396 protein-coding genes, 5 tRNA genes, 1 other RNA gene, 13 pseudogenes and 2 riboswitches are annotated in these 425,905 nt (G+C 52.9%); of the genes and pseudogenes, 186 read left to right on the top strand and 229 right to left on the bottom strand.

Going from position 1 to position 425,905, the window contains the following annotated elements; genetic code table 11:
• Positions 1-105: 105 nt before the first annotated feature.
• Positions 106-191, bottom strand: a tRNA-Leu gene (locus tag AB9F29_RS02075).
• A 317-nt stretch (positions 192-508) separates the two neighbouring features.
• Here AB9F29_RS02075 and lipB point away from each other — a divergent pair.
• The 3 genes and pseudogenes from lipB to AB9F29_RS02060 form a co-directional block, all read left to right on the top strand.
• Positions 509-1,177 (top strand): annotated as a pseudogene (lipB, locus tag AB9F29_RS02070) (lipoyl(octanoyl) transferase LipB); the annotation flags it as partial.
• A 127-nt stretch (positions 1,178-1,304) separates the two neighbouring features.
• Positions 1,305-1,727 (top strand): cytochrome C, encoded by a 423-nt coding sequence (locus AB9F29_RS02065; RefSeq protein WP_335585795.1) that lies wholly within the window; start codon positions 1,305-1,307, stop codon positions 1,725-1,727.
• 153 nt (positions 1,728-1,880) lie between these two features.
• On the top strand, positions 1,881-3,554 hold the full coding sequence (locus tag AB9F29_RS02060; RefSeq protein ID WP_335585796.1) for a cytochrome c oxidase subunit 1: 1,674 nt from the start codon (positions 1,881-1,883) through the stop codon (positions 3,552-3,554).
• A gap of 167 nt (positions 3,555-3,721) precedes the next feature.
• On the opposite strand, the gene AB9F29_RS02055 is transcribed toward AB9F29_RS02060, so the two are convergent.
• Positions 3,722-4,102, bottom strand: a complete 381-nt coding sequence (locus AB9F29_RS02055; RefSeq protein WP_335585797.1) for a hypothetical protein — start codon at positions 4,100-4,102, stop codon at positions 3,722-3,724.
• Positions 4,103-4,329: 227 nt separating this feature from the next.
• Here AB9F29_RS02055 and AB9F29_RS02050 point away from each other — a divergent pair, with 227 nt between their 5' ends.
• Positions 4,330-4,842 carry a hypothetical protein gene (locus AB9F29_RS02050; protein ID WP_335585798.1) on the top strand — a complete coding sequence of 171 codons (513 nt, stop codon included), beginning with the start codon at positions 4,330-4,332 and terminating at the stop codon, positions 4,840-4,842.
• Between the two features lie 113 nt (positions 4,843-4,955).
• Here AB9F29_RS02050 and AB9F29_RS02045 read toward each other — a convergent pair whose 3' ends face one another.
• Positions 4,956-5,414, bottom strand: a complete 459-nt coding sequence (locus AB9F29_RS02045) for a GatB/YqeY domain-containing protein (RefSeq protein WP_039002563.1) — start codon at positions 5,412-5,414, stop codon at positions 4,956-4,958.
• Positions 5,415-5,609: 195 nt separating this feature from the next.
• Here AB9F29_RS02045 and carA point away from each other — a divergent pair, with 195 nt between their 5' ends.
• Both carA and AB9F29_RS02035 read left to right on the top strand, forming a co-directional pair.
• Positions 5,610-6,776, top strand: a complete 1,167-nt coding sequence (gene carA, locus AB9F29_RS02040) for a glutamine-hydrolyzing carbamoyl-phosphate synthase small subunit (protein WP_369754408.1) — start codon at positions 5,610-5,612, stop codon at positions 6,774-6,776.
• An 80-nt stretch (positions 6,777-6,856) separates the two neighbouring features.
• Entirely contained in the window at positions 6,857-8,770 is a 1,914-nt protein-coding gene (locus AB9F29_RS02035; protein ID WP_369754407.1) for a glycosyltransferase, read from the top strand.
• A 14-nt stretch (positions 8,771-8,784) separates the two neighbouring features.
• Here the strand turns inward: AB9F29_RS02035 and AB9F29_RS02030 are convergent, their stop codons facing one another.
• The gene (locus AB9F29_RS02030) at positions 8,785-9,432 is read right to left on the bottom strand and encodes a GntR family transcriptional regulator (protein ID WP_335585801.1); all 648 of its coding nucleotides are present in this window, start codon (positions 9,430-9,432) and stop codon (positions 8,785-8,787) included.
• Positions 9,433-9,548: 116 nt separating this feature from the next.
• Here AB9F29_RS02030 and AB9F29_RS02025 point away from each other — a divergent pair, with 116 nt between their 5' ends.
• Positions 9,549-10,187: a pyrimidine 5'-nucleotidase gene (locus AB9F29_RS02025; RefSeq protein WP_369754406.1), complete on the top strand. Its 639-nt coding sequence runs from the start codon at positions 9,549-9,551 to the stop codon at positions 10,185-10,187.
• Positions 10,188-10,228: 41 nt separating this feature from the next.
• On the top strand, positions 10,229-11,428 hold the full coding sequence (locus AB9F29_RS02020) for a UbiH/UbiF family hydroxylase (RefSeq protein WP_369754405.1): 1,200 nt from the start codon (positions 10,229-10,231) through the stop codon (positions 11,426-11,428).
• 1 nt (position 11,429) lies between these two features.
• On the opposite strand, the gene AB9F29_RS02015 is transcribed toward AB9F29_RS02020, so the two are convergent.
• Both AB9F29_RS02015 and AB9F29_RS02010 read right to left on the bottom strand, forming a co-directional pair.
• Positions 11,430-11,888, bottom strand: a complete 459-nt coding sequence (locus tag AB9F29_RS02015; protein WP_039002568.1) for an Lrp/AsnC family transcriptional regulator — start codon at positions 11,886-11,888, stop codon at positions 11,430-11,432.
• The gene (locus tag AB9F29_RS02010; RefSeq protein ID WP_335585804.1) at positions 11,885-12,343 is read right to left on the bottom strand and encodes an Lrp/AsnC family transcriptional regulator; all 459 of its coding nucleotides are present in this window, start codon (positions 12,341-12,343) and stop codon (positions 11,885-11,887) included. The genes AB9F29_RS02015 and AB9F29_RS02010 overlap by 4 nt, the downstream gene beginning before the upstream one ends.
• A gap of 138 nt (positions 12,344-12,481) precedes the next feature.
• Between AB9F29_RS02010 and ilvC the strand changes: the two genes are divergently transcribed.
• Together ilvC and AB9F29_RS02000 are read left to right on the top strand one after the other, a co-directional pair.
• Positions 12,482-13,504, top strand: coding sequence for a ketol-acid reductoisomerase (ilvC, locus tag AB9F29_RS02005; protein ID WP_369754404.1), 1,023 nt, complete (start codon positions 12,482-12,484; stop codon positions 13,502-13,504).
• 63 nt (positions 13,505-13,567) lie between these two features.
• Positions 13,568-14,467, top strand: a complete 900-nt coding sequence (locus AB9F29_RS02000; protein ID WP_369754403.1) for a DMT family transporter — start codon at positions 13,568-13,570, stop codon at positions 14,465-14,467.
• On the opposite strand, the gene glmM is transcribed toward AB9F29_RS02000, so the two are convergent.
• The 8 genes from glmM to AB9F29_RS01960 all read right to left on the bottom strand — a co-directional run bounded on the left by glmM (position 14,464) and on the right by AB9F29_RS01960 (position 24,960).
• Positions 14,464-15,804, bottom strand: a complete 1,341-nt coding sequence (gene glmM, locus AB9F29_RS01995) for a phosphoglucosamine mutase (protein ID WP_335585807.1) — start codon at positions 15,802-15,804, stop codon at positions 14,464-14,466. The genes AB9F29_RS02000 and glmM overlap by 4 nt on opposite strands.
• A 15-nt stretch (positions 15,805-15,819) precedes the next feature.
• Positions 15,820-16,815: a dihydropteroate synthase gene (folP, locus tag AB9F29_RS01990; RefSeq protein ID WP_369754402.1), complete on the bottom strand. Its 996-nt coding sequence runs from the start codon at positions 16,813-16,815 to the stop codon at positions 15,820-15,822.
• Positions 16,812-17,696 (bottom strand): dihydroneopterin aldolase, encoded by an 885-nt coding sequence (locus tag AB9F29_RS01985; RefSeq protein ID WP_369754401.1) that lies wholly within the window; start codon positions 17,694-17,696, stop codon positions 16,812-16,814. Before AB9F29_RS01985 ends, folP begins: the two co-directional genes overlap by 4 nt.
• 87 nt (positions 17,697-17,783) lie before the next feature.
• Positions 17,784-18,281: a cell wall hydrolase gene (locus AB9F29_RS01980; RefSeq protein WP_039002615.1), complete on the bottom strand. Its 498-nt coding sequence runs from the start codon at positions 18,279-18,281 to the stop codon at positions 17,784-17,786.
• Positions 18,282-18,701: 420 nt separating this feature from the next.
• A complete protein-coding gene (ppdK, locus tag AB9F29_RS01975; RefSeq protein WP_369754400.1) occupies positions 18,702-21,293 on the bottom strand; it encodes a pyruvate, phosphate dikinase in 2,592 nt (863 codons plus the stop codon).
• Between the two features lie 89 nt (positions 21,294-21,382).
• Entirely contained in the window at positions 21,383-23,470 is a 2,088-nt protein-coding gene (glyS, locus tag AB9F29_RS01970; protein WP_369754399.1) for a glycine--tRNA ligase subunit beta, read from the bottom strand.
• Between the two features lie 3 nt (positions 23,471-23,473).
• Positions 23,474-24,007: a DUF6446 family protein gene (locus AB9F29_RS01965; protein ID WP_369754398.1), complete on the bottom strand. Its 534-nt coding sequence runs from the start codon at positions 24,005-24,007 to the stop codon at positions 23,474-23,476.
• Entirely contained in the window at positions 24,004-24,960 is a 957-nt protein-coding gene (locus AB9F29_RS01960) for a glycine--tRNA ligase subunit alpha (RefSeq protein ID WP_369754397.1), read from the bottom strand. The genes AB9F29_RS01965 and AB9F29_RS01960 overlap by 4 nt, the downstream gene beginning before the upstream one ends.
• 142 nt (positions 24,961-25,102) lie before the next feature.
• Here AB9F29_RS01960 and AB9F29_RS01955 point away from each other — a divergent pair, with 142 nt between their 5' ends.
• Positions 25,103-26,878: a trypsin-like peptidase domain-containing protein gene (locus AB9F29_RS01955; RefSeq protein ID WP_369754396.1), complete on the top strand. Its 1,776-nt coding sequence runs from the start codon at positions 25,103-25,105 to the stop codon at positions 26,876-26,878.
• 73 nt (positions 26,879-26,951) lie between these two features.
• Here AB9F29_RS01955 and folE2 read toward each other — a convergent pair whose 3' ends face one another.
• Both folE2 and metZ read right to left on the bottom strand, forming a co-directional pair.
• The gene (gene folE2, locus AB9F29_RS01950) at positions 26,952-28,049 is read right to left on the bottom strand and encodes a GTP cyclohydrolase FolE2 (RefSeq protein WP_335585815.1); all 1,098 of its coding nucleotides are present in this window, start codon (positions 28,047-28,049) and stop codon (positions 26,952-26,954) included.
• Between the two features lie 80 nt (positions 28,050-28,129).
• On the bottom strand, positions 28,130-29,311 hold the full coding sequence (metZ, locus tag AB9F29_RS01945) for an O-succinylhomoserine sulfhydrylase (RefSeq protein WP_335585816.1): 1,182 nt from the start codon (positions 29,309-29,311) through the stop codon (positions 28,130-28,132).
• Positions 29,312-29,382: 71 nt separating this feature from the next.
• Positions 29,383-29,461, bottom strand: a riboswitch (SAM riboswitch).
• Between the two features lie 112 nt (positions 29,462-29,573).
• Here metZ and AB9F29_RS01940 point away from each other — a divergent pair.
• Both AB9F29_RS01940 and AB9F29_RS01935 read left to right on the top strand, forming a co-directional pair.
• A complete protein-coding gene (locus AB9F29_RS01940; protein WP_335585817.1) occupies positions 29,574-30,500 on the top strand; it encodes an alpha/beta fold hydrolase in 927 nt (308 codons plus the stop codon).
• A 28-nt stretch (positions 30,501-30,528) separates the two neighbouring features.
• On the top strand, positions 30,529-31,236 hold the full coding sequence (locus tag AB9F29_RS01935) for a glutathione S-transferase N-terminal domain-containing protein (protein WP_335585818.1): 708 nt from the start codon (positions 30,529-30,531) through the stop codon (positions 31,234-31,236).
• A 20-nt stretch (positions 31,237-31,256) separates the two neighbouring features.
• On the opposite strand, the gene AB9F29_RS01930 is transcribed toward AB9F29_RS01935, so the two are convergent.
• From AB9F29_RS01930 to AB9F29_RS01915, 4 genes are all read right to left on the bottom strand, one after another.
• Positions 31,257-31,865 carry an inner membrane-spanning protein YciB gene (locus tag AB9F29_RS01930; protein ID WP_039002584.1) on the bottom strand — a complete coding sequence of 203 codons (609 nt, stop codon included), beginning with the start codon at positions 31,863-31,865 and terminating at the stop codon, positions 31,257-31,259.
• Between the two features lie 8 nt (positions 31,866-31,873).
• Entirely contained in the window at positions 31,874-32,776 is a 903-nt protein-coding gene (locus AB9F29_RS01925; RefSeq protein WP_039002585.1) for an EamA family transporter, read from the bottom strand.
• A 1-nt stretch (position 32,777) separates the two neighbouring features.
• A complete protein-coding gene (gene ftsY, locus AB9F29_RS01920; RefSeq protein WP_369754395.1) occupies positions 32,778-33,857 on the bottom strand; it encodes a signal recognition particle-docking protein FtsY in 1,080 nt (359 codons plus the stop codon).
• A gap of 106 nt (positions 33,858-33,963) precedes the next feature.
• Positions 33,964-35,643 (bottom strand): NAD(P)H-dependent oxidoreductase subunit E, encoded by a 1,680-nt coding sequence (locus tag AB9F29_RS01915; protein WP_369754394.1) that lies wholly within the window; start codon positions 35,641-35,643, stop codon positions 33,964-33,966.
• 204 nt (positions 35,644-35,847) lie between these two features.
• Between AB9F29_RS01915 and AB9F29_RS01910 the strand changes: the two genes are divergently transcribed.
• Positions 35,848-36,264 (top strand): hypothetical protein, encoded by a 417-nt coding sequence (locus AB9F29_RS01910; protein WP_335585821.1) that lies wholly within the window; start codon positions 35,848-35,850, stop codon positions 36,262-36,264.
• A gap of 6 nt (positions 36,265-36,270) precedes the next feature.
• Here the strand turns inward: AB9F29_RS01910 and xseA are convergent, their stop codons facing one another.
• Positions 36,271-37,848 (bottom strand): exodeoxyribonuclease VII large subunit, encoded by a 1,578-nt coding sequence (gene xseA, locus AB9F29_RS01905; RefSeq protein WP_369754393.1) that lies wholly within the window; start codon positions 37,846-37,848, stop codon positions 36,271-36,273.
• A gap of 70 nt (positions 37,849-37,918) precedes the next feature.
• Between xseA and purD the strand changes: the two genes are divergently transcribed.
• Positions 37,919-39,181 (top strand): phosphoribosylamine--glycine ligase, encoded by a 1,263-nt coding sequence (gene purD, locus AB9F29_RS01900; protein ID WP_369754392.1) that lies wholly within the window; start codon positions 37,919-37,921, stop codon positions 39,179-39,181.
• Here the strand turns inward: purD and AB9F29_RS01895 are convergent, their stop codons facing one another.
• A complete protein-coding gene (locus AB9F29_RS01895) occupies positions 39,182-39,880 on the bottom strand; it encodes an FG-GAP repeat domain-containing protein (protein ID WP_369754391.1) in 699 nt (232 codons plus the stop codon). It lies immediately after the preceding gene.
• Positions 39,880-40,203 carry a 2Fe-2S iron-sulfur cluster-binding protein gene (locus AB9F29_RS01890; RefSeq protein WP_039002592.1) on the bottom strand — a complete coding sequence of 108 codons (324 nt, stop codon included), beginning with the start codon at positions 40,201-40,203 and terminating at the stop codon, positions 39,880-39,882. The genes AB9F29_RS01895 and AB9F29_RS01890 overlap by 1 nt, the downstream gene beginning before the upstream one ends.
• 120 nt (positions 40,204-40,323) lie before the next feature.
• Between AB9F29_RS01890 and AB9F29_RS01885 the strand changes: the two genes are divergently transcribed.
• Positions 40,324-40,755 (top strand): OB-fold nucleic acid binding domain-containing protein, encoded by a 432-nt coding sequence (locus tag AB9F29_RS01885; RefSeq protein WP_369754390.1) that lies wholly within the window; start codon positions 40,324-40,326, stop codon positions 40,753-40,755.
• A 47-nt stretch (positions 40,756-40,802) separates the two neighbouring features.
• Positions 40,803-41,363: a peptidoglycan-binding protein gene (locus tag AB9F29_RS01880; RefSeq protein WP_369754389.1), complete on the top strand. Its 561-nt coding sequence runs from the start codon at positions 40,803-40,805 to the stop codon at positions 41,361-41,363.
• A gap of 56 nt (positions 41,364-41,419) precedes the next feature.
• Here the strand turns inward: AB9F29_RS01880 and AB9F29_RS01875 are convergent, their stop codons facing one another.
• From AB9F29_RS01875 to rpiA, 5 genes are all read right to left on the bottom strand, one after another.
• Positions 41,420-42,847 carry a DegQ family serine endoprotease gene (locus AB9F29_RS01875; RefSeq protein ID WP_335585845.1) on the bottom strand — a complete coding sequence of 476 codons (1,428 nt, stop codon included), beginning with the start codon at positions 42,845-42,847 and terminating at the stop codon, positions 41,420-41,422.
• 341 nt (positions 42,848-43,188) lie between these two features.
• Positions 43,189-44,070: a protease modulator HflC gene (locus tag AB9F29_RS01870; RefSeq protein WP_335585827.1), complete on the bottom strand. Its 882-nt coding sequence runs from the start codon at positions 44,068-44,070 to the stop codon at positions 43,189-43,191.
• Complete coding sequence (hflK, locus tag AB9F29_RS01865) at positions 44,070-45,203, bottom strand: FtsH protease activity modulator HflK (RefSeq protein ID WP_335585828.1); 1,134 nt, start codon at positions 45,201-45,203, stop codon at positions 44,070-44,072. The genes AB9F29_RS01870 and hflK overlap by 1 nt, the downstream gene beginning before the upstream one ends.
• Before the next feature lie 62 nt (positions 45,204-45,265).
• Positions 45,266-46,651: a glutathione-disulfide reductase gene (gor, locus tag AB9F29_RS01860; protein WP_369754388.1), complete on the bottom strand. Its 1,386-nt coding sequence runs from the start codon at positions 46,649-46,651 to the stop codon at positions 45,266-45,268.
• A 3-nt stretch (positions 46,652-46,654) separates the two neighbouring features.
• Positions 46,655-47,443 (bottom strand): ribose-5-phosphate isomerase RpiA, encoded by a 789-nt coding sequence (rpiA, locus tag AB9F29_RS01855; protein ID WP_039002597.1) that lies wholly within the window; start codon positions 47,441-47,443, stop codon positions 46,655-46,657.
• 175 nt (positions 47,444-47,618) lie between these two features.
• Here rpiA and AB9F29_RS01850 point away from each other — a divergent pair, with 175 nt between their 5' ends.
• On the top strand, positions 47,619-48,992 hold the full coding sequence (locus AB9F29_RS01850; protein ID WP_369754423.1) for an L-serine ammonia-lyase: 1,374 nt from the start codon (positions 47,619-47,621) through the stop codon (positions 48,990-48,992).
• 1 nt (position 48,993) lies between these two features.
• Here AB9F29_RS01850 and AB9F29_RS01845 read toward each other — a convergent pair whose 3' ends face one another.
• Positions 48,994-49,593, bottom strand: coding sequence for a LysE family translocator (locus AB9F29_RS01845; RefSeq protein ID WP_335585830.1), 600 nt, complete (start codon positions 49,591-49,593; stop codon positions 48,994-48,996).
• Between the two features lie 72 nt (positions 49,594-49,665).
• Here AB9F29_RS01845 and AB9F29_RS01840 point away from each other — a divergent pair, with 72 nt between their 5' ends.
• A complete protein-coding gene (locus tag AB9F29_RS01840) occupies positions 49,666-50,118 on the top strand; it encodes an Lrp/AsnC family transcriptional regulator (RefSeq protein WP_335585831.1) in 453 nt (150 codons plus the stop codon).
• A gap of 49 nt (positions 50,119-50,167) precedes the next feature.
• Positions 50,168-51,076, top strand: a complete 909-nt coding sequence (locus tag AB9F29_RS01835; protein ID WP_369754387.1) for a DMT family transporter — start codon at positions 50,168-50,170, stop codon at positions 51,074-51,076.
• Here AB9F29_RS01835 and AB9F29_RS01830 read toward each other — a convergent pair.
• On the bottom strand, positions 51,061-51,726 hold the full coding sequence (locus AB9F29_RS01830; RefSeq protein ID WP_369754386.1) for a thiamine diphosphokinase: 666 nt from the start codon (positions 51,724-51,726) through the stop codon (positions 51,061-51,063). The two genes, AB9F29_RS01835 and AB9F29_RS01830, sit on opposite strands and share 16 nt — an antisense overlap.
• A gap of 140 nt (positions 51,727-51,866) precedes the next feature.
• Here AB9F29_RS01830 and AB9F29_RS01825 point away from each other — a divergent pair, with 140 nt between their 5' ends.
• Complete coding sequence (locus AB9F29_RS01825) at positions 51,867-54,182, top strand: hypothetical protein (protein ID WP_369754385.1); 2,316 nt, start codon at positions 51,867-51,869, stop codon at positions 54,180-54,182.
• Between the two features lie 76 nt (positions 54,183-54,258).
• Here AB9F29_RS01825 and AB9F29_RS01820 read toward each other — a convergent pair whose 3' ends face one another.
• Positions 54,259-54,474, bottom strand: a complete 216-nt coding sequence (locus AB9F29_RS01820; protein ID WP_039003325.1) for a DUF2842 domain-containing protein — start codon at positions 54,472-54,474, stop codon at positions 54,259-54,261.
• 2 nt (positions 54,475-54,476) lie between these two features.
• Positions 54,477-55,769 (bottom strand): adenylosuccinate synthase, encoded by a 1,293-nt coding sequence (locus tag AB9F29_RS01815; protein WP_039003326.1) that lies wholly within the window; start codon positions 55,767-55,769, stop codon positions 54,477-54,479.
• 242 nt (positions 55,770-56,011) lie between these two features.
• Between AB9F29_RS01815 and secG the strand changes: the two genes are divergently transcribed.
• From secG to AB9F29_RS01770, 9 genes are all read left to right on the top strand, one after another.
• Entirely contained in the window at positions 56,012-56,377 is a 366-nt protein-coding gene (gene secG, locus AB9F29_RS01810; protein WP_369754384.1) for a preprotein translocase subunit SecG, read from the top strand.
• Between the two features lie 156 nt (positions 56,378-56,533).
• Positions 56,534-58,177: a CTP synthase gene (locus AB9F29_RS01805; protein WP_369754383.1), complete on the top strand. Its 1,644-nt coding sequence runs from the start codon at positions 56,534-56,536 to the stop codon at positions 58,175-58,177.
• Positions 58,178-58,219: 42 nt separating this feature from the next.
• Complete coding sequence (locus tag AB9F29_RS01800) at positions 58,220-58,345, top strand: DUF1330 domain-containing protein (RefSeq protein WP_369754382.1); 126 nt, start codon at positions 58,220-58,222, stop codon at positions 58,343-58,345.
• Between the two features lie 5 nt (positions 58,346-58,350).
• Complete coding sequence (locus AB9F29_RS01795) at positions 58,351-58,785, top strand: TerB family tellurite resistance protein (protein ID WP_369754381.1); 435 nt, start codon at positions 58,351-58,353, stop codon at positions 58,783-58,785.
• A 144-nt stretch (positions 58,786-58,929) separates the two neighbouring features.
• Positions 58,930-59,724 carry an ABC transporter ATP-binding protein gene (locus AB9F29_RS01790; protein WP_369754380.1) on the top strand — a complete coding sequence of 265 codons (795 nt, stop codon included), beginning with the start codon at positions 58,930-58,932 and terminating at the stop codon, positions 59,722-59,724.
• Positions 59,724-59,894, top strand: coding sequence for a hypothetical protein (locus tag AB9F29_RS01785; RefSeq protein WP_335585839.1), 171 nt, complete (start codon positions 59,724-59,726; stop codon positions 59,892-59,894). The genes AB9F29_RS01790 and AB9F29_RS01785 overlap by 1 nt, the downstream gene beginning before the upstream one ends.
• A gap of 21 nt (positions 59,895-59,915) precedes the next feature.
• A complete protein-coding gene (locus AB9F29_RS01780) occupies positions 59,916-60,638 on the top strand; it encodes a transporter substrate-binding domain-containing protein (protein ID WP_335585840.1) in 723 nt (240 codons plus the stop codon).
• 75 nt (positions 60,639-60,713) lie between these two features.
• The gene (locus AB9F29_RS01775; RefSeq protein WP_335585847.1) at positions 60,714-61,598 is read left to right on the top strand and encodes an ABC transporter permease subunit; all 885 of its coding nucleotides are present in this window, start codon (positions 60,714-60,716) and stop codon (positions 61,596-61,598) included.
• Positions 61,595-62,434: an amino acid ABC transporter permease gene (locus tag AB9F29_RS01770; protein ID WP_335585841.1), complete on the top strand. Its 840-nt coding sequence runs from the start codon at positions 61,595-61,597 to the stop codon at positions 62,432-62,434. Before AB9F29_RS01775 ends, AB9F29_RS01770 begins: the two co-directional genes overlap by 4 nt.
• Before the next feature lie 69 nt (positions 62,435-62,503).
• On the opposite strand, the gene phaR is transcribed toward AB9F29_RS01770, so the two are convergent.
• The 3 genes from phaR to AB9F29_RS01755 form a co-directional block, all read right to left on the bottom strand.
• Positions 62,504-63,049 (bottom strand): polyhydroxyalkanoate synthesis repressor PhaR, encoded by a 546-nt coding sequence (gene phaR / locus AB9F29_RS01765; protein WP_039000962.1) that lies wholly within the window; start codon positions 63,047-63,049, stop codon positions 62,504-62,506.
• A 144-nt stretch (positions 63,050-63,193) separates the two neighbouring features.
• Positions 63,194-63,634, bottom strand: coding sequence for a phasin family protein (locus AB9F29_RS01760; protein WP_039000961.1), 441 nt, complete (start codon positions 63,632-63,634; stop codon positions 63,194-63,196).
• Positions 63,635-63,763: 129 nt separating this feature from the next.
• Positions 63,764-65,584, bottom strand: coding sequence for a PHA/PHB synthase family protein (locus tag AB9F29_RS01755; protein WP_369754379.1), 1,821 nt, complete (start codon positions 65,582-65,584; stop codon positions 63,764-63,766).
• A gap of 106 nt (positions 65,585-65,690) precedes the next feature.
• On the opposite strand from AB9F29_RS01755, the gene phaZ reads away from it, so the two are divergent.
• On the top strand, positions 65,691-66,989 hold the full coding sequence (gene phaZ, locus AB9F29_RS01750; RefSeq protein ID WP_369754378.1) for a polyhydroxyalkanoate depolymerase: 1,299 nt from the start codon (positions 65,691-65,693) through the stop codon (positions 66,987-66,989).
• Here phaZ and AB9F29_RS01745 read toward each other — a convergent pair.
• The 3 genes from AB9F29_RS01745 to AB9F29_RS01735 are packed head-to-tail and all read right to left on the bottom strand — an operon-like array spanning position 66,986 to position 68,827.
• Entirely contained in the window at positions 66,986-67,624 is a 639-nt protein-coding gene (locus AB9F29_RS01745; protein ID WP_369754377.1) for a hypothetical protein, read from the bottom strand. The two genes, phaZ and AB9F29_RS01745, sit on opposite strands and share 4 nt — an antisense overlap.
• The gene (locus AB9F29_RS01740; RefSeq protein WP_335586289.1) at positions 67,625-68,056 is read right to left on the bottom strand and encodes a VOC family protein; all 432 of its coding nucleotides are present in this window, start codon (positions 68,054-68,056) and stop codon (positions 67,625-67,627) included.
• Positions 68,057-68,068: 12 nt separating this feature from the next.
• Positions 68,069-68,827, bottom strand: a complete 759-nt coding sequence (locus AB9F29_RS01735; RefSeq protein ID WP_369754376.1) for an alpha/beta fold hydrolase — start codon at positions 68,825-68,827, stop codon at positions 68,069-68,071.
• Positions 68,828-69,051: 224 nt separating this feature from the next.
• On the opposite strand from AB9F29_RS01735, the gene thrS reads away from it, so the two are divergent.
• The 5 genes from thrS (at position 69,052) to AB9F29_RS01710 (ending at position 73,987) form a co-directional block, all read left to right on the top strand.
• Positions 69,052-71,001: a threonine--tRNA ligase gene (gene thrS, locus AB9F29_RS01730; RefSeq protein ID WP_369754422.1), complete on the top strand. Its 1,950-nt coding sequence runs from the start codon at positions 69,052-69,054 to the stop codon at positions 70,999-71,001.
• 395 nt (positions 71,002-71,396) lie between these two features.
• Positions 71,397-71,687 (top strand): DUF2282 domain-containing protein, encoded by a 291-nt coding sequence (locus tag AB9F29_RS01725; RefSeq protein ID WP_039000955.1) that lies wholly within the window; start codon positions 71,397-71,399, stop codon positions 71,685-71,687.
• A gap of 115 nt (positions 71,688-71,802) precedes the next feature.
• Entirely contained in the window at positions 71,803-72,663 is an 861-nt protein-coding gene (locus AB9F29_RS01720) for a DUF692 family multinuclear iron-containing protein (protein ID WP_369754375.1), read from the top strand.
• Positions 72,663-73,415 carry a DUF2063 domain-containing protein gene (locus AB9F29_RS01715; RefSeq protein WP_369754421.1) on the top strand — a complete coding sequence of 251 codons (753 nt, stop codon included), beginning with the start codon at positions 72,663-72,665 and terminating at the stop codon, positions 73,413-73,415. Before AB9F29_RS01720 ends, AB9F29_RS01715 begins: the two co-directional genes overlap by 1 nt.
• 8 nt (positions 73,416-73,423) lie before the next feature.
• Positions 73,424-73,987, top strand: a complete 564-nt coding sequence (locus AB9F29_RS01710; protein ID WP_039000952.1) for a DoxX family protein — start codon at positions 73,424-73,426, stop codon at positions 73,985-73,987.
• 44 nt (positions 73,988-74,031) lie between these two features.
• Here the strand turns inward: AB9F29_RS01710 and AB9F29_RS01705 are convergent, their stop codons facing one another.
• Positions 74,032-74,364, bottom strand: a complete 333-nt coding sequence (locus tag AB9F29_RS01705; RefSeq protein ID WP_369754374.1) for an ArsC/Spx/MgsR family protein — start codon at positions 74,362-74,364, stop codon at positions 74,032-74,034.
• Between the two features lie 220 nt (positions 74,365-74,584).
• Here AB9F29_RS01705 and AB9F29_RS01700 point away from each other — a divergent pair, with 220 nt between their 5' ends.
• The 3 genes from AB9F29_RS01700 (at position 74,585) to AB9F29_RS01690 (ending at position 75,997) form a co-directional block, all read left to right on the top strand.
• Complete coding sequence (locus AB9F29_RS01700; protein WP_039000950.1) at positions 74,585-74,794, top strand: cold-shock protein; 210 nt, start codon at positions 74,585-74,587, stop codon at positions 74,792-74,794.
• A gap of 250 nt (positions 74,795-75,044) precedes the next feature.
• A complete protein-coding gene (locus tag AB9F29_RS01695) occupies positions 75,045-75,254 on the top strand; it encodes a cold-shock protein (RefSeq protein ID WP_039000949.1) in 210 nt (69 codons plus the stop codon).
• Positions 75,255-75,364: 110 nt separating this feature from the next.
• On the top strand, positions 75,365-75,997 hold the full coding sequence (locus AB9F29_RS01690; RefSeq protein ID WP_369754373.1) for a GDSL-type esterase/lipase family protein: 633 nt from the start codon (positions 75,365-75,367) through the stop codon (positions 75,995-75,997).
• 36 nt (positions 75,998-76,033) lie between these two features.
• Here the strand turns inward: AB9F29_RS01690 and AB9F29_RS01685 are convergent, their stop codons facing one another.
• Positions 76,034-76,831, bottom strand: a complete 798-nt coding sequence (locus AB9F29_RS01685; RefSeq protein WP_369754372.1) for a hypothetical protein — start codon at positions 76,829-76,831, stop codon at positions 76,034-76,036.
• A 4-nt stretch (positions 76,832-76,835) separates the two neighbouring features.
• The gene (gene thyX, locus AB9F29_RS01680; protein WP_039003319.1) at positions 76,836-77,744 is read right to left on the bottom strand and encodes an FAD-dependent thymidylate synthase; all 909 of its coding nucleotides are present in this window, start codon (positions 77,742-77,744) and stop codon (positions 76,836-76,838) included.
• Between the two features lie 245 nt (positions 77,745-77,989).
• Here thyX and AB9F29_RS01675 point away from each other — a divergent pair, with 245 nt between their 5' ends.
• The 3 genes from AB9F29_RS01675 (at position 77,990) to AB9F29_RS01665 (ending at position 80,731) form a co-directional block, all read left to right on the top strand.
• Positions 77,990-78,838, top strand: a complete 849-nt coding sequence (locus AB9F29_RS01675) for a hypothetical protein (RefSeq protein WP_369754371.1) — start codon at positions 77,990-77,992, stop codon at positions 78,836-78,838.
• 6 nt (positions 78,839-78,844) lie between these two features.
• Positions 78,845-80,224 (top strand): surface lipoprotein assembly modifier, encoded by a 1,380-nt coding sequence (locus AB9F29_RS01670; protein ID WP_369754370.1) that lies wholly within the window; start codon positions 78,845-78,847, stop codon positions 80,222-80,224.
• Positions 80,225-80,302: 78 nt separating this feature from the next.
• Positions 80,303-80,731 (top strand): VOC family protein, encoded by a 429-nt coding sequence (locus tag AB9F29_RS01665; RefSeq protein ID WP_369754369.1) that lies wholly within the window; start codon positions 80,303-80,305, stop codon positions 80,729-80,731.
• Positions 80,732-80,794: 63 nt separating this feature from the next.
• On the opposite strand, the gene AB9F29_RS01660 is transcribed toward AB9F29_RS01665, so the two are convergent.
• Together AB9F29_RS01660 and AB9F29_RS01655 are read right to left on the bottom strand one after the other, a co-directional pair.
• On the bottom strand, positions 80,795-81,292 hold the full coding sequence (locus tag AB9F29_RS01660) for a MarR family winged helix-turn-helix transcriptional regulator (protein WP_369754368.1): 498 nt from the start codon (positions 81,290-81,292) through the stop codon (positions 80,795-80,797).
• A 90-nt stretch (positions 81,293-81,382) separates the two neighbouring features.
• Positions 81,383-81,658, bottom strand: coding sequence for a succinate dehydrogenase assembly factor 2 (locus AB9F29_RS01655; RefSeq protein ID WP_335586276.1), 276 nt, complete (start codon positions 81,656-81,658; stop codon positions 81,383-81,385).
• A 77-nt stretch (positions 81,659-81,735) separates the two neighbouring features.
• Here AB9F29_RS01655 and AB9F29_RS01650 point away from each other — a divergent pair, with 77 nt between their 5' ends.
• Positions 81,736-82,953, top strand: a complete 1,218-nt coding sequence (locus tag AB9F29_RS01650; RefSeq protein WP_369754367.1) for a pyridoxal phosphate-dependent aminotransferase — start codon at positions 81,736-81,738, stop codon at positions 82,951-82,953.
• A gap of 31 nt (positions 82,954-82,984) precedes the next feature.
• Entirely contained in the window at positions 82,985-83,392 is a 408-nt protein-coding gene (locus tag AB9F29_RS01645) for a hypothetical protein (RefSeq protein WP_039003311.1), read from the top strand.
• A 6-nt stretch (positions 83,393-83,398) separates the two neighbouring features.
• Here the strand turns inward: AB9F29_RS01645 and AB9F29_RS01640 are convergent, their stop codons facing one another.
• Positions 83,399-84,754: an MATE family efflux transporter gene (locus AB9F29_RS01640; RefSeq protein ID WP_335586274.1), complete on the bottom strand. Its 1,356-nt coding sequence runs from the start codon at positions 84,752-84,754 to the stop codon at positions 83,399-83,401.
• Between the two features lie 166 nt (positions 84,755-84,920).
• On the opposite strand from AB9F29_RS01640, the gene AB9F29_RS01635 reads away from it, so the two are divergent.
• From AB9F29_RS01635 to AB9F29_RS01625, 3 genes are all read left to right on the top strand, one after another.
• On the top strand, positions 84,921-85,307 hold the full coding sequence (locus AB9F29_RS01635) for a DUF1761 domain-containing protein (protein WP_335586273.1): 387 nt from the start codon (positions 84,921-84,923) through the stop codon (positions 85,305-85,307).
• A gap of 150 nt (positions 85,308-85,457) precedes the next feature.
• Positions 85,458-87,419 (top strand): DNA topoisomerase IV subunit B, encoded by a 1,962-nt coding sequence (gene parE / locus AB9F29_RS01630; RefSeq protein WP_369754366.1) that lies wholly within the window; start codon positions 85,458-85,460, stop codon positions 87,417-87,419.
• Between the two features lie 230 nt (positions 87,420-87,649).
• Positions 87,650-88,336 (top strand): hypothetical protein, encoded by a 687-nt coding sequence (locus AB9F29_RS01625; RefSeq protein ID WP_369754365.1) that lies wholly within the window; start codon positions 87,650-87,652, stop codon positions 88,334-88,336.
• A 77-nt stretch (positions 88,337-88,413) separates the two neighbouring features.
• Here AB9F29_RS01625 and AB9F29_RS01620 read toward each other — a convergent pair whose 3' ends face one another.
• The 3 genes from AB9F29_RS01620 to proS form a co-directional block, all read right to left on the bottom strand.
• Complete coding sequence (locus AB9F29_RS01620; protein ID WP_369754364.1) at positions 88,414-89,094, bottom strand: ABC transporter ATP-binding protein; 681 nt, start codon at positions 89,092-89,094, stop codon at positions 88,414-88,416.
• A complete protein-coding gene (locus AB9F29_RS01615; RefSeq protein WP_369754420.1) occupies positions 89,087-90,334 on the bottom strand; it encodes a lipoprotein-releasing ABC transporter permease subunit in 1,248 nt (415 codons plus the stop codon). Before AB9F29_RS01615 ends, AB9F29_RS01620 begins: the two co-directional genes overlap by 8 nt.
• A gap of 179 nt (positions 90,335-90,513) precedes the next feature.
• Complete coding sequence (gene proS, locus AB9F29_RS01610; RefSeq protein WP_369754363.1) at positions 90,514-91,851, bottom strand: proline--tRNA ligase; 1,338 nt, start codon at positions 91,849-91,851, stop codon at positions 90,514-90,516.
• Positions 91,852-92,026: 175 nt separating this feature from the next.
• On the opposite strand from proS, the gene AB9F29_RS01605 reads away from it, so the two are divergent.
• From AB9F29_RS01605 to AB9F29_RS01590, 4 genes are read left to right on the top strand one after another with little or no spacing between them, the layout of a single operon-like run.
• Positions 92,027-93,121 carry an AI-2E family transporter gene (locus tag AB9F29_RS01605; protein WP_369754362.1) on the top strand — a complete coding sequence of 365 codons (1,095 nt, stop codon included), beginning with the start codon at positions 92,027-92,029 and terminating at the stop codon, positions 93,119-93,121.
• Positions 93,099-93,791: a DnaA ATPase domain-containing protein gene (locus AB9F29_RS01600; RefSeq protein ID WP_335586266.1), complete on the top strand. Its 693-nt coding sequence runs from the start codon at positions 93,099-93,101 to the stop codon at positions 93,789-93,791. Before AB9F29_RS01605 ends, AB9F29_RS01600 begins: the two co-directional genes overlap by 23 nt.
• A 39-nt stretch (positions 93,792-93,830) precedes the next feature.
• Positions 93,831-96,005 (top strand): RNA degradosome polyphosphate kinase, encoded by a 2,175-nt coding sequence (locus AB9F29_RS01595; protein WP_335586265.1) that lies wholly within the window; start codon positions 93,831-93,833, stop codon positions 96,003-96,005.
• A gap of 50 nt (positions 96,006-96,055) precedes the next feature.
• Complete coding sequence (locus AB9F29_RS01590; RefSeq protein ID WP_369754361.1) at positions 96,056-97,597, top strand: Ppx/GppA family phosphatase; 1,542 nt, start codon at positions 96,056-96,058, stop codon at positions 97,595-97,597.
• On the opposite strand, the gene AB9F29_RS01585 is transcribed toward AB9F29_RS01590, so the two are convergent.
• Genes AB9F29_RS01585 through AB9F29_RS01555 form a run of 7 tightly spaced genes read right to left on the bottom strand, consistent with a single transcriptional unit; the run spans position 97,594 to position 103,884 of the window.
• Positions 97,594-97,908, bottom strand: a complete 315-nt coding sequence (locus tag AB9F29_RS01585; protein WP_369754360.1) for a hypothetical protein — start codon at positions 97,906-97,908, stop codon at positions 97,594-97,596. The genes AB9F29_RS01590 and AB9F29_RS01585 overlap by 4 nt on opposite strands.
• 38 nt (positions 97,909-97,946) lie before the next feature.
• Positions 97,947-98,957: an endonuclease/exonuclease/phosphatase family protein gene (locus AB9F29_RS01580; RefSeq protein ID WP_369754359.1), complete on the bottom strand. Its 1,011-nt coding sequence runs from the start codon at positions 98,955-98,957 to the stop codon at positions 97,947-97,949.
• Positions 98,957-99,637, bottom strand: coding sequence for a TerB family tellurite resistance protein (locus AB9F29_RS01575; RefSeq protein ID WP_369754358.1), 681 nt, complete (start codon positions 99,635-99,637; stop codon positions 98,957-98,959). Before AB9F29_RS01575 ends, AB9F29_RS01580 begins: the two co-directional genes overlap by 1 nt.
• 38 nt (positions 99,638-99,675) lie before the next feature.
• Positions 99,676-100,161, bottom strand: a complete 486-nt coding sequence (locus AB9F29_RS01570; RefSeq protein ID WP_369754357.1) for an N-acetyltransferase family protein — start codon at positions 100,159-100,161, stop codon at positions 99,676-99,678.
• Positions 100,158-100,778, bottom strand: coding sequence for a VOC family protein (locus AB9F29_RS01565; protein WP_369754356.1), 621 nt, complete (start codon positions 100,776-100,778; stop codon positions 100,158-100,160). Before AB9F29_RS01565 ends, AB9F29_RS01570 begins: the two co-directional genes overlap by 4 nt.
• A gap of 57 nt (positions 100,779-100,835) precedes the next feature.
• A complete protein-coding gene (gene scpA, locus AB9F29_RS01560) occupies positions 100,836-102,959 on the bottom strand; it encodes a methylmalonyl-CoA mutase (RefSeq protein WP_369754355.1) in 2,124 nt (707 codons plus the stop codon).
• On the bottom strand, positions 102,931-103,884 hold the full coding sequence (locus AB9F29_RS01555; RefSeq protein ID WP_369754354.1) for a hypothetical protein: 954 nt from the start codon (positions 103,882-103,884) through the stop codon (positions 102,931-102,933). Before AB9F29_RS01555 ends, scpA begins: the two co-directional genes overlap by 29 nt.
• A gap of 180 nt (positions 103,885-104,064) precedes the next feature.
• Between AB9F29_RS01555 and AB9F29_RS01550 the strand changes: the two genes are divergently transcribed.
• Positions 104,065-104,517: a DUF4174 domain-containing protein gene (locus AB9F29_RS01550; protein ID WP_369754353.1), complete on the top strand. Its 453-nt coding sequence runs from the start codon at positions 104,065-104,067 to the stop codon at positions 104,515-104,517.
• Positions 104,518-104,529: 12 nt separating this feature from the next.
• Here the strand turns inward: AB9F29_RS01550 and AB9F29_RS01545 are convergent, their stop codons facing one another.
• The 6 genes from AB9F29_RS01545 to AB9F29_RS01520 form a co-directional block, all read right to left on the bottom strand.
• The gene (locus AB9F29_RS01545) at positions 104,530-106,530 is read right to left on the bottom strand and encodes an acetyl-CoA carboxylase biotin carboxylase subunit (RefSeq protein ID WP_369754352.1); all 2,001 of its coding nucleotides are present in this window, start codon (positions 106,528-106,530) and stop codon (positions 104,530-104,532) included.
• A 333-nt stretch (positions 106,531-106,863) separates the two neighbouring features.
• Positions 106,864-107,244, bottom strand: a complete 381-nt coding sequence (locus AB9F29_RS01540) for a hypothetical protein (protein WP_369754351.1) — start codon at positions 107,242-107,244, stop codon at positions 106,864-106,866.
• 186 nt (positions 107,245-107,430) lie between these two features.
• Positions 107,431-107,568: a hypothetical protein gene (locus AB9F29_RS01535; protein WP_169798703.1), complete on the bottom strand. Its 138-nt coding sequence runs from the start codon at positions 107,566-107,568 to the stop codon at positions 107,431-107,433.
• A gap of 205 nt (positions 107,569-107,773) precedes the next feature.
• Positions 107,774-108,163, bottom strand: a complete 390-nt coding sequence (locus AB9F29_RS01530) for a DUF6497 family protein (protein WP_369754350.1) — start codon at positions 108,161-108,163, stop codon at positions 107,774-107,776.
• The gene (locus AB9F29_RS01525; RefSeq protein ID WP_369754349.1) at positions 108,160-108,519 is read right to left on the bottom strand and encodes a hypothetical protein; all 360 of its coding nucleotides are present in this window, start codon (positions 108,517-108,519) and stop codon (positions 108,160-108,162) included. The genes AB9F29_RS01530 and AB9F29_RS01525 overlap by 4 nt, the downstream gene beginning before the upstream one ends.
• Positions 108,520-108,562: 43 nt before the next feature.
• The gene (locus AB9F29_RS01520; RefSeq protein WP_369754348.1) at positions 108,563-110,095 is read right to left on the bottom strand and encodes an acyl-CoA carboxylase subunit beta; all 1,533 of its coding nucleotides are present in this window, start codon (positions 110,093-110,095) and stop codon (positions 108,563-108,565) included.
• 189 nt (positions 110,096-110,284) lie between these two features.
• On the opposite strand from AB9F29_RS01520, the gene AB9F29_RS01515 reads away from it, so the two are divergent.
• Genes AB9F29_RS01515 through AB9F29_RS01505 form a run of 3 tightly spaced genes read left to right on the top strand, consistent with a single transcriptional unit; the run spans position 110,285 to position 113,434 of the window.
• Positions 110,285-111,496, top strand: coding sequence for a multidrug effflux MFS transporter (locus tag AB9F29_RS01515; RefSeq protein WP_039000219.1), 1,212 nt, complete (start codon positions 110,285-110,287; stop codon positions 111,494-111,496).
• A 58-nt stretch (positions 111,497-111,554) separates the two neighbouring features.
• Positions 111,555-112,955 (top strand): short-chain fatty acyl-CoA regulator family protein, encoded by a 1,401-nt coding sequence (locus AB9F29_RS01510; RefSeq protein ID WP_369754347.1) that lies wholly within the window; start codon positions 111,555-111,557, stop codon positions 112,953-112,955.
• A 29-nt stretch (positions 112,956-112,984) separates the two neighbouring features.
• Positions 112,985-113,434 (top strand): carbon monoxide dehydrogenase subunit G, encoded by a 450-nt coding sequence (locus AB9F29_RS01505; RefSeq protein ID WP_335586803.1) that lies wholly within the window; start codon positions 112,985-112,987, stop codon positions 113,432-113,434.
• Between the two features lie 28 nt (positions 113,435-113,462).
• Here AB9F29_RS01505 and AB9F29_RS01500 read toward each other — a convergent pair whose 3' ends face one another.
• From AB9F29_RS01500 to betI, 4 genes are all read right to left on the bottom strand, one after another.
• Positions 113,463-113,699, bottom strand: a complete 237-nt coding sequence (locus AB9F29_RS01500; RefSeq protein WP_369754346.1) for a YdcH family protein — start codon at positions 113,697-113,699, stop codon at positions 113,463-113,465.
• 79 nt (positions 113,700-113,778) lie between these two features.
• The gene (gene betA, locus AB9F29_RS01495) at positions 113,779-115,437 is read right to left on the bottom strand and encodes a choline dehydrogenase (RefSeq protein ID WP_369754345.1); all 1,659 of its coding nucleotides are present in this window, start codon (positions 115,435-115,437) and stop codon (positions 113,779-113,781) included.
• A gap of 41 nt (positions 115,438-115,478) precedes the next feature.
• Positions 115,479-116,924: a betaine-aldehyde dehydrogenase gene (gene betB, locus AB9F29_RS01490; protein WP_335586800.1), complete on the bottom strand. Its 1,446-nt coding sequence runs from the start codon at positions 116,922-116,924 to the stop codon at positions 115,479-115,481.
• The gene (gene betI, locus AB9F29_RS01485; protein WP_335586799.1) at positions 116,921-117,505 is read right to left on the bottom strand and encodes a transcriptional regulator BetI; all 585 of its coding nucleotides are present in this window, start codon (positions 117,503-117,505) and stop codon (positions 116,921-116,923) included. The genes betB and betI overlap by 4 nt, the downstream gene beginning before the upstream one ends.
• Positions 117,506-117,652: 147 nt before the next feature.
• On the opposite strand from betI, the gene choX reads away from it, so the two are divergent.
• The 3 genes from choX to choV all read left to right on the top strand — a co-directional run bounded on the left by choX (position 117,653) and on the right by choV (position 120,492).
• Entirely contained in the window at positions 117,653-118,537 is an 885-nt protein-coding gene (gene choX / locus AB9F29_RS01480) for a choline ABC transporter substrate-binding protein (RefSeq protein WP_369754419.1), read from the top strand.
• Between the two features lie 84 nt (positions 118,538-118,621).
• Positions 118,622-119,455 carry a choline ABC transporter permease subunit gene (choW, locus tag AB9F29_RS01475; protein WP_335586797.1) on the top strand — a complete coding sequence of 278 codons (834 nt, stop codon included), beginning with the start codon at positions 118,622-118,624 and terminating at the stop codon, positions 119,453-119,455.
• A complete protein-coding gene (gene choV, locus AB9F29_RS01470; protein ID WP_335586796.1) occupies positions 119,452-120,492 on the top strand; it encodes a choline ABC transporter ATP-binding protein in 1,041 nt (346 codons plus the stop codon). The genes choW and choV overlap by 4 nt, the downstream gene beginning before the upstream one ends.
• A gap of 1 nt (position 120,493) precedes the next feature.
• Here the strand turns inward: choV and AB9F29_RS01465 are convergent, their stop codons facing one another.
• Together AB9F29_RS01465 and AB9F29_RS01460 are read right to left on the bottom strand one after the other, a co-directional pair.
• Entirely contained in the window at positions 120,494-121,399 is a 906-nt protein-coding gene (locus tag AB9F29_RS01465; protein WP_039000182.1) for a DMT family transporter, read from the bottom strand.
• 51 nt (positions 121,400-121,450) lie between these two features.
• Entirely contained in the window at positions 121,451-122,080 is a 630-nt protein-coding gene (locus tag AB9F29_RS01460; protein ID WP_335586795.1) for a LysE/ArgO family amino acid transporter, read from the bottom strand.
• 87 nt (positions 122,081-122,167) lie between these two features.
• On the opposite strand from AB9F29_RS01460, the gene AB9F29_RS01455 reads away from it, so the two are divergent.
• The gene (locus tag AB9F29_RS01455) at positions 122,168-122,365 is read left to right on the top strand and encodes a LysR family transcriptional regulator (RefSeq protein ID WP_369754344.1); all 198 of its coding nucleotides are present in this window, start codon (positions 122,168-122,170) and stop codon (positions 122,363-122,365) included.
• A 12-nt stretch (positions 122,366-122,377) separates the two neighbouring features.
• Positions 122,378-123,052, top strand: a complete 675-nt coding sequence (locus tag AB9F29_RS01450) for an ArgP/LysG family DNA-binding transcriptional regulator (protein WP_369754418.1) — start codon at positions 122,378-122,380, stop codon at positions 123,050-123,052.
• Between the two features lie 55 nt (positions 123,053-123,107).
• Here the strand turns inward: AB9F29_RS01450 and AB9F29_RS01445 are convergent, their stop codons facing one another.
• The 6 genes from AB9F29_RS01445 to mgtE all read right to left on the bottom strand — a co-directional run bounded on the left by AB9F29_RS01445 (position 123,108) and on the right by mgtE (position 129,475).
• Positions 123,108-123,848, bottom strand: a complete 741-nt coding sequence (locus tag AB9F29_RS01445) for a YebC/PmpR family DNA-binding transcriptional regulator (protein ID WP_039000185.1) — start codon at positions 123,846-123,848, stop codon at positions 123,108-123,110.
• An 83-nt stretch (positions 123,849-123,931) separates the two neighbouring features.
• Positions 123,932-125,710, bottom strand: coding sequence for an SLC13 family permease (locus AB9F29_RS01440; protein WP_335586403.1), 1,779 nt, complete (start codon positions 125,708-125,710; stop codon positions 123,932-123,934).
• A complete protein-coding gene (locus tag AB9F29_RS01435) occupies positions 125,707-126,657 on the bottom strand; it encodes a DMT family transporter (RefSeq protein ID WP_369754343.1) in 951 nt (316 codons plus the stop codon). Before AB9F29_RS01435 ends, AB9F29_RS01440 begins: the two co-directional genes overlap by 4 nt.
• 3 nt (positions 126,658-126,660) lie before the next feature.
• Positions 126,661-127,479 (bottom strand): TIGR00282 family metallophosphoesterase, encoded by an 819-nt coding sequence (locus tag AB9F29_RS01430; RefSeq protein WP_039000188.1) that lies wholly within the window; start codon positions 127,477-127,479, stop codon positions 126,661-126,663.
• 59 nt (positions 127,480-127,538) lie between these two features.
• A complete protein-coding gene (locus AB9F29_RS01425) occupies positions 127,539-128,093 on the bottom strand; it encodes a 5-formyltetrahydrofolate cyclo-ligase (protein ID WP_369754342.1) in 555 nt (184 codons plus the stop codon).
• Positions 128,093-129,475 carry a magnesium transporter gene (gene mgtE / locus AB9F29_RS01420; protein WP_369754341.1) on the bottom strand — a complete coding sequence of 461 codons (1,383 nt, stop codon included), beginning with the start codon at positions 129,473-129,475 and terminating at the stop codon, positions 128,093-128,095. The genes AB9F29_RS01425 and mgtE overlap by 1 nt, the downstream gene beginning before the upstream one ends.
• A 122-nt stretch (positions 129,476-129,597) precedes the next feature.
• Here mgtE and guaD point away from each other — a divergent pair, with 122 nt between their 5' ends.
• Positions 129,598-130,884 (top strand): guanine deaminase, encoded by a 1,287-nt coding sequence (gene guaD, locus AB9F29_RS01415; RefSeq protein WP_369754417.1) that lies wholly within the window; start codon positions 129,598-129,600, stop codon positions 130,882-130,884.
• On the opposite strand, the gene AB9F29_RS01410 is transcribed toward guaD, so the two are convergent.
• The 4 genes from AB9F29_RS01410 to AB9F29_RS01395 form a co-directional block, all read right to left on the bottom strand.
• On the bottom strand, positions 130,881-131,348 hold the full coding sequence (locus tag AB9F29_RS01410; protein ID WP_335586400.1) for a CAP domain-containing protein: 468 nt from the start codon (positions 131,346-131,348) through the stop codon (positions 130,881-130,883). The genes guaD and AB9F29_RS01410 overlap by 4 nt on opposite strands.
• A gap of 47 nt (positions 131,349-131,395) precedes the next feature.
• Positions 131,396-132,751, bottom strand: a complete 1,356-nt coding sequence (locus AB9F29_RS01405) for an 8-oxoguanine deaminase (protein ID WP_369754340.1) — start codon at positions 132,749-132,751, stop codon at positions 131,396-131,398.
• A gap of 143 nt (positions 132,752-132,894) precedes the next feature.
• The gene (hisN, locus tag AB9F29_RS01400; RefSeq protein WP_369754339.1) at positions 132,895-133,695 is read right to left on the bottom strand and encodes a histidinol-phosphatase; all 801 of its coding nucleotides are present in this window, start codon (positions 133,693-133,695) and stop codon (positions 132,895-132,897) included.
• Between the two features lie 124 nt (positions 133,696-133,819).
• The gene (locus AB9F29_RS01395) at positions 133,820-134,188 is read right to left on the bottom strand and encodes a helix-turn-helix domain-containing protein (RefSeq protein ID WP_039000192.1); all 369 of its coding nucleotides are present in this window, start codon (positions 134,186-134,188) and stop codon (positions 133,820-133,822) included.
• Between the two features lie 339 nt (positions 134,189-134,527).
• Here AB9F29_RS01395 and AB9F29_RS01390 point away from each other — a divergent pair, with 339 nt between their 5' ends.
• Positions 134,528-135,484, top strand: coding sequence for an NADPH:quinone oxidoreductase family protein (locus AB9F29_RS01390; RefSeq protein WP_369754338.1), 957 nt, complete (start codon positions 134,528-134,530; stop codon positions 135,482-135,484).
• On the opposite strand, the gene AB9F29_RS01385 is transcribed toward AB9F29_RS01390, so the two are convergent.
• The gene (locus AB9F29_RS01385; RefSeq protein WP_369754337.1) at positions 135,424-136,350 is read right to left on the bottom strand and encodes a LysR family transcriptional regulator; all 927 of its coding nucleotides are present in this window, start codon (positions 136,348-136,350) and stop codon (positions 135,424-135,426) included. The two genes, AB9F29_RS01390 and AB9F29_RS01385, sit on opposite strands and share 61 nt — an antisense overlap.
• A gap of 124 nt (positions 136,351-136,474) precedes the next feature.
• On the opposite strand from AB9F29_RS01385, the gene AB9F29_RS01380 reads away from it, so the two are divergent.
• Entirely contained in the window at positions 136,475-136,690 is a 216-nt protein-coding gene (locus tag AB9F29_RS01380) for a DUF1127 domain-containing protein (protein WP_335586396.1), read from the top strand.
• 149 nt (positions 136,691-136,839) lie between these two features.
• Positions 136,840-137,616, top strand: a complete 777-nt coding sequence (locus tag AB9F29_RS01375) for a Bax inhibitor-1/YccA family protein (protein ID WP_335586395.1) — start codon at positions 136,840-136,842, stop codon at positions 137,614-137,616.
• A gap of 168 nt (positions 137,617-137,784) precedes the next feature.
• Here AB9F29_RS01375 and rpmG read toward each other — a convergent pair whose 3' ends face one another.
• The 4 genes from rpmG to AB9F29_RS01355 all read right to left on the bottom strand — a co-directional run bounded on the left by rpmG (position 137,785) and on the right by AB9F29_RS01355 (position 141,113).
• Positions 137,785-137,952, bottom strand: coding sequence for a 50S ribosomal protein L33 (gene rpmG, locus AB9F29_RS01370; protein ID WP_039000195.1), 168 nt, complete (start codon positions 137,950-137,952; stop codon positions 137,785-137,787).
• Positions 137,953-138,076: 124 nt separating this feature from the next.
• Positions 138,077-139,108, bottom strand: a complete 1,032-nt coding sequence (locus tag AB9F29_RS01365) for an ABC transporter substrate-binding protein (protein WP_369754336.1) — start codon at positions 139,106-139,108, stop codon at positions 138,077-138,079.
• Positions 139,078-140,448, bottom strand: coding sequence for a sensor histidine kinase N-terminal domain-containing protein (locus AB9F29_RS01360; RefSeq protein ID WP_369754335.1), 1,371 nt, complete (start codon positions 140,446-140,448; stop codon positions 139,078-139,080). Before AB9F29_RS01360 ends, AB9F29_RS01365 begins: the two co-directional genes overlap by 31 nt.
• Positions 140,445-141,113 (bottom strand): response regulator transcription factor, encoded by a 669-nt coding sequence (locus AB9F29_RS01355; RefSeq protein WP_369754334.1) that lies wholly within the window; start codon positions 141,111-141,113, stop codon positions 140,445-140,447. Before AB9F29_RS01355 ends, AB9F29_RS01360 begins: the two co-directional genes overlap by 4 nt.
• Positions 141,114-141,225: 112 nt before the next feature.
• Between AB9F29_RS01355 and AB9F29_RS01350 the strand changes: the two genes are divergently transcribed.
• From AB9F29_RS01350 to AB9F29_RS01325, 6 genes are read left to right on the top strand one after another with little or no spacing between them, the layout of a single operon-like run.
• The gene (locus AB9F29_RS01350; protein WP_369754333.1) at positions 141,226-142,194 is read left to right on the top strand and encodes a Bug family tripartite tricarboxylate transporter substrate binding protein; all 969 of its coding nucleotides are present in this window, start codon (positions 141,226-141,228) and stop codon (positions 142,192-142,194) included.
• Positions 142,194-142,634, top strand: a complete 441-nt coding sequence (locus AB9F29_RS01345; protein WP_369754332.1) for a tripartite tricarboxylate transporter TctB family protein — start codon at positions 142,194-142,196, stop codon at positions 142,632-142,634. The genes AB9F29_RS01350 and AB9F29_RS01345 overlap by 1 nt, the downstream gene beginning before the upstream one ends.
• Positions 142,635-142,646: 12 nt before the next feature.
• Positions 142,647-144,152, top strand: a complete 1,506-nt coding sequence (locus AB9F29_RS01340) for a tripartite tricarboxylate transporter permease (RefSeq protein ID WP_369754331.1) — start codon at positions 142,647-142,649, stop codon at positions 144,150-144,152.
• On the top strand, positions 144,152-145,507 hold the full coding sequence (locus tag AB9F29_RS01335) for an acyclic terpene utilization AtuA family protein (protein WP_369754330.1): 1,356 nt from the start codon (positions 144,152-144,154) through the stop codon (positions 145,505-145,507). The genes AB9F29_RS01340 and AB9F29_RS01335 overlap by 1 nt, the downstream gene beginning before the upstream one ends.
• On the top strand, positions 145,500-145,802 hold the full coding sequence (locus tag AB9F29_RS01330; protein ID WP_039000208.1) for a DUF4387 family protein: 303 nt from the start codon (positions 145,500-145,502) through the stop codon (positions 145,800-145,802). The genes AB9F29_RS01335 and AB9F29_RS01330 overlap by 8 nt, the downstream gene beginning before the upstream one ends.
• Before the next feature lie 13 nt (positions 145,803-145,815).
• On the top strand, positions 145,816-146,826 hold the full coding sequence (locus AB9F29_RS01325; RefSeq protein ID WP_335586389.1) for an AbrB family transcriptional regulator: 1,011 nt from the start codon (positions 145,816-145,818) through the stop codon (positions 146,824-146,826).
• On the opposite strand, the gene rnpB is transcribed toward AB9F29_RS01325, so the two are convergent.
• From rnpB to AB9F29_RS01285, 8 genes are all read right to left on the bottom strand, one after another.
• An RNA gene (gene rnpB, locus AB9F29_RS01320) (RNase P RNA component class A) lies at positions 146,827-147,225 on the bottom strand. It abuts the gene before it with no gap.
• A gap of 12 nt (positions 147,226-147,237) precedes the next feature.
• Positions 147,238-147,855, bottom strand: coding sequence for an N-acetylmuramoyl-L-alanine amidase (locus AB9F29_RS01315; RefSeq protein ID WP_369754329.1), 618 nt, complete (start codon positions 147,853-147,855; stop codon positions 147,238-147,240).
• A 95-nt stretch (positions 147,856-147,950) separates the two neighbouring features.
• Complete coding sequence (locus tag AB9F29_RS01310) at positions 147,951-148,613, bottom strand: hypothetical protein (protein WP_369754328.1); 663 nt, start codon at positions 148,611-148,613, stop codon at positions 147,951-147,953.
• 29 nt (positions 148,614-148,642) lie between these two features.
• On the bottom strand, positions 148,643-150,130 hold the full coding sequence (gene gatA, locus AB9F29_RS01305; RefSeq protein WP_369754327.1) for an Asp-tRNA(Asn)/Glu-tRNA(Gln) amidotransferase subunit GatA: 1,488 nt from the start codon (positions 150,128-150,130) through the stop codon (positions 148,643-148,645).
• Entirely contained in the window at positions 150,130-150,417 is a 288-nt protein-coding gene (gene gatC, locus AB9F29_RS01300) for an Asp-tRNA(Asn)/Glu-tRNA(Gln) amidotransferase subunit GatC (RefSeq protein WP_039000214.1), read from the bottom strand. The genes gatA and gatC overlap by 1 nt, the downstream gene beginning before the upstream one ends.
• Before the next feature lie 82 nt (positions 150,418-150,499).
• The gene (locus AB9F29_RS01295; protein WP_335586386.1) at positions 150,500-150,853 is read right to left on the bottom strand and encodes a diacylglycerol kinase; all 354 of its coding nucleotides are present in this window, start codon (positions 150,851-150,853) and stop codon (positions 150,500-150,502) included.
• Positions 150,850-151,206: a YigZ family protein gene (locus tag AB9F29_RS01290; protein WP_335586385.1), complete on the bottom strand. Its 357-nt coding sequence runs from the start codon at positions 151,204-151,206 to the stop codon at positions 150,850-150,852. Before AB9F29_RS01290 ends, AB9F29_RS01295 begins: the two co-directional genes overlap by 4 nt.
• A complete protein-coding gene (locus tag AB9F29_RS01285) occupies positions 151,206-151,919 on the bottom strand; it encodes a M48 family metalloprotease (protein ID WP_369754326.1) in 714 nt (237 codons plus the stop codon). Before AB9F29_RS01285 ends, AB9F29_RS01290 begins: the two co-directional genes overlap by 1 nt.
• 104 nt (positions 151,920-152,023) lie before the next feature.
• On the opposite strand from AB9F29_RS01285, the gene AB9F29_RS01280 reads away from it, so the two are divergent.
• Positions 152,024-152,263, top strand: a complete 240-nt coding sequence (locus AB9F29_RS01280; RefSeq protein ID WP_039004359.1) for a hypothetical protein — start codon at positions 152,024-152,026, stop codon at positions 152,261-152,263.
• A gap of 1 nt (position 152,264) precedes the next feature.
• Here AB9F29_RS01280 and AB9F29_RS01275 read toward each other — a convergent pair whose 3' ends face one another.
• A complete protein-coding gene (locus tag AB9F29_RS01275; RefSeq protein ID WP_369754325.1) occupies positions 152,265-152,513 on the bottom strand; it encodes a DUF167 domain-containing protein in 249 nt (82 codons plus the stop codon).
• 137 nt (positions 152,514-152,650) lie between these two features.
• On the opposite strand from AB9F29_RS01275, the gene AB9F29_RS01270 reads away from it, so the two are divergent.
• Together AB9F29_RS01270 and AB9F29_RS01265 are read left to right on the top strand one after the other, a co-directional pair.
• Entirely contained in the window at positions 152,651-153,229 is a 579-nt protein-coding gene (locus AB9F29_RS01270) for a nitroreductase (RefSeq protein ID WP_369754324.1), read from the top strand.
• Complete coding sequence (locus AB9F29_RS01265) at positions 153,226-153,912, top strand: EI24 domain-containing protein (RefSeq protein WP_369754323.1); 687 nt, start codon at positions 153,226-153,228, stop codon at positions 153,910-153,912. The genes AB9F29_RS01270 and AB9F29_RS01265 overlap by 4 nt, the downstream gene beginning before the upstream one ends.
• Here the strand turns inward: AB9F29_RS01265 and AB9F29_RS01260 are convergent.
• Together AB9F29_RS01260 and mce are read right to left on the bottom strand one after the other, a co-directional pair.
• Positions 153,909-154,193, bottom strand: a complete 285-nt coding sequence (locus AB9F29_RS01260) for a DUF1467 family protein (RefSeq protein WP_039004363.1) — start codon at positions 154,191-154,193, stop codon at positions 153,909-153,911. The two genes, AB9F29_RS01265 and AB9F29_RS01260, sit on opposite strands and share 4 nt — an antisense overlap.
• On the bottom strand, positions 154,193-154,597 hold the full coding sequence (gene mce, locus AB9F29_RS01255; protein ID WP_369754322.1) for a methylmalonyl-CoA epimerase: 405 nt from the start codon (positions 154,595-154,597) through the stop codon (positions 154,193-154,195). The genes AB9F29_RS01260 and mce overlap by 1 nt, the downstream gene beginning before the upstream one ends.
• Positions 154,598-154,796: 199 nt before the next feature.
• Here mce and AB9F29_RS01250 point away from each other — a divergent pair, with 199 nt between their 5' ends.
• On the top strand, positions 154,797-155,513 hold the full coding sequence (locus AB9F29_RS01250; RefSeq protein ID WP_335586380.1) for a response regulator: 717 nt from the start codon (positions 154,797-154,799) through the stop codon (positions 155,511-155,513).
• Positions 155,514-155,517: 4 nt separating this feature from the next.
• On the opposite strand, the gene AB9F29_RS01245 is transcribed toward AB9F29_RS01250, so the two are convergent.
• Positions 155,518-156,234: a GNAT family N-acetyltransferase gene (locus AB9F29_RS01245; protein ID WP_369754321.1), complete on the bottom strand. Its 717-nt coding sequence runs from the start codon at positions 156,232-156,234 to the stop codon at positions 155,518-155,520.
• A 184-nt stretch (positions 156,235-156,418) separates the two neighbouring features.
• Here AB9F29_RS01245 and AB9F29_RS01240 point away from each other — a divergent pair, with 184 nt between their 5' ends.
• Positions 156,419-156,598 (top strand): hypothetical protein, encoded by a 180-nt coding sequence (locus AB9F29_RS01240; RefSeq protein ID WP_039004366.1) that lies wholly within the window; start codon positions 156,419-156,421, stop codon positions 156,596-156,598.
• A 3-nt stretch (positions 156,599-156,601) separates the two neighbouring features.
• Here AB9F29_RS01240 and AB9F29_RS01235 read toward each other — a convergent pair whose 3' ends face one another.
• The 3 genes from AB9F29_RS01235 to aspS form a co-directional block, all read right to left on the bottom strand.
• Positions 156,602-157,822 (bottom strand): DUF1501 domain-containing protein, encoded by a 1,221-nt coding sequence (locus AB9F29_RS01235; RefSeq protein WP_369754320.1) that lies wholly within the window; start codon positions 157,820-157,822, stop codon positions 156,602-156,604.
• A 4-nt stretch (positions 157,823-157,826) separates the two neighbouring features.
• Positions 157,827-159,221: a DUF1800 family protein gene (locus AB9F29_RS01230; RefSeq protein ID WP_369754319.1), complete on the bottom strand. Its 1,395-nt coding sequence runs from the start codon at positions 159,219-159,221 to the stop codon at positions 157,827-157,829.
• Between the two features lie 110 nt (positions 159,222-159,331).
• Complete coding sequence (aspS, locus tag AB9F29_RS01225; protein WP_335586111.1) at positions 159,332-161,107, bottom strand: aspartate--tRNA ligase; 1,776 nt, start codon at positions 161,105-161,107, stop codon at positions 159,332-159,334.
• A 248-nt stretch (positions 161,108-161,355) separates the two neighbouring features.
• Here aspS and AB9F29_RS01220 point away from each other — a divergent pair, with 248 nt between their 5' ends.
• The 4 genes from AB9F29_RS01220 to AB9F29_RS01205 all read left to right on the top strand — a co-directional run bounded on the left by AB9F29_RS01220 (position 161,356) and on the right by AB9F29_RS01205 (position 167,942).
• A complete protein-coding gene (locus AB9F29_RS01220) occupies positions 161,356-162,690 on the top strand; it encodes a glycosyltransferase family 87 protein (protein WP_369754318.1) in 1,335 nt (444 codons plus the stop codon).
• A gap of 72 nt (positions 162,691-162,762) precedes the next feature.
• On the top strand, positions 162,763-166,032 hold the full coding sequence (gene carB, locus AB9F29_RS01215) for a carbamoyl-phosphate synthase large subunit (RefSeq protein ID WP_369754317.1): 3,270 nt from the start codon (positions 162,763-162,765) through the stop codon (positions 166,030-166,032).
• Positions 166,033-166,149: 117 nt separating this feature from the next.
• Positions 166,150-167,271 (top strand): beta-ketoacyl-ACP synthase III, encoded by a 1,122-nt coding sequence (locus AB9F29_RS01210; protein WP_369754316.1) that lies wholly within the window; start codon positions 166,150-166,152, stop codon positions 167,269-167,271.
• A 59-nt stretch (positions 167,272-167,330) separates the two neighbouring features.
• Positions 167,331-167,942, top strand: coding sequence for a thymidine kinase (locus tag AB9F29_RS01205; RefSeq protein WP_335586107.1), 612 nt, complete (start codon positions 167,331-167,333; stop codon positions 167,940-167,942).
• Here the strand turns inward: AB9F29_RS01205 and AB9F29_RS01200 are convergent.
• From AB9F29_RS01200 to AB9F29_RS01180, 5 genes are all read right to left on the bottom strand, one after another.
• On the bottom strand, positions 167,939-168,895 hold the full coding sequence (locus AB9F29_RS01200; protein WP_369754315.1) for a 2-hydroxyacid dehydrogenase: 957 nt from the start codon (positions 168,893-168,895) through the stop codon (positions 167,939-167,941). The two genes, AB9F29_RS01205 and AB9F29_RS01200, sit on opposite strands and share 4 nt — an antisense overlap.
• A 13-nt stretch (positions 168,896-168,908) precedes the next feature.
• Positions 168,909-169,250, bottom strand: a complete 342-nt coding sequence (locus AB9F29_RS01195; protein ID WP_039004376.1) for a tRNA-binding protein — start codon at positions 169,248-169,250, stop codon at positions 168,909-168,911.
• Positions 169,247-170,053 (bottom strand): pyrroline-5-carboxylate reductase, encoded by an 807-nt coding sequence (gene proC / locus AB9F29_RS01190; protein WP_369754314.1) that lies wholly within the window; start codon positions 170,051-170,053, stop codon positions 169,247-169,249. The genes AB9F29_RS01195 and proC overlap by 4 nt, the downstream gene beginning before the upstream one ends.
• A gap of 32 nt (positions 170,054-170,085) precedes the next feature.
• Positions 170,086-170,589: a YbjN domain-containing protein gene (locus AB9F29_RS01185; protein WP_335586103.1), complete on the bottom strand. Its 504-nt coding sequence runs from the start codon at positions 170,587-170,589 to the stop codon at positions 170,086-170,088.
• Between the two features lie 308 nt (positions 170,590-170,897).
• Positions 170,898-171,188, bottom strand: a complete 291-nt coding sequence (locus AB9F29_RS01180; RefSeq protein WP_369754313.1) for an accessory factor UbiK family protein — start codon at positions 171,186-171,188, stop codon at positions 170,898-170,900.
• A 102-nt stretch (positions 171,189-171,290) separates the two neighbouring features.
• Between AB9F29_RS01180 and lgt the strand changes: the two genes are divergently transcribed.
• From lgt to AB9F29_RS01155, 5 genes are all read left to right on the top strand, one after another.
• Complete coding sequence (gene lgt / locus AB9F29_RS01175) at positions 171,291-172,205, top strand: prolipoprotein diacylglyceryl transferase (RefSeq protein ID WP_369754312.1); 915 nt, start codon at positions 171,291-171,293, stop codon at positions 172,203-172,205.
• Complete coding sequence (locus tag AB9F29_RS01170; RefSeq protein ID WP_369754311.1) at positions 172,198-173,262, top strand: class I SAM-dependent methyltransferase; 1,065 nt, start codon at positions 172,198-172,200, stop codon at positions 173,260-173,262. The genes lgt and AB9F29_RS01170 overlap by 8 nt, the downstream gene beginning before the upstream one ends.
• A gap of 12 nt (positions 173,263-173,274) precedes the next feature.
• Positions 173,275-174,030, top strand: coding sequence for a peptidoglycan editing factor PgeF (gene pgeF, locus AB9F29_RS01165; protein ID WP_369754310.1), 756 nt, complete (start codon positions 173,275-173,277; stop codon positions 174,028-174,030).
• A gap of 270 nt (positions 174,031-174,300) precedes the next feature.
• A complete protein-coding gene (locus AB9F29_RS01160; protein ID WP_335586097.1) occupies positions 174,301-174,450 on the top strand; it encodes a hypothetical protein in 150 nt (49 codons plus the stop codon).
• Positions 174,451-174,820: 370 nt separating this feature from the next.
• Entirely contained in the window at positions 174,821-175,612 is a 792-nt protein-coding gene (locus tag AB9F29_RS01155) for a Hint domain-containing protein (RefSeq protein WP_335586096.1), read from the top strand.
• On the opposite strand, the gene AB9F29_RS01150 is transcribed toward AB9F29_RS01155, so the two are convergent.
• Positions 175,609-176,109, bottom strand: coding sequence for an Lrp/AsnC family transcriptional regulator (locus AB9F29_RS01150; protein WP_039004382.1), 501 nt, complete (start codon positions 176,107-176,109; stop codon positions 175,609-175,611). The genes AB9F29_RS01155 and AB9F29_RS01150 overlap by 4 nt on opposite strands.
• Before the next feature lie 236 nt (positions 176,110-176,345).
• Between AB9F29_RS01150 and trxB the strand changes: the two genes are divergently transcribed.
• Positions 176,346-177,284, top strand: coding sequence for a thioredoxin-disulfide reductase (trxB, locus tag AB9F29_RS01145; protein WP_369754309.1), 939 nt, complete (start codon positions 176,346-176,348; stop codon positions 177,282-177,284).
• 247 nt (positions 177,285-177,531) lie between these two features.
• The gene (locus AB9F29_RS01140) at positions 177,532-179,238 is read left to right on the top strand and encodes a bifunctional sulfate adenylyltransferase/adenylylsulfate kinase (protein ID WP_335586094.1); all 1,707 of its coding nucleotides are present in this window, start codon (positions 177,532-177,534) and stop codon (positions 179,236-179,238) included.
• 99 nt (positions 179,239-179,337) lie between these two features.
• On the opposite strand, the gene AB9F29_RS01135 is transcribed toward AB9F29_RS01140, so the two are convergent.
• On the bottom strand, positions 179,338-179,562 hold the full coding sequence (locus tag AB9F29_RS01135) for a DUF1150 family protein (protein WP_039004385.1): 225 nt from the start codon (positions 179,560-179,562) through the stop codon (positions 179,338-179,340).
• Positions 179,563-179,584: 22 nt separating this feature from the next.
• Complete coding sequence (locus tag AB9F29_RS01130; RefSeq protein WP_039004386.1) at positions 179,585-179,998, bottom strand: Hsp20 family protein; 414 nt, start codon at positions 179,996-179,998, stop codon at positions 179,585-179,587.
• 199 nt (positions 179,999-180,197) lie between these two features.
• On the opposite strand from AB9F29_RS01130, the gene AB9F29_RS01125 reads away from it, so the two are divergent.
• From AB9F29_RS01125 to AB9F29_RS01115, 3 genes are all read left to right on the top strand, one after another.
• On the top strand, positions 180,198-180,419 hold the full coding sequence (locus AB9F29_RS01125) for a YdcH family protein (protein ID WP_039004387.1): 222 nt from the start codon (positions 180,198-180,200) through the stop codon (positions 180,417-180,419).
• 78 nt (positions 180,420-180,497) lie between these two features.
• Positions 180,498-180,986: a 5-(carboxyamino)imidazole ribonucleotide mutase gene (purE, locus tag AB9F29_RS01120; protein ID WP_335586092.1), complete on the top strand. Its 489-nt coding sequence runs from the start codon at positions 180,498-180,500 to the stop codon at positions 180,984-180,986.
• The gene (locus AB9F29_RS01115) at positions 180,979-182,067 is read left to right on the top strand and encodes a 5-(carboxyamino)imidazole ribonucleotide synthase (protein ID WP_335586091.1); all 1,089 of its coding nucleotides are present in this window, start codon (positions 180,979-180,981) and stop codon (positions 182,065-182,067) included. The genes purE and AB9F29_RS01115 overlap by 8 nt, the downstream gene beginning before the upstream one ends.
• Here AB9F29_RS01115 and AB9F29_RS01110 read toward each other — a convergent pair.
• The 4 genes from AB9F29_RS01110 to AB9F29_RS01095 form a co-directional block, all read right to left on the bottom strand.
• Entirely contained in the window at positions 182,064-182,816 is a 753-nt protein-coding gene (locus AB9F29_RS01110; protein ID WP_369754416.1) for an esterase/lipase family protein, read from the bottom strand. The two genes, AB9F29_RS01115 and AB9F29_RS01110, sit on opposite strands and share 4 nt — an antisense overlap.
• 61 nt (positions 182,817-182,877) lie before the next feature.
• Positions 182,878-183,717, bottom strand: coding sequence for a DMT family transporter (locus tag AB9F29_RS01105; RefSeq protein ID WP_369754308.1), 840 nt, complete (start codon positions 183,715-183,717; stop codon positions 182,878-182,880).
• A 151-nt stretch (positions 183,718-183,868) separates the two neighbouring features.
• Positions 183,869-185,506 (bottom strand): chaperonin GroEL, encoded by a 1,638-nt coding sequence (gene groL / locus AB9F29_RS01100; protein ID WP_335586089.1) that lies wholly within the window; start codon positions 185,504-185,506, stop codon positions 183,869-183,871.
• A gap of 40 nt (positions 185,507-185,546) precedes the next feature.
• Positions 185,547-185,834, bottom strand: coding sequence for a co-chaperone GroES (locus tag AB9F29_RS01095; RefSeq protein ID WP_039004535.1), 288 nt, complete (start codon positions 185,832-185,834; stop codon positions 185,547-185,549).
• A 188-nt stretch (positions 185,835-186,022) separates the two neighbouring features.
• On the opposite strand from AB9F29_RS01095, the gene AB9F29_RS01090 reads away from it, so the two are divergent.
• Positions 186,023-187,015, top strand: coding sequence for a TraB/GumN family protein (locus AB9F29_RS01090; RefSeq protein WP_369754307.1), 993 nt, complete (start codon positions 186,023-186,025; stop codon positions 187,013-187,015).
• A 1-nt stretch (position 187,016) separates the two neighbouring features.
• On the opposite strand, the gene AB9F29_RS01085 is transcribed toward AB9F29_RS01090, so the two are convergent.
• Positions 187,017-187,778 (bottom strand): DUF2161 domain-containing phosphodiesterase, encoded by a 762-nt coding sequence (locus AB9F29_RS01085; RefSeq protein WP_369754306.1) that lies wholly within the window; start codon positions 187,776-187,778, stop codon positions 187,017-187,019.
• Between the two features lie 49 nt (positions 187,779-187,827).
• Between AB9F29_RS01085 and AB9F29_RS01080 the strand changes: the two genes are divergently transcribed.
• From AB9F29_RS01080 to AB9F29_RS01070, 3 genes are all read left to right on the top strand, one after another.
• A complete protein-coding gene (locus tag AB9F29_RS01080) occupies positions 187,828-188,748 on the top strand; it encodes a manganese-dependent inorganic pyrophosphatase (RefSeq protein WP_369754305.1) in 921 nt (306 codons plus the stop codon).
• A gap of 64 nt (positions 188,749-188,812) precedes the next feature.
• A complete protein-coding gene (locus tag AB9F29_RS01075) occupies positions 188,813-189,688 on the top strand; it encodes a TIGR01459 family HAD-type hydrolase (protein ID WP_335586085.1) in 876 nt (291 codons plus the stop codon).
• 96 nt (positions 189,689-189,784) lie between these two features.
• On the top strand, positions 189,785-190,228 hold the full coding sequence (locus AB9F29_RS01070) for a MaoC family dehydratase (RefSeq protein ID WP_335586084.1): 444 nt from the start codon (positions 189,785-189,787) through the stop codon (positions 190,226-190,228).
• A 175-nt stretch (positions 190,229-190,403) separates the two neighbouring features.
• Here AB9F29_RS01070 and AB9F29_RS01065 read toward each other — a convergent pair whose 3' ends face one another.
• Together AB9F29_RS01065 and AB9F29_RS01060 are read right to left on the bottom strand one after the other, a co-directional pair.
• Positions 190,404-190,691: a hypothetical protein gene (locus AB9F29_RS01065; protein WP_369754304.1), complete on the bottom strand. Its 288-nt coding sequence runs from the start codon at positions 190,689-190,691 to the stop codon at positions 190,404-190,406.
• Positions 190,660-191,361: a porin gene (locus AB9F29_RS01060; protein WP_369754303.1), complete on the bottom strand. Its 702-nt coding sequence runs from the start codon at positions 191,359-191,361 to the stop codon at positions 190,660-190,662. Before AB9F29_RS01060 ends, AB9F29_RS01065 begins: the two co-directional genes overlap by 32 nt.
• A 189-nt stretch (positions 191,362-191,550) precedes the next feature.
• Here AB9F29_RS01060 and AB9F29_RS01055 point away from each other — a divergent pair, with 189 nt between their 5' ends.
• Complete coding sequence (locus tag AB9F29_RS01055) at positions 191,551-192,483, top strand: bifunctional riboflavin kinase/FAD synthetase (RefSeq protein ID WP_369754302.1); 933 nt, start codon at positions 191,551-191,553, stop codon at positions 192,481-192,483.
• A 9-nt stretch (positions 192,484-192,492) separates the two neighbouring features.
• On the opposite strand, the gene AB9F29_RS01050 is transcribed toward AB9F29_RS01055, so the two are convergent.
• Positions 192,493-193,509, bottom strand: coding sequence for a ribose-phosphate pyrophosphokinase (locus tag AB9F29_RS01050; RefSeq protein ID WP_039004395.1), 1,017 nt, complete (start codon positions 193,507-193,509; stop codon positions 192,493-192,495).
• A gap of 105 nt (positions 193,510-193,614) precedes the next feature.
• Here AB9F29_RS01050 and AB9F29_RS01045 point away from each other — a divergent pair, with 105 nt between their 5' ends.
• Positions 193,615-194,208, top strand: coding sequence for a 2-hydroxychromene-2-carboxylate isomerase (locus AB9F29_RS01045; RefSeq protein WP_369754301.1), 594 nt, complete (start codon positions 193,615-193,617; stop codon positions 194,206-194,208).
• Here AB9F29_RS01045 and AB9F29_RS01040 read toward each other — a convergent pair.
• From AB9F29_RS01040 to AB9F29_RS01000, 9 genes are all read right to left on the bottom strand, one after another.
• On the bottom strand, positions 194,205-195,251 hold the full coding sequence (locus tag AB9F29_RS01040) for a low specificity L-threonine aldolase (RefSeq protein WP_369754300.1): 1,047 nt from the start codon (positions 195,249-195,251) through the stop codon (positions 194,205-194,207). The genes AB9F29_RS01045 and AB9F29_RS01040 overlap by 4 nt on opposite strands.
• Positions 195,251-195,721 (bottom strand): YcgN family cysteine cluster protein, encoded by a 471-nt coding sequence (locus AB9F29_RS01035; RefSeq protein WP_369754299.1) that lies wholly within the window; start codon positions 195,719-195,721, stop codon positions 195,251-195,253. The genes AB9F29_RS01040 and AB9F29_RS01035 overlap by 1 nt, the downstream gene beginning before the upstream one ends.
• 48 nt (positions 195,722-195,769) lie before the next feature.
• Positions 195,770-196,120, bottom strand: a complete 351-nt coding sequence (locus AB9F29_RS01030) for an H-type lectin domain-containing protein (protein ID WP_039004399.1) — start codon at positions 196,118-196,120, stop codon at positions 195,770-195,772.
• 105 nt (positions 196,121-196,225) lie between these two features.
• Complete coding sequence (locus AB9F29_RS01025) at positions 196,226-196,630, bottom strand: F0F1 ATP synthase subunit epsilon (protein ID WP_039004400.1); 405 nt, start codon at positions 196,628-196,630, stop codon at positions 196,226-196,228.
• A 56-nt stretch (positions 196,631-196,686) separates the two neighbouring features.
• The gene (atpD, locus tag AB9F29_RS01020) at positions 196,687-198,117 is read right to left on the bottom strand and encodes a F0F1 ATP synthase subunit beta (RefSeq protein WP_335586078.1); all 1,431 of its coding nucleotides are present in this window, start codon (positions 198,115-198,117) and stop codon (positions 196,687-196,689) included.
• A 17-nt stretch (positions 198,118-198,134) separates the two neighbouring features.
• Complete coding sequence (locus AB9F29_RS01015) at positions 198,135-199,004, bottom strand: F0F1 ATP synthase subunit gamma (protein ID WP_039004402.1); 870 nt, start codon at positions 199,002-199,004, stop codon at positions 198,135-198,137.
• Positions 199,005-199,033: 29 nt separating this feature from the next.
• A complete protein-coding gene (gene atpA, locus AB9F29_RS01010) occupies positions 199,034-200,572 on the bottom strand; it encodes a F0F1 ATP synthase subunit alpha (protein ID WP_039004403.1) in 1,539 nt (512 codons plus the stop codon).
• Positions 200,572-201,132, bottom strand: a complete 561-nt coding sequence (locus tag AB9F29_RS01005) for a F0F1 ATP synthase subunit delta (RefSeq protein ID WP_039004539.1) — start codon at positions 201,130-201,132, stop codon at positions 200,572-200,574. Before AB9F29_RS01005 ends, atpA begins: the two co-directional genes overlap by 1 nt.
• Before the next feature lie 348 nt (positions 201,133-201,480).
• Complete coding sequence (locus AB9F29_RS01000; protein ID WP_369754298.1) at positions 201,481-202,239, bottom strand: class I SAM-dependent methyltransferase; 759 nt, start codon at positions 202,237-202,239, stop codon at positions 201,481-201,483.
• Between the two features lie 74 nt (positions 202,240-202,313).
• On the opposite strand from AB9F29_RS01000, the gene gloB reads away from it, so the two are divergent.
• The 4 genes and pseudogenes from gloB to AB9F29_RS00980 all read left to right on the top strand — a co-directional run.
• On the top strand, positions 202,314-203,078 hold the full coding sequence (gene gloB, locus AB9F29_RS00995; protein WP_369754297.1) for a hydroxyacylglutathione hydrolase: 765 nt from the start codon (positions 202,314-202,316) through the stop codon (positions 203,076-203,078).
• A gap of 273 nt (positions 203,079-203,351) precedes the next feature.
• Positions 203,352-205,673, top strand: a complete 2,322-nt coding sequence (gene clpA, locus AB9F29_RS00990) for an ATP-dependent Clp protease ATP-binding subunit ClpA (protein WP_369754296.1) — start codon at positions 203,352-203,354, stop codon at positions 205,671-205,673.
• 823 nt (positions 205,674-206,496) lie between these two features.
• Positions 206,497-207,600, top strand: a pseudogene (locus AB9F29_RS00985) (IS3 family transposase).
• Positions 207,601-207,875: 275 nt separating this feature from the next.
• A pseudogene (locus AB9F29_RS00980) lies at positions 207,876-208,061 on the top strand (hypothetical protein); the annotation flags it as partial.
• Between the two features lie 57 nt (positions 208,062-208,118).
• Here the strand turns inward: AB9F29_RS00980 and AB9F29_RS00975 are convergent.
• The 4 genes and pseudogenes from AB9F29_RS00975 to AB9F29_RS00960 all read right to left on the bottom strand — a co-directional run.
• A pseudogene (locus tag AB9F29_RS00975) lies at positions 208,119-208,307 on the bottom strand (IS3 family transposase); the annotation flags it as partial.
• A 1,098-nt stretch (positions 208,308-209,405) separates the two neighbouring features.
• Complete coding sequence (locus tag AB9F29_RS00970; protein WP_369754295.1) at positions 209,406-211,490, bottom strand: peptidoglycan -binding protein; 2,085 nt, start codon at positions 211,488-211,490, stop codon at positions 209,406-209,408.
• Between the two features lie 3 nt (positions 211,491-211,493).
• The gene (locus tag AB9F29_RS00965) at positions 211,494-212,678 is read right to left on the bottom strand and encodes a biopolymer transporter ExbB (RefSeq protein WP_369754294.1); all 1,185 of its coding nucleotides are present in this window, start codon (positions 212,676-212,678) and stop codon (positions 211,494-211,496) included.
• A gap of 69 nt (positions 212,679-212,747) precedes the next feature.
• Positions 212,748-213,302 carry a gamma-glutamylcyclotransferase gene (locus AB9F29_RS00960; RefSeq protein ID WP_369754293.1) on the bottom strand — a complete coding sequence of 185 codons (555 nt, stop codon included), beginning with the start codon at positions 213,300-213,302 and terminating at the stop codon, positions 212,748-212,750.
• Between the two features lie 63 nt (positions 213,303-213,365).
• On the opposite strand from AB9F29_RS00960, the gene AB9F29_RS00955 reads away from it, so the two are divergent.
• Positions 213,366-214,325 carry a DUF2125 domain-containing protein gene (locus tag AB9F29_RS00955; RefSeq protein WP_369754292.1) on the top strand — a complete coding sequence of 320 codons (960 nt, stop codon included), beginning with the start codon at positions 213,366-213,368 and terminating at the stop codon, positions 214,323-214,325.
• Positions 214,326-214,328: 3 nt separating this feature from the next.
• Here the strand turns inward: AB9F29_RS00955 and AB9F29_RS00950 are convergent, their stop codons facing one another.
• From AB9F29_RS00950 to AB9F29_RS00935, 4 genes are all read right to left on the bottom strand, one after another.
• Positions 214,329-215,285, bottom strand: coding sequence for an extensin family protein (locus AB9F29_RS00950; RefSeq protein ID WP_369754291.1), 957 nt, complete (start codon positions 215,283-215,285; stop codon positions 214,329-214,331).
• On the bottom strand, positions 215,282-216,226 hold the full coding sequence (locus AB9F29_RS00945) for a prephenate/arogenate dehydrogenase family protein (RefSeq protein WP_369754290.1): 945 nt from the start codon (positions 216,224-216,226) through the stop codon (positions 215,282-215,284). The genes AB9F29_RS00950 and AB9F29_RS00945 overlap by 4 nt, the downstream gene beginning before the upstream one ends.
• The gene (hisC, locus tag AB9F29_RS00940) at positions 216,223-217,338 is read right to left on the bottom strand and encodes a histidinol-phosphate transaminase (protein WP_369754289.1); all 1,116 of its coding nucleotides are present in this window, start codon (positions 217,336-217,338) and stop codon (positions 216,223-216,225) included. Before hisC ends, AB9F29_RS00945 begins: the two co-directional genes overlap by 4 nt.
• A 128-nt stretch (positions 217,339-217,466) precedes the next feature.
• Positions 217,467-218,897 (bottom strand): aminotransferase class V-fold PLP-dependent enzyme, encoded by a 1,431-nt coding sequence (locus AB9F29_RS00935; protein WP_369754288.1) that lies wholly within the window; start codon positions 218,895-218,897, stop codon positions 217,467-217,469.
• Positions 218,898-218,998: 101 nt separating this feature from the next.
• On the opposite strand from AB9F29_RS00935, the gene AB9F29_RS00930 reads away from it, so the two are divergent.
• Positions 218,999-219,460: an Lrp/AsnC family transcriptional regulator gene (locus AB9F29_RS00930; protein WP_369754415.1), complete on the top strand. Its 462-nt coding sequence runs from the start codon at positions 218,999-219,001 to the stop codon at positions 219,458-219,460.
• A gap of 57 nt (positions 219,461-219,517) precedes the next feature.
• On the opposite strand, the gene rpsD is transcribed toward AB9F29_RS00930, so the two are convergent.
• The 10 genes and pseudogenes from rpsD to AB9F29_RS00880 all read right to left on the bottom strand — a co-directional run bounded on the left by rpsD (position 219,518) and on the right by AB9F29_RS00880 (position 230,788).
• Entirely contained in the window at positions 219,518-220,138 is a 621-nt protein-coding gene (rpsD, locus tag AB9F29_RS00925; protein WP_039004416.1) for a 30S ribosomal protein S4, read from the bottom strand.
• Positions 220,139-220,315: 177 nt separating this feature from the next.
• A complete protein-coding gene (locus tag AB9F29_RS00920; RefSeq protein ID WP_369754287.1) occupies positions 220,316-221,410 on the bottom strand; it encodes a Hint domain-containing protein in 1,095 nt (364 codons plus the stop codon).
• 88 nt (positions 221,411-221,498) lie between these two features.
• Positions 221,499-222,422: a lipid A-modifier LpxR family protein gene (locus AB9F29_RS00915; protein ID WP_369754286.1), complete on the bottom strand. Its 924-nt coding sequence runs from the start codon at positions 222,420-222,422 to the stop codon at positions 221,499-221,501.
• Between the two features lie 163 nt (positions 222,423-222,585).
• Positions 222,586-223,014 carry an SRPBCC domain-containing protein gene (locus AB9F29_RS00910; protein WP_369754285.1) on the bottom strand — a complete coding sequence of 143 codons (429 nt, stop codon included), beginning with the start codon at positions 223,012-223,014 and terminating at the stop codon, positions 222,586-222,588.
• Positions 223,007-223,354, bottom strand: coding sequence for an ArsR/SmtB family transcription factor (locus AB9F29_RS00905; RefSeq protein ID WP_369754284.1), 348 nt, complete (start codon positions 223,352-223,354; stop codon positions 223,007-223,009). The genes AB9F29_RS00910 and AB9F29_RS00905 overlap by 8 nt, the downstream gene beginning before the upstream one ends.
• A 353-nt stretch (positions 223,355-223,707) precedes the next feature.
• Positions 223,708-224,694, bottom strand: a pseudogene (locus tag AB9F29_RS00900) (N-6 DNA methylase).
• A gap of 827 nt (positions 224,695-225,521) precedes the next feature.
• Entirely contained in the window at positions 225,522-226,775 is a 1,254-nt protein-coding gene (locus tag AB9F29_RS00895) for a hypothetical protein (RefSeq protein WP_369754283.1), read from the bottom strand.
• Positions 226,776-227,009: 234 nt separating this feature from the next.
• On the bottom strand, positions 227,010-227,282 hold the full coding sequence (locus tag AB9F29_RS00890) for a hypothetical protein (RefSeq protein ID WP_369754282.1): 273 nt from the start codon (positions 227,280-227,282) through the stop codon (positions 227,010-227,012).
• Between the two features lie 272 nt (positions 227,283-227,554).
• A complete protein-coding gene (locus AB9F29_RS00885; RefSeq protein ID WP_369754281.1) occupies positions 227,555-227,935 on the bottom strand; it encodes a hypothetical protein in 381 nt (126 codons plus the stop codon).
• 588 nt (positions 227,936-228,523) lie between these two features.
• Positions 228,524-230,788 (bottom strand): adenosylcobalamin-dependent ribonucleoside-diphosphate reductase, encoded by a 2,265-nt coding sequence (locus tag AB9F29_RS00880; RefSeq protein ID WP_369754280.1) that lies wholly within the window; start codon positions 230,786-230,788, stop codon positions 228,524-228,526.
• Between the two features lie 144 nt (positions 230,789-230,932).
• Between AB9F29_RS00880 and AB9F29_RS00875 the strand changes: the two genes are divergently transcribed.
• Entirely contained in the window at positions 230,933-231,355 is a 423-nt protein-coding gene (locus AB9F29_RS00875) for a DUF1489 family protein (protein WP_369754279.1), read from the top strand.
• An 8-nt stretch (positions 231,356-231,363) separates the two neighbouring features.
• Here the strand turns inward: AB9F29_RS00875 and hisG are convergent, their stop codons facing one another.
• The 3 genes from hisG to hisS are packed head-to-tail and all read right to left on the bottom strand — an operon-like array spanning position 231,364 to position 234,657.
• Complete coding sequence (gene hisG / locus AB9F29_RS00870) at positions 231,364-232,062, bottom strand: ATP phosphoribosyltransferase (RefSeq protein ID WP_335585608.1); 699 nt, start codon at positions 232,060-232,062, stop codon at positions 231,364-231,366.
• Positions 232,059-233,165: an ATP phosphoribosyltransferase regulatory subunit gene (locus AB9F29_RS00865; RefSeq protein ID WP_369754278.1), complete on the bottom strand. Its 1,107-nt coding sequence runs from the start codon at positions 233,163-233,165 to the stop codon at positions 232,059-232,061. The genes hisG and AB9F29_RS00865 overlap by 4 nt, the downstream gene beginning before the upstream one ends.
• Complete coding sequence (hisS, locus tag AB9F29_RS00860) at positions 233,149-234,657, bottom strand: histidine--tRNA ligase (RefSeq protein WP_039004422.1); 1,509 nt, start codon at positions 234,655-234,657, stop codon at positions 233,149-233,151. Before hisS ends, AB9F29_RS00865 begins: the two co-directional genes overlap by 17 nt.
• Before the next feature lie 107 nt (positions 234,658-234,764).
• Between hisS and AB9F29_RS00855 the strand changes: the two genes are divergently transcribed.
• A complete protein-coding gene (locus AB9F29_RS00855) occupies positions 234,765-234,974 on the top strand; it encodes a SlyX family protein (RefSeq protein WP_335585610.1) in 210 nt (69 codons plus the stop codon).
• Between the two features lie 10 nt (positions 234,975-234,984).
• On the opposite strand, the gene AB9F29_RS00850 is transcribed toward AB9F29_RS00855, so the two are convergent.
• Both AB9F29_RS00850 and dnaE read right to left on the bottom strand, forming a co-directional pair.
• Positions 234,985-235,698 carry a hypothetical protein gene (locus AB9F29_RS00850; RefSeq protein WP_369754277.1) on the bottom strand — a complete coding sequence of 238 codons (714 nt, stop codon included), beginning with the start codon at positions 235,696-235,698 and terminating at the stop codon, positions 234,985-234,987.
• A 146-nt stretch (positions 235,699-235,844) separates the two neighbouring features.
• Positions 235,845-239,321 (bottom strand): DNA polymerase III subunit alpha, encoded by a 3,477-nt coding sequence (gene dnaE / locus AB9F29_RS00845; RefSeq protein WP_369754276.1) that lies wholly within the window; start codon positions 239,319-239,321, stop codon positions 235,845-235,847.
• Between the two features lie 249 nt (positions 239,322-239,570).
• On the opposite strand from dnaE, the gene xdhA reads away from it, so the two are divergent.
• The 10 genes from xdhA to AB9F29_RS00795 all read left to right on the top strand — a co-directional run bounded on the left by xdhA (position 239,571) and on the right by AB9F29_RS00795 (position 250,377).
• On the top strand, positions 239,571-240,944 hold the full coding sequence (gene xdhA / locus AB9F29_RS00840) for a xanthine dehydrogenase small subunit (protein WP_369754275.1): 1,374 nt from the start codon (positions 239,571-239,573) through the stop codon (positions 240,942-240,944).
• Complete coding sequence (gene xdhB / locus AB9F29_RS00835) at positions 240,941-243,229, top strand: xanthine dehydrogenase molybdopterin binding subunit (RefSeq protein ID WP_369754274.1); 2,289 nt, start codon at positions 240,941-240,943, stop codon at positions 243,227-243,229. The genes xdhA and xdhB overlap by 4 nt, the downstream gene beginning before the upstream one ends.
• Complete coding sequence (xdhC, locus tag AB9F29_RS00830) at positions 243,226-244,131, top strand: xanthine dehydrogenase accessory protein XdhC (RefSeq protein WP_335585615.1); 906 nt, start codon at positions 243,226-243,228, stop codon at positions 244,129-244,131. Before xdhB ends, xdhC begins: the two co-directional genes overlap by 4 nt.
• 16 nt (positions 244,132-244,147) lie before the next feature.
• Positions 244,148-245,668 carry an ABC transporter ATP-binding protein gene (locus AB9F29_RS00825; RefSeq protein WP_335585616.1) on the top strand — a complete coding sequence of 507 codons (1,521 nt, stop codon included), beginning with the start codon at positions 244,148-244,150 and terminating at the stop codon, positions 245,666-245,668.
• Between the two features lie 48 nt (positions 245,669-245,716).
• Positions 245,717-246,802, top strand: coding sequence for an ABC transporter permease (locus tag AB9F29_RS00820; protein WP_369754273.1), 1,086 nt, complete (start codon positions 245,717-245,719; stop codon positions 246,800-246,802).
• Positions 246,799-247,149 (top strand): hypothetical protein, encoded by a 351-nt coding sequence (locus AB9F29_RS00815; RefSeq protein WP_369754272.1) that lies wholly within the window; start codon positions 246,799-246,801, stop codon positions 247,147-247,149. Before AB9F29_RS00820 ends, AB9F29_RS00815 begins: the two co-directional genes overlap by 4 nt.
• The gene (locus AB9F29_RS00810) at positions 247,149-248,069 is read left to right on the top strand and encodes an ABC transporter permease (RefSeq protein ID WP_335585619.1); all 921 of its coding nucleotides are present in this window, start codon (positions 247,149-247,151) and stop codon (positions 248,067-248,069) included. The genes AB9F29_RS00815 and AB9F29_RS00810 overlap by 1 nt, the downstream gene beginning before the upstream one ends.
• A gap of 7 nt (positions 248,070-248,076) precedes the next feature.
• Positions 248,077-248,817: an ion transporter gene (locus AB9F29_RS00805; RefSeq protein ID WP_335585620.1), complete on the top strand. Its 741-nt coding sequence runs from the start codon at positions 248,077-248,079 to the stop codon at positions 248,815-248,817.
• A 21-nt stretch (positions 248,818-248,838) separates the two neighbouring features.
• Complete coding sequence (locus tag AB9F29_RS00800; protein WP_335585621.1) at positions 248,839-249,912, top strand: BMP family ABC transporter substrate-binding protein; 1,074 nt, start codon at positions 248,839-248,841, stop codon at positions 249,910-249,912.
• A gap of 129 nt (positions 249,913-250,041) precedes the next feature.
• Complete coding sequence (locus tag AB9F29_RS00795) at positions 250,042-250,377, top strand: carboxymuconolactone decarboxylase family protein (RefSeq protein ID WP_369754271.1); 336 nt, start codon at positions 250,042-250,044, stop codon at positions 250,375-250,377.
• On the opposite strand, the gene AB9F29_RS00790 is transcribed toward AB9F29_RS00795, so the two are convergent.
• Both AB9F29_RS00790 and AB9F29_RS00785 read right to left on the bottom strand, forming a co-directional pair.
• The gene (locus AB9F29_RS00790; protein ID WP_369754270.1) at positions 250,374-252,863 is read right to left on the bottom strand and encodes an FAD-dependent oxidoreductase; all 2,490 of its coding nucleotides are present in this window, start codon (positions 252,861-252,863) and stop codon (positions 250,374-250,376) included. The genes AB9F29_RS00795 and AB9F29_RS00790 overlap by 4 nt on opposite strands.
• Positions 252,864-252,996: 133 nt before the next feature.
• Positions 252,997-253,953 (bottom strand): hypothetical protein, encoded by a 957-nt coding sequence (locus AB9F29_RS00785; protein ID WP_369754269.1) that lies wholly within the window; start codon positions 253,951-253,953, stop codon positions 252,997-252,999.
• Positions 253,954-254,106: 153 nt separating this feature from the next.
• On the opposite strand from AB9F29_RS00785, the gene panC reads away from it, so the two are divergent.
• Positions 254,107-254,955, top strand: a complete 849-nt coding sequence (panC, locus tag AB9F29_RS00780; protein ID WP_369754268.1) for a pantoate--beta-alanine ligase — start codon at positions 254,107-254,109, stop codon at positions 254,953-254,955.
• A 2-nt stretch (positions 254,956-254,957) separates the two neighbouring features.
• Complete coding sequence (panB, locus tag AB9F29_RS00775) at positions 254,958-255,767, top strand: 3-methyl-2-oxobutanoate hydroxymethyltransferase (RefSeq protein WP_039004440.1); 810 nt, start codon at positions 254,958-254,960, stop codon at positions 255,765-255,767.
• A gap of 12 nt (positions 255,768-255,779) precedes the next feature.
• Here the strand turns inward: panB and AB9F29_RS00770 are convergent, their stop codons facing one another.
• Both AB9F29_RS00770 and AB9F29_RS00765 read right to left on the bottom strand, forming a co-directional pair.
• Positions 255,780-256,202 carry a DUF4864 domain-containing protein gene (locus tag AB9F29_RS00770; protein WP_369754267.1) on the bottom strand — a complete coding sequence of 141 codons (423 nt, stop codon included), beginning with the start codon at positions 256,200-256,202 and terminating at the stop codon, positions 255,780-255,782.
• A 67-nt stretch (positions 256,203-256,269) separates the two neighbouring features.
• Positions 256,270-257,850 carry a lysine--tRNA ligase gene (locus AB9F29_RS00765; protein ID WP_369754266.1) on the bottom strand — a complete coding sequence of 527 codons (1,581 nt, stop codon included), beginning with the start codon at positions 257,848-257,850 and terminating at the stop codon, positions 256,270-256,272.
• Between the two features lie 116 nt (positions 257,851-257,966).
• On the opposite strand from AB9F29_RS00765, the gene AB9F29_RS00760 reads away from it, so the two are divergent.
• Complete coding sequence (locus tag AB9F29_RS00760) at positions 257,967-258,389, top strand: tellurite resistance TerB family protein (RefSeq protein ID WP_369754265.1); 423 nt, start codon at positions 257,967-257,969, stop codon at positions 258,387-258,389.
• Here the strand turns inward: AB9F29_RS00760 and dacB are convergent.
• The 5 genes from dacB to AB9F29_RS00735 all read right to left on the bottom strand — a co-directional run bounded on the left by dacB (position 258,386) and on the right by AB9F29_RS00735 (position 262,938).
• A complete protein-coding gene (gene dacB / locus AB9F29_RS00755; RefSeq protein WP_369754264.1) occupies positions 258,386-259,876 on the bottom strand; it encodes a D-alanyl-D-alanine carboxypeptidase/D-alanyl-D-alanine-endopeptidase in 1,491 nt (496 codons plus the stop codon). The genes AB9F29_RS00760 and dacB overlap by 4 nt on opposite strands.
• Positions 259,877-259,942: 66 nt before the next feature.
• Positions 259,943-260,545 carry a nicotinate-nucleotide adenylyltransferase gene (locus AB9F29_RS00750; RefSeq protein ID WP_335585629.1) on the bottom strand — a complete coding sequence of 201 codons (603 nt, stop codon included), beginning with the start codon at positions 260,543-260,545 and terminating at the stop codon, positions 259,943-259,945.
• 89 nt (positions 260,546-260,634) lie between these two features.
• Positions 260,635-261,666, bottom strand: a complete 1,032-nt coding sequence (gene mgrA, locus AB9F29_RS00745; RefSeq protein WP_335585631.1) for an L-glyceraldehyde 3-phosphate reductase — start codon at positions 261,664-261,666, stop codon at positions 260,635-260,637.
• A gap of 59 nt (positions 261,667-261,725) precedes the next feature.
• Positions 261,726-262,226, bottom strand: a complete 501-nt coding sequence (locus AB9F29_RS00740) for a hypothetical protein (protein ID WP_369754263.1) — start codon at positions 262,224-262,226, stop codon at positions 261,726-261,728.
• Positions 262,227-262,425: 199 nt separating this feature from the next.
• Positions 262,426-262,938, bottom strand: a complete 513-nt coding sequence (locus tag AB9F29_RS00735; RefSeq protein WP_369754262.1) for a hypothetical protein — start codon at positions 262,936-262,938, stop codon at positions 262,426-262,428.
• Between the two features lie 179 nt (positions 262,939-263,117).
• On the opposite strand from AB9F29_RS00735, the gene ettA reads away from it, so the two are divergent.
• Positions 263,118-264,773 carry an energy-dependent translational throttle protein EttA gene (gene ettA / locus AB9F29_RS00730; RefSeq protein WP_369754261.1) on the top strand — a complete coding sequence of 552 codons (1,656 nt, stop codon included), beginning with the start codon at positions 263,118-263,120 and terminating at the stop codon, positions 264,771-264,773.
• A 111-nt stretch (positions 264,774-264,884) separates the two neighbouring features.
• On the opposite strand, the gene AB9F29_RS00725 is transcribed toward ettA, so the two are convergent.
• A complete protein-coding gene (locus AB9F29_RS00725; RefSeq protein ID WP_369754260.1) occupies positions 264,885-265,499 on the bottom strand; it encodes a hypothetical protein in 615 nt (204 codons plus the stop codon).
• Positions 265,500-265,697: 198 nt separating this feature from the next.
• Positions 265,698-266,153 (bottom strand): BrnA antitoxin family protein, encoded by a 456-nt coding sequence (locus AB9F29_RS00720; RefSeq protein ID WP_369754259.1) that lies wholly within the window; start codon positions 266,151-266,153, stop codon positions 265,698-265,700.
• Positions 266,154-266,354: 201 nt separating this feature from the next.
• Between AB9F29_RS00720 and AB9F29_RS00715 the strand changes: the two genes are divergently transcribed.
• The 10 genes from AB9F29_RS00715 (at position 266,355) to AB9F29_RS00670 (ending at position 279,945) form a co-directional block, all read left to right on the top strand.
• A complete protein-coding gene (locus AB9F29_RS00715) occupies positions 266,355-266,939 on the top strand; it encodes an ANTAR domain-containing response regulator (protein WP_369754258.1) in 585 nt (194 codons plus the stop codon).
• The gene (locus AB9F29_RS00710; RefSeq protein ID WP_369754257.1) at positions 266,936-268,099 is read left to right on the top strand and encodes an ABC transporter substrate-binding protein; all 1,164 of its coding nucleotides are present in this window, start codon (positions 266,936-266,938) and stop codon (positions 268,097-268,099) included. The genes AB9F29_RS00715 and AB9F29_RS00710 overlap by 4 nt, the downstream gene beginning before the upstream one ends.
• A 277-nt stretch (positions 268,100-268,376) precedes the next feature.
• Positions 268,377-269,729 carry a CmpA/NrtA family ABC transporter substrate-binding protein gene (locus AB9F29_RS00705; RefSeq protein WP_369754414.1) on the top strand — a complete coding sequence of 451 codons (1,353 nt, stop codon included), beginning with the start codon at positions 268,377-268,379 and terminating at the stop codon, positions 269,727-269,729.
• Between the two features lie 75 nt (positions 269,730-269,804).
• Complete coding sequence (locus tag AB9F29_RS00700; RefSeq protein WP_369754256.1) at positions 269,805-270,887, top strand: ABC transporter permease; 1,083 nt, start codon at positions 269,805-269,807, stop codon at positions 270,885-270,887.
• Positions 270,888-270,892: 5 nt separating this feature from the next.
• A complete protein-coding gene (locus AB9F29_RS00695; RefSeq protein WP_369754255.1) occupies positions 270,893-272,563 on the top strand; it encodes an ABC transporter ATP-binding protein in 1,671 nt (556 codons plus the stop codon).
• The gene (gene nirB / locus AB9F29_RS00690; RefSeq protein WP_369754413.1) at positions 272,563-275,013 is read left to right on the top strand and encodes a nitrite reductase large subunit NirB; all 2,451 of its coding nucleotides are present in this window, start codon (positions 272,563-272,565) and stop codon (positions 275,011-275,013) included. Before AB9F29_RS00695 ends, nirB begins: the two co-directional genes overlap by 1 nt.
• Positions 275,010-275,348: a nitrite reductase (NAD(P)H) small subunit gene (locus AB9F29_RS00685; RefSeq protein WP_369754254.1), complete on the top strand. Its 339-nt coding sequence runs from the start codon at positions 275,010-275,012 to the stop codon at positions 275,346-275,348. Before nirB ends, AB9F29_RS00685 begins: the two co-directional genes overlap by 4 nt.
• Positions 275,345-277,957 carry a molybdopterin-dependent oxidoreductase gene (locus AB9F29_RS00680; protein ID WP_369754253.1) on the top strand — a complete coding sequence of 871 codons (2,613 nt, stop codon included), beginning with the start codon at positions 275,345-275,347 and terminating at the stop codon, positions 277,955-277,957. The genes AB9F29_RS00685 and AB9F29_RS00680 overlap by 4 nt, the downstream gene beginning before the upstream one ends.
• Entirely contained in the window at positions 277,954-278,934 is a 981-nt protein-coding gene (locus AB9F29_RS00675; protein ID WP_369754252.1) for a glycosyl transferase family protein, read from the top strand. The genes AB9F29_RS00680 and AB9F29_RS00675 overlap by 4 nt, the downstream gene beginning before the upstream one ends.
• A gap of 9 nt (positions 278,935-278,943) precedes the next feature.
• Positions 278,944-279,945 (top strand): NAD(P)-dependent oxidoreductase, encoded by a 1,002-nt coding sequence (locus tag AB9F29_RS00670; RefSeq protein ID WP_369754251.1) that lies wholly within the window; start codon positions 278,944-278,946, stop codon positions 279,943-279,945.
• A 1-nt stretch (position 279,946) separates the two neighbouring features.
• On the opposite strand, the gene gcvP is transcribed toward AB9F29_RS00670, so the two are convergent.
• From gcvP to gcvT, 3 genes and pseudogenes are all read right to left on the bottom strand, one after another.
• Entirely contained in the window at positions 279,947-282,814 is a 2,868-nt protein-coding gene (gcvP, locus tag AB9F29_RS00665) for an aminomethyl-transferring glycine dehydrogenase (protein ID WP_335585646.1), read from the bottom strand.
• Positions 282,815-282,822: 8 nt separating this feature from the next.
• Positions 282,823-283,185 (bottom strand): annotated as a pseudogene (gene gcvH, locus AB9F29_RS00660) (glycine cleavage system protein GcvH); the annotation flags it as partial.
• Positions 283,186-283,202: 17 nt separating this feature from the next.
• Positions 283,203-284,321, bottom strand: coding sequence for a glycine cleavage system aminomethyltransferase GcvT (gene gcvT / locus AB9F29_RS00655; RefSeq protein WP_369754250.1), 1,119 nt, complete (start codon positions 284,319-284,321; stop codon positions 283,203-283,205).
• Positions 284,322-284,469: 148 nt separating this feature from the next.
• Positions 284,470-284,568, bottom strand: a riboswitch (glycine riboswitch).
• Between the two features lie 71 nt (positions 284,569-284,639).
• Here gcvT and AB9F29_RS00650 point away from each other — a divergent pair.
• Complete coding sequence (locus AB9F29_RS00650) at positions 284,640-285,203, top strand: gamma-glutamylcyclotransferase family protein (RefSeq protein ID WP_335585649.1); 564 nt, start codon at positions 284,640-284,642, stop codon at positions 285,201-285,203.
• Here the strand turns inward: AB9F29_RS00650 and AB9F29_RS00645 are convergent.
• The gene (locus tag AB9F29_RS00645) at positions 285,177-286,589 is read right to left on the bottom strand and encodes an MATE family efflux transporter (RefSeq protein ID WP_369754249.1); all 1,413 of its coding nucleotides are present in this window, start codon (positions 286,587-286,589) and stop codon (positions 285,177-285,179) included. The two genes, AB9F29_RS00650 and AB9F29_RS00645, sit on opposite strands and share 27 nt — an antisense overlap.
• A gap of 95 nt (positions 286,590-286,684) precedes the next feature.
• Entirely contained in the window at positions 286,685-288,007 is a 1,323-nt protein-coding gene (gltX, locus tag AB9F29_RS00640; RefSeq protein WP_335585651.1) for a glutamate--tRNA ligase, read from the bottom strand.
• 126 nt (positions 288,008-288,133) lie between these two features.
• On the opposite strand from gltX, the gene AB9F29_RS00635 reads away from it, so the two are divergent.
• On the top strand, positions 288,134-288,601 hold the full coding sequence (locus tag AB9F29_RS00635) for a hotdog fold domain-containing protein (protein ID WP_369754248.1): 468 nt from the start codon (positions 288,134-288,136) through the stop codon (positions 288,599-288,601).
• Here AB9F29_RS00635 and AB9F29_RS00630 read toward each other — a convergent pair.
• Together AB9F29_RS00630 and AB9F29_RS00625 are read right to left on the bottom strand one after the other, a co-directional pair.
• Positions 288,598-289,023, bottom strand: a complete 426-nt coding sequence (locus AB9F29_RS00630; RefSeq protein WP_369754247.1) for a DUF1801 domain-containing protein — start codon at positions 289,021-289,023, stop codon at positions 288,598-288,600. The two genes, AB9F29_RS00635 and AB9F29_RS00630, sit on opposite strands and share 4 nt — an antisense overlap.
• A gap of 27 nt (positions 289,024-289,050) precedes the next feature.
• Entirely contained in the window at positions 289,051-290,703 is a 1,653-nt protein-coding gene (locus tag AB9F29_RS00625; protein ID WP_369754246.1) for an NAD+ synthase, read from the bottom strand.
• Between the two features lie 286 nt (positions 290,704-290,989).
• Here AB9F29_RS00625 and AB9F29_RS00620 point away from each other — a divergent pair, with 286 nt between their 5' ends.
• The 8 genes from AB9F29_RS00620 (at position 290,990) to AB9F29_RS00585 (ending at position 301,009) form a co-directional block, all read left to right on the top strand.
• Entirely contained in the window at positions 290,990-292,390 is a 1,401-nt protein-coding gene (locus tag AB9F29_RS00620; protein WP_369754412.1) for an MORN repeat-containing protein, read from the top strand.
• A 261-nt stretch (positions 292,391-292,651) separates the two neighbouring features.
• Positions 292,652-294,229 carry a 2-isopropylmalate synthase gene (locus tag AB9F29_RS00615; protein ID WP_369754245.1) on the top strand — a complete coding sequence of 526 codons (1,578 nt, stop codon included), beginning with the start codon at positions 292,652-292,654 and terminating at the stop codon, positions 294,227-294,229.
• A 275-nt stretch (positions 294,230-294,504) separates the two neighbouring features.
• Positions 294,505-295,542, top strand: a complete 1,038-nt coding sequence (locus tag AB9F29_RS00610; protein WP_039004465.1) for a rod shape-determining protein — start codon at positions 294,505-294,507, stop codon at positions 295,540-295,542.
• A gap of 24 nt (positions 295,543-295,566) precedes the next feature.
• Positions 295,567-296,487 carry a rod shape-determining protein MreC gene (mreC, locus tag AB9F29_RS00605; protein WP_369754244.1) on the top strand — a complete coding sequence of 307 codons (921 nt, stop codon included), beginning with the start codon at positions 295,567-295,569 and terminating at the stop codon, positions 296,485-296,487.
• Complete coding sequence (locus AB9F29_RS00600; protein WP_369754243.1) at positions 296,480-297,016, top strand: rod shape-determining protein MreD; 537 nt, start codon at positions 296,480-296,482, stop codon at positions 297,014-297,016. The genes mreC and AB9F29_RS00600 overlap by 8 nt, the downstream gene beginning before the upstream one ends.
• A complete protein-coding gene (gene mrdA, locus AB9F29_RS00595) occupies positions 297,013-298,932 on the top strand; it encodes a penicillin-binding protein 2 (protein WP_369754242.1) in 1,920 nt (639 codons plus the stop codon). The genes AB9F29_RS00600 and mrdA overlap by 4 nt, the downstream gene beginning before the upstream one ends.
• The gene (rodA, locus tag AB9F29_RS00590; RefSeq protein WP_369754241.1) at positions 298,929-300,068 is read left to right on the top strand and encodes a rod shape-determining protein RodA; all 1,140 of its coding nucleotides are present in this window, start codon (positions 298,929-298,931) and stop codon (positions 300,066-300,068) included. The genes mrdA and rodA overlap by 4 nt, the downstream gene beginning before the upstream one ends.
• Positions 300,069-300,076: 8 nt before the next feature.
• Positions 300,077-301,009 carry a 2-hydroxyacid dehydrogenase gene (locus AB9F29_RS00585; protein ID WP_369754240.1) on the top strand — a complete coding sequence of 311 codons (933 nt, stop codon included), beginning with the start codon at positions 300,077-300,079 and terminating at the stop codon, positions 301,007-301,009.
• Here the strand turns inward: AB9F29_RS00585 and AB9F29_RS00580 are convergent.
• Both AB9F29_RS00580 and AB9F29_RS00575 read right to left on the bottom strand, forming a co-directional pair.
• On the bottom strand, positions 301,006-301,797 hold the full coding sequence (locus AB9F29_RS00580; protein ID WP_335585662.1) for an SseB family protein: 792 nt from the start codon (positions 301,795-301,797) through the stop codon (positions 301,006-301,008). The genes AB9F29_RS00585 and AB9F29_RS00580 overlap by 4 nt on opposite strands.
• On the bottom strand, positions 301,787-302,392 hold the full coding sequence (locus AB9F29_RS00575; protein ID WP_369754239.1) for a uracil-DNA glycosylase family protein: 606 nt from the start codon (positions 302,390-302,392) through the stop codon (positions 301,787-301,789). Before AB9F29_RS00575 ends, AB9F29_RS00580 begins: the two co-directional genes overlap by 11 nt.
• Before the next feature lie 74 nt (positions 302,393-302,466).
• On the opposite strand from AB9F29_RS00575, the gene AB9F29_RS00570 reads away from it, so the two are divergent.
• The 5 genes from AB9F29_RS00570 to AB9F29_RS00550 all read left to right on the top strand — a co-directional run bounded on the left by AB9F29_RS00570 (position 302,467) and on the right by AB9F29_RS00550 (position 306,252).
• Positions 302,467-302,820, top strand: a complete 354-nt coding sequence (locus AB9F29_RS00570; RefSeq protein ID WP_369754238.1) for an ArsR/SmtB family transcription factor — start codon at positions 302,467-302,469, stop codon at positions 302,818-302,820.
• Complete coding sequence (locus AB9F29_RS00565) at positions 302,813-303,859, top strand: permease (protein WP_369754237.1); 1,047 nt, start codon at positions 302,813-302,815, stop codon at positions 303,857-303,859. The genes AB9F29_RS00570 and AB9F29_RS00565 overlap by 8 nt, the downstream gene beginning before the upstream one ends.
• Before the next feature lie 89 nt (positions 303,860-303,948).
• Positions 303,949-304,866 (top strand): cation diffusion facilitator family transporter, encoded by a 918-nt coding sequence (locus tag AB9F29_RS00560; protein ID WP_369754411.1) that lies wholly within the window; start codon positions 303,949-303,951, stop codon positions 304,864-304,866.
• Between the two features lie 97 nt (positions 304,867-304,963).
• Positions 304,964-305,974, top strand: a complete 1,011-nt coding sequence (locus AB9F29_RS00555) for a permease (protein ID WP_369754236.1) — start codon at positions 304,964-304,966, stop codon at positions 305,972-305,974.
• Positions 305,975-305,988: 14 nt separating this feature from the next.
• A complete protein-coding gene (locus AB9F29_RS00550) occupies positions 305,989-306,252 on the top strand; it encodes a thioredoxin family protein (protein ID WP_369754235.1) in 264 nt (87 codons plus the stop codon).
• Between the two features lie 1,443 nt (positions 306,253-307,695).
• On the opposite strand, the gene AB9F29_RS00545 is transcribed toward AB9F29_RS00550, so the two are convergent.
• A complete protein-coding gene (locus AB9F29_RS00545; RefSeq protein WP_369754234.1) occupies positions 307,696-308,598 on the bottom strand; it encodes a LysR family transcriptional regulator in 903 nt (300 codons plus the stop codon).
• A 98-nt stretch (positions 308,599-308,696) separates the two neighbouring features.
• On the opposite strand from AB9F29_RS00545, the gene AB9F29_RS00540 reads away from it, so the two are divergent.
• Positions 308,697-308,987 (top strand): putative quinol monooxygenase, encoded by a 291-nt coding sequence (locus AB9F29_RS00540; protein ID WP_369754233.1) that lies wholly within the window; start codon positions 308,697-308,699, stop codon positions 308,985-308,987.
• Between the two features lie 24 nt (positions 308,988-309,011).
• Complete coding sequence (locus AB9F29_RS00535; protein ID WP_369754232.1) at positions 309,012-310,022, top strand: zinc-binding alcohol dehydrogenase family protein; 1,011 nt, start codon at positions 309,012-309,014, stop codon at positions 310,020-310,022.
• An 84-nt stretch (positions 310,023-310,106) separates the two neighbouring features.
• On the opposite strand, the gene AB9F29_RS00530 is transcribed toward AB9F29_RS00535, so the two are convergent.
• The 4 genes from AB9F29_RS00530 to AB9F29_RS00515 form a co-directional block, all read right to left on the bottom strand.
• Positions 310,107-310,679, bottom strand: a complete 573-nt coding sequence (locus tag AB9F29_RS00530) for a hypothetical protein (protein WP_335586785.1) — start codon at positions 310,677-310,679, stop codon at positions 310,107-310,109.
• Positions 310,680-310,783: 104 nt separating this feature from the next.
• A complete protein-coding gene (locus tag AB9F29_RS00525; RefSeq protein ID WP_335586786.1) occupies positions 310,784-311,083 on the bottom strand; it encodes a hypothetical protein in 300 nt (99 codons plus the stop codon).
• Positions 311,084-311,322: 239 nt separating this feature from the next.
• Positions 311,323-313,233: a cation:proton antiporter gene (locus AB9F29_RS00520; RefSeq protein ID WP_369754231.1), complete on the bottom strand. Its 1,911-nt coding sequence runs from the start codon at positions 313,231-313,233 to the stop codon at positions 311,323-311,325.
• A gap of 129 nt (positions 313,234-313,362) precedes the next feature.
• Positions 313,363-313,986 carry a response regulator transcription factor gene (locus AB9F29_RS00515; RefSeq protein WP_335586788.1) on the bottom strand — a complete coding sequence of 208 codons (624 nt, stop codon included), beginning with the start codon at positions 313,984-313,986 and terminating at the stop codon, positions 313,363-313,365.
• 187 nt (positions 313,987-314,173) lie between these two features.
• Between AB9F29_RS00515 and AB9F29_RS00510 the strand changes: the two genes are divergently transcribed.
• The 7 genes and pseudogenes from AB9F29_RS00510 to AB9F29_RS00480 all read left to right on the top strand — a co-directional run bounded on the left by AB9F29_RS00510 (position 314,174) and on the right by AB9F29_RS00480 (position 323,855).
• The gene (locus AB9F29_RS00510; protein ID WP_369754230.1) at positions 314,174-314,707 is read left to right on the top strand and encodes an oxidoreductase; all 534 of its coding nucleotides are present in this window, start codon (positions 314,174-314,176) and stop codon (positions 314,705-314,707) included.
• Positions 314,708-314,797: 90 nt separating this feature from the next.
• Positions 314,798-317,407 carry an ATP-binding protein gene (locus AB9F29_RS00505; RefSeq protein ID WP_369754229.1) on the top strand — a complete coding sequence of 870 codons (2,610 nt, stop codon included), beginning with the start codon at positions 314,798-314,800 and terminating at the stop codon, positions 317,405-317,407.
• Between the two features lie 438 nt (positions 317,408-317,845).
• Positions 317,846-318,175, top strand: a pseudogene (locus AB9F29_RS00500) (CHASE domain-containing protein); the annotation flags it as partial.
• A 249-nt stretch (positions 318,176-318,424) separates the two neighbouring features.
• Positions 318,425-320,281 (top strand): putative bifunctional diguanylate cyclase/phosphodiesterase, encoded by a 1,857-nt coding sequence (locus tag AB9F29_RS00495; protein ID WP_369754410.1) that lies wholly within the window; start codon positions 318,425-318,427, stop codon positions 320,279-320,281.
• A gap of 456 nt (positions 320,282-320,737) precedes the next feature.
• Positions 320,738-320,833 (top strand): annotated as a pseudogene (locus AB9F29_RS00490) (integrase core domain-containing protein); the annotation flags it as partial.
• A 365-nt stretch (positions 320,834-321,198) separates the two neighbouring features.
• Positions 321,199-321,275, top strand: a tRNA-Met gene (locus AB9F29_RS00485).
• A 1,440-nt stretch (positions 321,276-322,715) separates the two neighbouring features.
• Positions 322,716-323,855 (top strand): glycosyltransferase 61 family protein, encoded by a 1,140-nt coding sequence (locus AB9F29_RS00480; protein WP_369754228.1) that lies wholly within the window; start codon positions 322,716-322,718, stop codon positions 323,853-323,855.
• Here AB9F29_RS00480 and AB9F29_RS00475 read toward each other — a convergent pair.
• The 8 genes from AB9F29_RS00475 to AB9F29_RS00440 all read right to left on the bottom strand — a co-directional run bounded on the left by AB9F29_RS00475 (position 323,852) and on the right by AB9F29_RS00440 (position 331,923).
• Positions 323,852-324,598 carry a hypothetical protein gene (locus AB9F29_RS00475; RefSeq protein WP_369754227.1) on the bottom strand — a complete coding sequence of 249 codons (747 nt, stop codon included), beginning with the start codon at positions 324,596-324,598 and terminating at the stop codon, positions 323,852-323,854. The genes AB9F29_RS00480 and AB9F29_RS00475 overlap by 4 nt on opposite strands.
• Positions 324,599-324,801: 203 nt before the next feature.
• Positions 324,802-326,169 carry an FGGY-family carbohydrate kinase gene (locus AB9F29_RS00470; protein WP_335586499.1) on the bottom strand — a complete coding sequence of 456 codons (1,368 nt, stop codon included), beginning with the start codon at positions 326,167-326,169 and terminating at the stop codon, positions 324,802-324,804.
• Positions 326,166-326,483, bottom strand: a complete 318-nt coding sequence (locus tag AB9F29_RS00465; RefSeq protein ID WP_335586500.1) for an L-rhamnose mutarotase — start codon at positions 326,481-326,483, stop codon at positions 326,166-326,168. Before AB9F29_RS00465 ends, AB9F29_RS00470 begins: the two co-directional genes overlap by 4 nt.
• Positions 326,480-327,484 carry an ABC transporter permease gene (locus tag AB9F29_RS00460; RefSeq protein ID WP_039004490.1) on the bottom strand — a complete coding sequence of 335 codons (1,005 nt, stop codon included), beginning with the start codon at positions 327,482-327,484 and terminating at the stop codon, positions 326,480-326,482. Before AB9F29_RS00460 ends, AB9F29_RS00465 begins: the two co-directional genes overlap by 4 nt.
• Positions 327,481-328,464, bottom strand: coding sequence for an ABC transporter permease (locus AB9F29_RS00455; RefSeq protein WP_039004491.1), 984 nt, complete (start codon positions 328,462-328,464; stop codon positions 327,481-327,483). The genes AB9F29_RS00460 and AB9F29_RS00455 overlap by 4 nt, the downstream gene beginning before the upstream one ends.
• 4 nt (positions 328,465-328,468) lie before the next feature.
• A complete protein-coding gene (locus AB9F29_RS00450) occupies positions 328,469-330,004 on the bottom strand; it encodes a sugar ABC transporter ATP-binding protein (RefSeq protein ID WP_369754226.1) in 1,536 nt (511 codons plus the stop codon).
• 84 nt (positions 330,005-330,088) lie between these two features.
• Complete coding sequence (rhaS, locus tag AB9F29_RS00445; RefSeq protein WP_335586502.1) at positions 330,089-331,084, bottom strand: rhamnose ABC transporter substrate-binding protein; 996 nt, start codon at positions 331,082-331,084, stop codon at positions 330,089-330,091.
• A 35-nt stretch (positions 331,085-331,119) separates the two neighbouring features.
• Entirely contained in the window at positions 331,120-331,923 is an 804-nt protein-coding gene (locus tag AB9F29_RS00440) for a DeoR/GlpR family DNA-binding transcription regulator (protein WP_335586503.1), read from the bottom strand.
• 189 nt (positions 331,924-332,112) lie between these two features.
• Between AB9F29_RS00440 and AB9F29_RS00435 the strand changes: the two genes are divergently transcribed.
• Both AB9F29_RS00435 and rhaI read left to right on the top strand, forming a co-directional pair.
• Positions 332,113-334,215: a bifunctional rhamnulose-1-phosphate aldolase/short-chain dehydrogenase gene (locus AB9F29_RS00435; protein ID WP_369754225.1), complete on the top strand. Its 2,103-nt coding sequence runs from the start codon at positions 332,113-332,115 to the stop codon at positions 334,213-334,215.
• Positions 334,216-334,227: 12 nt separating this feature from the next.
• Positions 334,228-335,502 carry an L-rhamnose catabolism isomerase gene (gene rhaI / locus AB9F29_RS00430; protein ID WP_369754224.1) on the top strand — a complete coding sequence of 425 codons (1,275 nt, stop codon included), beginning with the start codon at positions 334,228-334,230 and terminating at the stop codon, positions 335,500-335,502.
• A 10-nt stretch (positions 335,503-335,512) separates the two neighbouring features.
• Here the strand turns inward: rhaI and AB9F29_RS00425 are convergent, their stop codons facing one another.
• From AB9F29_RS00425 to AB9F29_RS00410, 4 genes are all read right to left on the bottom strand, one after another.
• Positions 335,513-336,319, bottom strand: coding sequence for a substrate-binding domain-containing protein (locus AB9F29_RS00425; protein ID WP_369754223.1), 807 nt, complete (start codon positions 336,317-336,319; stop codon positions 335,513-335,515).
• Complete coding sequence (locus tag AB9F29_RS00420; RefSeq protein ID WP_369754222.1) at positions 336,316-337,032, bottom strand: ATP-binding cassette domain-containing protein; 717 nt, start codon at positions 337,030-337,032, stop codon at positions 336,316-336,318. The genes AB9F29_RS00425 and AB9F29_RS00420 overlap by 4 nt, the downstream gene beginning before the upstream one ends.
• The gene (locus tag AB9F29_RS00415; protein WP_369754221.1) at positions 337,026-337,730 is read right to left on the bottom strand and encodes an ABC transporter permease; all 705 of its coding nucleotides are present in this window, start codon (positions 337,728-337,730) and stop codon (positions 337,026-337,028) included. The genes AB9F29_RS00420 and AB9F29_RS00415 overlap by 7 nt, the downstream gene beginning before the upstream one ends.
• A 127-nt stretch (positions 337,731-337,857) precedes the next feature.
• Complete coding sequence (locus AB9F29_RS00410) at positions 337,858-338,562, bottom strand: SDR family oxidoreductase (protein ID WP_369754220.1); 705 nt, start codon at positions 338,560-338,562, stop codon at positions 337,858-337,860.
• A 113-nt stretch (positions 338,563-338,675) separates the two neighbouring features.
• Between AB9F29_RS00410 and AB9F29_RS00405 the strand changes: the two genes are divergently transcribed.
• On the top strand, positions 338,676-339,524 hold the full coding sequence (locus AB9F29_RS00405) for a LysR substrate-binding domain-containing protein (RefSeq protein ID WP_369754219.1): 849 nt from the start codon (positions 338,676-338,678) through the stop codon (positions 339,522-339,524).
• A gap of 24 nt (positions 339,525-339,548) precedes the next feature.
• Here the strand turns inward: AB9F29_RS00405 and AB9F29_RS00400 are convergent, their stop codons facing one another.
• On the bottom strand, positions 339,549-340,790 hold the full coding sequence (locus tag AB9F29_RS00400; protein WP_369754218.1) for a lytic murein transglycosylase: 1,242 nt from the start codon (positions 340,788-340,790) through the stop codon (positions 339,549-339,551).
• Positions 340,791-341,047: 257 nt separating this feature from the next.
• Here AB9F29_RS00400 and AB9F29_RS00395 point away from each other — a divergent pair, with 257 nt between their 5' ends.
• Complete coding sequence (locus tag AB9F29_RS00395; RefSeq protein WP_369754217.1) at positions 341,048-341,938, top strand: NAD-dependent epimerase/dehydratase family protein; 891 nt, start codon at positions 341,048-341,050, stop codon at positions 341,936-341,938.
• A gap of 274 nt (positions 341,939-342,212) precedes the next feature.
• Here AB9F29_RS00395 and AB9F29_RS00390 read toward each other — a convergent pair whose 3' ends face one another.
• Together AB9F29_RS00390 and rpsU are read right to left on the bottom strand one after the other, a co-directional pair.
• On the bottom strand, positions 342,213-342,461 hold the full coding sequence (locus AB9F29_RS00390; RefSeq protein WP_369754216.1) for a ParB N-terminal domain-containing protein: 249 nt from the start codon (positions 342,459-342,461) through the stop codon (positions 342,213-342,215).
• Between the two features lie 1,549 nt (positions 342,462-344,010).
• On the bottom strand, positions 344,011-344,217 hold the full coding sequence (gene rpsU, locus AB9F29_RS00385; protein ID WP_082802156.1) for a 30S ribosomal protein S21: 207 nt from the start codon (positions 344,215-344,217) through the stop codon (positions 344,011-344,013).
• A gap of 355 nt (positions 344,218-344,572) precedes the next feature.
• Here rpsU and AB9F29_RS00380 point away from each other — a divergent pair.
• Positions 344,573-345,073, top strand: a pseudogene (locus AB9F29_RS00380) (IS3 family transposase); the annotation flags it as partial.
• Between the two features lie 497 nt (positions 345,074-345,570).
• On the opposite strand, the gene AB9F29_RS00375 reads toward AB9F29_RS00380, so the two are convergent.
• Positions 345,571-345,984, bottom strand: a complete 414-nt coding sequence (locus AB9F29_RS00375; RefSeq protein WP_369754215.1) for a VOC family protein — start codon at positions 345,982-345,984, stop codon at positions 345,571-345,573.
• Positions 345,985-346,305: 321 nt separating this feature from the next.
• Positions 346,306-347,421: pseudogene (locus AB9F29_RS00370) on the bottom strand (transposase).
• Positions 347,422-348,230: 809 nt separating this feature from the next.
• Here AB9F29_RS00370 and AB9F29_RS00365 point away from each other — a divergent pair.
• Positions 348,231-349,037, top strand: coding sequence for an MBL fold metallo-hydrolase (locus AB9F29_RS00365; RefSeq protein ID WP_335586322.1), 807 nt, complete (start codon positions 348,231-348,233; stop codon positions 349,035-349,037).
• Positions 349,038-349,526: 489 nt separating this feature from the next.
• Here the strand turns inward: AB9F29_RS00365 and rlmF are convergent, their stop codons facing one another.
• From rlmF to AB9F29_RS00305, 12 genes are all read right to left on the bottom strand, one after another.
• Positions 349,527-350,453: a 23S rRNA (adenine(1618)-N(6))-methyltransferase RlmF gene (gene rlmF / locus AB9F29_RS00360; protein WP_369754214.1), complete on the bottom strand. Its 927-nt coding sequence runs from the start codon at positions 350,451-350,453 to the stop codon at positions 349,527-349,529.
• 206 nt (positions 350,454-350,659) lie between these two features.
• Positions 350,660-350,734 (bottom strand) — tRNA-Phe (locus AB9F29_RS00355).
• A gap of 79 nt (positions 350,735-350,813) precedes the next feature.
• Complete coding sequence (locus AB9F29_RS00350; protein WP_082802157.1) at positions 350,814-350,996, bottom strand: DNA gyrase inhibitor YacG; 183 nt, start codon at positions 350,994-350,996, stop codon at positions 350,814-350,816.
• A complete protein-coding gene (locus tag AB9F29_RS00345; protein ID WP_335586324.1) occupies positions 350,997-352,025 on the bottom strand; it encodes a ribonuclease E/G in 1,029 nt (342 codons plus the stop codon). It lies immediately after the preceding gene.
• Complete coding sequence (locus AB9F29_RS00340; RefSeq protein ID WP_335586325.1) at positions 352,022-352,594, bottom strand: Maf family protein; 573 nt, start codon at positions 352,592-352,594, stop codon at positions 352,022-352,024. Before AB9F29_RS00340 ends, AB9F29_RS00345 begins: the two co-directional genes overlap by 4 nt.
• A 3-nt stretch (positions 352,595-352,597) precedes the next feature.
• On the bottom strand, positions 352,598-352,816 hold the full coding sequence (gene infA / locus AB9F29_RS00335; protein WP_039004513.1) for a translation initiation factor IF-1: 219 nt from the start codon (positions 352,814-352,816) through the stop codon (positions 352,598-352,600).
• A 111-nt stretch (positions 352,817-352,927) separates the two neighbouring features.
• Positions 352,928-353,389 carry a low molecular weight phosphatase family protein gene (locus AB9F29_RS00330; protein WP_369754213.1) on the bottom strand — a complete coding sequence of 154 codons (462 nt, stop codon included), beginning with the start codon at positions 353,387-353,389 and terminating at the stop codon, positions 352,928-352,930.
• Positions 353,390-353,875: a UPF0262 family protein gene (locus AB9F29_RS00325; protein WP_335586327.1), complete on the bottom strand. Its 486-nt coding sequence runs from the start codon at positions 353,873-353,875 to the stop codon at positions 353,390-353,392.
• Positions 353,876-353,883: 8 nt separating this feature from the next.
• On the bottom strand, positions 353,884-355,185 hold the full coding sequence (hisD, locus tag AB9F29_RS00320) for a histidinol dehydrogenase (RefSeq protein WP_335586329.1): 1,302 nt from the start codon (positions 355,183-355,185) through the stop codon (positions 353,884-353,886).
• Positions 355,186-355,189: 4 nt separating this feature from the next.
• Positions 355,190-355,669, bottom strand: coding sequence for a DUF2948 family protein (locus AB9F29_RS00315; RefSeq protein ID WP_369754212.1), 480 nt, complete (start codon positions 355,667-355,669; stop codon positions 355,190-355,192).
• On the bottom strand, positions 355,666-356,931 hold the full coding sequence (murA, locus tag AB9F29_RS00310) for a UDP-N-acetylglucosamine 1-carboxyvinyltransferase (protein WP_369754211.1): 1,266 nt from the start codon (positions 356,929-356,931) through the stop codon (positions 355,666-355,668). Before murA ends, AB9F29_RS00315 begins: the two co-directional genes overlap by 4 nt.
• Positions 356,932-356,948: 17 nt before the next feature.
• Entirely contained in the window at positions 356,949-357,128 is a 180-nt protein-coding gene (locus AB9F29_RS00305) for a hypothetical protein (protein WP_039004519.1), read from the bottom strand.
• A 346-nt stretch (positions 357,129-357,474) separates the two neighbouring features.
• On the opposite strand from AB9F29_RS00305, the gene AB9F29_RS00300 reads away from it, so the two are divergent.
• From AB9F29_RS00300 to AB9F29_RS00280, 5 genes are all read left to right on the top strand, one after another.
• A tRNA-Thr gene (locus tag AB9F29_RS00300) sits at positions 357,475-357,549 on the top strand.
• A 185-nt stretch (positions 357,550-357,734) separates the two neighbouring features.
• Positions 357,735-358,076 carry a helix-turn-helix domain-containing protein gene (locus tag AB9F29_RS00295; protein ID WP_369754210.1) on the top strand — a complete coding sequence of 114 codons (342 nt, stop codon included), beginning with the start codon at positions 357,735-357,737 and terminating at the stop codon, positions 358,074-358,076.
• Positions 358,073-358,504, top strand: a complete 432-nt coding sequence (locus AB9F29_RS00290) for a hypothetical protein (RefSeq protein ID WP_369754209.1) — start codon at positions 358,073-358,075, stop codon at positions 358,502-358,504. The genes AB9F29_RS00295 and AB9F29_RS00290 overlap by 4 nt, the downstream gene beginning before the upstream one ends.
• Positions 358,501-359,430, top strand: a complete 930-nt coding sequence (locus AB9F29_RS00285; protein ID WP_369754208.1) for a bifunctional DNA primase/polymerase — start codon at positions 358,501-358,503, stop codon at positions 359,428-359,430. Before AB9F29_RS00290 ends, AB9F29_RS00285 begins: the two co-directional genes overlap by 4 nt.
• Position 359,431: 1 nt before the next feature.
• On the top strand, positions 359,432-361,597 hold the full coding sequence (locus AB9F29_RS00280) for a DUF5906 domain-containing protein (RefSeq protein WP_369754207.1): 2,166 nt from the start codon (positions 359,432-359,434) through the stop codon (positions 361,595-361,597).
• Between the two features lie 1,121 nt (positions 361,598-362,718).
• On the opposite strand, the gene AB9F29_RS00275 is transcribed toward AB9F29_RS00280, so the two are convergent.
• The 3 genes from AB9F29_RS00275 to AB9F29_RS00265 all read right to left on the bottom strand — a co-directional run bounded on the left by AB9F29_RS00275 (position 362,719) and on the right by AB9F29_RS00265 (position 364,057).
• Positions 362,719-363,093: a hypothetical protein gene (locus AB9F29_RS00275; RefSeq protein WP_369754206.1), complete on the bottom strand. Its 375-nt coding sequence runs from the start codon at positions 363,091-363,093 to the stop codon at positions 362,719-362,721.
• Positions 363,090-363,383, bottom strand: coding sequence for a hypothetical protein (locus AB9F29_RS00270; protein WP_369754205.1), 294 nt, complete (start codon positions 363,381-363,383; stop codon positions 363,090-363,092). The genes AB9F29_RS00275 and AB9F29_RS00270 overlap by 4 nt, the downstream gene beginning before the upstream one ends.
• Positions 363,384-363,547: 164 nt before the next feature.
• Positions 363,548-364,057 carry an HD domain-containing protein gene (locus tag AB9F29_RS00265; protein WP_369754204.1) on the bottom strand — a complete coding sequence of 170 codons (510 nt, stop codon included), beginning with the start codon at positions 364,055-364,057 and terminating at the stop codon, positions 363,548-363,550.
• 131 nt (positions 364,058-364,188) lie between these two features.
• On the opposite strand from AB9F29_RS00265, the gene AB9F29_RS00260 reads away from it, so the two are divergent.
• The 8 genes from AB9F29_RS00260 to AB9F29_RS00225 all read left to right on the top strand — a co-directional run bounded on the left by AB9F29_RS00260 (position 364,189) and on the right by AB9F29_RS00225 (position 373,602).
• Positions 364,189-364,461, top strand: a complete 273-nt coding sequence (locus AB9F29_RS00260) for a hypothetical protein (RefSeq protein ID WP_369754203.1) — start codon at positions 364,189-364,191, stop codon at positions 364,459-364,461.
• Positions 364,462-364,493: 32 nt separating this feature from the next.
• Entirely contained in the window at positions 364,494-365,153 is a 660-nt protein-coding gene (locus tag AB9F29_RS00255; RefSeq protein WP_369754202.1) for a rhomboid family intramembrane serine protease, read from the top strand.
• Between the two features lie 192 nt (positions 365,154-365,345).
• Positions 365,346-366,908, top strand: a complete 1,563-nt coding sequence (locus AB9F29_RS00250; RefSeq protein ID WP_369754201.1) for a type I restriction-modification system subunit M — start codon at positions 365,346-365,348, stop codon at positions 366,906-366,908.
• Positions 366,905-368,152: a restriction endonuclease subunit S gene (locus tag AB9F29_RS00245; RefSeq protein WP_369754200.1), complete on the top strand. Its 1,248-nt coding sequence runs from the start codon at positions 366,905-366,907 to the stop codon at positions 368,150-368,152. The genes AB9F29_RS00250 and AB9F29_RS00245 overlap by 4 nt, the downstream gene beginning before the upstream one ends.
• Positions 368,149-369,048 carry a DUF6615 family protein gene (locus tag AB9F29_RS00240; protein ID WP_369754199.1) on the top strand — a complete coding sequence of 300 codons (900 nt, stop codon included), beginning with the start codon at positions 368,149-368,151 and terminating at the stop codon, positions 369,046-369,048. Before AB9F29_RS00245 ends, AB9F29_RS00240 begins: the two co-directional genes overlap by 4 nt.
• A gap of 93 nt (positions 369,049-369,141) precedes the next feature.
• Positions 369,142-369,867, top strand: a complete 726-nt coding sequence (locus tag AB9F29_RS00235; protein WP_369754198.1) for a DUF3800 domain-containing protein — start codon at positions 369,142-369,144, stop codon at positions 369,865-369,867.
• Positions 369,854-370,327 (top strand): hypothetical protein, encoded by a 474-nt coding sequence (locus AB9F29_RS00230; RefSeq protein ID WP_369754197.1) that lies wholly within the window; start codon positions 369,854-369,856, stop codon positions 370,325-370,327. Before AB9F29_RS00235 ends, AB9F29_RS00230 begins: the two co-directional genes overlap by 14 nt.
• Before the next feature lie 137 nt (positions 370,328-370,464).
• On the top strand, positions 370,465-373,602 hold the full coding sequence (locus AB9F29_RS00225) for a type I restriction endonuclease subunit R (protein ID WP_369754196.1): 3,138 nt from the start codon (positions 370,465-370,467) through the stop codon (positions 373,600-373,602).
• Positions 373,603-373,646: 44 nt separating this feature from the next.
• On the opposite strand, the gene AB9F29_RS00220 is transcribed toward AB9F29_RS00225, so the two are convergent.
• The 8 genes from AB9F29_RS00220 to AB9F29_RS00185 all read right to left on the bottom strand — a co-directional run bounded on the left by AB9F29_RS00220 (position 373,647) and on the right by AB9F29_RS00185 (position 385,045).
• The gene (locus AB9F29_RS00220; RefSeq protein WP_369754195.1) at positions 373,647-374,261 is read right to left on the bottom strand and encodes a hypothetical protein; all 615 of its coding nucleotides are present in this window, start codon (positions 374,259-374,261) and stop codon (positions 373,647-373,649) included.
• Positions 374,258-375,511, bottom strand: coding sequence for a tyrosine-type recombinase/integrase (locus AB9F29_RS00215; RefSeq protein WP_369754194.1), 1,254 nt, complete (start codon positions 375,509-375,511; stop codon positions 374,258-374,260). Before AB9F29_RS00215 ends, AB9F29_RS00220 begins: the two co-directional genes overlap by 4 nt.
• 377 nt (positions 375,512-375,888) lie before the next feature.
• Positions 375,889-377,055, bottom strand: a complete 1,167-nt coding sequence (locus AB9F29_RS00210; RefSeq protein WP_369754193.1) for a tyrosine-type recombinase/integrase — start codon at positions 377,053-377,055, stop codon at positions 375,889-375,891.
• 307 nt (positions 377,056-377,362) lie between these two features.
• Positions 377,363-377,944 (bottom strand): hypothetical protein, encoded by a 582-nt coding sequence (locus tag AB9F29_RS00205; RefSeq protein ID WP_369754192.1) that lies wholly within the window; start codon positions 377,942-377,944, stop codon positions 377,363-377,365.
• Entirely contained in the window at positions 377,892-380,969 is a 3,078-nt protein-coding gene (locus AB9F29_RS00200) for a type I restriction endonuclease subunit R (RefSeq protein WP_369754191.1), read from the bottom strand. Before AB9F29_RS00200 ends, AB9F29_RS00205 begins: the two co-directional genes overlap by 53 nt.
• Positions 380,970-380,979: 10 nt before the next feature.
• The gene (locus tag AB9F29_RS00195; protein ID WP_369754190.1) at positions 380,980-382,263 is read right to left on the bottom strand and encodes a restriction endonuclease subunit S; all 1,284 of its coding nucleotides are present in this window, start codon (positions 382,261-382,263) and stop codon (positions 380,980-380,982) included.
• Between the two features lie 2 nt (positions 382,264-382,265).
• Positions 382,266-384,659 carry an N-6 DNA methylase gene (locus tag AB9F29_RS00190; protein WP_369754189.1) on the bottom strand — a complete coding sequence of 798 codons (2,394 nt, stop codon included), beginning with the start codon at positions 384,657-384,659 and terminating at the stop codon, positions 382,266-382,268.
• A gap of 254 nt (positions 384,660-384,913) precedes the next feature.
• A complete protein-coding gene (locus AB9F29_RS00185) occupies positions 384,914-385,045 on the bottom strand; it encodes a hypothetical protein (protein WP_369754188.1) in 132 nt (43 codons plus the stop codon).
• A gap of 95 nt (positions 385,046-385,140) precedes the next feature.
• Between AB9F29_RS00185 and AB9F29_RS00180 the strand changes: the two genes are divergently transcribed.
• Entirely contained in the window at positions 385,141-385,854 is a 714-nt protein-coding gene (locus AB9F29_RS00180; RefSeq protein ID WP_369754187.1) for an exonuclease domain-containing protein, read from the top strand.
• A gap of 15 nt (positions 385,855-385,869) precedes the next feature.
• A pseudogene (locus AB9F29_RS00175) lies at positions 385,870-386,511 on the top strand (hypothetical protein); the annotation flags it as partial.
• Positions 386,512-386,694: 183 nt separating this feature from the next.
• On the opposite strand, the gene AB9F29_RS00170 reads toward AB9F29_RS00175, so the two are convergent.
• The 3 genes from AB9F29_RS00170 to AB9F29_RS00160 form a co-directional block, all read right to left on the bottom strand.
• Entirely contained in the window at positions 386,695-388,989 is a 2,295-nt protein-coding gene (locus tag AB9F29_RS00170; protein ID WP_369754186.1) for a VapE domain-containing protein, read from the bottom strand.
• Positions 388,979-389,185 carry a helix-turn-helix transcriptional regulator gene (locus AB9F29_RS00165; RefSeq protein ID WP_369754185.1) on the bottom strand — a complete coding sequence of 69 codons (207 nt, stop codon included), beginning with the start codon at positions 389,183-389,185 and terminating at the stop codon, positions 388,979-388,981. The genes AB9F29_RS00170 and AB9F29_RS00165 overlap by 11 nt, the downstream gene beginning before the upstream one ends.
• Positions 389,186-389,808: 623 nt before the next feature.
• A complete protein-coding gene (locus AB9F29_RS00160; RefSeq protein ID WP_369754184.1) occupies positions 389,809-390,156 on the bottom strand; it encodes a hypothetical protein in 348 nt (115 codons plus the stop codon).
• Between the two features lie 401 nt (positions 390,157-390,557).
• Here AB9F29_RS00160 and AB9F29_RS00155 point away from each other — a divergent pair, with 401 nt between their 5' ends.
• The gene (locus AB9F29_RS00155) at positions 390,558-391,313 is read left to right on the top strand and encodes a winged helix-turn-helix domain-containing protein (protein ID WP_369754183.1); all 756 of its coding nucleotides are present in this window, start codon (positions 390,558-390,560) and stop codon (positions 391,311-391,313) included.
• 392 nt (positions 391,314-391,705) lie between these two features.
• Here the strand turns inward: AB9F29_RS00155 and AB9F29_RS00150 are convergent, their stop codons facing one another.
• The 7 genes from AB9F29_RS00150 to AB9F29_RS00120 all read right to left on the bottom strand — a co-directional run bounded on the left by AB9F29_RS00150 (position 391,706) and on the right by AB9F29_RS00120 (position 398,339).
• Complete coding sequence (locus AB9F29_RS00150) at positions 391,706-392,077, bottom strand: hypothetical protein (RefSeq protein WP_369754182.1); 372 nt, start codon at positions 392,075-392,077, stop codon at positions 391,706-391,708.
• Positions 392,078-392,254: 177 nt separating this feature from the next.
• Positions 392,255-392,407, bottom strand: coding sequence for a hypothetical protein (locus AB9F29_RS00145; protein ID WP_369754181.1), 153 nt, complete (start codon positions 392,405-392,407; stop codon positions 392,255-392,257).
• 186 nt (positions 392,408-392,593) lie between these two features.
• Positions 392,594-393,673 carry a GIY-YIG nuclease family protein gene (locus AB9F29_RS00140; RefSeq protein ID WP_369754180.1) on the bottom strand — a complete coding sequence of 360 codons (1,080 nt, stop codon included), beginning with the start codon at positions 393,671-393,673 and terminating at the stop codon, positions 392,594-392,596.
• A gap of 182 nt (positions 393,674-393,855) precedes the next feature.
• Positions 393,856-394,695, bottom strand: coding sequence for an HNH endonuclease (locus AB9F29_RS00135; RefSeq protein ID WP_369754179.1), 840 nt, complete (start codon positions 394,693-394,695; stop codon positions 393,856-393,858).
• Positions 394,692-396,194 (bottom strand): AAA family ATPase, encoded by a 1,503-nt coding sequence (locus AB9F29_RS00130; RefSeq protein WP_369754178.1) that lies wholly within the window; start codon positions 396,192-396,194, stop codon positions 394,692-394,694. The genes AB9F29_RS00135 and AB9F29_RS00130 overlap by 4 nt, the downstream gene beginning before the upstream one ends.
• A gap of 1,024 nt (positions 396,195-397,218) precedes the next feature.
• The gene (locus AB9F29_RS00125; RefSeq protein ID WP_369754177.1) at positions 397,219-397,668 is read right to left on the bottom strand and encodes a hypothetical protein; all 450 of its coding nucleotides are present in this window, start codon (positions 397,666-397,668) and stop codon (positions 397,219-397,221) included.
• A gap of 392 nt (positions 397,669-398,060) precedes the next feature.
• The gene (locus AB9F29_RS00120; protein WP_369754409.1) at positions 398,061-398,339 is read right to left on the bottom strand and encodes an HNH endonuclease; all 279 of its coding nucleotides are present in this window, start codon (positions 398,337-398,339) and stop codon (positions 398,061-398,063) included.
• A gap of 1,041 nt (positions 398,340-399,380) precedes the next feature.
• On the opposite strand from AB9F29_RS00120, the gene AB9F29_RS00115 reads away from it, so the two are divergent.
• Entirely contained in the window at positions 399,381-400,580 is a 1,200-nt protein-coding gene (locus tag AB9F29_RS00115; protein ID WP_369754176.1) for an NADH:flavin oxidoreductase/NADH oxidase family protein, read from the top strand.
• A gap of 32 nt (positions 400,581-400,612) precedes the next feature.
• Here the strand turns inward: AB9F29_RS00115 and AB9F29_RS00110 are convergent.
• Positions 400,613-400,933: pseudogene (locus tag AB9F29_RS00110) on the bottom strand (DUF1214 domain-containing protein); the annotation flags it as partial.
• 374 nt (positions 400,934-401,307) lie between these two features.
• Here AB9F29_RS00110 and AB9F29_RS00105 point away from each other — a divergent pair.
• The gene (locus AB9F29_RS00105; RefSeq protein ID WP_369754175.1) at positions 401,308-401,586 is read left to right on the top strand and encodes a hypothetical protein; all 279 of its coding nucleotides are present in this window, start codon (positions 401,308-401,310) and stop codon (positions 401,584-401,586) included.
• A gap of 697 nt (positions 401,587-402,283) precedes the next feature.
• On the opposite strand, the gene AB9F29_RS00100 is transcribed toward AB9F29_RS00105, so the two are convergent.
• A complete protein-coding gene (locus tag AB9F29_RS00100; RefSeq protein ID WP_369754174.1) occupies positions 402,284-402,934 on the bottom strand; it encodes an HAD family hydrolase in 651 nt (216 codons plus the stop codon).
• Between the two features lie 247 nt (positions 402,935-403,181).
• On the opposite strand from AB9F29_RS00100, the gene AB9F29_RS00095 reads away from it, so the two are divergent.
• Both AB9F29_RS00095 and AB9F29_RS00090 read left to right on the top strand, forming a co-directional pair.
• Entirely contained in the window at positions 403,182-403,874 is a 693-nt protein-coding gene (locus AB9F29_RS00095; protein ID WP_369754173.1) for a DUF1045 domain-containing protein, read from the top strand.
• Positions 403,875-403,982: 108 nt separating this feature from the next.
• The gene (locus AB9F29_RS00090) at positions 403,983-404,915 is read left to right on the top strand and encodes a 2-hydroxyacid dehydrogenase (protein ID WP_369754172.1); all 933 of its coding nucleotides are present in this window, start codon (positions 403,983-403,985) and stop codon (positions 404,913-404,915) included.
• Between the two features lie 41 nt (positions 404,916-404,956).
• On the opposite strand, the gene AB9F29_RS00085 is transcribed toward AB9F29_RS00090, so the two are convergent.
• Entirely contained in the window at positions 404,957-406,462 is a 1,506-nt protein-coding gene (locus tag AB9F29_RS00085; protein ID WP_369754171.1) for a UxaA family hydrolase, read from the bottom strand.
• Positions 406,463-406,601: 139 nt separating this feature from the next.
• Here AB9F29_RS00085 and AB9F29_RS00080 point away from each other — a divergent pair, with 139 nt between their 5' ends.
• The 6 genes from AB9F29_RS00080 (at position 406,602) to AB9F29_RS00055 (ending at position 413,756) form a co-directional block, all read left to right on the top strand.
• On the top strand, positions 406,602-407,411 hold the full coding sequence (locus AB9F29_RS00080) for a helix-turn-helix domain-containing protein (RefSeq protein ID WP_369754170.1): 810 nt from the start codon (positions 406,602-406,604) through the stop codon (positions 407,409-407,411).
• Between the two features lie 17 nt (positions 407,412-407,428).
• Positions 407,429-408,427 (top strand): ArsJ-associated glyceraldehyde-3-phosphate dehydrogenase, encoded by a 999-nt coding sequence (locus AB9F29_RS00075; RefSeq protein ID WP_369754169.1) that lies wholly within the window; start codon positions 407,429-407,431, stop codon positions 408,425-408,427.
• Complete coding sequence (gene arsJ / locus AB9F29_RS00070; protein ID WP_369754168.1) at positions 408,424-409,665, top strand: organoarsenical effux MFS transporter ArsJ; 1,242 nt, start codon at positions 408,424-408,426, stop codon at positions 409,663-409,665. Before AB9F29_RS00075 ends, arsJ begins: the two co-directional genes overlap by 4 nt.
• Positions 409,666-409,773: 108 nt before the next feature.
• Positions 409,774-409,847: transfer RNA gene (locus tag AB9F29_RS00065), tRNA-Gly, on the top strand.
• Positions 409,848-409,961: 114 nt separating this feature from the next.
• Positions 409,962-411,743, top strand: coding sequence for an ABC transporter transmembrane domain-containing protein (locus tag AB9F29_RS00060; RefSeq protein WP_369754167.1), 1,782 nt, complete (start codon positions 409,962-409,964; stop codon positions 411,741-411,743).
• A 111-nt stretch (positions 411,744-411,854) separates the two neighbouring features.
• The gene (locus tag AB9F29_RS00055) at positions 411,855-413,756 is read left to right on the top strand and encodes an acyl-CoA synthetase (RefSeq protein WP_369754166.1); all 1,902 of its coding nucleotides are present in this window, start codon (positions 411,855-411,857) and stop codon (positions 413,754-413,756) included.
• A 4-nt stretch (positions 413,757-413,760) separates the two neighbouring features.
• Here AB9F29_RS00055 and AB9F29_RS00050 read toward each other — a convergent pair whose 3' ends face one another.
• From AB9F29_RS00050 to AB9F29_RS00040, 3 genes are all read right to left on the bottom strand, one after another.
• Complete coding sequence (locus tag AB9F29_RS00050) at positions 413,761-414,441, bottom strand: SOS response-associated peptidase (protein ID WP_369754165.1); 681 nt, start codon at positions 414,439-414,441, stop codon at positions 413,761-413,763.
• Positions 414,442-414,524: 83 nt separating this feature from the next.
• Complete coding sequence (locus tag AB9F29_RS00045; RefSeq protein WP_369754164.1) at positions 414,525-416,102, bottom strand: bifunctional UDP-sugar hydrolase/5'-nucleotidase; 1,578 nt, start codon at positions 416,100-416,102, stop codon at positions 414,525-414,527.
• Positions 416,103-416,919: 817 nt separating this feature from the next.
• Positions 416,920-417,597 (bottom strand): Crp/Fnr family transcriptional regulator, encoded by a 678-nt coding sequence (locus AB9F29_RS00040; protein WP_369754163.1) that lies wholly within the window; start codon positions 417,595-417,597, stop codon positions 416,920-416,922.
• 293 nt (positions 417,598-417,890) lie between these two features.
• Between AB9F29_RS00040 and AB9F29_RS00035 the strand changes: the two genes are divergently transcribed.
• From AB9F29_RS00035 to AB9F29_RS00025, 3 genes are all read left to right on the top strand, one after another.
• Positions 417,891-419,819 (top strand): DUF3604 domain-containing protein, encoded by a 1,929-nt coding sequence (locus tag AB9F29_RS00035; protein WP_369754162.1) that lies wholly within the window; start codon positions 417,891-417,893, stop codon positions 419,817-419,819.
• Between the two features lie 4 nt (positions 419,820-419,823).
• Complete coding sequence (locus AB9F29_RS00030; RefSeq protein WP_335586717.1) at positions 419,824-421,614, top strand: DUF3604 domain-containing protein; 1,791 nt, start codon at positions 419,824-419,826, stop codon at positions 421,612-421,614.
• 70 nt (positions 421,615-421,684) lie between these two features.
• A complete protein-coding gene (locus AB9F29_RS00025) occupies positions 421,685-422,668 on the top strand; it encodes a transporter (protein ID WP_335586718.1) in 984 nt (327 codons plus the stop codon).
• 661 nt (positions 422,669-423,329) lie between these two features.
• Here the strand turns inward: AB9F29_RS00025 and AB9F29_RS00020 are convergent.
• The 4 genes and pseudogenes from AB9F29_RS00020 to AB9F29_RS00005 form a co-directional block, all read right to left on the bottom strand.
• Complete coding sequence (locus AB9F29_RS00020; protein WP_369754161.1) at positions 423,330-424,460, bottom strand: tyrosine-type recombinase/integrase; 1,131 nt, start codon at positions 424,458-424,460, stop codon at positions 423,330-423,332.
• Between the two features lie 756 nt (positions 424,461-425,216).
• A complete protein-coding gene (locus tag AB9F29_RS00015; RefSeq protein WP_335586350.1) occupies positions 425,217-425,411 on the bottom strand; it encodes a DUF2892 domain-containing protein in 195 nt (64 codons plus the stop codon).
• A 59-nt stretch (positions 425,412-425,470) separates the two neighbouring features.
• Complete coding sequence (locus AB9F29_RS00010) at positions 425,471-425,638, bottom strand: hypothetical protein (RefSeq protein WP_369754160.1); 168 nt, start codon at positions 425,636-425,638, stop codon at positions 425,471-425,473.
• Positions 425,639-425,784: 146 nt separating this feature from the next.
• Positions 425,785-425,905 (bottom strand): annotated as a pseudogene (locus AB9F29_RS00005) (IS30 family transposase); the annotation flags it as partial.

The raw sequence follows: 425,905 nt of genomic DNA, 5'->3' as shown, positions 1-425,905 counted from the left end.
TGTCAATTTTAATGGTTTTTAGTGCATTTCAGTACGAAACGCCCACCATAAACCCCTGTATAACCTTATATAAACAAGGGATATCACTGTTTAAGGGGAAAATATTGGTGCGGTCGAGAAGACTCGAACTTCCACGGGTGTTACCCCACAGCGACCTCAACGCTGCGCGTCTACCATTCCGCCACGACCGCACGTGATATTCTGGTAGTCTGGGGCGGGGTATAGCCAAGGGATTCGGGGATGTGAAGTAGGAAAACGCGGCAATAGTCAGAAAACTTCCACCTCTGCTTCCCCCTCTGTACAAATCCCTTAAAAATGAGGGCGCGACAAAGCCTCCCCTACCCGCAGAACCACGAAATCCCTCCCATCGCCCCCAGAATTCGAACCATTGCACTCTTGCACGATTCCATGGGAAACCTTTAACCAGAGGGCACGCGGTTTTGTCCGTCTGAAACCGTACCTTTTCTGACCACGCAAGCGGCCGGAAAAAGCAGAAAACGCATATGAGGAGACTTCGGTGGTTGAATGGATTCTATCTGAGGGTCTCACGGAGTATGAGGCGGCCGTAACCTTCATGGAGCAACGCGCCGACGCGATTGCCCGTGGCGAGGCCGAGGAAGCCATCTGGCTGGTCGAACACCCGCCCCTCTATACGGCAGGCACCAGCGCAAAACGCGAAGACCTCACCGATCCCGACCGTTTCCCCGTTCACGAGAGCAAACGCGGCGGACAATATACCTACCACGGCCCTGGCCAACGGGTGGCCTATGCGATGCTTGATGTCGGCAAACGCGGCCATGACGTGCGCTGCTTCGTCAATCAGCTCGAAGCATGGGTGATTGACACCTTGGCGGAATTCAACGTAACAGGCGAGCGCCGCGCGGGCCGAGTCGGGGTTTGGGTCACGCGCCCTGATCGCCCCCTCAATGTCGACGGATCCCTCCAAGAAGACAAAATCGCCGCTATTGGTGTGCGCCTGCGCAAATGGGTCAGCTTTCACGGCATCTCGATCAACGTTGAACCCGACCTGTCGCATTTTGACGGCATTGTCCCCTGTGGCATACGTGAACACGGGGTCACAAGCCTCGTAGATTTAGGGCTGCCCGTCGAAATGGGCGATGTCGATGTGGCCCTCAAGCGCTGTTTTGAGCGGTGCGTCGCGCCCTATGAAGCCTAAGGCCGCCCTGTTCGTCGAAATAAAACGACAAAATGGTCGCAGAAGGTTTTTTACGCTTTAATTCGGCGTCGATTCCCTATGATATGCGGGCACAGCGCGAACACTTAACTCACTAAAGAGGTTCCTAATGACAAAATTTCATATTTTGGCCGCGATCGCATCCCTCGCAATCGCATCCCCTGCGTTTGCTGAAGGCGATATCGAAAAAGGCGAGAAAACATTCAAGCAGTGTAAGTCTTGCCATATGATCGCAAATGGCGATGAAGTGCTCCTCAAAGGCGGCAAAACGGGTCCAAATCTTTATGGTATCGTCGGTCGTGTTATGGGGTCCGAAGAAGATTTCAAATATGGTTCCGGCCTTATTGCAGCAAATGAAGCGGGCATCGTCTGGGACGAAGAAGCCATCGCTGAGTATGCTGGAAACCCAAAAGACTACCTCCAAGAGGTCACAGGCGATTCGGGCGCAAAAACAAAAATGACCTTTAAATTGAAAAAGGGCGGCGAAGATGTTGCGGCCTTCCTTGCAACAATGGGTCCCGCATCGGAATAAATTCCGTATTTCGTCGGAAACGATAAAAAAAAAGGGCGTCGGGACGTCTAGATGATTGCCCACAAAACAGAAGCGCTCTAAGACATGAGCGGAACACGTCGCGCAGGGCCTGCCCCTGCGCGTCCAATTTATAAAAGCACTGGGAGGCAGGACATGGCCGACGCAGCTATGACTAGCGACGAACACCACGACGAGCGGAGTTTCTTTACCCGCTGGTTTATGTCTACAAATCACAAAGATATCGGACTACTGTATCTTTTCGTCGCCGCGGCGGTCGGGTTCATATCGGTGTCTTTCACCGTTTATATGCGCCTAGAGCTCATGAACCCTGGTGTTCAGTATATGTGCCTAGAAGGCGCACGTCTGTTCGCGGATTCATCTGAACTCTGTACGCCAAACGGGCACCTCTGGAACGTTTTGATCACCTATCACGGTGTTTTGATGATGTTCTTCGTGGTTATCCCCGCCCTTTTCGGTGGTTTTGGTAACTACTTTATGCCGCTCCAAATCGGCGCGCCCGATATGGCGTTCCCGCGGTTGAACAACCTTTCGTTCTGGCTTTATGTCGTTGGCACATGCCTTGGTATTGCCTCACTGTTTGCCCCGGGTGGCAACGGTCAAAGCGGTTCTGGTGTTGGCTGGGTGCTTTATCCACCTCTCTCCACCTCGGAGGGCGGCTACTCGATGGATCTGGCGATCTTCGCGGTCCACGTTTCGGGCGCTAGCTCGATCCTTGGCGCGATCAACATGATCACCACCTTCCTCAATATGCGTACCCCCGGCATGACAATGCACAAAGTGCCGCTCTTTGCGTGGTCGATCTTTGTAACTGCATGGCTGATTCTTCTGGCCCTACCCGTTCTGGCTGGCGCGATCACCATGTTGCTCACCGACCGGAATTTCGGCACCACCTTCTTCCAACCCGAAGGCGGCGGCGATCCCATCCTGTACCAACACATCCTTTGGTTCTTTGGGCATCCCGAAGTGTATATCATCATCGTTCCCGGTTTTGGTCTCGTCTCCCACATCATCGCAACCTTCTCCAAGAAACCGATCTTTGGTTACTTGCCAATGGTCTACGCGATGGTCGCCATTGGGGTTCTGGGCTTCGTTGTTTGGGCACACCACATGTACACCGTGGGTATGTCGCTTAGCCAACAAAGCTACTTCATGATGGCGACAATGGTGATCGCGGTGCCCACGGGCATCAAGATCTTCTCGTGGATTGCCACCATGTGGGGAGGCTCAATCGAGTTAAAAACCCCCATGCTTTGGGCGCTCGGCTTCCTGTTCCTCTTCACCGTTGGTGGCGTAACGGGCATCGTTCTTTCCCAAGCGGGCGTCGACCGTGCCTATCATGACACCTACTATGTTGTGGCCCACTTCCACTATGTGATGAGCCTTGGAGCCGTGTTCTGTATCTTCGCCGGCGTCTACTTCTACTTCGGTAAAATGTCAGGCCGTGAGTATCCTGAATGGGCCGGTAAACTGCACTTCTGGATGATGTTCATCGGCGCAAACCTGACCTTCTTCCCACAGCACTTCTTGGGTCGTCAGGGCATGCCACGTCGCTACATCGACTATCCTGAAGCCTTCGCTTACTGGAACAAAATCAGCTCCTACGGCGCGTTCCTTTCCTTCGCTTCGTTCATCTTCTTTATCGGCATCATGGTCTACTCGCTGCGTTACGGTAAAAAAATCACGGTGAACAACTACTGGAATGAATACGCCGACACTCTGGAATGGACCCTTCCTTGCCCACCCCCAGAGCACACATTCGAGCAACTGGTTGATCAAAGCGTCTGGGACAAACCCCACTCACACTAAGATCGCCGACCCCATAATAAAAAGGCCCCACCATTCCCTTGGTGGGGCCTTTTTTGTTGTCAAATTTCGATTCTGTCACTTTATACCGTCAAACAAAGGCGGTCTTCTCGCGCGTTCCGGCAACCTCTTGAAGGTTTTGAATTCAACCTTCCTTCACCCTGAAGAAGCTATCTTCTTATTTGGCCTTCCAAGCGCGTACCGTCATTCGTAATCAAAATCAGGCGTCTATCGTTGACAACAAAAAGATCGAACCGCGGGGTAACTGTATTGATGCAGCGCGAGCCATCTTCATAATACTTGTAGCTGGGCGCTCTGAGTTCGCCCGCCGAGGTACTAAAAATATATGTTCCATTGTTGTTGTAATACTCGGTGCCTTCGCGACCATATTTGACGGAGTTACCCGCTAGTATCTTTTGCAGATACTCCGCGTTAACGTGCTGATCTCCATCGTGGGTATTCCAAACGGTCTCTGGTGGTGAACTAGGACAAGAGGCAAAAGCACTCTGTGCGGCAATAGTCGCGGCAAATAAATAGACTGCAAATTTCATTTCAATCTCCTTATGTTTTCCTTCTTCTGTTCCATTCTTGGTTTTGAGACGCATACGAGGCAATACAAGAGCACGGCTACATTTGTTCTGTCAACAACCCAGAAATTCGCCGCGGTCGCCTTTTGAACCCAATTCCCCCCCCTCTCGCAATAACCTCACATTAACCTAAGGGATGTGATGATGGCGTCCACGGCAAGAGGGTCGTGCGCCCCACTAAAGGAATACCTTTGTTCGTCTCGGCCAATTGGAGGTTCATTCTGAAAACCGGCGCCTTGAGCCTACTGCTCATGGCGGCCTGCTCTGGCGGGCGAAACGATGTTCCCGGTTCGGGACCCCTCGCCAATGAGCTTCAGATCGCACGGATGCTTTCCGGTAACAGCTTTGACACCCATGCCAACGGCCAAATTTATCAGGCTCGAAACGGCGGACTGCTGTCCTTCAGCTACCATCCCGAAGGGCCGCGTGTGTGCAAGGGGGTGTGGAAGGTTGACGGCGCCGAGGAGATCAACGTCCTCACCTGCAAATGGGTGTGGAACGGCCAGCTCTATTCCCAAAAAGAAAAAGTCGTCCGCTATCAATATCATATTGGTTCGGTCTACGGTTTGGATATGCTCGATGAAGCTGGCGAGTTTGTCGCTTTCCTTCCCTATAAATACGGCACCACCTATGGCTCCACCAAGTACCGAGGATTTCCCCGTTGGGAGGACTTCAAAAAGCTGAGCCAACAGCTCGGCCTCTAGCGGATTTATCTACACCGCAGACTCAAAAGGCAGGGCCCAAACGGAGCCCTGCCTTTTTAAGAAACGCGCATATGAAAAACATATGCAAATCATATGGAAAACTTACGGCTGTTTTAGCCCAGTCTGTCCTTGACCAGCGGTCCAACCCGTCCGAAATCCATTTGCCCTGTATACTTGGATTTCAACACGCCCATGACCTTGCCCATGTCACGAATAGACTCAGCCCCGACCGATTTGATCGCGTCCACAACAGCGGCTTCGCTCTCATCCGCATCAAGTTGACGCGGCAGAAATTCTTCAATAACTACAATCTCTTGCAGCTCTTTCTCCGCCAATTCAAGACGACCACCTTCTTCATAGGCGCGCGCACTTTCCTGACGCTGTTTGACCATTTTTCCCAGAATTCCGAGAATTTCATCTCCCGCCACCCCAGAATCGTCGCCCTCACCGCGCAAAGCGATGTCACGATCTTTAATTGCAGCGTTGATAAGACGTAGCGTGGAAAGCCGAGCCGCTTCCTTTGCCTTCATCGCCTCTTTCATCGCCGTCGTAATTCTTGTTCTCATGTCCATCGGTTTCCATCCCCTGGTTTCCGAAAAGTTAAGACCTAGGACAATACTCTGTGATCTCTAAGCTTTCAACCTCCGTCTATATTGGTAACATATTGAATATTAACACTAATCTATTTTCTTTTGCCCCCTTGACCCTGTTGCCGTCCGCCATTAGTTTCCGACAAGTTTGCGCCCGATTTGCCTAAGGAGTCGCCCATGTCTGCCGCCACATCGTATAAACCTTCCGCTTCACCACATCCCACTGCCTGCCTTGCGCTTGCGGATGGCACTCTGTTTTACGGCTATGGGTTTGGAGCCGAGGGCACCGAGATCGCAGAGCTTTGCTTTAATACAGCCATGACCGGTTATCAGGAAATCATGACCGACCCCTCCTATGCGGGCCAAATCGTCACCTTCACCTTCCCCCATATTGGCAATACTGGCGTCACCCCCGAAGACGACGAAACTGCCGATCCTTTTGCCTCCGGAATGGTGGTCAAATGGGACCCCACCGACGCCAGCAATTGGCGCGCAACCGAAGAATTGACCGTCTGGCTCAAACGGCGCGGGCGCATCGGAATTGGTGGCCTTGATACACGCCGCCTCACCCGCGCAATCCGCCAGCAAGGTGCGCCGCATGTGGCTCTTTCCTATTCTGAGGACGGCGTTTTTGATATCGCCGATCTCGTGGAAAAAGCGCGCTCGTTCAAAGGCCTAGAAGGCCTCGACCTCGCCAAAGAAGTGACCTGCGCGCAGTCCTATACCTGGGATGAGCAACGCTGGGCTTGGCCTGACGGATACTCAAAAGCCACGAAGCCCGGCCACAAAGTCGTTGCGATTGATTTCGGCGCCAAGCGCAACATTCTACGCTGCCTCGCCTCAGCTGGCTGCGACGTCACAGTGCTTCCCGCCACCGCGACCGCCGAAGAAATCTTGGCCCACGCCCCCGAAGGTGTGTTCCTTTCAAACGGTCCCGGTGATCCCGCGGCAACGGGCGTCTATGCCGTGCCAATGATCCAAGGTATTCTCAAGGCCGACATTCCCGTTTTCGGTATTTGCCTTGGCCACCAAATGCTTGCTTTGGCCTTGGGTGCAAAAACAGTCAAAATGAGCCACGGCCACCACGGTGCAAACCACCCTGTTAAAGATAAAGACACCGGAAAAGTTGAAATAACGTCAATGAACCACGGATTCGCGGTCGATTCTCAATCCCTTCCCAAAGGCGTCGTTGAAACCCATATTTCCCTTTTTGACGGCTCCAATTGCGGCCTTCGAGTCGACGGAAAACCGGTATTTTCGGTCCAATACCACCCCGAAGCCTCTCCCGGCCCGCAAGACAGCTATTACCTCTTTGAGCGTTTTGTAAAAGCGATGGAAAAGTAGCACTCTTTACGCGTCGGTTAATCGCACATTAACCATTCCCAGTAAATGTAGGCGTGCCCTCATAGGACGTCGCCTGCACCATGCAACTGACCCAACTTCGTACTGTGCGACCGTTCGCTACGGTTGCTCCACATCAGCCAAGAGCCGAGCGTGGACGGACTCCTATTGGCCAAATCCTCGTGCAAAACGGCGCTCTTTCGCCTGGTGACCTCGTGAAAGCGCTGGCACTGCAGGCACGGCAAGAAGTCCAAATAGGCGATATTTTGATCGCCCACGACCTAGTGACTGACCAAGACCTTTATCGCGGCCTCTCTGAGCAATGGGGGGCGCAATTCGTAGATTTAAACTTTGAGCAGCCGGACGCCCGACTTATTGACGCCATTGGCGCAAAAGTATGCCTAAAAGGGCGTTTTTTGCCTTGGAAACGGGTCGGGATCGTGACGATTATCTGCACAGCCCGCCCTGCAGAATTTGCTGAGGTGCTCCGCAACCTCCCTGAAAATTTTGGTCCTGTACGCATGGCAATCGCCTCAGAGGCCCAAGTTTTTAGTGCCTTAGAGCGGGTTCGGCAAACCTACTTAACGCATAGTGCAGAGACCTGCGTTCGCGAAGAAGAGAGTTGCCGCAACTGGCACACTCCACAGAAAAAGCGGTTCGCAACTGCCCTTATTCTCTTTATTATCATGGGAATATTGTTAGTTCCAAAATTCGTTATTTCCTTATTTTTTGGCTGGGCGGTTCTTACTCTGATTGCGTGTTCCGCGCTAAAACTCGCAGCAGCGGCAACCCAAGTCTCAAACTTTAGAAAAAAGGAAACGCCAGGGTTTCGACACCATAAGTCAACGTCAATTGCGCGCCTTCCCGTGGTGTCCGTCATGGTCCCTCTTTTCAAAGAACGAAAAGTTGCAAGCCAGCTCATCCGACGCCTATCCAAACTGTCCTATCCAAAGGAATTGTTGGACATTTGCCTCGTCGTAGAGGCCGATGACCACACAACCACACAGGCCCTCGCCGAAGCCTACCTGCCCAAATGGGCCCGCGTCGTGACCGTCCCAACTGGGGCAGTAAGGACCAAACCGCGGGCCTTGAACTATGCGTTGGATTTCTGTCGAGGGACAATCATCGGAGTATATGACGCCGAAGACGCCCCCGAAGGGGGGCAAATCCATACTGTGGTTCAAAGATTTCACGAACGTGGACAAGACGTTGCCTGCCTGCAGGGCGTTTTAGATTTTTACAATGCACAAACCAACTGGCTGGCTCGGTGCTTCACGGTCGAATATGCGACATGGTTTCGCGTTATTCTGCCAGGGCTTCAAAAAATTGGCTTTGCTATCCCACTTGGTGGTACGACGCTTTTTTTCCGACGCGAAGCACTTGAAAAACTTGGGGGTTGGGACGCACATAATGTCACTGAGGATGCGGACCTTGGAATTCGCCTTGCGCGGCACGGATATCGAACGGAAGTTCTCCCAACAGTCACCTATGAGGAAGCGAATTGCCGCTACTGGCCGTGGGTTAAGCAACGTTCTCGGTGGCTTAAAGGCTATGCAATCACATGGGCGGTCCACATGCGCAATCCTGCGAAACTACTAAAGGACTTGGGTCCATGGCGCTTTCTTGGCGTCCAACTCCTGTTTCTAGGCACCCTCAGCCAGTATATTTTGGCCCCCCTATTGTGGTCTTTTTGGCTCGTTCCTTTCTTCGATCATCACCCGATTAAAATGATCCTCCCTAGCAACGCGATAATCGCGCTCGGGATTATTTTTTTCCTATCTGAGATCCTATCAATTTCTGTTGGAATGATGGCGGTTTCGGGCCCACGACACAGACATCTTCTGTGGTGGGTTCCGACGCTTCACTTTTATTTTCCGCTAGGAGCTTTAGCGTCTTACAAAGGCATCTATGAACTTATTGTTCGCCCGTTCTATTGGGATAAAACAGAGCATGGCCTTTACGCGGAAAAGGTAGTGAAATCGTCAAATAGAGTTTGAAATAAACGCCATAATTAAATCCGGACGCTCAAGGCATCAAGTTTGAGGCGCGTCTCAAAGGCCTTTGAAATATGGCTTTTGAGCGCCAAATGTGCGGCTTCACCGTCCCGTTTTTCCAGCGCTGCGACAATGGCTTCGTGCTCATTGAGCGCCGTTTCGCCCCGCCCTTTGACCGCCAAGGAGGTGGTCGCAAGGAGAGCCATCGTGCGATGCACCAAATCCAACTGCTGAACGAGGTAGCGATTGTGCGAAGCGAGGTGAATTTGCTTGTGAAATCTTCTGTTGGCCAACGACAGCGCTTCCGGATCGCTTAAAAAACCGCGATCCTCTTCGACCATTTCGCGTAAAACACGGATTTCCTCGGGCGCGGCATGGCGTGCTGCTAAACGGGCAGCAAGCCCTTCAAGCTCAGTCCGCACCACATATAATTCCGCTAACTGATTGTGATCAAGGGAAGCCACAATCAAACTGCGACCATCCCGGGTTAAAAGGGATTGTGTTTCAAGCCGTTGAAGGGCCTCTCGAATGGGCGTGCGGGAAACGCCAAACTGCTCGGCCAATTCGCTCTCAACCAATCGATCCCCTGGCCGATAAATTCCGACGTCGATTGCGCCTAAAACCAGCGCATACGCATCTTTTTGGCCATTTTTGTGTTCACTCATGTGCTTCCCCTCGCGTATCCGCACCCTACTCCCGTGCGGCAATCGCGATCAACCCCGTTGCTGCTTCAATCACAACTCCCTACAATGCGGTTATGCAAAATCAAACTAAATCTCCAATGCCTGAATTCTCCCACATCAAACATTGGGTCTTTGACCTCGACAATACGCTATATCCGCCGTCAGATCGGCTATTTGACCAAGTCGAAGTTCGCATGACCGATTTTGTTATGACCGCTCTCAACGTTGACGAAAAACAGGCCAATTACCTTCGCCAGCACTATTGGCAAAAATACGGAACTACTTTGACTGGATTAATGGATGAACATGGCGTCGATCCCGCGCCCTATTTGACCCATGTCCATGACATCTCAGTGTCACATATGCGCCCTGCTCCGGCGTTAGCAGAGCGGATTGCAGCACTTCCCGGACGTAAAATCGTCTATACAAATGGCACCGCGCCCTATGCCGAACGGGTTCTAAAGGCGCGAGGCCTCGATGGTATTTTCGATGCAATTTACGGCGTGGAGCACGCAAATTTTCGCCCCAAGCCCGAGCGCGCTGCGTTCGAAACCATATTTTCAAAGGATGGCACCATTCCCGCCTCCGCCGCAATGTTTGAGGATGATACGCGCAACCTCATTGCACCCCATGCGATGGGAATGCGCACGATTCATGTGGCCCCCGAGCAATCGCCCCAAGATCACATTCATTATCATACTTCCGACCTAACGACTTTTCTGTCGCAGTTGGTCTAGGAGGGGTTTTCGTGCGCCCTTTTGAAGCTTACATCTAAGGCATGAATAGATCCCACACAGATATTTTAATTTCGGGCGGCGGAATTGCCGGTCTTACGGCCGCGGCGGCGTTTGGAGCGGCGGGTTTTTCCGTCATCTGCGTTGACCCGACGCCACCGATAACTGAATCGTCTAACCCACAAGCAGACCTGCGCACGACAGCGTTTTTGCAACCGGCTCGCCAGACTTTGATCGATGCGGGCCTTTGGGATTCGCTCGCGCCCTATGCGGCCCCCTTGCAAACGATGCGCATCGTCGATGCGGGTGGAGAATTGCCAGAAGCGCGCCTTATCAAAGACTTCAACGCCAGCGATATCAGTGACTTACCTTTCGGCTGGAACTTACCAAATTGGCTTCTGCGCCGTGAGATTTTGGCGAAAATTGAAACGCTTGCGAATGTAAACTTTCGCGCAGGGGTTGGAACCCAAGATGTTGTAACCCGCGAAACTTCCGCCATTGTTCGCCTGACGGATGGGTCGTCTATTTCGACCAAGCTCCTTATCGCGGCGGATGGACGAAGTTCAAATGTGCGCGCGGCGTTAAATATCCCTGTAAAAACAATTCGTTACGGTCAAAAGGCGCTTGTTTTTTCCGTTTCGCATGCACCTTCGCACGAAAATGTTTCGACCGAAGTACACAGAAGCGGAGGCCCCTTTACCCTCGTGCCCCTCCCCGATCACGATGGAAAACACTTTTCCGCTGTTGTTTGGATGGAAAAAGCCGCGAAGATCGACAGCCTTGCAACCCTATCAATAGAGGTGTTCGAAGAGAAAATCACCTTGAGATCAGCAGGTATTCTCGGCCCTCTCACCCTTGAAAGCCAGCGCAGCAGTTGGCCGATCATCAGCCAAATCGCCGCCACAATGTATGGCCAACGCACGGCGCTGATGGCCGAGGCAGCCCACGTTGTTCCACCGATTGGTGCACAGGGCTTAAACATGAGTTTAGGCGACTTACGCGTCCTCCTCGACCTCGCGACATCCGATCCAACGGCCCTTGGGACCCCAAAAATGCTCGAAAAATATAACAGGTTGCGCCATCGGGAAGCCCAAATACGCGTCACAGGCGTCGATCTATTGAACCGCGCCTCAATGGTTGGTGCGCAGGGGTTACGCGACTTACGGGCTGGCGCTTTGAACACGTTCTATTCGGTCGCGCCCATTCGGAAAACCCTTATGAAAGCTGGCCTGGGCATGCGTTAAGCTAGCCAATCGGCCCCGGACATCGCTCTTCACTCAAAAGAACATTGGCCTCAACATTGCCAATTCCCGGAAGGGTCATCACGCGCCGTCGCAAAACACGCTCAAAATCGGCAAGGTCGCGGGCCACGACCCGCAAGCGATAATCATACATTCCCAACACGTGGTGCACGGCCTGAACTTCAGGAATCGCCGTGACCGCGCGTTCAAAATCCTCAAGACTAACCCGTCCCTTGGTGGCCAGTTTTACACCCAAAAACACCGTTACTCCAAATCCCAGCGCTTCTCGATTCAGCACAAGCCGACGTCCGACAATAATTTTGGCGTCTTCTAGACGTTTAATCCGGCGCCATGTGGCGGGTTGGGACAGGCCGAACCGTTTCCCCAAGGCTCCAGCGGATTGACTGGCATCCTTCGCCAAAGCGCGCAGCAAGCTACGATCGATTTCATCAAGGTCAATCATAGGGGCAAATCCTCCGACATCTTAATCGCAGCGACCTGCATAAGCGCCTCAATATCCGCAATATGTGGCAGGGTCAGGATGCGCGTTTTGTATATTTCCTGATAATGCGCCATATCCCGTGCAAGAACCGCAAGCCTCACGTCGACACGGCCTAGGAACGTGTGAATTTCCGAAACCTCCGGTATTTTACGTGCCTCTTCAATAAATTCGTCAAATGCCCGCGACTGAGTTTTGTCCAACGTCACCCGCAGCGAAACCTCAACGCTATATCCAAGGGCCGCCCAGTTGATAATGGCCTGAACACCTTGATAAATTCCTGCTTCACGCAGTTTTTCAAGCCGCCGCGCACAAGTTCCGGCCGCAAGTCCCGACCTTTGAGCGAGTTCGGCCATCGGCAAATCAGGTTCGGCCTGCATATGCCGAAGAATTCTGCGTGATATTTCATCGGTAAGCATGAAATTTCCTAAAAACAAAAATTTGGCGAATAGAAAACACCAAACACGAGGACATTTTATTCATTTCGACAAAGAATACCATGCGAATTTCGCTATTTTCACCACAACACTACATTGCTTAACAAAAGGAGCACCGACATGCGTGTTTATTACGATCGCGATTGCGACATTAACCTGATCAAAGACAAAAAAGTTGCCATCCTCGGCTATGGTTCGCAAGGCCACGCGCATGCGCTCAACCTGCGTGACTCGGGTGCGAAAAACCTCGTCGTTGCCCTCCGTGAAGGCTCCCCATCCCAGAAAAAAGCCGAGAGCGAAGGCCTGAAAGTTATGGGAATCGCCGAAGCTGCTGCTTGGTGTGACGTTATCATGTTCACAATGCCCGACGAGCTTCAGGCAGAAACATACAAAAAATACGTGCACGACAACATCAAACCCGGCGCAGCCATCGCATTTGCCCACGGCTTGAACGTTCACTTTGGTCTGATCACACCCAAAGAAGGCATCGACGTCATCATGATGGCGCCAAAAGGCCCAGGCCACACGGTTCGCGGCGAATACGTTAAAGGCGGCGGTGTTCCTTGCCTCGTTGCTGTCGACCATGACGCGACAGGCAAAGCCCTCGAAATCGGTCTTTCCTATTGTTCCGCAATCGGTGGCGGTCGTTCTGGCGTTATCGAAACCAACTTCCGCGAAGAATGCGAAACTGACCTCTTTGGCGAACAAGCTGTTCTCTGTGGTGGTATCGTTGAGCTTATCCGCATGGGCTTTGAAACTCTTGTTGAAGCTGGCTACGCTCCTGAAATGGCTTATTTTGAGTGTCTTCACGAGACCAAGCTCATTGTTGACCTGATCTATGAAGGCGGCATTGCCAACATGAACTACTCGATTTCCAATACTGCTGAGTATGGTGAGTATGTTTCAGGCCCACGCGTTCTTCCTTACGCTGAAACCAAAGCGGCGATGAAAGGCATTCTCACAGACATCCAAACTGGTAAGTTTGTACGCGACTTCATGCTTGAAAACGCTGTTGGTCAGCCCTTCTTCAAGGGGACACGTCGCATGAACGACGAGCACCAAATCGAAGAAGTTGGCGCGAAACTTCGTGGCATGATGCCATGGATTTCCGCAGGCAAACTTGTCGACCACGAAAAGAACTAAACCATTTAAATACTTTGGAAAAGGCGCCCATCGCGGCGCCTTTTTTCGTTGAGAGGACGCGCTATGTTTGCCCAAGCAGGACTTAAAAACTGGGGACGGATTCTTCTCCTTGGCGCGCTTTGGGGTGCATCCTTTATGTTCATTGAGTTTGCGATTGTAGGCTTTACTGCTCTCTGGGTCGCAGCCATTCGCATCACCATTGCCGCCAGCGTTCTATGCGCCGTTACTTACGTCGCGGGCACCGGATTGCCAGCGACGCGAGGCCCGAACACACGGCAAATTTGGCTTTCGGCCTTAGGGCTTGGTGTCTTTGCAAATGCGGTGCCGTTTGCGCTTCTATCTTGGGGCCAAGGCTATGTTACTTCCGGATTTGCAGGTGTTTCCATGGCTGCAGTTCCTCTGATTGTGTTACCTCTGGCGCATATTTTTGTACCAAGTGATCGACTGACAGTTCGAAAAGCTATTGGATTTTTGATCGGCTTTGCGGGTGTTGCGCTGCTTGTTGGAAAGGACGCATTTGTCTCGTCGGGAACCCAAATAGAAAGTGTTGGGCGGCTGGCGTGCTTCCTCGCCGCCGCGTCCTATGCGTGTAGCTCCATTATCACGCGGCGCGCCCCACCTGTTTCCCACAAAAGCTTTAGTGCCGCGGCGCTTTTGATGGCGTCGGCTGTCAGCGTGGGTTTGGCGCTTTGGTTTGACGGTGTGCCGACTGAGTTCCCCATTGGCCCCGTTCTCGCGACCCTTTATTTGGGACTCTTCCCGACGGCCTTGGCCACCCTCCTCCTCGTTTCTGTCATTCGCGAGGCGGGGCCGTCTTTTCTCGGCCTCTCAAATTATCAAGTCCCGATTTGGTCGGTTGTTTTCGGCGTCACATTGCTAGGTGAAACAATGCCCCCACAACTGTTGCCAGCTCTGGGGCTTATCCTATTTGGTGTCGCCGTTAGCCAAAAATGGCGCGCCTAGCAGACGGATTCAATAACCCCGACGATTTCGTCGACAACATTGGTCAACCTCGAGAGATCTTCGTCCTCGCCCATAACACGAATAAGAGGCTCAGTGCCAGATTTACGGATAACAAGACGGCCCGTTTTTGCCAGTTTGGCTTCACCATCGGCAATCACTAATGCAACTTTTTCAAGTGATAATGGGTCAATATTACCTTTGTATTTGACGTTTCTCAACATTTGAGGCACGGAAGTGAAGTTTTGCGTCAGGGTACTCGCCTTGTCTCCAGACTGCGCCATCTCTGCCATAAACTGAAGACCTGCGATCAACCCATCACCGGTGGTGGCGTAGTCTGTCATCACAATGTGCCCCGACTGCTCTCCACCCAGATTAAAGCCCCCTGCGCGCATCGCCTCAACGACATAGCGGTCACCGACATTCGTTCGCAGGAGGTTTATACCCCGTGCAGAAAGAAAGCGTTCCAGCCCCAAATTAGACATGACTGTCGACACCAACGTCGCCCCGGAAAGACGTCCGTCGAGCGCCCATCGGTCTGCCAACAAAGCCATTATTTGATCGCCATCTGCGACCTTCCCGTTCTCATCGATAATCATGATCCGATCAGCATCACCGTCCAAACATATGCCTAAATCGGCACCATGCTGCACGACAGCTTGCGCGGCTGTTTCAGTATGCGTTGAACCACATTTATCGTTAATATTAAATCCGTTAGGAGAAACACCAATGGGAATAACTTCCGCGCCGAGCTCCCAAAGCACTTCGGGTGCTGCGCGATAGGCTGCGCCATTGGCACAATCCACGACGACCTTCAGACCAGAGAGTCTTCCGCGGGATGGGAATGTTGTTTTCGCATACTCAATATAGCGGCCTAAGCCGTCTTCTACACGACGCGCACGGCCAATATTTTCTGGCTTTACGGGGGCAATTTCGCCTTTAAGTATCATTTCAATCTGGTTTTGCGCGCCATCAGAAAGTTTAAAACCATCGGGCCCAAAAAACTTAATCCCATTGTCTTGGTGCGGGTTGTGGCTTGCTGAAATCATGATACCAATATCAGCCCGCATAGAGCGGGTCAAAAAGCCTACAGCGGGCGTGGGCACCGGCCCCAAAAGAAGGACATTCATTCCCGTACTCGTCAAGCCCGCCGTCAGGGCGTTTTCGAGCATGTATCCCGAAAGCCGTGTGTCCTTGCCGATCACAACGCGGTGGCGATTTTGGCCGTCTGTTCGAAAGTACCGACCGGCCGCCGCACCCAATTTCAGCGCCACTTCTGCTGTCATCGGGTAGGAGTTTGCCTGACCACGCACACCGTCCGTTCCAAATAAATCGCCCATAAGTCACCTTTTACATTAGATTTTTTGTGCGAGCCGTATGGCTTGCTTTGTTTCTTTTGTATCATGGACGCGCAAAATCTGAACCCCCTGTGATACCGCTTTGAGCGCTACAGCAAGTGACCCACCGACACGGAGTTCTGCAATTGGTTCTTGCGTAATATCACCGATGAATTTTTTCCGCGACGCGCCCAACAGAACGGGGCAACCAAGGGAATGGAACAGGCTAATTCCGCGTAAAATCGCAAGGTTATGGCCTTGAGTTTTGCCAAAACCAATGCCGGGATCAACAACAATTTGCGCGCGCTCGACACCTGCCTGAACGGCAATTTCAATCCGATGAGCAAGATAGTCGTAAATATCCAGAACTACGTTCTCATAGCGCGGGTCGACTTGCATGTCTTTTGGTTGCCCTTGCGCGTGCATCAAACAAATCGGGGTTTTCGCCTGCGCAGCGACAGTCGCAATCTTGGCGTCAAAACCCATCGCGGACACATCATTCACAAATGTTGCGCCTGCGTGCATGGCCGCCTGCGCGACGTCTGATTTGCGTGTATCAATTGAAATCGCAATATCACTTTGAGCGCGAATGGTCGCAATTACAGGAACCACCCGCGCGATCTCATCGGAAATCGAAACGTCGAGCGCCCCGGGGCGCGTAGATTCCCCGCCAATATCAAGGATGTTGACGCCGTCAGAAATCATTCGCTTTGCCTGCTCAACTGCCGCTGCTGCTGAGGCGAATTTGCCACCATCAGAAAAACTGTCGGGCGTCACGTTTAAAATGCCCATAATATTGGGGCTCCCCATGTCCAAGGACGCGATATCAGCGCGCGGAGAGGTCATGCGTTGCAGAATGTCATGTGGGGTTTCACGCGCGGGAATGAGGTGCGCTGCGCCCCCCCTTTGTAGGACTTCCACTTGGTCAAACCAACACCAACCACCCGCAAGGGCAACAGCGCCTTCTGGCTTTGCTTGGTCGGTTCGCGGAATGGCGCGGTAGTAAAACGTCATGACAGGTCCAAAAACTGCGTGGGATCCGTAATTTCAACGCCAATCGGGCAGTCCAATCCGACGACCTGCCCGGCGTGCTGCTTTGCCAGCCAAAAGGCCAACCTCTCAGCGTCAAAGCTCTGGGGCGGATGAGGGCTATCGAGAACTTGCTTCATTGGCGCCCAAACGTTGACACGCCCCTGCCCGAACCCCCACTCCATTTCCGTACGACTCCCAACGACACCGACGTGCTCATTGCGCGATGATAGGACCCAAGCCGCGCTGTCCCACGCCAATAACGCCAGCCGTTGGTTGGCAATCTCGTCTTGTGTCGCCCCAAACTCAAGGCACATTTCTGGCAGGAGAAGAACCGGATGGGCATGGGTGTGAAAAATCGAGACCCATTCAGAGAGTGACAGGTGATTTGGAACGGCAACGATCAGCGGAGCCAAACCCGACCAATCCGAATACGCTTCCCCCACGGTAAGAGCTTCGCGGACAATCTCGACACCAAGCTTCCCTGCGCCACGATCCAGTTTTTCAATGCGTACGAAAACCCGCTGTGCTTGGGGGGCGGCCAAAATCAAAGTGGCAATATCTTCTGCCAATGTTTCAAGCAGATTTACGCGAGACCGTGTGAGAGCAATTGAAATAGCGTCCGTAACACGATCATACGAAAGAATTTTATCGACATCATCATCGAGCGGCTTTTGGACATCCGAAACTTCAACCACGACGTTGAAGGACAACCGCTGTGTGACTGCGCGCTCAACTTCAAAGGCCCCAATTTCAACGGCCACAATGTGATCGCGCAGGGAAATACGATCCAAAACACCCGTGGGGCGCAGCACCGAGGATCGCTCAATTGGATGTAAAAAATGTGCGCTAGGCTCAACTGTCATGTGTAATCCCGATTGTTGTCGGATATGTACAGCGCGACTAGCGAGCAAACCAGTAAAATCATCGTTAACGGCGGATGTGAGCGCAGCTTAGGATTTATTCGTCCCAGCCCCGGGTTGGCGATAGAAATAATGCACACCAATCGCTGCGACGCGAGGGAATTTCTTGGACCACGACGGTTTGACGGCCTTAGTGTGATAATGGGTCGCGCCCTTGGTCAAGGAGCGCGGCACAGCGCCAGACAATAAGGCTGCGGCTATCTTCTGCGTGCTTTTTCGCGCGGAGGCCTCGTTATAGAGTTCCTTTTTCCCATCGCAAGTATAGGTAAATTGGCATTGGTATTTCTTGCCTGTGCCCTGCTTAATCACACCGCAGACAGAATTTGGGTATTTTGCACTTTCGACACGGTTCAAAATAACCTCGGCCACTGCAAATTGCCCTTTAACACTTTCGCCACGCGCCTCAAAATAGAGCGCTTCACTCAAGCACGCCCACTGATCGTCGCCCGAAGCGGGCTTTTGGGACGCCAACCAGGATTTGCTATACTCAAAACTTTTGGTTTTTGCTGTTTTCTGACTGCGGCCAATAAAAAACTTGAGAAAGGAGTTGGGATTTTTTTCAGATTGGTGTGTACTGTGTGGAAGGGTCTTTGTTCCGGTCACCGTGTCGCTTGCCCAAACGGGACCAGCCATGGCAACGCACAGGACGAGTCCGCGCAATAGAGGGCCGCGAACCGACTTGGTTGCAGCCCTTGAAAGCGTCGTTTTTATCATCTGGAAAAACATATTTTCACCCATTTTCAACCCACACCTGTGGATCAGCAGCCCCCACGGCCCCGACCGGCAGGTGATGTAGGCAAAAAAGGTGGGCTTGTCTACACCTGAATCTTTACTGCGACAAACGTGCGAGAAACCCCCAATTACCCCCAAATATGGAAACAACTGTCGGCAATCAGTTTCGCTCAAATTTATATAAATTAAAACAATATCTTAGCTAAAGAAACGCCTCTAGGACCGCCACTTGCCTGCAATCGCTAGCTGTGCAGCAGCGAGGCGCGCAACCGGAACGCGATAGGGTGAACACGACACATAATCGAATCCCGCACGCCGACAAAAGGCAATCGATTCTGGATTCCCACCGTGCTCGCCACAGATGCCCAGAACGATCTGAGGACGCGCAGCGCGGCCGCGTTCCGCACCGATTGTCAGGAGCTCGCCAACGCCGTCCGTGTCCAGAACATGGAAAGGGTCTTCAGTGTAAACACCCAGACGGACATAATCAAACATGAACCGTGCGGCGTCGTCCCGCGACAACCCATAGGTCATTTGTGTCAAATCGTTTGTTCCGAAACTTAAGAAATCGGTGTTTAGGGCGATATCCCCAGCGCGTAACGCTGCACGAGGGGTTTCGACCATCACGCCCAAGCGAAAGGTGAAATCCACGCCTTCCGTGAAGCGCACTGCCGCAGCCACGGAATCAATTCGTGATTTCACCAATTCCGCTTCTTTTTGCGCGGACACCAACGGGATCATGATTTCAGGAACAACCGTATCCCCGCGTCGTGTCACTTCAACGGCGGCTTCGAAAATAGCGCGCGCTTGCATATCGTAGATTTCGGGAATTGTGATCCCCAACCGAACGCCCCGCATCCCCAACATCGGATTGAACTCCGTCAAAGCTTCAATCCGCGCGGTCACCGTCGACAACGGCAAGTCCAATGCTTCTGCGAGTTCATGAATACCTTCGCGTGTGGAAGGGAGAAATTCATGTAGGGGGGGATCAAAAAGGCGAATACAAACCGACTGTCCTTTCATAATCTCAAAAAGCTCTATGAAATCAGCGCGTTGCATAGGCATCAAGCGATCCAACGCTGCGCGGCGGTCTTCTGGCCCGTTGGCGAAAATCATTTCACGCATCACTGTTAGCCGGTCGTCTTCAAAGAACATGTGCTCCGTTCGACACAATCCGATGCCCTGCGCGGCAAATCGGCGGGCCGTTTTCGCATCTGCGGGGGTGTCTGCGTTGGCGCGCACATCGATATCACGGGCATCATCCGCCCAGTCGAGGAGGGTTGTAAATGCATCGTCCAAGGCGGCGTCGAGCAACTTCGGTTCCCCCGCCAGCACTTCCCCTAAAGAACCGTCAACCGTGAGAAGATCGCCTTCGACAAAGCGGCGATTGTTGGGTGTGGTGAGTGTTTTATCCTTGGAATTTATCACAAGATCGAACGCACCAACGATACAAGGCAAACCCAATCCGCGTGCAATCACAGCCGCGTGGCTGGTCATCCCACCTTTTTCAGTCACAACAGCAACAGAAGCGTGCATGCCCCGAATATCTTCGGGGGAGGTTTCACGTCTGACGAGGATCACAGCATCCCCCTTTGCCGCAGCCGCTTGTGCTGCCGTCGCTGAAAACACGATCCGCCCCAGCGCCGCACCGGGGCTGGCACCAATACCGCGCGCAAGGATGTCGCGCTCGGCAAGAGGATCCACATGAGGGTGCAAGAGTTCTGTCAGCGAATGTGGGTTGATCCGCATGATCGCTTCTTCACGCGCAATGACGTCATCACGCGCAAGATCAACGGCAATGCGCAACGCGGCTCTGGCGCGCCGGTTAACCCGCACTGCATCCAGAATATGCAAAACACCGCCCTCAATCGTGAACTCGATTTGCATTTCTTCTCGCAAACTGCGCCGCGCCATTCCGCCCAATTCAACAAGGCGATCAAATTGCTCAGGCAACATATCTTGAAGCGAATCCCCGCGCGGGTCTTTGTTTAAAAACAACGCGTCCCTTTGACCTCCAAGCGCATCACGGCCTTGGCTCTGGCATTTATAACGTCCTGTAATCTGCGGAAGGCCCGTTTCGCTGTCGACAAATTGAATAACGCCAGAGCCGCTGTTGTCATGACCAACACCCAAGGCCATTTCTTGTACGACCAACCCAAGACCCGCGTCCTCCGGGGCACCTTTTGCGCTGCGCAGAAGACGTGCCGTGGTTCCAGACCAAGCGCGCGCCATCGAACGGAGCACCTCGGCGAGCTGTTGGGCTGGGTCTTGTGGAAACTTCTCGTCCGTTTCATCCTCATAGGCGCGCAGAGCAGATTGCAAGGCGCTGTCCCCATCAGGGTCGTTCTTGTCAAAGGGTTGATCCTCAAACATGTCGGCATCAAGGCGTGCGACATGAACGGCATAAGCTTGAATAAAGCGCAAATAAAGGGCATTCGCGCTCGCTTTCCCTACCGACAATTCCATCTGTGCATGGCGTGCGTCATTCATTCCAATGTTTAAAACGGCGCGCGGACCGCCCCAATCGGGATCTTCGGAACTTGGTCGCACGGAAACAAGGGTACCGTCGCCAAAATCCCGCATCATGGCTGTGGTATCGGGTAATATTCCGACTGCAATTCCGGCCACAGCATCAAAGGAAAGCGCAAGTGTGCGAGGAATTGGCATATCCAATCGCACCAGTCTCTGAAGACATTTAGCGCGCCCGCCGTGCCGTTTGGTAGCTATCGGCGCAGTTGTCGTGATCTGTGTGTACTCTAAAGTTTTCGCATTTTTCTGCACCGCAGCACTCCTTGTCTCCCAGACCATAACGTTTGAACGAAGGCTGGCAAGCTTTGACGTACCGTTTGCCGCTTAGGACGCCAAATTTGCGCCCTAAACCGGATTTCTTGCGATCTTCAACCTTCGATTTTACCCAAATCCGCAACCGTAAGGCACAGCGTGCGAATCCGATTTAGTAAATTCAAACGATTGCGCCGTGTGATCTGACTGTCGGTATTAATCTGAACCGAGTCGAAGAATGCGTCAATCGGCGCTCGGAGCCCGGCCATGGCGCTCATTGCGCCCGCGAAATCTTCGGCCTCGATGGCCGGAGAGATCGCAGCCTCGCCAGTGTCTAGTGCTGCAAATAACGCTTTCTCTTCGTCCGCTTGGGCATATTTCACATCCGCCCCATAGGAGTACTCCACACCATCTTTTTCTTCGGCTTGCGAGAGAATATTGTTGGCTCGCTTAAACCCTTGAAGAAGATTTTCACCGTCATCAGTTTTCAAAAACGCAGCCAAGGCATCAGCGCGCTTCACAAGAAGTGTAAGATCATCATTTGCAGGCATCGCCAAACAAGCGTCGATAACATCAAAGCGAATACCCTGGTCTTTGAGGTATGTTTTCAAACGGTCATGGAAAAAAGCCAGTAGGCTCTCTGTCGGGGCGGCCTCACCTGAATTGAGCGCATTTTCGTGACGTGCGAGTTGCGCGTCCACAAAGCGTTCCAACGGCAAACGCACGTTGTTTTCCAAGACCAAACGGATCACACCAAGTGCGGCGCGGCGCAGGGCAAACGGATCTTTTGACCCCGTTGGTTTCTCATCTACCGCCCAAAACCCAGTTAAAGTGTCCAACTTATCGGCGAGGGCAACAGCCACAGAGACAGGCTCGCTTGGGACATCGTCACTGGGACCAAGGGGCGAGTAATGCGCTTCACAGGCATTCGCGACGGGCTGCGGATGTCCGGCTTCCTCGGCATAATAACGTCCCATAAGCCCTTGAAGTTCCGGAAATTCATAGACCATTTCACTCGAAAGATCGGCTTTGGCAACCTGTGCTGCAAGGGCTGTCATTTCGACATCAGCACCAACGACTGGCGCTAAATCCCGCGCGAGTGCTTCAATCCGGTCGATCCGGTCGGCCTGCGTTCCAAGCTTATTATGGAAGGTGACATTCGCGAGCGACTTCGTCCACGACGCCATGTCAGATTTGGCGATCCGTAGATCATTTTCCCAGAAGAATTTGGCATCCGAGAGCCGCGCAAACAGAACCTTTTGGTTCCCCGCGAGGATGGTTTTGCCGTTATCCGTGGTTTCTCGATTTGCCACGGTGACAAATTTCTCGATACGGTTTGTTTTTGGATTGCGCACAGAGAAGAACTTTTGGTGCTCTTTCATCGAGGTTTGCAGGACTTCAACGGGCAACCCGAGGAAGTCTTCGGCAATATCGCCCATCAGGACAACAGGCCATTCCACTAGCCCTGCGACCTCTGCCAACAATCCTTTGTCTTCAACGATTTCAAATCCCTGAGCAAAGGCCGCGTTGGTAGCATCGTTCCAAATCTGGTCTGCGCGTTCTTCAGATGAGAGCACGACGTATGCCGATTTCAGCTTGCGTTGGTAATCGTCGAAATGAGCAATTTTGAGTGATTTTGGTGCCATAAAACGATGGCCGAATGTAACGTCTGACGCTTTGATGCCGTCGACATCCAATGATACGACCGTGGTGCCAGTTTCGTCACTCAAAATACCAAGTATAGAGTGCAACGGACGCACCCATTTTAGACTCCCTGTTCCCCAGCGCATGGATTTTGGCCACGGAAAATTGCGGATTGCCGCTTCGAGCGTTTCCGCGACAATCTCAGCCGCAGGCCGCCCCGCCTTTTTGGTCACCGCGAAATAGACTCGGCCTTTTTTGTCATCGCGAATTTGCAGATCGTCCATCGTGAGCCCTGCGCCGCGCAGGAAGCCTTCGATTGCTTTTTCCGGCGCACCGACTTTCGGGCCTTTGCGCTCTTCAATGGTGTCGGGGCTCTCGGCGAGGAGGCCTTCGACGGATAGCGCGAGCCGTCGTGGCGTTGAGAAGGCCCCCGCTGACGCGTAGGTCAGGCCCGCGTCAACCAGCCCGTCCGTTACAAGTTTCTTCAAATCCGCCGCAGCGCGGGTTTGCATGCGTGCGGGAATTTCTTCGGAGAAGAGTTCGATCAGTAGGTCGGCCATGATTTATTCTTTCTCAGAAGGTACGGGAGGACAGGATGCGGGGACGGGATCGCCGTTGAAAGCATGCTCGCCGCAGGTGTTTATTTGGTGCCACGCATAGGCGCGCCCATCGTCGTAAACGGCGATCACACGATCAATGCCATAAATGATATTTGCTTGGCCCAAATAGACGGTCGCGGTGCCCGTTTCGATGTCGGCACCAAGTTTGCGGGCGTCAAAGCAGGAAAACTGTTTGGGAGCTACCAGCGGTTCGGCTGCGGGATAGGTTTGGAATGTTTCTGTCATCATGGCATTCGACATGGGCGTTGTAAAACACGCGCGATATCGGATCGGGGAACTGTCGGCGTCTATACCCTCGAACCCGGCAATAAGCATAGGTTCGGGAGCTTGGGTGACGAGGTTGGTTATCTGGATATTGGCATTCTCGGACGAAGCCTCAACGGTTTCGTAAAAGCCATATTCCTGCAAATAATACATCGCACCACCGGCGATCAATGCTGTAATCACGATTGCACCTGCAATGAGTTTCCCGATCATGATTGCGCCTGCTCTTGTGCAACCCAGCCACCGGCCTCGGTTTGCACAAAGGCGTCGGCACAAGCTTTGGACAAGGTCCGCACGCGTCCGATATAGGCCTGGCGTTCGGTTACCGAAATCACGCCGCGCGCATCGAGAAGGTTGAACAAGTGGCTGGCCTTAATCGCTTGATCATAGGCCGGATGCACCATGACAATGCGCTTGCCCGTTTTGGGATCAACATAGGGCTGATCCAAAATCGTTTTGCACTCAGCTTCGGCATCCAAGAAATGCTGCAAAAGCACATCTGTGTTGGCAATGTCAAAGTTCCAGCGGCTGTACTCTTGCTCGGTTTGACGGAACACATCGCCATAACTCAAGGCTGTGGGCGACGCCGGATCATTATACGGCATGTCCATCACGTGATCGACGCCAAGAATATACATCGCCAAACGCTCAAGCCCATAGGTCAACTCGCCTGTTACTGGGTGGCAATCATGGCCGCCAACTTGTTGGAAATAGGTGAACTGGCTGACTTCCATCCCATCACACCAAACTTCCCAGCCAAGGCCCCACGCGCCAAGGGTTGGGCTCTCCCAATCATCCTCAACAAAACGAATGTCATGGATTTCCATATCCACCCCGATGGCGGCGAGGGATCCTAGATAGAGTTCCTGAAGCTCGGGGGGGCTTGGTTTAATCACGACTTGATACTGATAGTAATGCTGCAAGCGGTTTGGGTTTTCCCCATAACGCCCATCAGTCGGGCGGCGCGACGGCTGAACATAGGCCGCGGCCCATGCCTTGCTGCCAAGCGAGCGCAACGTCGTGGCGGGGTGGAACGTTCCCGCGCCGACTTCCATGTCATAGGGTTGCAAAACGGCACAGCCCTGCTCCGCCCAATAGTTTTGCAAACGCAGGATGATCTCCTGAAAGCTTCTAGGTTTGGTTTTCGAGTTTGAAGCGGCGGACATGGCGGATCCTTATGAAAATTCCCGTTCCAAATACGCAACCCTTCGCGAAGGGTCAATTGCTTGCTCTTGCATTATTGGCTCGCAATGCGCAAAACAAGACAAATAGCGCAACAGATATCCAACAAAGGGAAACCCGACCGCCATGACTCATGCCCGGCCACTGGTTACAGCCATTTCAATATTTCTTATTTCGACCCTTCTCGTTTTTCTCGCGGCCCCAAATCAGGCACAGGCCCAAGAAAATACATGGATTCAGATTGAAGCCCATCCGACCCTGAACGAGGCACAGACACGTGTGCGCGCCTTTTCAGGTGCCTTTCCGAATGTGGGCGGGTTTCGGGTCAGCTCTGGCTGGTATGTAATTTCGATCGGCCCGTTTTCGGCAGCGGCTGCGGCGCAGGAACTTGAAAGATTGCAGCAGGAAAATTTGATCCCGAGGGACAGTTATTTGGCAGACAGCCGCAGCTATCAACAACAGTTTTGGCCCCTTGGAGGCACCACCCTTACTCAACCCACGACAACCGTTGAACCCACCACAAGCACCGAACTAACTCCGACCGAGCCCGTAGGCCAAATCATCACCCTTCCAGACGAAACCCCGGGTCAGGCGCGCGCAAATGAAAACGCCCTGTCACGTGAAGAAAAAATGGAACTTCAGGAAGCCATGCAATGGGAAGGCTTTTACACCAGTGCCATTGACGGCTCCTTTGGTGCCGGAACGCGGCGTGCGATGGCCGAATATCAAGCGGCGATGGGCTATGATACGACGGGTATCCTGACGACATACCAACGCGGCGAATTACGCGCGAAATTCAACGAAGTGTTCACAAATGCAGGGATGGAAAACTATAGCGACCCCAAAGCGGGAATTTCTATAGATCTGCCAATGGGTTTGGTCGAATTTGACGGCTACACCGCGCCTTTCGTTCACTTCGTGCCAAAAGGCGACAGTGGCGTTTCCGTTTCTCTGATCTCGCAAAAGGGCGATCAGGCGACGTTGTTTGGCCTGTATGAAATCATGCAAACTCTTGAAATTGTTCCTTTAACAGGAGAGCGCGAGCGCAAGGATGCGAGCTTTGTTTTGCGAGGCAACAATGCAAAAATCAACTCCTATACCTATGCTGCCTTGGAAAACGGCACAATTAAGGGCTTCACCCTCGTTTGGCCTGCTGGCGACAAGGCAAATATGAACCGCATCATCGGTGTGATGATGACGAGCCTCCTATCAATGGGTGACACGGCGCTTGATGACTTCGCTGGTACTAATCAAAACGAGCAGAAGATTGACCTTCTGTCTGGCCTCCAAATTCGTCAACCAATCCTGTCGCGCTCTGGTTTCTATCTGGACGCAACAGGCACAGTCTTGACCACGAGCGAGTTTGCGGGAACCTGCGCGAAACTGACATTGGATGACCTAACACTTGCTGACGTTATCTTCACTGACCCGGCTCTCGGCATTTCTATTTTGAAACCTGAGAAAAAACTAGCACCGCTTGGCTTCGCGACTTTCGCCAATGCCTCCCCCCGTTTGAAATCGGAAGTCGCCGTCTCTGGTTATTCTTACGAGGGCGCTCTGGGGGCTCCGACAATGACGTTCGGCGCATTAGCAGACGTTCGTGGCCTTGACGGAGAGGTGAACACCCAGCGGCTAGATCTAGTGTCCCTATTGGGCGACGCAGGGGGCCCTGTAGTTAATGCAGGCGGAACGGTCATCGGCATGTTGCGCTCAACCGAAGTTAAGGACGGCCGCGCTTTGCCGGAAAACGTAAGTTTCTCGACCTCAGCGAATGCGATCCTCAAGATTTTGGCTGACAACGGCATCGCCTCGACGACGTCCTCAGAAGGCGGAGCGCTCCACCCAGTGGACCTAACGGCACGCGCGTCTGACATGACCGTCTTGGTGCGATGCTGGAACTAAAGGATAAAATTCAATAACTTAGGGCGCACCCAATACTTTGGCTGCGCCCTTTTTCTTTTCTGGGCCTGTGTCATCAGCCAACGTGGAATAACGTCGAAAACAGTTTCGGATCGAAGCTTTGGGCCTCGAACGTTTGCCCTTCTGTCAGAACACTCACAGCATCATGGCTGTGTAGACTTTCCTGGTGGCTCGCGACGATTCTATAGTCCAAAATGCGTTCATCATTCTGAAGTTGCTCACTAAACAGACGCGCGGCATCTTCGACAAAAATCGGGTTTGCCGCGTTGAGTTCGGCAAAGGCCTGCTCATCTTCTCGCTTCACCATCACTTGGGTTTCCGTCGGCACCGCAACACGGCACAAATCAATCAAATCCTCAAACCAAAGACGTGGTTTTTCAGAGTTAAGCAAAACGGAGATACGGGCGACGGACCGCTGTGAATGTGGGGTAGCTAATTGGTGGCGTGTTTGGCGCGCATGTTCGGATAGTTCAAGCGAACAGGGGCAAGTGGACGAGTAGACATAGTCCAAATGTATGATTTTCACAACTTTACCGGCGGTCTCGACCAACTCTAATGCTATATTGTAATACTGATAACCTGCCAGCCCTGACCGCAAACTCTTGTTCTTTACAGGAAAAGAAAACGCCATTTGAATGCGCGCGTCAAAACTCTCAAGATCGGTTTTGTAATCCGCGAGAGCGGCTTCAATAACGTCAAAACTGAAGACACTTTCCGCGTATTTGTAAAACGTGCGCATGATGCGCGACATGTTGATGCCTTTTTTACCAGCCTCTAGGCTGACCGTGCCTGTAACGGAGGTCTCTAGAGCCAGATCGCCGCCTGCGCGTGCCTGAAAGCGGATGGGGAGACGAAAATTCGAAATTCCCACGTGTTGAATGGGGCGCCGAGAGCCGCGAATGAGGCTTTCAGGGCCGTTCTGTAGATCAGGGAGCGTCGCACGATACGCGTCATCCGTTGTGAACTCCTCTGGATAAGCTCTTGCAAGCGCTGGGTAATTCTCCAACGCCCTCTCTGGAAGAAGCCGTCCAATCGCGGGGTCCAATTCGGCCACTTCTACTGGCGATACATGTGCGGCCCATTCCCTTAAGGTCTCGAGCGCAGCCTTCGCTTGATCGCGCGATAAAAGCGTTTTTTGCATGTCCGTATTCATTCCTTCCCCCCCCTTCAGGTAAAGCAACGTTACGCGGCTTTACCCAAGAGTTCCAACCCTATGCCGACAAAAATTGCGGCCTAAACGGCATCCAGTGCGTTCAAAATATCGGACAGCAAGTCATTGGTATCTTCAATGCCGATACTGACACGCACCAAACCTGGGGAAATTCCCAAAAGCACCTTTTGATCGTCAGGAAGACGTTGGTGGGTTGTGGTCGCCGGATGCGTCACAATGCTTTTTGCATCACCTAGGTTATTGGAAATAATGCAAATTTCCAACGCGTTCAGGAATTTGAACGCGGCATCTTTCCCGCCTTTAAGATCAATAGAAAGGACTGTGCCGCACTTCTCAAACTGCGCTTTGGCAATCGCTTGATGGGGATGGCTGTCTAAAAACGGGAACAATACGCGCTCCAGTTTTTCGTGCCCTTCTAAGGCCTCGGCGATTACCTCTGCGGAATGAGCCTGTGCGCGGACCCGCAAATCCAAAGTCTCCAACCCTTTGAGCATAACCCAAGCGTTAAAAGGACTCATCGAACCGCCAGTGTGTTTTAGGTACGTTTCTAGTGGGCCGCGGACATATTCCTTTTTCCCAAGCACAACACCGCCAAGGCATCGGCCCTGGCCGTCAATATGCTTAGTCGCAGAATACACGACGACATCCGCGCCGAATTCAATGGCGCGAGAGAACACAGGCGTCGCAAAAACATTATCCACGATGACGGTCGCCCCAACGGCATGGGCAATCTCGGCAACAGATTTAAGATCTACGACTTCTAGGGTCGGATTGCTCACGGATTCAAGGAACACGACGGTAGTGTCTTTCCGCACAGCGGCACGCCATTGCGCTAAATCCGCACCATCAACGAAGGTCACTTCCACCCCGAAACGACGCAAAACTTCCTCGAGAATATAGAGACAGGAGCCAAAAAGCGCCCGCGAACTCACCACGTGATCGCCAGATTTGAGAATAGACATCAATGCGCCGTTTACGGCCGCCATACCACTTGCCGTTGCAAATGCGTCCTCTGCACCCTCGATGGCGGAGATACGATCCTCAAACATCCGAACGGTCGGATTGCCATATCGTGCGTAAATAAACTCGTCATCTCCGACCTCTACAAAGCGGGCCTCGGCGGCCTCGGCTGAGTCGTAAACGAAGCCTTGGGTCATAAAAATCGACTCGGAAACTTCACCGTATTGGCTGCGGCGGCTTCCAGCATGAACCATTTTCGTGCGCGCGTTCCAGTCTTTAGTCATTGTCTCAACCCTTTGTGCCTGTCTCCACTTACGTGAAAACACAAAAAAACCCCCTGCGCAAAAAGAAGCGAGGGGGTACGTCCCAGACCTCTTTAGCGGCATATTTAACGTGGCCCGCAATCAGGAGAACAAATCGCCACAGGACGCCTGAATAGGGGCCTGCGGCGCTTTCGTCAAGCCCGTCACGCAGTCGTAACGAGAAATTCATGCTCCTGATATACAGTGGATTTATCCCAATGATAGACCACGACGCGAGGACGCTATGCCCGTTTTGCGAATAAACGCTCCGTTTGGAGCTGCTGACCCAGTGTGCGCAACGGCGTGCAAATCTGTCGAGAACATGCTCAAAGGCCCATCAACGGGCCCCATAACGATTATGCTGCATGGTTTTCGATATTCGCCATTTGAAGAGAAGCATGATCCGCATGCCCAGATTTTTGCGTTAAGACCGCGTCATGAAAAACGAACCTGTATCTCTTGGCCCCATCACCTCGGATTTGGCAGAGCGACAAAGGAAGAGGGGCAGTGCATCGCCTTTGGGTGGCATGCGCGCGGCACAATTTGGCAAGCTTACAAGCAAGCGATCCCTGCGGCAGATACGTTGGCTGCTGTGATTACTACTCTGCACCATCTTGCCCCCAACCGCAAAATCAACGTGATGGCACATTCCCTTGGAGCGCGTGTTCTCTTGGCTGCGCTTGCGAAACTCCCGGAAAACGCCCTAAACCGTATTGTCTTAATGGCTGGGGCTGAGCTAAGTTCCGTGGCCCAAATTGCGATGCAGACTCCAGCGGGCAAAAGTTGCGAAGTTCTAAACATTACCAGTCGCGAAAATGATCTCTACGATTTGCTGATTGAAACGGCCATTGCACCGCATCGCCCCTTTTCTCGTAGCTTGGGGCATGGCCTCTCCCCTGCCCGCGCGAATTGGCTGGACCTTCAACTTGACTGTGCAAACACCCTTGCCGCTTTGAGACGCCAAGGGTTTCCGATTGCGCCTCCGCTCCGGCGTATCTGTCATTGGTCAACCTACCTTCGACCTGGAATGTTTCCACTCTATCGCCAATTTCTCCACGCGCCAGACAGTCTATCAATATCCGATTTATCCGCGGCTTGCGCGCGTTCGCAATCCCGTCGATGGTCTCGTCTCTTTACCCGCGCCCCCTTGCTATCTAGTCCCAAAAGATGATCATTGCTCCGAGGATAAGGAGCGAATGATGACAATCCCAATAGACCTATATTACTGGCCGACCCCAAATGGTTGGAAAATTTCAATCGCTCTCGAAGAGATGGACCTGCCCTACAAACTTCATCTGATTAATATTGGTGCAGGCGATCAATTCGCACCCGACTTCCTTAAAATTGCCCCAAATAACCGGATGCCCGCGATTATCGATCCTGACGGGCCCGATGGTGCGCCCATTTCGATCTTTGAAAGTGGGGCAATTCTGCAATATCTTGCTCAGAAAACCGGACAGTTCGGGGGCGAGACTCCGCGTGAAAAAATCGCTGTAACCGAATGGCTTATGTGGCAAATGGGCGGCCTTGGCCCCATGGCAGGGCAAGCGCATCATTTTTTAAAATACGCGCCCGCAATGGAACCGCCAAATGATCTGCCCTATGCGAAAGACCGGTATCGCAATGAAACCGCACGTCTTTATGGCGTCTTGGATCGGCGTCTTGCAGAGAACGAATATGTTGCTGGCGACTTCTATTCCATCGCTGATATGTCGATTTGGGGCTGGGCCAGCCTTTGGGAAGGCCAGCAACAAACCCTAGAAGACAAACCACATTTCGCCCGTTGGCTGGACCAAGTCAGCGCGCGTAAAGGCGTCATCAAAGGTCGGGCATTGGCCGCTGAAAAGCGGTCAAATCTTCAAAGTGACAAAAAATCCCACGACCTTCTCTTCAAGAAAAAACCCTAGGCGTAGGCCTAGGGCGACCGTCATGTATCTTGATCTTCGACCGTTACCGCGTAGGTCTGCATGAGTTTGTTTTGAAACATAAAAAACACGAATACAGCAGCCGTGAGGCCGAAGGTTTTAAAATTCACCCACGCGTCCGTGCTCATCGTGCGCCAGACAAATTCATTCGTAATTGCGAGCGCCGCAAAGAAGGCAGTCAGCCGTTTCGTGAGGATCATCCAGCCTTCATCCTGCATAGGAAGGACTTCTTCCATGACCGAACGAAGGTAGCTTTTGCCCTGTAAAAGGCCGATCCCGAGAATACCGCCGAACAAAAGATAGATCATGGTGGGCTTCATTTTGAAAAAGCGTTCGTCGTTGAAATAAACGGACATTCCACCGAAAACCACGATCAAAACGGCTGTCATTAGCTGCATTTTTGACAGCTTGCCTGTCAGCCACCACAAAATTGCCGTTGAAGCCAAAATCAGGGGAATGAAAAGCGCCGTTGCAACAATGAACCCAGCGTATTCCACGCCGCCAATTGTGAAGAATTCATCCTTGATGCGGCCATAGAAAACGAAGAACAGGACGACTGGACCAAGCTCCAAGCCAAGCTTTACAAAGGGGTTTACCGTTTTTTCCGTCATCATTCTTCCTAACCGTTCATTTCAACAATGACTGCACCAACGGCAATCAATGACATAAGAATGAGCCGTCGCGGCCCAACCTTTTCCCCTAGCACCAGCCAACCGATAAGGGCGGCAAATACTGTTGACGTCTCGCGCAAGACGGCAGCCTCGCCGACACTATCAAGCCGCGTCGCCATCATGATCGACCCAAAGCTAAAAAAGGCAACAAATGCCCCCAATATTCCGCGTTTCATCAAAGGCTTCAAACGCGGTTTTACCTGCATTTTTGAATAACGCCACGCAGCATAGGGCGGGATCGCAAGGCTATCAATAAAGAAAAACCACGCGAGAAAGGTGAATGGGTTGGCCGTTGCGCGAATTCCATAGGCGTCATAGGTCGTGTAAAGCGCGACAAACATTCCGGTGCCGGTCGCCATCAATAGCGCCGCTTTCAGGGTCTCGCGATTGGTCTCTAGATACATCAGATTGTAGAGCCCCAACCCAAAAATCCCGCATAACAAAACCACTACACCGATCCACTGACCGAACGCGAAATGTTCACCAAACACCAGCCCCGCCCCAAGAACCGTAAACAGCGGCCCCATCCCGCGTACCACCGGGTAAACCACTGTATAAGCGCCCAAAACATAGGTTTGCGCCTGCATGGCCTTATACCCAATATGGATAACAAACATGCCGAAAAAAATGGGCCACATGTGCGGCTCGGGCCACGGAACGACAAACAATGCAAAGGGAGCAGCCATCACGCCGTAGTTAAAATCAATCGCCCCACGCGAAAGCCACGGATCGTGCTCACCCTTTTGAAGCGCACCGAAAATAGCATGTAAAACGGCAGCCAAAAGGGCCAAACCAAGGGCAACCCTATGCCCCATTTCGGTTCCCTCAAGGGAAATAAGCCATTCAGTCAACCTAAATATCCGCCCCAGTTAGGGCACGGGCAAACTCCTCGGGGTCAAATGCGGCAAGATCGTCGATTTGCTCTCCGACACCGATAGCATGAATCGGCAGCCCAAATTTATCGGCCAAAGCAACAAGAACACCGCCTTTTGCAGTACCGTCCAGTTTTGTCATCACAAGTCCCGAGACATCGGCGAGCTGTTGAAAGGTCCCCACTTGGTTCAAGGCATTTTGCCCCGTTGTCGCGTCAAGGACGAGGAGCGTATTATGGGGCGCTGTTGGGTCTTTCTTCTGAATAACCCGCACAATTTTCGCCAGTTCTTCCATGAGATCCGCACGGTTTTGCAAACGCCCAGCGGTATCAATCAACAACAGATCGGCCCCATCGGCCTCTGCTTTGGTCATAGCATCGAACGCAAGGCTCGCGGGGTCACTTCCCTCTGGTGCCGTCAAAACGGGCACCCCTGCACGCTCGCCCCAAACCTGCAATTGCTCCACGGCCGCCGCGCGAAATGTGTCACCCGCAGCGATGACAACATTCATGCCCGCCGCTTTGAATTGGCTCGCTAACTTTCCAATGGTCGTCGTTTTGCCAGAGCCATTTACCCCAACGACCAAAACGACCTGTGGTTTTTTGGTATAAATCGGTAGCGGCTTGGCCACGGGTTCCATGATGCGGGTAATTTCATCCGCCAAAAGCGATTTTATCTCGGCACTTGAAAGCTTTTTGCCAAAGCGCCCTTCGGCCATGTTCGCGGTCACGCGCAGGGCCGTATCGACCCCCATATCCGCCGATATCAGCAATTCTTCCAACCGCTCAAGCATCTCGTCATCAAGTTCACGGCGCGGTATATTCTTTTCGCTTTCGCGTCCAAGAATACGCCCCATAAGACTTGGTTTGGCCGGCGCGCTCACGACGACTTCTTCGATTTTTGGTGCTTCAACCTCTTGCGGGCTTGCGGGTTGCACTTCTGGGGAAGCGACCACTTCGGGCTGTGCCTCAACGGTTTCGGCGACGATTGCATCCAAACCCTCGTCAAGTTTTGACGAAGATTTTACCAGACGGTTCTTGAGCTTTTTAAAAAACGACATTGAGCGGCCTCTTGGTGATCCTCTTCACCTAAGCCATTGCCCCGCCCTATGAAAGAGGGGAGCAGCGAAATCACACGTTCTTCACCTTTTTTACGTCCGTGAAACGCTAAATTTCGTCGGGGAAATGCTTCATCACAAGTCGGATCGGATTTGGCGCGGCTTGGCCCAAACCACAGATCGACGCATCGACCATCGTTTGGCAGAGTTCTTCTAGCAATGGTTGATCCCAATGATCCGCCTGCATCAACTTCACTGCTTTCTCACAGCCAACGCGACACGGCGTGCATTGCCCACAACTTTCATCCTCAAAAAACCGCAACATATTGAGCGCGGCATCCCGCGGACGATCTTGATCCGAGAGAATAACAACTGCGGCGGATCCGATAAACGTTCCGTGCGGCTGAAGTGTGTCAAAATCAAGTGGAACGTCGTTTAAGTGCGCGGGAAGCAACCCCGACGACGGCCCGCCGGGTTGATACGCGTGGAAAATGTGGCCTTGTTTCATGCCGCCCGCCGCAGAAATAATATCGGTTACGGTCGATCCTGCAGGCAAAAGGTAAACACCCGGTTTCGCGACCCGCCCCGAAACGGAGTAGTTGCGCAGTCCAACCCGCCCGTTATGTTCAACTCCCGAAAAAACCTTCGGCCCTTCGCGCAGAATACGCGCCACCCAAGCGAGGGTTTCCACGTTGTGAACCAATGTGGGGCGGTTAAAAATCCCAACCTGTGCAACAAAAGGCGGACGATGGCGTGGCAATCCACGCTTGCCCTCAATGCTCTCAATCATCGCACTTTCTTCGCCGCAGATATAGGCACCAGCGCCGCGGCGAAGGTCAATATAGCCCTCTTGAACAATCTTCTGCTCGACAAGTTTTGCGATTTCCCGTTTCAGGATTTCGCACGCCGCAGGATACTCATCCCGCAGATAAATAAAGGCTTTTTTCGCACCAATGCTCCACGCTGCAACCAACATCCCCTCGAGGAAAAGATGTGGTTCGGCTTCTAGATGCACACGATCCTTAAACGTTCCCGGTTCCCCTTCGTCGCCATTCACAGCCAAATACTTGGTCCCAGTTTCCGCGAAGACAAACCCCCATTTTTTACCTGACGGAAAGCCCGCGCCTCCAAGGCCACGCAACCCAGATTCAAAAACGGTTTCCGCCGTCGCCTCTGGGTCACCATTTTCACGCAACGCATGCAAAACGCGATATCCACCGCCTGAAACATAGGCGCCATAATCTTCATATTCGGGAATTTTTGTGTGGACATCACGCGCAGCCACAGCCGCCAAAACCTTCTCGGGCGTCGCATGATCAATGTGATTATGCCCGACCTCGGCAACCGGTGCCATGTCACAACGGCCCATACAGGGCGCGCGCAAAATCCGCACAGAAGCGGGATCGCTTCCTGCCTTCAGGGCGCTCATCAATTGCTGCGCGCCCTCCATTTCACAAGACAGCGAGTCGCAAACTCGAATTGTCAGCGCAGGCGGAACGGCCTCTCCTTCACGCACAACATCAAAATGCGCGTAAAAACTCGCGACCTCTTGAATCTCCGCCATTGAAACGCGCATTTCCTCGGCCAACGCCCGCAAATGAGGGGCAGAAAGATGGCCATACGCGTCTTGAATAAGATGTAGAAATTCAATCAGCAGATCGCGGCGACGCGGCACATCTGCCAAAAGTGTCCGAACCTCGCTCAAAGCAGCATCGTCCAATTGACGGCCCTTGGGCGTCGTGCGCCCCTTGCCCTTAGCGGACTTCCACACGCCTGTTTTTTGGTCCACACCGTTCTCCCATATTATTGCCTCATCATAAGGTTCGATTGGGCACGCACCACAACAAAAGCGACACAAAACACTTCGGAAACGTTGTGCTTTGTTTCACATCGGCCCGGATTAACTACGATTGTAATCAAATTGAATATTTCTGGAGCCCTTCAGTATTTTCTGGCATAGTTCGCACATCCGATTACCAAACTGGTGAATTGAATGTTGTTGCGTACCCTTGCCATACTAGCTCTTGTTTCTATTCCAAAACACGCCCTTGCGACGGATGTTTTGGATTTAGAAACTCTTGGGGAAAAAAGCTTTTCAGCCTACGTAACGGGCAAGACGTTGACCTATTCAAAAAACGGGCAAGTGTTTGGAGTCGAGGAGTATTTACCGGACAATCACGTGCGCTGGTCGTTCAATGATGGGGAATGCCAGGACGGTACTTGGTTCGCGCAAAATGACGAAATATGCTTTATTTACGATGGGCCGACGGTGCCGCAATGTTGGTCGTTTTCAGTGGGGAGCAACGGTTTGATTGCGCATTATGAAAATGCGCCCACATCTGACGAGCTTTATGAAACCGCGCGCAGTTCCACCCCGCTGTATTGCAAGGGGCCGGACGTCGGCGTTTAAAGGGTGCTAAAATAAAGTCCCTTGCCCGCCCGGCGGATTGGTTTTCTTTTTGGCTTTTTGGGGAGTTGTTTCAGACTTCGGCCTGGAGGAAGCCGCCCCCATAGACATGCGCCCGTCTTGGAATTGAACCTCCAAAACCCCTGCGGATTTTGCCGCGGTCACAGTGGTCACAAGGGTTCCATCCTCGCCCCTCACAACGGCATAGCCCCGCTTAAGCGTCTCGGTATATCCTAGGCTTTGCCGCATCCGCTCATATCCGTCGAGACGCTCACGCCGCGCATCGGTTTGCGTTCGAGCAAGCGCGACAAATCGTTTGGAAACGCCCTCTAAGCGATCTTTCTTGCGCAGGATCTCGCGCTCAATATTTTCCGGCCGCAAGCGCACAGCCACCTTATCAAACCCCTGCCGTTTGTGCGATGTTCCACGGGCAAGGCTAGGGGCAAGCCCAAGGCTCCAGCGCGCCAGTCGATCTTGTGCGCTTTTGATTTGGCTGCGCAGAACGGCGGGCTGCAATGGAGCCGATACCTGCTGCAACTTCAAACGTTTAGACTGAACAGCTTTGGTTAGATTTGGCCCCAATTGTAAACTCGCACGATCCAATCTCTGGCTTGCATTTTCGAGCAAACTTTCTGGCCGTGGGAGTGCGCGGGATACATCGGACAATCGTTGCCTCCGCTGAGAAACTCCTTGGCTGATTGCCCGCAAAAGCCGCCCGCCTTGAGCATCGATATGCGCCAAAAGCTCCATGCGCACTGGCACCGCAAGTTCCGCCGCCGCCGTTGGTGTCGGCGCGCGTTTGTCAGAGGCAAAATCGATCAATGTTGTGTCGGTTTCATGCCCTACGGCCGAAATCAACGGTATTTCACTAGCGGCGGCGGCCCGTGCGACGGCCTCCTCATTGAAGCCCCAGAGGTCCTCAATCGAGCCCCCGCCCCGTGCGACAATTATGAGGTCAGGACGGGGAATCGCCCCGCCCCGTGTCATAGCGTTGAAACCTTCGATCGCGGCCACAACTTCCGGTGCACATTTCGCGCCCTGAACCGCGACCGGCCAAATCAGAACTTTGCGCGGGAAACGGTCGCGCAAACGATGCAGAATATCGCGAATAACCGCCCCTGAAGGTGAGGTAATAACCCCGATCACCTCTGGTAAATACGGCAACTCGCGCTTGCGCCCCGGATCAAAAATCCCTTCCGCCATAAGCAGCGCTTTGCGTTTCTCCAACATCGCCATCAACGCGCCCATACCGGCGGGGGCGATGTCTTCGATCACCATTTGATACTTGGATTGCCCGCCAAACGTTGTGAGCTTGCCCGTTGCGACAACCTCCATGCCTTCCTCAGGCTGGGTTGCAAGCTTGGCGGAAACGCCCTTCCAGATAATTCCAGACAAAACAGAACGATCGTCTTTTAGGTCGAGATAAATATGCCCCGACCGAGGCCGACTCACCCGCCCCACTTCGCCCCGCACACGTACACGAGAAAATTCGCCCTCTATCGTGCGTTTTATGGCGCCCGAAATCTCGGTTACGCTGAATTCTGGGGCGTTTTGGCCGGGTTCGGGGTCATCGATGAGGTCGGACATGTCTGCTCGCTTGTTTCTTGGTGTGAGGCACCTTAGAACGCCCCGTAACAAAGGCCAAGCGGGGGACGCAATGAACATTTTGATTTTAGGCAGCGGTGGGCGCGAGCATGCACTGGCATGGGCGATAAAACAAAACCCCAAGTGTGATCGGTTGATCGTTGCGCCCGGAAATGCGGGCATCGCACAAATGGCGGAATGCGCCGCGATTGATCCCTGTGACGGCGTCGAAGTCGTGACATTTGCTGAGCAAAACGCGATTGATTTCGTGGTAATCGGCCCCGAAGCACCGCTTGCCCTTGGCGTTGCCGACGATCTGCGCAATGCGGGAATTTTGTGTTTTGGCCCCTCGGCAAAAGCGGCGCAACTTGAAGCGTCAAAAAACTTCACCAAGGAAATCTGCGCGGCCTCCGGTGCTCCTACTGCGTCCTATGCGCATTTCACCGAAGCCGAGGCCGCGAAAGCATATATCCGGGAACAAGGCGCACCAATCGTGGTCAAAGCCGACGGTTTGGCCGCAGGAAAAGGCGTTATCGTTGCCATGACCGAGGCCGAAGCATTGGCCGCCATCGACGACATGTTCGGTGGTGAATTTGGCGCTGCGGGCGCGGAAGTTGTGATTGAAGAATTTATGACGGGCGAGGAAGCCAGCTGGTTTATCCTTTGCGATGGCGAGAATGTTTTGCCCATCGGCACGGCCCAAGACCACAAGCGCGTGGGCGAAGGCGACACAGGCCCCAACACTGGCGGCATGGGTGCCTATTCTCCCGCGCCCGTCATGACCGACGCTGTGACGCAAAAAGCCATGGACGAGATTATCAAACCCACAGTCGCCGAAATGGCGAAGCGCGGCATGCCCTATCAAGGTGTGCTTTACGCAGGCTTCATGATTGAAGATGGCCAGCCACGCCTCGTGGAATACAATGCCCGCTTTGGCGATCCTGAATGTCAGGTTTTAATGATGCGCTTGGGGGCTCAAGCTCTCGATTTATTGCTCGCCTGTGCGCGCGGTGAACTCGACAAAGCACAGGTCAACTGGGCCGATGATCACGCTTTGACGGTTGTTTTAGCGGCCAACGGCTATCCGAACGCCTATGCAAAAGGGTCCGAAATTCGCGACCTCAAATCCCTGAACGAAGACAGCATGAACATGACCTTCCATGCGGGAACCAAAGAGATTGATGGCAAAATTACAGCCAATGGCGGGCGCGTGTTGAACGTCACCGCTCGCGGGGCCAGCCTCAAAGAAGCGCAGGAACGGGCCTATAAAATGGTGGATCAGATTGATTGGCCAGAAGGGTTCTGCCGCCGCGATATTGGGTATCGCGCGCTTTAGTTAATCGCGGCAGTTCATTGCATTTGAAAAAGAATTGGCGCCCGAATTCGGGCCCAATACATGGCTTTCGATGCGGCCACCCACCAAAGTCGAAGCTACAATTTGCGACCAATCACTCGTCGTTGTAATCATCTCGGGACCATCGCCACAGTCGCGAATGCCACCTGAAATATAGTCTTGGCCGATGCTGTGGTTGGTAAGACCTTCGCGCGTCGCAACGGGGTGCAATGCGCCATCTTGGAAGCGCCAGATCGTAAGCACCCGCGCCAAATGGGGGCGGTCGATATAGGCCAGTTCAACGAGGCCATCACCATCTAAATCAGCACCGCCAATGGGGGCAAGCCAACGGTGCGTGCGGCCGATATGCGGCGTTTCAGCCACTTTGCCCGACGCGTCATAAATGGCCAAAGCAGCCCCCTTATGCACATCGGTTTCAATAACCACAACTTCGGGCGCACCGTCGTTATCGACATCCACGAGTCGGGGCGCGATATCTTCGAACACGTGGTCCTCGGGCAAAGTGAGGCGCATTTTTTTGCCCGAAGACATCGTTAGAACAAGCGCGCCGTATTCCGTGGAATCCCCAAGAATACCGTGATCATAGCGCTGTGTTGGGGCGCTATATTCGGCTTTGGTGATTACATCCGCCGAAGCAGGTGTCGCCACAAAAGCCAGTGCAAAGAGCGCGCCCCTGACCATTAGATTTGTTTTTCTGGCATTTGCACCACAAGCCCGTCCAAAGCGTCCGTCACTTTGATCTGACACGTCAGGCGGGAGGTCGTGGGGTTTGGCTGAAAGGCGAAATCCAACATGTCTTCTTCCATCGCGTCTTTGCCTGGGATTTTTTCTAACCATGCTTCGTCCACGTAAACGTGGCATGTGGAACAGGCACAAGCGCCGCCGCAATCGGCTTCGATTCCGGGAATGTTATTGTCGCGCGCGCCTTCCATGACAGATAGCCCATTGGCCACCTCCACTTCGTGTTTTTTGCCGTTGTGCTCGATGTATGTTATTTTGGCCATGTATCTTTTCCTTTAACAGTTGGGGACGTGAATATCTAAGGTGCCTGCCCTGCGCCACCCTCTTTTGCCGCTGGCTCACGAACACTTGTTAAATTTTACAAATGTTCTATATTTGTTCTCATGCAGATATTTAACCCCGCCCCCCATTTTCAACCCAATACATGGCCGCGCCCTCCGGCCTGCTTGCCGCACGCGCGTCTAGAAGAGCCGCCTGCGGGGGCGCGGGTGGCTGTTGCGGGGCTTGTTTTGGTGCGCCAACGGCCCGGAACCGCCAAAGGCGTGATTTTTTTAACGCTGGAAGACGAGACGGGCGTTTCCAATATCGTGGTCTGGCAGAATATCTACGAACGCTATCGGCGCGCGGTGGTGGCGGGGCGTTTGCTGCGGGTAACGGGGCGTATTCAGCGGGAAAATACCGTCATTCATGTGGTCGCCGAAGTGGTGGAGGACATCTCTTATATGCTCGACGATCTGCTGCGCGCTGATGCAACGGTGCAACCTGCGCCACAAACCACGTCGACACGGGTTCTCGCGTCGCTCAAACCACGCTAAGATTGCGCCTGCAGGTGGGCAAAAGATCCGCCGCAGAGAAGAGCAGAATGAGCAAAATCAATATGACCAACCCGAAACGCGGGTATTTACGTGCGACCGCCGTGCTTTTGAGTGCGGCGTTTGGCCTGTCCGCTTGCGTTGACAAGGGCGTCCACGTGGCGAGCCTGAGTGAGCCCGAGCTAGCTGTCAGCCAAGCCAGCGCTCCGCCAAATGCCCGCGAGGGAAGCTGTTGGGCGCGCGACGAAACGCCTGCAACCATCCAAACAACCACCGAGAAATTTCTCGTTGAACCCGAAGAGGTCGATGCGAGCGGAACGATCACGAAACCTGCGATCTATCGCGTCGAAACCCGCCAAGAGATCACCCGCCAGCGGGATGAAATCTGGTTTGAGACACCCTGCTCGGAGACTATCGGCGAGGATTTCATCCTCAACCTTCAACGCGCCTTAAGCGTGCGCGGGTATTACGCGGGACCAATCAACGGTGAAATGGATTCGCCGACCCGCCAAGCCGTTCGAAAATACCAAGAAATTCAGGGCCTCAACAGCTCTATCGTCTCACTCGAAGCGGGCCAGCAACTTGGCTTGTCAAACTACATCCTAGACTGAAAAAGGCGCCGCATTTTCATGCGACGCCCCGAGATCAGACCCTAGTGATCCGAAAATTATGACAAGTTAACCGCCATATAGCGCGGCTCACCGTCACGACGCACAAGAAGAAGCAAGGATTTGCGCCCTGCATCTTTGGCATCTTCAATTTGGTCTTCAAGGTCTTGAAGCGAATTCACGGCTTGCTGGCCTGCCTCCGAGATCACATCCCCCGCCCGCAAACCTTTTTCAAAGGCTTCACTGGTTTCGTCGATGCCTTTCACGAGCAAACCATTGACGCTGCTTGGCAATTCAAGTGCCTCGCGCACCTCATCCGTAAGCTCAGTCAAAGTAACGCCAAGAATTTCCATCTCAACGGGATCTTGAGCCTCAGGGGACGGCACGACAGTATCGCCATTTCCTTCCGCAGTTTCGCGACGTCCCAAAGTGATCGTGAGCGTCTTTGCTTCACCCTCACGGAACACTTCCATATCAACCGCTTTACCAACTTCCGTTTCTCCAACGCGGCGCACCAATGCACGGGTATCCTCAACCTCGACACCATCGAAAGATGTAATCACGTCTCCAGCTTTGACACCAGCATCAGCCGAAGGACCCTCTGGAACATCCGTCACCAAAGCACCCGTCGCGTCAGGAAGTCCAAGTGCCTCGGCCACGTCAGAATCGATGTCCTGAATGCGCACACCCAGCCATCCACGACGGGTTTCACCGAACTCTTGCAACTGATTTACAACTTTGCTGACAACCGCCGATGACATCGAAAAACCAATCCCGATGGAGCCGCCATTGGGCGACAGAATGGCCGTATTCACGCCCACAACATCGCCGTCCATATTGAACAAGGGACCACCAGAGTTGCCACGGTTAATCGCCGCGTCGGTCTGGATATAATCGTCATAGCTACCAGAAAGCGCCCGGTTGCGCGCTGAAATAATCCCTGCGGAAACCGAAAAACCCTGTCCCAACGGATTGCCAACGGCCATGACCCAGTCACCGACACGTGCATTGTCACTGTCGCCAAAAACCACAAATGGTAATGGTGTGTCACTCTCAACCTTCAGAAGCGCAATGTCCGTATTGGGATCACGGCCAATTAAACGGGCGGGATATTCCTCACCCGTGAAAAATTCGATCATGATTTCGTCCGCCCCGTCAATCACGTGATTGTTCGTGACGATAAAACCATCCTCGGAAATCACAAAACCCGATCCCAAAGCTTGGCTGCGCTGAGGTTGATCCCCGCCCCCTTCACGACGATCCAAAAAGTCGCGAAAGTAATCCTCAAACGGGGAGCCTTCCGGCACGACAGGACCCGGTTGAGTGGCGCGCGCAATGGTCGTTGAGGTTGTTATGTTCACCACGGACGGGCTAATGGATTCTGCGAGATCCGCAAAACTTTCGGGCGCACCGCGTGCGAACGCGACCATGCTCTGTGCGAGAAACAGAACCAAAGCCAATGTTGCGAACAAGGCCGCTCTCACCATGTTTGATTTCTGTTCTACGTCTCGATCAATTGAAACTGCCAAAGATTTCACTTTAAGCTCCTATTTTACACATCATCCTGCGGCGACACTGCATCCAGCACTTTGTTGCCGTATTCCTTGCAATTACTTTAACTCTGCGCGCGGACTTGCAACCCAAAATCAAATCGCGAACTCACAAATGAACGTGACTGCAATGTTACCATTGATTTGAAGGTGTGGCCGATTCATTTTTTTTCAAGGGACGGGTACGAAATCTCCCGCCACGAGAAAGCCCCGCTTCCGCCAACAAAAAAGGCCCATGTCGCGAAACATGGGCCCTAAAATTGAGATCTATAGCGCCCTTATTTCGCGGGAACTTCACCGGTGGACGACCGCATGAATTTGAAAAACTCACTGTCAGGTGACAACACCATCGAAGAATTTCCCGCTTGGAAAGCACGTTCATACGCCGTTAGCGAGCGATAGAATTCAAAGAAATCTTGGTCCGACCCATAGGCCGTCGCAAAAATTCCGTTGCGTTTGGCATCTGCTTCACCGCGAATAATCTCGGACTGGCGTCTCGCATCCGAAACCAATTCAACCACGGTACGATCTGCGAGAGCCCGCACACGTTGTGCCGCCTCATTCCCGCGCGCACGCTCGTCGGTCGCTTCACGTTCCCGTTCTGCGCGCATCCGATCAAAAGTTGCCCCTTGGTTTGCTTGCGGTAAATCTGTGCGTTTCAAACGTACATCAACCACCTCAAGCCCCAAGGTTTGAGCTTCGAAAACGGCACCAGCACGAATTTCCGACATTAACGCAATCCGATCCGCAGAGAGAATATCGTTAGACGTTACGCCCCCCAAGACTTCGCGAATTATTGAAACAAGGATTGAATCCAAACGCGCTTCACCAGCCCGTTCACCACCCGCACCAACAGCCCGACGGAACCGTTCCACGTCTGTGATCCGATACCGCGCAAAGGCGTCAACGATCAACCGGCGATCATCCAACGGCGTGACTTCCAAGGCTTCGACATCCCGGCTCAAGATACGGTCATCATAGTAGACAACCTCTTGAATAAACGGAATTTTAAACGCGAGACCCGGTTCTTCCTTGACGGCTTTAACCTGACCAAACTGAAGGACAAGCGCCTTTTCTTTTTCATCCACGATAAACATGGACATGAACCCAAGAACGACGGCTGCTACGACGACTGGTAGAATATATGCTGTCTTTTTCATTATTCTGTCCCTCCGGTTTTACGTAACTCGTTGAGCGGAAGATAAGGCACAACACCCTGCCCCGCAGAGTCGCCGTCGATAATAACTTTGTCTACACGGCCCAAAACACGCTCCATTGTCTCAAGATAAAGACGTTTGCGCGTAACTTCAGGCGCCTTGCGGAATTCTGCCAGAATCGAGAGGAACCGGCTGGCTTCACCCTCGGCTTGGTTTACGACCTGTGCACGATATGCTTCGGATTCTTCGAGAACCTGTGCAGCTTCCCCGCGCGCGCCCGCCAAAGCTTTGTTGGCATAAGCATCCGCTTGTTTCTCAAGCTTATCACGCTCTTGCGAGGCGGCCTGAACATCGCGGAATGCTTCGATAACCTCGCTGGGCGGATCGGCCTTTTTGAAGTTGACCCGCACGACGTTCAAGCCGGCATTGTATGAATTCAAAGTGTCTTGAACCAGTGCTTTCACCGTGTCGGCAATCAACCCGCGATCCCTATTCAGAATCGGTGACAGGTTAGATTGGGCAATAACTTCGCGCATCGCCGATTCAGACACCGCCAAAATGGTCGCCTCTGGGTCGCGTAGATTGAACAGATATTTCGCGGGATCATTGATGTTCCAAACGACTTGGAAGTCGATGTCGACGATGTTTTCATCGCCAGTGAGCATCAGACCATCGCGCGCTCCGGTGCCGATTTCCACGATTTGCTCGCGCGAAACGGTTAGGATTTCTTTGGTCACAAAGGGCCAGGGCGCAAAGTTCAGGCCCGGCTCGCCGGTTGAATAATACTTACCAAGGAACAGTTCTACTGACTGCTCTTCCGGTTTGACGGTGTAAAACGATGCAAAAGCCCAAAGGCCCAGCGCCACAAGGCCACCAATTGCAATCGTTGTTCCGTTGAGGGCAGGTCCCTGACCTTCGCCGCCACCGGAGCCGCCATTGCTGCGACCACCGCCGCCGCGACCACCCATCAAAACGCGAAGCTGTTCTTGCCCCTTTTTTACCAATTCCTCAAGTTCGGGGAGTTGGGGTCCGTCTTGTCCGGGTTTACGTCCACCGCCGTTATTGGGACGATTATCTTTATCGCCACCATCGTCGCCGCCTCCGCCACCCCAAGGGCCGCCATTATTTCCCGCCATAAAGCTTCCTAACGTCTGAATTAACTATGCTACTTACTTAGATGCGGCTTCTAACCGAAATTTCAAGGCATTGCCACCTTAGAGGCGGCAGGAACAACGCGTGTTGGCGTTTTCATTGTCACCAATTCTTCGGCCATGACAGGATGCACCGCACATGTGCGATCAAAATCTTCCTTCGTCGCACCCATTTTTACTGCAATTCCGACCATTTGGATCATTTCGCCCGCGCTCGGGCCCACAATGTGACAGCCCAAAACAACTCGGGTCTCAACGGAAACTATTAATTTCATAAAGGCTTTGTTCTGACGCCCCGCAAAAAGCGTCTGCATGGGGCGGAAACTCGTGGTGTAGACTTCAACCGCACCGGTTTTCGCGGCCTCATCTTCGGTCATGCCAACGGTACCAAACTCTGGCTGGGTAAAGACGGCCGAAGCCACCAAATCGTGGTCAGGCTTGGTTGGATTGCCATGGAAAACCGTATCCACAAACGCCGCGCCTTCGCGGATGGCGACGGGGGTAAGATTGATGCGGTCGGTCACATCGCCCACGGCAAAGATCGATGGAATATTGGTTTGCGAATAGTCATCAACAAGGATTTCCCCCTTGCCGCCCAGCGCAACGCCCGCTGCCTCAAGGCCCATACCTGTCGTATTGGGCACCCGCCCTGTAGCGTAGATAACTTGATCAAATTCAACCACTTGACCACAAGTTGACGTCACCTGAAGGCCCGTTTCGGTCTTAAGGATGCTTTCCACATTCTCGCCCAGCTGTAGGTCGATCCCCTTGGTGATCATCTCGCTCGCGATCACATCAGTCGCCTCACGATCAAAGCCCCGCAGGATTTGCTCGCCGCGATAATATTGCGTGACTTCGACGCCCATCCCCTTAAGGATGCAGGCAAATTCGCAGGCAATAAACCCACCGCCAACAATCAAAACCGACTTCGGTAAATCGTCCCACAGGAAGATTTCATTCGAAGTGATCGTGTGCTCGGACCCAGAGAATTTGGGCGTAAAGGGACGGCCCCCAACGGCCACCAGAATATGCTTGGCTGTAAATTGTTCGCCCGTCGATAATTTCACCGTATGCGCATCCACAAGTTCGGCGCGGGCATTAAAACGTTGAACATTGTTATTGTCCAAAATCGAGCCGTAAATCCCCTCAAGACGGTTCAACTCGCGCGTCAAATGCGGATGAAACGTATGCCAGTCGAAATCGCCAACCGAAACATCCCAACCATAATGCGCGGCGTCGACCATAAGATCTTTGTATTCACTCGCGTAAACCATCAGTTTTTTCGGAACACATCCACGGATCACACAGGTGCCCCCCAGACGGTACTCCTCGGCCAAACCAACGCGGGCGCCGCCTTCAGTGGAGGCAAGTCTCGCGGCGCGCACGCCGCCGCTTCCGCCACCAATGACGAATAGATCAAAGTCGAATTTCATAATTTAGTCCTCTAGATCCGCAAAAAGGTTGTCACTCTCGACGAAATCAAGACGGGACTCCTCAACTGTACCGTTATTTATGTCGCGCACTTCGACCTTTCCATCCCCATAGCCGATCACAACTACGTCACAAATATCAACAAACAGCCCGTTTTCCACAACACCCGGGATCTGATTAAGCACTAGGCTCATCTGGCGTGCATTGCCGATCCGGTGCAAATGGAGGTCCAGAATATAGTTCCCCTCATCGGTCAAAAAGGCCGCATCGCCATTCATCCGAAGGCTGGTCGTGCGCCCCAAAACATCAAGGCCAATTAGGGTCTCTTCGATCAACGCCTTGCTGGTTTGCCAGCCAAAGGGGATCACTTCAACGGGCAAAGGAAACGCGCCAAGGGTCTCAACTTGCTTGGAAATATCCGCAATAACGACCATCTGATCGCTCGCCGTGGCCACAATCTTTTCTTGCAACAGGGCGCCACCGCCGCCTTTGATCAAATTGAGGTTACCGTCATATTCATCCGCGCCGTCAATCGTAACGTCCAGCCATTTGGCCTCGTCCAAGGACACAACTTTGATGCCCACGCTGCGGGCCAATTCAGCGGTGCGGGTCGATGTGGGAACGGCCGTAATATTAAGCCCCTCCTCACGCACCATCTCGCCCAAACACCGCACCATCCACGCCGCAGTTGAGCCCGTGCCCATGCCAACGCGCATCCCGTCCTCGACATATTCGACGGCCCGTTTGGCGGCGACGAATTTGGCCTTATCGATAGGGGAAAGTTCTCCAGACATAGTGCGACTCCTCATAAGTTGGGGTGTTTATACAAAACCTCACGCGGCACGGCGAGAGGCAATTGCCGAAAATATGCACGGGTTTCGCCGCCTTTAGCGCAAACAGTGTCGCATGCGCCCTTGCACCCTTCCTCCGCGCGTGTTTCCTATAGGAAACTTTTCACGCGAGGCCATGATGTTTCTCTCCGTTTTCGACATGTTTAAAATCGGTATCGGCCCAAGCTCAAGCCATACAATGGGGCCCATGGTCGCCGCCGCGCATTTCCTTGAGCGTCTCAAAGGGTCGCCCTTCAAGGCTCATGGTTTACGCGCCTCCCTGCACGGTTCGCTCGCCTTCACCGGAGTAGGCCACGCCACTGATCGCGCCACCATTCTCGGCCTCGCGGGTTTCACACCTGAGGCCTATGACGCCGCAAAAGCCGAGGAAACCTTGGCACAAATTCACGCGACTAAAACCATAAAAACCGAGGGTCTCCTGCCGCTTGCTTTTGACCCAACGACGGACCTCAAATTCGACTACGATACGGTCCTTACGGGCCACGCGAACGGCATGATCCTGATGGCCACTGACGCCCAAGGCGACGTCATTCTGCGCGATGTTTACTACTCCGTCGGCGGCGGCTTTGTGATGACCGAGGCCGAACTTGCAGCGGGCAAAAACACCGATCCGGGCGAACCGATCCCCTTCCCGTTCCAAACGGCCGTCGAGATGCTCGATATGTGCCGCGCTTCGGGTAAATCCATTGCCGACCTAAAACGCGCCAATGAACACGCGCGCAAAACCTCGGCGGATTTGGACAAAGACATCCTGCGCCTTTGGGACGTCATGAACGATTGCATCACCCGAGGCCTCGCCACCGATGGCATCCTCCCCGGTGGCTTGTCGGTACGACGACGCGCAAAAGCGATCCACGAAAGCTTGCTAGCGGAGCGCGGCCTCAACCTAAGTGCGCCGCATACCATCAACGACTGGATGAGTTGCTTTGCGATGGCAGTAAATGAGGAAAACGCCGCTGGTGGCCAAGTCGTGACCGCCCCGACCAACGGCGCGTCGGGCGTGCTTCCCGCAACATTGCGCTACTGGCTCGATTTCGTTCCCAACGCCTCGCCCTCACAGATTCCCGACTTCCTCCTTACAGCGGCGGCCATTGGCGGGCTGGTCAAACATAACGCTTCAATTTCCGGCGCGGAATGCGGATGTCAGGCCGAGGTTGGTTCGGCGGCAGCGATGGCGGCGGCGGGCCTTGCGGCAGCTATGGGGGGCACCCCTGAGCAGGTCGAAAATGCTGCTGAAATCGCGTTGGAACATCATTTGGGCATGACCTGCGATCCGATCAGGGGCCTTGTTCAAGTGCCCTGCATCGAGCGCAACGGGCTAGGTGCGATCAAAGCGGTGTCGGCGGCGTCTCTGGCCCTTCGTGGCGACGGGCACCATCTTGTTCCACTTGATTCCGTTATCGAAACCATGCGTCAAACGGGCGAAGATATGCACGAGAAATACAAAGAAACTTCACTTGGAGGCCTCGCGGTGAACGTGCCCAACTGCTGAATTATAAGTTGGCCCTCAAGACCGGAATGACCGACAGTAAAAGCAAGAACGCCATGATGCCGTTGAACACGCGCATACGGGTTGGGTTAGTTAGTACCTTTTGCATTTGCACGCCCATCACGGCCCAAAGACTGACAGACGGCAGATTTACGCAGCCAAATATAAGGCCTACTAATAATACAGATGCCAAAGTCTGGTCCGCCGCATAAAGCGACATCGCAGAGATCGCCATGCCGATGGCCTTCGGGTTCACCCATTGAAACAAAACCGCTTGGTAAAAACGCATCGGGTGGCCCTTTGCCGCCTGCTCCTTTGGGGGGCGGGCCGTTGCAATTTTATAAGCCAAATAGGCCATATAGACGGCTGCCAAAACTTTAAAAACTGTCAACATTTCGGGAAAAACGTCAAAGACCTGCATAAGTCCCATACCCAGAAGAACCGCCATGAAGACAAAGCCAAATCCAACGCCAAGCATGTGAGGCACCGTGCGCAGGAGGCCAAAATTCGCGCCAGACGCCATCAGCATCAGGTTATTCGGCCCAGGTGTCACCGACATAACGAAGGCAAAGACCATGAGGGGTTTGATGTTTTCTATATCCATTCGCAAGATATTGCACATCAGACGCGACATGTGATTGCTAAATTTGCAAAAATGACAGAATGTTCACAACATATGATAGATTCTAACCCCATTAACCAAAAGATATTGCGCGAACTTTCTATGAATGGTCGGATCAGCAATCTTGACCTCGCACAGAAAGTCGGCCTTTCGCCCAGCGCCTGCTTGCGACGCGTCCAAGACCTTGAACGGCGGGGCGTCATTACGGGCTATCGGGCCACCATAGATCAAACGGCCATTGGCGCGGGGTTCACGGCCTATATTGGCGTCGGCCTCAATGATCACTCCAAGACCAGTCAGGAAGCCTTTGAGCGCTCGATTTCGAAGGTCGCCGAAGTGCGGGAATGTCACAATGTGACCGGAACGATTGAATACCTCCTGCGGGTCGAAACCAAAGACCTCGCGAGTTATAAAGTGCTGCACACCGAGAAATTGGGTACCCTACCGCAGGTGCATTCGATCACAACTTATGTGGTGATTGGTTCGCCCAAAGATGACCGTGCTTAGGCGCGCAAATCCGCTGGTCAGGGGCACTGCGAACACCTAGAGTTCGTCCATGTCTCAAGATCGTCCCCTCCTTGGAATCCTCCTTATCATCGGCTTTTGCATTCTTGCGCCGTTGGGCGACGCTATGGCAAAACTGCTGGGTGGATCGAATGGCGTCATTGAGCTTGTGGCCTATCGCTTTATTATCCAAAGCCTAATTGTTGTGCCCATTGTCCTGTTTGCGCGGACGGATATGCGGGCCTCGCCCCGCGTCTTGGGCTTTACGTTCCTGCGTACCTCTCTGCATATTGCCTCCACCATCATGCTCTTTATTGCCCTGCGGTATATCCCCTTGGCAGAAACACTGGCGATTGTTTTCATCATGCCGATCATCATGATGTTTCTGGGCTGGTTCTTTCTTAACGAAACCGTTGGGCCGCGGCGGATTTTGGCGGCGGGTGTTGCTTTCTTTGGTACGATGCTGGTGATTCAGCCCAGCTTTGCGCTTGTTGGGATGACTGCGCTCCTGCCCATTGGGGTGGCCTTTGCCTTTGCCGTCTTCATGATTATTACCCGCGTCATTTCCCGAGAGGTCGATCCGATGGCGCTTCAGGCCTTCAACGGCATCGTGGGTGTCGTGCTTGTTGTGCCGCTTTGGTTTGTGGGCGCGCATTTCGGCTGGACGGATTTTCAAATCACCACCTCGGTGAACAACCAATGGGGCATCATTATTCTAATGGGGGGCATTGGTACCGTTGCGCATCTTCTAATGACGTGGTCGTTGCGGTTTGCACCTTCCTCAACCCTTGCTCCCATGCAATATCTCGAAATTCCAATCGCAACGGTTTACGGTTACTTACTGTTCAACGATCTCCCCAACGGGGTCGCGGCACTGGGAATTACGATCGTCATCGCCAGCGGCCTTTACATTATCTATCGAGAGAGCCGCCTCGCGTCCGCGCTTCAAGCCGCAGAATAAAGCGCGTCCATAGCCACCTTAAGGGCAGAACGCGGCAAAATTACAAGCATATGGGGCGCATCAAACGTGAGGGTTACTGGGCCTGAAACCTCATTCGATGTGCCAATCCGTCCACAAGGTTCAAACTCAAGCCCATTGATTGGCCAGCGAAGCCCCTCCGATGTGCCGCGCACATGCCCCATAGGAAAGAGAGAAAACCGCGATCCAATTGGGAGGTCAATCCGCAACGACTTGGGAGCGCGGAAAACCACATCCTCGCCGCCCAAAAGGATGACAGTTTTCGAATCATGATGAACCAAAGCATTAAACGCCGCGAGTTCATGATCCAACCGCGCGCCTGTAAACCCAACCCCTAGCATAATGGGCGCTTCGCACCGTAAAAGTGCTTTTTCAAAGTCGGTTGTGTCCTGTTCCGTTACTAAAAACAGTCGTTCTGCGCCGATTTTCTCTCTTGAAACCGCGTCAATTGAATCCATATCCCCAATAACAGCTACGGGTTGCACGTTGTTTTCTAACGCAAATTTCGCCCCGCCATCACATGCCACTAAAATTGGCGCACGGGTTAGGGCTTCTGAAAGGGTGTCTGAGGTAACCTCTCCTCCACCAAGCAAAGTGATCGGTGTGGATTTGGAAACAATGGGATGAAACATGGTGATTTTGCCTTATTCTTGGAAACACGCCATATTTAGGCCCAGAAATGATACGTATAATAACGTAGTTCCGAACAATTGTGTGATCGGCAACGTGGTAAACATATAGTTGCAGAGTAAGAGAGAAAGCGAGCAGTATCATGATAAGCGAAAGCAAAATCCTGACCGTATCTTACGGAACCTTCTCTTGCACACTTGAAGGTTTCGACGATTCGTTCTCCACGATGAAGGCCATCGCGGAATATTTTAAGACACTAGCGGCAGAAGACCGTTATTTTGGTGCGGAACCCCCCGCTCCAGACGTGGAAATGCTGGCTCGCATTGCAGAACGTGAAGTTCGCAGTCGTGTTCAGGCGCAAATTGGCGACAACGGCGTTGTGCTACGCAAAAGTGAGGCAGAGGGCGAGCAAGACCCTACATTCACGAAAGAAAGCGCCCCCGTTTCTGAGACGCCTCAAGCGCATCCCACCGCCCCCCTCAACCAAACGGTAAAAATGCCCGCTCCGGTTGCAGTTCAACTCACGCAAAAAACGGCACCTTTTGTGATGGCAGCAGCAATTGATGGATCAGAATCCGTCGCCGCCAAGCTGCAACGCATTCGGGCCGCCGTATCACGCGCCCCAACAAACGCTCCGGCAGAAGTCATCGAAGACGCAAACAGCGAAGACCTTTTCAAGCCAATCGCAAGCGCCTTTCAAGACATTGAAGATGACGCTGAAATCGTCCTCCCTTCTGCGCCTAAAGTAGCGCCAGTGGCAGACGAGCAAGCGACCCAAGAGTCATTCGAAGACTCGCAAGTCGTTGAAGCAGTATTAGAAATAACAATTGAAGACACCGACGAAGAGCCGACAGCAGACCTCGTCGAGGACGCCGACATTGTTGTTTCTGATGTCTTCGAAGACACCCTTGAAGACATGCCCGAATTGGCGGTTTCCCTCGAAAACGATGCAGAAGAAGAACTTGAATTCACGACGGAAAATTCAGTCGATGTTTCTGAGCCTGAAGCTGTTTCAATGGACGTTGAATCCACAAGCGACGACGATGCGGCAGTGCTTGCAGGTGTTGGTGCTTTCATGGCCCAGTCTGAACCTTCTGAAACTGTCGCCAGCATTGACGAATATACCAATGAGCAAGGGGATGAGCCCCTCGCCGCAACGGATATCACGTCCATCTTGGGCACAATATCCCAAGACGATTCGACATCGCATAGTGATGGCGCGATCAAAGAAGGCACACACCAAGACCAAGAGGACGATACTTTCGAAGAAAGCCTTGAGTCCCGTTTGGAAACAGAAAACGTTTTGTCCGAGGCCCAGAGAGACGAAGACCTTGCGGATTTGGCCAAGCTCGATGCTCCTCAGGACGCGCTTCAAGACGAAGCACCTGATACTGCATCGGTAGAAAGCAGCACAGAAGAATCAATTCGCACGCCAAAAGGCAGCGTATCCAATGTTCTAGCACGCGCACGCGCACGCGTCATTCATGTTAAAAAGACTGACTTGGAGCAAGCCTTGGAGGAGGACGCCGTTGAAGAATTCCTCGACGTCTCCGCGTCACCTCAAGAGAATGCTTTTACTGACGATGACACCGACGATGCAAATGAAACGGCTGAAGAGTCGATTCTATCGGCGGAAGATGAAGCAGAATTGATGGCCGAACTTGCGGCTGTAACAAATGAAACACCAGACGACATCCCCACACTTGAACCTCTCCCCGAGGTGACACAATATCATTCGTTGAGCAAGCAAGCAGACGAAGACAATGTGAACCGCCTCATGGAGGAGAGCGATTCGAAGTTTGCCGAGAGCGATGGAACTCGGCGTCGTTCGGCCATCGCGCATCTTAAAGCGGCGGTTGCAGCAACAGTTGCCGATCGGAGGATTTTGGGCGGTTCGAAACCAAAATCCGACGATACAGGTGCCTACCGTAAAGATTTGGCCGAAGTTGTTCGTCCGAACCGTGCCGAGCGTCGTGCGGGCAGCAGCAAAGATGATCGCCCCGCACCTTTGGTCTTGGTGTCTGAGCAACGCATTGACCTGCACGATGGGCCAGCAGTACGGCCACGTCGCGTAGGCAAATCGGCGCTCGAATTGCGAGATGTGAACGAAGACCTGTCGGAAGGCGGACGCGCAAATTCGAAAACGGCGAAGCATCTTGAGGAAAGCAAATCCTTCGCGGAATTCGCCGAGCGCGTTGGCGCAATTGAATTGCCAGATTTGCTGGAAGCAGCAGCAGCCTACGCATCCTTTGTCGAAGGAAAAGAGCATTTCACACGTCCCGACATCATGCGTCGTGCTTTGCAGTTCGCGGAAGACCAAGGTGTCTCACGCGAAGAAGGTCTGCGTTCCTTTGGCCTCCTCTTGCGTCAAGGTAAAATCGAAAAAGTAAAACGCGGGCAATTCAAAATCGCGCAGTCGACTCGGTTCAACCCAGAAGCACGTATTGCTGGCGAGTAGTATCAGCGTCACAAAACAAAAAGGGCGGCCATTGGGCCGCCTTTTTTGATTCTTACCTCATTGGGCTCGCTCTTTTCTAAGCGTCCGGATCTGCCTGACCGATGCCCTTAAAGATGGCCTTAAGCGGAAACGCCCAAATAACCCCAAGGAACACATAGATCACCAGCTCCAACCAGAACGGAGGCCGATCAAACAGACCAATAACACTAACCGCAACGATGATATACGCTGGGAGCCCCACAAGGAGTGCAAACAGCGACCACCGCCGACGGGCTTTATAACTCAATGCCATGCTCAATCCTCAAATGGGTCAGTGACAAGGATGGTGTCTTCGCGCTCTGGGCTGGTTGAGAGGATGGCCACAGGGCACTCAATCAACTCTTCAACGCGACGCACATACTTGATCGCGGCCGCTGGAAGGTCGTTCCAGCTGCGCGCCCCTTCTGTGCTCTCGCTCCAACCCGGCATTGTTTCGTAAATCGGCGTGACGCGAGCTTGATGATCGGCGGCAGTTGGCAAATAGTCCACCCGCTTCCCGTCGAGTTCATACCCCACACAAATTTTGAGTTCTTCAAACCCGTCAAGCACGTCGAGCTTGGTAAACGCGATGCCGGACACTCCAGACGTGGCGCAGGTTTGCCGAACCAAAACCGCATCAAACCAACCGCAACGCCGCTTGCGTCCTGTGACCGTCCCAAATTCATGGCCGCGCTCACCAAGCCGTTGGCCATCCGCGTCATCCAGCTCTGCAGGAAACGGGCCTTCGCCCACACGGGTTGTATATGCCTTAACGATTCCAAGCACATAGTCGATTGCACCCGGTCCGACGCCCGTCCCTGTCGCGGCTTGACCCGCGATCACATTAGATGACGTCACAAAGGGGTAAGTGCCAAAATCGATATCGAGCAACGCGCCTTGTGCGCCTTCGAACAAGATACGTTTTCCTGCTTTGCGTTTCTCGTTAAGAATTTTCCAAACAGGAGCCGCATAAGGCAGAACATGCTCGGCGATTTCTTTGAGTTTCGCGAGCAAATCAGCCCGATCAACCTCAGGAAGCCCCATGCCGCGACGCAGCGCGTCATGGTGCTGAAGCAAACGATCCACGCGCGTTTCAAGAGTGGCCTCGTCTGCCAAATCGGCAACACGAATGGCACGACGTCCAACCTTATCTTCATATGCAGGGCCAATTCCGCGCCCCGTCGTGCCAATTTTGGCGACCGTATTGTGGCCTTCGCGCGCACGATCCAGTTCGCCGTGAACTGGAAGAATCAGAGGGGTATTTTCGGCAATCATCAAGTTTTCAGGTGAAATCTCGACGCCCTGCGCCCTCAGCTTGTCGATCTCTTCGATGAGGTGCCAAGGATCAAGAACAACCCCGTTGCCAATCACAGAGAGTTTGCCACCCCGAACAATTCCCGATGGGAGAAGCGACAGTTTATAGACCTTCCCGTCAATAACGAGGGTGTGACCCGCATTGTGACCGCCTTGGAAGCGCGCAATTACATCTGCGCGTTCGCTAAGCCAGTCAACAATCTTGCCTTTTCCTTCGTCGCCCCATTGAGCGCCTACGACGACTACATTTGCCATTATTCTATCCCGGTGATTGGAAAACCCGCGCCCGTATAACTTGCTATGGACTTACAGGGAACCTCTAAAACACCGTTTACCCCCCAAAGCACAAGACAGGGGTACTTCTTTTGCAGAATTCCCTAGAAATGCAGCAACACCCGCGAGGATTTCACGGGGCCGACCAAGGGCTTTCAACGAATAGGGTTGCGAGCACGGGAAAAGCCGCCTAAATAACTCCAAATCTCAAGCGAGGCTGCTTCATGGAAAATATCGTTCTTGTCATCCACCTACTTCTTGCGTTGTCATTGATCGGCATCGTTCTAATCCAACGTTCCGAAGGGGGCGGCTTGGGTATTGGCGGTGGCGGCAACGGGGGCACCTCGGGGCGCTCCGGCGGGACAGCCCTTGGCAAAGTCACTTGGGTTTTGGCGGGCGGATTCATCATGACGTCGATCACCTTGACTGTAATTGCAGCACAAAATGCTGGTGCAGGGTCGGTTTTGGATCGCGTTGGTGGAAGGGCCCCTGCGCCGATTGAAGCTCCGGCTTCCTCACTTGGTGAAGGTGACGCTTTGCTGCCGCCGTCATCTGGCGACGAAACGCTTACACCCCCCGCCGCCGAATAAACTACTATAAATTGAGAACGAGCAGAAATGCTCCGCAGCATCTTGCGATTGGGTTGCGGTTTCCTTGAGAATCCGTTATAACTCAACTCCCGTGATGCTGCGCTTTTTTGCGCCGTTTTCATCTCAGTTAAAACACTCACGGGAGACGTTCGCCACATGGCTCGTTATATTTTCATTACTGGTGGCGTTGTGTCTTCACTTGGCAAGGGTTTGGCTTCGGCGGCTCTTGGCGCTTTGTTGCAAGGCCGTGGTTATACTGTTCGCCTACGTAAGCTCGACCCTTACCTCAACGTAGACCCCGGAACCATGAGCCCATTTGAGCATGGCGAAGTTTTTGTGACCGATGATGGCGCCGAAACTGACCTTGATTTGGGCCACTACGAACGATTCACGGGCGTCGCTGCGCGTAATACGGATTCCATCTCCTCTGGGCGTGTTTATTCCACTGTGTTGGAAAAAGAACGCCGCGGCGATTATTTGGGTAAAACCATTCAGGTCATCCCGCACGTGACCAATGAGATCAAGGAGTTCCTACATATTGGCGAGAATGAAGTCGATTTCATGCTTTGCGAAATTGGTGGCACTGTGGGCGACATCGAAGGCTTGCCCTTCTTTGAAGCAATCCGTCAATTCGCCCAAGACAAGCCGCGCGGCGAATGTATTTTTATGCATCTCACCCTGTTGCCGTACCTTGCCGCTTCGGGGGAGTTGAAAACCAAACCCACGCAACACAGCGTCAAAGAATTGCGCAGCATCGGGATCGCCCCAGACGTGCTTGTCTGTCGTTCCGAACAACCCATCCCAGAAAAAGAGCGCGAAAAAATCGGCCTTTTCTGTAACGTCCGCAAAGACAAAGTGATCGCAGCATACGACCTCAAATCGATCTACGAAGCCCCCCTCGCTTATCACCGCGAAGGCCTCGACACGGCGGTCCTTGATGCTTTTGGCATCGACCCCGCACCGGCGCTCGACCTCACCCGCTGGGTTGATGTCGCAGACCGCGCCTTCAACCCCGAAGGCGAAGTGAAAATCGCGATTGTCGGCAAATACACCCAACTTGAGGACGCATATAAATCCATCGCCGAAGCTCTTGTGCATGGAGGAATGGCCAACCGCGTGAAAGTGAAAATCGAATGGGTCGATGCCGAGATTTTCGACACAACCGACGCCGCCCCCTATCTTGAAGGGTTTCACGCGATCCTCGTTCCCGGTGGCTTTGGCGAACGTGGAACCGAAGGCAAAATCAAAGCGGCCGAATTTGCACGCACCCGTAAAATCCCCTATCTCGGGATCTGTTTGGGCATGCAAATGGCGGTCATTGAAGCCGCACGCAATGTGGCCCACCTCACCGATGCGGGTTCCGAAGAATTCGACCAAGAATCCGGTGAAAAGCGTTTTACTCCCGTGGTTTACCACCTCAAGGAATGGGTACAGGGCAACCATAAAATCGCGCGTAGACTGTCTGATGACAAGGGCGGCACAATGCGATTGGGCGCCTACACGGCCACTTTGAAAGAAGGCTCCAAAGTCGCAGAAGTCTATGGCACGACCAGCATCGAGGAACGCCATCGCCACCGCTATGAAGTTGATGTGCGTTACCGTGAGCAATTGGAGGCCGTTGGCCTTCAGTTCTCGGGCATGAGCCCAGACGGGAAACTCCCCGAAATCGTCGAGTGGAAAGATCACCCGTGGTTCATCGGCGTGCAATATCACCCCGAACTAAAATCCAAACCCTTCGCGCCGCACCCGCTTTTTGAAGGCTTCGTAAAAGCTGCCAAGGACAATTCGCGTCTGGTCTAACGGTGGTGAAATGCCTAACCTACCAAAAATTGGGGGGGACATATGACAGACCGTCTCAAAGGATACTGGATCGCGCATGTAGATGTGGGCGATCCGGAAGGTTACAAATCCTATGTCGCGGCGAACGGCGTTGCCTTTGCTAAAACCTCCCTAAAGGAAGCAACATAACTAAAATGATTGATAAAATATTTTCTCTTTTTGCCCCTGAAGCAGAGCCACAAAAACTCGACGACCGCATTGCAATTGCGGGGTTGCTTGTGCGCATAGCACGCACCGATGGCGATTATTCCCACACAGAAATCGCCCGCATCGACCGTATTTTGGCAAAACGCTACGAGATCACCCCCGAGCAAACCACCGAGTTGCGTCAGGAAGCCGAAGTCTTTGAGAAGTCGGCCCCCGACACCGTCCGCTTTACCCGCTCGATCAAGGATTCGGTGCCACACGACGAGCGCGAGGCCGTTATCGAGGCTCTATGGGAAGTGGTTTTGGCCGATGGTGTCCGCAATACATACGAAGACACACTCATGCGTTTGCTCGCAAACCTACTGGGTATCACGGACATGGACAGTGCGCGCTGTCGTCAACGTGTTTTATCCAATCAATAATCCCCAATTTCCTGGACCGAGGCGCCCCCGACAATTGGGCGTTTCGCACCAAATTGCGTTCCCTTACGTCAATCGTCCTTTCTGTTTGCAATTTTAAGGAATATCCTTCCTAATAATGAACCAAATCCAAACAGCTGGAATACCGTGACAAAACCTAAAGCAAACGACACACAAACTCCTGTGATAGAAATCCGCAACCTGCATAAATCCTATGGGCCGCTGGAAGTCCTTAAGGGTGTGGACATCTTGGCGAACCGTGGGGATGTTGTGTCGCTGATTGGCTCTTCTGGGTCAGGAAAGTCCACCCTTTTACGGTGTGCGAACCTGCTAGAAGATAGCCAAAGTGGGGATATCCTTTTTGAAGGCGAGCCTATTTCTTGGCGCGGCCAAGGTTTGGGGCGGCACCCCGCCGACCGCGCGCAGGTCACACGTATTCGCACCAACCTGTCGATGGTTTTTCAACAGTTCAATCTGTGGGCGCATATGAGCATCCTGCAAAACGTGATGGAAGCCCCTGTTACCGTCCTCGGAGAGGACCGTGAGGCGGTTGAGTTGCGCGCGCGCGACCTGTTGGCAAAAGTGGGGATTGGCGACAAATGTGATGCCTATCCTGCGCAACTTTCTGGTGGTCAGCAACAACGCGCCGCCATCGCGCGTGCGTTGTGTATGCAGCCCAAAGCCCTCCTGTTCGACGAGCCTACAAGTGCCCTTGATCCAGAGCTGGAGCAAGAAGTTGTAAAAGTCATCAAAGACTTGGCAAACGAAGGCCGCACGATGATATTGGTTACGCACGACATGCGGTTGGCGAATGATGTTTCGGACCACGTCGTGTTTTTGCATCAGGGAATCATCGAAGAGCAAGGCCCGCCGTCGACCCTTTTCACCGCCCCTAAAACCACTCGTTTGCAGCAATTTCTCAGCGCCACGGTGAGTGCATAATGCCTGCACCTAGTGCCCTTGTTGCGCTCACATTTGTGAATCGCCCATTAGAGTTTGATTCCAAAATCGCCCTAAATTTCGGCCCTTCGGGCATAACCCAGTTTCTCAACGACGGAACCAAGAATGCGCGTACCAAGCGTTGGTTCCCCGTTGGCGGAAGACTTACGTAATTACACCTCACGGAGACTAAAATGAAAAATATCCTTCTTTCGACCGCAGCTTTAGTTTTTACAACGAGCGTTGCCTTCGCTGACACCGTTCGCATGGGCACAGAGGGTGCCTACCCTCCCTACAACTTCGTCAACGATAATGGCGATCTCGACGGATATGAAATCGTCTTGGGCAATGAACTCTGCAAACGTGCCGAATTGACATGTGAATGGGTCCAAAACGATTGGGACAGCATCATCACAAACCTCAACTCCGGCAACTACGACACAATCATTGCAGGCATGTCCATCACGGACGAGCGTAAAGAAGTCATTGATTTCTCGCAAAACTACACGCCACCAGCGGCTTCCGCTTACCTCGCTTTATCCGCAGATGTTGACCTAACATCTGGTGTTGTTGCTGCACAAGCCGCTACAATTCAAGCAGGTTACATTGCAGAATCCGGTGCAATCTTGGTTGAATTCGCAACTCCAGACGAAACCGTCGCTGCAGTCAAAAATGGTGAAGCAGACGCAGTCTTCGCAGACGGCGACTACCTTTATCCCATCGCGGCGGAAAGCGGTGGCGATATGCTTATCGTTGGTGAACCCGTTGGTTTGGGCGGCGGCATCGGCATCGGCATGCGCAAAAGCGACACAGAACTTAAAGCAAAATTCAACACAGCCATCGATTCTATGAAAGCTGACGGCACGTTGAACGCTTTGATCACCGAATGGTTCGGCGCAGACGCCCAAGTATTCTAAACCTTAATAGTCAACGCGCGCCTTGAAAAAAGGCGCGCGTTTTCCTTTTGGCCAAACCACTCAGGGGACTGTCCGATCTTTTCATATTGCTCCGATCCGTCCGCCCTCGAAGGCCTGACATGGCTGTCGTGCTATCTCACGACAGGAAAACATTTCGCGTTTTACAGTTCGTTTTTAACGGTGCTCTTCTTGCTGGCCGTGACCGCACCCGTTGCCTTATTTTTTGGTTTCTTGGGCGCGACAGCATCCCGTAGCCACATCGCCCCTCTGCGCTGGTTTGGAAAAAGTTACACCTCCGTCGTGCGCGGGGTTCCTGATATTGCGTTCTTTATGTTCTTTGTCATCGCCCTTGACCAAGCTGTCGAATGGACGCGCCACAAGGTAAAATGCCCCGAATGGACCGACGCCATTCGTCAGGGCAGTGATTTCCTTGTCTGCCCCGATGCCAAAATGCCCCTCTCCTCCTCGGCCCAATGGGTCCATGAAACCTACAGTTTCTCAATCGCGGTTTTTACCTTTGCGATCGTGTTCGGCGCCTTTGCGGCCAACGTTCTCTATGGCGCGATGCAAGCCGTCCCCCGTGCCCAAATGGAAACAGCCGAAGCTTACGGTATGTCGCACCGCCAAAGTTTCTGGCGCATTCTTGTGCCGCAAATGTGGATTTTCGCGCTGCCTGGCCTCTCCAATCTTTGGTTGATCCTTGTAAAAGCCACGCCACTTTTGTTCCTTTTAGGCATTCATGACATCGTCTTTTGGGCCCGCGAAATGGGGGGCCACAAAACCAATGCCTTCGACTATCCGCATCCAGATTGGCGCATTTGGTATTTCCTTGGTTTGATGGTCTTCTACCTCACACTAACCAAAGTGAGCGAAATCGCCTTTGCCAAATTGACGCGTAAACTTTCCCGTGGTCAGGCAACCGCAGGCGGCGAAGCCCAGCGACGCGAGGCCACGGCATGAGTTGCCTCGAAACCATCCAAAACTACGGCCTGCGCTCCCTCGGATACGGTGAACGGCTTCTGCCCAAAACCGACTTCACTCTGTGTGATCAATTCACGTTGATTGGTTCGGGTATGATTTGGAACATCTATTTCGGCGTCCTCGCCCTCATCTTTGGCTTCTTTGCCGCCACAGCCGTGGCCATGGCCAAAAGCTCACATCGCTGGATTCTGCGCCGTCCCGCCGAGATTTTCATCTTTATCTTTCGCGGCTCACCCCTGTTTATTCAGTTCTTTTTGGCGTATGAGACCTTCGTGCTCCTGCCCAAACTCGGCATCGACCTCAACCTAGGATTCGTCGAGATTACGCTCGAAACCCGCATGTTAACAAAGGCTTGGCTCGGGGCATTGCTGGTGCTTTTCCTCAACACAACGGCCTATACTGCGGAAATCTTCTATGGTGCGCTGAACTCTATTCCCAAGGGGGAAATCGAGGCTGCCGATGCCTACGGTTTAACCGGTTGGAAGAAATTCCGGCGGGTGATTTTCCCCACCATGCTGCGCCTCTCGTGGCCCGCTTACACCAACGAGGCGATCTTCCTCTTCCACGCCACAACTTTGGTCTATTTCTCGGGCTTTCCGGCATGGCAGCAACGCGGCGATGCGTTGTATTACGCCAGTTATTTTGCGGATAAAACGTTCAACCCGTTCGTCCCTTATCCGATCCTTGCCATGTACTACGTGCTTTTGACGTTTGTTGTGATTGGGATTTATGGGGCTATCAGTAAATATCTCAATCGGCATTTACCGCAAGAAGTCCGACGCAAATTTCAGTTCAGACCTCAGATCATTCGCTGACGCGTGACACGCTGAAAACAGGGGGTTTTTGCGGTAGAATGAGCGTTTTCTACCGCAGAGCCAATCGGCTTAACTCATTTTTGAAAGCTTACTTTGTAGTTCCGCCAACTGTTTCTTGATGTCAGCCAGATCACTATCGCTACTCGCGGTGTCTTTTGAGGCAGGCTGCTCCGATGTAGGCGCGGTCCATCCGCCGGTCATGGTCTTCAAAAACGCTTCCTGTTGCGCTTTTAGCGCGTCAAGACCAGGGATGCCGGCCAAAGGACTGGGAAAGCCGCCCATAACTTTGGTCTGGCTCTCGCGGAGCATTTCAAAGCTCGCAGAGAGAAAGTCAGGGACAACGCTGCCTGCTTGGTTTGTATAGCTACGCACCAAATCCATGAGGACATTGACGGGCAATACATTGTCACCACGGCTTTCTCTCTCCGCAATAATCTGTAGAAGATATTGCCGTGTCAGATCGTCGCCGCTTTTTAGGTCAATAATCTGGACCTCACGCCCTGTGCGGATAAAGCCTGCGATGTCTTCAAGAGTGACGTAGTCGCTGGTCTCGGTATTATAAAGACGGCGGCTGGCATAACGTTTGATAAGTAGTGTTTTTTCGGCTTCGCTCACAGGGATCCCCTTCTTCTGCAATGCAGAAGGATTGCGCATGCGCAGAAGGAAAGCAACAAAAAGAAAGGCGAGACCCGAGAGGATCTCGCCTTAAGAGGAAGCGCGGGAGGGAGGGAGGAGGAGACCCGCGGTTAGAACCTCAAATTACTTCGTGGCCGCTTTTGCAGCTTTCGTAACGTCTGCGGTTGCTTTGTTAACAGCAGCGTTTGTTTCTTCAGTGATGTCTTTGCCAGCAGCAAGCATCAGTTCAACGGTTTCAGCTTGAACTTTTTTCGCAATTTCAGCGAAAGCGGCCAAGTTTTCAGAAGCCATTTCAGCAGTTGAAGAAGCGAATTCTGTCAATGCTTTGCTATAATCAGCTGGCTCAGTTTTAACTGCGGAAACTGCGGACAGTTTCGCGAGTGTTTCTTTTGTCCATTTTGTGGAAATCTCGTTAGATTTCTCAGCAGCTGTCAAAGCTACTTTGGACATTTTGTCGCCAAGGGCGGCGGAATTTTTGAACGCGCCTTCAAATGCAGTTGTGTCTACTGGGAATGCGCCAACCATGTCTTGCATGATCTTGGTGAAATCTTGTGCTTGTGTCATGTGTTCGCTCCTAAGTGCAGGCGGGAAGTTCCGCTGAATTTCTCTTGTACAAACAATATGCATACTGCAGCGCGGCATTTCAAGCTTTTTATGCTGCATCGCAGCATTATTATTCAATATCCTTATAAATCAATCACTTATTGGTGCCAAAACATAGGTTCCAGGAGCAGGGCAAAGCTCTGGATAGCCCGAATCACCGGGAATTCGCGCCGGAACCTGCCCGCCTGAGTGGTCAGACAGCCATTTTCCCCATCGTTCCCACCATGAGCCCTCATGAAACTCTGCGCCTTCTTTCCACGCGTCTGCGGTAAGGGTCATGTCCTCATTGGTATAATGGCCGTATTTTTTCTTGCTGGGCGGATTCACGATCCCAGCGATATGGCCACTTTCAGACAGAATAAAGGTTTTGGATTTACTCTGGAACTGACTCACGCCGCGATACGAGGAGGTCCAAGCCGCGATATGGTCGGTCTCACAGGCGATAGCACAAACGGGCACGTCCACATCTTTGATCGAGAGCACCTCGCCCTCCATTTCATAGATTCCGCGCGCGAAGTGATTTTCTTGACAAAGGTTACGCAGATATTCGACCGTCATCTGGCCCGGAAGGTTCGTTCCGTCGCCGTTCCAATAGAGAAGGTCAAACGCTGGCGGCGCCTCCCCCATCATATAATTCCGGATAGCGGGCGCATAGATCAGGTCATTGGAGCGCAAATACGAAAAGGTCTTAGACATGAAGAGCGAGTCCAAAACACCTGTCTCAGCGACTTCGCGTTCAATCCCACCAACAAAGCCTTCGTCCAAAAACACGCCAACTTCGCCCTGATCCGAGAAATCCGTTAGCGTGGTAAAGAAGGTCGCTGATTTTATCGATTTGTCCCCCGCCTTTTTCATTTTTGAAAGTGTTAGCGACAAAGTCGTTCCGGCGATGCAATAGCCCACAACATTGACGCTCTTTTCCTTGGTAATCTTTTTGACCGTCGCGATGGCCTCAAGGTACCCCTCATTCACATAATCCGCCAATCCCACATCCTTATAGGAAGCGTTCGGGTTGACCCAAGAGACGACAAACAGGGTAAACCCTTGTTCTGTAATCCAATTTATCAAACTATTCTGCGTCTTGAGGTCCAAAATATAGAATTTATTGATCCACGGCGGAAAGATAATCAACGGAGTCTTATAGACGGTTTCGGTTTGGGGGGCATATTGCACAAGTTCAAACATGCGATTGCGAAAGACGACCGATCCTTTGCTCGTCCCAAGATTTTCACCAACTTTAAAGGCCCTTTTGTCGGCCAAAGTTACCAAAAGCTCGCCATCATTGGCTTCAATATCGCGCACAAGGTTTTCCAGCCCATCCACCAAGGATTGCCCCTCGGTCTCGGCTGCTTTGGCCAACGCCGTCGGGTTTGTCCCAAGAAAATTATTGGGCGAAAACATATCCACAATCTGGCGACTAAAGTAATCGACTCGCTTTTTATCTGACGGATCTAGCCCGTCAAGGTCCGCCACGGCCTGCGAAACAGCATCGCTGCCCATCAAATATTGTTGCTTAATATAATTGAAATACGGATGCGTATCCCACGCGGGGTCTGCAAATCGACGATCGGTAGGCCCAGAATCTTTGGGCGCCTCAATTTTACCTTCGCTTAAAGTATGCTGCGCATCCACGTAATGCTTAAGCGACTTCCCCCAATAGGCAACCTGATGTTCGACCATTTTTGACGGATTATTTACCATTTCGGCCATATAAGCGGCAGCGGCCTTCATGAAGAGGTCGCTACTTGGGCCTTGGAGGTTGGGATCAATTTTACGTTTTTTCGAAAGGGCGGCGACAAGGCGCGCCGAAAGCGCCTCCACCTTAGCCAGATTCTCTGACAGACGTTCAGATGTCACATTTCCGTTTGAATCTGAGGATTTTTCGTCGGAATCGTTCTGATTGGTTGTCATATGATTTTTTCTACCCTAATCTTTCTGCAAGTGCAGCATAGTGCAGGACGCGCGTGCAGCACAAATCAAGCTTAGCCTGAGAAATCAGCGCTGTGAAGGAGCGAATATGCGGTATATGGCCACCTATGACATGATGGAAACAATGCGCAATACCAACGAGTGGTTGGGCGCATCTGCAAAAGCCGTCGCTGCCTTCCCTGCCATGGGCCTTGTTCCCAACCCGTTTTTGCAATGGATAGGCGCATGGGGCGACGTCACAGAGCGTAGTTTCGCCCGTATGGCGGTCAAGCCAGACTGGGGCATTCATTCGATTCCTGCCGAGGACGGATGCGATCATTTGGTCTCAGTTGAATCCGTTGTCTCGCGTCCTTTTGGCGATTTGATCAAGTTTAACGTGCAAGGCCGTCCCGAAAAGGCGCGCAAAATCTTGTTGGTCGCTCCGATGTCCGGCCACTACGCAACCCTTTTGCGCAGCACCGTCGCGAGCCTTCTTCCAGACGCCGAAATCTATATCACCGACTGGCACAATGCGCGGGACATTCCCGTCTCCGAAGGCAAGTTTGATATTGAAGATTACACCCTTTACCTCGTTGATTTTATGCGAGAAATTGGACCAGAAGCCAATGTGATTGCCGTTTGTCAACCCGCGCCCCTAGCGCTCGCTGCGACAGCCTACCTCGCGGAGCTCGATCCGTCCGCACAACCCCGCACCCTGACGCTCATCGGTGGGCCAATCGACCCCGATGCCGCTGCAACCGACGTTACCGACTTTGGTCGCCGTGTCACAATGGGCCAACTCGAAAAAACCGCAATTCAACGCGTCGGATTCAAATTCAAGGGCGTCGGACGCATGGTCTATCCGGGCCTACTGCAACTCGCGTCTTTTGTATCGATGAACAGCGAGCGCCACTCAGAAGCTTTCAAAAATCAAATCACCCGCGTCTCAAAAGGCGAAGCTGGCGACCATGATGCGCACAACCGTTTCTATGACGAATATCTTGCCGTGATGGACATGACAGCCGAGTTCTACCTCTCGACTGTCGAGCGGATTTTCAAAGACGGCGAAATCGCAAAGAATCAGTTCGTTGTTAACGGTACGCCCATCGATATCGGAAAAATCACTTCGGTTGCGGTCAAAACCGTCGAGGGGGCAAACGACGATATTTCGGCACCGGGCCAATGCGTGGCCGCGCTCGACTTGTTGACCGGCCTGCCTGATAGCAAAAAAGCTAGTCACCTTGAACCTGGCGCGGGACACTTTGGTATTTTCGCAGGCAAAAGCTGGCGCAACAATATCCGCCCGCTTGTCCTTGATTTCATCGATGCGAATGCAAAACCCGAAACGCCAAAAGCTGCTGAGAAACCTGTACAAAAATCTGCAACAGTGACCAAACTCAAAGCCTAATGCGGCAAATCTAGCCCGCGAAATTTCGGGAAATCAAAATACCGTGCTGCGCGCACCGCTTGCTCCTCAGATGGCGCATCCCCCGCGCGCAGAACAACAGAATTCCCGCCAATCCACCCGCGAATATCCCGCTTTGGCACCTCGCTAAACGTAAGATTGAACGCCGCGAGTTTTGGAAAAAACCGTATTTCGGAATAGGGCAAATGATCGTGCAACCACCACGCCAGATCATGCCAATCCCGCCCCTTTTCATATCGGTCCGCAAACCACGGAATCACGATGCACGCACAGGCTCCCATGGCGCCGCGTGGATCTTTCCTGTCCCAAATATGCCCGCCAAAATCCACGTCATTTCTGGCGCAGTTCAGCGCGTTCTCGTTGCCAAACCGGTTCAAATCCGCCGCGCGAAATCCTGAACGCACAGAGATCGAACCAAAAGTTTCCTGAAGCGGATCAAGCAGTTGCGTACAAAGCGCACGCCCTGCCGCAATCGCAAGTTCCGGATCGTCGGGAATATTTGAAAACCCGTGCACCGCGCCAATTTCCGAATACAGAAAATCGCGCATGAAGAAATACTTCGACAGCCGCGTGCGCCCAAAGGCCTCAAGCCCTCGCATGCTCGCGGGTTTACGCATCTATTTCACGCCGTTCCATTGGAATTCACCCTTTGGCCCCAGCGGTGAAAACGGGTTATGCGCAATTTCCCACACATGCCCGTCTGGATCGGCGAAAAACCCGTGGTGTCCGCCCCAAAACACATCAACTGCGGGCTTTAACACCGTCCCACCGGCCTGTTTTGCCCGTTCCAATAACGGCGCGACATCTTCTTTTTGGGGCACATTATGGCCGAATGTCACCCCGCTAAAACCGCCGACATCCGCAACCGGAATGCCGAGATCATCGGCCAAAGCCGCCCTCGGATACAACCCAAGCGTCTGGCCAATCAGGTCAAATGCAATGACCCCATCCGGACTTTCCACCCGCGTCCAACCCAACCCCTCATAAAACGCGGCCGACGCATCCATATCGGCCACACCAAGCGTTATCAAACTTACTCGTTGGTCCATTATTTCAGCCTTTCAAAATTTCGCCCGTGCGATGACCTTCTCACAGGTCTTTGTTATCAGGTTTAGGCATTCAGGCGTCGAGAAGCGGTGATCGGCCCCCTTGACCAGCGTCAGGCGGACATCACCGCCCTCAACATGTTCCAAAAGGCGCATCGCCACCGAAGTATCCACATCCGCATCGGCAGTTCCCTGCAAAAATCGCGTGGGAAATGGCAGAGAAAGCGGGCTACGCAGCACGAGTTCTTCGCGCCCATCCTCGATCAGCTTTCGAGTGATAATATACGGCCCATCGTCATAGTCACTGGGCAAGGCAACCTGCCCCGTTTCGGCCATTTCCGCCTTTTGTGCCACGTCAAAACCGCCCCACATGCTATCCTCGGTAAAATCGGGCGCAGCGGCAATTCCCACCAGTCCGGCGACTTTTTCGGGCATCGCGCGCGCCACAAGAAGCGCCATCCAGCCCCCCATAGATGAACCAACCAAGATCTGTGGCCCTTCCGTCAATGTGCGAATGGCGGCCTGTGCGTCTGCGGCCCATTCGCCGATGCTTCCGTCCGTAAATGCGCCCGAACTTTCGCCATGCCCCGAATAATCAAACCGCAAAAAGGCGCGGCCTGTTTTTTTGGCCCAATCCTCAAGGTACACTGCCTTGGTGCCGCCCATATCCGACATGAACCCGCCCAAGAACACCACGCCGGGCCCTTTGCCCTCTGTAAGGTAGTAGGCAATTTTACGCCCTGTGTCGGTGGTTAGAAACTGTGGCTCGCTCATGTTTGGCTCCAAATGACTGCCGATGTGTGACCGCCACAGTGCCGCTCTGGGGCATGGGTTTCAAGCCTTTCAATTCGCCGACGCCCGATTGTCATCGCGGCCTCCCGCCTGAGATTTACCCATAAATCCGCGTTGACTTTACCCGCCCCGCGCGGCAAAACACGCACGAACATATACCCGCAACCGGGCGTTTCGTAGGCGCCAAACTGACGAGGAGCCCCATGATGGCCCAAATCTCCCTTACCCTTCCCGACGGCAATTCCCGCCAATATGATGCTGGCATTACCCCCGCGCAGGTGGCCGAGAGCATTTCCACATCCCTCGCGAAGAAAGCCATTTCCGCGACAGTGAACGGCCAACATTGGGATATGCAATGGCCCATCAACGCCGATGCAAGCCTCGCGCTCCACACTATGAAAGACGAGGAACAAGCCGTTGAGCTGATCCGTCACGACTGTGCCCACATCATGGCGCGCGCCGTGCAAGAGCTTTGGCCTGACGTCAAAGTCACCATCGGCCCCGTGATCAAAAACGGCTGGTACTATGACTTTGATCGCGCAGAAGCCTTCACACCAGAAGACCTCGAAACCATCGAAAAAAAGATGAAGGAGATCATCAACAAGCGCGAGCCTGTGACCACAGAAATTTGGGAACGTGAACGCGCTGTTGATTTCTATCAGGCCAATAATGAGCCTTACAAAGTAGAGCTTATCAATTCCATTCCGGGCGACGAACCCCTGCGCATGTATTGGCACGGCCACTGGCAAGACCTCTGTCGCGGCCCACATCTTCAACACACCGGTCAAGTGCCGGGCGACGCATTCAAACTGATGTCCATCGCGGGAGCCTACTGGCGCGGCGACAGTGACCGCGCGATGCTGCAACGCATCTACGGCGTGGCGTTCCAAAACAAAGACGGCCTCAAGCAGCACCTCCACATGCTCGAAGAAGCCGCCAAACGCGATCACCGCAAACTTGGTCGCGAAATGGACCTCTTCCACATGCAGGAAGAAGCACCGGGCCAAGTGTTCTGGCACGCAAATGGCTGGCGCGTCTATACCGAGTTGCAAGACTACATGCGCCGCAAGCAATATGCCGACGGCTATGTCGAAGTGAACACGCCACAAGTGGTGAACCGCAAGCTTTGGGAGGCGTCCGGTCACTGGGAAGCCTATCAGGAACACATGTTTATTGTCGAAGTCGACGAGGAACATGCGCGCGAAAAAACTGTGAACGCGCTCAAGCCGATGAACTGCCCGTGCCACGTGCAAATCTTCAACCAAGGCATCAAGTCCTACCGCGACCTGCCCCTGCGCATGGCGGAATTTGGCTCCTGTAACCGTTATGAACCTTCGGGCGCACTTCACGGCATCATGCGTGTGCGCGGCTTTACCCAAGACGACGGCCATATTTTCTGTACAGAAAACCAGATCGAATCCGAGACCAAAAAATTCGTCGAGTTTCTGTCGCAAATCTACGGAGAATTGGGCTTCCACAACTGGCGCATCAAACTGTCGACTCGTCCAGAAAAACGCGTCGGCTCGGATGAAAGCTGGGATCTCGTCGAAGACGCCCTCGGTAACGCCTGTAAAGCGGCTGGCTATGAGTTTGAACTCAACCCCGGCGAAGGCGCGTTCTACGGCCCGAAACTTGAGTTCGTTTTAACCGACGCCATTGGCCGCGACTGGCAATGTGGCACCCTTCAGGTCGATCCAAACATCCCCGAACGCCTCAACGCAACTTACGTCGGCGAAGATGGCGCCAAACACACCCCTTATATGTTGCATCGCGCAACCTTGGGATCGTTTGAACGTTTCATTGGGATTTTGATCGAAGAGCACGCAGGGAAATTCCCGTTCTGGCTTGCCCCGCGCCAAGTGGTTGTGGCCTCTATCGTGTCCGATGCGGATGAGTTCGTCTTGGAAGCTGTGGCCGCCCTGCAAAAACGTGGCGTGCGGGCCGAGGCCGACATTCGCAACGAGAAGATCAACTATAAGGTCCGCGAACACAGCCTTGGCAAAGTGCCCGTGATCCTCGCAATCGGTAAGAAAGAAGTCGAAGACCGCACCGTCACCCTGCGCCGTTTGGGTGAAAAGCAAACAAGGGTCTTGGAGCTTGATCAAGTCGTCGAAGACCTCGCGGTTGAAGCAACCCCCCCCGATTTGCGCGACTAAATCGCTCGCATTTTAAGGAATGGCTCGGAAACTTCAGTTTTCGGGCCATTTTTCGTTGCCCTAGGCGCCTGCGCTTTCTGTAACAATCTTCAAGCCGCGCAATTTTCAAACGATTTTCACCAGTATTTTGGCGGATTTGTTTCAATACACCCCCTCATTGATGAAATATTCGACGGAGTACTGCGCGCCTCCAAACTTTCGCTTATGCGACAATTTGTCGTCAGCCCCTTAAAACTAAGAGGATTTTTCACGCGTACGCTCCCACCCGCCTCCTCGCGATACTTCACGCGCCAGTGAATAACGACGATGTGAGTGGCCCGTTCCCTCCTGGCTCGCATAGAGTTTACCCAATCGCTTGCTGCGATTTTTATGACAGTTTTTTAAAGGATATCTCAATGTCTACACACTTCAAAACTCTTGCCGCTGCTGGCGCTGTTGCTGCTGCACTTTCTGCCCACGCTCTTCCTGCTGCCGCCGATGAAGCAAAAGAAAAATGCTTCGGTGTGTCCCTTGCGGGTCAAAACGACTGCGCAGCCGGTCCTGGTACAACATGTGCGGGCACATCCAAAGTCGACTTCCAAGGCAACGCATGGAAACTTGTCGCTACTGGAACTTGCGCAACTATGGACGTAGGCGAAGGCCGCATGGGCTCCCTCGATGCCCTTGAGCGCGACATCCCTGCATAAATTCTGCGCGCCTCACCCGTCTGGGTGGGGCGCATTTTCTCCGAATTACTCGGATTTGGTTCTTAGCCAATTCTGATGTAGACTACCTAGAATAATTTGTGTTCCGGAGGCTCCCGTGCTCGATTCCAACCCGCACCGTTTTGAGGCCCTCCCCAATCGCCCCGGCGTTGGTTACAAACCCCAGCATTTTTCCGCGATCATGACCGATGCCTCCCCCGTGGAATGGCTCGAAATTCACGCAGAAAATTACATGGGTCAGGGCGGCCGCCCCATCGCCCAACTGCGTGCCCTCTCCGAAAAATTCCCAATATCTGTGCATGGTGTCGGCCTGTCGATCGGCGGCGAGAAGCCCCTTGATCCAGACCACCTCGAACGCCTGCGTCACCTGGTTTCATGGCTTAACCCCGCCAGTTTTTCCGAACACCTTGCGTGGTCCACTCATGATGTTGGCTTCATGAACGACCTTTTGCCTCTGCCCTATACTCAAGAAACGCTTTCGCGGATTTGCGACCATATCGATCAAGTTCAATCCACCGTACGCCACCGTATGCTGCTGGAAAACCCGTCCAATTACCTCACCTTCGCCGAAAGCCAAATCCCCGAAGCCGAATTCCTCGCCGAGATCGCTCAACGCACGGGGTGCGGCTTATTATTCGATGTGAACAACGTGTTTATTTCCGCCACCAACCAAAAAACCGACCCATATTCCTACATTGATGCCTTCCCCCTTGATCTGGTTGGGGAAATCCACTTGGCGGGTTTTGAGGAGGACAGTGACGATGATGGCGACCTGCTTTTGATCGACAGCCATGGCCGTGAAGTCGCCGAACCCGTGTGGGAAATGTACGCCTATACCTTGCTCAAAGGCGGTGCCAAACCCAGCCTCATCGAGTGGGACAATGATGTCCCCGATTGGCCAACCCTCGCCGCCGAAGCCCAACGGGTCGCGACGGTTCTTGACACGGTGCCGGTGTGATGGAGACCGTTTCGCAAACCCAGTTCATTCATGCCCTGCTCGACCCAGACACGCCCCCCCCTGAAGGTTTGATTGGCCCCGATGGCTCCCCCGCCGGCAAGCGTTTCTCGGTGTATCGCAACAATGTCGCGGTCTCCCTCACCGAAGCTTTAGGCCAAGCCTTTCCAGTCCTATGTCGCATCGTCGGCCAAGAGTTTTTCGACGCTGTCGCAGGGGTTTACTTGCGCGCCCACCCGCCGCGCTCCCCGCTCATGATGTTCTATGGCGCTGAAATGCCTGCCTTTCTAGCCGAATTCGAACCCGTCGCGCACCTGCCCTATCTGCCCGATGTTGCACGCCTTGAACTGGCTCTTCGCGCCTCATATCACGCAGCGGACGCCCCTCCCATCGCGGCCGAGACCCTGCAATCCATCTCCCCCGACGCGCTTATGGCGGCGCGTCTCACCCTCGCACCCGCCGTGATAATCCTGCGCTCGCCTTGGCCGCTTCACGCGATTTATCTAGTGAATACGCGCTCCGATGCACCCGCTGTCACCCCCAGCGCGCAGGATGTTTTGCTCACCCGTCCGGACTTTGACCCCGAAGCGACTCTCCTACCAGCTGGCGGGGCGGATTTCATCGAAACCCTCGGCAAAAACATGACCTTCGGGGCTGCCTTTGAGGCGGCCAGCACAATACCCGAATTCGATCTCACAACGGTCCTCGGCGCCCTTCTTGCCGGCGGGGCCATCACCCATATTGACCTGATTTAGGATATTTTATGCACGCGCTCCTCACATTATATGACTTCGCAGTTCGTCTACTGACCAAATTTGCGGGCACATGGCTCCTCCCAACCCTTGCGCGCTTTACCTTTGCGGCGACCTTGCTGGTTTACTACTGGAACTCGGCCCTTACAAAACTCGGCGACGGGGTTTTCGGATTTTTGTCGCCTTCCGCTGGGGCCTACGCCCAGATTTTCCCCAAGGCCGCCGAAGCAGTTAGCTATGATACAAGCCAACTCGGGTGGTTTTACTGGGCGGTTGCCGTTGCAGGGATGTGGGCGGAATTCATCCTTCCCGCGCTCATCGTTCTGGGACTTTTCACGCGACTTGGGGCAATTGGCATGATCGGATTTATCTTTGTCCAGAGCCTAACCGATCTCTACGGACACGGCGGAATCAACCAGCCCGGAACCCTCGGCGCTTGGTTTGATGGCGCTCCAGACAGCGGGATCCTTGATCAGCGCCTCTTTTGGATCACAGTTCTTGTTGTGCTCGTCATTAAGGGCGCTGGCCCCCTCTCGGTTGACCGCATTCTCCTAGGTCGCCGTCCCCAAGCCTAAACTCTAAGGACAAACCAGCCTGCAAGCCTCACCTTTGGGTGGGGCTATTTACTTTGCATTAACTCCGCTTGCACGTCTTTACCCCATCCTAAAAACAAACGCTCATCCAGTTGTATCACAGGGCGTTTCATCAAAGTCGGATGCGCGGCCAAAAGGGTAAGCGGGTTCCCTTCGCGTGCTTCGGGAGAAAGTGCGCGCCATGTGGTTGACCGGCGGTTCAAAATATCCTCGCCAAATGCCGCATAAAATCGGGCCAAATCAACGGGTGCCACTCCATCATCCCGCACATCTACCCGCTCAAGAGCGCCAAATTCAGCTTCCAATTCCTTCACAGCCTTGCGACATGTATCGCAATTCTTCAAAGTCCAAATTTTCATCTCAGCCCTCGATTTTTCCGATTTTCACTGTGTTTCCCGACAATTTCGCGCCCAACTTCCGAAACTTCTTGCCTTTTATGAGAATTCAGCTAACGATTTTGACGTGTTAACAGATTTTTGGAAGACCCGCATCCCTCGGGATGCACACCTCCGTAAAATACCTGTCGACACAGCCCGCCGCAATTCCGCGATTGGGTAAGATTGATTAGGGAGAAAACGGATGGCTACCGGCACCGTTAAGTGGTTCAATACAACTAAAGGCTTCGGCTTTATCGCACCAGACGCAGGCGGATCGGACATTTTTGTTCACATCTCGGCTGTTGAACAAGCTGGTCTGACTGGTCTAGCAGACAACCAAAAAGTGGAATACGAATTGGTCGCCGGTCGCGACGGACGTGAATCCGCAGGCAACATCAAGACTGTTGGCTAAACCTTTCTAAAAGATTACACGGCCCGTTCTTTTTCGGGCCGTTTCAATCTTTTTTGTTAAAAAACGGATGCTAACTCAAAGATTTCAAAGGAATCCCTTGCGATTTCCCACATTATCCGTCATACGGATGATGTGACGACAGACTCTATTCTTCCGCCTATCTCCTTCTGAGCAGCCGGTTCGATTTATAACAAGGGCTGATCACCAAACCGCCGCATGTTGTGGGCGGCCAAAATAGGAGACTACGGAAATGGCTACTGGCACCGTAAAATGGTTTAATTCTACTAAAGGCTTCGGCTTTGTTGCACCTGACGCTGGCGGATCCGATGTATTTGTACACATCTCTGCTGTTGAACGTGCAGGCCTCACAGGTCTTGCCGACAACCAAAAAGTTACCTACGACCTTCAAGAAGGCCGTGACGGTCGCGCTTCTGCTGATAACTTGGCACTGGTTGACTAAATTCTTCTTGGCTCACGCCATGATGAAAATGAACACTCTGCGAATTTCGCAGGGTGTTTTTTTTGCGCATTTGATACTCTGTGGGAAATACAACATCCTTAGAGGCACTCATGACCACACTTCTTACTTTTGGCGACAGCAACACCTATGGCGCCGCCCCGCTTTATGCCGACGATATCCGTGAACGATATGATGCGGCAACCCGCTGGCCAACCCGCGTGAGCGCCTCCCTTGGTTGGGATTTGATCGAAGCGGGCCTACCTGGACGTACCGCCGCCACCCCCGATCCAACCGATATGGGCGATCACATGGATGGCCGCCTTGGCCTTGCCATAGCACTGCAAAGCTGTGGCCCGATTGACTACATGACGTTGATGCTCGGCACCAATGACGTCAAAACACACCTTGCCCTCACCGCCACAGAAATCGCTGCCCACATCGAAGGCTTGGTCGCCACCGCACTCTCCGACGAGATGCAAACCCGCCACAACGGCTTCAAACTCCTCCTCATCGCACCGCCCCCCGTGCGCGAAATTGGCTTCCTCACCGAGAAATTCGCAAACGGCGAAACCGCCTCCAACGCCCTCCCCGCCCTCCTCAAAGACATCGCCACCCGCCACGGCACAGCCTACCTAAACGCAGGCGACTACATTGAAGTTAGTGAAATGGATGGCGTCCACTACGGGCCAGAGATGCATGAGAAACTTGCAGTGGCTGTGACGGGCACTCTCGCAAAACTCTAACCAATTCGCTTGCATAAACGGCTTCTATTTGCGTTCTTAATTTCCAGTTTTGGCTCGGCTATTAGTTAGCTTCGGGCCATACTCTTCCACTATTGTCAGCAAATGATCTATAAGCGTCAAAAAACAACTTCTTTGCTCCTCGACAAACTGCACAACCGTATCGAAATGGGTTTCATATTCACCCAGTCGAAGCTTCAATTCGGGCCGCTTCTCATCTTCGAATCTGTACTTCCTCTCACCATTTTCGGCCACATATAGGCTCCCCAAAGCCAAAATTTCGGCCCTTTCTTTGGATAAATTGGCAAGCAAGGCAAAGGCCCCCTGATAACGAGAATCAACACTGGAAACTTTGTTGTAAAAATCAAGCTTCCCACATCTGAGCGCGACACCCTTTTCCGCTGTCGAAAAATTAACTTCTTTTGGGACGAAAATGGTTGGGTCAATTCTATAGATCAAACTTAACTGACGTTCCTTCGATTCCACATCTTTTTGATCGACGTCGATCTCCAAAAGTTTCTGAATTTCCAGAATTTTTTCACGCCCGCTCTTAAGAAGCCCTCCTAAAACACCTAACTGCCGGACAACCTCTTCAAGCTTGACCAAGAGAGAAGCATATTGATCAAAATCAGACTGACGTTTTCTCTTATCCTCGAAATACAGCTGCACCAAAAACGAAAGCGCGGCGCCAACCAAAACGCCGAAAGAGCTCAGAAGAAAAGCATTTCCAGCGATCAAGAGTTGAGTTTCAGCACTCAACCAAATAGCAATGGCTGCCCCAAAAATTAAGCCAAGGAACAGGCCAATCGCCAATAGACCGTCGAAGAAACGCCTCAACCAATCACCCTTCAATCATATCCACGAATTCCCGCCATTCACGCGCTGCCATGCCGGAGTTTTCCTGCGTCACCTCTTCGCCCTTCAAACGGCGACGGATCACATCCAAGGCCTGCGCAGACAAATTCGCGCCGCCCATCCGGTAATCCTCAAACGCCCCAAAGGCCGCCGGAACCCAATCCGCCACAACCTTCGCAATCGCATCCGCATACACACGGATTTCATATTGCGCATGGCTATCCGCCCGCAACCGCAGGAAATGGAACAGGTTGTGCAGGTCGACCTTCCAATACCATTGTGTATAGATATTGCTCGGCAGGTTCATCCGCGCCAATTCCCGCGCCAACCCTTGCTGCCCTTCATCCGACATCATCGCTTCGTAGTTGTCATAGGCGCGATTGGCATCCGACTTCAGGATTTCCAAAACCCGCGCCGCTTCGTCGCCTGTCAAGGTCTCGCCACGTCCCTGATTGTTGATCACCGACTGCGCCGCCAAATGCTCGGGCGCTGGAATATAAAACTCGCGGTCCAAAATAGAATACCGCGCGGAATATTCATTCACATTCGCCGTGCGATGCCGAATCCATTGCCGTGCGACAAAAACCGGCAATTTCACATGCAACTTCACTTCGCACATCTCAAACGGTGTCGAGTGCCAGTGGCGCATCAAATAGCGGATCAAACCCTTGTCATTCTGAACCGATTTCGTGCCCTTCCCATAGGAAACCCGCGCCGCCTGACAGATCGCCGCGTCGTCGCCCATATAGTCGACAACCCGAACAAACCCGTGATCCAACACCTCTTGCGCGGTATAAAGATGCTTTTCCATCCCCGGCGCAACGGCGCGCAACGTGGGTTGCGGGGAGGCGCGAAGGGCTTCAATTTCGGCAAGCTGCTCGGGGCTTAGGGGCATGGTTGGTCCTTATTCGGGGGTCGTCCAGCGATGTCCGACTCGGTTCCACACCTATATATACGAATCCCAAGGGCCTGATATAGGTTTCCAATGGACCTTGCCCACAAAATACGGGGCGATTTCTCGAATGCTATTGAAAAACAACACTTCCGCAAAAACCGACCCTAACGCCTCTCCATCATTGACTTTCACACGCTTTGCGGGGACTTTTAACAAAAATTGAGACGAAAGCAGTGGTCCAACTTATGTATAAATATCTATTGTTCTGTTCCGCCCTGACACTGTCAGCCTGTGCAACCGGCACCCCCCCCTTTGGCGGCGCCGGTTCGGACGAAGAAACGGGTGGTTCCCAAGCCACGACCGATAACTATATCGGCGACGACAATGATATGAATAATCTGGTCTACGACGCCGCCAATGACCAACTCGTTATCAACAACTTGCCGTTCGATGGCGACGCTGGACGCTATGTAAATACCGGCATCAAGGCCCTTCCAGAGTTCCAAGTCTACGCGAGCCAGCAAGCTGGCGAGAAAGGCCACGTTCAGTATTACGCGGTCTATAGCCAATCCGCCTATAGCCGCGCTGGTGCCGCAGGCAGTGGCAACCACATCAATGGAGAAGGCGGCGGCATTTACGCTGACTTCGGCCACGGTGGCGCCATGATTGGCCGCGCTTCGAACAATGTTACCCGCCCCACAGGTGAATTGCGCTATGATGGCAATTATGCTGGCATTCTCGTGCACGATGATGCCACATCCCCCGCCGAAGCGATCACTCTTTCGAGCGGAGAGGTCTTGGTTTACGTCGATCCTAACGATTTTGACCTAACCGGCGCCATCCACGGCTTTATTACTGAACGCTTCGAATACGACACAAACGGCACACGCATCGGGGCACTTGAGGCCCTAGTACTAGATGAAACTTCTGCTTTTACGGACAGTGGCATCATCGAAGGAACCGCACATTCGGGTGATAGGACCGGCACCTATTCGGCAGTTTTCTCAGGCCCCAACAGCGAAGAAGTGGTTGGCGCGGTGCGCATAGCTGATCCAACGGTTCAAGAAACGGGCGTCTTTATCGCTGCGGACTAGCGGCCAATGCGTCTCTGGCCCCTCCTCCTATCCCTTCTATTTTCGGCTTGCGTTGCGACCGCTTCGCAAGCCGAAGTCCGTCTTTCCCCTCAAGAAGCGCGATCTGCGGCCGCTCATTACCTAGCTGGCGGCCAACCCGTTGCCGCACGCCAAATTGCTAATGGGTTGCTCATTCGCGATCCGCAAGATCTGAATGCTCTCCTCATCTTGTCGGTCGCCGAACGCAATCTGGGCAATTTCAAAGCAGCGTCAAAAGCCGGAAAGAAAGCGTGGGGCGTAGCTGAAACTGACTCCCAGAAATACAACGCCGCTTTGGTGGTCGCTCAGGCGCTGGCCTCGGATGGATCGCATACCTTCGCGCAAATCTGGCTGCGCCGTGCCGCGCAAAACGCCCCTAGCGAGGCAGAAAAAAACATAGCAATCAGAGATTTACAGTATGTCCGCAGCCAGAATCCATGGTCCTTGGACTTTCGGTTTTCTCTGCGCCCCTCGTCCAACATCAACAACGGCTCCAACTCCGATGTCGTTATAATTGGCGGCCTTCCCCTGATTATTTCTGGCCGCAACAAACCTCTTTCTGGTATGGGCCTCGTGGTTGGCGGACGGGTGGAATACGAAAAGCCGCTCTCTGAGAGCAAAACGTTGAGGTTTGGCGGCGATATTGAAACGCGCCAATACAAGCTGTCCGAAGAAGCCATCTCCATAGCGCCCGACGCCAAGGGCAGCGACTACGCCTTCAGCAGCTTCAAACTTTATGCCGCCTATGACTTCGCGGCCCCCTCAAGCATGAATGCCCATTCCTTTGAGGCTTCGGTCGGGCGCTATCGCTATGGCGGCGAGCCTCTGAGCAACTTGATCTGGCTTAAATATTCCCTACTCCATAGACAGGAAAGTGGCAGTATTTTGCAATTCTCCCTTTTCACAGAAGCCAACTCGCGATTGGACGACCATGCGCGCGACACAGGGAGAGTACTGGCGGTTATACAGCAACGGCGCGCAACAGAATCCGGCGGGATATTTAGTTGGAATATCACGGCGAGCACCACCAATCTTATTGGCGATCCAAAATTTGGCCGCGCTTCGGACCTCGCCAATGACGCCATAGGCGGCGGCATCAGCTATACTTGGGCCAAGCCGTTTTTCTCGGCCACAACGAGTTTATCCCTTCAATATGACGGGCAAGTATTTGAAAAATCAAGGTATACTCAAGGTGAGAAGCGCGTAGACCACCTCGGAGTCGCGACGCTTTCAATGTTCTTTGACGATTTCGAATATTATGGCTTCGCGCCGGTCCTCGACTTTTCCTATGCGCGTAAATACTCTAACGCCGCCCTATTCTCTGCAGACGGTTTTGGCTTGGGCCTTGGATTTCGCAGCAGTTTCTAACGACCCGCCCCTTACAACCCTTGAACCTTCGGTGCGTTTGAGGGCACTCTATGCACAAATCAACAAAGGATTTCTGTAATGGGTATTAAATATCTTCACACGATGGTGCGTGTCAAAGACCTCGAGGCATCGATGGCGTTCTTTGCGCTCCTTGGCCTCAAAGAGACCAAGCGTTATGATAGTGAAAAAGGGCGTTTTTCCCTTATTTTCATGGCAGCCGAGGGTCAAGAAGAATGCCCAGTAGAACTTACTTATAACTGGGATGGCGACGATGATCTTCCAAGTGATGGCCGTCACTTTGGCCACTTGGCCTATGAAGTAGACGACATCTATGCCACCTGCCAAACATTGAAGGATGCGGGCGTCGTCATCAATCGCCCTCCCCGTGACGGGCATATGGCTTTTGTACGCTCCCCCGACAATATCTCGATCGAATTGTTGCAAAAAGGCGCGAACCTCGCCGCCGCTGAACCTTGGGCGAGCATGGAAAACACCGGCCACTGGTAGATATTCGTGCAAAAGGCCCGAGGCGCATTGTGCTTCGGGCCCTTCACAGCGCTGCATAAATTCTTAATAAATATAGCGGATTTGATCGGTCCAGTACCGTTCGACACGGCGCAGGGACACATTGATTTCCTCAATGCCATCCGCGCCGAGAACCCCCTTGGACTCAAGCCCGTCCGCGTGTCGCATAAATAAATCATTCACAACATCGCGAATATGCCGCCCCTTTTCCGTAAGGCGCACCCGCACGGAACGACGATCAATTTCACAGCGTTGATGGTGCATATAGCCCATTTCAACCAGTTTTTTCAGGTTATACGAAACATTGGAACCCTGATAATATCCGCGGGTTTTCAACTCCCCTGCGGTAACCTCGTTCTCGCCGATGTTAAACAACAACAGCGCCTGAACCGCATTAATCTCAAGCACGCCCACGCGCTCAAATTCGTCCTTGATCACGTCAAGGAGTAGTCGGTGAAGCCGCTCCACAAGGGCCAATGCCTCTAGGTATCCGGTCATAAATCCCTGAACGGTTGGTACCGCCAGCTTGGAATGCATACTCATAAATCTCTCCGCGTTTATCTTTGAAACGACATTCGCGGCAAAAACCGAACATTCGGTTAAATCATAGAAATTGATCTGAAAATTTTTGACTTATTTTTTGAAAGCGTGCGCACAAACTGTCGTGATAATCGCCGAAAACCGTTCTGGCGTTGGCTTTGTGCCATTCACCCACGTGTAAAGTTCCTGATCATTTTCCCACAAAAGCGCGTCATAGATATCGAGTGTCGCCGCATCCATCCCCACCAATTCGGTGTCTGAGAAGGGGCCGAGAATCATATCCATCTCTTTGATGCCGCGCCGCCAGCTGCGCATTTGCATCCGTTTGATCCGATTCTCCGGAGTCTCATTCAGGATTTCTTGGTTCATCTACCCGTCCTTTTGCTTGTCAGCGCATCGATGTGAGCCTAAGACATGGTTCCGGCAGATACAAACCGGAGCCTCCCATGTCCAGCATTCCTGATGATTTTCTTTCCAAAACTCTTGCGCGCGTCAAACCTTCCCCCACGATTGCCGTGTCCAACCTCGCCGCCGAACTCAAGGCCGCTGGCAAGGACGTGATCGGGCTTGGCGCCGGTGAGCCCGATTTTGATACCCCCCAGAACATCAAAGACGCAGGGATCGCGGCGATTACCGCTGGCAAAACCAAATATACCGCCGTGGATGGCATTGCTGAACTCAAATCCGCGATCTGTGCCAAACTCAAGCGCGACAACAACCTCTCTTATGTCAACGCACAGGTTACCGTGGGCACGGGCGGCAAGCAAATCCTCTATAATGCCCTGATGGCAACGATGAACGCAGGCGACGAAGTCATCATTCCAGCACCTTATTGGGTCTCCTATCCCGACATGGTGCTGCTCGCTGGCGGCACCCCTGTCGCTGTGGAAGCGGGCATCGAAACGGGCTTCAAAATGACACCCGCACAGCTCGAAGCCGCGATCACCCCGAAAACCAAATGGCTGATCTTTAACTCGCCGTCCAACCCCACGGGCGCGGGCTATACCGCCGCCGAACTCAAAGGCCTCACCGATGTCCTCCTGCGCCATCCTCATGTTTGGGTGATGACCGACGACATGTATGAGCACCTCGTGTTTGACGACTTCAAATTCGCTACACCCGCCGAGGTTGAACCCAAACTTTACGCGCGCACCCTCACCTGCAACGGCGTGTCCAAAGCCTACGCGATGACCGGTTGGCGGATTGGCTATGCGGCGGGGCCACAACCCTTGATCGCGGCCATGCGCAAAATCCAGAGCCAATCAACCTCCAACCCCTGCTCGGTGTCCCAATGGGCGGCGGTCGAGGCGCTCAACGGTCCGCAAGACTTCCTCGCGGTGAATAACGCGACCTTCCTGCGCCGCCGTAACCTTGTTGTGGAAATGCTCAATTCCGCGACGGGCATCACCTGCCCCACACCCGATGGCGCGTTTTATGTCTACCCCAACATCGCGGGTTGCCTTGGCAAAACCACCCCCGCTGGCACCAAAATCACCGACGATCAAGTCTTCGCAACCGCTCTTCTCGAAGAAACGGGCGTTGCGGTGGTGTTTGGCGCGGCCTTCGGACTATCGCCCAACTTCCGTGTCAGCTACGCTACTTCCGACACGAACCTTATAGAGGCCTGCACGCGCATCCAAACATTCTGCGCGGCGCTCTCTTAACGGGGCAATTTGACGAGTGAAGGATATCTAAATGGCTGGTGAGCTGCCCGAGTTTTACTTTCGAATCCGTGAAAACGGGGCTGCGGTTTTTCGTGTTGATACGGAAAACCGCCAGCGGCGCATCGAGATGGATCAAATCGCCGTGGTTAACGTGCGCAATGGCGAGATAAAACCCCACGGGGATCGGCCTTTGTCGGACCCCGAGAAGGCCGCGATCACCCAATGGCTCTCGGATCGGCGCAGCCTACTGGCGCAACGCGATATCGATGATATCCACCGCGCGGTGGATTACCTCAACATCACCACGCAATGGGTTCAGAGCAAAGCAACGGATGAGAATCTCGACGATATCACCGATACGCTCTTGCTTGCGATGCATGATCTGCGCACGGTTTTGGTGCGCAAAAAGGCCGATCGCATCCTAAAAGGGCGCGGCTAACAGCTTCTAGGCTTGCCCGATTTTCACCGACCGCATCCAAAACCGCATCGTCAACAATACTGCCGCCGCCGACAGGCCGATCACAAGACCGCCCCAAACGCCCTGCGCGCCATAGCCCATGACAGTGCCCAAATAATAGCTCGCGGGCGCGCCCAATCCCCAGTAGGACAAAACCGCGATCCACATCGGAATCCGCGCGTCCTGAAGACCCCGCAGCAAGCCAAGCGACATCACTTGCAAACTGTCCGCCACCTGAAAAATCCCCGCCAGTAGCAACAGACCCGTGCCCATAACGATGATTTCACCGCGCAGAGGATCGTCAGGCGCAATAAAAGCCCCGACCAAAAACTCTGGGTACAGCACAAAAAGCGCTACCCCAAACAGCGACAGAATAAACGAGGCCAGCGTCGCCACCAGCGCGCCACGGCGCAAATGCGCTTCATCACGGATGCCGTAAGCACGGCCAGCACGGATCGTCGCCGCGGCTGACAGGCCAAGATGCACCATGAAAACCGCCCCCGCCATCTGAAGCGCAATCCCGTGTGCCGCCAGTTGAATCGTCCCCAACCAACCGATCATCAAAGTCGCAAGGTTAAACAAGCCGACCTCCGCCAGACTGGTGATGCCAATCGGCGTCCCAAGGCGCACAACTTCGCGAAAAGCTTCCCAATCGGGCCGCCAAAACCGCACGAACAATTCATGCTCGGGCAATTTGCGGATCGCATAAAGCCCCATATAAATCAGCAAAAGCGCGTTCACCCCAAGGGAGGCAATCGCCGCCCCGCGAATTCCCAACTCTGGCGCGCCTAAGTTGCCGAAAATGAACGCGTAATTCATCACGATGTTCAAACCCACGGCCGCCAGCGACGCATAGAAAACCGCGTTCGCCCGTTCCAGCGCCGAAAGATACATCCGCAAAACCGTCGCCAAAAGCGCGAGCAACATCCCCGGTGCCGAGATGCGCAAGTAGGATTGCGCCGCAAGTGAAAGCTCGGGGTCCTGCCCCGCCGCAATCAAAATCGGCGCGGAATAAATCATCGGAATCATCACAACGACCGAGAAAAACCCGACCGCCCACATGCCCATACGGGTGACACGGCGAATTTGCACCGGATCACCCTGCGAATCTGCGGCCGCCACGAGGGGCACAACCGCCCCCGCGAAACCACTGCCCAGAATGAACAGAATAAACGCAAACGACGTGCCCAAAACACCCGCCGCCAGCGCATCCACGGAATACCACCCCAGCATCAGCGTGTCGGTCATATGGACCGCAAACTGCGCAAGTTGACTACCAATGAGGGGCAAACCAAGGACGACGATTGCACGCATATGCGCGCCGTATGACATTTCTTTAAGCATGAATTTCGCTTACGCCTGTTTTCTGAGCAATACAAGAATGGAGAGGTGTAAAATTCCACCCTCACGTCACCATAGGGCGAACTTGCGAATACTTTATGCGTTTTCGACATTTTGTGGCACAATTTCGCCACGCGTAACAAATGCATACATAAAAACAGGAGCAAAAATGCAGGAAATCTTTTCGGGCGTAAGTTGGGCCGCCGTTTTTGTCGGGGCAATTGTATCCTTTGTTGTTGGCTGGCTTTGGTACTCCCCCAAACTCTTTGGCGTCAAATGGGCTGAAGGTGTTGGCGTTAAATTAGGGGATTCATCGGAAATGCCCAAAGTCGCGATGATCAGCCAAGCCCTCGGCCTCTTTCTCATGAGTTGGTTTGTTGCCGTCACAGCAGCCTCCAACCACCTCCTCACTGTCATCCTCGCAACTCTCGCCTTCACCGTGATGGGCTATGCCAACGGTGCCTTCGCGCAACACTCCGACTACGCCCGCAAAGTGAACGCTGGCTACTGGCTGGTCGCGCTTGTCATCATGGTTATCTGTAACGGCATCTTCTAAACGCGCGGCTTCCCCTTCGCGGGGAGGCCAACAGACACGCTTGCCATAAATGAAGGCCCGTTTGTACAAAATCACCGCGCTACCGCTTGCTTGCTCCGCATCCCAATGTCACAATAGCCAGCAACCAAAATCAAAAATGAGCAGCGCATCATGGCAAACGACCTTCTTTCTGGCACCGTTCCTGAAAAAGAATACGACGCCTCTTCCATCCAAATCCTTGAGGATATGGAGCACGTGCGCCTGCGCCCTGGCATGTATATTGGTGGCATCGACGAGCGCGCCTTCCACCACCTCGTCGCCGAAATCGTTGACAACTCCATGGACGAAGCGGTCGCGGGCCACGCCACCCGCATCGAGGTCGAACTCCACGCCGACCACTCGGTTACCATCCGCGACAACGGCCGTGGCATCCCCATCGATCCGCACCCAAAAGACCCCACAAAAACCGCCCTCGAAATCATCTTCTGTACCCTCAACGCGGGCGGCAAATTCGGCGGCGACGCCTATGAGACCTCGGGCGGCCTGCACGGGGTTGGCTCCTCTGTGGTCAACGCCCTCTCCGACCACCTGCGCGTCGAAGTCGCCAAAAACCGCGAACTCTTCGCGATGGAATTCTCGCGCGGCGTCCCCCAAGGCCCGATCCAGAAAATCGGTGCCGCCCCCAATCGCCGCGGCACCTCCGTCACCTTCCACCCCGACGCCGACATCTTCGGCAGCCAAAAGTTCAAACCCAAACGCCTGTTCCAAATGGCCCGCTCCAAAGCCTACCTCTTCTCTGGCGTCGAAATCCGTTGGAAATCCGAAGTCGACGATGGCGAAACCCCGCTAGAGGCCACCTTCCACTTCCCCGGCGGCCTCGCGGATTACCTCAACGAAACCCTCGGCGCCTCCTCCACCTACGCCGACGCGCCCTTCGCGGGTAAAGTCTCGTTCCAAGAAAAATTCGGCGTCCCCGGCTCCGTGGAATGGGCCGTCAACTGGACCCCCGCCCGCGACGGCTTCATCCAATCCTACACCAACACCGTCCCAACCCCCGAAGGCGGCACCCACGTCGCCGGTTTCTGGGCCGCCCTCCTCAAAGGCATTCGCGCTTACGGAGAACTGGTGAACAACAAAAAGGCCGCGCAAATCACCCGTGAAGACCTGATGTCGGGTGCCTGCGCCCTCGTCTCCTGCTTTATCCGTGACCCGCAATTCGTCGGCCAAACCAAAGACCGCCTCTCAACCGAAGCCGCCCATAAAATGGTCGAAAACTCGGTCCGCGATCACTTCGATAACTGGCTCGCCAACGACACCAAAGCCGCAGGAGCCATCCTCGACTACCTCGTCCTGCGCGCCGAAGAACGCCTCCTGCGCCGTCAGGAAAAAGAGACCCAGCGCAAAACCGCCACCAAAAAACTCCGCCTCCCCGGTAAACTCACCGACTGTTCCTCCAACTCCCGCGAAGGCACCGAGCTTTTCATCGTGGAAGGGGACTCTGCGGGTGGCTCCGCCAAAATGGCGCGCAATCGCAAAACCCAAGCCCTCCTGCCCCTCAAGGGTAAAATCCTCAACGTCCTTGGCGCGGCCTCCAATAAAATCGGCACCAACGCCGAAATCAGCGACCTCGCCCAAGCCCTCGGCGTCGGCCTTGGTACCAAATTCAACCTCGACGATCTGCGCTATGAAAAAATCATCATCATGACCGATGCGGACGTCGACGGCGCCCATATCGCCGCCCTCCTGATGACGTTTTTCTTCACCCAAATGCGCCCGATGATCGACGCAGGCCACCTCTACCTCGCCTGCCCGCCCTTGTTCCGCATCGTCCAAGGTTCCGAGCGCCTCTATTGCCTCGACGAAGCCGAGAAAAACGCCGCCCTTGAAAAAGGTATCGGCGGCAAAGGCCAAATCAAAATCTCCCGCTTTAAGGGCCTCGGCGAGATGGACGCAAAAGACCTAAAAGACACCACAATGAACCCCCTCACCCGCAAACTCATTCGCGTCACCATAGACGAAGACGAACCCGGCGAAACCGCCGATCTTGTCGAACGTCTGATGGGCAAAAAACCCGAAATGAGGTTCCAGTATATTCAGGAAAATGCACGGTTCGTTGAGGAGCTGGATGTCTAGGGGAGCTAGTGGCTGGGGCCGGATCAGGTAAAAGGCACCATCGAGTAAATAGCCCTGCGAAACGCATTTAAAAGGGTGCATTGCCGCAACACGCGCAACGACACCCTAAATAAACGACTGTTGCTTCAAAAGCTGAACGCCTTTTCGGCCGCCAATGCCATTTTGGAAATAAGCCATGGAGGGGCAAACGCTTTAGCGTAAGAATTGCTTTTTTTTAAGGACCTGTAACTGTGATCAAAAAACTAATTAAAAGACTAATTATTAATACACCCCTTGAGGGAGTCGCGCGTGCCGTTTTACGACGGGAAGCTAGGGTGGAGTTCAAAACGTCTGGCAGTTACTGGGAAGAACGTTATTTGAAGGGAGGAACTTCAGGTGCAGGCAGCTATGGCCGCCTCGCAAAATTTAAGGCGAACGTTCTTAACGAATTTGTAGCCACGAACTCTGTCATAAACGTAATCGAGTTTGGACCGGGCGATGGAAGCCAACTTTCCTTGGCATCTTACCCCACCTACACTGGCGTCGATGTCTCAGAAACAGCTGTTGTTGCGTGCAGAGAACAGTTCAGCCAAGATCAGTCAAAAACATTTTTGACCCTTCAAAACTATGAGGGTCGAAGGGCCGAATTGTCCTTGTCTCTCGACGTCATTTACCACCTAGTAGAAGATGAAGCTTTTGATACCTATATGGAAAATTTATTCGACGCCGCCGAACGATTTGTGATTATTTACAGTTCGAATAAAGACGAGCAGGCTGTCGCACAACATGTGAGGCACCGCAAGTTTACCGATTGGGTTTCGACAAACGCGCCAACTTTCTCACTGGCGGCACAAATCCCAAATCAATATCCATTTAATCCTGACGATCAGGAAAATACATCGTTTGCGGACTTTTATGTGTTCCAAAAATCCGAGTAGCAAGAACGCCATTATTCCGTCCAAGGAAATTCACAAATAAAATCATATGCAATTCATATGAAAAACATATGCAAATCTTACCCCTGCTTTAAAACCCCAGATTCCAGCCGCACAATGCGGTCCATCCGAACCGCAAGCTCGGGATTATGGGTCGCAATCACCGCCGATAATCCCTCGTTTCGGGCCAGATTCATCAGGGCTTCAAACACAACTTCCGCCGTTTCAGGGTCCAAATTCCCCGTCGGTTCATCCGCCAGCAAAAGCTTCGGAGAATTCGCCAAAGCACGACAAAACGCAACCCGCTGCTGCTCCCCGCCCGACAACTCCGCCGGACGATGCCCCGCACGATCCTGAAGGCCCACACTCTCCAAAAGCCCCCGCGCCCGCGCCTCCGCAGCCCCCTGCGAGACCCCGTTAACCAACTGAGGCAAAACAATATTCTCCAACGCCGAGAACTCAGGCAGCAAGTGATGGAATTGATAAACAAACCCAACCTCGGCCCGCCGAATCCCCGTCCGACGCCGCTCCGAAAGCCCCGCCACGTCCTGCCCCGCAATCCGAATAACCCCCGCATTCGCACTGTCCAAAAGACCCGCAATATGCAGCAAAGTCGACTTCCCAGCCCCCGAAGGCGCCACCAACGCAACAACCTCGCCCCGCGTAATCCTAAGGTCCGCCCCAGACAACACCGTGATCTGATTTGGCTTGCCCGTATGATAAGATTTCTCAATCCCAATCAGCTCCAAAACATCACTCATACCGCAACGCCTCCACAGGGTTCATCCGCGCCGCCCGACGAGCCGGAAAAATCGTTACAATACAAGACAGTAGAAGCGATAACGACACCGCCTTCACCACATCCTGCCACATCAATTTCGCTGGCAATTTATAGATCCCCCGCACCGAAGCATCCCAAACATCCCCCCCCGAAGCGCCATTCACAAAGGCCAAAATTTGGTCGAAATAAAGCGCGAATAAACACCCAATAATGACCCCCAAAATCGTTCCAATAACACCGACTAAAGCCCCGCAAATAAGGAATATTCGCATCACAGACCCTTCGGTCAATCCCATGGTCCTCAGGATGCCAATATCGCGCCCCTTATTCTTCACCAGCATCACCAAGCCCGACACAATATTCAGGCTCGCAATCAAAACCAACACCGCCATCAACACAAACATCACCGTGTCTTCAATCGCCAAGGCCCGTAAAAACCCGCCCGACCGATCACGCCAAGACCACAACAACGTCCGCTCCCCGCCCGCCGCCAACAGCGCAGGCGTCATGTCATCCACGCCCTCAGGATCAGCCACCATGACCTCCAATTCATCCGCTACACCTTCGCGATTAAAGAAGCTCTGCGCCTCCTCAAACGGAAGATAAACGCGAACGTTATCAATGTCATAACGCCCTGCAGAGAAAATATAGACGACCTCGTAAACATTCACCCGAGGACTGGTCCCAAAGGCCGTTTTTACCCCATTGGGCGAAATCAACGTGATTGCATCGCCAACATCGAGGTTCAAAGTACGGGCCATCTCACGCCCAATCGCGATCCCCTCGTCAAATCGCGCAATGTCCCCAATCGATGTTTCAGGATTGGCAATACGAGGAATTCCCGCGAAATCCTCAGCCGTAATCCCGAAAACCTGCGCACCCGTATTTTGATCGCCACTATTGGCCATAACATTGCCCCGCACCAACGGCGCAACGCGCGTCACACCTGGAACCTTTGCAATGGCTTCGGCACGCGCGGCATAATCGGGCATTACGCGACTGGATTGCCCCAGATCGTTGATTTCTTCTGAATTATAGACGGTCACATGCGCGTTTGACCCAAGGATCGTATCAACGAATTCGGCGCGGAACCCTGCCCGAACCGCCATTGTGATAATGAGAGCGGCGACGGCGAGCAAAATGCCGACAAGGCTGATCCACGTCATTACACTGACGCCACCGTCTGAACGGCGTGCCCGCAAATAGCGCCAAGCGATCATCCATTCAAAACGGGAAAAGGGGGCAGTTTGGTGCACCACGGGCAGCTCCTTGTTGATTGGGCAGACTTTGGGCGGAAGGTTGCAAACCGTCAAGTTTAAACAAAATTTCGGCGATATCCGGCTTGAAATTGCCGCAAATGTGAAACGCCCTGAGCGGTGGGGCGCTTCTGTATCGTCGCTTAAAGTGCCGCGTAAATCGCGATAACGCGCGCGATAGCTTCTTCTGGAGTGACTTCTTCGCTTTCACCGGTTTTACGGCTGGTCAGTTCCACAACACCATTTTTCAAGCCGCGCGGCCCAACCGTAATCCGCCAAGGCAGACCGATAAGATCCATTGTCGCAAATTTTCCGCCAGCGCGCTCTTTGCGATCATCATAGAGTGGATCGAGACCTGCTTTAACAAAGGCCTTATAAAGCGCTTCACAGGCTGCATCAGCTTCGTCATCGCCCTGTTTGAGGTTCACAATACCAACATGGAATGGCGTCACGCCTTCCGGCCAGATGATGCCTTTATCGTCATGACTTGCCTCAATGATCGCGCCCAAAAGACGGCTCACGCCAATTCCGTGACTGCCCATATGGACGGGCACTTGCTTTTGATCCGCGTTGACAACTGTCGCGCCCATGCTCTCGGAGTATTTGGTACCGAAGTAGAAAATCTGCCCCACTTCGATGCCCCGTGCAGTGCGGCGGCGCTCCTCAGGAACCGAGTTGAATAGGTCTGCATCGTGGGTTTCATCGGTGCGGGCGTACCGCGAAGTGAATTCCTGCAATACGGCTTCGCATTCGGCCACATTGTCGAAATCAACTTCGCGATCCCCGAACGACAGATCGGTAACCTCGCTGTCATAGAAAACTTCGCTCTCGCCAGTGTCTGCCAGAACGAGGAACTCATGGGTGTAATCGCCGCCAATCGGCCCGCCGTCGGCGCGCATCGGGATGGCTTTGAGGCCCATGCGCTCGTAGCTGCGCAAGTAACTCACAAGATGACGGTTATAGGCGTGCAACGCATCTTCTTTGCTCAAATCGAACGTGTACCCGTCTTTCATGAGGAACTCGCGTCCCCGCATCACCCCGAAACGGGGGCGAATTTCGTCCCGGAACTTCCACTGAATTTGATAGAGTGTGAGGGGTAAGTCTTTGTAACTATTGACATGGCTGCGGAAAATATCCGTGACAGCTTCCTCATTCGTGGGACCATAAAGCATGTCCCGCCCGTGGCGATCCTGAACGCGCAGCATCTCTTCGCCGTAATCATCATAGCGCCCACTTTCACGCCACAAATCTGCGGGTTGAAGAGTGCTCATAAGAATCGGAATGTGACCTGCTTTTGCCTGCTCTTCGTGCACGATATTTTCGATATTGCGCAGAACTTTGAGGCCGAGAGGCAGCCAGCTGTAAATCCCAGCGGCCGTTTGCTTGATCATCCCCGCACGCAGCATAAAGCGGTGGCTCACGATTTGTGCCTCGGCGGGAGTCTCTTTGAGGACGGGCATAAAGTAACGAGAAAGACGCATGTGTAGGCCCTTTTGGCAAATTTTCGGTCTTTAATCCTCTATGCCAAACCGCGCACACGTTCAATGGGGCAAGGTGATCCACAGTGTAATTGCCATGCAATATCGTTAAAAGGTCTGAAACACTTGAAACCATTGGGGCAATGCGCAACATAGGGCGAAACACAAAGGATTTCCAATGGCGCTCTCGAGTTCTCAACAGTTCAAGTATTGGTCCATCGCTTTGGCGGTTTTTCTCGTCGTTCTTTGGTCCCTTGGGAATGTGCTGCTGCCATTTCTCTTAGGGGGGGCGATTGCGTATTTCCTTGATCCGGTTGCGGATCGACTTGAAAGATTAGGTTGTTCGAGAGTCATTGCAACAGCGATTATTACCCTCTTGTCTCTTCTTGTCTTTGTGGTGATGGCGCTCCTCATTATTCCGACTTTAGTTATCCAAATCAGTGAACTCATTGGTAAAGTCCCCGAGTATTTCAACAATATCCGAGATTTCATAACCAACAAGTTCCCCGATATTGCCAATAGTGAAAGTACGATCCGCCAATCGCTCAACTCCCTGAGCGAAGCCGTGAAATCCAAGGGTGGCGCGTTGATTGAGGGCGCTTTTGCCTCGGCGCTCTCTTTGGTGAACATCATTGTGCTTTTGGTTTTGGTGCCCGTCGTTGCGTTTTATTTGCTCCTTGATTGGGACAATATGACCGCAAAAATCGACGCGCTTTTGCCACGTGACCACGCACCAACCATTCGTCATTTGGCCAGCGAAATCGACAGGACGCTCGCGAGCTTCATTCGCGGCCAAGGCACGGTGTGCCTCATTTTAGGAACGTATTACGCCATTGCTTTGATGCTTGCGGGATTGCAATTTGGCCTTGTGGCTGGTTCCGTCGCTGGAATGCTCACCTTTATTCCCTATGTTGGCGCGCTTGTCGGCGGTGGCTTGGCTATTGGTTTGGCGCTCTTTCAGTTTTGGGGCGAATGGGGCTCCATCGCCACTGTCGCGATCATCTTTGCGATAGGTCAGGTCGTGGAGGGCAATATCCTCACACCCAAATTGGTCGGCTCCTCGGTGGGCCTACACCCCGTCTGGCTCATCTTTGCGCTTTCTGTTTTTGGCACTTTGTTTGGATTTGTCGGTATGCTTATCGCCGTTCCTGTTGCTGCCTCAATCGGGGTCGTGACGCGATTTGGGATCAAAGGGTACACCCAAAGCTATCTGTACCAAGGCACTGAAATATCCAATAAAGAGCCTGAAAATGCCCCGACAGCTGACACTTAACCTTCCGGTAAGGACGGCCCTTGGCCGCGAAGATTTCTTCGTTTCCCCCTCCAACGCCCATGCTCTGGAGACCCTAAGTGCGCCAACAGATTGGCCCTTGGGCAAGATCGTGTTGTGTGGTGAAATAGGATCTGGGAAAACCCATTTGGTTCACGTTTGGGCGGAGCAAACGCAGGCACAAATCCTTCAGGCGTGCGATCTGGAGGCCTCAAACATCGAGCAACTCGCACAGGCCCCCCTTGCATTTGAGGACGCAGATCAGATCGCTCAAGATGGCGAACGCGAAACCCTGTTGTTTCATCTGCACAACCTAATCCTTGCGAATGGACATTTCCTGTTACTCACGGCGCGCACCGCTCCAAGCCGTTGGAATATCGCCCTACCTGACCTCAAAAGCCGGATGGAGGGGACGGCTGTCGTGCAACTTCAAGCTCCCGACGACATGCTCCTCACGGTAGTCTTGCTCAAGCATTTCAACGATCGCCAATTGCACGTCGCCCCCGAGGTCGTCGACTATATCATCAAACGTATCCCACGCTCGCTCGGGTTTATTGGTGAGTTGTGTGTCGCCCTCGACCAAACCGCCCTTTCTGAAAAGCGCGCGATCACTCGCCCACTGGTCGCCAAAGTGTTGGATGTTCTGGACAAAAACCACACAACTGGCGCATAACTTCATCATAGCGTCATAAAACTCCCTTAGGTCGTCCGTATGAATGAATGTGATTTCTTAACCGCGCCCTTTCCCGCGCCCGTTCCCCTAGATCCGCAAGATTTTATGGGTCCTCGCCGTTTTTTCAATCGGGAGCTGTCGTGGCTCGCGTTCAATTGGCGTGTCCTTGAAGAAGCTGAGAACCCCAATGTTCCCCTCCTTGAGCGGCTCAGATTTCTATCGATTTCGGCAACGAACCTCGACGAATTTTACACGGTACGTGTCGCCGGTCTGCGCGAATTGGCCCTTGCTGGCAACACCACCCCCGCCGCTGATGGACGCAGCCCTGCGGATCAACTGGTTTTGATTCACAAAGACGCGCGTGAGTTGTTGAACAAACAACAGGAAACGTGGATTTCTCTCCAAAGTGAGATGGCACAGGAAGGCATTTTGGTTCTCAAAAACAGCGAGCTTTCTGCTGAGGACAAGAAATACCTAAAGGTCTATTTTATCGATCAGGTTTTTCCTGTTCTTTCGCCACTCGCCATCGATCCCGCGCACCCGTTCCCTTTCATTGCGAACACGGGATTCTCGCTTGCGCTGCAACTTGAAAGCAAAGAAAATGGTCGGACCCTCAAAGCACTCTTGCCTGTACCAGCCCAAATCAAACGGTTTATCTCCCTGCCAAGTGAAGACGGGCAATATCGTTTTCTACCCATGGAGGAGCTGCTCCTCTTACATTTAGACAGCCTGTTCCCCGGATACATGGCCAAAGGAAGTTGTGTTTTCCGTGTCCTGCGTGACAGCGACCTAGAGGTCGAAGACGAGGCCGAAGACTTGGTCCGCGAGTTTGAAGTGGCTCTGAAAAGGCGCCGCAGAGGTGAGGTGATTCGCCTTAAAATCTCGAACGGTGCACCAAAGGCCCTGAGCAAACTCATCGCCGACGAGCTTCATGTTTCCTATGACGAAGTCGTTGAAACAGAGGGGCTTTTGGGGGCGTCCGACCTCGCGGAGCTGGTGATCGACGAGCGCCCAGACCTCTTGTGGCCAAGCTTCACGCCGCGTGTTCCCGAACGCGTTCAGGACCATGACGGCAATATGTTTGCGGCGATCCGTCAAAAAGACATGCTCCTGCATCACCCTTACGAAACCTTCGACATGGTCGTGCGCTTCCTTGATCAAGCCGCCCGCGATCCTGATGTTGTGGCCATAAAACAAACCCTCTATCGCACAAGCCGCGAATCCCCAATCGTTGAAGCGCTCTGCGAAGCGGCCGATATGGGGAAATCCGTCACTGCCTTTGTCGAGCTAAAAGCCCGCTTTGACGAAGCCGCAAACATCCGCCAATCTCGCCGCCTAGAGCGCGCAGGAGCCCATGTTGTATATGGTTTCATCAACTATAAAACCCACGCGAAAATCAGCATTGTTGTGCGGCGTGAAGGCGACCAGCTTGTCACCTATACGCATTATGGCACTGGCAACTATCATCCGATTACGGCCCGAATTTACACGGATTTGTCGTTTTTCACCTGCGACCGTGCGCTCGGAAGTGACGCAACAAAAGTCTTCAATTACCTTTCCGGATACGCGCAACCTGTCGGGTTGGAAAACCTTTCGATCTCTCCGCTTTCCCTAAAATCCACGCTGCTTGAAAAAATCGCCCGTGAAGCGAAATTCGCGCAAGAGGGCAAAACAGGGGAAATTTGGGCCAAGATGAACTCGGTGGTTGATCCGGACGTCATTGACGCGCTTTATGCCGCCTCACAAGCGGGCGTGAAGATTAGTCTTGTTGTGCGCGGAATCTGTGGATTACGCCCAGGAATCAAAGGGTTGTCCGAGAATATTCGGGTGAAATCTATTGTCGGTCGTTTTTTGGAGCATTCTCGAATTGTTTGTTTTGGGAATGGCCACGGCCTCCCCAGCAAAAAAGCCGAAGTCTATATCTCCTCCGCGGATTGGATGGGACGCAACCTTGTGCGGCGCGTTGAAACTCTGGTTCAAATCACTAACGCGACAGTAAAGGCCCAGATTGTGAGCCAAATCATGGCCGCGAATATGGCGGATGTGGCGCAGAGTTGGATATTGGCACCCGATGGGTCCTACACTCGTCCACCCCATGAAGGAGGCGGGATATCCTTCAACTGTCACCGCTTCTTTATGGAGAACCCCTCGCTTTCAGGCAGGGGCAAAGCTGGGGCGGCGGATGTGCCAGAATTGGCGCATTCCAAAGATTGACAATATGCATATTCTCAAGGCAAGGTGCCTAAGAATTGAAGGAGACACACATGAGTGACGTCGATTTGGCCGAAGATCTCTGGGGCCCATTTGGACGACCACTTTTCGAGTCCCCCTCTGCGCATGCGCTAAGGCGTGTAGGGGTGGTTGATGTTGGGTCAAACTCAGTTCGCCTTGTTGTATTTGACGGTGCGGCGCGCAGCCCTGCCTACTTCTACAACGAAAAAATTATGTGTGGCCTTGGGGCCGGGCTCGGCGAAACCGGCCGCCTAAATCCCGAAGGACGCAAACGTGCCCTCGCTGCAATCAAGCGTTTCCAGCGCCTTGCAGAGGGGATGAACATCGCACCGTTGACAGCCGTCGCCACGGCCGCGGTGCGAGAGGCGGAGGACGGCCCTGAGTTTCGGGAGGAGATAACTCGGGAAACTGGCCTCCGCCTATTTGTCATCGACGGAAAAGAAGAAGCACGCCTTTCGGCACAGGGCGTCCTGCTCGGCTGGCCCGAAGCAAAAGGGCTGGTGTGTGACATTGGCGGCTCCTCGATGGAGCTTGCGGAACTGAAAGCCAGCGGAGTTGGCTATTGTGTTTCAAGCGACCTTGGCCCCTTGAAACTCATGGGTTTCAAGACGAAACAAAGCCAGAAGGCCCATATTAAATCTGTGATCGAAGACCTGCACAATCAGATGCCGATCACCGATAAGCGGCTATTTCTCGTGGGAGGCTCTTGGCGTGCGATTGCGCGTTTGGACATGGAGCGGCGCAACTATCCGCTCCATGTCCTCCATGAATATCGAATGACACCAAGATCGGTACTCGATACCGCAAAATGGATTGCCGAAAACGATCTCGACGATTTGGCAAGCCGCACCAATACATCGTCCGAACGTATGGCGCTGGTTCCTATCGCGAGCCAAGTCCTCAAACAATTGCTAAAAACTTTCAAACCAAAAGAAATCGCTATTTCCAGCTATGGAATCCGCGAAGGAATGCTCTATGAGCAAATGCCAAAACGGGTGCGGCGGCGTGACCCTTTAATCGAAGCCTGCAGATCCGCGGAGGCCAAAGATGCGCGTTCCCCTGGGTTTGGCCGCGAATTGTATGACTTCATCATGCCGCTCTACAAATCTGCACCCGATGAAACCAAGCGACTTATTAAGGCTGCCTGTTTGCTTCATGATGTCAGTTGGCGCGCCCATCCGGATTTTCGCGGCGAGGTTTGTTTTGATAACACCACCCGCGCAAACCTTGGTGGTTTAAAACATCGCGAACGTATATTTTTGGGGCTCGCCCTACTGCATCGCTACAAAAACAAAAGCGAAACGTCACGCTTTGCCCCCCTGTTTGAAATGCTCACGCCAAAGCAAAAAACCGATGCCGAGATCTTGGGCAAAGCCATGCGGTTTGGGGCTATGTTTTGGACCAAGCACTTGAATGCGGTCGCCAGTTTACGCTTTCACCCAAAGAAAAAAGAGTTGGTGCTGCACCTCGACCCCGAATATCAGGACTTGTTTGGTGAGGTAGCGGCTTCGCGTTTCAATGCCTTGGCTTCAGCCCTAGAATCCAACGCCCGCGTGGAATTTTCTAAGGGTTAAAGTTCGATTTCCCCCTCCTTGAGAGGGCGAATACGGCGGATGACAATGTCGCCGTTCGGCATTTTCTCGGGCGCTTCATAGTTCCGAAAATCATCAATCATTTCAATGAGCTGTTGAACTTTAGGCCCAAGTTCATCGCCAAAGGTCTCAAAATTCTTCAAGGCAGGCTCGATTTGCGACAACAATTCCTTGAACAATAGCTGCAACCCTTGCTCTAATAGGTCAGCACCATCGGGTTCTCCCTGTGGTTCCGCTACACTTGGAAACGCTACAAAAGAGGCTGCAACAATGGCAAAACAAAAATGTCTCATGTTGCCACCCTAGCAAATGATTGCTGATTCTTTAAGCGTTATAGATCAATGTCCAAAGACACAGGGAAATGGTCAGACGCTGCTAGGAGTGCTTCGCGTAAAGGAAGATCACTATAGATTTTAGGATCATCGAACGGGTGCCAGATCCGCCAAACAGGTGCGCGTGCACGTAACGATTGCGGTACCATTATGTAATCAAGCAAGGAACCAAGATAGCGTTTTTCGTGGGCGATGTAGAACCGCGATGTTGTTGGAGTCCCGCCAAATTTCTGGGCAAGGCCAGCAGAGGCATGCGGATCAAAAAGGCAGTTATTCCCGCCCTCACCCAAAACGACTTCCACTCCGGAACGGCCAAACAGTTTTTCATATTCATCCAAACCGGGACCGTCGTTAAAATCGCCCATGACCACGACGTCTTGCCCGCACCCTAATCGCTCAACAACGCGGCGTCGCACCCAAATGCATTGCGCCAATTGCTTACGACGGTTCTCAATCGCAATGCGGATTTCTTCGTCTTTATCCTTCGCCCCATAGGGCGCCTTAGATTTGGCGTGCACGCCAATAAGACGAAGCCTCTCTCCACTTTGTGTCGTCAGGGTTATTTCCAAGGGCGGCTTTGAGAAAACAATCGAATCTTCCATGCCGTCCACATCGATATCCATGTGAAATTCCTGATCAAACTGGGGAGAGAGAGGCGGCTCGCCCCCCTGTGGATCATGAACGGCAGAGAGTTTCCTCGGATCATACATCAAGGCTATTTCTTGCTGGGTATCGTTGGAAAACCCGCAAACACATTTGCTGACTCTCAAGCCAAAATCGGTGGAAAATTGTTCTAAAGCCGCGACAGTCGAACGTTTCTTGTCAGTCTCGGGCGCCTCGATAACCATGACCGCATCCGCGTCCAGAGACTGAAATACCTTGCCCAACGCCTCGATCTGCTCCCGACGGGATGTCTTGTATCGTCGCGAAGGCTCCTCATCATAAAGTAATTTATTGTCGCGGCTAAATAGAGCCGAAAACCACTCCGTATTATAGGTCGCAAGGCGCATTAAGCGGCGTCCCTTTTTAGTTCTTCCCATGCGTGGTTGATCGCGATCAGGCGTTTTTCTGCCAGTTTCACAGCTTCGACGGGCACGCCCCGTGCGATCATGCGATCTGGGTGCGTTTCGCGCACCAAATCGCGCCAAGCTTTTCGAATCTCTGCTTGTGAGTTTGCGGGTGAAACGCCAAGGACATCATGAGGGTCAGGCTCTGCATCAGGAACAAACCGCGCCCTCAATCCGCGGAACTCACGGTCATCCATCTCAAATATTCTTGCCACTTCGACGAGGAATTCATCTTCGAAAGGGTGGTATTCCCCATCGGCCATAGCAATGTAAAACAACCCTTCCATGAGGTCACAAAGGGCGGTGTGGTCGGCCCCAAACATGCGCCGGATGCGTTTGGCATAGTCCTGAAAACCAGCGGTATCCGTCCGCGCCATGTTGAAAACACGGGCTGCATTTGCTTCGTCTTCAGGGGAAATGTGGAAAACTTCGCGAAAAGCCGCAACTTCGTCGCGCGTGACCTGTCCGTCCGCCTTCGCCATTTTTGCCCCCAAGGCAATCACTGCGATCGTAAAACCAACGCTACGTTCAGGAGGGGCGCTCAGCCGATCGAAAACTTCGTAAAGGCTTTCGCCCTTAGAAAGGGCCGATAGTGCGTCGGCAATACGGGTCCAAATCGACATAGTGAAAAACCTATCAGATCAAATGATTAATGTCAGGGCTATAGGCGCTTTTGCATCAGCACAAGATCAAACCAGCGGTCAAACTTTCTCCCAACTTCAGGAAGACGCGCGATTTCACTATAGCCGATAGCTGCGTGGAAAAGAACTGCTGCGGTATTATCTGCGGAAACGCCTGCAATCATTGAATGCATTCCCTTGTTTTTCGCATGTTTCTCAATAACTTGTAAAAGAGATCGTCCAATCCCAAGTCCAGAGTTCCCCTCGCCAACGATGACCGTATGTTCGACGGTAAACCTATACCCGTTCCCGCCTCGAAATTGGCCATACGTCGCAAATCCTAAAATCCTTCCGTCTAGTTCGGAGACGATAAACGGCTCCATAGCATTTTCTTTCTGTTCCAGGAGGGCAACCATGTCGGCCTGCGTCTTTTGCTGGGAGTTGAATGTAAAAACGCTGTCGCGGATGATCGGATTCCAGATGTCTAGAATTGTGTCGATATCAAGTGGAGTGGCTATGCGGATCATTTGAGAGTGCGCTCGCCGGTAGGTGTTTCAATTGATATTGCGAAGGCCGGTATGTCACCCTGTACAAACCGAATTCCTTTTGGTGGCTGAAGAGGTTCAAGGGACGATGTGAGTTCGGTGGTATTTGGGTGTTGAATTGTTGCGCACAAAAAACGGCAGTTCACATCCGCCAATTCAGAAGCGGGATGGGCGTTGCCATGCCATTGAATGAGCGCAGGAAAGCACCCATCATACGGAAGCTTTCCATCTGCGGGAACGGCCATATCCCACCGGTATTTTCCGCGCTCAAAGGCCATCGGCTGCCCAACATTTTCAGAGGAATTTGCAATGGCGGCTTTTAGGTCATTTGTTCTGCAGATCCAGTTAGTGACGCGCGGATTTCCAGAGAAGGAATCAAGATCGAACCACCTCGGATGAGGGGGGCGCGGCGCGTTTGGATCTACCGAAATGACTTCGAGATAGATATTTGGCCCGAGTGAAAGCAGCCGGTTGTGTGTTCCCATTTTGGGGTGTTGCCCTTGCACGAGCAACGCAACTCCCAATGTGTCTTGCACATATTCCACCCCCTGTGAAAGGGTTTCACAGGCAATTGCAAAGTGATCTATTTCAAGCGGCATAATTTTCAATCCTGTGGCAAAGGGGTGTTCTTTGATGACGCCCCTTCAATAAATGCCTCAGGGTTTAATGAGACGCAATATTTCTTGTGCGGCCTGTGGAATATTTGTGCCGGGGCCAAATATTGCCTTCACACCCGATTTATAAAGGAAATCATAGTCTTGTTGCGGAATTACGCCACCACAAATGACAATAATTTCTTCGGCCCCCTGCGCTTTCAGAGCCTCGATAAGTTTAGGCGCAAGTGTTTTATGCCCCGCAGCTTGGCTGGAAATCCCGACGATGTGTACGTCGTTGTCGATCGCATCCTGTGCAGCTTCGTCCGGCGTTTGAAACAACGGCCCGACGTCCACATCAAACCCAATATCCGCAAACGCTGTGGCAATAACTTTGGCCCCACGGTCATGACCATCCTGCCCCATTTTGACGACCAGCATCCGAGGACGGCGACCTGCTTCCTGAGCGAAATCATCAACCGATTTTTGAATTGCGGCAAAATTTTCGTCACCAGCATATGCTGCGCCATAGACGCCAGAGAGGGTTTTAACTTCCGCCCGATGACGCCCAAATGTTTTTTCCATGGCCATGGATATTTCTCCCACAGTAGCCCGAGCCCGCGCCGCATCGACGGCAAGCGCAAGCAAATTCCCCTCACCCGTTTTCGCCCCCTGTTCAAGCGCCGCGAGGGCGTTTTCACAGGCGGCGGCATCACGGCTCTGCCGGATGCTTGCGAGCCGCGCGACTTGTTCGACCCGAACGGCCACGCTATCCACATCTAGGATATCGATTGGGTCCTGTTGCGCTAAACGGAATTTGTTCACCCCAACAATCACGTCGTCACCGCGGTCAACCGCTGCCTGACGTCGCGCCGCGGCTTCTTCAATGCGCAGCTTTGGCATCCCAGTGGCAACGGCTTTTGTCATACCGCCCATCTCGTCGATTTCTTGGATAAGTTTCCAAGCTTCGTCGGCCAAATCGGAGGTTAGTTTTTCCACATAGTATGACCCTGCCAACGGATCGACGACGTTCGTAACACCCGTTTCATTTTGCAAAATCAATTGGGTGTTACGTGCGATGCGGGACGAAAAATCTGTAGGCAAAGCAATCGCTTCATCAAAGGAGTTCGTATGCAAAGATTGCGTCCCCCCCAATACCGCGCTCATGGCCTCATAGGCCGTGCGGACGATATTGTTGTAGGGATCTTGTTCTTGAAGGCTCACTCCAGACGTTTGACAATGGGTCCGAAGCATCAAAGAATTCTCCTTCTTTGGAGCGAATTCCGACATGATTTTGTGCCACAAGAAGCGCGCAGCGCGTAACTTCGCCGCCTCCATGAAAAAATTCATCCCAATGGCGAAAAAGAAGGACAGGCGGGGGGCAAAATCATCAACGTCTAACCCCTTGGCGATAGCGGCTTTGACGTATTCCTTGCCGTCAGCAAGAGTAAAAGCGAGCTCTTGAACAAGGTTCGCGCCGGCCTCCTGCATGTGGTACCCCGAAATCGAAATCGAATTGAATTTCAGCATTTTTTGGCTGGTGAATTCGATAATATCACTGACAATACGCATGCTCGGTTCAGGCGGGTATATATAAGTGTTGCGTACCATAAATTCTTTGAGAATATCGTTTTGGATGGTGCCTGAAAGTTGACTGCGATCTACGCCCTGTTCCTCACCAGCTACGATAAAGCTCGCCAGAACAGGAATAACCGCGCCGTTCATCGTCATGGAAACACTGACTTTATCCAGCTCAATCCCGTCAAATAGCATCTTCATGTCTTCGACAGAGTCAATCGCCACACCGGCCTTACCGACATCACCCTCAACGCGAGGATGGTCACTGTCATACCCGCGGTGGGTGGCTAAATCGAAGGCTACCGAGACACCTTGTTGACCAGCGGCGAGCGCCTTTCGGTAAAAAGCGTTGCTTTCTTGGGCCGTTGAAAAACCAGCATACTGGCGGATAGTCCAAGGGCGCCCCGCATACATTGTGGCCTTCGGGCCGCGCGTAAAGGGTGCTGCTCCGGGCACGCCACCGAGGTGGTCCAATCCCTCCAAATCCTCCGCCGTGTAGAGCGGCTTTACGGCAATTCCCTCAGGGGTATTCCATGTCAGATCATCAATTGGTCGCCCACGCAATTCGCGGGCGGCGAGTTCAGACCATGCGTCTTTCTTCTCTGTCATTGGGGTGTCCTCTTAGGTAGGCGGGCTTGTTGTCCGCAACATCCTGACTGTCAGTCAAATTATCGAACCGCTGATGTTTCCCAGCGGTTTCACTATAGGATATCAAAGTGTCGTTATTGGTTTTTAACCACTCAAGGTCTTCGTGATATTGGGCGCGCAGCACTTGCCTATGGTGGTTGTGAAATGGTGGCCAATTCGTGCCCGAAATCACAGGGGTATTGCGCTCAATCAGGGCCCTTGAAATAGCGTGCCTATTGGGCGCTGCGTTGACCCAAGGCGCGTTTGCGCGTGAGGGTTGGAACGTTGCACCCGTCATGAGCGCTATTTGGCGAACCGGATGACCCGCCATAGCTTCAAACGGCCAAACAAGGACTTCGGCGGAAGGGAAAACTCGCCTCGCCTCGCCGATAAGTGTTTTCCAGCGCCGGGGCTGCGTCACGAGCCGATCCACGGTATTTTCACTAGGAATAGCCAGTCCACGTGGGATCGCATGTGCCAACGCCGAGGTCCAATAACCTTCATAGGAGCGTAATGAAAATGAGATTTGGCAGCAATGATCGCCAAAAGCATCAAAGAATCGTGAGAGCCGCGGCTGAAAGTTGGGATACAGGCGTTCGCTTTGGAGGTTTTGCATCATTGTGCCGATCATCGAAGGTTCGCTCACGATGAGTTGATGCACGCCAGATTTTTCCAGCCGATCCAGTTCCATACGAATAAGTTGTGTCGCACGGTCGCGACGGCGTGGCGTATCGGGCATGATGCTGTTTTTATGGGCCATGAGACCGGAAAACAGGCCACTTCTGGTGCGGTCGGCCCCCCAAAAAGCGACGCGCTGCTCGCGTGCTTCGTCCTTGTTTTGCTCAAAAAAAACGGCCAAGCTTGCTGTCGCGGTGCGATGCGCACCGACGTGGAGAATGACATCCATTCTGTTCTTCCTTTTACCAAACAGGCGGGCCCCCAGGCGCCGCGCATATGTGATCAGGAAAAACATTACAGACGATCCGTAATCATAGGATTAACAGGAAAAAAACCACAAGACCGCCACCACTGCCCCTGTGCAAACGCCTCAAGAGTGCCTATATTTGACTGGAACGGAAGGCGACACATGAAAATTTTAACTTTAGTTTTCCTTGCAGTAGCGGGGGTTTCTTTTTCGGCTTTGGCCGAAGAAACACGGCCTTTTGACCCCATTGATGCACAGGATACAACTCTAGAGGACCTCAAATGGGTTTCGCGCCCAATTTTGCTCTTTGCTGCGCGTCCCGATGATCTACAGATTGAGCGCCAACTCGAATTACTCCAAGAACAGTGGCCTGCCCTTGTTGCCCGAGATGTTGTGGTTGTGGTTGACACTGACCCCAAAGGAGAAAGTGATGTACGGAACGCTATCCGTCCCCACGGGTTTATGATGGTTCTGATGGACAAAGATGGAACGATTGCACAACGCAAACCCCATCCGTGGAGTGCGCGGGAGTTGATCCGTGCAATCGATAAAATGCCCCTGCGCCTAGAAGAAGAAAAAGAACGTCGTATCGTTAATCCTCGAGCTGTGCAGTAGGGGGCGTCCACTTTATTCGAACTCCATAATCACGTCGTCAACTGCAAGGCTATCGCCAGCTTGTGCATTGATTTTTGCAACCGTGGAAGCTTTTTCCGCCCGTAGGATATTTTCCATTTTCATCGCCTCAACGGTGCAAAGCGCCTGCCCCTCATGCACGGTATCTCCAACGGCGACATTCACGTTCACAATTAAGCCCGGCATTGGGCAGAGAAGCAGGCGTGAGGTGTCGGGTGCAATTTTCTCGAGCATAAGGTGCGCAAGTTCCGCCTGTCGCGGTGTTCGAACCCGAACTTTGATGTCCGCCCCGCGGCTACGAATGCGAAAACCAGAAGTGATTTTGTCCACTTTAAGGACTAAATCAACGCCACTGATTTGCAATCTCGCGAGGTGATCCCCTGGAACCCAGTCACTTACCACGCGCAGAGTTTCACCATCTTCAAACGAAATATTTGCACCTTTTGGGTCGGCTGAAATCGAGACAGGAAACGCTTGATCTTGAAGGGCAACAACCCATTCCGTACCGACTTTACGCTCGTGATTATCCATCCGTCCTGAGACGCGCGCACGACGGATTTCAGACACGCGATACATCGCGCAAGTCGCCGCTGCGATCCGGCGCAAGGCGTCTTCTGACAGGGAAACCCCGTCAAAACCATCGGGATATTCCTCTTCGATGAAGGCTGTTGTGATGTTCCCCGACGCAAACCTTGGGTGATCCATGACGGCGGATAGAAACGGAAGGTTATGGCCAATCCCTTCGACTTCAAAACTATCTAAGGCAACCCGCATCGCCTCGATCGCCGTTTCGCGCGTTGGAGCCCACGTGCAAAGCTTGGCAATCATCGGGTCGTAATACATGCTGATTTCGCCACCCTCATAGACCCCCGTGTCATTGCGAACGACAACGGTGTCACTCACGGTTTCCTCGGGCGGACGATACCGTGTCAAACGGCCAATCGCGGGCAAGAAATTGCGGTAGGGGTCTTCGGCATAGAGGCGACTTTCGATGGCCCACCCGTTGCGCTGAACATCGTCTTGCTTGATCTGCAACACTTCGCCAAAGGCCACGCGGATCATTTGCTCAACAAGATCAACGCTTGTGATCAATTCCGTTACCGGATGTTCGACTTGCAGACGGGTGTTCATCTCAAGGAAGTAGAATTTACTCGCTCCGTCGACAATAAATTCAACGGTCCCAGCACTCGCATACCCGACCGCTTGCGCAAGAGCGACAGACTGCTCCCCCATCGCTTTGCGGGTGGCTTCATCCAAAAATGGACTCGGCGCTTCTTCGATGACTTTTTGATTGCGGCGCTGGATCGAGCACTCGCGCTCGTTCAGATAGATCGCGTTGCCATGGCTATCTGCAAGCACCTGAATTTCGATGTGGCGCGGCTGTGTCACGAATTTTTCAATAAAAATCCGGTCATCGCCAAAACTGTTAGCGGCTTCGTTTTTACTGGATTGAAACCCCTCGCGCGCCTCTTGGTCATTCCATGCAATTCGCATGCCTTTACCACCACCGCCCGCACTCGCCTTAAGCATAACGGGGTAGCCGACTTGATTGGAAATCTTAACCGCTTCATCTGCGTCCGCGATCACCCCCATATAGCCAGGCACCGTCGAAACCCCCGCTTCTTGAGCGATTTTCTTACTGGTGATCTTGTCGCCCATGCTCTCGATTGCATTCACAGGTGGGCCAATAAAAGCCACGCCAATATCGGCTAGCGCTTGGGCAAAAAGTTTGTTTTCGCTTAGGAAGCCATAGCCCGGATGAACGGCGTCCGCCCCGGATTCCTTCACCGCGCGCAAAACATTCTCGATGACGATATAGGATTGGTTCGCTGGCGCGGGCCCAATGTGAATGGCCTCGTCCGCCATTTGCACATGCAGCGCCCGACGATCCGCGTCTGAATAAATCGCTACGGTTTTGATCCCCATTTTTTGGGCAGTCTTAATAACACGACAGGCAATTTCGCCGCGATTTGCAATGAGGATCTTTTTAAACATGGGACTTTCCTTAACTTGGGGCCAATACGCGCGAAACAACGCGCGAAAAAGCAAACCTACGGCCCAAGCGATGTTTGGGTCGTGTTGGATATGATGCGTAAATGGGGAGGCGCGTACGCCATATTTTCCCGAAAATGGGCTCGACCTGGGGAGAGCCGAGCCCAGAAGGGGAAGGGTGACGCGCGGAGCGCGTCGCAGCGAGCCACAGAATAGAAAGACCCGCTACAAATACAGCCTGCACGAGAGTAGCAGCACTGGGAAGCCCATTGCTTGCACTCCCCCTAAGTTGGGCCGAAACCTGCCGATGTATCTGAGAAATAAGCAAAAACACGCCTAGTACTCCTCGTCATCGGGGTCAAATTCATCCACGCTCACAAAGGCGTCTGGGAAATTCGCCCGCGCGACAGGCTCGTTGATTGCGAGCATCGCCTCATAGCTTTTGGGATCAAAGGACTCTTCGGCGGCGATGACTTCGCGTCCGAAAAACCAACTCAGACGCCCGGAATCCAAGTTCCCGCGCTCAAAGGGTTCGTTACCGAAGTGCGTCCACAGAGCGAGAATAAATCCCGCATCCGCCCGCCGATCTGCGGGGCGGCGATCCGCATAGCGCTCGCGGCGAATGAGTGGTGTTGGGCCTTTCTTATTGTCGCGCCGAATAGTGAAGTGGAAATCAGTGCCTGTGAGGCGACTGGGAAAGCCGCGATGTTTTAACATGGAATACCCCTATTTGTTTGAATTCGCGCAAGCTTAGAGGAAGCCGCAGGCAAGTTCATCGGGGAAATGCTAAGAATGGAAAAATCTGAGGGAAAAACGGTCGAAACTATCCGAGGACATTTGAATTCGGCTCCTCGAACTGCAGCCGAGGGGAAGGCAGGACTTACGCCCTGCCTATCTTGTGTTTTAGTATTTGGACATTGTCGGTTCTTCGACGATTGGCTCAACTTCAACGTATACTGTTTCTTCTTCGGAAGCGCCGCCACAGGCCGCAACCAAAGACAAAAGACCAATGGCGAATAGAGCTTTGATAGAATTGGACATATATGTCTCCCTGTACTGTTCTTGAAAGACGCAATCGAAGCGAATGCGCCAAGCGTCTCGCGCATTCTCCAAAAGAAATGCGTTAAGCTTGTCCCCACAGTATCCGCCCGCCTAAAAAAGAAAACCCCCCGCAGATATTTGGCGGCGATTTGATGCACGAATGCATATTTTATCCCGCCATTACATAAGCCTAACGAAGTTCCCATCAGACATCTCCCCAGTCACAAGTGGCGTCGCGGACCACAAAATTATCAAAGAACTGAAGGATATCTGGGTTTGCTTCACCAAATGCGAGGTCCTGTTTTGAAAGCGAAATGACAAGACCAACTTCGCCCCCGACATTCGCCGCCAAGACGCGCGGCAAGGCAAAAGTTTCACACAGAAACAGAATATCTTCTGCCGCGATATCATACTCAATGCCCGTGCCGTCGCGGGTGATTTCTGGCGCGACAAACCGAAAAATTGCATTCGGTGTTTCTGCCTCCTCCGCCCAAATCACCTGTTTGAATTCAATGGATTGCCCCGACGGCACCTCAACGGGGTCAGCCAACGCCGCGCTCCCGATCCCGCACAAGACAATGGAAAGCCGCTTCATGCGTCCACCGCGTCTGCGGATATTGCGGCATGGCGCAGCCACCGCGCCCGCAATTTTGGGTCTGCAAGGAGTGCTGAAATCTGAGCCTCTATAGCGGGTTTTGGGAAGGTTTTGGCAGCGACTTCGCCACCTGCCGTGACATGCAATTCTGCGCCCTGCCCTTCAATCAAAATCACTGGGGAAAACCCGCGCAAATCTTGCAAGGCTCGCCACAAATCCTGTCGAATCTGCTGCGCCAACCGACCGCGCGCACAGAGGGGAAAGACACTTTGTGCCGACACATCAAAGACAACTTCGCCACGTCGCGAAAGCGCGAGACTATCTGACGATCGTTGAATATGCCATTTTCTGCGCACGGTGCATTCCGTTAATTAAAGGGTTGGGCCACTTCACGCTGACTTACAGCGGGATGTTGTCGTGTTTTTTCCACGGGTTCTCGAGCTTCTTGTTACGCAGAGAGGCAAACGCGCGCGCCACCCGTTTACGTGTGCTGCGCGGATGAATGATCTCGTCAATGAAACCACGCTCGGCGGCGACAAACGGATTGGCAAAACGCGCCTCATAGTCCGCCGTATGAGCTGCGATTTTTTCATCATTGCCAATGTCGCTACGGTGAATGATTTCGGTTGCCCCTTTGGCCCCCATCACCGCGATTTCGGCCGTGGGCCATGCGTAGTTAAAATCGCCGCGCAGGTGCTTACTCGCCATCACATCATAGGCGCCACCATAGGCTTTGCGGGTGATTACGGTCACCTTGGGAACGGTCGCCTCGCCATAGGCAAACAACAATTTAGCGCCATGTTTGATCACCCCGCCGTACTCTTGGCTTGTGCCGGGCAAGAAGCCGGGCACATCAACCAAAGTCAGGATCGGGATTTCAAAGGCGTCACAGAAACGGACAAAGCGGGCTGCCTTACGAGAGCTATCAATGTCAAGACAGCCCGCCAGCACCATCGGCTGGTTCGCAACGACGCCGACGGTAGAACCTTCGAGCCGAAGAAAACCAGTGATGATGTTCTTTGCGAAATCCTCTTGGATTTCATAAAAGTCGCCCTCGTCGCCGATTTTATGGATCAGCTCCTTCATATTGTAGGGCGTATTTGTGTTCTCAGGAATAAGCGTATCGAGACTTTCCTCGATCCGATCCGGCGCATCAAAAAATGGCCGCACGGGTGGCTTTCCACGATTGTTCAGGGGGAGGAAATCCACAAGACGGCGCACCTCGGTGAGGGCCTCGACGTCATTTTCAAACGCGCCATCGGCAACGCTGGACTTCTTAGTATGGGTGGACGCGCCGCCAAGTTCCTCGGCGGTCACAACCTCGTTCGTTACGGTTTTCACGACGTCTGGGCCCGTCACAAACATATAGGACGTGTCTTTGACCATGAAGATAAAGTCGGTCATCGCAGGCGAATACACCGCGCCACCGGCACATGGCCCCATAATCAGGGAAATTTGCGGCACAACTCCGCTGGCCATAATGTTGCGCTGAAACACTTCGGCATAACCTGCAAGACTGGCAACACCTTCTTGAATCCGTGCGCCGCCCGAGTCGTTAATGCCAATAATGGGCGCGCCATTTTGCATCGCCATATCCATGATCTTGCAAATCTTTTGGGCGTGGGTTTCCGAAAGTGACCCTCCGAAAACGGTGAAATCCTGAGAGAACACATAGACCATACGGCCGTTGATAGTGCCCCACCCCGTAATAACTCCATCGCCTGCAGGACGTTGGGTTTCCATACCAAAATCGGTGCAACGATGTGCTACGAACATGTCGAATTCTTCGAAGCTGCCCTCATCAAGCAGAAGCTCAACACGTTCACGCGCCGTCAATTTCCCTTTGCCGTGTTGCGCATCTATGCGGCGCTGACCGCCGCCCAGTTGGGCTTGCTCGCGCCGCTCAGCGAGCTGGGTGTCAACATCTTTCATGGGACGTCCTCCGGTCGGGATTCGTTATCTATTGCTGGACCATACCCACCCAATGGCAAAAGCCAAAGGTGAATTCAGAATATTTGCAAACTAATTTGCAACACTAAATTGAATACTGCAAATATGCAAATCTCCACTTTCAGCGCATCGCCAATGGACATTCTCAAATCGCGCCTCTACATCTTTCGAATGGATGAGAAACCCACCGTTCGGCTTTTGGATCGAACCACCCCACCAAATCTCGGAACGTTAATCCTCCTCGCAGGACTAGCAGCGCTCTCGATGAATATCTTCCTGCCATCCCTCGCTGGCATGGCAGACCATTTTGACACCAATTACCGCCTCATTCAGCTCTCCGTAGCCCTTTATCTAGGCGTCAACGCGATCTTGCAGGTCTTCATCGGCCCCCTTTCCGATCGGTTTGGTCGTCGCCCGATCATCTTAGGCGGAATTGTGATCTTCCTTATCGCGACCCTTGGATGTATTTATGCACCCTCAGTTGAGATATTCTTATCTTTCCGAATGTTACAGGCCGTAATAGTAACAGGAATGGTCCTCTCACGCGCTATCGTTCGTGACATGGTTGGACAAGACGAAGCCGCCTCAATGATTGGCTACTTAACCATGGGCATGTCGATTGTCCCGATGGTTGGCCCAGCGATCGGCGGCGTCTTGGACACCCAATTTGGCTGGCAAGCCAGCTTTTGGATGATGTTCATTCTCGGCCTAGGCCTCCTTTGGCTTACCTTCTATGATTTAGGCGAAACCGCATCCAGAACCAGCGCGAGCTTCCGCGAACAGGTCCGCCAATACCCAGAACTTTTCAGCTCCCTTCGGTTCTGGGGCTATGTTGCCTGCGCCACTTTTGCATCAGGATCTTTTTTCGCCTATCTCGGCGGGGCACCGTATATTGCGAGCGAAGTGTACCTTCTCCCCCCTGAATGGACAGGCATATACTTTGGTGCTCCCGCGCTCGGTTATTTCGCTGGGAATTATATCTCTGGCCGCTTCTCGCGACGGTTCGGCATCGACAAAATGATCCTGTGGGGAAGTTTACTCTGCACCGCGGGCATGGGCGCCTCTTATTTAACCTTCGCATTTTCCGAGGGGTCAGTTGAAATTTTCTTTGCCTTTATGACATTTATTGGCCTAGGAAACGGCCTCGTGTTGCCCAATGCAAACGCAGGCATGCTGTCGGTGCGCCCACATCTCGCAGGAACGGCAAGCGGAATTGGTGGCGCGATCATGATTGGCGGCGGCGCGGCACTTTCGGCCTTTGCTGGCACCCTCCTAAGCCCTGACGCGGGCCCCCTCCCCTTGGTCACACTCATGCTCGCCTCCTCTGTCATGGGTGTCATTTCTATCCTTTTCGTCTTGCGTCGAATCCAAACGATCGGTTAACTTTGCAAAACTCAAAGACCGGTCGGCAAATCTGCAAAGCTCGGAGGCAAAGGCGAAAATGGCAACTCAAAAACTCTACGCTGGGGTAAAGCTTCGGGAAACGCGCACTAAGTTGGGGCTTACTCAGAAGGCGTTTGCCGAAAAACTGGGGGTTTCGCTCCCCTACCTCAACCAAATGGAAAACAATAAGCGTCCGATCAGTACGGGTGCGGTTTTGGCACTCGCTCAGGAATTTGGTTTTGATGTTACAACTCTTTCGATAGGTGATTCCGAACGGATGGTCAGTGATATGCGCGAAGCCTTTGCGGACCCCGTTTTCACTGACGGGCCACCACCTCTCGCGGATATGCGTCTGGCCGCATCAAACGCACCTGCGCTAACCCGTGCGTTTTTAGACCTCCATCGCGCCTACCGCCAAAGTCACGAACGCCTTGCCTCCCTCGACGAGATTTTGGGGCGCGAAGATAGCCGCATCGCCCCAAGCCCGTGGGAAGAAGTTCGCGACTTCTTTCACTATTGCGATAATTACATTGATGCAGTTGATCGCGCGGCCGAACGGGTCGCCGACCCTGAACATGGCGGTATCACGTCGCAAGACCGCGCGACGGATGCTCTGAATGCGCTTGGTATTCAGATAGACTTTCAGGGTGATACCGTTTTAAGAGGGTTCAGCCCTGTTACCCGCACCCTAACTCTCTCCAAATTTATTTCGCCACCAACAAGACGATTCCAACTCCTTTTGCAACTCGCCTTCCTAACACAAAACGAACTTCTGGAGGCGACATTGGATCTGGCACGGTTCCAAACAGAAGAGGCGCGCGAGATTGCAAAAATCGGGCTCGCCAACTATTTTGCAGGGGCTGTCCTTCTACCCTACCACGCCTTTTTGAACGCCGCACGCGAGACACGGCACGACCTTGAACTTTTGGCAGCACAGTTTGGCGCATCCATTGAGCAAGTCGCCCACAGATTATCCACACTTCAACGCACGGGTGCCAAAGGTGTTCCGTTCTATTTTGTACGCGTCGATCAGGCCGGCACGATAACAAAACGCCATAGCGCCACTCGCTTGCAGTTTGCCCGCTATGGCGGAGCCTGCCCGCTTTGGAACGTGCATCGCGCGTTTGAAACACCAGGACGTTTTCTCAGACAATTAGCGCAAACCCCTGATGGACTTAAATATTTCTGCCTCGCCCGCGATGTTTCAAAGCCAGCAGGCTCTTTTAAGGCGCCCGTCCGCCGCTATGCCATCGGCTTGGGATGTGAAGTTAAACACGCAGAGCACCTTGTTTACGCCGACGACTTCGACGTCAAAAATGATCGAGCCTTTGAGCCCATCGGCGTTAGTTGCCGCATATGTGAGCGCCCGAATTGTCATCAAAGATCGGTCCCGCCACTCGAAGCGCGGCTAAAAGTTGACCACAACGCACGGGGTATCCTACCCTATGAAATTCAATAACCTGCCCAAATTCTCAAAGGAAAGATGACATGGAACTCAGCGACACGCGCATTCTCGCGGCCGACCGCGCAACGGTTTGGGCCCACCTAAACAACCCAGAAACACTGGCGGCCTGCATCCCCGGATGTGAAGAGTTAACAGGCTCAGCCGAGGAAGGTTTTGAAGCGGTTGTAAAACAGAAAGTTGGTCCCGTAAAAGCAACCTTTAAAGGCGCAGTTACCCTTTCGGATGTCGATGCGCCAAACGGGTACAAAATTTCCGGAGAAGGCAAAGGCGGTGTCGCAGGTTTCGCCAAAGGTGAAGCCGTTGTGACACTGCGCGACGTCGACGAAGGCACTGAACTCACCTATGAGGTCGAAGCGAAAGTTGGTGGCAAAATTGCACAACTCGGCAGTCGCCTTATCGATGGTTTCGCAAAGAAAATGACCGCTAAGTTTTTCGAAAAGTTTCAAGAAATAGTCGAGAAGCCAGAAGGTTAGCTTCTCGACGTAGAAAAATTATGACCAGCTAAGCGGAGAGTATTGCCCAGATTTTATCCTTCAAAGCCATGCGTTTCTTGCGCATTTCCTGCTCGTTTAGCGCATCGGTTGGCTCAACGTTTTCTTCTGCGCGGTGCACCTCGCGATTGCACATGTGATACTCGTCAGCCAACCGAGCAAAATGCGGATCGCTCAACTTCAAAGCATGCATTTTTTCGATGTGCTCGGGAAATTCTTCTGCGAGTTCGTGTGGGGTATGGGACATATGTTTTCTCCTGCTGGTTTCTTAACAAACATGCTTGAGTTTCACCCCAAATTCTTTGATACGGATCAAACTTTACCACCTATCGTTGATCATTTTCCCAGTTTGGATTAATCCATGGTTTCGAGGTATCTTTCGCAAGCATTCCGGCCCCTAAAATATGGTCCGCAGCCTTTTCGCCAACCATAATCGAAGGCCCGTTCAAATTGCCATTCGTCACACGAGGAAAAATTGAACTATCGGCCACCCGCAGACCCTGAACGCCAATAACCCGACATTCTGGATCTACCACGGCGAGCGGGTCGTTTGCGGCCCCCATCCGTGCCGTTCCACAGGGGTGATAGGCGCTTTCGGCCTCCTCGCGGATGAATGTATCAAGCTCCTCATCGGTTTGATGCGACACGCCCGGCTGGATTTCATGCTTCACGTAGGGACCGAAGGCCTCCTGAGCGAAAATCTCGCGCGTGAGGCGAATTCCAGTTCGAAAATCAGCCCAGTCTTGTGGATCAGACATATAGTTAAACTGAATTTTTGGCGCATCGGCGGGGTCGGAACTTGCCAGTTTTACCCAGCCACGGCTTTTTGAGCGCATCGGCCCCATATGAGCCTGAAAGCCGTGCCCCTCGGCGGCGACCTTGCCATCATATCGAACGGCAATCGGAAGAAAATGGTACTGGATGTCCGGATATTCAATGCCAGCACGACTGCGGATAAACGCCGCGCTCTCGAACTGATTTGAGGCCCCAAGGCCCGTTTTTGACAAAAGCCAGCGCGCGCCAATGATGGCCTTGCTCACCAAATTCCAGTATTTATACAGGGTTATGGGTTTCAATGAAGCAAATTGCAAATACAACTCGAGATGGTCTTGTAGATTTTGTCCAACACCCGCGCGATCCGCAACCACCTCAATTCCATGCTCAGAAAGGTGCTCGGCGGGGCCGATCCCAGACAACATGAGGAGTTTGGGTGTATTAATGGAAGACGCCGAAAGGATGACTTCTTTGCGCGCCGAAATAACCTCTTTTGTGCCGTTCCGTATGACTTCAGCGCCAATCGCACGGCCGTTTTCAATAACAACACGCTCAACAAAAGCGCGCGTCAGATTACAGTTCTCATGCTTCAAAGCGGGCCGCAGATAAGCATTGGCCGCAGACCACCTGCGCCCTCCGAAGACCGTTTGCTCCATTGGCCCGAAGCCTTCTTGCTGCTCACCGTTGTAATCGTCTGTTGTGGGATAGCCAGCTTGCTTTCCTGCTTCAACAAATGCAGCAAATAGCGGGTTTTTTCGCGGGCCGCGCGTCACGTGAAGAGGGCCATTATTACCCCGCCACGTCGTATCGCCACCGTGGCCGCCATCATGCCAATGTTCCATCCGTTTGAAGTAGGGAAGAACGTCGGCATAGGACCAACCCGTCGCGCCAGATTCCTGCCAAAAATCGAAATCGCGCGCATGGCCGCGCACAAAAACCATACCGTTGATGGACGAAGAGCCGCCGATAACTTTACCGCGCGGACAGGCAAGTTTTCGATCGCTCAGATGAGGTTCGGGTTCGCTTATGTACCCCCAATCATAGCGCTTCATATTCATCGGATAGGATAAGGCCGCAGGCATTTGAATAAATGGCCCGATGTCGCTTCCGCCATGCTCAACGACCAACACATCCTTGCCAGCTTCGGCAAGTCGGTAGGCCAAAGCACAACCAGCAGACCCAGCGCCCACGATGACATAATCAGCTTCCATAACAATACCTTACCTTTCGAAGTAGCACTTGAACACGCGTTTCAATATGGCGCATCAACACCTCCTGCGGCAACGTAAACGGACTTCACTTGGGTGTAGTGGTGGATGGCTTCTTTGGAGTTTTCGCGTCCCACACCACTGGCCTTCACACCGCCAAACGGGGCCTCCACGGGGGCGAGATTGTAGGTGTTGATCCAGCAGGTCCCAGCCTCAAGAGCGGCAGCCACGCGGTGACCACGCGCCAAATCACGGGTAAAAACGGCGGCCGAAAGGCCAAATTCCGTGGCGTTGGCACGACGAAGACCTTCTTCTTCGGTTTCAAAATCCAATACGGCCATGACAGGGCCAAAAATCTCCTCTTTGGCGATGATCATATCGTCGGTCACATCGCTGAAAACGGTTGGCGCAATGGTGAAGCCATTTCTGGACCCACCGGCGAAAAGGGTTGCCCCGCCAGCCATGCCCCTTGCAATATACCCTTCGACAATCTCTGCCTGGCGTTCGCTCACCATGGGGCCGAAATTAACCGCTACATCCAATGGATCGCCCATGACGACGCCTTTTAAACGTTCCTTCAAGCGCGCGAGGAACGCGTGTTTGATACCCTTTTGCACAAAAACCCGCGTACCATTTGAACATACCTGACCGGATGAATAAAAATTGCCAAGGATTGCACCGCCAACAGCGGCTTCGATATCCGCATCATCGAATACCAGTATCGGAGATTTGCCGCCAAGCTCCATAGTGACATGCTTCATATGCGCAGCGGCTGAGCTGTAAACTTTACGGCCTGTGGGCACAGAACCCGTTAAGGAAACCTTATCAACCCGCGAATCCGACGCCAAGGCGGCCCCGACATCCCCGAGGCCTTGAATGACGTTAAAGAGGCCCGCAGGTGCGCCCGCCTCCATCATGATTTCAGCGATCTTCAGTGCACAAAGGGGTGTCATTTCGCTGGGCTTAAAGACCAGTGCATTGCCACACGCCAAAGCGGGAGCAGCCTTCCAACAAGCGATTTGGGTTGGGTAATTCCACGCACCGATTCCCGCACATACGCCGATCGGCTCGCGGGATGTATAGACGAAATCGCCGTCCGCTAGGGGAATGTACTCGCCGGTTATGCTGGCGGCCAACCCGCCAAAATAGGCCAGCGCCTCGGCCCCAGAGGTCGCGTCCGCAACAAGCGTTTCTTGGAGCGGTTTACCGGTATCATACGTCTCTAAAACCGAAAGGGCATGATTGTTAGCGCGGATCAACTCGGCGGCCCGTAGCAAGACTTGGCCTCGCTGCGTTCCACTCAAGGCCGCCCACGTTTTTTGCGCCCGTGCCGCGCTGTTCAGGGCGGCGTCAATAATAGTGGGCGTGGCCGAATAGACAGTCGCAATTTTCGCGCCAGTTCCGGGGTAAATGACATCAATTTTGGTGCCCGACGTATCCTCAAGATAAGCTCCGTCGACAAAATGGCTGGCGATTGGTTGCTGCATCATTTGACTTCCTTTTGATTTAGTATGCTCGCCAAATAGATCTTGGTGATGCTGATTGGGTCGGACGTATTCTGCGCCCCTAGAGAGCGGCGAATATACAATCCGTCGATCAGCGCGGCGATTCCCTGCGCACTGTTTTCCAACTGAGAAGCGGGAATGAGGGGGCGCAGATCATGTATTAGGTTGGAGCGCAAACGCCGCTGATAGATGGACAACAGCCGTTTTGCCCCAACGGAACGGTGCGCCAAAACATAGAAATTCAACCATGAACCGACCACCTCGGAACGAAAATTACTGGCTTCAAAGCTGGCGAGGATAATACCTTCAAGCCGTTCCGTTGGTGTGGTCGCAATTGACAGAGCCACACGCACTTGAGCCCCGTACACACTGAGGATATGGCGCATTGCCGCGAGAAAAATTTGCTCTTTTCCCCCAAAATAATGATGCGCCAAACCACTGGAAACGCCCGCCCGTTTCGCGATCTGGCTGACTGTGACTTCGAGTGATCCGGCGAGGCCGACCTCATCAATCGTCGCTTTCACCAAAGCCGCGCGTCGTATAGGCTCCATTCCAAGTTTTGGCATCATTTCCTCCAAGGGGTTGCCATATTAGAAATGCTGGTTTTTAATTGACTCGTCAATCAACAAAAAATAATGCCGAAATAGGGAGCACCAAACATGAACTCAAGAGCAACTTTTAAAACTTCACTTTCCGTAATCGCGCTTGTCGCGATGTCTACGAGCGCTGTGGCAAATTGCGACGAAGTGACATTTTCGGATGTGGGCTGGACGGACATCACTGCGACAACTGCTGCGACGACGGTTGTGTTGGATGCGTTGGGCTATGAAACGGATATCAAAGTGCTGTCCGTTCCCGTGACATATACTGCGATGGCGCAGGGTGATATCGACGTTTTCCTTGGCAACTGGATGCCAACAATGGAGGGCGACATTGCTAAATACCGCGAGGCCGGCACCGTTGATACCGTGCGTGAAAACCTCGTTGGTGCCAAATACACGCTGGCCGTAAACGCCGCGGCCTCCGCTTTGGGCATCAAAGACTTTGCCGATATCGCCGCCCATGCAGACGCGCTTGACGGTAAGATCTATGGTATCGAGCCTGGCAACGACGGCAACCGCTTGATCCAATCCATGATCGACGACAACGCCTTTGGCTTGGCCGATTTCGAAGTGGCCGAGAGCTCTGAGCAAGGCATGTTGGCCCAAGTTGCACGCACCAGCAAAAAAGACGAGCCAATCATTTTTCTCGGCTGGGAACCCCATCCGATGAACGCGAATTTCGACATGGGCTATCTGACGGGCGGGGATGATTTCTTTGGCCCAGACCTTGGCGGCGCAACAATCTATACAAACACGCGCGCAGGTTACGTTACCGAGTGTGCAAATGTTGGCGCTCTGCTTGGAAACCTCGAATTCACGCTTGCTATGGAAAATGAAATAATGGGGGCAATCCTTGATGATGGCATGGACCCATCCGAAGCAGCCACGGCGTGGCTCACAGGCAATCCCGACGCCTTTATGCCTTGGCTTGAAGGTGTCACTACCAAGGATGGCGGCGACGCTGTTGCCGCGGTTAAAACCGCCCTTGGGATGTAAACCAAATGCGCCGCTTCCAAAATTGGAGGCGGCGTTTTTCTTGGACTAACATCCGACTTCCCCAACATTCTAGGCGAGGGCTTCATGAGCTGGCTGACCGAAAAGAAAATCCCCCTCGGCGATACCGCGGAGAAAATATTTGATTGGTTGCAGCGCGAGGGCGAAGTCTTTTTCGACGCGCTGGCGATTGTGATGGAAACCATGATCGACTCGATCCTCTGGTGTCTTCAAACGCCACACCCTTTTGTAATTATTGCACTCTTTGCAATTGGTGCCTATATCCTGCAGCGCAAGTGGCAGGTCAGTCTCGGGATTGTCCTCGGATTTTTGTTCATCATCAATCAAGGCTATTGGGAGGAAACGACCGAGAGCTTGACCTTGGTTCTCTCCGCTTGTGTAGCCTGTATGGGCATGGGGATTCCCATCGGTATAGCCACGGCGCACCGTCCGAAATTATACAAATTCCTGCATCCCATCCTTGACCTCATGCAAACACTCCCGACATTTGTCTACCTCATTCCCGCAATTGTTTTCTTTGGCATTGGCCTTGTCCCCGGCCTGATTGCGACCGTCATTTTTGTCCTCCCTGCGCCGATCCGCCTCACGCATCTGGGGATCAGTTCCACGCCGTCCGACCTTCTCGAAGCAGCCGAGGCTTTCGGTGCAACACCGCGACAAAAGCTTTGGAAAGTGGAATTCCCCTACGCCATTCCACAAATTCGTGCCGGACTAAACCAAACGATCATGCTCTCGCTTTCCATGGTGGTGATCGCAGCACTCGTAGGCGCGGACGGCCTTGGCGTGCCAGTTCTACGCGCCCTCAACACCGTGAACCCGGCGCTTGGGTTTGAGAGTGGCTCCATCATTGTTGTCGTCGCAATTATGCTCGACCGTGCATTAAGGATCGAACGCAAATGAGTGATCAACCGCGCAAAACCGCCGTTACGTTTGACAATGTATCTATTGTTTTCGGCGACAATCCCGAAATAGCCCTCCCCCTTATGGATGCGAATGGCGAACGCAGTGACATTCAAAAAGAGACGGGACAAGTCCTTGGCGTGCATAACTGTAGCCTTTCGGTTCAAGAGGGTGAAATCCTTGTACTCATGGGGCTTTCTGGCTCTGGGAAATCGACGTTGCTGCGCGCGGTCAACGGACTCAATCCTGTCATACGCGGGTCTGTCTCGGTGAATGACGGGGATCGTATGGTCGATGTAACCCATGCTGACAAAGACACGTTGCGCCAAATTCGTCTCAACCGCGTGGCGATGGTGTTCCAACAATTCGGTCTTTTGCCGTGGCGCAGTGTCCGAGAAAACGTCGGCCTTGGGCTTGAACTCGCAGGGGTCGACAAGGAAACCTACACCAAACAAATCGCGCATTACATCGAGTTGGTTGGGCTTTCCGACTGGGCCACTCGCAAAGTCGGTGACCTTTCAGGCGGGATGCAACAACGGGTCGGATTGGCGCGCGCGTTTACCACCGAAGCCCCGATTCTTTTGATGGATGAACCGTTTTCGGCCCTTGATCCCCTTATTCGTGCCCGCCTTCAGGATGAATTGATCGACCTCCAAAAATCGCTAAATCGCACCATTATTTTCGTGAGTCACGACCTTGATGAAGCCTTCAAACTTGGCGACCGCATCGCGATTATGGAGGGCGGACGCATTGTTCAATGTGGTACACCCAAGGAAATTTACTCAAATCCGGCCAACGAATATGTCGCCGATTTCGTCGCTCACATGAACCCGCTGCACGTCCTTGTCGCGGGCGACATGGTGCAGGAGACCGAGGGCAGCACACAGGGTGAAGTTCCGGAGAACACGCCGCTTTTCGAAGTAATGACACAGCTCTCGACGCAAGATGAACCCCTCGCAGTGACTCGAAAAGGCGATATTGTGGGGCAAATCACACAGGCAAATGTTTTGGAAAAACTCATTGATCCACGCGGCTGACTTAGGGGAGTGGCGGTGTCTTCACTGCCACTCGCTTTAAAACGAATTCGCGCCAAGTGATGAAACTGACAGACGCCATGATCAATATACCGCCCACCACAACCCAGAAATCCACAGGCTCGCTAAAGAGGACGACCCCAAGGAGGGCAGACCACAAAAGCTGCAGGAAAGTAACAGGTTGGGTGACGGCCATGGGGGCCAGACGGAAGGCCATTGTCATTGTAAAATGCCCAGCGGTCGCGAAACCTGCGACCAAGAAAAGCAAAGCCAGTTGCGCTAATGTCGGTGTTACCCAGACCGCCATCGCAAAGGGAAACAGGCCAATTGTGACTGTCATCGAAAGCATCGCCACAATTACGGTCGGACTTATGCGCCCCGCCAAACGGCCCACCACAAGGTAGCTTGCGGCAAAGGCAAGCGCGGTCCCAACCATGGCGATATGTCCGGGCGAAACTTCGCGAAAACCGGGGCGCAGGATGATCAAGCCCCCGATCAGGGCAACAATAATCGCCGCGACCCGGCGAAACGCGAGCTTTTCACCCAGGAAAATCGCGGCACCAAGGGTTACATAAATCGGCGTCATGTAATTCATGGCCGTGACTTCGGCGATTGGGATCTGCGTCATGGCATAGAACCACGCAATGACGCCAAAAGTATGAACAACGCCACGCAGTGAGAAAAGCCACAAAGCGGACCGATCCAACGCCCCCTGCTTCCATGCGGTCTTTACTGCAGGTAACATCGGAACGAGGAAAACCAGCCCTAACAAGTACCTAAGGAACGCCGCTTCCGCTGCGGGAACATCACTCCCCACGACCTTTACGATGGCCGTTACGGCGATAAAGCAGAGGCCCGTCACCAGCATCCATAGGATTGCGGTCAGCGTATTATTTGGAGCGGATATCATGTGTCGACATGATCCCAATAATTTGGTTGGTACAAGCGCCGAATTGTACCCTTACACGCCGATAAGCAAGCTTAGCGCGATCGACCACATCATGAGTCCAACAAGAACGTCCAGAATACGCCAAGCTTTGGGTTGCGCAAAGATCGGCGCAAGATACTGAGCGCCGTAGCCAAGGGCAAAAAAGAAACTGAAGGATGCGAGCGTGGCCCCAAGGGCAAAACCATAGCGCCCGCCCTCATATTGCGCGGAAAGACTTCCCAGCAAGACGACCGTATCGAGGTAAACATGCGGGTTGAGCCATGTGATCATTAAACAAGTGAGCAATGCGCTCCAAAGGGATTGCTTCGCTGTGGCGCTTGGATCCAAAGCCTGCCCCCCGTGCCACGCGGCGCGAAATGCCATCCCCCCATAGGCAAGCAAAAAGGTGGCACCGCCGTATTTCGCGATTGGTAGTACTTGGGGTAAGATTTTCTCAATTTGCTCAAAGCCAAAGACTCCGATGGTGATCAATATCGCATCCGACCCTGCACAGGCAATGACGAGCGGCAAAACATGGGAGCGACGGATACCTTGGCGCAAAATGAACGCGTTCTGTGCCCCGATTGCCAGAATGAGACTCAAGCTGGTGACAAAACCCGCGAGAATTACTGAGAAAGCAAAGGGAGGCGTGGACGCAATCATCGGAAACCAATCAAATTTTCTCTATTTGATACCCATCGATAGCGGTTGTGTCTAGTTAAAGAAAATTATTTTGAGTTAGGAATTATAATGTTGGTTTCCAAATCACTCGCAGCCTTTGCTGCCGTTTTGCTCCATGGAAGTTTTGAAGCTGCGGTGCATGAATTTTCGGTGACACCGTCGGCGATTTCAAAGCGGATCAAAGGTCTGGAGGAACTTCTTGGGGCGGTATTTGTTCTGCGTGCAACACCCTGCACGGCGACACAGGTTGGCGCGCGCTGGCACTGACATTCCGAAGGTATCGCCCTCCTTGAAGCGACTTTGTGCAAAGATCTAGGCCTCCCAAACGCGAGCCCAACGCCGCCCTACATCAAGATCGCGACCAATGCCGACAGCCTCGCGTCGTGCCTTATGCCCGCATTGGTCGCCAGCGAGGGCGTCATGTATGAGTTGATCGTCGACGACCAAGAGCATTCCGCCGAGTGGCTTCGGCGGGGCGAGGTGCAGGCGGCGATCACCTCTCATTCAACGGCCATTCAGGGCAGCGATTCAGCATCTTTGGAAAGCCTACGTTACATTGCTTCCGCGAGCCCCGAGTTTATCAAGCGATGGTGTCCACAGGGCATAACCGATGAAGCGATCCGCACAGCTCCTGCGCTTTTGGATAGTCACAAAGATAAGCTGCAAAGGGAATGGGTTCACCGCCAACTCGGTCACAATATCACGACTCAGAACCACAAAATCCCCTCGGCACGGGGTTTTGTGGATGCCGCCTTGCTGGGCATGGGGTGCGGCATGAACCCTGAAGTGTTGATTAGGGGCCACCTCACGCAGGGACGTCTGGTCGCCCTTGATCCCGCGACCCCACTGGATATTCCGTTGTTTTGGCAGGTCAATCGGCGGGTTGCTCCGGCGCTCGCCCCCCTTACAAAAGCGGTGAAATTGGCAGCGGCCAAAGCCCTCCTTCCACCATAGAAAAAGGCCGCATGGGTTTCCCCAGCGGCCTTAAAAACAGATCGAACTGATGCGTTTAAAGCTGGCTCATAACCTCGTCGCTCGCTTCGAAATTCGTTGTCACACGTTGAACGTCGTCATCATCTTCGAGGGCATCGACAAGCTTCATCAACTTTTCCATGCCTTCAAGATCAAGCTCGGTTGTCATCGTTGGCTTCCAAATAAGTTTAGCCGTCACGTTTTCACCAAGTTCCGCCTCAAGCGCGGTTGAAACTGCGTTCAAATCCGTATCCAGACAGTAAATCACGTGCTCCTCTTCGGAGCTTTCAACATCATCGGCACCAGCCTCAATCGCGGCCATCAAAACCGTGTCTGCATCACCGGCGCTGACGTCGTAAACAATCTCGCCTGTGCGATCAAACATGAAACTGACCGAGCCTGTTTCGCCAAGGTTGCCACCGCTTTTGGTAAACGTGGAGCGCACATTGGAGGCTGTTCGGTTGCGATTATCGGTCATCGCTTCGACAATCACCGCAACCCCGTTTACGCCATAGCCTTCATAGCGAATTTCTTCGTATTCATCGCCATCGCCCGCCGTGGATTTCTTAATCGCGCGATCAATCACATCCTTTGGAACGGATTGGGATTTGGCCTCTTTTACGGCCATCCGCAAACGTGGGTTTTTTTCAGGATCCGGGTCGCCCATTTTTGCGGCAACGGTGATCTCTTTGGAAAGTTTTGAAAACAGCTTTGATCGGATCGCGTCTTGGCGTCCTTTACGGTGCTGAATATTCGCCCATTTTGAATGGCCTGCCATTGGTGCCTCTTAGGTTCAATCTCTGTTGGGTGCGCTTATAGAACAGCGCTCGGGTGCATTTCAAGTGCGCGCGGGGAATTCCCTTACAGCGGCCAAAGTAGCGGAATGATTGCAGAGGCCAAAATACCGATGGATAGGTTGAGAGGAATCCCGACCCGCAGAAAATCTGAGAATTTATACCCGCCTGGTCCGTAAACCAGCATGTTGGTTTGATAGCCGATTGGCGTCGCAAAACTCGCCGAGGCGGCGACCATCACAGCAACGACCAAGGGGCGCGGATCTACACCCAACGCTGAGGCAAGACCGATGGCAATGGGCGTGACCACCACGGCCACAGCATTGTTGGACACGAGTTCGGTGAGCACGGACGTCAGAAGATAAATCGCCCAAACGATCATGAAAGGGGGTAGTTTTGCGAGCCCCGGAGCCACGCCATTAACGATCAATTCCACAGCCCCAGAGGCCTCAAGTGCGGCCCCAATCGCGAGCATCGAAAAGATCAAAGCAAGAAGGCGGCCGTCGACAAATCCGAAGGCTTCATCCGCGTCGATACAGCGTGTCAAAAGCACCGTAGCCACGGCAAGAATTGACAGCAGAAAAATTGGCGCAACACCAAAAGCGGCAAGGGCCACAATCCCCACAAGTGCCGCCATGGCAACAGGTGCATGCCCACGACGAAACGCACGCTCCGATGGATGTGACACATCTGCGAGCGCCATATCCGAGACCAAACGGGCCACATCCGAGGGCGCACCTTCGAGAAGCAACGTATCCCCCACACGCACCACGAGATTTTCCAACTGACGTCCGATATTTTGGTTCCGGCGGTGAACGGCAAGCGTATAAACACCGTACCGACGCCGCAAACGCATCGCGCCTAGCGAGCGGCCCACCATCTTACAATCCGGCGTAATCAGCACCTCAACTGTGCTGGTTTCGACCGAGGAAAGCTGGTCCACCCGCTTGAGGGATTTGTTGCGCTGCAAAGACAAAAGCTCCTGCATCTCCGTACGCAAAACGACCCGGTCACCCGTCTGAAGCACGACTTCGGCCATATTCCCCCGCAGCGAGATATCGCCGCGCAGAACGTCGATCAGCCGCACACCGTCGCGTTTAAAGAGTTGAACGCCCGATACTTCACGGCCAATCAGGTCGCTGTCGGGTGGGATCGCCGCCTCACTGAAAAACTTTTTCTTGGACTTATCAGACAGGAGAGATGCCATGCTATCACGATCTGGAAGCAGTCTTGGCGCAATAAACCGTAGGTAAATCATACCCCATGCCACCAAAACGATGCCCAGTGGCGTGACTTCAAAAATCGAAAACGCTTGCATCCCGTTGGCGCGCGCAACCCCGTCCACCAAAAGGTTGGTTGACGTCCCGATCAAAGTTAACGTTCCGCCCAAAATCGCGCCATAGGACAAAGGGATAAGTAGCTTGGACGCCGAAACTCCTAGTTTCTTGGCCAATTGTACAAAGACTGGAATCATCACCACGACAACGGGCGTGTTCGACACGAAGGCCGATGCCACGACGACAAATGCCATCATCGCGCCAATGGCCATTGCGGGGTGGGTTTGAACGTTGCGCTCGGCCCTTTGGGTAAACCATTCGAGTGCGCCCGTGCGTACCAAAGCGCCCATCACGACGAACATCGCCGCAATCGTCCATGGGGCCGGATTTGACAACACTTCCAAGGCTTTGTCGTATGGCAAAACTCCAAGAGCCAACAAAACGGCGACCCCCGCGATGGCCACCACCTCGGTTGGGTAGTATTCCCGCAAAAACAGAATAAACATGATAGCAACCACGGCCAAAGTCACAATGGCTTGGCCAAATTGCGAAAACTCAAACAACATCATAGGTTTGCAGACCTTATTCTAGTCGCACCATCTTTTACCAAAGGTGCGGTTTGTTCAAGCGCCGGTTTGGCGCGCGGTTGTACGAGGAAAACCCCTACAAACATCAGAGACAGGGCGAGCCAAATGTAAACGGAATAGGTTTCGTTGAGGAAGAGAATTGACCACAGCAACCCAAATCCGGTCACGAGGTAGGCCACTTGCGCGGCGAAAACGGACCCTGCCCTGCCGACAAGCCAAACATACCCCCCGTAAACGACCGCATGGATAACCGCGCTAAAAACAACGGCAAAATGCGGCCAGCCCATTGGCTCAAAGGGCGATATCCACTGCCCTGTGAGCAAGGCCAACGGCAATGCTAAGATCGTGCCAATGGTGAAAGCCCCCAAAAGAACCCGAATAGGGCCCACGCCCAATGTGCCAACTTTGGCCACAACATTCGCCTCGATTGCGTAGCAAAATGGCCCGATAAGCGCCAAGGGGATAAAGGCCACCATCGCGCGCTCAGGCAGGGAGGCTTCTGGGGCCACGATGAACCCCACCGCCACAAGACCAAGTGCAAGGCCAAAAAAGCGCTTCCAGCTAAAGGTGTCTTGACCCATTAGGAGTGCAATTGGGAAAACCAGCATCGGCACAGATGACATGATGAGCGCCATGATGCCGGCAGGAAGATACTTCATCGACAACATGGAAAAAAAGCCTGGAATGAGCGTTCCAGCCAAGCCAACGAAGGTATAAAGCGCCAGATGACGGCGGGTGAGGGGCAGCTTTTTACCTTGGACGAGCGTATAACTGCCCAGCAGTAAAGCTCCGATCAGCAATTGCCAAAACAAAACGCCAAACGGCTGCAAGCCTTGCGTCACATAGTATTTTGAGATCGGAATCGTTGCGCCCCAACCTGCCCCCATAACGAGCAATGCGGCGACCAAGAAAAGACGATCTGATTTCATGTGTTAGGACGGTGGCGAGGAAGGCTGAAGCCGCCCACCCTCACGGATCATGGACACCGTTTTCGCTTTTCCCGTCTGATCATCGGTCTCGACAAATAGTCCAGAGAGCGTGGCTTCGCCCGCTGCAGGGGTGAAGCGCCCCTTGCCCATTCCCGTTACAAAGCGGCGCATCGGCTCGCCTTTGTCCATTCCGATAACGGAATTATAATCACCGCACATGCCCGCGTCCGCCTGAAAGGCCGTGCCGCCATCAAGGATTTGGGCGTCCCCCGTTGGGATATGTGTATGCGTGCCGACAACCATACTCGCGCGACCATCGCACCAGTGGCCCATGCCCATTTTTTCTGAGGTCGCTTCGCAATGCATATCGACCAAAATCGCCTGAGCTTGTCCGCCCAAAGGATATTTTTTCAACACGGTTTCGACTGCGGAAAACGGATCATCAAAGGCGCGTTTCATGAAAACTTGCCCCAACACTTGGGTCACAAGAATTTTACGTCCACGCCCGCCATCAAAGAGGCGCGCGCCACTGCCTGGCGCGGCTTTTGAGAAATTCAAAGGCCGGATGATGCGGGGCTCTTTTTCGATGTAGGTCAGCATGTCACGCTGATCAAAGGAGTGGTCACCAAGGGTGATGCAATCGGCCCCTGCGTCCAAAATACCCTTCGCGTGATCCGGCGAAAGCCCCGCGCCGGAGGTTGCATTTTCCCCGTTTACGACGACGAAATCCAGACGCCACGCTTCGCGCAGAGCCTTCAGACGTTCAGTAATTGCATTGCGGCCAGCGCGGCCAACGACGTCGCCTAGGAAAAGTATTCTCATAGTGTCTGGTTAATCCCTTGAGAAAGCCCGTGCAATGGGGATTTCACCCCAAGCAAGCCTTAGCGGGAAAAGGTCCGAGTTTTGGCCTCAGTAACGATGAAATCAAGGGGTTGATCGGTGGCTTCAAGTGGCAATTCATCGGCACGCTGTGCTTCAAAGGCCAAACCAATTGCCACCACGTGACGCGATCTGCGCAAGGCTTGCAACGTACGGTCATAAAAGCCACCGCCATATCCCAACCGGTTGCCCGCATCGTCAAAAGCCACCAAAGGGACAATCAAAACATCAGGGGTAACATAGGTAATATTCTGCGGAATACGCGCACCAAACGCCCCTTCAACCATCGCCATATCCGCCGTCCAAAGCGCGAACTTCAGGGCGGTTCCTGCGCTTTGGATCACCGGAACACAGACTTGCCCGGAATGCGCCTCCATCGCTGCAAGTGGGCTTATCTCTGTACGCATAGGCACATATGCAGCGAGTGTTTTCTTGCGATATGGCGCAAGCACCTCAGTCAAACGCGTTGCTGGCGAAGAGTTCACAGCATCGAACGCTAGTTTTCGGCGCGCGAAGGCGTCCTTCCGAGCTTGGGACTTTCGAGCAGCTAAGTCCACTATACCAAGACCAAAGTTGCCAAACCTAGGAAGGCAAAAAAGCCAACCATATCCGTCACCGTCATCACGAAAGTTCCCGAAGCAAGAGCAGGGTCAACACCCATTTTATCAAGGATAACGGGCGCCCCAACACCCACAAAACCCGCCACAAACAGGTTAATCACAATCGCCACGGCAAGCACCGCTCCCAGTGCCGCACTGCCATACCAAAAGAAGCCAAACGCCCCGAGCGCGGCCGCGAATAACAAACCGTTAACCAACCCGACGAGGGCTTCGCGTCGGATAACCCGCCACATATTGCGCGATGTAAGGTCTTTTGTCGCCAGCGCACGTACCGTCACGGTCAGGGATTGCGTCCCTGCGTTGCCACCCATCGAGGCAATGATGGGCATTAAGGCGGCCAAAACGACCAGCTGCGAAATGGTGGACTCAAACTGAACAATCACACGAGACGCCAAGATAGCCGTACAGAGGTTGACGGCCAGCCAAGGAAAACGTTGTTTGGCGGTTTCCCAAAGACGGTCGGAAATGCTGCCGTCCCCTGCCCCCGCAAGGCGCATGATGTCTTCTTCGTGCTCCTCATCCAGAACTATCATTGCGTCATCTATGGTAATCACCCCCACCAAACGCCCCGAGTCATCGACAACAGGCGCGGAAATCAGGTGATACTGGTTGAAAGCATAGGCGACGTCGGCTTCGGGTTGAGTGGCTGGAATTGTGCGAAAACTTTCCTCGCACAAAGCCTTCAATTTCACATTTCGGGCCGAGCCCAACAATTTACCCAAAGTCACATATCCCACAGGGCGCATCATCGGATCCACAAGGATCATATGATAGAACTGCTCGGGCAATTCATGATCTTGACGAATGTAGTCAATAGCTTCGCCGACGGTCCAATGCTCTGGGCCCGCCACGACTTCGCGCTGCATCAAGCGGCCCGCGCTTTCGCTTGGATAGTTCAGGGAGTGTTCAACGGCGACACGATCACGGTCACCCAAAGCCCGCAAAATGGCGTCACGTTGCGGTGCTTCTAGGTCTTCGAGGAGGTCAACAACATCGTCACTCTCAAGGTCGCGAATGGCATAGGCCAAGGTTGCGGGTTCGAGTGCATGGATGACTTCTTCGCGCAAACCCTCGTCGAGTTCGGAAAGAACGTCGCCGTCCATTCCCGCCCCCCAAAGAGCTAGCAATTTACGCCGTGAACTCGCCCCGATCTGCTCCAAAAGGTCGGCCACGTCGGCGGCATGCAACGGCTTCAAAAGGGCCGTTAATCCAAGAGTATCATCCAAGCGAACTACCGCTAAAACACGCTCAATAAGCGACGAGTCGAGTTCATAAGAATCGTCGTCCGACATCTCTGGTCTGATAAAATCGTCACTCATATCGCTTCCTTCACAAGTCATGGGCACCATAGGCATGGCAATTCAAAAGCAGAAGAGGGAAAGGTGATTTACCTCAGAATTTAGCGCGCCTATTCTGGGGCCAACACACGCATTGGAGCAACATCGTGGACCTACTCTTAGGACAAGTACTTTCGTTCAAAAGCAACCCTTTTGAGCACCCCTTTGAGGAAGCCGCGCGGCATATCTTTAAGGGCGCAATCGTCATTGAAAACGGAAAAATCGCCGCGGTTGGCGACGCCGCTGATTTGCTCAAAACCCATCCTACGGCCCGCGTCACCGATTATGGCGAGCGGCTATTGACGGCGGGATTCGTTGACGCCCACGTCCACTACCCACAAACGGCCATCATCGCAAGTTGGGGCAAACGCCTTATTGATTGGCTGAACACCTACACCTTTCCCGAAGAAATACGTTTTTTTGATGCGGGGTATGCACAGGAAATTTCGAACCGCTATCTTGACCTCGTTTTGGCCAATGGCACCACCACGGTCGCGAGTTATTGCACCATCCATCCCGAAAGCGTCAACGCCATATTCACAGCCGCCGCCGAGCGGGATATGCGCATTGTGGCGGGAAAAACCTGCATGGATCGCAACGCGCCTGACGGGCTGCGCGACACGGTGCAATCGGCCTATGATGACAGCAAAGCCTTACTTGAGAAGTGGCACGGTGTGGGACGCGCAGGCTATGCTATCACGCCACGATTTTCGCCGACCTCCACACCGGAACAACTCCAAGCCTTGGGCGCATTATGGGCTGAGTACCCAGACGTTTTGATGCAAACCCACCTCTCGGAACAAGCTGACGAAATTGAATGGGTAAAGAGCTTATTCCCTGACGCGCGCGATTACCTCGATACATATGAGAGTTGCGGATTATTAGGAAAAGGCGGCCTTTACGGCCATGCAATCTACCTAACCGATCGCGAGAAAGACCGCCTCAAAGAGGTTGATGCAAGCTTGATCCATTGCCCAACATCCAACACGTTTATTGGGTCGGGCCTCTTTGATATGGTGGGCTTGATGGCCGACGGGCACCGCATCGGCCTTGCAACGGACACGGGCGGCGGCTCAAATTTTTCCATGCTGCGCACCATGGCCGCCGCTTATGAAGTCGGACAACTTCGGGGAACGCCCCTGCACGCCGTCCAACTTTATTGGCTTGCGACCCAAGGCGCCGCGCGCGCGCTGCATTTAGACGATAAAATCGGCAATGTCGCGGTGGGAATGGAGGCAGATATCATCGCGATCAACCTCGCTTCAACCCCCGCTATCGCCCAACGGACACAACACTCCGAAGACATATGGGAGGCCCTCTTTGCCACCATCATGATGGGCGATGATCGCGCAATCGACGCCACATGGGTTGGCGGTAAACTTCTGTGTTAACAGGGACTTGCCAAAACCAACGTCCAATACCCGCTCGCTCCGTAAATCCCATACTCCGTGGCTTTGCGGTTTTGGATGTTGTTACGGTGGTCCGTGGACGTCATCCACAGATCAAACGCGCCTTCCAGTCCTCTTGACGTTTTGGCGATGTTTTCAGCAAAGAAGCAGCCCTTGTAGCCCTGCGCACGCATTCGGTCACGACTGTTGCTACCATTACTCCCTTTGTGGGTGAGCGTGGCCATTGCAATCATGTCCAACGTCTGGGCTTGGGCTGCCTTTTTCAGGCGCGGATTTTTCGTGACGTTGGGCAACCCCTTGGCCTTGCGTGCCTCATAAAGCAAGCTATCAGCATTCACGATCGCCGGACTTTTAGTACCCGTTGCAGTGGGCGGCACCGGAGCTTGGGTTATGGAGGGCGAACAAGCCGAGAGCGCTAAAACGACGCAATAAAAAAGGACCTTCATCGCAACTACTCCCTTGAGGCAAGGTCAGACTAACATAACGCGCGGCGCTACGCCATCAAGGCCCGCGCGAGTTGGTTTTGTGTTTCAATCGCCTTGGGTAAATCAACCGTCGTGAGCTGATACTCCTTCACCACATGACGCCCTTCTACATATAAATCCCGAACTTTTTGTGGCCCTGCCAAAAGAATGGCGGCGGGATCCCAACTCCCTGCGGCTTCAATTCCACCCAAATCCCAAATCGCAAGGTCCGCACGTTTCCCCACGGCAATCTGGCCACAGTCATTGCGCCCCAGAACTTCTGCGCCGCCACGCGTGGCCACACAAAGAGCTTCGCGCACCGACATGGCATCCGCTCCGTTTTTCACCCGTTGTAGCAACATCATCTGACGCGCCTCGCCGATCAAGTTCCCCATATCATTGCTCGCCGACCCGTCGACCCCAAGCCCCACAGGCACCCCAGCGTCCAGCATTTCGCGCACGGGTGCTATCCCCGATCCAAGGCGGCAATTTGAACAAGGGCAATGCGCAATTCCAGTTTTGGTTGCTGCAAACAATGTCAAATCTTCGGCCACAAGTTTCACACAATGGGCATGCCAAACATCCTCGCCGACCCATCCCAAATCCCGCGCAAACTCGCCGGGGGTACAGCCGAATTTCTCGCGACTATAGGCGATATCCTCCTGATTTTCCGCCAAATGGGTGTGCATCATAACGCCTTTGTCGCGCGCCAAAACCGCCGAGTCGCGCATCAATTCCCGACTCACGGAAAACGGCGAACAGGGTGCCACACCGACCCGCAACATCGACCCTTCGCGGATGTCATGATGTGCGTCGATCACGCGGATCATATCCTCAAGAATATCGGCCTCGCGCTCGACCAAACTATCGGGTGGCAAGCCCCCGTTGCTTTCACCAATGCTCATCGCGCCACGCGTGGGGTGAAACCGAAGCCCCACCCGTTGCGCGGCCTCGATGCTATCCTCAAGACGGGCGCCGTTGGGGTAAATATACATATGATCTGAACTGAGCGAGCAGCCCGAAAGCGCCATTTCAGCGAGGCCAATTACCGCACCGGAGTGCATTTCTGCGGGGCCAAAACGCGCCCAAATGGGATAGAGCGTTTTGAGCCAGCCAAAGAGCAACCCGTCTTGGGCTTCGGGCACCGCGCGGGTCATGGTTTGATACAGGTGGTGGTGCGTGTTCACCAATCCGGGCGTCACAAGGCAGCCTTTTGCAGAATGAGTCGACAGATTTTGCGCGACTTCCGGTGCTAATCCCGCCCGCAGATTTTGTCCCACGGCCTGAATAACCCCGCCCTTGACAAGGATGTCGGCATCAGAAATCTCGCGCCCGCGATCGTCCATCGTCATGGCCAAACACGCGTTTTCAATCAATAAATACATTTAAAACCTCCACACAGAATACGTCCAATTCGGCCCCTCGCAGATGCGAAGCTGTGTGAATGTATCGGCAGAAATGGACAAAGGACCCGATACCCCTACAAGTATACCGAGGATTTTGAGCAATTCAAGTCACGGGTGGGTCGTTAGGTGGACGCAAGAAGTTTGAGCACTGTGGCGTGGAGTTCTGGTGTTGCTGCGGCGAGAACCTGCCCGCCTTCATGCGCCGGCTTTCCCTGCCAATTTGTGACAACACCACCCGCTGCTTGGATGACGGCAATCGGGGCCTGAATGTCGTAAGATTGCAAACCCGCCTCGATCACGAGGTCGATTTGCCCAGCCGCAAGAAGAGCATAGGCATAACAATCCATTCCATAGCGCACCAATTTGGCCTCAGCTGCAACAAGGTGAAACGCTGCGCCTTCCTGCGCCGTTCCAATTTCAGGAAAGGTCGTAAACACCACGGCATCCGCAAGATCTTGCGTTTTGCGCACGCCAAGGGCACCTGTGCGGTGCGGTCCAGAATAATGCGCGTTCCCAAATCCGCCAGTAAAACGTTCGCCTATAAACGGCTGATCAATAACGCCATAAAAAGGGCCATTCGCGTCGGAAACGGCAATGAGAACACCCCAAGTCGGCGTACCCGACATAAATCCGCGCGTACCATCAATGGGATCAAGCACCCACGTCAGGCCACTGGTTCCGGCCTGCGCGCCGAACTCTTCGCCAAGGATTGCGTCGTCGGGACGCCGCTCGGCCAAAATGCCCCGCATTGCCTGCTCGGCCTCTCGATCAGCGCGTGTCACGGGATCAAAACCCTCGTTCAGCTTATTCTCGGTCGCCAGTTGATCGGTGCGGAAATACGCCAGAGTAACCGAGCGTGCAGCATCGGCCATCGCCATGGCACAGTCCTTGATTGACTGAATTTCGGTTTCTGGCAGAGTCATGGGAGCCTCATTTTTTCAACGCCCTTGCCGCGTAACGTGGAGAGCAGTTGTGGATCAAGCAAAATCGGAGCCTCAACGAAAAAGCGCGCCAAAAGGCGCGCTGCAACGGTAAATTTTGAGACGTTTAAGCGACGTCACTTAAGACGCGGGCCAACTCAAACAAGCGGCGGCGCTGATTTTCCGGAATTGCATAGTAGGACCGCACCAACTCCAAAGCTTCTTTGTCTGCCATGAAGTCGCCACGTGCGGCATCTGTGGACTCAACAGCCTCGGAACGCCCCAATCCTTCAAAGAAGAAACTAACTTCAATTCCCATCGCGTCGGAAATATCCCAAAGTCGAGAAGCTGACACACGATTCATACCCGTTTCGTATTTTTGTATCTGCTGGAATTTTATTCCAACGCGCTCGGCCAGCTGTTGCTGCGTCATGCCAACCATCCATCGACGGTGGCGGATACGTTTCCCAACATGGATATCAACGGGATGTTTCATATTTCGCTCCTCAAACTCATGAGTACTTTTTAATTCAGTTTTCGTTTTACGCAAAAACATTTTGCACCCTCACGCACGGGTGTACCAAAAACTCAGCAACAATATGCCGAGAAAACTTTTAGCCGATTATTGCCAAAACTTCTAGTGGGATTCGACCGGAAGGTTAACAAAAAAACGCACCTCGCCTTAAAGGTGCATATTTACCGCCCAGCGAATACACCCGACTCCCATCAAATTATTAGATATATTTCAACAATTTAACATACCCTACGTTTTTTTACTCTTGGGAGAGGGGAGCTAATTTGTTAACACTCTCTCAAAACCCACTGGAGATAGATAATGCTTGGATATGTCGTCGATGAGCTTGGATCGGCATCAATTCGGTCGATTGATCCTCCCAAATTGCGCTCATTTGACGTCCTAGTTGACGTTGCGGCATGCGGAGTCAACTTCGCGGATTTGTTGATGATTGAGGGGACATATCAAGAAAAACATGACCGGCCCTTCTGTCCGGGCATGGAAATTTCTGGTGTGATAACAGCCGCAGGGGCGCAAGTTAAGTCCCTCAAAGTCGGCGATCGCGTCGCAGGGTTCCCCGGACATGGCGGGCTTGCAGAGCAAGCCGTTGTCGAAGCCGAACGGTGTATTCGCCTTCCCGACTCAATTCCATTTGACGCCGCGGCCGCGTTCCAAGTTGCCTATGGCACCTCTCATTTGGCGCTCAGCCACAAGGCGCGTTTGGTTGCGGGCGAAACTTTACTGGTTCTCGGTGCAGCCGGGGGTGTCGGCCTGACTGCGGTCGAATTGGGCAAACTCATGGGGGCCAAAGTGATCGCAGTGGTGCGGGGTGTCGAAAAACACGATGCCGTTCGTCAGGCAGGGGCCGATCACGTGCTCGACAGCGAATCGCCTGACTTGAGACAGCAAATCAAGGATCTCGGTGGCGCGGATGTTGTGTACGACCCCGTCGGAGGCGAGTTGTTCAACACAGCATTGCGGGCTACCAATCCAGACGGTCGAATTCTGGTGATTGGGTTTGCCAGTGGTACAATCCCGCCGATTCCCGCGAATATCTTGCTGGTCAAAAATATCGCGGTGATCGGCTTTTACTGGTCGGGGTATTTGAAATTCGCCCCAAAAGTTCTAACCGACAGCCTTGAGCAGCTTTTAGCCTGGCATTCGGACGGTAAACTTCACCCTCATATCAGCCACAAACTGCCGCTTACTCAAGCGGATCAGGCGCTGGCGCTGCTGCGCGACCGAAAATCGACAGGTAAGGTTGTCGTGCTCCCGTGATCCGAACCTGCGGACACGCGACTATAGGCTTGGCGCAAGAATTCCGCCAAATCCAACGCGACTTGCGAGGTGGCCAGTTCCGAGATGAACATGTTCACTTTTTTGGACCCCAAATCGGGCAGTGCCCCGCCGTGACGTATCTGCTCCAAGTGCGGAGCCTCCATGCCATCAAGCACCGAATGCACCGCTAGATCCGCCGAAACCGAAGCCTCAATCGTGCGGGTTGAATCCGACTCGACTGCCATTTCCCAAGGGATATTCGCCGCGTCCAAGGCCTTTTGCGCCGCCATGCGGAACATACAATGGGGCTCAAACGCCAACTTCAAAGGCCGATCACGCCACACAGTGCCCCCCTTGGCCCCCACCCAAACAAGATCGCGGTTCATCAGGGTTTCACCGCCTGTATCGCACCCCTCTTCTGTGGTCAGAATAATATCCACCTCGCCACGTCTAAACTTCTCTTTCAAACTCACCGTGACCGACGACAAAAGCTGAACGCGCATGCGCGGGTATTCAGCGTTAAAGCGCTTCAAAACTTCTGGAATCGCGGGGTACACAATGTCATGCGGCACCCCCAACACGATTTCGCCCTCATAGGCTTGGTGAGTCATCAGCGCGAAAACTTCGTCATTTAATTTGAGCATCCGGCGAGCGTAGGACAGCAATTGCTCGCCTGAAGCGGTAATTGCAATTGTCCTTGAGGAGCGATCCAACAGCGACATGTCGAGGGATTCTTCCAAACGTTTGAGCTGCATCGAAACCGCCGATTGTGTCAGGTTGAGAAAACCCGCGGCCCGCGTCACGCCGCCCGCCTCTGCAACGGCGACAAAGGAACGTAACGACGTAAGGTCTAGATTTCGGGGCATATCACAATCCTTGATATATCAGTTAAGAAACATTCATTTTACAGATGATACAGATTCCAGCATACATATCAATATAAATGATCAATCAAACATCAATCATCATCGATTCGAAAGGATGCCTCTCATGACACACACAATTACAAGTTCCGGCCCAATCACCCTGAAGTCCCCAACAAAAACTTTGCGCCTTTTGTCAATGATTGCGAGCACATATCGCCAGCGCCGCGCCCTTGCGCGCTTGGATGATGCCGCCCTCACCGATTTGGGCCTATCCCGCAGCGACGCCACCCAAGAAGCAAACCGCCCAATCTGGGATGTTCCTGCGGCTTGGCGTCGTTAAAACCCGCTGATTTAGCAACATTTAACGATATTGCAGAAAAAACATGAAATTCTCTCCGGTTAAACTTGAAATTCTGCCCGTCATTGCCGATATTTAGCGGTGAAGGCGGGCTAACTCATTAGCCCTGTATATTCTTACCGGAGGCTATAATGGCACAATTTGATACGGCCCGCACAGGCACAGGTACGCGCAGTGCAACGATCGACGCAGGGCTTCGCGCCCACATGAACAAAGTTTACGGCACAATGTCCGTAGGCCTGTTGATCACGGCCTTGGCCGCCTGGGCTATTGGCAACATGGCGATGACAACGGATCCGTCCCTAGCCGTCTCGCAGATTTCCGATACCAAATATCTCACGGCCCTTGGCAATACCCTCTATGGCTCACCGCTTAAATGGGTGATCATGTTCCTTCCTTTGGGTATGGTATTCGGCTTTAGCGCGATGATTAACAAACTGTCCGCCGCTGGCGCGCAGTTGTTCTTCTATGCGTTTGCCACGGCAATGGGCCTGTCACTAAGCTCGATCTTCCTTATGTACACTGGGGCGTCCATCGTTCAGGTGTTCTTGGTGACTTCGATCGCTTTTGCAGGTCTGAGCCTCTATGGCTACACCACCAAGAAAGACCTTTCCGCGATGGGGACCTTCCTTATGATGGGTGTGATCGGCCTCTTGGTTGCGATGGTGGTTAACCTTTTCTTGCAATCTGGCGCGCTTATGTTCGCGATTTCCGCGATTGGTGTGCTGATCTTCGCTGGTCTTACCGCTTACGATACGCAGAAAATTAAGAACGACTATATCGCGCACGCACAACATGGCGACAGCGAGTGGATGGCGAAATCCGCCATTATGGGCGCGCTAAACCTCTACCTCGACTTCATCAACATGTTCATGTTCATGCTGCAACTCTTTGGCAACCGCAACTAAGACGCGCGACACCAACGACATACCAAAGGGCCGGTCATCACGACTGGCCCTTTTTTGTGCCCTGTAACTAGGCAGGGACGCACACGAAATAGCTCCATCGTTTGGCCAAAAAAAAACCACGCTCGAAAGCGTGGTTTTCTCAATTCTTATCGTTCAGTAAAGCAAATCTTACTTGATTTTGCCTTCTTTGTACTCAACGTGTTTACGTATAACTGGGTCGTATTTGTTGACCGTCATTTTTTCAGTCATCGTACGAGCATTTTTCTTAGTCACATAGAAGTGGCCTGTGCCCGCGGACGAGTTCAGGCGGATTTTGATTGTGGTAGGCTTCGCCATAATAGTGCTCCTCAACGCAGGCGCGACATGCGCCCTTTAATTCCTTGAAGCCGGTTCTTAGCTGTCTGCGGGGCAGAGTCAACAGCCTTCGACACATTGAGCACAAAATAGCCGCGAAACATCATTATTTCTGTTCAATTGAGTTCTCCCAGCTGCGCAGGAAGGTTTCCTTCGTCATGTGATCCAGAAAAACAAGCAACCCCGGTCCCAGCCGAATAACGCGTGCGGCGCTGTTGTCCTCAAGGGATTGGGCGTTGATCGGTGGGAGATTCGTCTTAAGGGTCAGGTCTGCGCGCATATTGAGGCTTGCGAGGAAATCGATCATATCGCCCGCACCCTCAGGATTCTTCGCTGTATTCGGGATCAGAGCCGTGCGGAGCATTACCGAGAGGTAGTCATCAAACTCTATAATCCGTATCCCGGGCGTGTCTGCGAGTTGAGACTGGGCATAGCTGCCAACGACATTATACGCCAAGGCCAACCGTCCCGCAGCGACGTCCGCAATCATTTCATGTGACCCGCGATACAGCCGCGCATTAAGCCGCCCCATAACTTCGGTCAATCGCCAATAGGAATCGGTGTTGCGCGAGTCTTGGGTGGCAAAAAGGTACCCTGCCCCAGATTTGCGGACATCATAAGTCCCGATCCGCCCTGAAAACGCCTCTTGGTTATCGCGCAGCATCGTGATCAGGTCTTCGCGGGTTGTCGGGATGGGTCGGTCCAAAAACTCGTCTTCCGAGACCACCAGCACGGCGGGTTCTTGGGTGAAGGCGAAAACCTGATTACGCCATTTGGCCCATTTCGGCAGGATATCTGTCGCTTCTGAACGGTAGGTTTGCACGAAGCCGTCGTTGGCCAATTTCGTCTGCAAGTCCATCGCACTGGAGATCGCGAGGTCAAACTCTGCCCCCTCTTCAAAAAGCGCCTGCATAAGCTGGGTGCTGCTCGCGATGGTGTAGTCAATCGTCACGCTCGGATACTGCGTCTGAAACGCTTCGATGATTGGGTTAAAAACCTCGGCGTCCGCTGTGGAAATAATCCGCAAGGTGTTCGCGCCTGCTCCTTGATGAACATAATGCTCTTCGACCTCAAAACCGAGGGCGGCCTGAAGCGACATACAATAAACTAAGACGCTGGAAAAATTAACGAAACGCATGCACCCGGCCCTTTCGTGTTACAGCTCAATTCAAGGCGTCCGCCATGGGCAGCAACGACCTCATCCGCGATGGTTAATCCCAATCCTGACCCAACAATATCATCGACGTTTTTGCCGCGTGAAAAACGGTGCGTGAGCGTGCTCAAATCCGCATCGCCAAACCCGCGCCCTTCGTCGGTAATGGAAACGGTCAGAGCGTCCGTATCGGTCACACGCACCGTAATTTTACTCTCGGCAGGGGTGTATTTGATCGCGTTGTCCAAGAGATTGCGTAGGGCGTTCTGAAGCAGGATTTCATCACCTTTGATCTGCGAACGGGTGGCGACATATTCTTCTACGATGTGCAAATCCTTCAACTCGGCAGTCGGAAGAAGATGCGAAACGGTTTCGCGCGTTATGGCAACCAAATCCAAGGGCACCACCTCAAGCTGATCGGTGCGAAAACTTACCATCGCGTGGTCGAGCAACTGTCCTGCGGAACGGCTGCTTTCGTCGACGGCGCGGATCATCGCGCGCAAGGCCGCCTTGTTTTCCGGCTGTACAGAACGGCGCAACGCGACCTGTGCTTGCGCACGCACAGTGGCAAGCGGCGTGCGTACACGGTGGGCCGCTTCCGCGATAAAGTCCTCCGATTGGAGTAACGACGCCTTGAGCCGCGCCATAAGCCCATTGAGCGCATCAACCAGCGGCGCAAGTTCGCTCGGAGCGGGAGTTTCGACGGGTCGCAAATCGTTGGGACCCCGACGCGCAACCGACTGAGTCATGCGGTTTAAGGGGGCCAGAGTCGATTGTGCGGCAAAAAGGCTAAGGACCGTTGCCAAAAGGAAAAAACCGACCCCGACCGAGGCCGCAACGACCGAAATCCGCGACGAGATCGCCGCCAATCCCAGCCGTGTTTGGGCTACGACAACTGTGGTATTTCGCTTGCGCCCCCCAGCACTCACAACCCGTGTCACAGCGACGGACCGCACCTCTGCTCCACGGAAAACAAACGTCGAAAACGGATCGTTTATTTGGGAGGGCGGCAAAAGATCCTCATAGCCAGTAAGGTGCTCGTCGCCAACAAAGACACGATAAAAAACGCGATCTTCCGAGATTGCCCCCAGCATCGAAAGTGCCGAATAGGGAATTTCAACGGCAACCTGCCCGCGCTCGGAATAAAGCGCATCGGCGATGGAGGTGGCTGATGCCAAAAGGATGTTATCCTGTGTATCTGCCGCTGCGCGCTCCGCAACGGCGCGCACAATCAAAACAAATGCCAAGGAAAGAATGGCCGCAATGATAAACAGTTGCAGCAACAGCCGCCGCCGAATGGAAGACCTGATGAAACCTTGCTTCACGCCTCCGCCACCAAACGATAGCCCAACCCGCGCACAGTCTCGATTTTGGCGTCTGATCCTTCGAGTTTTTTGCGCAGGCGACCAATATAGACCTCAATGGCGTTTTCCGAAACGTCGTCCGAGAAGGAAAACAAGCGGTCCATGAGGTGGGATTTGCTGAAAATCTGCTCCGGTGCCGAAAAGAACACCTCCAGAAGGCGCAATTCACGATTTCGCAGCGTATGGCTCTCGCCATTGATCATGATCGCCCCGAGGGTCGAATCAAGAATCACCCCCTTGAAGCTTCTGGAATTGTTGGCAACTCCCCCCTGACGACGCAATACTGCCCGCACACGCGCCTCAAGTTCGGAGAAATCGAAAGGTTTCGTTAAGTAATCGTCGGCTCCCAAATCAAGTAGGCCCACCCGATCCGACACCTGCGAGCGCGCCGTCAAAACGATCACCGGCGTGCGGTTTTTAGCGCGCCTATGGCGGGCCAAAAAATCGCGCCCATCTCCGTCTGGGAGCATAATATCAAGTAAAATCAAGTCATAAGAGGCGGCATCAATACAGGCTTGCGCGGCGGCGATATCCTCGGCGTGGTCAATCGCGTGCCCATCCAACCCAAGGCATTCGACCACAGCCTTCGCCAGTTCGAAATTATCCTCAACCAACAGAAATCTCACGTGCACTCCCCCACAACGCGACCGTTTTTTCTCATGACAGGTTCATGTCAGGTTTCACAGCGCATCTTAAGCATGTCCGCGCTTCGGCTCGGATGTCAAATGGGAGGATACTATGACTACACGTTTTGTTAAGGCGCTCATGACGAGTGCCGTAATTGGAATGAGTGCGGCTTCGGCTGCGTCTGCGGCTGAATGCATTGCACCCGCCAACCCCGGCGGTGGCTGGGATTTCACTTGCCGTCAAATCGGCAAAATTATGTACGACATTGGCGCGGTGGATAAACCTGTCCAAGTAACCAATATGGCAGGCGGCGGTGGCGGCCTTGCGTATAACTACGTCGTGGCGGAACGCGGCGATGACGCAGACCTTATGGTTGCAGCCTCAAGCGCGACAACCACACGTCTAGCCCAAGATGCTTACGCCGGTATGACCGCTGACCAAGTACGCTTTGTCGGGGCAATCGGTGCGGATCCGGGCGTTATCGTCGTTGCCAACGACAGCCCGTTCAACACGCTAACTGAAATGGTTGACGCGATCAAAGCGGACCCAGGTTCGGTTGCTTTTGCTGGCGGTTCTGCGGTTGGTGGCTTTGACCACCTTAAACCTCTGATGCTTTTGCAGCGCGCAGGTTTCACAGACATCACCAAGGTAAAATACATTGGTGTTGATGGTGGTGCCGATGCGATCACGCAAACTATCGGCGGCTTCACACAGGCAATGACAGGCGACATGTCTGAAATCATTGGCTTTTTGAATGCTGGCGAAGTTCGGGTTCTTGCGGTTCTCACCGAAGAGCGCATTCCGGGCTTTGACGACATCCCAACCGCAAAAGAGCAAGGTTTTGACGTTGTTGCCGTAAACTGGCGCGGACTTTACGTTCCAAAAGGCATCTCAGATGAGGACTTCAACATGTGGGCCGAACGTCTGCAAAAAGTTGCGGATTCAGCAGAGTGGAAAGAAGCTATGGCTGCCAATGGTCTTGCGCCCTTCACCAAAGTCGGTGTGGACTTCCAAGACTATGTTGATCAGGTCGTTGCCGAAATTCGTGAACTTTCCATCGACATCGGGGTTATTCAATAATGGCCAGTGACCGGATTTTTGGTCTGGTCATGGCGCTTGTGGCGCTCGCGTATATCGCGGGTGCCACTCAAATCCAGACCAGCTTTTTGCCTGACCCTGTTGGCCCGAAAGCCTTCCCCTTTGGGGTTGGAATTCTGGGTGCCCTATGCGCCCTCTTCATGGTTTTCAAACCCGACGCCGAGCCTGAATGGCCCACGCTATCTACCTTTGGTGCCATCGCAGCGGCGGCCTTCGTTTTGGTCCTTTACGCTTACGCGCTCAAACCTTTGGGGTTCCTGATCCCCACGGCCATCACCGCGGCGATCCTGTCCTACCAGATTTCGCCCCGTCCAAAATACGCAGCCCTCGCCGGACTCGGCCTCTCAAGCGGGCTCTTTATCGTTTTCAAATTCGCTTTGGGTTTGGGCCTTGTTGCCTTCCCCAAAATGATCTTCGGCTAGGATACCTGCCCCATGGATCTCTTTTCTAACCTCGCGATGGGGTTCGCAATTGCATTGTCCCCTTACACGTTGATGCTCGCTATCATTGGCTGTTTTCTGGGAACAATCATTGGCGCCCTCCCCGGTCTTGGCCCCTCAAACGGCGTCGCCATCCTTATCCCCGTAACCTTCACGCTGGGCCTTGATGCAACCTCCGCCCTCGTCCTTATGACCTCGGTGTATTACGGCGCGATGTATGGGGGCCGTATCAGTTCGATCCTCCTTAACATCCCAGGCGATGAACCCGCGCTGATGACCACCCTCGACGGCTATCCGATGGCCAAAGCAGGGCGCGCAGGCGATGCGCTTGTGCTCTCGGGTGTGGCCTCCTTTGTAGGTGCGCTACTTGCTACAATCGGGCTTATGTTGCTCGCACCTATGTTGGCCCGCGTCGCTTATGTCTTTGGTCCTTCAGAATATTTCGCCCTCTACTTGCTCGCGTTTTGTACGTTGGGCGGCATGGCCAGCAACAACCAAGCCAAAGCGGCGATTGCTTCCTGTATTGGCCTCGGCATATCAACGGTCGGCATCAGCAGCGGCAGCGTCATGCCACGCTTTACGGGCGGAAATCTCCACATCTATGACGGCATCGATTTCCTAGTTGCCATCGTTGGCCTATTTGCAATTGCGGAAATATTTTTCTTCATCGAAGACCACGGGAAAAATTCCCCTGTTGGTGTAGATCTCGAGAAAACCACCGTTCCATGGAAAGATATTTGGGAAACCAAATGGACAATGTTGCGCTCTTCGGGTGTGGGCTTTGTTGCCGGTATCTTGCCCGGTGCGGGCGCGTCCCTCGGCAGTTTCTTGGCCTACATGACTGAAAAAGCGATTGCCGGCAAAGACGGTGGTTTCGGCACAGGTGTTGCCAAAGGCATCGCCGCACCAGAGGCGGGCAACAACGCGGCCGCCGGTGGTGCCCTCGTTCCCATGCTCACTCTCGGCGTACCCGGATCAGGAACAACAGCGGTGCTCCTTGCACTTTTGATGACCCTCAACATTACCCCTGGACCCACGCTTTTCACTGACCAGCCCGAAGTTGTTTGGGGCCTCATTGCGTCGCTCTTGATTGCCAACATTGTGCTCTTACTCATGAACGTGCCGATGGTGAAAATCTTCGTCAAAATCCTCATGGTTCCACCCGCTATCTTGTTGCCCGGTGTGACAATGGTTTCGTTTGTAGGCATCTACTCCCTGTCGGGAAGCTATTTCGACTTGCTCTTGATGATCGGATTTGGCGTGCTTGGATACGTGCTGCGCAAGCTGGACATTCCAACCGTTCCGGTGATTTTGGGTATCCTTCTGGGTGGGAATATGGAAGACGCCTTACGGCGTGCCATGACACTCTCCGATGGCGAATGGACATATCTGTTCTCGTCCAACATCTCGATTGGGCTTTGGGTTGCCGCGATCGTCGGATTTGTCGCACCGATGTTCCTGCGCAATGTTTTGCGCAAACCACAAAGGATCACTGACTAATGGTCAAAGTTCTTATCCCTTCAGGCGCACTTGGCTTGAACTACGACAAGGCGGCGCTCGCGCGTGGCCTTGCGCAAAATCCTGATATCATTGCGATCGACGGCGGCTCTACGGATTCAGGCCCTGCATATCTCGGACAAGGGGTCTCGAAATATGCGCGCAGTTCGATAAAAATCGAATGGAAGGGATTGATGGTTGCCCGCCAAGAAGCAAACGTCCCTTTGGTCATCGGAACCGCAGGGACATGCGGCACGGACAGCGCAGTTAACTGGCTTCTGGACATCACAAAAGAGATCGCCGCCGAGTTGGGCCAAACGCTAAAAATTGCGGTTTTGCGAAGTTCCCAAGACGCGGAAATCCTCGCGACCGCCTTTGATCGTGGCCGCGTCACCCCCCTCCCCGCGGCCCCCGAAATCACTCGCGAGAGTTTTGCGGAATGTAGCAATATCGTGGCCCTTGCGGGCGCCGAACAAATCGCCGCCGCGATCCAAACCGGCGCGGACGTCATCATCGCGGGGCGCACCACGGATACTGCGACCATCGCCGCCCTCCCGTTGATGAAAAACCTCCACGCAGGAGCCGCATGGCACGGGGCTAAAATCGGCGAATGCGGTGCGCTCTGTGCGACCAACCCACAATCGGGCGTCGTGATGATCGAGTTTGACGCAAACGGTTTTACCGTCACGCCCATGGCCGAAGATTCAGCGGCCAATCCGCATACGGTCTCAGCCCACATGCTCTATGAAAACTCCGATCCGTTTATCCTTTATGAACCCGGTGGACACCTCGATGTAACAGGCGCAAAATACACGGCACTTGATGCGCGGCGCGTGCGAGTTGAGGGCTCCGAATGGGTGCCTTCCGATACGTATACTGTGAAGCTTGAAGGCGCTAAAATTCAGGGATATCAAACGGTTTTAATGGTTCTTTTGCGTGACAAGCACTATGTCGAAAACGCACAAATCTGGGCAGACGACATCCACGCGAAATGCAGCGAAAAGGTGCAAGACCGGATGGGTTTACATAAAGAGGACTACAGTATTGAGTTGCGCCTGATTGGCCAGAACGCAAGTTTTGGTGCCCTCGAAACCAACACAAACCCCGCGCCCGAAATCGGCATCCTCGCGATTGTCACAGCGAACACTCAAGCGATTGCCGAAGAGATCGGCCAGATGTTGAACCCCTATTTGCTGCACCATCCGCTCACGCGCGAAGAAGAACAACCAACCTTCGCCTTCCCGTTTTCGCCCGCCAGTCTCAATCGGGGTGCGGTCTATGGCTTTTGCCTCAACCACACGCTTACCTTGGATAATCCCATGGACGCCTTTTCACTGGAAGTTATTCAACATGGCTGAACTGCGCGATATTGCCTACAAAATTCGGTCTAAAAACGCGGGCCCCTTTTGGCTCACGGTGGATATTTTCTGCGGGAACGGCCCCGCCTTCACCCAAATTTGCAACGGGCTTTCAACCCAACGCGTGGCCTCTGTGTTTGGCACGAAGGTTGAGGACATCAAGCGCTTTGAAATCCCTGACTTGAACGTTATAAAATTCTCAATGCCGCGTCCCAGCATTCAAGGGGCCGTCGAAGATCGCGACATGCATGGCGCTTCTTGGGCTGCGCTACTTGCAGAAACATCAATAAATTAAGGGAACTTTTGAAATGCAAGCATATGTTGTCGCGCTTGTTATCGGGGCCGTCGGCGCGCTTGCCGCCACATTTATCGGCCTGCCTGCCCCCTTTCTGACGGGGCCTGCCATTTGTGTTTCACTGGCTGGATTGGCAGGGGTGAAATGCGCGGTTCCCAACATATTGCGGGATGCCATTTTTCTCATCATCGGCCTCGCTCTTGGGTCTAGCGTAACCCCTGAAATTCTTCAGGCGGCTAAAGCTTGGCCCCTAAGTCTTGTCGGTATGTGCGTGTCTGTCGCGGTCGTGATGCTTACGGGGGGCTGGATGTTTCAACATGTGTTTCACATGGACCGCCCCACCGCGTTTTTATCCTCGAGTCCGGGGCATTTAAGCTATGTCATCGGCTATTCTACGGACGTGGGCGCTGATACCGCAGTGATCTCGGTGGTACAGTCAATCCGCGTTCTCATTCTCACTCTTTTGGTGCCCTTTTCCGTGGCCATTTTCACGGATGCTGACATGGGGATGCGCGCGCCCGTGGGCCATATTTTGACGCCGCTTCATCTTGGAATTCTTGCTGCCCTTGGCGCAGGCCTTGGCGCGATATTCATCCGTTTCAACCTACCAGCGGCCCTACTGCTCGGTGGCATGATCGTCTCGACCCTCGGTCATGCAACGGACGTTCTCCCTGGCGTTGTACCTCCTATTTTTACGATCGCAGCGTTCATCACTATGGGTACACTCATCGGGACACGATTTAGTGGCGTCACCCCAATACTTCTGCGCAGCGCTGCCCTTGGCGGTTTGATTTTTACCGTTCTAGCCCTCGTGATTTCCATCATATTCGCAACCGGAATTGCCTATTTCACCGACCTCCGTTTTTTAGACATCATCATCGCCTTGGCCCCAGGCGGCCTTGAAACCATGGTCGCGATGGCCGCCATAGTTGACGCCGACCCCGCCTATGTCGCGTTGCATCACGTTGGGCGACTCTTCTTCTTGAGTGCCTTCGTGCCTCTTGTTTTGACTTGGAAAAAATAAACGTGCGGATGGCCTATAAGCCGGATTTTGTCCACGCCGCATTACACGACGCTGGATGACCATTCTTCTAGCCCTGCTGTTACCAACAGGGTCAAGCTGCCAACCCGAACCTTCTGGGCCGAAGCCGCCCTGCGAGTTGCCCCGCGTGAGGTTCCTATTTGGCATTGCTCCTGGTGGGGCTTGCCATGCCAGCGATGTTACCACCGCCGCGGTGGGCTCTTACCCCACCGTTTCACCCTTACCCGCCACGGTATCGTTTGCACGACCAGTAAACGGGCGGTCTGTTCTCTGTGGCGCTTTCCCTCGGGTTACCCCGGCCGGGCATTACCCGGCACCATCCTTCATGGAGTCCGGACTTTCCTCGCGGTGTTGCCACCCCGCGGTCATCCAGCCATCCGCACGCTTTGGGGATTATGCGTTTGCGCGCCCGCCGTCAACGGGGAAGCGTTGTGCAAGGTTTTGAATGATCCGCATATCTTCGCTGTCCAGAGGGCCACGGTGTCCTGCGCGAAAACGGTCGCGGAACGCGGGTAAATAGGCGTCACATTTCGCGGCCAGATTCTGGCCAGTGCCATAGCCAAAACGCGCCGCATCCTGACACCATTTGACAAAATCTGGCGCTGGTGCATCCGGTGTCGTTTCAGGCCAAACAGACAGTCCTTGCAACGCCAATCGACGCCAATCCATGCGTCGCCCCGGATCGGCCTTGCGGTGAGGCGCCATGTCTGAATGTCCGATCACGCGTTCTGGAGGGATACTCCACGTCTGCATAATTTCAGGCAATAATGCCTCAAGCGCGGCCATCTGGGGTTCGGAATATGGGGTGCGCCCCGTGTTATCCAACTCAATGCCAATCGAGTACGAATTGATATCGCTACAGTCCCCCCAAGACCCCGCACCTGCATGCCAGGCACGCATTTCTTGAGTTACGAGTTGCAGGATGCCCCCTTTTTCTGAGATCAGAAAATGGGCCGAAACCTCAAACTCGGGGGAGCAAAGCCGCGCAAGGGCGGCGTCACAACTGCTCATGGCCGTATAGTGTAAAAGTACGAGGTCGGGTGGACCACCGTGGCGCCTCGGCCCGAAGTTGGGCGACAGGCATTGCGCTATCTGCAACGGTTCAATTACCCGCCGCGTGCTGCGCGAAACGGCGCAGGGGTCCAAGCACAGGCAAATCCGTCCCCATCAGGATCAATCCCTTTACTGTCTTTTTGAGGGCCGCCATTCTGCAAAAAGGCTTCCTGCGCATCGTTGGACGTCAGGTATTTTGAACAGGCCTTTGTGTATTTCTCCTGCGAATACCGTCCCGACCGCGCATAGATCGATTCGCCGACTGAATTAGTCGTTCCGAGCGCAAAGGCGATAACGGCAGTTGCACTTGATGTACTTGTACGCGATGGCAAAGCCGTTGGCGTAATCACTTGATATTGCGCCCGCTGCTGTGCCAAACGCTCAGCATCACTTGAAATCGTTTCGCGCGCTGCAACAGCTTTGAAGCTCTGCTCGTCAGAAATCCCAGTTCTAGAGGCCTGAGGCTGACTTGGCGCGCCGTTTAGGTCCGGCGTTTGCTTTACAGCTTCTTCGAGCGCCAAAGAAATATTGGATGACCCCACGTCCTCGTCGGAAATCACCCCCGCCTGAACGGGACTGCCTTGAAGAGCTTGCGCAGTGTTGTAATTGTAGCCCTCGAAATCGTCGAAGCCCACGCCGGAGTCTGGAACTCCCGACTGGCAAGCGACAAGGCCCAGCAGAGCGATCATAGAAACGACGGATAGTGAGTTGCGCATAGTTACCTCTGGTCGGTTGATCGTCGTGTTTACCACCAATTGTTTGGTTTGGAAACAAATCCTGCCGCAGTCTCAAGAGCATAGGCCGTATTGAGTAGATCGCCCTCTTCCCACGGACGCCCGATCAATTGCAAACCAAGCGGCAACCCCTCGGAATTTAGCCCCGTTGGCACCGAAATACCCGGCAATCCAGCGAGGTTCACCGTCACGGTAAATACATCGTTGAGGTACATTTTCACGGGATCGGCGTCACTCATTTCGCCAAGCCCAAAGGCAGCCGAAGGAGTCGCAGGTGTCAGGATCGCATCCACACCTGCGGCAAACACATCGTCAAAGTCCCTCTTAATCAAGGCTCTAACGCGGCGCGCACGGTTGTAATAGGCATCATAGAACCCTGCTGACAGCACATAAGTACCGATCATCACACGGCGCTGAACCTCGGAGCCAAACCCTTCGGCGCGGGTTTTTTCGTACATGTCATCAATGCCATCGCCCGCCGCCAATTTTGCGCGGTGGCCATAGCGCACGCCATCATAGCGCGCCAGATTTGAGGAGGCTTCGGCGGGAGCGATCACATAATAGGCAGGCAGCGCATATTTCGTGTGCGGTAGGCTGATGTTCACGATCTCAGCGCCCGCACTTTTGAGCATCTCGGTACCTTCGGCCCAGAGTTTTTCGATTTCTGCGGGCATGCCGTCCATGTGATATTCGGCTGGGATACCGATTTTTTTGCCTTTGATGTCGCCCGTCAAAGCGGCCTCAAAATTTGGAACGGGTATGTCATACGAGGTGCTGTCTTTGGCGTCATGGCTGGCCATGGCTTCCATCATGATCGCCGCGTCGCGCACGGTTTTGGTCATGGGGCCCGCTTGATCAAGCGAGCTGGCGAAGGCCACAACCCCCCAACGCGAGACACGTCCGTAGGTCGGCTTGAGGCCAACGATGCCCGTAAATGCGGCTGGTTGACGGATCGAGCCGCCGGTATCCGTACCTGTTGCCGCAAGGCAAAGGTCTGCGGAAACTGCGCTCGCGCTGCCGCCTGACGACCCGCCGGGTGTCAGCGCGGCAGCGCTACCTTCGCGGCGCCACGGGTTGATCACGTCGCCGTAAACCGAGGTCTCGTTGCTCGAGCCCATCGCGAATTCATCCATGTTCAACTTACCGAGCATAACCGCGCCGCTGTCCCAAAGATTTTGGGTGACTGTGCTTTCGTATTCTGGCTTAAAACCTGCAAGGATCGCAGAAGCGGCTTGGCTTGGAACACCTTTGGTGCAGAACAAATCCTTAATACCCAACGGGATACCGCACATATCAGGAGCATCCCCGGTGGCAATCCGCGCATCTGCGGCGGCAGATTGTGCGTGGGCAATCTCTGGTGTGTTGTGCACAAACGCGTTCAACGCGCCGGATTTCCCGATTGCTGTGAGGCAAGCTTCGGTAAGCTCAACCGAGGTAAAATCACCCTTGCGCAAACCGTCGCGCGCACCGGAAATGGTCAGTTTGTTTAGATCGGTCATTATTCCACCACCTTCGGCACGACAAAAAAGCCTTCGCGGGAGTCCGGCGCATTGGCCAAAACCTGCTCTTGGATGTCGCCATCCGTCACGATGTCTTTGCGGCGTTTTAGGCGCTGAGGCGTGACCGACGTCATGGGCTCTATGCCCTCGACATCAACCTCATTGAGCTGCTCGATAAACCCGAGGATCGTGTTGAATTCTTCTGCCAGCGCAGGAAGCGCCTCGTCAGCGACGCGAATGCGGGCCAGTTTTGCCACACGCGCAGCAGTATCCTTGTCAATCGACATAGGGGGTCTCCGTCAGCTCAATTGGTTCAATTCTTGTTTAGCATTTAACCCGCGAGCGCAGGGGGAGCAAGACCGCAATGCCCTACCCGATCAGGATGATGACCCACGCGGCCCCCGCAGCGATGGCGGTAATTGTGACGCCAGCACTTCCGGCGTCCTTTGCCGCCTTTGCCAGTGGATGATACGCGGGCGATAGATAGTCGATACAGCGCTCAATTGCGGTGTTGTAGCATTCCGCCGCCAACACAAGAATGCCCAACGCAACAATCAGGGCGCGCTCAGCAGTGGACAAATCCAAAATCATCGCGAGGGCAAAGGAGGCGGCATTGGCCCAGACCCATTGTTGCAGACTGGCCTCTTCGCGCCAAATCATGCACCAACCTTCCCAAGACCACTTCGCGCGGTCCGAAAATCGTTTCCATTGCTCAACAATCATTTTGCACTCCGATTTTCAAGATAGTGACGGACGCAATCCTGAACGCGTCGAAAACGGTCGCCCCCTAATTTAGTACCGCCATACCACCGCGTCACGACGATGATATGGTTTTGAATCTCTTCCCGCTCCAGCATGCGCAGAATAATTGACCCAGCGCCACTCTCGCCGTCGTCGGCCTTTATAGGACCATCCTCTAGCAAAACCGCCCATGTATTATGGCTTGCTTTGGCGAATTTCTTTTGCTTTTTGAGTGTTTTCAGGAAGGCGAGCGCCTCATCGCGACTTGTGATTTCCCCACCTGTTACCGCATATTTACTGCCTCGATCTGTCAGAAAACCTTCAATTTGCAACATTACGCACCATAAACCGCAGAGCGAACGGTTTCGATCCGGTCCGCATTGGAGGGATGTGATCCAAGGAACTCTTCACCGGGGTCAGGGATGCGGGTAAAATAGGCGACCCCGATTTCAGGATCAAATCCAGCCTCCAACGCAATCAAAGCTCCCAGTTGGTCCGCCTCGAGTTCATGCTGTTTGGAAAATTGACGCGACCCAACAAAGGCACCGATGTCGCGTGCGGTTTCGATTGCTTCTGGATCGGCCCCCAAGATTGTGGCCGTGAAACTCCCCAACATTGCACCCTGACTGGCCATAGCCATCTGTTGCTCTAAGTGCCCCGCCACATGGTGGGCTGCTTCATGGCCTATAACAAAGGCTAGTTCATCATCATTTTGCACTTCATCCAAAAGCGAAATTGTCACGGCCAAAACCGGCCGGCCATTCTCACTCAGAAACTGATAGGCATTCGATGGTTGGTGTGCGCGGTCGTCCATGACGATCAGGAAATCGCAATTTCCACGCGTTCGGGCCTCATGGCAAAAGGACTCTGCAACAATTTCAATACGCCCCGCGACACGCAAAAAGTCTTGCTCACTCATTCCCTTGCCATTGGTGTGGATAGTACCAAAGTGTTCAACCCTCTCAATTGGTTGAACATTTTGCGAAGCGGTCGTTGAAACACATCCCGCAACACCCGCAAGAAGCGCTAAACCTCGTAAAACTTTCACTGAAAACACCTTCAACATCCCGTCTTTTTAACATGTTGACGGTCTTTTTCCAGCCCACACTGTGTTGCTGTTGCAATTATTCGGTCAAAAGTTAAACTCAATGTATGTTTACAATAGAGCATGATTTTGAAGCCACTATTATCACCCTGATCGACGAGGGCACCCCCTTTCTTCAGGGCGACATCACCATAAATGCGTTCCAGGACTGTATCACGGTTGAGCAGGTCGATCCGCAAACAGATCGCCTTCAACGTATCACCATTTCAATGACCCAACTTCAGGAATTGCAGTCGGCTCTCAACCTTCCTGAAGGCAGCTATCGAGTGGCAGAAGACCCCGAATAGATCATTCCATCACACGGAAAACCTTATTTCTCGACGTTTCCCCGCGCAGCAAAACAAGACGTGTTTTGGGTACGCCCATCGCCTTGGACAGAAGCTTTACAATCGCAGCATTCGCCTTCCCGCCCTCGGCGACCACCGTGACATAGACCCGCAACACCGTCTGCGTTTCGACAATTCGATTACGGCTGGCTTTAGGTGTTGCAACGATTGCAATTTCGGCTCCCCTGATGGCGAGATGCTTTAAATCCATTGATTACTCTTTGTTCTCTGGCCCTTGTTTGACACAAAACATTGCCAGCACCGTGTGTTTGCGGCACATCTGCGTATGTTACGCCTTGAAAGCTGAGGATTAAACTCCGACATGCTAGAAAACACCGACGAGGACTTATGCCCAAACCAAATCCTGCCGCAATGGAATTCCTGTTATCACGGCGCTCCCGCCCTTCAAAGACACTCACATTTCCCATCCCATCAGCACAAGATTTGCACCCAATCCTAACGGCGGCCGCCCGCACACCGGACCACGGGAAGCTTGAACCTTGGAGATTCATCGTCCTCGCGGACGCGGCGCTTCCTCGCCTTGCCGAACTCACCGATCAACGTGGGGCGGCCCTTGGACTTGATGATGAAAAACGAGCGAAATCAAAAGCTCAATTCGCCACTGCGGGACTTGTCGTTGCTGTTGTGTCTTCGCCAAAACCGTCTGAAAAAGTGCCATATTTGGAGCAGGTCTATTCGGCGGGTGCCGTATGTTTAGCTCTTGTGAACGCGGCCCTTGCCTCTGGTTGGGGTGCAAATTGGCTCACGGGCTGGATGGCCTATGACCCCGAAATCCTCACAGAGGGGCTCGGGCTTGGAGAGGGAGAGACCGTTGCAGGCTTCATCCATCTAGGCACCGAAACATCTATGCCTCCGGACCGTCCGCGCCCTGATCTTGCGGCCATCACCACTTGGGTGACGGAATGATCTTTGGCGATTTTCTCAAGTCCCTCGCACAGCTTTCGGATCGCCGCTTTCGCCTCGTCCTCTGGAAGGGTGTCGGCCTTTCCTTCCTGCTGCTGTTTGGTATTTACGTCGTGTTCGTGACGGGCATCAATTTGTTCATTCCTGAGTCTGTGACCTTGCCGTGGATTGGGAACATCACGGTTCTGAAAAGTATTTTCAGCTGGGCCTCGATCCTTTTGATGATCCTGCTCTCGATGTTTTTGATGATCCCCGTCGCCAGCGCTTTCACAGGTTTTTTTCTGGATGAAGTTGCCGAGGCCGTGGAGGACAAACACTACCCGCAGCTCCCCCCCGCCCCCAAAATGCCGTTCGGTGATACGGTCGTGGATACGGTCAATTTTCTTGGTCTCATTGTGGGACTAAATATCGTCGGTCTTGTCGTCTTCCCGTTTTTTGGCCCCCTCGCCCCCATAATGTTCCTAGGACTGAACGGTTTTTTACTTGGCCGCGAGTATTTCCAAATGGCAGCGATGCGCCGATTAGGCCGTGTTCAAGGCCGTGCATTAATGTCAAAAAACCGAGGCGAAATCTGGATCGCAGGCGCGCTCATGGCTCTCCCCCTGCTCATCCCATTCGTCAATCTGTTTGTACCCGTCCTTGCCGCAGCAACATTCACCCACATGTTTCAGCGCCTTAGGCCCTAAGACGCAGGAACCTCTGGGGGAAGGCGATTCATCCAATCAATATCGCGCACGGTAATTGTGTCTGTCACGATAATCGTGAAAATGATCGCCCAAAGTACAGTGGTAATCAGGGTCACAATGATGGCCCGCTTTTTAAGCTGGGGATCCACGGGCGCAGACGACGGCGTGCCCGGTACAACTTCGCCCATGTCTTGTTGTGATTTAAGCCGAATGGGCAATACAACAAAAAGCGTCATAAACCAGAGGACAGAATAAAGAACGATTGCGGAAGTAATGGCCATTATATTTGCTCCAATTCAATGAGGGTGCCGTTGAAATCCTTGGGATGCAGGAATAACACAGGCTTGCCATGCGCACCGATCTTCGGCTCCCCCGTTCCCAAAATACGTGCGCCTTTTGCCAAAAGATGGTCGCGCGCGGTCAGGATATCATCAACTTCGTAACAGATATGGTGAATCCCACCGGACGGATTTTTTGCCAGAAAACCGTTAATCGGACTATCCTCGCCTAAGGGAAACAACAGTTCTATTTTTGTATTAGGCAGGTCAATAAATACAACCGTCACCCCATGATCTGGTTCGTCCTGAGGCGCACCAACACTCGCCCCGAGTGTGTCGCGATATTGTGCAACAGCGGCGTCCAAATCCGGCACGGCAATCGCAACGTGGTTTAAGCGACCAATCATGTGTTTCTCCCATATTCAAGGTGTCTCACTATCCTATAGGGCGCTTCCGCGTGCAATGGGATAGGGGCAAGTGCGACAGAAAAGCGACAAAAGGGTCGGCCGTTTTAACGAGTCGTTATCCCTTAATCTTGTTTAATACGATTCTGCACCCAGCTCTTTCTGCATAGACCACGCAGACAAACTTAGAATGGAAAAGGAAATGGACGATCTTAGTAAATTCATGAACAGCCCACCGCCAACACCCACGCGCCCCTTACTTGGAGTTACCGTATTGGTGGTCGAAGATAGCCGGTACGCCAGTGAAGCCATGCGCATGTTGTGTTTGCGTTCTGGCGCCCGAATTCGACGCGCCGATTGTCTGCGGTCTGCGCGAAAGCACCTTCAAGTCTTCAATCCAACAGTTGTTATCGTTGATATGGGGTTGCCTGACGGCTCCGGTGCAGAATTATTGGCTGAATTAAGTCAGACTGCTTCCCCAATTTCAGTTCTTCTGGCGACCTCAGGAGATTCAGGCTTGGAAGAGGAAGCAATTGCCGCTGGAGCGGTGGGCTTTTTGTCCAAACCCGTAAACAATTTGGCGCAATTCCAGAATGCAATCCTAGCGCATTTGCCCACCGAAGATCACCCCCCTGGGCCGCGCCTCCTCAATAACGAACAGATTGTCATAGACAAACTCGCTCTTCGCGACGATTTCGCTCACGTAGAAGAGGTCCTCGCCCAAAATACCGATGGGGACACGCTGGACTATCTGGCGCATTTCATTTCCGGAATCGCCCAAACGGCGCAGGACGGTCAATTGATCGAAGCAGCAAATGCTTTGGCACATGATCGCGCACAAGGCCGCTCAACGCGCACAGACGTCGAGCGGATATCGTCAATGCTACGCGCACGCCTAGAGGAACGCACCTCCATTTAAGTCCTCATTTCAAAACGGGGTCGGAAGACGCGCGCACAATGCCTGTAAGATCTTTAAGGCTTATAATTTGAGCACCGGATTCGCTGAAGTTCTGCGGAGCTAGCCACGTTTTGTACGCCTCTCTTAGAGCCGGCCATTCCTTATCGATTGCCGCAAACCAGACGGTGTCACGATTTTTGCCTTTTACGATCGCGGCTTGCCGAAAAACGCCTTCATAGCTCAGGCCTAATCGTTGTGCCGCACGGCGCGAAGGTATGTTGTTGGCATCGCATTTCCATTCGAAACGACGGTACCCCGCCTCAAAGGCCCACTCCATGGCCAAGTAAAAAGCTTCAGTGGCCGCACGTGTTTTTTGGAGTTCGGGCGCAAAATTAATATGCCCAATCTCGATTCCGCCAGCCTCTGGCGAAATCCGCATAAAGCTCAAAACACCGCAAACGTGACCATTCTTGAGGTCTCGCACTGCATAAAAGTATGGGTCATCTTTTTCTTCAACGCTTCGGGCCCAACGCAGATAATCAGCGGCGGAAGGAAATGGCCCATACGGTAAATAGTCCCAAAGAGCGTCGTCCACCGAGTTCGCCCCATGAAGGTCCGCGGCATGGAGATCGGCATTAAGCCGCTCTAGCGCAACAAAATCACCCTTCATTTCAAACGGTTCGGGACGTGGAGGAACCGTCCAGCCGCCGACAACTTCACCAAACCTCTTATTTTCCGTCATCGCTATCGGCCCTTCTTTCGTTTTCGCCACAATTGACAATAATCCAACGACTGTCCAGCGCGTCTCTTCTACCCAAAACACCTTATTCTCATCGCAATCTATCGCAGTAATTACCCGATTTTGCCCCACTGCTGCCGCATTCCAACGCGATTTTGAGGTAAGTCGGGAAATTTAGGAAAACATCATGATTGAGTATACCCAGAATGCTTTTAGCAATCCAAAGGTTGTCAAAGCCTTTGATTGGAGCGTGTTTGCAGGTGGGATGGTCAGTCTTGTATTTGCGATAGCCATGACAATCATGGGGGATGGCGAGACCCAAAATGCAGGTGCCCATTTGAACGGTGAAACACTCGCCAGTTTGTAAGGATTACCGAATTATCTGGGTTGCACCGCTAAGGTCTAGCCCAGGGAAAACGTGTTTTTCAAGCGTTTCGACGTTTGTTCCAAACATTCCCCGAATAGCCATCGCCGCATAAGCACGCACATCTTGCGTCGGATTCAAATCACGCCCTTGGTATAAATCTTGTTCCCGCAAACCCGGCCAATCCCCGTACACTTGCTTACCATTCAGGGCACCACCCACCAGAATGGACAAACCTCCGGTCCCGTGGTCCGTTCCCTTGGTCCCGTTTTCGTGGGCAGTTCTCCCAAATTCTGTCATTGCGACAATCGCCGTCTTTTCCCAAATGGGTCCTAAATCATTCTTTAACCGCAAAATAACATCCGACAGATTTCTAAGCGCGCGCTTCAGAGCGCCTCTTTGATTGCGGTGCGTATCCCACCCATTGATCGAAAAAGACGCGATCCGCGTTTCCTCTAGCAAACGTGCGGCCGCAAACGCGGCAATGTTTTCATATCCACTTAGGTTGCGAGCTTCCTTTGCCACCTTCTGCATGGCTTCCAAAGGGTCTAGGCTTTCGGATATCGCCGCCATAGGCGAAGTCAACGCGATCGCTTCGGCCAAATTATTGCGAAACAACGGGTCGTTTTGATAAGAGATTTCCAACAATCGTTTCGCCTGCTCGGTCAAATCCAATCGAGTATCAGGCGCCCAATTCGAAATCTCGGCCTCCCCTTTGGCCAAAAGCATTTCATAGCGTCCAACAGTAAAAGCCGTTTGTGCGTGTGATTTTGGCATGTGTTGAAGCAGGCGGTTGAGCCAGCCATCGCGAAACATTTGGCCATCAGAATTCACCATCCCTGCTTCCAAAATATCCTGCCCGTCAAAATGGCTTCGCTTATCTCGGTAAGGTGTGGAAACAGCATGTGCGAAACCGAGTTCTCCTGCCTCCCATAGAGGGTGCAGCGCCAAGAGGTCGGGATGCATGAAAAACATACCGCCTAACGGGATCGCGGAGCTGGGTTGCGGCAATAGAGACGGACGAAGTGTAGAATACTCTTTATTTTCAAAAGGACCAACCACATCCAGACCGTCCAGACCGCCCCTCAAAATAATGACAACCAGCCGATGATCACTCGGAGTCGAAGCGAGGGAAATTGGCGTAATCAGAGGACTGGCAGCAAGAGAGCATCCCAGAAATGAAGACTGAACCAGAAATTTGCGTCGCGTGAAGTCCTTAGCTGACATATTTCTATCTCCGCTGAAAGTCAGGCGAGGCAAGGACGAGTCCAATCCCCTCCCATTTGGTTTCGGCAGAATTTGCAACAAATTGTACGGTAGGCGTGAGTCGGTCACCAAGCGCATTTTGCGCTACTTGAAGTGGAGTAATCTCGCTGTTTGCAAGCGACCCCGCAAATGCCTGAGGTACCATCATCGCCCATTGAATGCGTGCCGCCAAACCTTGAGGCGTAAACCATTGTTCGGCATTTTCGGGCCACCCGTCGGGGCCATTGGGCCGTTCCCAAGGTTGCCCCATAAGTGAGAGCGGACTTTGAAAAGACAAATTCGTGAGCCTATTGTTTAACCTCGTTATAACCTTCACATCGACATCCAGCGCACGCAACGATGTCGCAACAAAATCAAACGGTTGCATTGCCTTGGTGAATTTTTTTCCCCACGCTGCGGGATGGGACAACATAGCTTGATAACAGGCGAGCAATTCGCCATCCGACGCCAGATAGGCGTCTCGGATATCGCCAACAAGTGCAGGATCGGGGGTATCCGACACGAAATGCACCGCCATTTTTTGCGCAAGATGTGATGCCGTTTCGGGCCGTCGGGCAAAATCTTCGAGGGCGTGATGAATGGATTTAAGACTCGCGCGAGGCCCGCTGTAGGTTTTCCCAAGAATTTCTTCGGTTCCTGGCTCTGCACGTTGGGGAGCAAATTTCATCCCATCCGCAAAGGTAAAGCCCGTTCCCGCCAAAAGTTCCGCGAATTGCCGCACATCTTTTTGCGAATACCCCCCACCGACGCCCAATGTATGAAGTTCAAGAATTTCTCGGGCCAAATTCTCGTTAAGTCCCACGTTTTTACGTTTGCGCGACACGTAACTGTTTGGTCCAATAGATTGATTTTGATCAAGATAGTGCAACATGAGGGGGTGCAGAGAAGATGCGATCAGGAGATCGGAAAAGCGACCGTTAATATTCGGCCGAATGGCATCCTCAACAAATGGTGTCACTAAATGTCGGTAGTATCGGTCGTTCCCAACTACGGTGAAGTGATCCGCCCAAAACCGCACCAAACGTTCGCGAAACCCATGTGGGGACGCTATATAGCGCGCGAGACTCGCATTAAACCAATGAGTGTTAGCGCGCGCCATAGACTTACGCCGCTTGGAAAATTGTGCTTGCGCCTCTTTTTCAAGCTCCGTGCCTCGGTTTTTCTTTTTGAGTTTGCTGAGCCTTTTCAGATCAAGGATCATGGCTCTTTGGCTCTCAAACGATGCGATGGGAAATTGCTTTGCCAACACATCTGGCCCAGTAAGTTCAGCAAAAACGGCGTCAAGGGAGTGTGGTGGTACAAACCGAGGGGAAAGTCCGGTGCCAAACCGAATGGCAGCTATTTCCGGATCAAAGGCCATTTTAGGGCATCCCGATTGCGCGATACCTTAGGATAACACCAACAATTGCCGTGATGCCATCCTCTTTGGAATCCTCCGCCCATTCATAGAACAGGCGGAGGGTTTCAGATTTAGTCCTGTGGAATAACGCGCAAACCAAGCTCCATAAGCTGTTCACTCATGGGTTCGCTCGGGGCGCTCATCATCACATCTTCGGCACGTTGATTCATTGGGAACATGATGACTTCGCGAATGTTGGCTTCTTCGGCCAACAACATCACGATCCGGTCGATCCCTGCGGCGCAACCACCGTGGGGAGGAGCGCCATATTTGAACGCGCTGACCATGCCGCCAAAGCGTTTATTAACTTCTTCGGCGCCATACCCCGCGATTTCAAACGCTTTGTACATGATCTCAGGACGGTGGTTCCGGATCGCGCCGGATAGGAGCTCATAGCCGTTACAGGCAAGGTCATATTGGAAGCCCAAGACCTCTAGAGGATTGCCATTTAGCGCGTCCATACCGCCTTGTGGCATCGAGAACGGGTTGTGTTCAAAATCGATTTTTCCGGTTTCTTCGTCGGCTTCGTAGATTGGGAAATCGACGATCCACGCAAAGGCAAACCGGTTTGGGTCTGTGAGTTTGAGTTCTTCCCCAATCACGTTGCGCGCACGGCCAGCAACAGCTTCGAACGCTTTTGGTTTGCCCGCGAGGAAAAAGGCCGCGTCGCCAAGGCCAAGGCCAAGTTGCTGGCGGATTGCCTCTGTACGTTCTGGGCCGATGTTTTTGGCCAAGGGGCCTGCCGCTTCAAGGCCTTCACCCTGATCACGCCAGAAAATATAGCCCATGCCCGGAAGACCTTCAGCCTGAGCGAAGCTGTTCATACGGTCACAGAATTTGCGCGAGCCACCTTTAGGTGCAGGAATGGCGCGCACTTCGGTGCCCTCGTTTTCCAGCATTTTAGCAAAGATCGCAAAACCAGAACCGCGGAAATGCTCGGACACAACCTGCATTTTAATCGGGTTACGTAAGTCGGGCTTGTCGGAGCCATACCAAAGCGCTGCGTCGCGATAGGAGATTTGCTCCCACGTTTGGTCGACTTTTTTGTCGCCGCCGAACTCCTCAAAAATACCCGTGAGGACGGGCTGGATTGTGTCAAACACGTCTTGCTGGCTCACGAAAGACATCTCGAGATCGAGTTGGTAGAAATCGGTGGGTGAGCGATCGGCGCGTGGATCTTCGTCGCGGAAACAAGGCGCGATTTGGAAATACTTGTCGAAACCCGAGACCATAATCAGCTGTTTGAATTGCTGCGGAGCCTGTGGCAGCGCGTAGAATTTTCCGGGATGTTGACGCGACGGCACAAGGAAGTCGCGCGCACCTTCAGGGCTTGAGGCTGTGATGATCGGGGTTTGATATTCGCGAAAGCCGCCATCCCACATACGACGGCGCATGGAAGCCACAACATCAGAGCGCAACTTCATGTTCTTTTGAAGCTTTTCGCGACGCAGATCGAGGTAGCGATATTTCAGGCGCGTTTCTTCGGGATATTCTTGATCGCCAAAGACCATCAGCGGAAGTTCCTCGGACTGGCCCAAAACTTCAAGATCACGTACAAAAACTTCGATTTCGCCCGTCGGAATAGCTTTATTCACAAGGCCCGCGTCGCGCGCCATAACGGTACCATCAATGCGAATACACCATTCAGAGCGCACTTTTTCGAGGGCAGCAAAAACGGGGCTGTCGGGGTCGGCGATAACCTGAGTGATGCCATAGTGATCGCGCAAGTCGATAAACAAAAGGCCACCGTGATCTCGCACGCGATGTACCCAGCCAGAGAGACGAACAGTGTCTCCTACATTGGCGCTGGTTAGAACGGCGCAAGTATGGCTGCGATAGGCGTGCATGGCGTTTTCCTTTGAAAGACGACGAAGTGAAGTGGTTCGAATGCCGATACACCGTTTTAGGGTGGAAAAGTCAATAGAAGCGCACGGGATTAAGGTGCAAACATCACACAGTTGCCCGTTTTAACCCGCCATCAACCTGAATACATGGTCTTAACTGGGCGCGCGACCTATCGTGATCCGCAAAAGCCACGGGGACATTATCCTATTTGGGCCCAAAAAAATGGCGCGTGCGAGCAGGAGTAGTGGGTATGAAATCCGATTTTTTATGGGTCGTGTTGGTGATTTCTATTGCCACGATCATATCCGTCACGACGTTTAATCCAGATGTCGCCGCCGATTTTCAAGCGCTTTGGGTGGCCGGAGAGTTTTACCAAGCGGGCGCATTCGACCAAATCTACCCCCCAGACACCGAATACTTCACCAGCAAGCCTTCGCCTGAGTGGATCGCTCATATTGCGGCACAGGGCCAAACGACGCCAGTTTACTCTTATATTTACCCCCCCATTTGGGCGGCATTATTCGCCAAACTGACAACACTCACGACGTTTCACACGTTATCCACCATTGCGGGCGTCATAAATCCGATCCTGATGGGGGGGATGGCATTCTTGGCGTGGCGTTTTTGTTGTTTGGCCGGAATGAAGGGAATCCGCGCACCCGTTTACGTGGCGCTCGTGATGATTATTTTGATGACAACGACCCTTGGAACAATCGGGCTTTTTCAGAACCAAGTCCAAATCCTTGTCAGTTTTCTCATACTCCTTGGTCTTGAACGTGAACGGGCGAACGCGCCTATTATCGGCGGTTTCGCCATGGGCTTGGCGGCAGCGATTAAGCTATACCCCGTTTTCTTTGCCATTTTCTGGCTTGCGCAGGGCAAGAATCGCGCGGCGGCGTCCTTTATAATTGGTGGCGGTGCTATTGGCCTTTTGTCGATTTTCATTTCTGGGTGGCCCTTGCATGAGGTCTTCCTTGAGCAAATTCGGGTCATTTCAAACGGTGTATTTTTAAACAAAACGAACTACGCGCTTGAGACCTCTATCGCGAATGTGTTTTTCCAAGAACAACTCGTTTTCAGCACATCAGCGGCAAGCGAACTCGATGCTGATGCTCTAAATGGAATTCAAATCGGTCAACTGGCGATGGCCAAACCAGCAATCTGGATGATTTTGAGCCAACTTGTAATACTGTTGTCAGCAATTACCCTCGCGCTTGTCGCCTACAAAACCCGAGATCGTAATCCGCTCGCCCTTTGGCCTTTTGCGTTGACCCTTGTATCCCTCATGAGCCCTCTCGCATGGGGCTATCATTTTTTGCCCGCCGCCAGCTTTGCCCCCGCGATTTTGGCCTTTTTGGGTTTTCGTGTCGGACTTCGCACATTGGCGATTTGCTTTATTCCTTTGGCGATGGGGTTGTTGCCGACCTACGAGGGCCTATCGAATTCTATGAACGTCCCTCAATTGGTTGGCTTTAGTTGCTTAGCTACCTATTGCGCGGTTTGGGCCTATCTCTTGGCAAAAGATCGACACCCCGTCGCCTTAACCCAAAAAGCCTCCGCCAAAGACAGCGCGATTCCCGCTTAAGGGCTTGCGCCCACGCGCCCCATGTCTATAACCCACGACAATTTGCTTGAACCTGCTGTCTGGGGGCGCACCATGCCAAAAAGAACCGATATCAAATCCATCATGATCATTGGAGCGGGGCCTATCGTTATTGGGCAAGCCTGCGAATTTGACTACTCTGGTGCACAGGCGTGTAAAGCGCTGCGCGAAGAGGGCTATCGCGTCATCCTTGTGAACTCAAATCCAGCGACGATCATGACCGATCCGACCCTCGCGGATGCCACATATATTGAGCCTATCACCCCCGAAATTGTTGCCAAAATCATCGAAAAAGAGCGCCCCGATGCGCTCCTGCCCACAATGGGCGGTCAAACGGGCCTCAACACCTCGCTCGCGCTTGAGGAAATGGGCGTTCTAAAGAAATTCAACGTCGAAATGATCGGAGCCAAACGCGAAGCCATCGAAATGGCCGAGGATCGCAAATTGTTCCGCGAAGCCATGGATCGTTTGGGCATTGAAAACCCACGTGCAACCATCGTAACCGCGCCAAAGCTACCCAACGGCAAAGCCGACCTCAACGAAGGCGTGCGCATCGCGCTTGAATGTCTCGAAGACATCGGCCTGCCCGCCATCATCCGCCCCGCATTTACCCTTGGTGGTACAGGCGGCGGCGTAGCGTACAACCGTGAAGATTTTGAACATTTCTGCCGTACCGGCATGGACGCCTCGCCCGTGAACCAAATCCTCGTGGATGAGTCGCTTCTGGGTTGGAAAGAGTTTGAGATGGAAGTTGTGCGCGACACCGCCGACAACGCCATCATCGTTTGCGCCATTGAGAACGTCGACCCAATGGGGGTGCACACAGGTGATTCCATCACTGTGGCCCCTGCCCTCACGTTGACGGACAAAGAATACCAAATAATGCGGACGCACTCGATCAACGTTCTGCGCGAAATCGGCGTGGAAACGGGCGGCTCGAACGTTCAGTGGGCTGTAAACCCCGCCGACGGTCGTATGGTCGTGATCGAGATGAACCCCCGCGTGTCGCGCTCCTCCGCCCTTGCCTCCAAAGCAACAGGTTTCCCGATCGCGAAGATCGCGGCCAAACTTGCCGTGGGCTTCACATTGGATGAACTCGACAACGACATCACCGGCGTGACCCCTGCGAGTTTTGAGCCAACGATCGACTATGTTGTCACAAAAATCCCGCGCTTCGCCTTTGAAAAATTCCCCGGTGCTGAACCTTACCTGACCACTGCGATGAAATCCGTCGGCGAGGTTATGGCCGTGGGTCGTACCATCCACGAAAGCTTGCAAAAAGCGCTCGCGAGCATGGAAAATGACCTCACCGGTTTTGACGAAATCATCATCGAAGGCGCACCCGAAAAATCCGCTGTCATCAAAGCTATCGGCAAACAAACACCAGACCGTATGCGGACGATCGCACAAGCCATGCGCCACGGCCTGTCGGATGAAGAAATCCACGAAATCACAATGTTTGATCCGTGGTTCCTCGCACGGATCCGCGAAATCGTGGATGTCGAAGCAGAGGTGCGCGCTGGCGGCTTGCCCGTCACCGAGAAGGGCTTGCGCCGCCTGAAAATGATGGGCTTCACGGATGCACGCCTCGCGACTCTTACGGGCCGCGATGAAGCAAATGTTCGCCGCGCACGGATTAACTTGGGTGTAACGGCTGTTTTCAAACGCATCGACACCTGTGCCGCCGAATTTGAAGCACAGACCCCTTATATGTACTCCACCTACGAAGCGCCCGCGATGGGCGACGTCGAGTGCGAAGCGCGTCCAAGTGACAAGAAAAAAGTCGTCATTCTCGGCGGTGGTCCCAACCGGATCGGCCAAGGGATCGAGTTCGATTATTGCTGTTGTCACGCCTGTTATGCCCTTACCGAACAGGGCTACGAGACGATCATGATAAACTGTAATCCTGAAACAGTTTCAACAGATTACGACACTTCGGATCGCCTGTATTTTGAGCCTTTGACGTTTGAACACGTGATGGAAATCCTGCGGGTTGAGCAGGAGAACGGCACCCTGCATGGCGTGATCGTACAATTTGGTGGCCAGACTCCGCTCAAGCTTGCCAACGCCCTTGAAGCCGAAGGGATCCCTATTCTGGGGACATCCCCCGACGCAATCGACCTCGCCGAAGATCGCGAACGTTTCCAAGCGCTTGTGACCCGTCTTGGCTTACTTCAACCCAACAATGGCATTGCCTCGACGGATGCAGAGGCGATTATGATCGCGGCTAAAATCGGCTTTCCATTGGTCATTCGCCCCTCCTATGTTTTGGGCGGCCGGGCCATGGAAATCGTGCGGGATATGGCGCAACTTGAGCGGTATATATCGGAAGCGGTGGTTGTGTCCGGTGACAGCCCCGTCCTGCTCGACAGCTATCTTTCGGGCGCGATTGAAATCGATGTCGATGCGATTTGCGATGGAACCGATGTTCATATCGCGGGTATCATGCAGCACATCGAAGAAGCTGGGGTACACTCTGGCGACAGCGCGTGCTCGCTCCCCCCCTACTCGCTCTCCAAAGAAACAATGGCGACCCTCGCGGTGCAAACACGCCAATTGGCGCTTGCGCTGAACGTTGTTGGCTTGATGAACATTCAGTTCGCCGAAAAAGACGGGGACATCTACTTGATCGAAGTAAATCCCCGTGCCTCGCGCACGGTGCCCTTCGTGGCCAAGGCCGTGAACAGCCCAATCGCCGCAATCGCCGCGCGTGTTATGGCAGGCGAGAAGCTGTCAGCGTTTGACTTAGTTGATCCAAACATCAAAACCTTCGCCGTAAAAGAAGCTGTTCTTCCATTCGCGCGGTTCCCGGGTGTCGATACGATCCTTGGACCAGAAATGCGCTCGACTGGCGAAGTTATGGGCTCGGACGCTAGTTTCCACCGCGCGTTCCTTAAGGCGCAAATGGGCGCAGGCGTTGAATTGCCAACCGAAGGTCGCGTGTTCCTTTCGATCAAAGACATGGACAAAACCAACATGATGCTGGAGGCCTGCGTGGCCCTCGTCGAAATGGGTTTTGAAATTGTCGCAACCCGTGGCACGGGCGCTTGGTTGGCGGAAAACAACGTCCCGTTTGAGCTGACGAACAAAGTCTACGAAGGCCGTCCCAACATTGTGGACAGCATGAAAGACGGCGAAATCTCTCTGGTCATGAACACCACCGAAGGCACGCAAGCGGTTGAAGACTCTCGTGAAATTCGGTCAGTGGCGCTCTATGACAAAATCCCGTACTTCACCACAGCCGCAGCCGCCCATGCTGTGACATTTGCGATGCAAAGCCGCCGCGACGGGGAACTTGAAGTGCGTTCCTTGCAAGAGCGATAAGCCGTTTTCGCCATTGAACATCTGAGCCCGCAAGGGCTCGGATGTGTGGCGGCCCTCGCGGCCCCTTGACCACTGGCGCAAAATCCAGCCTACTCTCTTTGTAAATAAGGGGCCGTTATGTATAATGTTGCGATTACAGGAACGGGTGTTTTCACCCCTGAAAACGTCATAACAAACGATGAATTGGTCGTTGCGTTTAACGCTTACGTCGACCTATTCAATGCTGAAAACGCCGCGCAAATCGAAGCGGGGACCCTCAAAGCCAAATCACATTCAAGCAGCGAGTTCATCGTCAGGGCCTCGGGAATTGAAAACCGTTTTGTCATGGATAAAACGGGCGTTTTGGACCCCAAAATTCTGCACCCCACGCTTCGTCAGCGCTCCGACGAGGAGCCCGCAATCATGGCGGAAATGGCGGTTGATGCTTGTAAAAAAGCACTCGCTCAAGCGGGGAAAACGGCGGCGGACGTAGATGCCGTTATTTGTGCCGCGTCAAATATGGAACGCGCCTATCCCGCAATTGCCGTTGAAATTCAAGACCTTCTTGGAATTCAGGGCTTTGGTTTTGATATGAATGTCGCCTGCTCCAGCGCGACCTTCGGCATTCAAGCAGCGGCAGATATGATCCGCTCTGGCTCGGCCCGCGCGATCCTTGTTGTAAATCCTGAAATCTGTTCAGGTCACCTTGAGTGGCGGGACCGCGATTGTCATTTCATTTTTGGCGACGTTGCAACGGCAACATTATTAGAGCGCGAAGAATTGGCAACGGGGCCGCATTTCAAAATCCTCTCGACGCGCTGCGCCACTCAATTCTCCAATAATATTCGGAATAATAATGGCTTTTTGCGCCGTTCCCGCCCTGATGGCGTTGCGGATCGGCGCGACATGCAGTTCATGCAAAACGGGCGGAAAGTGTTTAAGGAAGTTCTGCCGATGGTCTCCGAACATATGTCGACCCACCTAGCGGACAAAAATATCGACGTTAGCGACCTAAAGCGTATGTGGCTGCATCAGGCCAACAAAGCCATGAACGATTTCATTGGCAAAAAGGTGCTTGGGCGTACCCCCGAAGCAAGTGAGCAGCCAAATATTCTGCAAGACTATGCAAACACGTCTTCGGCGGGGTCGATCATTGCTTTTAGCCAAAACTCAGACGACTTGGCGGTCGGCGACAAGGGCATAATCTGCTCGTTTGGCGCGGGATATTCCGTGGGATCCGTCATTTTGGAACGCGCTTAAATCGCATTTTCAACGGTCTAATACTTGATCCTAATCGGGCGGCAATATAGTTTCCGCCCATGGCAAAACTCTATTTTCACTTTTCCACCATGAACGCTGGGAAATCGACGATCCTGCTGCAGGCTGCGCATAATTATCGCGAGCGCGGCATGGACACCTATCTGCTGACTGCGCGGTTTGACAAGCGCGCGGGCGAAGGGCGCATTGCCTCGCGAATTGGCATTGGTGAAGATGCGGATACGTTTGAGACAGGCGAAGATCTCTTTGCGAAAATTCAAGCGCGTATGCTAAGCGACCCCTGTGCCTGTGTGTTTATCGACGAGTCGCAATTCCTAGAGAAAGAACAAGTCTGGCAATTGGCCCGTGCCGTTGATGACTTGCGAATTCCGATTATGTGTTACGGTCTGCGTGTCGATTTTCAAGGCGAACTGTTCCCCGGATCGGCGGCGCTCTTGGCTCTCGCGGACGAAATGCGCGAAGCACGTACCATCTGTTATTGCGGTAAAAAGGCAACCATGGTTATCCGCCAAGATGATCAGGGGAATGTGCTCAAGGAAGGCGCCCAAGTTCAGATTGGTGGCAACGAAACCTACGTGTCCCTATGCCGCCGTCACTGGCGAGCGGCCATGGGCGAAGACATCTCGCGAAAACACGTAAAATCAGTCGCTTAGACTTTGTTTGGCGGAGCGTTTCCGTCGGCGACCGCGCATAGGTTTTCGAACGCCATCATACCCATTGCCTCGCGAACTTCCAAAGCGGCGGTCCCTAAATGCGGCAAGAGCGTCGCGTTATCGAGCGCCCTCAGAGCTTCTGGCACAAAAGGTTCCTGTTCATAAACATCGAGCCCAGCCCCCGCGATTTCGCCATTTTGAAGGGCTGCAATAAGGGCCGCCTCATCAACAACATCGCCACGCGAAATATTCACGAAAATGGCCGAGGACTTCATCGCCGCAAAGATATCCTCATCAATAAAATGATACGTTTCCGGTGACCCTGGAACGGCCGTGATCACGAAATCTGCACCGGAAACCGCCTCTTCAATCGTTGGCTTTTGAACGGCTGGGAGGCCGATATTATCTACGGCCGATCGATTAAAAAACACGACTTCCATCTCAAAACCAAAGTGGCAGCGACGGGCGATAGCTTTGCCAATCCGTCCCATCCCAAGAATCGCCACGGTTTTTCCCGTCACATGGGTTCCCAGATTTTGGACTGGTCCCCAGCCTTGCCATTCGCCCGCGCGCAGCATCCGCTCGCCCTCGCCTGCGCGTCGTGCCGCCATCAAAAGTAGGGTCATAGCGATGTCTGCAGTCGCATCGGTGACCGCCCCCGGGGTGTTGCTCACCAAAACGCCGACCTTGGCCGCCGCACCCACATCGATGTGGTTATAACCCACACCGAAATTCGCAAGGATTTTGCACCGCGGCGCAGGAGTGAGCGCAAAGCAATCGGCCGAAAACCCGTCTCCCAATGTCGGTAAAATCCCGTCGTAATCACTGAGCGCCTGCGCGGCCTCGGCCACGGTCATTGGGAAGTCCATCTCGCGCAATGTAACGTCAAATCGCGCTTTTGCAGCGTCAAGAACGCGGTCAGGTAGTGTTCGGGTAATCAGGATTTTTTGCATGAAGCCTCAGCGTTTAGTGCATTCTAGCCCCATTCGGAACGGTAATTTCCGGCCGAATAAGGACAATATCGTCGTTCTTGTCACCCAGGCCCAGCACCAGAACCTCCGACATAAATTTGCCAACTTGACGGGGCGGAAAATTGACAACGGCTAGGACTTGGGTGTCGACCAATTTTTCGGGCGTGTAGTGCTTAGTGATTTGAGCGGAGGTTTTTTTGATGCCAATGTCGCCGCCAAAATCGATCCAAAGCTTGATCGCTGGTTTGCGGGCCTCGGGATATGGTTCGGCCCGCACCACTGTCCCTTTGCGGATATCCACCTTTAGGAAGGCGTCAAAGTCGATTACCTCGCTCATTTAGCCAACTCACGGGACCGCTCTGTTGCGGCTTTTACGGCGCGCAGCAACAGAGGCGGGAAACCTGTTTCTGGGTCCATCAAAACCGCAAGGGCCGCCGCAGTGGTTCCCGCAGGGCTCGTGACATTGATCCGCAACTGTGTTGGATCTTCGTCGGCCATTTCCGCCAGATGACCCGCGCCACCGACTGTTGCCTTAGCCAGTTGCATGGCCAGATCGGCGGGTAAACCTTGCGCTTCTCCGGCTGCGGCCAGTGTTTCGATCAAGTGGAAAACATAGGCAGGACCAGACCCCGAAACAGCTGTCACCGCATCTAATTGCCCTTCGTTATCAAGGCGCACCACCTGCCCGACCGCAGACAAGAGAGTCTCGGCCTGTTGCATTTGTGCTTGGCTGGTATGATCGTTGCCAAAAATCGCCGTGATCCCGTGCGATATGGCGGCGGGTGTATTGGGCACGGAGCGGATCACAGGTGTATTTGCGCCCAGCGCCGCTTCAAAACTCTTGATTGGGCGTCCCGCCACAACCGACAAAAACAGTGTCTCGCCATTGCCGTGCGGTATTAAAATTGGCAAAGCTTCGTCCATCATTTGCGGCTTAACGGCCACAATTACGATTGCAGGATTTGCGGGCAAATCTTCGTTGAGGTGAACGCCGAGGGATTTCAGCCAATCCGACGGAAACGGATCAAGAATCCAGACCGACGTTGCGGGAAGACCTTTTGCGATCCAGCCTGCCAACATAGCAGACCCCATTTTACCACAGCCCAAAAGGACAAGTCCGCGCGCTCTAATATCTTCCATTCGCTCAATTCCCTAATTTGATTTAGCGAAGGTTATGCGCGACCGTAGGCCTCTGCAATGGCAACTTGTAGCGCATCTTCGGGGGATTGATCGCCCCAGTTCGACAATTGGAACGCGGGATAATACCGCTCAGAGGAGCTAACCGCCGCATTGATCAACGTGTTGATCTGTTCTGGCCCCGCCTGCTGGCCGCCAGTCAGCACCAATCCATAGCGATAGACCATCAAGCGTTGTTCGTGCCAATACGTAAACGCCCCCGTCCAACACGCGTCATTCACAAGGTTGAGCGTTTCGAACAGTTTCGGCAACTTATCAGCAGGAGGCTCCATCTCAAACGTACAAATCAAACGCAAAGTCTCGTCTTGCGCAGACCACGCGAGCGTTATCGAATACGTCCGCCATTGTCCTTCAACCGCCATCGCGATCTGATCATCCGCAACCCGTTCGAACTCCCATGCATGATGCTGGGCCAGCGATTCAACCATATCAATCGGGTGCGCATCGTCTTCTAGATAAAATTGTTCAGATAGGGACATGCTCGGCCTCAGGTGTTGTTTCTTGTAGAAAGACCCACAAGAACTTAGGGGATCACACCAATTAAAGGCAGATCATCGATTGATTACACAAAATATGGTGTGGGATACAAAGCGACCTGTAAAGCAATATTTAACCCTAACCCCCAATAAGTTGTGGATAAGCCGTCAAATTAGAGAAAATTGCGCTACATCTAGGGGCGCGTGGTTTTCTGAAGCCCCTAACCGGCTACGACCCAACAACAGATTCGGCCTTAAAACACAAAAAAGGGCGCATAATGCGCCCCAAATTTCGAATCTCTAACGGAATACTACACCTTTTTGGGCGCGCCCTTCTTAGCGGGCGTCTTCTTGGCAGGAGCAGGGTTTGCTTCCAACGCATCAAGACGGGCTTTCAACACTTCGTTTTCTTCACGCGCCTTTTGCGCCATCGCGCGCACCGCATCAAATTCATCGCGGGACACAAAATCGCGGTCCGCCATCCAACGATCCACAAACCCCTTCATTGCGGTCTCGGCTTCGCTTTTCGCACCCTGCGCAACACCGGCGGCATTGCTCATGAGTTGCGAAATATCGTCTAGGATCTTGTTTCGGGTTTGCATAACGAACTCCAACGTCGAAGGATGTATAACATTTAGTATATGGGGTTTATTCAGGACAATCGCAACCTTGACTTGCCTGTTTTTTCCGAGGCAGATAGGCGCATGATAGCGTCCCTCCCCTTCCCCGAAATTTCGCCCGAAATTTTCACCCTAAATCTTGGTGGTTTCAGCTTTGCCCTGCGCTGGTACGCCCTTGCATATATTGTGGGGATTCTCATTGCATGGCGACTCGTGGTTTCGGCCCTGCGTCGCCCGACGCTTTGGCCGGACAACACCCCCATAATGGAGCCTGCGCGGGTTGAAGATTTGTTGACGTGGTCGATCTTGGGCGTCGTCCTTGGGGGCCGCTTGGGGTATGTATTCTTTTACGCCAGCGACTATTACTTCAGCCACCCCAGCGAAATCCTGTTCGTATGGCAAGGTGGAATGTCCTTTCATGGGGGCTTTCTCGGTGTGGTGGTTGCCGCATGGATTTATGCCACCCGCAACGGCATCGCACGTTTAAGCCTTGGCGACGTTATCGCCATGTCCGCACCTGTTGGTCTCCTCCTTGGGCGTCTCGCGAATTTCATTAACGCGGAACTTTGGGGCCACCCCAGTGACGTTCCGTGGGCCGTTATTTTCCCGGGTACAGACGCACAGTACTGCCTTGGCCCAGTCGGATTGGTGGGCGATGGGCTTTGCGCACGCCACCCAAGCCAGCTTTATGAAGCGGGTCTAGAGGGACTTTTGCTCGGCGGTATCTTGATCTTTCTGGTTTTCAAGCGCGACTGGCTCAAAATACCGGGGCAAACGATGGGCCTTTTCTTTGCAGGCTACGGCACGGCGCGGTTCTTTGTAGAATTCTTTCGTCAGGCAGACGCAATCTATATCACGCCCGACAATCCACTTGGATATGCTGTACGCTTTGGTGACTGGGGCGTGTCAAAAGGGCAGCTACTTTCCCTGCCCATGATCGCTGTCGGATTGGGATTCATCTTTTGGGCACGCCACCATGCTAAGAAAAAATATGTCTGATCTATCCCAACACCTTAAAGCCCGAATCGCCGCTGACGGCCCCCTCACGGTTGCCGATTATATGGCCGAATGTTTGCTGCACCCAACCCAAGGGTATTACACAACACGCGACCCTTTGGGCGAAGCAGGAGACTTCACCACCTCGCCAGAAATCAGCCAAATGTTCGGGGAAATGATCGGTCTTTGCCTCGCGCAAACTTGGATGTCACAAGGTGAGCCAGATCAAATACTACTGGCAGAACTTGGCCCCGGACGTGGGACGCTGATGAACGATATCCTGCGATCAACCAGATCCGTAGACGGGTTTCATGCCGCCCTGAAAATCCATCTGATTGAAGCCTCCGAACCACTGCGCGCGCGTCAAGCGGATGCCTTGGCGGAATATGACGTGACGTGGCACCGTCAGGTCACGTCCCTCCCCGACCGCCCCTTATATTTAGTCGCAAACGAGTTTTTCGATGCGCTACCAATCCGCCAATTCATTCGCTCCAAGGGCGCAACATGGTGCGAACGCCGGATCGGCTGGCAGGATGAAACCCTGCGCTTTGGCCTGAATGACCCGCAAGAAATCGAATCCCTTGCGGGGCGTCTCGCAGACACCAAAACCGGAGATATGGTGGAAATTTGCGCCGCAGCCATGTCGATCACTCAAGAGATTGCCACACGCATTTCGGCTTATGGCGGTGCAGCCCTGTTCATCGACTATGGTGATTGGCGCAGCCTTGGCGACACATTCCAAGCCATCAGCGCGCATGAAAAAGTGCCGCCCCTCACGACACCCGGACAAGCGGACCTAACCGCACATGTCGATTTTGAAGCGCTAAGCGAAGCGGCAAAGGGATGCACGGTTTCGAAAATGATCCCGCAAGGCGTGTTTTTGGAACGGCTCGGCATTACGCCCCGCGCGCGCAAACTTGCCCTAAATCTTGCGGGGCCCGCCCTTACCAGCCATGTTGCTGCACATCGGCGCTTGACCCACCCCAAAGAAATGGGGAACCTCTTCAAAGTGCTCTCTCTCACCCCTCGCGGACAGGCGGCACCTCCTGGACTTGAGTAAAGCGAACTAGCCATGACCCTTGAAATCCTCACCGCAGATAGCCTCACGCCTTTTCGGCACGGCTTTTTTACGCGTAAAGGCGGTGCGTCGTCGGGAATTTTCTCTGGCCTCAATTGTGGATTCGGTTCCTCCGACCAAAGCGAAGCCGTCCATGTTAATCGCGATCGTGTCGCCCAAGCGATGCAAGTTGCGCCAAACCACCTTTGCGGCGTACATCAAGTTCACTCTGCAAAAGTGCATGTGGCTAAGGGACCAGATGAGCCAGCGGTCCAAGCCGACGCAATCGTTACTGCAACCCCAAACCTTGCCCTCGCAATCCTGACAGCAGACTGCCAACCTGTCCTATTCGCGGATTCTTCGGCGGGCGTGATTGGTGCCGCACACGCCGGCTGGAAGGGTGCGATGAACGGCGTATTGGAGGCCACTTTGGACGCCATGGAGGCCCTCGGAGCGGCGCGCGAAAACACGACCGCCGTTATTGGTCCAAGCATCAGCCAAGCGGCTTATGAAGTCGGACCCGAATTTTTTGACACGCTTATACTTCATGACGACAGCCTCAGTCGTTTCTTTGGCGGAGGCGTCGGCGATCGCATGCATTTTGACCTGCCGTCGTACGGTTTGCATATTTTGCGCACGGCAGGAATCGGCTTTGCTGAATATACAAATCACTGCACTTACTCGGATTCAGAGCGATTCTTTTCCTACCGACGTTCGGTCCACAAAAAAGAGGCCGACTATGGGCGCCTCATTTCCTGTATCCGGCTCTGAAAACCGAGAATTGCGCCCCATTTTTGCCGCAATAACGGAAACAATCCTGCATATAACGACCAATTGGAATAATTATTGACGACAAACGCCCTTATTTCACGGGCGGAACATCGGTTTCAACAAAACCCAACCGGATTAATGCCGAATGGCGCGAATTTTCCACAATTTGTCCCAACCTAGGGCCACTTTGCTCCGCATATTGAGGTCAGAAATTACAACGGGCGCATCGCCCACCGAGTTGAACACCGAATTAAACAAGGAGCAGACCCCATGGCTAAAGAGAACCGCTGGATGAAAGCTGTAATCGCTGAAAGTGCTAAAGCACAGCCAGCAATGCCATGGGAACGTGGCAACCGCCGCGCCGCAATGATCGCTCGCCGCCTGCGTGCAGCAGAGGCAGTAAAACAGGTTCGCGCCTAGGTTATATCCCTAGACTGCGCGTTTTTCCCTTCGCGTAGCGACCCCTTGAGTGGATTTATTGCACTTTTTTCAACCACCATGGCCTCGGCTGTGGTGGTTTTCTTTTTGCGCCGGCTCTATTTCCAACCCACACTTGAAGGCCTGCCGATTCTTGGCATTTTCAGGGTGATACCGCCGTTGAAAATTCAATTAAGGCGAAAACGTCCCGCCTTCGGAAACAATCTATGGTCTTGAGGGTCATTGCGCACGCTCCGAACCTCAAATGAACCAAACCTTTGACAATAGACTGAATTTTGGACCATTTTAGGAGCATAAGAATTTCTGCAATGGTGGGGCCAATGCAGATGTAATGCACCGAAAGGACTATTACATGCACTCCCACCAACCCGTCGCCAGCCTTGCGACGAATCCACGGGACCCTAAGACCCGTGTTGCTCGTTCAAATGGGCGCCCTCTCCGCGCAATGCCTCTGATGCGGAAATACGAGGTCGCCCATCTGAACTCTTTTGGCGACGTCGAAGAGTTCTCGCAAATCGCTCCGTCCCTCCCCATTTTTGAAGATGCTTTTGCGGCTATTGCCCGTGGATCTCTTTTTTCCACTGAAGCGGGACTGACTGCTGTTGAAGATCTCCTGCCCGGTATGCGTTTGCAAACCACCGAAAACGGTTTTCAAACGCTGTTATGGATAGGCAGTACGACATTGGTTCCTGATTCCCTCGCAGGAGCGCGCGGCCAGTCGCCTGAGATGGGTTTTCTAACTCGTATTGCGGCCGATAGTTTCGGGCTCGGTCGTCCCATGCCGGATCTCATTCTTGGCCCAAAAGCGCGCCTTACGGTGCGACATCGAACCAAAGGCCAAGTTTTGGCACCTGTCGCGACCATGCAAAACGGCGAGACCGTATTTTCCGTCACTCCATTTACGCCCGTACGTGTTTACCATTTGGCTTTTGAAACACACCAAATTCTGCGGGTGAATGGGCTGGAAATCGAAAGTTATCATCCTGGAAACTCAGCCGAAATGAGCCTCAGCCGCGAAATGCTACCTTTGTTCATGGGGCTTTTCCCCCATTGCGAAACGGTGGATGATTTTGGCACCTTGTGTCTTCCCAGAATAGAGGAAGACGACGCCCTCGAACAGATTTTTGCGGGGTTTGCCGCTTAGGAAGTCTGCGCTAACCGCTGCTCCAAGACCTCGAAAGGCACGCCAGGTTCGTCCTTAGCGCCGCGGATGACCAAAGATGTTTTTACGCTCGCAACATTGCGGGCGGTCAAAAGATCGCCCGTCAGAAAAGATTGAAATGTCGACAGATCTGGTGCCGCGCACTTCAGGATAAAATCCACCTCACCATTGAGCATGTGGCACTCTCTGACCAACGGCCAACCTTGGCACAGCGCCTCAAACGCCGAGAGATCAACCTCCGCCTGTGATTGCAAACCGACCATGGCAAAAACCAGAACCTCAAAACCAAGGGCCCGCGAATTCACATCCGCATGATAGCCGCGAATAAATCCCGATTCCTCGAGAGTACGCACCCGACGCAAACAAGGAGGGGCCGAAATGCCGACTCGTTTCGCCAGTTCAACGTTGGTCATGCGGCCGTCAGCCTGAAGCTCAGCAAGGATTTTGCGGTCAATGGGGTCGAGCTTGGCTATCGGCATAAGTTTTCCTCTTGTTCTTTTGATTTTTGCCAAATGCACCCTAAGTACTCTTGGATTTTCGCGATTGTACTTAACATCCACCCCACACGCAATAATATTTCACAACTGCGCAACAAATGGAACTTCCAGTTCATAGCGCGACAGGTCAAACAATTCTGCGGCCAAGGGTTTCCGTGGGCCAATTGACTGTCTATATCTAGGGCAACTTTGCATTTTCTAGAAATTTGGGGGGCCAAATGGCCGAAACGCGTCACACAAAAGTTTTGATAATTGGATCTGGGCCTGCTGGGTATACTGCTGCGGTCTATGCAAGCCGTGCCATGCTTGAACCGATTCTAGTTCAAGGCATCGAACCCGGCGGCCAATTGACGACAACAACCGAAGTCGAAAACTGGCCTGGCCACACGGAAATTCAGGGGCCTGATCTCATGATCAACATGGAAGCCCATGCGCGCGCCGTGGGTACCGAGGTGATTAGCGACATAATCACCTCACTCGACACTTCCAAGCGTCCGTTTACCGCCGTAGGTGACAGCGGCACGATCTATACCGCCGATGCCGTGATCCTCGCTACCGGTGCGCGGGCCAAATGGCTTGGCCTTGAGAGTGAAGAGAAATTTAAAGGCTTTGGCGTTTCTGCCTGTGCAACCTGCGACGGATTCTTTTACCGCGGTGACGAAATTGTTGTCATAGGTGGCGGCAACACCGCTGTCGAAGAAGCGTTGTTTTTAACAAAATTCGCATCAAAAGTTACACTTGTTCACCGTCGCGACGAGCTTCGGGCGGAAAGAATTCTTATTGATCGTCTTGAAAAGAATGAGAAAATATTCCCGCTCTGGTATAACGAATTGGTCGAAGTTGTTGGCGACAACAACCCAACTGGCGTTACGGGTGTTCGGACAAAGAATGTTAAGACAGGCGAAATCACCGAGATCCCTTGCAAGGGTGTTTTTGTGGCCATCGGGCATTCGCCAAGCAACGAATTGGTGAAAGACGTCCTCGAAACCCACATGGGGGGCTATGTTGTGACCAAACCGGACTCCACCGAAACATCCATTGCAGGCATTTTCGCCGCCGGCGACTTAACGGACCATAAATACCGCCAAGCCGTGACATCGGCTGGCATGGGGTGCATGGCCGCTCTCGAAGCCGAGCGATTCCTCGCAGGCGAATAAAAACGGGGGCCGCCAGAAACCTGTCCCTCTGGCGGCCCTATCCACTTCAAAATAGAAACCATTTTTGCCCTCCACCATCCAAATTTGGAAAATTCGTCCAAAATCAACCGAATCCATGTGTTTTTGGCCTCAACTCGCAAACCTGGCCGATGCTGGCTTGAATTTCACACCTTAAACGCGTTATTTCGCGGCAATCTTCTTCGCCCATGAATGACGGGCATTTACCTTTTTGGAATTGAGTAACCCTATGCCCGTATCCAGCCTCGCCCCGATCCCAGAGCTTTTTGTCTCCTATGAATCCGCGCAGAAATTGAAACTAGAAGCCGCCGACCTTGTTTCGTGGGACCTTACACCGCGTCAAATTTGCGACCTAGAACTCTTAATGAATGGTGGATTCAATCCGCTCAAAGGTTTCTTGGGCGAGGACGACTATAATGGCGTCGTTGAAAACATGCGTCTTGCAGATGGCACGCTTTGGCCAATGCCAATCACGCTCGACGTTGGCGAAGCCTTTGCTGAAGCCCTCGAATTGGGCCAGGATATCGCCCTGCGCGACCAAGAAGGCGTTATTCTAGCAACCTTGACCGTGACAGACCGTTGGGAACCCAATAAATCCATCGAAGCCGCGAAGGTTTTCGGAGCCGATGACGATGCGCACCCTGCAGTAAATTATTTGCACAACCAAGCCGGAAAAATTTACCTCGGCGGTCCAATTACGGGCATCCAACAACCTGTGCACTATGATTTCCGCGCCCGTCGCGACACCCCAAACGAGTTGCGCGCCTATTTCCGCAAAATGGGCTGGCGTAAAGTTGTCGCGTTTCAAACGCGTAACCCGCTGCATCGTGCCCACCAAGAACTGACATTCCGTGCCGCCAAAGAAGTGCAAGCCAACTTGCTAATTCACCCTGTTGTTGGCCTCACCAAACCCGGTGACATTGACCACTTCACGCGCGTGCGGTGTTATGAAGCCGTCTTGGACCAATATCCATCGTCCACAACGTCTATGAGTCTCCTCAACCTTGCCATGCGCATGGCAGGTCCACGCGAAGCTGTTTGGCACGGATTGATCCGCAAAAACCACGGTGTAACCCACTTTATCGTTGGTCGCGACCACGCAGGCCCCGGCAAAAACAGCCAAGGCGAAGATTTCTATGGCCCCTATGAAGCGCAGGATTTATTCCGCGTGCACCAAGAGGAAATGGGCATCGAAATGGTCGATTTCAAACACATGGTCTATGTGCAAGAACGCGCCCAATACGAACCTGCGGACGAGATCGAAGAGGGCGTAACTGTTCTTAACATCTCAGGCACCGAGCTTCGCCGCCGCCTTTCGGAAGGGCTTGAAATTCCTGAATGGTTTAGCTTCCCAACCGTTGTAGAAGAATTACGCAAAACACGTCCAGCCCGCGCAAAACAAGGGTTTACCGTCTTTTTCACTGGGTTCTCTGGCTCAGGAAAATCGACCATTGCTAATGCTTTAATGGTAAAACTCATGGAGATGGGTGGCCGTCCGGTGACGCTTCTTGATGGTGATATCGTGCGCAAAAACCTCAGCTCTGAGCTTGGGTTTAGCAAAGAACACCGCGACCTAAACATCCGCCGCATCGGATATGTTGCGAGCGAAATCACCAAAAATGGTGGCATCGCCATTTGTGCGCCAATCGCGCCCTATGCAACGACCCGCCGCGCCGTACGTGAAGAAGTTGATCAATTCGGGGCCTTCATTGAAGTCCACGTCGCCACGTCGATCGAAGAATGTGAACGTCGGGATCGCAAAGGCCTGTACAAACTTGCGCGCGAAGGGAAGATCAAAGAGTTTACTGGAATTTCAGACCCCTACGACGTTCCTCTAACACCAGAACTGTCTGTGGAAACAGAGAACGTTGATGTCGATAACTGTGCGCATCAGGTCATTCTTAAACTTGAAAGCATGGGCCTAATTACAGCATAAGCTTTTATTCTAAGCAAAAAAATACCCCGGTTTTGCGACCGGGGTATTTTCCTTTATAACCTACGTGAATCGCACAAAACCTTGCGCGCATAGGACTTATTAGTGCACCGTCATCGGTACAAAATCATTTTCCAGCGCTAAGTGAAACGCAGTTTGGCGGTCATTCACCAATGCCACCTGTTCTCCATTAGCCTTATGTACCGAATAAACGCGCGTAAGCTCTGGAATTTCCAGTCGAATATCCATTGGCAGTGAGGCCACCTCAACAGGACGTACGTAAACGATCCGGCTGTCGTCATTTGGTAGTTTCATTTTCGTATTCATATCCAGCCCCAATCTCGATTGATTATTTCTGATTTATTTCAATTGTTTGCACCACAACATCAGGTACAGCGCGCGTCAGATCGATGTGCAACAAGCCATTTTCGGTTTTCGCATGTCCAACCTCCACCCCTTCCGCCAGCACAAAGCTCTTTTGGAACTGTCGTCCGGCGATTCCACGATGAAGATACACACGACCGTCGCTTTCTTCAGATTGACGCCCCCGAACCACCAGTTGTTTATTCTCAACCGTGATTGACAGATCTTTCTCATCGAATCCCGCCACAGCAAGAGATATTCGATAACTGTTTTCGCTGGTTTGTTCAATGTTGTACGGAGGATAGCCCTCATTTCCGGACTTGACTGTCCGTTCAACAAGGCGCTCAAGTTGATCAAACCCCAATAAAAATGGGTGAGACCCGAGTGTAAGTTTAGTCATCGACGCGTCCTTCTCAAAAGCGACTGTCTATTTATGGCCCCGCTTTGCGGCGACCGCTTAGGTTAAATATGGGCACGCGGGAGGTGAGTCGCAAGGGGCGTTAATTTATCGTTGTCTTTAGGTAACATATTTTTCCCCGCTGGCGGTAAAACACGCTATTTTCAGGCAAAATCAATGCGAGTCGAAAGTTAATAAACCCATGTCGGATACTGCGAATGAAATGCCCCGAGACGACGTTCTGCGGGTAAAACTATCCGTTTTGACTCAGGAGCACCGCGACCTAGATCTTGCGATTCATGCGTTGGAGGAGTCTCGTTTGGCCGATCAGCTGCAACTTCGGCGGATGAAAACCAAAAAACTGTCGCTAAAAGACCGAATTTCGGCAATCCAAGACGAGCTGACGCCCGATATCATTGCCTAGCCGCTCAGGTTAGCTATAGTGCCGCTTCCATTGCACTCGGCCCAAAAGACTGGGCCCAAACCCTGAAATGGGCATGTTATGATAGATGTTAAAGTTGGGATCATTATGGGCAGCCAAAGCGACTGGCCAACAATGAAACTCGCCGCTGAAATTCTGGACGAATTGGGCGTGCCTTATGAGACCAAAATTGTATCCGCGCACCGCACGCCGGACCGCCTTTGGGCTTACGGCAAAACAGCCGTGTCGCGCGGCCTTCAGGTTATTATTGCAGGTGCCGGTGGTGCCGCGCATTTGCCCGGAATGATGGCGAGTAAAACCCGTGTTCCTGTAGTTGGCGTGCCGATCCAGACCCGCGCACTTTCTGGTGTGGATAGCCTTTATTCCATCGTCCAAATGCCTAAGGGCTTTCCCGTCGCGACGATGGCGATTGGCGCTGCAGGGGCTGCCAATGCGGGCCTCATGGCCGCTGGGATTCTGGCCAATAATGATCCTGACCTTGCCGCGCGATTAGACCAGTGGCGCGAGGACCTCGCAGCCTCCATTCCGGAAGAACCAAGTGATGAGTGAAGCAATGCTAAAAACCGGTGCGACGATTGGAATTTTAGGCGGGGGGCAGCTTGGAAGAATGCTGTCGGTCGCCGCCTCGCGTCTGGGCTTTGCCTGTCACATTTTTGAACCTGGAGTGAACCCTCCGGCGGGCGACGTGGCAGCCAAGGTCACAACGGCCAATTACGACGATTTGGCGGCTCTCACAGCTTTTGCCAAAAGCGTAGATGTCATAACTTACGAATTTGAAAACATCCCAACCGAAGCCCTCGATCACCTCGAGTCTCTGTGCCCAATTCGCCCGGGCCGCGAGGCCCTTCGCGTCTCACAAGACAGGATCACCGAAAAGGACTTCCTTGTCGGTCTTGGTTTGAAAACAGCTCCTTACGCAGCGGTTGATACACTCGAAGCTCTGACAGATTCTCTTGCAACAATCGGCACGCCAGCCATCCTAAAAACCCGCCGTTTTGGCTATGACGGCAAGGGGCAAGCTCGGATTATGGCGCCCGTTGATGCCCCGTCGGCCTTCGCCGACATGGCGGGTGCGCCGAGCGTGCTCGAAGGCTTCATCAACTTTACGCATGAAGTCTCGGTCATTGGAGCCCGCTCGATAGATGGTCAGGTGTCCTGTTATGACCCCGGCGAGAACGTCCATCGCAACGGGATTTTACACACAACGACCGTCCCTGCCCGCCTAACATCAAGCCAACGGATGGAGGCGGTTCTACTGACAGCAAACATCCTCAATGCATTGGATTATGTTGGCGTCATGGGGGTCGAACTTTTCGTGACATCCGAAGGTTTAATCGTCAACGAGATCGCGCCACGCGTCCACAATTCGGGCCATTGGACGCAAAACGGCTGTGTGATCGACCAGTTCGAACAACACATCCGCGCGGTGGTCGGCTGGCCCCTTGGGGATGGTTCCCGCCATGCAGACGTAGAAATGCACAACCTGATTGGCACCGATATGGACCGCGTTTCAACCTTGGCCGACGAAGGGAATGCCGCGCTTCATTTGTACGGAAAAGCGGATGTAAAATCTGGCCGCAAAATGGGCCACGTTAACCGCCTCGTCCCTAAAAAAACCGCGAAACCTTAACGCAGAAAATCAGGCAGGAGGTCTTGGGTCAAAAGGAGATCCTCGACCGCCTGTGTCCACGTTAGATTGTGGTCGAATTTTCCTTCCTCAAGGAAGGTGTAAACCTGTCGAATGACCAAAGCGTTATTCATCATAAACGTATGATTTACAGGTAAAACGATATGGTCCGCCGCCCACTCGAGGCGCGTCGAGGCAACAGAGACCTTGCCATCATCGGGCCCTTCAATCAGGGCCGAGTAGATTGGATTTAGGCTTTGATCCCCCGCAATAACACCGAGCTCAAATTGTGACTTTTGGATGCGTGCGATCATATCGTCGGCTTCAGTACCCAATTGAAGCCCCGCAGGTCCATTAACCCACTCAAACGGCTCCAAGTCCCCCAAGATATCCACCAGTTCCGAACCGTGATTTGGTGGTGCAAGCATAACCACACGGCCCAAATTTTCTGGTTCGGTTACGGCGACCCAAACACGCACCAAAATCCCGCCCATAGAGTGGGTAACAAAGTTAATTTTCTCGTCACCACAAGCTGCCACGGCGGGTGGGAAGGTTATTTCTACAAGGTCCTGTACCTTCATTTTTGTTGAAGGGTAGCCTTGATTCACAACCTTATAACCCTCTGACACCAAATAATGCTCAAGGGCAAACAGGGAGTTCGATCCACGCGCCAATCCATGTAGAAAAATGACGCATTCAGCCGAGGCAGATGCGGGCAATAACAAAAAGAGGGCTACTAAAAAACGTTTCATCATTGCCAAAATATAAGACTCGTTGTGCAAAAATACGAGGGGAATTCCTGACCTGTGAGGATCACCCTGCGGAAGGACGCTTGAGGGAAATCAAAACACCCGCCAAAACCAGTGCCGTGGCGACCATGAGTCTAACGGTCAGCGGTTCATTCAGGATCAAAACTCCGCCGATGGACGCGATAATCGGGACAGTCAGCATGGAAATTGCCGCAACCGTAGAAGGGAGTTTGGGCAAAACTGCGTACCAAACCGCATAGCCCATTCCCGACGTGACGACCCCAGAAATTATGGCCAAGGCAATGCCCGTGGGGGTATATGCGGCCGTGGAAGCGTTCAACAGCACGACCAAAAGCGACAGTGGGATCGCGAAAACGAAATTTCCAGCGGTGGTCGCCAAAGGATCAATCGCGTGGCGCCCGATAAGTGAATAAATTCCCCATCCGATTGCAGCGGCAGACATCATTGCTGCTCCCGAAAACGAGATTTGAACCGTGGCTTCGTCTGAGGGCCAAAGCAGGTACACTAGCCCCGCAAAGGCAACAGCCGCCCCAATCCACCGCGCGTTTGGAAGGCTTTCGCGCGCGAGAATTGCGCCTACAAACATGGTGATCTGAACGCCGCCAAACAGAATAAGCGCCCCTACTCCCGTGCCTAAAGTGATGTAAGCAAAGGAAAACCCGACCATATACACCGCAAGAGAGACAACGCCGCCCACGCCACCCGACTCAAGTTTGCGTCCCCGAATCAGGACCACGACCCAAAGAAAAACACCACCTGACAATAGACGCACAGCAGCGAAGCCTGCGGGATCAATGGCCATCTGCGCAAGGGCCAATCGATTGAGGACAGAATTAGCAGCAAAGGCCACCATTGCTAAGGCAACTAGAAATAAAAGACGCATACCGCCTTTTGACGTCATCAGCCTTTTAGGGCAAGAGCATTGAGTTTTTAAAAACTTTAACAATTTTAAAACTGTCGATTTTCATATGCCGCAACGGAAAAGGGCCCACGTTTCCGCAGGCCCTTTTAAATTTTCTGATGAAGCTAAAAGCTTACATCATGCCGCCCATGCCGCCCATGTCGGGCATGCCGCCACCGGAACCGCCAGCAGGAGCTGGTTTCTCGGCGATCATGCATTCTGTTGTGATCAAGAGACCAGCAATAGAGGCCGCATCTTCGAGTGCTGTGCGTGTAACTTTCGCAGGATCGATAACACCAAATTTGAACATGTCGCCATATTCTTCTGTTTGAGCGTTAAAGCCGAAAGTTGGATCGTTGCTTTCGCGGATTTTGCCCGCAACAACTGCACCGTCAACACCAGCATTTTCTGCGATTTGACGCAGTGGCGCTTCAAGAGCACGCATAACAATAGCAATGCCCGCTTCTTGATCAGCGTTCGCTGCTGTCATGCCGATAAGAGACTTAGCTGCTTGAATGAGAGCAACACCACCACCAACGATAACGCCTTCTTGAACCGCAGCACGTGTTGCGTTCAATGCATCGTCAACGCGATCTTTGCGCTCTTTAACTTCAGTTTCTGTCATGCCGCCAACGCGGATAACAGCAACACCACCAGCCAATTTGGCTACGCGTTCTTGAAGTTTTTCACGGTCATAATCGGAAGTTGTTTCTTCGATCTGTGTACGGATCTGGGAAACGCGTGCTTCGATTTCTGCTTTTACGCCAGCGCCGTCAACGATTGTTGTTTCGTCTTTGGTGATGGTGATGTTTTTCGCAGAACCAAGCATGTCGATTGTGACAGACTCAAGCTTCATGCCGAGGTCTTCGGAGATCACTTGACCACCCGTAAGAACCGCGATGTCTTGCAACATGGCTTTACGACGATCGCCGAAACCAGGAGCTTTAACAGCCGCAATTTTCAAGCCGCCACGAAGTTTGTTCACAACGAGAGTTGCAAGCGCTTCGCCTTCAACATCTTCTGCGATGATCAAAAGTGGTTTGCCAGATTGGATCACTGTTTCAAGCAATGGAACCATTGGCTGGAGCGAAGAAAGCTTTTTCTCGTGAAGCAAGATAAGACAGTCGTCAAGTTGAGCGAGCATCTTGTCAGGGTTCGTCACGAAGTAAGGGGAGAGGAAGCCGCGGTCGAACTGCATGCCTTCAACAACATCGGTTTCTGTTTCCAGACCTTTGTTCTCTTCAACAGTGATAACGCCTTCGTTGCCAACTTTTTGCATCGCGTCTGCGATTTGACGACCGATTTCAGCTTCGCCATTGGCGGAGATTGTGCCAACTTGCGCAACTTCGTCGCTGTCTTTTACAGGACGGGAAGACGCTTTGATCGCTTCAACAACTTTGGAAACAGCCAAGTCGATTCCGCGTTTCAGGTCCATTGGGTTCATCCCAGCAGCAACTGATTTCAAGCCTTCTTTAACGATGGCTTGAGCCAAAACTGTCGCGGTTGTTGTACCGTCGCCAGCTTCGTCATTGGTACGGGAAGCAACTTCCTTAACCATTTGTGCGCCCATGTTCTCAAACTTGTCTTCAAGTTCGATCTCTTTGGCAACCGTCACACCGTCTTTGGTGATACGGGGTGCGCCGAAGGATTTTTCAATCACAACGTTGCGGCCTTTAGGGCCCAAAGTTACTTTAACCGCATCGGCCAAAATATTCACACCAGCAAGCATACGATTGCGGGCGTCTGTGTTAAAACGGACTTCTTTAGCCATTTGACACTCCTACAGAAAATTAATGTTGGGAAAGGATCGCTTAGCCGAGAAGGCCGAGGATATCGCTTTCTTTCATGATGAGCAGCTCTTCGCCGTCAACGGTGACTTCGGTGCCGGACCATTTGCCAAACAGGACTTTGTCGCCTGCTTTTACGGACATTGGGATAAGCTCGCCGCTGTCTTTGCGTGCGCCTTCGCCCACTGCAATAACTTCAGCTTCAGCCGGTTTTTCTTTTGCGCTTTCGGGGATAAATAGGCCGCCAGCAGTCTTTTCGTCGCTTTCAACGCGACGAACGAGTACACGGTCATGTAACGGTGTAAATGCCATCTCAGAACGCTCCTTCATTCGAGGTTTCAATTCTTTGTCACTCAACACGGTCGAGTGATAACGACTGGAACCTATGTATCGCTCACGAAGGTGTCAACCGCCAACTATGCAAATTTTTCCACTATTCGCGCGCGCCCTATTTCCATGCGGGGTATCAATCCCTATCTATTAAGATAACAGGAGATTTTATGCGGCGTTTTATTTATTTTATTGCACTTTTCTTCGGCGCTTCTTTGCCAGCACACGCCACCTGTGAGGGGAAAGACCTCATCCAGACGATGCCATCGGAAGAACGCGCGGCATTTGACGCCGTCGTTAATGCGCAGCCATTTCCCAGCGGGAATTTCTGGCGCGCACAAAAAGGCGACCAGGAGGTTTTCCTATTTGGCACTTTCCATATGGGCGATCCGCGTCACGATGCAACCATGCTCAAAATCGCGCCCTATCTGGATTCTGCCGACCTCGTGCTGCTCGAAGCCACGCGGAACGACGTGAAAAAACTTAAAACCTACATGGCCCAAAATCCGGAAATCTTGTTCATTCAAGACGGACCAACCCTTCCCGACCAACTTCCCGAAGACCTTTGGCAACAGTTTTCCAAGGAAATGGGGGTGCGGGGAATTCCGTCGTTCATGGCCAGCAAATTTAGGCCGGGCTATGCCACGATGATGCTTGGCATCCCGCCTTGTGCGATGGATTTCGTCTCTGGAGACGCGCCTGCGGGCTTGGATACCCTTATTCAAAACTATACCCGCGACAAACGGGTTGCGACCAAAGGCCTTGAGCCTTTTGACACAGCGATTGGCATTTTCAACCTCCTAGAAGAGGGTGACCCGATGGAAGCTTTGCGCATTGGGATCGCCATGACAACCGACGCCACGAACAGTTTTATTACCCTGCGCGAAGGATATTTTCGCGGTGACCACGGTGCGATTTGGGAATTTGGCCGACGCACAGCCCTCTCAACACCTGGGCTTGATCCAGACTTGCTAAAACAGGATTTCGCCAAACTAGAGCGCGTCACCCTTGTTGATCGCAACGCCGCTTGGATGTCCGTTATTTTAGAGGAAGCAAAGGATAAACGGCTTTTCATCGCTGTCGGGGCAGCCCATTTAACGGGAGAGACAGGCATTTTGAATCTGCTGGCAAATGAGGGGTACACCCTGTTTCCGATCGACTAGCCTAGGCGTGTGCCTGCTCCCCTTTGGGAGTCAGCGCATAGACCCCCAATCCGACGCGCTCAAACCAGCCATAGTGATCATCCGCCATCATCCGCGTCGCTACCTCAACACCCGTCGCCTTGGCCACCACCGCGCCTTTTGACGGGCCATTCTTGGCCAAAAATAATGCGATTTTAATGGCGTCTTGCCGATAAGCCGTCACAAGACCAACCCGCGTTTGCCCGCCCGCATTGGGGTCACCAACCCGCCGCGCAAACTCCCGCAACAATCGCGTTTGGCGCGGTTTGGATTTTCTGGGTGTAAAGGGCGCGGGGTCTAAATGGACTTCGACGAACTCATCCTTCAAACGCACAGTAATAAGCCCCAACCCCAAACGTCGACACAGACTTAAATGCCCCTTGAGGGCCGTCAAAAAAGGTTTCCCTTTGCCGCGCGGCACCGCCAGATAAACATCATCACTTATGGCTTGCCGCGCCACACCTTGGTGCAAAAGCGTGAGCGTAAACCCAAGCTTCAACTCAACCAGAACCGGCGCCTCGTCCCCGCGCACAGCGACAACATCAACCGCCCCGATTTCCGCCTTCACCTCGTAGCCCTGCGCCTCTAGATAGGCTTTCACTGGCGGATACAAATCTGTTTCGCGTGGTTTTACATTCGGTTTGGCCACAGTGTTTCCCAGTTTCAGGTTCCAAGGAGCGCGACCTAAAGCCACGTGCGTAAAAACTGTGACGTTATCCGCGCCACCAATGCGTGACAAGCCCATCGACTCCCCCTATAACGCGCTCAAATCCCTTTGAAATTGGACATATCTCATGACAACACTCGTTTTCGGCCACAAAGCCCCCGACACCGATAGCGCCGGTTCCGCCCTCATTTGGGCTTGGTACTTGAATGACGTGAAATCAACGGCGGCCAAGGCCGTTTTGCTCGGAACTCCCAACACCGAAGCCGCTTTCGTTCTGCAACGCTGGGGCTTTGAAACTCCTGAAATCATTACGGATGTTGCCGATGGCGCGCCCGTTGTGATCGTCGATACCAACAACCCAGCCGAACTTCCTGCAAATATTAATAACGCGGATATCAAAGCCATCATCGACCACCACAAATTGGTTGGCGGCCTTGAAACAAGCGGCCCAATCTCGATCACAATCCGCCCCCTCGCATGTACGGCCACAATCATGCACAATCTGATGGGCGACAACGCGGCGAATATGACAGCCCCAATCAAGGGCCTCGTGCTGTCGTGCATCCTTTCGGATACGCTTGAATTCCGCTCCCCGACCACAACCGACCAAGATCGCGCCCTTGCGGAAAAATTGGCTGGTGAACTGGACCTCGACATTCCGACGTATGCCGCCGAAATGTTCGCAGCGAAATCCGATATCTCACGCTTCTCTGACGCCGAGCTTCTGCGTATGGACAGCAAGGAATTCACTGTGGACAACGTAAAATTCCGCGTGTCCGTCCTTGAGACCACCGCTCCGGCAATCGTACTCGACCGCAAGGCGAGCCTTTTGGCTTCGTGTGCGACCGTCGCCGCCGAGGATAATGTTGACCACGTTCTCTTGTTCGTTGTCGACATTCTCGCCGAAGAAGCCACCCTGCTTATCCAAAACGACACCGTCAAAGCGGTCGCAGAAAAAAGCTTCGGTGTGCCCGTTTCTGGCGACAGCGTGGTCCTTCCCGGTATCATGAGCCGCAAAAAACAGATCATCCCAAACCTTAAAGTTTGAGTTAGTTCACAATTTTTAAGGGGGTGCCATGTGCGCCCCCTTTTTGATCAAAAGGAATGTTTCTATGTCGCGCATTGTCTCTTCTCTCGCTGAAATTTCCGAAACATACGACGCACTTTTTGTCGACCTTTGGGGATGTGTACACGATGGAATCGCGGCGATCCCCGACGCTGTGGCAGCCCTGCAAGCGTACCGTAAACGTGGCGGAAAAGTCATTTTGGTCACCAACTCGCCCCGCCCCCGCGCTTCGGTTGAGATTCAACTCGATGGCTTTGGCGTGCCCCGCGACGCATGGGACGCCATCGCTACCTCGGGCGATTCCGCGCGCTCGGCGATGTTTCGCGGCGCTGTCGGAGAAAAAGTCTATTTCATGGGAACTGAAGACGAAAAGGCTGCCTTCTTTCGCCCTATCGCCGTCGTCAAGGACGCACGCGAAATCATAGCGGTTCCCCTAGCGGAGGCGGAAGGCATTGTGTGCTGCGGCCCCAAAGATTCCCTCGCCGACCCTGCCGTAAACCGCCCCACATTTCTTGCCGCCAAAACACGCGGCTTAAAACTTCTGTGCGCCAACCCTGATATTGTCGTCGACCGCGGGGAGCGCCGCGAATGGTGCGCAGGTGCGCTCGCCGCGCTCTATACCGAAATGGGGGGTGAGAGTATGTATTTCGGCAAACCACATCCGCCCATCTATGATCTAGCCCGCCGCCGACTCGCGGAAATCGACAGCGGCATTCCGGATGACCGTATTTTGGCCATTGGCGACGGTATTCACACCGATATCCAAGGCGCGGTGGGTGAAGACATAGATTCTTTATTCATCACAGGCGGCCTCGCAGCTGCAGAAACTGGGACAACAGATCAGCCCAACCCCAAGCGTTTAAAGACATATCTTGATGAATCTGGCTTTCAGCCAACATTTTCTATCGGGTTCCTGCGTTAAAAAATACTTGATTTTCTGCACCAGCAAAGTAATAAAATACCAACAGAGGTAATCTGTTGGTATTTTTATTTCGCGATGGATGTAGGGATGACGCAAATGTTGGACGACTTTTACCGAGGCACCGTCTGTATCGAAGACCTAGAAATCGGTATGTCGCGGCATGTTGAGAAAGCCATTACGGACCGGGACATCGAACTTTTTGCCGAAGTGTCGACTGACCGTAACCCTGTCCACCTCGACGATGCCTATGCGCAGGACACCATTTTTGAGGGTCGCATTGCGCACGGCATGCTGACAGCGGGTTTAGTATCTGCGGTGATCGGCGAACAACTCCCTGGCCATGGGACAATTTACCTAAGCCAAAGCCTCAAGTTTCTTGCCCCAGTGCGCCCTAACGACATCGTCCGTGCAGAAGTTACCGTCGCGCAGATCGACTACTCCAAAAGACGTGTGACGCTTGATTGTCTATGCCTTATCGACGGAAAACCCGTGCTGAAAGGCGAGGCAATAGTCCTCGCACCCTCCAAAAAATTCGACTAAATACAACGCCCCATGAAGTCTAGAAACTGTACCGAAAACCAGCCAAGAAAGCTTCACTATCTAGATGGGACACGGCCACCCCTTGGGTGTCGTAGCGACGGTACGTGGCGTAGAGTTGCAAATTTTGCCTGTCGAAGTTTTGGACAGCAGCCAACCCCACGGACTTGCTTGATGATCAATCCGCAGGGATATCCGCGCCCAAGTAGTAATCAAGCGAGAAGGCCGTCGTGCCGGCGGCGAAGATATCTCGTAAAACACCAGCTTTGACGTAATTGTAGTCGCCAATGTCCTTCGTTGTGCCGCTTGCCACCGTAAGATTGAGGCCGGAGGATTTGTGTAAAACGGATGCAGACCCTGCGAGGTTTTCGAAGGTCTCGCCAATCCAACTCACCCCGACACCCGCCATAAAGCGATAAGCGCCTGTTTCCCCTTCATAGCGCCCCGCCAATATCGGAATAGACATTTTCATCATCGTCGTGAAGGACATCTTGGCCGTGCGCCACCGAGAACATAAATCCATTGAAATCCGGCGTATCATAGCGCACGCGGAACAAACGTCTGCCGACAAAATTTTTGTAGTAATCCGCAATTATTTCCCCGCTGAGGGTGCCGTCAACGCTCCGTAACAACTGGCTCGCCGCAGAATCTTTGACCGAGACACCAGCGACCACTGTTGTGTTGGGGAAATCGATTCCCGTGATGCCATCTGTCGCCATTGATCCTTGACCAAACGCGAAGTTGCCCACAAGGTCGTTTTCAAATTCCACCTCCAAGTGGCGGATATTTGTTTTGTCGATTGTATACCCACTTCCCACCGGCGTGTTCAAATTTACAGACGATGTGGAGTTTGGAGTAATCCCCACTTCAAAACGACCACCAATGCCCCATCCAGCCCCAAGGGTGTTTTCATATCTCACTCCTATACGGGAACCAGAGTTGTCGTTGTCAACGGGGAAGTAACTTTGTGAAATCTCGCCGTCATCATACCCCAGATATCCCTGACTTACTTGGCCGTAAAAATCAAACGCACCTCCCGTGTCCATCGTGGTATCTTGGGCAATTGCCGTCCCTGCGAGAACCAGTGCAAACAGTACAGTTGCGGAGAATAGTGGAGTTTTCAGGTTTGAAATCATGAAGTTACATCCATTTTGGCTTTGGGATCTATCCTAACTCAAGTTCCCAAAAATGGCGATATATCGGGAATTTTCAGCTTGCTATAAGTGTATTTCGAACACACCGTATCAAGCTCGCATTAACGTAAGTTACCCTCGTAGCCCTCACAAATGCTTGCACGGGCGCACGTCCGAGGATATGTGCCAAGCATGCATATTTTCCGTGATCACACCTTCATTGACCCCAGGTACCGAGGCGCAAGTATTGCGATTGGAAACTTTGATGGCGTGCATCGCGGCCACCAAAAAGTTATCGATATTGCACGTGCTGCAGCCCCCACGGCCCCCCTTGGAATTCTCACGTTCGAACCCCACCCGCGCCAATACTTCGCCCCCAAAGGCGAGTCTTTTCGCCTGATGAATGCGACCGCCCGCGCCCACCGCTTGGAAAAGCTGGGTGTTGAAAGGCTGTACGAGTTAAACTTCAACGCCTCCCTCTCCAACTTTTCGGCGCGCGCCTTCGCACAAGAAATCCTGTCCGAAGGCATTGGCGCCCGTCATGTCACCGTCGGCGAGGATTTTCGTTTTGGAAAAGGGCGCACAGGGAACGCCATCGATTTGATCGCGTTTGGAAAAGAGTTTGGCTTTGGCGTCACGGTCGTAGAACTGGTTGCGGACGGGGGCGATGAAGTTTCCTCCTCCGCAATTCGTGCGGCGCTAACCGCTGGGCAACCCGAAGTTGCCGCCCGCATGTTGGGCCATTATCATCGTATCGAGGGGCAAGTCATTCGTGGCGATCAACGTGGCCGCGAGCTGGGGTATCCCACTGCTAATATGTCAATCGCCGGCCTGCATCCTCCAAAATTCGGCGTCTATGTTGTACGGGTGGATATTCTTACTGGCTCGTATGCGGGAACATATAGTGGCGCGGCCTCTATGGGGGTGCGCCCAATGTTTGGTGAAAACCTTCCCAACTTGGAAAGCTACCTCTTTGATTTCAAGGGGGATATCTATGGGGAAAATATTTCCGTCGCGCTAATTCAATACTTGCGCCCTGAGGAAAAGTTTGACGGGCTTGAGGTCCTCATCGCGCAAATGGACGCGGACTGTGTTAAAGCGCGGCAAATACTCGCCGCGCTTTAATCAAAACATTCAGGTAGTATAGGTGCCTTCGTAAATTGGCCCGAGCGTGTCAGCGTCAAACAAAGACGAAACCGAAGTGCCATTCCATGTGTTCTGAATTGCTTGGGCGAACATCGGAGCGGTCGGAACAATCCGAATGTTTGTCGCATCGACAACTGGCTTCGTAGGCTGAATGGAGTCGGTAATCACCAAAGATTTCATCACCGAATTGGCAACCCGCTCAACGGCAGGGCCGGACATGACGCCGTGTGTGATGTAGGAATGGACTTCCTTAGCACCGCTTTCCATCAAGACTTCTGCGGCCTTGCAAAGGGTTCCTGCGGTATCCACCATGTCGTCCACGATGATACAGGTTTTGCCCGTCACATCCCCGATCACTTTCATTTCTGCGATTTCGCCAGCTTTTTCGCGACGTTTATCAACGATGGAAAGCGGCGCATTGATCCGTTTGGCCAATTCGCGCGCGCGCGCAACCCCGCCCACATCCGGGGACACGACCATCAATTCATCCATGCGGCCCTTGAATTCATGTTCAATATCAAGCGCAAACACGGGTGAGGCATAGAGGTTGTCCACGGGAATATCGAAAAACCCTTGGATTTGAGTGGCGTGAAGATCGAGCGTTAGAACCCGTTCGATACCGGCTTGGGTAATGAGGTTTGCAACAAGTTTCGCCGAAATAGGGGTGCGCGCCTTGGTGCGGCGGTCTTGACGGGCGTAGCCAAAATAGGGAATGACGGCCGTGATCCGCGCTGCGGACGAGCGCCGCAGTGCATCTGCGATAATCAACAATTCCATCAGATTATCGTTCGCCGGATTTGACGTAGATTGGATGATAAACATATCCTCGCCACGAACATTTTCATAAACTTCGACGAAAATCTCTTGGTCGTTAAAGCGTTCAACGCGTGCGTCGACAAGGCCGACGCTCACACCACGATGCAGCGACATACGGCGTGCAATGGCGGTTGCGAGCGGACGGTTCGCATTTCCGGAGATAAGTTTGGGAGCAGATTTGGTGGACATGGCAGGGGGGTCCCTATTGAAAGTCAGTATCAGAATCATGACGTTGACACGGCTTAACATCTCGCTACCGTCGTGCCAAAGAAAATGCCGCCTTGGAGACCATATATGACTAAAATAGACTACTATTTCGCGACGATTTCCCCTTTCACCTATTTAGCAGGCGCACGCCTTGAGGAAATCGCGAAAAAACACGCGGCGCAGGTCACCTATAAGCCGCTCGACATTATGGCGCTTTTTGCACGCACGGGCGGCACCCCTCCAAAGGATCGCCATCCAAATCGCATGGCATATCGCCTGCAGGAAATCCGTCGCCAAGCCGCGCGCACGGGCCTGCCCACGAATATAAAACCCGCGCATTGGCCCACAAATATGGCCCCTTCGGCTTATGCAATCATTGCGGCCCAAAACACCGGCGGCGATGTCGGCGCGCTTGCCCACGCGTTTACCCGCGCCTGTTGGGCCGAGGAAAAAGACGTGGCCGATGAGGGGGTCATCCGCGCCCTCCTCGCTGCAAATGGGTTCGACCCTGAGTTGGTGAACTCAGGCCTCCTAAGTGGTGCAGAAACATATACTCGCAACCTTGAGGATGCCGTAGAAGCGGGTGCTTTTGGCGCCCCTACCTATGTTGCTGACGGGGAAGTTTTTTGGGGTCAAGACCGTTTAGACGACCTTGATCTCCACCTCGCGGGCAAACTTTAAGTTCGCAAAACATCAAGGAATTGGTCGATCATCTCATGGCTGATCGACCAGTCACAAACAAACCGTGCAATGAGAGGCTCCTCAGGATTCTCCCCGTCTAGGTCGCCGACCATGATGTGATAAACGGCACCCGCCTCTTTGAGTTTTTGATGCGCAGCGCGAGGAAGGGCCGCGAAAATAATATTGGCATCTACAGGTCCGACAAATTCGGCTCCCGCTTTTGCAAGCCCCTCCGCCAGATACGCTGTGTTTTCATTGGCGGAAGTGGCGGACGAAAGCCACAAGTTATCAGTAAGATACGCCAACATTTGCGCCGCAAGGAAACGGTTTTTTGAGAACAAATGCGCGCCGCGCTTTCGGCGCAACTCAAATTCGGCCGCATCGCTGGGGTCAAAAAAGACCGCAGCCTCAACGCCAAGTAATCCGTTTTTAGTCCCGCCGAAGGACAGCGCCTTGACCCCAACTCGCCATGTCATTTCTGCGGGTGTGCATCCCAATGCGGCTATCGCATTCGCAAAACGTGCGCCGTCCATGTGGGTCTTGAGCCCATAGGATTTGGCCAAGCCCGTAATGGCTGCAATTTCGTCCAAGTTGTATATTGTGCCCGCTTCCGTGAGCTGGGTGATTGAAATCGGGCCGCGCTGTGGTCCGTGCACGCCGCGATTGCCTTCGCCCCGAATGGCACTTCCCAGAAATTGCGGGGACATTTTCCCATCAGTCGTCGGAATCAAAGTGAGCTTGGCGCCGCCCGTATAAAACTCCGGCGCGTTGCATTCGTCCTCATGGATATGGGCAACATCACTGCAAAAAATCGTGTCAAACGGTCGCGCTAGACAGGCGAGAATAAGAGAATTGGCCGCTGTCCCTGTGGCCACAAGATGCACGACGGCTTCGGGTGCCTCGAAAATGGTGCGGATTTTGGAGGTCACTTCGGCCATGATCGCGTCGGCACCATAGGGCATGGCAAAGCCCGAATTAGCGTCGAGCAAGGCTTGCATCACTTCGGGGTGGGCCATTCCGGCGTTGTCTGATGCAAAAAACATTAACTCAAGTCCTCAATGATATAGTCTTCCCAATCCTCTTCGGCGACTTCAAATTCGGGAATTGTCCAGCCACGCACAGAGATTCCGGCCGTATGCACGGTTTGTGGATCGCCCGAAACAAGGGGGTGCCAGTCGTTTAATGGCTTACCCTCGTGAAGCAATCGGTACGCGCATGTTGCGGGCAACCAATAGGCGACATCCTTGATCGATTCGGGTTTCAGGGAGACACATTCAGGCACGAATTGTTTGCGAATTTCATACTGACCACATTGGCAACTGTCGTCGTCCAAAAGACGGCATGCAACCCGTGTAAAGGCAACTTCCCCAGTATCCTCGTCTTCGAGCTTGTTGAGGCAGCATTTCCCACAGCCATCACAAAGCGCTTCCCATTCGCGGGAATTCATTTTCTTGAGAGGGATATCTTCCCAAAAATTGGGGCGCAATCCGGATCGATCAATTTTGTTGTTCATAGGCCCCTTCTAGGGAAAGTTGGAGCCCGTGGAAAGAGCCCCAAAATCTTAATGAACATCCCAGTCGTCCTCATTTTCCAACTCCCCCACCGCCGTCCAGTCGACGCGAATGCGTGCAATGCGGGTGTCGCCCCAAGTTTTAAACACAGCGACGAACCCCTCAGTGGACACTTTTTCAGTCGTTAAATCCCCACGTTGATTGGTTGCACTATCAAAATCCCACATGGATATCGAAATTTGAACGACGGGTGGCGTGCGGAAGGCGGTGCTGAAAGAAACCGCCTCGCGATGCTCGCGTTGGCCCTCGCCCGTCCACATATTTCCATCGTGCTGAAAATCCGAAAACAGCACAAGGGAGCCTTGATCAATTCCGAGTTGGTGATTTTGAAAACGCCGCATGAATGTTCCTCAAACTTCTCGGTAGTTTATTGAGAAAAAAGGCCAAGAAAAGGCAAAAGGCCCCACAAATCCTTGCAGGGCCTCTAAAATTCAAAATAAGTTAATTTAAGCCCGTAGGCCAAGCTGGTTCGCCAAAGAAACGATGTCAGCAATCTGTTTTGCAAGAATGTCGATCTGGTCGGCGGGTGCGTTATCGAGAGCCCTTTTGGCGTCGGCAACGATTTCATCGATCATCTCTTGGGTCGCTTCTGATGCGGGCGCGGCTTTTTCGGCCAAAACCGAAGTCGACTTGTCCGAAATTTCGGCAAAGCCACCCGTAACAAGATACTCTTGCGTGCCTGTTTCACTGGCAACTTTTAGGATACCAGGGCGCAGCGTTGTGATCAAAGGCGCGTGGTTTGCCAAAGCTGTGAGATCGCCGTCGGCCGCCGGGATTTGCACCTCGGTTGCTTCATACGATGCCAAGCTACGCTCAGGCGTTACCAGATCAAACTGCAGTTTCTCAGCCATATCGGCCTCCTTCAGAGTTTGTTTGGCGGGCCGGAACCCGCCAAAAACCCGTTACATTAAGCAGCGTCAGCAGCCATTTTCTCAGCTTTTGCAATCACTTCTTCGATGCCGCCAACCATGTAGAAAGCGCCCTCTGGGAGGTGATCGTATTCGCCCGCGACAACAGCTTTAAACGAAGACACAGTATCTTCGAGAGGAACCTGTTTGCCGTCGGCACCGGTGAAGATTTTCGCAACGTCGAAAGGTTGTGACAAGAAGCGTTCAATTTTACGCGCCCGAGCAACGGTTTGCTTATCTTCTTCAGAAAGCTCGTCCATGCCTAGAATCGCGATGATGTCTTGCAGCGATTTATAGCGCTGAAGGATCTGCTGAACCTCTGTCGCAACTTTATAGTGCTCTTCGCCAATAACGAGCGGGTCAAGCAAGCGCGATGTCGAACCAAGAGGATCCACCGCAGGGTAGATGCCTTTTTCAGAGATCGAACGGTCAAGAACCGTTGTCGCATCAAGGTGAGCAAACGACGTGGCTGGCGCAGGGTCAGTCAAGTCATCCGCAGGAACGTACACGGCTTGCACCGACGTAATCGAACCAGCTTTGGTTGATGTAATACGCTCTTGCATCGCGCCCATGTCAGTCGCCAATGTTGGCTGGTAGCCCACAGCGGAAGGAATACGACCCAAAAGTGCCGAAACCTCGGAACCCGCTTGCGTAAAGCGGAAGATGTTGTCCACGAAGAACAGAACATCGGAACCTGTTTCATCACGGAACTGCTCAGCAATTGTGAGGCCTGACAAAGCAACACGCATACGCGCACCGGGAGGCTCGTTCATTTGGCCGTAAACCAGCGCGATTTTCGACTTTTCGAGGTCATCAGGAACGATAACGCCGGATTCGATCATCTCGTGATAAAGGTCATTGCCTTCACGTGTCCGCTCACCAACACCCGCAAATACGGAGAGGCCAGAGTGCACTTTGGCGATGTTGTTGATCAATTCCATGATCAAAACTGTTTTACCAACACCCGCACCACCGAAGAGGCCAATTTTGCCACCTTTAGTGTAAGGCGCGAGCAGGTCGATAACCTTGATGCCTGTTACGAGCATCTCGGAAGACGTCGCCTGCTCATCAAAAGAAGGCGCAGGCTGGTGAATCGCGCGACGCTCTTTCGTTTTGACCGGACCTTTTTCATCAACGGGATCGCCGGTGACGTTCAGGATACGACCAAGTGTTGCGGGGCCAACGGGAACCGAAATCGGCTCGCCAAGGTCCGTCACAGGAGCGCCGCGAACGAGGCCCTCTGTTCCGTCCATCGCAATTGTCCGTACAGTGTTTTCGCCAAGGTGCTGAGCCACTTCAAGGATCAGCTTGTTGCCGTTATTTACTGTCTCAAGAGCGTTCAAAATCTTGGGCAAGTCGCCCTCGAATTTAACGTCTACAACGGCGCCAATCACAGCTGTGATTTTGCCAGTAGCTTTCGCTTTTGCCATTTTGTTTCTCCGGTCCTTTAGAGCGCTTCAGCGCCCGAAATGATTTCGATAAGCTCATTGGTGATGACGGCCTGACGCGAGCGGTTGTACACAATGGTCAGGTCTTCAATCATTTCACCCGCGTTGCGTGTTGCGTTGTCCATTGCAGACATCCGAGCACCTTGCTCAGATGCGCCATTCTCGAGGAGAGCGGCGAAAATCTGTGTGGCCACACCACGCGGCAAGAGATCCGCAAGGATCGCCTCTTCGCTGGGTTCATAATCATAGAGCGTTGATGCTTCGCTCGTTTCTTCAAACGAGGCCGGGATCACCTGTTGTGCTGTTGGCACTTGGGTCACCACGTTTACAAAGCGGCTATAAAAGATCGTTGCGACATCAAATTCACCGACATTAAAGCGGTCAAGAACTTGGGTCGCGATCTTGTGAGCATTGACATAGCCAACACGTTTAACATCGGACAGATCAACGTGGCTGATCATGGAGCCCGCGAAATCGCGTTTGAGCTGGTCACGCCCTTTTTTGCCAACAGTCAAGATTTTGACCGTCTTACCAGCCGCTTGAAGCTCCTGAGCTTTTGCGCGGGCCAGCTTGGCAATAGAAGAGTTGAAACCCCCACAGAGACCGCGTTCAGACGTCATGACCACCAAAAGGTGAACTTGATCTGAACCCGTACCCGTGAGCAGCTTCGGACCGGAGGACGAGCCACCAACCGCCGCAGCTAGGCCACCCAGAACGGAATTCATCCGTTCTGCATAAGGGCGACCAGCTTCTGCAGCATCTTGCGCGCGGCGAAGTTTCGCCGCGGCAACCATCTGCATGGCTTTGGTGATCTTACGTGTCGATTTGACACTTTCGATCCGGTTTTTTAGGTCTTTCAGGTTTGGCATGTATCCAATCCTATCCTAAGGCGAAAATACTAGGCGAAATTAGCAGCGAACTCATCGAGTGCGACACGAATCTTGGCTTCTGCGTCCCCCTTAATTTTGGGGTCCTCATCAGCAATCCATTTCAAGATGTCAGCGTGTTTGCTGTGTAGGTGAGACAAAAGTCCCGCCTCAAAACGTCCCACGTCTTTCACCGCGATTTTGTCCAGATACCCTTTTGTACCCGCCAAGATCAAACAAACGATTTCAGCGTTTGTAAGGGGCGAATACTGAGCCTGCTTCATCAATTCGGTCAGACGCGCACCACGGTTCAGCAATTGCTGAGTTGCAGCATCAAGATCGGAACCAAACTGTGCGAAAGCAGCCATCTCACGGTACTGAGCAAGCTCAAGCTTAACCGGACCAGCAACAGATTTCATCGAGTTTGTTTGAGCGGAAGAGCCAACACGCGAAACCGAAAGACCTGTGTTCACAGCGGGACGGATACCTTGGTAGAACAATTCAGTTTCCAAGAAGATCTGACCGTCGGTGATCGAAATCACGTTGGTTGGAATAAACGCAGAAACGTCGCCACCTTGAGTTTCAATGATCGGCAGCGCCGTCAAAGAACCAGAACCGTTATCTTCGTTTAATTTCGAAGACCGTTCCAAAAGTCTGGAGTGAAGATAGAAAACGTCGCCTGGGTAAGCTTCACGTCCGGGTGGGCGGCGAAGTAAGAGGGACATTTGACGGTAGGACACGGCTTGCTTGGAAAGATCATCATAAACGATCAAAGCGTGGCGGCCATTGTCGCGGAAGAATTCCGCCATCGCAGTCGCAGCATATGGCGCAAGGAACTGCATAGGGGCAGGATCCGAAGCCGTCGCAGCCACAACGATTGTGTATTTGATCGCGCCAGTTTCTTCGAGCTTTTTAACAAGCTGAGCAACTGTGGAGCGCTTTTGACCGATCGCAACGTAAACGCAGTAGAGCTTTTTGCTCTCGTCGTCGCCAGCGGCCTCATTGTAAGATTTTTGGTTCAGGATCGTGTCGAGCGCGATCGCTGTTTTACCTGTTTGACGGTCACCAATGATCAATTCGCGCTGGCCACGGCCAACGGGGATCATCGAGTCAACAGATTTCAAACCAGTCGCCATTGGCTCGTGGACAGACTTACGGGGAATAATGCCCGGAGCCTTGGAGTCCGCAACAGCGCGATTTTTTGTTTTGATCGGGCCTTTGCCGTCGATCGGGTTACCCAGACCGTCAACAACACGTCCGAGCAACTCATCGCCGTAAGGAACGTCCACGATGGAGTTTGTCCGCTTAACGAGGTCACCCTCTTTGATGTCACGGTCAGACCCGAAGATAACAACACCAACGTTGTCAGCTTCAAGGTTCAGAGCCATCCCGACGATACCGCCAGGGAACTCAACCATTTCACCAGCTTGAACATTATCAAGCCCGTACACGCGAGCGATACCATCGCCAACGCTCAATACTCGGCCGACTTCGGCCACTTCGGCGTCTTGGCCAAAGTTTTTGATCTGGTCCTTAAGGATCGCAGAAATTTCGGCAGCTTGGATAGCCATTATCCGACCTCTTTCATTGCGTTCTGGAGGTTAGCGAGCTTAGAGGAGATCGACGTGTCGATCATCTTTGAGCCCATCTTAACGATAAGGCCGCCGATGAGGGATTCATCCACGGCAACATTCACGATGACATCTTTGCCAACTGACGCCTTAAGCGTTTTGGCAAGCGCGTCTGCCTGAGCTTTGGTCAGCTTCTTAGCTGCCGTCACTTCGGCGGTGACTTCCCCCTTCTCATCGGCAATCCGCGTACGCAGAGCCGTGATCAATTGGGGCAGCACGAAAAGGCGACGCTTTTCGGCCATCAGACCCAGCGTGTTAGACACGATAGGCGAGAGTTTCATTGCTTTGGCAATAGCAGTCACAGCGTTGCTTTGCTCGTCACGCGATAACACGGGTGAAGAAATCAAAGTCACAAAATCGTCGCTGTCACTAAGTGCGCTTTCCAACGCGTTACAATCAGCCTCAAGGGCTGGGAGTTTTTTGCCTTCTTTGGCCAAGTCAAAGACGGCCGTGGCATAGCGCGTAGCAATGCCAGAGGAGATCGAAGCTGGTTCGGACACGTCCACCCTTCCGCTAGTCTGGGCCTCCTTCGGTACCCCGCGTTATGCAGGACTTAGTGAGGCAGCCTAAGTAACGCATGTTCACACACGCGTTGAAATCGGCTGTGATGTAGCAGAGCAATTGCCACGTCGCAACACTCTATACGCGTTTGCTCTATATCAATTGGCCCGTGAAACAGGGCTGTGCGCTGACAGCGACAGAAATCTTCGCTTTTTTTCTCACATTGGGACTGTGATTTTTCAGTTTTCCAAGCCCTTTATCTGATTCCATGAATCGGCGCGCTTGACGGTGGCTGCGTCATTTGGCCCCGTACATTCCGAAAAATAGGGGAGAGTCCCGAAAATCCCTTAAATTCCCTCGCCAACAGGTCGCCCTGCGGGCTTTCTGATACCTTCAAAAACCCCCAACGGCCTCTTAAATGCGACAGGCAGGCCGGGACGCGTTGGTGCTTGGATTTGCTTTGTTGCTTCGACGATTAAGACCCCTCCAGCTAAATAGGATGAAATTTTTCGGCCCGTCTTTTCCCAGACAGGCGCGGTTCTGAGCCAAAAACGTTTGCTTGAGGGGGGGGCAAAGAGGGCCGCCCTGTGTCGCTCAGGTAGAAAGTGATGCATTTTGAGTTGTGATTCGAGCTGCATCAACGAATAGGGACGCCCAAACCCAAAAGGCGTGCGATCACTACGAGACCAAAGGCCCGCGCGATTGGGCACGATAAAGAGCGCCTTGCCCCCGGGCCCCAAAACGCGAAAGCACTCCTCAAGCAATGCGGTCGGATGCTCGCTGGTTTCAAGCCCGTGAAGGAGAACGAGCTTGTCGACCGACCCTGTATCTAGCGGCCAGTTCACTTCTTCGCTTAGAACCGAGACGTTCTTTTGCCCTGCAGGCCAAGGCATAACCCCCTGCGGTCCCGGCATAAGTCCGACAATGCGCCGCGCATCGCCCAAGTAGGGTCGCAAAAGAGGCACCGCAAAACCATAGCCCACCACTGTCTGTCCTTTGGCCTCAGGCCAAAATTCAACCACCTGATCGCGAATTGCCTTTTGGGCCGCCCGCCCCAAAGCGCTTCGGTAGTAAAAAGTTTTCAGGTCGCGCACATCAAGGTGCATATCTTTTCCCCTAGGAACGACGGCCAAAATCGGCAAAGCTAACGTAAACCATATCAAAGCGAGCACAAAACGCCATGCCCCTCGAGATTGTCACGATCCCTTGCTTGAAAGATAACTACGCTTATTTAATTCACAATAGCGAAACTGGCGAGACCGCTTTAGTGGACATTCCGGAGGCTGCGCCCATTGAGGCTGTGCTCGCTCAAAAGGGATGGACGCTGACGGATGTTCTGATCACGCATCATCATTGGGACCATATTGACGGGCTTGAGGCACTTTCTGTCGGGAAGGCGCGCATTATCGGCGCCAAAGCCGACGCTCACCGCCTGCCCCCACTCACCTTGGCGGTCGAGGACAGCAGTGTCTTAACGATATGCGGCGAAAGCGTGCAGATTCTCGATGTGTCCGGGCATACAATCGGACATATAGCGTTTTATTTTCGCAAGACCGGCGCGATATTTACCGCCGACAGCCTGATGGTGATGGGATGTGGGCGTTTGTTTGAAGGGTCGCCGGAAATGATGCTCGGCTCCATGGAAAAGTTTGCCAAAATGCCAGATACGACTCTTCTTTATTCGGGACACGAATATACCGCCCACAATGCAAATTTCGCACAAACGGTTGATCCCGAAAACACTGCCCTGATCACCCGTATCACCGAGATTTCAGCGGCGCGGGACGCGGGATTGCCCACGATTCCCTCAACTTTGGGTCAAGAACGTGCGACCAATCCATTTTTACGATATGAAGACGCCCACATTCGCGCTACGCTCAACTTACAGGAGGCCTCGAACGTCGAGGTTTTCGCCGAACTCCGTACGCGGAGAAACGGTTTCTAGGTCCCAACCCGGTGCTTACTACCCCTGCGGTGACCTCAACTTACGACTCGCGCTTGTGCGAGGCCAAACTTGTTGTCCCCGATGAAATCGAAAAAAGGTGATGTGATATCAAAAATCACGCTTTTTCTTAGCTGAAAGGTAACAACTCGGTGTGAAACTGAGAAATATTCGGGAAGTTTGGTGTTTGCTCTTGAAGACTGCGTCAGAAAACCGAAATCTATAAGAACAGGACACCGATACTGGTGTTTGCAATCTCAAAGAAAGGAAAGTGGAATGCCCTCATTTTCCAATACGCTCGAAGCCGCGATCCACAGCGCTCTTGGTTTAGCAAACGAACGTAAGCACGAATTAGCGACATTGGAGCATTTGCTCCTTGCGCTTCTTGATGAGCCTGACGCCATTCAGGTGATGCGCGCCTGTAATGTTGACCTCGATATACTGCGCGCCACATTGCTTGAATTCATCGAAGACGACCTCTCTTCGTTAGAAACAAGCGTCGAAGGCTCCGAAGCCGTCCCAACGGCGGCCTTCCAACGCGTCATTCAGCGCGCGGCCATCCATGTTCAATCTTCGGGTCGCACCGAAGTGACAGGGGCCAATGTCCTTGTTGCGATTTTCGCCGAGCGCGAATCTAATGCGGCCTACTTCCTCCAAGAACAAGACATGACTCGCTATGACGCCGTAAATTACATCGCGCATGGTGTGGCTAAAAACCCCTCCTACGGCGAAGCACGGCCCGTTACTGGCTCCCCTGAGACCGATGAGGACATCCCGCTCGCAGAGGAAGGCGATTCCAAAGACAGCGCACTTGCCAAATATTGTGTCGACTTGAATGCGAAAGCAGCCAAGGGCGAAGTCGACCCTCTGATTGGTCGTGCTCATGAAGTCGAACGTTGCATTCAAGTATTGTGCCGTCGTCGCAAGAACAACCCGCTTTTGGTGGGCGATCCTGGCGTGGGTAAAACAGCGATTGCAGAAGGTTTGGCCCGCAAGATTGTCAAAGGCGAAACGCCCACAGTTTTAGCGAATGCTACTATTTATTCGCTCGACATGGGCGCGCTCTTGGCCGGCACTCGCTACCGCGGCGACTTTGAAGAACGCCTCAAAGCCGTCATGACCGAAATGGAAAACCATCCAGACGCAATTCTATTCATCGATGAAATCCACACAATCATCGGGGCTGGAGCGACGTCTGGTGGCGCTATGGACGCGAGCAATTTGCTTAAACCTGCGTTGCAGGGCGGAAAATTGCGCTGCATGGGGTCAACCACCTTCAAAGAGTTCCGTCAACACTTTGATAAGGACCGCGCGCTTTCACGCCGGTTCCAAAAGATCGACGTAAACGAGCCAACAGTTCCAGATGCGATCAAAATCTTACAAGGGTTGAAGCCCTATTTTGAAGAACATCACGATGTGCGCTTCACCTCGGACGCGATCAAAACTGCAGTCGAACTTTCGTCGCGCTACATGGCCGATCGCAAGCTTCCGGACAAAGCAATCGACGTGATCGATGAAGCGGGTGCCGCACAGCATCTGATTCCAGAAAGTCGTCGTCGCAAAACTATTGGCGTCAAGGAAATCGAAGCGGTTGTCGCAAAAATTGCCCGCATTCCCGCCAAGAATGTGTCCAAAGATGACGCCGAAATTCTGCGCGATCTTGAAAAGGGACTAAAACGGGTTGTCTTTGGCCAAGATCCAGCCATCGAAACGCTCGCGTCCGCGATTAAATTGTCTCGGGCGGGACTGCGCGAACCCGACAAGCCCATCGGGAACTATCTGTTTTCGGGACCTACGGGTGTAGGTAAAACCGAAGTTGCCAACCAACTTGCGGATATCCTTGGTGTTGAACTCCTTCGGTTCGACATGTCCGAATATATGGAGAAACATGCGGTTTCCCGTCTAATCGGCGCCCCTCCCGGATATGTCGGTTTCGATCAAGGCGGCATGCTCACGGATGGCGTAGACCAACATCCACATTGCGTCCTGCTTCTCGATGAAATCGAGAAGGCGCATCCGGATGTCTTCAACATCCTGCTTCAAGTGATGGACCACGGCAAACTGACTGACCACAACGGGCGCGCGGTGGATTTCCGCAACGTGATCCTGATCATGACGTCAAATGCGGGGGCCGCTGATCAAGCCAAAGCTGCCATTGGATTTGGCCGAGACCGACGAGAAGGCGAGGATACCGCTGCGATTGAACGCATGTTCACTCCAGAATTCCGTAACCGTCTTGATGCCATCGTCAGCTTTGCGCCGTTGGGCAAAGAGATCATCCTGCAAGTGGTCGAAAAATTCGTTCTACAACTTGAGGCCCAACTCTTGGATCGAAACGTTGCAATCGAACTAACGCGCCCTGCTGCAGAATGGCTCGCCGAAGCTGGCTATGACGACAAAATGGGAGCACGACCACTTGGTCGCGTGATTCAAGAGCATATCAAGAAACCCTTGGCCGAGGAATTGCTCTTTGGAAAGCTGGTCAAAGGTGGTTTGGTGAAAGTCGGAATTAAAAATGGAAAAATTGATCTTCAGGTTTTCAAGCCCGAAGCCCCTAAACTTTCCTCTAAAAAGCCTCCGCTTCTTACAGCAGAATAATGCAGTCCTTTAAAGGTTAATTCTCTAATCCTCAGCCATCCCCGTGATGGTTGAGGAGCAGTTTTTATAATTTTTGCGTAGCTTGGACTAGTTGCGTTTACATTCCAGACTCCCAACGCCTTGTGCGGCCTTTCATTCGAAAGCCAATGGGCTTTTACCGCCCAGTGCAGCGTACTGTCTTCTTGGGGTTTAGAAATGAAAGATTGCGCCTTCAGCGTGCCGTCTGGTTTCCCAGCGTTTGAACCAAATCATTCTGGCTTGAGCTATTTGAAGAACGTCTCAACCGTGGATTTCCCATTACAATTGCCTTTGCCACTCATCAACTCCCCTTTCTCGCATGCTTACCTGCACGGGAGGGGAGACTTCGAAGCCATGCATTTTGGCAGCCATTTCTGATAATCTGGTGTGGATGCCTCGTTTTATGCAAGAGATATTCCGACGGTTTGAACATGTTATCGGGTACGGTAATGTGTCAGACCTCAGTTTGCGGCGTTTCGCATGCCGCGGGCCAGTATAGTGATGCGGAGATTAGGTGCGAATCAATACTGCGAATTCGATACTCTTAGCTCCACACTGGTTTTCCATGCTTTGATCTAGTCGATCATTTGTTCTTACGGTCTCGGTGTCTTTCTCACATCTGCTCAAGTCATGTGTCCTTTAGCTGCTTGTTTCTTTTACCGCCCATCGGATCTTGGCCATTGCACTGAAAGGGCCAAGGCCCGCTGCCGTTTGCAGCCATATCGTTTTTGGATCAGATTGAAGTTGTCCGGCAAATTCGGACAGTGTGCTAAGGTGTATCCAACAACGCCGATAGGATACAAAAATGACGAAAAGACGCAGTTTTTCGGACAAGTTCAAAGCTACGGTGGCGCTTGAGGCGCTGCATGGAGACAGGACGGCGCAATAGATGGCCTGACTAGGGGCGTTCTCGGACAAGATCAAGAAAGCGGAAGAAAATGAGGCCGAGGTCAAAGAACTTCATGCGAAGATCGGGAAGCTGGCGGTCGAAAATGATTTTTTTCACAAAGACTGAAGCGATGAGCCCGAGTGAACGCTGAGAAATGATCAACCGAGACCGCACAGATTTGAGCCTGACAAAGCAGCGCAAGCTGCTAAAAGTCAGCCGGTCATCCCTGTATTATGCCCCAGTCGGGGTGAATGCAGCGACATTGGAGCTGAAGAATGAAATCGACCGCGTGTTCACGAAATATCCGTTCTTCGGCAACCGGCAGATCGCGGCCTACTTGCCGAGAAATGGGTTCCATTCGGGTCGCCATCGCGTGCGGCGGCTGATGGGTTTGATGGGGCTGCAAGCGATCGATAAAGGGCCAATTACCAGCAAAAAGCACCCTCAACACCGGATTTATCCCTTTCTGCTACGGAAGTTAGAAATCACGCGGCCGAACCACGTTCTCCTCTCGGGCATGTAAACATGCTGCCGGGCGACGGGTGCAGCTACATCACTTACATTCCAGTGCGGCGTGGGTTCTTGTATCTGGTGGCGATTATGGATTGGGCGACACGCAAGGTGCTGGCTTGGGGGGTGTCGAACACGTTGGATGCCCGCTTTTGTGTTGACGCTTTGAACGAGGCCATCGCAAAATACGGCAAGCCCGAGATCATGAATACCGACCAAGGATCGCAGTTCACGGGGTCCGTCTGGGTCACAACCTTGACCGATGCTGACGTCAAAATCTCGATGGACGTACGGGGATGTTATCTCGACAATATCTTCATCGAACGGCTGTGGCGGTCGCTCAAACAGGAGGCCATATATCAGCACGAATTGCAGGACGGTTTCCAAGCCAAACGCGTGATCAAAGATTGGATTGGTTTCTACAACTCCGAGCGGCCTCATACGGTCCTCGACAAACGATCACCAAACGACACATTCTTCGACACAGAACGAACCCATAAGGCCCCATGAGACCGACCAGATTAAATCTTAGCTGAGCCGCAAACCTGTCCTAAAAATCAGGACCACTTCAGATTTTCGACTCATCCTTCAGGCGTCGCTTGATAACGATAATTCTATCGATGCTGGTACTGAGTTGATTCAGATGTACAGGCAATCCCCCCCAAATAGTTGTGTTCAAAAGTAGAATTTTCTCGGCAAGATATCTAAGGAGATTTTTGATGAAGACAGCTATATTTAGCAACCTACAGATCGTGGCCATGATAAAATAGAACCGGCCACTCTAGAAGATATATGCCGAGATGAGCATGCAGAACGACTTGCTGAGTGGATGAAAGCATGAATGCCATGCGCTCGAGTGGGTGTCGAACTTGGGAAAAAAGGTGCTGAAGTCATCTCGAAGACGGGAGATGGCGATGAATGGGATCAGTTTTGCGCTGGCCTGCCGAGAATTCCAGATAAGCGAAACCTGTTAGCGGTACTGCACGGGTCTGGTCTTATCACGTTAACGTTCGGGTCATTCAGTTTATTTAGACAGCTTTTCGTTCGAAGGCCAAGGGGATTTTGCCACCTAACGACGAATGTTGTCGCCGTGGATTGTAGAACCCATTGATATACTGGAATATATCCCCTTGGCCTATGTGTCTGCTTTCCCAACAGTTTCGGCAGATCAGCTCTGCCTTGAGTGATTTGAAGAACGTTTCAACCAAGGAATTGTCCATTGCCCGGCAGGATTGCGCGCAGCATGGTCCCCAGATCATATCCTAAACGCCTCGACCTGAACACTTCCCTCTCCTCGCTCAACAAGTGGACTTCCTAACGAAGGCGTTCGGTCTTTTTCTCGACGCCTTCCTGTGGTCCGGGCATTTGAACATCGTCCTAGTACTTTTGAGCCACTTGTTCAGGGTCGAAAGACTTACGCCCAAATCAGATAAAACTTGAGGCCGCGTTAGGCCGCTGGTCGTTGCGATACACACAGCATCACGGCGAAACTCGTCTGTGTCTCGTCGCTAGTCGCAGGCAAACCCAGTACGAACGAGACCGTAATTAGACCGTGACAAGACCAAATCTGCAATGAAAGGAATACGACAATTGGCTTCACACTTTAGTATCTCTAGATTTCGAGAGCTCAGTTTTCTGGGCATGTGCCTCACTGTAAAATAACGGAAGAAAATGTCGTGGTACATGTCGTCGGCCCTGTGAAACAAGTTGCCCTGATTGTTTTTGTCACCTTTCTAGCAGTGTCGCGCTTCCACATCTGCACTTTGACTACACCAAAACGGCAACGCTAAAGGAAACATGCGGGGTGGCGCCTCAAATTGGAAAACAACACCGTCAGAACTTGCGGTGTCAGGCAGGGCAGAAATGCAGGAGGACAGATAGTCTCTACAAATACTACACATGACCAGCGTGCAGTTGAGTCGCCAGAAATCGTATAAAGCCCCTAGAAAAGTGCAGTACCCGCGCAATCTAGCGGGATCAAACTCAGCAGTCATTATTCCAAGCGGTGAAACAAACTCGGTCCTTAAATATTCGCAAGTACATGCGGGCTTTTCGATGGCTCCCAAAACACCCCAAGGCGGCCAGTCTTTTAGGTAGTTTTTTCTCCGAAACCCGCGAGAAAGGGATGCATCTTTATTTGATATCATGTTTTGCGGCCAAGCCAATTTGCGGAAGATCCTAGCCCGTGCCTGCAGCGTCGGAAAGTTGACAGAGGCCAACGCCGAAAAATGGCATACAGGAAAACACCCAAACCGCGATACTGTTCAGTGGGGTAACAAAAATCTAGATCGAGGGAAGCTCGTTTTGAACCTCACCTATTTCTCGGTAAATTTGAGTTCAATTCGCCGATTTTGTGCGCGGGCTTCAGGCGTGTCATCAGTGTTGACAGGTTGGTATTCGCCGAACCCATTTGCCGCGAGACGGCTGGGCGGAATATCCAATGCGTCGACCAAGTAACGTACCACAGATAAGGCGCGTCCTTGTGACAACTCCCAATTATCGCTGTATTTCCCGTTGCTCAAAAGGGGTGTGTCATCCGTGTGGCCATCCACGCGTATAACCCAATCGATTTCCGGGGGAATCTGATCGACGACGGACCTCAAGATCGCCGCGACTTTCGCAACCTCGCCCTTGCCTTCCTCAGAAAGTTCGACTGCGCCAGTTTCAAACAAAACCTCGGAAGAGAATACAAACCGGTCGCCGTCGATACGCATTCCTTCCTGCGTACCCAAAAGATCGCGCAGTCGACCAAAAAACTCCGAACGGTATCGTGCCAAATTTTTTGTTTCGGCCTTGAGAATTTCCGCTTCGGCCTCGAGTCGCTTGCGCTCCGCCTCTTCAAGAGCGCGGCGTTTTTTCTCTTCGCTCGCCACACGGGCAAGGGCTTGATTGAGTTGTGAGCCTAAGGCCTGAAGCTGTATTTTGGACTCGCCATCAATTGCCGCGGAAGCATCCAACACGCTTTGCAACGAACCTAATTGAGCGCGCAACTGCGTAACCTGCTCATTCAAAACAGCCATTTTTCTCTGACTTTCGGCGGATTCAGCTTCCTTCGCCGAAAGCCGATCATTCGCAACTTTGAGCAATGCGCTGCGCTGTTCGGCTTCTGTCATGATTGTGTTGAGGTTTGCATCAACTTCGCTTTTTGCGGCTAATGCCGCCAAAAGGCGTTTTTGCATATCGTCTTCATCCGCGCCCGATTGAGCCAACTTCTCCTGCAGGAGCGCCAAAGAAGCCTCTGCATTGGCCAGTTTTGCTTTGGTATTCTCTAGGGTGTCATCAGAGTTTTGGCCCGCCAACAAAGCCGCAGCCAATTGAGTTTCCAACGTTTGCGCTGCCGCCCCCTGCGCGCTCAAGCCTTTATCGGCGAGAATTTTTGCGGCCAGCGCTGCCGCTAAACGTTCATCCAAATCGCCACGCGCATCATTTGCGGCGGCAAGCAATGTGAGCGTATCCTCGGCCTCTTGCCGCTTTGCCTCAAGAGCCAAACTCATCGCGGTTATCTCATCGTCGGCATTCGCCAATCGATCCCGCAACGCTTGGGCCGCGGCCGCTTCCGCCAAACGCGCGGCTTCTTCCTCGGACAATGCTGTCGCTGCAGTATCAAGTCTGAGTCGCAAAGCCTCGGCCGTGGCTAATTCCGCAAGCCTTGCAGCTTCCACTGCGTCCAGCTTGGATTGGGTTTCCAAAAGCCCGCCCGACAACCCTGCATTCAAGGTTTCTTGCTCCGTAAGCCGTGCCAAAGTTTGTGCTAAACTCGTTTTTTCGCGCGCGCTTTCAACTTGTAGATCCGCGATAAGCGCCTCTAGAGCCTCGCGCTTTGCAGCGGCAAGTCTGGCGGCCTCCGCCCCTTGATCGACTTCTTCACGAACACTCGCGAGTGCCAATTGCAACGCTTCCTGTTCGGAAATCAGCCGTGCTTTCTCTTGCTCGGCTTCACTCAATGTTGTTGCCAACGCCGTGCCATCCGCCAGAGCCTTGTTCCGTTGCGCCAACAACGTCGCAACTTGCGCCTCAAAGCTGGCAATTGCGGCCTTGCGCGCAGAAATTTCCACCGATTGCGCATCATTTTGCACTGTCAAAGACGCGATCATACTCGCTTGAATATCTGCCGCATCGCGGGCATCGAGCAGGTTTGAAGAAAGTCGAACGACTTCACTTTGCAATTGTTGGTTGGTTGTTTGCTCAAGACCCAAGGCTTCCGCAAGACTTAGAACCTGCGACGTGAGTTCATCAAGTTCTGTCTCCTGTCCAGAAATTGTCTCGCGCAGGACCGATTGAACCACCATGAAAATGGTGAGGACAAACATTAACACAAGCAAGAGGGCCGTCATCGCATCCACGAAACCGGGCCAGATCGACCCTTGAAAACGTTGCCCTGTGCGCCGACTTAAGGCCACAACCTACCCCTCTTGTGACGGCGCCGTCGCCGCCCGAATTACATTGGTCAAACCTGCAATATCCGTGCGTAAATCCGAAATCGACTCCTGACGACCTGCGCTTATTTCCTCAAGGATACGCAGCAATTGAACGTCGATTGAGCGCAAACGCATCCGGCTTTCCGCATCGGAATTCCCTCCACCAGACCCCACCTCGTCCTCATTAGATTGTAGGGTTTCGATCAACCGCTCTTGCCCCTGCAGCATACGCTCAATTGCCGAATTTTCTGGGCCGCGCTCTATGTTCCTCGCAAGACTTTCAACTGCCGTGGTTAGGGTGCCAATCCGCTCATCTACAAGGGTGCGGTTTGCCTCGGATTGTGTGAACATTGCGCGCATCGCTTCCATATGGTCAGCCATATGTTCAAACACAACCGCGGTATGGCCTGCGTCGCCGCCGCTCTCGCTTTCTCCTGAAGAAAAACCAAGCCGAGTAATCGTTGAAAGCCACTCTTCCAACTCGCGATAAAAGCGATTTTGACCGTGGCCAGCAAAAAGCTCCAAAAGCCCAACAACAAGAGAGCCCGCGAGCCCCAAAAGCGAACTCGAGAACGCCGTCCCCATGCCGCCAAGCTGGGCCTCAAGCCCCTTCATAAGTTTTTCAAAAACCTTAACGCCCGTATCGCCTTCCTGTGGCGCGAGGGATCGGATGGTGTCGACTACGGCAGGAACCGTGGTGGCCAAGCCGTAAAACGTTCCTAAAAGTCCCAGAAAAATCAAAAGGTTAACGATATAACGCGTTATGTCCCGCGCCTCATCAATGCGGGTTGCAACGGAGTCTAGAATGGAACTGCTTGATGTCGAACTAATCTGCATCCGCGCGCCGCGTGATCGTAAAAGTGCCGCAAGGGGCGCGAGCAAACGCGGCGGCGTCACAATCTCGTGCCCGGCACGGTTGACCACGAAACCTTCGATCCAATTCACAGAGCTATAGAGCTGAATGACTTGCCAAAAGCATGCCAAGACCCCGATGAAGAACACAAAGCAAATGAACCCGTTTAGCCACAAATTCGCGAGGAAAAGCGGCAATATGCGTGGTAACGCAAACCATGCCCCAACCATCATGATGGCCAGAACCACACTCATAAGAGTAATTTGGCGGGTAGGCAGGGTAAATTCCGGCTCGGCCTCGCGATCTATAAAGTCCATTTGGACATCCTGACGCTGTTTTTGTTGTGTTTAGAGTAAGGGCAAGCTGCCTGATTTACTAGAAATTTATCAATAATCACTCGATTCGCCGTCCCCTTTGTCAACCTGTGCTACCAACCATTCCATATCCGCGTCAACGATCCCTAATTCACGCAAATGCTCGGCAGTATTTTTCAGGTATTCCACGTTGGGGCCCATTACCCCGTGCGAACGCGCGATCACTTGCGCTTGTTTTTGCAAATCAATCCCACCACAATACTGGTTGTTCTCGCGGTTGATAACGTAGGTCACGGCGGTTACGCGCCGCCCATCGTCAAGGTCCATCGGTAATTCGACTTCAAGATAGGCCGAAGAAATCAACTCCCGTTCCCGCAGGTATTCAAGGGCATCGGCCGCGTCTTGTGCGGCAACCTCAAACCCTAACCCAAGGCAACTGGAAGCCTCGTCCCGATCCAAAGCCAGCACAAGTCCAGGGCTCTCAACAGTTCCTCGATAGTGAATGGACCACATGCAAAAACTGCGCTGGTACCCCGAGAGTCGGGCGACTTGGCGGTTTTTGTACTTAAAACCAGGCCTCCACATCAGAGAGCCATAGCCAAAAACCCAAAGGGGCGTGTCCGTCATTGCACTGGTCCTTTCTCGCTCCCCCTTATAAACAACAGACAGTATATGTTTGAAAGGGCAGATATGCGGTTTTTTGTTTGGCTTTTGGCTATCGTGTCGATTCTCTGGGGCGGCTATTGGTTTGTCGGCGCGAATGCGGTGGAAAAAGCGGCAGTTTCAGCCATTGAAGACGCCACAAAGGCGGGGAATTCAATCTCGTATTCCAACTTGAATACGGCGGGTTTCCCAAACCGATTTGACACGACAATCAAGGATATCGATGTTTTCACGCTTTCGGGGCTTCGATGGAAAGCTGCTTTTTTCCAAATCTTTGCCTTGAGTTATAAGCCCTATCACATCATCGCCGTCTGGCCACATGAACAACTGATTGAATATCAGGGTATCTCGGCACAGATTTCAACGTCGGACCTTCGGGCAAGCCTCGTTGTAAAACCCAACTCCACTCTGGCGCTCAACCGATTTCAATTGACCGGCGAGGACCTTAAAGTTGTCTTGAACGCGGGCACGACCTATCGATCGCGCGCGATTTCGGCGGCTTCTCGTCGAGGTATTCTGCCCTTTTCTCATGATTTTTCAGGGAAGATGTCTGATGTCTCTCTGCCATCGATAATGGATCCGACAGGTACCGTTTCGATTGAAACCGTGGTGCTTGACACCAATCTGGAATTTGACGCTGCCCTTGGTCGAGGCGAAGTGCCCGCGAAACTCACAGCACTCACCCTCAACCAGTTTGCGCTCTCACAAGGGCAAGTGAATATCACTCTTTCTGGTGCGCTCACCTTTGATTCTGAAGGTTTCGCAACGGGTTCGCTCACGTTTTCGACGCCTAACTGGGAAGATGGGTTTGCGATGCTGGACGGGCTTGGTGCAATCCCCGATGAACAATCGCATATGGTTACAACGGTGTTAAAGGGACTCGCAACCACAAGTGGTTCCGCAACCGATATTCATGCGCCCATCACGGTAAATCGTGGAAATATCTTTTTGGGCTTCATACCCCTTGGCTTTATCCCGCCGTTCTAACGGCTATTTGCAATACGATCCGCTGCGATATTTGGCGGTATCAAAATGGAAATGGTCACGATGAAAGCTATTGGCGGAAGGGCCGAGCACTGTCCCGAAGGGGCCGCAGGCGGATTTATGCATGGCGCGTAAAAGCTTGCCTTGAGCCTTGCTGTTCCACCCTTTTAGGACCGAAATTGAGACGCCATTTGCAAGAGTGATACCGGAAATATCGACGGCTTTACCTTTGCCGTGCTCTGAAATTCTTTTGCCTTTTTGGTTATTGCGCGTGCGACAGCTATACCCCGAAATAACGTCAATGCGTGCGACCCCGCCGCCAAGGCGTCCGACGGCGGGTTTTACGCCTTTTTCCACCCAATTGTGCAATGTTATGGCTGTATTGCAATCCATTGTGGCGGCTCTCGAAAGGGGAATGCCCGCGACGGAAGTTACGGATACAGGATTTTTAACACCGCAGCCTTTGATTTTTCCCGGAATGGCACTCATGGTTTGGCCGCGAATTCTGCTGCTTCCACAAATTGATCCCTTATTGCTGGTCGGGACGGATTGTGGCGCTTTCACTGCTGCGAGCGTCACAACTTCTTGCTGTGTCGTTGCGCGTGATTTCGTAACGATACGCCCCTCAGGCCGTGACAAAGGTCGCAGCGAATGTTCAACGGCGGATTTTGACGCGACCATTGTGACAGTGGTCTTTGTGACAACTTTGGTCATAGGAATTGATTTTTTCAAGGGGGCGGTTCCCCCAAGTGCAACGGGCCGCGGAACGGGGCGTACGGAGGCACTGTAATAGACGGGAACCAGCATCAACCGCGGTTCCGACGACACGGGCGACGTCTTAGAAACCACCCCTTCGGTCGGACGAGAAAGAGGACGAAGCGACTGTGTTGGAGCATTGGCAATACTGACCACGGGTGCACTGGCCAACAATGCGACAAGTACTCCTGCTCCAAGTAACTTCATTTTACGTCCTTTTTACCGCGCCCAAAATTTGGGGCGTCCGTATCCTGCCCTGCTTCGATAATACCACGTCGGATGGCGCGTGTATGCGTAAAATAATCGAACAAATGTTCGCCATCACCGGTTCGAATGGCGCGTTGGAGCGCAAACAGTTCCTCGGTGAAGCGCCCAAGGATTTCAAGCGTGGCTTCTTTGTTATTGAGGAACACATCGCGCCACATGGTCGGATCACTTGCGGCGATGCGGGTAAAATCGCGAAAACCTGCCGCCGAGTATTTAATCACTTCGCTGTCGGTAACACGTCGCAGATCGTCGGCAACCCCCACCATTGTATAAGCAATGAGGTGGGGCGCGTGGCTGGTTACGGCGAGGACAAGATCGTGGTGCTCTGCGTCCATTTCCTCAACATTTGAACCCACACCTTCCCACAACGCGCGCAATTGCGCGATGGCGGCAGCATCGGAGTTTTCGACGGGAACAAGCAAACACCAGCGATTATCAAAGAGTTCGGCAAAGCCCGAACGCGGGCCGGAGTGCTCTGTCCCTGCAAGAGGATGGCCCGGAATGAAATGCACGCCCTCTGGAATATGGGGACCAACGGAGTCGATAACCGCACGTTTCACAGAGCCAACATCCGTAACGGTCGCACCCTTTTTCAAATAGGGAGCAATCTCCTGTGCGACGGATTCCATTGCGCCTATCGGCACGCAGAGCACAATAAGGTCCGCCCCTTCACAAGCTGCGGCGGCGCTGTCACAAACTTCGTCGCACAAACCGATTTCACGCGCAGTATCGCGTGTTTCTTGGCTACGCGCATATCCCTTCACTGTACCAGCAAGATTGGCGCGTTTCATCGCCCAAAAAAGCGACGAGGCAATCAAGCCCAATCCAATGAGGGCGACCTTGCCGTAAATCGGTGCGCTCTGAGGTGCCGATCCGCTCATTGCGGGCCTTCAATCGTCGGTTCGGAAAGGACTGCGTTAAAAAAGTTGGAAATGGTGTGCGCGACACGGCGGCAAGACGCCTCATCCCCCACGGTGATCCGCAGGCAATTTGGCAATCCATAGGCTGCGACCTGACGCACAATCAGCCCCTCATTTGCGAGGGCCTGATTACAAGCTTCGGCCTGCTCTTCATCGGCAAAACGCGCTAAAATGAAATTGGCAAAAGATGTATCGCAATCAATCCCAAGCTCCAACAAAGCTAAGGTGAGCCATTTGCGCATCCGCGCGTTTTCTTTACGGCATTTGTCGACAAAACCGACATCACGTACTGCGGCCTCGGCCGAAGCAAGCCCCGCCGACGAAAGGTTAAAGGGACCGCGAATACGGTTAAGAACGTCGATCACGTGGCGTGGACCATAGCCCCAGCCAACCCGCAATCCACCAAGCCCGTAGATCTTGGAAAATGTGCGCGTCATCACGACATTGTCGAGTTTATCAACCAGCGCTGTGCCGCCGTCGTAGCCCTCAACATATTCGGCATAGGCGCCATCAATCACAAGAAGGGCTTTCTCAGGAATACCTGCCGCCAACCGCGTCATTTCACGACCAGTGATCATCGTTCCCGTTGGGTTGTTCGGGTTCGCGATAAAAACTAGTCTGGTCTTGGCCGTACAAGCGGCAAGGATCGCATCCACATCCGCAACACGCTCTTTTTCGGCAACTTTCACGGGCGTTGCGCCCACAGCAAGAGTCGAAATCGGATACATCAAAAAGCCATGTTCCGTGTAAACCACTTCGTCGCCTGGCCCGGCGTAGGCTTGGCACAAAAAGGTAATAACCTCATCCGAACCCGCGCCGCAAATGATGCGATCCGCGTCCAAATCATGGATTTGCGAAATGGCGGTACGCAGATCGATGTGGTCGGAAGAAGGGTATCGATTGAGGCTGTGCATTTCGCGCGCATAGGCCACTTTTGCCGCATCTGATGCCCCCAACGGGTTTTCATTCGAGGACAGTTTCACCACATGCTCCATGCCCTCTACTGCGGATTTCCCCGATTTGTAGAGTTCAATTTGCAAAATACCTGGCTGTGGCTGGATAGTGGCACTCATAATAGGCTCCCCTTATGGGCTGGTTCTAGCGAGCCAGCCCAAGCTTTTCCATACGCAAATTGCAGCTAGAGCAAAGGTAAGTGGAAAACTTGACGATTGTGGGAAGGCGTGGCCGCGGGGCCACTATTCTAGCTTGCGCGCTTTACGCCTGGCACAAAGCGCGCGGTCGCTGCGTCAGCTTGGTAATATGCCATGTATTCTTGTGCATTCTCCGCCAGTTCGATCACGCTGTGAATGACTTTATGTACAGTTTCATCCGCCATCAAATAGCTGAAATTCAGACGCACCCAGCCCGGTTTACTCAGTTCTTCCCCTCCCCGAATAGCTGCAAACAAAGCCTCAGACTCCGGACGTTCAATCCCCAATAATCGATGCGCATACGGGCCAGCACAGGCACATCCGCCACGCGCCTGGACGCCATAGACGTCGGACAACATCCGCGTGAACAATTGCTGGTGGATCGGCGCACCCTTTGAATCCGTAATACACAGACTGAAAATTGGCAGCCGCTTTGCGGTCATATTCCCCAAAACTTCGATTTGTGGATGCGCCAAAAATGCGGCCATCGCTGCGGAACAAAATTTCGTTTCACGCTCTGAAATCAGAGCATAGCCTACGCGCTCCTTGACCAAAAAAGCGAGGGCTGCGCGGATATCACCGAGGACATTCGGCGTTCCAGCCTCTTCGCGCGCCTCGACCTTCTGAGAATATGCGTGCGCCCAAGGCGACACAAAATCAACCGTCCCACCTCCGGGACGGCTTGGCTTATCCCGCACAACACTGGCGCGACGGAGCACCAAAATACCCGACGACCCCGGACCTCCCGCAAATTTATGCGGTGATATTACCACGGCATCCTTGGCCAAATCCCCCTGCCCCATATCGATCGAAACATAGGGGCCAGCGCCAGCATAATCCCAAACAGCCAAGGCTCCGTGCGATTTAAGCAGCCTTGTCGTTTGTTCGTCGTCCGTTAAGATTCCGGTTACGTTCGACGCCTTTGAGAACGCCCCAATTTTGAGGTCGAAATCGGCATAGGTTTCGAGAGCCTTTTCCAAATACGTAAGGTTGGGACCACCAGTGCTTGCCTCGGGAATCTCTACGACCGTTGCCGCAGATTCACGCCATGGGAGGATGTTCGAGTGATGCTCATAAGGACCAACAAATACGACGGCTTTCTTGACTTCATTCACGCCAAGCAGGGACACAAGCTGGTTGATCCCCGCAGTCGCCCCCGATCCGGAAAACACCACAGCACAGTCGGGACCTGCCCCCGTCAATCGAGCGATCTCCGCCCGTGCTGCCGCGCGCAATTTTGTCATATACGCCCCGCAATAGGACGCCTCCGTATGCGAATTTGCGTAATATGGCAGGACTTCCTCAAGCATAAAACTTTCGACTTGTTGCAAGGCACGTCCCGATGCCACGTAGTCAGCATAGACCAGCGGCACGTCGCCATTGAGGCCCGGAATCATGATGCCCTCCCCGATCAAACCATTTCGGAAAGCGGCAATCGGGTCTGAAAAATCTATGGCATGCTTAAATGAGGTGAGTGGCATTATACTTCCTTACTACTTAGCCAACAAATACCCCATGATTGCGGCACATTTTACCCAAAATTCATTGCGTTTTCATAGTTTTTTGTGTCAAATGACACATGATTACAAAAAAATTAGATCAAATAGACCGCCACATCCTTGCAGAATTGCAACGCGATTCGACGCTTTCCCAGCGCGCGATTGCCGAAAAAGTAGGCCTATCGCAAAATGCGTGCTGGCGGCGCATTCAGGCCATGACGCAGGACGGTGTCTTGCATGGCGCGACCGCGCGGATTGACCGGCGCAAACTCGGCCTCACGCTCGTGGTTTTCGTTATGCTGCGCACGCGTCATCACTCAGCGGAGTGGTTGCGAGACTTCAGACGCCACGTGCTGACCATTCCAGAGGTTGTGGATTTTCACAGAATTGGCGGCGATTACGACTATCAACTCAAGGTCGTGACCGAGAGTATGGATACCTATGATAAGGTTTATCAACGCTTGATCGAGGGGGTCGAACTGGATGGCGTCACCAGTTATTTCGCGATGGAAAGCATCGCCGAAGGGCGCGCCCTTCCCCTGTAGAAAGCAAAAAGGGCCACCCGAAGGCAGCCCATTTCGTATACTCTGGTGTGGCGAAGATTAGTTCTTCGCGTAGAATTCCACAACAAGGTTTGGTTCCATAACAACTGGGTAAGGAACATCGCCAAGAGTTGGCGTGCGAACGAATGTCGCTGTCATTTTGTTGTGATCTACGTCCATGTAGTCAGGCACATCGCGCTCAGACAATTGTGTGGCTTCGATGACAACTGCGATTTGACGCGAACGATCACGTACGGCAATCACGTCGCCTTCTTTAACGCGGTAGGACGGGATGTTAACCTTGTTGCCATTCACTGTGACGTGGCCGTGGTTCACGAATTGACGCGCAGCAAAAACTGTTGCAACGAATTTCGCACGGTAAACAACGGCGTCGAGGCGGCGTTCGAGAAGACCGATCAAGTTTTCACCTGTATCGCCTTTTACACGCTCAGCTTCGCCATAGATGCGGCGGAATTGCTTTTCGGTCAGGTCGCCATAGTAGCCTTTAAGCTTCTGCTTGGCGCGCAACTGTGTACCGAAGTCGGAAATTTTACCTTTACGGCGTTGACCGTGTTGGCCGGGGCCGTATTCGCGACGATTTACTGGGGATTTAGGACGGCCCCAGATGTTTTCGCCCATGCGACGGTCGATTTTATGTTTGGCAGACGTACGTTTAGTCACGACTGGATCCTTTCAAGTGCGCTCGAAACCGAGCTTGTGAAAGGTGCTTTCCTTTCCGATGAACCCCGAAAGGCCCCTCGGCGACAGAACATCCCTTGCGGGAGTCTCAAACACCAAAGAAATATCTCGACTACGAGAGCCGGGAACTTGGGGCTTATATAAGCTGGGAAAGTGGAGTCAATGGGCTAGACGCGGGAATTTCCCACTATCGTGCTGCAAAATTGCGGCTTCAGATGCGGATAGATTGCGCCGCGCATATTCACCATACCCGTGCGTATCATAAGCGAGGTTTGGAAATGCCTCCAAAAGCGCCGCACGTTGGCTATCTTCGATCACCCCTAGCGCCATATTCGCGGGATGGAAACTCTCGCTTTGAACTCCATTTGCCCAGACAATTTGATGGCTTTCGAGCATGAGGTGCACATAGGTCACCTCGCGCACCTTGTGGTCAATCGTGATCGACAGGTCGTTGATCAAGTCCTTCGCGGCGACCAAAACTTCTGATGTATTAAACAAGAGTTGCGCCGCGGGCCCACTCACAAGCATCCGGTGATTTGGTGACACTAAAAGATCACTCTCGGGTTCATCATCATTCAACGCGCCGGCACGAATACGCACGGGGCGAAATTCCGGCATCGCGTAAAGGCGCGCGCCCGTCATGCGCCGTGCCCCAATCCACTGGATTTGCTGACACCCGTTGTCCTTTGTTTGGATGCTATCCCCCACGGACAAGCTTTCAACCAGTCGGGGGCCGTCCTCTGCGCGGATCAAGGTACCCGCAGCAAAACAAATCATACCGCTCGTAGGGGTATTGGACATTTGTTGGTGTCGCGCATCGCGCAACACACGGTGCACAATCCATAAATCGGTATCCGCTGGGGGTACTTCGTCGAGGAACATCAAAAGCGGTTGAGGAGATGCAGTAATTTCGATCATCGTCACAGTGTACGTCCGACGGCCATCGGTCACGGTAAACCCGTTATCCAAAGAGGAGCCTTGGCCCTCAATATCATCAATATTCTGATTTCTTGTCGCATCGACCGCATCGCCCATAAGGCGCTGTACCATGCGTGCTGCACGTTTTCTGAGGTCTGCCGATCCCTTGGCTTCGTGAAGGCGCAATACCCCCTGAGGGCCGTCGACCCGCACAGAAGTTCCGCTCCAACGCCAGTTGGCGCCTACGGTTAACGCATCCACATCTGCAGCATTTTCGCCGTCTATTGCGGTTTGCGTCCAAGTGATGACAAACGTGCCTTTAAAGCCCGTTTTCATATGCCTGTATGCCTGCTCTTTTTTTATTTATTCGTTAATTGCTAACACACAGTGATTCTTTTTGGGAAGAACGGAAAGTATCTTTTACCTAAAAGCGTCGCCTAAGGGCCACAGACCCAACAACCTGACCTTCGCTTTGTTCGTCAAATTCTTTGCCCAAATAGGTAAGCCCGTAGAAAACCGAATGGCTCTCGCCCTGCCATTGCACCCCAGCACGTGCCCGCACGCGATTTTGGTTTAGAGTTATTCCGTCCTGAGACGGCAAATATTGCGAGCTTTCTACAAAAGCGATGTCGCCGCCAACAAGAAAGGACACCCCATATGCGCGCTCAAACGTAGCCCGGTAAGGCTGCCCCGTGCCCACGTCCCGCAGCCAAAGATCATTTTGCCCGACTTTGCCAAAAATAAAGTCCGCACCGATCCGCGCGAAATTTTCGTCGCCAATACGGAACTCCGCGAAGGGACGCACGGTCTCGGCATCACCAAAGCGGATCTGTTGCGACGCCGCGCCACTAATCGTGGGCATGATTTTATCGCCAATCTGCATGTCCAAAACTTCGTCGCTAACTTTTGGGGCTCCAAGCACGCGGTGTGCTGTATTTTGGAAGCTACCGACCCCTGTTGACGGGCCAACCGCCACCAGATCGACGCCAAAATTGTAGTCGACGGATTGGCGATCAAAATAGGTGTGCAAACCGAACGTTAGCGTTCCCGCATAGCGCCGATCATGGGCGTTCGGATTGACAATATTTGACGGAGCCAGAATATCGGTGCGAAAACGCCACTCAACCATCGCGCCAATCTCTTCAGGGTAAGCGCCGTCCCATTCTTCAGAGGCGCGCATTTTACTGATAACGTAAGCGCCCGAGCGCCAACGATCCTTCCCATCGCCCAAATAGTCGTTGGTAAAGAGGCGTCCGGTCCCGAAGGTGAATTTCTCACCGGCTTGCGCAACCGAGCATAATGCTATTGCCGCAAGAAAAGTGAGTGTTGAAAAAAGTGTCTGCCGCATTGTATATCCCTTCGCCGCCCCCAGCGTTCCCTTCGGATGTACGCGCCGGCGTTCTTACACGCCAGTAAGTTTTTACGTTTCCTCATGCGGCGCGACCTTCCGGACACAGACAAACGCGCCAATACGCCCCATGCAATTGCGCGCGGGGCGTCGATCTATGTTCTCACTTTGCAGACAAAACAGTGTCGAGTTTTTCTAGAATATTTGTCCAACCGCCTTGGTGATTGTCGCGGGTTTCTTCGTCCATAAATCGGATGTGCGTTAGGGTGACGTGCGTTCCACCTTCTACCGGCTTAAAGGTGAGCGTAACGGTGCTATCGTCCACGGACACATGCCCCATCCACGTAAAAACGATGCGCTCATGCGGCGAGATTTCTTTGTAATTGCCCGAATGCGGCAACTCGTTTCCGCCAACCTTCATCACCACTTCAAACGCGCCGCCCACTTTAGGGTCGTTAGAGGCACGCGGCACGGACATTTCCGCCGCGGGATGCATAAATTTGCGCAGCGTATCGGGGTTGAGCCACGCGTTAAACACGGCCTCCTGTGGTGCATTAATCTTGCGGTCAACTGTGAGGGAAAGTTCAGTCATCGTCCGTATCTCCTTGCGTAAAAATGTTGTCGAGCGCCTCAAGCCTGAGGTCCCAAATTGAGCGTAACGAAGCAAACCAAGCGTCGATCTCTGAAAGCGGGGCCATCTGAACTTCGATCAAATGCTCTCGCCATTCTGTCCGCCTCTGAACAAGCCCCACACGCTCTAACACTTTGATATGTTTAGAAACTGAATTGAGGCTCATATCAAACTGGCGATGAATGTCCGTGACACGCATCGGGCCATGCTGGGTTAAAAGCGTCAAAATTTCCCGACGTGTGGGATCACTTGCTGCTTTAAGTATCTCGCTCAGGCGATCTGGATTACTTCGTTCAACCATAAGGATGAATAACAGAACTCCTCGCCGTCAGTCAACCAAAAAGTTGAATGAATGTTTGCACATTACCCGCCTTAGGAGCTCGAACCCTACTGACACCTCTCACGAGATGTGCTGTGGCAAAGACCTCCGCGCCCGTTTCGACCCGAGACAGCCCCCCTTCGAGCACATGAGTTACGATGTCTGCGGCAGGAACACGGGCGACATTCGACAATAAACCACCAGTTCGCCACTGGAATGCCCGTGGTGGTGAACATTTTCGCTGGGAGTCCAATAACGGCGTCCAAGAGGTTGTCCTCGATCATGTGAGTGATGAAGGCGTAGTCGCCCTTGGATTTTGGCGGAACTCCACGCCATTAGCGTTTATACAGGTCACTTGCTGCACCTTCGGCCCCCCATTTGTCCAAACTGAACGGTGGATTGGCGAGAACGACGTCGAACTTTTGCAAGTGGTCGCCTTCGACAAGAGCAGGGCCGTTCTGCGTGTCCCACAATTCAATGCGCGCCGCATCTCGTGCGTGCAGAAACATGTTCATCCGAGCGAGTACCCAAGTAGCGCCGTTCACTTCTTGCCCATACAGCGCAAAGTTCTCAGACCCGACTTCCTGTCACGCCTGTATCAGCAACGAACCAGAGACGCGGGCCGGATCGCAGATCGTATCGCCAGGTTTAGGTGCGGCCAGTTTCGCCAAAAGTCCAGGGACAGCAGAGGGCGTATAAAATTCGCCTGCCTTTTTCCCCGCGTCCGAGGCAAAGCGCGAAATCAGGTAGATTTGGCATTCGCCGATTATCTCCGCGTTCACGCGACTTGGGCTAAGGTCCATTGCCGGTTTTACGAAGTCTTCAAGCATGTTCTTAAGGCGGCGATTCCGGTCTTTCTGGCGGCCAAGGTTGGACTCGGAATTAAAGTCGATGTTGCGGAAAACACCTTCGAGCTTGGCACGATCGGCGTCTTCGATCCTCTCTAACGGGATATTGATCCATTCGCCGATGTTGGCATCACTCCGCTGATCGTGAACGTCGGAGATGTACTTCAAGAACAACACAGGATGTAATCTTTGTACTGCCCAGCATCGACGACACTCCGGAAGGTGTCGCAAGCGGCCCTCGCGGTCTGGTTGATTTGTTGCTGTGTAATCTGGTCGGTCATTGATTGTATCCCTCTTGGGAGGCGAGCTTCGCTCGCTGAGAACGAGGTTGACTAGCTGCCAGCGACGGTCAGAAAGTTCGCGCAAAAGACCGCTTTCTCGCCATGCGAGAGCATCGACATTCGCAATGTTGTATTGGGCTTCGAGGCTGGGAACGGAAATCTCCAATCGTTCGAGCACAGATTTCGATATCATACGTATGCTGGTTCCCTGCGCCTCAGACCCGAGCTTGCGTTGTGCGCCTGGCTGGTTAATCGCCCATGCAAAATAGGCAGGAAGGACGCGCGTCGGATCTGGGTGCAAAACAATCAGCGGACCAAGAACGGCTGCAGGCTCTTTGAGAGATACACTTACAACGGCCGCAGTATTCGGCCCCCCGCGAAACTTGAAAATGACCTTACCACCTCGAACAAGGTATCGATCCGAAATGCCTTCGAGATTATACCGCTGCAGCGACCCGTCAGTGATGTCTCCACGAGATTCCACGTCGCGCAGCTGAATAGCTGGTATGCCACCAATTGAAGTCGGCTTAAGCCTACCACGGGAAGTATCGCCTGAATGAATATCGCAAACTTGACCGACCAGCATGATAAAAGTCCTGTAATTAGATTACAGACAAATAACCGTCACGTGACGTCCAGAATTTTATTTGCAGTAATCACTGTACCGCATTATTTTTAAGACCCACGATCAAATAAATTCAAATATCCGAAACAGGTTAAGTAAACGATCACCAATAAATACACTTTCGGGAGGCAAACGGCCCAATGGCCAACTTTTTCTTGCGAAAACATTGTCGACGCGGGTACAGTTATGCCATGTAAATTTCCGAACTTCTAAATATACATATAAAATCAATTACTTACCAGCGATGTGAATTTCTCATACTCAATATGCGCAGCCACTTTTGCCAAGCGTACGGGTATAGTTTTGCGCTGGAAATCGGGGTAAGTTTTGCCATAATGAGCATAAAAAAAAGACCGCCCCGAAGGGCGGCCTGAGTTTTTCGATATTGGCTTAGCTTAAAGGTCTTTTCGTCGGAAGACTTTTGCTGTTAGGACACTCCGTTCCATGGTCGGCTCAATGCCTGCTTTGGCCAACTTCATGGACATAGATTTTGTGTTGGTGCCTGCATCTTCCGTAAGTTCCCGAAGAGTAACAAACTCCTCACAAAACCTGTCCACGTCCTCTTTGGCGTAGCAATAGCGGATTTTTCCGTGCGCATTGGCCACCTCAATTCCTTTGAGAAATGGCTGACCGTCCAAGTCTATTGTATATCGGAGGCGTTCCATGGCTGTTGTAGGCAAACCGATTATCTTTGCCGCATCCTTGGGTAATAAACCTTTCTCTGAAACTACCTTCTCAGCCGCTGACAGGATCTCGTCTGGACAGACAAACACTGAGCGGAAGCGAAGTTTTTCACAGCCGGTTTCGACGCAGGCTAATCGCCCCTCTAAAACGAACCGGACAATGTCTGTGGCGGGCACCCGGGCCACCACAGACGCTTCGATGGTATTAATCATGCCATCGCTCGGTTTAAGCACTGGTTTTCCAGCAGCTCGAAACCGAGCCAAAAAATCGTCGAGGTCATCATTTGCAACGTTGGAAAGCTTGCCTTTAGTGATCGATGGATCGTTCGCCAGTTTCTTTAGAATTCCGGTTTTCACCATCATTTGTGCCTGTGTGCGATTACAGTTCAGATAATCTGGGATCCTATTTGTAGGCGTCGAATTTTTGATCCGGTTTGCCAGTGCTTCACCGTCCGTTGCGCTGAAAATTTTTCTGAGTTCGATCTGCCCCGGGTCGCTGTCGGCCAGCAGTCCCTCGACGACCAGAGCCCGGTTCAATACAGTTCGGTGAACTCTGCTCACCTTGGACAACGTGTTCACCGTATGCCATTTACGCTTCAGTACGCTTTCCCCGAATAGAACCGTGCCAGGCTCGACCGGCATTTGATCAATGTTGAAATCCCGCACGACATCCTTAATCGGTCCTGGATCTTGATCTGACTTATCAAATTGAAGCCAATCATAAATTCGCCCTAATGCAGTGGGCACCCCACCCCATCGCTTCTTGAAGGTTTCTTCCTGCACTATTGCTTCCAAGATGGCGTAAATGCCTTCCGGCCCTTGCGATACAGCCTCCATGCCGACCGCTCCCGCTTCGTGCCATTGCTGCATTGTCAGATCACGGATGTCGGCATCTGCACCACGGACGCGGCAGACGCCAAGCATTTCACATGCACGCGCCGCTTGATCAATGCGTTGAGCATCCATCCAGACAGGCCCTTTTGCGCCCGAGAACCTGCCCCCAACATAGCCGCCCCTTCAAGACAGCCGGCCCTGGAGGAACCGGCTTTTGTTGGGGGATCACGCGACTTGCGAGATCATGCGCGATGCTTCGCATCGGATGTCACTGGTGGGATCATTCTCAGCAATAGAATTCAGCAACGCGCGGAGCTTATCTGATATAAAACAACACTCATCGACAAACTCGTAAGAAAAATTGATCTAGGCAAAGAGATCGCTCTCGGTTCGGTCAGGGTCGTTGACATGCTCCAGGGTCAGCAAACGGTGAAAGCCGACCGACTGACGGCTTTGGGCCCGCGTCAGTTGTCGCGCGTGGCGAACGGCCTCGCACAGTAGAAACACGCGCGCACTGGCTGTTGGGCCGCCGAGTTTGTAAGCAGCCATTGCCAAAGCCGTTCCGTAATCGCGAAGAAACCCGCGAACTTGTTTCAGGTTCTGGCAAGGCTGCTTGGTGAATGTCTGATGATAGGTCATGGGGTTCATACCGGGGTAACGCTGCACCAAGGTGGCAGCTTCAAGGCGCCTAATTCCTCCTTTCACTAAGGCGATCTGGCCAAACTCGCTGTAGCAGCAGATGAGTCTATCCGTTTGGCGTATTAATATTTGTATTAGTTTGGTCTCACCGGAGTTTCCGGATCTGCGCAGCCTCACACCAAGGCCCGCGCAATATCTGGAAATCAGGTGAATTTGGAATGCACCTCAACTCGCACTGCTGCCAACCATTTCCAAATTCAATTTGAAGGAGGTTAATATTGCAACGCTTTGCGCCATGCATGAGCGAGCCGCGCACTATCTGGCCCTGCCCGATGTGGGGCCGGACTTCGCTCAAGGGCTTCATACAGCATGTCGAGCGCCAAGCCCGAAAAGCTGGCAGAGGACACACGGTGATAATCCTCGACATTGGGTACCGTGGCCTGCGCACCGGCTTTCATCAGTCGAGTCAGCCAGCGTGTTTCAAACTCCGGAGCATCAGACACCAGCACCCTGTTTCCCAAGCTCTCCAGCAGATCGCCCACGACTCTGTAGGCAACGGGCGCACCTTCGAGTTCCTCAAGCGCGATGCCATGCACGGCAGCACTCTGGGGTGACCAGTCGGAAAGCTCCCAGTCTGCTGCAGGTTGGATCAATGTGCTCCACGTCTGCACTTAATCGCCAGTTAGCCAAGACAGGCCAATCTCAATCGGCCAGCTTTCGTGGGACAGGCTGGACGCTTCAAAGTCCAGCGTTGCGAATTTCTCGATGTTAGGTTTTGTCATAACAGCATGGCCTACCTCATGAAGATGTCATTTTATCCGTAGGAGGCCTGTGCACAGCATGAGTGCAATCCACGCTATCGGGGCCTCAGATCGGTCGTGTTTTCGTGTCGGCGCGGTCTCACAAAGAAGACCGCGCAAAAACCGAAAACCCGTCAGATACGGGAACTACAATTTGACTTCTTTTGATGCTGCGGCTTTGAACTGCAGCGACCTACTATCCCGCGTTTCGCAAATCAGGATCAATAGGCACTGCGGTTTCTTCAGAGCTTCATGACCAGAGCACCGGCATCCAAGGTCATTTCGTAAATTTTGGCCGAAATATTTCATTCGGCCAAAATCGTTTTAATTCAGTGCTGAACGCCTACGTGGCAAAACTTACCCCGCTTCATGGCAAACCAAAACAGAGGTTTTGGCATAACTACGCCCGTCCCGACAAACATCAAGATTACTGTTTCTCAACTACCCGCACTTGCTGTGGCCACAATCGCTACACGTCATACAGCCTTCCTTCATTTGCAAGCTATATTGCCCGCAGGACGGACAGGCCTTTCCGCGTGGAGCGCCACCAATGGCCACAACATCCGCTTGTGGATCGGATTTAAGCCCCATCCCTTCGCCGGCAATGAACCCTGTGATGATAAGGTGACGTTCGATCACGCCGCCGATAGCCGCAAGGATTGAAGGCACATATTTGCCCTCCATCCACGCGCCACCCCGAGGATCAAACACGGCCTTCAACTCTTCGACCACAAAGCTCACATCCCCGCCACGGCGGAACACGGCCGAAATCATCCGTGTAAGGGCAACCGTCCAAGCAAAATGCTCCATATTTTTAGAGTTGATAAACACCTCAAACGGACGACGATGACCACCAATAACAACGTCATTCACCGTGATGTAAATCGCATGCTCGCTGTCAGGCCATTTCAGCTTATATGTATTTCCTTCAAGAGCTTGTGGGCGATCCAATGGCTCCGTTATGTAAACAACGTCCGCGCCTGAATCCACCTCGGGTGCTTTTTCGCTCTCGCTCGATACGGACAAAACGCTGCCCGTTACGTCATTGGGACGATAGGTTGTGCAACCTTTGCAGCCCTGATCCCATGCGGCCATATAGACCTCTTTGAAATCCTCAAAGCTGATATCTTCTGGGCAATTGATGGTCTTGGAAATCGAGCTATCGATCCATTTCTGCGCGGCCGCTTGCATACGAACGTGATCAAGGGGCGCAAGGGTTTGCGCATTCACGAAATAATCGGGAAGTGCTTCGTCACCTTTAATTTGACGCCACATATCCACCGCGTAATCCACGACTTCTTCTTCGGTGCGCGAGCCATCTTTCTGCAGAACTTTACGCGTATAGGCATAGGCAAAGACCGGTTCAATTCCACTTGAAACATTGCCAGCATAGAGCGAAATCGTGCCCGTTGGCGCGATGGATGTCAAAAGCGCGTTGCGAATTCCGTGTTTGCGGATCGCGTCGCGCACGTCGTCATCCATTTGCATCATGTTGCCGGTTGCCAGATACTTTTCGGCATCAAACAATGGGAACGCGCCCTTTTCTTTCGCCAAGTCCACCGAGGCCAGATAGGCCGCGCGCGCAATAGCTTTCATCCAAGCTTCGGTCTGACGCGCGGCTTCCTCGGAACCATACTTCTGGCCAACCATCAAAAGCGCATCTGCAAGGCCTGTTACACCAAGACCAATCCGGCGTTTCGCAGCCGCTTCTTGGGCTTGCGCCTCAAGGGGGAAGCGGCTTTCGTCGACCACATTGTCCATCATACGAACGGCTGTAGCGACCAAATCAGAAAGCAACGCCTCGTCCAATGCCGCGGTCGTCTCAAAAGGATCAGACACCAACCGCGCCATATTGATCGAGCCCAAAAGGCACGCGCCATAGGGCGGCAAAGGTTGTTCGCCACAGGGGTTCGTCGCGGCAATTGTTTCGCAATAGCTTAGGTTATTAGCCTTATTAATCCGGTCGATAAAAATCACACCGGGTTCGGCATAATCATACGTGCCCTGCATGATCTTGTTCCACAAATCACGCGCTTGGATTGTATGATAGATCGTGTCGTCGAACTTCAATTCCCAATTGCCGTCCGCCTTAACCGCTTCCATGAAATCATCTGTGATGAGCACGGAAAGGTTAAACATCCGCAGACGCGCACTGTCTTTTTTGGCTGTGATAAAATCTTCGATATCGGGGTGGTCGCACCGCATTGTGGCCATCATCGCGCCACGGCGGCTGCCTGCGGACATGATCGTGCGACACATGGAATCCCACACGTCCATGAACGACAACGGCCCCGATGCATCCGCAGCAACGCCCATCACGCCCGCGCCTCTAGGGCGAATTGTTGAGAAATCATAGCCAATGCCGCCGCCTTGCTGCATCGTCAGCGCGGCCTCTTTAAGCATGTCAAAAATTCCGCCCATGCTGTCGGGAACGGTGCCCATAACAAAACAGTTGAAAAGCGTTACGGCACGCCCTGTACCGGCGCCTGCTGTGATCCGGCCTGCTGGCAAATATTTAAAGTCTTCAAGCGCTTCATAGAATTTGCCTTCCCAATCGGAAGGTGTTTTTTCAACAGACGCAAGCGAGCGCGCGATCCGGCGCCAACTATCTTCGACACTTGCATCAATGGCCGTCCCATCCGCATTTTTGAAGCGATACTTCATGTCCCAAATTTGTTCGGCGATAGGGGCAGAGAAACGGCTCATAAGATAGTCCTGTGTTTGCGTGTGGCAGGGTGATTTTGATAAACTTTAATTGCAAATGGGTCAATTGCAATTAGACCCCTTCTTGAAGTATGTTGTGGCCTAGGGCAAGAGTAATTTGTCCATATATTGGGGTTCGTTGCAAATATGACCATACATCTAGTAAAGCTATGCGTCGGCATCGAGTCGTTTGAACACTTGCAATCATTCCGCGAGGCGCGCGCCACCTCGCCAGAATCCCCCTCGCAACATGTAACCCGTATGTGGCCCAAACGCGAACCCGAATTGCTCGAGGGAGGTTCGCTTTATTGGGTCATTAAAGGAGTCATTCAAGCACGTCAGCGAATCCACTCGCTTGAAGAAAGAATCGGCGAAGATGGTATACGACGCTGCGCGATCCTGATGGAACCCGCGCTTATTCGGACACAGCCTGCGACGCGGCGCGCCTTCCAAGGATGGCGTTACCTAAAACCAGAAGATGCCCCCGCAGATCTTTTCCGCAGCACGCGCGCCGAAGATGAATTACCCGCCCATTTGGCAGCAGCCCTCGGCGAAATCGGCGTCCTTTAGGGCCGGAATTAATCCGATATTTCGAGCTTATCCAGCAGGTCCCGCAAAATTTTACGACCATCATTGCCCCAATCGGCATTGCGAGAGCGCAGCAGAGTGGCCTGCGATTTATGCACGACACCATCGACCAAAACCTTGAGATGGTTGGCGCGCAATGTATCCCCAGTGGACGTAATATCGGCTATCATTTCCGCGGTTTCGTGCTTTACAGTGCCCTCGGTCGCGCCTTGACTGTCCTCGAGTTGATAGTCGGCCACCCCATGATCCCGCAGAAAATCTCGTACCAAACGGTGATACTTTGTCGCGATTCTCAGCCGCATTCCGTGTGTGGAGCGAAACTGTGCCGCCACCGCGTCAAGATCGTCCAGCGTTTCCACATCGACCCAACAGATTGGTACGGCGATAACAAGGTCGGCATGTCCAAAACCCATCAAGGCAAGTTCCGCCACTTGGTTTTCCCAGACGGCCAGTTTTTCGCGAATGAGGTCTGTGCCCGTCACCCCGAGATGTATGCGCCCAGCGGCCAATTCGCGCGGAATTTCACCCGCCGACATCAGCACCAGTTCAACGCCTTCCACACCGTCAATGGCCCCTGCGTATTCTCGCTCCGACCCTGTGCGGCGAAGCGAAATTCCCCGCGCGCCAAACCAGTCGAAGGTTTTTTCCATCAACCGCCCTTTGGAGGGGACACCAATTTTGATCGTCATACCGTGCCCTCCCTTAAGCCCCAAGTGAGGCCTGGTCTGATGACGCCCCCAACGGCGGGAATCGATTCACCCTGCCCCAAAACACGGGTCAACGCATCATACCGCCCGCCCGTCGCAACAGGCGGTAAATCTGGGCGGCCCGACACATAGAACCCAAAAACGAATCCATCGTAATATTCCATCGTGCTGCGCCCATAAGACGTTTCAAAATCGAGACTATCCACGTCGACACCAAGCTCAGACATCGCGTCCAGTCGTTTGGACAGTTGCTCGACAGCGGGCCCAATAGACGGCAAGTCAATCGCGATATCATGCAAAGCTTCGACAACATTTGGCGCCGTTTCCCTCAGCTTCAAAATTTCTTCCAGAATCTCGACTTCTCCTGCGGAAATCGCGGGAGATTTCGCGTCCTCGTCCAGATATCTTAGGCGTGCTGCGATCTCGGCGGCGCTTCGTTGGCCGACAAAAGTTCCTGCATTCTCGATCATCTGTTCGGCCGACAGTGTGCGTAACTTCTTAAGCATCTTTAGACGGCTCGCGGGCGCGGGTTTACGTCCGCCAAAACGGTCCAGAAGGGCACGAAAACGATGAGGACGCCATATGTGGCGCAGCAAGGCCGCGCGGCGTCGCTCGGTTGTTCCCAACCCTTTGACCGCCGCCATAAGAATCCCAATATCGCCCGTCGCAGCGCGCAGGCCCAAAGGCGAAAGCACCTCTTGGAACAACGCAAAGACTTCGGCATCGGAGGCCGCTGGATCAGCACCATCAAACAACTCGTAGCCAACTTGAAAATACTCATTCGCTCGTGCAGTATCTTCTTCTTGCCGACGAAAAACTTCGCCCGCATAGGCATAGCGCGCAGGGGATGCGCCACTTTTCATATGCATTTGCACAACGGGCACCGTGAAATCAGGACGCAACATTTGCTCGCCGCGCAAGGGGTCGTTGGTCACATAAGCGCGTGCGCGAATGTCCTCACCATAGAGGTCCAAAAGCGTTTCGGCGGGTTGCAGGATATCGGTATCAACGACCTGCGCACCAGCGGCGATAAAAAACGCCTGAAGACGGGCGGCTTCGTCGCGGACTTCAGGTTTCTGAGTCATCGCTCTGCCCCTTTAACATGGCTTGCACTTGTGCGACCAATTCGTCGCGTGGCACTTCGATTTGGCTCGGGCGGGATTTCCATTCCTCAAGCGTCGCATTCTCGGCAATTTTCGCACCCAAAATGAGGTCTTTGATCTGAACAACGCCGGCCACGGCCTCGTCGCCTCCCTGAATAATCGCAATCGGGGAATGGCGATTATCCGCATATTTCAACTGGTTGCCAAAGTTTTTCGGATTGCCCAAATAGACTTCGGCGCGAATGCCCGCTTGGCGCAATTCCGCAACCATTGTTTGGTAATCAGCCATGCGAGCCTTATCCATCACGGTCACAACAACGGGTCCTGCGGTGCGGGTATCGACACGTCCCTTGGCCGTCAAAGCCGCCAACAGGCGGTCGACGCCAATCGAGACTCCCGTTGCTGGAACCTCTTGACCGGTAAATCTCTTCACAAGATCGTCGTAACGACCTCCGCCTGCGACGGAGCCAAACTGGCGCTTATTGCCCTTTTCGTCGAGCACTTCAAAAGTCAATTCGGCCTCATAAACGGGCCCTGTGTAATAGCCCAATCCGCGTACAACAGCAGGATCAATCTCAATACGATCACTCGCATAGCCCTGTGCGGCGAGCAATTCCGCAATCGTTTCAAGTTCGTCGACACCTTCAGCGCCAACGGCCGACCCCGCGACCAATTCGCGCAAACGCGCCACGGTTAAGGCGCCTGTTTCGCGCTTGGCCGCCATGAAGCCCATGACTACATCGGCCTGCGCCTCTGTCAATCCAGCGCCATCGGTGAAGTCGCCACTCGCGTCTTTACGGCCCGCGCCAAGAAGTGCGCGCACGCCCGTTTCGCCTAGACGATCCAACTTATCAATCGCCCGCAAAACAATCCCGCGTTCGGCTTCAAACTTCTCCGGATCAGACGGGTCAAGAACTCCCGCGACTTCCATCACGCCGTTCAAAACTTTGCGGTTATTCACCCGCACAATATAATCCCCGCGCTCGATTCCGACCTGCTCAAGCGTGTCCGACAACATCGCGCAAATCTCGGCGTCAGCAGCAACACTCGCGGTGCCAACAGTATCCGCGTCGCACTGGTAAAACTGCCGAAAACGTCCAGGTCCTGGCTTCTCATTGCGCCAAACTGGCCCCATCGCATAGCGGCGATACGGCGTGGGCAAATCATTGCGGTGCTGCGCGAAAACCCGTGCCAAGGGGGCGGTCATATCATAGCGCAGCGCCACCCATCCTGAGTCCTCTTCTTCCCACGCAAAAACCCCCGCATTCGGGCGCTCCACATCAGGAAGGAATTTACCCAATGCCTCAACCGTTTCAACAGCAGCAGTCTCAAGAGCATCAAATCCATAACGATGATACACTTCGGCAATCTGATCGAGCATCTGTTTGCGCGCCGTCACTTCGGCACCAAAATAATCGCGGAATCCCTTGGGAGTAATCGCCTTGGGACGCGGTTGTTTTTTCTGCTTGGCCATGTCTTGCCCTCATCGCAATGTTTACGCTTTGGGCTTTATCGCGCGACGCGCTTGGGAGCAAGGTAAAGGCTCTAGAATTCAGCGATCTGTGGTGATATGGCAGGCCTATGAGCGAAAAACGTATCACGCAAATCGAAGAAGAGATGGCCCATTTGACCCGCGCGGTCGAGGACCTGTCCGATATTGTTGCGCGTATGGATACCGAAAACGGCCTTCTGAAGCACCGTGTGCAAATGCTCCTGCAACGCGAAGCGGAACGTGAATCTCAAGGGGGCGGCGGCGCGGTTCTTACGGACCAACGCCCACCTCATTGGTAGAAATCTAGCGTTATTTCACCAAGGTGCTCGCACGGATTTTACCATTGTGAAGCAAAACTTCAGCCCATTCGCCAACACCACCAAACGCTCCGTAAAGTGTAACTAACGCTGTTGATTTTGCGAGCGTATTCATTTTCTTCTCGCCACAGGCCACGCCCTTTCCGACGTTACATTTCTGCCCCTTGATGACCTCATAGGCCATGTCAGTATCCGAATAGGGGACCGATTTCTCTTTCACTTCATAGCGCATAATTTCATGCAATTGCAGGTCGCCAAACATCGCCACAGCGGCGGTAAATTTACGTGGGCAGTTGTCTGAAAAACCTGTGATGTAAAAATCATGTGGGGCTTTGGTTGAGGGATTAGAATCATAGAGGAAAAGTTTCGAGCCCTTTGCCGGATACCCTTCGATTTTCGTTCCCATCGCCCTTTTAGAAATCCCGCATGCTTTGACAGCCACGCCCAGCGGCGCAGGCCCCGTTGCAATTGTGGCCTCCGCATTATTGGCTTTATTTCCAGACAGGCGCGAAAAGAAGCTCTGTTCATTTGGATCGGCAACTAGGGAGGTTTTCGCGCCGCTTGGCGCTCCTTCAAGTTGGCTGATTGTTGTGATCTCTTGGTCTGGCGCGTCTGATTCTTGCACCGGAGTTGTCGTCGCCTGACAGCCAGCCAAGAAGATGATCATTGCGCAAACGCATGGTTTCGCGAGCAGTTTTAACGTCATTCTATCCCCCAAAAGAGGCGCGGAGCTGGTTTCCCCAGCCTTCTTTGCCCTCAATTCACGGTGTTTTTACGTGAATTTTGGTTCATAAAGCAATAACCACGTTTAAAACTCGGCGATTAAACGCCTTCAGGGACCCCGAATTTTGCCTATGTAAACTCTTCCACAGTCACCACACCGCCCAGCGATTTGAGCGCACTTTTGATCTGCGGGCTTACGGGATATTCTTTGCCCAACTCCATCTCAACCTCCCCTGGAAGGCTCGGATCGAGCAAGCAAAAAGAGATCGGCCCGCGATTGCGATTGGCTTTATCATCAAGCGCGCGCTCCAAAACCGACGCAACCGAAGTTGCCGCTTCCACGGTTTCGATAAACACTTTCAAACCCTTGGTGCCAGCCTCCGCGACGACCCCGTCGATGGGCGTCACGCTGCGGGCGATGGGATCGAACTGACCGTCCTCGAATTTCGCCTCAATGGTCATCACAACGCGGGATGTTTTCTCCAAAACCGCGCGGGTCGCCTCAAAATCTTTGCAAAACATCGCCATGCCCGAGATCTGGCTTGTTGGGTCAGAAATATTCATCCGAAAGAACTGAGTGCCGCGTCCGGATTTTCGTTGCTGGAGACCCGAAACAATCACTCCGACTTTGCAAATTGCCGCGCCTGTTCGCTCGGCTTTCTCCCGCGCTTCATCGAGGGAAATCACGCCTTTGCGCTTAAGCGGTGCCATATAATCATCCAGCGGGTGGCCCGACAGATAAAAGCCAATCGCTTTATTTTCCTCAGACAAACGATCGTCAGAATTCCAGTCTTCGACTCCTGAAAGGCGCGGTTCGGGCAAGTCGTCGCCCGCCTCGCCAAAGAGCGAAACCTGATTTGACGCGCGCTGTTCGTGTATGGCGGCGGAGTAGCCCACCAACACATCAAGGCTTTCAAAAACCCGCCGCCGATTGGGATCAAGCTGATCAAACGCCCCTGCCCGCGCAAGCATTTCAAGGGGGCGTTTCCCGACGCGTTTCATGTCGGCCCGACGCGCGAAATCATAGAGCGTCGCAAATGGCTTGCCACCTGCCCCGTCTGGTCCCGGCTCGCGGGCCTTCACGATCAGCCCCATCGCATCCGCACCGACGTTTTTCAACCCGCCCAGCGCATAGACAACTTTACCCTCGTAAACGGTAAACGTCTCCAACGAACGGTTCACACAGGGCGGGATAATTTCGATATCCAATCCGCGCCGCACCTCTTCGGCATAGACCGAAAGCTTGTCCGTAAGGTGCAAATCACAGTTCATCACACCGGCCATAAATTCGACGGGATGGTTCGCTTTTAGCCACGCTGTTTGATAGGATACAACCGCATAGGCCGCTGCGTGGGATTTGTTGAACCCGTAGTTCGCGAATTTCTCAAGAAGGTCGAAAACCTCGCTGGCTTTCTTCTTGGCCACGCCGTTCTCGCCCGCGCCTTTTTCGAATTTTGGCCGCTCGGCGTCCATCGCCTCTTTGATCTTTTTACCCATCGCGCGACGCAGTAAATCCGCGCCCCCAAGCGAGTAGCCAGCCATGACCTGCGCGATCTGCATCACCTGTTCCTGATAAACAATAATCCCTTGAGTTTCCTCAAGAATATGGTCGATTAGCGGATGGACGGATTCAATTTCTTTGAGGCCGTTTTTGACCTCACAGTAGGTCGGAATATTTTCCATCGGACCGGGCCGATAGAGCGCAACAAGCGCCACAATATCCTCAATACAGTTGGGCTTCATACGCCGAAGCGCATCCATCATGCCCGAGCTCTCAACCTGAAAAACCGCAACTGTTTTCGCGCTGGCATAGAGCTTGTAGGTCAGTTCATCGTCCAACGGAATCGTGCCGATATCGACGTCAATTCCGCGAAGCTTCAACAAGTTGAGCGCGGACTGAATGACCGTCAGCGTTTTGAGGCCCAAAAAGTCGAATTTCACCAATCCGGCTTGCTCAACCCATTTCATATTAAACTGGGTCGCGGGCATATCTGAACGCGGATCTTGATAGAGCGGAACGAGTTGATCAAGAGGGCGATCCCCGATCACAACACCCGCCGCGTGGGTCGACGCATTGCGCAACAACCCTTCGACTTGCTGGGCATAATCCAACAGCCGCGCAACAACTTCTTCGGTGCGCGCTTCTTCACGCAAACGCGGCTCGTCCTTTAGGGCCTGAGCGATCGAAACCGGTTTAACCCCCTCCACGGGGATCAGTTTTGACAGACGATCGACCTGCCCATAGGGCATCTGCAAAACGCGCCCAATATCGCGGATGGCAGCCTTACTCAGAAGGGCCCCGAATGTGATGATTTGCCCAACTTTATCGCGGCCATATTTTTGCTGTACATAGCGGATCACCTCTTCGCGGCGGTCCATGCAAAAATCGATATCGAAATCCGGCATCGAGACCCGCTCTGGGTTCAAAAACCGTTCAAAAAGAAGGGAGTAGCGCAGCGGATCAAGGTCGGTAATGGTCAGCGCATAAGCCACCAACGACCCCGCGCCAGACCCACGACCCGGACCTACCGGAATGTCATGCTCTTTGGCCCAGTGGATGAAGTCGGCAACGATCAGGAAATAGCCAGGGAACCCCATGCCCTCAATGATGCCCAACTCAAAATCCAGCCGCTCTTGGTAGGCTTCCAAACTCACCGCATGAGGGATAATCGCGAGCCGTGCCTGTAGGCCCTCATTCGCTTGACGACGCAACTCCACGACCTCATCGTCGGCAAATTTCGGCAAAATCGGATCGCGCAGCGCCGCCTTAAAGGCGCAGCGTTTTGCAATTTCAACGGTATTTTCAATCGCCTCGGGAAGGTCCGCAAACAGGGTGATCATCTCCTGTTGCGACTTAAAATAATGCTGCGGTGTTAGCTTGCGGCGCGGTTGTTGCTGGTCAACATAGGCCCCCTCAGAGATGCAAATAAGCGCATCATGCGCCGCGTACATGTCGGATTTAGGAAAATAGACATCATTGGTCGCCACCAGCGGCAAGTTCCGCGCATAGGCCATCTCGACAAACCCACGCTCGGTACCTTGTTCGGCCTCTGTTGTTTGGCCGCCCTCTCCGGGATGGCGTTGCAACTCCACATAGAGGCGACCGTCGTAAATCTCGGCCAAACGCGCCATCAGCGCCTCGGCTTTTGGGCGCTGTGATGCTTGTAAAAGCTTGCCAACCGCCCCCTCAGCTCCTCCCGTCAAACAAATCAGCCCAGCGCCATATTGCTCCAGTTGATCCAGTGAAACCTGCGGTACTTCGCCATTGCTGTCGATATAAAGACAGCTCGAAAGATGCATCAGGTTTTCGTAACCTGCCTCATTTTGCGCCAACAAGACCACAGGAGCAGGCAGGCGCGGTTTTTCTCCGGGAGCGGCGGGATCATAGGTGATATCCACCTGGCACCCCAGAATCGGCTGGATGCCATAACTGCTCGCGGTGACGGAAAACTCAAGGGCTGCGAACATCGAATTTGTATCGGTCAACGCCACCGCAGGCATGTTGTTTTGCTCGCAAAATCCCGAGAGTTTCTTGACGGGAACCGCCCCCTCAAGGAGCGAGTATTCCGAATGCAGGCGAAGGTGAATAAACTGTGGTTCTGACATCCCGCAAAACTAGCCTCCTTCCTCAGTAAGGGAAACGTCCAATCGCGCATCTCTAGGAAAAAAACTCACCAGAAATCGGATTATCGCATAAAACAGATAGCTCTTTCTTCACCCGTTTGTGAAAGATTTCTTGCCAGACCCCCCTAAACTACGCTTTGCTACAATAATACTGGGAGCATCTCTGTTTTACGCCACATCGGGCAGGGGTGCAAAAATTCCAATGATGTAAAGAAAGTGGCGGGTTTTCGCATGGGTATCACGTTTCTTCTCAACGGAGAAACTGTGCAGCTACAAGAGGTCGCGGCAACGCAGACTTTGCTTGATTGGCTGCGCGAAACGCAACAGATGACAGGCACAAAGGAGGGCTGCAACGAAGGCGATTGCGGCGCGTGTTCCGTTATGATCACGGATGACAAAGGTGTCCGTGCCCAAAACGCGTGCATTCTCTTTATGCCCCAACTCAACGGTAAAGCCGTGCGCACCGTCGAGGGGATTTCCGCCCCCGACGGTGCCTTGCATCCTGTTCAATCCGCCATGGTCGAGCATCACGGCAGCCAATGCGGCTTTTGCACCCCCGGATTTGTGGTTTCCCTTGCAACGGCCCATGTCAACGGCACCACAACCCATGACGAAACGCTGGCGGGCAACCTCTGTCGCTGCACCGGCTATGCGCCGATCATTCGCGCTGCCGAAGCATCGCAATCCGCGCCCATCCCGCCCCATATGATTGAAACGCCCCCCGCCCCCACAACCACCCATTCGGGCGCAAACTGGGTGCAACCCACCTCCAGCGATGATCTTGCGCAATGGTATTTGAAGAATCCCGATGCCACCCTTGTGGGCGGCGCAACGGATATCGGTCTTTGGGTGACAAAACACCTCAAGACACCCGAAAAAATTGCTTTCCTCGGTCAAGTTAAAGACCTTCAAGTTGGCGAAGAATCCCCCAGCCACCTCCACTTTGGTGCGGGCGTAACGATCACCGATTTCGCCACAACCATCCGGCCGCATTTTGCACATTTCGCCCGCATGCTCGCGCGTTATGGCTCAACGCAGGTCCGCAATGCCGCAACCATCGGCGGCAATATCGCCAATGGTTCGCCCATTGGCGACGGCCCTCCCGCACTAATCGCACTTGGTGCAAGTCTCCACCTGCGGCGCGGCGATGAAATCCGCAACATCCCGCTTGAGGACTTCTTTATCGACTATGGCAAACAGGATCGCCAAGAGGGTGAATTTGTCATCGGTATTTCGATCCCCAAACAGCCAGACACGCTACGCTGCTACAAGCTGTCCAAGCGGTTTGATCAGGATATTTCCGCCGTTTTGGGCTGCTTCAACATCATACAAGACGGGACCACAATCACCGAAGCACGCATCGCCTTTGGCGGTATGGCAGGCACCCCCAAGCGGGCGAGTTCCGTGGAAGCCGCGCTTATCGGCCAGCCTTGGACCCGCGCCACGATAGACACTGCAATGAAAGCTTTCGCCCAAGATTTCACCCCAATGTCGGATGCCCGTGCAAGTGCGGCCTACCGTCTGGAAACCGCGCAAAACATGCTCCTGCGGGCCTTCCTTGAAGGCTCGGGCCAAGCCGTAGATCTACATGAGGTGACCGCATGAGCGCCCACACCCCCCTTCCCCACGACGCCGCAACCCTACACGTAACAGGGGCCGCGCGTTACGTGGACGATATCCCAACACCCGTTGGAACCCTCCACCTTGCCTTCGGCCTTTCCACGATTGCTTGCGGAAAAATCACATCCATCGACCTCACCGCAGTGCGGGCTGCCGAAGGCGTCACAGACGTCCTTGTGGCTGGGGATCTCCCGTTCACAAACGATGTCTCGCCCTCCATCCATGACGAGCCTTTGTTGGCCATCGGCAAGGTGCATTATGTCGGGCAACCGATTTTCCTCGTGGTCGCCAAAACCCATCTACTGGCCCGCAAGGCGGCCCGCTTGGCCGACATCACCTATGCACAAACCGACGCCCTACTCACCATCGACCAAGCCTTAAACGCGGACAGCCGCTTTGAAGAAGGCCCCCGCATTTATACCAACGGCAACCCGCTAGATGCCCTCAAATCCGCGCGCCACCGTGTGACCGGAACCATTGAGATGGGCGGCCAAGAGCATTTCTATCTCGAAGGCCAAGCCGCCCTTGCCCAGCCCCAAGACAACGGCGATATGGTGGTGAATTCCAGCACCCAACATCCAACCGAAATTCAACACAAAGTCGCCGAAGCTCTCGGCATGCCCATGCACAGTGTGCGCGTTGAAATTCGGCGTATGGGTGGCGGGTTTGGCGGCAAAGAGAGCCAAGGAAACGCGCTCGCTGTGGCCTGTGCCATTGCCGCTCAACGTTCTGGTCGGCCCTGCAAAATGCGCTATGATCGCGACGATGACATGATCATCACTGGAAAACGTCACGATTTCCGCATCTCCTATACCGTCGGATTTTCCGATAGCGGCAAGATCGACGCCGTTGATTTCCTGCATCTGTGCCGCTGTGGCTGGGCCCAAGACCTCAGTTTGCCCGTCGCTGACCGCGCTATGCTCCATGCCGACAACGCCTATTTCCTGCCGAATGTGCGTATTGAGAGTCACCGCCTGCGCACCAACACCCAATCCGCAACCGCCTATCGCGGCTTTGGCGGACCACAAGGGGTTTTGGGCATCGAACGCGTGCTCGACCACATCGCCTACAGCCTCGGCAAAGACCCCCTCGAGGTGCGGCGCGTGAACTTTTATCGCGATGCGCCCCAAGATGGAGTCGCCAAACCCACGGGCCAAGAAACGCCCTATCGCCAAAAAGTCATCGATTGTGTGATCAACCAACTTGTCGATGACCTTGCAGAATCGTCCGACTACAAGGCCCGTCGCGCCGCAGTTGACGCATGGAACTCCCAAAACGATATCCTCAAAAAGGGTCTCGCCCTCACGCCTGTAAAATTCGGTATTAGCTTCACCCTGACCCACCTCAACCAAGCGGGTGCCTTGGTGCATATTTATCAGGATGGTTCTGTTGCACTCAACCATGGTGGCACAGAAATGGGCCAAGGCCTGTTTCAGAAAGTCGCCCAAGTTGCTGCGCAAGCGTTGGGCATCCCCATGGAACGCATCCGCATCACCGCAACGGACACCGCCAAAGTGCCCAACACATCGGCCACCGCCGCAAGCTCGGGCACCGATCTGAATGGCATGGCCGTCTATGCAGCGTGTCGTGAATTGCGAAGCCGTTTGGCGGAATTTTTGGCGCCCGATGGCACTGGTGTCACCTTTAGTGAGGATAAAGTCTGGCACAACGGCACTGACCGCGATTGGTGTGATGTTGTAAAATCCGCCTATGAAAACCGCATCAGCCTCTCGGCCACAGGCTTCTATAAAACCCCCGAAATCAAATGGGACCGCATCGCCGGCAAAGGCCGCCCCTTCTACTATTTCGCCTATGGGGCCGCCGTTTCCGAAGTTGTCATTGACCGTCTGACTGGTGAAAACCGCATCCTGCGCACCGACATCCTGCATGACGCGGGCAGTTCGATCAATCCGGCGATTGATATCGGCCAAATTGAGGGCGGCTTTGTGCAAGGTGCAGGCTGGCTCACCACCGAAGAATTGGTTTGGAACGACCAAGGCCGTTTGCTGACGCATGCGCCTTCGACCTATAAAATTCCTGCCTGTTCGGACCGTCCAGATATCCTCAATGTTGCCTTATTCGATCGACCCAATCCCATCGAAACGATCTCGCGCTCCAAGGCCGTGGGCGAACCGCCGTTCATGCACGGTATTTCGGTTATGATGGCCCTTTCCGATGCCATCGCAGCCTGTGGCGCGACCTATCCGTCGCTCAATGCGCCCGCCACGGCGGAAGGCATTTTGGCCGCGATCAATCGGGTAAGAGTATGAGTTTCGACCTCGAAACGCTTACCCAGCTGTGCCACTCCCACGGGCCTGTTGCCCGTGTGGTTGTTGTCGATGTGAAAGGCTCCGCGCCGCGCGAAGCGGGGGCCGAAGTCTTTGTTTGGCAAGACGATCAACTCGGCAGCATTGGTGGCGGTGCGCTTGAATTCCAAGCGGTCAACGATGCTCGCGCAGCCCTCCTCCACCAGCCCCGCCCCACTGTGCGCCGCATTCCCCTTGGCCCCGATCTGGGTCAATGTTGCGGCGGCTCCGTGACCCTCGTGACCGAGGTTTTCAAAACGGAAACCCTACCCCAAGGCCGCCAATTCGCCCGCCCCATCGCCGACCAAGCCGCCACAACACAGCCCGCAAAAACGGGCCTAAGCGAAGGCTGGCTGGTTGAAGATGTCAGCCCGTCCAAAACGCCCGTCTGGATTTGGGGCGCAGGCCACGTTGGGCGCGCCCTTGCGGCAACCCTCGCGCCTTTACCCCAGTTCGCAGTCACCCTGATCGACACCACCCAAAACCGCTTTCCAAACCCCATTCCAAATGTCGCGCCCCTCATGGCTGCCGACTTGCCAACGCTTGTGCCCTACGCCCCTGCGACCGCACGCCACTTGGTCATGACCTATGATCACGCGATTGATCTCGCCCTCTGCGCCGCCCTCCTAAAGGTCCCGCATCGGGACATCGGCCTGATTGGTTCAGCCACGAAATGGGCCCGCTTCAAGCGTCGCCTTTCAAGGTTCGGATTTGAAACTGCACAAATAAACGGCATTGCCTGCCCAATAGGTGATCCAAGCACTGGCAAACATCCACAGGCCATTGCCGTATCGGTTGCCGCCGCGCTATTGCTGGATGGTCAAAGCAAAAAACACGTCCCAGATTCACAAAAAGGGGCGGCATGACAATGGGGAAGATGACATGACACAAGACACACTCTTATCGGTCAACGGGCTGACCAAAGCCTATCCCGGGGTGATTGCCAACAGCGATGTCTCCTTTTCGATCAAAGCCGGTGAAGTGCATGCTTTGCTTGGGGAAAATGGCGCGGGGAAGTCAACCCTCGTGAAAATGATCTACGGGCTTGTGCGTCCTGATAGTGGCTATATGGAACTCTCGGGCGCGCCTTATACCCCCGCCGAACCCCGCGCCGCACGCGCTTCTGGTGTTGCGATGGTGTTTCAACATTTCTCGCTTTTCAACGCGCTTTCGGTGGCGGAAAATATCGCCTTAGGCATGGAAAACCCGCCCAAGCAAAACGTACTCAGCGTCCGCATCCGCGAAGTTTCCGAACTCTATGGTCTGCCGCTTGATCCTGAACGTATTGTCGGTGAGCTCTCAGCGGGCGAGCGCCAGCGCGTAGAAATCATTCGCTGTCTTCTGCAAAATCCCAAAATCCTGATCATGGATGAGCCAACTTCGGTTTTGACCCCGCAAGAAGTCGATATCTTGTTTGAAACCCTGCGTAAACTCTCGTCCGAGGGCACGTCGATCCTGTATATATCCCACAAGCTCGACGAAATTCGCAGCCTTTGTGATAGCGCTACAATCCTGCGCCTTGGAAAAGTCGTCGATATTTGTAATCCGCGCGAAAAAACCTCACGCGAACTTGCGGAAATGATGGTGGGCCAAACGCTCCACACCCCCGAGCGCGTTCCCCACGACTTCAAAGACGTTGTAATCGAAGTGCGCGACCTGTCCATGCGTGCCCCCACCGCCTTTGGAACCGCCCTCAAGGATGTATCGTTCAAGGTACACGCGGGTGAAATTCTCGGGATTGGCGGCGTCGCGGGCAATGGCCAAGACGAGTTACTCGCAGCGATTTCGGGCGAAACCAGCCCTAGCAAAGGCGCCGTTTTGGTCAATGGAACAGAAGTCCAACATATGAGGCCGAACGCACGCCGCAAGCTCGCCATTCTTACCGCCCCCGAAGAGCGCCTCGGCCACGCCGCCGCCCCCGACATGTCCCTCATTGAAAACGCACTCATGACAGGGGCCATTCGCGAAGGCCTGACCAATCGCGGCTTCATAAAATGGGGCGCGGCACGAAGTTTTGCCGAAAAAATCATCGCCGATTTTGACGTCCGCACGCCCGGCCCAAATAATGCCGCGCGCGCCCTTTCGGGTGGCAACCTCCAGAAATTTGTCGTGGGTCGCGAAATCCTCCAACGTCCAGACGTGCTTGTTGTTAATCAACCCACATGGGGTGTTGACGCCGCCGCCGCCGCCGATATTCGCCAAGCGTTGCTCGATCTCGCAGCCACAGGCTCGGCGGTCATTGTCATCTCGCAAGACCTCGATGAGCTTATGGAAATCTCCGACAATTTCTCTGCCCTCAACGAAGGCCGTCTCTCCGATCCACGCCCCGTACAGGGTCTGACGGTCGACGAAATCGGCTTAATGATGGGCGGCGCACACGGGATGGAGGCCGCTCATGTTTAACGCTCGCTGCCACGCACAAACCAAACTCACAGGAAATGGGCCCCACCAATGATCCGTCTCGAAAAACGCCCCACCCCGTCACGCACGTGGACTCTGGTAACCCCTATTATCGCCGTTCTCTTAACCATGATCGCCGGCGGTATACTGTTTGCTTTCCTTGGCAAAGACCCCTTCATCGTCATCCGCACCATCTTTTGGGATCCGCTGTTTCATCCCGATTTTGCCGCCTATTCGCGCCCACAATTGCTGGTTAAGGCCGGCCCTTTGATCCTCATTGCTATCGGTCTCTCTATCGGGTTTCGCGCAGGCATCTGGAACATTGGCGCCGAGGGGCAATATATTATTGGCGCGATCTGTGGTGCCTCAGTTGGGCTCGCGTTTTACCCATTGGATGCGTGGTATGTCTTCCCTTTAATGGTGATTGCGGGAGCGGTCGGTGGCTTTCTCTGGGCTATGATTCCCGCCCTCCTCAAGACCAAATTCGGAACCAACGAAATCCTTGTGTCGCTCATGTTGGTCTATGTGGCCGTCAACGAACTTTCCTCTGTTTCTCAAGGTCTTCTGCGTAACCCTGACGGCATGGGGTTTCCCGGCTCACGGAATTTCCAACAATATCCTGCCGTTTATAATGCGGAACTTATTTCTGGAACGGGCATGCATTGGGGGGTTCTGACGGCTTTTGTCGCTGTGATCGCCGCCTATATTCTGCTCAATCGCCACCTGCTTGGATTTCAAATCCGCCTTACGGGTGAAAGTCCCCGCGCGGCACGGTTTTCGGGCGTGCGTCCAAAACTTCTGATCATCATTTGTATGGGGATTTCTGGTCTCACCGCAGGCCTCGCTGGTATTTTTGAGGTTGCTGGTCCGTCGGGTCAGCTCAACACTAGCTTTGCCGCAGGCTATGGCTTTACCGCCATTATCGTGGCTTTCCTCGGGCGTCTGCATCCCGTCGGCATCCTGTTTGCGGGCCTTTTGTTGGCGCTCACCTATATCGGCGGGGAATTGGCCCAGCTCATGCTCAACCTTCCCGCCGCCGCGATACAGGTGTTCCAAGGGATGCTGTTGTTCTTCCTCTTGGCGATGGATGTTTTCACCAATTTCCGCGTCCGCATCGGGAAGTCGGAAACCGTATGACACGCGCCCACAACCCTGATTTCTGGCCGCGTATATTCACGCTCGTCATCTTTCTCTTGTTTGGCGGATTGATTGGCACGATGGGGCGCGCCATTGCTTTACAGCTTGGGATGGGTTTTTTCACCGGCCCAATCTGGCTGAGCGGAATGATCTTTGTTTACGTTGGCACCACCATGTTTGGACACACAATGCTGCGCAATTTTGCCGACTGGTTTCGCTTGCCCATAATTGTGCCTGAACCCGACCCCGCCACACGCCGCCTCTCGGCGTTTGTCTGGTCAATCTTCCTCATCGGGAGCCTCACGGGCTACCTGCTCACGACGCTCATCCTTAAAGGAGTTTCATAATGGATCTCTCGTCCGTTAATTTCGCAGCGCTTTTGGCGTCCCTTATGGTCGCCGCAACCCCGATCCTTCTTGCCGCTATTGGCGAAATGGTGGTGGAAAAAGCGGGCATTCTGAACCTCGGCGTCGAGGGGATGATGATCACGGGGGCCGTCTCTGGATTTGCCGTCGCCTACACGACCGGAAGCCCTTTGCTTGGGTTCATTTTTGCCGCTACAGCCTCCGCCGCCCTGAGTATGATTTTCGCGTTCCTGACGCTCAAACTTATGTCCAATCAAGTGGCAACGGGCCTTGCGCTCACGCTCTTTGGCCTCGGCCTCTCGGCCCTCATCGGGCAATCCTTTGCCGAGGCGCGCCCGCCTGTAACCCCAAAACTCGACATCCCTGTCTTGTCGGATCTCCCGTTCTTTGGCCGCGTCCTATTTTCGCATGATCCGATCGTTTATTTCTCGCTCTTCCTGCTCGTCGCGGTTTGGGCCTTCCTGAAATATTCGCGCATGGGGTTGGTCCTTCGGGCCGTTGGCGAGAACCACGACGCCGCTCACGCCCTCGGCTATAAAGTCGTGCGCATTCGCTTCGCTGCCATTGCATTTGGCGGCGCTTGTGCGGGCCTTGGCGGCGCGCATCTGTCACTGGTGCGGGTCGCGCAATGGACTGACGGCATGACTGCGGGTGCTGGATGGATTGCCCTCGCGATCGTGGTATTTGCCAGCTGGAAAGCCCAGCGTGTCCTCTTTGGCGCCTACCTGTTTGGCGGCATCACCGTGCTACAACTCAACCTTCAGGTCGCCGGAATACCGGTGCCGGTAGAGTATTTGTCGATGAGCCCATATATTATCACAATCATCGTTCTGGTCTTGATTTCCCGCAGTTCCTCGGCAGCCCCAGCGTCCCTTGGTAAATCCTTCCACGCGACCTCCTAAGGCCTCTATGACCCGCGCGAAAATTATCCATATTCTTGACGGAACTGACCCCGCGTTCGGAACTTCGGTTGCGTGGTTTCTGAACGTCGTGATCGGTGTTTCTGCGGCAGCAATTGCGTTGGAAACCATGCCCGGCCTCTCGCCTGCGCTCTACACGACGCTCAGTATCGTCGAGTGGTTCGTACTGGTAGTTTTCACTTTGGAATACCTGACGCGCCTCATTTGTTCGCCCAACCCACTGCGCTATGCGATCAGCTTTTGGGGGATCATTGATCTGTTGTCCTGCTTGCCCATTCTCTCGGTGGTCAAACCCGAATGGGCCGTCCTGCGCAGCTTTAGACTTTTGCGTGCTCTGCGCCTGTTAAAACTGTTTCGCAGCTCTCGTGCGCTTGATCGATTGGCCCATGCCCTCGACGAAGTCCGCGACGAATTGCTCCTGTTTGTGGTCTTGGCCGTCATCATGCTCTACGTTAGCGCGGTGGGGATCTATGTCTTTGAAAACGAAGCTCAACCCGATGTTTTCTCCTCCATTCCGCATAGCTTCTGGTGGGCCATCGCCTCCTTTACCACGGTGGGATACGGCGATATGGTTCCCATAACGCTTGGGGGTCGAGTCTTTACCAGTTTTATACTGTTTATCGGTCTAGGTGTTGTTGCGGTTCCGGCCGCGATTGTCACCACGGCCTTGCTTGAGGTGGAAACCAATATCCACCCACGGCACCCGTCGAAGAAGAAACCAAAAACTTAAGTCCACTAGGGGAGTACCTAAATGAAACTAATGAAAACACTCGCAACTGCGGCGCTCGCGCTCGGCGTTGCTTTGCCATCCATGGCCGACACCACAAAGGTTGGCTTTGTCTACGTCGGCACGCCAGGCGATGGCGGCTGGACATATGAGCACGATCAAGCGCGCAAAGAAGTCGAAGCCCATTTTGGCGACCAAGTCGAAACAACCTTCGTTGAAAGTGTTGCTGAAGGCCCCGACGCTGAACGCGTTCTAACCCAAATGGCGCTGTCCGGTCACGACCTGATCTTCACGACATCCTTTGGTTACATGGACCAAACAAACAATGTTGCGGCCAAATTTCCTGATATTAAGTTTGAGCACGCAACAGGTTATATCCGCGCGCATCCAAACGTTTCCACCTATGGCGCACGTTTCTACGAAGGCCGCGCTGTCATCGGAACCATTGCGGGTCGCATGACCAAATCCAACAAGATCGGCTATATCGCGTCCTTCCCGATTCCTGAAGTTATTCGCGGCATCAACTCCGCCTATATCCACGCTAAAAAAGTAAACCCAGAAGTCGAAATGAAAGTCGTTTGGGTTTTCTCATGGTTTGATCCAGCAAAAGAAGCAGACGCCGCCGCCGCGCTCATCGAGCAAGGTGTTGACGTGATCATGCAGCACACAGACTCCACCGCTCCAATGGCAAAAGCCGCCGAAACCGAAGGCGTTATCGCATTCGGTCAAGCGTCTGATATGGGCCAATACGCTCCGTCGCCACGTGTTTCCTCTATCATCGACAACTGGGCGCCCTACTATATTGAGCGCACACAAGCGGTTATCGACGGTACATGGGAAAGCGTTGATACATGGAATGGTATCGGTTCTGGCATGGTAAAAATCGGCGACTTCACTGACGTACTTCCAGCACCTGTTCAGGACGAAGCCAATGCCCTCAAAGACGCGCTTGCGGATGGCTCCTACCACGCGTTCACAGGACCTTTGAACAAACAGGACGGCACCCCTTGGCTCGCCGAAGGCGAAACTGCCAATGATGGCGACCTTGCAAGCATGAACTTCTATGTCGAAGGCATTGATGCAGAACTACCTAACTAAATCCGGCTCAATCGGATGAGAAAAAGCCCGGGGGAAACCTCGGGCTTTTTGCGTTTGTCTTGTTCTGGATCAAAGTGTCGCTACACTTTCTCATGTTTAAAACCAGAAACATCAGCAAAAGGAATTCGTATGGACTGGAAAGATTTCATGGGCGGGATGAAGCGTAATATCCGCAGCTTTAACGCCGCTGTTCCGGAAACCTCTGCAGGTTTTAGTACCCTCACAAAGGCCGCGAAATCAAGCCAACACGTCGACGTTAAAACACTAGAGTTTGTTGCCCTTGGCATTTCCGTCGCGGAACGTTGCGAGCCTTGCATCGGCTTTCACATCGAGGCCCTCATCAAATGCGGCGCCACCCGCGAAGAAGTCGCGGATGTGCTTGGCATGGCGTTGCAAATGGGCGGCGGCCCGTCCCTGATGTATGCGTCCAAAGCCTTGGACTGCTGGGACCAAATGACCGCCTAACCGTTCTGGCGGATCGTCGCATTTGAGGGGTCGTAGGGGCTGTCTTCGACAATCTCGGCATCCCACAATTGATCAAACATTTTGACCTTCAGTTTGTTGCCAACTTCGGCGTGTTCAGGTTTCACATACCCCATGCCGATGCTTTTCCCAAAGGCCACAGAATACCCACCAGACGTCAGCCGCCCAACCCGCACATCCCCCGCATAGAGCACTTCGCGCCCCCACGGATCGGCATCCTCAGGCCCCTCAATCAACAGCGTCACACATTGGCTGCGAATACCGGTTTTGAGCATCGCATCCTTGCCGTAAAAATCCTTCTCCAGATCAATAAACCGATCTAACCCCGCCTCTTGCGGCGTGGCATCACGGCCCAATTCCGTCCCGAACGCGCGATAGGATTTCTCCTGCCGAAGCCAGTTCTGCGCCCGTGCGCCCACCAGCTTGAGGCCAAATTCTTCGCCCGCCGCCATAAGCAAATCATAGAGGTAATTCTGCATCTCAACCGGGTGATGCAACTCCCACCCAAGTTCGCCGGTATAGGCCACACGGATCGCCATCACAGGGCACATTTTGAGTTCAATCGGCTTGGCCGATAGCCACGGGAAGTTCTTGTTCATAAAGAACGCCTCGGGGTCGGCGTCATTCACCAGCTTCTTGAGCAAGTCCCGCGAACGTGGTCCCGCAAGGGCAAAAACCCCTGTCTGCGTGGTGGTGTTTTGCACCTCAATGCGGCCAAACTCGGCTTCTTTATCCTCCACCGCTTTGCGCAAATAGTCGCTGTCATAGGAGGTCCAAGCTCCCGCAGAAATCAGGTGATAAATATCCTCGGCCTCGCGTACGATGGTATATTCCGTGCGCACAGTGCCATGGCTCGTCAGGGCATAAGTCAGGTTGATCCGTCCAACCCGTGGCAACTTATTACAGGTAAACCAATCCAGAAATGCCGTCGCCCCCGCGCCCTTCACCACATGTTTGGTAAAGGCAGAAGCGTCAATCATTCCAACGCCTTCGCGCATGGCTTTCGCCTCTTTAACCGCATATTGCCACCAGCCCCCACGCCGGAAACTGCGCGCGTCATGGTCGCTAAACTCTAGCGGCGCAAAGTAGTTTGGCCGCTCCCATCCGTTCACATGTCCAAATTGCGCACCCGCCGCCTTTTGCCGATCATAGGCGGGACTGGTCCGCAAGGGCCGCGCTGCTGGGCGCTCCTCATCGGGATGGTGCAACACATAAACGTGGTCATAGGCCTCTTCGTTCTTACGCGCCGCATATTCGGTCGTCATCCAACTGCCAAATCGTTTGGGATCAAGGCTCGCCATATCGATCTCGGCCTCGCCCTCCACCATCAAGTCCGCGAGGTATTTACCCGCCCCGCCAGCCGCCGTAATGCCAAAACTAAACCCTTCAGCAAGCCACATATTGCGCAGTCCCGGCGCAGGCCCAATCAACGGATTTCCGTCGGGTGTATAACAAATCGGCCCGTTGAAATCATCTTTCAAACCGACCGTTTCCGACGACGGAATGCGGTGGATCATGCTCAGGTATTCTTCCTCAATCCGTTCCAAATCCAGCGGGAACAGATCGGCGCGGAAACTGTCCGGAACGCCATATTCAAACCGCGCCGGAGCCCCCTCTTCATAGGGCCCCAAAATCCAGCCACCGCGCTCCTCGCGCACATACCATTTGGCATCCGCATCGCGCAAAACAGGATGCTCGCCGTGGGTTTTGCGATACTCAACAAGCGCCGGATCGGGCTCGGTCACAATGAACTGATGCTCCACCGGAATCGCCGGAATCTTAATCCCCAAAAGGCGCGCAGTGCGTTGCGCATGGTTTCCCGTCGCCGTCACAACATGCTCGGCGGTAATTTCAATCTGCTCCTCCGACGGCACCAAATTCCCGCCCCGCTCAACCATTTTCGTACAGGTCACAATCCACTCGGACCCCGCCCAACGATAGCCATCAACCTGCCAACGCCGCTCAATCACAACGCCCCGTTGCCGCGCGCCCTTGGCCATCGCCATCGTCACGTCGGCGGGGTTAATATAGCCGTCCGTTGGGTGAAAAATCGCGCCTTCAAGATCATCGGTCCGCACCAAAGGCCAACGATCTTTGACCTGCGCGGGCGTCATCCATTCATAGGGCACCCCACAGGTTTCCGCCGTCGATGCATAGAGCATATACTCATCCATCCGCGCCTTTGATTGCGCCATCCGAAGGTTCCCCACAACGGAAAATCCAGCGTTCAATCCGGTCTCTTCCTCCAGCGTTTTATAGAACTTGATCGAGTAATCATGGATATGGGTCGTGGCAAACGACATGTTGAAATACGGCAAAAGCCCCGCCGCATGCCACGTCGACCCACTAGTCAATTCGTCGCGTTCGAGCAACATCACGTCGTCCCAACCGGCGCGCGCCAAATGATAGGCAATCGAGGTTCCAACGACTCCGCCGCCAACAACCAAAGCTTTTACATGGGTTTTCATAACGCGCACTCCTTTGACCGCCACATTGGCCTATCCTTGCGGATTTTACGCCCTTCTTCCGACGCAATAAATGCAAAAACCGACCCCCGTTTCTGAAAGGTCGGCTTCAGGTTATTTTTCCACTCAAAACGGCTCAATTTGTGCGGGCAACACACCGCTTAAAGGAGCTCCCGCTGCAGCTTCCTGATCCCAAACGGCGTACTTTTGGCTTCTCGGTATTGGGGGCGACCACGTCCTGCTCCGTTTCGACTTGCTCGACGACTCGCGCGGCAAGCATCGCCTGAATTTTCAGGGCCATTGCGGCGTAAACACTCGGGCTTTCTGCCGCTTCCTGCTCCTTGTCCATCGCCAAAAACGCAATCTCTTGCATATTGCCAACGCCCTCGATGGGGGTTTCTACCATCCCGTTCAACCCGTCAAAATTGATGTCCGCCATCAAGGTTAAAATATCGGAACTCGGCCCAATTGCCCGCAAAACAATATCAATCTGCCGGCCAATATGTCCCGTTAATTCTCGGCTAAAGGCCTCATCCGCCCGCGTGGTTTCCTGAAACAACACGCCCCCCACACGGGCAAAATCGCTCTTGATTTCGGTCATCCGCATCATGTCTTGCATAATATTCAATTGCTCGCCGCCAACCATGGTCTGAAGGCGCGCGGGAATGAACCGCAACTCAAGCGCGATTTTCGTGTCATCCTTCTCATAAACCCAAGTGCCTTTTTTAAATCCGCGCTCAAGATCCGCCTGCATAAGCTTCACAAACGGATTATTGTCTACATCTTTTACCGCCTCTAACTGCGCAAGTTGGTCCGCAGTCAGGGGTTTTTGCGGGCCAAAAAACAGGTCGCCATCGCCTTCTGTCCACACGCGTTTTTCCCAATCCGCGGGATCGGGAGCGTAGTCATCAATATCATAGGTTATCGGGTCATTTTTGAACGCTGCATACCGCGCCTTCGCAGAGGCGAAATACTCCGACACCCCATAGGTTTCCCCTGTCGCCTTCGCAATCTGCTGGTGTTGGAAAAAATCAAACCCAAACGTCATCGAAAGGGCAATAAAGGCAAAAACAACTAGAAAGGCACGCTGCATGACGGACTCCGGTAAAATACACTTCTTAAATGCCCTCCCAACTTGGGCAAATTGTGGCCGCGCAGGGGAATATTCGTGTTTTCCACGCAAGCGACTTGCCGCGTTGCAGCGTGAAAGCTATGGTTCCGCCAACCAAGAGAAACGGGGGCACCAATGGAAATTTGTCGATCAATCCCGAAAATCCGCGCGTATGTGGCTTCTCTGCGCGCGGAGGGAAAAACCGTCGGTCTCGTTCCCACCATGGGCGCGCTGCACGCAGGACATATCGCCCTCGTCAAGGCTGCGGCCCGCCACGCGGACAACGTGATTGCAACAATTTTCGTCAATCCAACCCAATTCGGCGACGCGGCTGATCTGGCGAAATATCCCCGCACCGAAAATGCCGATCTCGCACTTCTCAAGGCGGCGGGCGTCGCGGCAGTGTTCATGCCGGAGGTTGACGATATTTACCCCGATGGGGCGGAAACCATCGTCGAGACCACTGTACTTGCCAATATGCTACACGGCCTTGTGCGTCCGGGGCATTATCGCGGTGTCGCCACCGTCGTCACCAAGCTTTTCAACATCGTCGGCACCGATATTGCCGCCTTTGGCGAGAAGGATTACCAACAGCTCCAAGTCATCCGCAAAATGGTGCGCGACCTGCACCTGCCGATCAAAATCCTGCCCGTCCCCACAATCCGCGAGGCAGACGGTCTCGCCATGTCATCGCGCAACACCCGCCTAACGCCTGCCGACCGCGCCGCCGCCGTCATTCTGTCCCAAGCGCTTGATGTGGCCGAAAAAGCGGTGCAGTCTGGAACCACGGTTACGGACCTCGCCAAGAGCATCCGTGCCACAATCGCAACCCAGCCGCGAGGCACGCTTGAGGGGCTCGATATCGTCGATGATGAAACTCTTGCCCCAATTAGCGGGCCCATCACAGATCCAACCGCCATCATGATTTCCGTCCAATTTGGTGACATTCTCCTTATTGATCAACGTGTTGCAACCCCGAGGTAGCCATGTCTAAACAAGTCAAGACCCGTCGTACAACTGTCCCCCAAATCGCCGCGCGCAAAGGCGGCGACCCGATTGTCTCCCTCACATCCTACCACGCCCACACGGCGGCCATCGTCGACAAACACGCCGATTTCATCCTTGTTGGCGACAGTTTGGGGATGGTGATGCACGGAATGGAAAGTACGGTCGGCGTGCCGCTTGACCTGATGATTATGCACGGTCGCGCCGTAGTAAAAGGCACGCAGAAAGCGCTTGTGGTGGTTGATATGCCTTTTGGCTCCTATGAGGAAAGCCCAAGCGTGGCCTTCCGAAATGCTGCCAAAATTATGAAAGAAACACAGTGCGGCGCGGTCAAACTAGAGGGCGGCGCGCGTATGGCCGAAACCATCCGTTTCCTGACCGAACGCGGCATTCCCGTGATGGCCCACATCGGCCTCACTCCCCAATCCAGCCACGTCATGGGCGGCTTTAAAACCCAAGGCCGCGATGAGGACACATGGGCCGCCCACGAGGCCGACGCCCAAGCCGTTTCCGACGCGGGCGCCTTCGCGGTTGTGCTTGAGGGGATGGTCGAGCCTTTGGCGGCCAAAATTACCAAGCAAATCCCCATTCCCACCATCGGAATTGGCGCGTCTGCAGAGTGTGATGGGCAAATCCTTGTGCTCGAAGATATGCTCGGCCTCTCGCCTTGGACCCCGAAATTTGTCAAGGTTTACGGCAACTTGGGCGAAATGATCGAAAAAGCGGTTGAGGAATATGCCACCGATGTCAAATCCCGTGCCTTCCCAAGTGAGGATGAAATCTATCGTTAATATGTGGGAAGCCTAGGCAGATAATCCGGAGGCTGGAACAGGTAAGACAGCGTTGATTTTCCAGCCTTCGCTGTCTGGCACCAATTCGTAGTCCAGCACAAAACTTTCGCCCGATTTGGACTTCACGAGCACCTTCTGCCAAACGGATCGGCCTTCGGGCCGGTTATCAAGGAACGTCACATCCTCGGGGTCCACAACCATGGAAAACCCGCGCGCAACCATCATGCCAAACACTTCTGGACTGCCAAAATAACGCTGAATATCGTCCGATGCAAACTCGAATGCAGCCGTCAGGTCGCCGTCGCGAAACGCTTCCATCTGCCCCAAAACGGTGCGTTCCAAGGCACCATAAGCGCGCGCCTGATCTCCGACTTGGCCCTGCGCCACAAGAGGGTTCATAACAGCGACAATCGCCAATATCTTTAGAAAACGCATAATTTCACCTGTAAAGACACATCTCAAGGATGCGCCTTCACAGGCCTCGCGCCAAGTCACGATTTCGTTACGTGGCGAGTTTCCCCGCCAAACCGTCCTCAATCAGCGTGATGCTTTCGTCCACACCATACAGGGCGATAAAGCCCCCAAACCGTGGCCCTTGGCTCGCGCCCAGCAACACTTCGTAAAGCGCTTTGAACCAGTCACGCAATTGTTCAAACCCGTGCTCTTTGCCCACCGAAAACACCAAAGTCTGAAGCGCATCCGCATCCGCGCCGCCCTCCCAGGTCTTCAACCGCGCCGCAAGATCCGCGAACGCCGCAATCTCGGCGCCCTCGGCCAAACGATAGGTCTTGGCTGGTTTCACAAAGTCGTTGTAATACCGCACCGCAAATCCGGCAGCAGCATCCATCGCAGGGTTGCTCTCGGGCGTTGCATCTGGCGCATAGCGCTGAATAAACCCCCACATTTGCGCCTTATCTTCGGCCGCCGAAACCGACGCCAAATTAAGCAACATCGCAAACGGAACCAACATATCTGACGCTGGAACTTTATGCCCATGCATGTGGTAAACGGGGTTCGACAGGCGCGCTTTTTCGTCCTGATCGCCATAGGCCCGCAACTGCTGGTGGTATTCGTCTACTGCCTTCGGGATCACATCGAAATGCAACCGCTTGGCCGTTTTTGGCTTCTGGAACATGAAATATTGCAACGATTCCGGCGCCGCATATTTCAGCCACTCTTCCATCGACAGACCATTGCCTTTAGACTTGGAAATCTTCTGGCCCAACTCGTCATTAAACAACTCATAGGTCAAACATTCGGGCGGCTGCGCCCCCATCGCGCGGCAAATTTTCGTCGCCTGCGTCACCGAATCGATCAAATCTTTGCCCGACATCTCGTAATCAACGCCAAGGGCCGCCCAACGCATCGCCCAATCAGGCTTCCATTGCATCTTCACATTGCCGCCAGTTACCGCCAATTCAATGCGCTCGCCGGTTGGCTCATCATAGGTCACAGTGCCCTTCTCGGCGTTCACTTCCACCATCGGAACTTGTAAAACATGCCCCGTCAACGGCGAGATCGGCAAGAACGGCGAATAGGTCGCCTGACGGTCAGCACCAAGGGTTGGCAACATGATCGCCATGATTTTGTCATAGACCCGGCAGGCCTGCAGCAACGCCTCATCAAAACGCCCCGAAGTGTAATACTCGGTCGAGCTGGCAAACTCATACTCAAACCCGAAGCTATCAAGGAAATCACACAAACGCGCGTTATTATGCTGGGCAAAACCGGCATGCGTGCCAAACGGATCACGCACTTTTGTCAGCGGCAAATTCAGGTCTTGCTTCAATTCTTCCTGCATCGGAACATTGGTCGGCACCTTGCGAAAGCCGTCCATATCGTCCGAGAAACACAAAAGTTTCGTGGGAATATCGCTGATTTGTTCAAACGCGCGGCGCACCATTGTTGTGCGCGCAACCTCGCCAAAGGTCCCGATATGCGGCAATCCCGACGGGCCATAGCCAGTTTGGAACAAAACATATCCCTTCTCGGGCGGCTGCTTGGAATAGCGTTTCAAAACCCGACGCGCTTCTTCAAAGGGCCAGGCTTTCGAACTCATCGCAGTTTCGCGCAGATCAGACATTTCAACACTCGTCTCGTTAATATGAGGCCCAATGCCTCATCCACCCTGTCTCCTATTGCGCCCCACCTGCCGCGTCAATATTCTACACACGAAAACACGTAGATCGGAGATCTCACATGACAGACTTTACCCACTCTTGGAGTCATCAGGACGCCCTTGTCGCAATGATGATTGCTGTTTCTGCAAGCGATGAAAACATCCGCACATCCGAACTTGTAACCATCCAACGGATTGTGAATCACCTGCCCGTTTTTGCGGATTTTGACCAAGACCGTATGGCGGGCATTTCTAAAACCGTGCTTGACCTTTTTACCGAGGAAGACGGCCTCGACGCGCTGTTTGGTTTGATCCGCGAAAGCTTGGACGAAAAACTGTTTGAAACCGCCTATGCGCTCGCTTGCGATGTTGCCGCCTCGGACGGAAAACTCACCGATCAAGAACTGCGCATTCTAGAAGAAATGCGCTACGAGCTTGATCTTGATCGCCTGCATGCTGCCGCCATTGAGCGCGGAAGCCGCGCGCGCCACACCACGCTTTAATTGGCGTAGGTTCGCGCCCAACCCTGCAGTAATTCCTGTTGCATTTTACGGGAGTTCTGCGCCCATGCGCGGCCTCCAGCGGGCCGTTCACGTTCGCTTTTGCCGATCTGGGTCCGCTTTTTAAGGTCTGCTGTGAAAATCGCAAAGGCTAAAACCCGTCCATTAGGCAGGGTGATATATCCTGCTAAAGCACTGACAAAATTGAGGGTTCCGGTTTTGGCGCGCACTGTCGCTGGGGCATTGTTGAGTTTTTTCCCGTCGGGTCCTTTAAGAACGATGTCTTTCATTAATCCGTGCAATGCGCCATTGGGTTTGGCCGCAACAAGGGCCGAGACCATCTCGTTCGCGGGCACTCTTGAATCACCGCTCAAGCCTGAGTGGTCGACAAATTTCGCCGTGTTCATCCCCAGCGCAGGCCCCGCCCAGCTTGACATTTTGGCGCCCGAGGTCGCAAGGTTGCGCGGAGAAATGCCCCGCCCACGGGTCGCCGAAAGGCCGATGACCTCCGCTGTGATGTTGGTCGAATATTTCAACATATCGCGTACAATCAACTGCAATTTCTCGCTTTGCACCTGCGCGATCACGGACCCTTTTGGCAGGGTCGCGGTCGCACGTTCTTTGCCCAATTTGATACCTTGCGAACGCGCCATTGTGCTAAAAACATCCGCCGCATACAGCTCGGGTTTGCGCACCGGAAGCCAACGGCTCCCCCCGTCCCCCAGCGCGCCACTCGCCACCGTCCATTGCTCACTGTCTTTACCGTCCGCATAGGTATAAATCGGCGTCGCGCGTTTTTTGACCACCATTTTGGCCATATGAACCTCGGGACGGTATTTGTCGCTACGGGCGTCCATCGCGACGGAATAGCCCGAATTGGCCCGTTTCCACTCAAAATGCACGCGGTTAAAATTCAGGTTCAGCCCCGAAACCGCGGGGTTATACCCAAGGTGATCGGGCTGTTCTTTATCAATCGAGCGCACGTAGGGCAGGACCGCCGAATGCACGAGAAAATCCCCTGTCACCTCTCGCACCCCTGCGTTTTTCAACCCCTGCGCTAGCACCGCCAAGGCATCCGTGTTCAAGGTCGGGTCGCCACCCCCCAAAAGCACCAAATCACCGTTCAAAATGCCGTTGGAAATCGGTCCCGTGGCCACCAATCGTGTGCTAAATTCATACCCCAAACCCAGCGCCTGCAGCGCATAAAGCGCCGTGATCGCCTTCGCCACCGACGCAGGCGGCATCGCCAAACCTGCGTTACGGCTTTCTAAAATCTCGCCCGTCGTCGCATCCGCCACCACAAATCCGACGTCGCCGCTAAAACCCGCGCCCGCAACAATCCGCTCAGTCGGGTTAGCGACGGATTTCGCGAAATTTTTGGGTTTTACAGGTGGAAATAGCGACGTTTCCGGCGCGCCGGCCTGTGCAAGGACCGCGCTGCCGCTCATCAATCCGGCGAGGATAAATCGTCTTGAAAAATGCTGACTCATAAAATCATATAACCCTCAGATTGGCGGCGAAACAAGCGCTTGAATACAGTAATCGCCAATGGCGCGCTAGCGTTTCCAACCACCGTTGGCGCGCAGTTGCGTCGACGAAATATCCACCATCGGCAAATTCACAAAACACCACGCAGGAGGCTGCGCCTTCGCAAGCAACATCCGCTCGCTTTCCGGCAAACGCGCGGTGCGAAACCGTCGCGCAGTCGGGCTGCACAGGGCCCGCAACCGATCTCTCGGACGCGCCAAAACCCCCACGCGTACGTTTTTCATGATCCAGTCCCATTGCCCCCAAAGGTGGAATTCCGCGAGGTTATCCGCCCCCATAAGCCATGTAAAATCCACCTTAGGATATTCCGCGAACAACACCTTGAGCGTCGCCGCGGTATAGCGAGTGCCCGCTTGGGCCTCAAAATCCGTCACCTTAATCCGTGGGTGCGTAATCATCGCATTTGCCGCCGCCATCCGCCGTGCAATCGGGGCGGGTCCGGTGGATTTTAATGGATTTCCCGGCGACACCAGCCACCAAACTTCATCCAGCCCAAACCGCTTTAATGCCGCGCGTGAAATATGCACATGCCCCGCGTGGGGCGGATCAAACGACCCTCCCAGCAATCCGATTTTTGCACCAGCGCGCGCAGAGGGAATGTCATACCGCATAGGGGTCTCTACCCTTAAACCACCGAAACTCAAACAAAAAACGGCCGCAAGCTGCCTTGCGACCGATGTGAACACATCTCAAATAGCGCCTAATCGGTCGATGACGACTTGGCCCAAAGGTTGATATTGGCTTCGCCCGAAAGACGGTCGATTTCCACCAATTCCGCATCGGTAAAGTCGAGATTTTCAACCGCCCCGACGCAATCAATCACTTGGCTCGGCTTGCTCGCGCCGATGAGCGCCGTCGTGATGCCGCCCCCGCGCAGAACCCATGCAATCGCCATTTGCGCCAGCGTTTGCCCACGACCTTCGGCCATTTCATTGAGCGATTTGATGCTCGCAAAAGTGTTTTCATTCAAGTGACTTGGCAAAAGAGATTTGCCCTGTGTCGCGCGACTGCCTTCTGGAATACCGCCAATATATTTCTTGGTTAACATCCCCTGCGCCAGCGGCGTAAACGCGATCGATCCGACGCCCAATTCCTGCAACGTGTCCTTCAAACCATCGGTCTCAACCCAACGGTTGAACATATTGTACGACGGTTGGTGGATCACACAGGGCGTACCCAGATCGTTCAAAATTGCCACGGCTTCGCGGGTTTTTTCCGAGTTATACGACGAAATCCCTGCATAAAGCGCGCGCCCCGACCGCACGATGTAATCCAATGCGCCCATAGTTTCTTCGAGCGGTGTTTCGGGATCAAAACGGTGTGAATAGAAGATATCGACGTAATCAAGTCCCATCCGTTTGAGGCTCTGATCACAGGACGACACCAGATATTTGCGGCTGCCGAATTCGCCGTAAGGGCCGGGCCACATCAGATACCCCGCCTTGCTCGAAATGATCATCTCGTCGCGATAACCGGCGAAATCTTCGCGCATAATTTCGCCAAAGGCGGTCTCTGCGGAGCCGGGAGGGGGGCCGTAATTATTCGCCAAATCAAAGTGGGTGATGCCATTGTCAAACGCCGTTTGCAGGATGGCGCGCTTGGTCTCATGCGGCGTGTCGCCGCCAAAATTGTGCCACAGGCCAAGCGACAGCGCTGGCAGCTTTAGTCCGGATTTTCCACAGCGGCGGTATTGCATTTTTTCATAGCGGTTTTCGGCGGGGGTATATCCCATGGAAATATCCTTTATTTGAGTAGCCTTAGGAGGGAAGCGCCCCCCTAAGGCATGATTTATTACAGACTGGCGTTACAGGTTTTCGCCGCTTCGATGGCTTTTAACGTGCCGTCGAGATTGATCGTAAAGGCAAATTCCGACTCTGGAAACACAGTCATTTCATACTGCTGCATGAGGTCTGTCACGAATTTTGGATCGTCCGAAAGGATGTATCCGCCCGAATATCCGTCGGTGATATTGCCGCGCATCCCTGTGCTTTCGCCAAGGTAAATATTGTCACCAATCAAGATGCCAATCTCACTTGTTTCGCCCGCTACGATGTTGGTTTCTTGTGTGGTAAAAACGCCGAGGTACCCAACTGCGCGGTCCTCAGTTAGGCCCATTTGGACCACATTTCCGTCTGAATCCGCTTTTTCAATAAAGCAGGAGAGTTTTTCGATATCTTCAAAGATATTCCACCCCTCGACCGTTTCATAAAAGGCGAATTCATCCGCGGCATAAGCTTGCGTCGCAGTTAATGTCACTGCCGCGGCCATTGCGAGATTTTTCAATGAGATCATTTTATATTCCTTTTTAAGAATGCACCCCAAAACAATGTTGGGTCAGAGGAATTCGTAGTGGGTATCGGTGGATGAAGTCTAGAGCCAAAAGGGAATGCTCGCCAGTTAGTCGGGCAAATAGTGGCGCTGTACACCGCTCCTCCGACATAAAAATGGCCCCACATACAGAAGGGCCACCATTTTCTAAAACGCGCGGGCTCTAGAAGCTCGCCATGCACTTACGTGCGGCTTCCATGCCCCTCATCGTCCCATCCAGATTGATCTCTAGCGCGTAAGATCTTCCCGAAAAAACAGACATAACATATTGTTGTGCAATATCTTCTGCGAGTTGTTCGTTGTCATACAAGAAATAGCGCCCCATGTAACCGTTGCTTAATTTCCCACGAACGCTTTTGGATTTACTTTTATAAGAATGATCGCCAACGACGATTTGAATCTCTTGAATTTCGCCGTCTTTAAGGCCAATTTCTGTTTGGGTGAACACCCCGACATAGTCAAATAAATTGTCAGTCGTCCGCCCCATTTGCACAACGTTATTCAAGTCGTCCTTGCGTTCCATAAAGCAGTTTTTGGCGTCGTTATCCTTCCAAATATTCCATCCCCCAACGGAGACAATTCCCTCAAAACGGTCTTGTGCAAAAGCTCCAGTTGCGCCCACCGACGCGACTGCAACTACCGATAAAAATTTAGATACGGTTTTAAATACTGACATAATAATTTCCCTGAATACGCGCTCAACTGCAACGATAAAACTCCACGACACGACCTTACGCGCCCTCTGACGCCTGATCAAACTGATTCCTTCCAAGCCCTTCAAATCCTTTGCCCCCTTGCCCTCATCGCCCACAAACTATACGAAAAGCCAACCCACCTTTACCTCGGAGAACCCTCATGGCCGCTTATCAATATGTCTACTTCATGGACGGAGTCTCCAAAACCTACCCCGGTGGTAAAAAGTGTTTTGAAAACATCCGCCTAAACTTCCTTCCCGGCGTGAAAATCGGTGTCGTTGGCTCCAACGGTTCGGGTAAATCGACCCTCATGCGCATCATGGCGGGCATGGACAAGGATTTCGTTGGCGAAGCATGGCTCGCAGAAGGCGCCCGCGTCGGCTATCTCCCCCAAGAACCAACTCTCGACGAAACCCTCGACGTGCGCGGCAACGTGATGCTCGGTGTCGCCGATAAAAAAGCCATCCTTGATCGCTACAACGAACTCGCGATGAACTACTCCGAGGAAACCGCCGAAGAAATGGCCACCCTTCAGGATGAAATCGACAGCCAAAACCTCTGGGATCTCGACGCTCAAATCGACGTCTCCATGGAAGCCCTGCGCTGCCCCCCCGATGACGCCGATGTCTCCACCCTCTCCGGTGGTGAAAAACGCCGCGTCGCCCTGTGCAAACTCCTCCTCGAAGCCCCCGATATGCTGCTTCTCGATGAGCCAACCAACCACCTCGACGCCGAAACAATCGCATGGCTCCAACAACACCTGATCGACTACAAAGGCACCATCCTTTGCGTCACCCACGACCGTTATTTCCTCGACGACATCACGGGCTGGATTCTAGAACTCGACCGCGGCGCAGGCATCCCCTACGAGGGCAACTACTCCGCTTGGCTTGAGCAAAAAGCCAAACGTCTTGAGAAAGAAGCCAAAGAAGACAAATCCAAACAACAAACCCTCGAGCGCGAACTCGAATGGATGCGTCAATCGCCAAAAGCCCGCCAAGCCAAATCCAAAGCGCGGATCAACTCCTACAACGATCTCGCCAACCAATCCGAGCGTGAAAAAGTCGGCAAAGCCCAAATCATCATCCCCAACGGCCCCCGCCTTGGCACCAAAGTGATCGAAGTCGAAGGCCTCAAAAAGGCCATGGGCGACAAACTCCTCGTCGAAGACCTCACCTTCGCCCTGCCCCCCGGTGGCATCGTCGGCGTGATCGGCCCCAACGGCGCGGGTAAAACCACCCTGTTCCGCATGTTCACCGGCCAAGAAAAACCGGACGAGGGCACCGTCGAATTCGGCGATACCGTCAAACTCTCCTACGTCGACCAAAACCGCGACGACCTTGATCCAAACGCCACCGTGTTTGAGGCCATCGGCGACGGCGGCGAAATCATCAAACTCGGCGACGCCGAAGTCAACGCCCGCGCCTACTGCTCCTCCTTCAACTTCAAAGGCGGCGATCAACAGAAAAAACTCGGCATGTTGTCGGGCGGCGAACGCAACCGCGTCCACATGGCGCGCCTCCTAAAAGAAGGCGGCAACGTCCTCCTCCTCGACGAACCTACCAACGACCTCGACGTCGAAACCCTCCGCGCCCTTGAGGACGCCCTCGTCGATTTCGCAGGCTGCGCCGTCGTCATCTCCCACGACCGCTTCTTCCTCGACCGCATCTGTACGCATATTCTAGCATTCGAAGGCGACGCCCACGTCGAATGGTTCGAAGGCAACTTTGAGGATTATGAGGAAGACAAAAAACGTCGTCTCGGCGCGAATGCTTTGGAGCCTACACGGATGAAGCATAAAAAATTCGTACGTTGATTTTGCAAAGCAAAAGTAACGGGGGCGCGGCAGCGGGTTTGGCAACAAACCTGCCTGCGCACTCCGCTGGAGTTTCAAAATAGCCGCGTTGCAATCCGCTACAGGCTATACCTACCCCTCCATCCGAATGACATTTCGCCAATCCAGATCGAACTCGCTCATGAGAGCGCTATACCCCTTGCTTGCACGCAAAGCCTCGTATGTTTTTTGGATAGAATCCATAGACGGATACCCCACTGCCAACAAACGACGCCCGGCTGCCGGACCTGTTAAAATGGTGCAATAGCGCATGATCATAGCTCCGTTTTTCTCAAAGTGCGGAACTTCAGCGCTCATTGCCTTTAGTTTCAAATCCTTGCATCCCCACCGAGTCACCACTCCGTAGGCAGGAACCTCCATAGAGGTTTTGGACAATCCAAGGTCCTCTATTTTCAGTATATTGCGGAGCGTAACCGAGACATTTCCGTCTGCCACAAGCTCTTTATAGGCTGCCGATTTTGCATAAACATTAAAGGCTCCATCAATACCGTTCAGCTCTTCGTAACTCTGAAACAAGATCAATTGCCCAGTTTGCTCGCCCGTCGCGAGAACTCCGAACCGTGTGGTCAGCGCTCCGGCATCGCTCTTTAATTCACTACAGAGTTTGGACAGAAGTTTAAGGGCTTGCCCCACAAAGGGCTGCTTACAGGCAGCAACAGTAACCATCATATATCTTGGAGTAGTCATACTATTCTCCTAATAATTGTTGTTTACAAAAAAACTGCCCTTAAGAAATGCCGTTGCCTACCTCGATAATTGTCGCCCCTACTCTTTGAAACCTGCGGAAAGGTTGAGGAGACTATAGCACAATTCCATTCAGTTTTCTCGTTCTTAAACTAAGACCCGCACAGTCGAGCTTTCATACTGCTTGAATCGAACAGATCCTCAAACCGCCCGTCCCTCCTCATCCCGATCTTCCCGCGCCTCGATCACCTTGCTCAACCGCAACTCCGCAAACAGCGCCAGCACATCATTCATCACCTTCTGATACCCCGCCCCATACGCGCGGTAGTATTTCAGCACAGGCTCCTCCAGCAAAAGCGTCACCCGCGCATTGCGTGGCGTGAAGCCAAACGCCTCTGAAATCTCCTCCCAATCCTCTGGAATAAATTCCGTCCGCAGCTCCGCCGCCCGCACCGCCGTACTCACCCGCGCCAGCGTATTCTTCGCCATCCGCACATGCCGATGCTGTTCCTTCGTCGCCCGTCGATCCGACGCAGGCTCAATCCTATCCCGAGTATTCTTGTTGTGCGGCGTGACCATCGCGGCCTCCATTCTGTGTAAAATATGGCCCCATCTTCCCACCAAATCGTTAACGCCCGCGCAAACCTGCGGCCGCACATCCCGCCCCTATGGAAATCATATGCAAAACATATGCGAATAACGCCCCGCCTTTTGCCGTTGCCACACCGCGTTAAGACAGCGCCCAAAAATCATGCAACACGCCCCTTTTTGCCCGATTTTCGCCCACAACCCCGCAATCCCCCGCGCCCATATCTCGCCCTATCTGTCCCTCCGCACGCGCCGCGTCTACACCATGATATGGCCCAAAAATTGCGCATAACCATCCTAGAATCCGATCCCGAGCGTGCCCGCATGATCGTCGACGGACTCTGCGACGCGGGCGATTTCACCATCACCGTCCTAGGCAACGAAACCTCACTAAATCAACGCCTTAGCGAGCTAGACCCCCACGTCGTCCTCGTCGATATCGCCAATCCCAGCCGCGATACCCTCGAAAGTCTCTCCCTCGCCTCTGGGGCCAATAAACGCCCCGTCGCCATGTTCGTAGACCGCTCCGACCCCGAGCTAACCAAAGCCGCAATCGACGCGGGACTCTCGGCCTATGTCGTTGACGGACTTACAAAAAATCGCATCAAACCCATCCTCGACGCGGCCATCGCCCGCTTCAATATGGTCTCGCAAATCCGCAATGAACGCGACGCCGCCAAGGCCGCGCTGGCCGAACGCAAAACCATCGACCGCGCCAAGGGTCTCCTGATCGCCGCCAAGGGCATTTCCGAAGAAGAAGCCTACGCCCTCCTGCGCAAAACCGCGATGAACCAAGGCCGCAAAACCGCCGACATCGCCCACGCCCTCGTCACCGCCAGCGAGCTGCTAAAATGACCCCTCTCACCTGCGCCTTCGTCCCCCTCGTAGACTCCGCCCCCCTCATCGTCGCCCACGAGCTCGGCTTCGCCCGCGCCAACGCTCTCAAGCTCAATCTGGTGAAACATCCGAGCTGGTCCTCCCTGCGCGACGGCCTCGCCCTCGGCCAAGTTGATGCGGCGCAAATGCTCTCGCCTACGCCCATCGCCACCTCGCTAAATCTTGGGAATCTCCCAGTAAAAATTGATGTTTTGATGGTGCTTTCGGTCAATGGCAATAACATCGGCGTTGCACCAAAACTGGCGCAGAAGATGCGCGGCAACGGCTGGAGTGGGGCCTTCCAAGCCCCGCGCGAGACGGGCCTTCACCTGATCAAATCCGCGGGCGAAGCCCTGCGGGTGGGCATCCCTTTTCCCTTCGCTATGCACGTCGAACTGCTACACCACTGGCTCAGCGCCCTCGGCCTCCCAGAGCGTGCCCTCGACATCAAAGTCGTCCCTCCACCCCGCATGCCCGACGCCATCGCCAATGATGAAATCGATGCCTTTTGTGTTGGAGAACCTTGGGGGTCCCTCGCCGTCGAACAAGGTGTTGCCGAACTCATCCTTCCCGGCTCTGCCATTTGGAATTTCGCCCCCGAAAAAGTCCTCGCAACCCGCCACGACTGGACACAAAACCACCCCGAAGAAACCAAATCCCTGATGCGCGCTACCTATCAAGCCGCCTGCTGGCTCGAAGACCCGTCCAACCGTATGGTCGCCGCCGACCTCCTCGCACGCGCAGAATACCTCGACCTCCCCGAACACCTGATTGACCGCGCATTGACAGGGCAAATTGCCCCGACGCGCAACGCTCAACCCCAATACGTTCCACAGTTCCAACAGTTCCACGGAACCGCCGCAAATTTCCCGTGGCGCAGCCAAGCCGCATGGATCGCGACGCGATTAGCTAAGCGGTACAGTCTTGACCCCGTTCATGCTCGTTCGGTTGCACGCAACTGTTTTCGCACAGATTTATACCGCCACAACCTTGAAGGCCTGGGGGTGGACATGCCCGCAGCCTCTGAAAAACTGGAGGGCTCCCTTGCTGCTCCAACGCTCGTTGCCTCAACCCGTGGAGAGATGATTCTGGGGCCAGATGCATTCTTTGATGGCGAAATTTTCGACCTCAACGCCTAATTGCGCCCATTTATTATGCAGTCGCAGAATTTGACGGAAAATTCGGCCACAAAGCCTCGCCGCACCGCAGCAACCCTCGTACAAATAGACCAACGCTGAGCAACGCCGCTTAGTCAATACCGTCCAGCGATGGACGACATGAGCAAAGCCGCTCGATTCTTCTGACATGTCCTCCCGTGTCTCTTGAATCGTGCGGCTTTTTTCGTTCTTGCCCCTTCCTCTAACATTATCGGGGGCGCAATACAGAAGGAATTATTCGATGAAATATGCACTTAGCATGGCCGTGGCGACGAGCTTTGCCCTCGCGGCTCCCTCATGGGCTGAAATGCTGGACCTCGAAAAAGATGAGCTTACAATCGGCTTCATCAAACTCACGGACATGGCTCCGTTGGCAGTGGCCTACGAACTTGGATATTTTGAGGACGAAGGCCTCTATGTCACATTGGAACCGCAAGCCAACTGGAAAGTGCTTCTAGACCGTGTGATCGACGGCCAACTCGACGGCGCGCACATGCTTGCAGGGCAACCTATCGCGGCGACTATTGGCTATGGCACAGAGGCCCACATCATCACCCCCTTCTCGATGGATTTGAACGGCAACGGCATCACGGTTTCCAATGCCATTTGGGAAAAGATGCTGCCACACGTTCCAATGGACGACGCGGGCAAACCCGTTCACCCAATTTCTGCCGCCTCGTTGAAACCTGTTGTTACCGAGTTCGCCGACAAGGGCGAGCCTTTCAAAATGGGCATGGTTTTTCCTGTTTCTACTCATAACTATGAGTTGCGCTACTGGCTGGCTGCGGGTGGGATTGAGCCGGGATATTACTCACCCGACGACGTTTCCGGCCAAATCGCGGCTGATGTTCTACTCTCCGTCACCCCCCCGCCACAGATGCCCGCGACCCTCGAAGCGGGTACAATCCATGGATATTGCGTGGGCGAGCCATGGAACCAAGCGGCGGTCTTTAAAGGCATCGGCGTCCCTGTTGTGACCGATTATGAAATCTGGAAAAACAACCCAGAGAAAGTCTTCGGCATCACAGCAGAATTCGCAGAAGAAAACCCAAACACAACACTTGCCGTCACCAAAGCCCTCATCCGCGCTGCGATGTGGCTGGATGCAAACGACAATGCCAACCGTCCAGCAGCGGTGGAAATCCTGTCGCGCTCTGACTATGTTGGTGCGGATTACGACGTGATCGCGGCCTCGATGACCGGCACATTTGAATACGAAAAAGGCGACGTGCGCGACGTGCCTGATTTCAATGTTTTCTTCCGGTATTTCGCGACGTATCCCTATTATTCCGACGCGGTTTGGTACCTGACCCAAATGCGCCGTTGGGGCCAAATACCTGAAGGCAAATCCGATGCTTGGTACGATGAAACAGCAAAAAGCATTTATAAACCAGAGATTTACCTCGCCGCAGCAAAGCTCCTGATTGAAGAAGATCTCGCAGCTGAAACTGACTTCCCATGGGACACTGATGGCTACCGCGTCGAGACACCCGAAGGCGATATCATCGACGGCGTTGTCTATGACGGGCGCACCCCCAACGCCTATATCGACAGCCTGATCATCGGCCTCAAAGGCGAGCAAACCGTTCAGCGCAGCGGCATCACCAATTAAAAACACGTCCCCCAGCGCCCCACGGGGGGCTGGGCCTCTTTCCTGTAAACTATACGCCAGATTGGAGACGGTCAGATGACGACAGTCGATCCCGAATTCGCCGCAAACCTCGAAAAAGAAGCCAAACGCGCGCGCCTTTTCACACGTATCAACAAAGCCGATGCATGGTTCTCTGTGTTGGGCCTCGCGTGGATGACCCCCATTCTGAAAGCCTTCGCTGGCGATAATCCACGAGCGCAGATGAAACAAATATGGTTGCTCTTGGGCGTACCATTGTTGTCGATCGTGTTGTTTTTGGCGGCTTGGGGCGCCCTCGCGCCAAAAGTGCAAACCTCCCTTGGCGCCGTCCCCGGTCCCGTGCAGGTTTGGGAGCAAGCCAAAGTACTCAACGCCGACGCCATTCGCGAAGCCCAAAAAGAGAAGCAATTCTATGAGCGCCTAACGGTACGCAACGACAAACTCATCGCCGAAGGCAAAGCGGACCAAGTCAAAACCCGCGCCTATACGGGCAAACCAACGTATTACGACCAAATATGGACCTCCATTCAAACCGTCTTCTTTGGCTTTCTCATTGCCTCGGCGATTGCAATCCCCCTCGGAATTGCTGCGGGTCTCTCGCCGATCGTGAACGCGGCGATCAACCCCCTCATCCAGATTTTCAAGCCCGTCTCTCCCCTCGCATGGCTGCCAATCGTGACGATCATCATTTCGGCCACGTATGCCACCAACGACGGCCTGTTCTCAAAATCTTTTCTCACCTCCGCGATCACGGTAACGCTGTGCTCGCTCTGGCCCACCCTTATCAATACAAGCCTCGGGGTCGCGAGCATCGACAAAGACCTGATCTCGGTGAGCAAAGTCCTTAAGCTCTCGACCTTCACCAAAATCACCAAACTCGTCCTCCCCTCGGCCCTACCTCTGATTTTCACCGGATTGCGCTTGTCCCTCGGTGTGGGCTGGATGGTTTTAATCGCGGCGGAAATGCTGGCCCAGAACCCCGGCTTAGGGAAATTCGTCTGGGATGAATTCCAGAACGGCTCCTCGAACTCCCTCGCGAAGATCATGGTTGCGGTTCTGACCATCGGCATCATCGGCTTCTTGCTTGATCGTCTGATGTTCACAATTCAATCGCTCTTTACCTTCTCAGAGAACCGGTGATCGACATGGCAGTTGTAGAATTCAAAAATGTTTCCAAAGGCTTCGGTGTCGGCACCGCCCATGTCGACGTGTTGCGCGATCTGAGCCTTAAAGTGGAGGAAGGCGAATTCCTTGCCATCCTCGGATTTTCCGGCACAGGGAAATCCACGCTGATGAACTTGGTCGCGGGCCTCACAACTCCTGACAAAGGCGAGGTTCTCTTTCGCGGCGCACCGATCACAGGTCCCGGCCCAGAACGTGGCCTCGTGTTCCAAAGCTATTCTTTGATGCCGTGGTTGACGGTATCTGGAAATGTTGCCCTCGCGGTGGACTCGGTTTTCAAAAGCAAAAGCAAAGCCGAACGCGCCGTAATCGTCGCCAAATACATAGAAATGGTGGGGCTCTCCCACGCCGGAGATCGCCGCCCCGCAGAGCTTTCAGGCGGTATGCGCCAGCGGGTTTCGGTGGCCCGTGCGCTGGCGATGAACCCAGAAGTGTTGCTATTGGACGAGCCATTGTCAGCACTTGATGCCCTCACCCGCGCCAATCTCGCGGATGAAATCCTCGACATTTGGAACGCCGACAAAAAGACCGTGATCCTGATCACCAATGACGTGGACGAGGCGATCATCATGGCCGACCGCATCATCGCCCTCAACCCCGATGGATCGCTGTCAGAGCCCTTCAAGGTTAATATCCCGCGCCCCCGCGACCGTATTGAGATGAACGACGATGTTGTGTTCAAAACACTACGGGCGACAATCACCAAACACCTCATGGATGTGGGCATCACTGGCCGCGTTGAAGGCACCCGCACCCTGCCCGACGTCACCCCCATTCACGGGGTGCCAGCAGCCGTTGCCAAAGCCCAAGAGGGTCTAATCGGCGAACGTTTCCTCGATTTCTCTCAGCTGCACAAAATCTATCCCACCCCCAAAGGCCCCCTCACCGTGGTTGAGGACTTTGACCTCAAAGTTAACCGTGGCGAATTTATCTCGCTCATCGGGCACTCTGGCTGCGGTAAATCCACTGTTCTGACCATGGCTGCAGGCCTCAATGATATCTCAAAAGGCGGTATTCGTCTGGATGGCCGCCACGTTCAAGGCGCTGATCCCGAACGCGCCGTGGTGTTTCAGTCGCCCAACCTGTTCCCGTGGCTGACCGCCAAAGAGAACGTCTCGATTGGGGTTGATAAAGTCTATCCCAAGGCCTCAATGGCGGAGCGCCAAGACGTCGTGGAATACTACCTTGAGCGCGTCGGTTTGGCGGATTCCATGGACAAAATGGCGACCTCCATGTCCAACGGCATGAAGCAACGCGTCGGCATCGCCCGCGCCTTTGCCTTGTCGCCCAAACTGCTTCTTCTGGACGAGCCCTTTGGCATGCTCGACAGCCTCACCCGCTGGGAATTGCAGGAAGTTTTGATGGAAGTCTGGTCGCGCACAAAGGTAACCGCTGTTTGCGTCACCCACGATGTCGACGAGGCGATTTTGCTGGCGGATCGCGTGGTCATGATGACCAACGGCCCCCAAGCGACCATCGGAAAAATCGTCAATGTAGATCTGCCACGGCCGCGCACCCGCAAGGCCCTGCTAGCCCATCCCGATTATTATCGTTACCGCGCCGAGGTTCTTGATTTCCTTGAGGAATACGAACACGGCAAGAACCCAAAGAAAGCGAAAGAGGAGGCTGCATGATGGCCCAGAAACTCGTTATTATTGGCGCTGGAATGGCGTCAGGACGGGCCTTGGAAGAGTTGATCAAACTCGACCCTGGCGCCTACGATGTCACGCTTTTCAACGCGGAGGCGCGCGGCAATTATGATCGCATCATGTTGTCGCCCGTTCTCTCTGGGGACAAGGCCTTTGAAGACATCATCATCCACACGTCCGACTGGTATGCCGAAAATGGCGTGACGTGCCGTTTTGGTGAAAAAGTCGCGAAAGTGGATCGAGAACGCAAGGTTGTTATTGCGGAAAACGGCGACGAAGTTCCTTATGACAAGCTGATTTTTGGCACCGGTTCAAACCCTTTCATCATCCCGCTTCCCGGGCATAATCTGGAAGGCGTAATCGCCTATCGCGACCTTGAAGACACCAATAAAATGATCGAACTTGGCGCCAAAAAAGACGCCAAAGCCGTGGTGATTGGTGGCGGTTTACTGGGTCTTGAAGCAGCGGCGGGTTTGGCCCTGCGCGGCGTCGACGTCACGGTTGTTCACATCATGGGCCACTTGATGGAACGGCAACTTGATGAGGCCGCAGGATACCTGTTGCGCAAAGCCTTAATCGACAAGGGCATCACTGTGCTCTGCTCTGCCAACTCAAAGGAAATCATTGGCGAAAACGGCCACGTAAAGGCGTTGGTGTTGGATGATGGCACCGAGCTACCCTGTGATTTACTGGTTATGGCCGTGGGCATTCGCCCCAACGTTGCCCTCGCCAGCGAGGCCGGCTTGATGGTGGGCAAAGGCATCCATGTGGACGATCAAATGATCACGTCGGACGCCGATATTTTTGCCGTTGGCGAATGTGTGGAGCATGACGGCGCGATCTTTGGCCTCGTCGCACCGCTTTATGACCAAGCCAAAGTTTTGGCACGCACATTGGTCAATCAGGACGCGAAATTCGTACAGCGCGAGATTTCCACCAAGCTTAAAGTAACAGGCTGTGACCTGTTTTCGGCAGGCGACTTTGCCGAAGCCAGCGACCGCGAAGACATCGTTTTCCGCGACCCGTCGCGCGGCGTTTACAAACGGTTGGTGCTCAAGGAAAACGCCGTGATCGGCGCGGTGATGTACGGCGACACGGCCGACAGCAACTGGTTCTTTGGCCTGATCAAATCGAGGGAGGACATCAGCGAGATGCGAGACACGCTGATCTTTGGCCCTGCCTTTCAAGGGGGTGCCCCCTTGGACCCTATGGCGGCCGTTGCAGCCTTACCAGATGACGCTGAAATCTGTGGTTGTAACGGCATTTCCAAAGGCGAGATTATCGCCGTAATTAACGCAGGCTCCAACTCATTGGACCTTGTAAAGGTGACGTCCAAAGCGGGATCATCCTGTGGCTCCTGTGTGGGTCTTGTGAGCCAAGTCTTGGGCCTCACCCTTGGCGACGCGTTCCAAATGCCCGAGAAGGAAACGATCTGTAAATGTTCAGACCTCTCGCATGACGATGTGCGCAAATTGATCATCGCCAAGGAGCTAAAATCCATCCCTGCCGCGATGCAGGAGTTGGATTGGAAGACGTCCTGTGGTTGTCACGTGTGCCGCCCCGCGCTCAACTATTACATGGTTTGCGCATGGCCCGGCGAAGAAGTGGATGACTCGCGCTCGCGCTTTATCAACGAACGTGTGCACGCCAACATTCAAAAAGACGGAACCTATTCCGTCGTGCCTCGCATGTTGGGCGGCATCACCACACCCAATGAATTGCGCGCAATTGCTGACGCCGCTGACAAGTACAACGTGCCAACGGTGAAAGTCACAGGCGGGCAACGGATCGACTTACTGGGCATCAAAAAAGAAGATTTGCCCGCCATTTGGTATGATTTGGGCGAGGCGGGCATGATCTCTGGCCAAGCTTATGCCAAAGGATTGCGCACGGTGAAAACTTGCGTCGGAACCGACCATTGCCGCTTTGGTACGCAAGATTCCACGGGCCTTGGCATCAAAATCGAAAAGGAGATGTGGGGCGCATGGTCGCCGCATAAATTCAAGCTCGCGGTGTCTGGCTGTCCGCGCAATTGTGCGGAAAGCACCTGCAAAGACCTCGGGATAATCTGCGTCGATAGCGGCTATCAAATCTTGGTAGGGGGGGCCGCAGGCCTTGACCTTCGCCAAACGGAATTGCTGATGGTGGCCAAAACCGAGGAGGAAGCCATCGACGTTGCCTGCGCGTTTTACCAACTCTATCGCGAAGGCGCGCAATACCTGCACCGCCCCTATAAATGGATCGACAAAGTCGGCCTTGATTGGGTCAAAGAACAGGTTGTGGACGACTTGGAAAACCGCGGAGCGTTGGCCGCCCGCTTCCGCTACTCCCAGCAGTTTTATCAGATAGATCCATGGGCAGAACGTGCGAAAAAAGGCGTTGATGCGCATGAGTTTAAACCCCTCGCAGATTTCACAAAGGTAGCCGCAGAATGACACAGTTTATCGACATCGGAGCCACAACTGACATCCCCGTTCGCGGTGCACGGATCGTGCGGACTCTGCGAGGCGACATTGCGCTTTTTCACACAGCATCGGGCGCAATCTATGCTGTAGACGAGTATCTCGAGGGCAAAGCGGGCCCCCTCTCCAACGGCATCCAGCACGACGAAAAAGTGACCGATCCCATGCGAAATTGGATCTTTGATTTGGCCACGGGCGAAGCCCAAGGCGCGGATGAAGGATGCGTCGGCACCTATGAAGTCAAGGTCGAGAAGGGGCGCGTCCTCCTTGCGGCTTCTGCAGTCTTGGCACAGGTGGCGGTTGAATGAAGGCCGTTAAAACAACTTGTCCCTATTGCGGGGTTGGCTGCGGGGTTTTGGCCTTCGCTGACGGCACAATTAAAGGCGACCCCGACCACCCTGCGAATTTCGGGCACCTGTGTTCCAAGGGATCGGCGCTCGGCGAAACCCTCGATTTCGAGGGTCGTCTTCTCGCACCGCAGATCGGCAAACGGGACGCAAGTTGGAACGAAGCACTCGATCTGGTTGCAAGCAAATTTCGCGACGCAATCGACGAACACGGCCCCGATTCCGTGGCGTTTTACGTTTCAGGGCAATTGCTGACCGAAGATTACTACGTCGCCAACAAGTTGATGAAGGGCTATATTGGAAGCGCCAACATCGACACCAATTCGCGCCTGTGCATGGCGAGTTCGGTGGCGGGCCACAAGCGTGCATTCGGCACCGATACCGTGCCCGGAAATTATGAAGACCTCGATCAAGCCGACCTTGTTGTTCTGGTGGGAAGTAACCTCGCGTGGTGCCACCCAATCCTGTTTCAGCGCCTTGTTGCAGCCAAAGCCGAACGCCCTAACATGCGCGTCGTCAACATAGACCCAAGGCGCACAGCCACCAGTGATCTGGCCGACCTCCACCTTGCGATTAGACCCGATGGTGATGCCGCCCTCTTTAACGCGCTTTTGACCGAAATTGAGGCCCGAGGTGCCGTCAATACCCCTTATGTCGCTGCACATGTTACAGGCTTTGACGCGACCCTAACTGAGGCCCGCGTTGGCAACCCTAAAGATTGCGGTTTGACCCATGCGGAAATCGCAGAATTCATCGATCTTTGGATCGGAACTGAAAAAACCGTCACCATTTATTCGCAAGGCGTTAACCAATCCGCCGTCGGGACAGATAAGGTTAATGCCATTCTCAATTGCCACCTTGCAACAGGCCGAATTGGCCGTGCCGGAATGGGCCCCTTCAGCGTCACTGGCCAACCAAACGCTATGGGGGGACGGGAAGTAGGGGGGCTTGCGAATATGCTCGCGAACCACCTTGATTTGGAAAACCCCGCCCACCGAGACGCCGTGCAAACCGCATGGAACGCGCCGGTAATGGCCGACCATGCGGGTCTCAAAGCGGTCGACTTATTTCAGGCTTGCGCGGACGGTAAAATCAAGGCGCTCTGGGTGATTTCGACCAACCCCGCGGTGTCGATGCCAAATTCGGCATTTGTCTCGCAAGCTATTGAAAATGTAGACTTTACCGTTGTGTCAGATATTATGGAACATACCGACACGGGGGCGCTTGCTGATGTTTTACTTCCCGCCACAGGCTGGGGCGAGAAATCAGGGACTGTTACGAATTCCGAACGCCGCATAAGCCGCCAAAGGCCGTTTATTCCTGGCCCAAAAGAAGCCCGCCCAGACTGGCGCATCCTCTGTGATGTGGCCAAACGCATGGGCTATACTGAGGGGTTCAATTTCACCAGTCCCGCGCAAATTTTCGACGAATACGCCAAGCTTTCAACCGCCACTGAACCGTTCGGCAAAGACTTTAACATTTCCGGCCTCGCGGGCCTAAGCGAAGCAGATTACGACACACTTGCCCCCTTGCAATGGCCCATAAAAACAGGGCAAATCCCACAGGAACGGTTTTTCGCCAATGGCGGTTTCTATCACACTGACGGCAAGGCAAAAATGATCCCGATTACGCCGCCACAACCCGCTATTTCTGCGCATAGTTTCCGGCTAAATTCCGGCCGTATCCGCGACCAATGGCACACGATGACCCGAACCGGAAAAACGGCGCGTTTGGGTCAACATATTTCCGAACCCTTCGCCGAAATCCACCCGCTTGATGCCGAAAAAATCGGTGTATCCGATGCGACCCTTTTGCGTATTTCTGGTCAAAACGGCAGTGCAATTTTGCGGGTCATGATTTCGGAACGCGCCCAGATCGGCAGCCTGTTTGCGCCGATGCATTGGACCGCCAGCTTCTCGAAAACTGGGCGCATTAATGATGCTGGCGACTCGCAAGTTGATCCAGTTTCGGGCCAACCTGCGCTCAAGGGTGCACAAGTGACCGCGCAAGCGTTTGAAGCTGGATGGTATGCCTTTGCCGCGACCGACCATGAAATTCAATCCAACCGCCCCTATGTTGCAAAAATGCGCAGCGATACGGGATGGCGTGCTGAAATCGCTGGCGTAAAACCACCCACGTGTTGGGAGCAGGAAGCACGCGAAACGCTTGCGCTCCCGATGGGCGACGCTATGGTTTTTGAGGATATCAATCGTGGCACTGTCCGCGTCGCAATTGTCGAGAACGGCATCCTTCGAGGCGCCTTTTTTGCCGCCAAGTCGCCGGTTGCGGTGGCGGTGGCGCGCGGATTTGTTATTTCTCTTATCGGGTCAAGGGATGCGACCCATGTTTTGGCCGGTGTTCCCGGCGCAGACCAGCTAGATCCGGGTGCGACGGTTTGTGCCTGTATGAACGTCGGGATAAATACCCTTCGCGCCGCGATCGATGCAGGATCAATGACTGTCGAGGCCCTTGGAAATTGCACGGGCGCGGGAACAAACTGCGGCTCTTGCAAGCCAGAACTTCAAGCTTTACTAAGGGATGTACCCTTATTGAAAGTAGCCGCTGAATGACAAAACTTGCCCCCTATGTCCGAATACTTGGGCGGGGGCCGGGACGTTCCCGCTCTCTTACTCAAGAGGAAGCCTTTGAAGCGTTTTCCCTCGTTCTAAGCGGGGATTGCGCGCCTGAGTCCGTCGGGGCCCTGTTAATGCTCATGCGGTTTCGAGGCGAGAACAGCGCCGAAATCGCAGGCTGTGTTCAAGCCCTAAGAGCACGCATTTCAGGCTGGGAAACGGTGCCTGTCTCTCTGGATTGGCCGACCTATGCGGCGGGCCGCACACGCGGATTACCTTACTTCCTACTGGCGGCAAAACTGGTAGCTCAAAGCGGCGAAACTGTGCTTTTGCATGGCTGGAATTCACATCAAAACCCGTTGGCCTCAGTGCGCGAACAACTCGCCCCACTGGGCATTGCCTCCGTCACAACCCCGCAACAAACCCGCGATGCTCTGCAACACAATGGCGTGGCCTACGCCCCCCTTGAAGACCTCTCGCCTGAAGCCTTTAGAGTCCTGAAGTTGCGGGATGTTTTTGGACTTCGCTCGGCTGTGAATACCACTTTGCGGGTCTTTAATCCAACGGAGGCATTGGCTTCTGTTCAGGGAGTTTTCCATCCATCCTACCGCGAATTGCAAGCCGATGCAGGCGCGCTTTTGGGGCTCCCCTCTCTCTCGGTTATCAAAGGCGGCGGCGGCGAGTTCGAGCGCCATCCGTCCAAGGATGTTCAAGCCTTCGGATTGCGCGAAACAGTCGCATGGGAGGGGATCGCCCCTTCCCTCATGCAGGAAACCCGCAAGCTGGCAGAAGACGCGCCAGAGCCAGAAAACCTCGCGGCTTTCTGGCGCGGCGATATCACCGATCCTTTTGCCGAAGCCATCGTTACGGGTACAACGGGGCTCGCCTTGCTAACGCTTGGAAAAGCCGCGACAATCCAACAAGCGGACGAACGCGCACGGCAACTTTGGGCCGCACGCACACCGTCCATGTAGGAGAAATCGGTGAAAACATTTCCCATGTTCCTGACTGTCGCTGGACGTCGCATCGTTATTTGTGGCGGCGGCGAACAAGCGGCGCAAAAATGTCGGCTGGCTTTAAAAACCGAAGCGCAAATTGTGATTGCCGCCGGTGGCGAACTTGACGACGAACTCGCGGGTATCATCGCCCAAGGGCAAGCAAAACTTCATAGCACGGACGTAACTGTCGAGGTGTTTGAAGGCGCCGCTTTGGTTTTCATCGCGACGGGTTGCAAGGGGGCGGACGGCGCCCTTCATGCCATTGCGAAAGCGGCTGGCGCAATTGTAAACGTTGTTGATCAGCCTGCGCTTTGCGATGCGATGACCCCTTCTATTGTGGATCGAGATCCCGTTGTGGTAGCTATCGGCACTGAGGGGACCGCGCCCGTTTTAGCGCGGCAAATCAAGACCCGCATGGAGGAGTTGCTCGAACCAAACCTCGGCGATTTGGCCGCCCTTGTTGGACGGCTCCGCGACAGCGCGGCGCATCATCTCGGTCCCATTCAGCGGCGCGATCTTTGGCGCTGGGTGTTTACGGCCAGCCCGCGTGCGGATTTCACCGCAGGACGCGAACGGCCCGCCGCTCTGGCGATCAAAAATGCCATTGCGAACGGCGGCGCACCTGCCCAAGATTTACCAGGGCTTTGTTTGGTTTCGACGGGACAAGGCGGGCGGGATATGATGACGTTGCGGTCGGTCAAACGGCTTCAGGACGCGGACGTCATTTTCTACGATGGGGCCTTTGATCGCAGCTACCTTGAGTTCGCGCGGCGCGATGCCGAACGCGTGGAAGCGCCGCGAGATCAGCCCATTGAAACGACATCAGAACAATTGATCAAGGAGGCGCGGGCCAATCGGCGGGTTGTGTGGTTAACCCACGAAAACCCCGAAACCTGTGTGCAATGTGGGGCGCTTAAATCGGCCTTCGCAAGCGCCGAACTTAAGTGTGAAACGGTGGCCGGCGTGTTTTCACCAGCCACCGAATAGGTCATTCCGCCGCGTCGAGATAGCTTTCGAGCGGTGGGCAGGTACAGATCAAATTCCGATCCCCAAAGACGTTGTCGATCCGCCCAACAGGTGGCCAATATTTGTCGACTTTGAACGATCCGGGAGGGAAACAACCCTGCTCACGCGTGTAGGGGCGATCCCAGTCGCCAACCAGCGATGCAACCGTATGTGGCGCATGTTTGAGCGGGTTGTTGTCGGCATCCATTTCACCGGATTCAATCGCTGCAATCTCAGCACGAATTGAAAGCATCGCATCGATAAAGCGATCTAACTCGGCCTTTGTCTCGGACTCGGTTGGCTCAATCATCAGCGTGCCCGCTACGGGCCAACTCATGGTGGGCGCGTGGAAACCGCTGTCCATTAGGCGCTTGGCGATATCATCCACAGTCACATGCGCAGATTCCGCAAACGGGCGCGTATCAAGGATACACTCGTGTGCGACGTTGCCGCCCTTGCCCGTAAACAAAACGTCATAGGCCCCCGATAGGCGCGCACGAATGTAGTTGGCATTGAGAATGGCAACTTTGGTCGCGTTGGTGATCCCTTCGCCGCCCATCATCAAGCAATATGCCCAGCTGATTGGCAGGATGGAAGCCGAGCCAAATTGTGCTGCGGAAACAGGGCCTTCGCCGCCACCAGGCATTTCTGGATGTCCTGGAAGGAAAGGCTCAAGGTGCTTGCGAACACCGATTGGGCCCATTCCGGGACCACCACCGCCGTGCGGGATGCAGAAGGTTTTGTGCAGGTTCAGGTGGCTTACGTCGCCACCCAATTTCCCCGGTTGAGCCAGACCGACCATCGCGTTGAGGTTCGCGCCGTCGATATAAACCTGGCCACCGTAGGAGTGGGTGATTTCGCAAACATCCCTAATTGTTTTTTCAAACACGCCGTGGGTGGAGGGATAGGTGATCATACAGGCCGCGAGATTGTCGCCTGCGGCTTCGGCTTTGGCGCGGAAATCTTCCACGTCGATGTCGCCATTTTCTGCGGATTTGACCACAACAACCTTCATGCCCACCATTTGCGCAGAGGCCGGATTTGTACCATGCGCAGAGACCGGAATGAGGCAGACGTCGCGGTTCATATCGCCGTTTGAGCGGTGGTACGCTGCGATAGCAAGCAGCCCCGCGTATTCGCCCTGCGCGCCGGAATTTGGCTGCATCGACATCGCGTCATAGCCCGTAATCATGCACAACCGCTCCGACAGATCCTTGATCATTTCAAGGTAACCCGCGGTTTGATCGACAGGCGCGAAGGGGTGAATGGAGTTGAATTCCGGCCATGTCACCGGCATCATTTCAACCGCCGCATTGAGCTTCATAGTGCACGATCCAAGCGGGATCATCGTGCGATCAAGCGCCAAATCACGGTCCGCGAGGCGACGCATATAGCGCATCATTTCCGCTTCGGCACGGTTCATGTGGAAAATCGGGTGAGTTAGGAAATCGCTGGTCCGCAGAAGCGCATCAGGGAAGTTTTGCGACAGGGTTTCGGAAGTGTTCGCCTGCCACTCTGTAGCCTTTGTGTCCAATCCAAAGGCACGCCAAACGCCTTCAATAACCGCGGCGTCAACAACCTCATCCACAGAAATTCCGACACGAGTTGTCCCAACTTTCCGCAGGTTAATCCCTTCGGCCTCGGCGTTCTTCAATATCGCATTTTGGAATGCACCGACTTCGACTGTGACGGTGTCAAAGAAGGATTTGGTCTCAACTCCAAAGCCCGCGTCCGTCAGGCCTTTGGCCAAGGCTTGCGCATTAAAATGCACCATTTCCGCGATAGATTTCAGACCTTTGGGGCCGTGGAACACGGCAAAGAAACTCGCCATAACGGCCAGCAAGGCTTGGGCTGTACAAACGTTCGACGTGGCTTTTTCGCGGCGGATATGTTGCTCTCGAGTTTGCAGACTGAGTCGGTAAGCCTTGTTACCTTGGGAGTCGATTGAGACCCCAACAATCCGGCCCGGCATAGAGCGTTTGAAGTTGTCCGCACAGGACATGAAGGCCGCGTGTGGGCCGCCAAATCCGAGAGGCACGCCAAAGCGCTGCGCCGACCCAACGGCGATATCCGCCCCCATCGCGCCGGGTTCTTTGAGCATGGTCAATGCCAAAAGGTCGGTTGCCATTGTTGCGCCGGCTTTGGCCGCGTGAAGCGCTTCGATCTCAGGGGTGAAATCCCGCAATACGCCGAAGGTTCCGGGGTATTGGAAGATCGCGCCAAAGACTTCTTCGGCCTTAAGATCATCCACATTGCCAACAATCACTTCGATCCCCAAGGGGGCCGCACGTGTTTGAATAACGGCAATATTTTGGGGATGACAATTTTCGTCCACAAAGAAGGCGTTGGCCTTGGATTTAACCACGCGTTGCGTCATGACCATCGCTTCGGCACAGGCCGTAGCTTCGTCCAAAAGCGACGCATTCGCGACCGGCAAACCAGTCAAATCCGACACCACAGTCTGGAAGTTGAGCAACGCCTCTAGACGACCTTGCGCAATCTCGGGTTGGTAGGGCGTATAGGCCGTGTACCAAGCGGGATTTTCCAAAATGTTGCGTTGAATCGCGGGGGGTGTCACGGTACCGTAATACCCCTGCCCGATCAGATTGGTCATCACCTTATTTTTCTTTGCCGTCACACGCATTTTCGCAAGCAAACCGTGCTCTGTCATGGGCGCCCAAGGCAAGGGCTCGGTCTGACGAATACTGTCAGGAACCGTTGCATCAATCAGCGCATCAAGCGACGGATATCCGATCACCTCAAGCATCTGCGCCATTTCTTCGGGCGAAGGGCCAATGTGGCGACGGTTGGCGAAATCGTAGGTGTTATAACCAGTGGTTTGATAGGGCATTTTTTTCCTTAACCGATAAAGGCTTTATAAGCCGCTTCGTCCATCATGTCGTCCATCGGGCCGAGATCGTCGACCTTAAGCTTCACAAACCAAGCGTCATTTTCAGGGTCGTCGTTCACTTTGCCCGGCTCGTTTACGATCGAGTCGTTCACTTCCATGATTTCACCGTCGATGGGCGCAAGAATGTCGGACGCCGCTTTCACGCTTTCGATCACAACGATTTCGTCGTCTTTTACGACCATAGTGCCAACTTCGGGCAATTCAACAAAGACAACATCGCCAAGTTGCTCTGCGGCGTGGGCCGTAATGCCAACAACAACAAGGTCGTCTTCGATGCGTAGCCATTCGTGTTCTTCGGTGTATTTCATAGGGTCTCTCCAGTTGGATTTTAGCGTTTATAAGTGGATGGGCGGAACGGCATGTCGGCCACGGTTGCAGGCACCCGTTTGCCGCGCAGTTCGGCGAAAATCTTGGTGCCCGTTTGGGCGAATTCAGTGGCCACATAGCCCATCGACATCGGGCCTTCTATGCTCGGACCGAAGGCACCGGAGGTCACTTCTCCCATAGGTTCTGTGGCAGTTTCATCGGCGAATAGAAGTGTATGCGCGCGCATCGGGGCGCGGCCCTCGGGAAGGATACCCACACGGCGGCGACTTGCGCCCGTTTCAAACTGCGCAAGGATGACCTGCGCGCCGGGAAAACCGCCTTCGCGTGCGCCACCGTTACGGCGCGCTTTTTGAACGGCCCATTCCAGCGCGGCCTCAACAGGTGTTGTTGTTGTGTCAATATCGTTACCATAGAGGCAAAGTCCGGCTTCAAGACGCAAGCTGTCGCGCGCGCCAAGGCCGATCGGTTCCACGTCATCCTGCGCGAGTAAAGCTTTTGCAAATTCAACGGCATTTTCATTTGAAACTGAAATTTCATACCCGTCTTCGCCCGTATATCCCGAACGGGAAATCCACAATTCGCCATAGTCTGAAGCAACCACTGACACATCCATAAACACCATCTCGGCGGCCGAAGGCACAAGCGCCGAAAGGGCCGCCTCGGCTGCTGGACCTTGCAAAGCCAGAAGCGCACGGTCCTTAATTACTTCGATCTCACAATCAGGCAATCCAGCTTTCATATGCGCAATATCGGCGTCCTTACAGGAGGCGTTAACCACCAAAAACAAATGATCGCCACGGTTAGCAACCATAAGGTCGTCCAAAATTCCGCCATCTTCATTGGTGAACATCGCATAGCGCTGACGCCCTTCGGCCAGTGGAATAAGCGACACAGGCACCAAACGCTCAAGAGATTCAGCCGGATTATCGCCGCGCAGCAAAACTTGCCCCATGTGGCTCACATCAAACAGCCCCGCTTTGGTGCGTGTATGCAAATGCTCTTTCATCACGCCCAGCGGATATTGCACGGGCATTGCGTATCCTGCGAAGGGCACCATTTTGGCCCCAAGCTCGACGTGTAAATCATAAAAAACGGTCTGTTCTAATACGGCATCAGTCATCTGGCGTCCCCATTCTCTGATGCACGTGCAAGCGCGCGGCACCATTCAAAGCCCGCCCGATGCGTGCCTTTCTGATGCCCCCTCTGTCTTTTGCGCCTGAGATCGTTATCCCTTCGGCGGGCCTTGCGACCACTCTCCAGAGTTTTCGTACATCCCCGTGGTCCTGATGCCTGAGAGTTTACCGGGGCGGTTGCTCCTTCGGCACTATGTAACGCGAACGTTGCATAGATTCTCCCACTGAGATGCCAAATTAATACCGTTGAATTGCGCATCCGACAAGGGGTTGTATTCAGCCGCATACTGCGTAAATGCTGGGATATGAAAAATCCATTCTTTTTTGGCTATGGCTCGCTGGTTAATAAATCGACCCATTTGTATGAAAACGCCCACACGGCCCGAATCTCAGGCTGGCGTCGCACATGGCGGCATACGCCGCATCATCCGGTGTCTTTGCTCACAGCAACCCCTTGTGCGGCAAGCGAAATTGACGGGCTAATTGCGGAAGTTCCCAACGCCAATTGGCAGGCCTTAGACGAGCGCGAAAGCGGTTATGATCGCCACGTCGCGACCACGGTTGCGCATCCCCTTTCGCACACTCCCGAAATTGCGATCTATGCCGTGCCTCTTCAAGTCCCGTTCCAATCGCCCCATGCCCCAAGGATACTTTTGAGCTATCTGGATGTCGTGGTTCAGGGTTTTTTGCTTGAATATGGCGAGGAAGGCGTCGCGAGGTTTTTTGCGACCACCGATGGCTGGGACACTCCGATCCTGAACGATCGCGCCACGCCGCAATACCCCCGCGCCCGCATTCTCAGTCCAGATCAAACAGCATTGGTGGATGATTTCATAGCCCGTCTAGCGATGAAACCGCAGCAGGCTTAACTGACGCGCTTGACGTGCGAACGGTTCTGGTTGGATCACGATACCCCCGTCGCCCGTTGTGGTTTTCCTAATTACTTTTCGTACGAGAACCAGCGCGATAATAGCAAAAACAATTCCCCCGAGCGCTTGCCCGATCAGAATGCCTTTGGCACCATACCAAGCACTCCCTACCAGGACAAAGGGGATCGTTCCCAACGTGTGGCGCAGCCAGTTCACCCAAGTGGAGTAGAACGGGTGCCCAAGATTATTGAACGCCGCATTTGCCACGAAAATCACCCCGTTAAAGAACCACAACAATGCGAGCGGCCCACAGAACAACAAGATCAATTCCGCCGTCAAACCGTCTGCGTTAAACAATGCCAAAATCGGCCCACGCAAAGCAAAAAGGACGCCTGCTGCCAGCACCGTATAGATAGCAATAAACAGCAACCCGTCTTTCACAGCTTGGCGCACGCGATCAAACAATCCCGCCCCATAGTTCTGTCCGATGATCGGTCCAATTGCACCAGACAGGGCAAAAATAACCGCGAATGATAAGGGCACAAGGCGCGAAACAACGGCCATTCCCGCCACGGCCTCTTCTCCATATTCCGCCATGCTAGCAATCACATAGGCTTGGCCGATGGGGGTGGAAAGTTGGGTCAAGACTGCTGGGATAGCAATTTGAAAGAGGGCGGGGAAATCGGCGCTAAATTCCACTTTTGTTGGCTTTTGCAGCCCCCCGTGATGCTTGTAAATCATGATCAATGCATAGGCCGCCATAGCAACCCGTGCGGCAACTGAAGCCATTGCAGCCCCTGTCAATTCAAGGTCAAACCCGAAGATCAAAATCGGGTCCAAAATCGCGTTAACGAAGCCGCCCATGATCGTGGCCATCATCGAGTGACGCGCCGCCCCATGCGCACGTAAAACCGCACCGCCAGCCATGCCAACAATCAGGAAAGGGAGACTCGGAACGATGATCCGCAAATAGGTGACCGTCAGCCCGTGAACCTCGCCCGTGGCTCCCATCCAAGCTGCAAAAACAGGTACGAAATACCAAACAATCGCGGCGAAAATGGCGCCTAAAATCACACCATAAAGCAAGGCCGTCCCCGCGCGGCGGCTGGCCATATTAGCATCTCCAGACCCTAAAGCCCGTGAGACCAAAGCCCCCGCAGCGATCGCCATGCCAATCCCAAAGGAACTGGTGAAAAACAAAATCGCTCCTGCATAGCCCACGGCCGCCGCTAGTTCTGCCTTGCCTAGCATTGAGATGAAAATCATATCGACAAAGTCGACCAAAAATACCGCCATCAGCCCAAGACTGGCCGTAACGGACATTACGGTGACATGACGAAACAAGTTCCCTTTAAGGAAGGTGGCCTGAGCAGCAGGGGACGACATTTGAAAATCCGATCAATTTTCTGCGACTATACCGCCGCAGAAATCAAAAGAAAGCGTCCAAAATTCACACGTCACTCTGCGCTGGCGCACAGAGTTTAGGATTTTGCGCGAATAACCTGCAATAATGGAAGGACTGTTTTCATGTCCGGACCGTGTTCCATGCCAGTCAGTGCCTTGCGTAATGGCATAAACAATCCGCGTCCTTTGCGTCCCGTTGCTTCCTTAACGGCTGTGGTCCAAGCGCTCCATGTGTCACGATCAAACGGCCCGTCGGGCAACAACGCCATGGCTTCGCGCACAAACTCCGTATCCTCAGCTTCAATGACGGGATCACAACCCTCGCTAAATAAGGCCCACCACGGTGCCAGATCACGCATGGTGGCGATGTTTTCACGGATTGCCTCCCAGAAATCAGCCGCGATATCGTCTGGCACTCCCAGCGCCGCGATAGCATCCGCAACTTTCTCGAACGGTTGTTCGGCAAGGAGCTTGGCAGTCAAAGGTTTTAGGTCTTCTGAGTCGAATTTTGTTGGTGCGGCCCCAAAATTGGAAATATCGAAACCGGCAATCAAATCGCTCATTTCACTGCGCAATTCCACCGGATCAGATGACCCGAGCCGCGCCATCAAACTCAGGATAGCCATCGGTGCGATTCCCGCGGCGCGCATATCGCGTAGGGAAAGTGTTCCCAAACGCTTAGACAAGGCTTCGCCCTGTGGCCCCGTCAAAAGGGAGTGGTGCGCAAAGCTTGGAACGGTGCCGCCCAAAGCCTCGATAATTTGGATTTGGGTGGCGGTATTGGTCACGTGGTCGGAGCCACGCACCACGTTGGTCACGCCGTAATCAACATCATCGCAAACGGACGCCAAAGTATAAAGGAACTGCCCGTCGCCCTTGATCAAAACCGGATCGGAAACGCTCGCCGCGTCGATAGACAAATCGCCGAGGATACCGTCGTTCCAGTTGATGCGCTCTTGCTTGAGCTTAAACCGCCAGTGCCCGCCACGTTCCGCCCGAAGCGCGTCTTTTTCCGCCTCCGAAAGTGCCAAAGCCGAGCGATCATACACAGGGGGTTTCCCCATGTTGAGTTGCTTTTTACGTTTTAGATCAAGTTCTACCGGTGTTTCGAAACATTCGTAAAGGCGACCATCATCGCGCAACTTCTGCGCCGCTTCTTCATAGCGATCAATCCGCGCGGACTGGCGTTCGGTCCGGTCCCAAGTGAGGCCCAGCCACGTCAAATCTTCTTTGAGCGCATCCACATATTCTTGCTTGCTGCGCTCTGGGTCGGTGTCGTCAATCCGAAGGATAAATTCTCCCCCCGCAGCCCGTGCGATCATGAAGTTAAACAGCGCCGTGCGCAGGTTACCAATGTGGATATAGCCAGTGGGGCTTGGAGCAAAACGAGTGGTTGTCATGGGACTGCCTTTAAGTAGGGTTGGTCCCTTCTACGATGCAATTTTAGTCTGAGCAAGCGAACGACCCAACGTTAGGGGCGCAATTCAATGCAAAATGTGGCATTGGAATCAAAAAACGGGGGTCTCATGACAGATACATACATTATGCGTACGTATAAAAAGGCTCTCAAGCTTCCTTATGGGGCGCAGCTTTTTTCGGCCTACGCTGCCCGCAAGGCTCCGTATTTCAAAACCGTCCGCCCCCTCGTGACGCGGCTTGAGCCTCATCACTGTGATATTCTGATCAAGAAACGGCGTGCGGTCCAAAACCATATTGGCACAATGCATGTGATTGCGATTGCAAACGGTCTGGAAATGGCGATGGGCTTTATGGCGGAAGCCTCGGTTCCCGCGAATTTTCGGTGGATTCCCAAGGGTATGACGTTGGAATACCCTGCAAAAGCGAATACGGATTTGACCTGCACGGCAAGCGTTGATGCATCAGCGTGGAAGGTGGGAAATTTGGACGTTACCGTGGTGGCGCATGATACGCAGGGGGTGGCTGTGGTGACGGGCACGATCCATTTATGGATCAGTGAGAAGCCTGCGCGTTAACTTGGGTTAAGGGGCCAACGGGTATTTAAATCCTTCAACCCCGCGCTGATTAGGCGCTCAAGAATCGCGACATCTATATCCGCCAACTTATTGAAATAAAGGCAGGACTTTCCAATTTTAAATTTTCCGAGGCTTGCTAAAATATCGCTAAAATCGGCATACCCCGGAAGAATATATATCGAGAAATTCGCCTTGCGCGGTGAGAACCCCGTCGCCAAAAAATCACCTTCGCGACCACTTTCGTATTGGTAATGATACCGCCCATAACCAACAATACTGGGGCCCCACATCACCGGATCAAACCTCGTCACGCGCCGGAAAAGTGCGTCGAGTTCAACGGCGTCGGCGCGTTTTTGCGGGGAGGGAACGGCGGCCAAAAAATCGTCAACCGGTACATCGGTGGGTAGCGTTTTATTGGCCATAATGCTCTCCCTTTTCGCAAATACCGCTTAGCCTTCGTCACGCCAACGGTTCACGATGGGGTAACGTCGATCCAACCAGAAAGCCCCCTTGGTGAGGCGCGTTCCCGGAGCGGATTGGAAGCGTTTATACTCGGAAATATACAGCAGGTGTTCGACTTTTTTAACCGTCTCGCGCGCATGACCTTGAGCCACAATTTCGGCGACAGAGAGGTCGTTGTCCACCAGCCCTGTTAAGATCGCATCGAGCACTTCATAGGGCGGCAAGCTGTCTTCGTCTTTTTGATCAGGTCGCAATTCCGCGCTTGGTGGCTTATCGATAATAGACACGGGAATGACCGCGCCTTTGGGCCCCATCATCCAGTCGCGATGCTGAGCGTTGCGCCAACGGCATTGCTCAAACACCCGCGTTTTATACATATCTTTTATGGGGTTATATCCGCCAGCCATATCGCCATAGATCGTTGCATAGCCAACGGCGACTTCGGATTTATTCCCCGTAGTCAAAAGCATTTCGCCAAATTTATTCGACATTGCCATCAACAAAAGCCCGCGCAAACGCGATTGGATATTCTCTTCGGCAAGACCCGCCTCAAAGCCTTGGAACAGCGGCGCTAAAGTCTCAGTTATGGCGGCACGACCTTGCGCGATGGGGACAAAATCATAATGGCAGCCCAGATTTTCAGCTGCTTCTTTGGCGTCATCAAGCGAGCCCTGCGACGTATATTCACTTGGCAACATGACACAGCGCACGTTCTGTGGACCAAGCGCATCTACGGCGATTGTCGCCACAATCGCACTGTCAATTCCTCCAGACATACCTAGCAAGATTTTCTTGAAACCGGTCTTGGCCATATAATCGCGCAACGACAGCACCATTGCATGATAATCCTGCTCCCATTCATCCGGATGCTCAGATACTTCGCCGTTCGCAACGCTCCACTTGCCATCGGTTTTCACAAAATCAATGTGGCGCATTTCTTCGGAAAACACGGGCATACGATCGACCAATTTGCCATGCGCATCGACGGTAAAAGAGCCACCGTCAAAGACCTGATCATCTTGGCCGCCGACCATGTTAAGATAGATTAACGGCGTACCCGTCGCCGCCACCCGCGCGCGCATGTGCTTTAGGCGTGTCGGAAACTTGTTGCGATAATAGGGCGATCCATTGGGCACGAGGGAAATTTGGGCCCCCTGCGCGGCCAAGCTTTCCGCAACACCCGCGTGCCAACTGTCTTCGCAAATCGGACTACCGATGGTTATCGGGCCAATTTTATAGGGCCTATTCTCGCGTGCGGGTTCAAAGATTCGCACTTCGTCGAACACTGTCTCGTTCGGCAGGTGACTCTTGAGGATCCGATGCGCAATTCTACCATGCTCGAGGATATAATAGGCGTTGAACAGATTCGTGCCGTCAAAATAAGGCCCGCCAATGCCAATCGCCGGACCCTCTGCGCAGCTTTCCGCCAAGCCCTCTATGGCCAGCATCGCATGCAGATAAAACGCAGGTTTCCGCACTAAGTCTTGGGTCTGATAGCCCACCGCGAACATCTCAGGCAGTGCCAGCATGTGCGCCTTAGCTTCACGGGCAATTTCCCATGCATCACGGGCTTTTTGAATGTTGGCGGCTATGGCCCCGACAGTTGGATTGAGTTGCGCGAGGGTCAAACGAAATGTCACGGGCCAGTCCTGCTTTTTGCGAGTAATAGAGGTTGTTTACCCCTGTGCGACCGCGAGGGAAAGACCCGCATCTGGCTTTCGGGTTAAGAGTGTTGCAAAACGCATTGCCCCCTGATGCAGCCTCGCCTAAGCTATCGCTTGGTAATCCTTTGGGATCACCAATGGAATATCCTGCCACCCAAGAGGATTAGCCGTGCCCTACGCGACAACCGTTAAAAAATTTCAGCCCATTTTTTCCGACATTTTCGGAGCGTCAACCGCCCTTCTCTGCGCGGCAGTCCTTGTTGTGGGCCTCGTCCCTGCACTTGCCTTTGGGCAGGAGGAAGCCGCTAAGGAATATTCAAATGGGGGTCTCTATGAGGGCACTTTCGTTGATGGAAAACAGCACGGTCGCGGACATTATACTCTTCCCAACGGGTATGTTTACGACGGAGAGTGGTTTGAGGGCGAAATCCGTGGTCTTGGGATTGCGCAATTCCCCGGTGGATCGGTTTACGAAGGCAATTTCTCTAAGGGCCGCCCAAATGGATTTGGCAAAATCACTTTTGCCGATGGCGGTACCTATGAGGGCGACTGGGTTGATGGCGAAATCACTGGTAATGGCGTGGTTGAATATGCCAACGGGGTGACCTTTCAGGGCGGTTTGAAAAACGCGTTGCACCACGGCGTCGGCACCATGCAAAGCCCCAACGGGTATGTTTACGCGGGCGAATGGCAAGACGGTGCGAAGCACGGCATGGGCAAAATCAACTACCCCGATGGTGCGATCTACGAGGGACTTCTTTCTGAAGGTCTGCGCGCGGGGCAAGGCACTCTCACGATGGCCGATGGGCTTGTCTATACGGGCACTTGGCAGAACGATCAATTTCACGGCGAAGGCGTTCTGACGCAAGCCAATGGCGATGTCTATACGGGTACATTTGTGGCCGGAGCGCGCGAGGGCGAAGGACGCGTAGCCTATGCGAACGGCGACGCGTTTGTGGGCACCTTTAAGGCGGATAATCGCGAAGGCCTTGGTACCTTTACGGGATCTGAGGGCTATCGTTACACGGGTGCGTGGCGTGCAGGGAAAATCGAGGGCAAGGGCGAAATTACGTATCCCGACGGATCTGTTTACACTGGCGGCTTTCTAGACGGCCTGCCGCATGGCAACGGAAGTATCAAGTATTCTGACGGTGGTTCCTATGACGGCGGTTGGAGCAAAGGTGTCATTCAAGGCGAGGGCCGCGCAGCCCAGTCAAATGGTCTAATCTATGAGGGCGGCTTTGTTGACGCACAATACGATGGGACCGGCAAAATGACTTACCCAAGCGGCTATGAATATATTGGCGGCTGGAAAGCGGGAAAACGCTCTGGTGATGGCACGGTCAAATACGCTGATGGCTCTGTTTATACAGGCGAATTTCTAGACAACAAACGCGCGGGTATTGGCGAAATCACGATGCCGGACGGATTTAAATACTTTGGGTCTTGGGCGGATGGCGTGATGCATGGCCAAGGCGTGACGACCTATGCCAACGGTGATGTGTACACGGGGAACTTTGCTAGCGGCAAACGCCACGGCAAGGGCACAATGGCCTTTGCTTCAGGACAAGAACAAGCGGGCGAATGGACGAACGGGGCCTTCACGCCAAAAGACGTTGCCCCCGCGACCGACACACCTACCGAGGCCCCCGCATCCGAATAAACGGTCTCCGGATATTTTTTCAGAATTACTCTTCCCTTTCGTCACTTGGCGGCTATGATCCCCCTATGAACGCAAACGCACATATTTCCATTATCGCAGACGCGCCCATTTTGGGCCGTGCGCTTGGACTCCGTGCCCTCCTCCTTCTTAGCTGCCTCTGAGCGTGCCTGTTTGGCGCGAACGCTCAGGGGAGGACACGCGCCATGCACCGAAGCGATACGCTTCTTTCCAGACAGCTAAGAACGACGAAAGATTTCACACATGACAGATAAATCCAAACAAGACCAAGTCTTGATTTTTGACACCACTTTGCGTGACGGCGAACAAAGCCCGGGCGCGACCATGACCAACACCGAAAAGTTGGAAATCGCTGAGATGCTCGACGATATGGGCGTAGACATCATTGAAGCGGGCTTCCCCATTGCGTCCGAAGGTGACTTCGCCGCCGTGAGCGAAATTTCACGTCTCGCCAAACAATCGGTAATTTGCGGCTTGGCACGCGCAAACTTCAAAGACATTGATCGTTGCTGGGAAGCCGTCAAACACGCGGCACGCCCCCGCATCCACACGTTTATCGGTACGTCACCCCTGCATCGCGCGATCCCGAACTTGAACAAAGACGAGATGGCCGAACGGATTCACGACACTGTCACCTATGCGCGCAACCTGTGTGACAATGTGCAATGGTCGCCGATGGATGCCACCCGCACCGAAGAGGACTACCTGTTCCGCGTAATAGAAATCGCGATCAAGGCAGGCGCAACAACGATCAACATTCCCGACACCGTCGGCTATACCGCCCCGCGCGAAAGTGCGGAAATCATCCGCCGTTTACTGGAAAATGTTCCAGGTGCGGATGAGGTCATTTTTGCCACGCATTGCCACAACGATCTTGGCATGGCGACGGCGAACTCTTTGGCGGCCGTCGAAGCAGGCGCGCGTCAAGTCGAGTGCACCATCAATGGACTGGGCGAACGCGCTGGGAATACTGCGTTAGAAGAAGTCGTGATGGCGCTCAAAGTCCGCAATGACATCATGCCCTATCAAACCCGCATCGATACCAAAAAGATCATGCAAATTTCGCGCCGCGTCGCCGCCGTTTCTGGCTTTGCTGTGCAATACAACAAAGCCATTGTTGGCAAGAACGCTTTCGCCCACGAGAGCGGCATCCACCAAGACGGCATGTTGAAAAACGCCGAAACCTTCGAGATCATGCGCCCCGAGGACGTGGGTTTGACCGAAACCAATCTTGTTATGGGCAAACACTCAGGCCGTGCCGCGTTGCGCTCGAAGTTGGCTGACCTCGGTTTTGAATTGGCCGACAATCAACTGAAGGACGTTTTCGTCCGGTTCAAGGAATTGGCGGATCGCAAGAAAGAAATCTTTGAGGATGACTTGATCGCCCTGATGCGCGACAGCGACGCCACAGAGCAGAATGACCGCATCAAGGTGAAATCCCTGCGTGTGGTTTGCGGCACAGAAGGCCCACAAGAAGCAGCCCTGACCCTCACAATCGACGGCGAAGATAAGGCAGTAACTGCCACTGGTGATGGTCCTGTTGACGCGTCGTTCAATGCGGTCAAAGCTCTGTTCCCTCATTCCGCGCATTTGCAACTGTACCAAGTGCATGCGGTGACCGAAGGCACGGATGCACAAGCAACTGTCTCTGTGCGGATGGAAGAGGATGGCCGGATTTCCACAGGCCAGTCTGCGGACACCGATACGGTCGTCGCGAGCGTCAAAGCTTATGTAAACGCGCTCAACCGTCTGATCGTTCGCCGCGAGAAATCCGTGCCGAACGAGGACGTGAAATCGGTTAACTACAAAGATCGCGCCTAAAATTAGTTCTAGCTTGGGGTACAGAAAGTCATTTTTCTGTACCCTTTTTCTATTAAACGAGATGAGAGAATTTGCGGATTGTTGGATATGTGAAATTTCACAGCATTTTGACGGCAATGTTAGGGCACAAATGTTGCAAATGTATAAGCGGCAAGAACCCGCCAAATGAACTATAATGCGCCCTTTACCCCATAAACCATGAACGCCTATAACAGGTAAGCCTTTTGAGTCCGCGACTCGCGGGCTGGAACGGACTCAATTTAGGACACAACTTCATGGCAGGTTTTTTCGGACTGTTTTCAACAGATATGGCAATCGACCTCGGCACAGCGAACACGCTTGTCTATGTCAAAGGCAAAGGCATTATTCTGAACGAACCCTCGGTTGTGGCCTATCACGTCAAAGACGGGCGCAAACAGGTTTTGGCCGTCGGAGAAGACGCAAAACTGATGCTTGGTCGCACCCCCGGAAGCATTGAGGCCATCCGCCCGATGCGCGAGGGTGTAATTGCCGATTTTGACGTTGCCGAAGAGATGATTAAACACTTCATCCGCAAGGTCCACCGGCGCACGATGTTTAGCAAACCCAAGATTATCGTCTGTGTGCCCCATGGTGCGACCCCTGTTGAAAAACGCGCCATTCGCCAATCTGTTTTGTCGGCAGGCGCGCGTCGTGCAGGCTTGATCGCGGAACCCATTGCTGCGGCCATTGGCGCGGGAATGCCCATCACGGATCCAACTGGCAACATGGTCGTCGATATCGGCGGCGGCACCACCGAGGTGGCCGTGCTTTCCTTGGGCGATATCGTCTATGCGCGTTCGGTACGCGTCGGTGGCGACCGTATGGACGAAGCGATCATCAACTACCTACGTCGCCAGCAGAACCTCCTGATCGGCGAAGCGACGGCAGAACGGATCAAAACCTCCATCGGTACGGCGCGGATGCCCGACGATGGGCGTGGGTTAAGCATGAAAATTCGGGGGCGTGACCTTTTGAATGGTGTGCCAAAAGAAATCGAAATCAACCAAGCGCAGGTCGCCGAAGCCCTCGCTGAGCCCGTGCAGCAAATCTGTGAAGCCGTGATGACCGCGCTTGAAGCAACCCCTCCAGATTTGGCGGCGGATATTGTGGATCGGGGCGTTATGCTTACAGGCGGCGGCGCGCTTTTGGGTGAGCTTGATCTAGCCTTGCGCGAGCAAACTGGCCTCGCGGTTTCGGTCGCAGACGAGAGTCTAAACTGTGTGGCTTTGGGAACGGGCAAAGCCCTAGAATACGAGAAGCAACTCCGCCACGTCATTGATTACGACAGCTAAATTCCCTTGGGGGGCACCGCTGTAATGGATAGAAATGCATCAGAAAACTACACCCGCCCGATCAGACGCATTCTGGTCGGAATTATGGTTGTATTGCTTCTGGTGCTCTTTCTGATTTGGCGGATCGACAACCCACGGATGGAACGATTTCGCGCTCAGTTTATTGACACAATGATTCCGAGCTTTTCGTGGGCAATGGCACCGGTTACAGCCGCGAGCAACATGATCGAGGATTTCCAAAGCTACACTAAAATATACGAGCAAAACCAAGAGTTGCGTCGAGAATTACAACAAATGAAAGCTTGGAAAGAAGCCGCGCTGCAACTGGAACAGAAGAATGCCCGCTTGCTTGATTTAAACAATGTGCGTCTTGATCCCAAATTGACCCACGTCACCGGCGTGGTTTTGGCCGACAGTGGCAGCCCGTTTCGCCAGTCGGTTTTGTTGAATGTTGGGTCGCGCGACGGGATTCATGATGGCTGGGCGACAATGGACGGCATTGGCCTTGTCGGGCGAATTTCTGGCGTCGGGAAGGACACATCGCGCGTCATTCTTTTGACCGATAGCAACAGCTCGATCCCCGTCACCATTCAACCCTCAGGGCAACGCGCCTTGCTCAATGGCGACAACTCAATCGCGCCGCTTTTGGAATTTGTCGAGAGCCCAGAGCTTGTCCGTCCGGGCGATCAAGTTGTCACTTCGGGCGATGGTAACGTTTTCCCAGCGGGGCTTTTGGTGGGGCAACTCGCGCTTGGCCCAGATCGACGCTTGCGAGTGCGACTCGCCGCTGACAATGAGCGGCTTGAGTTTTTGCGCGTCTTGCGCAGCGGTACAATCCATTCGTTGATGGAGAACGGCACGCTCATTTTGCCCAATGGAGAGGCGCTTCTACCTCCTCTCGTTGAGCAAGAACTTCCCCTGCCGGAGGTCGCGATCAGTGAGTGAGCATTCGGAAACTGGCAATTGGGTTTATGTGATCCTATATGTAGGAATTGCTGGAATTGCCCTATTCTCGCATCTGTTACCCCTTTCAACTGCCCCCTCAAGTTGGGCCGGACCTGATGTGATACTCTGTTTGACCTATGTTCTTGTAATGCGCCGACCGAAGACCATTCCGATTGGTCTTATCGCGGGTGTTTTTATCATTTTTGACCTCTTTCTTTTGCGCCCACCGGGGTTGCTGACGGCCTATGTTGTGATTGGGGCCGAATTTTTGCGCAGCCGTGCGCGCGTAAATAGCGAGTTGCCGTTTTTCGTCGAATGGGCGCTGGTTGCGAGTGTCGTTTGCGGGGTACTTTTGGGTTATCGGTTCACGTTGTTCATTGTCGCAATCGACCTCTCAACACTCGGTCTCAGCCTTCAACACTTAATCGGCACAGTGTTGCTGTATCCGGTTTTTACCGTCCTTTTGGGATGGCTCACCCTTCTTGGCACAACCGGTAAACTTGCGGAATCCAAAGGGAGGTCGTCATGAGGCGGCCTCCAAAAGATACAGAGGAAAGCGCGCGCAAAATCACGCGACGTGGCCTTATTCTGGGAGCGAGTCAGGTTGGTTTCATGGGGCTTTTGGTTCTGCGGATGCGGCAATTGCAAGTGGATCAAGCAGACCAGTTCCGCAACCTCGCAGAAGAAAACCGCGTCAACATGCACCTTTTGGCCCCCGCACGCGGGCTGATCTATGACCGCAACGGCAACGTCATTGCGCAAAACCAGCAAAACTATCGCGTGGTGGTGCGTAAGGAAGACAGCCGCGATTTGGATGTTGTGTTGGAACGGCTGTCCCATATCGTTGTCCTGACGCCCAGTGATATCGCGCGGATTGAAAAAGAGTTGCGCAATGCGGGGCCATCCGCGCCCGTGACAATCGCGGACCGCCTCTCGTGGGAAGCCTTCGCCAAAATCGCCGTGAACGCGCCCGCCTTACCGGGGATCACGCCCGAAGTTGGCCTCTCGCGCGCCTACCCCTATGGCGCGGATTTCGCCCATGTGGTGGGATATGTTGGCCCTGTGAGCGACTATGATTTGCAACGCATAGATGACGGAGATCCGTTGCTGCGCATCCCTCGGTTCCAGATCGGAAAATTTGGAACCGAAGCAAAAACCGAGAAAACCCTGCGCGGGTCGGCCGGCGTAAAACGTGTAGAGGTCAACGCAACGGGACGCATTATTCGGGAAATTGACCGCGAAGAGGGCCAAGCGGGCAAGGCGATTCAACTGACGTTGGACGCTGACCTTCAGAAGTATTGCTTAGCGCGAATGGAAGGGCTGAGTGCTTCGGCAATTGTGATCGATGTGGAGAATGGCGACGTGGTTGCCTGCGCTTCGGCACCGTCCTTTGATCCGAACCTGTTTGTAAAAGGGATCTCAGTGAAGGATTATTCAACCCTCACCCAAGACCCCTATCGCCCCCTCGCGAGTAAAACCGTACAAGACCGCTACCCTCCCGGATCGACCTTCAAAATGGTGACGGCTCTTGCCGCCCTAGAGGCAGGCGTCATCACTCCTCAAGAAACGATCCGCTGTCGAGGCTATGTTGAAGTTGGCGGGCGTCGGTTTCACTGTTGGAAACGCGCAGGGCACGGGAATGTGAATCTTCACAACTCCCTAAAAATGTCCTGTGACGTGTATTACTACGAAGTCGCACAGCGTGTCGGGATCGACAACATTGCCGCAATGGCACGTCGTCTTGGGTACGGCACAAAATTTGACATCCCAATGTCAGCGGTTTCGGCTGGTGTGGCACCGGACAAAGCGTGGAAACGCGAGGAACTTGGCAAAGAGTGGGTCATTGGCGACAGTTTGAACGTCTCGATCGGACAGGGCCTCGTCCTTGCCACCCCGCTTCAAGTGGCCGTCATGTCAGCACGTTTGGCCACCGGAAAATCCGTAGAACCTCGGATGATTGCATCGCTGGATGGGATCAAACAACCCGAACTTGGCGGCACGGATATGGGGATCAATGAAAACCATTTGCGGGCGGTACGAAAAGCCATGTTCGCCGTTTCAAACGAATCCGGCGGCACGGGGTATGGGTCGCGTATTGTCGAGGATTCCATGCGCATCGCGGGGAAATCTGGCACGTCCCAGTCGGGAAACAGTATTGTGCGCAATGCCGATGTCGAGTGGGACAAACGCGACCACGCGTTATTTACGGGGTTCGCCCCATATGAATCACCGAAATACGCGATTTCGGTTGTGGTTGAACACGGTGGCGGCGGGTCGTCAACGGCTGCTCCGATCCTGCGTGACATTGCGTTGCAGGCCCTCTATGGCGGCACGCCCCCGCTCGAAGCCTATCCGAGCAACGACCGCGCCACCATCCGAACCCAACAACTTCGCATCCAAGCCCTCGACCCCAGCCAAGTCGAAGCTGAGCAAGATCCAGTATGAGTTATCTTGAGTATAACGTCAAAACGACGCCACGGGGTTTTCGCAAAATCCTCTATTTCAATTGGCCTCTTTTGCTGCTGCTAGCTACGGTGTGCTGTGTCGGATTTATGATGCTTTATTCGGTAGCTGGTGGCTCCATGCTCCCATGGGCCGAGCCGCAGATAAAGCGGTTTGGCCTTGGTATCGTGCTTATGTTCGCCATCGCGATGACGCCGATTTGGTTTTGGCGCAACATCGCGACGGTGGCCTATATTGGTACGCTTGTTTTGCTAGTTGTGGTGGATTTAATCGGCGATGAAAGCAAAGGATCGCAACGCTGGATTGACCTAGGTTTCATGCGCCTGCAACCATCCGAATTGATGAAAATCTCCCTCGTGATGCTGCTCGCCGCCTACTATGACTGGCTAGATATTAAGAAAACCTCACATCCCTTGTGGGTGCTATTCCCGCTCTTAGTAATCGCAGTCCCAACGGCTTTGGTATTGCGACAACCCGACTTGGGCACGTCGATCCTACTGGTCACAGGTGGGGCAATCGTGATGTTTTTGGCGGGGGTCAGCTGGTGGTATTTCGGCGCGGTTATCGCCCTTGTTGTGGGCGCAGTCACCGCAGTTTTTCAGGTGCGCGGAACGCCTTGGCAATTCCTTAAGGACTATCAATACCGTCGGATTGACACGTTTATCGACCCGTCATTTGACCCCTCTGGTGCGGGATATCACATCACACAATCCAAAATAGCTTTTGGGTCGGGGGGATGGACGGGGCGTGGCTTTATGCAGGGCACCCAAAGCCGCCTAAACTTCCTCCCCGAAAAGCACACAGATTTCATATTCACGACTCTCGCCGAGGAATTCGGCTTTATTGGCGGTTTTTCCCTCCTTAGTATCTATTTGCTCATCATTATGTTTTGCATGGTGTCGGCCTTCCAAAACAAAGACCGTTTTGCATCGCTGCTCACCCTCGGAATTTCAGCCGCCTTCTTTCTGTATTTTGCTGTGAATATGTCGATGGTAATGGGCCTTGCCCCTGTGGTCGGCGTCCCCCTGCCCTTGGTTTCCTACGGCGGGTCTGCGATGATCGTTTTGCTCGCCGCATTTGGCCTCGTCCAAAGCGCCCACATCCACCGTCCAAGATAGGATTTCCCATGATTAATGTACTCTTTTCCGCGAAACCTGAGCGGTGGGGTTTTTATAAGGACGCCCTTAAGTCAAGCTTCCAGAAAGCTGGTTTGGATGTGGATTTACGCTGCGAATTTGAAGACCCCGCGAGTGTGGACTATCTGGTTTTTGCGCCCAATGGTCCGGTTTCGGATTTCACCCCGTTCACGGGTGCGAAAGCCGTCCTAAACCTCTGGGCTGGAGTAGAGAATCTGACGGGAAATCCTACCCTCAACATCCCGCTGGCCCGCATGGTTGACACCGGCCTTACCGAAGGTATGCGCGAGTATGTTTGCGGGCATGTGCTGCGTCACCATCTCGGAATGGATACCTATATTCAGGCTAAACCTTTGGACTGGAGACAAAGTGTTCCACCTTTGGCGCGGAATCGAACTGTTGGAATTTTGGGGCTTGGTGCGCTTGGCCAAGATTGTGCGCGAAGCCTTGCCGCGCTAAATTTCAATGTATTGGGCTGGAGTCGCCGCCCCAAGGACATTGACGGAATTACCAGTTTTTCGGGGGACGCGGGCTTAAAAGCCTTGCTCTCAGAGGCTGAAATTCTAGTCCTTCTCTTGCCGCACACCCCGCAAACTGAAAAAATAGTCAATGCCGACGCTCTGGCGCTTTTGCCAAAAGGAGCGGTCATTATTAATCCGGGTCGCGGCGCACTAATTGATGACAACGCGCTGTTAAGCGCCCTCAAAAACGGCCACATCTCACATGCGACGCTTGATGTGTTTTGGGTTGAGCCGCTGCCCTCGGACCACCCCTATTGGGCGCATCCAAACGTCACCATCACCCCCCATATCGCCTCGGAAACCCGCGCCGATACCGCAAGTGAAATCATCGCCGACAACATCAAACGTGGCGAGGCGGGGCAAGAGTTTCTCTTCCTTGTAGACCGCATCGCGGGCTACTAACGCAGAATTGGCGGCTTGCTAGGGTCGGACCCTGGGGCCGCGATTTCAACAGCTTCGGCCCGTTCGGGTTGTGGCAGATCAAAGCTCAAGGCGACCCGCAACAAAGGCGCCGTCAACTCGTCGTCACGCCCCACAAACACGACATCCAACTCCCCCGCCTCAATGCCAGAGAAGGTCAGGGCTTCGCTCACGGCATTCGCCAGCGCTTCTTCGGCCCCTAGCTTTGCGTCTAAAAACGCCAAAAGATGCCCGCGCCGCCCTGATTTATATGTCACTGCGGCCAAATGCGCGGAGGTCGCAAGGCCAACGGCAGAGGGAAGTTTTCGATCTAACGCGCCGAGCAACACATCCGGCAAACCTTTGGGCGGGTTAAGCTCTTGCGGCACGTCCTCAACCTCTTCTGGCTTGTGATCGAGCGTTTGCAAAAGCCAGCCAAGTGCCTCTGAATCTAGAAGGTTTTCGCCCCCCTCAACCCCCAGATTAACGCCAAGCCCGATCCCCTGCTCCACAACCATATGCGCGATGATCCGCCCCGAGAGCGCCACATAGGGAGCCGCGTGTCCGGTGAAATCTACCAGACGTTCCTCACGATCAAAGGCCAAAACAAAACGCCCCTCCTCGGTTTCAAACAGCTCAGGTGAGATTTTGTCTGCATCCGCTTCCCTTTCAAGCAATAGGAACAACTCACTATCAGCAAGGCGCTCAAAATACGGCAACCGCGCGGTATCGCTTTCGGGGGTGGACAGCATAGCGGCATAGGCCACGTCGAGGGGAGTCTCAGTTTTCATTTAGCACCTCATGAACACGCGCGCGCAGGGCCGGAAGAAGGTCAGCCTCAAACCACGGGTTTTTCTTGATCCAGCCAGTATTGCGCCACGACGGATGTGGCAAGGGAAACACGTGCGGCGCATGACTGCGCCAATCTTGAACTGTCGCCGAGACGCTCGCGCCATTTGCGGCCCCAAGGTGGTATTTATTGGCGTAACCACCCACCAAAAGAGTTAATCGGGGCGATAAATGTTGCAAAATGTCAAGATGCCACGTTTTGCGACACACGGCAGGCGGTGGAAGATCGCTCCCTTTTTGGTCATACCCCGGAAAGCAAAACGCCATAGGGAGGATGGAAACTTGCGTGCGGTCATAAAACATTTCGCGTTCCACCCCCATCCAGTCTCGCAAGCGTTCGCCCGAGGGATCATCAAATGGGATACCGCTTTTATAAACCCGTGCTCCTGGTGCTTGGCCGGCAATCAAAATCGGGGCGCGACCATTCAACCAAATAATTGGACGTGGTTTATGGGCTGTTGAGGTTTGCGAAAAGCGCTCCTCGCACAGTACACAGCCTCGGATATTGCGGTCTAAATCTTGGAGGGTGCCGGTCATACGTTAGTTTTTCCCAATTTATGCGCGGCTTCAAGGGGCTTGACTCACTTCTATATTTCTACAATTATAGAAATATGAAAACAACTAATGCAAATCCCGATTCTCCGCTCGATATTAACGTGGCCGCCTCAAGTTTTGCGGCCCTTGGAAGCGAGCAACGCCTTGAAGTTTTGCGCTGTTTGGTGCGCGCAGGACCGGAAGGCGCAGCGATTGGAACCTTGGGCGAACGCAGTGGCGTAACGGGCTCCACCCTAACGCACCACCTGAAAATCCTCACCCAAGCGGGCCTTGTAACGCAGGAGAAAAAGGGGCGCAGCACCATTTGTGCTGCTGCGGCCTATTCCGAGATGCAAAAGCTTGCCGACTATCTCTTGCGCGAATGTTGCGCCGATTGCCCCTCAACAGACCACGAGCACAGCCATGACTGAAACAACACACACCCATTCGCATACACCTTCCCCAAATGCGCCCCTCTGGAAACGCCTCGACATGGCGTGGGTGGCGATCCTCATCATCCCATTGCTCGTCGCTCTGTTCGATCCTGCACAATTTTTCCCGACTCTGAGCTTTGCCGGGTCTGCCATCCTTCACACGGGCGTTTTTATCGTTTTTGCTGTGCTGATGGTGGGATATCTCAAGGCCTCTGGCGCCGAAGCCCTGTTGGCGCGAGCCTTTGAAGGGCGCGAAGTTCGGATGATCTTTATGGCGGCGGCCCTTGGGGGCTTATCACCGTTTTGTTCCTGCGAAGTCATTCCTTTTATAGCAGCCCTTTTGGCGCTCGGCGCACCTCTTTCGGCGGTTATGGCCTTTTGGCTGGCCTCTCCCTTGATGGATCCCGCCATGTTTTTGGTCACAGCGGGCACCCTTGGATGGGAGTTTGCCTTTGCTAAAGGGATCGCCGCCATCGGCCTTGGGATCATGGGCGGCTTCACCGTAAAACTCTTTGCCAAAAGTGCCGTATTCGAAAATCCCTTGCGCAAAGCGGTCCAATCTTCGGGCTGTGGTTGTGGCCCCTCTCCTTTTGATGGCAAGCCCGTTTGGAAATTCTGGAAAGAAGCCCCAAGACGGGCAGCATTTCGCCAGACCGTGGTCGAAAATGCGCTATTTTTGGGGAAATGGTTGTTGCTTGCGTATTTGATCGAAGCCCTGATGTTGAGCTATGTTCCGGCTGAAACCATCGCGAGTTTCCTTGGTGGCGAAGGTCTCAAACCCATCGCGCTCGGCGCTTTGATCGGAGCACCAGCTTATCTCAACGGTTTCGCCGCCGTGCCCCTCATCCACGCGCTTTTGGAACAAGGCATGAGCAACGGCGCGGCCATGTCCTTTGCGATCGCTGGCGGGGTAAGCTGCATCCCTGCGGCCCTCGCCGTCTGGGCCTTAGTCAAGCCGCGCGTGTTTGTGGCCTATCTCGGGATCGCCATGACAGGCGCGTTTGCAGCAGGGATTGTTTGGAATAGTGTCGCTTGATTATAGCCTCCGAGTTGCGCTCAACGCACTGGCGGTTAAACGCAGACAAACTAAGCTCAAGGAAATCAAACAGTAGAGGAGAATTCACGCTGTCAGGACATCATCATCATATTGACCCCAACTCTGGGAATACGCGGATTTTCTGGGCCATTACCGTCAATATTCTGCTGACAGTCGTGCAGATTATCGGTGGCATTTTGTCTGGTAGTTTGGCGTTGATTGCAGATGCAATTCACAATATGTCGGATGCACTCTCGCTTATTCTCGCTTTTGTGGCACGCAAGATCGCACAAAGGCCCGCCGACGACACGATGACGTTTGGCTATGGCCGTGCGGAAATTGTGGCAGCTTTGATCAACTACACGACCCTCATCCTGCTCGGATTATATCTGACCTATGAGGCTGTGGTGCGGCTTTTCAATCCTGCCAGCGTTGACGGGTGGCTGGTAGTTGTCATCGCGTTTTTTGCGCTTTTAGTTGATGCTGCCACCGCGCTTCTGACCTACGCGTTGTCAAAACAAAGTATGAATATTCGCGCGGCGTTCCTCCACAATGTCGCTGATGCCCTTGGATCCGTTGCGGTCATCATCGCGGGCACCGTGATCATATTGTATGATTGGCGGCTGATTGACCCGCTTATTACGCTGGTAATTGCGGGCTATATTCTTTGGCAATCTGTGACTGAAATCGGCGGCGCTGTGCGTATCTTGATGCTCGGCAGCCCACCTGACCTTGATACGCGCGCAATATTAAAAGCCATACGCGCGGTATCGGGCGTGGAGGACGTGCATCATCTGCATCTGTGGCAAATGCAGGAACACGAGTCAGCTGTGGACGCGCATATTGTGATTAAGGCTGGCGTCTGGAACGAAGCAGACCGCGTGAAACTTGCAGTTAAGGACGCTTTGCGCGACGGGTTTGGACTGTCCCACATCACACTTGAATTGGAATGTCATGTCCATGCCTGCAAAGACCCTCAAGAAGTTGGGCACATTGTTGCAAATTGAATTGGGTTGATTGAAATCAAAGTCAATTCGTATCGGGTTCAATACGCTTCCTCCATGATGGCGGACTTTCTCGGTGTCTTTTTTTGGGGTCTAATGAATGCGTGATGTCTTGATCTGGCTGAACGACCAGCTACTGCGCATGCAATGGCTTTCGGATTTGGTCACGTTACTGGTGCGCGAAGGTTTTGGCCTAAATCCCGCGAGCCAGATAGGGGGAAGCGTTCACTTCTTCATCTACGATGTTATTAAAATATTCATTCTGCTCTCGGTTCTGATCTTCAGCATTTCCTACGTGCAAAGCTATTTTCCACCGGAACGCACCCGCCGCATTCTTGGGCAGCGGCAAGGTCTTGGGGCCAATGTTATGGCGGCTTTGCTTGGAACCATCACGCCATTTTGCTCCTGTTCCTCCATCCCGCTTTTTATTGGTTTTACGAGCGCGGGCCTGCCGCTAGCGGTAACTTTCTCGTTTCTGATTTCCTCGCCACTGGTCGATCTGGCCTCGGTGATACTCCTAGCCAGTATTTTCAACTGGAGTATCGCATTGGCTTATGTAGCGATTGGGTTGGTACTGGCCGTTCTTGGTGGAACTTTGATTGGCTATCTCAAGCTGGAAAATCAGGTTGAGGCCTTTGTCTATCAAAGCCCCGTCAGCGACCATGATAACAACGGCACAATAAGCCGACGTGAACGACTGCGCTACGCCGCGGATCAAGTTATCGAAATTGTGCACCGTGTTTGGATCTATGTTTTGATCGGCGTCGGTATCGGCGCGGCCATCCACAACTGGATTCCGGAAACCTTCATTTCAGCCCTGCTAGGGCAGGATAAGTGGTGGTCGGTTTTGGTCGCGACGCTCGCTGGCATTCCGATGTACGCCGATATTTTTGGCACGCTGCCCATCGCGGAAGCCTTGGTGCAAAAGGGCGTTGGGTTGGGCACAGCGCTGACTTTCATGATGGCCGTTACAGCGCTGTCTTTACCGTCGATGATCATGCTTAAACGGGTAGTAAAACTGCCCCTGATGGCAGTGTTTGTCGGCATCGTCACCGTGGGGATTGTCCTGATCGGCTATATTTTCAATGCGACCGCACATCTATTCGTCTAAAAAGGGAGAGAAGAATGATCATCAAAATTTTGGGATCTGGCTGCAAAAAATGCGTGGCCTTGGCGGAGAATACCAAGACGGCTTTACAATCGGCCGCCTTGGATGCGGACATTGAGAAAGTGACCGATATTGTCGCCATCGCCAGTTATGGAATCATGTCCACACCTGGCCTCGTGATCGACGAAAAAGTCGTCTCAAGTGGGCGTGTTCTGAGCGCCTCTGAAATTGGGGCGTTGCTCAAGAGTATCTTAGATATTCAATCTAAAAACGACGACTGAACGAGTGCGCTTAGACGACATGTAAAACTGGGAGATTTTCCACGCCCCTTGGGGTTCGAATATATTCGTCAAATCGGGCCGCAGAGTGCTTCAAACTCAACTTTCAGGGTAGCTATTGAACCTGGAAATCGGTTCCACGGAATTGGCAGGCACGCACCAGAACTCGACGGCCTTATCGAACTCTGCCGCGTAGAACGCCGAACTCTCGGGTCCGGAAGGGTCCCCGTCGAAGCGCCCAAAACGGCGTGCGCAATCGAAAAAGCCAGGCGCGGGCAACCCATCCCTCGCTTTGCTAACCACGAGGGCAGCGATCAACGGGCGCGCAGCAGCGACATCCTCCTCTATCAGGCACTCTAACGCGACTGTAAGTTGATGGATCGTATTTGGCGGCGAGAGGTCTAAGGCCTTCGCTAAACCTTGATAGGTGATAGGAGGCGCTTGCTCGGCAACTCGACAAAGAAGTGACCGGACGCGCAATGCCAAACCGTTACCCGCAGTGATGCTCTCAGTTGAACCAACATGTTGCACTAAATTTCTCCCAATCACCTCCAACCTGCGACGTTCTTGCCAAAGTGTCAATTTCCGAAAAAGACCCGCGCTAAAAGTAGCGTATTTGAATGCTGAGCCTAAATGGGAAGAACCATATTTTTTCCCTTTGGCATTCAAATAAACAGGCATCAATCGATATGTGCTTTGGAGCGAAATACGAGAATGCGGCTTTCTAATAGAAGCACCGGCCCCTGACAAAAAAGGGCCACTTAGACACGGCGCTTATGTTTTTCTAACCTAAAAGGGGGCGACTTTTCCGAACCATTTCAGAATGGTGGTCGCCCAAGGGATAAATGCCAAGACTCAGTTCAATAATGGGTAAATTAAAACACAGCTGTCATGTTTGTCGCGTTCAGAGGTGGCAAGACACCAGAAGTTGCCAGCCGATTCACTGCTCAAAGCACATGTAATACAAAGGTGTCTGGGCAAAAAACTACCGACCCCACGCCGCATGCGGATATCTGAAATACTCACACACCAGACCCGAAACGAGCGGTCAGCTGTCAGATCCCAAAGCAAGTAAGTGTAAATCATATGCTGAAGGTGTTTAACGTCCGACGCGCGTTTTAAAACATCGCGCACCACCAATTAACTTGTCTTGGATTAAAACTTGTCGATTGTAGCGTCTTCGACTGGCACGTACCCTACTACCCTTGGCACCGCCGCAGCCGTACTCTTGATCGCTGGACGCTTCCACGCAAACTTGGCATTGGAAACAGGCGAATGGTTCTTTCGCTTCGTCTATTTTACGTCGCTCCAATATGCCCATCCACCGTAGCTAAAGGCCCAAAACCCTTCTGCCACGCAAATTGCCGCCTCGATCCAGCCAACACAGGCGCATCCTAATTCACGGTCGAATGCAAATTCCAGGACTTGTTCCGACCGGTATGCATATCATCCCTTTCTCCACTCCGCTTCTTGAAGGACGTGCGAAAGCTTGTCCACGAGTGCGCGGACGCGCCTTGGTTGTGCGCGGCTTGGCGGAAAAAGCATTTGCAACAGAGTCGGCGACGGCGGATGATTTTCCAAGAGCGAGACAAGGTTGCCCGCTTTGATCTCAGCACTTACATCCAACTCTGATTTCAGAATGATGCCATGGCCTTCAAGACACCACTGCTGCACGAGAGCACTGTCATTGGCCACGCGGTTACCCCGCACAGACACGATTTGTGGGAGGGGACTTGGTCCGAACTGCCAGACATTATCCAACTTCGCGCCAAATCGCATCACCAAGCAATTATGCTCCTTTAGATCGGCAGGGATTTGGGGGGCTCCGTGTTTTTCCAAATAGGAGGGAGACGCACAAACAAACCTGCGACTATGACCCAAACTTTTGGAGCGCAGGGAACTGTCTATTGCGGGGCCAAACCGAAACGCCATGTCAAACCCCTCCCCCACGAGATCGACGTATCCGTCCGAGAGCAGTAATTCGATCGAAATCGCAGGATGATCGGACAAGAATTCCGTGATTCCTCTTGAAATATGGGTGCGCCCAAGATTGCTTGGGGCGCTTATGCGGATTGGACCCGAAAGCGTTTGCGCCCCAAACCGGATACGCGCTTCAAGGTCCTCAACTTCTCCGAGTACCTGCTTGGCGCCGTCAACAAGCGTGCGACCTTCTTCGGTAAGGCTGATTGCACGCGTTGTACGATTCAAAAGAACGACCCCGAAATGCGCTTCCAAGGCGGCTAAGCGTTCTGAAACGGTGGTTGAGGATAGCCTCAATTCGCGGCCAGCAGCAGTGAGGCTGCCTTTTTCGACGATTTGCAAGAATAGGGCGATATTATTGAGCAACATTGTACGGTTTCTCCGGATTATTATTCCGAATACTGCCCGTTTATCCGCCACACGCAAGTCGTTAAGTGATGTCACACAACAACAATGGAAACGTCAAAATGCCCAAACTTACCATCGTCGCTAATATTAAGGCCAACCCAGATCAAATCGAGTTGGTCAAAGCCGAGTTATTGAAACTCATCGATGCGACCCGCGCAGAGGCCGGTTGTGTCAACTATGACCTTCACCAAGACAACGAAAACCCCAGCCACTTCATGTTCTATGAAAACTGGGACACCCGAGAATTGTGGCAAACGCATTTGAACGCTCCGCATATTGGTGCCTATAAAAAAGCCACCGACGGTGCCGTTGCTGAATTCATTTTGAATGAGATGACAATCGTGAGCTAAACGATTGAAATTAGGAGAAATACCATGAAAGCTGTTGCCCTTACACATTACCTACCCATCGAAGACCCAAATTCGTTTTTAGATGTGGAGCTTCCCAAGCCGACGGCACTGGGGCGTGATCTTTTGGTCGCGGTCAAAGCCATTTCCGTTAATCCAGTCGACACAAAAGTTCGCAGCCCCAAAGATACGGTGGAAGAAACGCCACGCGTTTTGGGCTGGGATGCGAGCGGTGTTGTTGAGGCCGTGGGGCCAGAAGTGACGCTTTTCAAACCGGGTGACGCGGTCTATTACGCGGGCGATATCACACGCGCGGGATCGAATTCCGAGTTTCAACTCGTTGATGAGCGTATCGTCGGAATAAAGCCAAAATCTCTTAACTTTGCCGAAGCTGCGGCGTTGCCCCTCACAACAATCACAGCTTATGAATCGTTTTTTGATCGATTGGGGATCGACCGTGACGGTGCTAACAAGGGGCAAACCCTCTTGATTATTGGCGCGGGTGGGGGTGTTGGATCGATCGGCATTCAGCTCGCTAAAGCCGCGGGTCTCGTGGTCATTGCCACAGCGTCCCGTCCCGAAACGGTAAGCTGGGTTAAGGAACTTGGGGCGGATCACGTTGTGAACCATCGCCAACCAATGGTAGAGCAAGTCCGCGCCCTTGGCTTCCAACATGTTGATCATATTGCGATTTTCAATGACATGCGGCATTGGGATACTGGGGTCGAACTTATTCGTCCCCAAGGAGCAATCGTCACAATCGACGACACCAATTTGCCGATGCCGATGGCGGGAATGAAAACCAAGGCTGCGAGTTTGCATTGGGAACTCATGTTCACACGCGCCATGTTTGAGACGCCCGACATGATAGAGCAGCACAAACTGCTCACCTATGTTTCGGGTGAAATCGACGCGGGGCGCATTCGGACGACCGTCAGCGAAATCCTCTCGCCGATCAACGCACAAAATATGCGTGCGGCCCACAAGCTCATTGAAACGGGCACTGCTAAAGGGAAAATTGTGGTCGAGGGTTTCTAGCGAACCTGTGCAACCAACCAATGGAAAAGGAGCTTCGCGGGGCTCCTTTTTTTTCGGTTTTGGGCGACTTAAAGGGATGTATGTTTACGCCCTTTCAAATTTTCGCGCCCACCGAAAGCTCATCATGAGAAGGAACATGATCAAGAATTGCCCCGAAATGTCGCCGATCGAATAAGCGAGGGATGCGCGCAACATTTCCATCGGAGCCAGATCAAAATGATACAGGTTTAACGCCAGAGCATTGATCAACGATGCCATCACACCAACGATCAAGAGGCTGCGCCAATCGAAATTGGGTTTCCCACCATTACCCACAGCGTTTTTCAACTTTTCGTAAATCCAGAAACTCAAAGGGGCACACAAAAGGCTTGCACCCACGGAGATAAGATTAATTTCAGCCCCGCCTTTCCAACCGCTTAAGTAGTAGTGGGTTTGCAAGGTGGCCGGTGCTAGAAAGACAACCGCCTTCCAACCATAGAATCGGGCCACCAAAACCCGTACGCCATGCGGCAAGTACAATAAGCTCGCGTAAACCGGAATGGTTCCAAACACGGCATTCTGAAAAGGGAAAATAATGAGAAACGTCACATAAAAACAAACTAGATAAGCGGATGTGACCAAAATCATTGGCACAATCCAAGTGCTATCACGGAACATTTACAAACCATCCTATGCCCAAAGCACACCGCGCCAAAAACTTAAATAAATAATATTTTTCAATAAGATACAGGAAAATTCCCTCCCATTAAGCGCAGCCCGCCTTATGAGGTCTTAAAGTTAGCTTTCTTAAACCGATACAGACCCGTTTTCGTACCGTCTTCATGAATAATATACCCTTTTGAAACCAGGGATTTTAGGGCGCGATGGAATGTGGGTTTCGTCAAGCTGTCGGTCAACTCATGGGATTTTATCAAACTGGAATGAATTGCGCTTCCGCCTTCCAAATCGATGACAGCATACAAAATAGACTTCTCGGACTCCGACAACGTGTCAAACCCCAAGTCCTTCTCCATCCCGAGAAGCATTTTTTTCAGCTGAGCAGCAATTGCAAAAACCGACATAGGATAGGCCTACTCCTTAAGATTATGTCCCTTCATTTTGCCACCAAACTGTAAACAATCAAGGAAATTATATTATTTCAACGAATAGACTGCCGTTTGGGGAAAGGGTTGCACCGAAGCACAACCCTGATACTCGTCAATCATGCCCTAACAATTGAGCATGAGGATTCTAGGTTACAGTATCAAATTGAGAATTGGTACAATTTTCAATCCCTTGTGCCCTAACCAAAAACGTAGATTCATTTCTTCTTGGCCAAGGGGTCGGCCTCATCCGACCTTGGGGCTGGTTTTTCACTCAAGATAGCCGCGATTTCCGAGGTTAAATCCGCCGCCCACTCTTGTGCATATTCGCGGACTTTGGATGTGTAGGTGTCATTTTCTTCATAGGAAAGTTCCGGATCATAGTGCTCTGCCATAGCCAGAATTGATTTTCGGTCACTCACATCAAAGGCCTGACACGCACGATCCGCTTGCGCGCGTGTGGCCCCCAGAGCCTCCAAACCAGAGCGCCCCATGCGCAGGGAACTATCGTAGGTTTCACGGATAACGTCTCGACATCCAGCGAACCAAAGATCGTACACATGATTTCGATCGATGGCGCGCGCCACAACATGCACATGCGGATGCGTCTGTGTTACGTATTTCACCAGTTCCGTGATCGCTTCTTTGCCGTCGATGGCAACGACCAACATCTTGGCCTGATCAATCCCCGCCGAATGGAGCATATCGGGGCGCGTCGCGTCGCCGTAATAGGCCCGGACGCCAAATTTACTCAACATATCGAGCTGCTTGGAGCTAAAATCAATCACAGTCGGCGTATAACCTGCGCTTTGTAAAATCCGCGACACAATACCGCCAACACGGCCATGTCCGGCAATAATGATGTGGCTATTCTCGGGAACCTCATCCGCCTCTCGCTCCAAATCAACAAGGTAGCGCGGCGCAATCACACGATCGTACAGAATGAACAAAGCCGGCGTCAGGAGCATCGACAGCGCCACAACGAGCAACAACTGGTCCGCGATTTCTGCGGGAATGACGTTCGCGCCAACGGTGAAGGACAGTAAAACGAACCCAAACTCACCCGCCTGCGCAAGGCCCATCGCAAACAGCCAGCGATCACTTCCAGAGAGTTTAAACAAAACGCCCAGAACAAAGAGAACACCCGCTTTGATCGCAATCAATCCGAGCGTAAGGCCGATGATTGACCCGAGATTTGCAAACAGCAGGGGGAAATTTACGCTGGCACCAACGGTCATAAAGAAAAGACCGAGCAAAAGGCCTTTGAACGGTTCGATGTCGGACTCAAGCTCGTGGCGGTATGGGCTATTGGCCAAGACAACGCCGGCGAGAAACGTGCCCAACGCAGGCGAGAGGCCGACAAGAGACATGAGCAAAGCAATGCCGATCACAATCATCAACGCCGTTGCGGTAAACAACTCGCGCAATTGGGCACCCGCGATAAAGCGAAAAATCGGGCCTGTCAGATAATTGCCACCAATGGCGACGGCAGCAACGGCAGCAATCGTAACAAGCGTGGTTTGCCAAGCATTTAACCCCGCGACCAGACTCATCCCATCTTCATGTGCACCGGCGTCAGCGACCGATGCGGCGTGCTGCACCACATCTGTTAGGTCGGTAAGCGCCAACAAAGGAATGAGGGCCAGCATCGGGATCACGGCAATATCTTGGAACAGCAGCACAGAAAAACTGGCCTGCCCGCCATCGCTTTTCATCAACCCCTTTTCACCAAGGGTTTGCAGCACAATGGCGGTCGAGGACAGGGCAAAGACAAGCCCAATCGCGAGGGCAATACTCCACACATGGCCAAGTGCCAGTGCCGCGAGCATCACAGCGCCCGTCGTAAAGGCAACTTGTGCGCCCCCAAGACCGAGGAGTTTTGCCCGCATAGCCCAGAGCAGTTTTGGCTCAAGCTCCAACCCGACGAGGAACAGCATCATAACAACCCCGAACTCGGCGAAATGCTGAATCGACACGACATCGACGTGCAGGAGCGCAAGCAAAGGAGAAATGAGGATACCCGCGATCAAATATCCAAGCACCGATCCCAACCCGAGCCGTGCCGCAATAGGTACCGAGAAGACCCCCGCGATGAGGAAGATAAAGGCGAGAAGTAAAAAATCTGTCATTTTTGGGCGTCCAATTTTTGGGGTCAGGTAAAACTAGCCGCGTTTTGGCACCAAAAATAGGAAAAACACTGTGCGTGCTTGCGCAATACGTGTGTGCGCGCCCGTTTCCCCGTTGCTACATGGGTTTCGCTAGGGCGTGAACAAGCCCGCGTTGCGCGCAATCATGGCCGCATGTGTACGATTGTTCGCCCCAATTTTTCGCGACAGGTTTTTCATATGGAGCTTTATCGTCACCTCGCGCAGATCCAATTCTCGCGCAATTTCCTTATTGGACAATCCGCGGCAAACCCCCTCAAGAACTTCACACTCACGTTGCGTAAAATCTTTAATTATCGGGTGGACTTCGGCCTTTTCGCCCGTGGATTCCATAAAGGCCGTAGGTAAGAATATTTCGCCCGACGCCATAAATCGCACGGCACTCACAAGCGATTTTGCATGCATCGTTTTTGGGACAAACCCAGCGGCCCCCGCGTTAATGGCCTCCACTGCGGTTTCTTTGCTGGCCACACCCGACATAATTGCCACGGGCTTGCCCTGAGAAACTTTGATCGCTGCGGCAAGGCCTTCAAGTCCGACCATCCCTGGCATACTAAAATCCAAAAGCGTGAGATCATAAGGACGCCCTGTGTTGAGAAGCTCAAGCGCGGTTGGAAAATCCGTTGCCACAGCAACATCCATATCTGTCTCGTTAGCAAGAAGGGAAGAGATCATATCAAGCACCATTGTATGATCATCGATAACCAGAACGCGCAAAAATATCTCCTAGAAATCCATCAAAACCCGAAACTCTTCCGCGCAAGCCTTTACGCCGAAAAAAGAAAGCCAATACAAATCGCAAAAAAAATAAATACTATACAAAAGTATAGACAACTATCCCAAATTGCCAAAACATTTTTTATCGCAGAGACTATATAATAAAAACAATTGAAAAGGACGGTCAATGTATTTCAAACCGGTTTCCATAATTGGCACAGCTGCCATCTTCGCGATCTCACTCACGGGTATAACATACGCGAGTCAAGAGCAGCAGCCACATTCGGAAATTGTATTGACGGTGTCTGGGCAAAACATATTGGGGTATGAAAAGGAAGGGAGTGCTGCGTTTTCAATTGATATGCTCCAAGCACTCCCTAGCGAAACTTTTGTGACCTCGACAATATGGACTGAAGGCGTGCACCGGTTTAAAGGTGTCCCGCTCTCGACACTTCTTGCACAAGTTAAGTCGATTGATGGCGCTGAGCCGGTGACCCTGCGCGCGCGCGCAGCAAATGACTATGCCATCAATTTTCCAGCGCCGGAGGCTGACGATCTCTATCCTATTGTTGCGTATGAAATGGATAGAGAGCTTATGTCCTTGCGAGACAAAGGCCCCCTTTGGATTGTTTATCCCTTTGATACTGAAAAAAAATACCGCACAGAGACCATTTATACCCGCAGCATTTGGCAACTCGAAGAAATTGAAGTCCTCGAGTAGTTTTTTCTCCTCAACGCGAAGATTGCACGCTAAGGTTGCTTTGCGGAAGCGCACCTCCGGAGTTTAGGCGCGAAACCTTCAAGGAGCCGAATGAGCAACATCCGAAAATTCGGCCTCCAACAGTGGCGTTTTGTTGTTCTGAGCCTAGCAATTTTTGGGCTTGTCGCGGCGGTTATCCCCCTGAGTCAATCAGTGCGCGACCATCTTGAACTGCTTGAGTCCTCTCCGAATGGTGGCTCACAATGGACACTAACGCAGCTGAACGTCGAGCAGGCTCGTCTGCAACAAGCTCTCCTTTTGGCAATGCGATCTCCAGATGCGGATTTGGCCCCCCTTCGGCGTAGATTTGATTTGTATTATTCGCGCTCAGAGACTGTTACTTCTATGCGGAGTTCCAAATATCTTACGCCAGATGCGCAGCTAATTGCGCTTCTGGATTCACTCCAAGCCCAAACAATTGAACTTGCAACGATCATCGACCAGCCGGATAAAGAACTGCGGTATGACCTTCCAATTCTATATGCGCAAATTGAGGCTCAGGACACGTTTTTGCAAGAGCTCTCAAGCAAAACAACCAAGATTTTTGCCAAAACTTCTGATGATCACCGCGCACAGTTGTCCAAACTTCTTATTCAAATTTTGGTCATCGCCCTCCTCCTGGCGGTTTCGTTTATTTCAGTCGTGGTCCTCCTCTATCGTTCCGTTCGTGAAGCACGGGCAACTCAAGTAACTCTGACCAATGTCACAGCGCGCCTGCAGTCGACCATCGGGGCGTCGCTTGATGCGGTAATTGTCAGCGATCAAAATGGTGTTCTCTTGGATTATAATGGCGCCGCCGAGCATGTTTTTGGCTATTCGCGCGACGAAGTTCTGGGCAAACAGGCCCTTCACTACCTTATCCCCGAAAGCAATCGATCGATCATGCGCTCGGAAATCCGTCAGCATTTGGAAACCGGCGAGAGCCCCCTTGTTGGAAAGGGGCTCCTGCAACTTAACGGCTTGAAAAAAGGGGGTGAAGTCATCCCAATCGAGGTTTCGATTGCACCCGCTGTCGATGGCGACCAAACGATTTTCATTTCCTTTGTGCGCGACATCTCGGAGCGCGAGGCCATCAAGGAAAATATCCTGCGGTCCCGCGACGAAGCCCTCAAAATGGCCAAGGCCAAATCCGACTTCATTACAATTATGAGCCACGAAATGCGTACGCCTTTAAATGGGGTCATTTCCGCACATGAAGTTTTGTCCTCCACGACGCTTACGCCCTATCAAAACAAATTCTTTTCCATCGCGCGCTCGTCGGCTGCCCATCTTTTAAGCCACGTCAATGATGTTCTAGACATCGCGAGCTTAGATGCCTCAGAAACGGCCCCGCGCAAAGACAGGTTTAGTCCGTTGGAAGTCATTGAGGACATTATAGAGAACGCCCAGTCTCTGGCCCGCGCGCGGGGGAATTCGTTGGGCGCTGATTTCACGGGGGCAGATGCCGGTTTTTACATTGGCGACAAAAGGCGTTTTCGGAGCATCCTAATTAATCTTTTGGGGAACGCAATCAAGTTCACTCAAAATGGGCACATCCAGATTGATTTTGGCACATTTTTGCAAGACAACGAAACTGTTTGCTTTGAGGTGCATGTGACTGACAACGGACTCGGCATTCCCAAAGACAAGCTAGAGGATATATTCAACGATTTCGTGCGGTTGAACACTGGATACGACCGTGACGCAGATGGAACCGGCCTTGGGCTCAGTATTACCCGCCGCATGGTTCAAACGATGAGCGGCGAGATGGGGGTTGAAAGCGAAGTCGGTGCGGGGAGTACATTTTGGGTAAAGCTTCCGTTTGTAAATTGCCCATCGCCAGAGACAAACCTAGGCGCGCCCGCCTTCAACGCGCCCCCGTCCGTTGGGAACCGTTCACAAGGAATTCGGGCCCTTTTAGTGGAGGATAATGCGATCAATAGGACGCTCATGCTGGAGTTTCTTGAGGATGTGGGCCTAGAGGTGCAGACTGCTGAAAACGGGCAAACGGGGGTCGAGGCGGCAAATGCAACGAAGTTTGACTATATATTCATGGATATCAGCATGCCGGTATTAGACGGCATCGCCGCCACGAAAATGCTCCGAGGGAATATGAAGGGCGCGTCTGCGGATGCAAAAATAATTGGGTTCACAGCCCATTCAAGCCAAGAAAGCCGTGATGATTGCCTTGCTGCGGGGATGTATGATGTTCTTGTTAAGCCAGTCAGCCGCGCAGGCATTCTCTCTGTTCTGGGATTTAAGCCCGTGGCAAAAACGGAGGCACCTTCCTTTGGAGACAAGCTTTTGGACCTCCAACAGATAGAAAGCATTAAGGACATCCTGGGGCCTGAACGCTTCGCAAAAACCTGCGCACGTTTTCGCAGTGAGATGAAAAAGGGGTTTCAGGATCTCGTCAAAGATTTAAGAAATCATCCGCCAGTTGGCCAACCCAAAGACCTTGTCATTCAAATTCACAGGCTTGCGGGCCTGAGCGCATCAATGGGAGCCAGCGCGCTTCACGCTAAATTAGCGGCAGCACAATCCGTAGCAGAGACTGACAATATTGACGCTCTTAGAGAGGAACTTAACGCAGCGGAAATTTTTTTGGAACTGACTTTGGGCGCAGAGGTCTATGATGAAGCGGTCACAGCCAATGCTGCCCCAAGGGAAAGGCCCCGTTAATCTTTTATGTGTTAGCATTTAAACAGCAATTTGAACTTGGGCCGCTAAAACACATGCTGGGTTCGAATATGATAAAGACCGCGATGCTGCTCTAAACAGTGAACATAATAGGGACACGCCGCACAAAACTCACTTAGGTCCGAATCTGGACGAAAATTATCAGTAGGAGCAAACAAACTGCCTCAAGACGCCTTAAACCGGAAAAACAGACTACGGTTTTTTCCGAAATTATCTTTATTGCCTGCCATTATTGCCGCGCTTCTGGTTGCGTCCGTTTGGTATGTGACGGAGCTTCAAACTAAAAAGATTTTTGCTCAGTCCTTGAGAGATGATGTCAGCACCCTAGCCAACGACGTACGTGCCAATCTTGAGATTCACCTCAACAGCGACCTCTACCTCGCGCAGGGTCTCGCAGCGGCGCTTTCGGTCGAACCCGACATGTCGCAGGAAAACTTTACTGAGCTTGCGGCGGAATTTTTCCGCAATAGTAAAAACGTTCGCAACGTGGCCGCCGCGCCAGACATGATAATCAAACTCGTTTACCCAACCAAGGGCAATGAGCCGACAATCGGCGTAGATTACAGAACGCTTCCGAATCAGCTGGCGTCCGTGCTGCAAGCTCGCGACACAAAAAAATTGGTTCTCACCGGGCCAGTCGAACTTGTTCAAGGGGGGCGGGCTTTTATTGGGCGCTACCCGATTTTCAACATGCACGCCCCGTCCGAACCCTTCTGGGGGGTCCTTGCAGCCGTCATTGATCTGGACCGTCTTTACTCAACGAGCGGCCTTTATGATCCGTATTCAAAAATCAGCATTGCCCTTGAAAGCCAAGATACTGTGAATGGCGAACGGAAGATGTTTTTTGGGAATATAGAAACAATTCAGAACACCCCCGTTCAAATGGAAGTTCGTCTTCCCACGGGCGCATGGCGAATTTCAGCGGTGCCAAAAGAGGGCTGGAAAACGATACCTCCAGCACTCTGGCTTCTTCGAAGTGCGTTTTTGGTTGCAGCCCTGATGATCATTGCGCCCATGCTTGCCTCCGCATTCCTCATACACCAGCGCCATGAGTATATTGATGTTCTTTCGGAGCAAAAGGGCGATCTACATCGGCAATCCCGACGCCTTCACCTCGCCATGGAAGCCGCTGGGGCTGGAGTTTGGGAATTTGATGTCGACAAAAAAACGATCATCTGGGATGCGCGGATGAATGAACTGTATGGATACCCCCCCTCCTTTAGGGAACACTACCATACTGATTGGGCGGCTCGCATTCACCCGGAAGATCGCGAACGAGCAGAAGCTGATTTTGAGGCTGGGGTTGGTGGGCGCGTTCATTTTAGATCCGTTTACCGAATCCTATTGCCAAATGGCGGCATTCGCCATGTCCGTTCTTTAGCAAACATAATTCAATTCAAAGGGCGTACAAAAATTGTTGGAGTAAATTGGGATGTTACCGAAGAAACAGAAATGCAAAAATCGCTCGAGGCCGCAAATCAAAATTTAAAGGAGAAGAACTTTGAAATAGAACTGGCGAGACAGCGCGTAGAGTTCCTTGCTCACCACGACGCACTTACTGAACTTCCCAATCGTCGCTTCCTTGATCAACGCCTTGAAGAACACAAAGTGAGCTACGCCGCGGGCGAAGCTTTTGCTGGTGTTCTCCAGATAGATTTGGACGGATTTAAGACTGTAAATGACACATTAGGCCATTTCGCAGGTGACAATATTCTAAATCAAGTCGGCAATATCCTAAGAACTCTTATTGACGATCAAGATCATGTTATTAGACTCGGTGGAGATGAGTTCATCATTTTCATTAGCAGAAAAAGTAAGAGTTTTTTCGCGCAAGAGAACCATCTGCAAACCCTCGCGGAAAAAATAATCCGCCGATTATCCTTACCTCTCAGTGTTTCAAATGGAAAAATAACAATTGGGGCGTCGATCGGTATTGCTACGGACGCTATTTCCACGACAACTCCACAAAACATCCTAAGGGACGCCGATGTCGCATTATATGAGGCTAAAATCTTGGGAAGAGGCCAGTTTCAACTCTGCGACGCAGAACTTCGACGCACTTTAGATCGCAAAAATAGTTTTCTATCTGAGATAGAAATCGCGCTGACAGAAGGGCAAATGATACCCTATTATCAACCCCAATACAGCGGTTCGGATTTGTCGTTTTTTGGTGTCGAAGCGCTCGCCCGTTGGAACCACCCAACCCGTGGCCTTCTCACTCCCAAAGATTTTCTTGAAAACGCAAAAGAAATAGGAAGAGATGCCGATATTGACCGTGCAATACTTCTTTGTGTTTTAGCAGATCGCATTAGCTGGCAAAAGGCGGGAGCCATTGTACCAAGGATTTCGGTAAATGTGTCCGCGAGGCAGATAGCTAGTCCACATATTTTGGATGACCTCGCAAAACTGGATATTCCACGTGGTTCCATATGTTTTGAATTAGTAGAATCGATTTTTATGGATGATGAAAATCAAATGCTGAAAGATAATGTTGCAGGCATAAAGGACATGGGAATCGAAATTGAAATCGATGATTTTGGAACAGGGTTCGCGTCGATTGTTGCCCTACAAAAGCTTCGCCCCATGCGCCTTAAAATTGACAATCAACTTGTTACTCCAATTAGTTTCTCCCCGTCCGCGCGGAAAATTGTTGCTTCTCTAATTGAGATTGGGCGCTCCCTTGATATTGAAGTTATCGCTGAGGGCATTGAAACCCAATTTCACATCGACACCCTTCGAAGCATGGGATGTCACGCGCTCCAAGGCTACGCACTTTGTCGGCCGATGTCGGGGGATAGCTTTTTTGAACTCCTCGTGCGAGATAAAATTCATGTGGGAAAAGTGACGACCTCATAGAACAGGCCAACATTCGCAAATCTTTCACTGTCTTTAACTTAAAAATACAAAACTAAAATTTGGTCAGACCGACGCGCGCCTTTGTATTAGATCTAGAAAATTTTGGCATAAACAGTAATAAAACGCTTCCCAAGAGACCCTCGGACGGTCGTGATGTTCTAAACTACTCATGTTTTTTAGAAGCTTTGGTCCGTTTCCTGCATCAGTTTATTTAGCAATTAGCAGTAGTCCCCCCAATTATGAATGGACGATCAATTCAGTCGTTCATAGCAACACACGTGAAAGTTCACTAGACTTAGAGGCGTGCTTGAATGCAACTGCGTTCGCCTAAAGATGACCAGAAGTAGTCCGTGATTTCAAGTGAACCCTTGCAGTGTGGTCAGCATTAACGGCACCGAACTGAGAGGTAGCGCAATTCTGAAATGGCAGGAAGACCGCAAAGTCGAAGGGTATTAAATCGCCCATGGCAAACCAATGCAGAACGGATTTTTCCAAAGCTTCAATGGACGTATGACAGATGAATGCCCGAACGAGCACCTATTCGATAAACTGGGCCTGCCCGCAATCTAGTGGCGGCATAGTGCATCGCGACAACTAACACCGCCCGCATTCCAGCCTCGCTGGCATGTCACCAGCTGGATATGTTAACAGACCAAAGAAAGGCCAAACCTGAGCTGGACTAACTCACATTAGCGGCCACTTAGGGGAACAGGTCATTCAGTATACATGTGTATTTATGTTTATCGCATGATGCTACTTGGTTATGAATTTCCTGGGAACGGTTTTGACTCCCCACATAAGGATTCGCCTTTAGGGCAACCGATCATCAAGATTTTTTCTATTCCAAAAAGTCTGTGTTTTCTTCAAATTCATCGCTTGACCTTATCCAAACATTTACCTAAACAGCCATTCAGTATGGCGGAGTAGCTCAGTTGGTTAGAGCAGCGGAATCATAATCCGCGTGCCGGGGGTTCAAGTCCCTCCTCCGCTACCAAAACTTCAATAGTTTACCAAATAAAACCACCACCTTAATAGAAATGCGAATTGGCTTTGAACCCGCATTGTATCCAACAATGTGATTCATTTTTTCTTAAGCCACCCTGAGACAAACCTAATGATCTGAATTAAGGTCAAATCCTACATTGTAGAGGAGATTTTCCAGCGCGCTTACTTGACCGTTTGGAATTAGGGAAACACTACCTACGAATTGGCAATTGAAACGAATACTCCAAAAAAGATGACTGATCATTTGTGCATTCGTCCTGCTCCCACATTGGACTTAGGCAAATTGAAAGAAGGCCTGCTCTGTAAACGAAGTGGTTATCGAGTGGCAAAATATCAGAGGCCGGATTCGGAACTGCTTTCACTTGTACGCCATTTCTAAACACCATCAGGGCCGTTCTTCGCCATCACAAAATTGCTTCGCGGGCGACACTAACTACACTTGATTCATAGCAACATGAACGTCATCCAAAGAGCCATCTGAACCAAATTGTACGCCCATGGAAATGCCGTAAGCGCTCCACCATCCACTAAGCTGTTTTTGAAAAAAACCTTTCCGAGCGGTGAAACCTCTTTGTATAAAGACATCGTCGCGTTCAACGAATGGCCAATCCGGGGATGTCCGTCGTCAGTTTTTTTTGGAACCAAGAGCTACCTAAACTAAGAGGGAATTCGGCTCATCTGGTTGGTCTCATTATCCGGCGCGCTAGCGGTGATGCAAGCGCCGCGCTTCGAGCGATTTACGCTTGATCCTTTTACTTTGTTGTAGAATGTGTTTGTCGCGTCGGAAGTAGCCGTCGGCGGGTTAGACTTTGTTCAGACTCTCACCCCTCTCTAGTGATGCATGCGCCACCAGCTGGTCAAGGAGGATCGCTAGCGCGCGACAAAGGTTTCGATTTGAGCTTTGAGATCGCCGGGCAGGAAGTGATGCTCTAGCAGAATGCTATTCTTCAGATCTGATGCATCAGCACCCAATAATCACCACGCCCATCACTGATCCGCTGTGCAGTAATTCCGTAAGGAAACTTTGCGTTGACGCCCTCAGCGACCCAAGTGAAACGGACATACTGAGAGGGTACAGAAGTGTTGGACGGATGTCAGTCTGATAGCGTGAACAAGATTGACCCCAAAGCAAGAACGGGGAGCTTACATCGAGGATTTGCAAAAAAAAGATGGCGGCCGCATTCGCAACTAAACGGGAAAATCCCCTGGGCATTTCAACGAAGCGCGGCCTAACATGCGAGGGGAGACGGGATCCTTTGCACGACGAATCCAACCTTATTAATGGCTAGACGGGCGGTGCGTTGTAGGAACATGTGGCGCTTGCGTCACAGCTTTTGCACTGGCATAAAGAAGCCAATCGAACGAGACAAGTTTTCTGCTTGTTAAGAACAATCTCAGTTCCAATACCCTGACGAAGGGCACGTTATATATGACGACGACTGCAATCACCGGAGAGCCGTTTATAACGACGACACCCCCCGAAATCTCGGGGCCTCATTCGGGGTTTTACTTGTCCGGTGATGACATCAACCGGAACCATCGTCGTTTTGGATTGTACGATAAACAGCTTAACGCGCTTCCCAATAGTGACGTTATTTCAGCGCAACTCATGACCACATCTCAAGCCCAAGTCGATGTTCCTACCGACGTGAAAACGATATCTGATCCGGTCCTATTTGCTGGCCTTATTACCGAACAATTTGGTCATATTTTACTTAATTCGATAGGGCGACTTTGGGCCCTTAGTAATTTGCCTGAAAATACCAGGATTGTTTTTCTCCCCAAAAGGAAATCCAATCGAAAACTCTACCCACATATCCAACCTATCTTGGACGCCTTTGGCATAAAAAACGAATTTATCATCTCAAAGGGCCCCTTTTTTTTCGAGGAGATCTATACATCTGCGGATTTATTTGGAGAGCGGTTTAGCGGGTATGGCACGAAACACTTCTTTGAATGGATCGATCAAAAGTTTCCGACAAAAGGGCCTGTGATCAAGGGTCGAAAAATCTATGTAACCCGCTCTAATTTCGGCCCGAAATACGGACGCTTTGCTTGTGAAGAGCACCTTGAAAAACTACTCCAAGCACAGGGGTATGAAGTTTTTGCACCTGAACAACACAGCATAACTAAGCAGGTACAAACCTTTCAAAGTGCAGAGAAATTAATCTTTGCAGAATCTTCGTCGCTGCATTTGTACTCGCTGATATGCAGAAGGTTTCAACAGGTTGCGATCATCAACAGACGCGAGAAATTACCTGATTTGATAAGCAACCAACTTTACTCCCGCCCCGGCCCTAGAATCTCCATCATCAACTCCATATCGGATATTTATTGGCCCCCAATCCGGTCTGACCATTTGTCTGTGTCCCTGTTGGATTTTAACGCGCTTCAAGAAAGACTGGTGGCAGAAGCCCTCATTGATCCGAAAATTGCATGGGCTTCCCCCTCGCATGAGGAACAGGAGCAATCGTTACGTGCCGGAGTTTTACCGGACCAAAAAATGCTAACCGCTGACGAACGTTCCGAGTTTCTTGCAGAAATTCGACGAAATCGAAAAAAAGCTTAAGGCGATACAAATTCTGGTTTGGCTACCGAATCTACAGAAAGTCGTACCTTATCAAATATCTCGTACCCGCCGTCGACAAAGCTTTCACATGGTGTGTATGAGAAGGTTTCATTGAATTTGGAGACGCCATATTCTTCCAGAGTAGGGTCCTGCCACTCCGAAACGATTTCATCATATTTTGAATGCAATACTTTGGATTCTGGATTCAGATTATGCACAAAAACGAGGCCGGTTGGTTTGCATCCCAGCACGGTAATTTTGAGGTCAGGCCTATGCTTTTTGAGGATCGGAATAAGTTTCCAAACATCCCCAGTCCATGCATCTCGTGGTGCATTCTCGACATCTCTCGTTGTCATTTCAAATGAGAACGGACAGCAATCATGAAGTGCAATAACGCCACCCGGCAATGAGTTTTTTTCTGTGTTCATGAAATCCCGCAGGAGAAATTCCATCAAATGCATCCCGTCCAAAAAACTAAAACTTAGCTTCACGCCAATGGATTCCAATAGTCCGCTAGCAAAAAAATCGTCACTTTTTTTCTGAAGCAGGAGCAGGGCTGGTTTTTCTGAAATTACATCATTTTTAATTCTAAAAAATGGGTCAACGGCGATCGTTTTGCCCCGTACCGCGGCAAAACTTCGACCAGTTCGACACCCGACCTCCATGTACCATTCAAATGTCATGCTTTGATGCAGACGAGCCAAAAAGCGCGTATAGGGTACGTCGGTCGAAATATTGAACATGTATATTCCTAGATTTGAAGGAAAGGGCGTCGTCGCCCCTTTTACCGCAAGTGCACCTTCACTTCCACTGACTTTAAGTGTTGTATTTCCAGTATCTTTTCCGGACTAGAAGAGATCATCCCAAACGATGGATTTCGGTGATAAAGACGTAACCACCGACTGTGATGTGTTGGCTTAGTTTTTCTGATCTCGATCGATAGTGTTCAGGTCAAACGCAGCCAAGCTTGCGCGTATACTGTGAGGCTATCCACTTGTTTTGACGGCGCGACTACATCCGGCGAAGGTATCGCATTAGAGGCCCCGCACAAAAGCGCGGCCCCAATGCTCGTGCCAGTCGCCGAATGACTTCGAAAGATCGGGCGGCCCGTTGCGGCACCCAACATGTCGAGGAAATATGGGTTACGCGCGAAGGGGCCCTCAACAATAGTTGGCCCTTTGGCCCCCGTGAGGCCAAGGCAGGTTTGCGTCATGAGGGCTAGATAATAGGACAGTGCAATCGCCCGCACCCCTGAACCTTCAGCGGGTTCACCGCCATGCCACTGCATTTCATGCCCTTGATACGGCCCGCTTTGGATTTCAACGGCCGGCAGCAACTTGATCCCGCCTGACAACACGGTTTGCTCGTCGCTTTCGGACGCCTCGAAGGGGTGCCCGTTCTGAATTAGTTCGAATTCTCGCCCCCCCATGAAGCGCGCAGAAGGTACCATATCTCCGAGAGCATTCACATTGATCAGGGTGTCGCGGCTGGGATCATTGGCAAAACTCCCCCCACCGACGGACATCGCAATCACCCATGTGCCCGTTGAAACAACCGAAAATGGGGCCTTTTGCGTTAGTAAATGCGGATACAAAGAAGCATTTGAATCGTGAATGCCACAGACCACGGGGGTGCTGGCTGGTAGGCCAGTGACCATCGCGATTTCAGGCAGAAGCGTGCCCAGAACGTCGCCGGATTTATGCACGGGCGCAATTTTTTGTTCGATACCAAGTCGCTGTGGGAGGTCAGAAAACTGCGATTCATGCGGGTTCCATAGGTCCGTGTGGCAGCCGATGGACGTCACATCATTCGCCACGACACCAGTAAGCCGATGTCCCCAATATTGTGGATACCCAACGATATGCGCCGTACGCGCGTTTAAATCTAGGTCCTGAGAAAACTGATAAAGGAGTTGCGCGCCAACGTTCAGCCCGTGAGCCAAGCGCGGCGATCCAGTTTGCGAGAAGGGGGGGCGCAAGGCATCATACCGCGCCGAAATTTCCGCGGGGATCGGATGTTCGTAATCAAGAATGGGTGCTGCCAAGGCGCCCTGAGCATCGAGCAATGCGGCACACGCCCCGTGGGTTGTGACCGAAATCGCGCCCACACCGTGTTCACGATGAAACGACTTGAGCGCGGCCAGCAGGAATTCCCAATGCCCTTCGGTATCAAAATGCGCCCAAGGCGGCCCCGCCAGAACGGTATTGGGGCGGGTGACAACAGCAATTTCTTTTAGGGTCGAAAGATCAACAAGCGCCAGTTTCGCGTTGGTCTTGCCAATATCGATAACGGCTATGTGGCGCGGTTTCGTCATTGCATGTGAAACAACATTGGGAGGGGCGTGGCAACTGGTGCGCCGCCCTGCTCTGTCTCCATTATATCCGCCATATGCGCCCACCATTTTTGCATCACGGGATGGTCCGCAAGCGCGCCCATTCCATGCCCGTCGGAGCGAAGGAGTATTCCAATCAACAGGTTGGTTTCCGCATCAAAATGGATGCTATAGTCGCTCACCCCTGCCTCGTGCAAAAGCGCGACAAGCTCGGGCCAAATGGCATCGTGGCGGCGCTGATACTCGTTCGCCATTCCCACGTTTAGACGCATCCGAAAAACATACCGTTCGCTCATCGTTTCTTCGCCCTTGCGGCCATAGTCCATAGCCGCGGCAATGCAATTACACCGATCAGAAGCAGGCCGATGAATATCGACATGACGATGCCTGGCACATTCAACAGGCCCAGCCCAAAGGTGACAAGCCCCATGACGAAAGCCGCGATAACAACACCGGGAATGGAGCCAGACCCACCAAGGATATTGACACCGCCAAGAACAACCATGGTGACCACCTCAAGCTCCATCCCCTGCGCGATACTTGGGCGGGTAGACCCAAGGCGGGACGTGAGGCAAATCGCGGCCACGCCCGACATCAATCCCGTAAGCAGGAACAGGATGAACTTCACCCGTTGCACGCGAATGCCGCTAAAGAGTGCGCCAGTGGGATTGTTACCAATGGCATAAACCGAGCGACCAAAGCTGGTTTTATGCAGCAACACGCCATAGATCACCGCAATGATAACGAAGAAAAGCATCTCGACGGTGAAGACCCAATAAATATAGCCCTGCCCAAACCATGCGAAGCTTGTTGGGTAGCCCCGAAAGGCGTCGTCGCCCAAAATAATATAGCTGATCCCGCGAAACAGGCTCATAGTGCCGATGGTCACAACAATCGACGGGAGGCCTAAAACGGTAACAAAAACCGCGTTGAACGCCCCGCACAAAAGCCCGACCGTCAAGCCAATCGCCACCAGTTCAGGCGTTCCAGCCCCGTGTTGAACCGCCAAGCCCATTGCCGTACTTGCAAGCGCAATGATGGAGGCCACCGAAAGATCAATCTCCCCTGCGATAATCAACAGGGCCATTGCAAAAGCGATCATCGCTTTTTCGGTGAAATTGAACGTTGCATCGCTCAGGTTCCAAGCGTTTAGAAAATAGGGCGAGGTAAAGCTGTTGACCACAAAAATGGCGACTGCAACGGCAAGCAGGAGGCTTTCCCAACTCCGGAACGTGCGAAAAGCGCGGCTGTTCAGGCGGTCGGGGATATTGCGCAGGGGCGCTAACGTATCACTCATGTGGATTTCTCCGCTGATTTGAGGATGATGCGGCCTTTGGTGCGGCCCGCACTGGCGTTGAAGGCCACGGCGATCAGGATAGCGCTACCAGAAATGGCCAACTGCCAAAACGGAGAGATATTGACGACAGGAAGCGCGTTTTTCACGACCCCCAAAAAGAGGGCTCCCAAAACGGCACCGCCGACCGAGCCAATCCCACCCGCAATCGAAATGCCGCCGATCACGCAAGCGGCCACAACTTCGAGTTCAAACCCACCGGCGATATCCACATAGGCCACGGCATAACGCGCCACCCAAAGATACCCAGTGAGGCCAGCCAGTGCGCCGGAGATCACAAAGGCAAAAAACTGCGTTTTGCCCACGTTGATGCCAGTGTAAACGGCCGCGTGTGGATTCCCCCCCACGGCATAGATCGACCGACCTAAAGGCGTGCGCGACATCACCACAGCAAAGATGACGACGGCCACAATTGCAGCCCAAGAGAGGATTGGCAAACCAAGAATTTCAGCGCGCGGGAAGCCGGTAAAAGAGGCGCTCATCTCATGGGAATTGACCCATTTTCCGTCGGAAATCAAAAAGATCATGCCCCTAAAGATTGTCATTGTACCCAGTGTCACCACGATGGGCGGGATCGACAGTTTCCACACCAAGATACCGTTAATCGCCCCCATCAGCCCGCCAAGAAGGATGGCAATCGCAATGATCACTGGAATGGGCAGGTCGGGAAAAGCCACGTTGATCATTGCCACGGCCATACCTGTGAGTGCAAGATTTGCCGCGACCGAGAGGTCGATGCAACGGGTCAAAATAACGACCATTTGGCCCAAGGCCAGTATGATCAACGGGGCGGTGTCATTGAAGACATTGGCAAGATTCGCAGGGGCGACAAAGCCACTAAATCGCGATGCGGCCAAGATAAGCAAGAGGCCAATGGCACCCGCTAGGATAGTTTCGCGCACGGGGATTTTACGAGATAGCATAGCCCTATGCCTCCTGATTTTGGGGTGCCGTAGAGATGCCAGCAGCATAACGCACGAGGGTTTCAGGGCGCAAGTCATCACCAGAAAGTTCCGTCGCAATCAGCCCGTCGCGCATTACGATCACACGGTCGGACATGCCAATCACTTCTGGGATTTCGGAACTGACCAAAATAACGGAAAGTCCCTGCGAGGCCAATTCCGCCATGAATTCATGCACCGCCGCTTTTGACCCGATGTCGATACCTTTGGTGGGTTCATCAAGGATGATGACCTGTGGCTGAGTGGCGAGCCATTTCGCAATGACCACCTTTTGTTGGTTCCCGCCAGAGAGATTACCCACGTCTTGATCCAGTGAGGCCGCCCGCAGATCGAGCCGTTCTGCATATTCACGTGCCAGTTTGAATTCCTCGGCGAGTTGCAAAAAGCCATTTCGTGAAGTGCGTTTGAGCGACGGTAACGTGATGTTTTGGAAAATTGGCAGGCCGATCACTGCGCCCTGTTTACCGCGATCTTCGGGCACGTAAACGATCCCGTTGGCGACCGCATCCGCAGGCGAGCGGATGACGCGAATTTTGCCATTGATTTTGCACACACCCTTGGTGGGTTTTGTAATACCGAACAGCGACTGCATAAACTCCGAGCGCCCTGCCCCCACAAGCCCGTAGAACCCAAGAATTTCGCCACGCTTGAGGGAGAAACCGATATCGTCAAATTCCGTTGGATGCGCATATCCGACCACCTGCAAAACTTCCTCGCCGATATCGTGTTTGCGGTCAGGAAAAATCTGTTCCACAGGGCGACCAACCATCATTTTGACCAGCGCGTTTTCGTCGATGTCAGAGATCAGTCCGTCGCCTACAAACGTCCCGTCGCGAAATACGGTGTAGCGGTCGGCAATGCGGAAAATTTCATCGAATTTGTGGCTGATAAACAGGATCGCTTTGCCTTGGGATTTGAGCGTTTCAACCAGCTCATACAACTCCTCAATCTCTTTATGAGAGAGGGCCGCTGTAGGTTCGTCCATAATCACAACACGCGCGTCGACAGAAAGAGCGCGGGCAATCGCAACGAGGTGTTTGCTCGCAATTCCGAGGTCGCGGAGCTGTGCATTGGTGCTGAAAGGTGCGCCGATTTCGTCGAGGAGTATTTGCGCCGCACGTTGCATTTCGGCCTTGTCGATTAGGCCAAATTTTGTGCGTGGAGCGTGGCCGATGAAGATGTTTTCTGCCACGGACAACTCATCAAACAACACGGTTTCTTGGTGGATCGCCGTAATGCCAGCGTCGGACGCCGCATTTGGGCTGCTGAAGGTAATCGGTTCGCCGTTGATGCGGATTGTGCCGCCATCCGGTTGGTAAATGCCTGTCAGAATCTTGACGGTCGTGGACTTCCCAGCGCCGTTTTCCCCAACAAGAGCAGTCACTTGACCCGGATAAAGATCAAGGGTGACCTGATCCAACGCCTTCACGCCCGGAAAGATTTTGGTGATGGCATCCATTGAGACAACGGGCGTATTGGCTGGTGCTGCACGCTCTGTCATGTCGGCACTCTTTCGAAAATGAAGGGGGTTTTTGAAAGGGTCTGGCGCAGGACACCCGCACCAGACCAGATTATGCAAGCAATCTTAGAAGATCGACTTGAAGGCTTCGATGTTGCTGGCGTCGTAAACAAACGGATCAGCCATCGCGCCTTCGTTGGCGTCATCAAGTGTCAAATTGCCCATGCGGCCCATGGGGATTTCCGCGCCGGGAGCAGCGACAACGCCATTTTGGCTCAACTCATAGGCCAACATTGTTGCGGAATAGCCCAGATCGATTGGGTTCCAAATCGCGAAGGATTGCGACGCGCCGCTTTCGATGGCTCCGGCCATTTCCGACGGCAAGCCAAGGCCGGTTACGTTCACTTGGCCAACTTTTCCTGCGTCAACCACCGCTTGTGCGGCTGCAACGATGCCAACAGATGTTGGCGCAATGATTGCGTCGAGGTCAGGATAGGATTGCATAAGGCCTGTGGCCTCGCGGTAGGATTTATCAGCAAGGTCATCGCCGTAAACCGTAGCAACAACTTCGATGCCCGTATAGTCGCCCATAACTTTGTTCATCTCTTCCATCCAGATATTTTGGTTGGTCGATGTTGTCGTAGCCGAAAGCAGTGCAACTTCACCGCCATCAGGCAAGTGATCTGCAGCTAGCTTGATGATCATATTGCCGATCAAAGGGTTTGAGGATGGGTTGAGGTGCAATTGACGCCCCTCTGCTGCCACGCCGGAATCCCAGCTGATGACGGTGATTCCACGGTCCATGGCGCGCTTTAATGCAGGCACAAGGGCGTCGGTATCATTCGCGGAGATTGCAATCGCGTCGACATTCTGCGCGATCAACGCATTAATGACCTCAATTTGGCCTTCGGCTGTTGTGTCTGTTGGGCCCGTATAGATGATCTCGACATTGCCAAGCTCGTCGGCGGCCTCTTGAGCGCCTTCTGCGGCAGCTTCGAAAAAGCCGATACCGAGCGCCTTGACGACCAGTGCGATTCGAACATTTTCCGCAGCCATTACGGGGCTTGCGAACATTGCTGAGACAATAACCGCCGAAGCAGCTAGTTTCTTAAGTACACTCATGGTTTCCTCCCTTAAGAGTGGTTAAATTGGGCAAGCTATGAAGCCACCCCTTCTTTTTGCGCCGTCCCCGAGGGCACGACGATTAGTGTCACATCCGCCGCCTCCAACATCGCCGCCGTGCGGTCGTCGATGCCGTCGTCTGTGATGAGAGTATCGATCCGTTTCAGCGGGCAAAGCACAAGGCTGGAACGGTTTGCGAATTTGGAACTATCGACCAGAACGATCAATTCGTCCGCCTGTCCGATCAGTTTTTGTTCAGCTTGGATAAGCAAGGGGTCTTGCTCCATCAAACCGAGTGGGCCGATGCCCTGCGCCCCCATAAACATACGGCGCGCATAAAAATTACGTGTCACGTCGTTGTCAAAAGGCGACAAAACGATATTTTGCTCACGGTAGATTATTCCCCCCGAAAGCATCACCGTATTGCGCGAATTCTTTAGCAAATGTTCCGCAATGGAGAAGGAGTTAGTAAAGACCTGCATCCGCCGTGACGCTAACGGATGCACCATCTGAAACGTGGTCGTGCCCCCGTTAATGATGATCGGCTCTCCGTCTTCGCAAAGGTCCACCGCCGCTGCCGCGATTGCTTGTTTCGCCGCGTTGTTCATCGTTTCATTCACGGAATAGGGACGACCAGAAAGGCCCACAAAGGGAGCCGCCGTTAGAGCTTCGGCCCCGCCCCGTACACGGCGCAAACGCTTTTGTTCATCGAGTGTATTGATGTCCCGACGCACGGTTGCCTCAGAGGCACCCGTCAAGGCGCACAGATCAACAACGGTCAGCAATGACCGATCCTGAACGGCGGATAGGATAACGCGGTGACGGTCTTTCTCGTGCATACTTCTTCCCCTTTGGGTTGCTCTAACGTTCGGCGAGTCGCGACTAATTGTCAATCATTAATTATCATAATCAATCATTCTGCACTGCAGCATGATTGATTATGACTGAAAGTGATTGACCTGAGTGCTACTTCCCGTCAGATTACCCTCAAGTAATCAACTCTTTTCCTGTCGTCCATGGAGACAACAATGACCAAAAGCACCGACCTTCAACGCCTTGAAAACAAATGGGATGCAGAGCACGCCGCAAAAATGAGCGAGCCAGAAAAACTGCTCTATCGCTCCAATCTTTTGGGGTCGGACAAAAGAATCACCAATTACGGTGGCGGCAATACTTCCGCGAAAGTTATGCAAAAAGATCCGCTCACAGGCGATATGGCCGAGGTGCTTTGGGTCAAGGGCTCTGGGGGCGATGTTGGCTCAATCAAGATGGATGGGTTTTCGACCCTCTATATGGAAAAGCTGAATGCATTGCGTGGTATCTATCGCGGCGTGGAGTTTGAGGATGAAATGGTCGGTCTCCTGCCCCATTGCACGTTCAACCTGAACCCGCGCGCGGCCAGCATCGACACACCGTTGCACGCCTATGTCCCCGCGAAACACGTCGATCACATGCACCCCGATGCAATCATCGCGATTGCAGCGGCCAAAGACAGCAAAGCACTGACACAGAAGGTCTTTGGGGATAGCATCGGCTGGTTGCCATGGAAAAAACCGGGGTATGAATTGGGCCTTTGGCTCTCGGATTTCTGCGCCAAAAACCCTGATGCAAAGGGCGTGGTTCTAGAGAGTCACGGGCTGTTCACATGGGCGGATGACGCTCGGGATTGCTACGATCTAACTCTTGAGATCATTCAAGCCGCGATGGATTGGTTCGCCAAGGAAACCGCGGGCAAGACAGCCTTTGGGGGCGAAAAACACATGAGCCTCAAGGCGGATCAACGCCGCGCAACAGCGGCGCGTTTGATGCCAGCCATTCGCGGCATGGTATCGGGCCAGCAGCATATGGTCGGCCATTTCACCGACAATGATGCGGTTTTGGAATTTGTAAACGCCATTGATATGGAGCGTTTGGCCGCCCTTGGAACCTCCTGCCCCGACCATTTTCTGCGCACAAAAATCTGCCCGCTTGTGGTCGACTTTGACCCCGCCAACCCCGATATCGACAAAACATTGGCTGGCTTGGAAGCTGCTGTGACTGAATACCGCGAGGGTTACAAAGCCTATTACGAACGGTGCAAACACGACAACAGCCCTGCTCTGCGCGATCCAAATGCGGTGGTCTATCTTGTTCCAGGCGTTGGCATGATCACCTTCGCCAAAGACAAGGCAACGGCGCGGATTTCTGGCGAATTCTACGTCAATGCAATCAACGTAATGCGCGGTGCGGACGCGGTTTCTGAGTACCAAGGCCTACCCGAGCAAGAGGCCTTCGACATCGAATATTGGCTGCTCGAAGAAGCCAAACTACAACGCATGCCTACACCGAAATCGCTTGCAGGACGGGTCGCCCTTGTCACGGGTGGCGCGGGGGGCATCGGATCAGCCACGGCGGAGCGGTATTTGCGCGAAGGCGCTTGTGTGATGCTGGCGGATATCGACGACGCAGCCTTAGCGGAAACCGCCGAGATCCTCGCAGAGCGATACTCAAAAGATGTCGTGCGCACGGTCAATATGAACGTGACCGACGAGGCCGCAGTGATTGACGCCTATTCCACAATTGCGGCAGAATTTGGCGGCGTGGATATTCTGGTGTCAAACGCGGGAATCGCAAGTTCGGCCCCGATTGAAGAAACCACGCTCGAGCTTTGGAACAAGAACATGTCGATCCTTTCGACGGGGTATTTCCTTGTGAGCCGCGAAGCGTTCAACGTGTTCAACGTGCAGAAAATGGGGGGCGCGATTGTCTTTGTCGCCTCCAAAAACGGCTTGGCCGCTTCGCCCAATGCCTCGGCCTATTGCACGGCCAAAGCGTCCGAAATTCACCTTGCCCGCTGCTTGGCACTGGAAGGCGCGCCAAGCGGCATTCGAGTAAATGTTGTCAATCCAGACGCGGTTCTGAAAGGGTCCAAAATCTGGCAAGGCGATTGGCTTGATCAACGCGCAGACACTTACGGCACTGACAAAAGCGGGCTTGAGGAAATGTATCGCGAGCGTTCCATGCTCAAACGCTCTGTATTGCCTGAGGATATCGCCGAAGCCGCGTATTTCCTTGCCTCCGACCTTTCGTCCAAATCGACGGGCAATATCATCAATGTGGATGCTGGCAATGTCCAAGCCTTCACCCGCTAAAGGAGCGAATTTATGATCAAATCTGATATCATCGCCCAAGCAAACGATGCTGCAAACGCTAAGCTTAAGGCAGATTACGACGCCCTTGGCGAAGCCCTTGATCGGCGCGGAATTGACATCGCAGCGATCAAATCCAAGGTTGCGAAATACGGCGTGGCCGTCCCGAGTTGGGGCGTCGGCACGGGCGGTACTCGCTTTGCGCGCTTCCCTGGAACCGGCGAGCCACGCGATATTTTCGACAAGCTTGATGATTGTGGGGTCATCAACCAACTTACCCGCGCCACCCCCTCCGTTTCGCTGCATTTCCCGTGGGATGCGCAGCCCGCGGCAGACCTCAATAGCAAAGCCGAGGAAGTTGGCCTGACGTTCGACGCAATGAATTCCAACACCTTTCAGGATCAGGAAAATCAACAGCATAGCTATAAGTTTGGTTCGCTTTCGCACACCGATGCTGCCACCCGTCAACAAGCCGTTGACCATAACATCGCCTGTATCGCCTTGGGACGTGAAATCGGGTCCAAGGCCCTGACGATCTGGGTTGGCGATGGTTCAAACTTCCCCGGACAGACGAATTTCACCCGTCAATTTGAGCGCTACCTTGAGGCCACACGTCAGGTCTATAACGCGCTGCCCGAAGACTGGACCTTGCTGACCGAGCATAAAATGTACGAACCCGCGTTTTACTCAACTGTCGTTCAGGATTGGGGCACCAACCTTTTGATCGCGCAACAGATGGGCGACAAAGCAAAATGCCTCGTTGATCTTGGCCACCATGCGCCGAATGTGAACATCGAGATGATTGTCGCGCGTCTAACGCAATTTGGCAAACTTGGCGGCTTCCACTTCAACGATAGCAAATACGGCGATGACGATCTCGATACGGGAAGCATTGATCCTTACCGTTTGTTTCTTGTGTTCAACGAGTTGGTCGAAGCTGAGAACAACCCCGACTTCAACCCGATGCATATGCTCGATCAAAGCCACAATGTGACGGACCCCATCGAAAGCCTCATGGTGTCTGCCACCGAAGTTCAGCGCGCCTATGCGCAGGCGCTTTTGGTGGATCGAACCGCGCTTGAGGGTTTCCAAGAAGGCAACGACGCCCTCATGGCAACCACAACTCTTAAGCATGGTTTCCGCACCGACGTAGAACCAATTCTCGCAATGGCCCGTCTTGAAGCCGGAGGCGCAATCGATCCCGTTGCCGCCTACCGCGCCTCAAACTACCGCGCGCAAGTCTCGGCAATACGTCCACAAGTCAGTGGTGCAGGAGGCGGTATCGTCTAGAGAGAAGCGATCACATTGGGGAGGCATTGAAGGTAAACAATGTCTCGCCATTGATGGTGTAGCCATCGATTAACATTTTCGCATGCTCCCCTGTGAGCCACCCTTCCAATGTTTCCACCATCTCGGATTTGACGTGTGGATGCAATTCTGGGTTCACGGGGATATAGGCGTATTGATTGAATAAAGCGGGGTCGCCCGCGAACAGAAGTTCAAGATCCGCTTTGTTGCCAAAATTCAACCAACTCGCGCGATCTGACATAACATAGGCGTCCATTCCCGCCGCCGTATTCAGCGTGGCCCCCATGCCAGACCCAAGCTCGCGGTACCAATCGCCGCCAGCCTTTGGGTCGACACCCGCACTCTCCCACAGGGATTGTTCTTTTTTATGGGTACCACTGTCGTCGCCTCGGCTCACAAAAATGGCCTCAGATGTCGCAATATTTTCGAGAACTGAGGTTGCGTCTTTTGCTTCTGCAATTTTGGCGGGGTCTGCCTTGGGACCAATAAAAACGAAGTCGTTGTACATGATTTCGCGGCGGTGTGTGCCATAGCCTTCCTCAAGGAATTTCTCCTCGGCACCGCGGGAGTGCACAAGGATTGCATCCACGTCGCCCGCCTCGCCCAGACGCAAGGCTTGCCCTGTTCCAACCACGAGCAATTCTACGTCAAAGCCGAGATCTTCCTTGATCGCTGGCAGCAAAATATCGGACAGGCCGGAGTTGTGAAATGACGTCGTAACAGCCATTTTCATGCTGTCTGAAAATGCGGCGCTGGTTGTCAGTAAGAGGACGAGTCCCGCAAAAACGATGGGTTTCATTCTACAATATCTCCGTTCAAAAACATTTTGGTTTCAGTGTGTTTTGGTGTCGCATAAAATTGCGCGGCTGGGCCTGTTTCGTGAATACGCCCCGCCAACATGAATACGACATCTGTTGCTAGACGGCGGGACTGTCCCAAGTCATGGGTCGCCATCAGAATACGCGTGCCGGATGCGGCCGTGTCCAGAAGGATTTTTTCAATTTCGCGTGTCGCATGCCCATCTAGGCTGGCACAGGGTTCATCCAAAAAGAGCACTTCTGGACGCCGAATAAGCGCACGGGCAAGGGCCAGCTTTTGTTTTTCGCCGCCAGATAGGCGCGGTGCCTGTTGATCCAGTTTCGCGAGCAATCCAATGCGCGAGGCCCATTCTCGTGCGCGCTCCTTGGCCTCCGTTTTCGGAGTTTTACACAGATCGAGAGGATACATAAGGTTCTGCTCAACACTGCGACGCAGCATGATCGGGCTTTGGAAGACGAAGGATTGGGAGTTTTCAGCAATTTCGATAGGTTGCGCCCAATTTACGCTCCCCTGTGATACGCGCTCAACGCCGTGCATCAAGCGAAGAAACGTGGTTTTCCCAGCGCCATTCGGCCCCAATACTATCGTAATTCCGTCGCCGGAAACCTCATGAGTCACGGGGCCAATAAGGCGTTTTCCCTTACGCGAAACCACGGCCTCGTTGAGGTTCAACGGTAAAATAGACGTCACCATCGCCCCTCCCTTTCGGTGCGGGTTAGCCCGTGGATGGCGAGATTCACCACCACAGCCAATCCGATCAAAACAAATCCAAGCCCCATTGCGAGCGCAAAATCGCCTTTCCCCGTTTCCAAGGCAATTGCCGTCGTGAGAACCCGCGTGACGTGGTCGATATTCCCGCCAACAATGATGATCGCACCGACTTCGCCAATCGCACGCCCAAATCCGGCAAGGGAGGCCGTCAACAAGGCGCGCCGGCCATCCCACAGCAGTGTCGCGATGCGCTGGCGTGGGGATGTGTTCATCGAGATCAGAAGATCGTGATATTCTGCCCAGAGTTCGCGCATGCTTTGATGCGCAATGGAGGCAATAAGGGGCGCAATGATAATCACTTGGGCGATGATCATCACCGTGGGCGTAAAGAGCAATCCGAGCACCCCAAGCGGCCCCGAACGCGAGAACAGCAAGTAGACAAACAGGCCGACCACGACGGGCGGGAGCCCCATAAGCGCGTTCAACATTGCGATCGCCGTGCGCCGCAATCGAAACCGACGAATTGCAAGCCACGTGCCAAACGGCAAAGCAATAATAGAAGCAATAAGCGTCGCGCTAAGCGAAACTTGAAGCGAGCGCAGAGTGATGTCGACTAGGTCTTTGTCAAAGGTGATGAGCAAAAGCAAAGCCGCCTTCAACCCTTCAAAAATCTCCGTCATGCGCCATTACAACCTTACTACTCCCCAAAATACCGGGGGTTTTTCAACGTTGTCGCCCATTCAATGACAGTTTCAAAGCGATATCCACCCTTGGGCAGGGAAATTATCCGCCCAAAGGGAATTTTCTTTAGACTGAACGTGTGAGCCCACCATCAATCCGGAAATTTTGTCCAGTCGTATAGGCAGAGGCGTCGGACGCAAGATAGGCGATGAGGGCCGAGACTTCCTTGACCGAACCATAGCGACCCATTGGGATGCGCGCGCGGCGATCTTGGGTTTCGGGAAGGCTGTCGATGAAGCCTGGAAGTACATTATTCATCCGAACCTGATCGCCCGCATATTTGTCGGAAAATAACTTGGTGAAGGCCGCGAGGCCCGCACGAAAAACCCCAGAGGTCGGGAAAAGCGGATCGGGTTCGAACGCCGCGTAGGTTGAGATATTAATGATTGAGCCAGTTTTCTGGGACTGCATGATCGGCGTCACAAGACGTGTTGGACGGATCACATTCATCAAATACGCCTCCATCCCGAGGTGCCATTCATCGTCGCTGATATCCAAAATAGGTCCCTTTGGGCCGTGCCCCGCGGAATTAATGAGCACATCGATGCGGCCCCATTTAGCCATCGCTTGATCCACTAAGGATTGAAGCGCATCGCCGTCAAGATTGGAGCCTGTGACACCGACTCCGCCGAGTTCATTCGCCAAGGCTTCGCCTTTTCCCGAAGATGACAGGATGCCGACGTGAAATCCCTGCTGGGACAAATGGCGCGCGGCGTCTGCTCCGATGCCGCTTCCGCCGGCTGTGATCAGGGCGACTTTTGAGTGTGTCATGATGTATGTCCTATTTGTTGATTTGGACCGAGTATCCCGCGAGAAACACCCCTTGACCAATCATGTCTTGTCGCGCCAGACTGTAGGAAATCTACTGCATAGTTGGAGCTACAGTGCGAAACATCAACCTCAACACCCTTCAAATGTTTGATTCCGCAGCACGCCATCAAAATTTTCGCCTTGCCGCCGAAGAGTTAAACCTAACGCAAGGGGCCGTCGCACAACGGGTTCGGCAATTGGAAATTGACGTGGGGCAGCCGCTTTTTGAACGCTTGCCGCGCGGCTTGAAACTCACCAAACAAGGCCAGACTTATCACAGAGCAATCCACCAAGCGTTGGCTATTATTACCAAGGCAACGGCAATTTTCAAACCAGACGGGCGACGCATTACACTGAGTGTTCCGCCATCGTTTGCGACAAAATGGTTGGTGCCTCGCTTGCCTGATTTTGAGCGGGCGCACCCAGAAATAGAGCTGCAAATTCGCGCCGAGGAAGGCCTCGCTGATTTTAAGAACGACGGAATTGATTTGGCGATCCGTCAAGGCGCGCCGCCCTTTGCCGAAAATCTCGACTGGGCCCTTTTTGCCCCCTTAAACCTTGTCGCAATAGGGCACCATGATCTGCCGATTACCAGCGTATCAGACTTCGCCCGCTACACCCTCATTCAGGATAGCCACAAACACTGGGATGCCCTGATTAATGCCGAAGAAATCGCACCAGAGCGCCGCTTTCTTCAATTCAACCAGACAGCACTCGCGATGGATGCCGCTCAAAACGGCCAAGGGATTGCGCTTATCCCGCATATTTTCGTCAACTTGACAGACAAAGCCCAGCAAGTGCTGTGGTCCCTCCCCGCCAGCGATAACATTGGGTTTTACCTCGTGTGGCCAAAAGACGCCGCGCAGAAAACTGCGAGCGTTGCGGTACGCGACTGGCTTTTGGGCGCTCTGCCGCCCCGCTAGAATTTGGGGCGGCTAGCCATAGTTTTATCCGAGCCGTCGGAGGAGATCTAGCGACGGGTCGCCCGTCATCGACAGGCCGACGCTGCGTTGATAATCCCGAATGGCATCGCGGGATTTGGGACCAATGACGCCATCACTTCCGCCGGTGTCAAACCCCCGTGCGGTCAAGCGTTCCTGTAGTTTGCGACGATCATCAATCGTCATGCCGTTGCTGTCAGGTGGGAAGCTTGTCACCAAGGGGCCTGCGCCGGCAATCCGATCCGACAAATACCCAACGCCGATGCCATAATTCACCGAGTTATTATAGCGTAGGATGACATCGAAGTTTTGGAACACTAGAAAGGCTGGTCCCGTGGTCCCTGCTGGCAGTAAGAGCGCGGCCCCGCCGTGATTTGGGATCGATCCACGCGCAGCTTTGACGCCAAGCGCACCCCACTCCGCCGCTGATTTCCGCTTTCCACGCCCTGCGAGGGACGTATTGAAACCTGATGGCAAAATGACCTCAAGGCCCCAGATTTGCCCCCGTTTCCAACCAGATGCAGAAAGATATGCCGCCGCAGAAGCAAGGGCATCGGTGGGGTCATCAGACCAAATGTCGCGCCGTCCGTCGCCTTCAAAATCTACAGCATAGGCGGCGAATGTTGTGGGGATAAATTGTGTGTGCCCCATCGCGCCCGCCCAGCTTCCGACCAGATTATCGGGGGCGACATCGCCGCGCTGAAGGATTTGCAAAGCCGCGATAAGTTGCTTCTCAAAAAAGACACCCCTGCGACCGTCATAGGCCAAGGTCGACGTCGCCGAAACGACCGAAATGTCGCCACGGCGCGCGCCATAGTTACTTTCCATTCCCCAAATCGCGTCCGTAGTTTGTCCGGGCACGCCGTAGCGCGCTTCAATATCCGAGAAGAGCGTTGCACGCTGCTGAAGCTTGGAGCGCCCCTCTATGACTTTGTCATTGGAGGCAACAATGGCCAAATAATCTTCGAGTGAGCGGGAAAATTCCGTTTGATTTCCATCCCGTTCAACCACCCCTGGCAGGAAGCCCGCATTGCGAAACGCAGCGTTGAGAGTGGCTTGCGAGATTCCCTGCGCCTGTGCCCGCGAGCGAAAGGAAGTGACCCATGCGTCGTACCCTGCGTTGGCCTGAGGACGCAGCCCCGGATCCACAACAAGGCCGCCAACGTCGCGACGCCCACCGCCCGAAGAGCAGCCCGCCAAAAACGCGGCCAAACCCGCGTTCACAATCCATCTGCGTGTCATGTTCATTCGAGGGTCCTTCCGAAATGTCCTTGAGAAATAAATTCTCACTCAGATTCAGCAGAGAATACTACCGCGCCTCTGTGTGTTAAACGCGAACCTACTGTGGCTCAATCGGAAACATTCCAAAACGCCTTTCAGGCAATCAACCGCGGATACCGCCCTTGTGATCCTGTTTGAATAGAATACAACTTCCCGAAAGAGACGCTCTGGGAACCGACCCTAGGCGCAGGCCAAATTTTGACCAATGAAGTGGGGAACAGAAAATGCGTATTCTATTTACAGGGGGGTCAGGTAAGGCTGGTCGGCATGTGTGCAGATATTTGCGCGATCAAGGGCATCGGGTGGTCAACGTCGACCTTACGCCCCTAAACGAAGTGGGTATCGACAACCTCATTGCCGACATCACCGACTCGGGCTCCATGTTCAACGTGATGACAAGCTATGCAAATTTTGACGAAATGGAAGCGGGAACAGGCGTGCCAAAGTTCGATGCCGTCGTGCATTTCGCCGCCGTCCCCCGCATTCTGATCAAGCCAGATCACGAGACGTTTCGAATCAACACCGTGGGCACGTACAACGTGATCGAAGCCGCGGTAAAGCTGGGAATTCCCAAGGTTATATTTGCCTCTTCAGAAACGACCTATGGGGTTTGCTTCTCAGATGGTACTGTCAATCCACATTATTTACCCGTCGATGAAGACTATGATGTCGACCCGATGGACAGCTACGGTTTGAGCAAAGTCGTCAATGAAAAAACAGGCCGCGCCTTTCAAAGACGTTCCGGCATAGACATATACGGACTTCGGATCGGCAATGTCATTGAACCCGACGAATACGAGAATTTTCCTGCGTTTTTCGCGGACCCCGGCGTTCGTCGCCGTAATATTTTTTGCTATATTGACGCGCGGGACCTTGGTCAAATTGTGGACCTATGCCTCAAGAAAGACGGCCTCGGCTATCAGATTTTCAATGCGGGAAATGACACCAATTCGGTTAATATTCCAAACTCCGAAATTCTCGAGCGCTTCTTTCCAGGCGTGCAACTCAACAGAGAACTGGCGGAAAACGAAGCATTGTTCTCGAACTTAAAGATCCGAGAAGTGCTAGGATTTAAAGAGCAGCACAATTGGCGCCAATACGTGAACGCGGAATGACCTGAGCAAGATAACGGCCGGATTACGGAGCATGGGGTGGCGCAGAAAGCCGACATACGGCCTGCGCCACCCCATGCCAAACGAAGGACTGACAAGCTACCTAAGCAGCGATCTACTGTCCGCGATTAATCATTTAATGATTGGTGCATTTTTATGTTTACTTCGATGCAATGAGGACGGACGCATCGTTGGTCATACTGCCTTATTGCAGGCATTTCCTCGCAGTGGCCGCCTAACAAATGAACGCATACAGCAGGTTGCGGACTTGCTGTTTCTAGTGCAACTGCGCGCGTACCAGATAGCCTTCGACCTTATCCTCACCTAGTGCCCTCAGCGCCTCTAGGCGATGATACCCCTCGATCAAAACGAAACCTGTTTTTCCAGTCCGCAGTCTGATTGGGGTCGTCTGACCATTTTCAAGCATATCCTCCGCAATCGCCTGCAATTTGCCGAGATCAAGTGTCTTTTTGCGCTTGGCTGGAACGCGGATATCCGAAATTAAAAAGCTCTCTTTAGTCAACATATCCCGACACTGCATCGGTTTTCCCAAATTAGCCAGCCCAATGAGAGGATTGGCCGTAAGATTGGCTGAATAGGAAATAGAGAATAATCGAAGGAGGCGCTGAAACGCCTGAATAATCCTCTCAAGACGTCTTTGAAGACCAATTCGGTTTCCCCTGTCCGACATCTATAATCAACTGTCTAGGCCCCCAGGTTTTAGAGGGCGATTCATTGGATTTCCAGCGAATGATCGTATTTACATTTCCAATCGAGTGACATCGATCCACACGTTACTTCTCGGTGTAGAAAATGACCAACGAGTCAGGATGCGAAACTCAAAGAGGCCCCAAGGTAAGGTTGAAAACCTTTCGAAACGTGCATCCCCCGCAGGCCTGCGGAAAAAAATGGAATACAAACAGGGGGACCCTAAACACGGCGATGCAGGTCCGGGTAATTCCAATATTTTTTTGCAAGTCGTCAAAGTTGTTTCGCCGGCCTTTTGACCGTGCGAGCAAAGACGCGAGCATTCAAATCAAACGTCAAATACCTTGTGAATGGTCATTGGTCGAGGCAGGTGACAACGCGCTTCGGTTCATAGTTTTTCACATCTTTCTGCGGTCCCCGATACCAAATTGAGGAATACAGTTAGAACTCACCTCCGAACGTCAATTAACAGCATAGTTCGACTCGTTCTCGAAGAGGCATCAGCCAACGACCAAGACCTTTCCACACCCAAATTAATGAGAACCGAGATCGGAAGCATGGTTCTACTTTCCGCACCTCAAGGGTTAGCTTCAAAAACCTGATAATACTGAAATTGCCCCAACAAATCACGCGCTCTGGAACTAATTTGACTTTTACGTTCCTACTCAATCAAACTTGGGCTGTCGGTACAAAAAGGAAATTTTCCTACTTAATACAGCTCAGTCCTCGAATTTTAATTTTTCCCGATCGCATAATACAACAGTACTTCAGTTCCAAAAGGTCTTTCAATGACCACCTTCAGTTTTTCAAAAGCCGTTCCACTTCTTGCATTGATTGCAGCCTGTGCGAACTCTGGCTCTTATTATTAACCTGTAATTAGAGCCAGTTGGGCCTAACTATAGAAATGACTTGGCCCAATGCCAGAATCTAGCAGCTCCGCAAGGTGCATTTCAAAGCAACACAGCCGCCATCACGGTAGTCTTTCAGAATGAAGGCATCAACGTCCGCGATGCCGCGGCACTTGGTGCTTTGGCTGGAATTACACCTTCGAGATCAGACAAAGGTGACAACTAATATTCACCATTACCAGAACAAGCCACTTTCAAGAATTGATCACAGATACGCCATGCGGTGATAATGGTGTCCTGCCCTTTGGACATCTTCTTCTACCGTGTCGAAACACCCCATAATTGAATATTCCGTTGCCTTGAGAAGGGATGGGAATATGGCCAAGCGATTAAAATCCGGGCTGCGTATTTCCGCTAAGCTACTGATTTAGAAAAAACAAAACCCCCGTCGACGAGGCGCGGGGGTTTTAAGAAACGGGTTACCCCGCCAATTTCATGAAATCGATTAGAAAGGAGTGCCTAAAGGCCGTTCTCACGTTCCCGACTCTTGCGAGCCAATTTACGCGAACGACTAATGCCTTCGGCTTTCTCACGAGCTTTCTTCTCAGAGGGTTTCTCGAAATGTTGCTTGAGCTTCATTTCACGAAAAACACCCTCACGCTGAAGTTTCTTTTTCAGCGCACGAAGAGCTTGATCGACGTTGTTATCACGAACAGATACCTGCATGTGGTTTTCACCACCTTCCTAAGTTTAAAATTTGCAAAAAATTGCAGGACATGGTCCTTTAGCAAGCAACGAGCCAAATGTCTACAGGGTACATTGCTGAACCTAACTGAATCGCCACAAACAGTGACAAAAGTTTTCACATAGCTTCGGCCCGCAACGAACTTTAGTGGCTTTTCCATAAATAACTAGTCCCGTGGGCAAGAGGATGCGTTGTCAATGGCAACCAAATACACGCGTGATGCGGTCCGCATCGCAACCACTAGCGGCCTGGCGCGGCTACAGGTTGCATCAGATTTAGGCGTGGGTTTGTCGACACTGAACAAGTGGGTTCAGAAGCACACAAGTAGGTTGACCTTATGTCTGGGCCTCATCAAGATATCGAGAAAGAGAACAATGCCTTCGGAAGGAAGTTTTTCTGCTTCGCGAGGAGAAGGCAGCGGGTAGCAATCGCATGAAGCGAAATCTGGCAATACGCGCGTGGGCTATGACCGTGGCATTACGGCGGCTACCCCGTTTACCATACGGATCTTGGCTCGCAATTCTGATCGCATGATTACCAGAAATGCCTGATAAAACGCGGCTTCAAAGTATCCATGAGCGGCAAAGGGAATTGCTCCTCCTCTCGGGATCACGCTGCGTATAGCTCTGCCGGGCAATGGACAATTCCATGATGGAAACATTTTTCAAATCCATCACGGCAGAATTAATTTGGAGAAACCAATGGGAGACGCGGCGGCAGGCTGAAGGCGCAATATTCCAGTACATCAATGGATTTTGTAATCCACGCCGCCGACATTCATCGCGGGGAGGCAAAAGCCCCTTGGCATCTGAACGAAGGGCCGCAAAAACGAGCTGAGAGACAGGAAATGAACCGTCACAAGACCAGCTCCTCCTGAATATTTCATGCGGTGTAAATTCAAGGGAGATGGGCCAAGCGGGCAGGAAAGTCTTTGAGGCTGAATTGAAAGTTTTAAGAAGGAACGATTAACCCCGCGGAAAGGACTTAGGCACTCGCAGCAGCGAACAGCTAGAAAACCAGTGGCAATGGTCGTTCTAGATCAAAACCGCGTCATATGATCGACTATGAGATGGTCCGACGAATTTTCGACAACGCACGCTTCCGCCCAAATGAAAGTGATTGGGGGCATCTAATTCCCAAACATGAAGACCGCCATCCACGTCGGGGTTAGTACCGTTCGAAAGTAAAGAGATATGGGCACGCTTGATAAAGCCAGCCTGAAAAGACGGAAGTAAAATCTATGCGCGGTGTGTCAACTGTCTTATTTTGACAGAAACGGCTTTAAGGGACAGCCAACCAAATCCGAAAGAACTTGGCTGAATAGGCTCCTTTGATCAGGACGCAAACACCTTACTCAAATCTGCAAAGCCTTTCACCTCAATAGGGTTTCCAGACGGATCCCGAAAAAACATCGTTGCTTGCTCGCCGGGTTCACCCTCAAAACGCAGGCTAGGCGCGATCAAAAAATCGACACGTTTCTCTTTCAAGCGTTCCGCAAGCACCTTCCAATCCTCAATCAAAAGGACAACCCCCAAATGCGGCATGGGAACCATATGTTCGCCAACTTTCCCCGTCGAACGCGTTTCAAATGGCGCTCCCAAATGCAGCGATATTTGGTGGCCGAAGAATGAATAGTCTACCCACGTCTCCGTCGAGCGCCCTTCAATGCAGCCAAGCACATCGCCATAAAAAGCGCGCGCTTTATCAAGGTCCGTCACATTGTACGCCAGATGGAAGGGAGTGAGCATCGTCGTTTTCCTTTTTTGATATGTCTACTACATCTTCCTAACAAAAGCACCCAGTCGCGCCATTGGTGCCAAAAACCCTGACGACGGACTGCTCAGGGATAGCAGAATCTGACATCCGCTGTGCCTCCAAACAAAGGGTTGTCCTCTAATGTCGCAACGTTTTAATACGCTACTCTTGGCCATTTCAGTGCCAATATTGTCAGGCTGCCTACACGCGCTTAATGTGACAGTTTTTCGAGACCTAATTTGTGCGTCGTCAGTGTTTATGGGGCCAAGAGCTACTTAATTTGAGCGAGGGGTTGGCTCATCTGGTTGGTTGTATTATGCGGCGCCTTGTCTGTGATGCAAGCGGCGCGTTTCCGGTGTCTTGCATTTGATCCTTTCTCGTTGTCGTAGAATGGCTTTGTCGCGCCCGAAGTTGGCGTCGGCGGGCGTGACGTTTTTTAGGCTCTCGTGATAGCGCTGATGGTTGTTATGATTGACGAAGGCTTCGATTTGGGCTTCGAGATCGCCTGGCAGGAAATAGTGCTCCAGCAATACCCGGTTCTTCAGGGTTTGGTGCCAACGCTCCACTGCCCGGCAGTCGCCGCTTGCAGTGATGAGAGGGATCTTGCCTTGAGTCTGAGGGTGATACGGCGCTCCGCGTGAGTGCTTCATGCCTTTGTCCTGCAGCCGCTCGGCCAACTCTCCAGAGACCTAGCTGGAGCCGTTATCCATTGTTCGGCAGTTGATACGCAGTATCAATCAGAGAGGCTAAGTAGTCGTGGTTTGTGCACAACGTGGACGTGGTCACAGCCAGAGGCTTCCAAGGCCAAATCCAACGTATCGGTCACGTCTTCTGTCCGCCTGTTTGTACAGAGCTTCCACGAGATAATGTAGCGGCTGTAATCGCCCAAAATGGCGCTGAGATAGAACCACCTCTAGCCCAGAACCTTGAGGTAAGTGAAGTCCCTTTGCCAAAGCTGGTTGATCGCAGTGGTTTTGTCTTTGAACTCTTTGGCGGCTTTGATAGGCACGATCGATTTGCAATCAATGGCGCGAGATTAAGGCCGGACTGGTGATTTGGTCGTGCGCTTTTAGGACACGGTAGACTGAAGCCTCGGATACAAAGTAACTTTCATTGTCTATGAAAGTCACGGCCAGTTCTCGCGGGGACAGTTCTGTCTCCTTCAAGCGAGCTTGACAACTTTCTGCCGCACCTCGTCAGCCCCTCTCGTTGATATTGCGTATCAACTGCCGGACAATGGACGGCACAGTACGGCATTCGACCACTGTCTTCGGACCAATGGCGGACAAGGTCTCATTGTCTTCACCGCGTAGCCCGTCCAAAACGATCTTGATCTTCTCCTCAGAGGAATACTGTTTGCGGGTGGCCCGCTTGATATCCTTGACGATTTTCTCACAAGGACTTTCCCGTGTTCCATTTGTTTGTCTCATGCCCCACTCCTCAGTGCTTACAATGAGCCAAAAATCTCTTATCAAATCACCCTATTTGGACCCAATGGCGCTGACGTCAGGCATTGTGGGGTAGTATTTGCCGTCCCTTGTTGTCAGCAAAATTGCATGTCGCACGATCCTTTACGTAAATCTGAATCCCGGTCAGTTGGTAGCGATTCATGCGCTAATGCTTTCTGAACCCATTTTAAATTTAGCGCTCGTGTTTCAGTTCGATGAGTATCGCATTGTTGAGAAACGTTTGGCTGATTATTCTGGAAGACGGAATCGCCTTATTCGTCCCCGCGAGCGTCGGCCGACCACAAGCCATCGCAGTGGTATTCGAAAGAATTGGCAGGCAGACCACCAGCCCAGAATGCCCTAACAATCTAATCATGATTAGATTCCCATTTTCTGATCCGCTAGATGGAAGTATAAAAAGGAGAAGATCTTCGGACAAAAATAAGAAAAGCGTAAAAATCTTAGGGGCCAACTTCTCAACAACCGCTCATTTTCCCAAAACAACGGGTTGAACCGCGCCCAATTGGCAAACCTTCAAAATGGAAGTTTCTTAAGCGAGGCTCCCATGGATACCGCTCTCAAGCATCGAGATACAAAGGCACAAAACAGGTTCGGTGTGAAAAGGTGGAAACGGCAATCGCGCCTCTCCGTGAAGTGTCAAGACGTTGGTCAAATATGCGTGACAGACCTTGCTCGGCAGCAATAAATGTAAAATGTATTTTGTGAAACGGAAATAGAGTTGATCCAATGTGAGGCGAGCTACGTATATTTAGTTATTAAACGCCATTTGGGTGAAATTTAACAACAGGGAGAAACACATGCTTTCGAGAAGAAATTTCATTGGCTCCGCCGCGGCCGCCGCCGGGTCAATTTCCGTTCTACCACAACTCGCTTTTGCTAATGGCCATGGTATGATTTTCGGGAATGGAGCCGTTAAAATTATTCCAATCGCACATGCTTCCCTCATTATTGAGACACCTATGGGTGTGATTTATGCTGATCCAGTTGGAGATTTAGCCCTGTATGAAGGTATGCCCGCCGCGGATCTCGTTATGGTAACTCATCAGCACGGCGATCATCTAAACAACGATACGCTCGCAGGCGTCATGGGGGAAAACACTACCCTCATTTCAAACAAAGGCGCTCAAGAGCAAATGACTGAAGAGTTGGCTGCACGCGCTGAGGTGATTGGGAATGCAGAGACAACAGCCTTTGGTGATATCGGGATTGAAGCAATTGCGGCTTACAATACCACAGAAGACCGTATGAAATACCATCCCAAGGGGCGCGACAACGGGTACGTTTTGAATATCGGCGGCACGCGCGTGTACCTTTCCTCAGATACTGAAGACATCCCCGAAATGAGGGCGCTTCAAAATATCGACGTAGCGCTGTTGTGTATGAATTTACCATTCACAATGGATATTAATGCTGCTGCAAGCGCTGTAGCAGAGTTCAAACCATCTGTTGTCATTCCTTATCATTACCGTGGAAGTGACGGCGGCACACAAGATCCAAAAGAATTCGCCAAACTTCTAGATAGTGCAATAAAAGTAGACCAAGGGGATTGGTACGGAACGGGTGCTGGAAACGCTTAAGTCGTAGATAATCAATTAAGACGAAGCGCTCAGACAGAAACGTCTGGGCGTTTCTTTTCATTCCATGCATCCCAATTGGTGAAGAACCGTTTTCAAGGCGGGGAGGTCTTTGAAAGTTGCGATGACTTTAACATTAAACGACTGGGAGACATCTTAGCGCGGCATGCCATGGAAAATTCGACTTGGCTGACCGCTGGCTCAATCGGCTTGCTATCACCCGTCAACCGCTGATCAAATTCTAACGCCTATACTTATCGAATTCGTTCGCTGCCGAGCCGAAGTGATAAGCCAATACGCATTTGGGTGCGCTCGCCAAATTTTGGCGTTGCCCTCAAAGAGCGCGACGACGCGCTGTTGATTCTTCGCATGTTAAATCTCGAACGTTACGATCTCAGTGATCATCCCCCTCTAGGGAAAAAAGACACGCGCCTTGGTTGATTACCGGCCGCGAGGCGATGCAATGTCCGGTCTGGTGGGGTGCCATCCGTTCTATTTACGAGCTTCATTCACATACAAAGATCGCTGACTTTTTTTAATGTAAGTCCAAGCAATAAAACGACTTGTTTTTTTCCCCTGTGCCATTTCGACTACTTTGAAATCAGCAACCTTAGCTTTTCCTAAAATTTTGTAGAGTGGCTGGAGGTTATCTTTTTTCGACACCAATGAGCTAAACCACAGGCACTGCTCGGCGAACTCCATGCTCTGTTCAACCATGCGGGCGATAAATTTTATCTCGCCACCCGGACACCACAGTTCAGCGTTTTGACCGCCAAAGTTGAGTTTATTTGAATGCCCCTTGCCAAGGTTACGCCATTTACGTTGGGTGCCTTTATTAGCTTGTTCGATGGATGAATGGAAAGGCGGGTTGCACATGGTAATGTGAAAAGCATCGTGGGGTTCTATGACTCCTCTAAAGATATTCTCAGGTTTATTTTGTCCTCTGAGGGTGATTTTCAGCTTGTTGAATTGGCAAATCTGCTGTGCCGATTTGATAGCAGCCGGGTCTATATCGACGCCAGTGAAGTGCCAGCCGTATTCACTCTGGCCAGTAAGGGGGTACACCAAGCTAGCACCAGTGCCTATGTCCAACGCTTTGACATTCCGCCCACGAGGAATTTCTTGATTGTTGCTGTCAGCAAGCAAGTCCGCCAGATAGTGGATGTAGTCGACACGACCGGGAATCGGAGGGCATAGGTAATTGGCTGGGATATCCCAAAAATTGATATTGTAATAAGTCTTTAGCAACGCCCGATTAAGCATACGGACCGCCGACACGTCTTGAAAATCAATAGTCGCCTGACCGACAGGGTTGCGGATCGTGAATGCCTCAAGTTCAGGTGAATGCGCCACTAAACGCACAAAATCGTAACCTTCTCTGTGTTGATTACGGGGGTGCAGCTTAGTTTTGGTGGCCATGGGGGAGCCTTCATTAAGGGTGGTGGAAGTAACTAGCCAAACTGTGTGTTGATCCTGAGCAGCCTCACTTGGGTGGTCCAAGTTGAAAGTTAATGTATGCTTGGCCTTAGGGCCATTCGTGTCGCGATCAAAAGGGCCTTCGCGGCACTGTGCAGCAAGGACTGATGTGCGGCATTCGCGAAAATTTATATGTGTATTTTTCCGAATGGTGCCCAGGGGCGGAATCGAACCACCGACACGAGGATTTTCAATCCACTGCTCTACCCCTGAGCTACCCGGGCACGGGGAACGAATAAACGTTCGGGTTGCGGTGTTCTAGACGCGGTGAGGCATGGTGTCTAGGGGCAAAGTGCGAAAAAACTAATGCAGGTGCGAATTAGGCTTTTCCAACTCCGACTGAGCATCCGCAAGGTCCTCAATTTCCTCGGCTGGAGTGGTATATGTGCCGTTAAACCAACGCCCTAAATCAATATCCGCGCATTTTTTGCAGCAAAAGGGGCGGTACTTAGGATCGCTTTTACCATTACAGATCGGGCACGACATTTAGAGACCATCCTTTAAGGGCAGACGCTCGCGTTTGCGCTGCAATTCAAAATGGCCAAGCGGCGTCCACCCAGCCATAGAGGTGTCTATAGAGTCACTTTTGAAGGCAATACGAATAATGCTTTCGAGGGTTTGACGGTCTTTCTTGGGCATGGGCGCCAGATCCAGTGTGATCTGCCCGCCAAGGCCTCGCACGCGTAATTGTCGCGGCAGGTCTCGTACCGCAGCAATATTGGCTTTGAGGCCAGCCGCAGGAGAGGTATCGCCGCCTGTGTTCACATCGACCGCAACGAGTGCACGCGTTGGTTCAACATACATACTCGCCCCGCCTGAGAGTGGCACAAAAGACGACAAGGCCTGATCAATCAACTCATCGACTTCGAAGGTCACAAAGGCCCCTGCTTCGTCCGACATTGTGTCCGGTGTTGGCCAATCTCGCCACGCAAGAAGGTGAGCGTTAGGGCCATCAAGCAGCAACTCGGGAGCATTCCCTTCGGCCCCCAAAACGCCCTCGGCCTCACCCAGCATATGGGCGACATCCTCAGCAATTTCTTCTGGATCTGATGTTTCACAAATCGAACGTAAAATGAGGCCAAATTTGCTTTCCCCCATTACAGAATGAGCAATTCCCAACAATTCGTCGCGTTTATCGTCATCCCGAATACCGCGACTGATGTTGAAACCTGGCGCATTGGGGGTGACAATTGCGTAGCGACTTTTGAACAGGATTTTTGCCGTAACAGGCACGGCCTTTCCCTCTTCCGCAAAGCCGGTCACTTGCACCAGAATGGGTTGACCGGGAGCAAGTCCCCGTCCCTCACGCAAAAATCCAGTCACGCCAGGAAGACGTACCATCATTCCGCCCTGCCCCTTCATAGGCCGGTCACAAAATGCACGGTAAATAGCCCCAGGAATGGGAACATTCTTATCGGCGGGGTCGATCAAAAAATCGGAGAGTTTCCCATTATCAAGGAGTGCTGCGGCAGCACGTCCTTTATAGGTATCCAAGACTACAGTGCGACCCTTCATGAGACCTCCAGCGGGTAACCCGCGCTTTCAAGCAATTGTGCCGTTTCCGTCAACGGAAGGCCAACGACGCCCGTATATGAACCATTAATCCAAGGAATAAATCGTGCGGCATAGCCTTGGATGCCATAGCCCCCCGCCTTGCCCTGCCATTCATTCGTCGCAATATAGGCTTCGATATCTTTGTCAGTGAGGAGCTTCATCCGCAGAATGGTAACGGTTTCTTTTTCCGTAATTTTATCGCCTTGGCGCAGAGCGACCGCCGTGACCACACGGTGCCGCCGGCCAGATAGACGCCGCAAGAATTCGCGGGCTTCATCCGCATGCGCGGGCTTTCCAAGAATGCGGCGACCAATCGCCACAATCGTATCCGCCGCCAGAACGATCTCATCGTCAGCGGCTTCAACGGCTAGCGCTTTTTCACGGGCAAGACGTTGGCAATAGGGGCGAGGGTATTCGCCGCTTTTTGGCGTCTCGTCAATATCGGCAGGGCGCACGGCAAAAGGCTCCACGCCAATCTGCGCCAAAAGTTCAGCGCGACGTGGGCTTGCGGAGCCTAAAACGAGCAGCATAGCTTACTTAAAGCGATAGTTAATGCGACCTTTGGTAAGGTCGTACGGTGTCATCGCGACTTGAACTTTGTCTCCAGCAAGGACACGAATGCGGTTCTTGCGCATTTTGCCTGCCATATGTGCGATGATCTCATGGCCGTTTTCCAGCTCGACTCGAAACGTCGCATTTGGCAAAAGCTCTCTAACGACGCCCGGGAATTCGAGCTCTTCTTCTTTGGCCATGTTTTCTCCAATTGGTTGCTTGCCGCGGTATCTCCGCGAGCGTGTACTAAATGCGCGTCCTTGCGCGGACTTTCAAGAACTACTTCACCAAATTGCGGGGTAATTTCCGATTTAGAGAGAATTTTCGGGTATTCCGAAACGTTCTAGCAACTGATCGCGGATTTGATCCCGTGTTTGGCGATAACTTAGCAGGCGTTCCTCGCGCCCTTCGCCAAGGCCAGTCGGGTCTAGAATCGGCCAATATTCAATCTCGATATGATATATGCGGGTCAAATCCAGTACCCGACGTTGGCTTGCGGGTGACAATGCGACGACCAAATCATAGCTCGAAAGATCGTCGCCCCACTCTTGCATTTCGTCAAACGAACGACTTCGGTGCCGTGAAAGTTCGACCCCGATTTCCTTGCAAACCGCAATTGCGAACCCATCAATCTCCAGATCGTTTTTAACACCCGCCGACTGGATATAAATGGATGTTCCGTAGAGCGCCTTCATAATGCCCTCCGCCATTGGCGAACGCACAGCGTTATGATCGCAACAAAACAGAACTGACGTCGGACGCGACTTCGCCATCTACCCTCCGAAATGCAGAACGCAAATAAGGGTAAAAAGCCGACGGGATGTTGCGTGATCCAACGTGGCTTTGCCCTCAAGACGTTCCTGAAGGACGCGTGCGCCTTCGTCGTGAATTCCGCGCCGCGCCATATCAATCGCTTCGATTTGTCCGGGTGGCAGGTTTTTAACCGCTGCGAAGTAGCTTTCACAAATTTGGAAATAATCGCGCACAACCTGACGGAACGGGCCCAGCGCCAGATGAAATTCTGCCGCAAGCCCCTCTTTAAGGTCGGAAATTTCAAACACCAAACGCCGCTCACGAATGGCAAGCTTCAGGTGATATGGGCCAACGGGGGGTACTCGATCATCGCGCGGAGGAAGGGCGAAACTGTTCTCCTCCAACAGATCAAAAATCGCCACGCGGCGTTCTTGTTCAATTTGCGGAGTCGGAGGTGCAAGCCCACCATCATCAATATCAATTTCTGCAATTCGATCGGTGGTCATATAAAATGCTACTCGTTTAAGCTGTCGAGCCGCAAGCGGATAGACAGGCCGTGGGCCTCAAGGCTCTCGGATTTGGCCAATCGCTCTGCTGACGGGCCGATTGCGCGCAGGGCCTCTGGCGTCATTTTTGAGAGGGTGGTGCGCTTGAGAAAATCCATGACTGAGAGGCCAGAAGAAAAACGCGCTGAACGTGCGGTCGGCAATACGTGATTTGGGCCGCCGATATAATCGCCAATGGCTTCGGGCGTAAATGCGCCAATGAAGATCGCACCTGCGTGTTTGATTTTTGCGGCCATTGCATCGGCATCCTGAACGCAAATTTCGAGGTGCTCGGGGGCAATTCGATCAGACAGCGTTACGGCATCATCGAGGGTCGCGACCGTAATGACCGCTCCGAAATCGCGCCAACTTGGCCCCGCGATCTTCGCCCGCTCAAGCGTTTCTAAGCGCTTTTCAACGGCTTGAACAACTTGAAGGCCAAAATCAGCATCATCGGTGATGAGGATGCTTTGGGCACTTTCGTCATGCTCGGCTTGGCTCAATAAATCCACGGCAATCCAATCTGGATTGTTGTGCTTATCCGCGATCACCAGAATTTCACTGGGTCCCGCGATCATATCAATACCGACTTTGCCAAAAACACGCCGCTTCGCCGCCGCCACAAACGCGTTGCCCGGTCCGGTAATTTTATCAACGGGGGCGATACTCGCCGTCCCATATGCAAGGGCTGCAATCGCTTGCGCCCCGCCAATCCGATAAACCGTATCAACGCCCGCAAGCCGCGCCGCAAAAAGCACAAGTGGGTTACAAACGCCATCAGGTGTCGGCACGCAAATCGCCAAGCGCTCAACCCCTGCAACCTTAGCCGGAACAGCGTTCATCAGCACCGAACTTGGGTAGCTGGCAAGCCCTCCGGGAACATAAAGTCCCGCCGCAGAGACCGCACTCCAACGCCAACCAAGTGTAGCACCAACATCATCTGTAAAGCTGGCATCTTCGGGCATTTGGCGCAGGTGATAGGCCCGAATACGCTCCGCCGCCATCTCAAGTGCTGCGGCGTCCTCGACGCTTACTTTCGCACACTCCGCATCGATTTCGCTTTTCGAAAAGGCGATCGTTTCTGCCGTAACCTCAAACCGATCAAACTTGCGCGTCAACTCAATGACAGCCTCGTCGCCCCGCGCCCGCACGTCGGCAATAATTTCAGCCACGACCGCATCTACATCAGGGCTGTCTTCGCGCTTTGTCCCAAGGAACGCTGCGAAATCCGCCTCGAAATTGGCGTCTTGGGCGTTCAGGAAAAGAGGCATCTATTTACTCCGGATGGTGAGGAATGTGTTTTGATGGAGCAATATAAGGTCGCGTCACATCCTGCAATGAGACATTAATACATTCCACATCAAGCCCAATGGCCCCGTCCCCCGCAAGGGTCAAAACAAGGCGTCCCGCGCCATCCTCAGTCGGCTCAAAATGCACCGTCAGGACAGACAGAACCGTGTCTTTTTGCTGCGGATCGATACCTTGGCTCAAGACCTTGGTTACGTCCTCAAAGGCAAGGATTGACCGCACGCGCTCGACAGGGCGGTTGCGTGCCTTGGCTTGCGCAACATCTTCCCAACGGAACCGATTGCACAAAATCGCAAAACGGCGTTGCGCGGGAAGCCATGTCATTTCCGAGCCAAGGAAAACAGCGTCCTGCACAAAGCCCGAGATGACCCCTAGATCGGTCGCATCAACGGCCACCAATTGGATTGGCTTCTCTGCTCCGTCTTCAAAGCTGGCGTCTTGTGTCATTCTTTCACCCGTTCAATTTGTGCGCCGATTCCGGCAAATTTGGCGACCACATGTTCATAACCGCGATCCACATGGTATACCCGCGAAACGACGGTTTCACCCTCAGCGGCAAGGCCAGCCAAAATGAGCGACACAGAGGCCCTCAAATCGGTCGCCATAACGCGCGCACCCTTGAGACGCTTCACGCCTTTAACGGTTGCAACACCGCCCTGAACGTCAATATTCGCCCCCATACGGATAAGCTCCGGCGCGTGCATAAACCTGTTTTCAAAGATTTTCTCTTCCAAAACGCTGGTGCCATCAGCCGTACACATAAGCGCCATCATTTGGGCTTGGAGGTCTGTCGGGAACCCAGGATAAACTTCGGTAACCACATCCACCGAATGAATTAAGTCGCCTTTGCGTGCAACCATCAGGCCTTTTTCGGTCTCAGTGACACTTACGCCAGCGGCATCCAGTTTCTCACAGAAAGCGGCTAGCAAATTGATCCGCCCACCAAGCAATTCAACTTCGCCGCCAGCGATCGCAGGGGCGAGCATATAGCTGCCCAATTCAATGCGATCAGTCACAACGGGATGGGTCGCGCCGTTCAATCGGTCAACGCCCTGAATGGTAATCGTCGAGGTGCCTTCACCTTCGATTTGTGCGCCCATTTTGCGCAGACAATGCACCAAATCGACGATCTCGGGCTCGCGCGCCGCGTTCTTGAGCACGGTCGTTCCCTTGGCCAAAGTCGCGGCCATCACGGTGTTTTCCGTGGCCCCAACGGATGCAAACCGCAACTCATGCACCGCGCCTTTTAATCCGCCGCGTGCTATCGCGTGCAAATAGCCCTCTTTGAGTTCGATCTCCGCCCCCATTGCCTCAAGCGCCGCAATATGGAGGTCCATCGGGCGGGCGCCAATTGCGCATCCTCCAGGAAGCGAAACAATCGCATGCCCCAAACGGGCCAACATCGGACCAAGCACCAAGTTCGATGCCCGCATTTTACGCACGATTTCGTAATCGGCCACATGGTTGTCGATATTATGTGAAGACAGCGCCAAGACTTTTCCGTCCTGAAGGCTCGAAACTTCCGCCCCCAACGACTCCAAAAGAGCTGTCATCGTTTGGATGTCAGACAAGCGCGGCGCATTGGTTAGCGTCAGCGGCTCTTCTGACAATAACGTCGCAGGCATCAGTGTCAGGCAGGCGTTTTTCGCCCCAGCAATCGGAATTTGCCCTTTGAGCGGGCCATTTCCCTTAACAACAATTGAATCCATTCTCTGCCCTACTCTGCCTATTTATCTTGATCATTCACGACGCTGCGCGCGCGTGCTTGGGATTTACGTTTGGCCATATTTGCCTTCAACGCCGACTTTAGCCGGTCGTCACGGGTTTTTCCTGTTTTTTGTGCCGGCTTTGCCCCCCCTTGGGTTGCTGCGGCCTTTACACTTTTATTTACTGGTTCTTGGCTCATATTTGACTGTCTACCCTAGCAAAGGGAGGCCGTCCAGTAACCGAGACCCCATCCAAATCTATTCCGCGAGATTTGAGCCTACATGGTAAAAAACAGCCGGATTTTCCGCACACCGGATATGGTCACCCGTAATTGGGCGAAAAGACCCTTGCCTCGCGTCCGAATTGCGTCTAATCAGCCGCCAAGCCTCGTGCAAACGGGCTGTTGTAGCTCAGTGGTAGAGCGCGTCATTGGTAATGGGTAGGTCCATTCTAAATTGATGTGTTTGAACAATGAGTTAGTAGGACGGAGAAAATATTAGTAGGGTATTAGTAGGGCATATGTTCTAACGCCCTAAGTTTTATAGGCTGCTGTAGCTCAGTGGTAGAGCGCGTCATTGGTAATGACGAGGTCGGGAGTTCAATTCTCCCCAGCAGCACCATAAAATTCAATGACTTACCTGCATATCACGCACCCTAACAGGTGCGTTTTTGCATTTCATCACGCACATATCACGCACCATTCTTAAAACAACTCCACAACCCGAGCCGATTTTCCACACCTATATGTTCGTTCGGTTTGCGTCTCGATGCTTGGCCTCAATGTCAAAAGCAAACGAGGTGCCAAATGTCGACGACAACTTTTACCTTCCCTGATCCACTCGAACTATATTCACCCGAAGAGCGGGCGCGCCGGATTGCAAAGGTCTGGGCCGACGCCGCCGTTGATATAGAAAGCAGAGTGCGTCGCCTGCCTGATCCATTGATGGCCGATCAGCTCTACAATTCAATAGCTACTAGTAAGTATTTGAATGTACCGGTTCGGACGTTAGAGGGCTGGCGGGCGCGAGGACAAGGCCCTGCGTTCCTTAAACTTCCCAACGGATCAGTGAAGTATCGAGGTTCAGCTGTGCGTCGGTTTATTGATGAACAGGGGAAGCACCCCCGAACAAAAGGAGTTCGGTCGTGAGCACTAAGCAATCAGTACATCCGGGGATGTCGCAAGAAAAACTGGTTCGTGTGCGCAAGAAAACGGCGAAGCGTGGCAAGAACGTCAGGAACGCCACCGTCGGCACGGCCTACCCAATTATACAAGCCATGGCAGAGGAGCATCCAACGGCGATGGAGTTTGTCGCAGCTATGGCAATTTCTGCCTTGGCAGGAGAGCCACACCAATGTGCTGGCTGCGGAGGCGACTTCAGGATCGGCGACCTCCGCCCCGCCGCCCTTTGCGTAGTCTCAACAGTGAAGCTCCCGAACTTCCGAGATGCCATCCAGACGATCCTGCTCGCCTACTGCGACGAGTGCCTGATCGTGATTGGCTACGGGGAATTGAGCCGCCGCCTAACGACGGATTTGGGTCTGGAAAACCTTCTTATCGGGGAGGAAAGCACATGACCGGCTGGAAGCGAGAAGCCGAGCGCCTAAAAGCCGTTATCACATTTCCCATCAAAATCACTTGGGACGAGCGCAGACAGAAGTGGGATAAGCTCCCGCTCCTCACGGGTTGGCAAAACCTGAGATGCTCCTACTTGGACGGCCCATGTTGGGCCAAAGCAAACGGCTTCGGCATTCTCATGGGTAATGGTTTTTTTGGTCTCGATCTGGACAGCTACAAAGTTGGTGCCGAGCCAGATGTCTGGCTGAAAAAGCATGGCGTGACAGGAGGGACCCGCGTTCACAAAACGGTGTCAGGAGGAACGCACGCCCTGTATCGTATCCACCCCAAGTTTGACGGCGGAAACCTGCCAACCCGCGCCAACATTGTCAGTGGCCTAGACGGTCGAGGCAAAGGTGGCTGGATCGCATTTGGCGAGGGCTACGAATTGATCAAGCCCCTGCCCCTAGCCTACCTACCTGACAGTGCCAGCCAGAGCATTATTGACGGCTATTCAGGCGGCAGCGGAGCGGGCTCCGTCCTTGGGCCGTACAGCGTTTTGTCACAAGCGCAGAAGGAAGCCGTCATGAAGCGGCTTAAGATCAAGCTGCTCGTAGGCGCACGCATCGCCCACCGTTGGCGCGGCGTCAAAGCCAAGCTCAAGGAAGCTGGAAGGTCTCGCTCCTGCATGGATTACAGTATGGCACACTTGCTCGCCCGAGCGGAGTTTACTGCCGACGAAATAGCCTACCTTTTGATGGAAGAGTTCGAACATGGGCAGGCACGACATCTGGGAGCTGCAGGTGTGCGAGCGGTGCAAAGATGTGCGTCTGCCGCCGTAAATTCTCTCGCTGAGGCAGTCCCGCAAAAGGAGTTCACCGACACAGAAATAGAACCAGACGTCGAGACCGCCATGGTCGCAGCGATCAAGCAGGGGTTAACATAAAATGGCACTCACGCAAGAACAAGAAGACCGCATTAATGGTGCTCTGGATGAGGCCGCACAACTGGGGACGGCGGTGGAAAGGGAAGTCTTTTTGTCCGACCTCATCAACGAGCTTGGGCGACCCGTCGGCCTGACCTTAACCGCCCTCAGAGCCGACCTCGCGCGCTACACCCAGACGCACGACTTGAGCAGGAAGGAGCGTGAAGAAAACTTCAAACGCATAGCCCTTATCGAGCCTGCAGATCGCGTGAACGAAATCACGAAGCTTCAGCCTCTCCTCGGAAAGGGATGGTCGCGCACCAAAATTGAGACTGAGGTTCAGCAGCGCGTCCCTCCAATGAGTTGGGACATCGTGGATGAAAGGTGCGTTGACATAAGCGTGCTGTCGGAGGGCCTTCGAAAGGGGGCTATTGCCACCCTGATGAAAGACGCAGCCAAGGAGAACCTCGTCTTGGACAGGGCTGATTTGGAAGGGAAAGTCGCACGTGCAGCGGCGGAAGCAGCGCGCCGAGATGGCGAAGAGGTCTCCATCATCGATCCGAAGGATTTCACGGCCACGGCTTTGCGGTTTGTTGAAGAGGTTTACACTCTCGGCAAAGTGAGAACCCTGAAGTATTGGACGGGGTGTTGGTACGTCTGGAAAGGTCCAAAGTGGGAACAGCTTGAAGCGAAGTCGGATGAAGTCAACGATGCGGTCCGCAGATGGTCGGCAGGTAAACACTTCCTCAATAAAGAGGGTGTCGCACAGCCCGTGCTCCCCAACATTTCATTCGTTTCTGAGGTAGCCGAAGCCGTGAGGTGCGAGGTCGTCTGGGATATTTCGTCGATAGATGGTGTCATGTGGGAGGGGCAACCGCCCTTTGTTGGTCTTGCAATGCACGTCAAAAATGGCATCTTGTGTGTTGTGACGGACAAGCTCTACAGCCATACGCCGCGCTGCTTCAACCTGACGTCTGTCGACGCCGAGTGGCATGGGGACAAAGATATTTCGGAAAAGCCATTTGGGAAATTTGTTGCATCCATCACAACGGAAGGCGAGCAAATGCTGCCATTGCAGGAGTATTTCGGCTACAGTCTAACGTCCATGACCAAGATGCAGAAGGGGCTCATGCTGATTGGGAAAAGGCGGTCGGGAAAAGGCACGATCCTCCGGACGCTGGGCAAGCTGCTTGGTACTGGCGGCGTCCACACAATTCCAATGCAACAATTCTCGAATACTTTCCCAATGCAGGGCGCAGAAACCGCAGCCATTATCGCTCTACCTGACATCAGAACGGACAAGAATACCTATTTCGGGCCAGTCGCGGAGACGATGCTTACGGCCATTGGCGAAGACCCTCTGACTATCCAACGTAAACACAGGACACCTTGGCATGGGCGCCTGCTCGCGAAATGGTGGGCCATAGCAAACTCTGTGCCCTCCCTTCATGACCCAGACGGCGTGCTGGCCTCGCGCTTTATCTACGTGAACCTTGGCGATGTGTCCTTTTTTGGGAAGGAGGACGTCGATCTGGAAGCCAAAATCACTGCCGACCTGGATAGCGTTTTGATCTGGGGTGTGGCTGGTCTCCGCCGCCTCCTCGCTCAAGGAAAGTTTACGGAAACGAGCCGAGGCCAAAAGATGGCGGAACAAGCGCGTGTTCGTCAAAGCCCTGTTTCCGCATGGTTTGAGGAAAACCTTGAAATCGACCCAACCCATCACGAACCGAAGGACCGCTTGTTCGTTTCCTTCTTCCTCTGGGCGCAGGCGCGACACATGGGCTTCATGACCAAGAAGGGTCTGTTTGTTGGGATCAATTCCCTCGCAATCGATGGCGTCGTTGGTGGTGATACGGGGCGCGGGGATACGAGGCTGTACACCCTAAAGGGCGTGCGCTTCAAAGAGGGTAAAAAGCCGACGTATGAGGATGCATACTCAGTATGGGAGGCCGTCAAGAAGGAGGACGCGGATGTTCGAGAGAAAGGCATGATGCACCTCATCGAGCTGATCAGACAGGAAGAGGAAGCGGATGGAAAAGAAGACAGCACTGTCGTGGCATTTAACGAAGTCATTAGGACCGATAACTCCGTGCATGGCGGGAAAAATGACACCGTGCAGCAGCTGAAATCAGACAGCGAAGAGGCAAAGTCTACGTACGGCAAGCCAAAACCAGAGGAGAAAACATGACTATAAAGGGTCTGGTGTTGGGTGCTGGACGGCCCAATCATGCCCCATCGTTGACCTTCGTCGACTGTTGGATGATCCAATTCACGGGGCAAACAGCCCAATACACAAGGCAGTCACGTGGCAACAAGAGGCAACCTCGTGCAGGGAAAGACAAATCATTCCAAAGGGATACATCTATATCACAAGGTACACGGGGTAATTCTCAAAAAGATTTATTAACAAACAAACATTTATTTGAAAAATATCTCTTTTAGGGCAGGAAAAAACGAGGGAGAAAAATAAAACGCTATAGGGAAAGCTGCAATAGGAAATTACACCGTGTGTCCCGTGCAGAGTGTTTTGGGCGAGGCCTCAAATGGACATGATCACCCTCAATCCAACACAACTTTAGAGTTGCATATCTCATTGCAAACAATCAGTAATTTTACATAGATGCTTGGGATTGGCGCAAGGGATAAGCAATAAGACGAGGAAATGTCATACAGCTCACGCCGCTCACATCGCCCCCCAACATTTCAATTGCTAATCGAGGTATATGTGGAAGGATTTTAGTTATAAAGCTGCGTCGACAGTGATAGTTTGGGCCTCGATCCAAAACTGGAGGATAGTTATCCCGTTGCACGTCCCGATCCTGAAGGCCTAATTGAGGTTGACGGCGAAATCTTTATCTCCCATCCCTTCGCCTCGGGTGCCCACAACCACAAACATCGAGAACAATGGGCGGCTGCGATCCGAACAAGAATGATGATAAATGGCCGCTGCTGCGTGATCTGCAGAAAACCAATCCCCATGGAACGTCAAGTAAATGCGCTTTATTGCTCCCCAAGAAGCCCTTGCGCACGCATGGTATGGCATGTCCCGATCCTGAAGGCCGTTGCATCTAAATACTATGGAGCCACCCCGTCTAGTTGGTGAAATGGAAAAGAAATCTCTACATAGTGCAAGTCAGGAAGAGGCTGTTTCAACAGTCGGCATTATTCGGCTTTTTTACCGGCATTATCGCGGCAATTTCAGACACAACGCTAGTATTACAGCCTCGGCGGCCAAGGTTGGAGACTTGGGGAATGCGTAACCGTCGCAGAATGCTTCCGTCGTCTAGGCAGGATGGACAAAGTTAGTGATCAGTATCCAGCGACAATATCTGCTAGGGCATTCTTCGCATGGAGTGCCGCAAGTTCCGAAGGAGACATGTCAGCGACGCGAGCAACATGGGCCTCTAACTCATCCCAGAGGGCCATAAGGTCGTCATGCTCCTTACGTTCCGCGGGAGGCATCGCGCCAACCTTTGCCTGATATTCCTCCTCCGTCAGAAAAGGCTCTAGACTTAAAGAGCAACTCATGTCGCATATCTCGGCTTCCATTTGGGCGTAGAGTTGGTCACTGATATCGGATGGGACGACGAGGTGCGTGGCATGACGCTCTATAATGTGCTCACCAAAGCAGTGGTCGAACCATCTGCAACCCTCAGGCTCGCGGGGGTCAATGTAAATATTCATGCTGATCCTTTCTGGTGATCAAAGTGCGACAGACCTGCAATGAACGTTTCGACGGACTTCTTAGCCGAATAGTCAACTTCGGGAATATAGGGGGCTTCTCCAAACATCATCCAAGTCGCGTAAAGTTTTTCGACAGAAAATCCCTGTTCTAAATAACTCAGCAATTCATTCTCAATGAGTTGCTTACAGCGCGCGATGGCCTCATCACGGGTCTCATAGGTGCGATCCGTCAACCGCTCCTCGGGATCGCCGTGGTGAAAATTGTCATCGACAAAAACGGTAAAAGGCATGGTAGCTCCTTGCTTGCATCCTGTGCCGCGTGCCGCCGAAGTTGGTGGGGACCACCCAGCAAGAACCGGGTTGGTGGCGGCAATTACTGCCGCGCTCTTCACGCAAGTGAGTAGTCTGGTCTCTGAAGGCCGCGCAAGAACGCCCTGCGCTGCCACGATTTTGTCTAACGAGGCACGAATGTCTCTGCGTCTAGTGCAGCCACGTCAAACTCTGCGCGCAATGCGGCGGGGATCGACAAGCCAGCAACAACCGCGCGGGCTTTGGTGATATAGGCCAACCGCTTTTCCTGCGACCATTCCGGAGGTGAGCTAACCAAACTGTGCAAATTGCTCATCTGATCTGCTGCCTTGATCAACGCCGCCCCAGCAGACTTGTGAGGTGCGGTCGCAATTTGTGCTCTACGCTGCTCTTCTTTGGACAGGGATGGGTCATCCGTGACTTCGCCAACCAAGGCGGCGACAGCATTGCCAAACAACCGATCGATCTCAACAAGCGTCGTTTCGGTGTCTTCTACTGTGTCATGCAACCACGCTGCAGAGACGGCCTCGGCCTCACCGCCATGCCGCGCGACGGTCGCTGCGACCTCTGCACAATGAGTGACGTAGGGCGTTGGGTTCGTCCCTTTGCGAAATTGCCCTGCATGGCGGGCGGTTGCAAGATCTTCTGGCGTCATGCTGTATCTCCGTTGGTTGCTTATTTCAGACACACCTTACGTAATACGCACACGTATTACAATAGTTCTGTGTTACCTTGCATGAAATACGTGTTACACTAAACCTGAACTACTAACATTGGAGTACCCTCATGGAAGATAAGCCAATTTCAATTCGGCTCGGCGCGCGACGGATGGAAGCCTTGGAGCGCTATCTGTCCGAAAATCAAGGCGAGACCCGCAACGGAGTAATTGCGGGGGCTGTCGAAAACTACTTGAAGGAAACAGGGTATTGGGCGGAAGCTTCGGTATCCAATGCGTCTGACGACCCTGCTGATTTTGCTGCTAGGCGGCCTACCCTTTCCGAGCGTGTAAAGGCGCTAGAGGACGCAATGGAGCAGTTGAAAAAATCTGAAGAGACATAAGATTTAAAGAGTTCCATTCTGAAAAGGTACCTATGCGCGATCCAACCAATAAACGGCCCCCAATTACAACCCCAGGCGCGCCTACATTCCTTTGGGTCTTAATCGGCCTCATGGCAGCGATTGAACTGCCGCTTACACTCTCAGATGCAGGTTGGATCGGTTCTGACGGTTGGCGTATAAATGTCTTTTTATATGGCGCATTTTGGCCCCCGTTGCTCAATGGCGGCTTCGACCCCCTTTACCCAGTTCAGAAAGCTTTGATGTTTCTGACGCACGCGCTTTTACATGGCAGTTTTGTTCATTTAGCCATGAATAGCGTGGTCCTTCTCGCCTTGGGAAAAAGCGTTGCGGCAGTAATTGGCGCAGGAAAAACCATTCTTTTGTTAGCCCTCTCAGCAATCTCTGGTGCCGCTGCGTTCGGACTATTGTCCACATCAAGCGGTCCAATGATTGGTGCGTCAGGAGCCGTTTTTGGCCTTCTGGGATTGTGGCAAGCATGGGATTACAGGCGGAGACGGCACCTTGGCCTATCCATACAACCCGTCATGAGCGGTATAGCTGGCTTGATCCTCGTCAATTTGGTGCTTTTCTTCGCACTTTCAGGGGCACTTGCTTGGGAAGCCCACCTAGGCGGCTGGATCGTTGGTTGGATGGCCGCATGGACGTTCGCGTCTCAGCGTGAGACAAAATGACGACGAGAAACGCCTGACGTTTTGAATGTATCAATGGCATAGAAGCTGTAATCGCACTGTCACTTTTTTCCAAGCAGGCAAACCAACGCGCGCAGTCTTTTCAAGCACCTGTTAAGCCGCTCTATTCTTCTAGACACGGCCAACTCGCAACCCTAGGGTCGGGCAAATTACAATTTAGAGGCAATAATTGCTATGAGCACCGACACCCGAACTTCCGACATCGATTTTGCCGCTGACCTTTTTAAAGCCGCCGACAAAATGCGCGGCTCGTTAGAACCCTCTGAATACAAACATGTCGCCCTTGGCCTAATCTTCCTAAAGTACATTTCAGAGGCCTTTCAAGCCACCTATGAACGCTTCTCAGATGACGAATATGCGGACGAAGAGGACCCCGAGGAATACCTCGCGGAAAACGTCTTCTGGGTGCCGCCCACGGCCCGTTGGTCGCACATCCAGCAAAACGCCCGTTCGGAAAACATCGGAAAAATCATCGATGATGCGATGGAAGCTATTGAAGCGGTTCCAACCAACGAAAGTCTCAAAGGTGTACTTCCCAAAACCTATGCCCGACCGACGCTCGACAAAACCATGCTGGGCGAACTGGTTGACCTGTTTTCAAACATCAAACTGCATGACAGCGCCGACCGTGCTCGCGACCTCCTAGGCCGCGTCTATGAATACTTCATCTCGGGCTTTGCCAGCGCCGAAGGTAAACGTGGCGGCGAATTCTTCACCCCGCGTTCCGTTGTCCGTACCCTCGTTGAAATGTTGGAACCTTACGAAGGCCGCGTCTATGACCCCTGCTGTGGTTCTGGCGGCATGTTCATTCAATCTGAGAAATTCATCGAAGAGCACGGGGGCAACCCGCTCAATCTCGCCGTCTATGGCCAAGAGATCAACCACACCACATGGCGTCTAGCCAAAATGAACCTCGCCGTCCATGGCATCGATGCAGATATCGGCTGGGATAGCGCCGGTAGCTTTCACAAAGACAGCCATCCGAACCTCAAGGCCGATTTCATCTTAGCTAACCCGCCATTCAATATCTCGGATTGGGGCGGAGATCGTCTAACTGAAGATATCCGCTGGCAATATGGCACGCCACCCAAAGGCAACGCCAACTTTGCATGGATCCAACACATTATCCATCACCTCGCCCCGCGCGGCCATGCGGGGGTTGTCCTCGCCAATGGCTCTATGTCGTCACAAACAAGTGGCGAGGGCGAAATCCGTAAACAGCTGATCGAACAAGACCGCGTCGATTGCATGGTCGCCCTACCAGGGCAGCTGTTCTATTCCACGCAAATTCCCGTTTGCCTTTGGATCCTGTCGCGCGACAAATCGGCAAACGGCCACCGTGACCGTAAAGGCGAGGTGTTGTTTTTGGATGCCCGAAACTTGGGCCATATGGTCGACCGTGTCCGTCGTGAATTCTCGAACGAGGATATAGAACGCATTGCAGGCACCTATCGCCGCTGGCGCGCCAACCCTGAAACGATTGAGGCCAAGGGGTGGGATGCTTACGAAGATGCGGCAGGTTTCTGTAAATCCGAAGGTTTAGAGACCATCCGCAAATACGACCACGCGCTGACGCCTGGGCGCTATGTCGGGGCTCCTGATGTTGAGGATGACGGGGTGCCGTTTGAGGAGAAGTTCAAAAGATTGAGGGCTGTCCTTACCGCTCAGTTTGAAGAACACAGTGAAATTGCAACCAATATCACTGAAAACTTAAAGCTCACTGGAGAAAACAAGTGAGTAATGTTCTAGGTGATTATTTCGACTTACAACGTGGGAACACCTATAAAAGTAAGCTCTTGGGTCAACCGGGACCGGTCCTATTAGGGCTTGGTAGTATAGGAAAAAATGGTGGTTTCCGAGGAGAAAAGCTGAAGACATATGGCGGACATTGCGATCCTCGTATGATTTTAACTCCCGGAGATATTTACGTTTCCCTAAAAGATGTAACGCAGTCAGCAGAATTGCTTGGGGCCGTCGCTCGGGTCCCTTCAACTGTTCCTACTGGCCGTGTTACACAGGATACTGTGAAACTATTGTTCAAAAAAGGAGCCCCCAGCGACTATATTTACTGGTTGTTGAGAACGCCACACTACCGCGCTTACTGCCGCTCACACGCAACAGGAACAACGAACCTTGGACTTCCACGCGAAGATTTTCTTGCATATCCAGTCCCCAAACTGACGAAACAAAAACTTTCGTTGGTTGAAACCATTCAGCTGCTCGATGACAAAATCGAGTTGAACCGGCGGATGAATGGGACGTTGGAAGAGATGGCACGGGCGTTGTTTCTGGATTGGTTCGTCGATTTCGGCCCCACCCGCCGCCAAATGGCAGGCGAAACCGACCCCACCAAAATCATGGGCAACGCCTTCCCCCCCGACAAAGCCCAAACCCTTGCCCCCCTTTTTCCCGCCACATTAGGGGAAGATGGATTGCCCGAAGGGTGGAAAGCAGCTGAAATTTCGAGTTTGTGCGATATAAAAAGCGGAAAGCGTCCGCCTGTTAAAGTGAATTCACCCGATCACGAAAACTCCATTCCTGTCTGGGGCGGCAACGGTGTTAGTTGGTTCACCAACCAAACTCTGTTTGACCAGCCATTAGTTATTACTGGCCGAGTAGGAACTCTAGGCACGGTCTATCGGGTCGAAGGTGATGTTTGGGTGTCGGACAATGCACTGTGCCTATTTCCACACGATGGGTATTTTGAACTTCTATATCAAAGTCTTCAAACTCTCGATTACAAAGCACTGAATAGTGGTTCTACGCAGCCGCTATTGACACAAACAGCTCTCAAAAAGCAGCCTTGTCTAAGACCTCCCAAGGAGACTGCGCAGCAATTTCAAGAAATCTCTTCACTGATGACAAAAAAAGTAATGGCTAACGAAAAAGAGAACGAAACCCTCGCCAAAACGCGTGACCTCCTCCTGCCCAAGCTTATGTCGGGCGAAATCCGCCTGAAAGACGTGGAGGGAATGCTTTGATTTATGACCTAACCAATAGTTTTTTAGAACTGGGTGATGCCACGTCGCGCAATTTAGATTTCGCGTATCAAAAAGATGTTCATATCTCCTACGGCGAGGAAACAATAACGGAGACAAACTTGCTTGAGTTGCGCAGGCGACACCCTTCAAGAATATCCTTGAAGACCTTTTCTCACCATGCGGAAGCAAAAAATGGCGCTGATTGGGAATGGCATATTGTAGGTAAAAAATGGACCTTTGGGATGCGCGTGCAGGCAAAACGCGTCCAATGCGATGGCAAATTAAAGGTTAAGCACGAAATCGGGAAATCAGGTCGTGAACAAATTGATGTTTTGCTTGCATCTGCAAAATCAGGCGGGATTGGCGGTTGGCCGCTAAGACCTATTTACTGTTTCTATTGTGCAGATCGAGACATGGAAATTTGGTCGACAAGCAAAAGAAAAGCTATGCCAAAGCCTGACCGATGGAGCGAATATGGCTGTTTGATTGCAGATGCTATCAAAATAAAGGCAGTTCCAATTGTTCGTAAATTGACGGATGTGGAAAAACACTGCGTACCTTGGCACTATTTATTGCTCAACAGCCCTTTAAGGTTTGCAATTGGTGAGCGTCGACCGGTGTCGAATGACGATCAAGATCTAATTGGTTTACTCGAGCGTCAATATGGTGACGGCCCAACAATTGGTGACGAAAGCTCGGCTGCTATTGCACCTACTTTTCCCACAGCAGATCAATTGAATGGTAGCGACGATAATTTCTCCGTCAATCAAGTCGGTATTTGGCCAACGGCAGAACATGATTATTCCACTCAGCCGAGTACAGTTCTGATGCGTGAGCGCGGTATTTCTCGCTTTCTGAGTATCGATGTTTCAGGACTTGGAGAGGCGTATGATTAACTTTGACCATCTAAAGCCCCTCTATTCTAGGGTTCCGCTATTGCCAATACTCATTCTGGGTCAAAACCCGTTTAGCTTCGCAGGGAGAACAGCGTGACCGCGCGTCTAATCAACATCTATTGCGATGAAAGCTGCCACCTCGAAAACGACCGTCAGCAGGTCATGGTTTTGGGAGGCGTTTACTGTGACGTTTCTGAAATCCGTCGGATTTCCAGTGCCATTAGGGGAATTAAGGACCGTCACCAAATAGCTCCAGGCTTCGAGATCAAATGGACCAAAGTTTCTAACGGAGCGCTTCCCTTCTATAGGGAATTGATTGCTTTTTTTCTCAACGACACGTCTTTACGGTTTCGAGGCGTACTCGTCCCAGACAAGGCCATTCTTGATCACGCAGCACACGATCAAACCCATGACGAATGGTATTACAAAATGTATTTTCTCATGCTGCGTTATGTATTTTCGGCTCCGCACTCCTACAATGTTTATCTGGACATAAAAGACACGCGCGGTAGCAAAAAAGTGCAGCATATGCATGAAGTTCTCTGCAACAGCATCCATGATTTCGACCATCAAACAATCCACCGTGTTCAACAAATCCGATCGCATGAAAGCCCTATTCTGCAGCTGGCTGACTTGTTGATCGGAGCAGTCGCTTACCAAAATCGAGGGTTGGTGGAGAGCGCCGCAAAGATGCAACTGATCGAAGATCTGAAACTAAGACTTGGCGAGAATATACTCTCTCGTTCGTCATCTTTCGGCGCAACCAAGTTCAACCTTTTCCGTTGGGAACCAATTGGCGGGGCTAATGACCCTTCCTGACTTGATCTCTTTCAATGATTATGGTGGTGACTGGCTTAGGTATGAGGCCAGTCTGTATGCAGTGTTTCAAAGCGACATTTTGCACCACGATCTTAGTTTCCGAGGGGCTAGAGTTACGGCGCGGCGCAACCCCGAGCATGAACGAAAGTGGGCTGGTTTTTGGCACCTCATCTCTGAGGGTCGGGTCGAAGATGATCGTTTGCCGGACATGCGACGTTGCGAACGATTGAAGTGGATCCGCTGGATAATCGAAAATGCAGATAGTTGCCAGGATATCGACGTATGGGAAAACCAAAGAGGAAGTGAAACTAGCACATTGCTTTGGTTCAGGGAAGAATATCTAGTTATCCTGTCAGCTCGTTCAAAAAACTACCTATTAAAAACAGCCTACTGCACAGTGCAGGGCCATAAAATTCGTAAACTTTCCAAAGAAAGGGACAATGCAAATGGGACAACTTAAAAAGGCTGTAGCCGCGCCGGTTTCCCGAAGCGGCTACGAATACTCCTTCTACACATGGCAGATGAGCTACACTTTATATGTAACTTCCTTTGGCAAATGTCAAGTTAACGATCCGAGCTATCTCACAAGGAGTTGCAATGAGCATTACTGAAGATCTTGTAGAGCAAGTCGCTTTGAATATCCTCAGTGAACTGGGGTGGCAGTATGCTGATCCGCAACTGATCTCACCCGACGGCAAAGAAAAAGCGCGTGGCTCATATGGTGAAGTTCTGTTGCGCGACGTGCTAAGTGACGCAGCAAAACGATTAAACCCAAGTATCCCGCAAGAGGCCTTGGATGCTGCGATCAAACAAGTTCAAATATCCGAGACGCCGTCCCTAATTGAGGAAAACAGACGCATTCACCGCTTATTAGTGGATGGGATCGACGTTGAATACCGTCGCGAAGACGGGTCGATTAAAGGCGACAAGGTTCGATTGATCGATTTCGCAAATCCGAGCAACAATGACTGGACCGTAACCAACCAGTTCACCGTAGTTGAAGGTGGTCACAATCGACGTCCCGATGTCGTCGCCTTTATTAACGGCCTGCCAATCGCGGTTATCGAGCTCAAGAACGCAGCCAGTGAGAATGCGACGATTGACGATGCTTACAACCAGCTGCAAACCTATAAGCTCCAGATCCCTTCCCTTTTCCGCACCAACGCCGTCCTAATCACGTCTGACGGCCTCCTAGCGCGCATTGGTTCGCTGAGTGCCGGTGAGGACCGCTTCATGCCTTGGCGCACAGTCACAGGCGCTCAGGACGACTTCACCCGCGAAGGCCCAAAAGAAATGACAACGCTGATCCGTGGCGTGTTTCAGCCGAAATACTTGCTTCAACTGATCCGCGATTTTACCGTTTTCGGCGATAAAGGTGACGGGCCGTTCAAAATTATTGGCGGCTATCACCAATTTCATGGCGCGCGAAAAGCGCTTGCCAGCGCTATTGATGCGGTCAGCGAAGACGGAGATCGAAAAGTTGGAGTGATCTGGCACACTCAAGGGTCAGGCAAAAGCTTTCTAATGGCATTTTTTGCTGGGCTCTTGGTTCGATCTGAAGCATTGGGCAACCCAACCGTGGTGGTCCTAACCGACCGCAACGATCTAGACGACCAGCTTTTTGCGACTTTTGCCATGTGCAAAGACTTGATCCGACAAACGCCCGAGCAAATTGTGGATCGCAGCGATCTCCGTGCGAAGCTTGACCGCCAGTCTGGTGGCGTTGTGTTCTCAACATTGCAAAAATTCTCCCCCCTTCAAGGCGAAGAAAACTTCCCAATGCTATCAGATCGGCGAAATATCATTGTGTTAGTTGACGAGGCGCACCGAAGCCAATACGGCTTTGATGCTAAGCTCAATCGCCTTACTGGTGAGCGCCGCTACGGCTATGCACATTACGTGCGGCAAGCTCTGCCGAACGCGTCTTTTGCGGGCTTCACAGGCACCCCGATTGAAGCCGCCGACGTAAACACACCCGCCGTATTTGGCGAGTATGTAGACATTTATGACATCAGCCGTGCGGTAGAGGACAAAGCCACCGTCCCGATTTACTATGAAAGTCGCCTCGCACGCGTTGAGCTTGAAAGAGAAAAACTACCAGAAATAGATGCGGCGGTTGACGCTCTATTTGATGATGAAAGCCTCTCCGAACAGGAGCGCTCCAAGGCGAAATGGAGCAGCGTCGAACGGTTAGTCGGTGCTCCAATTCGACTTGAAAAAATTGCCGCAGATATCGTGACCCACTTTGAAGCCCGAATTGAAGCAATGGACGGTAAGGGCATGATCGTCTGTATGAGCCGCAAAATTTGCGTCGACCTATACGATCAAATTATAAAACTCCGCCCAGATTGGCACTCAGACGACGACAGCGCCGGTGCGATGAAGATTGTAATGACGGGGTCGGCATCAGACCCTCTGGAATGGCAGCAGCATATTGGCAACAAGACGCGACGTGATCTCCTTGCAAAACGTGCGCGCGACGCAAATGATCCTTTAAAGCTCGTGCTTGTCCGAGACATGTGGCTCACTGGCTTCGACGCGCCTTCAATGCACACAATGTACATCGACAAACCAATGCGCGGTCACGGGTTGATGCAAGCCATTGCGCGTGTAAACCGCGTGTTCAAGGACAAACCCGGCGGGTTGGTCGTCGACTACATCGGTATTGGTCAAAACCTGAAAATGGCGCTGCAAAACTACACGACGACAGACCGTGATCAAACAGGAATTAGCGAAGAGGAAGCGGTCGCCGCTCTTCAAGAGTTCGTGGAACAATGCCGAGAGGTTTTTGACGGACATGATTACTCCGATGGGATTGATGGCGACCCAAATCAACGCCTCTGCGCCCTCGCTGAGGCTATGGAATGGGTGTTAGAAAAACAAAAGGCCGAAGCTGACAAGGTAAGCGAACCAAAATTCAAGCGGGACGAATTAAATCGGTTCCAGTTTCTTGTTTCTCAACTATCTAAGGCGTTCGCACTTGCTTCAGCCAGCGACTATGCACAAAAAGTTAAGGTGGAAGTCGGCTTCTTTCAGGCGATCAAAGCAGGCTTAACCAAAACCGCGCCTAAATCTGGCTTGAGTTCAAAGGAAAAAGAGTTCGCCGTCGCCCAACTCATGTCCGAAGCAATAGCAGATGCAAGCATCATCGATGTATTGGCCGCTGCGGGAGTGAAAAGGCCCGAGATTTCCGTTCTGTCCGAGGAGTTCCTGTCGGAGATCCAGAATATGAAACAAAAAAACCTTGCTTTGGAAGCACTCCGAAAACTGCTCGCTGGAGAAATTAAATCACGTCAGAAGCACAACGTCGTCGAAGCCAAGGCTTTCTCAGAAAGACTTGAGGCTGCCGTCTCTCGTTATCATGCCAATGCCATCACAAGCCTTGAGATGATCCAAGAATTAATTGATATGGCCAAAGAGCTAAGCGCTTCAGCTCAACGAGGCGAAGAGCTTGGCATGAGTAATGAAGAGTTGGCCTTCTATGACGCACTATCCCAGAATGACAGTGCTGTCGAAGCGATGGGGAATGATGATCTGCGTATTATTGCCCACGAGTTGGTTGAACAGTTGCAAAAGAACGTAACCGTCGATTGGCACTTGAAAGAAAGTGCACGGGCAAAGCTACGCGTCTTAGTTCGACGGATACTAAAAAAGTATGGCTACCCCCCTGATCTCGCACCAGCTGCGATCAACACAGTTCTAAGCCAAGCTGAGGCACTGCTTCGATGGGCATAGCTCGAGACGCCCGCCGCCCGTTGAGTATACTGCAGCCGACCATTCTAAATATCCGCCTCACGCTGGGCAGTTTTGCGCTGTGCCGCAGTCCGTTCCCAATGGCTGTCAACATATGCGACTAAATCGTTGTGAGTTTTGCAATCCTTTTTCAGCCTAGCTTTTATTTGGGCCGAGCCAAATGCTCGATCTTCAGCGTGGACCATCTCCCCCCACCTTTTGAGGGCTGCCCGATCAACAACACCCTGTTTTCCACTGTTACTGCTGGCTGTGCCTCGCACAGGCCTGATAATGCCGGACCCTTTCGGACACACTTCTAGAATGCGGGTTCGTGCGTCCTGAACCGACAACGCCTTGTCGTTGCCCATATCTGTTTCTAATAGTTCAACAGCCAAAACGGCAATCATCATCGACACTTCAGAGTGCAAGTCAAGACCGTTCTTGTTGCCAGAAAGCTCGCGCGAGCGCCGCTCCATAAGACGCACAACCGGGTTAAGAAGATCACCACTCGCAAGCTCAGGTGAAAGGTGTCGCAGGAAAATCACAACTTCTTTAAGTGTGATGACTTCTTTTTCCTCTTCTTGAAGCCGTTTATCCGAAATCACGCCACGGAGTATACTTTCAAAAGCCTCGACGGGATTGAACTTTCCTTTATTGTTCATGCTATGGCCTCCTGAACCCATGCCTCATATTCATTCTGGACCGCAACTCGGCGCTGCCATAGATCAGCGTGATTGTAGGCCTGTTCCAACCCCTGACGCCTATGGCCCAACATCACTTCCGACAGTGTGTCTGACACGCCCAACTCAGCGAGTGCGGTGCGATAGGTACGTCGGCAAGTGTGATACGCCACATCAGGCCGCCCCAATGCTTCCTTAACAGGCCTCAGCCGCTTGCTTGAGCCTGCGATGATCTTCCCACCGCGGCCCGTGAAAACGAGGGGTGAGTATTTGCCCATGCGCCCAATAACCTCCTGTGATAACGGGCCGAGCGGAACAATATGCTCAACACCCGTTTTGCGTACCGATGCGGGCACAGTCCATCGTTTTGCCTTGAGGTCGAGTTGATCCCATTCCATCGACGCGACTTCGATACCACGCTGCCCCGACAACAAAAGAAACTTCAACATGGCCGCAAAGGTGGGATCATGAGCAGCGTCCGTTGCTTCCCAAAATGCCCGAACCTCTTCCCTACCCTTTAAAACTGGGCGCTTTTTCACCAGATCGGACACACGCTGGGCTTTGCTTTTTCGCGGGGCTTTGTAGCCTGCCAGCGGGTTCGCAGAGATCACACCTTTGTTTGCCGCATTATTCAAAGCCGCGCTCAAGAACGCCCGATAGGACGTGGCAGCGGACGGACCTGCGGTATCGGCCACCGTTTCCAAGGTTTGCACCAGCGACATGCGTGTGACCTGCTCGATGGGCAAGGTCCACAACCGACGAAGCCCTCGCCTCAGACTTGCAGAGACCGCTTTGCGGTTAACAACCTCTCGGCGCTCCATATCCGCCTCGTAGTCCTCGACGACATCCATCATGGTTGCGGGCGCTTTATCCTGAACCCTTGGGTCACGCCCCGACTTGAGTTCAACCAGCAATTCACGGGCTTTCTCGCGGGCTTTAGGCAATACCAGCACGCCGACCTCGCCGATGCGTATATCCCGCCACTTAGCGCCCCGCCCAATGCCCATGCGGCCACGCGCATAGAACATCTTATTGCCTGAGGGTTCGACGGCCACAGCCAACCCATTCACGTCCGTATCCGCGATCCAATACCGTTTTGCCGCCGGCAGAGCCGCATTGATGATGGTTGCGGTCAAGCAAACCTTGGCGCCCGCCGCCAGCGGCGCACCCTTTACCTTCACCGTCTTGGGCTTTGGCCTCGCATCCGCCAACTTCACGACCTTACCGCTCATCACGCACCTTTTCTTCCCGATGTGCGTGATGGGAACATCTCATCACGCACTCATCACGCACCATTTTAAGTAGCATAGCGTATGCAACGCGAGCCACAATAGTCAAAAACGTTAAAAATAAGTTATTTTCTAGCATTTGGAGTGGCAGTACGGGATAGCTGCGGTACAGGTTGCGTCATTGGTAATGACGAGGTCGGGAGTTCAATTCTCCCCAGCAGCACCATAAAACACTGATTTTAAAGTAAAATTCTCTCAAAATATCGATGCACTAACTTTTACTGCCCCAATCGACATGCTCCGCCAGATCCCACTAGACTTGGGCAGAAAGCACATTTGTCTTTACCGCACTTGGTTCCAGTCGAGGAGAGCCATTGCACTCAGTCCTTAGGCTCTTTCATTTCTAGGATGCGTTCGGAGATGAGCTCAACGGGGCCACGCAGCCTTTCCACGTTGATGATGATATAACCGCCAGTAACGTCACCGGATGAGCGATGATTAAGCAACCGCTTTAGGGCATAGTGTGGGATATCGAGGCTTTCGGCAATTGTGATGTAAGTTCTGCGCAAATCATGGAGAGTAAAAGATACACCCGAGGCAGATCTTACCCGTTGCGAGAACTTTTTAGGCTCGACGATGTGACCTGCTGGACCTTTGCCAGGAAACACCCAAGGGGACACCCCTGCGCTTTCCTTTCTCTCCCGAAGCAAATTGAGCAGATAGTCAGAAAGTGGAAGCAATAAGGGATCGCCGTTTTTGGTCGTCGGCAAGTGCAACTTACGTTCGTCAAGGTCGACGTTCTCCCATTGCAGGCTAGCAATCTCGTTACGGCGCATCCCGGTGAAAAGTGCGAGGAGGAGGAAGTCGCGCGAGTATTCGGGCTCCTCCATAACAGCGGTCCACCATGCGGGAAGCTGCTTGGCCTCAACAATTGTTTGACGTCTTCGCTCCTTGTTCCAAGCTCTCGCTTGGCTAAGAATACTTACTGGATTTGGCGGGAGGTCTTCTTCCGTTGCCGCGATGAAATTGTAGACCGAGCGAAAATGACGGAACGAGTCATTTGCAGCGATTTTTCCGTTTTTGCGCGACATCTCTTGATGTTTTTTCAACACCATCTGCCGTGTAATCTCATTGATTGGCTTTTTCGCCCACGATTTAAGGTAGATATACCCTGTGCGCGAGTAGTTCTCTACCGTCGCTTTCGCTAGATGTGGCCTGGCCTCAAAGAACTTGCTGAAGGCCTTCTCCACAGTCATCTTTTTTACAGCTTCTTTGCGCTTCTCAGCTGTCGGATCAACACCGTCTGCCATTTCACCCAAAACGACGAGCGCTTTACGCCGCGCTGTTTCCGGCGGATAGAGGTCTGCCCGCCCGATTGTTACTCGTTTGGTGCGACGGTTTACCTGCCCTTCGGCAATGTAGGTTTTTGATTTTGCACCGACGCGCAGCCCAAACCCCGGCAACATCGTATCTCGATAGATAGCTTGCCCGCGTTCGGGGTGCGGTATGTCATCAACAGTGCGGCGGGTAAGACGTAGATTTGGCATTGTGACCTCCTTATAGCCACAACTCAATATAATCAGGTCTGGAGAAAAAGCTCGACTTTTCTTATAGTTATAAGACCTCAGGGTACTGCGTCTGGTAAAATGAAAGCCTATCCAACTCTGTCACAGCAACCAGAATTGAACGTGGTTCCGATCACGACTATTAAGGCCAATCTTAACCGTGCCAACAGCTCAGTCTACCAGATTTCAGTAGTGACAAACGCGATATGTGGCGTACGCGCTTCTTGCGCCAATAACGATGTTCGGAAATTTTTGCCTGTGCCCTAGGAGACTCCCTCTTCTTTCGGGATCAGAGGATTATAACTCTTGGAGACCACCTGTGGTCCTTCTTCGATGCTGTGAATGGAACTATCCCAAACCCGCGCTGGTTCTCGTTCCAGTGAGACATTTCGGATTCCTCAGTTGGATCCTCAGCTTCGATGACGGTCATTGCAAATGTTGCAACTACAATCAGAGATGCAGTCAAAACGCTGAACTGCTTACCCCAAAAGAAAAAGCTCTGAAGCCGCGATGCCCAGTATTTTTGATCGAACGCATAGTCATCACTTTCGTTATTCAGGGCCTTCTTAGCCACCGCAAGGGCTGCCAAATATTGAAGATAATCAAACAGAATTGATACAACACCTAGAACACCTGCTGCCCGCACGAACACGCCGAAGTCCGAGACATAAGACAATGAAAAATCAGATGGCGACGAGTGTTGGACAAACACCCATGCAACAACGCCGAAACCGATGAATCGGCTGGTTTCGCTAATCCGTGCCGTGACGTCCGTCTTATGTCTAATTCTATCAAGTTTTTTTTGCTGCTTAGTCGTTTCATTTGCCATGATCATTTCCCTTAACCATTGGGCCAGGATCGTCGGGATCATTGGCGTTCCGTGTGCCAGCAATTGTTGATAAATAGCCTTCGAGACTTTGAAGCCATGCTACTTTGAATGACGGATCATTCGCAAAAAGCTTATAAAGCTCCAACTCATCCTTTCGCCGCTTGAGCATCACATCTGCGATTATCTTCTCATAGGCAAGCTTACGGTTGTGAGGGTCTGGGTTATTTTCGTACTTTTCTGAGAAGTCCGGATGCTCTCTTATGCTTTCGGCGATATTCACAAACTTGATCCGTTGCTCTTCAGGCGTTGCGCTCCAATCTTGGAACCATCGCTCATTAAAACTGCGGATAATCTCTTCTAGCGGGTCCTTTTCTTCCTCTCCCTCCCGGTATCCTCGAGGGTTCGGATTCTGAGGCGGCATCTCTGTCTCTGAAGAATCTAGTCCTATCGTGTGACTGAGTTTTGTTCGCTCAAGGCCATAGGATGACAGATCGACCGCCTCGAGGAGTTCATCCAGAGTATCTTGGTTCGGATCCTTGATGGCCAACTTTGGTATCAAAAACTTCAAGAACCAGAACAATTTCTCCCAAGCCAAGACCTCAAACGGTATGATCGACGCCATCTGCCCATAGACCTTTACGAATTGCTTCGCCTTAATCTTGAAGTCGATCTTTTGCGGGTCCTCCAACTCAAGCTCATGGTTGAAACGATTCGCTGCCCTGTCGATGATCGAACTTAGATTTTGGGAGTCTTCATTAGCGAAATAACGATTGACGAAATCTTCAACCTCAGCCCATTCATAAACGCCAACATCATCCAATTTTGCTTTGACTTCATGCAGCACATTTACGTCCGTCGCCTCTGATAGAGTTGTAATTGTATAAAATGGATCGAATGCTGACTTGATGTCATCGGCTGTGTTGAAGAAGTCCAGAACGAAAAGGTCCTCAGTACGCTTATTGAGCTTGGGAGACGATCTGTTCAAGCGTGACAGTGCCTGCACAGCCAATACATGCTGCAGTTTCTTATCCACATACATCGCGCAAAGCTTTGGTTGGTCAAAACCGGTCAGATATTTGTTTGCCACGATCAAAAGACGGTATTGGTCCTCATCGAACTTCTCTCGTGTCTTGTCTTCGGGGAAGCCATTCATATCGGCCTCGGTATATTTCACGCCATCGACTACCTTCTCGCCAGAGAAGGCGATCAAGACCTTGAAAGGCTTGTCGGACCGGTCGAGCAAACGTGTCACCGCCTTGTAATAGCGTATCGCTGCTTCAATGTTCTGAGTGACAACCATCCCCTTGGCCTTGCCACGTAGTTTTTTGGCATTCACGACCTGAGAGATGAAATGTTCCAGCATGATCTCAGCCTTGGTATTAATTGTCTGCTGGCTACGCTCGACATAAGCCCTCAGCTGCTTCTGTGCCTTGGCCTTATCAAAACGCGGGTTTTCCTCAATGGATTTCTGAATCTCGTAGTAGCTTTTGTAAGTCGTGTAATTAGCTAAGACATTGAGGATGAAACCTTCCTCAATCGCTTGCTTCATGCTGTAGAGATGGAAAGGCTTGAAGCTGCCATCGGGCTGCTGTTCACCAAATTTCTCTAGAGTCGTATTCTTGGGGGTGGCAGTGAAAGCCAAGTAAGACGCATTGCCCCGCATTTTACGTGACTGCATCGCAGCCAAAATTTTGTCTTGCGGGTCATCCTCATCTGGATCAGCGTTGCCTCCCATAGCGCGGTTCATGTTGTCGGCGGCTATCCCGCTCTGGCCGCTATGGGCCTCATCAATGATCACAGCGAAGCGCTTGTCGCTCTGGTCTGCAATGCCCTCGATAATGAACGGAAATTTCTGGATCGTCGTGATGATGATCTTTTTGCCGTTCTCCAGCGCTGTCTTCAGGTCAGAAGACTTCAGCGCAGGGGCCACGATATTCTTGACCTCTGAAAAATCCTTGATGTTGTCGCGAAGCTGTTTGTCCAACAGGCGGCGGTCTGTGACGACGATGACAGAGTCAAACAGGGGGCTATCCAACCCCTTAGCACCGGGCAAGTCAGCTGACGCGGGATAGGTATCAATCAACTGATACGCCGCCCAAGTGATAGAGTTGGATTTTCCCGACCCTGCCGAGTGCTGGATCAGGTAGCTGTGCCCCACTCCCGTTTTGGCTGCATGGTCGAGTAGTTTGCGCACCACATCCAACTGTTGATAGCGTGGAAAGATGAGGGTCTTTTTCGCCAGTGGACCGGTCGATTTGCCTTCCAGAAGGACAAAATGCTGAATGATGCCCGCCAGACTACGGGGCTCGAAAACTTCCTCCCAAAGGTAGGCTGTCTTGTGGCCGTTTGGATTGGGCGGATTGCCCTCTCCTTCGTTTTGTCCTTTGTTAAATGGCAGGAACCACGTGCCGCCTCCGGCCAGCTTAGTGGCCATGAAGACCTCGTCCGTATCCACCGCCATATGCACCAGCGCGCGGCCGAATTGCATCAATGGCTGTGTCGCATCCCGGTTTCGGTATTGCTTTTGGCCATGATAGCGCGCGGTTTGGCCCGTCCACGCGTTCTTTAACTCAATCGTCACCAGGGGCAGACCGTTGAGGAACAGGACCATGTCCACCTCTTCCAGCGGGTTGGACTGAGAATAGCGGACCTGTCGCGTTACGCTCCAGATATTGGCGGCAAAGTTGTCGTGGACTTTTTGCGCTGAGCTGGCCAGCGGCACGGGATACATCAGGGTCAGGATAGCGTCATCGACCGACAGACCCTTTTTCAGGACATGCAGCACCCCGTTGCGCTTCACCAGCTTGTCGAGCTGGCCGAGGATTTTGGCCTGCCAATCGGAGGGATTGCGGGTTTTCAGTTTTTCGAGCTGTTTGCCTTGGGTCGTTTTAAGGAATTCCCAAAAAAGGACAGTGTCGAGCGCGTGGGCGGCGTCAAAGTCTGAGGGGTTGCCGATGCGGTAGGGGCCTGTTGGCACAGTGCCTGCGTTACGCTCTTCAGTGCTGGCGCCTGCCAGATGGCGTTCAATGGTCTGTTCCAATGCGATTTCGCGTGTGTTGCTGACCATAACGGACCTCTTAAATGACTTTGATTTTGCCGGTGACGGCCGCGTTGATCAGGCTGGTTTTGTATTCTTTAAGTGCGGTGATCTGGTCTTGTTTGAGAGTTACGGCTGTTTCAATCTTGGCTGATTGCATCTCAACGTGGGCGACAATTTCATTCTGCTCGCTAATAGGCGGTAGAATGGTCAGCAGGTCTCTAAAGTCGTCCCAATACAAGCGTTTACGGAAATCCGTGATCCCCTTTGAGCCTGAGTCCATTTGTTTGATGAATAGGGGACTCCGATACATCAACTCGAAAAAGTCTGCCAAAAAGTTGTCAGTTGGCCGTGCTACGACATAGGCAGGACTGACCATGCCATGAACGCTGACAGCACCAATACCACCCTGCCAAGCACGCATCATGTTGTAAGCGATATCCCCTTTGAGCACTTCTTTGTATGAGGTTCGGTCTGCGATCTTTATGATTGAGCGGATGTTATCCTCGTCGCTTAACTCTTCCGAGGATACGCCGCTATGAATGGATACAGATAGCACTGGAAGATCGACGCTTCCGGAAACTTTCATTTCGCGAAACAAAACGAAGTTCCTGCGAATATCCCAATGCGCGGGGATTTGGCCGATCCAGTCGATGCCGCTGTCTTTCATCGGAGTGTAGGGGTTGAGGCCGCGGGTGACGGCCTCTTGGATCAGGATCTGCCGCCGCTCGCGCAAAAGCGCGATCTGCGCCTCCTTGATCCGCACCGCCTCACCAATCTTTTCGCATTTTTTATCGAGGAATGATGCAATGGCGCGTTGTTCTTCTGGCGCGGGAACGGGCAGGCGCAGATACTTGAAGTCCAGATAAGACAGGTTTTGTCGCAGACCTGAACCCAAGCTGTAGAAAACCTTTTTTTCATCGTAGGAATGAAGGAGATAGTGCAGGAAGATCGGATCAATTCCTGCCAATGGACGTAAGTTGATATAAGCTGAACTGATTATGCCTTGGTCTTTGGCTCTGCCGGTACGCAGGCTTGTGACATCGTTTTGAAGGTCCATTCCACGGATGATAATGTCGCCTTGTTTGACGATCTGGTATGTTTCGAAACTCTCAGGGACCAAACCTGTGAGCTTGTCTTCATCTTTTACAATCACCTGTCCGTAGCTGAGAGAAAGAACAGTGTTTTCTTTCATCCCAGTGTTTTTATCTCTGTTTTCGCGGACACATTGGCGGCCAGGTTCGACGTTCCAATCAGATGGAACATCACCGATGAATTCTATACCGCTGTCTTTGTAGCTTGGATATTTTTCGTAAGCGGCCAAAGTCATCCCTTAACCTCCAGCTTGGTCGCAATCTTCACCCCCAAAATATCAGCCATCAACCCGTCTGCCTTTTCCTCCAGCTTCAGAATATCCTTTGTCACCACGTCCAGCCCACGCAGTGGTTTGTGGCGATAAAAGTATTTGTTGAAGCTGATCTCATACCCGATCTTGACTGTCTCGAGGTTGATCCATGCCTCCGCCACATGCGGCTGCACCTCGGCGCGGAAATAGCGGTGAATGCTGTCCTTGAGCGGTACAGATTCACTGTCGCGTAGGTCCGAGTTGCTCTCGTACGTCAGATAGCTGCCATCTTTTTGAAGGTAGTACCCGAAATCCGCCAGATCACCCGCATCACATCCCAAACGGGTTGTCAGATCGCCCAGTGCGTCCCGCTTGAATTTATGCAGCTTGCCCATGACCTTTTCGGCCTTCGCATCATACCAGCTGACCGCGTTCAGGATCGCGTTCTTCTCGGACGCGGACACCTTGATCTTGCGCGCCTTGATCGCCTTGGTCACCGCATCACGGAAGATGTTGAAGTCTGCCGTCTCCTGCGTCCCGATATCCTCCATCAGGGTAAGCCCCGTGTTCATCAGGTCGCGCAAGGCCGTCCACATCTTGGTGTCTGTCAGCTTGGTCCGCTGTTTGGCGTTCAAGGTGATGTCCTGTTCTTCACACCATGCAAGGATCGCCTTGGTCTGGGATTTTAGAAACCCGTTCTCGTAAACACGGTCGCCATATTCAGCCCAGATATACTCCATCGGTTCACGCAGGCCTTTGTCAAAGCGCAAAGGCGCAAGGCGCTCCGCGCTGAACTGCGCACGGCGGCGGTCGGGTCGCTCGATGGTGACCTTGTGATAGCCGAAATCCGCGTTGTCGAAAATCTGGGCGGCGATGCCGACGGGATCGTTGTTCGCGTCAATCTCACGTTCAACGGGGGCAAAGTTCAGATAGGCCTGTGTGATCGCCTCGATATGCTCGGGCGCGAATTCGCAGTTCTTGTCGCCAAGGTTTTTGCGCAGCTTGCGGAACAGCAGGTTACCGTCGATCAGTTGCACACGGCCCCTGCGCGCCTCTGGCTTGGCGTTGCTGAGCAGCCAGATATAGGTGGTAATGCCCGTGTTATAGAACAGGTTGTTCGGTAGCTGGATAATCGTGTCGAGCATGTCATTTTCGAGCAGATAGCGGCGGATGTTGCTCTCCCCGCTGCCTGCGTCCCCTGTGAACAGGCTGGAGCCGTTATGCACCGACGCAATGCGCGACCCGATGGGGCTGGCGGTGGTCGATTTCATCTTGCCGACCATCTCCATCAAGAACAGGAGTTGCCCGTCCGAGGAACGTGGTGTGGCATCGACGGTTTCGGTGTTGCCCCAATAATCGCTCAGCTCAACCTGAAAGCGGCTGTCGATGACGTCTTTGCCGTCTTTGATGTACTTGAGTTCCGACGACCAGCTTTTGCCGTAGGGCGGATTTGACAGCATAAAATCGAACCGCTGACCTGCGAATTCATCAACCGACAACGTAGAACCAACTTTGATGTTCTCAGGATTGTTGCCCTTGATCATCATGTCCGATTTGCAGATCGCATATGTCTCGTCGTTGATCTCTTTACCAAAGAGGTAGACATCACCTGAGGCGGCGATCGGTCCGTCAGACTCTTTAATGTAGTTCTGGGCTTCCGTCAGCATTCCACCGCTGCCGCATGCGGGGTCATAGATTGTCATGATAGGTGGCAAGCGGTCTTTGATTGGGTCAAATACGAGGTGGGTCATAAGATGAATCACCTCACGGGGGGTAAAGTGTTCTCCCGCTTCCTCATTGTTTTCCTCGTTGAATTTTCGGATTAGCTCTTCGAAGACATAACCCATGCCAAGGTTTGAAAGCGCCGGAAGCATGTTTCCATCCGGGTCTTCGACATCATATGGCGTCAGGTTGATGTTGGGCGACACAAATTTCTCGATCACATCCAGCAGGACCTGTTTGTCCGCCATGTGGCGCATCTGGTCGAATAGCTTAAAGCGGCGAATGATCTCGTTGACATTGTCGCTGAAGCCGTCGAGGTAGTCTTCGATATTCGCCAGCATGATCTGTTGACTGTTTGTCGCGGTCGCGTGGATCCGTTTAAGGGTCCACTTGCTGGTGTTGTAAAAAACATAACCTGAGGCTGCTATGAGCGGCGCATCATCCAGCTCGGATGCTTTCATATCTTCTTTTTGGAAACGAACCTCCTCCAAGACAGCATCTTTTGTTGGTTCAAGAAGGGTATCGAGCCGCCTCAGAACCACCATGGGAAGGATTACGTCCCGATATTTACCACGAACATAAACGTCACGCAGACAATCATCTGCAATTGACCAAATGAACGAAGCGAGTTTGTTATGTGAATTATGATTCATTAGACTTTTTAATACTTCCTGTTTCAAGACCCCGAATTATCGGCGTCGATCTTTTATTGCAGCCAGGGCCCCGCATTTGAGGCAGGACCATCTCGATCAAAATCGTTTCGGCAGAATCAAATGCCAAACCCAGACGGCCGATCTGAACATATCCTGCGTTGAACCAACCATTGATCGTGTCGACCATAAAGCTCTCACTCTTTCGCGCCTTATTAGTCGCCCCCTTGAAGATCATCTTGATTCTTTTCGACGAACTAGCGAATTTCTTTTCGAATAACCCAAGAAATTGAAACATCGTTTTTGACCGCGATTTCAACCAAAACTCTATGATCTTTTTCTTCCAGGCTAACGGAAAGCCTGGTCAATTTGAGGGGACGGTCATCCATTGAAGCTCCCATTGTTGCTTTAAGTCTAAGCACCTGTGCATAATTGTTCAACAGATTGGTGCACTTAGTTTGTGCCTACTTAATAGGACGGTTGCATGGCCTACGTTTTCTACGATACCGAAACCACAGGCCTCGACAAAACGTTTGACCAAATTCTACAATTTGCAGCGATCCTAACCGATGCCAACCTAAACGAGCTGGATCGTTTTGAATTTCGCTGTCGTCTGCTCCCCCATGTGATACCAGCACCGGGTGCACTACTGGCTACACGAGTGACACCGGCGATGCTGACCGACCCGAACCTGCCATCCCATTATGAAATGTTGCTGCAGATCGCTCAGAAGCTACGCGGTTGGTCCCCAGCAATATTTACCGGATACAACACGCTGTCATACGATGAGCCGCTTCTTCGTCAAGCTTTTTACCAGACTCTGCAACCAGTCTACCTAACCAATACCAACGGTAACCAGCGTGCGGATGTATTACGTTTGACGCAAGCTACAGCAGCTCTGCTACCCAACGCCATGGCAGTGCCGATCAGCGTCAAAGGTAAGCCAACGCTGCGCCTCGATACGCTGGCCCCTGCAAATGGGTTTGCGCATGAAAACGCCCACGACGCGTTGGCGGATGTCGAAGCGACCATCTTTATAGCGCGGCTGATCCGCGACCGCGCACCGGCTGTTTGGAATTCTTTGATGCCTTTGGTGGACAAGGGTGAAGTAACAGCCCAGCTGGCGTCAGGCGAGCCGAAATGCCTGGTCGAATATCACATGGGGGTTCCTTCATTGCGCGCAGTTGTTGGGTGCTGACGACACCCAAAGAATAATACTATACAGGCTGTTTTTGACCTGCACCGCGACCCAGCTGAAGTTTTGAACTTGAGCGAGGAAGACCTAGCCGAGGAGACGAATGGACCCAATCGGGCGCTGCGGACGGTCTACTCAAACAAGATGCCTGCACTGGTCGATCCGGGACTTGCGCCAGACCTGCAAGCCGTTACTGGCCTGCCATTGACTGAGATCGTCCGCCGGGCCGCTGTAGTGTCCGCTAACGGTCAGTTTGCCGCGCGGGTGGGTGTGGCAATGGCACAGCGCCACCCGCCCTTCGAGCCCGCCCAGGTGGTCGAGGCCCGGATGTATGAGGGTTTCCCAAGTCGAGCTGACGAAAGCCGAATGCAGGCCTTTCACGCGGCGGATTGGGATGGTCGGGCAGAGATTGCCGAAACCATAGAGGATGACCGATATCGGGAACTGGCGCGGCGGCTCGTATTTGTGAACGCGCCTGAGGCTATACCCACTGCGCAACGCGACCAGTTGCAAACCTGGCTGGAGAATAGGCAACATGGGCGTGAAGGTATCGAAGCCGGGCGTAAAATCTCTGAGGCGATTGAGGAATTGAATAAGGATACAACCGCCTACGAAGCAAGAGAAATTAAGGCCATCCGATCCTGGTTGCAGGAATTTTAAGAATGACTGCGGTCAGGGAAACCCAGAGCGGGGCGCTACGGTGCACCGATCTTTTTTGTAACTTGTAACCGTAACTTAGTTCAGAAGGTTTCAGAAAAGCAAAAAGGCGGGGCACCGTAGCGCCCCGCTGGGTAGGGTTGCCTGGTTTGGGCCTAATGTTACGTTACAAGTTACACTGGGCGGTCAAAATGGCGGCTCGTCGCCACTCCCTGCATTGAATTGGCTGATGACCACAATGCCACCGTCAATCCTCTGAGCGATGTACTCTACCTTGCGTTCTTCGATGCTGCCGCGCGCGAACCCTTTGCGCTGGGCTTTCTCGCGCTTGCCTAGGTCGTGCATGCGATGGGTGCCATAGTCCCACCCTAGCCCAGCCATGACCGCCTTGATCCGCCGAGTATCCATCGTCGACATGCGGGCGGTGTCGGTACCAAGCAATAGCTTGACGCTGTCCATAGACACCCGCCCCTTCTTTCCACCAAACGCATCCTCCAAAACATCTGCATAGGCATCTTCGACCATACGCTGACCCTGCACCTCAGCAGCGGCAGTCCACAGTTTCGGAGACAGCGTGATTGAATCACCCGCCGCGTCGCGGACAACAGCCTCAGCCCACAACTGGTCAACATCAGCCGCGAAACGCGCGAGATCGATTTTCCTCACCGTCACCGGCCAGATACGACGATTACCAGTCAAGTCACGTAGATAGGCGATTTCATTCGTAGTGCCCAAAATGATGCAATGACGGCGAAATTCAGCTGCGTTGCGAGCATAAGCGGGACGGAACATGTCTACCGCGGTGCTCAGGAATTTCTTCAAGCTCTGGCTCGTCGTCTTGTTCATACCGTCCAGTTCCTGACATTCAACAATCCACGCGCGAGACATCATTTCTGCTTTGGTTTTGTCGTCGCTCTTTAAATCCAGACTACCGCAGAACCATTCATCGCGGATGGAGAGAAGCTGCGCGATTTGGGATTTTCCCGCCCCCTGCGCGCCTTCTAGAACCAGCATCGTGTCGAACTTAACACCCGGTTGCTTGATACGGCGCACACCTGCAATCAGCAACTTGCTACCAAACTCGGTGTTCAGCTCATTGTCGTACGCACCGCAGTATTGGGCCAACCATTTATCGATGCGCGGCGTACCATCCCAAACTAGGCCATCAAGGTAGTCAATCACTGGGTGATATTTCTGCTCGTGCGCGATAGACAGCAGTTCGCGTTTAATAACGGCAGGCGTTGCCTTGAAAGACAAGTCGCGAGCGAACGCACTGGAAAGGATTTCAACGATATCGTTTAGGTCGCGCCCATCCAATCCATAACCGCAGAACTCGTCCGTTTGAGTGAAGGTGTTGCGTTGTGCATCCACCTCCAGCGCCGCCAGCGCAAAGCGAACATTCTGCGGATCATTCCGGATCGGCTGTCCATCATCGCAGGCAGGCCAGCCACCTGTGCGCGCCTCAATCACTGCCATCGCACGCACAACTTGACGGTGCGCGTAGGTAAGTGAGTTAGGGCTTTCCAGCACATGGGCGCTGATGCCTAAATCCGGCGACATGATAATTGACAGCACATGCCCCGGCTGCATTCCGCGAAATAGCATCCACATCGTAGCAGCGAATACCAGTTCGGAACGTGATGCGTAGTTCTTACCGGGCGGGTTATCGCCCGACATGATCGCCTCAACCCAATAAGGGTGTGACGGCAAAAATTCTGCAAGATTTTCCGGAAGTGGGAGTGGTGTAATCTCGACGGTAGGCACAGCCAAGCCAGTGGAATTTCCGGCCGGCTTGATAGCACTTTTGGGCACCTTCACACGGAAATCTCCAACCGCATATGACCGAGGCGGCTTAGTCAGTTCCATCGGTTCAAAATGCCATGCCAGTGCCGGCTCGCGACCAGATTTACGCTTCTTGTCGTTCAGCCAGTTCATTGTCCACGGCAGACGGAGCAAACGATCCGCGTTATGCGTTCCCGGTCCACCTTGAAGAATAAACAACAAAGCCCTGTTCAAGACTTCGGCTTGCTCAACTTCCAGCGGCTCGTCTAACTTCCAAACCGCCTGGCACCCCCCACCAGTGAACCACATCGCCGTAGGCAGAGGTATTCCTTTAGGGCGCTTCTTCTCATCGTGCAGGACACTTAATACAATATCCTTCTGTTCGGTTTCCTCGCCGGGATAATCTTTGAAGTCGAGATCAACATGCAGGAAACGCGCGGTGGACAGATTTTCCTTCTTACGTTTGCCCGATAAAAACTCAGCATTAGGTAAGAAGTACATGTTGCGCTGCACATTATCTGAGTTGCCGGATTCAACAAAGGCCATGGCTTTCACTTCGTTTTGGGGTGCAAAATTCTGCGCATTCGGCTTAACGTTGCCTTGGCTAGCCATAGATTCGAGATGCATGGGCGCGTTCGAGGTCAGCCAGCGCAGGAACTCTATTGCCCGGGACGGGCTTGGCTTCAATTTATTCGCCATCAGTGAAATCCCCACAGCTACGAGCCTCCAGCCATTCGTCAATAATCGCGCGGCGGTAGAACACACGCGCGCCGATCTTCAGGTAGGCTGGGCTTTTCAAATTGGAGCGGCGCTTATCGAAAAATGAAGCGCTCATGTGGGTGTATTCGGCGACCTGAGCGGTCGTCAAAAGATCGAGTTTTTTAAATTCAGCCATTGTAATCTCCATGCTGAACCGAGCCCGCTACGTTTGCAGCAGGTTGGTTTGTGGAAGACTACGGCGTGGGGTTTGCGTTCCATTAAGGGACCACTACACGTTAATTGGTCCCGCCGTCCTACTACCGGCCTTTCACCGGCCCTGCGTTTGTCGTTTACGCTCTTGGGGCATATTTCTTGTAGGCAAAGACACTGTATCAAACTGCTAGCAATTTTCAATCGTAAAATTGGGGTCGTGCAAGCCCGTCCAAAACAATCAAACCCGATCCAATGCGCGCGTACGCGCGGGAGAACATCTAGAAGATCAGGGGTTAAACTCTTAAGCATCGGCCTTTGACTGCGAACCGCATTCGTGGACTCCGTCGGAGCGGGATTGACCAACCCGCCCTTTGTGTTGAGTGCCATCGATGGGGTGGGGTCAGGTAGAGACACGTCGGGTGCGACGGTTCACCTGATCGCCCCTTAAACACATAATGAGTGTTTCTCAACAAATCTGCGCAGCCGACACAGTTCGTCACCTACCGCCTTAGTAAAATTAAGATCGCTCGCCAAGAAGAGGGGCGCACCGGAAACCCACGGGCCAGTGGAAGTAGCAAGGCCCGGTGATGGGGTGGAAGTGGAGGTCTAAAACTTAGAGCCAATCAGATCCTCAAGCGCGGCTTTAAACGCGAACGCGTTTTCGGCACCATCAAGACGCCAAAAAGGCGCGGAACCTGGCCGGGGGGTTTCTTGAAATCCATGAATGGCTGCTGTCTTTTCTCCTGAAGTGCGATCAATAAAGCGCTTCGTGAGATACCAGTGCTGTCGGTCACGGTTGAAGCCACCCAATAATTTTCCATCTAACTTCACCTGGATCTGAATCTTCTTGGGGTGACAGATGAATTCTGCACTATTGCTAACCTCAGTAAAAAACTCTCTTGCGTGTCGCGGCAGATCAGCAATCGCCCGATCTATTTTTTGACTAGACTGCATAATTCCTCGCTGGGCAAAAACTGCACCTCTTTGGGTGGCCGACTTGTGAACTGCGATCAGTCGCCCGTAGCTGTATCATTAAGGATTTTGCGAAGTTCGTCGACCCAAAATGGTGCTATCTATGGTGAGTTCCCACGTTAATGCCGCAACCAGTTAACATAACTGCGCTTACGCGCCTGCAGCATTTCTCGTCATAGCGGGCGTTCAATACGCAGTACTTCTACGTCGGCAACCGGGACGAAGCTTCCGTTCGCTCCGTTTTCTTTCGCAGTCGTGGCATGACCTCCCAGCAAGAACGGAAGCTGCTCGATGCTGGGCGGTTGCGTAGGATAGAATCTGAAGCCGTTGACAAACTATTTTTACTATAGTAAGAGTTTTAAAAGTAAAAAGAGGGAATTTCGATGGCAGAGTTTCGATCAGTGGAAATCGATTTCGACGTTCACAAGTTTATCGAGCTTGCCCGAGAGAGTTTCGCTGAAACTCCGAACACCGTCTTGAGGCGTCTCTTGGGTATCGACGCAGCGCGGCCTGTTCAGTCAGTGACTGGTGGTGGGGTAATGCGCGCCTGGTCAGGAAAAGGAGTGCTGCTTCCTCACGGTACACGAGTTCGCATGGACTACAACGGACGGACCCACGAAGGCGAGATTATTGATGGCTCTTGGCTGGTTGAAGGGGAGCGATATAGCAGCCCGTCAGCAGCAGCTGGAGGGACTGCCAGAACCAAAAGTGGCAAGCGCACAAACCTTGACGGCTGGACTTACTGGTGGGCGCTGATGCCCGACGAGGCAACGTGGGTGAGGTTGTCAGAGATGCGATGTGATGAACCGAACCCCTCTGAACCCAAAGTAACCGATGAAGAAAGGGAAATTGAAGTGAAACACTCACACATTTCTGTCGCCGATCTGCCACCGGAGGGCGAAGTCATGGCTGCGCTCGAAGCCCTTCTAGAAAGAAAAAAGCGCGCAGTCACACCATCCGAGGCATACAGGAACCTTGCCGATGAGTTTAAGCTCTCAACGGAACAGCGTTCGCGACTGATGGACAATGGAAATGTTTGCCACTGGGAGAACCGCGTGCAGTGGGCTCGCAACAGCTTGGTAAAGGACGGGATCATGGCGCGCGGGCCTCGTGGCCATTGGGGCTTAGCGAAGCTGTAGCCAGAACGGTTCCTCAATTGTGTGGAGAGGATGGCGCGGATACTGATCGTCTATAATGCCTCTCCTTTCGGTCATTCGCTGTATGTTGCCCGAATGTCCGATCCAAACTCGCTAGTTGCGTCACATTCGTATGGGCTGGCTGTGCTTGAGTGACTAAAGCTGTGATCGCCTATCGCTACTATGTCAGTCTGATTAATCCCAAAAACCGGTATATCGGGAAATGCCTCATGAATTTCGGGAAGGGTGATTGTAACTGGCAACACAAAGGGTTCGTTCCCCATGATAGGGTCATAGCCTAAGACGGTTCTAGGATCGACGCGTCGGGCAACTTCTAGAGGAGCGGGCGGAAGCTTGATGAAGATACCGACTGTGTCAGCGTCCTTCACATTCCATTAATTATAATCAGTCGCTTGCTCAAAGGTTTCTTCTACGGCATTCCGCGAAAACGAAGCACCGTCTCCGACACGCCTATCCGTGGTGGGGTCAAGGAATGTTCCCCATCGGTAGTACTGATCATCGTTATGGAAGCCGTCGAGCGCGGCTTTTAGGATGATGCCAATATCGCCAAATGTCTCCAGATGGCCGGGCCAAATCACCGAACAGCACAGCTCGGCATTTTCGTCAGCACATTTTTCGATTGCGTTTCTTAGGTCATCTGGAAAGAGAAGGCCGCTGATTCCTTCGTCACCCTTTCCTGGTCTGGAGCAGTGAACGATTAATGCCTTGCGAACGATAAGCTCCTGTATCAGTTCGGCATCAGTCATAGGTTGTTGATCCTGTCACTAGCTTTCAACCGGATGCTTTGGCTGCCTGTAGTTCGGGGCAAAGTATAGCCGATGTCCAGCTGGTGTGGAATTCACATAATGGACCTTAAGGGTTTGCTTCTTACAACCAGAAGCTTCTAGTATCACGCTTCAGACTGTTGCGAATTTTGTGTCTCGTTATGCGCGGCTTTCTTGGCGAGAATAGTCATGGAGGCCATACCGCCAGCTTATTTTATCACGTTCGATGCTCTGCAACACTTGACCCAGAGCGCTATCTGCGTCCGTCAGGTGGATTACCAATTGATCCATACTGCGTGTTAGTGGGATCATCAGCCAATTCAAAGCGTATGAGGACTTTCTCGTTTGCGACATATGTGAACAAACAGTCGAGACTTGCCCAAATTGCCGCAGCGGGTGGCTCCAGATGCGTGCAGGCAAGCACGGTAATTTCTGGGGGTGTTCCGAGTTTTTTAAACAGGGCTGTGGCTACACAAGAAACCTTCAGCACTGAACCTTCTAGAGATCACCGGGTGGAAGGTGGCTTCGCGCAGCGCGCGAGGCAGCCTCGGATTTATTGGCCCAGACACAGTTTTCCGGAAAGAAACCTTTCGACTTGTCGAGCCTTACGAACGCCATGTTATGATGCGGCGGCTGCCCAACGTCGGCGATGAAAGCTTGCGATTTTCGCCATCCCTCATACACCTTGATCCCCTCAATATAGTCTTTCGTCCCTGGCTTAGTGGCTCCGTGTATGATGTGATCCCATGCCTTGTAAGCCTTCGTCTTCACGACGCTCTGTCCTGGTCGTGACGGTGTAGGCACATCTATTCGGCCATTTGACAAGCGCTTCTTGGCAGCCTGAAAGCTGATTTGGCGCGAAGCAGAGATGTATTCAGCGGCCTCCCGTCGCCCTGGAAATGGGATGGAATCTACTTCTGTTGGAACTTTGCTCGAGCCACCAGACTCGCCTCCCTCTAATATATTGAAGCCGTCTGGCACCATAGTCCTAAGCCTCATGATCCAGTATCGCTCCCTCGCCCCCAGGTTTATCTTGCTGGTGCCTTGGTCGATGGGTCGGATCTCAAAGGCTCCGGCTCCATGGACACGAATAGCTTGGTGCAAGGATCCCTCGTTCTTGACGCCACCTTCCTGTCTCGCTTGCTGTTGATGGTATTCCCATCTCCTATCGATCGTCTGGACCGTTTGACCAACGTAGAGGACTCCTGAATCAAGATGGCGCACCAAGTAGATGAAGCCCGCGGCCATGCCGGGGTTCGGCATTCTGTCGAAGGCTTCCTCGGGTGACATACCTGCCGCAATCCACCGCATGATCGTCGTCGGTGACGCGATGGGATTAAGGATGCGGCATGCAGCTTCCATATTGGGATATGTTTTTCCCGCAACGAGGATTGGATTTACTTCACGAACCGCACGGAGATTCTCAAGGCTAAAGATCTTCTCCTCGGGCATTCCATTCTGGCGACGCTTCAAAGCGCACCAATAGTCGACGCCGTGATCTGCACAGCGTGCCTTGAACGTGCCCTCCCTCAGCGGCCTTTTGCTATCGGCTGTCCCCTTACCACTCTTCCTGCCCACAGACTCATCTCCTTTCACCGAATGTTATGGGGATATTGGGTGCAAAAAATGACAGTTTTGTGGCGCGTCTTCATCATTCAGCAGCGCTGCCCATGTAGTAACTCTGCAGCTTTTTTCAGAAAACCAAATCTTCCACTCCTGACCGAGCAGTTGGCGGACGGTGTTGCATTTGCAAAAGGCTCTTAGAGCCAAGCAATCCATAGACTAAGGTCAGGGTGTGTACTCATCGCATTCAGCAGAACAGCTCTCCAGCCGTATTCCCCATAAAGAGATGCATTCTCTGCAGCCTCCGAAGCGAGGAAATCAGCGGCGCTAGCCCCTCCATTAGAGATATACGAGCGTGCACTTCTAAGAATAGTGTTGATGAAATCATTGGAATAGCCGTCGTAGTATTCGATCAGTCTGAGATTCTGGAAGTGCGCTTCCACGAGGGCCCATTCTTCGGCTTGCATGCCGGCCCGCTGAACTGAGAAGGTAGCACCGACTGCACAGGCTGCATGATCGGATGTAATTGTAACCGATAGAAAGGGCACGACAGGAATCGCGTCCTGGTAGAAATGCAGATACTGCCTCGCTCCCGCATTAAGCCATTCTTCACCCTTGGTCGAATTGCATCGACCACAGGCGGGCACCAAGTTGAGAGCGTGCGCTGCGAATTCAGGGAATCTCCCGGCCGGTAAATAGTGGTCGTAACTACCCGGTGTTGTCGCACCGCAATAAGGGCACCAAAGCAGACGACCCTTAGGCTGAGCATCCCTGATCGCCTGCTTAAGCTCATTCATCCGCTTGGTGGGAGCATAGCAAGATCTGAGTTCGTCTCGGATGCCGCCAAGCGTTGATGCAGGCATAGCCGCAAGCGTATCGGCACTAAGTCGAGTCTCATACTCGGTGAAGCGGTCACGGATATCAGATTCTGCAAGAAGCAGAGCGGTCTTTGCTAGCCCGCGTTTCTTGTTGTTCCTAATACTCTCAAAGACATCAATGTGGTTTGGAGGGGTTTGCACTGGCAAGAGTTGCTTCATTGGTCGCTCTTTCGTGCATAGCGTGCTAGTAGATAGGCCTTGGCGTTCATGCCCAATTTGTTTGGGAAAAGGCCAAGGGCATCTTCTTGACTCATCTTCTCCGCGATTGAATCGAGGGCATCTCGGTAGCGACTCTCGGTTTCATTGGTCCGGAAGACATGCTGGGTCAGTTCTGCCACACTCTCTCCGAAACTCTCGAATTCCAGTGGAGCTGCGAAGGTCGCGCCTTCTTCGTTTTTGAACACCACCACCCGTTTGGAAGGTATCTCTTGGATCACAATAGGGGAGTGAGTAGCCACTACTGCGTAGGATTTATTATCATTAAGGATTTCTGTTAGAACCACGATCAGATTTGCAACGGCGTTTGGATGCAGATGGGTCTCTGGCTCGTCGAATAGGACTAAGCTCTCGGGTTGAAGCCACGCGAGCAATCCTGTCACAAAGTGGCAGAGTATTGCTTGGCCAGAACTCAGGCGTCCGAGAAGTTCGCTCTCTTCTTCATCCTGCTCGATTTCAAGTCGCAGCTCAGTTGGGCTGAGCAGTCGTGTCTCGCCAAAAATCTTAGTAAGATGCTCGACCCAATCGTTTCCGCGGCTCAACTCGCGAACCCGTTTCTTGTTTGCGCGAAAAGTACTCTGCAATCCGGTCTGCGTAAGTTTGCCGTTCCTATCGCGGATGCCGCAGTAAACATAACTGCTCTCTTCGTGAGTGTCTGGACGGCTGAAGCGGTCGAACGCACTAAAAGAGACAGTCAAAATTCTAGTAAATAGCGGTTGGTTAACAGGAAACCTAGCGCTGCGCTGCTCGACGGTTTCAGCTGAGACGCGTCGCACCTGCGCGAGATCGGCGCCAAGCTGTGCTAGAAAGCGAGTCTTGCCGACAGCGTTGCGACCAATGATGCCTACGATACGCCCTGGTAAGGTATCGGTCGCCCAAAAGTCGAAATCGACCTGAATTGAATCTTCGTTATCCGATAGCCCGCAGACATAGCTAAAGGAGGGCTTCTCTACAGGTTGCTCACCTATTGACCAGGTGCTTCCAAACTGCATGGCTCGTCTCGCCGTATTCTCTCGCATCAGGCCGTTGCGAAAAGAACTCGAAGTTTCGAACCGGCCTGTAAGGCCAGGTCTAACGGAGATATCACGCAGGGCACTTAACACCTTGCGTGCATCATCGCCGAAAGTCTCGAACAATTGAACATAATAGTGTTCCGACTGGCCCAGTGAAATAAAATTGGGGCCGATGTCGTCACTAAATCTTTCCGGTGGAACGGTTTTGAGAACCGTTTGATCAGGTTTTTGTTCGTCACTTTGAAGTATTTTTAGCTTTCCGACAGGGTTCTTCAACCCGTTAGAATCAAACCAGAAAAGGTCGAATCTTAAACGACTCGAATAATCGTCCCAATTATCGTTTCGGATAACAAAGACATTTTTCAATTTGTATGGAATTTGAGAGCCGAATGGAACGCTGATAAATTGTAATGTAGATGGTGCAGTCATTAAAATCCCTAACGAAAAAGCTTTCACCAGGTGTGTTTGCGAAAGTATTTGTATTATTGTCAGATACTTGACTTATCATCAAATGGAAAGCAAATGAATCCAATGTCAACGGTCAATTGCCAAAACGAACAGTGACCTCTGTCACCATTAAAATAGCGCGACAGCGAAATCCCTGCACCCTGCTTTTGTCAAACAAAAGCTGCGATCATCGCTAATGGCCATAGGTGCATTGAGCAGACATTGTTAACCTGAAACTTATTGGCGGGATGCGATTTGCAGCCTAGATTTCGTTGAAGTACCATCTATCGCTCTTTTTGTTTTGGTCCCGCGACCTGCGTAACTCCCTGTCTGAAAAAGATTTTTCGAGAGTGATCTCTTTCTGTTATTTCGATTGCTGACACACTCTCTTGGCGGAGTGCCGGCGCAGATATACATCACTTACAAAGTTGGAATTAATACAACCGGTCAGTACCTTTGTTCCACAACTTTCCCAGTTGCGGATGCCACGGTGTGCCGAGCAAACTTAGTATCTGAGGATGATATGATGTGTTATTGGATCGCGCGAATATGCACTGCGTTCCTTAGACCGGTACTGATGTGTTATGGATTGCATATTTTGTTGAGAACCGGCGTTCTGTTTGCTGCAATTTCTAAAACATCGATGGATTTGTAGGGTGTATGGTAATCATTGAAAATGGGGCCATACGCGGGCCGCATGGTCGGGGCGACCCCCTACGTCGGTCGTCCCCGATTGACGCACCACACGGCGTTGTGTGGCCCCGGAAAACGGCATTGTCGGTCGCCCAACCCGATCGGATGTCGGTGGCCGTCGATGGATCTATTCATTCATAAATATTATTGGTGTTAGTGTCATGTCACCCCCCTCTCTAGGGGGTGACATGACACTAACATTACACTGGTGCCTGACACCACAATGACACCACGACACCAGCCTTCATTTTGTGACCCGATTTTGGCACTGCACCTTCCAGATATCCACACCCCAGCCTTTCGACGAGGTTGTCTAAGACCGTCTTCGAGAGCCACCAGGTGCGTCAATAACCGCTGGAACAGCAGTCCTGTCAGCCTGTTCAGCGGCATGTAATCTCTGCCGTACACCATCCTTTTCGATCACCACCCTGTCAGATTTTTTAAGTTCTTTCCAAGCACGATTGAAGGATGACTCCGACGTTCTCGTACTACTCACAAACTCCGTTTTCAGCTCCTTATGTGTTGCACCAACTTCAGAAAACTTGTCCCTGAGGATGTCAACAGTTGTGTCAGTATGGCCATTGCAAGCGGCAAGGAAGTCAAATTTTCCCGCAAGAACGAGCGAGCTTTTCCCGCCGGACAGTCCCACTTTTTCAAACGCTGCGCCCAAATCTTGGAAAGATTTTTCATCCTTCATTTTTGTAAACTGGAGGGAAACTCCCATTGAGCCAGAACGTTCGTGGCTTTCGCAATAAATCATCACGTCCGCGGCACCTCGTAACGCACTGGAACCACGCTCGTTTGGACTATTCTTTCCTGAGTGGTGAAGAACCAAAACCGTTGTGCCAGTCTCGCGCTTCAGTTCGTCGAAACCCGCGACCACCCTACCTATATACAACTTTCCCTAAAGCAGCGGCACCATAGTAACGCGCGAGTACAGCCAATACTACCGGCTAACAATCTGACAGCTTGATATCGGTGGGGAGATCAGTTGACACACAGGAAGTTTTGAATAGCCATCGAAGGTCTCCAATTCCGTCGAAATGCAATAGGCTAGCGGGTCAACTTGTTCGAGACCCGTCGATGGGGTGGGGTCAGACACACCTTAAAGCACAACATTTGGGCACCACTCCGCGCTTCGACCGGGATGTCTTCCTATACCTTGCTGACACAGGTCGAGACTTCCGCCGTCAACCAACGGCCCGCCGCCATGCGCCTTCGCACTCGCGTGCGATGCGCCTCCGGAGACGGAGGGTATTTCCTCCTATGCCGCGCGGTGTTGCAGTACCAGCAAGCAGCAACAATGTTCTCGGCGGCATTGCCTCCACCTTCTGAACGAGGGAGAAGATGCTCGGCAGTGCATCGGAGGAACTTTGGCAGTCCGTTCGATCTACAAATTGTGGGTAACCGATGATCGAGGGCTGCGTCCCACATTGGCAGCTCACAGTAGTAGCAGCGTCCACTCTGTTCGAGCATCTTGGTTCGACGGATTTTCTTTAGTGCTTTTTTCATTGCACGGGTACTCCATTCAACTTCGTGAGAAGCGAATGCGCGACGCCCAGAAGGGGCGCTCCCCGGTGGGAAGCTATTGCTCGCGCGAGACCCGATTTTTCGTAGTTTCGCAATCCGGACAAAGAGACCTGAAGATTCAAAACTTCAGATCTGATCAACCTTTTGGTCTGATCAAGACGATCAAATCGTCTTCAATGCTTCGAGAATAAACGACAGCGGGGCCTGCGTCAACACAGCCAATCGAACGCCATACCCAGACTGTTCTAGAAAGAAGATAATCCCAAAGACAGGAAATCAAGATCGCAAAAGGCAATAGAAATGGGTGAAGCGCGCTTGGATTTTGATCTTGCCTGAAACGAAAGCCCCAAAAATCAAGACATTCCCTGAAAGTTGGTACTTACTCTCCAACTCCTTCGGAGCGGGACACTCACTTGGGCGGCCTCTTTCGAGACCCGTCGATGGGGCGGGGTCACTAGTAGGGGTTTAGTAGGGGAGCGGAGTACAACCGAAGCCAACCGGATGCTGTCCCATACAAAACCGGTTGGGCAAAAAGTCAAAATTTAGCAATCGGTTATGCTACCTGAGACAAACTAATCGGCTTGTATCCAACCCAGTCCAAGAGTTCGGAAAACACATTGGTAATGACGAGGTCGGGAGTTCAATTCTCCCCAGCAGCACCATGTTTTATACATGTGCGCTATCTCGGCAAAAACAGACAGCCAGCCTAGCTTAATTCTAGAGAACCTATGGCAGCGGTTAATTGCTTTGAGCTAAGCCGAAGAAATGAACGTAACACTCTTACGTTTGTCTTTTCTCCCTCGGCTACCTACCTTGACTTCGACCGTCACCAAGCTCACCCCTTTCGTAAAGTCTGAAACGGGCCTTCAACTATATTAGGGTTGTTGCGTCGATTTTTTTTACAAACAAGTTATCTAACGCGGGAATTTAACAGGAGATTTTCATATGCAACACCATGAGGTTCTGTTTCAACCGCTTGAATTGCCCTGTGGCGCGGTCTTGAAAAACCGCATCGCAAAATCGGCAATGTCGGACTCATTGGGTGATGGCGCGGGCCATCCAACGCCCGCGCAAAACAGGCTGTATCAGCGCTGGGCAGAAGGTGGGTTGGCCGTATCGATTATCGGCGAAGTGCAATCCATGCCTAATTATGCTGAAAAGCCGGGCAATCTGGTGCTCAATAGAAGTTCTGACGTGGATAAGTTTCGTGATCTTGCCGCACATGGTGGGGAAAACGGGACCCAGCTCTGGTTGCAACTCGGTAACGCGGGTGCGCTTGCCTATGCGCCCATTAGCACACCCAAGGGGCCAAGCGCGCTTGATTTGCCCGGCCTTCGTTGTGAGGGAATGACCCTCGATGAAATCCAGCAGGTCCCCTTGGAGTTCGCAAAGACGGCTAAGTTGGCACAGCAGGCTGGTTTTGGCGGGGTACAGATACATGCAGCACACGGATTTTTGCTGAGTCAGTTTCTGTCACCGTTGTTCAACAAGCGCAGCGATGCGTATGGTGGGCCTATCGCCAACCGTATGAAATTATTACTTGAATCCATTAAGGCTACACGCGCGACCGTCGGTTCCAACTTCCCTATTGCTGTGAAACTCAATTCCTCAGATCAGCTAGAAGGTGGATTTAACGAAGACGACGCACTTCAGGTTGTGGCTGCTTTGGACAAGTCATCCGTGGACATTATCGACATTAGCGGAGGGACGTATTTCCCAGGCGCTAAGTCCGCTTCTGACGGCGCGGGACGTGGGCCCTACTTCATTGCATTTGCCAAACGCGCCCGAACGGTGACATCCAAGCCCTTGATGTTAACAGGCGGCTTCAAAACGCGAGCGCAAGCGGAAGAAGCCGTTTTGAGCGGTGCAGTCGATGTAATTGGCCTAGCCCGTGCGTTGGTCCTTGAACCAACCCTCCCCAATCTTTGGTCGGCAGGCCAAATGCCTGAACCAATTTTCCCAAGGTTCACAGATGCACCGGAAGGCGGGATAACGGCCTGGTACACCATGCGCCTAACCGAAATCGCTACCGACAAAGAGACAGACGAAGTCGGCGACCTTGAAAAAGCAATTGACGACTATGAAGCGCGAGATAGAATCCGAACTGAAATCTGGAAACGCCACTTCAATCGTGACGACGTTTGATGGGATCGCATTGAGTAACCCGCAATGAAGCCTCATTCGGGGCTTAAGTCATTCTTTTTATAGATAACAAATGGGGCAATAAACACGTAAGATTGACCAGAAAAGACCCTTGGCACAAGCCGCCAGTTAGCTTCCTTGTCCTTCTCTGGCGACTCGTTCTGAATGTAGAAAATTATTCCACTATCGGCTTCCTTAACTGACTGCGGTAGCATCGGTGGTTTCAGAAGGTAGCGATTGATTGGATTTTCGACGAGCAAGCTTGCGGGTAGGTCATACATGGTCAGTGACCAAAATGAGTTAACCGGAGGAAGCTGGCCCGCTGGAAAATGCACTGTATAGCGGTTGGTTGTACGTTGCTTATGGTCCGAATTTGCTCCCTGTGGTTAAAATATTTTTGACGAAGCGAGTGAGTGCGCTGGATGCATTTTTTTCGTTTGGACCGCTTAACAAAATGTTTACCCACTCCGGTCCCAAACTAGGTGTGCTAGGGGCAGGACACATTGATTAAACCAGATGATGACAATTGTGGCGATGCAAATTGCGGAAAAGAGCGTGTGTGCTCATCGATCGAAACGCACGTCGGTAAATTGCAACTCCGTGTATCCCGCATCAAATGACATAGATCAATTTTGGATAGCTTCCTCAAGTTATGCTTTGAATGCCTGTCTTCTTGAAGCTTCAACCTCTAGTCAGGCTCTTTTGCGTTTTTTGGAGTAGGGAGTTAAAAATGATGAACCGTATAATTTCACTTTCCGCGGTATCCGCACTTTTAGTTGGGTCAGCAGCACTTGCTGGGCAGCCTGACGATCCTGGTGCGCACGGCGGAATTGTCTCCGAAGCACCCAAGACCCACAAGGCTAACGGAACTAACCTCGGACAAGTGATCAAGGAGTACAGAGAAAACGTTGATCCGGATTACAAAGTTGGAGAACAGGTACAGTCCCTTAAGGAAGCTTTCGGCGGCGCACCGAACCCTGACAATGATAATGGCAGCGGCAACGACTGAAACTAAGGTAACTCAAATCCTTTTCTTGAAATAAAATATGGCCCGTCCTTTTTTGGGCGGGCTACGTCTTTTCCAAGAACCACCTCCACCAAGCATAGGAATTACCCATAAAGCGCCACAGCTAAAGTTGCTGGACCAACTTTGCATAGGGTAGACTTCGGGTTTAGTTGGTGAATGTTTCTAGCAACTGCCTAGGCTTGGAGTGTTTCTCTTGCACTCTAAAACCTACAGCCTATGTCTAGATGTATATAAGTACCAATTCTTGGGACGCGCAATTGTCAAATTATCGGCTATGCGTACCAATTTTTGGGACACTTCCCTCTATTTTAGGCTTGTTACCGCCGCCACTGTTCTCGAATGTCGTATTGCAGAACTTACCGCTCATCAGTTTCCGAACGATCAGACTAGTCTTAACTGGAAATTTTTCGCGCGGGGTGTGCCGTCATCACCGAACCGGCGATCACGGGTATAAGCACCGTGTACGAGACTTCCCCGCTCATCAAAGCTGCGCCGCCGCGAGAAAGGCTTCAGCTTCTCAGAGCGCGTCTTTTGCTAACAAATTGAAATTAATCATTAGTTTCGCCATGATCGCTCCCATTGCTCTAGCGCTTTGAAAAGAGAGTTCGAGTTCTCTCTCGTTAGGCGCTTCACTTCTCCCGTAGTTTTATATCCGCGAAAAGCTTTGGTTGTCCGCCTCCTAAATCAACCCGATTTGCGTTGCCCCAAGTAGGAGAGTCGGCGCGATTACGTGGCCAAGAGCGCGAACTTCTGGGGATGGTTGCAAAATATCTGGAACCTGCACCACCCGTGCTCCAGAGGCAACTGCCGCGCGGGTTCCGGGATCGGAATCCTCAAAGGCAGCGCAATCCGTCGCCTTCAGACCAAGCGATTTTGCAGCACGCACATAGATGTCGGGTGCAGGTTTAGGGGAAACCACCTGATCTCCGCCCGTCACTGTTTCAAAAAAACCAAGAAGGCCAGAGACTTCAAGATGGTGACGCGCTTTTTCCGTTTGGGTTGAGGTGGCAACAGCACAAGGAAGTCCCTTTGCTTTCAGGGCCTTGAGCAATTCGACGACTCCCGCCTTAATGGGAATGTCCTCAATTTTAATCGCCGCGGAATTGGCGGTACTTTTCTCTAGAAACGCCTCAAAGATCGCCAAATCGTCGATTCTTGCGCGCAAAATGTCTTCTGATTCCTTGCGCCGAACCCCGATGAGACCCAACAGAACCGGCTCGAAATCAATCAAGCCAACGTCATCGGCAGCGCGTTGATAGCACAGGATGGTGAGGCGCTCCGTGTCCAAAAGGAGGCCGTCCATATCGAAAATCGCGCCGCGTAAACTCATGTTATATCCCATTTTATGACCGACCTAGACCTGCCCGCCCGCTTGAAACCTTTGCGCCCCTCAAACCACACCCCACGCACAATGGGAATACCCGACCGCAGCGCGCAACGGGCGACATTGTGGGCAATATAATCGCATATTTTTTTGCAAAAAGGCGGCAAATCCGCTCATTTAGGCAGGATAATCTGCACAAGTTCGCGTATCAATGGAGGTGTCATATTTGAAAAATCCCAAAGGAGCCTCCCCATTGTTGTTTAATCGATACAGCATTTTCATGACACCTGAGGCGGGTATGTTTGCCGATTCTGGCGCTGCTTGGCTTGGGTGGGATTTGGAAAAGGGTTGCGCCGTGCCACACCCAAAAGCCTCCGAAACCGCCCTGCGTATTGCAACCCAAGCCCCAAGAAAATACGGCTTTCATGGAACAATCAAACCTCCCTTTCACCTTGCAAAAGGCACAACATATGAGAGTCTTTTGTCTCAAACCAAGGCGCTTTGTGCTGTCCATGCTCCTGTTGAAATTGAAGCCCTAAGCCTCACAATAGATAAGTCGACTTTGGCGCTTACTCCGGAAGGGAAAATCGACCATCTTGCCAGTCTCGCCGCCGCCGTTCTGCAAAAACTGGACCGTTTTCGCGCCCCTCTCAGTGAGACGGAATTGGCCGGACGCCGCAAAGCCAACCTAACGCCCCTGCAGGAAACCAACTTGAAAAATTGGGGGTATCCGTATGTTTTGGACGCGTTCAAATTTCACATCACTTTGAGTGGTCATTTGCCGCCCAAAGACTTGGAACATTTAGAAACTTTGGCCCGTACACACTTCGCCCATGACTTGGGCCGCCCGATGCGATTTTGTTCGCTAATTCTGGCTGGCGAAGCGGGGGACGGACGTTTTCACGCACTTCACCGGCTCCCTCTTTCTGGAAAGAAAGTGCCCTAAAGTCTGCCCCCAAGTGTATGAATAACCACCGGCCAATTCGTGGCCTCTTGGCCGCGCCGTGAAATAGGGTACACTTGCAAAAAAACAAAGCGCCCAAGGAGACTCCAAGTGAATGACCTAATCATGATCGCCCCCATGCCCCCAAAAGTCATGGCGGACCTCTCGGAGTCCTTCACCATCCTGAAATACTGGGAAGCCGTTGATAAAAAAACGTTTCTGAGCAACTGCGCGCATGTGAAATTCATGGCGACGAACGGTCATGTTGGCTGTGACGACGCAATGATGGGCGCCCTTCCCGGCCTAAAAGTCATCTCAAGTTTTGGCGTTGGCTATGATGGTATCGACGTCACTGCCGCGCGCAAACGGGGTATTTCCGTCACCAACACACCCGACGTTTTAAGCGATGCCGTCGCGGAACTTGCGCTTGGATTGATGCTGTCTCTTTGCCGCAGAATCGTCGATGCGGATGCCTTTACGCGGCAGGGAAAATGGCTCGAAGGCGGGTATCCCCTGACGGGCGAACTTACGGGGGCAACGGTCGGGATTTTGGGGCTAGGACGGATCGGCAAGGAAATTGCCCGCCGCGCACAAGCCTTCAAAATGCAGGTGGTTTATCATGGCCGCAACCCACAGGCCTATGAACCCTTTCCGTACTATGCCTCGCTTGAGGAAATGGCGGCGGCATCCGATTGGATTGTGGCCGTTGTTCCCGACAATGCAGCCACGCGAAAGTTGGTGGATCGCAAAGTTCTTACGGCATTGGGCCCAAAGGGAGCGATCGTGAATTTGGGGCGAGGAACACTCATTGATGAACCTGTTATGGTCGAAATGTTGCAGTCTGGAGCCTTGGGCGGCGCGGCGCTCGATGTGTTTGATCAAGAGCCGAAAATGTCACCGGATCTTTGGAAACTGCCGAACGTTGTGCTGTCGCCACACCAAGGAAGCGCCACCGAGAAAACACGCATCGCGATGGGCGACCTAGTGGTGCAAAACTTGCTTCGCGCCAAAGAGGGCCGCCCATTGGTTTCCCCTGTGGGTTAATCCCCCAGCACTGGATTTTCTAACATTCAACGACCCCAGAGTTACATTACCGCGCCGATTTGCCATGGAACAAATTCATAATCGCCAAGCCCTTGCGCTTCGGATTTCGAAGGGGTTCCAGAGGCCACGTCCAAGAACATCTGGTAAATCCGCTGCCCCGCCGCCTCAATCGTTTCGCCATCTGTGAGAATCGACCCCGCGTTCAAATCCATATCTTCTTCCATCCGCGTGAACATCTGGGTGTTCGTCGCAATTTTTATCGACGGCGTTGGCTTGGCCCCAAAGGCGGACCCGCGCCCCGTGGTAAAGGCGATCAAATTGCATCCACTGGCGATTTGCCCTGTCACAGACGCGGGGTCATATCCGGGGCTGTCCATGAAGACGAACCCTTTGCTGCGGATTGTTTCACCGTATTTGAAAACGCCCGTTAGGGGCGAAGTTCCCCCTTTGGCCGCAGCCCCGAGTGATTTTTCAAGGATGGTTGTAAGCCCGCCTTTTTTGTTCCCCGGAGACGGGTTATTGTCCATCGACCCCTTGTTGCGGGCGGCGTATTCTTCCCACCATTTGATGAGGCCGATGAGTTTTTCACCCACCTCTGGCGTTGCTGCGCGGCGCGTCAACAAATGCTCCGCACCATAAATTTCTGGCGTCTCGGCCAATACGCCCGTGCCTCCTTGCGCGACCAACAAATCACAGGCGAAACCCAACGCGGGATTGGCCGTCACACCAGACCACGCATCCGATCCACCACATTGCAAACCGACCATCAACTCCGAGGCGGGACAAGCTTCGCGGCGTGCTTCATTGGCCAATGGCAGCATGGCTTCGACCTTTTGAATGCCAATCTCGATCGTTTTCCGCAGGCCAGCCACGTCTTGAATATTCATCGCCTGAAACTTTGGCCCCGGCTTAAGACCCCATGCCTCGACCAACCAATCAATCTGATTGATCTCGCAGCCCAAGCCCACCATCAAAACGGCGGCAACATTTGGGTGCGCCGCATAGCCCCACATTACCCGTTGAAGCGCCTCAAAACCGTCGCCATCCCCCGCCATGCCACAGCCCGTGCCATGCACGAAAGCAACAACTCCATCGACGTTTTCATATTTCGCCATAACCTCTGGCGTAAAGTGGTTTGCAATCATCCGCGCCGCCGTTGCCGAGCAATTCACTGACGTCAAAACCGCAACATAATTGCGTGTGCCGACTTTGCCGTTTTCACGCCGGTACCCCATAAAGGTATCCACAGTCGTGGCGGGGGCAACGGGCCGAATATCGGTTGAGAATTCATAGGTTTGATCGACAGCCCGAAACTCAAGATTGTGCGTGTGCACATGATCCCCCGCGGCAATATCTTCCTTCGCATAGCCGATGACCTGCGCGTATTTCAATACCGCCGCCCCCTTCTCAATCGCTTGCGTAGCCATTTTATGCCCGCGCGGAATTTGCTGTTTTGGCGATATTCCATTGACGTCCTCATCGGGATTGAGGGTTTCAATCGCGCTAACGACATTATCATTCGGGGCAAGGCGGACGGTTTTTGACATAGGATTTCCATTGCGAAACGAGGGGGGTTAGGCGTTATTGTACATTTTGCAAAAAAATACGAAAGGTGCAAATGTGATTACTTTTAATTCCGGCAGAAAACAGTTGCGCCTTGCGCTATAATTCCTTAATTCACGAATTATGGAATTTAAACTTCTAGACCGCCTCGCCACTCTCAGTCACCCACAGCGGATGGCCATTTTCCGACTGCTGATCCGGCGGTATCCGGACGCGCTGCCTGTTGCTGAAATCCTTACGGTTCTAGATCTCAAACCAAGCACGACGTCTGTCTATCTCTCAGCATTAAAATCGGCTGGACTTGTACACCAGCGCCGCCTTGGCACAAGCCTCCTTTATAGTGCGAATATTGCGGCCTCACAGGAAATCGTTTCGGGATTATTTAGCGACTGTTGTGGCGGGCGCGCCGATTTATGCCTTCCAACCGACCCGTTAAAACCAGCGACACAACCCAGCGTATTGTTCCTATGTACTGGAAACTCGGCGCGCTCCATTATGGCCGAAACGATCCTGCGCGATTGGCAAGGTCGCACTTTCACTGTGGCGTCCGCAGGGACAGAACCGCGCGCAGGCGTCCACGCCATAGCCCGCGATGTTTTGCTATCCAAAGGCCACAACATTCAAAACCTGCACTCCAAAAACATCACCACCGTTTTGGGCGAAACGACATCCGACTTCGATTTCGTATTCACCGTTTGTGACAACGCAGCAAACCAAGACAGCGGCGCGCTTCATGGTACCCCCATCGCCAGCCATTGGGGCATCGAAGACCCCGTCCCAGCAGCCAACTCCTTGGACAAAGCATCCCGAGACCGCTTTGAAAACACCTATGAAATGCTAAACACACGCATCTCGCGTTTTGCCACCCTCCCTTTTGAAACAGCCAGCCGTGCCGACCTCCAAAAATCGGTCGACGATATCGCGCGTAATTAATCAGAAAGCCTTTTGACATGACAACATTTGCCATCAATGGCCTTGGCCGCATCGGAAAACTCGCCCTGCGTCCCCTCCTAGAGCGCGGCGCAAAAATCGCCTTTATTAATGATGCTGTGGGAGACCCCAAAATGCACGCGCATTTGCTGGAGTTTGACTCGATTCACGGGCGTTGGCCCGCGAACTTCGAGGCCGACAACAACAGCATCACAATCGACGGAACGCATATTCCTGTGACCTCCACGCGCAATCTCGATGAGTTGCCGCTAGAAGGGGTCGACGTTGTGATCGACTGTACAGGAGCGTTCAAAACCGAAACTAAACTGGCGCCCTATTTTGCAGCAGGCGTCAAAAAAGTCGTCGTATCGGCCCCCGTAAAGGACGGCCCAACCGCCAATATTGTCTATGGCGTCAACGACGATATTTATGATCCCGAAACCCACAGAATCATCACCGCCGCAAGTTGCACGACCAATTGCCTCGCGCCGGTGGTCAAAGTTCTGCTCGAAGGGATCGGCATTCGACACGGCTCAATCACCACAATCCACGATGTCACCAACACCCAAACGATCGTTGATCGCCCCGCGTCTGATTTGCGTCGCGCGCGCTCGGCCCTGACCAATTTGATTCCCACGACAACGGGGTCGGCCACGGCAATCACGCTCATCTATCCAGAGCTAAAAGGCAAACTGAACGGCCACGCCGTGCGCGTTCCCTTGCTCAACGGCTCGCTCACGGATTGCGTTTTTGAAATGGAACGCGAGACGAGTGTCGAAGAAGTGAATGAGCTTTTCCGCCTGGCATCCGTTGGTTCCCTCAAGGGCATCTTGGGTTATGAAACACGGCCGCTGGTGTCCTCGGATTACACAAATGACCCTCGCAGTTGCATCATAGACGCGCTTTCAACCATGGTCGTGAACGGTACCCAACTCAAGGTTTACGCGTGGTACGACAACGAATGGGGCTATACAAACCGACTGGTCGACGTGGCCTTTATGGTTGGCGATTCCCTGTGACACAAACGCGGGGATTCTCGGCCTATATCGCTGTAACGGCCGCCTATTGGGCCTTCATGCTGACGGACGGCGCGCTGCGCATGTTGGTGCTTTTGCACTTCCATACCCTCGGATTTTCACCGGTTCAGCTCGCATATCTCTTTGTGCTTTATGAAGTTGCGGGGATTGTGACCAATCTTTCAGCAGGTTGGATTGCCGCACGCTTTGGGCTGACCTCGACGCTTTATGCGGGATTGGCGCTCCAAGTTTTGGCCCTACTCGCGCTATCCCTACTTGATCCAAACTGGAGCATCGGGGCCTCGGTCGTGTTCGTCATGCTCGTGCAAGGCGCATCTGGCGTTGCCAAAGACCTCGCAAAAATGAGCTCAAAAAGTGCGGTCAAAATCTTGGCACCCAAGGCCAAAGGCGGCCTGTTTAAGTGGGTCGCGATTTTGACTGGCTCCAAGAATGCGGTCAAAGGCTTGGGCTTTCTCCTTGGCGCCGCGCTTTTGGCGACCCTTGGTTTTGTGCCTGCAGTCTTGGCGATGGCGGGCGTGTTGGGACTTGTTCTGATTGCCGTGCTTGTGGGAATGCCCTCAGGCCTTCCCACAGGGCGAAAAGACGCCAAGTTCAAAGAGGTTTTCTCTAAAAACCGTAACATCAACTGGCTCAGCGCTGCGCGTGTTTTTCTATTCGGGGGGCGAGATGTTTGGTTTGTTGTGGGGATTCCCATTTATTTTTACGCCGTCCTCTCGGATGGCTCGGAGGAGTCCAACCGCGCCGCGTTCTTTTTGATCGGGAGTTTTATGGCGGTCTGGACGATTCTCTATGGGATGGTGCAAGCCAGCGCGCCAAAGCTCTTGCGCGCGCACCAACGCGGCGAACATGAATACGCTGTTTTGGCACAGAAATGGGCACTCGGTCTCGCAGTGGTTCCTGTTGTCCTAACCGCAATCCTCCTTCTGGCACCCGGCACATCTCCGATGCTCACTGGAACCATCGTCGCCGGCCTCCTTATATTCGGGACAATGTTTGCGGTAAACTCGTCGCTCCACTCCTACCTCATCTTGGCGATGACGGATGAAAAACGGGTCACCATGGACGTGGGATTTTACTACATGGCGAATGCAGTTGGGCGCTTGACTGGGACGCTCCTCTCGGGGGTATCCTATCAAATCGGAGGGCTCGCTCTCTGCCTTGGAACGGCCGCGGGAATGATCCTTCTGAGTTGGGCATGCACACGAAGACTCGGGAATTAGCGCAAACAGGCGTGCCTTCACACAGGCAAATTTTCCTGTCAAATTCCGCGCTTTGCGGATTTCACGTCTTGACGCTCCAATACAGCTGAAATACTACTCTCAAACGACGCGGGTATGGTGAAATGGTATCATACGAGTTTTCCAAACTTAAGGCGAGGGTTCGATTCCCTCTACCCGCTCCACATTCCCCCAATTTGCCGAAATAGCTTCCAAAAACCATTCTGCGGCGTTTGAGCGCTTGTTGCTTCCGATACAGGCCATTATGTGGGTTGGGACGCAAACAAACGGGGGGCTCCATGGCCCAATTAGATGAAGACCGCGAAAAATCCAAACAAATGGGCGCTTTGCGCGGACTTGTTCCTTTTGTGCGTCCCTATGGCGGGCTTGTCCTCGCCGCCTGTCTCGCGCTGGTTCTAACGGCGGCAACCTCGCTCATTCTGCCTATTGCGGTGCGCCGTGTTGTGGACGGCTTTACGGCCTCCAACGGAGCACTCATCGACAGCTACTTTGGCGCAGCCCTCGCAATTGCAGCGATTCTCGCACTTGGCACGGGCTTGCGGTACTACCTCGTGACCCGCCTTGGCGAACGTATTGTCACCGACATTCGCAAAGCTGTTTTTGACCGCGTTATTCGCATGAGCCCCGCGTTTTATGAGAAGATCATGACCGGAGAAGTTCTAAGTCGGATCACCACCGATACGACGCTTATCCTGTCGGTCATCGGCTCCTCCGTTTCAATCGCTTTGCGCAATGCGCTGATTTTCGTTGGCGGCATGGCTCTCATGCTTTTGACCAGCGCAAAACTGGCCGCGATGGTGTTGTTTATCGTTCCTGCCGTTATCGTTCCCATTATTGTTCTTGGTCGTCGTTTGCGGATTTTGAGTCGCGAAAACCAAGACTGGATCGCAAAATCCTCCGGCAGCGCAAGCGAAGACCTTTCCTCGGTGCAAACCGTTCAAGCCTTCACACACGAAGCCCTTTCCTCCAAGAATTTCGCCGATGTAACGGAGCAATCCTATGTCGTCGCAATGAAGCGGATAACCACACGCGCCCTGATGACTGTGGTTGTTATTTTCCTTATTTTCTCGGGTGTCGTCGGTGTTCTTTGGATGGGCGCACATGACGTCAACCAAGGCAGTCTGAGCATCGGTGCCCTCGTTCAATTCGTGATTTATGCGGTTATGGTCGCGGGGTCGGTTGCCGCCCTCTCCGAGATTTGGGGCGAACTTCAACGCGCAGCAGGCGCAACCGAGCGCCTTGTTGAACTGCTCAACACCGAAGATGCCATCAAAAACCCTGCGAATCCGAAAACGCTCGCGAAACCCGTGCGCGGCGAAATCGTATTTGACAACGTCACCTTCCACTATCCTGCGCGGCCTGAAATTGCTGCGCTTTCTGGCACCAATCTTTCGATCAAACCGGGCGAAACGGTTGCGCTTGTGGGGCCATCTGGCGCAGGAAAATCGACCGTCATTCAGTTACTCCAGCGTTTTTACGATCCCACCAGCGGCGTCGTTTCCATTGATGGGCTCAACCTGCGCGACTTGACCCGAACAGATTTTCGCGAACAGATCGCGCTTGTGCCCCAAGACCCGATTATTTTTGCGACCACCGCTCTTGAGAACATTCGTTTCGGCCGCCCCGACGCCACGGATGCCGAGGTCTTTGAGGCCGCAAAAGCTGCTGCCGCACATGATTTCCTCATGGCGTTACCCGAGAAATACGAAAGCCAAGTTGGCGAGCGCGGTGTTATGCTCTCAGGTGGGCAAAAGCAACGTATCGCCATTGCCCGTGCCATTTTGCGCGACGCGCCTATCCTTTTGCTCGATGAAGCGACAAGTGCTTTAGACGCCGAAAGCGAACGTGCGGTTCAAAACGCGGTCGATGAAATGGCCCAAGGGCGCACGACCCTGATTGTGGCCCACCGTTTGGCAACCGTGAAAAAAGCCGATCGCATCCTTGTGTTTGATGGCGGAAAAATCATTGCCGACGGCACGCATGAATCCCTTGTCGCCGAGGACGGCCTCTATGCGCGTCTGGCGCGGTTGCAGTTTACGGACGGAAATGGCGTAGCGTAACTTTCTCCTTACGTTCCGTCGTTTGGACTTTCCCTTGCGAAAATAGTCGTTTGCAATCATCCTCCTTGGGGAGAAGAGCACGTGGGGACGTGCCCAATGGGAGAGAGTGTGATGAACAAATTTTCATCAATTGACGACCGCAATGCTATTGAAGCAGAAGCGCGATGGGAGGATCGTGATCTTCCCAAAACTATGTATGAATTTGTCGCCGCCACTGCGGAAAAATACGGGGAACGCCCCGCCATTTCGTTTCAGATCACGTCCGGCCCCAAAGATCGCGCCGAAACTCTCACTTGGAATGAGTTGTTCGGAAAAACAACGCAAACCGCCAATTTTTTCCGCTCTCTGGGCATTGGGGAGGCCGACGTTGTTGCCTACCTTCTGCCCAATGCAAACGAAACGGTCCTAACACTTCTTGGTGGGTCAATTGCGGGGATCGTCAGCCCGATCAACCCCCTCCTTGAAGCGAGCCAAATCGCGTCGATCCTGCGCGAAACAGGAGCCAAAGTCCTCGTGACTTTGCGCGCCTTCCCCAAGTCGGATGTCGCACAAAAAGCTGCCGAAGCGGTTGCGATGGTGCCTAGTATCGAGACGGTTGTTGAGGTCGATTTGCTGCGGTATCTTTCCCCGCCAAAGAGTTGGATTGTTCCGCTTATCCGTCCGAAAAACCCCGTCACCCACAAGGCGCGCGTGCTAAGCTTCAATACCGAAATCGCCAAGCATTCGAGCGAAAAACTCGACTTTTCAGATTCTGCTGGCGACCGAGTTGGGGCATATTTTCACACCGGCGGAACAACGGGTATGCCCAAGGTGGCCCAGCACAAATACTCCGGCATGATTTACAACGGCTGGCTTGGGCATCGCTTGCTTTTTAGCCACGATGACGTGGTGATTTGCCCCCTGCCCCTGTTCCACGTGTTCGCCTGTCACCCGATAATGATGTCGATGATTGCTTCGGGTGCGCATGTCGTCTTTCCGACGCCTGCGGGTTACCGTGGCGAAGGTGTCCTGGATAACTTCTGGAAACTTATCGAGCGTTGGAACGTGACGTTTATGATCACCGTTCCGACCGCCATTTCTGCGCTGATGCAGCGGCCAGTTGACGCAGATGTATCGTCGCTTCGCACGGCGATGTCTGGATCCGCCCCCCTTCCGATTGAGCTTTTCCGTCGCTTCGAAGAAGCCACGGGCGTCACGATTACCGAGGGCTACGGCCTAACCGAGGCGACGTGCCTCGTGTCGTGCAATCCCACGAGCGGCAAGAAAAAAAAGGGCTCCGTTGGTGTGCCCTTTCCCCATACCGACGTAAAAATCCTGCGCCAAACACCTGATGGCCCTGTCGAGGCCCCCGTCGATGAAGTCGGAGAAATCTGTATCGATAATCCGGGAGTCATTCCCGGATCAACCTATACCGAGGTCGACAAAAACCACGATCTTTTCCACCACGACATCTACCTTCGCACGGGCGACTTAGGGCGCGTCGACACGGACGGATATCTTTGGATTACAGGGCGCGCCAAGGACTTGATTATCCGTGGCGGTCACAACATCGACCCCGCGGAAATCGAAGAAGTTTTGGCGGGGCATCCCGCAGTTGGATTTGCGGGTGCGATTGGCCAACCGGATGCACACTCAGGCGAAATTCCCTGCGCCTATGTCGAGCTAGTACAAGATGCCGAAGTGACGGTAAATGAGCTTATGGAGTTTTGTAAAAAGGGAATCCCAGAGCGCGCGGCCCATCCCAAATACATCGAAATTTTGGATGAATTGCCGAAAACAGCAGTGGGCAAAGTCTTCAAACCCGACTTGCGCAAACGCGCCATTACGCGGGTGTACAATGCGGCCTTGGAAAAAGCGGGCTTGCAGGTGAGCGTGTGTTCGGTGATCGAAAGCAGACGACGCGGACTCGTTGCGCAAATTGAGATGTCCGAAGTCGTAAGCACGATTGAAATCACTCAAGTTCTTGGGGCCTTCACAATCCCATGGGAATGGCTTCCCGAACAGCCTTCTTAGGCGGTTAGTACCCAGAATTATCAGCATCCAAGGAACGGATAAGCTGCTCCCCTGAGGCCCGATTGGAATTGACCTCGGGGGAAACACGCCACGCGGCAAAGCGATCTTCGGGCGCGGGTTGCATCAATCGTGCAGCCCCCTTCCCCTGCTCCCCAAGCCAACTAGCCCATTGATCCGGCGCAAGGGAAACGGGCATCCGTTTGTGGATTTTCGACATCGTTTTGTTTGCCGCAACTGTCACAATAGCGGCTGTTCTCGTGCGCACCCCGTCGTACTCCCAATCCTGCCAAATACCTGCGAGCACCCCGACCTCTTCATGGCGCGGCGTGATATACCACGGTAGGCGCACGCCCTCAGGCGTTTTGGTCCATTCATAGAAGCCACACACAGGGATGAGGCACCGCCGTTCCCGACACGCTTTAGCAAACGCGGGTTTCTGCGCAATCGTTTCCGCCCGCGCGTTGATCAAAAGCGGGCCGTCATTGGGCTTTTTGTACCAATTGGGAATAAAACCCCACCGCATGGCCCGTAATTGGCGGCCATGATCTGTGGCCATAATTGCGTGGATTTGGGTCGTCGGACAAACGTTATAATTCGGAACGTTCGGTAAATCATTGGCGGGGGCCGCCGCAAAAAGCTGGGCCATGGCCTCCACGGGCAAAGTGATCGCAAATCGTCCGCACATTCTCTCGCTCCTCGCCAACACCTTGTTACAAAAAAGGCGCGCCGTGGCTGGCGCGCCTTAGGTTCAGTCAGCGTAAACCAAACTTATTTCACGGTGATGCGGCCATCAAGGTAGGGCTCGTAGCTGCCTGCTGCCGCAAGGTATTCAGAGACAACATCCGCAAGATCAGGGCCGAAATCATAGGCATTCATCGCGTCGCGGAACATGCTGTAGCCATCGCCGCCGCCACGCACGTAGTTGTTCGAAACAACGCCGTAAACTTTGGCTGGATCAAGCGCTTCATAGCCCGCGCCCGTATCAATCATAACCTCGGAAATACGATTGCCAAAGGCCTCGGAACCCGTGATGGTGAACGTCATCCCCGCAACCTGCGCGAAGCGACCGTTTTTGGTCTCATCGTCATATTGCAGCACCGCGTTTTCGAGCGCGTCCTTAAGCGTTGCCCCATTCACTTGGAACGTTGCCAGCGTGTTTTGGAACGGAAGAACCGTGTAAACATCACCCATCGTAACTTCGCCAGCTTCTAAACCTGCACGAAGTCCGCCGCCATTTGCCAACGCGACTTGGATGCCTTGATCTTTGACGCGCGCAAGCATCGCATCGGCAACAAGGTTCCCCATTTCGCATTCTTTGGCGCGGCAATTGTCACGCGATCCATCAATCGCTGCCCCAGTGGTCGCCACAATTTTGCTGCGAATTTCTTCGAGGGGGGCTGCGGCTTCTGCAATACGTGCAACCGTCGCGGCATCCTCAGCAACCGAGGCGTCCGTAATGATAGGCTCGCCAGTGGCAGAGATGACTTCGCCAGCGTCGTTAAACGTGACGTTCAATTCGCCAAGGAATTTACCATAAGCATAGGCCGAAACGATGGCCGTTGAGCCAACCATTGTTGGGTATGGGCCTTCGGCACGCTCGTTGGTGTTGGACAACAATGTGTTGGTATGGCCACCAACGATCACGTCTACACCCGTGGTTTCGGCGGCAACTTTTTGGTCAACGCTATAGCCCGAGTGCGACAAAACGATAATTTTATTCACGCCCTCGGCGGTCAGTTTGTCGACCTCACCTTGCACGGCACCAACAGGATCGGTAAAAATCACCAAGTCACCGGGGCTGGCCAATTCATCGGTATCTTGTGGCGTCAATCCGATTAGGCCGATTTTCTCGCCACCCCGTTCGATGATCGCGGATTTAGCAAGTTTACCAGCCAAAGCAGGCTCTTGGGACACGTCCGCGTTGGACATCAGAATAGGAAAGTTGATCGTATCCATGAAGCCTGCGAGAACTTCTGGGCCGTCGTCAAACTCGTGATTGCCAACGGTCATGCCGTCGTAGCCGAGCTTGTTCATCATTTCGGCGGCGAGTTTACCCTTGTAGTAAGTATAAAACAGCGTGCCTTGGAACTGGTCTCCGCCATCCACCAAAATTGAGTTATTTGAACGCGCACGGGCGTCGGCAACGGCCGTCACCAAACGTGCAGAGCCACCAAAGCATTCGCCAGCGGCGTTGTCTTCGGCGCTACAGCCAGCGTCATATTTGCTGATGGGCTCAAACCGTGCGTGGAAATCGTTTGTGTGTAAAACGGTGAGTGAGTAGTCGGCGGTAGCAGCGCCAGCCGTAAGGGCCAAAACGGCCGCGGTTGTGAAAAGACGGGCGAACATATTAATACTCCCTATTATTGTTCTAGAGCGATAGATTGACCAAATGCAGCATCAGAGTCAAAGGCTGCGTTTGTATAATATGTATATTCAGGGTGTTACGGACATATGACAACGGCCTCTGTCATTTTGGGGGTATTTGGCCGTTCAGGGGTATATTCGCTATTTTGGGCTATTTCGCAGTTTTTCTCTATAAGTGGCTACCCATTACGCTACCCACTCTCCCTAGAAATGAGCCTTGGGCGAAAAAGGAACGCTTGTGGCGGAGGCTTTTGAGGGTGGTGATGCGCGATTTTCTGGGCATTCGCGTCGATTAGCCGAATTGACGCGAACGGCCCTTAGCTGCCTCTCGCCGGACATGTTGTATGCTGCAATGCGGCCCGTCGAACCTGCCGTTCGCTGCATCTGCGAAATACGCACCTAACTGAACTCACAGTGTGCGGACTTAGCAGTCATACGCGCGCACCAGCCCGAAGTTGACCTTGGTGCTTGGTGATCCACAGGCTTGCCTTAAAGACACCCTGAGCCACATCACAGGTACAAGATCATTAAAATGGATCAGCTTCTGCCGTGGAATTATAAGGGGTGAATGGACGCTTACGATCATTTGGGTCTACCCAAATTATAATTGGAGGCCACGCAGTTTTTATCAAGCTTTGTTGACTTGCACAGCATTCGACACGAAGGGTGGAAACCCTCGTTTTTAATTGGGTCTAGCTGAAAAATTCACGTGGCCGCTTTCAGAATTACTACGAATAGATTCTTTTGCTTGGGCTGGATGCTCAAAGATTCGTGCGGTGTTGGATGCGAAGTCATAAGCTCACAGAACCCGCGCTGTCAGCGCGCCTGCATTGCATATCACTAAACTACCGTAGCCAATCGAGATTTCTCCGTTTCTTTCCATCTCCCGCAGAATACTCCCTGCGGATGCTCTTGATAGATTTGCGGCGACGGCCAACTCCTGCTGCGTGGCCGGAATGGCTTTGATTGGGGGGGATCGTGGGTGCCCTAAACGGTTTCCCGACAGGCGCAACAAAACGGAGGCCATTCTTTTTTGCGGTGCGGAAAGCATCAAGTCGTCTGCCGCTCCGATTGCGGTGATCAGGTGTTGCCCGGCTAGTAAGGCGATCCATTTCCAAGCTTCGGGGAATTCTCTGGAAAGTTGCAGAAAATCGTACCGGTTGATCTTTAAGAGGAGCATGTCGGTTGCGGCCTCAAACCCCAGCATGCGAGGAGAGCCAGAAACGAATTCGTTTTCCCCGAACCAGAATCCGGGCCCAATGACATGAGACAGTCTTTGTTCGTGTTCATTCATTGCCATTTGCATCCGCGCCGTACCGGAAGCAATCCCATAAAGATTGCTATCATTTGCTCCAACTCCGTAAATAATTTGCCCAGAATCTATCTGGATCCAACGGCCAGTTTTAAGGAATGCATCGGCGAATTCTCGTGGTGGATCACCAAGCCAACCAGCGCGCAATTTGGAATAATCTGGCATGAAATCTCCGATAATGCTAAGATTGTATGAGAATACACAATCTTTTTGTAGAAGCCATGCTTATGTGTCTGCTATTGATTTTAACTGTGGATCGCGTTGGCCTTCAAAAAACAACGCGCCATCGACCATATTTTGCTGCTGATTTGCCTAAATTCGAGGGTGCAGCTCCACGCGTTAAATCGGGTAAGACTGCCCATTATTGGGGTAATGGCACGGTTGGGCGGTGACGGCTCCCTCGTGTTCAGTACGCTAAATTCACGTGGTCAGTGTTCCACATTCTGGGAGGAATATTAGTGCGAATTTGTAATAGTTCAGTATCGGTAATGGCGGTTGCAGCGGCTTTTGCAACCACCGCTGCGGCACAAGACGCAATTGATATGACCGGACTTGATCCGGTCTTTGCCGAACGGCCTTATTCCCCCTATGCAGACCGAGCGTTTCCCGAAAACGTCTATTTTGGGGACACCCACGTACACACGGGCTTATCGGGCGACGCTGGCGGCGGAGGGACCAGACTCCTACCGCGCGACGCCTATCGATTTGCTCGCGGCGAACAAGTGAACTCTAACACTGGCCAACCTGTAAAGCTGCGCACCCCTTTCGATTTTTTTATGATCACCGACCACTCCGACGGTATGGGAGCGATTACGGATATGATCGCGGGGACTCCAAATATTGTTGCAGATCCCGATGGCAAGAAATTCCACGAAGCCTTCGCGAAGGGCGGGCAAGAGGCGCAAGCGGCCGCGACGGAACTTGTGCGGCAGTTTTCTCAGGGCGTACTCTCACCGGCGTTGAATTATCAGCCCGGAAATCCGGCGTACAAACGCGTCTGGGACGACATTATTCAAGCCGCTGAGGAGTTCAATGATCCGGGTACATTCACGACGTTCATCGCCTATGAGTGGACCTCTCTAGAGGCGGGGAATAACCTCCACCGCAATGTGATTTTTCGGGATGGTCCCGAACGTGCGGGGCAAATTGTTCCGTACACGACAACCCCTCCTTTGGGCAGCCGCGACCCGAAAGATCTGTGGAAATGGCTTGAAAACTATGAAGCTAAGACCGGTGGCGATGTGACGGCTATTCCGCACAACGGCAACCTTTCAAACGGCATGATGTTCGCGTTACAGGACGATTTCGCGGACGGTGCACCCTATGATGCGGAATATGCACAGCAACGCAACAAGTGGGAGCGTCTGTATGAGGCGACCCAGATCAAAGGCGATGGCGAAGCACATCCTCTTTTGTCTCCAGACGATGAATTTGCGGATTTTGAAACTTGGGACTGGGGCAATCTAGATATTTCGGAAAAGAAAACGCCAGAAATGCTTCCCGGAGAATACGTTCGGTCAGGATTACAGCGTGGGCTTCAGCTGGAAAATGAGTTGGGCACGAACCCCTTTAAATTCGGTCTTGTGGGAGCTGGGGACGCCCATACTGGCCTTTCTACGCCTGACAATGACAATTTTTATGGAAAATTTACGGCCTACGAACCGAGCGAACACCGCGCCAATCATCTATCCAAGAGAAACGATGATCTCGATATTGAGTATCATTCGTGGCGCTATATCACGAGTGGTTTGACCGCCGTTTGGGCTACCTCAAACGCCCGTGGCCCAATCTTTGACGCCATGGAGCGCCGTGAAGCCTATTCCACAACGGGCACCCGTATTCGGGTTCGGTTCTTTGGCGGTTGGGATTTTGAGGAGGCCGATACGCATCGTCGCGACCTTGCACAGGTTGGCTATTCTAAGGGCGTTCCGATGGGGGCAGACATGCACCCCGGTGAAGGGTCGCCTTCCTTCCTAATTTTCGCCTTGCGTGATCCTATGGACGCAAATCTGGACCGCGTTCAAATCGTTAAGGGCTGGTTGGACTCTGACGGTGTGCCGCAAGAGAAAGTATATGATGTTGCATGGTCTGATGATCGCGTTGCTGATGCGAACGGAAAAATTCCTGCCGTGGGGAATACCGTCGATCTTTCGATCCCCAGCTGGACCAACACAATTGGCGCATCTGAATTGGGGGCCGTGTGGCAAGATCCTGATTTTGATTCCACCCTTAAAGCATTTTATTATGGCCGTGTGCTTCAAATTCCAACACCACGGTGGACAGCATATGACGCTATAAAGTTCAATTTGGACCTTCCTGAAAACATCCCAATGACAGTTCAGGAACGCGCCTACTCTTCGCCAATTTGGTATAGCCCTGAAGGATAATTTTATGAAACGTGTACTTCCCTCCCTTGCGGCCGGCCTTTTGGCAACCACCGCTTTTGCGGAACCAAACCCACTGCGAAACGCCTATTTTGGCGAAACACACATGCACACAGCATTGTCTTTGGACGCCTATATTGGGGGCGCGCGATTGATGCCATCGGACAGCCTGCGTTTTGCCAAAGGCGCACCCGTGTTGGTAAACGGGCGTCATAAACAGCTTGAACGCCCTCTCGATTTCGCGGCCGTAAGCGACCACGTTGAATATCTGGGTGAGATGTATTCGACGATCTTCCCTGACGCCCCGGGGTATCTTCAGGATGATCTTCAAGAACTACGCACGCTCGAAAGTCTTGAGGACAAACAAGCGTGGTTCTATAAATACGTGGTGTCCAATAATCGCGGAGACAATCCAAGCCACCCGCCTTTTTACCAAGGGCCCGAGACCACAAAATCCGGTTGGCAACTTATTATTGATGCCGCTGAAGAACATAATGATCCAGGGGTTTTCACAGCGCTCATAGCGTTTGAATGGTCGTCCGCACCTAAAGGCGGCAACATGCATCGCAACGTGATTTTCCGCGACAACATAGTGCCCGAATTACCGCTTTCGAGCTATGATACCAATAAAGTGGAAGAGTTGTGGGAGTGGTTACAAGCCACACAAGACGCGGGTTCAACGCTCTTGGCAATCCCGCACAACTCAAACGCATCCAAGGGCCAAATGTTCCCGAAGGTGGATAATTTTGGCGATCCGGTCGATGCCGATTATGCCCGCACTCGTGCTAAGTGGGAGCCGCTCATAGAAATGATGCAGATTAAGGGCAATTCCGAAGTTCACCAGTCATTCTGGACTGCAGACGAGTTTGCCGATTTTGAGAACGCCAATTCGATCCAAAAGAACTCCAACCGGTATTTCTCCAAACGCGATTTCGTGCGTGAGGGGCTGAAGCTGGGTGTGGCCTATGAACAAGACCTTGGCGAGAACCCTTTCAAACTTGGGTTCATCGGAGGCACAGATAGCCACAACGGACTTACTTCGGACGTAGCGGAAGATGATTTCATCGGGGGCCACGGTCCGGAAGATGGCAGCGTGGAGCGCCGCCGCACGGCAGGAGTCGGCGGCTGGATTGACGGCATTGATCTCTCTATCGGCTCACTTGCAGGTGTTTGGGCTGAGGAAAATACACGTGCCTCAATTTACGATGGCATGAAACGGCGCGAAACATTCGCAACTTCAGGTCCGCGCATTCAAGTACGCATGTTTGGCGGGGCAGACCTCACGGCAAACCTCAGCGATCCAGTTGCAATGGTTGAGGATGGCTTTGCCAACGGAGTGCCGATGGGAGGAGATTTGGCCTCGAGCGAGACCGCGCCAACCTTCACGGTATATGCGCTTAAAGATCCAATGGGTGCAAATCTCGATCGCATTCAAGTCATCAAGGGGTGGGTGGACAGCCGCGGCGAAACCCATGAACAGATTGTGGATGTAGTATGGTCGGATGATCGCGTCGCAAGTGCCGAGGGTCTCCTGCCCGCAGTTGGGAATACCGTCGATCTAACCACCGCCCTATACACGAATGATATCGGCGCAACGACACTCATGGGGAGCTGGACCGACGAGAGTTTTGATCCAAGCCAACACGCGTTTTACTACGCGCGGGCCATCGAAATTCCAACGCCAAGGTGGTCAACTTATGATGCGGTTCGCAATGATCTACCGTTGTTGCCCGAGGTAGCGGCCACCATTCAAGAGCGCGCTTGGGGATCACCAATCTGGTACACCCCTGCCAAGTAACCGAAAACGACATCCGGTTAACGATTTTGCGGATGTCGCGCTTGTTTAACTCGTTTGATTGGAAATCAAAATGTCGCTGACCCACCGCCACGTAGTGGCCGCCCTTTTCGCGATAGGTATCGCAGGCCCGACTTATGCAGTTGAAGGCGGGCTTGGCGCCTATCTCCTTGGGTCTCGAGACAGCTTTTCGGGCATTGTGCCGGGGCCTGGCACCTATGCGGGCATTGATTTTGTTCAGTCGGAAGGGTCAGTTCAAGGATTGTCGCTCGCGGGCTTGCCAATCAGGGCGGATAGCGATTTGAAGCTGTCCTTCGCCAAACTCAGCGTGACGGAAGTTTTTGACGGCGAGCTTTGGGGGGGAACGCCTGCTGTTAACATCAACATCCCCTTCGTCATCGATGCCAACCTGACGTTTATCGGCCAAACGCCCCCCCTCACAGGCCTGCCAATTTCGGATACGGCCTCCGGCGTTGGCGATATTACCGCGACAACATTGGTGGGATGGCACAGCGGCATGCTACATTATAGCGCAGCTTTTTCTGTATTTGTGCCCACAGGGAGCTACAGCACGGCCACCCTAGACGTTCCGAACAGAACGATAAATGCCCTCAATACCGGCAAAAATATTTGGTCCTTTCAACCCGTTTTTTCCGCAACCCATTTCAATCCGACCACGGGGCTGGAGGTCTCTGGGGCTGCTAGCCTTTTGTTTAGCACCCGCAACAAAGCCACGGATTATCAAAACGCTCCGGCTTTGAATCTTGAGGCCACAGTAATGCAACATGTGAAATCCGGATGGGCCTTTGGGGCTTCGGGCTATGCCTATCGACAAATCGGCGATGACAGCGGCACAGGCGCGCAAAGCACGAAAGCGTTTCTGGGCGCTGAAAGTCTAAGTGGACAAGTGTTTGGCTTGGGCCCCGCGATCACCTACAGCGGCACCTCTGTGTTTGGAAAAGACGTCAGCCTTAAGTTAAAATACTATAAAGAGTTCGGAGCAAAACGACGATTTGAGAGTGATACCTTGTGGCTCAATGTCTCGATGGTTTTTTAGGTTTGGCGGCCTTGCGATGTGTCTAAATCGCTTAGAAGAATGTTCGCTGGCAACGCGTGTTGTGAAATAAGCACGGCATTCGCCAAATCGATTTCTGGCGCGCGGACCAGTGCCGCTTCAGGCGAAAAGCCTTGCGCCAACCAGCGCTGCACAAGGCGGTCTTGTAAGACATCACCCGCCACATCAAGACGAAGATCACGATCTTTTTCTTGGCATTCTTACCTCAATTTTTCGTTGCAGAGAACGGGCCGATTATCGCACAGTTTTACCTACTCGGAGCTTTGATGGTTTGCGTGACTCTTGTTGTATTTGGTGTCGTGGTGATTGCTGCCTGCTCACTTGGCGCTCGGACCAAAGATTCTCCAAGCGCCCAAATTTTGCTCAACAGAGTTTCTGGCATAGTTTTTGTGTCGTTGGCATTCAAATTGGCGGCCCCTGAAAATTAGTTTTACGGGTGCGGCAGGTCTGGGCTCGAAGCCGACTTGCGACAGCGCTGAGAAAACTCCCGTTTCTAGGATTCCCCAATGTCGGCTTCAAACGTTCCGGCACACCCGGTTCGCACTTGCAGCGAATGTCAGCTGTCCGCCCATAGCACCAAACACTGCACTCCTGACCGATGTCGCCTCTGGTCTCATCTCTGCCATTTTTGTCTAATTAAAAACTACTTAGCCACCCGCAGCTTCGGCTTCGCCACCCTATACCGCAAGGCGTCCAACACCTGTGCCTCCGCTTCGAAATTATCGAGAACCCAGCTATAGAGCGACGCTGTAATTTGGGGGGAGAAATGCCCCATCATCTTTGATACCGCCGGAAGGGGAACGCCATTTCGCAAAAGATGCGACCCGAAATAGTGACGCGACGCATGCCAACCCGTCGCCACTCCCAACTCCTCGGCTGGACCGCTAATCACCTTACTACAAACGCTGTGCGATAATGGGCCGCCTCTAAATGCAGGAAAGAGAAGATTGTGTTCTGCTGTGGTATTAACACGTGGTGTAAAAACGCGGATCAGTTCTTCGCTTAAGGGCAGGTATCGGTTGCCCGTTTTCGATTTGGGGGCGTTTTGAACTGTCACGCCCCCTTTCTCGTAAGCAACCGTTTTAGCAATATGGAGGCGCTTTGTATCGAGGTCGATATCGGCTGGCGTTAGAGCCGCTATTTCGCCCCAACGAACGCCTGTAAAGGCCGTGACCAACAGCATGTCCGCTGCGGTTGGGTTAGCGGCCCGTACCCTGCTTGCTAGAAGTTCTGTTTCCTCTATCGAACGGATGGGCGGTTGCTTTCGTGGGTTCTTCACCATTTTTACGGTCGACAACATCGGCCCTAGCGTCGGAGGTAAAATATCCCATGCCATGGCATCCCGCACGATTCGCTTTAGAATTTTCGTGAAGAGTTGAATGGTGTAGGGCTGAAAGCCTCTTTCCTTCGCCTTACGGCCCAAGGATACGAAGGTCAGGGCGTTTATTTTATTGAGGGGTAAGTCCCCAAACCATTCGATTAAGACGCGTTCCTGCCAAGCGTATTGCATAAGAGTGGAATTGCTCAGGCCTTCGGAGGCGTAAGGCATCCAAACCTTGAGGAATGCCGCCAGCGGTTGTGCCCCGTCACCATAATCCCCAGCTTGGGACATTTCGGCTTCGATGCGCCGAGCCTCTAGGAGTGCGGCTTTCTTATCAGTGCCGTCGAACATCTTGGTTTTTATCTTCGTCTTGCCTGTCTTTTGGTCTTTGACGCCCCAGTGCATCTTCCAGCATTTTCCGGACTTTCTTAGTCTTTTAATCAGAAAAGCCATCCGTCCTGCTTCCGTTTCTGTTGTCGTTACTTCGTAACAATTGAGTCGACGATACTGAAACGCCTTTGTGGGCGGTACAACTTTCGTTTGAATTCCGTTGAGGATTTTCTCTTCCCCAGTTCGGCGACACCGCTGTCAGTGATTCGCTTCAATTTGCCTCAAACTTTGGAAATACATACTTTTCTTTTTTTGGCTTGGTGCTAGCGGCTTTCGAATAATTAGTTTTCTGAACCGGCTAAAAGTAAAACTCTCGTAGGTCACTTCTCAGAAATGACTATTTTACTATTTGTAAGTAAACGCTTTTTCTACAAGTTGATATTTTGATAAAGTAAACCACACATGTTTTACTTTTATTCAATAATAATAATGGCTTGCGTGATATCAGAAGTTGTGGGTAAGTCGTATTACAACAGAAATTACATCCTGAACCCAGACAATGCTCAAGCGCTAATTTCGTTAAAAGATAACATGATGGCTTCAAAAATATCGCATCAAAGCGAACTCATACGAGAAAGCAAAGAGACGATGATCCTGACAGATCAATCTTATCGGCTTTCTCCCTATATAGAAAGTATGAATCAAGATGAATATCTCCGAAAAAATCCCGACAGATCACCAGATTGTCGTAAGGGGGGTCTCTTAGCCTCAGTTCGGCTGCTGTCAGGAGCGCAGTGCTTTGTATGTGGCTGGGCCGATGTCGGCAAATCTTCTTTTTTCTAAATTCGCCGACAGTCCCACGATCTCAGCTTGATAAGCTTATTTCATCTTACAGGTACTCTTGCCAAGAATTCTGTAAAGTGGGCAGAAGTTAAGAAATGCCGTTCCAATTAAAATTAGACCCAACCAGCCCCAGACACCAATCGTCCCCATGAGCGTGAGGACTACGAGAATTGCGCCGACGGCTAGTCTTATCATGCGATCTGTTGATCCAACGTTTTTTGTAAGTTCCATAGTATTTTTCCTTTGCTAAACTTGTTGCTCGATTACTCAAACTCCATCTTCTCATAAACTCAACCCGCGTTCTTGGTCGCGGGTTCTTCAAATGTATCAAGGCGCGTGTAGGGCGATTGGTCAATATAAAAAGCGTAGGTCAAATCGCCGCTTTCGTCTATATGCTCTCCGATTTTGGTGCGAAGATACACGAGATAATCGTGGATGAAACGTTGCACTTGATCCATGTTTTCTGGATGACCATGGCTGAGGATGACATATGCAGCTTCCAATGCCTCAACTGATCATCCCGAGTTTCAATCCAATCAAGCGTATATGGGACGGAAGCAGATTGCATGTTCAGGTGCAGCATTGGTCACTATGCGCGGCGGGATCAACTGATCGACGCAACACACTGGGCGAACTTCTCAGCTGGGGTTTGATATTGCAAGGTCTTGCGGGGTCGTTCGTTCAACTGTCTGGCAATAGCGCTGAGTTTGGCTTGCGAATGAACC

The organism is Falsihalocynthiibacter sp. S25ZX9 (assembly GCF_041205405.1).
Taxonomy (GTDB): Bacteria; Pseudomonadota; Alphaproteobacteria; order Rhodobacterales; family Rhodobacteraceae; genus Falsihalocynthiibacter; species Falsihalocynthiibacter arcticus.
The sequence above is the reverse complement of the archived record's forward strand: the minus strand, read 5'-3'. Positions and strand labels throughout refer to the sequence as shown.

Coding starts and splice junctions, on each gene's coding strand:
- AB9F29_RS02065 (WP_335585795.1), top strand. CDS start 1,305: ATGACAAAATTTCATATTTTGGCCGCGATCGCATCCCTCGCAATCGCA.
- AB9F29_RS02060 (WP_335585796.1), top strand. CDS start 1,881: ATGGCCGACGCAGCTATGACTAGCGACGAACACCACGACGAGCGGAGT.
- AB9F29_RS02055 (WP_335585797.1), bottom strand. CDS start 4,102: ATGAAATTTGCAGTCTATTTATTTGCCGCGACTATTGCCGCACAGAGT.
- AB9F29_RS02045 (WP_039002563.1), bottom strand. CDS start 5,414: ATGGACATGAGAACAAGAATTACGACGGCGATGAAAGAGGCGATGAAG.
- carA (WP_369754408.1), top strand. CDS start 5,610: ATGTCTGCCGCCACATCGTATAAACCTTCCGCTTCACCACATCCCACT.
- AB9F29_RS02035 (WP_369754407.1), top strand. CDS start 6,857: ATGCAACTGACCCAACTTCGTACTGTGCGACCGTTCGCTACGGTTGCT.
- AB9F29_RS02030 (WP_335585801.1), bottom strand. CDS start 9,432: ATGAGTGAACACAAAAATGGCCAAAAAGATGCGTATGCGCTGGTTTTA.
- AB9F29_RS02025 (WP_369754406.1), top strand. CDS start 9,549: ATGCCTGAATTCTCCCACATCAAACATTGGGTCTTTGACCTCGACAAT.
- AB9F29_RS02020 (WP_369754405.1), top strand. CDS start 10,229: ATGAATAGATCCCACACAGATATTTTAATTTCGGGCGGCGGAATTGCC.
- AB9F29_RS02015 (WP_039002568.1), bottom strand. CDS start 11,888: ATGATTGACCTTGATGAAATCGATCGTAGCTTGCTGCGCGCTTTGGCG.
- AB9F29_RS02010 (WP_335585804.1), bottom strand. CDS start 12,343: ATGCTTACCGATGAAATATCACGCAGAATTCTTCGGCATATGCAGGCC.
- ilvC (WP_369754404.1), top strand. CDS start 12,482: ATGCGTGTTTATTACGATCGCGATTGCGACATTAACCTGATCAAAGAC.
- AB9F29_RS02000 (WP_369754403.1), top strand. CDS start 13,568: ATGTTTGCCCAAGCAGGACTTAAAAACTGGGGACGGATTCTTCTCCTT.
- glmM (WP_335585807.1), bottom strand. CDS start 15,804: ATGGGCGATTTATTTGGAACGGACGGTGTGCGTGGTCAGGCAAACTCC.
- folP (WP_369754402.1), bottom strand. CDS start 16,815: ATGACGTTTTACTACCGCGCCATTCCGCGAACCGACCAAGCAAAGCCA.
- AB9F29_RS01985 (WP_369754401.1), bottom strand. CDS start 17,696: ATGACAGTTGAGCCTAGCGCACATTTTTTACATCCAATTGAGCGATCC.
- ppdK (WP_369754400.1), bottom strand. CDS start 21,293: ATGGTCTGGGAGACAAGGAGTGCTGCGGTGCAGAAAAATGCGAAAACT.
- glyS (WP_369754399.1), bottom strand. CDS start 23,470: ATGGCCGACCTACTGATCGAACTCTTCTCCGAAGAAATTCCCGCACGC.
- AB9F29_RS01965 (WP_369754398.1), bottom strand. CDS start 24,007: ATGATCGGGAAACTCATTGCAGGTGCAATCGTGATTACAGCATTGATC.
- AB9F29_RS01960 (WP_369754397.1), bottom strand. CDS start 24,960: ATGTCCGCCGCTTCAAACTCGAAAACCAAACCTAGAAGCTTTCAGGAG.
- AB9F29_RS01955 (WP_369754396.1), top strand. CDS start 25,103: ATGACTCATGCCCGGCCACTGGTTACAGCCATTTCAATATTTCTTATT.
- folE2 (WP_335585815.1), bottom strand. CDS start 28,049: ATGAATACGGACATGCAAAAAACGCTTTTATCGCGCGATCAAGCGAAG.
- metZ (WP_335585816.1), bottom strand. CDS start 29,311: ATGACTAAAGACTGGAACGCGCGCACGAAAATGGTTCATGCTGGAAGC.
- AB9F29_RS01940 (WP_335585817.1), top strand. CDS start 29,574: ATGCCCGTTTTGCGAATAAACGCTCCGTTTGGAGCTGCTGACCCAGTG.
- AB9F29_RS01935 (WP_335585818.1), top strand. CDS start 30,529: ATGACAATCCCAATAGACCTATATTACTGGCCGACCCCAAATGGTTGG.
- AB9F29_RS01930 (WP_039002584.1), bottom strand. CDS start 31,865: ATGACGGAAAAAACGGTAAACCCCTTTGTAAAGCTTGGCTTGGAGCTT.
- ftsY (WP_369754395.1), bottom strand. CDS start 33,857: ATGTCGTTTTTTAAAAAGCTCAAGAACCGTCTGGTAAAATCTTCGTCA.
- AB9F29_RS01910 (WP_335585821.1), top strand. CDS start 35,848: ATGTTGTTGCGTACCCTTGCCATACTAGCTCTTGTTTCTATTCCAAAA.
- xseA (WP_369754393.1), bottom strand. CDS start 37,848: ATGTCCGACCTCATCGATGACCCCGAACCCGGCCAAAACGCCCCAGAA.
- purD (WP_369754392.1), top strand. CDS start 37,919: ATGAACATTTTGATTTTAGGCAGCGGTGGGCGCGAGCATGCACTGGCA.
- AB9F29_RS01895 (WP_369754391.1), bottom strand. CDS start 39,880: ATGGTCAGGGGCGCGCTCTTTGCACTGGCTTTTGTGGCGACACCTGCT.
- AB9F29_RS01890 (WP_039002592.1), bottom strand. CDS start 40,203: ATGGCCAAAATAACATACATCGAGCACAACGGCAAAAAACACGAAGTG.
- AB9F29_RS01885 (WP_369754390.1), top strand. CDS start 40,324: ATGCAGATATTTAACCCCGCCCCCCATTTTCAACCCAATACATGGCCG.
- AB9F29_RS01880 (WP_369754389.1), top strand. CDS start 40,803: ATGAGCAAAATCAATATGACCAACCCGAAACGCGGGTATTTACGTGCG.
- AB9F29_RS01875 (WP_335585845.1), bottom strand. CDS start 42,847: ATGGTGAGAGCGGCCTTGTTCGCAACATTGGCTTTGGTTCTGTTTCTC.
- AB9F29_RS01870 (WP_335585827.1), bottom strand. CDS start 44,070: ATGAAAAAGACAGCATATATTCTACCAGTCGTCGTAGCAGCCGTCGTT.
- hflK (WP_335585828.1), bottom strand. CDS start 45,203: ATGGCGGGAAATAATGGCGGCCCTTGGGGTGGCGGAGGCGGCGACGAT.
- gor (WP_369754388.1), bottom strand. CDS start 46,651: ATGAAATTCGACTTTGATCTATTCGTCATTGGTGGCGGAAGCGGCGGC.
- rpiA (WP_039002597.1), bottom strand. CDS start 47,443: ATGTCTGGAGAACTTTCCCCTATCGATAAGGCCAAATTCGTCGCCGCC.
- AB9F29_RS01850 (WP_369754423.1), top strand. CDS start 47,619: ATGTTTCTCTCCGTTTTCGACATGTTTAAAATCGGTATCGGCCCAAGC.
- AB9F29_RS01845 (WP_335585830.1), bottom strand. CDS start 49,593: ATGGATATAGAAAACATCAAACCCCTCATGGTCTTTGCCTTCGTTATG.
- AB9F29_RS01840 (WP_335585831.1), top strand. CDS start 49,666: ATGATAGATTCTAACCCCATTAACCAAAAGATATTGCGCGAACTTTCT.
- AB9F29_RS01835 (WP_369754387.1), top strand. CDS start 50,168: ATGTCTCAAGATCGTCCCCTCCTTGGAATCCTCCTTATCATCGGCTTT.
- AB9F29_RS01830 (WP_369754386.1), bottom strand. CDS start 51,726: ATGTTTCATCCCATTGTTTCCAAATCCACACCGATCACTTTGCTTGGT.
- AB9F29_RS01825 (WP_369754385.1), top strand. CDS start 51,867: ATGATAAGCGAAAGCAAAATCCTGACCGTATCTTACGGAACCTTCTCT.
- AB9F29_RS01820 (WP_039003325.1), bottom strand. CDS start 54,474: ATGGCATTGAGTTATAAAGCCCGTCGGCGGTGGTCGCTGTTTGCACTC.
- AB9F29_RS01815 (WP_039003326.1), bottom strand. CDS start 55,769: ATGGCAAATGTAGTCGTCGTAGGCGCTCAATGGGGCGACGAAGGAAAA.
- secG (WP_369754384.1), top strand. CDS start 56,012: ATGGAAAATATCGTTCTTGTCATCCACCTACTTCTTGCGTTGTCATTG.
- AB9F29_RS01805 (WP_369754383.1), top strand. CDS start 56,534: ATGGCTCGTTATATTTTCATTACTGGTGGCGTTGTGTCTTCACTTGGC.
- AB9F29_RS01800 (WP_369754382.1), top strand. CDS start 58,220: ATGACAGACCGTCTCAAAGGATACTGGATCGCGCATGTAGATGTGGGC.
- AB9F29_RS01795 (WP_369754381.1), top strand. CDS start 58,351: ATGATTGATAAAATATTTTCTCTTTTTGCCCCTGAAGCAGAGCCACAA.
- AB9F29_RS01785 (WP_335585839.1), top strand. CDS start 59,724: ATGCCTGCACCTAGTGCCCTTGTTGCGCTCACATTTGTGAATCGCCCA.
- AB9F29_RS01780 (WP_335585840.1), top strand. CDS start 59,916: ATGAAAAATATCCTTCTTTCGACCGCAGCTTTAGTTTTTACAACGAGC.
- AB9F29_RS01770 (WP_335585841.1), top strand. CDS start 61,595: ATGAGTTGCCTCGAAACCATCCAAAACTACGGCCTGCGCTCCCTCGGA.
- AB9F29_RS01760 (WP_039000961.1), bottom strand. CDS start 63,634: ATGACACAAGCACAAGATTTCACCAAGATCATGCAAGACATGGTTGGC.
- AB9F29_RS01755 (WP_369754379.1), bottom strand. CDS start 65,584: ATGACAACCAATCAGAACGATTCCGACGAAAAATCCTCAGATTCAAAC.
- phaZ (WP_369754378.1), top strand. CDS start 65,691: ATGCGGTATATGGCCACCTATGACATGATGGAAACAATGCGCAATACC.
- AB9F29_RS01745 (WP_369754377.1), bottom strand. CDS start 67,624: ATGCGTAAACCCGCGAGCATGCGAGGGCTTGAGGCCTTTGGGCGCACG.
- AB9F29_RS01740 (WP_335586289.1), bottom strand. CDS start 68,056: ATGGACCAACGAGTAAGTTTGATAACGCTTGGTGTGGCCGATATGGAT.
- AB9F29_RS01735 (WP_369754376.1), bottom strand. CDS start 68,827: ATGAGCGAGCCACAGTTTCTAACCACCGACACAGGGCGTAAAATTGCC.
- thrS (WP_369754422.1), top strand. CDS start 69,052: ATGGCCCAAATCTCCCTTACCCTTCCCGACGGCAATTCCCGCCAATAT.
- AB9F29_RS01725 (WP_039000955.1), top strand. CDS start 71,397: ATGTCTACACACTTCAAAACTCTTGCCGCTGCTGGCGCTGTTGCTGCT.
- AB9F29_RS01715 (WP_369754421.1), top strand. CDS start 72,663: ATGGAGACCGTTTCGCAAACCCAGTTCATTCATGCCCTGCTCGACCCA.
- AB9F29_RS01710 (WP_039000952.1), top strand. CDS start 73,424: ATGCACGCGCTCCTCACATTATATGACTTCGCAGTTCGTCTACTGACC.
- AB9F29_RS01705 (WP_369754374.1), bottom strand. CDS start 74,364: ATGAAAATTTGGACTTTGAAGAATTGCGATACATGTCGCAAGGCTGTG.
- AB9F29_RS01700 (WP_039000950.1), top strand. CDS start 74,585: ATGGCTACCGGCACCGTTAAGTGGTTCAATACAACTAAAGGCTTCGGC.
- AB9F29_RS01695 (WP_039000949.1), top strand. CDS start 75,045: ATGGCTACTGGCACCGTAAAATGGTTTAATTCTACTAAAGGCTTCGGC.
- AB9F29_RS01690 (WP_369754373.1), top strand. CDS start 75,365: ATGACCACACTTCTTACTTTTGGCGACAGCAACACCTATGGCGCCGCC.
- thyX (WP_039003319.1), bottom strand. CDS start 77,744: ATGCCCCTAAGCCCCGAGCAGCTTGCCGAAATTGAAGCCCTTCGCGCC.
- AB9F29_RS01675 (WP_369754371.1), top strand. CDS start 77,990: ATGTATAAATATCTATTGTTCTGTTCCGCCCTGACACTGTCAGCCTGT.
- AB9F29_RS01670 (WP_369754370.1), top strand. CDS start 78,845: ATGCGTCTCTGGCCCCTCCTCCTATCCCTTCTATTTTCGGCTTGCGTT.
- AB9F29_RS01665 (WP_369754369.1), top strand. CDS start 80,303: ATGGGTATTAAATATCTTCACACGATGGTGCGTGTCAAAGACCTCGAG.
- AB9F29_RS01660 (WP_369754368.1), bottom strand. CDS start 81,292: ATGAGTATGCATTCCAAGCTGGCGGTACCAACCGTTCAGGGATTTATG.
- AB9F29_RS01655 (WP_335586276.1), bottom strand. CDS start 81,658: ATGAACCAAGAAATCCTGAATGAGACTCCGGAGAATCGGATCAAACGG.
- AB9F29_RS01650 (WP_369754367.1), top strand. CDS start 81,736: ATGTCCAGCATTCCTGATGATTTTCTTTCCAAAACTCTTGCGCGCGTC.
- AB9F29_RS01645 (WP_039003311.1), top strand. CDS start 82,985: ATGGCTGGTGAGCTGCCCGAGTTTTACTTTCGAATCCGTGAAAACGGG.
- AB9F29_RS01640 (WP_335586274.1), bottom strand. CDS start 84,754: ATGCTTAAAGAAATGTCATACGGCGCGCATATGCGTGCAATCGTCGTC.
- AB9F29_RS01635 (WP_335586273.1), top strand. CDS start 84,921: ATGCAGGAAATCTTTTCGGGCGTAAGTTGGGCCGCCGTTTTTGTCGGG.
- parE (WP_369754366.1), top strand. CDS start 85,458: ATGGCAAACGACCTTCTTTCTGGCACCGTTCCTGAAAAAGAATACGAC.
- AB9F29_RS01620 (WP_369754364.1), bottom strand. CDS start 89,094: ATGAGTGATGTTTTGGAGCTGATTGGGATTGAGAAATCTTATCATACG.
- AB9F29_RS01615 (WP_369754420.1), bottom strand. CDS start 90,334: ATGATCGCTTGGCGCTATTTGCGGGCACGCCGTTCAGACGGTGGCGTC.
- proS (WP_369754363.1), bottom strand. CDS start 91,851: ATGCGTCTTTCTCGTTACTTTATGCCCGTCCTCAAAGAGACTCCCGCC.
- AB9F29_RS01605 (WP_369754362.1), top strand. CDS start 92,027: ATGGCGCTCTCGAGTTCTCAACAGTTCAAGTATTGGTCCATCGCTTTG.
- AB9F29_RS01600 (WP_335586266.1), top strand. CDS start 93,099: ATGCCCCGACAGCTGACACTTAACCTTCCGGTAAGGACGGCCCTTGGC.
- AB9F29_RS01595 (WP_335586265.1), top strand. CDS start 93,831: ATGAATGAATGTGATTTCTTAACCGCGCCCTTTCCCGCGCCCGTTCCC.
- AB9F29_RS01590 (WP_369754361.1), top strand. CDS start 96,056: ATGAGTGACGTCGATTTGGCCGAAGATCTCTGGGGCCCATTTGGACGA.
- AB9F29_RS01585 (WP_369754360.1), bottom strand. CDS start 97,908: ATGAGACATTTTTGTTTTGCCATTGTTGCAGCCTCTTTTGTAGCGTTT.
- AB9F29_RS01580 (WP_369754359.1), bottom strand. CDS start 98,957: ATGCGCCTTGCGACCTATAATACGGAGTGGTTTTCGGCTCTATTTAGC.
- AB9F29_RS01575 (WP_369754358.1), bottom strand. CDS start 99,637: ATGTCGATTTGGACCCGTATTGCCGACGCACTATCGGCCCTTTCTAAG.
- AB9F29_RS01570 (WP_369754357.1), bottom strand. CDS start 100,161: ATGATCCGCATAGCCACTCCACTTGATATCGACACAATTCTAGACATC.
- AB9F29_RS01565 (WP_369754356.1), bottom strand. CDS start 100,778: ATGCCGCTTGAAATAGATCACTTTGCAATTGCCTGTGAAACCCTTTCA.
- scpA (WP_369754355.1), bottom strand. CDS start 102,959: ATGACAGAGAAGAAAGACGCATGGTCTGAACTCGCCGCCCGCGAATTG.
- AB9F29_RS01555 (WP_369754354.1), bottom strand. CDS start 103,884: ATGGATGTCATTCTCCACGTCGGTGCGCATCGCACCGCGACAGCAAGC.
- AB9F29_RS01550 (WP_369754353.1), top strand. CDS start 104,065: ATGAAAATTTTAACTTTAGTTTTCCTTGCAGTAGCGGGGGTTTCTTTT.
- AB9F29_RS01545 (WP_369754352.1), bottom strand. CDS start 106,530: ATGTTTAAAAAGATCCTCATTGCAAATCGCGGCGAAATTGCCTGTCGT.
- AB9F29_RS01540 (WP_369754351.1), bottom strand. CDS start 107,244: ATGTTAAAACATCGCGGCTTTCCCAGTCGCCTCACAGGCACTGATTTC.
- AB9F29_RS01535 (WP_169798703.1), bottom strand. CDS start 107,568: ATGTCCAATTCTATCAAAGCTCTATTCGCCATTGGTCTTTTGTCTTTG.
- AB9F29_RS01530 (WP_369754350.1), bottom strand. CDS start 108,163: ATGAAGCGGCTTTCCATTGTCTTGTGCGGGATCGGGAGCGCGGCGTTG.
- AB9F29_RS01520 (WP_369754348.1), bottom strand. CDS start 110,095: ATGAAAGATGTTGACACCCAGCTCGCTGAGCGGCGCGAGCAAGCCCAA.
- AB9F29_RS01515 (WP_039000219.1), top strand. CDS start 110,285: ATGGATGAGAAACCCACCGTTCGGCTTTTGGATCGAACCACCCCACCA.
- AB9F29_RS01510 (WP_369754347.1), top strand. CDS start 111,555: ATGGCAACTCAAAAACTCTACGCTGGGGTAAAGCTTCGGGAAACGCGC.
- AB9F29_RS01505 (WP_335586803.1), top strand. CDS start 112,985: ATGGAACTCAGCGACACGCGCATTCTCGCGGCCGACCGCGCAACGGTT.
- AB9F29_RS01500 (WP_369754346.1), bottom strand. CDS start 113,699: ATGTCCCATACCCCACACGAACTCGCAGAAGAATTTCCCGAGCACATC.
- betA (WP_369754345.1), bottom strand. CDS start 115,437: ATGGAAGCTGATTATGTCATCGTGGGCGCTGGGTCTGCTGGTTGTGCT.
- betB (WP_335586800.1), bottom strand. CDS start 116,924: ATGATGCAGCAACCAATCGCCAGCCATTTTGTCGACGGAGCTTATCTT.
- betI (WP_335586799.1), bottom strand. CDS start 117,505: ATGCCAAAACTTGGAATGGAGCCTATACGACGCGCGGCTTTGGTGAAA.
- choX (WP_369754419.1), top strand. CDS start 117,653: ATGTCTACGAGCGCTGTGGCAAATTGCGACGAAGTGACATTTTCGGAT.
- choW (WP_335586797.1), top strand. CDS start 118,622: ATGAGCTGGCTGACCGAAAAGAAAATCCCCCTCGGCGATACCGCGGAG.
- choV (WP_335586796.1), top strand. CDS start 119,452: ATGAGTGATCAACCGCGCAAAACCGCCGTTACGTTTGACAATGTATCT.
- AB9F29_RS01465 (WP_039000182.1), bottom strand. CDS start 121,399: ATGATATCCGCTCCAAATAATACGCTGACCGCAATCCTATGGATGCTG.
- AB9F29_RS01460 (WP_335586795.1), bottom strand. CDS start 122,080: ATGATTGCGTCCACGCCTCCCTTTGCTTTCTCAGTAATTCTCGCGGGT.
- AB9F29_RS01455 (WP_369754344.1), top strand. CDS start 122,168: ATGTTGGTTTCCAAATCACTCGCAGCCTTTGCTGCCGTTTTGCTCCAT.
- AB9F29_RS01445 (WP_039000185.1), bottom strand. CDS start 123,848: ATGGCAGGCCATTCAAAATGGGCGAATATTCAGCACCGTAAAGGACGC.
- AB9F29_RS01440 (WP_335586403.1), bottom strand. CDS start 125,710: ATGATGTTGTTTGAGTTTTCGCAATTTGGCCAAGCCATTGTGACTTTG.
- AB9F29_RS01435 (WP_369754343.1), bottom strand. CDS start 126,657: ATGAAATCAGATCGTCTTTTCTTGGTCGCCGCATTGCTCGTTATGGGG.
- AB9F29_RS01430 (WP_039000188.1), bottom strand. CDS start 127,479: ATGAGAATACTTTTCCTAGGCGACGTCGTTGGCCGCGCTGGCCGCAAT.
- mgtE (WP_369754341.1), bottom strand. CDS start 129,475: ATGAGTGACGATTTTATCAGACCAGAGATGTCGGACGACGATTCTTAT.
- AB9F29_RS01410 (WP_335586400.1), bottom strand. CDS start 131,348: ATGAAGGTCCTTTTTTATTGCGTCGTTTTAGCGCTCTCGGCTTGTTCG.
- AB9F29_RS01405 (WP_369754340.1), bottom strand. CDS start 132,751: ATGTATTTATTGATTGAAAACGCGTGTTTGGCCATGACGATGGACGAT.
- hisN (WP_369754339.1), bottom strand. CDS start 133,695: ATGACTCTGCCAGAAACCGAAATTCAGTCAATCAAGGACTGTGCCATG.
- AB9F29_RS01395 (WP_039000192.1), bottom strand. CDS start 134,188: ATGAAACATCCCGTTGATATCCATGTTGGGAAACGTATCCGCCACCGT.
- AB9F29_RS01390 (WP_369754338.1), top strand. CDS start 134,528: ATGCTTGGATATGTCGTCGATGAGCTTGGATCGGCATCAATTCGGTCG.
- AB9F29_RS01385 (WP_369754337.1), bottom strand. CDS start 136,350: ATGCCCCGAAATCTAGACCTTACGTCGTTACGTTCCTTTGTCGCCGTT.
- AB9F29_RS01380 (WP_335586396.1), top strand. CDS start 136,475: ATGACACACACAATTACAAGTTCCGGCCCAATCACCCTGAAGTCCCCA.
- AB9F29_RS01375 (WP_335586395.1), top strand. CDS start 136,840: ATGGCACAATTTGATACGGCCCGCACAGGCACAGGTACGCGCAGTGCA.
- rpmG (WP_039000195.1), bottom strand. CDS start 137,952: ATGGCGAAGCCTACCACAATCAAAATCCGCCTGAACTCGTCCGCGGGC.
- AB9F29_RS01365 (WP_369754336.1), bottom strand. CDS start 139,108: ATGCGTTTCGTTAATTTTTCCAGCGTCTTAGTTTATTGTATGTCGCTT.
- AB9F29_RS01350 (WP_369754333.1), top strand. CDS start 141,226: ATGACTACACGTTTTGTTAAGGCGCTCATGACGAGTGCCGTAATTGGA.
- AB9F29_RS01345 (WP_369754332.1), top strand. CDS start 142,194: ATGGCCAGTGACCGGATTTTTGGTCTGGTCATGGCGCTTGTGGCGCTC.
- AB9F29_RS01340 (WP_369754331.1), top strand. CDS start 142,647: ATGGATCTCTTTTCTAACCTCGCGATGGGGTTCGCAATTGCATTGTCC.
- AB9F29_RS01335 (WP_369754330.1), top strand. CDS start 144,152: ATGGTCAAAGTTCTTATCCCTTCAGGCGCACTTGGCTTGAACTACGAC.
- AB9F29_RS01330 (WP_039000208.1), top strand. CDS start 145,500: ATGGCTGAACTGCGCGATATTGCCTACAAAATTCGGTCTAAAAACGCG.
- AB9F29_RS01325 (WP_335586389.1), top strand. CDS start 145,816: ATGCAAGCATATGTTGTCGCGCTTGTTATCGGGGCCGTCGGCGCGCTT.
- AB9F29_RS01315 (WP_369754329.1), bottom strand. CDS start 147,855: ATGAGCAGTTGTGACGCCGCCCTTGCGCGGCTTTGCTCCCCCGAGTTT.
- AB9F29_RS01310 (WP_369754328.1), bottom strand. CDS start 148,613: ATGCGCAACTCACTATCCGTCGTTTCTATGATCGCTCTGCTGGGCCTT.
- gatA (WP_369754327.1), bottom strand. CDS start 150,130: ATGACCGATCTAAACAAACTGACCATTTCCGGTGCGCGCGACGGTTTG.
- gatC (WP_039000214.1), bottom strand. CDS start 150,417: ATGTCGATTGACAAGGATACTGCTGCGCGTGTGGCAAAACTGGCCCGC.
- AB9F29_RS01295 (WP_335586386.1), bottom strand. CDS start 150,853: ATGATTGTTGAGCAATGGAAACGATTTTCGGACCGCGCGAAGTGGTCT.
- AB9F29_RS01290 (WP_335586385.1), bottom strand. CDS start 151,206: ATGTTGCAAATTGAAGGTTTTCTGACAGATCGAGGCAGTAAATATGCG.
- AB9F29_RS01280 (WP_039004359.1), top strand. CDS start 152,024: ATGTTTACAATAGAGCATGATTTTGAAGCCACTATTATCACCCTGATC.
- AB9F29_RS01275 (WP_369754325.1), bottom strand. CDS start 152,513: ATGGATTTAAAGCATCTCGCCATCAGGGGAGCCGAAATTGCAATCGTT.
- AB9F29_RS01270 (WP_369754324.1), top strand. CDS start 152,651: ATGCCCAAACCAAATCCTGCCGCAATGGAATTCCTGTTATCACGGCGC.
- AB9F29_RS01265 (WP_369754323.1), top strand. CDS start 153,226: ATGATCTTTGGCGATTTTCTCAAGTCCCTCGCACAGCTTTCGGATCGC.
- AB9F29_RS01260 (WP_039004363.1), bottom strand. CDS start 154,193: ATGGCCATTACTTCCGCAATCGTTCTTTATTCTGTCCTCTGGTTTATG.
- mce (WP_369754322.1), bottom strand. CDS start 154,597: ATGATTGGTCGCTTAAACCACGTTGCGATTGCCGTGCCGGATTTGGAC.
- AB9F29_RS01250 (WP_335586380.1), top strand. CDS start 154,797: ATGGACGATCTTAGTAAATTCATGAACAGCCCACCGCCAACACCCACG.
- AB9F29_RS01245 (WP_369754321.1), bottom strand. CDS start 156,234: ATGACGGAAAATAAGAGGTTTGGTGAAGTTGTCGGCGGCTGGACGGTT.
- AB9F29_RS01240 (WP_039004366.1), top strand. CDS start 156,419: ATGATTGAGTATACCCAGAATGCTTTTAGCAATCCAAAGGTTGTCAAA.
- AB9F29_RS01235 (WP_369754320.1), bottom strand. CDS start 157,822: ATGTCAGCTAAGGACTTCACGCGACGCAAATTTCTGGTTCAGTCTTCA.
- AB9F29_RS01230 (WP_369754319.1), bottom strand. CDS start 159,221: ATGGCCTTTGATCCGGAAATAGCTGCCATTCGGTTTGGCACCGGACTT.
- aspS (WP_335586111.1), bottom strand. CDS start 161,107: ATGCACGCCTATCGCAGCCATACTTGCGCCGTTCTAACCAGCGCCAAT.
- AB9F29_RS01220 (WP_369754318.1), top strand. CDS start 161,356: ATGAAATCCGATTTTTTATGGGTCGTGTTGGTGATTTCTATTGCCACG.
- carB (WP_369754317.1), top strand. CDS start 162,763: ATGCCAAAAAGAACCGATATCAAATCCATCATGATCATTGGAGCGGGG.
- AB9F29_RS01210 (WP_369754316.1), top strand. CDS start 166,150: ATGTATAATGTTGCGATTACAGGAACGGGTGTTTTCACCCCTGAAAAC.
- AB9F29_RS01205 (WP_335586107.1), top strand. CDS start 167,331: ATGGCAAAACTCTATTTTCACTTTTCCACCATGAACGCTGGGAAATCG.
- AB9F29_RS01200 (WP_369754315.1), bottom strand. CDS start 168,895: ATGCAAAAAATCCTGATTACCCGAACACTACCTGACCGCGTTCTTGAC.
- AB9F29_RS01195 (WP_039004376.1), bottom strand. CDS start 169,250: ATGAGCGAGGTAATCGACTTTGACGCCTTCCTAAAGGTGGATATCCGC.
- proC (WP_369754314.1), bottom strand. CDS start 170,053: ATGGAAGATATTAGAGCGCGCGGACTTGTCCTTTTGGGCTGTGGTAAA.
- AB9F29_RS01185 (WP_335586103.1), bottom strand. CDS start 170,589: ATGTCCCTATCTGAACAATTTTATCTAGAAGACGATGCGCACCCGATT.
- AB9F29_RS01180 (WP_369754313.1), bottom strand. CDS start 171,188: ATGCAAACCCGAAACAAGATCCTAGACGATATTTCGCAACTCATGAGC.
- lgt (WP_369754312.1), top strand. CDS start 171,291: ATGATAGCGTCCCTCCCCTTCCCCGAAATTTCGCCCGAAATTTTCACC.
- AB9F29_RS01170 (WP_369754311.1), top strand. CDS start 172,198: ATGTCTGATCTATCCCAACACCTTAAAGCCCGAATCGCCGCTGACGGC.
- pgeF (WP_369754310.1), top strand. CDS start 173,275: ATGACCCTTGAAATCCTCACCGCAGATAGCCTCACGCCTTTTCGGCAC.
- AB9F29_RS01160 (WP_335586097.1), top strand. CDS start 174,301: ATGGCTAAAGAGAACCGCTGGATGAAAGCTGTAATCGCTGAAAGTGCT.
- AB9F29_RS01155 (WP_335586096.1), top strand. CDS start 174,821: ATGCACTCCCACCAACCCGTCGCCAGCCTTGCGACGAATCCACGGGAC.
- AB9F29_RS01150 (WP_039004382.1), bottom strand. CDS start 176,109: ATGCCGATAGCCAAGCTCGACCCCATTGACCGCAAAATCCTTGCTGAG.
- trxB (WP_369754309.1), top strand. CDS start 176,346: ATGGCCGAAACGCGTCACACAAAAGTTTTGATAATTGGATCTGGGCCT.
- AB9F29_RS01140 (WP_335586094.1), top strand. CDS start 177,532: ATGCCCGTATCCAGCCTCGCCCCGATCCCAGAGCTTTTTGTCTCCTAT.
- AB9F29_RS01135 (WP_039004385.1), bottom strand. CDS start 179,562: ATGAATACGAAAATGAAACTACCAAATGACGACAGCCGGATCGTTTAC.
- AB9F29_RS01130 (WP_039004386.1), bottom strand. CDS start 179,998: ATGACTAAACTTACACTCGGGTCTCACCCATTTTTATTGGGGTTTGAT.
- AB9F29_RS01125 (WP_039004387.1), top strand. CDS start 180,198: ATGTCGGATACTGCGAATGAAATGCCCCGAGACGACGTTCTGCGGGTA.
- purE (WP_335586092.1), top strand. CDS start 180,498: ATGATAGATGTTAAAGTTGGGATCATTATGGGCAGCCAAAGCGACTGG.
- AB9F29_RS01115 (WP_335586091.1), top strand. CDS start 180,979: ATGAGTGAAGCAATGCTAAAAACCGGTGCGACGATTGGAATTTTAGGC.
- AB9F29_RS01110 (WP_369754416.1), bottom strand. CDS start 182,816: ATGAAACGTTTTTTAGTAGCCCTCTTTTTGTTATTGCCCGCATCTGCC.
- AB9F29_RS01105 (WP_369754308.1), bottom strand. CDS start 183,717: ATGCGTCTTTTATTTCTAGTTGCCTTAGCAATGGTGGCCTTTGCTGCT.
- groL (WP_335586089.1), bottom strand. CDS start 185,506: ATGGCTAAAGAAGTCCGTTTTAACACAGACGCCCGCAATCGTATGCTT.
- AB9F29_RS01095 (WP_039004535.1), bottom strand. CDS start 185,834: ATGGCATTTACACCGTTACATGACCGTGTACTCGTTCGTCGCGTTGAA.
- AB9F29_RS01090 (WP_369754307.1), top strand. CDS start 186,023: ATGCGGCGTTTTATTTATTTTATTGCACTTTTCTTCGGCGCTTCTTTG.
- AB9F29_RS01085 (WP_369754306.1), bottom strand. CDS start 187,778: ATGGGCTTGTCACGCATTGGTGGCGCGGATAACGTCACAGTTTTTACG.
- AB9F29_RS01080 (WP_369754305.1), top strand. CDS start 187,828: ATGACAACACTCGTTTTCGGCCACAAAGCCCCCGACACCGATAGCGCC.
- AB9F29_RS01075 (WP_335586085.1), top strand. CDS start 188,813: ATGTCGCGCATTGTCTCTTCTCTCGCTGAAATTTCCGAAACATACGAC.
- AB9F29_RS01070 (WP_335586084.1), top strand. CDS start 189,785: ATGTTGGACGACTTTTACCGAGGCACCGTCTGTATCGAAGACCTAGAA.
- AB9F29_RS01065 (WP_369754304.1), bottom strand. CDS start 190,691: ATGTCTATTCCGATATTGGCGGGGCGCTATGAAGGGGAAACAGGCGCT.
- AB9F29_RS01060 (WP_369754303.1), bottom strand. CDS start 191,361: ATGATTTCAAACCTGAAAACTCCACTATTCTCCGCAACTGTACTGTTT.
- AB9F29_RS01055 (WP_369754302.1), top strand. CDS start 191,551: ATGCATATTTTCCGTGATCACACCTTCATTGACCCCAGGTACCGAGGC.
- AB9F29_RS01050 (WP_039004395.1), bottom strand. CDS start 193,509: ATGTCCACCAAATCTGCTCCCAAACTTATCTCCGGAAATGCGAACCGT.
- AB9F29_RS01045 (WP_369754301.1), top strand. CDS start 193,615: ATGACTAAAATAGACTACTATTTCGCGACGATTTCCCCTTTCACCTAT.
- AB9F29_RS01040 (WP_369754300.1), bottom strand. CDS start 195,251: ATGTTTTTTGCATCAGACAACGCCGGAATGGCCCACCCCGAAGTGATG.
- AB9F29_RS01035 (WP_369754299.1), bottom strand. CDS start 195,721: ATGAACAACAAAATTGATCGATCCGGATTGCGCCCCAATTTTTGGGAA.
- AB9F29_RS01030 (WP_039004399.1), bottom strand. CDS start 196,120: ATGCGGCGTTTTCAAAATCACCAACTCGGAATTGATCAAGGCTCCCTT.
- AB9F29_RS01025 (WP_039004400.1), bottom strand. CDS start 196,630: ATGGCTGAGAAACTGCAGTTTGATCTGGTAACGCCTGAGCGTAGCTTG.
- atpD (WP_335586078.1), bottom strand. CDS start 198,117: ATGGCAAAAGCGAAAGCTACTGGCAAAATCACAGCTGTGATTGGCGCC.
- AB9F29_RS01015 (WP_039004402.1), bottom strand. CDS start 199,004: ATGCCAAACCTGAAAGACCTAAAAAACCGGATCGAAAGTGTCAAATCG.
- atpA (WP_039004403.1), bottom strand. CDS start 200,572: ATGGCTATCCAAGCTGCCGAAATTTCTGCGATCCTTAAGGACCAGATC.
- AB9F29_RS01000 (WP_369754298.1), bottom strand. CDS start 202,239: ATGCACCTTGATGTGCGCGACCTGAAAACTTTTTACTACCGAAGCGCT.
- gloB (WP_369754297.1), top strand. CDS start 202,314: ATGCCCCTCGAGATTGTCACGATCCCTTGCTTGAAAGATAACTACGCT.
- clpA (WP_369754296.1), top strand. CDS start 203,352: ATGCCCTCATTTTCCAATACGCTCGAAGCCGCGATCCACAGCGCTCTT.
- AB9F29_RS00965 (WP_369754294.1), bottom strand. CDS start 212,678: ATGGACTTTATAGATCGCGAGGCCGAGCCGGAATTTACCCTGCCTACC.
- AB9F29_RS00960 (WP_369754293.1), bottom strand. CDS start 213,302: ATGACGGACACGCCCCTTTGGGTTTTTGGCTATGGCTCTCTGATGTGG.
- AB9F29_RS00955 (WP_369754292.1), top strand. CDS start 213,366: ATGCGGTTTTTTGTTTGGCTTTTGGCTATCGTGTCGATTCTCTGGGGC.
- AB9F29_RS00950 (WP_369754291.1), bottom strand. CDS start 215,285: ATGAAGTTACTTGGAGCAGGAGTACTTGTCGCATTGTTGGCCAGTGCA.
- AB9F29_RS00945 (WP_369754290.1), bottom strand. CDS start 216,226: ATGAGCGGATCGGCACCTCAGAGCGCACCGATTTACGGCAAGGTCGCC.
- hisC (WP_369754289.1), bottom strand. CDS start 217,338: ATGAGTGCCACTATCCAGCCACAGCCAGGTATTTTGCAAATTGAACTC.
- AB9F29_RS00935 (WP_369754288.1), bottom strand. CDS start 218,897: ATGCCACTCACCTCATTTAAGCATGCCATAGATTTTTCAGACCCGATT.
- AB9F29_RS00920 (WP_369754287.1), bottom strand. CDS start 221,410: ATGAAAACGGGCTTTAAAGGCACGTTTGTCATCACTTGGACGCAAACC.
- AB9F29_RS00915 (WP_369754286.1), bottom strand. CDS start 222,422: ATGCGGCAGACACTTTTTTCAACACTCACTTTTCTTGCGGCAATAGCA.
- AB9F29_RS00910 (WP_369754285.1), bottom strand. CDS start 223,014: ATGACTGAACTTTCCCTCACAGTTGACCGCAAGATTAATGCACCACAG.
- AB9F29_RS00905 (WP_369754284.1), bottom strand. CDS start 223,354: ATGGTTGAACGAAGTAATCCAGATCGCCTGAGCGAGATACTTAAAGCA.
- AB9F29_RS00895 (WP_369754283.1), bottom strand. CDS start 226,775: ATGGATGCTCAACGCATTGATCAAGCGGCGCGTGCATGTGAAATGCTT.
- AB9F29_RS00890 (WP_369754282.1), bottom strand. CDS start 227,282: ATGACCTATCATCAGACATTCACCAAGCAGCCTTGCCAGAACCTGAAA.
- AB9F29_RS00880 (WP_369754280.1), bottom strand. CDS start 230,788: ATGAGCCGTTTCTCTGCCCCTATCGCCGAACAAATTTGGGACATGAAG.
- AB9F29_RS00875 (WP_369754279.1), top strand. CDS start 230,933: ATGACCATACATCTAGTAAAGCTATGCGTCGGCATCGAGTCGTTTGAA.
- hisG (WP_335585608.1), bottom strand. CDS start 232,062: ATGACGATCAAAATTGGTGTCCCCTCCAAAGGGCGGTTGATGGAAAAA.
- AB9F29_RS00865 (WP_369754278.1), bottom strand. CDS start 233,165: ATGACTCAGAAACCTGAAGTCCGCGACGAAGCCGCCCGTCTTCAGGCG.
- hisS (WP_039004422.1), bottom strand. CDS start 234,657: ATGGCCAAGCAGAAAAAACAACCGCGTCCCAAGGCGATTACTCCCAAG.
- AB9F29_RS00855 (WP_335585610.1), top strand. CDS start 234,765: ATGAGCGAAAAACGTATCACGCAAATCGAAGAAGAGATGGCCCATTTG.
- AB9F29_RS00850 (WP_369754277.1), bottom strand. CDS start 235,698: ATGACGTTAAAACTGCTCGCGAAACCATGCGTTTGCGCAATGATCATC.
- dnaE (WP_369754276.1), bottom strand. CDS start 239,321: ATGTCAGAACCACAGTTTATTCACCTTCGCCTGCATTCGGAATACTCG.
- xdhA (WP_369754275.1), top strand. CDS start 239,571: ATGGGTATCACGTTTCTTCTCAACGGAGAAACTGTGCAGCTACAAGAG.
- xdhB (WP_369754274.1), top strand. CDS start 240,941: ATGAGCGCCCACACCCCCCTTCCCCACGACGCCGCAACCCTACACGTA.
- xdhC (WP_335585615.1), top strand. CDS start 243,226: ATGAGTTTCGACCTCGAAACGCTTACCCAGCTGTGCCACTCCCACGGG.
- AB9F29_RS00825 (WP_335585616.1), top strand. CDS start 244,148: ATGACACAAGACACACTCTTATCGGTCAACGGGCTGACCAAAGCCTAT.
- AB9F29_RS00820 (WP_369754273.1), top strand. CDS start 245,717: ATGATCCGTCTCGAAAAACGCCCCACCCCGTCACGCACGTGGACTCTG.
- AB9F29_RS00815 (WP_369754272.1), top strand. CDS start 246,799: ATGACACGCGCCCACAACCCTGATTTCTGGCCGCGTATATTCACGCTC.
- AB9F29_RS00810 (WP_335585619.1), top strand. CDS start 247,149: ATGGATCTCTCGTCCGTTAATTTCGCAGCGCTTTTGGCGTCCCTTATG.
- AB9F29_RS00805 (WP_335585620.1), top strand. CDS start 248,077: ATGACCCGCGCGAAAATTATCCATATTCTTGACGGAACTGACCCCGCG.
- AB9F29_RS00800 (WP_335585621.1), top strand. CDS start 248,839: ATGAAACTAATGAAAACACTCGCAACTGCGGCGCTCGCGCTCGGCGTT.
- AB9F29_RS00795 (WP_369754271.1), top strand. CDS start 250,042: ATGGACTGGAAAGATTTCATGGGCGGGATGAAGCGTAATATCCGCAGC.
- AB9F29_RS00790 (WP_369754270.1), bottom strand. CDS start 252,863: ATGAAAACCCATGTAAAAGCTTTGGTTGTTGGCGGCGGAGTCGTTGGA.
- AB9F29_RS00785 (WP_369754269.1), bottom strand. CDS start 253,953: ATGCAGCGTGCCTTTCTAGTTGTTTTTGCCTTTATTGCCCTTTCGATG.
- panC (WP_369754268.1), top strand. CDS start 254,107: ATGGAAATTTGTCGATCAATCCCGAAAATCCGCGCGTATGTGGCTTCT.
- panB (WP_039004440.1), top strand. CDS start 254,958: ATGTCTAAACAAGTCAAGACCCGTCGTACAACTGTCCCCCAAATCGCC.
- AB9F29_RS00770 (WP_369754267.1), bottom strand. CDS start 256,202: ATGCGTTTTCTAAAGATATTGGCGATTGTCGCTGTTATGAACCCTCTT.
- AB9F29_RS00765 (WP_369754266.1), bottom strand. CDS start 257,850: ATGTCTGATCTGCGCGAAACTGCGATGAGTTCGAAAGCCTGGCCCTTT.
- AB9F29_RS00760 (WP_369754265.1), top strand. CDS start 257,967: ATGACAGACTTTACCCACTCTTGGAGTCATCAGGACGCCCTTGTCGCA.
- dacB (WP_369754264.1), bottom strand. CDS start 259,876: ATGAGTCAGCATTTTTCAAGACGATTTATCCTCGCCGGATTGATGAGC.
- AB9F29_RS00750 (WP_335585629.1), bottom strand. CDS start 260,545: ATGCGGTATGACATTCCCTCTGCGCGCGCTGGTGCAAAAATCGGATTG.
- mgrA (WP_335585631.1), bottom strand. CDS start 261,666: ATGGGATATACCCCCGCCGAAAACCGCTATGAAAAAATGCAATACCGC.
- AB9F29_RS00740 (WP_369754263.1), bottom strand. CDS start 262,226: ATGATCTCATTGAAAAATCTCGCAATGGCCGCGGCAGTGACATTAACT.
- AB9F29_RS00735 (WP_369754262.1), bottom strand. CDS start 262,938: ATGTCAGTATTTAAAACCGTATCTAAATTTTTATCGGTAGTTGCAGTC.
- ettA (WP_369754261.1), top strand. CDS start 263,118: ATGGCCGCTTATCAATATGTCTACTTCATGGACGGAGTCTCCAAAACC.
- AB9F29_RS00725 (WP_369754260.1), bottom strand. CDS start 265,499: ATGACTACTCCAAGATATATGATGGTTACTGTTGCTGCCTGTAAGCAG.
- AB9F29_RS00715 (WP_369754258.1), top strand. CDS start 266,355: ATGGCCCAAAAATTGCGCATAACCATCCTAGAATCCGATCCCGAGCGT.
- AB9F29_RS00710 (WP_369754257.1), top strand. CDS start 266,936: ATGACCCCTCTCACCTGCGCCTTCGTCCCCCTCGTAGACTCCGCCCCC.
- AB9F29_RS00705 (WP_369754414.1), top strand. CDS start 268,377: ATGGCCGTGGCGACGAGCTTTGCCCTCGCGGCTCCCTCATGGGCTGAA.
- AB9F29_RS00700 (WP_369754256.1), top strand. CDS start 269,805: ATGACGACAGTCGATCCCGAATTCGCCGCAAACCTCGAAAAAGAAGCC.
- AB9F29_RS00695 (WP_369754255.1), top strand. CDS start 270,893: ATGGCAGTTGTAGAATTCAAAAATGTTTCCAAAGGCTTCGGTGTCGGC.
- nirB (WP_369754413.1), top strand. CDS start 272,563: ATGGCCCAGAAACTCGTTATTATTGGCGCTGGAATGGCGTCAGGACGG.
- AB9F29_RS00685 (WP_369754254.1), top strand. CDS start 275,010: ATGACACAGTTTATCGACATCGGAGCCACAACTGACATCCCCGTTCGC.
- AB9F29_RS00680 (WP_369754253.1), top strand. CDS start 275,345: ATGAAGGCCGTTAAAACAACTTGTCCCTATTGCGGGGTTGGCTGCGGG.
- AB9F29_RS00675 (WP_369754252.1), top strand. CDS start 277,954: ATGACAAAACTTGCCCCCTATGTCCGAATACTTGGGCGGGGGCCGGGA.
- gcvP (WP_335585646.1), bottom strand. CDS start 282,814: ATGCCCTATCAAACCACTGGTTATAACACCTACGATTTCGCCAACCGT.
- gcvT (WP_369754250.1), bottom strand. CDS start 284,321: ATGACTGATGCCGTATTAGAACAGACCGTTTTTTATGATTTACACGTC.
- AB9F29_RS00650 (WP_335585649.1), top strand. CDS start 284,640: ATGAAAAATCCATTCTTTTTTGGCTATGGCTCGCTGGTTAATAAATCG.
- AB9F29_RS00645 (WP_369754249.1), bottom strand. CDS start 286,589: ATGTCGTCCCCTGCTGCTCAGGCCACCTTCCTTAAAGGGAACTTGTTT.
- gltX (WP_335585651.1), bottom strand. CDS start 288,007: ATGACAACCACTCGTTTTGCTCCAAGCCCCACTGGCTATATCCACATT.
- AB9F29_RS00635 (WP_369754248.1), top strand. CDS start 288,134: ATGACAGATACATACATTATGCGTACGTATAAAAAGGCTCTCAAGCTT.
- AB9F29_RS00630 (WP_369754247.1), bottom strand. CDS start 289,023: ATGGCCAATAAAACGCTACCCACCGATGTACCGGTTGACGATTTTTTG.
- AB9F29_RS00615 (WP_369754245.1), top strand. CDS start 292,652: ATGACAGATAAATCCAAACAAGACCAAGTCTTGATTTTTGACACCACT.
- AB9F29_RS00610 (WP_039004465.1), top strand. CDS start 294,505: ATGGCAGGTTTTTTCGGACTGTTTTCAACAGATATGGCAATCGACCTC.
- mreC (WP_369754244.1), top strand. CDS start 295,567: ATGGATAGAAATGCATCAGAAAACTACACCCGCCCGATCAGACGCATT.
- mrdA (WP_369754242.1), top strand. CDS start 297,013: ATGAGGCGGCCTCCAAAAGATACAGAGGAAAGCGCGCGCAAAATCACG.
- rodA (WP_369754241.1), top strand. CDS start 298,929: ATGAGTTATCTTGAGTATAACGTCAAAACGACGCCACGGGGTTTTCGC.
- AB9F29_RS00585 (WP_369754240.1), top strand. CDS start 300,077: ATGATTAATGTACTCTTTTCCGCGAAACCTGAGCGGTGGGGTTTTTAT.
- AB9F29_RS00580 (WP_335585662.1), bottom strand. CDS start 301,797: ATGAAAACTGAGACTCCCCTCGACGTGGCCTATGCCGCTATGCTGTCC.
- AB9F29_RS00575 (WP_369754239.1), bottom strand. CDS start 302,392: ATGACCGGCACCCTCCAAGATTTAGACCGCAATATCCGAGGCTGTGTA.
- AB9F29_RS00570 (WP_369754238.1), top strand. CDS start 302,467: ATGAAAACAACTAATGCAAATCCCGATTCTCCGCTCGATATTAACGTG.
- AB9F29_RS00565 (WP_369754237.1), top strand. CDS start 302,813: ATGACTGAAACAACACACACCCATTCGCATACACCTTCCCCAAATGCG.
- AB9F29_RS00555 (WP_369754236.1), top strand. CDS start 304,964: ATGCGTGATGTCTTGATCTGGCTGAACGACCAGCTACTGCGCATGCAA.
- AB9F29_RS00550 (WP_369754235.1), top strand. CDS start 305,989: ATGATCATCAAAATTTTGGGATCTGGCTGCAAAAAATGCGTGGCCTTG.
- AB9F29_RS00545 (WP_369754234.1), bottom strand. CDS start 308,598: ATGTTGCTCAATAATATCGCCCTATTCTTGCAAATCGTCGAAAAAGGC.
- AB9F29_RS00540 (WP_369754233.1), top strand. CDS start 308,697: ATGCCCAAACTTACCATCGTCGCTAATATTAAGGCCAACCCAGATCAA.
- AB9F29_RS00535 (WP_369754232.1), top strand. CDS start 309,012: ATGAAAGCTGTTGCCCTTACACATTACCTACCCATCGAAGACCCAAAT.
- AB9F29_RS00530 (WP_335586785.1), bottom strand. CDS start 310,679: ATGTTCCGTGATAGCACTTGGATTGTGCCAATGATTTTGGTCACATCC.
- AB9F29_RS00525 (WP_335586786.1), bottom strand. CDS start 311,083: ATGTCGGTTTTTGCAATTGCTGCTCAGCTGAAAAAAATGCTTCTCGGG.
- AB9F29_RS00520 (WP_369754231.1), bottom strand. CDS start 313,233: ATGACAGATTTTTTACTTCTCGCCTTTATCTTCCTCATCGCGGGGGTC.
- AB9F29_RS00510 (WP_369754230.1), top strand. CDS start 314,174: ATGTATTTCAAACCGGTTTCCATAATTGGCACAGCTGCCATCTTCGCG.
- AB9F29_RS00505 (WP_369754229.1), top strand. CDS start 314,798: ATGAGCAACATCCGAAAATTCGGCCTCCAACAGTGGCGTTTTGTTGTT.
- AB9F29_RS00495 (WP_369754410.1), top strand. CDS start 318,425: ATGATCATTGCGCCCATGCTTGCCTCCGCATTCCTCATACACCAGCGC.
- AB9F29_RS00480 (WP_369754228.1), top strand. CDS start 322,716: ATGACGACGACTGCAATCACCGGAGAGCCGTTTATAACGACGACACCC.
- AB9F29_RS00475 (WP_369754227.1), bottom strand. CDS start 324,598: ATGTTCAATATTTCGACCGACGTACCCTATACGCGCTTTTTGGCTCGT.
- AB9F29_RS00470 (WP_335586499.1), bottom strand. CDS start 326,169: ATGACGAAACCGCGCCACATAGCCGTTATCGATATTGGCAAGACCAAC.
- AB9F29_RS00465 (WP_335586500.1), bottom strand. CDS start 326,483: ATGAGCGAACGGTATGTTTTTCGGATGCGTCTAAACGTGGGAATGGCG.
- AB9F29_RS00460 (WP_039004490.1), bottom strand. CDS start 327,484: ATGAGTGATACGTTAGCGCCCCTGCGCAATATCCCCGACCGCCTGAAC.
- AB9F29_RS00455 (WP_039004491.1), bottom strand. CDS start 328,464: ATGCTATCTCGTAAAATCCCCGTGCGCGAAACTATCCTAGCGGGTGCC.
- AB9F29_RS00450 (WP_369754226.1), bottom strand. CDS start 330,004: ATGACAGAGCGTGCAGCACCAGCCAATACGCCCGTTGTCTCAATGGAT.
- rhaS (WP_335586502.1), bottom strand. CDS start 331,084: ATGAGTGTACTTAAGAAACTAGCTGCTTCGGCGGTTATTGTCTCAGCA.
- AB9F29_RS00440 (WP_335586503.1), bottom strand. CDS start 331,923: ATGCACGAGAAAGACCGTCACCGCGTTATCCTATCCGCCGTTCAGGAT.
- AB9F29_RS00435 (WP_369754225.1), top strand. CDS start 332,113: ATGACCAAAAGCACCGACCTTCAACGCCTTGAAAACAAATGGGATGCA.
- rhaI (WP_369754224.1), top strand. CDS start 334,228: ATGATCAAATCTGATATCATCGCCCAAGCAAACGATGCTGCAAACGCT.
- AB9F29_RS00425 (WP_369754223.1), bottom strand. CDS start 336,319: ATGAAACCCATCGTTTTTGCGGGACTCGTCCTCTTACTGACAACCAGC.
- AB9F29_RS00420 (WP_369754222.1), bottom strand. CDS start 337,032: ATGGTGACGTCTATTTTACCGTTGAACCTCAACGAGGCCGTGGTTTCG.
- AB9F29_RS00415 (WP_369754221.1), bottom strand. CDS start 337,730: ATGACGGAGATTTTTGAAGGGTTGAAGGCGGCTTTGCTTTTGCTCATC.
- AB9F29_RS00410 (WP_369754220.1), bottom strand. CDS start 338,562: ATGACACACTCAAAAGTCGCCCTGATCACAGCCGGCGGAAGCGGCATC.
- AB9F29_RS00400 (WP_369754218.1), bottom strand. CDS start 340,790: ATGAACATGACACGCAGATGGATTGTGAACGCGGGTTTGGCCGCGTTT.
- AB9F29_RS00395 (WP_369754217.1), top strand. CDS start 341,048: ATGCGTATTCTATTTACAGGGGGGTCAGGTAAGGCTGGTCGGCATGTG.
- AB9F29_RS00390 (WP_369754216.1), bottom strand. CDS start 342,461: ATGTTGACTAAAGAGAGCTTTTTAATTTCGGATATCCGCGTTCCAGCC.
- rpsU (WP_082802156.1), bottom strand. CDS start 344,217: ATGCAGGTATCTGTTCGTGATAACAACGTCGATCAAGCTCTTCGTGCG.
- AB9F29_RS00375 (WP_369754215.1), bottom strand. CDS start 345,984: ATGCTCACTCCCTTCCATCTGGCGTACAATGTGACGGACCTTGATAAA.
- rlmF (WP_369754214.1), bottom strand. CDS start 350,453: ATGGCCACCAAAACTAAGCTGCACCCCCGTAATCAACACAGAGAAGGT.
- AB9F29_RS00350 (WP_082802157.1), bottom strand. CDS start 350,996: ATGTCGTGCCCGATCTGTAATGGTAAAAGCGATCCTAAGTACCGCCCC.
- AB9F29_RS00345 (WP_335586324.1), bottom strand. CDS start 352,025: ATGAAGGGTCGCACTGTAGTCTTGGATACCTATAAAGGACGTGCTGCC.
- AB9F29_RS00340 (WP_335586325.1), bottom strand. CDS start 352,594: ATGCTGCTCGTTTTAGGCTCCGCAAGCCCACGTCGCGCTGAACTTTTG.
- infA (WP_039004513.1), bottom strand. CDS start 352,816: ATGGCCAAAGAAGAAGAGCTCGAATTCCCGGGCGTCGTTAGAGAGCTT.
- AB9F29_RS00330 (WP_369754213.1), bottom strand. CDS start 353,389: ATGGCGAAGTCGCGTCCGACGTCAGTTCTGTTTTGTTGCGATCATAAC.
- AB9F29_RS00325 (WP_335586327.1), bottom strand. CDS start 353,875: ATGACCACCGATCGAATTGCAGAAATTGATATTGATGATGGTGGGCTT.
- hisD (WP_335586329.1), bottom strand. CDS start 355,185: ATGCCTCTTTTCCTGAACGCCCAAGACGCCAATTTCGAGGCGGATTTC.
- AB9F29_RS00315 (WP_369754212.1), bottom strand. CDS start 355,669: ATGACACAAGACGCCAGCTTTGAAGACGGAGCAGAGAAGCCAATCCAA.
- murA (WP_369754211.1), bottom strand. CDS start 356,931: ATGGATTCAATTGTTGTTAAGGGAAATGGCCCGCTCAAAGGGCAAATT.
- AB9F29_RS00305 (WP_039004519.1), bottom strand. CDS start 357,128: ATGAGCCAAGAACCAGTAAATAAAAGTGTAAAGGCCGCAGCAACCCAA.
- AB9F29_RS00295 (WP_369754210.1), top strand. CDS start 357,735: ATGTCGACGACAACTTTTACCTTCCCTGATCCACTCGAACTATATTCA.
- AB9F29_RS00285 (WP_369754208.1), top strand. CDS start 358,501: ATGACCGGCTGGAAGCGAGAAGCCGAGCGCCTAAAAGCCGTTATCACA.
- AB9F29_RS00280 (WP_369754207.1), top strand. CDS start 359,432: ATGGCACTCACGCAAGAACAAGAAGACCGCATTAATGGTGCTCTGGAT.
- AB9F29_RS00275 (WP_369754206.1), bottom strand. CDS start 363,093: ATGAATATTTACATTGACCCCCGCGAGCCTGAGGGTTGCAGATGGTTC.
- AB9F29_RS00270 (WP_369754205.1), bottom strand. CDS start 363,383: ATGCCTTTTACCGTTTTTGTCGATGACAATTTTCACCACGGCGATCCC.
- AB9F29_RS00265 (WP_369754204.1), bottom strand. CDS start 364,057: ATGACGCCAGAAGATCTTGCAACCGCCCGCCATGCAGGGCAATTTCGC.
- AB9F29_RS00260 (WP_369754203.1), top strand. CDS start 364,189: ATGGAAGATAAGCCAATTTCAATTCGGCTCGGCGCGCGACGGATGGAA.
- AB9F29_RS00255 (WP_369754202.1), top strand. CDS start 364,494: ATGCGCGATCCAACCAATAAACGGCCCCCAATTACAACCCCAGGCGCG.
- AB9F29_RS00250 (WP_369754201.1), top strand. CDS start 365,346: ATGAGCACCGACACCCGAACTTCCGACATCGATTTTGCCGCTGACCTT.
- AB9F29_RS00230 (WP_369754197.1), top strand. CDS start 369,854: ATGACCCTTCCTGACTTGATCTCTTTCAATGATTATGGTGGTGACTGG.
- AB9F29_RS00225 (WP_369754196.1), top strand. CDS start 370,465: ATGAGCATTACTGAAGATCTTGTAGAGCAAGTCGCTTTGAATATCCTC.
- AB9F29_RS00220 (WP_369754195.1), bottom strand. CDS start 374,261: ATGAACAATAAAGGAAAGTTCAATCCCGTCGAGGCTTTTGAAAGTATA.
- AB9F29_RS00215 (WP_369754194.1), bottom strand. CDS start 375,511: ATGAGCGGTAAGGTCGTGAAGTTGGCGGATGCGAGGCCAAAGCCCAAG.
- AB9F29_RS00210 (WP_369754193.1), bottom strand. CDS start 377,055: ATGCCAAATCTACGTCTTACCCGCCGCACTGTTGATGACATACCGCAC.
- AB9F29_RS00205 (WP_369754192.1), bottom strand. CDS start 377,944: ATGATCCCGACGATCCTGGCCCAATGGTTAAGGGAAATGATCATGGCA.
- AB9F29_RS00200 (WP_369754191.1), bottom strand. CDS start 380,969: ATGGTCAGCAACACACGCGAAATCGCATTGGAACAGACCATTGAACGC.
- AB9F29_RS00190 (WP_369754189.1), bottom strand. CDS start 384,659: ATGAATCATAATTCACATAACAAACTCGCTTCGTTCATTTGGTCAATT.
- AB9F29_RS00185 (WP_369754188.1), bottom strand. CDS start 385,045: ATGGATGACCGTCCCCTCAAATTGACCAGGCTTTCCGTTAGCCTGGAA.
- AB9F29_RS00180 (WP_369754187.1), top strand. CDS start 385,141: ATGGCCTACGTTTTCTACGATACCGAAACCACAGGCCTCGACAAAACG.
- AB9F29_RS00170 (WP_369754186.1), bottom strand. CDS start 388,989: ATGGCGAATAAATTGAAGCCAAGCCCGTCCCGGGCAATAGAGTTCCTG.
- AB9F29_RS00165 (WP_369754185.1), bottom strand. CDS start 389,185: ATGGCTGAATTTAAAAAACTCGATCTTTTGACGACCGCTCAGGTCGCC.
- AB9F29_RS00160 (WP_369754184.1), bottom strand. CDS start 390,156: ATGCAGTCTAGTCAAAAAATAGATCGGGCGATTGCTGATCTGCCGCGA.
- AB9F29_RS00155 (WP_369754183.1), top strand. CDS start 390,558: ATGGCAGAGTTTCGATCAGTGGAAATCGATTTCGACGTTCACAAGTTT.
- AB9F29_RS00150 (WP_369754182.1), bottom strand. CDS start 392,077: ATGACTGATGCCGAACTGATACAGGAGCTTATCGTTCGCAAGGCATTA.
- AB9F29_RS00145 (WP_369754181.1), bottom strand. CDS start 392,407: ATGATCCCACTAACACGCAGTATGGATCAATTGGTAATCCACCTGACG.
- AB9F29_RS00135 (WP_369754179.1), bottom strand. CDS start 394,695: ATGAAGCAACTCTTGCCAGTGCAAACCCCTCCAAACCACATTGATGTC.
- AB9F29_RS00130 (WP_369754178.1), bottom strand. CDS start 396,194: ATGACTGCACCATCTACATTACAATTTATCAGCGTTCCATTCGGCTCT.
- AB9F29_RS00120 (WP_369754409.1), bottom strand. CDS start 398,339: ATGTGGGACGCAGCCCTCGATCATCGGTTACCCACAATTTGTAGATCG.
- AB9F29_RS00115 (WP_369754176.1), top strand. CDS start 399,381: ATGCAACACCATGAGGTTCTGTTTCAACCGCTTGAATTGCCCTGTGGC.
- AB9F29_RS00105 (WP_369754175.1), top strand. CDS start 401,308: ATGATGAACCGTATAATTTCACTTTCCGCGGTATCCGCACTTTTAGTT.
- AB9F29_RS00100 (WP_369754174.1), bottom strand. CDS start 402,934: ATGAGTTTACGCGGCGCGATTTTCGATATGGACGGCCTCCTTTTGGAC.
- AB9F29_RS00085 (WP_369754171.1), bottom strand. CDS start 406,462: ATGTCAAAAACCGTCCGCCTTGCCCCGAATGATAATGTCGTTAGCGCG.
- AB9F29_RS00080 (WP_369754170.1), top strand. CDS start 406,602: ATGGAATTTAAACTTCTAGACCGCCTCGCCACTCTCAGTCACCCACAG.
- AB9F29_RS00075 (WP_369754169.1), top strand. CDS start 407,429: ATGACAACATTTGCCATCAATGGCCTTGGCCGCATCGGAAAACTCGCC.
- AB9F29_RS00060 (WP_369754167.1), top strand. CDS start 409,962: ATGGCCCAATTAGATGAAGACCGCGAAAAATCCAAACAAATGGGCGCT.
- AB9F29_RS00055 (WP_369754166.1), top strand. CDS start 411,855: ATGAACAAATTTTCATCAATTGACGACCGCAATGCTATTGAAGCAGAA.
- AB9F29_RS00050 (WP_369754165.1), bottom strand. CDS start 414,441: ATGTGCGGACGATTTGCGATCACTTTGCCCGTGGAGGCCATGGCCCAG.
- AB9F29_RS00045 (WP_369754164.1), bottom strand. CDS start 416,102: ATGTTCGCCCGTCTTTTCACAACCGCGGCCGTTTTGGCCCTTACGGCT.
- AB9F29_RS00040 (WP_369754163.1), bottom strand. CDS start 417,597: ATGCCAGATTATTCCAAATTGCGCGCTGGTTGGCTTGGTGATCCACCA.
- AB9F29_RS00030 (WP_335586717.1), top strand. CDS start 419,824: ATGAAACGTGTACTTCCCTCCCTTGCGGCCGGCCTTTTGGCAACCACC.
- AB9F29_RS00025 (WP_335586718.1), top strand. CDS start 421,685: ATGTCGCTGACCCACCGCCACGTAGTGGCCGCCCTTTTCGCGATAGGT.
- AB9F29_RS00020 (WP_369754161.1), bottom strand. CDS start 424,460: ATGGCTTTTCTGATTAAAAGACTAAGAAAGTCCGGAAAATGCTGGAAG.
- AB9F29_RS00015 (WP_335586350.1), bottom strand. CDS start 425,411: ATGGAACTTACAAAAAACGTTGGATCAACAGATCGCATGATAAGACTA.
- AB9F29_RS00010 (WP_369754160.1), bottom strand. CDS start 425,638: ATGGATCAAGTGCAACGTTTCATCCACGATTATCTCGTGTATCTTCGC.